Genomic DNA, 333,586 nt, shown 5'->3' with positions numbered 1-333,586 from the left:
CGACCTGGACTCGAACCAGGGACCTGCGGATTAACAGTCCGTCGCTCTACCGACTGAGCTATCAGGGAATAGAAGATTTGATGATCTTCGTTAAACTTTATAAACTATTACTCTATTTCGTTCGTAGTGATTTTTTGTTAAGTTCACTACTTACTTCGAATTCTGTGGCTCCCCGACCTGGACTCGAACCAGGGACCTGCGGATTAACAGTCCGTCGCTCTACCGACTGAGCTATCAGGGAACAGAGACAAAAATTATATTCGCTCACCCCTGATTTGTCAATACGCAAGTCTGATCGAATTACAGAACCTTGGAAATTGCCTCAATAACGTTGTTTATATTCTTGTTATTGAGGGCAGCTACGCAGATGCGCCCTGTATCAACAGCGTAGATGGAATTGTTATCACGCAATTTGCCAACCTGTTCTTTGGTCAGGCCAGAGTACGAAAACATGCCGCGCTGCTGGATCACAAAATCAAAGTCATGGCCTGGAGCCTGTTCCTTGAGTTTGCTGACAAAGGCGGTGCGCATTTCGCGTATGCGTACGCGCATGCCTGCCAGCTCTTCTTCCCACAACTGACGCAGTTCTGGTGTTGCCAGCACGGTTGCTACTACCTGGCCACCGTGGGTAGGTGGGTTGGAGTAGTTGGTGCGGATCACGCGTTTCAGTTGCGACATGATGCGTGCGGCTTCTTCTGCGCTGGAGGCAGCAATGCTCAGTGCGCCGACACGTTCACCATACAGGGAGAAGGATTTGGAGAAAGAATTGGAGACAAACAGGGCGCCACCAGCTTCAGCAAAGCGACGTACTACCTTGCCATCTGCTTCAATACCATCGCCAAAGCCCTGGTAAGCCATGTCGAGGAAAGGGATGAGGTTGCGCTGGGCAACCACGGCAATCACTTCTGTCCATTGGTCATCGGTCAGGTCGGCACCAGTAGGATTGTGGCAGCAGGCGTGCAACAATACGATAGAGCCTTCTGGCATGGATTTCAATGCATCCAGCATGCCTGCGAAATTAACGCCGCGTGTCGCTGCATCATAGTAAGGATACGAGTTGACTTTAAAACCAGCTGATTCAAACAGGGCGCGATGGTTTTCCCAACTTGGGTCGCTGATCCATACTTCAGAATTTGGCGTGAAGCGTTGCAGGAAGTCAGCGCCCAGCTTCAGTGCGCCGGTACCGCCGATAGCCTGGGCAGTAATTGCACGTTTTTCCTTGACTACCGCGCTATCGGCACCAAATACCAGTTCCTGCACTGCTTTATCATAAGCTGCCAGGCCTTCGATAGGCAGGTAAGTACGTGGGGCAAATTTTTCCATCAAAATAGCTTCCGCTTTTTTGACACATTCCAGCAATGGCACCTTGCCATTGTCATCATAATATACGCCTACACCCAGATTGACCTTGGCAGGGTTCTGGTCAGCATTAAAGGCTTCAGTGATGCCCAGGATAGGGTCGCGGGGGGCCATTTCTATGGCAGAAAACAGGGGGGAAGAAGCGTGAGCAGTCATCGTGATAATATTGAAATATTTGTCGTTGCCGACAGTAAAGGTTGGAATGAGGCAGATTGCAAAGTACAGCCACCTATTTTAGCAAAGGTAATCGCATCATGGCCGTAGCACCAGTTAATTCAACAGCTTTGTCAGAACAGCTGGACGAATCAAAATTTATCAGTTTCCCTGATTCACCTTATCAGTTGTATCAAATGTTCCAGCCAGCAGGTGATCAGCCAGCGGCAATTGCACAATTGGTAGAGGGTATCAGTGACGGTTTGTTTTTTCAGACACTGCTGGGAGTGACGGGGTCGGGTAAGACCTATACGATGGCAAATGTGATTGCCAGAACAGGTAGGCCGGCCATCATTTTTGCACCTAATAAAACCCTGGCAGCACAGTTGTACAGTGAGTTCAGGGAATTCTTTCCACGCAATGCGGTGGAGTATTTTGTCAGTTATTACGATTACTATCAACCAGAAGCGTACGTGCCGCAGCGTGACTTGTTCATTGAGAAAGATTCTGCCATCAATGAACATATAGAACAGATGCGCCTGTCGTGTACCAAATCGCTGATGGAAAGACGTGATGTCATCATTGTGGCAACAGTCTCAGCTATCTATGGTATCGGTAACCCGAATGAATACCACAAAATGATCCTGACGCTACGTGCGAAAGACAAGGTCAGCCAGCGTGATGTCATTGCCCGTCTGATACAGATGCAGTACAAGCGTAATGAGGTTGATTTTGGACGCGGTACTTTCCGTGTACGTGGTGACACCATTGATATCTTCCCGGCAGAACATGCCGAAATGGCTGTGCGCGTGGAAATGTTCGATGATGAAATCGAAAACCTGCAATTGTTTGATCCACTGACCGGACGCATCAAGCAAAAAATACCGCGCTTTACTGTCTATCCAAGTTCGCATTATGTGACGCCGCGCGAAACGGTCTTGCGTGCCATTGATACCATCAAGGAAGAATTGCGTGAACGCCTCGACTTCTTCCGCCGCGAAAACAAACTCATCGAAGAACAGCGCATAGAACAGCGTACTCGCTTTGACCTGGAAATGATGGCCGAGATTGGTTTCACCAAGGGTATTGAAAATTACTCGCGTCACCTGAGCGGTGCACAAGCAGGTGAGCCGCCACCGACCCTGGTCGATTACCTGCCAGCAGATGCGCTGATGTTCCTGGACGAATCACATGTACTGACAGGTCAGTTGAATGGCATGTACAACGGCGACAGAGCGCGTAAAACCAACCTGGTTGATTATGGCTTCCGCCTTCCATCAGCGCTGGATAACCGCCCATTGAAGTTTGCTGAATTTGAAAGCAAGCTACGCCAGACCGTATTTGTTTCAGCCACGCCAGGTGATTATGAAGACCAGCATTCTGACCAGACGGTAGAACAACTGGTCAGGCCTACTGGCCTGGTTGACCCGGAAATCGAAGTGCGTCCGGCCCTGACGCAGGTCGATGATTTGATGAACCAGATTATCGAGCGCGTGAAAAAACACGAGCGCGTACTGGTTACTACCCTGACCAAGCGCATGTCAGAACAGTTGACCGAATTCCTCAACGAAAATGGCGTCAAGGTACGTTATCTGCACAGCGATATCGATACAGTAGAGCGGGTAGAAATTATCCGCGATTTGCGTCTCGGTACTTTTGATGTGCTGGTCGGTATCAACCTGCTGCGCGAAGGTCTGGATATTCCTGAAGTGTCATTGGTGGCTATACTTGACGCGGACAAAGAAGGTTTCCTGCGTTCTGAACGCAGCCTCATTCAGACGATAGGCCGCGCTGCGCGTAACCTGAATGGCAAAGCAATTTTGTATGCCGACAAGGTAACCGATTCCATGCGTCGCGCCATGGGTGAAACCGAGCGCCGTCGCAATAAGCAGTTGGCTTTCAATCTGGCCAATAATATTACACCGGTGGGCATACGCAAGCAGATCAAGGACATCATTGATGGCGTCTATAACCCGCAAGAGGCGAGGGAAGAACTGGCAGTAGCGCAAGAGCAGGCGCGCTATGAAGTCATGAGCGAGAAACAGATCAGCCGCGAAATCAAGCGCCTGGAAAAACTCATGCTTGATCATGCGAAGAATCTGGAATTTGAAAAAGCTGCCCAGGTCAGGGATCAGTTAGCGCATGTCAAAGAGCAGTTGTTTGGGGCGGGTGGGCATGATTCTTTGGAATCAGTTGCAGGTACTTTTATCAGTAAGACCTGAATAAGTGAGACGTGATGGAATATCAAACGCCAAACGGAAATTTCCGAGCAGATGTTGCTGTAACTGCACAGACCTTTTTCATGAAATTGTGGTGATGACTGATTTTAATCGTAGTATCAAATAGAGGTATACATGAGTGTTAGTTTTTCAGAGTTTGCGATGTGGCTTTTGTTCCCCATAATTGTTTCGCTGATTTTGTTAATTGCCATGATTGTGCAAGGAAGAGGTGGCAAGGCAATTTTCTGGTTATTGATGATCTCACTTTGCTTGTTTGTAGTCAGTACGAGTGTTCCAGGTGGTATGGGTATTGTTCTGTGCTTGATGTTTGGGCCATGGATAGTTTGTATTGCTATGTTTTTCACCTATTTATCGAAAATAACGAACAAGCAAGATATTGTTATAGAAAGAAAAAGTCATCCCAATGATTACTACACGAGGCGTGTTTTGGATCCATGCCTGTTCTATGGTAATGATGACAGGCAGCTTACTTATGAAGAGTCGTTAAATCACCTGTATTCATTTGATATAAATGCTTGCAATGATTTTTTAAGTTCAATCGGTTACCCGCTTACAAAAAAAAGTGAGTCACTAGATCAGTCTAGACAGCGCTGCGTCGATGCTTATAAAAAAGAGTATATAAAATAACTCGTAAACTGATTTTTGATGTTAATTACCTATGCTGAAACAGCGTGAATTCCGGCCTGTTCATCCGTGGAGAAAACCAGTCTTGCGGATGGACAAGACTGAGTTAAAGCGCCAATTGACCAGGGTATTGATACTTGAGTACAGGAACGCAATGAAGAAACCTTTTTCGCAGTGGGGATGGGAAAAGCCAGTATCAATGCACCAGTTACGCAGGAGGCGTTTTCGTCTCGCGAGACAATATGTTTTGCTATATGAACCTGTAAGCGAGCTTGTTTTTAAAAGATGTCTTCCACGTGGAAATGAGTGGCAAGGGACAGGGAAATTACTCTCATTACCTGTTTTTTCGTGAAAGGTGGATGTGTGGGCTTCATTTCGTAGGTTGGGCTACGTCTCATCAGCCCAACACTTGGCCTCAGCAAACGTGTACGTTATTTAAACGCCGAGTGTTGGGCTGATAAACCGTAGCCCAACCTACATGTAGCGCTATGAACTGTATTATTTACCGCTGACACAAATCTGATTCCGCCCACCTTGCTTGGCCAGATACAGCATCGCATCTGCCTGCAAAAACATGGCATTCTCGGTATTCCAGGTCGGGAAGTCAGCGACACCGCCGCTGAAGCTGAAGTTTTTATTTTCGCCTGGCTTGACTTCAAAGACGATTTTGCCAAAGGCTTCGCGCATGGCGTCGAGTTTTTGTTTGCCTTGTGCTGGTGTGCAGTCCCAGAAAAGCACGACAAATTCTTCACCACCAAAACGGCTCAGCAAATCCTGCTCTCCCAACTGTGCAGACAAGACCAACGATAAACGCTTGATGACGATGTCGCCAAAATAATGACCCCAGGTGTCATTGATGATTTTGAATTTGTCGATATCGATGATGCCGTAGGCCAGTGGCTTGTTTTCCCTATTGGCGCGGCGTATCCATTCCTGGGCTTTCTTTTGCAAACCGACTTTATTGAGCAGGCCAGTGGCGCGGTCGCGGCTGATCAAGTCTTTGCTGGCGCGGATTTTATTGACACGGTTCAGTAACTGGCGTGTCAGCACATCGGCGTCACTGGGGATCAGTATTTCGTCGAAGCCACTATACAGTGCACGCCTGGCCATTTCCGGGTCGGGGCGGCTTTGCAGCAGGATGATTTCACGGCTGGGGTCAAATTCTATATTTTTTTTCAAAACCCGCACCAGGGCTTCAGTCTGTAAATATTGTGCTTCATCAATGAGGACGATATCTGGCTGGGTTTCCTTGACGCGCAAGTGTAATGAACGGGGATCAGGATTGTGCAATAAATCTATATGATTTTCTGCCATCAATGCGGTATCCAGTGAGGACAACTCGCCACAATGGATGATGGTATTGGTTTCACCGCGCTTTTGGCGGGCGAAGATATTGAACAGCTTGTCGACCAGCACTTCATTGGTGATGGGCTTTTCCGCGTAAGCCATGCAATTGCTGTCGACCAGTTTTTGTTGCAGTAAAAAGCGCTCGCCCTGGCGCACGGTTTGCAGATAGATATAACTTTGATCATCTGGCAGACGCTGCAGCAAATCGCTGAGGAACATGGTCTGGCGACGGGTGTGCTGCATGTCTTCCTGCATGTTGTGCAGCACATCGAGGTCAATCACGAACAGGTCATGGCCTTCGGAGGATTGGACTGCCTTTACAAAACCGCTCATCTGGTCAAAAAACAGGATGTCGAAGTCGTACTTGTGGGCACCGATCAATAACTCTTCTTTGTTATCGATGATGAAGAAAGTCTGCGCAAGCAGCAATACCCGATTTTTGTACAGCGGTCCTGCTTCTGCCATGTTGTCTCCAGGCTATAAACGATTCTCACCCCGTGTTATCTAATTCCAGAGCATGATTTGATTTTATACGAGTTCTTGTTACTGTTTGATTAATAAGTCACAAAATATTGATAAGAATGCGCAAAACATAGTTAATTTCTGTGCGGCAATTTCTGGTGAATGTAGTAACCAGTCATTACCTGTGATCATGAGATTTGTTTAACAATGGGGCTCCTTCAAACCAAGATTCAGGAGACATCATGGCAGCCAAAAAAATCCTTATGCTGGTCGGTGATTTTGTAGAAGACTATGAGGCCATGGTGCCTTTTCAAAGCCTGCTGGCAGTAGGGCATGCAGTGCACGCAGTGTGCCCGGACAAAAAGCCTGGTGACTATGTTGCCACTGCCATCCACGACTTTGAAGGCCAGCAGACATATACAGAAAAGCCTGGCCACCGTTTCAGCATCACCCACGATTTTGCCAGTATCAAGGCACAAGATTATGATGCCTTGCTGATACCTGGCGGCAGGGCACCTGAATACCTGCGTCTCAATCCACAAGTGATTGCTATCGTTCAACACTTTGCGCAAGCAAATAAACCGATAGCAGCAGTTTGTCATGGGGCACAGATTTTGGCAGCCGCCAAAGTGCTCGAAGGTATCAAGTGCTCGGCTTATCCTGCTTGCCAGCCAGAAGTAGAGGCAGCAGGCGGCCATTATGCAAATATCGCTGTGACCGATGCTGTCACGGACAAGAATTTTGTGACTGCACCCGCATGGCCTGCACATCCAGCCTGGATAGGGCAGTTCCTGCAATTGCTGGGTACCGAAATCAGGTTGTAAGCATTGATGGCTAAGCTTGCAAATCAGGCAAGTGCCGTATAATCGTCAGGAAATTACTTCTTGACGATATGCGGGAGGAAATATGTGTGAAATTTTTGTGAAAGCCGACCCTGGCTTGTATGAATCCAGGTCACGTTCCCTGCGTTTGCATGGTGTGGTGACTTCCATCCGGCTGGAAAAGATATTCTGGTCGGTACTGGAAGAGATCGCCGTGCGTGATGGCATGAATACCAATCAACTCATCACCAAGCTTTATGATGAGTTGATTGCCTATCGCGGCCATATCGACAATTTCTCATCCTTCCTGCGGGTTTGCTGTTTGCGCTACACCTCGCTGATGCTGGATGGCGAAATCACGACTGACAAACATTTACCACTTGCTGGCTTGCATAATGCCAAAACGGAACCTAAGGGTTTTCTGATTTGATTTCCCTATCCATGTCTGTGCGTGACGGCTATTTGCATGAACATGTCAAAAAGCTGCTTGACACAACAATTCGCTGTCTTTATGATGCCTACCAACTAGAAGGTAAATTATACAGGGCTGTAATTGACGCCTTATTCTGAACAGGTAGCACATGAAGCATTTTTTAGAAATGTCGCCAATGGCTGAGCGCATCCTTGATGCTGCCCAGGGCTTGATACAGCAACAAGGTTACAACGGTTTTTCCTACGACGATGTGGCCAAGCTGGTTGGTATCAAAAAACCCAGTATTCATCATCATTTCCCCAAGAAAGAGGATCTGGTGGCAGTGCTGGTGCAGCGCTACACGCATAGTTTTCGCGGTGAATTGCTGAACATGGAAGGGCGGTACGCCAGCCCTATAGAAAGGCTGGCTGCTTATGCGGCAGTGTTTGAGCAAACTTTCAATCGTGACAGGCGTCTTTGTGTTTGCGGCATGCTTGGGGCAGAGTCTGGGTCACTCCCTGAATCTGCTGCTGATGAAGTTGCCAGCTTCTTCAAGGTCAATCTGGATTGGCTGACCCGGATGATGGGCGATGCTCAAACTGCAGGGTTGATCAAATCTAACTGTGCCGCTGAGTCTTTGGCGCAAGCTTATTTGAGTGCACTGGAGGGGGCTATGGTACTGGGGCGTGGCATGCGTACCGTGCAAGGGCCGGCAGATATAGCGCAAACTTTTCTTTCCACTGTGTCAGCCTGAGGCTGGCATTTTTTTAAAACCAATACCTACCAATTGGTAGGTAGATAAACGAGGCATATGATGAGCACAGATTTTGAAGGTAAAAAATTACTGGTAATAGGCGGCACTAGCGGTATGGGTCTGGAAACAGCACGCATAGTCTTATCCCGAGGTGGCAAGGTCGTCATCGTTGGTAATCGCAAGGACAAGGCTGAGGCGGCACAGCAGCAGTTGTCAGCGCTGGGTGAGGTCTCCGTATTTACTGCGAACCTGTCCAGGACAGAAGAAGTACAGCAACTCTTGAAAAAAATCGATGAAGCGCACAAGGACATCAATCTTTTACTGAATGCCGCAGGCATATTTGCACCCAAGGCATTTCTTGAGCATAGTGAAAGTGACTACGATCAATATCAGGCTTTGAACAAGGCCTTGTTCTTTATCACCCAAAAGATTGCTGCCAACATGATTGCCAGTGGTAAGCCTGGGTCTATCGTGAATATAGGTTCGATGTGGGCAAAGCAGGCGATTGCGGCTACGCCTTCATCTGCTTATTCCATGGCCAAAGCAGGCATACATTCTCTGACACAGCATCTGGCCATGGAACTCGCTTCCAGCAATATCCGCGTAAATGCAGTATCGCCAGCGGTGGTGGAAACGCCTGTCTATGAAAGCTTCATACCGAAGGCAGATATTCCTGCGGCTTTGCAGGGTTTCAATGGTTTCCACCCTATAGGTCGCATCGGCACGCCACAGGATGTGGCAGAAGCGATTGCTTTCTTGCTGTCAGATAAGGCTTCCTGGGTAACAGGGGCAATCTGGGATGTAGATGGCGGTGTGATGGCGGGGCGTAATACCTGAAGAAATCAGGAATAAAAAATGCCGGTCAGTTCTGTAAATGAACTGGCCGGCATTTTTTGTTTCTTTAGTCTTGTTGGAGCTTAACCCGCTGCAACACGCTTGGCGATATGCGCCAGTGCCTCTTCTACCTGGTCAATCAGGATCAGGCACAGATCACCTGCTTCCAGTCTGTCCATGGCCAGGTCAATCGCAATGAATTCACCATTGATTTCGTCTATGCGCGAGGTTTTTGTTGCCTGTTTCAATCCTTCACGCAAGAGGGCGACAACTTCACCGTCTGCACGGCCACGCTGACATTGATCCTGGTAGAGCACCACGTCATCAAAGGATTCACCGAGGATTTCAGTCTGCTGGCGTATGTCCTGATCACGTCTGTCACCGGCACCGCTGATGACAACAGAGCGGCGCTTGGCTGGCATGGTTTCGACTGCGCGTACCAGCGCCAGTATCGCATCCGGGTTGTGGCCGTAATCAGCAATCAGTGTCGCACCACGGAAGTTGAATACATTGAAACGGCCAGGCGCATTGTCGGCTTCATTGGCAAAAGACTTCAAGCCTGCACGTATGCTGTCCCAATCAATATTAATTGCCCAGGCTGCGGCAACGGATGCCATGACATTTTCTACCTGGAAGCCTATGCTGCCATTACGGGTGATAGGGATATCTGCCAGCGGCACACTATGGCGCGTTTTGCCCTCCGCGGCGATCAGATGGCCGTTTTCTATATATACGACGCGCTTGCCCTGGGCCCTGTGTGTTGCCATGACGGGATGCTGGTGGTCTGCGGCAAAGAAGATGACGGCAGATGGGCAATTGCTGGCCATGGCGGCAACAATAGGGTCAGCCGCATTCAACACCGCATAGCCGTTGTCTGCAACGTTTTGCACGATAACGCGTTTCAATACAGCCAGGTCTTCTACCGTGGTGATGTAATTCAAGCCAAGGTGGTCGCCAGAACCTATGTTGGTGACGACGGCAACCTGGCAACGGTCATAGGCCAGGCCTTCACGCAAGACACCGCCACGTGCTGTTTCAAACACGGCTGCGTCGACATCAGGATGGGACAAGACATTGCGGGCGCTGCGCGGGCCGCTGCAATCACCACTGTCAATCTGACGGCCTGCAACATACACACCATCCGTATTGGTCATGCCTGTACGCAAGCCGCTGGCTGTCAGCAGGTGGGCGATCAGGCGTACTGTCGTGGTTTTGCCATTCGTGCCGGTGACTGCAATAATAGGGATGCGGCCATCGTCATTGTCATCAAACATCGAGGCAATAATCGCTTCACCGACCTGGCGACCTTTGCCAAAAGAAGGGGAGAGATGCATGCGCAAACCTGGCGCAGCATTGACTTCGACGATGCCGCCATTTTGCTGTTCTATCGGTTTCAAGACGCTGTCGCAAACCAGGTCAACGCCACAAATATCGAGGCCTACCATTTGTGCTGCGGCTACTGCGCGGGCGGCGACTTCAGGGTGCACATCATCTGTCACATCGGTCGCTGCGCCACCAGTAGAGAGATTGGCGTTATTACGCAATACCACGCGCTGGCCCTTGGGCGGGATGGAGTCAGCCACAAAACCCTGCTTGGCCAGGCTGGCCAGGGCGATATCGTCAAAACGTATCTTGGTCAGGGACGTGGAGTGACCACTGCCACGGCGCGGGTCTTTATTGACTTGCTCAACCAGTTCACGCACGCTTTGCTTGCCATCGCCCACTACTTGCGGCGGGTCACGGCGGGCAGCAGCGACCAGCTTGTTGCCCACCACCAGCAGGCGGAAGTCATTGCCGGGCAAGAAGCGCTCGACCAGAATGTCATCACGGAATTCGCTGGCAGCATGGAAGCCTGCATCCAGTTGTTCGCGTGTCGTAACGTTGACGGTCACGCCTTTACCCTGATTACCATCCTTGGGTTTGACCACCACAGGCAGGCCGACTTCAAGGGCGGCTTGCCAGGCATCATCGGGGTCGGATACGGAACGTCCCAAAGGTACAGGCACGCCAGCGGCATGCAAAAGTTTCTTGGTCAGTTCCTTATCTTGCGCAATGGCTTCTGCAATGGCGCTGGTGCCATCCATTTCTGCTGCCTGTATCTTGCGCTGGCGGCTACCCCAGCCAAAAGCAACCAGGCTGCCATCCGTCAGGCGGCGGTAAGGGATATTGCGGGCAACGGCGGCATTCACGATGGAGCCAGTAGATGGCCCCAGGCGCACGTCTTCATCAAGATCGCGCAATTGTTCGAGCGCAGCAGGCAGGTCAAAGGCCTGGTCTTTCAGTGCAGCATTGATTATTTTTTCTGCTAGTTCTACTGCCAGGCGACCAACGGCTTCTTCTGAATACTCAATGACGACCTGGAAAATACCCGCTTCCAGGGTTTGCGTGGTGCGGCTGAATGTGACCGGGCAACCGGCTTCTGCCTGCAGGCCCAGGGTCAGCAATTCAAACACATGGGCCATGGGGATGGCATCATCATGGCCCGTCGGCTGCAAAATGCTGAGTTGCGGGAACAGGGCGCGCAAACGGTCTTCAAATCCGTTCAGGCTGGCAATTGACATCTCTTCATTTGTGCAGGCAACAATCGCTTCTACGGCCGTATGGTGGCTCCAGAGATTGGGACCGCGCAGGGCACGGATGCGTGATACTTCCATAAAACTTAATCCTGTTGAAAAGGGCGTCAAACGAGGGTGTACTGATTTTTACAGCCTGAGCATGCAAGCACCAGAAATCACACCATCAGATAAATAGCAAATTCTAAGAGTAAACAATATATCTTGTATTTGTGCGGAAGCCAGATTTGGCATCCGCACTATGATGCTTAATGCAATCAGTAAGGCGCTTTCTTGCTGGAATCAAACGTCCTGAGACCTGCACCGATGAGCTCTGGTGTGATGTTCAGTGCCCATGCCGCAGCAACAGCAGCAAGTACACTTTCCGCCTGGGCGATCTTGGCAGGCTTGAGTGAACTCAGCGGCAATAAAGCAGTTTCAGTTTCGCCATCTGCCAGCACGATATTGTCATCACGCAAAAATACTACACGCTCACCAAGGGCGCGATGATTGACGATGGCTTCGAGAGACGGATCCTTGCCATAAAAAATAACCTTGCCATCGCAGAGCTCAGCCAGGTCTGCCACGGCAGGGTCGGCAGCATTCAATACCGCGACGCCGTCAGGCAAAATGACATCCACCTGGGTACGCAAGACTTTGCGCATCTGGTCCGGGCTGTCTATATAATAAGCGCCCAGGTCGGCATGCCCATCCAGGTCGGTAACGACGCCAACCGCGCATTTGTCATAGGCCAGGCCATCGCTGAGCATGGCTTTGGCATTGGTTTCAAATACGGCAGCTTGCACTGAGCGGTTGATCAGCAGCCTTTGGCCAGCTTCCCAGTTCGCGCAATCACCATCTGTGACCAGGCGCTTGTTCAGGAACAGGCCCTGGGCGCAGGCGACACCGGTTTCCTTGCCGCTGATATTGATCAGGGCACCGATCAGGCGCGCAATCAGGCTGCAGCCCTTGGTACCGGCAACGCCGACGATGCTGATACGGCCACTTTCATCTGGCGCAAACAAATGATTGATGATGGCTTTGCCGACAGGACGGCCTTCGCCATTGGCAGGTTTGATATGGGCCAGCAAGCCTGGACTGGCATTGACTTCAATAATTGCTGCACCTTGTTCTGTCATGGGACGGGAAATGTCTTCGGCCACCAGATCAACACCTGCGATATCCAGGCCAACGATACGTGCAGCCAATGTCGCAGCATAGGCGATATCAGGATGAATTTTATCGGTGACGTCGAGTGCGACGTTACCGTTTGGCTGTATCAATACTTTTTGTCCCGCCAGCGGGATGGAGTTGGCATCCATGCCCTGGCGTTTTAATTCGAGAATGATTTCTGCGCCTGCTGCCGGGTCCAGCGCATTCAGCGGGCAGTCTTCCGTCGTGCCACGGCGTGGGTCGGTATTGATCTGGTCATCAACCAGTTCAGTAATATTCGACTTGCCATTGCCAGTCACCCACAGTGATTCACCTTTGCCGACTGCAACGACCTGGTTGCCGACAACCAGCACGCGATGCTCATCACCTGTCACAAAGCGCTCGACGATGACGCTCTTGCTATCACCCTTGCGGGACGCCAGTTCATAGGCCGCAACCACGTCTTCCTTGCTCATCAGGTTCAGCGAAACACCGCGGCCATGGTTGCCGTCATAAGGTTTGATGACGACGGGCAGGCCGATGTCCTGTGCTTCTTCCCAGGCTTCATCAGCACTACGCACGAGGGAGCCTTCAGGGACAGCTACGCCGCAAGATTGCAGCAGAGTCTTGGTCAGGTCCTTGTCGCTGGCGATACTTTCAGCAATGGCGCTGGTACGGTCAGTTTCTGCTGTCCAGATGCGGCGTTGGGCAGCACCATGGCCCAGTTGCACCAGATTGCCATCTGTCAGACGTATTGATGGAATGCGGCGTTCTGTCGCTGCATCAACGATGCTGGCCGTACTTGGGCCCAGGCAGCGGTCATCCACCAGTTCACGCAATTCTGTGACCTTGGTTTGCAGGTCAAAAGGCTGGTCTTCAATCGCTGCCATCAGCAAGTCACGGCCAATTTGCAGCGCTGCGCGGCCTACCTGTTCTTCACGGGTACGGAAAGCCATTTTATAGACGCCGACCGCATTGGTAGAGCGGGTCTGGCCAAATCCGGTACGCATGCCAGCCAGGTTTTGCAATTCAAGTACAACATGTTCAAGTATGTGACCAGACCAGGTGCCTTCACGCAGGCGCTCCAGAAATCCGCCACGCTCACCGACACCGCAACGGTGCTCTATGATGCCGGGCAACCAGGTCGTCAGGCGTTCATACAGGCCGGGGATTTTATTCGATGGAAATTCTTCCAGCGCACCAATATCCAGCACTGCTTCAATGACAGGGCGGTAAGTCCAGATATTCGGGCCACGCAAGTGCGTTGCGCTGAGAATGCGGATGTCTTTCTTGTTTGTTGTCATGTATATAAACTTTTATAAGCCGGGTTTATGCAGACCAGGTCTTGTCATTTTAGAGCGTTTCTTCGTTTTCCCTGAATGAGCCACATCTTTAGCTGCTTGAACTAATCCCCGATTTCCCTGGCTTGGGAAAATATTGTCATAGCTACAATGGCACCATGTATATCACATTGAAAGCGGCTGTGAAAGGCACGCTTGCTGATATACTTGCGCGCCAGCGCAAAAGCAGTTCATCCTCTTGATCAGAGTTATCTGATTATTTTTCTTCCGATAGAATACCGTAAATTGCTGCTTCCGTGACATGGCTTATGCCGGAAACGGAAATCAAGTGATCTCTTTTACTAAAATTTATGTCCTGATTTTGTTCGGGACCAGCTCTTGAGCCGGAGTTCGTTTCACGATGACCACAACACAATTCAACCCCGAACAGTCTGTTATATCACTTCCAGTATCCTGGCAGTCTGACCTCAATAGTCAGATCGCCAATGGCGAGAACGTTTTAACTGCCCTGGAGGTTGACCTCGACAGCAAACTTCGCTTCCGCAAGGGCTTGCTGGTGGTGACAGACCAGCGCCTGCTGACCAAATCACCCAGCGAAACTGACTGGAAAGAATGGCGTTTCAGGAATGGTTTGCAATTAAGTCATCATGATCATGCCGGTGTCGGCCATCTGGAACTGGTGGATGAGCAAGGCTTGCAGGCCAGTTGGCGCTTTACCCTGGGTCAGAATTTGCATGCAATACGCCTGCTGGATCACTTCAAAGAGCAATTGCTAAGCCATGTCACAGGCATGCCGGTAGTACGTGCCGAACAAAATATTTGTCCTAGTTGTAAAGCCGTGCTGGAACCAGATCAGGAAGAATGCCCGGTTTGTACCAAGGTTACCTATACACCTCCATCGACATGGACACTGCTGCGTCTGTGGCGATTTGCCCACCCATACCGCTTGCAACTGTTCATCGGTTTCTCACTGATGTTGCTGGGCACGGCAGCGCACATGATCCCGCGTTACCTGACCAAGCCGTTGACGGATGAGGTGCTGATTCCCTATCAAAACGGTGCGCATGTTGATCCCAGGCTGGTGGTGTTTTATATCGGTGGTTTGCTTGGTTCTGCGGTAATTGCATGGCTGCTGAGTTGGGGCAAGACTTATATCCTGGCGCTGGTGTCAGAGCGCATAGGCGCGGATTTGCGTACTGCTACCTATGAACATCTGCTGAAATTGTCGCTGGAATATTTTGGTGGTAAACGCACTGGCGATCTGATGTCGCGCATAGGTAGTGAAAGTGATCGCATTTGCGTTTATCTGTCCCTGCACCTGCTGGATTTTGCGACTGACGTGCTGATGTTCATCATGACGGCTGGTTTTCTGTTGCAAATCAATACCAAGCTGGCTCTGGTAACCTTGCTGCCGCTGCCATTCATTGCCTGGATGATCCATTTGGTGCGCGACAAATTGCGCACCGGTTTTGAAAAGATAGACAGGGTATGGGGCGAGGTAACCAATGTCCTGGCCGACACTATTCCAGGTATTCGTGTGGTCAAAGCCTTTGCCCAGGAAAAGCGCGAAGCAGGGCGCTTCCGTGAGGCGAACAAGCATAATCTGGCTGTCAACGACAAGCTCAACAAGGTCTGGTCGCTGTTTTCACCTACCGTGTCATTCCTGACAGATCTTGGCATTCTGGTGGTCTGGGGTTTTGGTATCTGGCAGATTTCAAAAGGCGATATTACTGTCGGTTCGCTGGTGGCTGCCGTGGCTTTCATCAGTAACTTTTATGGCCGTATTGATTCCATGAGCCGTATCGTTTCTGTGACACAGAAATCTGCCTCGGCTGCCAAGCGTATTTTCGATATCCTTGACCATGTATCGAGCGTGCCTGATCCGCAAAATCCTGTGAAAGTAAAAGAAGTCAAAGGCCAGATAGAATTGCGCGAAGTAGGCTTCCGTTATGGTAACCGTGCGGTCAACCGTGGTATCAACCTGAACATCAAACCAGGTGAAATGATAGGTCTGGTTGGGCATAGTGGTTCAGGTAAGAGTACGCTGGTGAACCTGATTTGCCGTTTCTATGATGTTTCGGAAGGTGCGATTTTGCTGGACGGTGTTGATATACGCTCATTTGCGGTGTCGGATTACCGCCAAAATATCGGCCTGGTCCTGCAAGAGCCTTTCCTTTTCTTTGGCACCATCGCCGAGAATATTGCCTATGGCAAGCCAGACGCCACGCGTGATGAAATCATTGCGGCGGCGCGTGCTGCCCATGCCCATGAATTTATCTTGCGCTTGCCACAAGGCTATGACTCCATGGTCGGCGAACGTGGCCAGGGCTTGTCTGGCGGTGAGCGTCAGCGTATCTCGATTGCCCGTGCTCTGCTGATCGATCCACGTATTTTGATCATGGATGAAGCGACTTCTTCGGTCGATTCGCAAACAGAAAAAGAAATCCAGAAAGCCCTTGATAACCTGGTGCAAGGCCGTACCACGATAGCGATTGCGCATAGATTGTCGACACTGCACAAGGCCGACCGTCTGGTTGTGCTCGACAGAGGCCAGGTAGTCGAAGTGGGCAGCCATGATGAATTGATGGCCAAAGAAGGTGCTTACTATAATCTGTATCAGGCGCAAGCCCGTAATGCAGAACTGGTTGAGGAGTAAAAGAAGATGACAACAACAAAATTTACCCTGACCCGCAATGCCTTTGGCAAACTGATACTCAATAATGAGGCTGGCGAAGTGTTTGAAGGCGTCAGCCCTGTGCGTGCATTTCCTATTCAGTCACCATTGGTAGGCATCTCTCTCGTCATGACAGACGGCCGTGAAGTCGCATGGATAGATCAGCTCGGTGATCTGGCAGCAGATGCGCGTGAGCTGGTCATGGAAGAGCTGGAAGGGCGCGAATTCATGCCTGAAATCAGCCGTATCATCAGCGTCACCAGCTTTGCCCTGCCATGTACCTGGAAAGTAGCGACTGACCGTGGCGAGACTGATTTTGTTCTCAAGGGTGACGAGGATATACGCCGCATTGGCAAGACTTCTTTATTGATTACTGATAATCACGGCATACAATTTTTGATACGTGATATGTATGAAATAGACAAGCACAGCCGCAAGATACTCGACCGCTTCCTGTAAGCGGACTTGCACAAAACCGCCCCAGCTGCGTTTAGCAAATTCGATACTAAAGTACTGTCTTCGTCGCTACGGTGTAGTCAGGTTTCAGGCAACACGTTGTCCGCCAACGTAACGAACCTCTCTTGCAAGAGAGGTTTCCTAAGGCGATAGCCTTGCTGGGACAATTTTGTGCAAGTCCTATTTTAAAAAAACCTGCCAAGATACCCAATTTAAAACTCATACCCATATAAATTGGTGTCTCTGCTTTCACCTTCCAGCACCACCACAGCTTCGAGTTGAAATCCCAGGCTCTGCAGCAGTTTATTGGATGCGCTATTGTCAGGTGATGTGATGCCGGCCAGTTTGGTGATGCGCAAGTGCTGGTTGGCATATTCCAAGGTTGCCTGGGCAGCTTCCCTGGCATAGCCCTGTCCTATGAATTGAGGCAGCAGGGCATAGCCTATATCCACATTCTTCAGGGTTTCCCGCTTGATCAGGCCGCACAGGCCGATTGCCTGTCCATCCTCCTGGCGTTCCATCACATACAGGCTAAAACCCATCTTTTCCTGGCTCGCCATGAGGCCATTGATGATATCTGTCCGGGCCTCCTCCAGCGTGCGTATGCCTTTGTCACGTATATTGGCGATAAAAGCGGGATCATTCACCAGGGTCAGATAAAAAGCGGCATCATCTGTTGTGATGGTGCGCAGATTGAGTCTTTCTGTTGTGATGATGATGGCCATTACTGTCTCCAGGGAAATGCGCAGTTTAAAACTGCAGATTGAAAAAGGCTAGTCACTTTTCCTTGCTAGCAGCAAGGAATTGAAACAAACCACCTAAGTAGTGCTGATGCTGCAATCCCACAGACTTGTGAACTTGTTTTACAAACTGGTAAATTGGATAAATTTTTTCTCACATTGCCTGGCCTGCGGCGCTATATTGTTGTATGGCATTAAGCTTTTCTTCGTGCGCGGTCGCTACGATAGCTTTTCATGTTGAATGTTCAGACCCATATCGGTGCACCGTTTTACCGTTGAATTTGCTTGGACAAAGTCTTTAAAGTTTTTTATCTATCCATATCCGTACTCAGGGGAAGCTATGAAATCTCTCAAGGCCAGACTCATTGTTGTCATAGGATTGTTACTCGCAGTTTGTACGATAGTCTTGACCGTAGGCAGTTATCTGAGGATGAAGTCCCAGATAGAAAATGACCTGAATAATGAAATGCGTGGTGTTGCGGCGGGTTATAACGCTGTGCTGAGTAATTGGATACAAACCAATTTGTCCATGATGGAGAGCTTGTCGCAAGGTCTGGGCAATGGCGCTGATTTGCAGGCGAGTTTGACCATGATGCGTGGCGGCGGCAATTTCCTCAGTGTTTACCAGGGCCAGCCTGACAAGCAATTCACCAATATCCCGCCTGATCCACCACCTGCCGGTTTCGACCCTACTGTGCGCCCTTGGTATAAAGCTGCCATGGAAGCCAAAAAGCCCATCGTCACTTCCCCCTACATGGGCGTGGCACCCCCTGGGCTGATGATTACTTTTGCTGCACCTGTCAAAGGTGGCGAGGGTGGTGTGGTGGGGGCTGACGTTTTCCTGACCAAGATTGTTGACCAGATCCTGACCATCAAACTGGCTGGCGGCGGTTATGCCTTCTTGCTGGATAAGAGCGGCCAGGTGCTGGCGCACGCAGATCAGACCAGGGTCATGAAAATGGCAAAGGAAATCACCCCTGATCTGGCACTCGATAACCTGGCGAACCTGTCCAAACAAAAAGACCCGATACTGACTGAAATTGGAGGCAAACAGCATTTCATGCTCTTGCAGCAAATTACCGGCTCCGATATTTACCTGGCGTTGGTCATCGACAAGAAAAAAGCGCTGGAAGCCCTGGATCAGTTGCTGATACTTTCTGCTGTTGTCCTGCTGGTCTTGCTTGGCGTGATCATGCCTTTGACGACCTTGCTGGTGGGCCGCATGCTGGCTGGCTTGCAAAGAGTGCGTGATGCCATGTCGGATATCGCCGCTGGTGGTGGTGACCTGAGCCGCAAAATTGATGTTGAGGGTGATGATGAAGTTGCCCAGACAGCCTCGGCCTTCAATCGCTTCCTGGAGCAATTGCGTGTCATGGTCGTGGATGTACGCAAGGCGACCGATTCGATTACTGTGGGCGCGACAGAAATTGCCACGGGCAATATGGATTTATCTGGCCGCACCGAACAACAGGCATCCTCCCTCGAAGAAACAGCAGCAAGCATGGAAGAACTGACAGAGGCTGTGCGTAATAATGCCGACAATGCCCGTGAAGCCAACAAGATGGCAGTGAATGCCTCAGATGTCGCAACCCAGGGTGGCGAAGTGGTGGGCAAGGTGGTCACTACCATGCAGGGTATTACAGAAAGCTCACGCAAGATTGTTGATATCATCAGCGTGATCGAAGGTATCGCGTTCCAGACCAATATCCTGGCCTTGAATGCAGCGGTGGAAGCGGCCAGGGCAGGTGAGCAGGGACGGGGTTTTGCAGTGGTTGCCAGCGAGGTGCGTACTTTGGCACAGCGCAGTGCCGCTGCTGCGCAAGAGATCAAGAACCTGATTGAAGACTCTGTCAATAAAGTCAGTGAAGGGTCTGAGCTTGTTGATAAAGCCGGTGCTGCCATGAACCGCATCGTCTCGGCAGTAGACCAGGTCGCTGCCATCATCAATGAAATCACCACCGCCTCAGTTGAGCAAAGCGATGGTATTCAGCAAGTCAACGTGGCGCTGGCACACATGGATGAGGCGACACAGCAAAATGCTGCACTGGTCGAAGAAGCCGCTGCCGCAGCAGGCTCACTCGAAGAACAGGCCAACTTGTTGAAAACCGCGATGTCAGCCTTCCGTATGGAAGAGTCGGCAACTGGCCCGCGTATTGCGCCTGCCAAATCGACTTGGGCGAAGAATAAGGCTGCTGCGCCCAGCCTTGGTTATGACGATTAGAAGTTAACTATCAGATGCAATCAAGGGTAGCAATCACCGGCGCATGATCAGATGGTTGCTCCCACTTGCGTGGTGCGCGATCAATGACGCAGGAGGTACATTGCTTCGCCAGTTCTGTGGACAGCAGGATATGGTCTATGCGTACGCCTTTGTTCAGACGGAAGCCAAGGGCGCGGTAATCCCACCAGCTAAAGGATTTTTCCGCCTGCTCAAACTGGCGGAAGCTGTCGCTCAAACCCAGTGCGATCAGGTTCTTGAGGGCTGTTCTTTCCTCTGGTGACACCAGGTTCATGCCCACCCAGGCTGCGGGATCATGTACATCCCGGTCTTCCGGGGCGATGTTGTAGTCGCCCAATACGGCAAGTTTCGGATGGCGCGTCATTTCTTCCCTGACCCAGTTTTCAAGTGCGGCAAACCATTTCAACTTGTACTGGAATTTGTCAGAATCCGGTGCCTGGCCGTTCGGTACATAAGCACAAATGACGCGTATGCCTGATATGGTGGCAGCGACGATGCGTTGTTGTTCATCTTCAAACTGCGGATTATTCTTTTGAATATCCGTCATAGGATGTTTCGACAAAATCGCCACGCCGTTATAAGTTTTTTGACCAGTAAACGCGACGTGGTAGCCTGCGGCTTCTATCTCTGCCTGTGGGAATTTGTCATCGGTGAGCTTGGTTTCCTGTATGCACAGCACATCCACAGGATTGGTTTCCAGCCACTGCAAGACTTGCGGCAGCCTGACTTTGAGGGAGTTAACGTTCCACGTTACTAATTTCATATGATTGATCTATGCGGGTGGGTGGCAGTCATTGCAGCAAAATCCAGAGAAGAATCCCTGTTGCAGCAATGACTATGGATATGACGCACATTATACGATGTTGTGAATTGATAATGCTGGCTATGCAAATGACAAAGTGTTGCGCGTGTTCATACCCAAAACAGAACTTTTCAATCTTTGACGTTTATCCATCCGCTCAAGCTTATTTCGTTTCGGAAAGATACTAAAATGCATTAATACAGCTTCTTTTTTTGGTTTGCTATGTTCAAGTGTTTTGTATCCTGTTTCATTGCAATGCTCTTCATTGGCACCCAGCCCGCGTTTGCAGATGCTACTGTGATTCGTTACCCCCGTCCGGCAGCCAAGACAGATAGCCATTTTGATTATGTGCATGAGTTGCTGGCCGAAGCCCTGTCTTTTTCCTCCCATAAGTACCAATTATTGCCCAGCAAGGCGACCATGCAGCAAGGCCGGGCTGTCCATGAAATGAAAAACGGTACGGGGGAAGTGGATCTGTTGTGGAGCATGTCTACGGATGAAAGAGAAAAAGCGCTGATCGCCATTAAAATCCCTATCGACAAAGGCTTGCTTGGCTGGCGCATCCCTTTTGTTCTCAGTGAAAACCGGCAGATGTTCAAAACTATCAGGACCTTGCGGGATATGGAGAATTACTCCGCAGGGCAAGAATTGGACTGGCCAGATGTCAAGATACTCGAAAGCAATGGCCTTAAGGTCAGTACGGCCAACTCCTATGAAGCCTTGTTCAGCATGCTGGAAGCAGGGCGTTTTGATTATTTTCCCAGGTCTGTCATGGAGATCTGGAAGGAGCAGGAATCGCATGCTGGTAAAAATCTGCTCATCAGCCCGGATATCGCCCTGCATTATCCCGCCGCCTATTATTTTTTTGTTACCCCCACCAAACGGCAGTTTGCCGAGGACTTGAACAATGGACTTGAGATCATGGTGCGGACCGGGCAATTCGAGAAACTCTTCCTTAAATACCATCAAACTGCGATACAAAAAGCAGGTCTCAAGCAAAGAACTGTGCTGGAACTGCAGAATCCTGTTTTGAATCCTGCGAATATGCCGCTGAACCGTGCGGAGCTCTGGTTTAAACCCTGATCGCAGATAAAAAAAGCCGGAGTCTGAATTATTCAGACTCCGGCCTTCACATCCCAAAAAAGTTGCTTATCAAGCTGCGCGATTGATCAGGAATGTTGTCAGCAGTGGCACTGGGCGACCAGTGGAGCCCTTGGCTGCGCCAGATTTCCAGGCTGTACCAGCGATATCCAGGTGGGCCCAGGTGTATTTCTTGGTGTAGCGCTCAAGGAAACAGGCTGCCGTGATACTGCCACCGGCTGGGCCACCAATGTTTGCCATGTCAGCAAAATTGGATTTCAATTGCTCGTTATAAGCTTCTTCTATAGGCATGCGCCATGCGGTATCGCCAGTCTGCTTGCCCGCTGCCAGCAGTTCTGCTGCGAGTTGGTCATGCGCTTCGTCATGACGGGTGAACAGGCCGGAATTATGGTGACCCAGGGAAGTCACGCAAGCACCTGTCAGTGTTGCGACGTCAACTACAGCTGCAGGCTTGAAGCGTTCTGCATAAGTCAAGGCATCACACAGGATCAGGCGGCCTTCAGCATCCGTATTCAGGATTTCGATAGTCTGACCAGACATGGAGGTGACGATATCGCCAGGACGGGTGGCGCTGCCGGAAGGCATGTTTTCGCAAGTAGGGATAACGGCGATGACGTTCAGCTTGAGCTTCATTTCACCGATGGCACGCATGGTACCCAGTACAGAAGCTGCGCCGCCCATGTCGTATTTCATCTCATCCATGCCAGCGCCAGCTTTCAGCGAGATACCGCCGGAGTCAAATGTAATGCCTTTGCCTACCAGAACAACAGGCGCGTCCTTGACTTTGCCGCCGTTGTGTTTGAGCACGATGAACTTCGGAGGCTCTACCGTGCCATTGGTCACAGACAGGAAACTACCCATTTTGAGGGCTTGTATCTGTTTGCGGTCCAGCACTTCAACTACCATTTTGTAGTCGGTAGCGATTTTCTTGGCAGTATTGGCCAGGTGAGTTGGTGTGCAGATATTAGGTGGCAGGTTACCCAGTTCTTTGGTCAGGTCCATGCCATTGGCCAGGGCTTCACTCTGTACCAGCGCATTTTTGGCTGCAGTGGCTTCTGTAGCTGCAACTGCGATGGCGACTTTTTTGACGCCAGCGGTGGATGTATCTTTTTTGCTTTTCAGGCCGTCAGCACGGAAGATGCTTTCACGGAAAGCAGTTACTGTTGCGCGGATGGACCAAGCCAGGTCACGGTCTTTGACCGCAGGCAGGGCGATCACGGCATCATTGGCACCCAGACCAGCCAGGGTACGGGCAGCAGCCTGCACAGCCTGGTTATAGGCTTTTTCGCCAACGGTAGCTGCTTCCTCACCCAAACCTATCAGCAATACGCGCTCTGCAGCGACATCAGCCAGTTTGCGCAACAGCAGGGATGTACCCGCTTTACCTGTAATATCGCCAGATTTCAGGGCAGCAGCGATGTCGCCGGACTTGTCCAGACCTGCTGCAGCGGCAGAAAGTTTCTTGTTTTCATACACGCCAACTACGATACAGCCTGTCTTAATTGCTTTATGGGCAGTCGAGGCACTTTTTGCGTCGATTGTTTTTATGCTAAAGTCCACGTATTACTCCTCTTTGTAAGTCTCGTAAAACAGACATTATAATCCTACTCATGATTTTTCAGCGCGCGCTTCGACGTGAATTAAACAGTGCCGCCGGCGCAGTCTTCACAACTCTGTTCACCATCACGATTTCCGTGATGCTTATTAAAATCCTCGGAAATGCTGCAGGCGGCAAGGTTGCGTCTGCTGATGTGGTCGCCCTGATAGGCTTCACAGCACTGATGAATATGCATATTTTGCTGCTTCTGACCGGCTTTATTTCGGTCTTGCTGGTAGTGACCCGCAGTTATCAGGATTCAGAAATGGTGGTCTGGTTTGCCTCAGGCCTGAGCCTGACGCAGTGGATATCCCCGGTATTGCGCTTTGGCGGCCCTCTCATTATCCTCACCGGCTTATTGAGCTTTATCGTTACTCCCTGGGCTAATCAGCAGAATGTAGAATTTCGCGAACGCTTTGAAAAACGCTCGGATATTGCCAAGGTAGCACCAGGCAAGTTTCAGGAATCGGCCTCTTCTGACCGTATTTTCTTTGTCGAAGAAGTAGCTGGTGACCTCAGTAAAGTACAAAACATTTTCATCAATACCTATAAAGATGGCCGGTCCAGCATCGTCGTTGCCAAAGAAGGCATGATAGAAATTGACAAGGCAGGTGACAAATTCCTGGTGATGAGCAAAGGGCGGCGCTATGACGGTTTGCCGACTGCACCGGATTTCCAGATGATGCAGTTTGAAAAATACGGGGTATTGGTATCCAGCCAGAATGCCAGTATCGCCAGCGATAAATCTGCTAAATCCATGCCTTTGTCGGCCTTGATGGAAAATCTCGACAGCAGTAAACTTGGTGAATTGCTGTGGCGTATATCGCTGCCTGTGATGTGCGCGATATTGCTGTTGCTGGCTATTCCGCTGGGCTATGTCAATCCACGTGTCGGTCGCTCGGCCAATCTCATCGTTGCCTTGTTGCTGGTGGTGATTTATCTGTCGATTACGAATATCTTGCAGGCCCTGGTAGTACAGGAGCGCAGCAGTTTTGGCATGGCCTGGTGGCCACATCATTTGTTTGTGGCTTTAATGACCGTCAGCATGTTTTTATGGCGTTTGAAAGTGAATAGCCGCTGGCATCCTTTGATTTTGTGGTCACGCTGCAAATCTGGTTTCCGTGGTAAAGAAAAGTGTCCAGCATGAAAATTTTACAAAGATATTTTGGCGTTGAAATCTTGCGCTCGGTTCTATTCGTCATGCTGGCCCTGCTGGCTCTGTTCTCTTTCTTTGACCTTGTCAGTGAATTGCAGTCTTCAGTAAACAAGGGTGGGTATCAACTCAAGCATGCAGTGATCTATGTATTACTGGGCTGGCCTGGCCGTATCTACGAGTTCATGCCTATCGCGGTGCTGATAGGTACGATTTATGTGCTGGCACAGTTTGCCTCCAATTCTGAATTTACCATCATGCGCGCTTCCAGCATGTCAACCATGATGGCCGGTACCATCTTGCTCAAGATAGGTATGATATTCGTCTTGCTGACATTTTTATTTGGTGAAATCATCTCGCCAATTTCCAGCAAGTTTGCAGAAAAAATGAAGCTCAGTGCCATAGGTGAATCATTGGAGCAAGAATTCCGTACCGGCTTGTGGACCAAGGATCTGGTGCGGGAAAATGGTTTGACTGGCGATGTCATCGGTTCTCGTTTTTTGAACGTCAAAGAGATCCTGCCTAACCGTCATTTGAAGGGTGTCAAAATATTCGAATTTGACAAAAACTTCCATCTGTCGCGCGAAATGACGGCGACGGATGCAGTGTATATGGGTAAAAATACTTGGCGTTTATCTGATGTCATAGAAACTTCTTTCCCTAAAACTTTGACCAGTGAAGATATTGCTGCCGTCAAGAGCGAGAAACTGGCCAGTCGTGATGTGGTGTCAGAGGTTACGCCGGATATTTTGTCAGTGTTGTTCGCTGATCCTGACCGCATGTCTGCAACCGACCTGGCCGCATTCACCAAGCATCTGGCAGATAATAAGCAAGATGGTGAACGCTATGAAATCGCCTTCTGGAAAAAGATCACCTACCCATTTGCTGCGCTGGTCATGATGGCGCTGGCTTTACCGTTTGCTTATCTGCATGTGCGCAGTGGTGGTGTCAGCCTGAAGATTTTTAGCGGCATCATGATAGGTATGACTTTTTACCTGATCAATGCCTTGTTCTCACATGTGGGCTTGCTCAATACCTGGCCAGCGCTGGTGACTGCGGTGGTGCCGAGTATCCTGTTCCTTATCATTGCTTCGCTAGGCCTGCGGTATGTTGAGAGAAACTGATGGCAAATAAATCTGCACTGATACTGTTTGCCCATGGTGCTCGCGACCCTCGTTGGGCTGCACCTTTTCAACGCTTGCAGGTAATGACACAGTCGAGCTTGCCTGATGTTACTGTGGCACTGGCTTTTCTTGAATTCATGTCCCCATCATTGCCAGAACTGGCGGCACAACTGGTTGGTGATGGGTGCGAGAACATTACCCTGGCACCTGTGTTTTTAGGGCAGGGTGGCCACGTCTTGCGGGATTTGCCTGTGCTGGCAGAAACAATACGTGCGAGCCACCCGGGTTTGCAATTCAAGATAGTAAATGCTGTTGGCGAAGATGAAACTGTTTTGCAGGCGATACGTGATTACTGTCTGAGTCAGTTGTGACGCTTGTTATATGACCTGTTGCTATTCTTTGTAAATGAGCGCAAGGTTTGCATTCATCAATGATGACCTTTCGATGCGGCTTACATATGCTGAAAAAAGTATGGTCCAATTGAAAACTATCATTTCAATTGCTTTGCTGGCACTCATGACAGCGATGTCCGCAACGCCTGTCCGGGCTGGGCAGGTATTGGCCGTTGGTACTGAATTCGCCAATGTATTTGAGCGCACCCCCAATGGTGAATTCACTGGGCTGGGTGCGGATATCATACGTGTGCTTGCCAGGCAAAATGGCGATGAAGTCAGATTCGAAATCTATCCTTGGGCGAGAGCCCAGTGGATGGTTGAAAACGAACAGGCACAAATACTCATAGGCCCTTACAAGACGGCAGAAAGGGAAGCCAAATATGGCTTCGCCAAACGGGCTTTTTATCGCGACATCATGGCCTTGTATGTGCGCAAAGGCTCCGAGCTGAGCTGGGATGGCAATTACGCCAATCTGCCTGGCCCTAAACTGGGCGTCATCAATGGCTGGGTGTATGGCCCACAATTTGAAAGCCTGCGCGCTACCATCAAACCCGTTATCGCCAATACCCTGACGAATGGCTTGAATATGCTGATGGCAAAGAGGGTGGATTTCCTGGCGACCAATATGCGCAATACCGAAGCAATCATGAAGACCCTGGGCATCAGTAATGAATTGCAAATGATAGAGCCCTTCATGGACATGCAGGATGGTTATCTGGCTTACTGCAAAAATGCCAGTTGCGAGCATTTGCGCCTGCGCTACGACGAATTGTACGAGCAGCTAAGGGATGGTGGTGTCTTGCAATTAATGGCACGCAGACTGGGTGTGAGGCTACCCCCTTAATTTCCTCAACCTGCTGTCTTCATTATTTTTATTCTTATGATTTGCCAGTGCGCGCGCGCATTGCTTCACCCATCATCACCAGTACCGGCCCGGTGCTGATGGGCAGGCCCTTGGATAATTCATCCAGGCTCAAAGTCTGGCTGCACTCATTAGGGCGGCTACAATTTTCTATGATGACCACAGGTAAATTACCGGGAAAGTTGGCGGCCAGCATGCGCTGTGCCGTCAGCGTAGCTTCTCTGCCACCCATATATTGCACCAGAGTGTCACATTCAGGTATGCGGGTGTCTGTGCTTTCGCCTGGGGCTGTGCTGGAGGTGAACAGGGCGACACTGCGTGCAACCCCGCGCTTGGTCAGTGGTTGCCGCACACTGGCAGCAGCTGCCAGTGCCGTTGTGATGCCGGGGACGATTTCATAGGTTATGCCTGCCGACTCCAGTGCCGTCAGCTCTTCGTCGGCACGGCCAAACAGCATGGGGTCACCACCTTTGAGACGGACGACCAGCGTATATTGCGCCGCACATTCCAGCATTTGCTGGTTGATATGCTCTTGCGCGGCAGAGCGTTGCCCGCTGCGTTTGCCAACTGAAATTTTGACTGCTTGCGGGCACAGATCCAGCATTTCAGCCGTAACCAGGGCGTCATACAACACCACGTCTGCCTGTGCCAGCAGGCGGGCACCACGTACCGTAATCAGATCCGCAGCACCCGGACCTGCACCTATCAGATAAACCTTGCCCGGAGTTTGCGACATAACTCAGGCCAGATGTATCATGCCAGCCGCCACGGTCTGATGTGTGACTTCATCAATGAGGATGAAAGCACCAGTAGAGCGCAAATCTTTATAATCATCGACTGCCAGCGACTGAGCCACATTCAAGGTGACAGTGGCAATATCATTGAGCTTGAGGCTGTCAGCAGGACGGCGCTCTTGCGTATTGATATCGAGCAGGGTATCAATGCCGGTGACTCTGGCAGCGACTTGTCTGGTGGTATGCTTGAGCCAGTATTTGCGACGTATATCCAGCGCATCTTCTGACAACCAGCACAAATCAGCCTTCACGGTTTTCAACAAGGTAGCAGGACGGTCCGCGCTAACCAGCATATCGCCGCGTGAAATATCGACATATTCATCCAGCAAGATTGTCACTGACTGACCAACGACGGCAGTAGCCAGCGAAGTATCCAGTGTTAAAATATCTTTAACCGTGGCTGTCTGACCACCAGGTTGCACCAGCAGTTTGTCGCCCTTGCTGACCTTGCCAGCTTCAATACGACCCATGTAACCACGGAAATCATTCGCTTCATGGCCATTGTGACGCGCTACCAGTTGTACCGGGAAACGGAAAGGTTCGTCATGGCAGGCGTCATACACGCTTAGTGATTCCAGCAATTCGATCAGCGTCGGACCTTTGTACCATGCCAGTTTTTCACTGGCCGTGACCACATTGTCACCCGCCAGCGCAGACAGCGGGATAGGGCGTATATCTTTCAGGCCCAGTTGATCGGCAAATTCCTGATAAGCACCGATGATGCGCTCATACACGGTCTGGTCATAGTTCACCAGATCCATCTTGTTGACGGCGACAATGACATGCTCAATCTGCAGCAGGTGGGCAATGGTCGAGTGACGTTTGGTTTGCGTCAGCAAATCGACGCTGCCATCATCATTCAGTTTGACCTTGGAGACATCGATCAAAATGATGACTGCATCGGCGGTTGACGCACCAGTCACCATATTGCGCGTGTATTGCTCATGCCCAGGTGTGTCGGCGATGATGAATTTGCGCTTCGGTGTGGCGAAATAGCGATAGGCTACGTCGATGGTGATGCCTTGTTCGCGTTCTGCTTCCAGACCATCCGTCAGCAAGGACAAGTCTATCGTGTCGCCAACGGTGCGTTTGTGCTTGGCGCGTGAAATGGCATCAAGCTGGTCAGCAAAGATACCCTTGCTGTCAAACAGCAAGCGACCGATTAAAGTGCTCTTGCCATCATCGACAGAACCCGCCGTGATGAAGCGCAACAGGCCACGTTCTCTACCAACGGCGGCAGTCAATTGTTCTACGGCGTTCATTAGAAATATCCTTCTTTTTTACGTTTTTCCATCGATGCTTCTGATGTCTGGTCATCCATGCGTGTGGCGCCACGTTCTGTGATTTGGGTAATTGCGGTCTCTGCAATGATTGCTTCAACCGTTGCAGCATCTGAAGATACGGGGCAGGTGCAGGAGATATCACCCACAGTGCGGAAGCGCACGATCTGGGTTTCTACCGTTTCACCATCGCGTGGCGGTGTCAAATCCGTCAGTGGCACCAGCAAGCCATTGCGTGGTATGACCTGGCGTTCATGGGCAAAATAAATCTGTGGCAATTCCAGTTTTTCACGGGCGATGTATTGCCATACGTCGAGCTCGGTCCAGTTCGAGATAGGGAAGACGCGCATGTTTTCACCCGCATGAACGCGGGTGTTATACAGGTCCCACAGTTCAGGACGTTGTGCTTTTGGGTTCCATTGACCAAATTCATCGCGGAAAGAGAATATCCTTTCCTTGGCACGCGCTTTTTCTTCATCGCGACGGGCGCCACCTATGCAGGCATCAAATTTATGCTCGGCAATGGTTTCCAGCAAGGTCACGGCTTGTGCGGCATTGCGTGAATCGGTTGCCGGGTTGCGCAGGCGTACTGTGCCACGGCGTATGGATTCTTCTACCGAGCCGACGATCAGGCGCTCACCCAACTGTGCCACGCGCTTGTCACGGAAGGCGATGACTTCAGGAAAGTTATGGCCGGTGTCGATATGTACCAGCGGGAAAGGGAATTTACCAGGGCGGAAAGCCTTTTCTGCCAGGCGCAGCAAGACGATAGAGTCTTTGCCGCCAGAAAACAGCAGGGCAGGGTTGCTGCATTCAGCCGCGACTTCGCGCATGATATGGATGGCTTCGGATTCCAGCCAATCCAGGTGGCGATTGCTCGCAGCATCAATAAAATGGTTTTCCACGACAGTATTCATGATTTTTCTTCTTCAGACAGCTTGTTTAATTCGGATCAGCTTGCCATCAACAACATGCAGGCCACATTCCTTGGAATCGGGATTTTCCCACCACCATCGTCCAGCCCTGACATCTTCACCTGGCTGTATCGCACGGGTGCATGGTTCACAGCCTATCGATGGATATCCTTTGTCATGTAAAGGATTGTAAGGCACATTGTTGCTCCTGAGATAGTGCCACACATCATCTTCTGACCAATCTGCCAAAGGATTAAACTTTTGCAGGCCATGTGTTGCGTCATCTTCCTGTATCGCCAGTTCAGTCCGGGTAGCCGATTGCGCACGGCGCTGGCCGGTAACCCAGGCCTTGTTGCCTGCCAGTGCACGCTTCAGTGGTTCTACCTTGCGTATGCGGCAGCATTCCTTGCGCATTTCCACGCTGTCGTAAAAGGCATTTAGTCCATGCTGGCTGACATAATTTTCTACCGCTGTCGCATCCGGCTTGAACAACTTGATTTCTGTGCCATAGGTTTCCTTGACTTTATCCAGCATGCCCAGGGTTTCTGCATGCAGGCGTCCGGTTTCCAGCGAGAAAATCGTGATATTCAGTTTCTTGCGCAAAATCAGGTCAGTCAACACCATGTCTTCTGCTGCCAGGCTTGATGCAAAGACAGCCGGTTCAAAGTCGTTGGCGATTCTTTCCAATATAGCCTGTGTTGCGGCAAGGCGCTCCAAAAAATCACTCATGCTTGCGCTCCGTTGCGCTCCGCACGGCGGAACAAGGGGTTTTTTTCGTCCCAGGAGGTCTGGTATTTTTCAGAAAAATCAGTCAGTCCCTTGATGGCATCATGGATATTTTTGTCTTCACGTGTGGCAAAGGCATTGAAGCCGACACGCTGCATGTAAAACAACTGGTCGCGCAAAACATCGCCGATGGCGCGCAATTCGCCAGTGAAGTTCAGGCGTGAGCGCAGGTTATAGGCGATGGAATAGCCACGGCCATCTGAAAATTTAGGGAAATCTACTGCCAGCATGCTGAAGCGGCTGATATCTTCCTTCAAATCTTTGGTTTGTTCATCGCTGCTGAACCACACAGCCAGGTCAGTGCGTTTCAGCAGGCTTTCGCGCTGCAATAGCCAGACCTTTAATGGCACTACGATCTTGCCAGCGGGTACATCGACGGCATCCGGCGTTTCATTTTCTGCCAGACGCAGTATCGTCCAGTCGTCGCTTACTATGGTTTTATCTTTAATGATTTCTCGCATCATGCACTTTCTCAATTCACCCTAGTAATTCAGTAACTGACAACAGAACCGGCATCTTCGCCATGATGCTCTGTTGTTTTGATCGGTGTTGCGTAAACATATTCCTTGAATGGTGCGATGCCAAGGCGTTGCGCAGTATCAATGAAACGCTCATTTTCAATGCGGTCGCGGATATAGACCTGAACGATACGCTCTATCACTTCCGGCATTTGGCCCGCAGAAAAAGAGGGGCCTATGATTTTACCTATGGCAGAACTGTTACCTTGTGCACCACCTATGGATACTTGATAAAACTCGCTGCCGTCTTTGTCCACGCCAAGTATGCCAATATTGCCTACATGGTGATGGCCGCAAGCATTGATGCAACCAGACATATTCAATTCAAGATCACCAATGTCATGCAAATAATCAAGATCAGCAAAACGGTCGGTGATATCCAGTGCGATCGGTATCGATTTGGCATTTGCCAGAGAACAGAAATCGCCGCCCGGGCAGCAGATCATGTCAGTCAGCAGGCCGATGTTTGGCGTTGCCAGTCCCTGGGCCTTCGCTTCTTGCCATAAGGCGAACAAGGCAGATTGCTGTACATCAGACAGGACGATATTTTGCTCATGCGTGACGCGCAATTCTGAAAAGCTGTAACGGTCTGCCAGGTCAGCCATAAAATCCATTTGGCCAGCTGTCGCATCGCCAGGCGGAACGCCCGGTTTTTTCAAGGACAAAACCACGCTTGAATAGCCAGCGACCTTGTGTGGCTTGACATTACGTTTGACCCAGTTGGCAAATGCCTTGTTTTCTGTCTTGTGCTGCTCATAGGCGGCATCACTGGCTGGCAAGTCAAGGTAGGCAGGGGTGCTGAAATACGAGGCCACCCTTTGCAATTCTTCGTGTGTCAATGTGCCAGGACCATCCTTGATATCGGCCCATTCTTCTTCAACCTGTCTGGCAAACACATCAGCACCGATGGCTTTGACAAGGATCTTGATACGCGCCTTATACTTGTTGTCACGTCGTCCGTGCTGGTTGTAAATACGCAGGATGGCTTCCAGATAAGTCATGACATGCTGCCATGGCAAGAATTCACGAATCACACTACCTAAAATAGGCGTACGACCCATGCCACCACCAACCATGACTTTGAAGCCTACTTCACCGGCCTCGTTATGTACTACGGTCAAGCCTATGTCATGTACGGCAATCGCTGCACGGTCTTCCAGCGCGCCATTAATGGCAATCTTGAATTTGCGCGGCAAATAGGCGAACTCTGGATGGAAGGTAGTCCATTGGCGCAAGATTTCAGCATAAGGGCGTGGGTCTATCACTTCATCAGCCGCAACCCCGGCAAACTCGTCTGATGTGATATTGCGCATGCAGTTGCCTGAAGTCTGGATAGCGTGCATTTCAACGGTAGCCAGGTCTTCCAGAATCTTTGGAGAGTCTTCCAGGTTGATCCAGTTGTATTGGATATTCTGGCGGGTAGTAAAATGACCATAGCCACGATCATAAACGCGCGCAATATAGGCAAATTTACGCATCTGGTCTGACGACAACATGCCGTAAGGCACGGCGACACGCAACATATAAGCATGCCGCTGATTGTATAAGCCGTTTTGCAAACGCAATGGCAGAAACTCTTCTTCTGACAATTCATTGGAAAGTCGGCGTGCTACCTGATCACGGTACTGTGCAATACGTTCCTTGATGATTTGGTGATCGTGCTGGTCGTAACGATACATCTTTAATTACCCATAAAATGCGTCTGTAAGTACGCGATTGCAAACAGATTCAAAGGACAAGCTTGGCAGCAACCAAAGTCAGGGTGGTTGCCAGCAGGCCACGTAAAAATTTTTCAGGTACGGCGCGGGCTGCCATTGAGCCCAGGGTAATGCCTGGCAAAGAGCCTATGAGCAGGCTACCCAGCAAGACCCAGTCTATCGAGCCCAGCCACCAATGACCAAAAGCAGCAATGGCTGTCAAAGGTACAGCATAGGCGATATCTGTGCCTGCGATGTGAGCAGCGGACATGCGTGGATACAGCATCACCAGCAAAGTCGCGCCGATGGCGCCGGCACCAATGGATGAAATGGTCACCAGCGTCCCCAGTACCGCACCAGAGATAATAGTGGCGGCAGCAAGTTTTTTGCCTTGCAATTGCTTTTCAGGATGCTTGTTCAGCCAGTTCAACATCTTGCCTTTAAATAGCAGGGCAACTACGGTCAACAATACAGAGACAGCGATGGAGTAGCGTATGAGCTGACCGATTTCTTTATCCAGCGCCCCAAAATTCTTGAGGAACAGCGTGGCAACCACTGCTGCTGGCAGAGCACCATAGCAGAGAAGACGTACAACATTCCACTCAACTGTGCCGCGCAATCTATGGGTGAAAGTACCTGTAGCCTTGGTGATTGAAGCAAAGGCGAGGTCCGTGCCCACCGCCACTGTTGGTGATACGCCAAACAGCAGGGTAAGCAAGGGAGTCATCAGCGAGCCGCCACCCACGCCGGTCAAACCGACCAGGGTGCCCACTGCAAATCCCGAAAATATATAGGTTAACGTCATGTCGCCTCGCGCAAAGTAGGTGCATCGTAATGAATCCAGGCTTTATTCCAAACTACTTAGTATTCATTTGCTTATATACGTATTTGATATATGCAAAATCGCTGGACTGATATTGCCTTTAGTTTAATTCGTAAAAACAGAATAAATTATTTAAGAAATAACTTATGCAAGAAAGCTTGCGCTTTTGATGTGTTTTTTATCAAGCTGGTGCCACGACAGGAATTTGTGTTTCTGATTCACAAAGATGTTGGTGCGAAAAAACCGGAAATGTCTTTGAAAATAAGAATAGATGTTGCCGTATGGAAATGCGAGTTAAATCAGACAATATTTTTAACAATTCTTCTATAAATATATGTTTTCTGCATAAGAAAATGTTTGCAGGTATATATCTTGTTGTTATAAGGCCTGTGCTGTGTCTGTTGATGCCTATGTCATAAAAGAGCCATATTGTTTGAAGTCTGGTAATGACGGCAGGAATTTGAGCTTGCCCAAACAGTAATTTTTTTTTTGCGTATAATTCATTTGCCGAATAACTCGGTAGGTTGTACGTCTTCAGGGCGGGGTGTAATTCCCCACCGGCGGTAAATGCACAGGATTGCCTTGGCGATTCTCGTACACAAGCCCGCGAGCGCTTGCAGTAAAAAACGGTTGTAGCAAGTTTGCAGCAGTTTGCAAGGTCAGCAGATCTGGTGTGATTCCAGGGCCGACGGTCATAGTCCGGATGAGAGAAGATACGCCTTAGAACCTGTTTCCGATCTTACTGCGCGAGCGTGATCGGGGCTCATGTGCTACTCAAAATGCTCATGTACTACTCAAAATGCTCATGTACTAAAGTACATTCCGCTTTTTGCGCTGCGTTTTTGTTACCTTGACCCCGCTGACGCTCGCTACAGATCGTAAGCAGGTTCTTACACAAAACTCCTATGGTGAAGATCATGGGCGTTTGTGTTTGGCTATTCGTTTTTTACTCCCTGAAACGTCTTTTGCACATTTACTTTTGCCGGAGCGTTTCATTATGTTGAATACTATTAGTACTACTGTTATATCTTCCAATTCCGCACAGCCGGAAATATTATCCCTTAGCCCTTTTGATCAGCGTCTGTCCAGGGCACTGGCAGACTTGCGTAATGGTCGTCCTGTATTACTCATGGATGACTTTGACCGGGAAAACGAGGCTGACCTCATTGTTGCCGCCGAAAAAATCACGGTTGAGTCCATGGCCCGGCTGATCCGCGATTGCAGTGGCATCGTCTGCCTGTGTCTGACCGATGACAGACTGCAGCAACTCGACCTGCCACCTATGGTCAGCCACAATGAAAGTCGTTATGGCACGGCTTTCACAGTGTCGATAGAGGCCAAACAAGGTGTGACGACGGGGGTTTCTGCTGCAGACCGTGTCACCACCATCCTGACTGCCATCGCAACTGATGCCCAGCCTGAGCATTTGGCACGGCCAGGCCATGTTTTCCCTTTGCGTGCAGCACCTGGCGGCGTGCTTAGCCGACGCGGCCATACCGAAGGCTCTGTCGATCTGGCCATGATGGCGGGATTGTTACCAGCAGCTGTATTATGTGAGCTGATGAACCCGGATGGCAGCATGGCCAAAGGCGAGCAAATCATAGAATATGCAGTGACTCATGATATTGTGATACTGACTATCGATGAACTTGCCAGCTACCGTGCCTTAGAACCTGTTTCTGATCTTACTGCGCGTGCGTGATCGGGGTTCATGTGCTGCTCAAAATGCTCATGTACTAGTAGAGTACATTCCGCTTTTTGCGCTGCGTTTTATTTACCCTGACCCCGCTGACGCTCGCTGCAGATCGTAAACAGGTTCTTGGCCAAAGCCTAAGCAACATCAACTTGCATTAAATATCAGGAGGAGTGACGGTCATGACTATGTTCAGAAAAGTTTTGATACTGACCATGTTGTTGGCCGTCACGCTGGCGCATGCCGCACCCGCAGCCTGGTATAAGTGGCGCAGCAAACTCAATGCGCATGTAGTCTGCTCCCAAACTTCGCCAGGCGAGGGCTGGGAGCAACTGCCCAAAGCATATCAGGATGGGCGCTGCGAGCGACCCAAACCAGACAGATCTGTCTGATCAAACTGATTTAGCTTAGCCGACTTCTCTTTTATTTGCGCTTATTCGTACGGTTCTGTTACTTGTTTTTTCAAAACAAGTGTTGCGCATAGTCGTTTCTTTGCATAAAGTTAATTTGCAGACATATTGCATGTGGCTATCTTTAGCATACGCAAGAATTGACGCAGATTCGCTGTTCAACTCCATGATTCACTTCCTTATAACCCAAGGATAATCAACTTCTCAAGGCCATACACAATACGAATTCAAAAATTTGTGTGTTGATGGTGAGAAAATTGACTGTCCTGTTGAGCTCTTCAGATGGCAGCCACATGATGAAACCAGGTAAAGAAGGAGTGATCATGTTGATTGAACGTGAGGCAGAAAGCTGCTACCTCGGACAGTTTATCCCCCTGCAATACCATCACAATATGTTGATGGACTTGAACCGTATGGATAATTTCAAAGCGGCGATACGGCGCCAGGTATTTGAGGGTGCGAAAGTACTGGAGCTGGGCGGGGGTACGGGTGTGTTGTCCTGGTTTGCTGCACAGGCTGCGTCCAAAGTGTATTGCGTCGAGTTCAATCCCGACATGGTGGATGAAGCGCGCCGCTTGCTGGCCATGAACCGCTATGGTGAAAAAGTCGAAGTCATCCACGCCGATGCTTTTGAATACCTGCCACCAGAGCCTGTTGATATCGTCATTTGTGAGATGATACACGTCGCCATGCTGCGTGAAAAACAGGTCGAAGTCATAGAGAACTTCAAGAAACGTTATGCAGCAAAATTTGGTGGCCCCTTGCCTCTGTTCATTCCAGAAGCTGTCGTCATGGCAGTGCAGCCGCTGCAGCAAACCTATGATTTCTCTGGCTATCAGGCACCGATCATCCAGTTCCAGCAACCAGGCGTTTTTTCTGCCGACACGGTGGAGTTAGCCCAACCTGCCTTGTATAGCATCATCGATTTCAGCCAGCCTAATGACATGCAAATCAAATGGGAAGGCAGTTTTACCGTGGAAAAAGCGGGTACAGTCAGCGCCTTGCGTTTTGTGACCAAGAATATTCTGGCGGTCTTGATGGAATCTTCATCGACCATAGATTGGTTGAATCACTATATGGCCTTGCCATTGTCGCTGCCTGTTGCAGTCAAAGAGGGTGATCTGCTGCAAGTCAGCTTCCAGTATCGTGCCGGTGGTTCCATCGCTTCGCTACAAAATTCCATGCAGGTGGAGGTAAAATCCACTGCGGCAGTTCGAGCTGGACATTTGTCGCTGGCGTATGGCTAAATAAATTGCAAATGAAAAAGAGTCTGCACTTGTTCCAGTGTATTAACTGAACAAATGCAGGCTCTTTGTCTTTAATAATACTGATTTATTCTGGTGAAATATCTTCGTTATCTGCCGGACATGTCAGTGCTTGCTGTATCAAATCTTCATCAGTAATCTGCGGTATCTCGTTGAAATTTTCAGGCAGGGTCTGATCTGCTAATTGCAGTGCATGCTCACCAAGAAATGCTAGGTCAGCTTGTTCAGTTTCTGGTCCATTCTGCAAATCAGTTTTTGCTTCCGTTTCTTCATCAATCATACTGTTTTCCACCTTTTCATCCAGATCATATTCATTGGTCTCGCCCGCAGATGCCAGGGCTTGTGTCAACAAATCATCATCAGAAATTGGTGGAAGTTCAGAGAGTTCCAGCAGGCTTAGTCTTTCCTGGTCCGTTAGGTCTTCACTATGCAGATGTTGGATGGCAGGCGGAGTTGAGTTTGTTACAGTAATTGGCGGGGCATTTGTTTTGTGTCGCCTATCTAAATTTTCCAGATAGGCGGCAAAATCACCATTGTCCGGGACGTTATTATTCACAATGGACAGAAGCGTTCTGGCTTAAACAAAAAATCAGTTTTCATGACCGTCATGCATGGGCATGGTGTCTTGATCAGGCTTGAGCAGGTTAATATCACGCACATTTTTTTGTACTGCAACAGCAGCAAACAGGCTCAGCAAAAATGCCATGGCAAAGAAACCTTTTTCACTCCAGCTCAAAGTCGCATTAAACAGACCTACGGCAAGCAACAGGATGGACAAGCCCAGTGACAACCAGCACAGACCAAAATAAATCCCAGTAACAGGAATGCCTTCGAGTTTGTCGCGTACCGATTTTTGCAAGGACACGGCAGCAAACAAGCCATACATCAGTATGGTGAAGTAATAACCTTTTTCATTCAATTGCATCTGGGCATTCCAGACGCCAGTCAGATAGGTTGCTGCACCTATAAACAAAGCGGCCCAGGATGCGCCCACAAATGCACCGGTAGGTGCCTGAAGTTGAGGTTTCAAACAAGGACTCCTTGATGTAAAAGATTGATTCAGGTTGTACCGGATTCGCCAGGTTTTTGCAATATTCCAATGAGAAAAACCCGGAAATAAAGCAGCCAGGCCAGGTAATTGATCGGAAAAGTAATAGATATATTTGAGGTATATGGACAAAACAGTCTCATTCGCGTAAGGTCACCCATTCTTGCCCATACGGCAATTGCGATAATCTTTGCGCACCTTACCGGAGTCAAATAATGCCTTTACGTTTTGCTGCTGTGCCCACTGGAAAAGCCCTGATGACTTGCATGATCGCGGGTCTGTTCTTGTCTGCCCCTGACCACTCCTATGCTGCTACGGCGAAAGCCAAGAGTGCACCTGCTAAAGTAGTGCAGGCATCCAAGTTGAATTTGGGGGACATCGTTAAAAATTCCAGCACTGCAGACTGGCGTCCGCTTGATCCTGACAATACCTTGTATCTGAATCTGGAAAAGGGCCGTGTCGTGATTGAGCTGGCACCCAATTTTGCTCCTAATCATACGAAAAACATCAAGGCATTGGTGCGTGAGGGTTATTTTGATGGTTTGGCTATAGTACGCTCGCAAGAAAATTATGTGGCGCAATGGGCTGACCCGGACGACAAACGTGAAGTCAAAACGGCTAAACGTAAGCTTGAAGGCGAATTCACCGTCAAATATCCCGCCAATTTACCGTTCACGCTACTGCCTGATGTCGATGGCTATGCGCCGCAAGTCGGGCATGCAAATGGTTTCCCGGCCGGGCGTGATCCCAAGGCGGGTACGGCCTGGTTGACGCATTGCTATGCAAGTGTAGGTGTGGCTCGTGGCACTGATGCAAATAGCGGCAACGGCACATCCTTGTATGTGGTAACCGGGCATGCGCCAAGACAGTTGGACAGAAATATCACGGCCGTTGGCCGTGTCGTGCAAGGTATGGAATTATTGACGACCTTGCCACGTGGTACTGGTCCTCTGGGCTTTTATGAAAAAGCCGAGGAGCGTACCCCCATCAAGAGCATGAAGCTGGCAGCCGACGTACCAGAGGCTGAGCGCAGCAAGTTGGAAATCATACGCACTGATACGGCGACTTTTAAGTCTATTATTGAAGCGCAAAGAAATCGTGGTGGTGACTGGTATAAAGTACCAGCAGGGCATATTGATTTGTGCAACGTACCGCTGCCTGTGCGGCCAGCGCAGAAGTAAGTGTAAAAAAGCGAAACTGAAAGCGCAGCACCAGTGAATTCTGGTCTGCGCTACGCAGTATTAAGTTTTAGTATCAGGTTTTGTCCGCGCTTTGATCTGCTGCGGATACCTGTTTTGCCTTGGCTGACAAAGTAGAGACATCAATACCATTTCTCAGGGCCTCCAGGCCAGGTGGCTCAGCATTAAACCAAAGCCAGCCGGTGTCGGTTGCGCCATTATTGAGGCTCCATTGCTTGAATTCACCCGTGATGAAGACGCTGGCAAATCCAAGAGCAAGAACAAAGATCATGAAAGCGGCAGAGAAAAATGCCATTTTGAACAAGGACGCGTTGGGTGCGGCACTGTGAGAAAACACCATCAGCAATCCCATAATGAGCAGGACGCAGACAACAAGCTTGATGATATTAATACGCAATTGTGACATCTCGGTTCTCCGGTAAAAGGATCAATAGGCATTTGCTGCAATTGCGCTTGCATTTTATGCCAGGTAAAAACTTCTTGCCGGAGTGGCGATTTCCTGATGCCCCAATCACAATAATATTACTGACCAGGGTTGCTCAACTCTTCATGAATGCGGTTGATGCCTTGTACGAGTTCGTCACTGAGTTGCACATCCAGTGCATCTATATTTTCTTTCAACTGCGTCAAGTTGGTCGCCCCTATGATGGTGCTGGCAACAAAGCTGCGCGAATAACACCAGGCCAGTGCCAGTTGCGCTGGCGTCAAACCATGTTCACGCGCCAGCGCTGCATAACGTTTGCTGGCCTCGAAAACTGTGGCGCGCATATAGCGTGGGCTCCAGGTTGGTGGGAATATCGTCAGGCGGCCATGGGCTTTGGCATCGTCAGTGTACTTGGCGGTGAGCTGCCCAAATGCCAGCGGGCTATAAGCCAGCAAGCCGACATTTTCACGGAAGCAGGTTTCATCCAGACTCTGTTCAAATGAGCGGTTCACCAGATTATAGGCATTTTGTATGCTGGCAATATTTGCCGCACCCTGCAGTTCTGCCTGTTTGATAAATTCGCTGACACCCCAGGATGTTTCGTTCGACACACCAAAAGCGCGTATCTTGCCTTCCTTCACCAGAGCATTCAGCACGGCTACTGTTTCAGCGATTTCTGTACAGGGTCTTTCCAGTGTACGGTCAAATTGTTTTTGTCCAAAGATAGGGACATTGCGGCTGGGCCAATGCAATTGATACAGATCGACATAGTCGGTTTGCAGGCGTTGCAAACTGGTTTCTATGGCGGCGCGAATGTTCTTTTCGTTCAAGTCATTTTCGCCGTTGCGTATCCAGCCCATGCCGCGTGAAGGGCCGGCAACTTTGGTGGCCAGCACGATCTCGCTACGCTTGCCGGAATTTTTTATCCAGCTACCTATATATTGCTCGGTCTTGCCCTGCGTTGCCGCGCGCGGCATGACCGGATACATCTCTGCAGTATCAATAAAGTTGATGCCGCGCTCCAATGCGTAATCAAGCTGCTCATGCGCTTCTGCCTCGGTGTTCTGCTCACCAAAGGTCATGGTGCCCAGGCAGACGGTGGATACATTCAGCTGGCTATTGCCAAGTAAAATTTTTTTCATGATGGTATAGATAAATTATTTATGTGCGCGCAATGCATCAGCGCAGTCTTTTACCAATGCGGGGCCTTGATAAATCAGGCCAGAATACACTTGTACCAGTGCCGCACCTGCCTGCATTTTAGCCACTGCATCTGCACCAGAAAAAATCCCGCCCACACCGATGATGGGTAACTCATTACCCAGTTCTGCCTTCAAGGCACGGATCACGCGGTTGGATAATTCAAACACGGGTTTGCCAGACAGGCCGCCAGTTTCTTCTGCATGTGGCAAGCCCTGTACGGCGTCGCGGGTGATGGTGGTATTGGTGGCAATGACGCCATCTATCTTGTGACGCAGCAGGGCTTCGCCTATCGTCTTGATCTGTTCTGCATCAATATCAGGCGCAATCTTCAGTGCAACAGGTACATAACGCTTATGCTCATCAGCCAGTTTTTGCTGTGCTTCCTTCAGTTGCGACAACAAGGCATCCAGCTCAGTCGCCCCCTGCAACTGGCGCAGGTTCTTGGTATTGGGGGAAGAAATATTCACCGTCACATAGCTGGCATAAGGATAAACCTTGGCCAGGCAGTGCAGGTAGTCTTCGGCAGCACGTTCTATAGGCGTATCGGCATTCTTGCCGATGTTGAGGCCAAGCACGCCTTGTTTGTCCTGATAAAAGCGTGATGCCTGCACATTTTTCACAAAGGCATCAACGCCGCCATTATTAAAGCCCATGCGGTTGATGATCGCATCTGCCTGTGGCAGGCGAAACATGCGTGGCTTGGGGTTGCCAGCCTGCGCACGTGGCGTGACCGTGCCAATTTCTATGGAGCCAAAACCGATTGCAGCCAGTCCATCAATATAAGCTCCATCTTTGTCCAGACCGGCGGCCAGGCCTACTGGGTTGGGAAAGCGCACACCCATGACAGTGCGCGCATCTTCTGCAGGTTTATTGCCCAGCAATCCACCCAGGCCTAGTTTATTGGCACGTTGCAGAGCAGGTAAGGTCAGGTGATGGGCATTTTCCGGATCCATGGCAAACAGGGCAGGGCGGATCAGGGAGTAAAGAAGTTTTGCAGACATGTAAATAGCTGAGGAAGAAAAGTTGAAAATAAAATTTGAGAGACAGACAGGAAGAGCCTCACAGCTCCCGCAAAGTCTGCCAGCGCCCCTGCATCAAGGCATCAAGGGGGCGGAAATTCGTTTTGTAAGCCATCTTGGGACTGGCAGCGATCCAGTAACCCAGATAGACATAAGGTAGCTTTAACAAGCGTGTTTGCTCTATCTGCCACAAGACATTGTAAGTACCGTAGGATGCAGTTGCATCATCCGGGTCATAAAAGGTATACACCGACGACAAGCCATCCGTCAGCACATCAATGATACTGACCATGCGCAAGACATCTTTATCATCCCTGAACTCAACCAAACGGGTATTCACCCGGCTTTGCAGCAAGAACTGCGCATACTGGTCACGGCTGTCATTGTCCATGCCTCCACCAGAGTGACGTTCACCCTGATAGCGTTGATACAGCTCATAGTGCTCATGCACATAACTGAGACTGCTGACGCGGGCATGCAGATTGCCATGCTTCTTCCAGGCACGGCGCTGGCTGCGGTTGGTTTCAAATTCATTGACACGCACGCGCACCGGTGTACAAGCCTGGCAGTTATCACAATGCGGCCGGTAAATGAAAATGCCGCTACGGCGAAAACCACTCTTCACCAGCTCCGAATAGGCATCTGCATTAATCAGATGCGCAGGCGTGGCCACTTGCGAACGCGCCTGCAAGCCTTCCAGATAACTGCAAGGGTAGGGCGCTGTCGCATAAAACTGTATGCTGGCGAAGGGGAGTTCGTTAAGCTGGGTCACGGGCTGATCTTGTTGACTATGGTCCAATTGCTAATCGCTGGCAAGACACTGGCATGTTCTACCCAGCGCAAAAACTCGGTTCTGCTGATCGCTTTTGCGCCCAGAGATGCCAAATGTGCCGTCTCTTGCTGGCAGTCTAACATTTTCACCCCATGTTCACGCAAGAAAAATACCAGGTGTGCCAAGGCTATTTTTGACGCATCCGTGACCCTGGCAAACATCGACTCACCATAAAACATCCGGCCTATGCAGACGCCGTAGGCGCCACCCACCAGTTCACCGTCCAGCCATACCTCGGTCGAATGAGCATATCCCAACTTGTGCAAGTCACAATAGCCCGCGACGATATCTTCAGAAATCCAGGTGCCATGCTCTTCACCGCGCGGCGCGGCGCAGGCGCGCATGACATCTTCAAAGGCAGTATCAAAGCGGACTTCCCAGCGTGGGTCTTTGCTGATTTGGCGCAGCCGCTTCTTCAAGCTGAGTGATATTTTGAAATTCTGCACCTGCAAGACCATGCGCGGGTCGGTAGACCACCACAAGATAGGTTGCCCATCAGAAAACCAGGGGAAGATGCCATTCTTGTAGGCATATAGCAGGCGCTCTGCCGACAAGTCTGCGCCTGCCGCCAGCAAACCCGCCGCACCATCTTTTTCTGTCAGCGCAGTGCTGGGATGGGGAAAGGGGCTATTCGTTTCCAACCAGGGGATCACACGACCCCCATTACAGCTTGCACCAAAAAGACGCCATATTTCAGTGCATCAAACTTGCTTATCAAATAATCAGTTTCTAAAAATCGCATTAAATCAATCACTTATCAATTTGCACTAAATTGGAATGTATTTTGCTTTATCAATGCACCTTTGATACAAATTTGCACTCATATTGGGAGATATTTTGCATGAATGCACAAAATAGCAGCACTGACGCTTTATTTATCTTGCTTGGCGCAATCATGATACTAGCAATGCATGCTGGCTTTGCGTTTTTAGAATTAGGCACCGTGCGCAAGAAAAACCAGGTCAATGCCCTCGTCAAGATACTGGTTGATTTTGCCGTATCCACCATCGCCTACTTTTTTGTCGGTTATACCATTGCTTATGGTGTGCAGTTCTACTCCGGTGCCGAGGTGCTGGTTGCCAAAAACGGCTTTGAAATGGTCAAGTTCTTTTTCTTGTTGACCTTTGCCGCTGCCATTCCCGCCATTATCTCAGGCGGGATTGCCGAGCGGGCAAAATTTCATCCGCAACTGATTGCCACAGCCTTGCTGGTCGGCGTCTTGTACCCTTTCTTTGAAGGCATAGCCTGGAACCAGCGTTTTGGGATACAGGCATGGCTGAAAGTGATGTTCTCTGAAGAGTTTCATGATTTTGCCGGTTCCGTCGTCGTGCATGCTTTTGGCGGCTGGGTAGCCTTGCCCGCCGTATTGCTGCTGGGCGCACGCCGTGGCCGCTATATGAAGAATGGTGCAATTGCAGCCCACCCGCCATCGAGTATCCCTTTCCTGGCGTTGGGTGCCTGGATACTCACAGTGGGCTGGTTTGGCTTCAATGTCATGAGCGCGCAAACTCTGGACAAAATGAATGGCCTGGTTGCCATGAACTCGCTGATGGCCATGGTTGGCGGCACGCTGGTAGCCTTTATCCTCGGCAAGAATGACCCAGGCTTTGTCTACAACGGCCCCCTGGCTGGCCTGGTGGCAGTTTGTGCCGGTTCTGACCTCATGCATCCGCTGGGCGCACTGGTCACTGGTGGGATAGCTGGCGCCATCTTTGTCTGGATGTTCACCTGGACACAAAACAAATGGAAGGTCGATGATGTACTGGGCGTCTGGCCCCTGCATGGTCTGTGCGGTGCCTGGGGTGGTATAGCTGCTGGTGTCTTTGGATTAAAGTCTTTGGGTGGCCTCGGTGGCGTCAGCTTCATGTCGCAATTGCTGGGCACCATTATGGGCGTTGCAATTGCCTTTGTCGGCGGCTACATCATCTACGCCAGCCTGAAAAAACTCATAGGCATACGCCTTGATCCTGAAGAAGAATTTGAAGGTGCAGATTTGGCTATACACAAAATCTCATCGACTGCCGAACGCGAAACCAGTTGGTGATGACGCAAATAATGACGAAAAAAATGGGCGATAAAAAACGTCGCCCATTTTTTGATGCAAGCCCGGCCAGTTTCGTTTCAATCATGCAGCATGGGTTTGAAAATATCATGCTCATGCATCTGGAAGCGCCCGCCATCCTTGACCTTTGCAAGGTCTTTAAAGAAGAACTTCAGTGTATGGCCTATGGTGGGGAATGCGATATCATCCCAGGGGATTTGCTCTTCAGTGAATAATGCTACTTCCAGGCTCTCAACACCCGCCGCGTAATTCAAATCCAGCAAGGTAGCGCGGTAAAACAAATGCACCTGATGTACATGCGGCACGTTCAAAATAGAGAACAGCTCATGCAACTTGATATTGGCACCAGCTTCTTCTTCAGTCTCACGTTGCGCTGCCTGCGCCGTGGTCTCATAATTTTCCATGAAACCTGCAGGCAAGGTCCAGAAACCCAGGCGCGGTTCTATTGCACGTTTGCACAATAAGATCTTGGTGACACCATCTTCTTCCCATACAGGAATAGAGCCCACCACCATCTTCGGGTTTTGATAATGGATAATGCCACATGCCGGGCAAACAAAACGCTCGCGAGTATCATCAACAGGGATTTGCAAGACCACCGGGGACGCGCATTCAGAACAGAATTTCATGGGCAAAAAGAGTCAAAATTGGCGAATCTGCAAAGTGTAACACCTGTCCGCAAAAGTGCGGCAAAAGTCCTGATCCTATAAAAGAATTGCGCGAAGCAGCAAAATCATGTATAGTTTCATTCTTCAGACGCGGGGTGGAGCAGTCTGGCAGCTCGTCGGGCTCATAACCCGAAGGTCGTAGGTTCAAATCCTGCCCCCGCAACCAAGTATTCAAGCCCTTGATCAGAAATGATCAAGGGCTTTTTGCTTTGCACGGCCAGAAGTCATTTTTGCGGGGAATCGTCATCGGGACATTTTTTCTCAATGCTAGCTGGCTGCGACTACCATGCATGCGAATGCGCAAAGCTATCGAACCTAAGTGGACTGAATCATATATAAGTGCGACAGCGCACAGACGCGGTAGGGGGCATGGCCTATTGTAAGAAAATGCGCCGGGCTGTCTTGGCGTAAAACCCCACGCTGGCAACGTTGCCGCAAATCGCCAATTGACAGGCATGGGATACCCAACGAGGCTTTCCATGATGCATGATTTTTTAATCGTCAACCGGGCCGAGTTAGAGCGACGATGTCGCGACAAAGTGTCCGCTCGTCCGCACAGGTCACCGCCAAACAAGCAACAACTGGAACAAGGCATCCCCTTGTTTCTCGATCAACTCATACGCACACTGCAAGCTGAAAATCAGGGTGCTATGGCTGAGGCCCTGGCCGTTTCAGGCCCATCGTCTGGTGATCCGGGTCGCCATGCCGAATTGGGTGTATCCACCGCAATTCACGGCGCTGATCTTTTGACGTTGGGCTACTCTATCAATGAGGTTGTCCATAATTATGGCGACCTTTGCCAGGCAGTGTCAGACCTGTCGATTGATCTTAACCAAAAATTTGAGATCAGTGAGTTCCGTACTCTCAATCGTTGTCTGGATAATGGAATCGCTGACGCTGTCACAGCGTTTAGTGAGCAACGTGACTTTGTGATTGCTGATGAACAAGCTTTGGAAACGAATGAGCGACTGGGTTTTTTTGCCCATGAGTTGCGCAACCATTTGAACACAGCAATGCTCGCACTAACGGCGATTAAGTCGGGTAATGTCGGTTTAAGCGGTTCTACAGGGGTTGTGCTGGACCGTAGCCTGGTAGGGCTTCAGCGTCTGATTGATCGTTCGCTCGCAGAAGTTCGTGTCGGACCTGGCATGACTCTGCACCGCTCCGTCTTCAGTCTGGCAAATTTTATCGGCGAGGTAAAATATTCTGCCTCTCTCGAAGCTGAAATGCTCAATTGCAGCTTACATATTGAACAAACTCCTTCAATACTGATGATCGATGCAGACAAGGACCTGCTCTTTTCAGCATTGGGAAATCTCCTGCAGAATGCCTTCAAATTTAGCGGTAAAGATGGCGTCGTTACGCTCAGCGTTGATGCAGGCGCTGAGCGAATACGCATCAATGTCAAGGACAGTGGGCCAGGCCTGAGTGCTGAAGCTGCGCGGGACATGTTCCTGCCGTTCACTCAAAGCGGCAGCAACAAGAGCGGCCTGGGTCTAGGGCTTTCCATTGCGAGACGTAGTGTTGAAGCGAATGGTGGTTTGCTGACAGTACAAAGCAAACTTGGAGAGGGCTGCATGTTCACCATTGATTTGCCTCGCCGATCGGTTCAGTCTAGTGAGTGAGTAACTTGAAGGCAAGTTGGTTATACAGGTGAATGGCAAGGTCGATACAAAAATTAGTTCACTTCGCATGTCCTTCTTAAAGTAACTTAATTTCCTGGTTAGAAAAGCAGGCACTATGATATATCGAATTCTTATCCTCACGAGTAATTCTGACGACGCAAAGATTTTGGAGGATGCACTTAGGCATTCAAAGGATGGCCCATTTCTTACTGAATGCCTTTGCAGACTTGATGCTGGCTTGTCACGATTGCAAAAAGGTGACATCGACTTGATTTTGTTGGACTTAACACTCGCTGACAGCAAGGGAGTTGACACATTCAAGGCATTGTTTGCCGACTTCTCCGGGGCGCCAATAATGACCCTGAGTGCCGAGGAGGAAGAGGCCGCGGCTATTGAAGCCGTACAACTAGGTTCACAAGGATACCTTTCCAAGGGTTATTTCCTCAGCAGTCTGGTTCCGCAATCATTGCGAAATATTATTCTGCGCAAGAATGTCGAAAAACAGCTTAACGAAGAGCGGGCGCGTGCTGAAATTGTATTGAATTCAATTGGCGACGCGATAGTATGTACCAATATTGATGGAGAAATTGATTACCTGAACACCGCTGCCGAAGCACTTACTGGGTGGTCAAAAGCCGACGCGACCGGACAACAGGTAGAAAAAATTTTTAAAACAATTAACGGTATAACCAGGCAAGTTGAAGACAACACGGTAGAACTTGTTTTGAAAAGAAACGAAATAGTAGAGCTGCCCGCAAATACGCTCTTAATCCGAAAAGACGGTAGTGAAGTTCGCATCGAAGATTCTGCTTCGCCAATTCATGACTGCGATGGCAAACTTGCTGGAGCAGTCATTGTGTTTCATGATGTCAGCGCAGCTCAAGCGGTGAGCGTCAAATTGGCTCATATGGCACAGCATGATGCACTTACTAATTTACCTAACCGCACGCTGTTAAACGACCGCATCGCGCAAGCAATTCATTTAGCCAAGAGGAATGGTACACGACTGGCGTTACTGTTTCTGGATCTCGACAATTTCAAACATACCAACGATTCACTTGGACATGCCAGCGGCGACGTATTGCTGCAATCTGTGGCCCAACGTCTGTCTGATTGCGTAAGAGGTTCTGACACGGCAAGCCGGTATGGCGGCGACGAATTTGTTATTCTTCTGGTGGGTGGTAAATATGCAGAAGACGCAGCGCTTATTGCAAAAAAAATACAGGTATCGCTCCTTCATCCTTTTCAGCATGATCACAAAGACTTATACGCACAAGCGAGCATTGGTATAAGTCTTTATCCAGGCGATGGTCATGATGCACAAACGCTGATTAAAAATGCAGACACCGCCATGTACTGTGCGAAAACTGCAGGCAGGAATAATTACGAATTCTTCCGCAGCGATATGAAGACACATTCAATATAGGGATTTTACTAAAATCTGATCAATATGCAACTTTGCACTGATAGCTTCGGGAAATGAGTATATTTTCTTGGTGGCATCTCAGAGATGACTGATGAAACTGTATGCCTTTAATCAAAATTTAACCGATGCTATTCAAGGAATGAAAAATTCTCTGGAATAATAGGAGCGTACCTACTATGCGGCGACGAACTCTATTGCAATTTGCGTCCTTGTCAGGGATTGTGTCGTTTAATGTCTTGGCGCAAGAAAACAAGTCTTTGCAAATTTCCACTCTCATCGAAAAAGATCCCGCTACACTCATTGCTGAAAAGATTATTGACACCGCCTACCGTAGATTGGGTTGGCATTTGAATATCCACTATTTACCCGGCGAACGTTCCTTGCGCAGTGCGAACAATGGTGAAATGGATGGTGAGCTGTACCGTAAACTGGGGATGGAAAGGGACTATCCTAATCTCCTCATCGTGCCAGTACCATTGCTTACCTATGAAATTGTCATTTTCACCAATGGCACCCATTTTGCAGTTAACGGCTGGGATAGTCTGCGCCCCTATACAATAGGTTTTGTCCGGGGTATCAAAATTATCGAGCAAAATACTGTTGGGATGAAGCTCGAAGGAGCGCCAACGGTGCGTCAGGCATTTCAAAAAATGCTGCTGGGCCGCTCAGACATCGTAGTGGCAAATCGTATTTCGGGTCTTGCAGCCTTGAGTGAAATGAAACAAGCCGACGTCACGATACTAATGCCTCCATTGGTCACCTTTCCAGTATTTCACTACCTCAACAAGAAGCATGAAAATCTTGTGCCAGGCTTGACGTCTGTTCTCCAAAAAATGCAAAAAGACAAAACCATAGAAAACATCCAGAATACAGTCATGGCGGAATTGCAGCGGAGTGAATGAATCAATTACATCTGAAGTTCTGGAGATTCAGGGACTTTTATCAGCGAGACCGGGAAGATGCATTTATTTAAGGTTTGGTAAATGGATGTCCTTAAATTGTTTCCAGAGTGATCGCAGCTCCTGCTGGTCCAGTTGGCTTTGGGAAAGCAGGTAGCCCCGGGCAAAGCTGCAGCCCGATATATAACTATCCTTCTGCTGAGCCACAGTTCTCAGTAATCTGCCTGCAACTGCGCCATCATTGATGTTACCTAGAATATCCTGCAGTGCGCTTAAAGCGCTTATATATGCATGCATACCTTTTTTACCAAAAAAATTCTCGAAAAACTCGCATGAATAGCGGACTTTCTTAATTGCGATTCTAAATTTATGGTTTGCCTGTGGGTTCGTGTCAGCTTTTGCTTTAAATAGTTCTTTGCCTCGCTTGATTAGATTTTTTTGTTGATGGAATAAAATTTTTTGGGCGAATAATGGTAGCTTCGCCGTAGATTTTTTATGCTTAGGGCACTTGTCTGTTTCAGGTATCTGAGGCTTTTTTAGCCACGCAGATAATTCAGACATCAAGCGTGCTGAGTGACGGCTTTTCATTGACGTATAAATTTCTTTTTGTTTTTTGCTCGCTATAGTCATTGCTGCCTGTTGTAAGCTGGGTAGCTTTACTTCTTCTGGAGCCATGGCTTCGATTGCCACCAAAGTAGAGCCAGAAAATACCTGCCAGTCACGCGCTGCACCTAATTTTTCCGATACGTAATCCAACTCTGCTTGCAGTTTTGCAGGGAGTAGAAATGAATTATGAAAGAGTTTTAATGCCGAATGTAGGCGACGTAGACCTATATGCATTTGGCGAACACAATCAGGATCTGCGCCAGTCCTGATGGCAGATTGATTGCCTTGAATTTGCTCAAGACAATTTGCGAGTATCTCATGAGCAGCTTGCTCAAGTTTCATATTGCGACGCAATTTCACCTTAAGTGACTTCACTGCAACTGCTTGCTTTTGTTGTGAGGGCATCTTTCTCCTCTCAGCCTCTGTATTCGACATTCTTACACGGAATGAATACTCAATATTGGACAAATAATGAGACAGCTAATCTCAATCGCAAATAGCATGATTATTTATAGTCCAGCAATCAGAAATGCACTAATCAATACTTTGATCTATAGCCATGTGTTTGTTTGGAAAACGCTTATATGCAGTAGGCACTAATATAGTAAATCTGGTTGGCTGGCTTAAGCACAGTGCACTTATTCCATAACCGTGGTCTGTCTGGCAGCGAACGTATAGGCAAATGAGCTTGATTTGATACAAGAGACAATCAAGTAAGGCATGTTCATCGATTTTCTTGCGAAAAATTCGGTAACCGTTTCGTGGACTGCATTCAATGAGTGGAATGCGATGGATAAGGTATGAGGATGTTCTTTTGGTAAAGAGGCCGGTAAGTCAATGAAATATCTGTGCCTGCGCTCTCAGCCAAGAACCTCACTTTGCAAGCCCGACGGCAAAACAACCCTGAATGTAGTCCCGCTGCCCACTATGCTTTCCACCTCTATCTTCCCATTCAAAACCCCGCACACAATATTGTGCACGATATACAGACCCAGGCCGGAGCTGCCAGCACCTAGTTTGCTGGTGAAAAATGGGTCGAAGATGCGTTGTAGATTGTGGGGTGGTATGCCTATGCCATCGTCTGTGATGCTGATTTCTGCGCCGCTGTCCGCCTTGTAGTGGGCGGTGATGTGGATGCTACCTCTGTCCTTGCCTTCGAATGCATGCGCGAGGCAGTTGCTGAGCAGGCTTTGCAGGGCCTGGCCTAGCAGGGCGGGCAGGCTGTTTATTTGCATGTTGTCGGCAATGTCGCACGTCAGTTGTATGGATTGCTGCCTCATTGGTGTGCTGAATGTCTGGCTGATTTCTGTGATGAGTTCTGCGACTGAAAATTCTTGCCTGTCAGCGGTGGTGTGGTCAACCGCGATTTGTTTGAAGCTGCTGACCAGGTCGGCAGCACGCTGGAGATTGCGTTGCAGGATGAGGCTGGCTTCGCTGGCGTCGGCCATGTATTTTTCCAGGGTGCTACGTTTCAGGCCCTGGGCGCAGGTGGTGGAAAATTCGTTGGTGCGTTCTGCCAGGGTGCTGGCGACTATCAGGCCATTTCCTATGGAGGTGTTGAGTTCATGGGCGATGCCCGCCACTAAAGAGCCCAGGGCGGCCAGCTTGTCGCGTCTGAGTAATTCTGCCTGGGTCAGGCTGAGGGTATTCAGAGTGCAGGCGAGCTCGGCATTGGTTTTGCTGAGTTCAAGATTAGTGATTTCTGCGCGGTTTTTGGCGACCACCAGTTCTGCCGTACGTGCTGCGACCAGCTCTTCAAGGTGGTCGCGATGTCTGGCAAGTTCACGCTCTTTGCGGTTGCGTTCTATGGCGATGCCGGCCAGATGAGTGGCAACGTCAATGAGTTTCAAATCATCCGGCCCCGGGCTGCGCACTTCGCGGTAATACATGGCAAAGGTGCCGAGCAACATGTCTTTGTTAAGGAATATGGGGGTAGACCAGCAAGCCCTGAATCCATGCGGGGCGACGAAGGCCTTGTATGGCTCCCATAGTGGATCGCTCATGATGTCGCTGACAACGACCATTTCTTTGCGGTACATGGCTGTGCCACATGAGCCGACGGTGGGGCCAATTTCAAAACCGTCCAGGGCTTGCATGTATTCTGCTGGCAGGCTGGGGCCAGCACCATTGCGTATATGCATGCCATCGTCATCGAGCAGCAGCACAGAACAATACACGCCTTGCGACTGTGATTCTATCAATAGCATCAGGTGGGACAAAATGTCTTTTAATGCCGCACCTTTGGCGATCATTTCCAGCGACTGGTTTTGTCCCTTGCGCAGGGTTTCTGCCAGTTGCGTTTTGTCGCCATCATTGCTGTTGATGATGGCAGCCGATGTGCCCTCAAAAGGATTTTTGAGTGTTTGCATGCATGCTGCCATAGTCTGGTTCATACATCCATTCCTGGTCAGGTGGTTTGGTGCGCTACGCTTTACTCTAAGCCGATTGTGTACTTATTGCAAGTTTATGGGGCCGGTTTTGTCATCGATTTTGCCAGATTGAAATAGGATAATTTCCCTTGCGAGGCACATTTAGTTAAAAATGAGTAAAATGAAAACTATTGTTGCAAAGTTGGTATTTAGCTTAGCAAGGAGAGCTGCCATGAGTATTGAGCTGGATCACACGATAGTCCCTTCGCATGACAAGCTGGCTTCGGCAAAGCAACTGGCTGATTTGCTGGGCGTGCCCTGGGCACCAACGGCTTTGGGGCCATTTGCGCCGGTGTTTGTGAATGAGAGTTTGACGCTGGATTTTATCCAGGCAGATGAAGATTTCCCGGTCTATCACTTTTGCTTTCGGGTCAGCCCGCAGAGCTTTGATGAAATACTGGGGCGCATCAAGGCTGCTGGCATTCCTTATCGCAGTTCTGTGCGCGGTTCTATGGATATGCAAATTAATACCGATTATGGCGGGAACATGATTTACTGGAATGAGCCTGATGGGCACCAGTGGGAAATGCTGACGGTGAGTTATGCGCGGCAGACAGATTAAGGTTTGATTGTGAGTTTAAAACTTATCCAATGTTGTTGATTAAATTGCAATTCAATCTTTGTTTAATCTAGTTGGAGAGAAGCTTGCCCAGATTTTCCCGTGCAAACTTCCCAAATGCGTGGTAATCTCGCGCACTTGCAGTCGTATGCAGGATGTTGTTGGAAGGCTTGTGGTTGGCTTTCCGGGTTTGGTGCAGATTTTGTGGTGCGCGCAGCTAATGCGTGATATTCACCCCGTTGCAGACAGAATTATTGAGAACAGCCACGTTACAGCGTGGCTTTTTTATTGGTTGTTGACGATATTTTTTGATCGTCTGCTAATTTCTGGACTACAATCCAGTGTCTACTAATTTTAGGGATTGTGCGCTGCTAAGTTCTTTGCGCGCTCCATGCAGTCCCAGCCGCCCGCATGAAGGGCGTTGCTACCAGGTTGGTGGCAACAAATTTAATACAAAACTGGTGTGAGTAATGGCAAAGATGGTAACTGGCGTATCAGTTGCCTTGCTGCATGACATCAATTAAAAAACAAATAAACCCGTGTACTTTAATATTGCATGAATACTGCTGAGGCAAAGCGAGTCCTCGAAACAGCCTTGTTATGCGCGCCTGAGCCGCTGACAGTCAATACCATGAAAAAGCTGTTCCAGGATGCGGATGATCAAGGTGATGTGGTCGGCGCAGATACCATCAAACTGATGCTGGAAGGCTTGCGCCAGGACTGGTCTGACAAGGGCATAGAGCTGGTAGCTTTGTCGACAGGCTGGCGCTTTCAGAGCAAGCCAGAAATGCGCGCCTATATCGACAGGTTGAACCCGGAAAAACCACCAAAGTATTCAAGAGCGACGCTGGAAACCCTGGCGATTATTGCTTATCGCCAACCAGTAACACGCGGCGACATAGAAGAAATTCGTGGTGTGACCGTAGCATCGCAGATGATCAAGACCCTGGAAGACCGTGGCTGGATAGAATCCATAGGCCATCGGGATGTGCCGGGTCGACCGTCATTGTTTGCTACGACGAAGCAATTTCTGGATGACCTTGGTTTGTCTTCGCTTGACCAGTTGCCACCTTTGCAGCAAGTGAAGCGGGATGCTGAAGAAGATGAGGTTCCTGAATTGGCTGCTCTTGGTGGTGGTATGTTTGCCGCTGTTGAGGCGGATGCGTTGGTAGCAGGGCCTGTAGCTGATGGCGAATCTGTGCCTGAGCAAATTGCGGATGTTGAGTTGCCTGGAGTGGATGCTGATCAGACTGAGTTGGTGGCATTGGCGGATTCATCCGAGGAGCTTGCGCAAGAGTCAGTGGATACTGGCGAGATGCTTGCAGGTGCTGAATCAGAGTCATTAGCGCAAGAAATTCAAGAAGAGCAAGATTCACAAGATGCGCAGGAGCAACAGCAGGCCGAGACCGTACAAGGTACGAAAATTGCATCTGAGCAAGAATCGCAAGAGACTGCTAGCTTTAGCGTAGATCCAGATGTCGTGACTGTTGATGTTGTGGCAGACAGTGTGCCAGATCAATTATCTGAGATTGATGAGGTGACAGATCTTGTTGCTGAAGAATTACCTGAGGCTGCAAGCGAAGCAAAAACTGAAGAAGCATCAGAAGAAATAGTAAAAGAAATTACCGAAGATATAAGCGAAGAAGTAATTGAAGAAATAAGTGCAGAAATAAGTGAGGTTGGGGGAGATTCTCAACCTGTCACGCAATTGAGTGATCAGGTAGCCGATACTGCGGCACCGGATAGTGTACCGGGCGCTGCAGCGAGTCAGTTGCCTCCAATAGAACTGAAGAATGAATCCAATGAATCCTGAAGATGTGAATGCTGACCAAGCTGATGGTGGTACGGGCGCAAATAATAATGGCCCTGCTGGTGGTGATGACGCAAAACCGGCAAAGCGCGCTGCGCGTGCCCCGCGTACTGGCGTAAGCCGATCCAAGCCTAAGCAAGAGAATGCAGAGCAATCAGCAGGGGCTGCAGAAGCAGTAGTGGTAACAGCCGCAGTGACAGCATCAGCCGTTGAAGCGGCAGAAGCATCAGTAAAAAAAGCACGTGCCCCGCGTGCGCCGCGCGCCCCTAAAGAACCTGGAGCGGCGCCGCGCGCCAGCCGTAGCAAGGCCAAGGCTGCAGAGGTTATCGAAAATCCAGTAGTTGTTGTGCCTGAAGCGCCTGTAGTTGCCGAGCCAGTCGTGCGTACAGAGCAAGCAGCCGAGCGCAGCGAACGCCCATCCCGTACAGAACGTGCGCCAAGGGCAGATCGCGCCGAGCGAACAGTGCGTGGTGAAAAAGCAGAGGGCGGTGAGAAAACTGAACGTCCAGTCCGCGCTGATCGTGGTGAGCGTAGCGACCGCGCCGAGCGTCCGGATCGTAGTGAACGTGGCGAGCGCACCGAGCGCGGTGACCGTAATGAGCGTGGTCCGCGTCAAAACGCTGGTCATGCTGGCGCCAATAAGTCCAAGCGTCCACAGCAGCAAACTCGCGGCGGCCGTCCGGGTGCTGGCAATAATGCCGATGACGTGTTTTCTTTTGTTACTTCCGAGGCATTTGACTCGGGTGCTGCTGATGATGCCAAAGGCAAGGGCCGTGGCAAACCAGTGCGCCGTGATCTGACTGCAGATGATGATGCGCCTAAATTGCATAAAGTATTGGCTGAAGCTGGCCTGGGTTCACGTCGCGACATGGAAGAGCTGATCGTCGCTGGTCGTGTCTCTGTGAACGGTGAGCCAGCCCATATTGGGCAAAGAATTTTGCCGACTGATCAGGTGCGTATCAATGGCAAGCCCATTATGCGCAAAGTCAGTAAAAAACCACCGCGTGTACTGATTTATCACAAGCCTGCTGGCGAAATCGTCAGTACTAACGATCCTGAAGGCCGTGCATCCGTGTTCGAGAGCTTGCCAACCATGAAAGTCGGCAAGTGGCTGGCAGTTGGTCGTCTGGACTACAACACCGAGGGTTTGTTGCTGTTTACCACATCCGGGGATCTGGCAAACCGCTTGATGCACCCGCGTTACGGTATTGAGCGTGAATACGCTGTGCGTACCCTGGGTGAACTGGAAGAAGGTATGCGTCAGCGTCTGCTGGCGGGTGTTGAGCTGGAAGATGGTTTGGCGCAATTCTCCAAAATTACTGATGGCGGTGGTGAGGGTGTTAATAAATGGTACCGCGTCATCATTGGCGAAGGCCGTAACCGTGAAGTGCGTCGTATGTTTGAGGCGGTCGGTTTGACAGTGTCACGCCTGATACGTACCCGTTATGGTGCCATGACTCTGCCTGCCAACCTCAAGCGTGGCCGCTGGGAAGAGCTGGAAGAAGATGCAGTCCGCGCCTTGTTGAAACTGAGTGGGCTGGAAAAAGCCGGCGGTGATAAGCCGACTGCGCCAACCAAGGGTGGCAAGCCATTTGGTAATAAGGCCCCAGGTTTTGGTACCGGCCCGTTTAGCCAGAAGCAAGTTGGTTTCCCTATGTCCAGTGGTCGTGGTGAGCGTGCTGAATATGGTGCGGGTCGTGGCGGCAATGCCAACGGCAATAACGCATATGGCAACAAGGCTGGTGGTAATGCTGGCAATGGACGTAATGGCCCGGGTAATGGCGCTGGTAACAATGCCAACAACGCTAACGGTAAAAAACGTAGCCGTCAGCCAGATCCCTTGCAAACGGCATTGGGTTTCCCTGATGCTGGACAGCGTCGCGGCCCTACATCCCGTGGCAGTGGTCAGGCCATAGGCCAGGGAATTGCAGCGCGCAGGCGCTCACGTGGCGCATAATGTTTTTTGCTTGTTTTAAGCGTTTTGCAGTAGCGGGACGTGTTGAAATTACCTCGTTTTCCATTGCGACGAGGTAATTTATCGTTTATAATCTTGTAGTTAGCAGATTTTGCCTTTATTTGAATTTAAAATCGAGGCGCTACAAAAAAAGATGGGCAGTTGCCCATTTTTTTTTGGTTTTAGCGATTGATATCGTGTTGAGTGAGTTGCGGCGCAACGCTCAATAGCCCGAATCGCCAGGCCTGTAGCGGGTTTTGCCCGGTTTGCAAATCGTCAGTGTGTTTTTCGGAGAATAAGTTTGGCTTTGTTGGATTTGATAGAAAAGACCGTCAACGGTACCGGATATGATCTGGTAGATTTTGAGCAGGCCGAACGCGGCTTGTTCAGGGTCTATATTGATTTTTTGCCGGAAGATCTGGAGCGCGGCAATATCACAGTGGAAGACTGCGAAAAAGTCAGCCACCAGTTATCGCATGTGCTGACAGTAGAAAACGTCAATTACAGCCGCCTGGAGACTTCTTCTCCTGGCCTCGACAGGCCACTCAAAAAAATCGCTGACTATGTGCGCTTTGCTGGTGAGAAAGCCAATGTGAAATTACGTATGCCCATGCCGGGCACGCCAAATCGCAAAACTTTCGAAGGTGTCTTGCACGAACCTGAAGGTGAAAATCTGAAGCTGGAATTTGAAGTAAAAGATGGGTCGGCCATGCTGGAGTTTACGCTCGCCGATGTGGATAAGGCACGCCTCGTGCCGCAAGTGGATTTTAGGAGTCGCAAAGCATGAGTCGTGATTTGTTGTTATTGGTGGATGTGCTGGCGCGTGAAAAGAACGTCGATGAAGAGGTTGTTTTCGGATCGCTGGAGCATGCTTTGGCGCAAGCGACAAAAAAACGTTTTCCCGGTGAAGTCGATATTCGCGTAGAAATCGACCGTGATACTGGTGAATTCAGGTCTTTCCGCCGCTGGCACGTGGTGCCGGATGAGGCAGGCCTGCAATTGCCAGATCAGGAAATCCTGCATTTTGAAGCAGTGGAAGATGATCCTGAAATTCAGGTTGATGATTACATCGAAGAAGAAATTGAATCGGTCGATTTTGGCCGTCGTTTTGCGCAAGATACCAAGCAAGTCGTCTTGCAACGTATCCGTGATGCAGAACGTGAGCAGATCCTGGCTGACTTCCTGGAGCGTGGTGATTCCCTGGTAACGGGTACCATCAAGCGCATGGAGCGTGGCGAAGCCGTGGTTGAGTCCGGCAAGATTGAAGCGCGTTTGCCACGTGATCAGATGATCCCCAAAGAAAATCTGCGTGTTGGTGACCGTGTGCGTGCTTATATCTTGCGTATCGATCGCAATGCACGTGGCCCGCAAGTTATTTTGTCGCGTACAGCGCCAGAATTCATCATGAAACTGTTTGAACTGGAAGTCCCAGAAATCGAACAAGGTTCTTTGGTGATCAAGTCTGCCGCACGTGACCCTGGTGTGCGTGCAAAAATTGCTGTGTACACCGCTGACAAACGTATTGATCCTATCGGCACTTGCGTCGGTATGCGTGGTTCACGCGTACAGGCTGTGACTGGCGAGCTGGGTGGTGAGCGTGTTGATATCGTGCTGTGGTCAGAAGATCCGGCGCAATTCGTTATCGGCGCACTGGCACCAGCCAATGTTTCATCCATCATGGTGGATGAAGAAAAACACGGCATGGACGTGGTAGTGGATGAGGAAAACCTGGCAATTGCTATCGGCCGCAGCGGACAAAACGTTCGCCTGGCAGCTGAATTGACAGGCTGGCAAATCAATATCATGACTGCTGAAGAGTCTGCGAATAAAGCCGAGCAAGAAACTGCCGGTATCCGCAGCCTGTTCATGGAAAAACTCGACGTTGACCAGGAAGTCGCTGACATTCTGGTGGACGAAGGTTTTTCCAGTCTGGAAGAAATCGCTTACGTACCTATCAGCGAAATGCTGGAAATCGAAGCCTTCGATGAAGATACCGTCAATGAGTTGCGTAACCGCGCTCGTGACGCTTTGTTGACAGAAGCAATTGCTTCTGAAGAGGGCCTCGAAGGTATGGAAGATGAATTAGTCAATCTCGAAGGTATGACCCGCGTGACGGCAGGTAAGCTGGGTTTGGCTGGTATCAAGACCCTGGCGGCTTTCGCTGGATTGGCTTATGACGAATTTGGCGCGATTCTGGCATTGTCTGCCGACCGCACACGTCAATTAATTAAAGATGCATTTGAAGATGTGACCGATGATGAGATGAAACTCATCGACGCTAAATATGATGATCAGGCCAAGGCTTTGTTAGCCAAAGCCTGGAAACTCGTAGAAGCTAAGTAATTCACGGGTTTCAATCTCATAACGCGCACATAGAAAAAGAGGACTGAATGGCGAGTAACAATGTAGCCCAATTTGCCACCGAGCTAACGATGTCAGCAGATTTGCTGCTCACGCAATTGCGTGCAGCGGGCGTCAGTAAGAGCTCGACGTCAGATTCGCTGACAAAGGAAGACAAAGATAAGCTCCTGGAGCATCTGCGTCGTTCCCACGGCGTTTCTGCGGACACCGAAAAGAAGAAAATTACCTTGACTCGTAAGGAAACGACCGAGATCAAGCAAGCCGATGCGACTGGGAAGTCTCGTACCATTCAGGTTGAAGTTCGTAAAAAACGTACCTTCGTTAAACGTGATGATGCTCCAGCGGATGAAGCGCAGGCTCCTGCACCGGTACTGGATGCAGCAGAACAGGCTCGCCTTGATGAAGAAGCGCGCCACGAAGCAGAGCTGATTGCACGCCAGGAAGCTGAGTTGCTTGAAAAACAAGAGCGTCTGGCCAAGCTGGAAGCTGAAAAAGAAGCCCAGGCGCAAGCCATGCGTGAAGCTGAGTTGGCAGAAGCTGCTAAAGCAGAGGCTGAAAAAGCCAGGGCGGAGCAAGCCGCTGCTGCTGCCAAAGCGCTCAATGCCAGCGCTAATACCAAGCCTGCTGATGCCAAACCTGCAGAGGTAAAACCTGTGCCGGCTGCTCAAACTGCTCAAGCTGCCGCTGACGAAGACAAAAAACGTATCGAAGCAGAAGATGCGAAGAAAAAAGCGGTAGCCGACGCTAAAGAAGCGACTGAGCGTGCTGCTGCTACTGAAAAAGCCAGAAAAGCTGTGGCTGATGAAGTTGCGCAAATCAAAGAAATGATGAACGCGGCACGTCGCCCTGCCAAAGCACCAGAACCTGCTCCGGTAGCAGCGCCCAAGGTTGCTGAAGGTACTTTGCACAAGCCTGCTGATAAAAAAGTGGCTGAGAAAAAGCCTGGTGCTGCAGTAGAGAAAAAAGACGAGAAAAAACCAGCTGTTGGCGACAAGAAGGCAATCAAATCTGCCAATGTGTCCTCAACCTGGCAAGAAGACGCAGCCAAGAAACGTGGCGGCGGTCTGAAAACACGTGGTGATACCTCCGGTGGCCGTGATGGCTGGAAGGGCGGTCCTAAAGGTCGTCGCAATAGTCATCATGATGACCGCGAAAGCAACTTCCAGGTGCCGGTAGAGGCCATCGTTAAAGATGTGTTTGTGCCTGAAACCCTGACCGTTGCTGAGCTGGCGCACAAGATGGCAGTCAAGGCATCCGAAGTCATCAAGCATTTGATGAAACTGGGCCAGATGTGCACGATCAATCAGGTACTTGATCAGGAAACAGCAATGATCCTGGTTGAAGAGATGGGTCATAAAGCCTTTGCTGCAAAACTGGATGATCCTGAAGCGATGCTGACGGACACCACAGAGCACGGTGAATATGAGTCCTTCCCGCGTGCACCTGTGGTTACTGTCATGGGTCACGTTGATCATGGTAAAACATCCCTGCTGGATTACATCCGTCGCGCCAAAGTCGCGTCTGGTGAAGCCGGTGGCATTACACAGCATATCGGTGCTTATCACGTAGAAACACCACGTGGCATGATCACCTTCCTTGATACACCAGGCCATGAAGCGTTTACTGCGATGCGTGCCCGTGGTGCCAAGGCGACGGATATTGTTATTCTGGTGGTGGCAGCAGATGACGGCGTCATGCCGCAAACCAAGGAAGCGATTGCCCATGCGAAAGCAGCTGGCGTGCCTCTGGTGGTTGCTATCAATAAAATTGATAAGCCGGGTGCCAATGCAGACCGCGTGACACAAGAGTTGATCGCTGAAAGCGTTGTGCCTGAAGAATACGGTGGTGATTCGCCATTCGTGCAAGTATCTGCGAAAACTGGTCTGGGTATTGATTCCCTGCTGGAAAACGTGCTGTTGCAAGCTGAAGTGCTGGAATTGAAAGCGCCGAAAGATGCACCTGCCAAGGGCCTGGTAGTTGAGGCGCGTCTGGATAAAGGTCGCGGTACTGTTGCCACTATCCTGGTGCAGTCCGGTACTTTGAAACGTGGTGACGTGGTTCTGGCTGGTTCAGCCTATGGACGTGTCCGTGCGATGCTGGATGAAAATGGCGCGAATATCTCCGAAGCTGGCCCGTCCATCCCGGTAGAGATTCAAGGTCTGACAGAAGTGCCGTCTGCTGGTGAAGAAGTCATGGTCATGGCTGATGAGCGCAAAGCGCGTGAAATCGCCTTGTTCCGTCAGGGTAAATTCCGTGACGTCAAGCTGGCGAAACAGCAAGCTGCCAAGCTCGAAAACATGTTCGAAAACATGGGCGAAGGCGAAGTCAAGAACTTGCCTATCATCGTCAAGACCGACGTACAAGGTTCGCAAGAAGCGCTGGTGCAATCCCTGGTCAAATTGTCGACCAGCGAAGTGCGTGTACAGGTTGTGCATGCAGCAGTTGGCGGTATTTCAGAATCCGACGTCAACTTGGCGGTCGCGTCCAAGGCGGTCATCATCGGCTTTAACACCCGTGCTGATGCGTCTGCCCGTAAATTGGCAGAGTCTAACGGCGTTGACATCCGCTACTACAACATCATTTACGATGCGGTAGATGAAGTTAAAGCAGCTTTGTCCGGCATGTTGGCTCCAGAGAAGCGCGAACAGATCATTGGTATGGTCGAGATTCGTCAAGTCTTCGTGGTCAGCAAAGTTGGCGCGATTGCAGGCTGCCTGGTTACTGATGGCATGGTCAAGCGTACATCTTCTGTCCGTTTGCTGCGCAACAACGTGGTTACCTGGACAGGCGAGCTGGATTCGCTCAAGCGTTACAAAGACGATGCAAAAGAAGTCAAGGCCGGTCTGGAATGCGGTCTTTCACTGAAAGGCTACAACGAGATTCAGGTTGGCGATCAGCTTGAAATATTTGAAGTACAAGAGATAGCACGTACTCTGTAACTCAAGATAACCCCGGACTAGTTCCGGGGTTGTGGTTTATGGAGATGTAAGAAAATTATGGCAAAACATAGCAAAAATATCCCAGGTCGTGGCCTGCGTGTAGCAGACCAGATTCAAAAAGACCTGGCAGAAATCATCTGGTCTGAATTGAAAGACCCGCGTGTAGGCATGATCACGCTGACTGAAGTACAGTTGACCCCTGATTATGCCCATGCAAAAGTGTATTTCACTACACTTGTGGACGATCCTGTGGCCGTCAAAAATACTGTTGAAGCCCTGGTCAAGGCATCCGGCTTCCTGCGCAATCAACTGGGTTTGCGTCTGCGCATCCATACCTTGCCGCAACTGCATTTCGTGCATGACACATCTACCATCCGTGGCATGGCCATGTCGAAACTGATCGATGAAGCCAATGCCACCCGCGCCAAAGACGACGGCGAAGAGTAAATTCTGAACGATACATTGTGCGGCCTGGTGACAGGCTGCTGACAACATGACGACTCCGCAGATTAAAAGAAAGCGCGTGCCTGTGCACGGTGTATTGCTATTGGATAAGCCAGTTGGTTTTTCCAGTAATGATGCGCTGATCAAAGCCAAGCGCTTTTTAAATGCCGCCAAAGCCGGACATACTGGCACGCTTGATCCATTTGCCACTGGCCTATTGCCTCTGTGCTTTGGTGAAGCCACCAAGTTTTCCCAGGATTTGCTCGAAGCTGACAAGACCTATACTACGGTAGTGCACCTTGGCATCACGACCACAACTGGTGACACTGAAGGTGAAGTGCTGGAAGAAAAGCCGGTAGCAGTCAGCCTGGAGCAAATTCAGCATGCTTTACGGCAATTCACTGGCTCCATACAGCAAGTGCCGCCCATGTATTCAGCGCTCAAGCGAGATGGCAAGCCCCTGTATGAATACGCACGTGCCGGTATCACACTGGAACGCGAAGCGCGCAGTGTCATCATTCATGAGCTGGAACTGCTGGCTTATGAAGCGCCTTTCCTGAACTTGAAGGTGAAATGTAGCAAGGGCACCTATGTGCGTGTGCTGGGTGAAGACATAGGTGCGGCATTGGGCTGTGGTGCGCATTTGAAGGAATTGCGACGTATTTGTGTCGGCCATCTGGTGTTGGAGAAATCCATTACCCTGGAGTATCTTGAAAGCTTGCCAGAGCCAGAACGCCTGGCGTTGCTGGACCCGGTTGATGCCTTATTGTCCAGCTTTGCCCCGGTTTACCTGACCGATGAGCTGTCCCGCCGCTTCCTGCATGGGCAGCGTCTGCCATTAAATAAAGAAGAAGTCGTTTTACCTATTGAAACTGGCCGCGTTCGCGTCTATCGTGAATCGGACGGGCAGTTGCTGGGTTCTGCCCAGTTACAGGAATACGGCATACTCGCGCCCGAGCGCCTGATTGCCACTGAACACTAGGGTGTGTTGATATATCTTTTAGACAAAGCGTTCCCCTCATATCGCGGGCTGGCAATGTGGTGGAGCAGGGATTGCGGGCGGCATGCTGCCCGCCTGCGCAACGATGTGCGCCTACCAGCGCACATGCGCCCTGCATGGGCGGTGCAGTCAGGGCTGGTGTCCCTGACAAGACGCAGAATCTTGCAAACCCTGCAGTCCAGCGTGCGATATGGGGAGAATCCGGAGGGAATGGGTCAGAAACCTCGCCTGGCGTTGTTGTGCGTCGCTCACTTGGCTCGCCAGGCAGCGCTCCGTACGCCTAGCCAGACAAGGTTTCTCACCCATTCGTTTGACTAAAAGATATGTCAGCACACCCTGATTGTGTCATCGCGCGGTAGCAACTCCTTGAAATAATAGGAGTTTTTCTACTTTTGCGCTGCAGCATGTTATAATCGCAGGTTATCCGATTTACCTCATAGATTTACCCAATAAGAACGCTATCATGTCTACTTCAAAACGCGCTATTCGTAACATCGCCATTATCGCTCACGTCGATCACGGCAAAACCACTCTGGTTGACCAGTTATTGCGTCAGTCCGGTACTTTCCGCGACAACCAGCAGGTTGATGCCCGTGTTATGGATTCGAATGATATCGAAAAAGAGCGCGGTATCACTATTTTGTCCAAGAACTGTGCTGTTGAATACAAAGGTACACACATCAACATCGTCGATACGCCAGGCCATGCTGACTTTGGTGGTGAAGTAGAACGTGTTTTGTCCATGGTGGACAGCGTTTTGTTGCTGGTTGATGCGCAAGAAGGCCCAATGCCGCAAACGCGTTTCGTTACGCGTAAAGCGCTGGCTCTGGGTTTGAAACCTATCGTTGTCGTCAACAAGATTGACCGTGAAAACGCTGATCCACAAAAAGCCGTTAATGCGACTTTTGAATTGTTCGACAAACTCGGCGCAACCGATGAGCAACTCGATTTCCCTATCGTCTACGCATCCGGCTTCAAAGGCTATGCAGGTCTAGAAGACTCCGTGCGCGAAGGTAATATGGAGCCATTGTTTGACGCTATCCTGGAACACGTTCCTGCGCGTGAAGATGATCCAGATGGTCCTCTGCAATTGCAAATCACTTCCCTGGAATACTCTTCTTACGTTGGTAAAATCGGCGTTGGCCGTATCCTGCGTGGCCGCGTCAAGGCATTGCAAGACGTAGTCTGGATGAATGGTCCAGAAGACAAGCCAACCAAGGCACGTATCAATCAAGTATTGACATTCAAAGGCCTGGACCGCGTTCTGGTTGATGAAGCATTGGCAGGTGACATCGTCCTGATCAACGGTATCGAAGAAATCGGTATCGGCTCCACCATCTGCGCACCGGACACGCCTGAAGGCTTGCCGATGTTGAAGATTGATGAACCAACTCTGACCATGAACTTCATGGTTAACAGTTCTCCATTGGCTGGCCGTGAAGGCAAGTTCGTGACGACACGCCAAATCCGTGACCGTCTGGAACGTGAATTGAAATCCAACATGGCTTTGCGCGTTGTGCAGGCTGAAGGTGATGATTCTACGTATGAAGTTTCTGGTCGTGGTGAGTTGCATCTGACCATCCTGATCGAAAACATGCGTCGTGAAGGTTTTGAGCTGGCAGTATCCCGTCCGCGCGTTGTTTTCAAAATGGTTGGTGACGTACGTCATGAGCCATATGAAAACCTGACAGTCGATGTCGAAGAAGCCAACCAAGGTGGCGTCATGGAAGAGCTGGGTCGTCGTCGTGGCGATCTGCAAAACATGGAACCGGACGGCAAAGGTCGTGTCCGTCTGGAATACCGTATTCCAGCACGTGGCCTGATCGGCTTCCAGGGTGAATTCATGACTTTGACACGCGGTACAGGCTTGATGAGCCATGTGTTTGATGAATACGCACCAGTCGACAACTCCAAAGGTGAACTCGGTGGCCGTCGTAACGGCGTACTGATTTCCCAGGATGATGGTGCAGCAGTTGCCTACGCTATCTGGAAATTGCAAGACCGTGGCCGTATGTTCGTCAGCCACAATGACCCAGTATATGAAGGCATGATCATTGGTATCCATTCCCGTGACAATGACCTGGTTGTGAACCCGATCAAGGGTAAGCAATTGACCAACGTTCGCTCTTCCGGTACGGATGAAGCGGTGCGTCTGGTTCCACCTATCCAGTTGAACCTGGAATACGCGGTTGAGTTTATTGACGATGATGAACTGGTAGAAGTGACACCTAAGAGCATTCGTCTGCGCAAGCGTTTCCTGAAAGAGCACGAACGTAAAAAGGCATCACGCGAATAAGCTGATTTCCTTTGACTGGTGCGGCTGGTAATTTTGCCGCACGAAGATCAACCCGTTTTGCTCTAGCCAGTCTGGCCAGGGTCAAACGGGTTTTTTTATTTGGATCCATATGCAAAATAAAATGTCTCACCGTAAAGCGGTGATGCTGATGATTTGCGCTGCTACTTTGTGGAGTATTGCCGGTGTATTTACCCGTCACCTCGAAGTTGCGCGTGATTTTGAAGTTACTTTCTGGCGCAGCTTTTTTGCTGCAGTCTTTATTGCTGGCGTCATGGTGCGGCAATACAAGTGGGCCTTCATCCCGCGCCTTAAATTGCTTGGTAAGATAGGCTTTCTGTCTGGTTGCATGTGGGCCACCATGTATAGCTGCTTCATGATTGCACTGACCATGACGACAGTCGCCAACACTTCCATCATGGAAAGCCTGTCGCCTTTGTTCACGGCATTGCTGGCCTGGCTGGTCTTGCACCAGCGCATACCAGCACGTACCTGGTGGGCGATTGCAGCAGCCTGCGTAGGCATGGGCTGGATGTTTGTCGGCAGCATTTCTGAAGTGGATGAGCGCGGCTTGATTGGTATGCTCATCGCCTTTGGCATACCCTTGGCGGCTTCGGCCAACGTCATCATTCTCAAAAAGGGCAGCCATGCGGTTGATTTGGTGCCTGCGGTGTTTTTGGGAGGTACTATTTCTGCGCTGATGATGCTGCCATTTGCCTGGCCTTTTCATGCCTCGCTGCATGATATTGGCATACTGGCGATACTCGGTTTCTTTCAATTGGGTTTGCCCTGCATGCTCATGGTCAGGGCCTCGAATAGCCTGACTGCTCCGGAGATTGCCTTGCTGTCTCTGCTTGAAGTTTTGCTGGCGCCGATCTGGGCCTGGCTAGGGGCAGGCGAGGTGCCAGCTACTGCCAGTATCTATGGTGGCATAGTCGTACTGGTTGCGCTGGTGTTTAATGAGTTGACTGCCATGCGCAGCAATGATGCCTGACTATGCATGGTTGATGTACATCAAATAATGGGCAGGTAAATTTTACCTGACTGTTAGCATGGTACTAAAATCGCGGACATTTTTCTTTTCGGATTTTCTTGCCATGCTCAAAGCCCCAGAACTTCTCTTGCCCGCCGGTTCGCTGGAAAAAATGCATGCCGCTTTCGACTTTGGTGCCGATGCGGTATATGCAGGCCAGCCACGCTATAGCCTGCGTGCCCGCAATAATGAATTTTCTACTCTTGATGTATTGCAGCAGGGCATAGATGGTGCTCATGCGCGTGGCAAGTTGTTCTTCGTCGCCAGTAATATCTTCCCGCACAATAGCAAGCTCAAAACCTATCTGCGCGATATGGAGCCGGTCATCAACATGAAGCCGGATGCGCTTATCATGGCCGACCCTGGTCTGATCATGATGGTCCGTGAGAAGTGGCCAGAGGTGCCTGTGCATTTGTCAGTGCAAGCCAATGCCGTGAATTGGGCGGATGTAAAATTCTGGAAAAAAATGGGTCTGACACGCGTCATTCTCTCGCGTGAATTATCGCTCGATGAAATAGAAGAAATTCGCCAGCAATGCCCGGAAATGGAGCTGGAAGTTTTTGTTCATGGTGCCTTGTGTATCGCCTATTCAGGGCGTTGCCTGTTGTCCGGCTATTTCAATCACCGCGATCCCAACCAGGGCACGTGTACCAATTCTTGTCGCTGGGATTACAAGGTCGAAAACGCCACCGAAAATGAAACTGGCGACCTGGCACGCATCCCGGTCGAGAGTATCCAGTTCAATTATCAGCAGGCGCTGGAAGAAGCCAATCAGTCTTTCTCTGCCATGGGCGATATGCCACGTCACCCGCTCGCTGACCGACCTTATCTGATAGAAGAGGGTGGTAAACCTGGTCAGTTCATGCCCATACTCGAAGACGAACATGGTACCTATATCATGAACTCCAAAGATTTGCGTGCCGTTGAGCATGTCGAACGCCTGGCAAAAATCGGTATTGATTCACTGAAGGTCGAAGGGCGCACCAAGTCCTTGTACTATGTTGCCCGCACTGCCCAAACCTACAGGTGTGCGATAGATGATGCTGTCGCTGGTCGCCCGTTTAACACTGACTTGCTGGGCCAGTTGAATGGTCTCGCCAACCGCGGTTATACCGATGGCTTTTATCAGCGCCACCATACGCAAGAACACCAAAATTACATGGAAGGTGTATCAAAGGCGCACCGCAGCCAGTATGTGGGGCAAGTCTTGCAAGTGACAGATGGTTGGGCAGAAGTCGAAGTCAAAAACCGTTTCGCTGTTGGCGATGAGATAGAAATCATTTCACCGAATGGCAATGAAATGATCAGACTCACCGAGATGCGTAATGCTGAAAATCAGCCCCTGAATATCATAGGTGGGGCAGGGCACAAGGTGCGTATTCCACTGGATGCCAGGCATGAAAAAGCCTTGATAGCCAGGATGTTGTAATCAGGGAGTTGACGCTTCCTTCATAGGGTGTATTCTTGATTCAAAGGGATATCAAATTTGGCACTGGAGCATGGCTATGAAAAGGCAACTACAGAGTTTCTTATTGACCTGCTCCTTGGTCATGATGTCGGCTGGTGCGGCAGCAGCAGAACCTTTGCCCATATTCGATGCCCACATGCATTACAACATCGAAGCTCGCAGCACCTGGTCGCCGCAGCGTGTTATTGCCTTGTGGCGTCAGCTTGGCATACGTGCCGTGTTGGCGACCAGTCGCCCGAATGATGGTACGCTGGATTTGATTGCGCAAAATGCGCCTGACATCAAGATCGTTCCTTTCCTGCGCCCCTACAGAGTGCAGCCTGACAGACATGACTGGTTTGCCAATCCAGAGATAGAGCGCTTCGTTGAAAAAGAACTGCAGCGCGGCATCTATCGCGGCATTGGTGAATTCCATATATTTGGCAAGGATGCTGATGCACCCTATATGGCAAAAATTGCCAAGCTGGCGAGGGAGCGTGACCTGTGGCTGCATGCGCATTCCGATGAAGATGCCATAGAACGTATTTTGCATCACGCACCAGGTGTAAAACTGATCTGGGCACATACTGGCATGAGTACTTCGCTCGATAAAGTCGAAGTCATGTTTGCGCAATATCCAAACCTGGTAGGTGAATTATCTTTTCGCTCCGATCTTGAGCAAAACGGCAGCCTGAGTCCGCAATGGAAGCGTCTGTTTTTGCGTTACCCCGACAGATTCGTGCTAGGCACTGATACCTGGGTGACTTCGCGCTGGGATGATGTACCGCAGCTGATAGCCTTTTATCGTCGTGTGCTAAGCGAGTTGCCAACAGATGTTGCAGAGCGCATTGCGTATAAGAATGGACTGGCGATGTTTGGTCTGCAATAATCCGGGCTCTTTCATCCCCCAACGCGATGGCATGGATTTTTTTGATCAAATTGCAGAAGTCTTATCCTCAGGGCATGCCGACCAGAAACTGCAATTGCTGGGCTTGGCTAGCATCTATGTCGCCATGAGCATCATCACCCTGATCATGTATGGTCTGGATAAGGCAGCGGCACGCAAACGTGAGTCAAGAATCTCCGAGCGTAGCTTATTATTGTGTGGTCTGGCTTGTGGCTGGCCAGGCGCTATCCTGGCGCAAAAAATATTTCGTCACAAGACCATCAAGCCCTCTTTCCGGCTGGCATTTGCCGGTACGGTCATTTTGAATTGCCTCGCAATTGGCATGCTTTTATTCTGCCCATAAGCTCACTTGAACTTATTGATGTAATATTGTCTAATTACTAAAGATATTATTGCAAGATGCCGATATGTAGATATGTCAGCGAGGACAAGATGATGGATTTGAAATGGGTCACTGTGAAAGATGGAATCGATTGGCAGGCGCTGTCCGAGCTATACAGGATTGCTCCACTTGGCAATAAACCCGCAAAAAATCTGGAAATCGTGTTTTCCAACAGCATGTATAAATGCTTTGTGTATGCCGGTGATCAATTGGTGGGTGTCGGCCGCGCTCTGGCAGATGGCCTTGATTGCTCATATATCTGTGATATCGCTATCCATCCTGAGTTTCAGGGCATCAAGCTGGGTAAGGCTATTGTGGATCACTTGGTGGAGAAATCGCAGGGCCATAAGAAAATCATCTTGTATGCCAATCCTGGCAAGGAAGGTTTTTATCAAAAGCTGGGTTTCCACCCCATGAAGACGGCCATGGCTATTTTTGCAGACCATGCGCAAGCAGTGACTTCAGGCATTATTACTGTGTAAATCAGCTGATAGTTATTGGTCAGCAATACCAAATATTTTTGCAGAAGATCCATATTTTTAAGGAGGCTAAACATGAAAATAGAACCTCAAAAAACCTATGTCGCATTAGCTGCCGATGGTATGGCGACCGTACTGACCGAGGGCCCGGCGTTCTGGAACTTGCCTGAGTCAGATATTGAGGCTTTTGGCAAGCACTGGCTGATCAGTGAATTCAGTTGCGAATCAGACTGGCCCACTTGGGAAATGCATCCACGCGCTGATGAATTCGTGTATTTGTTATCGGGACTTGCTGATTTCTTGATTGAGGTGGATGATGCCGTTCAGCATATACATATGAAAGCAGGGGAGGCGGTACTGGTGCCCAAGGGGCGCTGGCATACGGCAAAAATTTTTGCGCCTAGCCGCATGCTATTTATGACGCGCGGTGAAGGTACGCAGCACAAGCCTGTGATTAAAGCCTGATTAAAGTGATTAGCAGTCTGATTTATTTACTGTTGATCTAATTGGTAGAGTTCAGGATTGTGATTCCTGTTGTCGTGGGCCGGACCCATCACTGCCTCCCAGGAGGGGGGGGCGGGCATTATGGTCGATGAGGAAGGCGAGCGGATGATCTGGCCTGTGCTGCACAGATGCGGTGTCGTGAGACGCCGCATATCAGGATATTTAAATCCACTGCGGCGTCAAGCTCAACTTTCAGGTCGGGCGTTCTGGTTCGTTTGAATCTACAATTATCTTGCTGCGCTACATTTGCCTGGTTTGGCCATTTCTAGCTTGGAGATACTTATTTTACCTTGCTCTTCAGGGATGCTCTCTAACCCTGCGCCACCAACAAAGACACCCAACTTAATGTACTGTCGAATAAAATATTTTTTACCAGCCTCGAACATTAATTCAAGAGTATTTGGTGAAAACTCAGATTCTGTATCGACTTTATGTTTTTTCCCGCCCTCAACTTCCGTATAAAAAAATACATCTGGCGCACTCTCGCCTATGCATTTCCCATCAACCCATACGTCTTTTTTCAAAGCCTTGCCAACGAAACTGTCGCGATAAATATAAACGCCAGCATTACCTTGACTAGGCGGATTGAATTCTTTTGCCTTTGATGATTCAGCTTTTGAGGCCATATCCACAGATGCACACCCAGAAATGAGAAGTGTGGTTGCAATTGTGAGAACGGTAATGATCTTCATTGAGTTGTTACCTTGATTGATTGTTGAAAGTTTGAGTTGATGTGCGCGGTAAAGGCGAATTGATGTCCAGCGTTAAGCAGACCAGATCGCAGTCCACAGATTAAATAAAACGGACGCATTGTTAGCGATTCCTGGTCGAGCGTCAAGTTCGACGCTTCATTCGGCCTGTCCTTTTTGAGCTACATATCGTCCCCTTGCAGGGCGCATGTGCGCTTGCAAGCGTACATCGTACGCAGGCGTGCAGCATACTGCACGAATTCCCTGCTTTACCCTTGCCAGCCCGTGTTATGAGGCAAACCCATCTCACCCTATTTACTCACCCTATTTATGAAATAAGTTCTAATGTTTTTCGAAGAATTGACGAAGGGATCGTGCTTTCTGTTGTCGTGGGGCTGTGCTTGCTTTGAGTGTATTCAAAGGCGATTTTCCCATCACAGGTTACAATACGGCATTGTGAATTGCCGTCTTGTTTTATTGTGAATACAAAAGCACTACCCCCACGCCGCGTATCCGTGGCCCCAATGCTGGATTGGACTGACAGGCATTGCCGCCAGTTCCACCGTCATATTACCCGCAACTCTTGGTTGTACACTGAAATGGTGACGACAGGCTCGCTCTTGCATGGTGATGTACAACGTCATCTGGAATTTAATCCAGGCGAACATCCGGTTGCCCTGCAATTGGGTGGTAGCGAGCTGGTTGACCTGGCGCATGCAGCCAGGCTGGGCGAGCAATGGGGCTATGATGAAATCAACCTGAATTGCGGCTGCCCTTCTGAACGCGTGCAAAAAGGTGCATTTGGTGCCTGCCTGATGGCAGAGCCGCAACTGGTTGCTGATAGTGTCAAGGCGATGAAGGATGTGGTCTCTATCGATGTCACGGTCAAGCACCGAATAGGCATCAATGAAGTGGATTCTTATGAATTCATGCGTGACTTTGTCGGCACCGTCGCTGACGCAGGTTGCAAGACCTTTATCGTCCATGCGCGCAATGCCATACTCAAGGGTTTGTCGCCCAGAGAAAACCGTGAAATCCCGCCGCTGAAGTATGACTATGCCTATCGCCTGAAAAAAGAATTTCCAGAGTTGGAAATCATCCTGAACGGTGGCATCAAAACCCTGGAAGACATGGACTTGCATCTGCAACATGTCGATGGTGTCATGATAGGGCGTGAGGCATATCACAATCCCTATTTCATGGCCAGCTTCGATGAGCGATATTATGGCGATACCACTCCGGTGAAGAGCAGGGAAGAAATTTTGCAGCAGATGATTCCCTACATCTATCATCAACTGGAATTGTATGGCAATGGTGGCAAAGGCTTGCGCCTGAATACCGTCATTCGTCATATGCTGGGCTTGATGATGGGTCTGGTGGGCGCGCGCGTGTTCCGTCAGATACTGTCTGATAGCAAGAGACTCGCTTCCGGCAAGCCTGAATTATTACTGGAAGCGGCCCTTGCCATGCAAAGCGTTACTGCATTTGACAGAAGCCAGGACACGCAAGCCTCTATTGCAGCGTAGCAAGTAGTGGATTTGTGTGGATCACTCAAGTCTGATACATGAGCTAATTTGTAAATCAAACGCGAGTATTCGTAAGAATTTGTAATACATCATTGAGTTGGGTTCTTGTCGGAATATATTGCTTATGTTTCATTGCACGCTCCTTCAACTCACTACCTCAGTGAGATTTCGCCTACGCATTCATATGCGTGGGCTTTTTTATGCCTGGCGTTTTGCTCAGTGCCTGGGCCTGTGTCTTTTTAGGCAGGAATGATATGCACTCCATTAACTTGCGCAACATCGTCTTTTCCGCTTGTTTTACCCTGTTTACCTCCCTCTCATATGCAACACCAGTCATGGAAGTACGTCTGGACAGTTTGCTGGCCAAAGCAGGGGAGTTAAAGAAGGAGCTGAACCTGAATGCCAATCAGCAAGTGCTATGGCAGCAGACCGAGAGCAAATTGTCGACCATGCTACATCAGCGCGATGTACGCAGGAACCGTATGCAAGCAGAACTGGAGTTGCGCCTGGAGCAAAATAATATCGAATTGCGTGACCTGAACCCGCAAATTGAGCAAGAAGAGCAAACCACCGTGCAAGAAAATAAGCAAATGCGCGAACTGGTACTGACCTTGAACGACGCGCTGGATGATAGGCAACGCCAGGCTCTGCAAATGTTTGTCAATGCATCCTTGCGCACCACGGTAGACGCTCCTAAAGCCAAACGCCCCGATAATGGTGAAGCGCCGCAACGTAAAAGCGGCATGGGTAGGCAGCGTGAGGGCGGCGGCAGCAAATTCTGATGAATCAGTTATGCTGGGTGTGGGCGGTAAGGCAGGTAGCAGAGGCTGTGTTGGCATAAGTTAAATGGGCCTGCGCCTGATTGCCCAAGAATGCTATTGCCAGCAAGCCAAATTCCTCGTATAATGCGTAGCTCTCTTGCACTGCAATATTAGTGCGCGATACAGTGGTGGCCGTAGCTCAGTTGGTAGAGTCCAGGATTGTGATTCCTGTTGTCGTGGGTTCGAACCCCATCGGTCACCCCAGAATTTCGCTAAGTAAATCAAAGCTTAGCTTCAAAAAGCCCGGTTAATTGCCGGGCTTTTTGCTTTCTCAGCTTCATATTCAAAAATCAGCGTGTTATTGCATCTTCATTCCCGTCCTGATTAAAAAATTGAGCAATTGCCGTGTTTGCTTTGATATGTGGATTTCTGATTCATGTCAGCTTTTACCCGATACCAACATTGAAAATACGCAATGCATCTTTTGGTGCCTTGCTCGTTTGTAGCGATGATTTAGATAATATTTCGCTAAATCACTTGTTCATGATGGCATGTGTGCGCAAGCGCGCATAAAATTTTTGCATGACGTGATAGGCTAGCGCTCCACTACCCGGCTTTGTCTGTGTGACAAAATCTCTAGTGGAATTTTAAGGCCAAAAACGTTAATGCACACATCCCCCAGTCCTATGCAAAATCATCTGCTCGCGGCCTTGCCCGCAGCGGAGTTTGCGTCACTGTCTGTCGGGCTTGAACTTATCACCATGGCGGTTGGTGATGTCTTGTATGAGTCTGGAGTGCGTCAGCAGTTTGTCTACTTTCCTACCTCTGCGATTGTTTCATTGCTGTATGTGCTGGAAGATGGTGTCTCCGCCGAGATTGCTGCTGTTGGCCATGAAGGTGTGGTAGGCATATCTCTATTCATGGGTGGTGATACTACGCCTAACCGCGCAGTCGTTCAAAATGCCGGTTTTGCCTATAGGCTCAAGGGGCAATTACTGAAGGTGGAATTTGACCGCGCTGGCCCTTTGCTGCGTGTCTTATTGCGTTATACCCAGGCACTGATCACGCAAATGACGCAGACTGCGATTTGCAATCTACATCATACGGTGGAACAGCAATTGTGCCGCTGGCTGTTGTTGAGCCTTGACAGGTTATCTTCAGAGTCGGTAAATATCACACAGCAAAGAATCGCCAATGTACTTGGTGTGCGTCGTGAACGAATAACAGAGGCAGCAGGCAATTTGCAACGCGCAGGCTTGATCTGCTATAGCCGCGGCGCGATTATCGTGCTGGACAGGCCAGGTCTGGAAAAAGTGGTTTGCGAATGTTATTTCGTCGTGCAAAAAGAATTTACACGACTACTCACTTCCATTCCCTTTCAATAGGCTTGCTTTAGTCTGCGGGTGAGGTAATCTGCTTCCTGAGGGCAGTCATGTTGCCTGCAAAAGCGAGACTATTTTCTTGTTTGATCAATAAGTTGCTATAAATCGAATTTATATGCGCGATGGCGCACATACACCAGCCGCATACCTGCTACTCTGTAGATAGATAATCCAGTCTATACAATCCATGCCACTCCAGTGAGCTGGCAGCTCAGAGCCCCACCCATGACCATTCCGCATAACCCTCTGCAAAATCATTTGCTCGCCGCTTTGCCGCAAGCAGAGTTTGATCGCCTTGCCCTGCATCTTGAATTGGTGGAAATGCCGCTGGGGCAGGCTTTGTATGAGGCTGGAGGCACCTTGAATTACGTTTATTTTCCAACCACCTCCATCGTTTCTTTGTTGTACGTGCTGGATAGCGGTGCCTCAGCTGAAATAGCCATCGTGGGTCATGAGGGCATACTTGGTATTTCTCTGTTCATGGGCGGTGAAACGACACCCAGCCGAGCTGTGGTGCAATGTGCCGGTTATGGCTACCGCCTCCAGGCGCAGTATTTGAAAGATGAATTCAATCGTGCCGGGCCTTTTTTGCGTCTCTTGCTGCGGTATACCCAGGCGCTGATTACGCAAATGACACAAACTGCTGTCTGCAATCGCCATCACTCCATAGAGCAGCAACTTTGTCGCTGGCTGTTGCTGAGTCTGGACCGACTGCCTTCGGATTCTGTTTCCATGACGCAGGAGTTGATTGCCAATATGCTGGGTGTCAGACGTGAAGGTGTGACGGCTGCAGCGGGCAATATACAAAGACTGGGCTTGATACAGTACAGCCGTGGACGTATCGACGTGATAGATCGCCCTGGACTGGAAAAGGTAGTCTGTGAATGTTATGCCGTCGTCAAACTGGAATTTGATCGCCTGCTTGCCGACATCCCTCGCGGTGACCCCTTGCATGTGTTGGGGGAATCAGACCGGCGCGCAGCAGTGCTTCGTCCTGTCACTGGGCGGACTGGTCAGAGCCGGAAAGATAATTAAATTTGATATTGACGTGAGTGTTTTGCCATCAATGCCTTCTCAATCAAACATTCTGAGCGGTGCCGCATAGATTAATGCCTGATTTGCAGTTGTATGTACGCTAGCGTACGTAACTATTTTTTTAAAGCTGCCATAGTGCAGCTTCCAATACAAAGTCGTGAATAAGCTTTCGATACATGTGATATAAACTGAGTGGACAAGAGCTACTGAGTTTTCTTCGCATTATTTTTCTATATGTGTGATATCGAACAGACACTATAAGTAGAAGTGCCATAGAGTGGGGCGCGCGGGGCATGCTGGCAGATTTTTTGCGTAGGTATTGTGCCTTGTCCTTCATTCTAAATTACGTAGGAATTCGATATGGACAATCAGATAGACCCGAATCAAAACCATTTGCTGGCAGCATTATTGGATACAGAATTTGATCGCCTGGCACCCCATCTGGAACTGGTTTCCATGTTGCTTGGTGATGTTTTATATGAGTCGGGTGGCAAGTTGCAGTATGTGTATTTCCCGGTGACGGCGATTGTTTCACTGCATTATTTGCTGGAAAACGGCGGTTCCTCAGAAATTGCCGGTGTCGGTAATGAAGGTCTGGTCGGTATTTCCCTGTTCATGGGCGGCGATACCACACCCAGCCGTGCGATAGTGCAGACAGGTGGCTTTGGTTATCGTCTTAAGGCCCATATCTTGCTGGAAGAATTTAACCGTGCCGGGCCGGTGTTGCGGCTTTTGTTGCGCTATACCCAGGCATTGATTACTCAAATGTCGCAAACGGCAGTATGTAATCGCCACCATTCGGTCGAACAGCAGCTTTGTCGCTGGCTCTTGTTGACGCTGGATCGCATGAAGAGCAATGATCTGACCATCACCCAGGAGTTGATCGCCAATATGCTGGGTGTGCGGCGCGAAGGAGTAACCGAAGCGGCAGGTAAATTACAAAACTATGGCTTTATCAGTTATCGGCGTGGGCATATCACTGTCGTTGACAGAGGCGGGCTGGAAGAGCATGTGTGCGAATGTTATGGCGTAGTCAAAAAAGAGTTTGCCCGCCTGCTGTCGGATGTTTTGCAGCGTCAGGGGAAAGCCATGTCTGTCGCGCCTGCCGCAATTGTCAGGAAAACTGGCTATGTACAGGGCGGCGTACAGAGCAACACACAGAGCAGCATATAAAGCAACATGGGTTTGTAAATGCTGGTCTGAATTTCGAAATTTACTGAAGGTTTGCTGTGAATGAAAATATATGAAGGCAATCTCGGTAGAGCGTCTGACCTTAATCGGCTTTGGTATCACCTTGCTGGCCTTGTTGATGATAGGTGGTATTGCCTGGAATATCGCGGTACCTTTTGATGCAGTCAAGTCTATAGACCATACCCGCAAGGTGATAGATGACCTCAGCGAATTGAGTGTCAAACTGTCTGAGGCGGAGAACGGTCAAAAAGCCTATTTCCTGACCAAAGAAGATCGTTTCATAAACCAGCGTAACAGCCGGCTCAAAGACATGGCGATAGTCGTCCAGCATTTGCATGGTTTGACACTGGATAATCCCCAGCAGCAGGCACGCATACAGCAATTGCAAAAAGCTGTTGATGAGAGGCTGGTTATCATGCACGAAAGCCAGAAGCAATTTGATGTTTCTGGCTTTAACGCTGCCCGGGTCTTGTTTAATGCGGGCTTGCTGGCATCTGCCAAGGTGCAAAATATTTTGACTGAAGCGATTGTCGACGAGCAGGTGTTGCTCGATGAGCGTAAATTAAAAGCAGCATTCCGCATCAAACTGGTGGTAGGCAGCGTTGGGTTTTTGCTGGTATTTTTATTGCTATGGGCTTTACAGATACGTCGCGCCACATTGGGTCGTATGGCTGGTGAGCAAACCTCACTCAAGGTGCGTGAAGTATTGCTCAAGATGGGGGCCTTGCAGGATGCCATTTTTAATAGCCAGAATTTTTCCATTATTGCGACTGATGCCCAGGGGCTTATCCAGATTTTTAATGTTGGTGCCGAACATATGCTGGGCTATGACGCTGCCGATGTCGTCAACCTGATTAGCCCCGCTGATATCTCTGATGCTGACGAACTCGCCGCCAGAGCAGCTGCGCTGAGTGCAGAATTCAATACCCCGGTTGCCCTGGGTTATGATGCGCTGATTTTTAAAGCGATGCGTAGCCTGGAAGACAATCATGAACTGACCTATATCTGTCGTGACGGCAGTCGTTTGCAGGCCATTGTTTCAGTCACGGCATTACGTGATGCGCAGGGGGTTGTCATAGGTAGTCTCTTGATAGGCACAGACAATACCGCACGCAAGCAAGTGGAGGCAGAGCAGGCCTTGTTGGATCAGCGTTTACGTGATCAGCAATTTTATACGCGCTCATTAATTGAAGCCAATATTGATGCCTTGATTACTACGGACTTGAATGGCGTCATCAGCGATGTTAATCACCAGATGGAAGCCATCACTGGGTGTACGCGCGATGAATTGATAGGTGCGCCATTCAAAAATTATTTTACCGAACCTGCGGCAGCAGAACTGGCGATGAAGCGTGCGCTGCAAACTGGCAAGGTCAGTAATTGTGAACTGACTGCGATTGCAAAAGACGGTAAGGAAACTGAAATTTCCTACAATGCCAGCACGATATACGATCGTGAACGCAGGTTGCAAGGCGTGTTTGCGTCAGCCCGTGATGTCACTGAATATAAATTATTTGAACAAAGACTGCAGAATAACAATATAGAACTGGAATTGGCCAAGGCTATTGCCGAAAAGGCGAATCTGGCCAAGTCGGAATTTTTATCGAGCATGAGCCATGAATTGCGCACACCGCTCAATGCAGTGTTGGGTTTTGCGCAATTGATGGCATCAGATAATCCACCACCGTCAGACAATCAAAAATTATCTATAGACCAGATATTGCAGGCTGGCTGGTATTTACTGCGATTGATCAATGAAATCCTTGATTTGGCGATGATAGAGTCTGGCAAGGTCAGTATTTCAAAAGAATCCATCTTGCTTGCCGATGTCTTGCTTGACTGCCAGTCCATGATAGAGCCACAGGCGCAGACGCGCGGCATAGAAATGATTTTCCCTGTCATAGACATGCCATTGTATGTATTTGCTGACCGTACCAGGCTCAAGCAAGTCATGGTGAATTTGTTGTCGAACGCGATTAAATACAATCAGCACGAAGGCTCGGTTACGGTCGAATACGCCATGCGTGGCGAGGGTCGCATACGTATCAGCGTCAAGGATGCTGGCAAGGGATTGTCGCCTGAGCAGGTGGCGCAGTTGTTTCAACCCTTCAATCGTCTGGGACAGGATGCAGGTAATGAAGAGGGAACCGGCATAGGTCTGGTCGTGACCAAGCAATTGGTTGAACTCATGGGTGGCGTGATTGGTGTTGAAAGCAATGTCGGTGTTGGCAGTGTGTTCTGGATAGAGTTGGCTTTGGCCTCTGCACCGGCTTTGCATGATGAAGGTATGGATGAATTTGTAACTGAACCATGTGGCGAACAGCAGGCAGTTCATGCATCAGCGCAACGTAGTTTGTTATATGTTGAAGATAATCCAGCCAACCTGGCTTTGGTAGAGCAATTGATTGCGCGCCGCAGCGATCTCAAGCTGTTGACGGCAGTGGATGCTCATTTGGGTATCAGCACGGCACAGATATGCAAACCAGATGTGATTTTGATGGATATTAATCTGCCTGGCCTTAGCGGTTTTGGTGCGCTCAAGATTTTGGCAAACGACCCGTTGACGGCGCATATACCCGTCATGGCCCTGTCTGCAAATGCCATGCCGCGTGATATCGCAAAAGGTTTGGATGCGGGCTTTTTCCGCTACCTGACTAAACCCATCAAGGTGAGTGAGTTCATGGATGCGTTGGATCTTGCATTGCATCATGCAAAAGAACATGGCCTGGATCGTAAGACGGGCGAATTGGACAGCAAGACACAAAAAGATGTCGTTGAGATTTGATCTGAAAATGTAGTATTGAGGTGACAACGATTTTGAAAGAATGAAATGCTTGAAACAGTCAAAATTCTCAAGGCCAGCATCCTGATCGTTGACGATCAAAAAGCTAATGTGATGTTATTGGAGCAAATGCTGCGTAATATTGGCTATACCAATATCACCACAACCATGGATGCACGTACCGTGTGCGCACTGCATATAGAGCACAACTATGACCTGATATTGCTGGACCTGCAAATGCCCGGCATGGATGGTTTTGAAGTCATGGAAGAATTAAAGAACATCGCAGCTGATGCCTATTTGCCGGTACTGGTGATTACTGCCCAGCCGGGACATAAGCTGCGTGCCTTGCAGGCTGGTGCCAAGGATTTTGTCAGCAAGCCTTTTGACCTGCAGGAAGTGCAGACGCGCATACACAACATGCTGGAAGTGCGCTTGTTGTATCAACAGTTGGATAATTACAATAAGCGGCTAGAGCAAACTGTGCTGGAGCGCACGGCAGAGTTAAGCGCCAGTGAAGCACGCTTTAAAAGTTTTACCCAACTCTCATCTGACTGGTATTGGGAACAGGACCAGTTTGGTAATTTCACCAGTGTATCGGGGCCAGTATTTGAAATGTTGGGTATACAGGCAGAAGACATGCTGGGTAATGCACCCAGCGGTGGCATGGAAGGCTGGGACGTCGATGAGCGCGAACAACTCGACGATAATATCGCCAATCGCCGGCCGTTTCTGGATTTTATCTACCGGCGCTGCAAACAGGATGGCACAATACAATACCTGCAAGTCAGCGGGGAACCTTTCTTTGACTCGGCCAGCCGGTTTGCCGGATACAGAGGTGTAGGTATGGATGTAACCCATCGACGACCATAAAATCAAAAGCAAACACTCGCATTCGAAAATCAGGATATGAATAAACCGACTTCAAGTGCGTCTACAGACTCCAAAGAATCGTCCCTGTTAAAAAAACTGGGGCCTGGCTTGATCACTGGCGCAGCAGATGATGACCCTAGTGGCATCGCCACTTATTCGCAAGCGGGTGCACAATTCGGTTTTAATATGTTGTGGACGGTGTTGTTTACTTACCCTTTAATGGTGGGTATACAAATCGTCAGTGCCCGCATAGGCAGGGTCAGTGGTCATGGTCTTGCCACCAACATCCGTCGTCATTATCCTGCATGGTTATTGTATGCAGTGGTTGGTCTTTTGCTGGTCGCCAATACCATCAATATTGCTGCCGATATTTCTGCCATGGGTGAAGCATTGAAGTTACTCATAGGCGGCAAGGCACATCTGTATGCCATAGGCTTTGGCGTATTGTCTTTGCTGCTGCAGGTCTTTATTCCTTATCAGCGTTATGTGCGTTTCTTGAAATGGCTGACACTGGCTTTGCTGGCCTATGTCGCTACTGTCTTTGTCGTACATACGCCCTGGTCCAAGGTCTTGTTGAGTGCAGTCATGCCGCAACTATCGTGGAAAAAAGAATACATCACGACCGTGGTTGCACTGTTCGGTACCACCATCAGCCCCTATCTGTTTTTTTGGCAAGCCTCGCAAGAGGTCGAGGAGATGCGCGCTGATCATCAAGCGCGCCCGCTGATCCATGCACCTGAACAGGCACCAGCCAATTTGAAGCGCATAAAACTTGATACTTATGTAGGGATGGCATTTTCCAATCTGGTGGCTTTCTTCATCATACTAACTACTGCCGTCACTTTGAACATGCATGGTATTGCCGATATCCAGACTTCTGCCCAGGCGGCACTGGCATTGCGGCCCGTCGCCGGTGATTTTGCTTTCATGTTATTCAGTGCGGGTATTATCGGTACTGGTTTGCTGGCTATACCTGTACTGGCTGGTTCATCAGCTTATGCCATGGCAGGAGCCTTCAAATGGAAAAACAGCCTGGAAGATACGCCCATGCAGGCCAGGCAGTTCTACGCCATCATTGCGCTTTCTACCGTCATCGGCATTGTACTGGGGTTTACTGCAATTGACCCCATCAAGGCACTGTACTGGAGTGCCGTCATCAATGGTGTGATTTCTGTGCCTATCATGGTGGTCATGATGTTGATGGCAGTGAGGGCAGATATCATGGGTAAATTTGTGATTACCCGAAGGCTGACAATATTAGGCTGGTTAGCCACCGGTATGATGGCACTTGCTGTTACATCGATGCTGGCGACATTCTTTTATTGATACCTGTTCCAGCGCATCATGCGTTCGTCTGAAGCTTCCTTGATTAAATGCCTGGCTTTCAGTGGGTCTTTTTCCATATGCTTACTGCCGCTTTCCAGTTCCATTGCCAGCGCCTGAATCGCAACCGGGTATTCAAGTTCTGCAGATTCTTCCAGCCATTTTCTGGCCAATGCCTGATCTTGTTTGACGCCTTCACCCGCTGCATAGGCGTTCGATAACAGGAACATGGCCTGGGCATTGCCTTGTTCGCTGGCTTTCTCCAGCCATTTGACAGACAGTACAATGTCTTGTGACGTGCCTTGACCATACTTGGCCATGCGTGCCAGCATAAAGCTGGCTTTGCCATAGCCATTGTTTGCAGCTGCTTCATACCATTTCCAGGCTTGCTGCTCATTCTTTGCCAGACCCAAGCGGCTTTTATAATAAGCTTCGGCCAATTGGAACTGGGCTTCCGCATCGCCACTTTGATTTTTTTTTGCGGCGCGTTCAAGCCAATGCAATGCCAGGGCTTGCTGTTCAGGTTTGATCGCATACGCTAAACCCAACTCTCGCTGCGCCACTGCATTGCCAGCATCGGCCCATTTTTCCAGTGATGCGATGGCAGATGGCAGTTGCGCATGCAAGGCCTGTATGCCAGCGGATTCAATTTCTGCCGTGGTTGGTACCGGTGCGCAAGCGCATAGGCTGCAGGCTAATAAAATGCCTGCACTGATTTTAAATTTGTTCAACATAGTGTCGCCAAGAGAGCAGACGTGCACCTCACTTTGAGGTGCACGCTTATTCATTAATGCTGTTTTATGCAAATTTTTACTTGCTCAAATCTATCGCATATTTTGCAAAACCACTGGCATCCAGTGCGCCTTCAGACTTGACGCGACCCAGACCCAGTGCTTGTGCCACGGAGATTTTGCCTGGGGCGGAGCGCAAAATGACGGGGCCTTTGGTCGTTACTTTTACAAAACTCCAGCTTTGACCAGTGCCGTTCGCTGCAGCAGTGATCTTGCCTTGTTTTTTAACGAAGTCGCTGACCACTGCCTGGTTTGCGTCTGGTGACTTGATGATGGTTTTGCTGCCATCAATGCCTGGGAAGTTGCCTCCGCCACCGGCACGATAGTCATTCGTCGCAACGATAAAGTCGTCATTGTCACCTACGGCCTTGCCTGCATACGTCAGGTTGACGATACGTTTTCCTGCTGGCTGGGTAACGTCGATCTGGTAGGTCAGGGCATTATTGTCTGCATAGAATACATCGTAGTTGTAGATGGTTGAATAAGACGGTACCAGGTCTTGCTCTGTCGTCAGTGTCGGGTCAATCTGGCCGAATTGTTTTGCTGCAGTTTCCAGCCAGTTCTTCAAATCAGAACCCTTGATTTTCACTGCTTGCAGATTGTTATTGCCATACAGGTAAAGGTCACCCGGATTGCGCACTTGCAAACCAAATGGCGTAGCCGGGCTGGCACCAGGGGCAACGTCAGTGAAGTCGGTCGGGCCATTGCGGCCTGCCTTGAATGGCGCGCTGCATGAAATGACAGGAATGGATTTGTAGCTGGCTATCGTCGCGTCATTCGACGTGGCGATGAATTTTTTCACATAATCGATTTGTGCCTGATTGACGATTTGTATCGCAGAGACATCGCCGACCAATGAAAAGTAGGCCGACATTTCAAAGTCTGTTGTCGTGCCCAGAGCTTGCGTTGCATAGTTGATGGTGGCTTTGTGCTCGGTATCAACCAGTGGCGCGATAGACGCATCAGCATCAACGATACTGGTGCCATCTTTGTATTTGAAGCCGCGCGCTTCTACATTGGTCAGGTCTTTTTGCACGACCCATTTACCGCTTTGGTATTTGAGCGTCATTTGTATGATACCCAGTCGGCGGCCCCAGCTTTGTGCCATGACGGCTGGCACGCCATTTACCAGACCCTTTTTTGTATCCACGATAGCGGCGGGCAGGGCAGCCAGAGATGCATCGATAGCTGGTGCGCCAACTTCTTTCGGTGCAGGGAAAATCAAATGAGCATGACCCAGCATCAGCGCATCAATACCGGTTGTGCTCAGGTGCAGGCTGCCGTTTTCCATTTTAGGGCTGTAGGGTGATGCATCCAGTCCGCCATGTGACAGGGCGACGACCAGGTCTGCCCCTTTGGCGCGTAGTTCGGGTACATATTTGTTGGCAGATTCTTGCACACCATTGACAACCACTTTGCCCGCCAGAGATTTTTGATCCCAGTCCATAATTTGAGGTGGTACAAAGCCCATGATGCCCACATTCAGTTTGACATTCATGCTGCTGCCATCAGGCTTGGTCGCAACGAACTGTTTGTTGATGATGGAAGTGGGGTTGAAGATAGGTTTCTGGCTTGTGGCACCGACAACGTTGGATAAAACCAGGGGAAAGTTAGGGGCGCCGCAAGTGCCAGCTTTGCTGACATCTGGCAGGCCAAAGTCAGTATTGGTGATCTGGCTGAGGAAGCCCAGGCCATAATTGAATTCATGATTGCCCAGGCCAGCACCATCGTATTTCAGTGCATTCATGACTTTGTAAATGGCCAGCGTGCCACTGCAAGTGACGGGCGCTGCCAGCGCCTGGTAATCGCCCAGCAAGGTACCCTGGATAACGTCACCATCGTCGAGCAAAATATTATTGGGATTTTCTGCGCGTGCATCTTTGATCAGGGATGCCGTTCTTTCCAGGCCCAGGCTGGTATCGGCTTTCAAACCGTAGTAGTCGTAGCTCAGTATGTTTTGATGGATATCCGTGGTCTCAAGCAAGGCGAGTTTGACGACCGTTCCCTCCGGGATGCTGTTAGGGTCAACCACGGGCGTTACATTGGTTGTAGCCGCTGGATTGCTGCTGCCGCAGCCTGCCAGGGCAATTGCTACCAGCGCCGCGGGCGGTAACCAGGAAATTTTTTTCATAAAATCTTTCAAGTATAGCTTCAGACATCAAGTGTTTAACGAATGGCGTCATCGCAAATGGCGGGACTTTCCGGATAACTGGGTCGGTAATGACGCGACAAGTGCGGGATTATCAATACTAATTATTTCTATGGCATGACATATAAGTAAGCGAATGCTGTATATCATGATTTTGTGATATCTGACTTGTGGTGTGATTAATTAAATCGCTGTAAATCGCTGATTTCTCGTGGGTACGCTGGCAGTGCAGCAGTTTTTTTAGACATGTCCTGTACTATGGCTCTTTTAGAAATATAATCACGCACCTGCAAAAAGTCCCGTTCGCCGGAACTTGCACCTCATTTACTGTTGAAACTTAGAAATCACATGTCGCGTATATTTTCCCGTCCACTAGCTTTACCTGCTGGCAAAAATTCTGTTCTTGCTCGTCTCGCCTTGCCGGTAATGCTGGCATTTGGCCTTTCTGCCTGTAATACTTCGCCACAACAAGTGACACCTGCCGTGGCGCCAGCCATACCAGTGGCTAAGACGCTCAAGCCTTTGCGCATAGGTCTCGCGCTTGGTGGGGGCGCTGCACGTGGCTTTGCACATATTGGTGTCATCAAGGCGTTGGAGTCGCAAGGTATTAATCCTGATCTTGTGGTTGGTACCAGTGCGGGCAGTGTGGTGGGGGCCATGTATGCTGCTGGTAACAATGGGTTTGCCTTGCAGAAAATGGCTTTGGATATGGACGAGGTAACTATTTCTGACTGGTCGCTGCCTTTGTTTTCCAAGTCCAGCGGGGTATTGAAGGGGGATGCCTTGCAAGCCTACGTGAACCGTCTCGTGGTGCAAGCCCCGATTGAAAAACTGCGCAAGCCTTTTGGTGCGGTTGCAACTGATCTGGCTACAGGCCATGCTGTGTTGTTCCAGCGCGGTAATACTGGTGCGGCAGTGCGCGCTTCATCTGCAGTGCCTGGTGTTTTCCAGCCTGTGAAAATCAATGAACGCCTGTATGTCGATGGTGGCCTGGTATCGCCAGTGCCAGTGCGTTTTGCCCGTGAAATGGGGGCTGATCTGGTGATTGCAGTCAACATTTCTTCACCGCCAGAACCGCTGGTTTCAAATGCTACCCTTGATGTTTTGCTGCAAACAGTAGCTATCATGGGGCAAAGCATTAATCAGTTTGAATTGAAGCAGGCTGAGATTGTGATTCGCCCGGAATTGCCGGGCATGAAGGGAAATGATTTTAATGGCCGCAACCTAGCCATCCTGGCTGGTGAAAAAGCAGCGATGGCGATGATGCCTGAAATTAAGCAAAAAATTAAAGCAATGCAGGAACGTTGATCAACGGTTTGCTTGATTTGAATGAGGCAGGGCGTGAATTGCTCTGCCTTTATTTTTTTGAGGGCGCGGAAATGTGTTGTGAAAGTGGTGTTAAGGCTGCTTGGGCTAAATAATTTACTTATTTGACTTCATCATCATTGATGCGGCGTGCGCCATTGAAGCGTTTTTTCCAGTAGGCGATGTCCATGCTTTCTACTCTGACCTGGCCGCCTGCTGAAGGGGAGTGGATGAACTTGTTGTCACCCAGATAAATTCCTACATGGGAAAAGCCGCGTTTAAGTGTGTTATAAAAAACCAGATCACCCGGACGCAAATCCTTTTGTTCTACGTGTTCACCTACTTTGCTGATTTCTGCCGAGGTGCGCGGCAAATTGGCACCGACCACATCCTTGAATACATAGCGTACAAAACCACTGCAATCGAGACCGTTTTCCGGTGAGTTGCCGCCGCGCTTATAGCGTATGCCCATCAAATCCATGGCTTTAACGGTCAGGTCGGATGCGCGTTGCTTGATTTCCTGCAGTTTGGTATAGGCGGTCGAAGATTCGGGGAAGGGATTGTCTGCGCTCCAGGCTGGGTTGGCCGCTGCGGCTAGCAGCATAGTCGAGATAAGCACTAATTTGGCTTTCCTTGATAGTCTGGAAACGGTTATTAGCATCTTTGCACCTGGTTGGAAAAACCGGTCAACTGTAAGCGAACTCTGAAAAAATGTAAACTATTTGGGATGCCTTTCTGCGTAACAATAAGTTTCAGTCATTAATTAAAACAATGGCAATATGGTGGCAAGGTTTTGCATAAGTCACAATTGCTGCCCGTCGATTGACTCACTTAAATTGGTAAAAACTGTTTGTATACCTAAGCGCAATTGCTTGGCGTACAATCCGCTGACTTTTAATGGAGAAGTATTTATGCAAACAAAACCTGTGATGACATTGGATGATGTCAAAAAAATTGCTGCCGCTGCAGAAGCAGAAGCCAAAGCCAACAACTGGCCTGTTGTAATCGCCATTGTGGACGATGGTGGTCATTTGATGTGGTTGCAACGACTGGATGGTGTAGCCCCAATTTCCTCCCAAATCGCACCAGCTAAGGCGACTACTGCAGCCTTGGGTAAGCGCGAATCAAAAATCTATGAGGATATTATCAACAATGGCCGTTTCTCTTTCCTGAGTGCGCCTCTGGAAGGCATGCTCGAAGGCGGTGTACCTATTATTGTTGACGGTCAATGTGTTGGTGCAGTCGGTGTTTCTGGTGTGAAGTCTGCAGAAGATGCGCAGATTGCCAAAGCAGGTATTGCTGCACTGGGCCTGTAATTTTTATCGTCAGTATTTTTGGTAAACTGCGTTTCGGCAGGGATTCCAGAGGAAATAGTAGCGACTTGATTTGCGAACGCCCGTACTACTCTTGAGTTTGCAGGCAATTTAACGGCCCATCAGGCATTTCGTATTTGCCTGATGGGCCGTTTCGCGCTATAATTCGAGGGTTTAACTAATCCGAAATCTCGCCGTAGCGCCTACCCAAATTCACATCGCTCCATCATCTTTCCAGGCCACGCGGCAATTCTTGCGCGGCCAGGGAAACGACAGCTTGGGGCGTCGCAGCGGCGGTAACAATACAGGAGTTGCCCTTGCTGCCCATTCCGCAGTCCCTTCTTCGTTCCGGCCAGGACACCGCTATACTTGCTCTCGCCGATGGAAGCATTTTCACTGGATATTCGATTGGCGCTGCCGGTCAGACCATAGGTGAAGTTGTCTTCAATACCTCAATGACCGGTTATCAGGAAATTTTGACTGACCCCAGTTATAGTTCCCAAATCGTTACCCTGACGTATCCGCATATTGGTAATACCGGCGTCAATGCCGAAGACGTAGAGTCTGACAAAATCCATGCAGCCGGTTTGATTATTAAAGACCTGCCTTTGCTGGTATCGAATTTCCGCTCTGAACAATCCCTCTCTGATTATCTCAAATCCCAAAACATCGTTGCTATTGCAGGTATTGATACCCGCAAGCTGACACGTATCTTGCGTGAAAAAGGTGCGCAGGGCGGTGCTATCCTGGTAGGTGCCGATGCTGAAAAAGCCATCACACTGGCCAAGTCTTTCCCTGGTTTGTCTGGCATGGATCTGGCCAAGGTTGTGTCTGTCAAACAGGCTTACAACTGGACAGAAGCTGAATGGGTACTAGGCCAGGGTTATGGTCAGTTGGAAAATCCAAAATTCCATGTTGTTGCTTTTGACTTTGGCGTCAAGCGCAATATTCTGCGCATGCTGGCAGAGCGCGGCTGCAAGGTCACGGTATTGCCTGCGCAATCCAGCGCTGCTGATGTGCTGGCACTGAACCCGGATGGCGTGTTTTTGTCGAATGGTCCTGGCGACCCTGAGCCTTGCGATTACGCAATTGCTGCCACCAAAGAGTTGATAGAGAAGGGCATTCCTACCTTTGGTATCTGCCTTGGTCATCAAATCATGGCGCTGGCATCCGGTGCCAAAACCCTCAAGATGAAATTTGGTCACCACGGTGCCAATCATCCGGTGCAGGATCTTGATACCAAACAGGTATTGATTACGTCCCAAAACCACGGTTTCGCAGTGGATGCAGCAACTTTGCCAGCCAACTGCCGCGTCACCCACGTGTCTTTGTTTGATGGCTCGCTGCAAGGCTTTGCCCGTACTGATAAACCCGCTTTCTGCTTCCAGGGTCACCCTGAAGCCTCGCCAGGTCCGCATGATATTGCCTACCTGTTTGACCGCTTCACCGCGATGATGGCCAAGGCAAAGACAGGAGAATAAGAGAATGCCAAAACGTAACGACATAAAAAGTATCTTGATTATCGGCGCTGGCCCCATCATCATTGGCCAGGCTTGCGAATTCGATTATTCCGGCGCACAGGCTTGCAAGGCTTTGCGTGAAGAAGGTTACCGCGTGATCCTGGTCAACAGCAACCCTGCGACCATCATGACTGATCCGGAAATGGCCGATGTGACTTACATCGAGCCTATCACCTGGCAAGTTGTAGAACGCATCATCGATAAAGAAAAACCGGATGCGATCCTGCCCACCATGGGTGGCCAGACTGCATTGAATTGCGCACTGGACCTGCATCGTCATGGCGTATTGACCAAATACAATTGCGAACTGATCGGCGCTTCACCAGAAGCCATCGACAAGGCTGAAGACCGCTTGAAATTCAAGAATGCCATGACCAAGATTGGTCTGGGTTCTGCGCGTTCTGGTGTTGCTCATTCCATGGATGAAGCCTGGACTGTGCAAAAGGATGTCGGCTTCCCGGTCATCATCCGACCATCATTCACCATGGGTGGCACTGGCGGCGGTATTGCCTACAACCCTGAAGAATTCGAAACAATTTGCAAACGCGGTCTGGAAGCATCTCCTACCAATGAATTGCTGATCGAAGAATCGCTGATAGGCTGGAAAGAATATGAGATGGAAGTCGTGCGCGATAAGGCCGACAACTGCATCATCGTCTGCTCCATTGAAAATCTGGACCCTATGGGTGTGCATACCGGTGACTCCATCACGGTTGCACCAGCGCAGACACTGACCGATAAAGAATACCAGATCATGCGTAATGCCTCTTTGGCAGTGCTACGTGAAATTGGTGTGGATACTGGCGGTTCCAACGTACAGTTTTCCATCAACCCTGCTGATGGGCGCATGATTGTCATTGAGATGAATCCGCGTGTGTCGCGTTCATCTGCACTGGCATCCAAGGCAACTGGTTTTCCTATCGCCAAGATTGCTGCCAAGCTGGCAGTTGGTTTCACGCTTGATGAATTGCGCAATGAAATTACTGGTGGTGCTACACCTGCTTCTTTCGAACCTTCGATTGATTACGTCGTCACCAAGATACCGCGTTTCGCATTTGAAAAATTCCCACAGGCAGATAACCGCCTGACGACACAGATGAAATCTGTTGGTGAAGTGATGGCGATAGGCCGTACCTTTCAGGAATCCTTCCAGAAAGCCCTGCGTGGCCTGGAAGTTGGCGTCGACGGTATGAATGAAAAAACCCAGGATAGAGAGACCCTGGAAAAAGAACTCGGTGAGCCTGGTCCGGACCGTATCTGGTATGTCGGTGATGCTTTCGCTCAAGGCTTCACACTGGAAGAAGTGCATCAACTGACGCATATCGACCCTTGGTTCCTGGTGCAAATCAAGGACATCGTCGATATCGAATTATGGCTGGATGAACAGTCACTCGACAGCGTTGATAAAGCCCTGATGCTGCAACTGAAGCAAAAAGGTTTCTCTGACCGTCGCCTGGCAAAACTGCTGAAAACGACTGACACAGCGATTCGTGAAAAGCGTAAAGCTCTGAACGTGCGCCCAGTCTACAAGCGCGTTGATACTTGCGCCGGTGAATTCGCAACGAATACAGCCTACATGTATTCGACGTACGAAGAAGAGTGCGAGTCCAACCCGACCGACAAGAAAAAAATCATGGTATTGGGCGGTGGCCCTAACCGTATCGGCCAGGGTATTGAGTTCGACTATTGCTGCGTACACGCAGCGTTTGCGATGCGCGAAGATGGCTATGAAACCATCATGGTCAACTGTAATCCTGAAACTGTTTCTACTGACTACGATACATCCGACCGCCTGTACTTTGAACCACTGACGCTGGAAGATGTACTGGAAATCGTCGACAAAGAAAAACCAGTTGGCGTTATCGTGCAATACGGTGGGCAGACACCTTTGAAGCTGGCACTGGATCTTGAAGCCAATGGCGTGCCTATCGTTGGTACTTCGCCAGACATGATCGATGCTGCGGAAGATCGCGAACGCTTCCAGAAAATGCTGCAGGACCTGGGTTTGCGTCAGCCGCCCAATCGCACTGCACGTACTGAGGCCGACGCTTTGGCACTGGCGCAAGAAATCGGTTATCCGCTGGTGGTGCGTCCGTCTTATGTACTCGGTGGTCGCGCGATGGAAATCGTGCATGAGCAGCGTGATCTTGAACGTTACATGCGTGAAGCTGTCAAGGTGTCACATGACTCTCCAGTCTTGCTGGACCGCTTCCTGAATGATGCGATTGAAGTCGACGTCGATTGCCTGTCTGATGGCGAGCGTACCTTCATTGGTGGTGTCATGGAGCATATTGAACAGGCTGGTGTTCACTCTGGTGACTCTGCATGTTCCTTGCCACCATATTCCCTGTCACAAGAAACCATTGCTGAACTCAAACGCCAGACTGCGCTGATGGCAAAAGGTTTGAATGTCGTCGGCCTCATGAATGTGCAGTTTGCGATCCAGCAGCAAGAGGGCAAAGATGTTGTGTTCGTGCTGGAAGTGAATCCGCGTGCGTCACGTACCGTCCCTTATGTATCCAAGGCCACTGGCTTGCAACTGGCAAAAATTGCTGCCCGTTGCATGGTTGGTCAGTCTCTTGATTCACAAGGCATAGGTGCAGAAGTCGTGCCACCTTACTTTAGTGTCAAGGAAGCGGTATTCCCATTCGTTAAATTCCCTGGTGTTGATACCATCCTCGGTCCGGAGATGAAATCGACCGGTGAAGTCATGGGTGTGGGTAAAACCTTTGGTGAAGCTTTCGTGAAATCACAATTGGGTGCGGGCGTGAAATTGCCAACGTCTGGCAAGGTATTCCTGAGTATCAAAAACAGCGATAAACCACGTGGCGTCAAAGTGGCGCGTGATCTGGTTGAGATGGGCTTCTCTATTGTTGCTACACGTGGTACGGCAACCGCGATTGCTGCTGAAGGCATCCCGGTTTCTATCGTGAACAAGGTTGTCGAAGGCAGGCCACACGTTGTAGACATGATCAAGAACAATGATATTGCCATGGTCATCAATACAGTAGAAGAAAAGCGTAACGCCATTACTGATTCACGCGCTATCCGTACCTCTGCATTGATTGCCCGTGCAACAACGTTCACCACCATTGCAGGTGCCGAGGCTGCGGTTGAAGGCATGCGTCATCTCAATGAATTGCATGTTTATGATTTACAAGGTCTGCATAAAACCTTAAACTGATAGAAATAACAGTGTCCCTGAGTACTGACTGCAAGCCCAGGGAAGCTTGAACTTCGATACAGAGGTCACAAAAGGCATCGGTAATGCTGGTGTCTGACGTGGCCTCTGTATTTTTACTTTTATGAGTGTGAATGATATGAGTACAGTACCTGTCACCAAGTTCGGCGCAGAATTGCTTAAAAAAGAATTGCATCTTTTAAAGACCAAAGAACGCCCGGATGTTATCAATGCGATTGCAGAAGCACGCGCACAAGGCGATTTGTCTGAAAATGCAGAATATGATGCCGCCAAAGAACGCCAGGCATTTATCGAAGGTCGTATTGCTGAACTGGAAGGTAAGCTGGGTTCTGCACAAATCATCGATCCAACTACACTGGATGCAGAAGGCCGCGTTGTGTTTGGCTCTACCGTACATCTGGAAGACCTGGAAACTTCACAAAAAGTCAGTTACCAGATCGTTGGCGAAGATGAGGCAGACTTGAAATTGAGCAAAGTCTCCATCACTTCTCCTATCGCACGTGCCTTGATTGGCAAGTACGCTGGTGACGTGGTTGGTGTGCAAGCGCCAGCTGGCGTGCGTGAATATGAAGTGCTGGATGTACTGTACGTCTGATATTGACGTTTTTAATTCATATTCATTCAATGAATATGAATGGATGTAAAACGATGTAGCGTGACTTGAAAGATGTATTTTCTGGCAGAAATGTTACCCGGCCTGGTTTGGCCGGGTTGAGTACTGATCGGATATCAGAAGTATTCAGGCTTAGCTGTTGGCTAGAGATGATTTTTTTGCACTACTTTGACGTGGTTTGGCGCGTTTGATGTTGCCGCCCTGGGTAACGCGTTCATTGCCTTTAACCATGACTTTGGATACAGTCGGTTTTTTGGTTCCACTTGGGCTAGGCTTGACGATAGTGACTTCGCGCATGCCTTTACCTTTTTTAACCAGTTTGGTTTCTTTCGTGCCTTCCAGTTTTGGACGGTAAACTACCAAAAGTTTTCCAATATGTTGCACTGGGGCTGCATTCAGCTCGGCGCAGATGGTATCGTACATACCTATACGTGCTTCTCTATCATCGCCAAATACGCGTACCTTGATCAGGCCATGGGCATTCAGGCCAGCATCAATTTCTTTGATCACAGCAGGAGTCAATCCAGCTTCGCCGATTAATACGATAGGTTTCAGTGCATGTGCTTCGGAGCGGAGTTCGCTTCTTTCAGCGGGCGTAAGTTTTAACATAGTAATTCCTTTAAAAGCAGTATTTTACGCGAATGGCAAAGAATAAATTCAATCAAAATTGGGTTCACGACCATATTAATGATCCTTATGTGAAACTTGCACAAAAGGAAGGCTATCGTGCGCGCGCCGTTTACAAGCTAAAAGAAATAGATGAATCAGAAAAACTGATACGACCAGGGCAGGTGATTGTTGATTTGGGTGCAACACCAGGTAGCTGGTCACAGTATGTAAGGAATAAGCTGGCAGGTAAAGAAGGTGGCGGCATCATGGGTGAAATTTTTGCCCTGGACCTGTTGCCTATGGAGCCTATCGCTGACGTGCAATTCATACAGGGCGATTTTCGTGAAGATGAAGTGCTGGATCAATTGGAATCTAAATTGTTAGGCCGCAAAGTTGACTTGGTTTTATCAGATATGGCCCCAAATCTGTCAGGTAACTCAACTGTTGACTCTGCCCGTGTCGAATATATTATCGAATTGGCAGTTACTTTTTCCAAGGCACATCTCAAACCAGGCGGTGCTTTGCTGGTGAAATGCTTCCATGGGCCTAGCTATAACAACATTTTCACACTATTTAAAGATGAATTCAAAACGGTGATCAACAAGAAGCCAAAAGCCAGCAAGGACAAGTCTTCCGAGATATTTTTGCTTGGCAGAGGCTTGAAAAACCCTGAATAATTGCATGTACCTCTTGATAATCATCAATATCGCCAACATATGCTGGCTAGCAAGCTCTACCCAATGGGGGTAGAATGAACGTTTACAGTATCAAATGGCGCATCCTGCCTTCAAGGAGTTCTCGTGAATAATATGTTTTCAAAAGCTGCTATATGGGTGGTGGTTGCCCTGGTGCTTTTTACACTTTTTAAGCAGTTTGATGGAAAAGGTATCGGTGCTGGCGTCAAGTCCATCCCGTATTCCGAGTTCCTGGATGAGGTCAAATCCAAACACATCAAGGATGCCACCATCGATGAGGCTAATCGCTCCATCGTTGCGACCAATTCTGAAGGCATTAAAGTCAAATCCCAGATTACAGTCCTCGACAAGGGCTTGATTCGTGATCTGGTGGACAGTGGCGTCAAGTTTGATGTCAAACAGCCTGAAGAGCAGTCTTTCCTGTCACAAGTCTTCATTTCCTGGTTCCCGATGCTGTTGCTGATTGGCGTCTGGGTGTTCTTCATGCGCCAGATGCAGGGCGGCGGTAAAGGTGGTGCGTTCTCTTTTGGTAAATCCAAGGCTAGGATGCTGGACGACACTAATAATAATGTCACCTTTGCCGATGTCGCCGGTTGCGATGAAGCCAAGGAAGAAGTCAGCGAAATCGTTGATTTCCTGCGTGACCCAACCAAATTCCAGAAGCTCGGCGGCCGTATTCCTCGTGGCGTGTTGATGGTTGGTCCTCCTGGTACTGGTAAAACTTTGATTGCCCGTGCGATTGCGGGTGAGGCGAAAGTACCTTTCTTCACTATCTCTGGTTCTGATTTCGTTGAAATGTTCGTTGGTGTAGGTGCTTCGCGCGTTCGCGACATGTTTGAAAATGCCAAAAAACATTCACCTTGCATTATTTTCATCGATGAGATTGATGCTGTTGGCCGCCATCGTGGTGCTGGTATGGGCGGCGGTAATGATGAACGTGAACAAACTCTGAACCAGATGCTGGTTGAGATGGATGGTTTTGAAGCTAATTCTGGCGTCATCGTGATTGCTGCAACCAACCGTGCAGACGTGTTGGATAAAGCCTTGTTGCGCCCAGGTCGTTTTGACCGTCAGGTGTCTGTTGGTTTGCCCGATATCCGTGGCCGTGAACAAATCCTCAACGTTCACATGCGCAAAGTACCAATCTCTGCTGATGTTAAGGCAGATATCCTGGCGCGTGGTACGCCTGGTTTCTCTGGTGCTGACCTGGCCAATCTGGTCAATGAAGCAGCCTTGTTCGCCGCAAGACGTAACAAGCGTCTGGTCGAAATGATGGATTTTGAAGATGCAAAAGACAAAATCTTCATGGGACCAGAGCGTCGTTCCATGGTCATGCGTGAAGATGAGCGCAGAAATACTGCTTATCATGAATCTGGTCATGCCGTAGTTGCCAAATTGATGCCTAAGGCTGATCCTGTTCATAAAGTCACCATCATGCCACGTGGATTTGCTCTGGGTCTGACCTGGCAATTGCCGGAGCATGACAATATCAGTGGTTATAAAGATAAGATGCTGGAGGAAATTTCCATCCTGTTTGGTGGCCGTATTGCAGAAGAAATTTTTGTTGGCCAAATGTCTACGGGTGCTTCCAACGACTTTTCCCGTGCTACCAAGCTGGCACGCTCGATGGTGACACGCTTTGGTATGTCCGACAGCATGGGCGTGATGGTCTATGAAGATAGTCAGAGTGAAGGTTACTTTGGCGGCCCATCTAAAACCATTTCCGAGGCAACCCAGCAAAAAGTGGATGCCGAAATCCGCAGCATTCTCGATACACAATATGCCTTGTCTCGCAAACTCCTGGAAGAAAACCGCGACAAGGTAGAAGCCATGACCAAGGCTTTGCTGGATTGGGAAACAATAGATGCAGACCAGGTCAATGACATCATGAATGGTGTGGACCCACGTCCGCCAAAACAAGGACAAACAAGCAGCCGTCCTTCTTCTGGTAATTCTTCTGGTGGTGTATCTCCAAGCGCAACTGCACCGGCCTGAGTTACTCTACAAATATTGCACAATTAATTTTTGAATTTCATGTAAAAGGGTGGGGATTATTCCTCACCCTTCGTCTTTTTAAAAAATGAAATATTTCCAATGTGGCCGTTTTCGCTACCCTTTGAGCGGAGCACAATCCAGAACTCTCGTCATGGGCGTGCTGAATATCACGCCTGATTCTTTTTCCGATGGCGGCAAATACCTGAATCTGGAAAGTGCCATCGCCCGCGCTGAACAGATGATAGAAGATGGTGTCGATATCATTGACATCGGTGGCGAATCCAGTCGCCCAGGCTCTGCCCCTTTGCCGCTGGATGAAGAGTTGAATCGGGTCATGCCCGTCATCTATGCTTTGCGTGATTGCGGCAAACCCTTGTCCATAGACACTTACAAGCCACAAGTCATGCGCGAGGCCTTGATTGCCGGTGTTGATATGATCAATGACATTCAGGGTTTTCGCTCACCTGAATCCATTGCTGCAGTGCAAAATGCAGATGCTGCCTTATGCGTCATGCATATGCAAAATACGCCAGAAAACATGCAGCTCAGCCCTGAGTATGCTGACGTCAATCAGGAAGTGAAGATATTTTTACGTGAGAGGCTTAGCGCGCTGGAAGATGCAGGTGTGGAAGCAAATCGCATATGCCTTGATCCTGGTTTTGGTTTTGGTAAAACTTTGGAACATAATGTGGCCATGTTCAGGCACTTGCCGCAATTTCAGCAAGAGTTGGGTTTGCCTGTGCTGGTTGGGGTGTCCCGCAAATCCATGATAGGCGGTTTGACGGGCAGGGCAGCACCAGAGCGCATGGCAGGCAGCATTGCTGCAGCCCTGCTGGCAAAACAAATGGGCGCAAACATTATCCGTGTGCACGACGTGGCAGAAACTGTCGATGCATACAAAATCTGGGATGCATTATCCCCTTGATGAGCAGGAAGACTATGAGTAGAAAATATTTTGGTACAGATGGTATACGCGGCAAAGTGGGTGTTGCACCAATTACGCCTGATTTTGTCATGCGTCTGGGTTTTGCAGCAGGCAAGGTGCTGGCGCAAGCCAACGTTACTGGCGATGCCCGCCCCACAGTCTTGATAGGCAAGGACACACGCATCTCAGGCTATTTGCTGGAAGCATCGCTGGAAGCCGGCTTCGCCGCTGCGGGCGTGGACGTCATGTTGTCTGGTCCGGCCCCAACCCCGGCAGTGGCCTACCTGACGCGTGCATTGCGCCTGTCCGCAGGTGTCGTGATCTCCGCTTCGCATAATCCATTTGACGACAATGGCATCAAGTTTTTTTCGGCGAACGGCAACAAGCTGGCTGATGAAGTTGAGCTTGCTATCGAAGCCGAACTTGAGCGTCCCATGCAATGCGTCAGCTCAGAAAAATTGGGCAAGGCGCGCCGTTTGAATGATGCCAACGGGCGCTACATCGAATTTTGCAAAAGCACTTTTCCGGCAGAGCTGGATTTGCGTGGCCTGAAGATCGTTGTTGATTGTGCTCACGGCGCCGCCTACGATATCGCCCCGCATGTCTTCCATGAACTGGGTGCAGACGTCATTGCCATTGGTAACCAACCGAATGGCCTCAACATCAATGACAAAGTTGGTGCAACATCACCTGATGCCCTGTCCTTGGCCGTGCGCGCCAATCATGCTGATCTGGGGATTGCCCTTGACGGCGATGCTGACCGCTTGCTGATGGTGGATAAGCACGGCAAAATTTATAACGGCGACCAGCTCCTGTATCTGATGGTGCTGGACCGCATGGCGATAGGCAAGGTTGAAGGTGTAGTCGGTACTTTGATGACGAATATGGCTGTCGAAGTCGCTTTCAAAAAGCTGGGTATAGGATTTGCCCGCGCCAAAGTCGGTGACCGCTATGTGCTTGAGCAAATGCAAGAGCGTGGTTGGCTGCTGGGTGGTGAAGGCTCTGGCCATCTTCTGTGCCTGGACAAGCATACAACTGGCGATGGCATCGTTTCAGCCTTGCAAGTGCTATCTGCGTTAAGGCGCAATGGCAAAAGTCTGGATGCATGCTTTGATGATCTGGAATTATTTCCGCAGACCTTATTGAATATTAAAGTTCCCGCCGGTTTCGACTGGCAAAAAAATGAGAAGCTGGTTGCCGAGAAACAAATGGTCGAAGCCGAACTGGCAGATCGGGGCAGGGTATTGATACGCGCATCCGGCACCGAACCCTTGGTACGTGTCATGGTTGAAGCAGAAGACGCAGAGCTGGCTTCCACCAGCGCTCGCCGCCTGGCAGATTGCATTCCACCAGCAATCTAAGTAAATTAGCTGTCAGAAGTGGTTTCATTCTTGAAAGTGAGGACGATACCATGTACTATTCAGCCTTCAGTTTTTGGGCTCGCAAACATCTTTTTTGTTAGCCATTGACAAGACTGTCCATAGCTCAGTTGGATAGAGCACGAGCCTTCTAAGCTCGGGGTCGCACGTTCGATTCGTGCTGGACAGGCCAACAGATTCAACAAAAGCCCCTGAGCTTACTTCAGGGGCTTTTTGTTTTTGCAAACTTGTCAAACAGTTGCCTTGTATGAATTAATTTGCGACTATTCACCAATTGCTAAAGTCCGGACCCTCAAAAATGAAATTTAAAAAAATAAGCCTGAGTATTGTCTTGTCTTTGCTGGTATTGGCTGCACAGTTTGCTCAGGCAGATGAAATTGCTGATCGTGAAAAGATAGGGTGGAAGGTCATAGAATTGTCTGTGGACGAAAATTTCGCCGAACTGGAAAGTATGGCAAAAACTTTTCGTACGTCCAAAGCTCGTACATCAAGCGGATTGTGGAAGCTGACACTTTTTTATGTGGGTCTTTCGGGGGCATTCAGGTACGAAAAAAATGATGCGCTGGTATGGTCCAAAATGGAGGACCGTATTAAAAGGTGGCAAATTGCTTATCCTGATTCTGCTGTTGCACATTTGGCGTATGCGGATATGCTGATGAATCGAGCATGGACTATCAGAGGAGGTGGTTACGCTGTCGATGTTAAAGAAAAAAATTGGAAGCCTTTTTACGAATATGTGGAAAAAGCCAGAATCTATCTGGAAGAGCATAAGAAGGCAGCCGCAAAAGACCCGTATTGGTATCAACTCATGGGAAACATTGCCAGATTTCAGGGCTGGCCTGAGGATGAAATGGAAAAACTGGTTAACGAAGGTCTTACCAAAGAGCCTTTGTTTTATCAGTTGTACTTCGGCGCTATTGATTATTACGTCCCAAAATGGGGTGGTAACGCTTACGCCGTAGAAAAATTTGCTCGGAAAGCAATGGAGAGGACCAAGCCCCAGGAGGGCTTTGGAATGTATGCGCGCATCTATTGGTATGCTTCGCAGACGCAATACGGTAATAAACTGTTTTCTAATTCCCTGGTTGATTGGCCCACCATGAAAAAGGGTATAGATGACGTGCTAAAAAAATACCCCGATGCATGGAATATCAATCATTTTGCCAAGTTTGCATGCTATGCCAAGGACAAGGATAAGACTGCAGAACTGATCGCAAAATTGAAAACTGAAGTGCTGCCTGATGTTTGGGGTTCGCAAATTAACTTTGAAAACTGCAAACGATGGTCCAATCTGATTTAAGCTAATTGTGAAACATTGCAACGAAGATGGCGCGGTAAACAGCTTTGGCAAGCATGCTTGTAGTTCACGAACCTGCCGATTGAAGCTGGTTATTTCAGTTGGTGCTTAAGCAGGCTTGTCTGAAAGCTATAAACAATCCTTATTGCTTAATCGCATCTGTGTGTCAAACCGATGTTGCAATTCGCCATCATTGCCACATTTGCTCAGCCTGTCTTTCAGGCTATACTCTGATCAAGCAATACCTCTTGTGAAGCAGAGAATTTGATCAAAATTCAATGCAAGCATAATCAAACTGCTATTACTCATTGCATTTTGAAGCAGGGTTTTTCTGAAGTTTTTCATGTTGAAAATATAAAAATCAGAATACATGGAGACATAAAAAGAGGGTGAGCATGCCCCGCGATTTTTTCTTTTCATGGCAGTCTGATTTCCACCTTCCGTCTTTTTCGGACACTCAGGAAAATGTATGAATCAATTGTCGCGTTTGAAGATTAGTGGTCGCCTGGCCTTGGGTTTTGGCCTGGTCATTTTGTTGTCCTGTGGTCTGCTCGTCCTTGGTTTGTTCCGGCTAAGTCAGTTGCAGGCTTCGACGGACTATATTTTCAATACCAAGGTTGCCAGTCTGGACGCTGCTACCGACATGCGCGAGCAAGGACGAGCCTTGGCCCTGGTGCTGCGGAAAATGACTGCGCCCAGTGATATGGCTGAAGCAGAGCGTGAAACCAAAAGGCTGGCCAAGATACTGGAAAGCTACGATGCTTCCGAGCTGGCAGCAAAAAAACTGATCGACGATAAAAACGGAAAAGATACGCTGCAAAATTCCGTTGATCAAAAACGTCAAGTCCTGGCAATTGCCAACAAGATCAAGGGCCTGGTCGCCGAAGGAAATTATTTCGATGCTGCATCTGTATTGCAGACAGAATTCAATGCTCCCAATGAAAAATGGATGTTGGCTTTAACTGAGCTGGCCAGCCAGCAGCACAAGGCCATGAAGGCGGCATATGATGAATCTCTGACCAACTACAAAAATGCCAGGCTTGGCATGCTGATCATCGGCGTTCTGACGATAGTGATAGGCTCCATAGCTGCCTGGCTGATTGCAAGAACCATTGCTGGTCCCATCAAACGTGCGGCCATTATCGCGGATCAAATTGCCAATGGTGATTTAACTCAGCACGTGGAAGCCAGTGGCACGGATGAAATTGGTGATTTGCTGCACTCGCTGCAGATGATGCAGGAAAACCTCTTGAATACGATTTCCAAGATCAAGACAGGTACAGAAACCATCACCGTTGCCTCTCAAGAGATCGCCTCAGGCAATGCTGATCTGTCGAGCCGCACAGAATCGCAAGCCAGTTCTTTGGAAGAGACAGCCAGCTCCATGGAAGAGTTGACAAGCACAGTCAGGCAAAATGCTGATAATGCCCGCCAGGCGAATCAATTGGTGGTTTCAGCTTCCAGTGTCGCGGTCAAGGGCGGTGAAGTGGTGGGGCAGGTGGTCAATACCATGGGCTCGATCAAAGAAAGTTCACGCAAAATCGTTGACATCATTGGTGTCATTGATGGCATCGCCTTCCAGACCAATATCCTGGCGTTGAATGCCGCAGTAGAAGCCGCCAGGGCAGGTGAGCAAGGACGTGGTTTTGCCGTGGTAGCGGCAGAAGTGCGCAACCTGGCACAACGCAGTGCAAGTGCCGCCAAAGAAATCAAGTCCCTCATCAGCGATTCGGTAGACAAAGTCGATCAGGGTAGTAAGCTGGTAGACGAAGCAGGCAAGACCATGGATGAAATTGTCACCAGCGTACAGCATGTGGCCGACATCATGAGCGAGATCACGGCAGCCAGCCAGGAACAAAGTTCAGGCATAGAACAAGTGAACCTGGCGATTACGCAAATGGATGAAATGACGCAACAGAATGCGGCATTGGTTGAGCAGGCAGCGGCTGCGGCAGAGAGTATGGAAGAGCAGGCGGTAGAATTGACACGCGCAGTGAGTGTGTTCCATCTGCCATCCACCATGCAGGCTGCAGAAGTAGCCGGGCCGCAAGCGCGGCGCTTTACGCCACGACAATTAAGTAATTGAGATATGTCCCTTCCTCAATGCCCTCGCTGGCATTGAGGTGCGTTACAAGACCTTGCCAGGGTTCATTAAATTTTGCGGATCCAGCGCGGCCTTGATGGTGCGCATCATGGATAATTCCAGCTCAGATTTATAGAGTTTGATTTCATCCCGCTTCAGCATGCCCAAGCCATGTTCGGCAGAAATCGATCCCTTGAATTGATGCACATGGTCGTGGACTATACGGTTGATAGCGGCTTGTTGCAAGATGAAGTCAGCATCGCTGCTGCCAACTGGTGCCGAGACGTTATAGTGCAAGTTGCCATCGCCCATATGACCAAAGCAGACGATCTGGCAACCTGGAAATGTGGCTGTTAATTTTGCATCCGTGATTTGTATGAAGCGGGGTATCTGTGAAACTGGTATGGAAATATCATGCTTGATATTCTTGCCTTCCCTGGCCTGTGCTTCGGAAATATGCTCGCGTAGTTTCCATAAAGACCTGGACTGACTGATAGATGTCGCGCAAACGGCATCAGCAGCATGGCCATCATTGATCGCCTGTTCCAGAACCTGCTCCATGAGTGCAATCGCATGGCTTTCTGATTCGTGATCAGACATTTCCAGCAAAGCATAATAAGGATAACTGCGAGGGGCGCTGCACCCGAATGGATGTTGGAATTGCGGGAAATGCTTGAGTACCAGTTGCAGACTGAAGTCAGATATCAATTCAAACGCAGTCAGGGTAGGGCCCAGCGCATCCTGGCTATGGTTTAATAACGCCAATGCGGCATCTGTACTTTCCAGTGCAGTGAATGCGGTAATTTGTGCGCGTGGCTGCGGGAATAATTTCAGAACGGCTGCCGTGATGATACCCAGTGTGCCTTCTGCACCTATAAACAAGTCGCGTAAATCATAACCAGTATTGTCCTTGCGCAGGCCGCGCAAGCCATTCCAGATTTCACCCTGTGCCGTGACGACTTCCAGCCCCAGACATAATTCTCTGGTGTTGCCGTAACGCAATACCGCGGTGCCACCAGCGTTGGTGGACAGGTTGCCACCTATGGTGCAACTGCCTTCTGACGCCAGCGATAAGGGAAATAATCTTTGCTTTTCGCTTGCAGCAACCTGTACCTGAGCCAACAGGCAACCAGCTTCCACCGTTATCGTGTTATTGGCGACATCAACAGCAAGCACACGATTCATGTGCTTCAATGAGATGACTACAGCGTGGCCAGACTGGTCGGGTATGCTACCCAATACCAGACCAGTATTGCCGCCTTGAGGCACGCACGCGATATGGTACAAGGCGCACAGTCGCACCAGGCTGGCAACTTCATTGGTGGATTGTGGCAACAGCACGGCCAGTGCCTTGCCCAGATGGCGCTGGCGCCAGTCTATCAAATACGGGTATTGGTCCGCTGCATTTGTGATGACGAAATCATTTCCCAGAATGCTGACACAGCCCGCAAGAAATTCTGTTTGCATGATATCGACTTCACTCATTGCCATCACTCTGCCGCTGACTTCGCTGCGTTTGCTTTCACCAGTGCTTTGGCGGCTTTTTTCAAGGGGCGCAAATACAGGATGATGGAGATAAAAAACAGCATGGACAGTGCGACCTCTGCATAAGCCAGGGCCATGGAAAGGGGGAGGCGGTCACTGTACGCCCTGACTATTCCTTCTGTGAAGTACAGCCAGATCAACATCGAAGACCATTGCATGGTGTAATTATCGCGCTTCAATACACCACGCAAAGGTATTAGCAGTGGCAGGACCTTAAGCACCATCCATGAGCCACCTGGGCGCAGCGGTGCCAAAAACCATTCCCAGCAGATGCATAGCAAGAGCAAAGCGATCAGACTGGCGGAAGCGAGCAGGTAATATTTTTTTTCTGGTGTTGCCGTACTCATGCTGACGCCTGTAATTTTTTGCTGACTTCAGCCAGACGTTTACCTAGTGCGATTGCCAGTTTTCGACTATCTTCCGAAATAGCTTGTGCACCATCCTGACCAGCCCAATGGGTCGCACCATAAGGGCTGCCACCAGTTGTTGTTGTCATCAGTTCAGCGTGACTATATGGCAGGCCCAGCATCAGCATGCCATGGTGCATGAGTGGCAGCATCATACTGAGCAAGGTCGATTCCTGGCCACCGTGCATACTGCCGGTAGAGGTAAATACGCAGGCTGGCTTGCCAGTCAGGGTGCCGGATAGCCAATCAGCTGCCGTGCCGTCCAGAAAATACTTCAGGGCTGCAGCCATATTGCCGAAGCGGGTAGGGGAACCCATGGCAAGTCCAGCGCATTCCTTGAGATCAGACAATTCCACATAAGGCGCACCTTCTGCTGGCACGTCTGAGGCCGTTGCTTCTGTCACAGTGGAAACTGCAGGTACGGTGCGCAGGCGTGCGTTGCAGCCAGGTACGCTTTCTATGCCCTGGGCAATAAATTCTGCCATTTTTCTGGTATTGCCATGCCGTGAGTAAAATAAAACTAAAATCGTGAGTTCTTGTGTAGTCATGCTTGTATTATAGAAGTCTTTTTTCCTGGTCTCTCGTTAAAATCGAGGCATTTATATCTCTAGCTGCAAAAACTATGCGTGGTCTGTCGTGGAAACAAATACTCAATCTCTTCAAATTTGCCCTGCAGCGTCTGCAGGAAGGCCGTTTGCCACAGGTTGCAGGTAGCCTGACTTTTACCACGGTACTGGCCCTGGTACCGATCCTGACTGTGGCTTTTGCCATTTTTACGGCTTTTCCGCTATTTAATACCTTCCGAACTTCGCTGGAGGCGTATTTTATTCAAAGTCTGATGCCCAAGGGGATTTCCAATACAATTTTGGGTTATTTGACGCAATTTGCTACCAAGGCGACCCGTGTTTCTGCTATCAGCGGTGTGGCTTTGATGGTGACTGCCATTGCCACCATGGCAATGATAGACAAGTCATTCAACCAGATCTGGCAGGTCAAACGCTCGCGCCCAGCCTTGCAAAGGTTGCTGGTGTACTGGGCGATTGTCACTTTGGGGCCTTTGCTGGTTGGTGTTTCTATTTCCAGTACTTCTTACTTGTTCACTGCCACCAGTGGTGTGGTGGGTGCTGTGCCGTTTCTGGGGGCAGTATTTTATACCCTGACCTCGATTGCCTTCACGACAGGCGCATTCACCTTGCTGTATCTGGTAGTACCAAATCGCTCGGTTGAATGGCGCGATGCTGCCTGGGGCGGTCTGTTCGCAGCGGTGGCATTTGAAATTGCCAAGCGTATATTTGCCAGCTTCGTCATCCAGTTTCCTACCTATACCATTGTGTATGGTGCCTTGGCAGCTGTGCCTTTGTTTCTGGTCTGGATTTATGTTTCCTGGCTGATTATCCTCATAGGGGCGGTCATCGCTGCTGCATTGCCTGTCGTCAAATTTGAGCGATGGTGGCATGTGCCTACCCCAGGTAGTGCTTTTGAAGATGCTGTTAGCATCTTGCAGGTACTGGTCGATGCGCGCCTGGCTGATGCTACCGCTGCCGTCAACGTCAATACCATACGAACCGAGACCAGACTGGGTATAGATGAAATTGAAGGTTTGCTGGAACGCATGTCAGAAGCAGGCTGGGTTGCAAGAGTGACGGTGAACACGACGGCTTCGCGCAGTCGCTTTTGGCTACGCAAAAATGAGGCTGGGGCTGAGTTGTGGATCATGCTGGTGAATCCTGCCAGCTTGCGCTTGTCCGATATTTATCGTTTGTTTGTCTTTGATTCAACCCGCCAGAGCCAATTATCAAGCCTGGTTGATCAAAGTATAGAAAATGGCTTGCAACAAAGCCTGCAGACTTATTTTTACCCGGCGGAGCGGGCTTAAATGAAATTCCGTTTGATCAGGGCAAAAGAACTTGACACGCCTTTAGTTGCGCGCTGGGCGGAGTTGCGCAGTCAAAACCCTGTTTACGATAGCCCTTATTATTCTCCGGCTTTCACCACCATTATCGCCAATGCCAGGGAAGACGCACGTATTCTGGTATGTGAAGATGCTGGTCATATAGTTGGTATCTGGCCCTTTCATGCACTGAGCAGCTTTCGTGCTGTATCCATAGGTGATTTCCTGGCCGATTATCAGGGGCCGATATGTGAGGCACCCCTGGATTTACGCTTCAGTGATGCCTTGAGTGCCATGCAATGCCGCTACTTCGCCTTTAACCATATGCCAGCGGATTTGGGCAAGTTCAGTCAATATGCATGGACGCACAGTCAGTCGCATATTCTGGATTTAACGGGTGGTTTTGATGCTTATGCGCAGCGCCTGACCGACAGACGTGACGCTTCACTCTTGAAAAAGGTGGCAACCAATGAGCGCAAACTCAGTAAAAAATCGGGTGAGTTGCGTTTTGAATTGCTAAGCGTTAGCGACGCAGATTTCGCCGCCTTGATAGCAGGGAAGCGTGATCAGTTTCAGCGCACTGTAGGGGCTGAGCATGATATTTTCAGGCTGGATTGGGTCAGGCAGGTAATGGATGAAATCAGGGTGGCAAATACCCCAGATTTTGCGGGCGTGTTATCGACGCTGTATGCGGGTGATACCTTGATTGCGGCACATTTTGGTATGCGTTCCGGCAAGGTCTTGCATTACTGGTTTCCCTGGTATCACACGAACTTTGCTGAATATTCACCGGGCCTCGTACTGCTCGCGCAATGCGCCAGATATGCAGCCCAGACAGGGGTAGCTACGATCGATTTGGGCAGGGGCGACCAGGCTTACAAACTCCGGTTTGCCACAGGTGCGCACCAGTTATGTGAAGGGGCTGTCAGCTCACCTGCCATCTTGAGCAAAGTGCAGGCTGGTCTCTATCATGGCAAGCAAATGTTGAAAGCATCCAGCCTGGGGCAGCATTTGCGTAAATTACGTCAGGCTACCAAGTAAGCCTGGATCAATAAGCGTTTTTATCACCAAGTACGACCTTGATGGTACGCCAGATAATAACAATGTCCAGCCAGATGGACCAATGCTGGATGTAGTAAAGATCATATTCAATACGTTCTTCCATTTTTTCCAGAGTCTCGGTTTCACCACGCAAACCATTGACTTGCGCCCAGCCAGTGATGCCAGGTTTGATCTTGTGACGGAACATGTAGCCACTCACCAGCTTGCGGTACAACTCATTATGTTCAACCGCATGGGGACGGGGGCCAACCAGGCTCATCTCACCCTTGAGCACATTGAATAACTGAGGCAATTCATCCAGAGAAGAGCGGCGCAGGAAACGGCCAAATTTGGTGACACGTGGATCGCCAACAGTGGCCTGTACTACCCGTTCATTTGGATTGCTTTGGCGCATGCTGCGGAATTTGTAGACGTTGATGGGGCGGCCAGCTATCCCGTACCTGACCTGTTTAAAAAACACTGCTCCGGGTGAACTCAGTTTGACGCCTATCGCTAACAGCAACAAAATTGGAGACAAAAAAATCAGGCCAAAGAAAGAGCCAAATAAATCCAGCATGCGCTTGGGCAGGGCCGCCAGGCCTATGAATGGCGTTTCTGTCGATGCCAGCACCGGGCGGCCAGCCAATTCACGCAATTGTATGCCCGGCATACCAAAAATCAGTGATTCGGGTACAAAGTAAGTGGATGCAGTGCTGTCTTCCAGAATTGCAATAATTTCTGCCAGTTCTGGCGGTTCCCTGGTATTCAAGCCTATGAAGACCACATCGACGTTGACGTGGCCTGTCTCGGCATCAACAATCCAGGCGGCGGCGTCGCTCAAGTCGCCCAGTCTTTCCAGATTGCTGGGCGGGCGCGACTCATTCCTGTTATCGAAAAAGCCGACGAAGTCAATCGCAGCCAGTGGTGTATTGCGCAGCGACTCTACCAGGTCCGAGCAAGCCGAATTTGACCAGATCAGCACTGCCTTGCGTCTTCTTGTAGGGTTGGAGTAATAATATACAGCCAGCTTGCGCATGATCAGCGCAGTCAGCAAAAGCGTGAATGGTGTGGTGAACAACCAGATCAGCATGACTGCCCGTGACAGTCGTTCGGCAGACTTGTCGACGTAAGCACTCAATAGTACAACCATGAACACTACAAACCAGCGTGCAGTAATGCTGGGGAAGGCGGCCAGTACGTGCTTTTCCTGCAGTGTTCCCAGTAGCTGTTGGCTGGAGAAAACGATGATGCTGGAGAGGCCGGCAATCAACATGCGTACGCCAAAAATCTCAGTATCCGCGTGATTGGAATACAGGATGATGCCCAGCAGTGTCAGGTAGGTCGTTATGCCAAATGCAACGCCTGTGAATGCAGCCAGAATTTGCGCTGATTGTGAAGTGTTGGAGGCGGGTGAAGCATTGAGCATGATTGTGGGGTTTTTCGCTTATATTTCTGGGATTGATGCGCTAGAAATTCTTTTCGCACAAATTACTGTGCACGAATGTTTAGTTTTTTTGCCCTGACAATAGTTTTTTGATCTTCCCAAGCTGCCAGCGATGCAGGTGTTCCCGGAATTCAGGGTTTTCATATCTGGGCGCACGCTTTATTGCAGCACCAAGGTAACCTGCAATAATGAGCAAACCGCCAATGATAAAAGGTTTTTCACGCATGCGGAAAATCCCTGAGGCCAGCGCATACAAGGGGTGGTAGCCCATGAACCAGATGCCGCGCCCCCAGCGCAGACGACCCCGATACACGTTCTTGTCAGACGAGCCCATCAGGCGGTGATGCATGAGTATGGCGTCAGGATGCAAAAAGCTTTTGGTCGTCCAGCCTTTCATGCGGGCAGTATGCACATCAATACCATCCCACAGGACTTCTTCCACAAAGCCGCCGATTTCTTCAAATGCCGTTCGACGGTAGAGCTTGAACTGACCAGCGACATGCTCATCAATGATGATTTCTTCTATCCTTTGACCTTCTTCTTCACGAAAGACCTTTCCTGACACTGCGGCCAGTTTGGGTTCAAGGGCAAATTGTTCAAACATGCATTCAAGATAGCGCGGTCCAAATGACATATCGCCATCCAGCTTGGCGATATATTCATAGTCCTGATGCTCAATTTGGGTGATGCCAAATTTAAAAGCGGCGACCACACCGCCACCGACCTTGCGAAAACCACGGTCGGGGCGCTGCACCAGCCGGATAAATGGGTGTTCGGCGGCATATTCGCGGACGATATCAGCGGTACCATCTTGTGAGCCGTCATCGACGATGATCCACTCTACCGGTTTGACTGTTTGCGCTACCATCGAGTCCAGTGTCAGCCTGATCAGATCGGCTTCATCACGTACCGGCGCAATAATGACCAGCGGGACCACTCTGGCAGGACTTGCTGATGGCAGTGTACTCGGGCTTTGCATAATTAGTCTTTCTTACTTTTATTTGCATGTTAACTGAGCTTTGAGTTGCCCACAATTCAATAAAGGTTAATTTTTGTAATTAAATAGCAATGCTATTAGCGCTGCTACCTTATTGCTACAGGGTTTTGTTGTCCTGACAAAAATTTGCATCTATTCTTACTATTGCAATATAAAATGAAGTTCTTTCTATGAAATGTCCCAAGTCAGATGACAATTTGGTCCAAATTTTCTGCTTATTCTGAAATAACTGCCCGTAAACTGCTGACTGCAGTGCTGGTCTTTGCTTTTATTGGACAACTGCAAGCGCAAGAAATCAAGACTGGCCCGGCAAATGGCATGAAACTGGAAAGCCAGCTTTTGCAATTGCCTCAAGCAGACAAAGCACCGGCACCCGCAAAAAATACTGTGGATGAACTGCCAGGCGAGGCTGCTGCTGACGTAATAGGCGAGGGCGATCAATTACTGATTACTGTGTTTGGGCAGCCCGACCTGACTGCCGATGTCACCATAGGTGAAAGTGGTGTCATTACCTTGCCTTTGGTTGGTACTGTCGAAGTCAAGGGTAAGACTGCCACAGAAATTGCCGCCATCTTTGCAAAAAAACTGGAACAAGGGCAGTACATCAAAAATCCCAGGGTTTCCATTAAAGTCATGCAACAGCTAAGCCGGACTTTTTCTGTGCTGGGTGAGGTATTGCGGCCAGGGCGTTATCCCCTGACGGGGCAAATCAGTATTCTGGAAGCCTTAAGCCTGGCCGGTGGCGTTTCGCAAAAAGCAGAAAAGAGCTTGCGCATATTGCGCCGTGAGCCAGGTAAGTCTGCTTCTGAGCTGCAAGAATATGCGTCTGTAAAGCTTGAACTGGACGCTACAAAACTCGCACCCGAGCTGGCACAAAAAATTCAACCGAATGATGTTTTATTCGTCCCCTTGCAAAAGAATTTTTATGTCTATGGTGAAGTGCGTCGCCCCGGTGAATATCCCATGGAAGATGATTTGAATGTCATGCGGGTATTGTCCATAGGTGGTGGTGTTACTGACAGGGGCTCGGTGCGGCGTATCATCATCCATCGTAAAACGGAAAGTGGTGAATTGCGCGAAATTTCGTCTGGCATCACTGACAAGGTGTTGCCGGGTGATGTGGTGTATATCAAAGAAAGAATATTCTGACGTCTATGATAAAAACCTCCCCCAGTGAATTGGTACTATCCTTTGCACAAATAGGCGCGATGATACGGGCGCGCCAGTTGTTGATCGCTTTCGTCATGATAGTTGCGGTTGTTGGTGCTGCGGTGGCCAGCTTGATGTTGCCAAAAACCTATGTTGCAGTAGCTGATATTTTCATCGATTACCGCGTCAACGACCCTATCGGTGGCAGGCAATTTCATCCCATGCAGGATGAGAGTTATCTGCAAACGCAATTTGATGTCATCAAGAGCGTGCAAGTGGCTGAGCGTGTTATTCAGGCTTTGGGTTTGCAAACTACGCCTGAGGCCAAGCGCTTTGTGCAGAGATATGGCGAGCAACGCGGCTTGCGGGCTCTGGCCGAAACCATCGTCAGGAATACCGATGTTTCACCACATAAGAATAGCCGCGTCATAGAAATCCAGTATTCATCAAGTGACCCCAGGCATGCCAAGGATGTTGCCAATGCCATAGTCAAAGCCTATATAGACCTGTCGCTGGAGATGATGAATGCACCAGCCAGGGCGCGGCGCGATCAATACAATGCCCAACTCGAATCCATGAGCAGGCAGATTGATGAGTTGCAGAAAAAACTGACCGCTTATCAACAGGAGTACCAGATCGTCGATGTCGATGAAAGAGCTGACCTCGAATCCAAGCAAATGAATGCCTTAAGTGTGCGTTTGATCGACATACAACTGCAAAGAGTGGAGGCACAAGCCAAGCGCCAGTCTCTTGAGAAATTGGTCAGAGGGGGCAGTCCTGAATCAGATATTCCTGAAATTGCAGGTATAGGTCATATTTCAGGGTTGAAAGCAGCCTTGATATCACTTGACGTTCAGTTGGCAAATGCAAAAATCACCCTGGGGCCGCGTCACCCAAAATATATGGCGATCAACGATGAGCGTCAGGCATTGCTGGACAAATTGAAACGTGAATCTGCCACAGCATTTGATATGCTGGGCGCGGCAGAGGCACGCCTGACTCAACAAGAAAAAGCGATAGAAACAGAAATTGCCAGTTACCAGAAAAAGACTTTTGAAAACAAAAAGCACAGGGACGTTATCAGTTCTTACCAGCGTCAGCTCGACAGCGTACAAAAAATCTACAATGCGGCAATCCAGAAATTTGATGAATTGCTGATGACTAGTAATGTGGCAATCTCCAATGCCTCAGTCATGCAATGGGCTGAATTGCCTGAGAAGCATGCCAAGCCTTTGCTGCGCAATAATCTGGTGTTTGGTTTGCTGGCCGGCCTGGTATTTGGATTTGGCCTGGCTTTCTTGTTGGAATTGATGAACCGTCGCGTGCGTTGCCTGGAAGACCTGGAGCGTGAATTTGATGAACCTGTGATGGCAAAAATTGGATTTGATGAAAAACTGACTGGCAATGGACAAGGTGGTTTGCATGCAAGCTGAATCCATGAACCAGCCAGCCTCAAAAATAGGGCGACTCGGCGAGTTATTCCTGCAAAAAGGTTTGCTCACGCCTGAGCAGATTGATCAGATCGCTCAACTGCAAAAAGAAAAAAAACTCAGGTTTGGTGATGCAGCCCTGGCGCTTGGTTATTTGACTCAGATACAGCTTGATCAGGCTTTGGGCGAGCAATTCGGCTATTCAACCAAGGACTTGATGAACGGCCGCGCCGACAAGTCTCTGAAATTTTTCTATTTCCCCTTCAGTAAAGAGGCTGAAGAAATTCGCCGCCTGCGCAGTGAGTTGCTCTTGAAGTTCAGTGGGCAGGATAAAATCAGGATCACCCTGGTCAGCCCTGCACGTCGTGACGGTAAATCCTATATGGCCGCCAGCCTGGCGATCGCTTTGTCCCAAGTCGGCAAGCGCACTTTGCTCATAGATGCAGATCTGCGCAGTGGCAATCTGCATGAATATTTCTCTTTAGGTAAGCCGGATGGTTTGTCTTCAGTACTAGCCGGACGTATTACTGCAGCCGGTGTCTTGATACAACTCATGCCGAATTTGCATTTTTTACCCTCAGGGCCACAACCTCCAAATCCGCTGGAGATTTTACGCGCCCCGCGCATGCGTGAATTGCTGGAATCTTGCTCCGACCAGTTTGATGCTTTTGTCGTGGATACGCATACGGCCACTCTGGCATCTGACGCACAAATGGTTGCCCACCAAACGGGTAGTGTCTTGCTGGTAGCAAGAAAAGATCATACCTATGTCGATGAATTGCGTCAGGCCAAAGCCGATATGCAGGCTGCCGGTGTCGAAGTATTGGGCACGATTTTCAATCAGTATGAACCTGCCGGTGCGAACCGGTTTGCACCATTTACCTGGGGTATGCGCTTGTTGTCCAGATTGTTCCGGCGAAAAAACTGAGTTCTCATGGCTGAGTTGAGTATTTGTATCTGCACCTATAAAAGACCAGAGTTATTGCGGCGCTTGTTGCAAGCCATTTTGACGCAGACCTTGCGAGATGTGGCGATAGAGCTTGTCGTTGTGGATAATGACAACAATCAGTCTGCAGCAAAAGTGCTAGGCGAGATGGCTGCCAGTTTCGAGGGTAGACTCAAGTCGCTGAACCTGGCGAATTCGAATATCTCATTGGCCAGGAATGCAGCGATAGCTGCTGCCAGCGGGAACTGGATAGTCATGATCGATGATGATGAAGTACCGGTGCCTGACTGGCTGGAACAGCTATTGAAAGTACAAAAGGCTGAGCAAGCCGATGTCGTGTTTGCCCCAGTATTACCTGAATACTCTGAGAGTACGCCAGCATGGATACGTGAGGGGGGCTATTTCGATCGCCGCCGCATGCCTACCGGCACAAAAATTGATCATAAGGACGCCCGCAGTGGCAATGTCCTGATCCGTCGCTCAATACTGCAGGATATAGCTTCCTCACAAAAAGACGGCATAGGCCCGTTTGATCCCGCTTTTGGTACTACTGGTGGCGAAGATACCATGCTGTTTCGCCGCCTGGATAGGCTGGGTGCTGTCATGGTCTGGTGTGATGAGGCGCCGGCAGATGAATTTATTCCGGCGGACAGAGCAACCGCAAAATGGTTGCTGCAAAGGTCTTACCGCACCGGGCAATTATTCATACGTACCGAACTGGCGATGAAAGAGGGCAACAAGAAGATCGGCCCTGCATTGATACTCAGTGCCCGTGCTTGCGTGCAATTTTTCCTGGCACTGATATTCGCGTTGCTGCTATTGCCCTTCAAGTTCTTGCGCAGTTTCACCTGGCTAAGAGTGGCTGCGTCACAATTGGGCAAGCTCAGTTATTTTTGGGGTAGTGCCAGCCACGCATATGGCAGCCAGCCAGCAAAGAAATAGTTCATGACGGTTCATCAATCTCATCGCTTGCAGGCTCTGGACGGCTTACGTGCTGTATCCATTGCGCTGGTTTTTTTATCGCACATAGGATTTGGTCATCTCTTCCCTGGTGGTCTGGGCGTGACTATTTTCTTTTTTATCAGTGGCTTTATCATTACCAAGCTGATGCTGGCAGAGTGGGATGCCAGCGGCAGCATGAGCATAAGAAATTTTTATCTGCGCAGGATATTCAGGCTGACACCAGCCTTGCTGGTTTTTGTATTGACGTCGCTGATATTGATGTGTGTGGTGGGAGATCACTGGGAGTGGGAAGAGGTCGCCTCAGTCTTTTTTTATTTTGCGAATTACTACGGGATTTATTCAAGCTTTAGCGGTGAGTTGATCAAGCAACCGCTGGCGATTACCTGGTCATTGGCGGTGGAAGAGCATTTCTATTTTATTTTCCCTTTTCTTTTCATGGGCTTCGTCAGCGTGCCTAAGCGTTTTTTGAGCCTGATTGTAGCAATTCTTCTCGCGATGCTGACCTGGCGCATCTATCTCGTGCTTGACATAGGCCTGGATAATTTACCGCATTACAGGATTTATACCGCAACCGATACCCGTGCTGATTCAATATTGTATGGAGTTGCCCTGTCGCTGGTATTCGCACGCTATTCAGACTTTGCGCAGCAATTGTCACGTGGGCGGATTTTCTTTCTTGGTGTATTTTTGCTTTTACTGACCTTGGCAATACGTAGCGAAGAATTTCGTGAATCTTTGCGCTATTCCATGCAGGGCGTCGCCTTGTTTTGCATGTTCCCAGCCCTGGTCTATGGGAAAAATGGGATAAGCAGTTTTCTGAAATGGTCGCCAGTTGTTTATCTGGGACGCATCAGTTACTCCCTGTATCTATATCACTGGCTGGTGACGCATAGCGTCGCCCATTTTTTGCCAGAATTGACAACACTGCCGAGAATAATGCTCATCACTTTGTTGTCTTTGGTGCTGTCCCATTTGTCATATCGTTACATAGAGCAGACTTTTCAGAATCTTGGGCGCAAATTAATGGATTGACGCTTTCTGTGCCAGTTTAAATCGCCGACTGGAAGAGCTGACAGCGATGAGGCTGAAGATAAAGAATACGTTCTGGAATACAAAACCGCGAAACAGGCTGCTTTCAGTGAAATTGGTAATGATGACCACAACCAGCATGGCGGACCAGAAGGCGGCTTGCTGCCTGTCCTGATGCGACAGGGTGACCAGCATTTTTGCTTGCATCAACAAGGTCAGGATCACCAAAATCAATCCAACCAGACCTTGCTCATTCAAGATATCCAGATAGCCATTGTGGGACTGCAAAGGTATCCAGTGCAGGGCATCAATCACAAATTGAGAGAGGCTGTCTGGCCCCAGCCAGAATGCGCCATAACCCAGGCCAAACAGATAATGTTTGTTAATTTCCATTTCAACCAGTTGCCAGACATCGGTGCGGCCAGTCAGGTCTGTACCTTTGCCAAACAAACCAGCAATAGGTGATGCAGCTTCTTGCCAGGTAGGCAGGCGAGACTCTTGCATAAAGAAAATATAGATGGCGATGGTGAGCAGGCAAATCACTACCATGCTGGCGCGTGTCAACGAGTAAGAAGAAGAAATATGTCGCTTGCGCAGCATATGAAAAACACCTGAGGTCAGCAAGGTGATGATCATGCTTGTAGAGCTTTTGCTCATGACCAGCATGAAGAAAGAAAACAGTATGCCTGGCACCAGACTCCTGATGCCCACGGTTTCAGTGCAAACCTTGATCTGCCATAATAAGATGCTGAGGGCGGCAACCTGGCCCAGTTCATTTTTTTGTGACAAGGCACCACGCCATGCGCCGCCCAGATCGTAGTCTATGCCTATGCTGGGGACTGCGACTGCCATAAAAAAAGACAGTATCAGCATGCCCGTCAATGTGTACAGGACATAATTCACCATCATTTTCAGTGGGCGATCAGCCAGTTGTATGCTGAAACCTATCATGACCAGACCGTAGAGCTGTATGGCACGTTTAAAGGTGGTTGCAGGCAAGGGTGACCAGGCACTTGATGCCAGGCACCAGATCAGCACGATCGCCAGGAAAGGGTTCATGGCCCGTATATCCTGCAAGGCTTCAGGCAAATGGCGATAAAGGATGAATGATGCTAATAGAAACAGGCTGCCCCATTGGAGTTTAGTGGTCAGCGATCCTTCCATGGTCAGGGCGGAAGAGCCGGTATAGTCCCAGGATATGCCATAAGGTAACAAGGAAAAAACCACGAACAGAATGATCATCAGTTTGACGATTCTGGTTTCCAGCAGGTTCAGGCTGGTATTGCCGGGCAGTACGGACAAATTTTGCATTTCTCAATACTAATGTCATGTGTTTGTGCGATATTCTAATGGCTACCTTGTCTGTTGCGACCCAAACTATGAAGTATTTTCGATTGCCAGTATTTTTTGCCTTCAGATTGACGCTGCTGAGTCTTGTCTGCCTCTTCCCGTCTTTCGCAACAGCCGGTGATATTGCCTGGTATCGCTTTGAAATCAATGAAGACGCCTTGTCGCCGGTGGTGGATTTTGGCGGCATGAATCACGCTTTGGAAGCCGCTGACCGGATATTCGTCAAGCAGGGACATTTTTACCGGGTAGGGCCAGATGGCAGGGCAGCTACAAAAGACGATGCACGCGTGCGCTTCTTTGGTATCAGCTTGTCCAGTGCTGCAAATTTTCCTGAAGAAAAAGATGCGCAAAAAATAGCCCGTCGTTTGCGCAAGCTGGGTTTCAATGCAGTGCGCCTGCACCATCTGGACAGTATCCTCAGCGATAGCCAGGATCAACCGCGTGGTATTTTGACCACAGCGGCATATCCCAGCTTCAATGAGGCAGCATTGCGGCGTTTGCGTGTTTTTATTGACGCGCTCAAGGCCGAGGGCTTGTATATCAATCTGAATTTGCATGTGGCTTATCAATTTCGCCCCGCCGTTGATCAGGTCACGCCCCTGATGACTGGCGAGCAAATGCCTTTTGCCAGCCATCCCTTGCATCTATTCGAGCCGCGCATGATCAGTCTGCAGGCAGAATATGTGCAGCAGTTATTGCGCAGGCTGGATCTCAAGGACGAGCCTGCTTTGGCCATGGTGGAAATCAATAATGAATCTTCCCTGTTGGGTGCCTGGCAGCGTGGCCAGCTGGATGGTTTGACTGGCGAATATGAGAGAGCTTTGCAACAGCATTGGCAAAAGTGGGTGCTGCGCCAGCATGGACATGCGGATAATGTCTGCAAGCTATGGGATAGTTGCTCGTTGACGCGCAAAGGTGTTATCAATGTCAAGTCGTCTGAAGCTGCCATATTGGAATATGGTGAAGGCTGGGTCGCCGGCGTGCAGCGCTTTTCACGGCGGGCCATCAATAAATTGGGTTGGGAGACGCCAGTCTCCTTGCAACAGCAATATCGTCCCCATCAAAAAGGCAATGGCCGCAGGGTATTGGATTATGTGCGGTTTTTATCTGATCTTGATCAGCAATATTTAAATCTCATACGCAAAACTATTCGACAGGAAGCAGGGGATTTGTTGCCTGTGACTGGTACCCAAATGTATTTCGGTGGAGTTGCCTTGGCCGATGCGCAACAGCAGATGGATTATGTTGATGAGCATTTCTATGTTGATCACTATGATTTCCCTCGTAAGGAATGGGACAGAAATGACTGGCGCATCCGCAATAGCTCAGTCTTGCGTGAGGGCTGGCAATCGTTGTTGCAGCGTGCCTATGTGCGTGATGCACGCAAGCCCTTTGTGGTCAGTGAATTTAATCAGGCTTTTCCAAATCGCCAGTCTGCAGAAATTTTGCCTGTCATGAGTGCAATTGCCAGTGCCCAGGATTGGGATGGACTGTTTCTGTTTCAATATATAGACGGTGATCGCTGGCTTTCTGTTCCTGACAGCTTTGGACTAAGCGGACATAGCGGTCAATTGGCGGTGAATGGCTTGGCGGCGGCCTTGTTCAGGCAATACCAGGTGCAGCCATTGCCAACCCAGATGAATATAAACCTGGCACCGGACGAGCGCACTATGCTGGGTGCCTTGCGTGATGGTGTCAGTGGCGGCGGTTTGCCAGCGTATTTGCAGGCGCAGTACGGCATAGATTATAAACATGCTTTTTATACGCGTGTGGCTATGTTATATGGCACGCAATCCAAGTCAGCAGGGTCAGCACAGCGTACTGCCAGACTGTGGCATGAAGATGATATGCATTGGGCTGCACCTGGTGGGCAATTGCGTTATAACGAGTCTGGTCCATGGTTGACGGCTGATACAAGTTATACGCGTTTGTTTGCAGGGCGCAAAGCGCAAGTTTCATCCATGATGGATGTTGACAAATACCTGCCCGCATTTTCAGAAAAAGGGCGGCAATATGGCGTCGTCATGCTGACTAGCCGTGATGCCTTGCCCTTGAAGGACAGCCGCCACCTGCTGCTGGTCTTGAGTGGGGCCACTGCGACAACGCAGCCAGGTGTACAACCTGAGCGCCCCAAGCAATTGATCAATTATGAGGGGCAATCTGCCTGGTGGACGCTGGAGCCTGATTTGGCAACAGCCAGGAAACCCTCAGGTTCACTTGATGGTGCCGCACCTGTCTGGTTGGAGCGGATACCAGTCAAACTATTCCATGCCAGCAAAAGCAAAAAGATCACGATATTTCCTCTGGATGGAAATGGTGTGCGCATGAAGGCTTTGCCAAATACTGCGATCATCAAAAAAACAGATGGTTTTGAGCTGGATTTTGATTTTCCATCACCCTGGTATGAGATTGTACTGGAGTAGGTAAGCGGGAATCAGCACTCAAAACCGAGTGTGCCGAATTTATCGCGCTGAAATAAAAGTGTTCTGATTAAAAAGATTGCAGTTTCTTGCGGGAATTTGAAACTTAATTTTCTTTAAGTAAAAAGTTGAATCGCCGAATTTTATAATGTGAAATGAATTTTTCACATTGTGAAAAATAACTATCTCACTGCACAAATTATTTTTCTCATTCTAAGAAATATAATTTCACATCGCAAAAAAGTAAATTTAAGTATTTGATTTTAAACGATTAAATATTTGTCATATGTCTTATATAAGACATTGTTGCTGCGCAAAAAATACTCTATTATTTCTCTCAACGGATTCACTTTTTCATTTGATTTGCCCACAGGAGAGAAACATGACAACTCGCGCACAACAAGTAGCTGATTTGCAAAAAGACTGGGATACCAATCCACGCTGGAACGGTATCAAGCGTAATTACACGGCAGAAGACGTGGTTCGCCTGCGCGGTTCCATCAAGGTTGAACATACTATCGCCAAAAACGGCGCGATCAAATTGTGGGATCTGGTCAATAACGAGCCTTTCATCAATGCCCTGGGCGCTTTGACTGGTAACCAGGCCATGCAACAGGTCAAAGCTGGCTTGAAAGCCATCTACCTGTCTGGCTGGCAAGTTGCTGGCGACGCCAACGTTGCCGGTGAAATGTATCCTGATCAATCCCTGTACCCAGCTAATTCTGTGCCACTGGTTGTCAAGCGCATCAACAACACGCTGACACGCGCTGACCAGATCCAATGGTCTGAAGGTAAAGACGACATCGACTTCTTCGCCCCTATCGTGGCTGATGCTGAAGCCGGTTTCGGTGGTGTATTGAATGCTTTTGAATTGATGAAAGCGATGATCGAAGCGGGCGCATCTGGCGTCCACTTTGAAGATCAACTGGCTTCTGTCAAAAAGTGCGGCCACATGGGCGGCAAGGTTCTTGTTCCTACCCGTGAAGCGATTGAAAAACTGAACGCAGCACGTCTGGCTGCCGACATCATGGGTACGTCTACTGTGATTTTGGCCCGTACCGATGCTGAAGCAGCTGATTTGCTGACATCTGACGTTGATCCTAACGACCAACCTTTCTGCACAGGTGAGCGCACAGTCGAAGGTTTCTACAAAACCAAACCAGGTCTGGAACAAGCGATTTCCCGTGGCCTGGCTTATGCAGAATATGCTGACTTGATCTGGTGTGAAACCGGCAAACCTGACCTGGAATTCGCCAAGGCATTTGCTGACGCTATCCATGCCAAGTTCCCAGGCAAATTGCTGTCCTATAACTGTTCCCCCTCTTTCAACTGGAAGAAAAACCTGGACGATGCAACGATCGCCAAATTCCAGAAAGAACTGGGCGCAATGGGCTACAAATTCCAGTTCATCACACTGGCAGGTTTCCATGCGTTGAACTACGGTATGTTCAATCTGGCACATGGCTACGCACGTCGCCAGATGTCTGCCTTCGTTGAATTGCAGGAAGCTGAATTCGCAGCAGCAGAAAAAGGCTTTACAGCAGTTAAACATCAACGTGAAGTTGGTACTGGTTACTTTGATGCAGTGACACAAACTATCCAGCAAGGCAAGTCTTCTACAACAGCGCTGCATGGCTCCACTGAAGATGAACAATTTTTCGATGCAAAAAAAGTAGCGTAAGTATTTAAAGTAATCTCCCAAGAAAAAACCGCGCAGATTGTTATCTGTGCGGTTTTTTTATTGCATGGTGTGTTGCGTTCTTGGTTTGCTCTGATCTGATGTTTCAGCGCATTTGCTTTTGGACTTTTCTCTCACGCAGCAATAGCCCGATAAAGCGCCAGGCTTGCGTCGTGTAGCGTTGCCACAGACGGCGCGGTTCACTGGCCAGGCGCCAGAACCATTCCATGCCTATCTTTTGCATCCATAAAGGCGCACGTTTCTTCTGGCCCAATGCAAACTCCATCGCCGCACCTACGCACAATATCAGTGGCACATTGTCAGTGGTGAATTGTGCTCGATAACGAAATGCCAGTCTTTCCTGCTTGGGCATGCCCAGGCAAATGAAAAGGATGTTTGGTTTTGCAGCCTGTATGCGCTGTATTGCCATGTCACTTTCTGCACCATCTGCAGTGAACTGCATGGATGGGCAAAAAATATCGACCTTCAACCCAGGATAAGTCTTGGCGAAGGGCTCCAGCAAAAGACTCTCTTGTCCCGGCATGCCACCCAGGACAAAAATCGATAAATCTTTTTCTATGCAGCCTTGGCACAGCGACACAAACAGGTCGGCACCAGTTACTCGTTCTGGCAAGGGCAGGGCGCACATCTTGCTGGCCCAGATGATAGGCATGCCATCGGCAAAAATATAATCTGAAGTGGCATACATGCTCTTGAACTCAGGCTCATACTCGAGTTTGGTCATATGATCGACATTTGGCGTCACCACCACACGGCTGGCATGATCACGGTTGCTGGCAACTTCCAGCAAATGCTGATTGGCCTCTGCAAAACGCATATTGCAGATATCCAATCCGAACAGGCGGGTAATGAGCGGTTGTGTCGCGGGTGAATTCATGATGTGTATGGCTGAAGTGGTAAATTAATTATCGCATAAGAGATACGCGGAAATGCTCAAGGCATGAGGAGTAAATGGATTAAGCAGGTAAAATAAAGCAAACTAAAAACCGGTGGCATCCATGCAACACAGAACCAGAATCAAAATTTGCGGCTTAACCCGAACAGAAGATGTGCGATCCGTTGTCGCGGCAGGTGCTGATGCCCTGGGTTTTGTGTTTTATCCGCCCAGTCCGCGCTATGTTATGCCTGAGGTAGCCGGTACTTTGTTGCGAGGAATTCCTCCCTTCGTGATGTCGGTAGGTTTGTTCGTCAATATCGATGAAACAAGCTTGCAGAAAGTCATAAAACTAGCTCCCGTGCAATTGCTGCAATTCCACGGCGATGAAACCCCTGAGCAATGCGCCAGTCTGGCGGCTAGCGTCAATCGTCCTTTTATTCGTGCTTATCGCGTCAAACCTGACACAAAGCCCGAGGATTTGCTAGAATGTGAGCAGTCTTATCGTAAGGCTAGTCCTTTATTCAGTGGTTTATTGCTAGATACCCATGTTGATGGGTACGGCGGTAGTGGAAAGGTTTTTGATTGGTCTCTCATTCCAAAAGAGCTCGCGCCTCGGGTCGTTTTAAGTGGTGGCTTGAGCGTACAGAACGCGACTGGCGCAGTTAGTCAGGTTCGCCCGTTTGCGGTCGACATCAGCAGTGGTGTCGAAGCGGCAAAGGGTATCAAGGATGAGGCCAGCGTGTGCGCGTTTATCGCAGCAGTGCGTCTGGCAGACAATCAGGAATAGTGATGGTATCTGGGGTGTCTCCCCGGTGCCTCGCTTTCAAGCCAGTTTGAAGGAAAGAAAATGAAAGAACTCCAGTCTTTGGATGCTCAGTTTGAGCGTCAGTCTATCGCCGGTCAGGCAATTTACCAGTCAGCCCAATATCACTTACCCGATTCACGCGGGCATTTTGGCCAGTTCGGTGGCACTTTTGTGTCGGAAACACTGACTCATGCTTTGACTGAACTTAAAGAAGCCTATGCCAAGTTCCAGCACGATGCTGAATTTCTGGAAGAGTTTCGCAATGAATTAAAATACTTTGTCGGTCGCCCATCGCCTGTGTATCACGCCAAACGCTGGTCTGATTTGATGGGTGGGGCGCAAATCTATTTCAAGCGTGAAGACTTGAATCATACCGGTGCCCACAAGATCAATAATGTGATCGGCCAGGCTTTGCTGGCCAAGCGCATGGGCAAGCCGCGCGTTATCGCTGAGACCGGTGCCGGTCAGCATGGTGTGGCTACTGCCACTATCTGTGCCCGTTTTGGTCTGGAATGCGTGGTGTATATGGGGTCGGAAGACGTCAAGCGCCAGGCGCAAAATGTGTATCGCATGAAGTTGCTGGGAGCTACCGTAGTGCCGGTCGAGTCTGGCTCCAAGACCCTGAAAGATGCACTCAATGAAGCCATGCGTGACTGGGTGGCAAATGTGGACAATACTTTTTACATCATAGGCACGGTGGCTGGCCCACATCCTTACCCCATGATGGTCAGGGACTTCCAGTCTGTCATCGGTGAGGAGTGCTTATGGCAGATGCCTGAGCAAACCGGACGTCAGCCAGACCATGTCGTGGCTTGCGTAGGCGGTGGCTCGAATGCCATGGGTATTTTTTATCCTTACATAGATCATCAGCAAGTAAGGCTCATCGGTGTTGAGGCTGCAGGCGAGGGTCTGGACAGCGGCAAGCATTCTGCTTCGCTAACAGCAGGCTCACCTGGCGTACTGCATGGTAACCGTACTTATTTGTTGCAGGATGAGAATGGCCAGGTCATAGAAACCCATTCTGTCTCAGCGGGTTTGGATTACCCGGGCGTAGGCCCTGAGCACGCATGGTTGAAGGAAAGCGGCCGTGCGCAGTACGTGACGATTACCGATGATGAGGCGCTTAAGGCTTTTCATGATTGCTGTCGCATTGAAGGCATTATTCCTGCGCTGGAATCCAGTCACGCTCTTGCCTATGCAGCCAAGCTGGCAGCGACTTTGCCTAAGGACAGAATCGTTCTGGCAAATCTGTCTGGCCGTGGCGACAAGGATATGCATACTGTGGCAGAGCGGGCAGGGCTGAAGTTCTGATTCGCCATTGCGCAATGACATACAGGCACATCCATAGAGAGATGCTGCCTGTATGTTTTTCCTATCAAGAATTTAGATTGATGCCATCACATTGTTGATAGCGCATCAAATGAGGACCGACAAGATGTCAAGAATTCAAAATACTATGGTTGCTTTGGCGGCCAGTAATAAAAAAGGTTTGATCCCTTTCATCACCGCAGGTGATCCTGCGCCTGAATTAACTGTGCCTTTGATGCATGCCCTGGTCGAAGGTGGAGCCGATATTATCGAGCTGGGCGTACCATTTTCTGACCCCATGGCAGATGGCCCCGTCATTCAACGCGCTTCTGAAAGAGCCCTGCAATTTGGAGTTGGCTTGCGGGATGTATTACAATTCGTCCGCGAATTCCGGCAAAGTAATCAAAAGACACCAGTTGTGCTCATGGGGTATGCCAATCCCATAGAGCGCATGGGACAGGATGCTTTCATTACCAAGGCTGCGGAAGTTGGGGTGGATGGTGTGCTGGTAGTGGATTATCCGCCGGAAGAATGTGAAGAATTTGCAAGTAAAATGCAGCAACAGGGTATGGATACCATATTCCTGCTGGCACCGACATCTACTGACGAGCGTATTGCGCAAGTTGGTAAAATTGCCAGTGGTTATGTCTATTATGTGTCACTGAAAGGTGTTACCGGTTCTGGTGCGTTGGATCTGGACGCGGTTGCCGCCATGATCCCGCGTATCAGGAAGCATGTCAAAATCCCGGTAGGTGTGGGCTTTGGCATACGTGACGGGGCGACGGCAAGAGCCATTTCCACAGTGTCGGATGCAGTGGTAATAGGCTCGCGCATCATCCAGGAACTGGAAAATACCCCGCGTGAAAACGCTGTTGCTGCAGTGAAAAGCTTTATTTCTGGTGTCAGACAGGCTTTGGACGAGTAAAATACGCGCCTGACTGGTTCTTTTACCAGAATGAACCTGATGCCAGGTTGTTAAAAAACAGCCTGGCGGCCATAAGGAGAAAACATGAGTTGGTTAGAAAAACTGTTACCACCGCGCATACAACGCTCGGAATCTGCAAATCGTAAGTCGATTCCTGAAGGTTTGTGGGTCAAGTGTCCCTCTTGCGAAGCGGTGCTTTACCGTTCTGATCTGGAAGCCAATATCCATGTTTGCCCCAAATGCAGCCATCATTTGCGCATAGGTGCACGTGAACGCCTGGATGCCTTGCTCGATGCAGGTGGCCGTTATGAAATCGGCCAGGAAGTCTTGCCTATCGATACACTGAAATTCAAAGACAGCAAAAAATACCCCGATCGTCTGAAAGATGCATTGGAAACTACCGGTGAAACCGACGCCCTGATTGTCATGGGTGGTTCCATCATGGCGGTGCCTGTCGTTGCTGCTTGTTTTGAATTCGAGTTCATGGGCGGTTCCATGGGTTCTGTTGTTGGCGAACGGTTCGTGCGTGGCGCGCAAGCTGCGCTGGAGCAAAAAGTACCTTTCATTTGCTTTACTGCTACCGGTGGCGCACGTATGCAAGAGGGCTTGTTGTCCCTGATGCAGATGGCAAAAACCACGTCCATGCTGACTAAATTATCTGAAAAGAAACTGCCTTTCATTTCGGTGCTGACTGACCCAACCATGGGTGGTGTATCTGCTTCTTTCGCCTTCCTGGGTGATGTGGTGATTGCCGAGCCCAAGGCTTTGATCGGCTTTGCTGGTCCGCGCGTTATTGAAAATACTGTGCGTGAAAAATTGCCAGAAGGCTTCCAGCGTTCTGAATTCCTGCTGCAAAAAGGCGCAATTGACATGATTGTTGACCGTCGCAAGATGCGCGAAGAGATTGCGCGTTTGCTGGCCTTGTTGCAAAACCAGCCTGCTGAAGCTGTCTCCTCCTGATTTATAGTGAATATCCAATAAGCCCGAAGCATTTTGTTCGGGCTTTTTTTATCTTATGACAAATTTACCTGCCACCCTGGCTGACTGGCTGGCCGTACTTGAAACCCGCCATTCCAAAGAAATTGATATGGGTCTGGACCGTGTTGCTGCGGTCAAAAACAAACTGTCCATTCACTATGATTGCCCCGTCATCATGGTGGCGGGCACGAATGGCAAGGGTTCTACCTGTGCCATGCTGGAAGCAGTGTTAATGCAAGCCGGTTACCGTGTTGGCCTGTATAGCAAGCCACATTTCCTCGACTTCAATGAGCGCGCCCGCATTAATGGCGAGATGGTGAAGGATGATGTTTTCATTTCTAGCTTCAATGCCGTTGAAGAGGCGCGTGGCGATATTTCGCTGACCTATTTTGAATTTACTACCCTGGCAATCTGCAAATTGCTGGCTGATGCCAAGCTTGATGTGGTTATCCTCGAAGTTGGCCTCGGTGGCCGCCTGGATGCCGTGAATGTTATTGATGCCGATGTCTCCATTGTTACCAGCATTGATATCGATCACGTAGATTACCTGGGCGATACCCGCGAAAAGATAGGCTTTGAAAAAGCCGGCATCTTCCGTCCGGGTAAGGCAGCTATCTGTGGTGATCCTTTGCCACCTCAATCCTTGATTGATCACGCGCAAGCCATAGGTGCTGATTTGTGGCTGTTTGGCCGTGATTTCAATTATAACGGTGATAAACAGCAATGGAATTTTGCTGGCCGCAGCCAGCGCCGCAATTCTCTTGGTTACCCCAGTCTGCGAGGAGCCAACCAGCTCCTGAATGCGTCTGCTGTACTGGCCGCGCTGGAAGCCTTGAAACTTGAACTGCCGGTGGGCGCGCAAGAAGTGCGTACCGGCCTGGTGATGGTGGATCTGCCCGGCCGTTTCCAGGTCATGCCAGGTCGCCCTACCGTGGTGCTGGATGTGGCACATAATCCGCACGCAGCCGCTACCCTGGCGCAAAATCTCGATAATATGGGTTTTCATGCCTATACCTATGCGGTATTTGGTTCCATGCTGGACAAGGATATTGATGGCGTCATTGCACAATTGAAAGATAAAGTGGACCACTGGTGCGTCTCGGCCTTGCCTTTGCCGCGAGCGGCCCCAGTTGAGGTCTTGAAAGACAAATTGGTCGCCGCTGGCGTGCTGGCAGATACGGAGAAAACCGTCACCAGTTTTGATACGCCAGAGCAGGCGTATGCGGCTGCCATCAGCAAGGCGGGCGAAAATGATAGAATAGTGGTCTTTGGATCCTTTCTGACGGTGGCAGGTGTGATGCGCGCCCGTCGTTCGGCACTCCATTGATGTTTTTTGCGAACTGGTTTGTTGACGATCGTAATGGTCGTGATGATAGACCAGTTAGCTAACTAACCAGAAATTTGCACATGGGTTTGCTCTCGCGTTTTACACAGAAGCAAGAAACTTCCGATACTCAGGATAGCGGTGAATTCCGTTCCCGCGCCGAAGAAGAGAGTATCGAAACTCGTTCCAGGACCAAAAAGGCCGAGCCCAGAAGGCGCTCCAAGGTCGACGATCCCATATTGCCAGAAAAAAAACGCGCCAGACGTCGTCTGATAGGTGCAGTTGCGCTGGCGCTGGCTGCCATCATCGGTCTGCCTATGATTCTTGATTCTGACCCTAAACCTTTGGCGGACGATATCAACATCCGTATTCCGTCCAAGGACAAAGCACCGGACATCAATGCCGATGCCGTTGCACCAAAATCAAAAAAACAGGCGCCGGATGAGCCACCTGAAGAAATAATAGAAGTACCAGCTGCGCCAAAAAACAAAGTGGCAGCAACTGATGGTGCTGACAGGCAGGTCAAGCCGATGGCTACTGCGGGAGGTACTACGCTAGCCCAGACTGCACCAGCAACGGTCAAGCCAATCAAGCCTGAAGTAAAAACAGAAACTAAACCTGTAGTAAAAACAGAAACCAAGCCTGAACCAAAAGTTGAGGTTAAACCAGCGCAAACTCCCGCCAAACCTGTGGAGAAGGATGTCGCGACGGCAAAAAATGAGGCTAAAGCTGAAGCCAAACCTGCTAAAAGTGAAGTAAAACCCGTCGTCGCCAAACCCGGCAACGCAGACGATGAGGCAGCGCGCGCGCTGGCCATATTGGAAGGCAAAGCGCCGCCAGTCGCCAAACCTGTCGTCAGCAAACCTGAAACTGCAGACAAACCGACAGAAAAATCATCTTACACGGTGCAGGCTGGTGCGTTTTCCACGCAATCCAAAGTGGATGAAGTGCAGGCCAAGCTGAATGCCGCGAATATACGTTCATATACACAAAAGATCATCACCACGAATGGTGAAGTGACAAGAATCAGGGTAGGCCCCTTTGCTTCCAAAGAAGAGGCAGATAAAATGCGCGCCAAATTAAGCAAGCTGGGCCTGAGTGCCAGCCTGCCACCTAACTAAATGAGTAAGGAATATCTGGCGTGACATTGTTTGATTATCTCGTGCTGCTGATCCTGATCTGTTCCATCGTGATCAGCACCTTGCGCGGTTTAATTAAAGAAATTTTGTCACTCGTCAGCTGGGTGGTCGCATTTGTGGTTGCCAATGCCTATAGTGATGTATTGGCGACCTGGTTGCCATCCATGGTGCCTGGCCAGATGCTGCGCCTGATCGTTGCCTTTATCGCCCTGTTTATCGGTGTGCGCCTGTTGATGGCGCTGATCATGATGGCGGTTGATGCCATGATCAAGGCTAGTGGCCTGACATTGGCAGATCGTGGTTTGGGTGGTCTGTTTGGTCTGGCGCGTGGTTGCATACTGGTGCTGGCTGCCGTGCTGGTGTGCGGTATGACTTCCATACCGCAACAGCCATTCTGGACCCATGCGTGGCTTAGCCCCCTTGCAGAAACTGCAGCGCGCACGGTGATCCCGTTGTTGCCAGTCTCGGTTTCGGAGCATGTAAAGTTTTAATTGTTTTTTTTAGGAGTCCACCATGTGTGGCATCGTAGGCGTATTCTCAAATAATCCTGTCAATCAATTGATTTATGACGCGCTGCTGTTGTTGCAGCACCGCGGTCAGGACGCAGCTGGTATCGCGACAAATCATGGTAATAAGTTCGCCATGCATAAAGCGAATGGCCTGGTGCGCGACGTATTCCGTACCCGCAATATGCGTTCCCTGCCTGGGAATGTTGGTATCGGCCAGGTACGTTATCCAACTGCCGGTTCAACCAGTGAAGAAGAAGCGCAACCGTTTTATGTGAATGCACCATTTGGTATCGTGCTGGCACATAACGGTAACCTGACCAATGCAGTTGAGTTGAAAATAGAGTTGTTCAAGAATGACCGTCGTCATTTGAATACTGATTCTGACTCTGAAGTCTTGCTCAATATCCTCGCGCATCAGATACAGGAAGTCACCAGCGGCTATTCACTTGATCCTGAAGGTCTGTTCCGTGCCGTCGCCATGCTGCACAGACGGGTGCGTGGTTCGTATGCCGTCGTTGCACAAATCTCTGGTTATGGCTTGCTGGCTTTCCGTGACCCGTTTGGTATCCGTCCTTTGTGTGTCGGTGTTTCACAAACCGAAAACGGCGCTGAATACATGATCGCCAGCGAATCAGTTGCGCTTGAAGGCCTGGGTTTCAAGTTCCTGCGTGACGTAGAGCCGGGCGAAGCCTTGTTCGTCGACATGGACGGCAAACTGCATACCCAACAATGTGCAGATAATCCTAGCCTGAATCCTTGCGCATTTGAATATGTGTATCTGGCCCGTCCTGATTCCATCATCGATGGCGCTTCGGTCTACTTGACTCGCCTGAAAATGGGTGAATATCTGGCCGAGAAAGTGCGCAATCAATTCCGCGATGGTGAAATTGATGTCGTCATGCCTATCCCTGATTCTTCCCGTCCATCGGCGATGGAGCTGGCGCAGAAACTGAATCTGGATTATCGCGAAGGCTTTATCAAGAACCGTTACATAGGCCGTACTTTCATGATGCCAGGCCAGGCAGTGCGCCGCAAATCAGTACGTCAAAAGCTGAATGCCATCGGTTCTGAATTCAAGGGCAAGAGTGTCTTGCTGGTCGATGACTCCATCGTCCGCGGCACTACCAGTCGTGAAATCGTGCAAATGGCACGTGAATCTGGTGCCAGGCGCGTGATTTTTGCTTCTGCTGCGCCACCAGTGCAATTCCCTAACGTGTATGGTATCGATATGCCTACCCGTAGTGAATTGATCGCCTATGGCCGTAGCGAAGAAGAAGTGTGCCGCGAAATCACTGCCGATGCCCTGGTGTACCAGGATGTGGCGGCGATGAAGCGTTCAATTTCCGATGTTAATCCCATGTTGAAAAACATAGAAGCTTCCTGCTTTGATGGTTTTTACATTACAGGCGACGTCACATCAGGCTATCTCGACAAGCTGGAAACAGCGCGCAATAGCCCACGTCCGGATACTGAAGACTTGCTGCGTTCGCAACTGAACCTGAATCTGGCAGATCGCGCTGACTGATGAATGAATAAGAGCTGGCTATAGAGCCAGTTGGTTGAGTGCAAAAGGCCTGTACGCTTAAAGTGTGCAGGCTTTTTTTGTGCATTTGGTATCATCTGTGGCCATATCTGTTGCAATCTCGCGCATAGCCAAGATTCTTGTTTGCTGAAAAAGCATTGTATGAATTACCATTGCTGACACTGGTTCTTCAAATTGTTCTCAATTGCTCTCCAATAAGGCAAATCCCATGGCTAGCATGCTGCTGGATGTACAGAATTTGACCAAATCTTATGGCGCACGCAAGGTAGTTGATAATGTGTCATTTTCTATTGAGCGTGGGCAAACCCTGGGGTTGCTGGGCCCAAATGGGGCAGGTAAGTCAACCACGGTCAGTATAATCTGCGGATTATTGCAGCCGGAACAGGGTAAGGTATTGCTGGACGGCCAGCCCATGGGCGCAGGCAATAATGCTGTCAAATTCAAAATTGGATTGGTGCCGCAAGATCTGGCGCTGTATGACGAATTGCCTGCAAGAGAAAATCTGAAGTTGTTTGGTGCCTTGTACGGACTCTCTGGCAGCAAATTGCAACAGCGCTGCGATGCGGTACTTGAGCTGGTTAACCTGACTGACAGGGCAAGTGACAAGCCTTCTACTTTTTCAGGTGGTATGAAGCGTCGCCTGAATATCGCCGCCGCACTTTTACACGATCCTGAATTATTGATCTTGGATGAACCTACTGTTGGTGTTGATCCACAAAGTCGCAATGCGATTTTTGACAGTCTGGATGTACTCAAGGCACAAGGCCGTACACTGATCTATACCAGTCATTATATGGAAGAGGTTGAGCGTCTGGCTGATCACATTGTCATTATTGACCATGGCAAAGTCATCGCCAATGAAACGCCGGCAGATTTATACCGTCGCCTGCCTGCAAAGGCAGCATTGCAACTGGATTTGGATGCACCAATCACTGAGGTAGATGTCGCTGCCCTGAGTGTTTTGCCAGGTGTGGATAGCGTGCACATGTCAGACCAGGGCAAGCATCTGGATGTGACATTGACAGAGCATGAGGTAGCGTTTGGTTTGTTGGGTTGGCTGGCAAAAGCCGGTTACAAGACCAATCATTTTGCGACTGCGAAGACTAATCTGGAGGCTGTATTTTTGACTCTGACCGGGCGCAGTCTGCGCGATTGATCCTATTCCTGGAAACCCTATCCTGCAAGCACGTGAAATACTGAGGAATAATAATGACTGCCTTGATCGCACTGATTAGAAAAGACCTGATTCTTTTTCTGGCTGATCGCCGTGCCTTATTGCTTAATCTGGTGATGCCCATCTTGCTGGGCGCGTTCTTTGGATTTGTCACTGGCGGCAGGGAGACGAAAGATGCAGCCAAGATAGAAATTGCAGTGGTCAGCCAGGATGACCATGTCATCAGTCAAAAAATACTCAAGGGTTTAAAAGACGAGCCCACTTTATCAGTCAAGGAATTGCCATTGGAGGAAGCCAGGACCCTGGTATTGAAGGGGAAGTTGAGTGTGGCTGTGCTGATACCTGAGAAATTTGGTGAGCGTGCTGGTGGCGCACTGTTTGGTGGCAGGGAAAAGCCAGAGCTGGACATTTTCTACGATCCTTCACAAACAGCTGTGCTGGCCATGGTCAAGGGCATGTTGACGCAACAAGTCATGCAAAGTGTCAGTGCTGAAATGTTTGGTGGCAAGACCGGAACGACCTTTATTGACCAATCTTTGCGAGACCTGGAAAAGATGGGGGATGCCAATAAAAATAAAGGGGAGTTGCTCGACTTGCTCGGTAGTGTGAAAAAATTTCAGCTTAGCCAGCAGTCGGATAAAGATGCAAGTGCAGCAAGTTCGTCTGCTTCTGCGGCAAACACAGGATTGAGCATGCCCTTCGTCACTAAAGATCAGGCCATGACAGCGGGTGATCCCGTCACCAATAAATACAATGGCTATGCGCATTCATTTGCTGGTATGAGTGTGCAATTTATTCTCTTCATGGCGATTGACGCTGGTATAGGCATACTCCTGGCCAGGCGGCTGGGATTGTGGAATCGATTATTGGCAGCACCTGTTGGCTTGAATACTGTGTTGATTGCCCGGGCGCTGTCATGTGCCTTGATTGCCTGCGGTCTCATGTGTTTTATTTTCCTGGCCGCTGTTTTTGTATTTAATGTGCATATAGCGGGAAGCTTGCCCGGATTCATAGGTGTCGTGATTTCTTTTTCACTGATGACTGCCAGCTTTGGTTTGCTGATTGCCGCCTTCGGGAAAACACCTGAAGCAGCGCGTGGTATTTCCGTATTCGCGACCTTGATCATGGTCATGCTCAGCGGTGCCTGGATGCCTTCTTTCATGTTTCCACAATGGTTGCAGAGCCTGACGTTGATCGTGCCTACACGCTGGGCCGTGGATGGCCTGGATGCCATGACCTGGCGCGGTCTGGGTTTGGAGGCCGCTTTGCCGGCAGTCGGTGTGCAACTGGCTTTTGCTGCTGTTTTCGGTGCAATTGCGCTATGGCGTTTCCGTAAGAATTGAATTAACCGTAACTCTTGTCTGGTATCACAAAGTAACCAATACGAGTCGCTGTTTCAATTCTATACAAATATGAACCAGTCTTTGCTGGTATTCAAGCTTGCTTAAAAATACAATCTCGACATGAGAACATGGGCTTAGCCTGTGTTCATGCAGTTTTGTATTTTCTTGTTTGAAGCCTATGTATCCAAAATTTAGATTGCGTACCCTGACACTGGCTGTTGCCAGTGTTTTCTCGGTCACCACGTTTGCTTATGCGCAGACGACTACTCCTGAGTCCCCTAAAACCACTGAAGAAAATACTCAGGACGCCAAGGTCAAAGCCAAAGCGGGTGATAAAAAAGCAGATGCGCCCGCTGTCAAAGACACTATACAGAAAGTTACCATCAGTGGTGGCCGCACTGACCAGGAAGAGCGCCGTCAATCTACTGCTGCCAAGATTATTTTTGGCAGAGAAGAGCTGGACAGGAATGGTGACAGCAGTCTTGGTGAGGTACTCAAACGTTTGCCAGGTGTGACCGTAGGCGGACGCCCCGGGCGTGGTGGTGATATACGCATGCGCGGCATGGGTAACGGTTATACCCAGATATTGCTAAATGGTGAAAGGGCGCCCCGTGGTTTTTCCATGGACAGCCTGACGCCAGATCAGGTTGAGCGCATAGAAATTATCCGGGGTACTGTTGCCGAATATAGTACCCAGGCCGTTGCAGGTACCATCAATATTGTCTTGCGCGAAGAATACAAGCAAAAAGATGTGGATTTGAAATTCTCCCTGGGCTATGAACAGGGCAGGCTGGCACCAAATATATCGCTGACTATGCCTGGCGAAATTGGTAGTTTGTCCTATGCCTTGAGTGGTTCGGTATTTCAGAATCGCCAGCATGATGATGGACGTACATTTACTTCTGAAAAAGATCCTGCTGGCAATGATGCTTTGATACAGAATCAACAGGATCAAACCAATCGCAAGACTACTGGCATACATTTAACGCCGCGCTTTAATTATAAATTTGAGAATGGCGACACCTTGACGATGCAGCCCTTTCTGATGAATTCGCGTAGCGATTCCAGCGGGCAGAGCGAGGTGGATCAGATATTCCGTTCGGCGACACTGATTGCTCCTTTGCCTTACGCATTGGCGACATCGTCCACTCATGCAGAAACAACTTTCCTGCGCGGTTTTGGCAACTGGCAGCATAAGTTTGAAGACAATTCCAAACTGAACATCAAGTTCGGTGGCGGTGCTGGCAAGATGGATAGTTCTTCACTGCGCTATCAGTTCGATAAAGACGGCAAGCAGATTGATGTCATTAGCGATGTCAATAATACCCGTGACAGCAGCATCAATACTGGCGGTAAATTCACCATGCCTTATGGTGAAGGCCATACTCTGGCGGCAGGCTGGGATCTGGAGGCTGGCAAGCGTACACAGACGCGGGTATCACTGGATAATGGTTTGCCACAGTTTGCAGAATCTGGTGATAACCTCGACGCCAGTACCCGTCGCCTGGCCGTTTTTGCACAGGATGAATTTGATATCAGTCCGCAATTTTCTGCTTATGCAGGTTTGCGATGGGAAGGCATTAAAACCAGCAGTACGTCTGCGGGCAGAGTTATTGATAATAGCAGTAGCGTATGGAGCCCAGTGCTGCATGGTGTCTGGCGCATTCCTGGTGCGGGCAAGGACCAGGTCAGAGCCAGCCTGACGCAAAGTTATCGTGCGCCAGCATTGAATGACCTGATTGCTTTGCCCAGTATTTCAAATTTAAACAGCCCTACGCGCCCTGATCGTACCGGTAATCCATCCCTGAAACCGGAATTGTCCAAGGGTATTGATCTGGCTTTCGAGCATTATTTGACGCGTGCAGGCATTGTCAGTGCCAATTTCTTTGTGCGTAATATTGATGACCTGATACGCAGGCGCACTGTGCTGACAAATACCAGCACTGGTTTGCGCTGGGTTTCATCGCCTGTCAATATTGGTCATGCAACTACCAAAGGCATAGAGCTGGAAGCGAAATTCCAGTTGCAGGAGTTCTTCCCGGATGGGCCCGCTATCGATGTACGCAGCAACTACAGTCGTTTTTGGTCCAGCGTGGATGATATTCAAGGGCCGAATAACCGTCTTGACCAGCAGCCAACACAAACTGCGAATTTTGGCCTGGATTATCGTCCTGCAGGTATCCCGCTGACGGTTGGGGGTAATATCAACTGGACGCCAGCTTACGTCATACAAAGCAGTGATACGCAAGTTAACACTACAGGCATTAAGCGCCAGCTGGATTTTTATGGTCTGTGGAAATTCAATCCAAACTTGCAGGTGCGCCTGTCTGCCAATAATCTGCGTGCCAATGATTATCTGACCAGCAGCACCGTGACAACCGGTGGTATTAATCATATTGATTACAACACTTCCAAAACCTATACCACCTGGACTTTGCGGGTAGAAATGAAGCTTTAAGTGGGACAAGCAAGTATAGGATCGTGCAGTGCAGCACGATCCTGTCATGGGGAGTACAATGCTTGGGTAGGGCGGTGCATGTATAAGTAATTCCTGGCTAAAACAGGCAGTCTGGAAAAAATGAACACCGTCAGCCTGATTTTCCATAGTATTCATCATGTTATCTCCAGAATTAAATGCCGATCTGCATAGTCACTCCATCGTCTCTGATGGTGTGCTTGCTCCTGCGCAATTGGCCGAACGCGCCAAGGCGAATGGTGTAGACGTTTGGGCACTGACTGATCATGACGAAGTGCGCGGCATTCCGGAAGCGCGTGCGGCTGCCCTTGATCTGGGCATGGGATATATACCTGGCGTTGAAATTTCTATCACCTGGGCTGGCAAAACCATCCATATCGTCGGCCTGAATATCGATGAAACCAATCCTGATCTGGTCAATGGCCTGGCACAAACACGTTCGGGCCGTGAACGTCGTGCACGTGACATGGCGGCGGAGTTGTTAAGCAAGGCTGGAATAGCAAACAGTTATGAAGGTGCGCTCAAATACGTCGGCAACCCTGACCTCATTTCGCGCTCGCATTTTGCCCGTTATCTGGTCGAGATTGGTGCTTGCGCAACAGTATCAGATGTATTCAGGCATTATCTGGCTGACGGCAAGCCTGGTTTTGTGCCGCATCGCTGGGCAACGCTGGGTGAAGCTGTTGCCTGGATACGTGGCGCTGGTGGCGTGGCTGTAGTGGCGCATCCGGGGCGCTATGACCTGAGTCCGCTGGCATACGACGCCTTTTTTACCGAATTCAAAAATCTTGGCGGTCTGGCAATAGAAACCGTGACAGGCAGCCATACCGTAGATCAGTATGATGAGTACACCAGGATTGCTGCTCATTATGGCTTCTTGTCCTCACGTGGTTCTGACTTCCATTCCCCGCAAGATGCAGAGGTGGATATAGGTCGCTTGCCAGCCTTGCCTAAAATGGCTAAACCAGTGTGGGAGCAGTGGTCTCTGTCTTGAAATTGATGATCTAAGCCATATTTAACAGAGTATGAATCGTGTGATTTCCCGTGGGAGGTGTTCATGAAACGTATAGTCCTGTTTTTGCTGACAAATCTGGCGGTTATCGCCGTCATGTCTGTTGTACTGTCCGTGTTGGGCGTTAACCGGTATCTCACCGCGAATGGCCTGCAATTGTCGACACTGTTGGCATTTTCTCTGGTGGTTGGTTTTACTGGTGCTATTTTCTCCTTGCTGATCAGTAAGCCTATGGCAAAATGGTCAACGGGTGCCAGGGTCATTGAATCTCCGTCTACCTCTACTGAACTGTGGCTGGTCAATACTGTCAAAGCCTTGTCAGAGAGAGCCGGTATCGGCATGCCTGAGGTGGCGATATATAATGGTGAGGCAAATGCCTTTGCCACCGGTGCTTTTAAAAATTCAGCGCTGGTTGCTGTTTCTACCGGCTTGCTGGAAGGCATGACGCGGGAGGAGGTAGAAGCCGTACTCGGTCATGAAGTTGCGCATATCGCCAATGGCGACATGGTGACCATGACCTTGATACAGGGTGTGCTGAATACTTTTGTCGTTTTCCTGGCGCGAGTGGTAGGTTATGCTGTCGATAAAGCAGTATTTCGCAATGGTGATGACGACAGGCCGGGTATAGGCTATATGATCACGGTGTTCGTATGTGAAATCCTGTTCGGAATTGCTGCGTCGATGATCGTTGCCTGGTTTTCGCGTCAGCGTGAATTTCGTGCAGATGCCGGTTCGGCGAATTTACTTGGTAACCGCCAGCCCATGATGCATGCGCTGGCGAGGCTAGGTGGTTTGCAACCAGGCGAGTTACCAAAATCCATGGCGGCGTCCGGCATAAGTGATGCACCGGGCTGGAGTGCTTTGTTCTCTTCGCATCCGCCACTTGAACAACGTATTGCCGCACTACAGAACATGCGTTAATTTTAGTCATTATTATGCGGCGGTAGCTGAGCTACCGCCTTTATTCTTTTATGAGCCAATTTTTTCAAATTCATCCTGATAATCCGCAACTGAGATTGATCAAGCAGGCAGTGCAAATTATTGATAATGGTGGCATCGTTGCTTTGCCTACGGATTCTTGCTATGCGCTGGTTTGTCATCTGGACGATAAGGATGCAGTCACGCGCCTGCGTAAAATCCGTGGCGTTGATGAAAAGCATCATCTCACTTTGCTGTGCCGCGACCTGTCAGAAATTGCACTCTATGCCAAAGTTGACAATAGCCAGTACCGCATGTTGAAAGCCGCGACACCTGGGCCATATACTTTCATACTGGAAGCGACCAAGGAAGTGCCGCGTCGCCTTAGTCATCCTTCACGCAAGACTATAGGCTTGCGCGTGCCAGAAAACTCCATTACCCATGCCTTGCTGGAAGAGTTGAAGCAACCCTTGCTGGGCACAACACTGATCTTGCCTGAAGAAGAAGAGCCTTTGACTGATCCTGAACAGGTCAGGGACAGACTGGCAAAACTGGTTGACCTGGTCATTGATGGCGGGGCCTGTAGCCTGGTGCCGACGACCGTGATTGACATGACTGGTGGCGCCCCGGAACTGGTACGCCAGGGGCGTGGCGATATTGCTCTTTTTGGTCTTTAAGTTGCAAAGGACAAGTGACAAGCTTGTTCCGCAGCACTACTGATAAGATTTTTTTTTCTTTGTAACCACTTAGAGCTGATTCATGAATGAACTGATACAAACCGTTCTGGTTTATGCACTGCCTGTCGTTTTCGCCATTACTCTTTATGAGGCTGCACGTGGTTATGCGGCACGCTATTTCGGCGATACAACGGCGCAGGCACAAGGACGTTTGAGTTTTAATCCCCTGGTGCATATTGATCCTATGGGAACGCTGGTCATTCCTGTCGTTCTTTATCTGGTGACCCAGGGCGCATTCCTGTTTGGCTACGCCAAGCCCATGCCTCTGAATTATTCCATGCTGCGCGATCCAAAAAAGAACTTGAAATGGATAGCGCTGTCTGGGCCAGCGGTTAATTTGCTGATGGGATTTGCATGGATGCTGTTGTCCATCGTACTTGTCGCTCTGGCTGTGGAAGAGCCTTTTTTTGCAAAAATGGCGCGTGCCGGCGTTGTGACTAACCTGGCCATGTTTGCTTTTCATTTATTGCCGATACCACCGCTTGCTGGCGGGCAGATTTTGCTGAGCCTGTTGCCTCATGCACAGGCCTACAAGTTTGCGAAGATAGAACCTTACTGTTTCTTTATCCTGATAGGTTTGGCATTGTTGCAGGTATTGCAGTACTGGATGATTCCTGTGATGACATTGGGCGGCTATGTTTTGCAGTTGCTGGCATCACCATTTATCGCGCTCTTGACTTGAATATTCAGTTTGCGCAAGTGCGTATGTTGGTCACGTGGTGTTTCTTGTTTTGAGAATGGGGCAGATGATGCAAGTAAAATTGGCTGAGGCTGTCACTCACCAAAGTCCCAATCCTTCTTCATGGTTGCAGCGATTTTCTCATTTGCTGCAGGCGCAGAGCGGGGTGGTGCTGGATCTGGCTTGTGGTAGCGGTAGAAATAGTTTTTATTTACATTCATTAGCCTTGCCTGTTCATGGGTTGGACAGGGATGGGCAGGGGTTTCCTGCGCTGAATGATCTTGGTATCAAGACGCAACTCCATGATCTTGAGGCTGGTGATGCAGGCTACGATTGGCCTTTTGCCGATCATAGTTTCGCCGCTATCGTCGTCTGCAATTACCTGCACCGGCCATTATTTCCGCATTTGCTCGCCAGTCTGAAACCGGATGGTCTGCTGATTTATGAAACCTTCGCTGCCGGTAATGAAAATTTTGGTAAACCCTCTAATCCTGCTTTTTTATTGCGTCCGGGCGAACTTCTGGCGCAAATGCAGTCTAATCCCCAAGTGACTATGTCTGTCATTGCTTACGAAGATGGCTATGTCGGGCTACCAAAAGCTGCCATGGTGCAGCGTATTTGTGCCAGAAAAACTGAAAAAATCAGTGTTTTGGATAAGCTTTGAAGCAAATGCTCACAAGTTTAGAGGCTTATTCCAGCTATTTGCGCCCCGATTAGCAGCGTATCCGCTACAATCAGGGTTTTACTTTTTTCTTGCATTAACATGACAAAGATTCAGGGTAGTCTGGTTGCGATCGTAACCCCCATGCATGCAGATGGCAGTCTTGATTTGCCTTGTTTGCGCAAATTGATAGATTGGCATATCGCCGAAGGCACAGACGGTATCGTCATCGTAGGCACGACAGGTGAGTCTCCCACTGTTTCTGTTGAGGAACATTGCGAATTAATACGTGTAGCGGTCGAACATGCCAATAAACGCATCCCTATCATTGCCGGTTCCGGTGGTAATTCGACAGAAGAAGCAATCAACCTGACCAAGTTCGCCAAACAGGCTGGTGCCGATGCTTCTTTGCAAGTCGTTCCTTATTACAACCGTCCTACTCAGGAAGGCATGTATCAGCACTTCAAGAAGATTGCTGAGTCCGTTGATATCCCTATCATTTTGTACAATGTACCTGGCCGTACGGTTGCAGATATGTCGAATGAGACTATACTGCGCCTGGCACAAGTGCCTGGCATTATTGGTGTCAAGGATGCAACGGGTAACATTGCCAGAGGCACAGATTTGATACGTCTGGCTCCTGCTACTTTCGCTGTGTATTCAGGTGATGATGCAACTGCAGTGGCGCTGATGTTGTATGGTGGCAAGGGTAATATCTCGGTCACGGCCAACGTTGCTCCCAAAGCCATGCATGAATTGTGTGCAGCTGCCATGCGTGGTGATATCAAGGAAGCCATTGCCATCAATAACCGCATGATTCCTTTGCACAATAAATTGTTTATTGAGCCCAATCCATTGCCAGTGAAATGGGCGATGGTGGAAATGGGTTTGATACCAAGCGGTATCCGTCTGCCTTTGGTGACAATGGCTGAGCAATATCATGAAACCGTTCGCGCAGCGATGCGTGAGGCTGGTGTATTACAATGATTCCCCTGAACGGCTTGGAAACTTGCACGTTTGCTTCACGCAGTTTTAATTGATACTAATACGTAGGGACTTTCACATGGCAAAAAGCTTTGTTGCTAAAAACGGCATCATAGGCGCATTGGCGCTGGCAGGTTTGACTGGCTGTAGTTCAATCGGCAATATTCTCGAACCAAACCGGATCGACTATAGAAGCGCCAGTAAGGCAACGACCGCATCCCTTGAGGTGCCACCAGATTTGACGCAAATTCGACGCGATAGTCGTTTTTCCATCCCTGAAGCAAACAAAAGCAGTGCTACAGCCTCCAGCTATAACCTGGAAAGAGGAAATAAAGTCGCCAGCAATTCTGGTGTAGTCGCGCCCAAGCAAGTCCAGAACATGCGTATAGAACGCAATGGCAATGCCCGCTGGCTGGTAGTCAAAGACACACCTGAAGCCTTGTGGCCACAGTTGAAAGACTTTTGGCAAGAATTGGGTTTCCTGATCAATGTAGAAAATCAGGAAGCTGGCGTCATGGAAACCGATTGGGCAGAAAACCGCGCCAAAATCCCTCAGGATATTATCCGCAGTACTTTGGGCAAGGTGCTTGACTCTTTGTATTCGACAGGCGAGCGTGACAAATTCCGCACCCGTCTTGAGCGTGGCGCAAATGGCGAGGTAGAAATTTATATCAGCCATCGCGGTGCGCAAGAAGTACTGGTTGGTGCGCAAAAAGATGGTACGGTATGGACGCCACGTGCGGCTGACCCTGGCCTTGAAGCTGAGTTCCTGTCGCGCTTGATGGTGCGCCTGGGTACAGATGGTGAAAAAGCCAAGACTGCAGTGGCGACACCTAGCGCACCAGGCAAGCCACACTCGCAATTGCTGAAGGTCGATGGCAAAACTTTTGTTGAAGTGGATGAGGCATTTGACCGTTCGTGGCGCAGGGTAGGTCTGGCACTGGACCGCATAGGCTTTACAGTGGAAGACCGTGACCGTTCCCAAGGCTTGTACTTTGTCCGTTATGTTGATCAGGACATTGATGCCAAGACCAAGGGGGCCAGCGAAGGCTTCTTCTCCCGCCTGTTCTCGTTCGGTTCATCCAGCGATGCAGCCAAGAATGCACAGAAATACCGCATCCTGGTCAAGAACACGACCACTGGCGAAACCAGCCAGGTATCTGTACATGGCAGCGATGGCAAGGTTGAATCCTCACCAGTGGCAGATAAAATCCTGCAACTCTTGAACGATCAACTGAAGTAATTGCTTGTCACACAAAAAAAAGCGAGGCTCAGCCTCGCTTTTTTGCTTTGTGCCACCAGAAAATGTGTCTGCAAATCCTGTTATTGTGCAACAGCTTAATTGCAGCTTAACTGCAGCGCATCTTCAGCGACTCGATATAAGCTTGCCCATCTGGCGGCAGCCCCGTCCTTTGTGAGTTCCAGATCATTTCCCCCAGGCATTCCATGATTTCATGGTGTGCCTCGTGCTCAGACTGATGTTTTCTGGCCAGTAGCTGAAATGCCTGTCTGATACCAGGCGGTTGGTCGACCGAGATTTGTTCGGCTATTGATAAGTGCATGGACAAATGCAAAAAAGGATTGGTTTGCCCCTGATCCACGCTGTAGTTCGCTTGCAGAGCCTGCTCGATGTCTGCCAGATCATGATCATATTCAGGATGCTGTCTGATCCAGTCAGAGGCAATGATTTCCAGTGGCGTCAGTATCAGGTTTTCACGGGTTTTCCTGAAGGTTTCACAAAAAAAACGGCGTACATCGTGCTGGCTAGGGGTGAACATGAACAAGTCCAAATTAAAAAGTGCGCCTATTGTAAAAGGTATTTTCTTTTGCTGCCCTGAAGCTTTTGGTGACTTGGGTTATTATCCACCGATTATTTGAAAGGAAGCCCATGTTATCCAAAGATGCTCTCGACACCTTGTTTACCAATGCACGTACCCATAATGCCTGGCTGGACAAGCCAGTCTCTGATGCGCAATTGCAAGAAATATATGACTTGATGAAGTGGGGTTCCACTTCTGCCAATTGTTCACCGGCACGTATCGTGTTTGTCAGGTCGGATGCAGAAAAGCAAAAATTGCTGGGCTGTGTTTCCCAGGGTAACTTTGAAAAAACCAAAACTGCGCCAGTAACTGCCATCATAGGCATGGACATGGAATTTTTCGAAAAACTGCCACAGTTATTCCCGCATGCCGATGCCCGCTCATGGTTTGCTGGCAACCAGGCCAACATCGATGCGACGGCTTTCCGTAACTCGTCCCTGCAGGGGGCTTACTTCATGCTTGCCGCACGTGCAGTAGGGCTGGATTGCGGTCCTATGTCAGGTTTTGACGCAGACAAGCTCAATGCAGCATTTTTTGCCGGTACTACCGTCAAAGTTAACTTCATTTGCAACCTGGGTTATGGCGATGCGCAGCAACTGTTTCCACGTTCACCCCGTTTGAGTTTTGACGAGGCTTGCAAGATCGTCTGATCCACTTGTTCAGTATCTGAACATTGAGGTTAAAACAAGAAGCGCCTGCAATTTTTTTGCAGGCGCTTTGTTTTTGTGTTGCTGTTTTCTTAGATTACTCAGACCGTTTCAGGCAGGGGTGTTTTTTGCTTGAATTCACACAGATCGGCAATCATGCAATTCCAGCACTTGGGTTTCCTGGCGATGCAAGTGTAACGGCCATGCAGTATCAGCCAGTGATGTGCATCCTGTTTGAATTCTTGAGGCACAAATTTCATTAATTTTTGTTCGACGATATCGACGTTCTTGCCAGGTGCAATGCCAGTGCGGTTCGATACCCGGAAAATATGTGTATCCACAGCGATGGTAGCTTCACCAAAGGCTGTATTCATGACGACATTGGCGGTTTTCCTGCCTACGCCCGGCAAGGCTTCCAGTGCCTCGCGCTGGCGCGGCACTTCACTGTTATGCTCAGTCATCAGGATGCGGCAAGTCTCAATGACATTCTTGGCCTTGGTACGGAACAGGCCTATGGTCTGTATGTAAGGGATCAGCCCGTCAACACCGAGAGCATGGATTTTCCTGGGCGTGTTGGCTACCGGATAAAGCAGGCGGGTAGCCTTGTTCACCGACACATCAGTGGCCTGTGCCGACAACAGGACAGCAATTAATAATTCAAATGGCGTTGTGTATTCCAGCTCAGTGGTTGGATGAGGGTTTTGTTGTCGCAGACGTTCAAAAATGGCCTGACGCTTTACTGCATTCATTCTTTATCACCTTCTGCTTTATCTTCGGATTGCGCTTGCAGTTTTTTAATGCGCGCTCTTTCTATGGCTGCTGCAATGATGGCTTTCTTGCGTTCTTTACTGGCGATTTCTTCGGCACTCATTGCAGGTTCAGTTTCCATTGCGATCAGCTTGGCCGCAGCCTTGGCAGCCAGGCGATCATCATTCTCCTGTTTTTCGCGTATCAGTCGCTGATTACGCAATGCATAAAGTTGGCGTGACTGATCTGCTTGTGCCTGGCTCCAGGCATCCCAGCCAGTTTTACCTGTGGTGATGGGTAGCATGCTGATGCAATCGACAGGGCAAGGCGCAACGCAAAGATCGCAGCCGGTACATAGTTCATTGATGATGCTATGCATTTGTTTGGGTGCACCGATAATCGCATCGACCGGGCAGGCCTGTATGCATAGTGTGCAGCCTATGCAGTAAGCTTCTTCTATCTTTGCGACGGGTCTTTCGCGCTCAAGTCCATGGCCGATATCCAGTGGAATGACCGCTTTGCCCAGTATGCTGGCAAGACGTACTACACCCTCCTGACCACCTGGCGGGCATTGATTGTGGTTGGCTGTGCCATTGGCCATGGCTTCAGCGTAAGGGCGACAGGCAGGGTAGCCACATTTGGTGCATTGGGTTTGTGGCAGGGCATTTTCCAGCTGGTCTGCAAGAGAATCTGGCACGGTAATCACAAGAAACAATAGAGAGCCGTGATTATCCCCCTAAACATCAGAGGCTACAATCAGAGTCTGCAAATGAAAAGACCACGACGCTTTCAGGGTCGTGGTCTTTGCTTATGATCCGGGAATCAAGAATGTTCTTTAATGAATTCGCCGATTTTCGGGCAAATGATATCGCGCCAGCGACGGCCAGAGAAAATACCATAATGTCCTGCGCCGGGTGCGACATAATCCTGTTTCATATTAGCAGGGATGCCGCTGCACAAATCATGGGCTGCCTGGGTTTGGCCCGGACCAGAAATATCATCAAGCTCACCCTCTACCGTGAACAGGGCAACGTTCTTGATATCTTGTGGCCTGACCAGCTTGCCTTCGACTTCCCAGGTGCCGGTCGGCAGGCGGAATTCCTGGAACACGGATTTAATGGTTTCCAGATAGTACTCGGCAGGCATATCCAGTACCGCATTGTACTCGTCATAGAATTTGCGATGCTGTTCAGCGGACTCATCGTCACCCTGTATCAGGTGCTGGTAGAAGTCCCAGTGACTTTGTGCATGGCGGTCCGGGTTCATCGCAACAAAGCCGGTATGTTGCAAGAAACCAGGGTAGACCTTGCGGCCATAGCCAGGGTAATTTGCTGGCACACTGTAGATCACGGTGTTCTCAAACCAGGAAAATTTCTTTTCCGTTGCCAGGTTATTCACCTGCGTTGGTGATTTACGCGGATCAATAGGGCCGCCCATGAGTGTCATGGTCTTAGGCAGCAGGGGATCTTTGGCCGTCGCCATCAGGGAAATCGCAGCCAATACCGGCACAGTCGGTTGACACACGGAAATCACGTGTGTACCGGCACCCAGATAATGGATAAAGTCCTGGACGTAATAAATATAGTCATGCAAATGGAAAGGGCCGGCAGACAGGGGCACCATGCGCGCATCAGTCCAGTCGGTGATATACACGTCGTGCTTGGGTAGCAAGCCGCGTACGGTATCACGCAGCAGGGTTGCGTGGTGACCAGAAAGAGGGGCAACCAGCAATACCTTAGGCTGGTTCAGCTTTGTCAGTTCTTTGTCACTCAAGACTTTCTTGAAGTGCAGCAGTTTGCAGAAAGGCTTGATCACCGCTGTACTTTGCGCAATCTCGACTTCTTGCTTGTCTATGGTGGTAGATGTAATACCGAATTCTGGTTTTTCATAGTCTTTGCCCAGTCGGAACAATAATTCATAGCCTGCAGCTATGCGCTGCGAATAAGGCGTGTGCGCCAAAGGCGAGACTGGATTGGTGAACAGTTTTGAAGATGCTTCCGCCCATTGAGTCAGGGGATTCAAAAAGGCGCGATTGAGCTCATGAAATTGATAAAGCATAGTGAATCTTTCAAATAGGGGGCCACGCATTCATCTGGCAAAAACAGGATAGCTAAGGCCAAATGACACAGGGCGAAACAAGCTTAGAAAAAACACTTAATCGAACTGTTGCAATGCATCATAAACCAGTTTTAAAAATTTTTGGCTGAGCAAAAGACTTGCGCAAGTTGTTGGTGTGAATTAATGTTAAATTATTGATTTATATGCAATGATTTCTTGTGGAAATGTTGAAATTTAAGTTATTTTTCATGAGTTGACCATTTCTGTCGCTGTTTCTTTGGCATTCTCAAAACTTAAAACCGGTTGATTTGCTTATTTATTCAGTTAAAAGACACAGTTTCTGGCTATGTTCATCCATAAGCAGGTCACTCGCATTAATATTGCAGTATGTATAGCGTCTGGTGAAATACAGAGCCTGGCAAAAAATGGGTATCAGACAGGTGCATGTATGCAGGCCGCCAGTAGAGATGTAAAGGTCTTCAAATAGGTTTTCATAGGTTCAATTTGTTTTTTCATTGCATCATTTCTTTCTGAAGAGCTGAGTAGAATGAGTAAAGATAGTTCTCTAGCAGAAATCCATTGGCGCGAGCTTTGCCTCGACGCTCTGGACTTGATGCGCGATAACCCGGCAGACGGCCGCAAGATTGCCGTTGCCATGCGCCAGCAAGAGCCTGGCAAGTCCAACCCGACGGCTTTGATTGCTGCAGACCTGATCGATGCCTTTGCTGATTATTTTGATGACCACATGGAGCAGGCTGCGCCCGTATTCGATCGCGCGGCAACTTTGTTCGAATCAGTGGATGAGCATGAAGGCATGGCGTTCGCCCTGTTTGGCACGGTGGCGGTCTGGCGTCGCCGTGGCCAGGTGCAGGACGCTTATGCCCTGTGTCATTCACGCATCGTGCCTGCCTTGCGCATGAAGGTCAGCCGTATTTCTGTCGTCGTCTATAACACCCTGGGTATCTTGTCGCAGGAACTGGGATATACCGAAGAAGCCATACGTCATTTTTACACTGCATTGAATGATGCGCGTGCGCTGCAAATACCCAATCGCGTCGCGCAAGTGACAGCCAACCTGGGTGAAATTTTTTACGTCAGTGGCAATGCAGAAGATGCCGAAGTCCTGTTGCAGGAAGCCAGGGACATTGCTGTCAATTCCAGCGAACGCTGGCTGGCACCTTTTGTGTCCACCATGCTGGCTTTGTGCAAAGTATCGCTCGACAAATATGAAGAAGCCTACCAGGCCATTGCCTCGTATATAGGTGGCATCAAGAGTGGTGAGAATGCCGATAATTCTAGCCGCGCCTTTTGCTTGTCAGTCGCGGCCTATACGCTGGCGATGCGTGGCCAGGTGGATGAGGCCGACAAGCTCAGTGAAACTGCCATGGGTCTGCTGGACAGCTTTGAGGATAAACACCTGAAGCCGTATAGCTGGTGGGTCAGTGGCCACCTGCATCGCAGCCATAAGCGTTACCCTGAAGCCATACGTGATTTACGCCGTGCCGTTGATGAAGTCGGTGGCAATGGTTATATCTATATGCCACTGCGGGCTATCAAGGAATTGTCTGAGATATTTACTGAACTGGGTGAATGGAAGGAAGCCTATAACGAGCAAAAGCGCTATCTTGACTTGTTTGCCAAGGCGCAAGGGCTGGCAACCCGTGTCCATGTACAAACCTTGCACATCAGGAATGAGTTGAAAGAAGCCGAGCTGGCACGGCGCATGGCTGAACGTGCCATGGTTGAGCGTCGCCAACTGGAAGACGAGCTCAAGCGCATACTGGCCGAGCGTGAAACCATATTGGAAAATTCCATCGTCGGCATGGTTTTCCTGAATAATCAGGGGCGCGTGCAATGGGTGAACACACCCTTGTGCCAGATATTTGGTGTCGCGCGCGACAACGTACTGGGTGCTTCGCTTGAACCTTTCTATGAGTCGCGTGAGGCCTATCTGGAATCGGGAGCTTTGGTCAATCAGTCTGTTCTGAAGGGCGAAGCGTTTGAAACTGAACTGAAAATGCGACGCAGTGATGGCACCTTGTTCTGGGTGCATTTCTCAGGTCGTGCCGTTGATAAGACCAACTTGACCCATGGCACGGTGTGGGTGGTCATGGACATTTCTGCCCGTCGTCAGCTCGAAGAAGACTTGAGCAAGTCTGAGCAACACTACCGTCAGCTCATCAATAATGTGACGGAAGGTATTTTGGTGGTGCAGGATGGTCGCATTGTTTTTGCCAATCCGCGGGTGCAAAGTTTGACGGGTTATGGTGCTGAACAACTGGCGCAAATGTCTTTCATTACGGCGATTTATCCGGATGACAGACCGATGGTGATCGACCATCACACACGACGTTTGCGTGGTGAAGATGTTGAGCAGTACTACCACTTCCGCATCGAAAATCATCAGAGCAGATCCATCATCTGGGTAGAATTGTCTGCAGTCATGATTGATTGGGAAGGGCGTCCGGCAACCTTGTCTTTTGTCTCGGATATCACGCAGAGAAAACTGCTTGAATCCCAGCTTAAGGAAAGCATGGCTGAACAGATCCGTCTGCAGACCCTGCAAATGCAAAATGAATTGAAGGAAGCCGAAATGGCGCGCCGTCATGCAGAAGAGACGACGGAAGCCAAATCCATGTTCCTGGCCAACATGAGTCATGAAATCCGCACGCCCATGAATGCCATTATAGGCATGGCACATCTGGCCTTGAGAACGGAACTTAATCCCAAGCAAAAAGACTATGTGGAAAAAATCCACAAGGCGGGGATTTCCTTATTGGGTATCATCAACGATATTCTGGATTTCTCCAAGATAGAAGCGGGTAAGCTAAATATCGAGCAGGTTGATTTCAATCTTGACGATGTGCTCAATAATATCTCTGCCGTAACGACCGATAAGGCTGATGAGAAGGGACTGGAATTCCTGTTCCGCGCACCGCCGGATATCCCTCGTTATCTGAATGGTGATCCATTGAGATTGGGGCAGGTCTTGATCAACCTCATCAACAACGCCATCAAATTTACCGAGCAGGGAGAAATCTATGTGACCTGCCAGACGCTGGAGATGGCGGGCGGTAAAGTCAAACTCAAGTTTGAAGTGCGTGATACCGGCATAGGCATGTCGGAGGAACAGTCTGATAAATTATTCCGCCCCTTCAGTCAGGCTGATGAATCGACTACCCGCAGATTTGGTGGTACGGGATTGGGCTTGTCGATTTCCAAGGGTATGGTCGAATTAATGGGGGGCGAGATAGCACTGCGCAGCGAAGCAGGGCGCGGCACTTGCGTATACTTCACCGGATGGTTTGGCATTGCCCAGCCAGTCGTGCAGCGCCAGGTGGTGCCGGGTGCCATCAATGGCATGCGTTTATTGATTGTGGATGATAATCCTGCCGCTGCCGAAATCTTGCAGGAAATATTAACCGAATTACCTGTCGATATTGATGTCGTCAGTAGTGGTGCCGCCGCTTTGCAGGCTGTCAGGGAATGCAGTCTTACCCACCCTTATGGCGTGATATTTACCGATTTGCGTATGCCAGAAATGGATGGGCTGGAGCTCATTACTTATTTGAAACGCGATGGTTCCCTGCAACCTGCTCCCTTGATGGTGCTGGTCAGTGCGCATGGGCGTGAAGAGGTCAGCTACCGGGACGATATCGCTTTGCCCGATGGATTTTTAACCAAACCCGTGAATGCCTCTACACTGGTGGATTGCCTGGTTGAATTGTTTTCCAGTACCAATTACGCGATACCTGTCAGTCACGGCATTCTGGTGCCTAAATATACTGACTTGCGTGTGCTATTGGTTGAAGACAATGAAATCAATCAGCAAATTGCCCGTGAATTGATGGAGGCCGCGGGTGTTGCCGTCGATATTGCCGGTAATGGCAAAATTGCTGTGGACATGGTGAATAAGACCAATCCCGAGTATTACGGCGTGGTGTTCATGGATGTGCAGATGCCAGAGATGGATGGACACGAGGCCACCCGCTTAATCCGTGCAGATACCCGTTTTAATGACTTACCCATCGTCGCCATGACGGCGCATGCGATGGTGGAAGAGCGCGAGCTTTGCTTTGCCTCCGGCATGAATGCGCATCTCGCCAAACCTATCAACCCCAAAGAGCTGTACCACGCGATTTCGCACTGGTGTCCGGATCACGTGACTGGCAGCAATTTTGATAATGTGCAAGTGCCGATACAAGACATCAGCAATAGCTTGCTGATCGAGGGAATTGATGTCGAAGAGGGTTTGAGCCGCACTCTGGGCAACCGCTCATTTTATCTTGAGCTGTTATCGCGGTTTTGCGATGACCAGCGCAATGTGGTTCAACATATCCGTAATGCACTGGAAGCAGGCGACCATTTACTGGCAGAGCGCCTGGCGCACACTCTCAAAGGGGTGGCTGGTTTGATAGGTGCCAAAGCCATACAACCTTATGCGACAGAACTTGAATTGAAATTGCATGACAATGCCAATATAGTGGAGCTGGCATCAGTGCTCGATGGATGTGCGCAAACTATGTTGATCACCATCAATGCCATAGATCAGGTATTGGCGCTGGAAAAATCCTCAAACAAAACCGAAGCCAAGGTGGTGGAGCTGTTGCCGGTTGATCATGAGCTCATGCAAGACTTACTTGTAAAATGCTGTAACTTGTTGCGTGATTACGATGGCGAAGCGGTCGACTTGCTGTTAGAGTCAGGAGATATGATTGCCAATGCTTTTGGTGTCGACGTGCAAAAGCAAATCATGCGTGCAGTCAGACAGTTTGACTACGATGTAGCCCTGAATTTATTAAGCAATAGTGCGAAAAACCTCGGTTATGAAATACTTTGATTTGATGGTATCCAGTTTGATGCATGGCATTCACGAGAATGCGGGGCAATTACTTCTTATCGGGGTGATGTATGAATGAAGTATTCGATCAAAATGCCAAACAGGTAGTCCTGATAGTTGACGACACGCCCGATAATATCTCGCTGTTGTCGGGTCTGTTGAAGGATCAATACAAAATCAAGATCGCCACCAATGGTTTGAAAGCTTTGCAAATTGCGTCCAGTTTGCCGGGTCCTGACCTGATTTTGCTGGATGTCATGATGCCGGAAATGGATGGCTATGAAACCTGTCGTCGCCTGAAGACAGATGCTGCTACCTCGGATATACCTATTATCTTCCTGACGGCTAAAAGCCAGGTGCAGGATGAAGAAATGGGGCTGCGTCTGGGAGCCGTTGATTACATCAGCAAACCTATCAGTCCGCCTATCGTGCTGGCGAGAGTCGCAACGCAATTGAATCTGGTCAGGGCGCGCCATTTATTGCAAGACCAGAACAAGCATCTGGAAAGCCTGGTGCAGGACAGAACCCGCAAACTGGGCAAGATGCAGGACGCCATCATCATGGCCATGGCTTCACTGGCCGAGACCAGGGACAATGAAACCGGCAACCATATTCGCCGTACTCAAAACTATGTTGCAGCACTGGCACGTAAGCTCAAAAACCATGTCCGCTTCAGCAATGAACTGACAGATGAAAATATAGACTTGCTGTACAAGTCGGCACCATTGCATGACATAGGCAAGGTGGGGATTCCCGATAATATTTTGCTGAAACCCGACAAGCTGACGTCAGAAGAATTTGAAGTCATGAAGCTGCATACTGTCTATGGACGAGAAACCATACTCTCGGTAGAGAAATATTTGGGAGAGAGTAATGAGTTTTTACGCTTCGCCCGTGAAATCACCTATTCGCATCAAGAGAAATGGGATGGCTCAGGTTACCCGGAAAACCTGGTGGGCGACGCCATACCCCTGTCTGCGCGCCTGATGGCAGTGGCCGACGTGTACGATGCCCTGATCTCGCGCCGCGTCTATAAGCCCGCATTTTCGCATGAGGAGGCAATAAGCATCATGCGTAAGGGGCATGGGACACATTTTGATCCTGATATCCTGGATGCCTTCCTGCAGATTACGGACGAGTTCAATCAGATTGCCAATCAATTCAAGGAGTCTGATTCCCACGTCCCGGCAAACTGATCTCATGAATTTGGACAAGAAAAAAGCGCAAATATTTCTTTGCGCTTTTTTGTTTGACAGTTTCCGGATTAATCGAAAACAGGTGTTTCCACGCCCAGGATTTTGTGCAACTTTGGTGATGTGGTGGTGTATTGCATGTGGATTTTCTTGTCAGGGAAAATATACGGTGCAGCACCAAACGCAGCCAGTGCAGCTTCATGGAAGCCGGACAGGATGAGTTTTTTCTTGCCGGGGTAAGTGTTGATATCACCCACGGCAAAAATGCCAGGTACATTGGTTTCAAACTTCTCGGTATTGACGACCTTCAATTGCTTACGTTCTATGTCCAGGCCCCATTCAGCGATAGGGCCGAGTTTTGGTGAGAGGCCGAAGAAGACCAGCAAGGTATCCAGCGGCATGCGGCGGGTGACGCCATCAGCACCAGTAACCTTGATTTCAGACAGCAAATCATCTTTGGTTTCTATGCCTGTCACCTGGCCTATGGTGAGTTGCATTTCATAGTTGTCGCAGAGTTCTTTCATCTTGGCGACAGAAGCAGGCGCAGCGCGGAAATCTTCACGGCGGTGCAGGACAACAACGGATTCAGCCTTGCCAACCAGGTTCAACGCCCAGTCCAGCGCAGAGTCGCCACCACCGCAGATCACCAGGTTTTTACCATGGAACTGGGTAGGGTCTTTGACGCGGTAGAAAACCTGCGAGCCTTCAAATGCTTCTATACCTTCAACCTTCAAAGTGCGTGGCTGGAAGGACCCGACACCAGCAGCGATGAAAATAGTTTTAGTAATAAAACGTGTACCGGTGGATGTTTCCAGGTCGAAGCGGCCATCTTCGCGGCGCTCAACCAGAGTCACTTCCTGACCCAAATGGAAGGTTGGCTCGAAAGGCTCGATTTGCTTCAACAGATTGTCTGTCAGTTCCTGGCCTGTGCACACTGGCACGGCAGGGATGTCATAGATCGGTTTGTCTGGATACAGCTCTACGCATTGGCCGCCGACGACTGCCAGGGAGTCAATAACGTGTGCCTTGATTTCGAGCAAGCCGAGTTCGAATACCTGGAACAGCCCAACAGGGCCTGCACCGATGATGACGGCATCTGCTTCAATGGCGGCGTTGGCCGCGGTAGTTTGTTTGTTTTCCATACGACTAGATGATTCCTGATATTGCGGATTTGTTTGAGCCGATTAACAAAAGCCCGTATTGCTTTTCCAGATACTTATTTGTCCAGATATTGCAATTTGTCTTTGACGTCTTTCCAGTCGTCTGCATCTGGCAAAGGAGCAACGGTCTTGGTAATCGACGGCCATTTGCGGGTCAGGTCGGCATTGATCTTGATAAATTGCTGTTGATCTGCCGGGACATCTTCTTCGGCAAAAATGGCGTTAGCCGGGCACTCTGCAACGCACACGGCGCAATCGATGCATTCGTCTGGATCAATGATCAGGAAATTCGGGCCAGCACGGAAGCAGTCCACCGGGCACACATCCACGCAATCGGTATAGCGGCAGCGGATGCAGGATTCGGTCACAACGTGGGTCATAACAGTCCAATCTAAACTAAAAATTCGGGATTTAGGCGCAGTCTAAGCGCAAAAAATAGGCTTAGGGCTGCAAAGCCTTGTATTTTAAGGCAATTTAGCAGTTCTCACAAATCAGGCTTATATAGTTTGCGCATAAGCAAATGCAGCCGAATCAAGGCGCTTTGCTTCTGGTGCCTGCCCAAAGTGAGCAATTGTAAGTCAATTATTAATTAGCCAGCTTGATTTGCGTCATTGGCATGAATTTTCTTGCAGGAATTATAGCCTGGATGAAAGTTGTTGAACTGCTATAAGACTGCAGGAAAATTTGGCATATAAACGGTATCATTCAGCATTTGGCCAGTCCCCCCCGCTAGGTGGACTAGCATGTCAAGTATTTGTTATTTTTCAATATTATTTTAATTAAGGCCAGACCATGAAGCCTGCAATCCTGGTAACACGCGCCATTTTTCCTGAAGTGCTGACTAAGCTGGAACAGTATTTTGAAGTCGAGTCGAATCAAGATGATATTATTTTTTCACCCACAGAACTCGCTGGCAGGCTCAAAGGTAAAGCCGGTACTCTGGCGACAGCCAGTGCCAAAATCAATGCTGAACTGTTGCAGCAGTTGCCAGATTTGAAAATGATCGCGAGCATGGCTGTCGGTTATGACAATATTGATGTGCCGGCTTGTACTGCGCACGGTGTCATGGCCAGCAATACGCCAGAAGTCCTGAATGAAACCACGGCTGATTTTGGCTGGGCCCTGCTGATGGCAACCGCCCGGCGGGTAACGGAGTCTGAACACTGGCTGCGCGCCGGTCACTGGACCAAATGGCGCTTCGATTCTTTCCTGGGCGCAGATGTACATGGTGCCACTCTGGGTATCATCGGCATGGGCAGGATAGGGCAGGCCATAGCGAGGCGTTCTACAGGTTTTGATATGAAGGTCATGTATCACAACCGCTCGCGTCTGAGTGTTGAGCAGGAAGCATATGCGAATAACGCGCAATATGTGAGCAAGGAAAAATTGCTGCAACAAGCTGACCATGTGGTGCTGGTCCTGCCATATTCAGCAGCTTCACATCACACCATCGCTGCGGCAGAGCTGGCAATGATGAAGCCGGGCGCAACCCTGGTGAATCTGGCGCGCGGTGGCATTGTCGATGACCAGGCTCTGATTGCGGCCTTGCGTGAACACAGGATTGCGGCAGCAGGCCTGGATGTTTTTGAAAATGAACCCAAATTCCATCCAGATTTTTTGACACTGAATAATGTTGTGTTGACACCGCACATTGCCAGTGCCTCTGAAGCGACCCGGCGTGCAATGGCAAACCGTGCGGCAGATAACCTGATTGCCGGCCTGACTGAAGGCAAGCCACGTGACTGGCTCAATCCTCCGGCTTAAGATCGCGACTTAGTCTTTGAGCGACGTGATCAGGTCAACGTATTGCTGCATCGCTGTTTCCTGGCTGGTGCCTTTCAGGCCAGCCCAGACATCAAACTTGGCGCGGCCAACAAAGTCGGTCATGCCAGGACGATCGCCCGTGGCGTCGCCAGCGCTGCCTTGTTTAAACAGGGCATAGATTTTCAGCAAAGTCATGTTGTCCGGACGTTCGGACAGTTTTTTTGAATCGGCTTGTGCCTGGGTGAATTGTTCTTGCAAGCTCATGGTAGTCTCCAGCATGTTATTGAGAAGCGCAAAAATAGCATGAAGACATGCAGGCGGGGCAATTTTGCGCTAGAGGTTTCCCTCCAGCGCTTCAGGTTTGCAGAGAATTAATTATGTAGATGATTAATGCAGGGTAGGCTCAGCACCGCAGCAGACTTTGTATTTTTTACCGCTGCCACAAGGGCAGGGATCATTTCTGCCTACTTTTGGAGCCTCACGCTTGACCGTGGTGACACCAGATTTGCGCAAGGGTGCCCAGAAACGGCGTATGTTGGGGATGGAAGCTTCCAGCGTCAACGCCAGTTCATGGCATTTTTCTGGCGTATCAACAAATTTCAATTCGCTTTCTTCTATCTCTTCCGCACCCAGCAGATAGATAGGTTGCAGTAATGGGCCGATTTCTTCAGATTCCCAGGCGGCTTCCCAGGCTTCCTCACGCAACTGCATGCCTTCCCAAAAGCCCCAAGCCCAGGTCTCGCCATCGATCAATTCCTTGCCATTCTGTTCCATGACACAAAACAGGGGCTCGTATTCTTGCGGTGCGACTTCAAAAGTGATTTGTATTTCATTCATGAAGCGGGCCACCAGGCCAGTGATGCGTTGCATTTCCTTTTCATTCTTGAACTTGGGTTCGCCCTGATCAGGCAAGCCCCACACCAGTGGCAACCATTCAGCCATGGGTATCATCTCCGGTCCAAGGGCAATGGCAGTCAGGTAGCCATGCAGGGCATCCATGGTCATGCCATCGTCACCGACCTTGTCCGACATGAGGAATTTGTCGAGTTCATTGAATTCTTTGTCGCTTAGTGGTTCGTCGAGATGCATGGTGTGACTCTTGAAAAGGTAAGTATGAAAATACCGGAAGTTTAGCGCTTTGTGTGCTGGCTGTGCAGGACTTTTATATCGAATGCACTGACAGACACGTACAATAGCGGCATGACAGATTTTATTCCCCCAGATTCATTCGCCGGGCTGACACCCGAATTAGTCCTTGATGCCGTTGAAAGCAGTGGCTTGCGTAGCGATGGCCGCATGCTGGCCCTGAACAGCTATGAAAACCGTGTTTACCAGATAGGCATAGAGGACGCTTCTCCGATTATTGCCAAGTTTTATCGCCCCTTGCGCTGGTCAGATGATGCAATACAGGAAGAGCATGATTTTGTGCGTGAATTGCAGGCGCATGAGATTCCTGTCCTGGCGGCGCTACAAACTGAGGGCGGCGACAGCCTGCGGCATTACCAGGGTTTCCGTTTTTCCCTGTTCAAGCGTCAGAGTGGACGCGCACCTGAAACCGGCGACCCAGCGACACTGGAATGGCTGGGTCGTTTCATAGGGCGAATACATGCTGTCGGCGCTACTACCAAGTACGCAATCAGGCCAGCGCTGGATCCCCAAAGTTTTGGTGTCTTGCCACGTGCCTGGTTAATGGAAAATGATTTCATCCCGCCTGATTTACTGGCGGCCTACGCCAGCGTCAGCCAGCAGGCTCTGGATGGTATCCAGGCTTGCTACGACAGGGCGGGCGATGTGCCGCAACTACGCTTGCATGGTGATTGCCATCTGGGAAATGTCTTGTGGCTGGAGTCGGGTACTGAAACAGGCCCACACTTTGTCGATTTTGATGACAGCCGTATGGGGCCGGGTATACAAGACTTATGGATGCTGTTATCGGGAGAGCGTAACGAGATGCAAAGCCAGTTGACCGATATCCTGGTGGGTTATGAAGATTTTTTTGAATTCGAGCCGCGTCAGTTGTATTTGATCGAAGCCTTGCGAACTTTGAGGTTGATCCATTATTCCGCCTGGTTGGCGCAGCGCTGGAGTGATCCTGCTTTTCCGGCGGCTTTTCCATGGTTCAACAGCCAGCGTTACTGGCAAGACCGCATACTTGAACTGCGTGAGCAGGTTGCTTTAATGGATGAAGCGCCACTGTGGCAAATTTGATACTCTTTTTGCTAAGTTTTGATCAAATTGCTAATAAGTCGGGCCTTACTGTAAAATCCCGCCAATTTTTAAACTATGATGGAAATGCACCATGACTCAAGATGAATTGAAACTTGCCGTCGCCCAGGCGGCAATTGCTTATGTAGTAGAAGGTGAAATTGTTGGCGTAGGTACAGGTTCTACGGCGAACTTTTTTATTGATGAGCTAGCCAAGATCAAGCACAAAATCAAAGCAGCTGTCGCGTCTTCAGAGGTGACGGCGGCACGGTTACGCTCTCATGGTATTACCGTGCTGGATTTGAATGAAGTGACATCCATGCCGGTATATATTGATGGCGCGGATGAAATAACGCCACAAGGTGCCATGATCAAGGGGGGCGGTGCGGCATTGACGCGTGAAAAGATCGTTGCTTCTGTTGCTGAAAAATTTGTCTGTATCGCTGATGGTTCCAAGCTGGTGGATGCGCTGGGCAAGTTCCCTTTGCCGGTAGAAGTGATCCCCATGTCATACGCTGTCGTTGCACGCAAGCTCAATGCATTGGGCGGCGAGGCGCGTTTGCGTATGAAGGATGGGCAGCCACTGCTAACTGACAATGGCAATATGATTTTGGATGTGCATGGTATGCAAATCCATGATCCACGCGCTATGGAAGCTCAGATTAACAATATCGTTGGTGTAGTGACAGTTGGTTTATTCGCACGTCAAGGTGCAAATGTTTGCTTGCTGGGGACTGCAGAAGGTGTCAAAACCTTGCAGTTCTGAAATCAGCAAGGGAATACTTCAGGCTGGCCTGCTGTAAATATAGGCAATTAATTAAATGTGAATGGGAAATCGTCCGTTGTTCAATTTTATGAGGGGATTATGCAAATGAATACGAATATAAATAAAAAGACAAGCACATCATTAAGCTTCATCGCCGCATTGACGACAGCATTATTGATGTCGGCCTGTGCAACGCAGTCGCCAACGGCAAGCCAGCCTGTCATCAGAGTGGCAATGAACCAAGCCATGCAAAGCAAGATCAGCCCTGACGTTGCAATCAGTATGCTGAAAGAGGGTAACCAGCGCTTTGTATCCGGCAATATGCTCAAACGTGATTTGCCTGCGCAGGTCAAGGCAACTGGTCATGATGGTCAATTTCCATTTGCCAGTATCGTCAGTTGCATAGATTCACGCTCTGATCCCTCGCTGGTATTTGATCAGGGTATTGGTGATTTGTTTATTGCCAGGGTAGCTGGCAATATCGTCAATGAAGACATACTCGGCAGCCTTGAATATGCAGCCAAGGTTGTCGGCTCCAAAACCATTGTTGTCCTTGGTCACTCTCACTGCGGTGCAGTCAAGGGAGCTTGCGATAATGCCAGTCTGGGTAATCTGACGCAACTGGTAGCGAAGATCATGCCTGCGGTTAAGGCAACGCCAGATAGCCATGGCAGCGACCGCTCGTCAAAGAACCATCATTTTGTCGAAGCCGTGGCAGAGATGAATGTCAAGATGACAGTCAAGGCAGTAACGGAGAAGAGTGCGGTACTGAAAGAAATGGCCGACAAAGGCCAGATCAAGATCATCGGTGCCATGCTGGATGTAGAAACTGGCAAGATAGAGTTCTATTGATACAGCCCGTTTTGAAGCAAAAAAGCCCGCAGATGCGGGCTTTCTTTATTTTGTGCAGCTAGCGTCCAGCTGATGGGCAGTACAATTATTCTGTTGGCGGCACATAGCCGGTAGCAGCATCAGCACCATCGCCAAAGAAATGTTTTTCCATCTGGGTTGCCAGATATTTGCGGGCACGGGTATCAGCGAGGTTCAGGCGATTTTCATTGACCAGCATGGTCTGGTGTTTGAGCCAGGCAGCCCAGGCTTCTTTGGACACGCTTTCATAAATCCTTTTGCCCAATTCACCAGGGTAAGGTGGAAAGTCCAGACCTTCAGCTTCTTTGTCTAATTTAATGCAGTGGACCGTACGGGCCATATTGGTACTCCTTAATATGTATCTTGGTAAATCTTGAAAACAGCCTGAATTATACGGTCAATGCTCTAGAGTTGCTTGATCAAAACCAGAGACTTGCGTTGCCAGTTATACATTTTTTGTCTGTCTTTTGGCAAATCATCAACCGATGCACTGACAAAGCCGCGCTTCAGGAACCAGTGTGCGGTGCGTGTCGTTAACACAAACAGGCTGTGGAAACCGGCGCGGCGTGCGCGTTTTTCCATATGCTTGAGTATCCGTTCACCGTCGCCCTGGCTTTGCACGTCCGGGTTGACGGTCAGGCAAGCCATTTCTGCCATTTTTTCGAACGGGAACGGATATAGCGCCGCGCAGCCAAATATCACGCCATCATGCTCGATGACCGAGAAGTAATTGATCTCGCGCTCTATCAGTTCACGACCACGCTTGACCAGGGTACCATCGGCTTCCAGCGGTTCTATCAGTTTGATGATGCCGCCCACATCTTCAATCGTGGCTTCACGCAAGCTTTCCAGGTTTTCTGATGACACCATGGTGCCCACGCCATCATGGGTAAATAATTCCAGCAAGGCAGAACCATCCATCTTGTATGGGACAATATGGATACGTGGCACACCACCGCGTGAAGCCTTGATCGCATGCTCAAGATAAAACGCCGAATCCAGTGGCAAATAACCGGCCTTTAATTCCAATTCCGCCTGCATGAAAGATAATTCGCGGATTTCATCATTATCCTGATCCACCATCATCGGTGTTTCTGAAATGAAAATCAGCTTGTCTGCACGCAAGGCTGTGGCAGCAGAAACGGCAACGTCTTCCATCGTCAAATTGAAAGCTTCGCCAGTCGGTGAGAAACCCAGCGGGCCAAGCAAGACCAGATTGCCGGCATCAAGGATGCGGTGGATGGTATCGTAAGCCACTTTGCGGGCGATGCCGGTCAATTGAAAATCTACTCCACCGACTATGCCTATCGGTTTGGCCGTGACGAAATTGCCGGAAATGATACGTATCGCCGAGTGGGCCATAGGCGTGTTTGGCAAGCCCTGGCTGAACGCGGCTTCAATATCAAGGCGCAACTCACCAGCAGCCTCTTTCGAGCATTCCAGCGCTGCCGTATCGGTAATGCGTATGCCATTATGAAAACGGCCTTCTACATTCCGTAAGGCCAGTTGTTCTGCAACCTGGGGTCGTGAACCATGAACGATGACAATCTTGATGCCAAGCGCATGCAAAAGTGATAAATCTTGCGCCAGAACTGGCAGGGCGCCTGCCATGACCAGTTCGCCGGGAAAGGCGACCACAAAGGTCTTTCCACGGAAGGCATGAATGTAGGGCGCGACTGAGCGCAACCATTGAACGAATTGAACGGGATTTTCCATCCGCCAATTATAATCTGAGACGCAAAAGCGCATGGGATTACAACGTGGTCGGATTTCCACATTGTTGTCATTGCAGCTAAAACCTCAAGTCAGGCACTGTCAATTGCGCGCGACGGGTTATTGGCAATTCTTCAATTGTGCGAATATGTTGCCTTGATTTTCTCCAGTTTGCTGGCGTAAAGATTTTGCGCCTTACGGGTTGTGCTGTTGGCCTTGGCCAGTGTCAGCTCATCTACTGCATCCCGGGTTTCGCCCAGTCTTAAATGTGCCAATGCCAGCCATAAGTGAAACTCATCATAGTTGGGGTCGCGCCTGATTTCGCGTTTGAACAGTGTCTTGGCTTCCACATAGTCACCGCGTTCCATGGCAGCCATACCTTTGTTGAAGAAATGGAAAGGGGGATAGGGTTGCAAGTTTTCCAGACGGCTCAGGTAAACCTGCGCTTCTGCGCGGCGTTCTGTTTTGCGTAACACCTCGATCAGATTGCTGAGTGCCATGATATTTTCTGCATCTTTGCCCAGTATTTGCCTGAATACACTTTCTGCCAATGCCAGATCACCATGCTGTCTGTAAACTACACCCAAGGTATTGTAGGCAGCCGTAAAATCAGGATCACTCATCAAGGCAGATCTGGCAAACCAGTAGGCGTCGTTGATTTGTTGTTGTGCCAGTGATTCTGCCGCCCGGTTATTGAAATACATGGCGATGACGGTTGCTTCTTTAATCAATTCCGATCGTTGGCCGCGAAGGTCTTTTGGGGGGAGAAAGTCGATCACCATGGACTGTGAATATTCCTGGGTAAAACTCCTGAATCCAGATTTATAGCCCAAGACGATATTGACATGTCCGGCAGCAAAATAGATATCGTTATTGCGGCTCCACGATTCATCGACAAGGACATTTTGATATTGGACTTCCATCCCAAGTTCTTTTGCCAATGCTGCTGTCATCAAGACTAATGACAAACAATTACCTGAACGTGCGCTGAATGCCTGCGCAGCATTGCGCGTGATTTCGGCATCATATTCAAGTCTTATCTGCCCTTTGCTTGAAAGTGCATCGAACAAAGCTTTTTGTGGAGATTTGCCTCTTAATTGTGAGCCTATCTCGTTTTTCAGATAGACGCGCATTTCGTCACTAAGCGCCATTACATCGTCAGTCTTGACTGTTTTGGATGGCGGTGCGAATCCCTGGTCATTTAATTGCAGATGGCCTATTTTCTGGCTGGGTTGGCTGGCGCAGGCAGTGAGCAAAATAGTGAAGAACAGTGTTATCCAGGTTTTCATTTTTTGTCTCCTCCACGTAGCTGGATTTGGAACATGCATCTTTCCGTGATGCTTAGACTACTTACCTTGGTACACAAGTCAGAACACAAGTGGGGCACAATGACAGTAGCGTGCAGCGGCAGATTCGCATTCGTTTCATTATAGGATAAATAAAGAGGGGATTTATTTATATGAATTCACGCTTGTTGTTAAATATGTGCACAGGTATTTGTTTGTATGAAAGCTGCATGCAAGCGGGTCTTTCATGGTAATCAAAGCAACATTTCCTGCACGGCGTGAAAATCTGGGATAATGCGCAACGCTATGTCTTCAAATCAAACACCTAAAAACTCCCCCAAAAAAGCAATTCCCGGTGCGATAGATGGTTTATCGGGATTGCGAGAGCTTCGACAACAATTGCGTGAAACCACCGCGAAGTCTGAAGTGCCAGAAAACAAACCGCGCAATCTTAACGATAGTGGTGCAGAACAAGTGCGCCCTGCGCGAGTGCAGCAAGCAAGGACTCAAGGATCTCGTCAGCAGTCAAGACCTCAGTCACGACGCGTGGCTGGTGCAGAAACTGGCAGAGAAAGCGGCAAAGACAATAACAAACAAAAGACAGCCGTGTCAGCCAGGGAAGAACCGGCTTTACCTTTTCGCAATGCTCTGCCACCGATCAGCTTTCCTGAAGAATTGCCGGTATCCGGTAAACGAGCGGAAATTGCCGAGGCTTTGCAAAAGCATCAGGTTATTATTGTCTGTGGTGAAACTGGTTCAGGCAAGACCACGCAGCTACCAAAGATTTGCCTGGAACTGGGGCGCGGGCAAAAAGGCCTGATAGGCCACACCCAGCCGCGCCGGATCGCTGCTTCGTCTACCGCCAAGCGCATTGCGCAAGAATTGAATTCGCCGCTGGGTGAAAATGTAGGTTTTAAAGTCCGATTTACCGATACCCTGAGCAAGGGTGCGTCGGTCAAGTTGATGACTGACGGTATCTTGCTGGCAGAAACCCAGACCGACCCGCTGTTAAAACAATATGACACCATCATTATCGATGAGGCGCATGAACGCAGCCTGAATATTGATTTCCTGCTCGGTTACCTCAAGCAATTGCTGCCCAAGCGGCGTGACCTGAAGATCATCATCACTTCAGCCACAATAGATGCGCAGCGCTTTGCCAATCACTTTGCTGATACCAGAGGTGCCGAGCCAAAGCCAGCACCCGTGATCGAAGTATCAGGTCGTTTGTACCCGGTAGAAGTGCGCTATCGCCCCATACAGGACACAGAAAAAGATAAAGAACGCGATTTGATGACGGCGATTACCGACGCCGTTGATGAATTGTGCCGTGTAGGCTCTGGCGATGTGCTGGTATTTTTGCCTGGTGAGCGTGAAATTCGCGATGCTGCCGAGGCCTTGCGCAAACATCATCCACCACACGTAGAAATTTTGCCACTGTTCGCCCGCTTGTCGGCGCAAGAACAGGAAAGGGTATTCAAGACCTCGAATGCGCGTCGTATTGTTCTGGCGACCAATGTGGCGGAAACCTCGCTGACTGTGCCAGGCATACGCTATGTTGTTGATGCGGGTTTGGCACGCGTCAAGCGCTATAGCTACCGGAATAAAGTCGAGCAATTGCAGATAGAGGCGGTTGCCCAGTCTGCTGCCAATCAGCGCGCAGGTCGTTGCGGCCGCGTTGCTGCAGGTGTGTGCATACGTTTGTACGATGAGCAGGATTATTTGCAAAGGCCAAAATTTACCGAGCCAGAGATTTTGCGCTCGTCACTGGCTGCCGTCATCTTGCGCATGAAGTCCTTGCGCCTGACTGATGTTGAAACTTTCCCTTTCATAGAACCGCCACCAGGCCGGGCGATTGCTGACGGCTATCAGCTCTTGCAAGAACTGGGGGCGATGGACGAAGTCAATCAATTGACGCCGGTGGGCAGGCAGTTGGCGAAATTGCCGCTGGACCCGCGTGTGGGTCGTATGATCCTGGCAGCGCGCGACAACCAGGCCTTGCAAGAAGTGTTGATCATTGCTGCTGCCCTGTCGGTGCAAGATCCGCGTGACCGTCCTATGGATGCGCAAGCCGCTGCGGACATGGCGCACAAGAAATTTGCTGATGAAAAGTCTGAATTCCAGTCTTATCTGAAAATCTGGGCGTGGTTCGAAGATGCTATTGAGCATAAGAAAACCAATCGCCAGTTGCAAGACAATTGCCGTGCCAATTTCCTGAGTCAGATGCGCTTGCGTGAATGGCGTGAAGTACATTCACAGTTACTGACTATCGTCAAGGAACAGGGCTGGCGTTTGAATGAAGCGCCTGCCACCTATGAGCAATTGCATCTGTCATTGTTGACGGGTTTGCTGGGCAATATAGGTTACAAGTCGGATGAAGAAGCGCATTACCTCGGTGCACGTGGTATCAAATTTTATATCTGGCCAGGTTCTACCCTGGCCAAAAAAGCCGGGCGCTGGATCATGGCGGCTGAGCTGGTGGATACCACACGTCTGTATGGCCGCTGCATCGCTCAGATCAATCCGGAATGGCTGGAAAAAATTGGCGAACACCTGCTGAAAAAATCCTATGGTGAACCCCGTTGGGAAAAGCGTGCTGGTCAGGTGTCTGCCTTTGAACGCGCCACCCTGTATGGTCTGGTCGTGTATAGCCAGCGTCGTACCCAGTATGGTTTGACGCACCCTGTTGAGGCACGCGAGATGTTTATCCGCGATGCCCTGGTCGAAGGCGAGTTTGATACCCGTGCGCCTTTCTTTGCCTATAACCAGAAACTGGTGCGCGAGATAGAAAACCTCGAACACAAATCACGTCGCCTGGATGTGCTGGTGGATGAAGAACTGATCGTGGCTTTTTATGATCAGCACTTGCCAGCAGATGTGTGGAATGCAGTCTTGTTTGAACAATGGCATAAGGAAGCGACCAAGGCCAACCCCAAACTCTTGTACCTGAACAAGGACGAGCTGATGCGCCATGAAGCAGCAGGCGTGACCACGGATTTATTCCCCAAGACTATGCAAGTCTCTGGCGTGGCTTTGCAGCTCAGCTATCACTTTGAACCAGGCAGCCCACGCGATGGGGTGACTCTGACCGTGCCTTTGTTTTCATTGAACCAGGTATCCGCAGACCGTTGTGAATGGCTGGTGCCAGGCATGCTGAAAGAGAAAGTGCATTTGTTGATCAAGTCCTTGCCGCAAAAAATACGCCGCCATTGTGTACCTATACCAGAATATGCGGCTGGCTTTTGTGAGCGCAATGATTTTGGCAAAGGCAATTTCCTCGATGCAGTGATTGCCGACATACGTGAACAAAAAGGTTTGCTGTGCAAGACCACGGATTTCAAATTCGAGACCGTGCCCGTCCATTTGACGATGAATTTCAAAGTTGTTGATGAGCATGGTCGCCAACTGGAAATGGGACGTAACCTGGCCAGCTTGCGGGCTGAATTTGGTGGCCAGGCACGTGAGAGTTTTCAGCGCATTGCCAGCGCCGAGAAACTGGCCATGCTGGATACAAGTCCGGTTGTGACCAGGCAGGCTCCTGTAGCAGAAGACAAGTCGGTCCGTCATGCCGGAAAACCTGCAACTGCTAATGTCCAGACTGCTTCTGCCGTACCGGCATTCAAACAAGAAAACCTTACTGCATGGACTTTTGACAGCCTGCCCGAATTGCTGGAAGTCCAGCAAGGCAAGCAAACTCTGATTGGTTATCCGGCACTGGTGGACAAACTCACGCATTGCCATATTGAAGTGTTTGATGACCCGGATGAGGCAGGCCGCATACATCGCGTAGGTTTGCGACGCCTGTTTGCCTTGCAATTAAAAGAGCAGATCAAGTTCCTGGAAAAAAACATCCCAGGCTTGCAGCAAATGGGCATGCAATTCATGGCGCTGGGTTCACAAGAAGAATTGCGTGACCAGATTATCCAGGTGGCGATAGAAAGCGCTTTCTTGCAAAGTCCTTTGCCTGCGAATTCAGGTGAGTTCAATAAAAGACGTGATGAAGGCAAGGCCAGATTGAATTTGCTGGCCAATGAAATTGCCCGCACAGCCGCGCAGATACTGGCCGAATACCATGGCTTGCCCAAGAAGCTGCAGGGTATCAAGGCGCATGCGCAAGCTGCTGCGGATATGCAGGCGCAATTGCAAATGCTGGTGACCAAACGCTTTATCGCAGAAAATGACTTCACACAGTTGTCGCATTTCCCACGTTACCTGAAAGCGATCACGGTACGCATGGACAAACTGCGTGCCGACCCTGCGCGTGACCAGAAGTTGCTGGCTGAATGGAATAGCGTGGCCCAGGCCTGGCAGCGTCATCCACGCAAGACTGGTATTGATGCTGATCCCAAACTTCTGGAGTTCCGCTGGTTGCTGGAAGAACTCAGGGTTTCATTATTTGCCCAGGAGTTGCGAACTCCCATGCCAGTGTCCGTCAAGCGCCTGCAAAAAGTGTGGGAGAGTTTGCAGCGCTAGCTGTCATTTGAGATGGATTTGCATGGCCGCAGGCAGAGCTTGTTTGCTTGTTGTATGCTGAGGGCAGGCAGACGGGTTAATACACCTGATACTGCCTGCTTTTTTTATAGACCTGCTGAAATTCATGAATCATAAACTGAACCCTGCGACAATTTTCTTGCTTGTCATACCGCCTTTGCTCTGGGCGGGCAATGCTGTGGTCGGGCGCATGATACATGAGATGGTGCCACCTATCACGCTGAACTTCATACGCTGGGTATTGGCCTTCTTGATTCTTTTGCCCATGGCTTTCCATATCTATCGCCGTGACAGCATCTTGTGGCGTAACTGGCGGCGTTATGCGGTGCTGGGTTTGCTGGGTGTGGGTTTGTACAATGCCTTGCAATACCTGGCTTTGCAGAGTTCTACGCCGATTAACGTCACCCTGGTTGCTGCCAGCATGCCGGTGTGGATGATGATGGTCGGTAGCCTGTTTTTTCAGGCCAAGGTCTCGCGTTGGCAATTGGCTGGTGCAGTATTGTCTATCATCGGTGTGTTGATTGTTTTAAGCCGCGGTGAAATAAGGCAATTGCTGTCACTACATCTGGTTCCTGGTGACATTTTCATGATCATTGCCACCATCACCTGGTCAGTGTATAGCTGGCTGCTGACGCGGGGTAGCGATGGTGAGTTGCGCAATCACTGGGCTCATTTCTTATTGGCGCAAGTCAGCTTTGGCGTATTGTGGTCAGGCTTATTTTCTGCAACTGAATGGGCAGTGACCAAACCGTCCATACACTGGAGCCCCATGCTATTCGCTGCGCTGGCCTTTGTCGCTGTCGGTCCTGCGGTAATCGCTTTTCGTTGCTGGGGCTTGGGTGTGCAAAGAGTGGGGCCGAATATCGCCGCTTTTTTCAATAATCTGACTCCGTTGTTTGCAGCCCTGATGTCATCCGCATTTTTGGGGGAAACGCCACATTTGTTTCATGCGTTGGCTTTTATCTGCATCGTTGGTGGCATTGTTCTGTCTTCACGGCGCTAGTTTTTACTTAGATAGGGTCTCCAACGCCGATAGGTGCGGGTGCGATGTTGACGATGAGTGAGAACAGTTGCTCGTATTTATAACGATTGCCAGCATCATCCAGCATTTTGCGGTTTTCCAGAAACGCTGCGTCAACTTCTTTCCAATCCTTGTCATTCAGTACTTGCCTGGCCACAGGCATGATGCGTTCTTCTTCTGCCCGCATGTGGGCGAAGTAAAAAAGGGCGTACTGCTCTACCAGATCACGGAACTGCGCAAAAGCAGGTTTTCCACCAAATTCATAATCCAGCAAGGCATGAAATAGTTTGTGCGCCATCAGTTCGCCTTTGCTGTGCTGCTCGCTTAAGGCATCAAGTTCACCGTCAAGTTGATGTGTCCTCTCCTTGATTTTAGCGAACAGGTACAGATCTTCCTTCGGGTGATGAACTTTTTCAGGGTATTCCATGATGTAGTACAGCATGGCCCGGAATACTTTCAAATCAGGCGCATTGCCGCCGCTTTCTATTTGCCGGACGAAATAGCGCATGCCTTGTATGACTGAAGACAAATGTTCATGTTCGTCCTGAATGATGCGCAGCGAAGCAGGGTAGATATTTCTGGCTGACATGAAGAGCCTCCTCACTATTCTTTTCCTTACTTTACTTTGGAGCAGGGAGGGAGCTGTTGATCAGGATCAAAAGTGCTGGTCTGTAATGGGAATGTTTATAAAAAAGCCACACTGCTTGGTACCAGCGCGGCTCTCTTGTTTCTTACTGCAGTGAATATTACTTGCCGTTCAATTCCTTCAGCAATTCCTGGGCATGGTAAATCTTGTCCATTGCTTCCAGTATGCCGCCACTGTGTACAGCGACACTACGGTTGCTGCGTTCATCAAACCAGAACGCGCCACCCAGGGAGTGAATGTTGCCATCAAAGACCAGGCCGACAATTTCACCATTCTTGTTGATGAGGGGGCTGCCTGAATTGCCGCCTATGATGTCATTATTGGTCACGAAATTGTAGTGCTGTTGCATATTCAGTTTGCTTTTTGCAGCATGCCAGGACGCAGGCAAGGCAAATGGATAGGCACCTGTTTCATGCTCAAACGCTCCTGCAAAATTGGTAAAGGGCTTGACGGTGTTTTCTCCGGACTGCCAGCCTTTGACTTCGCCATAAGACAGGCGCAGGGTGCTGGTGGCATCAGGATACACGCTGGTGCCCGTCTGGATAAAGCGGGCTTGTGCAATCAATTCTGAATTTTTTTGTACAACTGTCTGCACTTCCTGTTCCATACGCTTGCGTACACTGCGCGATTCAGCATCGACTGCCAGTGCCAGTTTGATGAAGGGGTCATCAGATTGTGCAATGGCTTCCTTGCCGCCATTCCATAAGGTTTTGCGGTATTCAATATCTGCCAGCCGGGTTTTGCTGACCAGTTTTTCTGTCAGCTGTTCTGGCGAGAGTTTGCCTAATACCTGTTTGACGAATGCATGATTGGTACCCAGGTCTTCACGCATTTTGGTCAGGGAATGTGCCAGTTTTATTTTTTCGAATTCAGGGTAAATCGGCGCTGTGGAAAATACCATTTGCTGCACAGCTGGCAGCCGCGTATCGGTAAATTCTGGCAGACGATCTGCATTGTTTTTTATTTTTTCATCTGCCGCCCTGACCAGGTTACGGGCGATGCGGAAATAATCGCTGGAGAACGCAGCACCAGCCTCTGTCATGCTGGAGATTCTATGTAACTGGCGATAGCTTTCCTGCGCTTTCGCAATCGCATCCCAGGCGCCACTGACTTTCGCCTTGAGTTCAGGTTTGGATTCAACAAACTGGCGCAAGGCGGCTTCTTCTGCTTGCTTGCGGGCGATGAATTCCGGGTCCAGCAGGGTCTTTAACCTGCCCACGCCAGCTTTATAGCTATTTTCTGTACTGAACAACAGGTGATCGGCAGTGCGTGCTGCTTCCGGGCTGGTTTTGCGGTACTGTGTGAGTACGCCACGCAACTCTGCCAAATGTTGCAGGTTATCGATAAGACCTATATCTCGCAAGCTGTTCAATTGTGCCATGGTCAATTGACGCTGGGTCGAGCCTGGGTGACCAGTGATGAAAGTCATTTCACCTTCTTGTGGCCCGGTTTTGCTGAAAGGGAAAAAGTTTTTAATATCAGCCGGTTTGCCATTCTCATATACACGCAACATGGTGATGTCGAGATCGTAGCGCGGGAAATTGAAATTGTCAGGGTCTCCACCAAAAAAGGCGATGGCTTTTTCTGGCGCCCATACCAGGCGGGTATCGGCGTAGCGGTGGTATTTATACAGATGGTAGCGGCCACCATGATAAAGATCGACGATATCACAGCGGGTTTTCTCTTTGTCTTCATTCACGCAGGCAGACGTCAACTTGGCATAGATGGCATTCTGTGCCTGCTTGAAATCTACGCCTTCAAGACCTGCAGTGGCTTTTTTGATGTCGTCTGTCACGTCGCTGATATCCTCCAGGCGATTTAATTCCAGTGCTGGACAGACTTGCTCTTCTTCACGCTTCTTTGCCAGAAAGCCGTTTTCTACATAATTTTGTTTTGCAGTCGACAATTGCTCTATACAGTTGGAGGCGCAATGATGATTGGTCATGACCAGGCCATCCCTGGAGACGAAAGAACCAGAACAACCCGGCATCTTGACCGAGCTCAACATGGTATTTTTAATCCATTCTGCACTGGGCTTGAAGCCGTATTCTGCCTGCAGCTTGTTGACTGGCAAATTGTCCATGGTCCACATACCTTCTGCCGCGAAGGACAGGGCAGGAATTGCCAAGCTTAGAAATAAGAATTTCTTTTGCATTTTTCTTCCGTTACTTTGAAAATAAATTGCCTCTCGCCAGAGTTGGCGAGAGGCAGGGTTTTTTCATATTCAGAAACTTATCCAGCTTTTGATTCAGCTTCTGTCTGACTTACTTACTTGATGCTTGCTTGATGTATTAACGTTTTGCCTGTATCGCTTCAATCTGATCCATGATCTTATTCATGCGTACGAACACTGCCTGATAAGGGGCAGGCGAGGCGAGATCAACACCTGCGCTCTTGACCAGTTCATATGGGTAAGCTGACCCACCAGATTTCAGGATATTCAGATACTTATCTCTGGCACCAGTTTGGCCTTTCAGGATTTCATCTGCAAACATGGATCCGGCAGCGATGGAAGTGGCGTACTGGAATACATAGAAGCGATTGTAGAAATGGGGAATATACGCCCATTCTACGGCATAAGTATCATCTATCTTCATGACACCTTCTCTGTCACCATGATAGCTTTTCAGAATGTCGCCATAGATTTTCGACAGTGCTTCACCAGTCAGGGATTCACCTTTATCCACCTTGGCATGTACTTCACGCTCAAAGTCGGCAAACATGGCCTGGCGGAAGAATGTACCACGCAGGTTTTCCAGTGCAGAACCCAGATATAGCAGGCGCTCGTCATCGCTCTTGGCAATCTTCAGCATGTGGTCCAGCAAGAAGACTTCATTGGTGGTTGAAGCAATTTCTGCCGTGAAAGTGGGGTAGTCTGCGCTGATAAATGGCTGATGCTTATTGGCCAGGTAGGAATGCATGGCATGGCCCCATTCATGCCCCAGAGTTGAAACAGATTCATAATCATCGTTGTAATTCAACAGCAGATAGGGGTGCACGTCATAGGCTGCGCCATTCATGTAAGCACCCGAGCGTTTGCGTGGACGAGGATAGACGTCCATCCAGCGCTCAGTCGTGGCTTTGGTCATGGCCTTGGCATAGTCATCACCGAGTGGTTTGACTGATTCCAGCACCAGTTTGACGCCGTCTTTAATAGGGTATTTGAAATCGCCAGATACCAGTGGTGGATAGATATCGAAATAGCGCAAATCTTTTACACCTAGCAGTTTGGCACGTAATTTGAAGTAGCGGTGCAGGGTAGGGAGATTGGCACGGGTTTGCGTCACCAGCATGTCGTAAACTTCACGTGGCAACTTGTTATTGTCCAGTGCCTGCGTCAAGGAATCTGGATAATTGCGTATCTTGGCATACGCCGAATCGCGCTTCAACTGTTCGTAAAAAGTAACGCCATAGCTGCGTTCAAATTCTTTCCACTTGCCCCAGAATGTATCAAATACCAGCTGGCGGTCAGCACGGTTGGGGGCCGCGCGGTATTTGGTATAGGCAGACTGGTCTATGCGTACTTCTTCACCCGTCGATAATTTGACCTTGGGCCAGGGCATATCAGCATTTGACAAGGTGGAATACACTGCGCTGGCAGTATTGGTTGCCATGCCAAATGTAGCAACAATTTCTTCACCTTTTTTATCCAGAGTATGCTTGCCGGAGCGCAAGATATCATCCAGTTGATGCTCATAGATTTTCAAACCTTTTTCTTTGGTCTGGAAAGCCTGTATTTTTTTTGCACCTATACTCAAAATTTCTGGCCTGAGGAAGGACGTTGCTTCTTCCACTTTACTGCCCAAAATGTCCGAGCGCTGGCCCAGGTCTGCACCGGCATTGTCACCAGTATCCTGATCGCGGAACTGGAATGCATAGCTGGACAAACGGGCATAGCGCTTCCACAAGTCAGCATTCAAATCCAGGCAAGTCTTGAAGCGCGCAATATTGTCACCCAGATGGCCGCTGCAGGTTTGAAACTGTTTTAACTGAACCTCCAGTGTCATTGCGTCTTTATCCCAATCAGCCTTGGTCTGATACATGTCATTTAAATTCCAGCGGTCTGCTTCCGTCTCACTGGGGTGAGCGGCAAAGGCAAAGCTTGGCAGAGTCAATGCAACAGCGAACAAGTTGCGAACAAGATGTTTATGCATGGTTAGTGGTCCAGTTTGGATTGATGAATGTGTCACAAATGCAGGGGCGTGTGACTTATTGTTTATTTAATATGCATTGGCGCCCATTAATACAGAAACGCATATTTTCTGCGTAGTGATATTACCCCTTGCACTTGAGGCCATATTTTGGTCTGAAAGTTCACAATTGAAAAGCAAATCTGGAAATATATTTACCATTTTTCATGCGATAGAGATCGCTTGATCGATGTCAATGCAAATAATATTGATTCGCATTTATGATGGGAAATCAAAAATTAGCTAGCCAATAGCCTTGTCTATCAGCCAGCCAGTAGATTAACTGATATGCAAGGAAGTTCATGAAAGCCTGCCTGACCCCTATAGCTGCTTTGCTCAGCAGTGTAATTTTGCCCGTCTTTGCCCAGTCGCAGACACCTGAATCCGCCTTACCAGAAGTGCAGATCACCAGTAGCACCGAGAAAACTTATCGCGCCAAGTCGACAATAACAGCCACCAAAACTGATACCTTGTTGCTGGACACGCCTCAGGCCGTGACTGTTATCAGTAAAGACCTGATCCGCGACCAAAGCATGCAAAGCCTTGGTGATGTCGTCCGCTATGTGCCTGGTATCGTTGCAGCGCAGGGGGAGGGGAATCGCGATACGGCGGTGTTCCGCGGTAATAGTTCCACTGGCGATTTTTATGTGGATGGCATCCGTGACGACGTGCAGTATTACCGGGATTTTTACAATATCGATAGTGTTGAAGCCTTGAAGGGCTCAAATGCAATGATTTTTGGTCGTGGTGGTTCTGGTGGCATCATTAACCGCGTCACCAAGCAGCCTGAATGGCGTGATGTGCGTGAGGCCAGTATCACTTTGGGATCATGGAACCATCGTCGCATGACGGCTGACGTGGGCCAGGGTATTACCGATAATACAGCCTTGCGCATCAATGCTGTCGTTGAAGATTCTGGCAGTTATCGCCAGGGCTTCAAACTCAAGCGATCGGGTGTGAATCCATCCCTCTCAGTGCGTCTTGGCAGTGATACTTTGCTTGCTGTCGCCTACGAACATTTCAAGGATGAAAGAACCGCTGACCGTGGTGTACCATCCTATCAGGGACGTCCTTTGGATACAGATGCAGGCACTTTTTTTGGTAATCCCGACATCAATACGACCTGGGCCAGGGTCGACGCCCTGTCTGCGCTTATTGACCATGATTTTGGTCAGGGATGGAATCTGCGTAACCGCACACGCTACGCTGAATACGACAAGTTTTATCAAAACATCGTGCCAGGCACTTTGAATACTGCTGGCACGACGGTTGCTCTGTCTGGTTATAACAATGCAACCCGGCGCAAGAACTTCTTTAATCAGACTGATTTGATCTTTGGTTTGAACACGGGCGGTATAAGCCACAAGTTTGTGGCCGGTCTGGAGTTGGGCCGTCAGGAAACCGATAACTTGCGCAACACTGCTTATTTCCTTGCCCTCGGCCCTAATATTACGTCCATCAATGTGCCATTATCCAGCCCAATGGCAAATACGCCAGTGACTTTCAGGCCATCTATGACGGATGCCAGTAACAGCGGTACAGTCACCAGCAAGTCAGTTTATCTGCAAGACCAGATGATATTGTCGCCGCAATGGCAATTGGTGGCTGGTTTGCGTCGCGACAGCTTCGACGTGGATTTCACCAACAAGCGCACGGCAGAAAATCTGAAAACCACAGATACACCTGTTTCTCCACGTCTTGGTCTGGTATTCAAACCGGTCAAGGAAGTAGCGGTTTATGCCAGTTACAGCCTGGCCTTTGTACCGCGAGCCGGAGATCAATTGTCCTCTTTGAGCCTGAGCAATAAAAACCTGGATCCAGAAAAATTCAGGAATCTGGAACTGGGTCTCAAATGGGATATTAATCCTGACCTGACGGCCAGTGCAGCCATTTATCAACTTGATCGTAGCAATGTTGCCATTGCAGATCCGGCAGATAACAGCAAGACTATCCTGGTGGATGGTCAGCGCAGCAAAGGCTTGGAGGTGGGATTCAATGGGAAAATCAACCGCAATTGGAGCATCATGGGCGGTTACGCCTATCAGGATGCAAAGATTACCAAGACTCAGTCGGCCACTGTATTGGCAGGTGCGACATTGGCACAGGTGCCACAGCACAGTGCATCCTTATGGAATCGCTACGACTTCAATCCCGCTTGGGGAGCTGGTCTGGGGATTGTGTATCGCAGTGCGATCTTTGCGGCGACGGATAATGCAGTGACTGTGCCGGGCTTTAGTCGCCTGGATGGCGCTGTATATTATGGGCCGAATAAAACGATGAATGTGCAGGTGAATGTAGAGAACTTGCTGGATAGAAAATACTATGCTTTTGCCAATAGCAACAGCAATATCACACCCGGTTCACCTCGTGCCTTGCGTGTCAGCCTGCACGCAAGTTTCTGATTGCAGCGTATGTTGAAATGGCAAAGGCGAACTCTTGAGGTTCGCCTTTGTTCGTGCTTATGGGGGATTTACTTGTTCGTTATTTCAATCTTGACCAAATTATCATCCGGCTTACGATCAACATACTTGATGTCCGGGTCTATGCCAGCTTTAGCAGGCAAGCCTTTGACAATGAGCTTGAACTCCATTTCTTTTTGCTTGATGAGCTGGCGTTGACGCAGCAAGGGTTTGCCATCTTTGTCGTCTATGCCTATATCCATCCAGTCTTTCAGAGGGACTTCTTTTTCTACACCCAGTTCATCTGCCTTGAGCTTATTGCTGGTGACTTTGAGTGATACTTCGTACTGACCGTCTGGCAAGGGTTTGGCAGTTGCTGAAATGGCGCGGTTTTCATACAGGGTGATGGAGTCAAACAGATCATCAATCACATATTGCTGCTCAACTGGCGTGACTTCGCGCAGGGCCCTGGTCAGGGCTGTGCTGCTAGGGTAAGGTGCACCCTTGTTGGCATGGCGGGCAATGACTTCGCGCAGAGCTTGATTGACTTTGTCTTCACCTATCTGGTCTTGCAGCAAGTACATGGCCAGGCTGCCTTTGGCATAATGGATGTAGTCTTGATTTTCATTTTGCGCCAGCGGCAATTCTTTTTTCCTTTCCTGGCTGCGGCCTTGCAGATACCTGTCGAGTTCAAACTGCAGGAAACGGCGCATGGTTGCATCACCATAGGTATGCTTCATGACCATCAGGGCAGAGTACTGCGCCAGGGTTTCTACCAGCACTGTGCCACCCTTACTATTGCCCGAGATGACCTGGTGTGCCCACCATTGATGGGCGACTTCATGCGCCGTTACATAGAATGGATAATCAACTTCCTTGGGGTTATTGTCATCGACGCGGGCAATGAAACCTATGCTTTCTGAAAACGGTATGGTGTTAGGGAAAGCCTGGGCAAACCTGGCATAACGTGGAAATTCGATGATACGAACCAGTTTGTGCTGATACGGGCCAAAGTTTTTGGTGTAGTAATCCAGAGACTTTTGTACGCCTTTTACCATGCGGTCTACATTGTATTCATGACCTTTGTGATAATCGATTTCTATGCGGATGTTTTGCCATTGCGCCTGCTTCACTTCATAACGACCAGACAGGAAGGCATAAAAGTTCAAGATAGGCAGCTCGGGCACGTAGTGAAAATAATTACGGCCATGTTCTTGCCACTGGCGCTTTAAGGTGCCAGGCGCAACAGCCATCTGGTCTGCCGAGGTGGACACTATTGCATCAAAATTAATCCAGTCGGCATCATTGGCAATATAGCTGTTTTCCAATGCCTTGGGATCATCCCTTTCTGCCATTCTCTCTTTTTCAGGTAATCCATGTTCACGCCTGGTTTTATCCTCGCGGAGTTCCAGTGCTGGCTGATAGCCTATATGCGGCATCAACATGCTGTTAAAGAAGCTGCCGTTATAGTAAAGAGGGCTGCCCTGGCTCATGCCCAGAAAGTTTTTGGGTGCGATTCTGAGTTCAAAATTGAGATTCAATTTTTCACCCGCTGCCAGCGGCTTTTCCAGCTTGTAGCTATGAAACCCCAGTTTGTTATCGACTATATTTTTTTCATTGGCAAAATCGAATTCCATCTTGACGATGTCTACATCTTCTTTTTGCGTAATAAAAATCTCTTGGATAGCCTGCTTGCTGCGATTGACCAGTTGATAGCTTCCTTTGATATTCGCGCTCCGCGTTTCAGGGTAGATATCTACATTCAATTTGACATCGCTGATGCGTGGTTGTGCCTGGATGGCATATTGTTTATAAAGTTTTTCATAGTGGGCATTGTCGGCTTGCTCTGCAAACTGGTTTTGGTAGGGATTGAGGATATTTGTAAAATAAAAGATGGCAGCGCCAGTCAACACGAAAATGCTGGTGCCCCCCAGCAGCAAAATCGAATTACCGCCTGTGAAAGCCTGTTTTGCCAAGCGTAAACGCAGGCGGAAATCGGTAGTCGTGCCGCGTACCCACATCATCAAAGACAGGCTCACCAGTACCAAAGCTGCACCAGTCCAGTAACTCAGATACCAGCGTGATGTTGCCAGCATGTGGCCATAGCCATTCATATCTGAGTAAATGATATGTGGTGTCACTGCATAGCGGAACATGGGATGTTCAATACCCATTGCTGGCAAGGCTATCGTGGCAGCGTAATACAGCACGATCATGAAATAAGCCAGGTACTTGTGATTGACGATAACTTGCAAGGACATCGCGAGGACTGCCAACAAGGCATATTCCGGCCACTGCATTAAAAACAGCTGCTGTACATATTGGGCTATCTCATAATTGGTATAGCCTTTGATAGTCTGCAGCAGGATGCCGCATAACATCAGCACGAAAAGCATGATGCCCTGCAAGGCGATCAGTGCGATCAGTTTTGCAGTGAATGGCAGGTAATTGGGGGCGGGCAGAGCATCGAGTAATTGCGCAATGCGGGCATCTCTTTCACGCCACACCAGTTCACCTGCGTAAAAAGTGGTGATGGCGAGCATGAATATGCTAAAGCTGCCGCTGAGAATCTCCAGTACCGCATAAGTCACGGGGTAAGTGGGTGTGCCAAACATTTTGGTGATGGAGCTGGAAATCGCAAACATGAACAAAACACCCGCCAGCAGCATGACGATGAAATACACGTTTTTTACTGATTCCCGCAAATTCAACATGCTTTCGGCGTACAGCAACTTCAAGCCCCTGTTACCGGTGAAATTGGGCGTCACTTTTTGCAGTTGTACTGCGACTGGGGTAGCCACTACCTTTTCTTTCTTTTGCCTGCCTGTCGTGTTGATGGTAGCGAATTTAAAGCGCCAGTAGCACAGCACCAGACTGGCAAGACCAAGACTCAGCCATATCAGACGGTTGATGAGGAAAACACCATCCAGCGCAATCTGGCGGGTATTCTTGTCAGCTATGCTCCAGTATTCAGTCATCATGCTGACTGCAGAAGAACCAAAGGGATCAAGCAGGGCAGCCATGGTCTTGTTATCCAGATCCGCCCGCAATGAACGGGCGACCAGATAGCCAATAATCAAAAGTACACTGGCCACATACACTGGCATCATGCGGCGGGTGAGTGCGCCAAGGGTAAAGAAAATGCCGCCAAAAATAATGAAGTTTGGCAAAATCGCATACAGATAGGGCATGAGATATGACAAAGGCTGTACTGCGCCCAACCTGACGGCTTCTATGCCCGGCAAATAGCAACCCAGCCATGCACCCAGACCGAGACCGGAAAAGATGATGATGGAAGTCAACAGGGCACCTGAAAACCGGCCTGCAAGATATTGGAATTTGCTGATGGGGGCACTGTAGAAAAAATGCCAGGTGTGGTGTTCAATATCCTGGTGTGTCGCTTGCCCCATTAATGCAGCGACTGTACTGATGCCCAGATAGCCAAGAAAGGTGATGCTTTGAAAAACTGCCATTGGTGCATTGATATAAACCTTGCCACCGAAACCGATGGACGCACCAGTGAATAAACCACCTGCTGCTGCCATCCATAGCAGGGCCAGGGAAAAGAAAACCAGAAAATAGACATAGCTGGACAGGCTGCGTGCCTTTTGACGCAGCTCAAACATGAGTATCGCTAACATGACGACTCCTCAGGCTGCGCGTTGAACTGGCAAGGCAGCAGAGCTGGACAGCAAGCCAGCCATCGCAGAAAAATACACATCTTCCAGATTACCCTGGGTGGCCTCAAAGCTGCTATCTGGCTGTGTATCTGCATACACGTGGATGAGGGTACGGCCCGAGGTCAGGCGGCTGGAGATGAGTTGATACTTTTGCTGGCAAGCTGCCAGTTCAGTCTTCTCTATAAAGCGTTTCCAGATTTTTCCCTGTATCTGCGCGATCAAAGAAAGTGGTTGTCCGGTCAGTATGACCTGGCCTTTGTTGATGACAGCCATGTTGTTGCACAGGTCAGCCACATCTTCCACGATATGGGTGGAGAGGATGACGATTTTTTCTGAGCCTATATCTGCCAGTAAATTATGGAAGCGTACCCGTTCTTCCGGGTCCAGGCCAGCTGTTGGTTCATCGACGATGATCAGTTTCGGGTCACCAAGCAGCGCTTGGGCAATACCAAAACGCTGGCGCATGCCGCCAGAAAAGCCACCCAGATGCTTGCTTTTGACGTTGTAAAGATTGGTTTGATGCAGCAAAGCCTCCACCACTTCTTTGCGCTGCTTGCGATTGTCCAAACCCTTCAGGACTGCAAAGTGATCCAGCAAGTCATAAGCGCTGACCTTGGGATAAAGCCCAAAATCTTGTGGCAGATAACCAAGCAAACGGCGTATCTGATCTTTTTGTTCATGGATATTGATATTGTCCAGCAGAGCAGTGCCTGAGTCAGCATCCTGTAATGTCGCCAGCGTGCGCATCAGGGTTGATTTGCCTGCACCATTCGGCCCCAGTAAACCAAACATACCGGCGGGTATGGTCAGGTTGATATCATTGAGTGCCTGTACGCCGTTACTATATTGTTTTGATAGTTGTTGTATGCGAAGTTCCATGCTTTTATCCTTGTTGTGATTGAACTGCTCCTTGCGCGGTTGGCGCGGGCAGACATATCTTATGTAAATGGAATGCGCAAATGGAAAGATGCGATGAAACCAGCTTGGGCAAGGACGGAAAGGAGAAATTGTGGATTGAACGGGTTTTCCTGGAGTGAGCCAGGTCCCTTGTCAGGCTTATTATGGCCAAAGTGCTGCAAGTTTGTGTCTGATGCGATATAATGCGCCTTGGCGGGCCCCTGCGCATTGCGGCGTGGCCAATCTGGTCAGGTCGGGAACGAAGCAGCCACAGTCACTTACCGCAAGTGCCGCAGACCAGGCTCGCCAACTTCCTGTTTTAAAATTCCCCTCAATCTACCCCTCGTCATGAATTTTGCATTCGTGGATTAGCGCTTCTACTTGCTTCTACGCAGCAAATCTGTCAGTTTGTTTAACCGGTGCAATCAGTGGAAGTAACAAGCTGAGCGTTGTTCCCTGACCTGGCTCACTATAGAGTTCAATTTTACCACCCAGTACATCAGTGACCAGGTTGTAGACGATATGCATACCCAGGCCTGATCCACCTTTCCCCAGTTTTGTCGTAAAGAAGGGATCAAATACGCGTGCCAGATGTTCGGACGAAATACCGCTTCCGTCATCGCTGAAGATAACTTCTACCTGATTCATTCCACAAAGCCTGGTCTTCAGATACATATTTCCTTGCTCTTTATGCTCAAAGGCGTGCGTCAGCGAATTATTGACGGAGTTTGTGAGAATTTGCGCCAATGCCCCCGGGTAGCTTTCCATCATGACCTCAGGTGCCAGTTCAATATGCAGGTGATGTTTGCTCCTGCTATACATGGGTTCCAGGGTGACCAGAATCTCATTCAGGGTGGCACACAGGTTAAAGCGACGTCTCTGATTGCCGGATTGATCCACTGCTACCTGTTTAAAACTGACAATAAGCTGAGCTGCTCTATCCAGGTTACGAACCAGTATATTGGCGCCTTTGATGGTTTCCTGTGTCAATTGTGCCAGGATGGAACGACGAGGTTGGCTGCTTGATAATTCATTCTCCATGCTACTCGCATGATCATGTATGGTGGAGGCAACGGTAACGCTATTACCTATGGGGGTATTGAGTTCATGGGCAATGCCCGCGACCAGTGAGCCCAGGGCTGCCATTTTTTCAGAACGTATCAACTCGTCCTGCATGGCGGTCAAACTGTCGAGCGCTATGCTCAGTTCCTCATTGGTTTTTTCCAGACTGCAGGTGCGTTGCCCTACACGTTCTTCCAGTTCGGAATTCAATTGGCGCATTTCGTTTTCGATACCGCGGATACGGCTGATATCGATAGGCGTAAAAATGACCATTCTGTCGCCATCTGACTCCAGCAAACGTGAAGACAATAAGCAAGTCGCTATGCTGCCATCCTTGTAGCGGAACCTCATTTCAAATTGGTCGACAAAGCCCTGCTCGTTAAGTAGTTTCAGGTAAACAGAGCGTAATGCAATATCCTCCCATAGCTGTAATTCCTGCGGAGTCTTTCCCAGAATTTCATCAGTGGCAAAGCCAGTCTGCCTGGCAAGACTATCGTTAATTTCTACAAATTGATCATTGCTCAATGTGATTAATGCCAGCGGCACCGGAGAATACTTGAATAAATTAACAAATTTGCTTTCGCTGATGCGAAGTGACATTTCCGATGTTCTGAGTGAGTTTTCAGAGCGATGCAGGCGGCGTATATGCAGCCATAGTAAAAATGTCAGCGTACTCAGCAAAAGTATCGTGGCGCCTGAAAACACTATGCGGTCGCGTGTGCGGTCGCGCCATGCGGCGAGAATTGAATCACTGTCACGCGCAAATACAGAAACAATGGGAAAACCAGCGATCTTGCGATAAGTGTATAGCCGTTCTATCTGATTTTTTTCATCGAGAAACCGGCTATCCCTGAAGCTGCCTTCAACGGCTTGCTTGAGCAAATCTTTGATAATTGGTGATTGCCGTATCTCTTTGCCCACATATTCTTTATCAAAGGGAAAGCGCACGATGACAGTACCATCCTCAGTGAATAAAGAGACCATCGCCTTGCTATCTTTGGCAACCCTGGCATACACAGAACTGAAATAAGAAACGCTGATGTCGGTACTGATAATACCCAGATGTTTGCCATTGTCTGCAAACAGATTACGTGCGATGGGTACGACGAGTTCAGTATCGTAAAAACGCTGAAAGGGATGGCCAATCACGGCATGCCTGATCTCAGGATGTTTCAGCAATAGCGGAATATAAGTTCTTTCATCTGCATCGACCTGATAGGCTGGATAATCTATGGTGCTGACAAAGGCTTTGCCCGATGGATTGACATATTGCAGTGCTTTTAATACCTTGTTGAAGGGTTGTGCCTTGGTGATCAGTTCGCGGATGATATCGTCATTGAGTTCACGTTCGCGGCTGATAGACTGTATGGCCTGAATGACGGTGCTAAGGTTACCGTCTGCCTCGCGCAGGGTCTGAGTAGCATGCTCTTCCAACAGGCGGACAGCTACCAGGCCATTTTCATATTCAGATTTAAAAGTGACGCTACGGTCTTGCGAGACAGCCCACCAGGTTTGCAAAATAATGGCAGCAATTGTCAGACCTGCAAGTAGCAGGAAAATGACACCAGCAACTTTGGGTCGTTCAACCGATGTTGCCATGCTGTCCCTTGTGTAAATATTTGTTGTTTGTCTCGTTGGTGCGCCGCTATGTCAGCCAAATATCAGCCAAGCCGCCTTAATCTTAATAGTATACCCCTGTTCCCAGACAGAAATCTTGTCCTGGAACTCTTTCAACATAGCCTCTTTTCTTTTCCAGGTCTTTGGTGACAGGGTTGGGCCAGCGATAATTTACCCATCCTTTGCCATTGGAAAAACATTTTTCCACCATCTCCTTGATCAGTAATACACCATCCTGGTCACGCATGTCGAGCATGACTTTGCCAACGATCTTGGGATTTTTGCCATGCACAGACTGATAGCCTTTCTGGTCCAGCGTGTACAGATAAAGATCACCCTTTTTATTGATCTCACTGACAGAGTTGAAAGGGCTGTCCAGTCTGTTGAATTCGATAATGGCTTTCACCACACCATGTATTTTGATGTATTCCTGGGCTTTTTGTATTAGGGCCAGAGCCTCGGCTTCTGTGCTTCTGTTTACTGCAGCCACCTGGAAAGAAACGCTGACAAGCAATCCTAGAGTCAAAGCGTAGCAAGTTCTTTTCATGCTGCTCCCCATATCTTGAAATAGTAAAGTGTATAGCCAGGACAGGCAAAGCTTGGCTCGTTGATTCAATTCAAGATTTTGTATGATAGGGCGAAAGCTGGCAAAGATAAGTCAAATGAAAATTAATTGTTGTTCAAATTAACTCGATTTAACAATAAAATTGTTGTTTTCTGGAAAGCACAGGCGGACTTTAATGGATAGTCACGAACCAGCAGAATCTCTTGCATTCTGCCAGTTATGACAACAGGGATTACATGGAGTTTGTCAGGGAATATGCTAGGGGTAGCATTTTGATATTGCCCTGGGCATGAATGAGATCCATGCAGAAGTGACTCAGGCTTTAGTGTGGCAGATTTTGTCAGCCTGAGTCAGTTTCTGGTTGGCACTTATGCAGTGGTGCGCTTGTCCGTCACTCTGGAGATAGGACTGATTTGCGTGGCCATGACGACGATCAATATCAACAGGCTGCCACTGCCCATGAATAATTGAGGAATAGTGATGCCGCGCAGCAGCCAGCCTGTAAATGCCGCCGAGACTGGCCCTATGCCCATGAAGATAAACATGAACATGCTCATGGCACGGCCTATCATATTTGGTGGTACCTGTTTTTGCACCCAGGTAAATACTGCCACATGTAAAAAACCACCCAGTATGCCTACGCTTAACAATATGCCCGCACCTTGCCAGCTGGCGCTGATCAGGCCCATGGGGATAAACAATATACCCACAATAAAATCGACCAGCAAAATAGTGCGTCCCAGATTGCCAAAACGCAGATTGGGTTTCATGCCTGCCAAAGCCATACCTAATAGCGTGCCTGCACCGTGTGAACCAGCCAGCAAGCCCAGTGCGCTGGCACTATTGCTGAGCTGATTTGCCATGACCGGCAAGGCAATCTGTATCGGCCCCATGATGAAGAAGGCGATCGCTGCCCAATAGATGAAGCAACTGCGCAATTGTTTCTCATTCCAGCAATAGCGCAAACCTTCTGTCAGTGATTGCAGCAATGCTGGTTTTTGTCCGATGGGAGCGAGGCCAGTGGGCGCAGGCATGTCAATCATCCTGACCTTGCTCAGTGTCCAGGCAGAAAATGCGTAGGTGAAGCAATCAAAGAAGAAAGCCGCTGCCAATCCTTGTGCATCGTTGACCATACCTTGCTCATGTGTACCGAACAAGGCAATCAGCAAGCCTGCCAGTACAGGGCCAATGAACATAGTCAACTGGCGCACGCCCAGCATGGTGCCATTCGCAGATTGCAACTGGGCTGGTGCGACTACACGTGGCAACATGGATGTGCCTGAAGGTATGCTGAAGGCGGTAGAGATACCCAGACCGAGGGCCAGGACATACACCATCCATAATTCCAGCTTGCCGTAAAAAATCAGTGCACTCAATATACCCAGCAGCAGCGTATTGATATACTTGGTTTGCATCATTACTGTCTTGGGTGAATAGCGGTCAACCACTGCACCTCCCAGCAATATCAACAATGCGCGTGGCACACTGATCAGTGCGAGCACGATACCCAGTATTAAAGTGTCGCCGGTCATCTTCAGCACCAGCCAGGGCAGGGCAATTAAAGTGAATTGATCACCCAGCATGGAGATGGCGCCGCCGCCTATCATCCACAGGAAATTACTGTCCTTGAACATACCCTTGGGCTTGCTGTCGGCTGTATTCTTGTTTATTTCGTTCATACTGTTTCCTTAAATTCTATTTCATTTCAAGGTAATTCTTTTCGAGAATTGCCATTCCCTGGCGAGCGTATGCAATGATGGATGGCGTCAATCCGCCTCCTATGCTTAGCTCTGGCTCTTTTTCATGGATGCTCCTGACCTTGAGCATGGTAGGCAGATGGTTACCCCAGGCATCCATAAACAGGGCGCGCCACTTGATTAAAATGGCTTGCACGTCAGGGTGTTCAGGTGGCAGGTTCAGGGCCATTTTTTGCCTTACCTCAGAAAAGATCCGTGTCCAGGATTCGGCATTTTTAAAAAAGGAGTGACGAAAATACTTCAGCTCTTCTTCACTCAGATGTTTTCTGTAAATGTCGTACCTGACCTCTACTGATGCCTGGGTGATGAAATCCATCATTTCATCATCCACACCGCTTAATGACTGCAGTGAAGGTTCTTTTCTGTGCATCAAAGTGAATTTGCTGAGTAATCTGGGATCAGGCATGATCTGGCTCATGGCTAGCACCCATTCCCTGGCCAATTGCTTGGCCGCAGGATCAAGCGGCGAGGTTTTTTGATCCAACAAGCTCCTGGCTGCCTGGATAAGGGGCGACATATGCGTTTCAAGCTTGCTTTTTGCCTGTAGCTCTAGTTCACGCATATGCAAAATTTCATCACGGCTGAAGTACTTGCCTATCAAACTCATCATTTCCAGTGTCGAAAGCCAATATTCCAGATTGGGTTCGCTTTTAGCTTTCAACACGTCAGACAATTGTTGCAGTCTGTCGCGTAACTCCATGCTCTGGGCAATTTGCTGATCCAGGCCAGAAATCTGCTCATCTATGATGCAGTGCAAGTCGCCACTGGCACCATTGATGACATCGCCCACTTCCGCCAGTGACAAGTCCAGGCGGCGCAGGGCTTGAATGTGATGCAGGCGCTTGATATCCGACCTGTCGTAGAGGCGATACCCTGCCTCTGAGCGGGCAGATGGCTTGAGTAAGCCAATTTTGTCGTAGTGATGTAGTGTGCGTATGGTCAGGCCAGTACGGCTGGCCAGTTCACCGATTTTCAATAACATACCTGATCTCCTTCAATGAGGGAGACTATAAAGCCTCACCTAATGTCAGGGTCAAAGGTTTTTTGAAAATATTTTTATTGCCCTATTTATTTGTTTTTTTATCTCGTTGTGGCCAATATGCCCACATGACGCCTAGCAAACTGGTCAGCAGGATAAATCCCCACTCCATGCCACCTTGACCCGGGCCAACGACATACCAACCGTATTGGGCATGGACATGGATCAATCCAAAGCAAATAACGACGATATGCCCTATGCAGGCAGGCACGACCAGGCGATTGGTAAGCAGAGCCAGGCTGCTGGCAGTTTGTACCAGCAATACCAGCCATGCCAGCGCAGTGCCCAAGGGATAACCGAGTTCAGTCAGGAAATCACCAAAGCGCGGGATATTTGCCATATGGGTGTAGCCATGCAGAGGATGCATCAAAATAATCAATGCGACACCTATGCGTACGATATCCATACCTCGATGCAGGTTTGCTGGATTTGTTTTATACCATTGCTGAATCATGGAAAGTCTCCTGAAAAATGAGCTTTCAACAATGGCAGAAAATAAAAGTTGTAATTGACTTATGTGATCAAGTCGTCTTGCAGAGTGATGAATTCAAGGCCGATTTTAGAGGGAATGGGTCCGGCAACAGTGGTCGCCAGACCGGTGGAAATCAATGCTTGATTTCTGGTGCTTTCAATGTGCCTTCTGTCAGTGTATTTGCAACGAATAACTGCGCGCAATCGACCTTGTCGAAGCCATAGTGCTTGCCACAGAAATCACAATTGATATCCAGTGTACCCAGGTCAGCAATGGCTGACTGTATTTCTTCTTCACCCAGCATTCTCAGCATGTCACCGACTTTTTCACGCGTGCAGTTGCATTGGAATTGCGGGTGCAAAGGGTCGAATACGCGTATGGTTTCTTCCCAAAACAGACGGTGCAAAAGTATGTCTATGCCTGTGCTTAGTAATTCAGGGCGCTTGAGGGTATCACCCAGCATGACGGCGTGGTTCCAGGCTTCGGTTTCATCTTCCACCTGCGCTTCAGTACCACCAGTTTTAGGCAGTTTTTGCAGCAGCATGCCGCGCGCGACCTGATCGTCAGCTGCCAGCCACAGCTTGGTATCAAGCTGCTCAGAGCGTTGCATATAGTTTTCTATGACAGTCGCGATACTGTCGCCATCCAGCGGCACGATGCCCTGGTAAGCCTGCTGACCTGGCAATTTATTGTTCGGGTCCAGAGTGATCACAAAACGACCTTTGCCGTGGGAATGGATCAGGTCAGTCAGGCTGGCATCATCGGCAATATTGGCATGCTCACTGAGTTTGGCAGTGGCGCGCATTTTCAGTTCGGCATCGCATTCAACCACCAGCAGCTTGACCGGGCCATCGCCATGGATTTGCATGATCATGGTGCCATCAAACTTCAGGTTGGCGGACAGCAGTGCAGATGCGGCCATCAACTCGCCCAATATGGTTTGTACGGCAGCCGGATAAGTCTTGCGGGCCAGGGTTTGTTGCCAGGTGTGGATCAGTTCGACCATTTCGCCGCGTACACCGGCGTGTTCGAACATGAATTTTTGTAGGGTATCAGTCATTATTATCGCTAAATCAGTCTATGCGTTTCAGTTGTGTTTTAAAGGCTTGCCCGCGTTTTACGTAAGTGTCGGCATTGCGCTGCAGGCCGGCAATATCTGCTTCGCCCAGTGTTCTGACTACTTTGGCAGGCGAGCCTATGATGAGGGAGTTGTCAGGGAATTCCTTGCCTTCGGTGACCAGTGCGCCAGCACCAACCAGACAGTTCTTACCTATCTTTGCGCCGTTCAGCACAACGGCCTGTATGCCTATCAACGAGCCATCGCCTACAGTGCAACCATGCAGCATGGCCTGGTGGCCGACAGTCACATTTTTGCCTATCACCATAGGATAGCCAGGATCAGTATGTAAAATGCTGCCTTCCTGTACATTGCTGTTTTCACTGATGGTAATCAATTCATTGTCGCCACGTATGGTGACATCAAACCAGATGCTGGCATTGGCTTCTATTTTGACTTTGCCTATGATGTTGGCACTGTCGGCAATATAGGCGGATGCATCAATTTCAGGGGCAAGGTCACCGAATTGGTAAATGGGCATGGTTATTCCGTAAAATGACGCTTTTTTAGCTAAAGCAGTATTGTAAACCTCTGCGGGCTTACTTGCCTGGCTTCACATGCATATGAAAGATAAAGTTATTAATGAGTTAAGAGCATGCGCATTGGCTGCAGTACTGGAACCACATCCTCAACGTAAATGTGAGGCTATTCATGCAATTCTCAAGGAGCCATTACTCGATGTCGCCACAGTTTTTGCTGAGCCGGAAGGCATACCTGGTCGCCTGAGTAAGCCTGAGCTGGTGCCGCCGGGCAAGGTGGGGCGGCGTGCCATGAATACGATAGAGGGCCGGGCGGTGCTGATTCATGCACTGGCGCACATAGAATTGAATGCAGTCAATTTGGCAGCAGACATCATCTGGCGCTTTGCTGGCATGCCTGCGCAGTTTTACCTGGACTGGTTGAAAGTGGTCAAGGAAGAGGCTTATCACTTTCAATTGCTGGTCGGACATTTACATACCCAGGGTTTTGCTTACGGAGACTTCCCCGCGCATAACAGCATGTGGGAAATGGCAGAGAAAACCAAGGGTGATCTATTAGCTCGCCTTGCGCTGGTGCCACGCACGCTGGAAGCACGCGGCCTGGATGCTACGCCTGCCGTCATGGCCAAGCTGGCGCAGGCGGGTGATCAGGCTGCTGCCAATATTCTGGCGATTATCCTGCATGATGAAATTGGCCATGTCGCCATCGGCAATTTTTGGTACAAGAAATTGTGTGCAGAGCAGGGCTTGGATATCATTTCGACATATGCCGAGATGACTCGCAAATACAAGGCCCCGCCTGTGCGGGGACCTTTTAACCTGGAGGGCAGGAGAGCTGCAGGGTTTGATGAAGATGAACTGCGTGCCCTGCAGGATGCAGCAAGCTGAACTGTTTATATTGTTTAGTCGCCAGCACGCACCGAGCCTATGCCATCCACAGACTTGCTGACGTTGCGTGGGCGGCCATAATAAGTCAGGCTGCCTATGCCTTGTACTGATGCATTCAGGCTCTCGCGGGCATTGACGGATACCGAACCTATGCCTTCTATGCGTACATCCACTTGCTCGGCAATCAGGTCCTTGGTTTCTACCAAGCCTACACCCTCGGCCCGCAGGGTAAATGATTTGACCTTGCCATTCGCGACCAGCATGCCTGCACCTTCATAATACAAGGCAAAGTGCGGGCCAGAGAGATTATTCAATACGGTTTTGCCTGCGCCTTCCATCTTGAACCGACTCATCTCAGGGATGCTGATGATGACCTGAGAGTTGTCACTGACCTTGATGGAATTCTTTTCTTTGTATGAAATGACCAGTTCATCGCCGATGACTTCAGTAATGACATTATTGACAAACCTTTCATTGCCCTTGACTTGTACAGACTGGGGTTTGCCAACTTCCACCACCAGGCTGAATGCGCTACGGGTCTTGATGGTCTTGAAGGCGGGCAGGTTACGGGTTTGCTCATCAGCAAAAGCGGTAGAACTGAGCAGCAGGGCAGCTATCAACAAGATGTGGCGCATGGTTTTCTCCAATGGTTGGTGTTTGCATTGGTGTCAGTATTGCCAATTTTGTCCTTGCCCGCCCCCGCTTTGCGATGAACTGCAAAATACTGGGGATGAGCCGCAATTCAGGCTGGGCGCACCGTGTTCAGTTTTTCATAGTGCAGCATATCCAGCCATACACCATTGCGAAAGACCGAGGTATGCGAGTGGCCATATTCTGTAAAGCCGCATTTGCGCATAATGGCCTGGGATGGCAGGTTGTCGATAATGACGGTCGCTTCAATCCGGTTCAGTTTGAGTTCTTCAAATGCCTGGCTGACTACGGCATTGACTGCTGCTGTCGCATAGCCATGCCCACCATGGCGCTGGCTGAAGCGGTAGCCCAGAAACGCTTTATGGTATTGATCTTGTTCAACGCCGCGCAGGGTGATACGCCCGACAACTTCATTTTCTAGCCAGGCCAGGTAGTGGTATTCACGATTGGCATTGGCCAGATATTGGGCTTGTTCCAGACTGGAACGTACTTCTGGCAGGCAATAAAAGTCATTGCCGCGGCTGGCTATCCATTCTTCAAAATGGTCGCGATTTTCCTGTTCAAATGCGAGTACGGCAGCGGCATCGTCGGATTTGACTAACGTAATGATCAGAGATGAACTCATGGATATGATTCGTCAAGGCTGGTTGGTGAATGAAGGATTGTAATGGATGCTTAAAGTTGTTGCTGTTACTGTCGTAATCAAGATAAACCACTTGCATTGAAGAATGTTATGACAGCACGCATAAGATCAATCGGCTCAATCAGCTCAATGGTAAACCGGATCGCGTTAATTTTACTCGGCGCATTCTTTTCTGCGCACTCCATCGCACAAATGACCGATCCCGGTTTGCCGCCTAATTTGCCACCCAATAAGGCCCTGGTATTGACAGGCTTTGCCGTCAGTAAGCCCGTGCAGGTACAGGATATTGATGATGCGGCCCAGGGTTTTCCCAAAGCGATTGCCCGCAGGCTCGTGCGTGAGCGGCAAGTGCAGGTGCGCACCTCGCCTGATCTATTATCGTTTGACTGGCAGCAGGATCAGCCACCAGTGAATCTTTTGCAGCAACTGGGGCAAACTTATGCCAGTCGCTACATCGTCTCGGGTGAGATACGCAATGCAGGTACCAAAATAGATACCAACCTTTTTGGTCTGACGCAAAAAAGAACCCGTGCCATAGAACTGGATGTGCGTATCTACGATGCGCGTACTGGTCAACTGCTGGCGCAGCAGGAATTTTCAAATACCGTTGTGGGAAATGTAAGTGTAGGGCGTGAACATGTTTTCGATGGTGCTGCGTTCAATAGCACACTGTATGGCAAGACCATCAGTGAGATGCTGGACCAGGTTGCCAACCTGGTCAGTGCCACGGTGATGGCGCAGCACTGAGCGGGTTTGAATTGTAGTCTGAATTATTTTGCTGCGCGCTCTTCTTCACGCAGCCGTAATATGCGCCGCTGTATTTTGCCTGTGGTGGTCATAGGCAAGGCGTCGATAAATTCTATCTCCTTCGGATATTCATAGGGGGCGAGTTTGCCGCGCACATGATCTTGCAATTCCTTGATCAGGGCACCATCACCCTGAAACCCCTGGCTTAACACCACATACGCCTTAACCAGGTTGCCGCGTTCTTTGTCAGGTTTTGGCACGACAGCGACGTTTGCCACTGCTGCGTGCTTGACCAGGCAATTCTCGATTTCTGAGGGGCCTATGCGGTAACCTGCAGCCTTGAACATATCATCTGCGCGACCTTGATACCACAGGTAGCCATCGGCGTCGCGGGTAGCCAGATCGCCAGTCCTGCACCAGTCACCAGTAAATTTATTGCGGGTTGCCGTATCGTTTTTCCAGTAACCAAGAAAGAATACTGGGTCAAGATGGCCGTAGGCATCATAGCGGCTCATGGCAACTTCGCCTATCTCACCATCTGCCACTTCCTTGCCATCGTCATCAATGATGGCAACCTTGTGCCCAGGATAAGGCCGCCCCATGCTGCCGGGTTTGGCGGGCCAAAATTGATTGCTATTGCCGACGATATAGTTCATTTCAGTCTGGCCAAACATTTCATTCGGTGTGATGTGCAGGGCTTTTTCACACCAGTTGAAGACCGCATCACCGACAGCTTCACCCGCAGTCATGACGGCGCGCAGGGCGAGCTTGTATTTTTTCCTGGGCTTGGGTTCAGCCTTCATCATCATTTTCAAGGCTGTGGGAAACAGGAAGGTATTCGTGACCCGGTATTTTTCCAGCAAGTAGTAGGCAGTCTCTGCAGTAAAACGCCCCTGGTAGCCAACGATGGGTTTGCCAAAATACAGGGTGGGCAATAAGGCATCCATCAAGCCGCCAGTCCAGGCCCAGTCAGCCGGTGACCAGAATACATCTTCGTCTTGCGGGAACCAGTTTTGCGATGCCACAAAACCAGTCAGATTACCGATAATGGCAGAATGCGGCAGCAGCGCACCTTTGGGGGCACCCGTAGTGCCACTGGTGTAAATCAGGATGGCCGGGTCGCTGGAGCGGGTGTCGGCAATGCTGGCGGTGACAGGCATGTTGGGTACATGTGTTTCCCAGTCTATGCAAGGCGGCATGTCGTTACTGGTGTCACAATCCACGGTAATCACGGTTTTCAGGTCGGGACAGCGGCTGCGTATTTCTTCAAATGCCTTTATCCCACTGTCATCCAGAACGATGGCGATGGACTGGCTGTGTTGCAACCGGTATTCCAGCGCCTCTGGCCCGAATAAAAAAGACAGGGGCATCACGATGGCACCGATTTGCAGGCAAGCCATGATGGTAATGGCGGTTTCTGGCCTTTGTGGCAAGATGCAGGCGATGACGTCACCACGCTGTATGCCTTCCTGCAAGAACAGATTGGCAAGCTGATTGGCTTGTTCATGCAATTGCAGATAAGTCAGGCGGCGGCTATTGCCTTCGCTATCTTCATACAGGATGGCAGTTTTCTTTGCATGCTTGTGCTTTGTTGCCCAACGGTGACAGCAGGCTTCTGCGATATTGAAATTGCTGGGTACATCCCACCTGAATTCGTGGTAGAGCTGCTCATAGTGATCAACATGGTCAACTTTTGTATCGTTTTTTGTCTTGTTTTTGAGTTTGTTCAACTGCTTCATCCTGTCTCCGTTATAATAATCGAACGGTCGTGCTATTGTGTGGTTGTGCTGCAAGTGCCCTGAGGCATTAGTATCATGCTACTTGATAATGCGCTTTGCAGGCTGGCGTTTGCCTGTATTTCCAGATGAAAAATATTAAATTCTTATGAATCCTCTATTCAAGCCCTCACGCACATCTTTTCTTGATATCCGCGGCCTGCAATACCATGTGCGCAGTTGGGGGCGGGAAGATGCGCCCAAGATCATCATGCTGCATGGCTGGATGGATGTGTCTGCGTCTTTCCAGTTTGTCGTCGATTGCCTGAAGCAGGACTGGCAAGTGCTTGCGCCTGACTGGCGTGGTTTTGGATTGACTGAATCGCCTAATGTCGATACTTACTGGTTCCCGGATTACCTTGGTGACCTCGATGCGCTGCTAAGGCATATTTCGCCGGATGAGTCTGTGAACCTGCTGGGGCATAGCATGGGCGCGAATGTCGCTGGTTTGTATGCAGGCGTACGACCAGAACGCGTGCGCAAGTTCATTAATCTTGAAGGCTTTGGCATGCCGGTGACGCATCCCAAACAGGCACCTGGCCGCTACAGGAAATGGCTGGATGAGCTGGAAAACCAGGCTGGCCTGCGCACTTATGCTTCGCAGGCAGAAGTAGCCGCCCGTTTGCAGAAAACCAATCCTCGCCTGTCGGACGAAAGAGCGGCATTTCTTTCTGCTCATTGGGCCAAGGAAACCAGCACCGGTTGCTGGGAGATTTTGGGTGACCCTGCCCACAAGCAAACCAGTCCACTCTTGTACAGAGTGGAAGAGGTCATGGCCTGCTGGCAAAAAATTACTGCCCCAGTATTGTGGATGGAGGCAGATGACACCAATGTCTGGCATTGGATGGGGCCTAAAGAAGAAGCACGTCTCGAAATAGACAGGCGCCTGGAGCATATACCGCAGCTACAAAAAGAGATGATCCTGGATGCCGGGCATATGCTGCACCATGACCAGCCAGAGAAATTGGCAGCATTGATAGAGGCTTTCTTGCTGAAGGACTGATTTAGCGGGCCTTGCTGCCTTGGTACAAGAATGGAAAAGCGAGTTCTGGGTTAAACTCCCAGAACTCGCTTTTTATTTTCTATTCATATCCCAGCACTATGAGCACGACACCTCAATCACCCAAATACGGTTTTACTACCACCATCCTGCATAACGACAGACAAAAAGAAATAGAGCATGGTTCTGTCCATAAGCCCATCCATACGTCAGTTATGTATGGTTACAGCGATGCGCGTGATCTGGCGGCAGTGTTCCAGAATAAACAATCTGGCTACCGTTATGGCCGCCAGGGTAATCCTACGGTCTCTGCGCTGGAAGAAAAAATCAGCAAGATGGAAGGCGGACTTGCCACCATCGCATTTGCGACTGGCATGGCGGCCATAGGTGCAGTGTTCCAGGCATTATTGCGCCAGGGTGACCATGTAGTGTCTTCCTCATTCTTGTTTGGCAATACCAATAGCCTTTGGCAAACCGTGGGTGGACAGGGTGTTGATGTATCACTGGTAGATGCCACGGATGTAAGCCATGTCGCGGCAGAACTGACGCCAGCGACACGCATGGTGTTTGTCGAGACTATCGCCAATCCACGCACGCAAATCGCTGATCTGAAAAAAATAGGTGAGTTGTGCCGTGAAAAAGGCATCCTGTTTGTGGTCGATAACACCATGACTTCGCCTTATCTGTTCCAGCCCAAAGTTGTACATGCAGGCCTGGTGATCAATTCGCTGACTAAATCCATCGCCGGACATGGCAATGTACTGGGTGGTGCCTTGACGGATACTGGTTTGTTTGACTGGAGCGCATTTCCAAATATTGCCGCCAACTTCCGCAAACAGCCTGCGCAAATGCAGGGCCTGGCACAAATCAGGGCCAAGGCCTTGCGTGACTTTGGTGCCTCGCTTTCACCAGATGCAGCACACCAGGTTGCAGTCGGCGCAGAAACCATTGCCTTGCGCATGGACAGGGAATGTGCCAACGCCCTGGCGCTGGCAAAAATGCTGGCTGCCGACCCGCGTGTGGCAGCGGTACATTATCCAGGCTTGCCAGATCATCCACAGCATGCCCTGGCGACGGAGTTGTTTGCTGCCTATGGTGCCTTGTTCAGCTTTGAGTTAAAACCCGAGATTGATTGCTTTGATTACCTGAACCGTCTGAAGCTGGCGATCAATGCAACGCATCTCGGTGATACCCGCACTCTTGTTATTCCGGTTGCACACACCATTTTCTTTGAGATGGGGGCAGAACGCCGTGCCGAGATGGAGATAGCGGATTCCTTGATACGCGTTTCTGTCGGTATAGAAGATACCAAGGATTTGCTGGATGATTTTGCGAATGCGCTGGTATCTGAGTAAAAAGATAACGCAAGTTTGAACTAAAGACCGATTTGCAGCACTACTGTATGTTGGTACAAGTGGTGCTGCGTTTTGCATGTGCTTCGATTATTTTATTTCTGTAATGGCAAGGTAACTATGTTCAAACTCTCTCTCAGTATGACGATGCGTGACTGGCGTGCTGGTGAGCTGCGCTTTTTACTGATTGCCTTGATGATCGCCGTGGCCTCCCTGGCCTCGGTCGGTTTTTTTACGGACAGGATGCGCAGCGGCCTCAACCGCGATGCGCATCAGTTACTGGGTGCTGACTTGCTGGTCGCTGCTGACCAGCCCATCAAGCCAGAATGGCGACAAGAAGCAGAAAAACGCGGTTTCAGGACGGCAGAAACAGTAGTCTTCCCAAGTATGGCATTGGCGGGCGAGGGGGATGAGGCGATATCCCGCCTCGTCTCTTTAAAAGCCGTGAGTGCAGATTACCCCTTACGTGGCAAGTTGAAGCTGAACAAGGGTGAAACAGAAGTCGCTACTGATGTCGTCCCGCAATCTGGCGCAGTCTGGGTAGATCCGGCTTTGCTGTCGGCTCTGAATTTGAACGTAGGCCAAAAAATCAAACTGGGTGAGCTGCATCTGACGGTGACCCAAACCATAGGTACAGAGCCTGACCGTGGCGCAGGTTTCATGAATTTTGCGCCACGTGCCATGATATCGCTGACGGATATACCTGCCAGCAAACTGATACAAAATGGTTCGCGAGTGACTTATCGTTTACTGATGGCTGGCGATTCCAAGCTTATCGCTGCTTATCAAAAAGAATTGCAGGGCAAGATAGAAAGCGAAAAACTTAAAGGAATACGACTCGAATCGCTGGAATCAGGTCGTCCGGAAATGCGCGCTACGCTGGACAGGGCAGATCAGTTCCTGTCGCTGGTAAGCCTGTTGTCAGCCATGCTGGCCGCGGTTGCCATCGCCATGGCCGCCCGCCGCTTCATGCTGCGTCATCTGGATGCCTGCGCCATGTTGCGCTGCCTGGGGCTGACCCAAAACCAGGTCATGTCCATGTATTTGATCGAATTCCTGATCCTGGGTTTGCTGGGCAGCATCGCAGGCGTGGTTTTGGGTTATGCAGGCCATTATGTCCTGCTCGAATGGTTGGGCAAACTGGTCGCCAAGGATTTGCCTGATGCGAATTTCTTGCCTGCCGTGCAGGGCATCGCCACAGGTTTATTACTGCTGGTAGGTTTTGCCTTGCCACCGATTTTGCAATTGCGTAATGTGCCGCATAACCGCGTCATACGACGTGAACAGGATGCGCCCAAAGCCATGACGCTGGTGACGTATGCCTGCGGCCTCGGCATGTTCGTGGCTTTGTTACTGTGGCAAACGGCGGATATCAAACTGGGCTTGATGACTGCGGCTGGTTTTTTGCTTGGTTTGCTGGTGTTCGCACTGGTGGCATGGCTGGGCATGTTTTCTCTCAAACGCATGCGTACTTTATTTGCGCATTCTGCCTGGCGTTTCGCTATTACTGCTCTGCAAAGGCGGCCCGGTGCGACTATTGTACAAGTCGTCTCCCTTGCCCTGGGTTTGATGGCCTTGTTGTTGTTAACTGTCGTGCGTGGTGACCTGATCACTGCGTGGAAAAAAGCTACTCCGGCAGATGCGCCAAATCAGTTTGTTATTAACATACAGCCAGATCAAAAAGCAGATATCGCTAAACAACTTGATGCCTTTGGCAAGCCACTGCTGTACCCCATGATACGCGGGCGTTTGATTGCCTTGAATGACAAGCAGATTACTGGCGACACCTATATGGAAGACCAGGCCAAGCGCATGGTGGATCGCGAATTCAATCTGTCTACCATGCCCGACATGCCTGCGCTGAACAAGATCACTGCCGGTCGCTGGTATGACGATAGTAAGGCCACAGAGGCTGAGGCTTCGGTGGAAGAGGGCATAGCCAAAACCCTGAAGCTGAAGCTGGGTGACAAGATGACTTTTGATGTCGCAGGTCAGCAGGTGACATCGACCATCACGAGCCTGCGCAAGCTCGACTGGGGTTCGATGCGGGTGAATTTCTTCGTCATCATCAACCCAAAAGCCATGGTGGATATGCCGCAGACCTGGATCACGGCCTTCCGTTTGCCTGAAACAGATAAAACGTTCGTCAACCGCTTCATGCGTGATTTCCCTAACCTGACGGTGGTCGACGTTGGCGCCATGATCAAGCAAATGCAGGATGTGCTGGACCAGGTGATTACGGCAGTAGAATTCCTGTTCCTGTTCACACTGGCTTCCGGTGTGCTGGTGTTGTACGCAGCGCTGGCTGGCTCGCAGGATGTCCGCATGCGTGAGGCTGCGCTCTTGCGTGCCCTGGGTGCAACCCGCAAGCAACTCTCACAGGCGCAGTGGATAGAATTCTTGCTGATAGGTGGCTTGTCTGGTGTATTGGCAGCTTCTGGCGCATCTGCCATAGGCTGGGCACTGGCACGCTTCAGTTTCAATTTTGAATGGACTTTCTCGCCCCTGGTCTGGCTGGCAGGCTTGTTTGTTGGTGCTACTTGCGCCGTGGTGGGCGGCTGGCTGGGTTTGCGCAATGTCTTGAATCAGCCACCTCTGCAAAGTCTGCGCGAGGCTTGATAGAAGTGCGCTCAATTAAAATAATTTAAAAGGATTTATCTTGCAAAAACAAGACATCAAACTTTATGTAGATTCACAATTTACCAGCCCTTATGCGATGTCGGTGTTCGTCACGCTACATGAAAAGGGCCTGAACTTTGATTTGCTGACAGTAGATCTGGAAGCCGATGCCCAGCATGCGCCAGATTATGCCGCCACGTCGCTGACGCAGCGCGTACCTACCCTGGTGCATAATGGTTTTGCCTTGTCCGAATCGTCAGCGATTACCGAGTATCTGGAAGAAGTATTTCCACAGCAAGCAGTTTATCCCAAAGACACGCAAGCCCGTGCCAGGGCAAGGCAAGTGCAAGCCTGGATACGCAGCGCCCTGATGCCTATACGGGTAGAGCGCAATACCCAGGTCATCTTCTATGGCAAGAAGCTGGAACCCTTATCAGATGAAGCTAAGGCAGCAGCAGCGCAATTGTTCCTGGTTGGCGAATCATTGATACCAGATAGTGCTGAAAACCTCTTTGGTAACTGGACAGTTGCTGATCTTGATCTTGCCTTGATGATTAACCGCCTGGCCTTGCATGGCGATCAGGTGCCTGAGAAATTAGCCAGGTTTGCAGCTTATCAATGGCAAAGACCTGCAGTGCAATTATGGGTGCATCAGACAAGGCCCGCACTCTGAATGGTTTTAAGAACGGTTTTAAATTAGCGATCACATGAATACTGAAGTTGAAAATAATGAAGAAGCCCAGGTCAATTTATATGAATTGCTGGGTGGTGCAGAAAAACTGCGCGAGATGGTTGACCGTTTTTATGACTTGATGGAGCTCGAGCCAGAATTTGCCGGCATACGCGCACTGCATCCCGCTCCCATGGATGGATCCCGTGACAAGCTATTCTGGTTCTTGTCTGGCTGGATGGGCGGCCCCAATCTGTATATAGAACAGTTTGGTCACCCGCGCCTGCGTGCGCGTCATCTGCCGTATGCCATCGCCAGTAGCGAACGTGATCAATGGCTGCGCTGCATGGCCTGGGCGATGCAGGATGTCGGCGTCAGTGAAGATTTGCAGCAGCATTTGATGCAATCGTTTTATCAGACGGCTGACTGGATGCGTAACCGCCCTGGCTGAGTTTCCAAGCTTCGCAATTTGAAATCCCTTTTTCACCTGAATATTTTTCTATGAGCCTGTTTGAGGTACTGATACTTTTGCTGGCTGTGCTGGCCGTGATCTTGAATATTGTGCTTCTGCTGCGCAAGACTGATAATCAAGACGAGTACGGCATACTCGCCATACAGGAACAACTGCGCCAGACTCAGCAGCAGTCGCAAATGACGCAAGAGCGCAGTGAGCGGGCATTGAGAGAGCAGGTGCAATTGACAGCCCAGACTGGCCGCCAGGAACTGTCTGGCAGCTTTGGCCAGTTGCAACAAAACCTGGCTGCCCAGTTGACCAGTGTGGCAACGCTGCAAAATAACCAGATCGATGCGTTCTCGCAGCAACTGGTGAAGCTCAATGAAACCAATGCACAGCAACTGGAGCAATTCAGGCAGGCTTTCATTTTGCAAGGACAGGTCGCCCGTGACGAACAGGGTCAAAGCCTGAAGCGTTTTGGTGACAGCCTGAATCAAACTCTGTTGGCGCTGACGGAGTCAAATGCCCAGCGCATGAATGAAATACGGGCAACGCTGGAGCAAAAAATACAGCAATTGCAGGCCGACAATGCAGGCAAGCTAGAAGAAATGCGCAAGACTGTCGATGAAAAACTGCATGCCACGCTGGAGCAGCGCCTTGGAGAATCATTCAAGCTGGTCTCTGACCGTCTCGAAAAAGTCCATCAGGGCCTGGGTGAGATGCAACAGCTTGCGATAGGTGTTGGTGACCTCAAGCGCGTGCTGACGAATGTGAAAACCCGTGGTACTTGGGGTGAAGTGCAACTGGAAATGGTGCTGGAACAAATGCTGACGCCAGACCAGTATGCCAAGAATGTAGAAACCATACCCGGCTCAGGTGAGCGGGTGGAATTCGCCATCAAGCTGCCAGGCAAGGAAGAAAACAGGGCGCCAGTATGGATGCCCATTGATGCGAAATTCCCCAAGGAACAATATGAGCGCCTGATCGATGCCGCAGAACGTGCCGATGCCGAAGGGGTTGCGCAGGCGGGCAAAGAGCTGGAGAGGGCGATACGCCTGGAGGCTAAAACCATTTCCGAGAAATACCTGTCACCGCCACTGACGACAGATTTCGCCATTCTGTTCCTGCCGACTGAGGGCCTGTATGCCGAAGTCATGCGCAGGCCGGGTCTGGCTGATGAATTACAGCGCACTTGCCGTGTCTCCATCTCTGGTCCTTCGACTTTGTCGGCTTTGCTGAACAGCCTGCAAATGGGCTTCCGCAGTCTGGTACTGGAGCAGCGCTCATCGGAAGTCTGGCAGGTGCTGGGCGCAGTCAAGACAGAGTTTGGAAAATTTGCGGATGTATTGACCGCTACCAAAATCGCGCTCGAAAAAGCTGCAAAAAATATCGATCAGGCAGAAGTCAGGACGCGGCAAATGACACGCAAACTAAAAAGTGTAGAAGCTTTGCCTGCAGATACTGCGCAAAGCCTGCTGGGTACGAGTATCGACGCCAGTGACGCAGATGTTGAATAATTAAACTGCGGCTTGATCAAACCAGATCTGAAGATTTATCACCCATCAGATAACGCGGCCCCGTACCTCTGGTATTGGCAATGTCTTGCGGATTGTATAGCGCACAGGATTTGAGCGACAGGCAGCCGCAACCTATGCATGAACTTAACTGGTCACGCAAGGCTGTCAATGCCCTGATGCGTTCTTCTATCAGGGAGTGCCACGATTTTGACAGCCTCTCCCAATCCTGTTTTGTCGGCGTTCGCTGGCCTGGCAGGCTGGCAAGGGAGTTTTCTATTTCTTCCAGTGTCAGCCCTGCAGTTTGCGCGGCCTTGATAAATGCAACACGACGTAATACTTCCCGTGGAAATTGGCGTCGCTGCGCCGGACTGCGTACGCTCGTTATCAAACCCCGGCTTTCATAAAAACGCAAAGCGCTTGCCGCGATGCCTGATCGTTTGGCAAGTTCACCTATGCTGATCAGGTTTGTATTGTTTGCATCAGTCATCGTTTCTCTCCCAGGCATGAAAAAAGTGTTTGACTTCAAGTTAACTTGAACTTGCATACTATAACAAATTCAAAACCAATGGAGAGTGCAAATGACGGCTTCAACAACAGCGATGTGCAGCAATGTGGTTCTTAAAGACTTGCTGGACAAGAACAGGGAGTTTGCCCTGAATGGCAAGGGAACCACCAATCACTGCCCCATGGCTTTATGCGCACTGGCTGGCATGGGGGCGAGTGACAGACGTTTACAGGAATTCTTTACGCATTGGCGCGATACATATGCTTTACCAGCCTTGCCTGCATTGCTTCTTGAGGAGACGATCCGGTACGAAAATTTTCAGGCTTATCTGGGTAAGAGAGAATATTTTGCAGACTTGCAATCCTGTTTTATCAGCCGTATCGCTGAACGTGGGGCAAAAGAAGTCATCAACCAGATTTTTTCCCTCGTCCCATTTGCTCCTGCGACTACTGCATTCCATGCCCTGATACGACTCGCCCATGGCCTGCAAGCTGAGCATGCTGGGGAAATTGCTGCCGGGTTGGCAGCATTGGTGGCCACCAATTTTGACATCAAAATCAATATGTCAGGGCGGCAGCCAGCAAGTTCGGTTGCAGCAGGTTTTCAAAGCTTGTCACAAAACATGAGAGGGAAAGTATATCCGGGCAGGATGATCGTTGAAAAAATGCGCTTAGTTGTCAATGACGAACAATTTCTCGATAGTTTGCCAGGCATGCCTGTCGCAGAGAGTTTGCTGGATGAGTTGGCGCTCTGGGCTATTTCGGCTTATGGGCAAACCAGGGATTTTACGATTTTGCATATCGTTACGGGTGTCAACGCCGTGCGGCATATATTGCCTTATCTTGAACCAGCGACTGTTGCCTGCAGATTGCAGGATTTATGGATAGCGCTATGTGCTGCCTACGTCTCGGTGGGTGCGCCAGCCGTGATTGATGCTGTTATTTATGAAAGCCGCATGCGGGAAAAATACAGGCAACTCTGTTCATGGTCGGATTTGTTTGCCAGGGCAATAGAGAGTGATGATGACCATGTCATCAAGCTGACCTATGCATGCGCTTTGGAAATCAGTTTGCGGCCAAATCTCCTTTACCAGATGGTAGTCATGGAAATGCTGGATGTTCAAATGGAATCTGTTGTCTGCTGATTTTTACTTTCATCAAGGTGTACTACTCGATAAGCATTTTTGCCACTGCGCTTGACTTCATACATGGCAGCATCTGCCTGTCTGAGCAAGTTATTGGCATCGAATTCATTCGGGCCAGTATAGCTGATACCTATGCTGGCACCGATTTGCACAGACAGGCTTTCATTGATGACGATGGGTTGACTGGCCAGCGTAATGATTTTTTGTGCAATCTCTTCTGCTTTTTCAAGATGCGTCAGATCCTTTAAGAGAATGATGAATTCATCACCACCCAACCGGGCGATAAAATCTGATCTTCTTACTGTGTTACTGACCAGCACGGAAAAATGTATGAGTACCTGGTCGCCAACAGTATGACCATGGCTGTCATTGACTTGCTTGAATTTATCCAGGTCTATCATGAGCAGGAAGAAACCCTGTGCGTTGCCGCTGGCATACTCTTTGGACAGGCGACTGATTTCTTTTTCAAATCCCAGACGGTTATTAATCCCGGTTAAGTGATCTGTAACGGCAAGCTGGTTTGCGCTTTCTTCCTGGGATTTGCGCTCGGTAATATCATTTACCAGTCCTTGCAAGATACCATCTTCTGCCGGGCTGATGACGAGGTTGATCCATTTCTTGTGGCTCGAGCTTGCCAGCTGTATGTAAAAGTCATCAGACATGATCCTGGCTTCATTGATTGCTGCATCTATCATCAGATGCAGGCGCAGTTCCTGCCCTTCCAATAATGATGTCAATGCGTTGGCAATAATGGCTTTGCCGCCATGGTCATCAAGGCTGAACATGCGTAAAAAGGCTGGATTATAAGAAAGTAATTCTCCAGAAAAATTGAGCTGGAAGATGCCGGTTTCAGCATTTTCAAAAATAGTCTGGAATTTTTTCTCGCCGATGGCATGCTGGATACGCAATGTCCGCTCTTCATTGAGTGTCTTCAGCAGGCTGGCGACCAGGGTGTTGACGTCACGTACCAGTTGGCCGATTTCATCTTTCTCGTTGCCGTCTGGCAGACCCAGTTTGTCACCGGATTCAGGTGCCAGCGTATGCAGTCTGTCCGAGATGTTTTTGATGGGACGGGTAATCATGGTCAGCACGACATAGACCACAGCCGAAGCCATTGCCAGCGCTTGCAATAGCAACAGGTAGACGATGAAGCGCGCTTTGGCAGTACTCTGATCCCTGATGAAATCTACATTAGGGTCCAGGTGAATTTCACACACTTTTTCTTTGGGATTAAATGGTGAGTAAACTTCATGCACCAGTTGATTGGATTTACTGATGCCGGGCAGGATGGTAAGTGCAGATTGATCGCTAACTTTGGCAGTTTTTTTGTCTGCTTCAGCAAGGACTTTGCCTTCCGAGAATATTTGCACCCGGCTGATGTCACCATTCTTCAATAAGCCACGTGCCAGCTCTGCTGCCAGATTCTGGTCCAGTACAAAGCAGGCTATGCTGGCTGTATTTTCCACCGTACTTAAAGAGGCCAGCATGCGTTGGCGTGCCTGCTCTTGCTCGGATTGTGCCGAGAAGTGATAGCTGAGCAATGCGAAGAATATACCTACGAGCAGAGCGATACCAAGCACAATGAATGCGCTACGATAGACGATGCTGGTACGTAGTAGTCTTAACATGCAGGGATCACTTACTGTGTAGGGTCGTAGATCATTCTTACCCGTTTATCCAGTTTCTTGCGCTCTATGTAACCAATTGCTGCCTTGTTGCTGCTGACTATATCAAGTACCTCATCCACAGATTCTACCTGCATGGGCGGAGAACCCTGGCCAGAAAACATCAGTCTGGCCCAATACGAATTAATTTCAGGCAAATTTTTATTGACCAGTAATGCATAAAATTTCGCCTTCTCTGTATTTGCCGCTGTCAGATCCAGCGGCATGGCGTTCATGCCGGATGCCAGTTTGCGATTTCTTCCCATGTACAGATTAATGACTTCATCCTTGCTTAGTTTTTCTATTCCACTTTGCGGATTGGCAATCACCACCAGGTCTGCCTGCGCAGCCTGACAACAGCCCCAGAAGCTGAGATACAAGAGAAGGTGGCATACGGCTCTCATCATTTTCTCTTAAAAGATGAAATTGTAGGCAACACTGATCAGCCTGGCCTTGCCATTCCATCCAGGCTGATTATTCCGGATCAAAAAATAGTCGTCAGTTTTTATATCGTCAACTTGCAATTTCACATTGCTTTTCTCAGTCAGGTCATAGCGTACACCTACAGAAAAAGTAGTCTGGCGATTGTATTGATTATTGATCGCGTCGTTGAAAGCGGCTGCCAGCATATCCAGATCAGGGCTGAGTCCTGCCGGTAATCGACTCGCTGTATTTTTATTCACCGGCCTGGATGCCGAGTAGGTGAAATAGGGGGTCCATTGATCTATACGATAACCCACGGTCAGATACGCAGCTCTGTTGGTAGGGAAGAGCAGGGATTCTGAACTGAGTTGATTGAGCATCAGTTGTGCCTGTAAAGGCCCCTGGTCATAGGCCATGCCAGCCGACAAATAGGTGAATTTTTTATCGGTCAGGGATAAGTCATTTGCCAGCCCTGCTGCACTGGGAACAAATGCGTTCAGGTAAGGTGAACGCAGACTATCCAGCAGTGTTTGCAAAGGTGGAAATTCATTTTTGAATTTGAGTTCGCTATAACCCAGGCGATATATCCAGTTTGAAGTCTGGTATTCAATATGACCACCAAGCAGGCGTGAGCGGTTCAGGGATAAAAATTCATCCGGGCTGCCTGTCGAAGTTTTTTCTCTGGCCACACCCGCAAAAATTTTCGCCCGCAATAGGCCGGTGCCCAGTGGTTTGGAAACCACCATGTCTGCGCCATCGAAGTAGGAAATGATCAGGCTGCCAAAGAAGTCGATGGGTGGCCTGACCCATTGGTAGGTATAGCCTACATTGCGGGAATCAGCCAGGAGGTAAACATCAAATCCCAAGCGGCCTGCACGCAATTGCAGATTGTCATTGGGTAGATAGCGGGCATAAGCCCAGGTGATTTCTGGTTGAAATTTATTTGCTGAGCGACGGCTGACGACTTGCAAAGCTGCGTCGATATTGTCATTGATGTTTTTGTTGACCTGGATACCGAAATTGGAATCCGTGCCAAAATCAGTTTGTCTGGTAAAACCGACACCATCATTTTGTGTCAGGTCACGGACTATATCGACATTGCGGGTGTTACTGTGCACAACACCAAGTGTGCCAAAACCACTGATGGTAAATGGCTTGCTGTCATCTGCCGCATATACCTGTGTTGCCAGGGCAAGCATGCTGATGCATAGAATGAAATGTGAAAACCTGCTTGACATAGAACCTCACTGCCACGGCAAAGCGCTACACGATCAAAGGCAAGCTATTTTGTGCAATGTCTGAGATCAGATTTTACAGACACTGCACAGGTTTACATTTTTATTTTTTCTCTGCGGTTTTTTGTTTGGCAATCACTAAATCTTTGATGCCGTTATAGACATCTTCAGGCAATATTTTTTTGCTAAGTAATTCGTCCTTGCCTTTGTAGGGACGGCCTTTGATAATCGCGTCTGAGCGCACATCACCAATTTTAGGCAAGGTTGCCAGTTCTTTTTTTGTCGCGCTATTCAGATCCATGAGTTCGGCTTTGGTAGACGCTGAAGCCGATGCAGCCGCAGAGGCTGAGCTGGAAGCTGGGGCGCTTGCCGATGCCTTTTTAGACGCATCAGCGGCAGTTGCCGTGCCCATCGCCATTGCTGTCAGCGCAGTTGCCAACAAGATTGCTTGCCATTGTTTTTTCATCTTTACTCCATCCCAAAAGTGAAACAGGAGCACGAGGCTCCTGTTTTTTTAACAAATTTCATGAGCGCTGCTAAGTGCAGCATAGCATGTTATTGTGTTTGTACCATCGAATTAATCAATACAGGTGTCACAGGCACATCAGACATGCCGCCAGCTGTTGTAGTTGGCACGACATTGATCTTGTCCATGATATCCAGGCCAGTCACAATTTTGCCAAATACTGCATAACCAGTGCCCGCTGTCAGGCCGTCAAAACCGGTATTGTCAGCCGCGTTCAGGTAAAACTGGGCTGTCGCAGAGTTGGCATCACTGGTACGGGCCATGGCGATAGTGCCACGCAAATTGCTGAGGCCATTTGGTGTTTCCAGCTTGATGGCAGGCTGTGTTGCAGGTTGTTGCAAATCGGAGGTGAAGCCACCACCCTGAACGATGGCGCTTTTGATCACGCGATGGAAAATTTTATTTACATAGAAGCCACTTTCGACATAGTTCAGGAAGTTGTCGACAGTAATCGGGGCTTTAGCCGGATTCAATTCCAATACGATAGTGCCTAGGCTCGTCGTCATGGTGACTTGCGGCTGCGCTGGCAGTGTCAGATTAACTAAGCCAGAGTACAGCGTTGTGCCATTTGCTGCTGTAATGGAGTAGGTTGTTGAACCAACGTTGACCAGTTTGCAGGATAAAACACGTTGTGTAGCCGTGCCGCCCGCTAATTCAGTAATGGTCAGACAGGCAGGGATACTGGCGTTATAGCCCTTGTCCAGATTTTGGCCGGTAATGGTGAAGTTGGTGACCTTGCGATAAACCACCTGATCCGTTGTGACTTTTGTTACGGAAGGTATTACTGCAGGTGTGTCCGACTTGGAGCCGCCGCAGCCACTAAGTAATACGAGAGATGCACAGGCACCCAAGAGCCATGTTGTCGCTTTCAAACTGTTCTCCAAAATTAATTAAACTGCCGTATTTTACTTTGCTTGAGCAGATTTTGAACGCCAAGTTGGCAGCTGTTACGATTTCTATACAATTGTGACCGTATTGAAGAAATAAATTCTACTTAAATCAGACCTTCAAACGGCAAAATACTGACTTTTTCGCTGGCAGCTACAGCACTTTGATCATGATGCAGGATGATCATGCAGTTTGCTTCTGACATGGAGCGCAAAATGCCTGAGCCCTGTGAACCTGTGATGCTGACTCCAAGTTCACCATCGTCGCGCATGGCCAGTATGCCGCGCTGGTATTCCGTACGTCCTGGGCGCTTGCGTATGTCTGCGTTCGATTTGGCGCTAAATAGCGGCAAGGGAGGGACGTTCGCCCCCATCAGTTGCTGCAAAGCCTGGCGGGCGAAAAAATAGAAAGAAACCATGACGGCAACTGGGTTGCCAGGCAGGCCGAATAAATAAGCACTTTTGCCTGCCGATGTGATTTTACCAAAAGCCATAGGACGACCGGGGCGCATGGCGATGCTCCAGAAAGCCACATCCCCCAGACTATGCATCATTTGCCGGGTGTGGTCAGCGTCTCCGACAGAGACGCCACCTGAGGTGATAATTGCATCCGCATTTTCACAAGCGCTGCGCATGGCGGCTTCCAGTGCCTCTGGATTGTCTTGAACCACACCCATATCCAGCACATCGCAACCCATGCGTGTCAGCATGCCGTACAAGGTATAGCGATTGCTGTCATAGACACAGCCTGCTTCCAGTTCTTCACCCAAAGAGCGTAATTCGTCACCAGTAGAAAAAATGGCGACACGCAAGCGCCGCTGTACGGTGACCTCTGGGATGCCGAGAGAGGCTAATAAACCCAGATCAGCCGGGGCGAGTATTTTTCCTTTGCGTATGGCGACTTTGCCGATTGCCAGATCTTCGCCTTTCAGGCGGCGGTTATCTCCTGCACGCAAATTGCCTGCGCTTAATTTGACTTGGGTATCGCTGACTTTGCTTGTGAATTCCTGTGGTACGACAGTGTCACAACCTGCAGGCATGACCGCACCCGTCATGATGCGTACACATTGATTGTGCATGACTGTGCCCATAAACGCAGCGCCTGCCAGGGCAGTACCTATGATGTCCAGATTCAGCTCTTGCACGCCCCCCAAATCTTCGCCCCGCAAGGCAAAACCATCCATGGCAGAATTGTCGTGGGCAGGCACATTGATGGGTGAGATGATGTCGGTTGCCAGCACGCGCCCCAAGGCTTGGCGTATGGTGAGTTTTTCCATGCCGCAAACAGGCTGGATATATGCGCGCATGATGTCTTGCGCCTGCTGCACTGAGAGAGCTTCAGGATCGTAGTCGGACATGCATCCAGTGATGTCCTGCAAGTTCCTGTCAGATGCTGGCGAGGTATTCATATCAGTTCTCAAGTTCCCGTAATTCTTCCAGTGTATTGATATTGCGAAACGCCGTATTGTCTTCAAACAAGACTTCGCATATTTGCAGGCTGGCATGCCATGTTTGCATTTTGCGCCCGCCGCTTTCCAGATATGCTGTAATTCCTGCTAATACACTGGTTTTCATCAAGGCAAATACAGGATGGCTTTGTTTTTGCTGTACTCCATCCCTGTTTTCCCAGGTTACTGCGACGGCCAAATCGGCATTGCTTTGCAATAGCGCAGATGATAATCGGTCTGCCAGGTCAAGCGGCAAAAATGGTGAATCGCAGGATGCACATAGCAGGTAAGGTGTAATGCAATGCAGCAGGCCCGTTTGTATGCCTGCCAAAGGTCCGGCAAAGCCTTGCATGTGATCTGGCCAGACTGGAAAGCCAAACTCTTGATAGATACCCGTGTTCTGGTTGGCGCTGATCATGACAGTGGCGGTTTGTGTTGCCAGTCTTTGCAGGACATGTAAAGCCATGGCTTTTCCATGCAGGCATTGCAAGCCCTTGTCTACCTCACCCATGCGTGTCCCTCGGCCGCCTGCCAATACCAGGCCGGTGATGAGGTTTTTGTCTATAGAGGGCTTGGAAATTGACACGAAAATCGGCTTGCTGAAGTCTAAAGTACTTATGATACTGTTATCAGCCGCCTATGTAAGACATTTCTATTTTTTTTCGCTCTTGGCCAGGCGTATTTTGGCTGCGCATTTCAGAATAGCGGTCTGTACGCTGTTGCCAGATTTGGGCGATTACATTGGCGATCGCCAGGTCAGGGTGCTGTTGAGTATCACGTAACAAAGCACGCAAATCATGGCCATGGCTGGCGAACAGGCAGGTGTAGAGCTTGCCCTCTGTTGACAGCCGGGCTCTGCTGCAGTCGTGGCAAAAGGTCTGGGTGACGCTGGATATGAAACCCAGTTCGCCACTGCCATCGGCATGACGCCAGCGGGCGGCTGTTTCTCCAGTGTAGTTGGCATCCATGGCAAGCAACGGCATACCAGCGTCTTGTATGCGCTGCACGACTTGCGAAGAAGGGATGACTTCATCCAGTTTCCAGCCGTTGGAAGCGCCGACATCCATGTATTCTATGAATCTGAGTATATGTGGCTTACCCTTGAAGTAGCGGGTCATGGGAATGATTTCATGGTCATTCAAACCTGCTTTGACGACCATGTTCACTTTCACTGGCCCCAGGCCGGCGGCTTCGGCGGCGGCGATACCTTCCAGCACTTCATTGACAGAAAAATCGACATCGTTCATGCGCTTGAAAATGGCATCGTCCAGTGCATCCAGTGAAACTGTGACGCGGGTCAGGCCAGCATCCTTCAGACTTTGCGCCTTGCGCGCCAGCAGCGAGCCATTCGTCGTCAGCGTCAGGTCCAGCGGCTTGCCATCATTGGTCCTTAGCCTGGCCAGCATTTCTATGAGGCGTTCCAGATGTTTGCGCAGTAGCGGTTCACCGCCGGTCAGGCGTATTTTTCTGACGCCATGCGCGACAAATATGTTGGCGACACGGGTAATTTCTTCAAAGCTCAGCAGCGACTTGTGCGGCAGGTATTGATAGTCTTTATCAAAGACCTCTTTGGGCATGCAATATACACAGCGGAAGTTGCAACGATCCGTTACTGAGATACGCAGGTCATGCAGGGGGCGTGACAAGGCATCCTGCAATTGACCATCGGGTGTTTTCAATACTTCTGGAACAGACAATGCAGGGCTAAATCGTTTTAATTCTGATAGCGGAATAAATTTTTCCGTCATGGCTAGGGCAGGTAATTTTTAAGCTTAATAATGAACAATAGCACGACTTGAAATCTCATGTGACCGCAAGGTCTTTTGTTAAATTTAAGCTAACAATGAGAGCATATATCCCGCCAGGGCGCAAGCTGCCAGCAGCTTGAGGGTAGAAAGCTTGAATTTGAAAACGGCGATAGCGGCCAGGGCAGTAAGTACTATGGCTTGAATATCCAAAGTTACTGCATCCTTAAAAAAAACATGGCTGGCAAATAACCAGGCCAGGCTGACTATGACACCAACTACCGCTGCTGAAATGGCATTCAGAGGGGCATTCAAATGCAAATTATTCCTGCTGGATTCAACCAGTGGTCCGCCTGCGAGGATGAAAATAAAAGAAGGCAGAAAAGTGAAGAAGCAGGCAACACAGGCCCCCAGACTTGCTGCCAGCAATAAGTGATCGCCGCCTAAAAAAGCATGGCTCCAGCCGCCGATGAAGCCGACAAAAGCAACGATCATGATTAATGGTCCGGGTGTGGTTTCACCCAGTGCCAAACCATCCATCATTTGCGTTGTACTCAGCCAATGGTATTGCTCAACCGCTGCCTGCATCATATATGGCAGCACAGCATAAGCGCCACCAAAACTGAACATGGCTGCCTTGGTGAAAAAACTGGCCATATCAGTTAAGGGGTGAGGCAGGCCAAAGCTGAGTGCCAGCAACAACCACACCGCAGCGGCAAACAAGATACCCAAACCCAGCGTGATGAGCAGTTTTAACCAGGAAAAACGCGCATGTTCTGGCGTGGGTGTGTCGTCATCAATAATCGCGGACAGATGCTGATGTGTAGTTTGTTGGTGGGCGGATTGTACTGTGTGACAGGATTTGCGAAAGATCAGGCCCGTGCATGCAGCAGCAATGATGACCAGAGGGAAGGGGAGATGTAGCCAGGCGATGGCAGCAAAGGCCGCTAGTGCGACTGCAATCAGTACACCGGTCTTCAGGGTGCGCTGTGCGATGCGCCAGGCAGCAGCGAGCACGATGGCGACTACCGCAGGCTTGATGCCGGTCATAAGCGCTTGCACGACAGTATTGTCGCCAAAAGCCATGTATATCCAGGACAGCAAAATCAAGATCAAGAGCCCGGGTAAAACAAATAGCAGGCCAGCCATGATGCCACCTCTGGTCTTGTGCATGAGCCAGCCTATGTAAATGGCGAGCTGGGTTGCTTCAGGTCCAGGTAAAAGCATGCAGTAATTCAATGCATGTAAAAAGCGTGCCTCGGATATCCAGCGGCGCTTTTCCACTAGTTCTGTATGCATCAGCGCAATTTGTCCGGCGGGGCCGCCAAAGCTGATGAATCCCAACTTGAGCCAGTAAAGAAACGCTGCTTTCAGGGTAATCTCATGCGTAGGCAAGGGAGCGCTTTCAGTGTTTTATTTACGAATATTGTGTTTGCATATTATTGCCTATTTGGTGACAGGCATAAAAAAACCGGCAATCATAAAGAGAGCCGGTTTTTCTTTAGCCTGTTTTCAGCCTGTAATTCGGTCTGTATTAAAGACTGTCTACAGGCTGTTCATCAACATCATGAACGACGTGTTTCCACCATCACCAATGGCTCATCCGCAACGACTGGTGCAGGCTTACGTTCACGCGGAACGCGTGCCGGTGTTACCAGTTTTTCTGCTTCAGCTTTGGCTGCTTGCAGCTTGACGGGGTCGGTGCTGGCCAATTCCAGTCCGGCTTCTTTCAGCATGCTATGCAGGGTTTCCAAAGGCATGGTTGCGTCCAGTGGTTTTGCCACTGAAGTGCTGACTGCCTGGACTGGAGGAACTGCAGGAGCTACGGTAGTTGGAATAGCTGGAGCTGTAATTGCCGGAGCTGCCACTACTTCAACAGGTGCAACTTGAGGCGCCACTTCTGCAGGAGCAGCATTGACAACTTCAGGTGTTGGTGCTGGCGTATGTGCAACTTCAACAGGGACTGTTATCTCTGCGCTTGCTGGTGCTGTTTCAATCGCTGCAGGCGTTTCTACAGCAAAGCTTGCACTGATGACTTCCTGCGGAGCGGCATCTACGACGGGTGCAGCGACGACAGGTGCAATAATAGCATCAGGTGCAGGTGCAATTACGGCGGGGCTAGTTACCACTGGTGCAAGCTCAGGCGCTGCAGCTACTACTGTTTCAGCAAAAGCGGCAGGCTGACTGGCTGCAGTAGCGTGGTCTGACGCATTGTTGATCGCTTCTGGCGCTACAACTGCTGGCGCAGCTACCAAGGCATTTATTACCGCAGCATTGCTGGCAGCATCGGCATCAACTGCTTCACTGCCATCAATTGGTAATTCGCCTTGCTCATTGACCAACTCGTTACCATCACGGTCGCGACGGTTGCGGTTACGGCCACCACGACGACGGCGACGACGGCGCTCTTCGCCCTGCTCACTGTTGTCGTTTTCAGCACCAGATTCCAGTGCTTCCAATTGAGGGGCAGCAGGCATGACATCGACAGGTACAGGGTCTACATGCTTGTGGATAGGTTCTTCCTTGGCTTCCTGAGCCTGGTTATCCTTGCGCTCGTCGCGTTGACGTTGTTGACGTTCGCGGCGGGTTTCCTGGGATTCACGTTCTTCGCGTGGTGGCTTAGGTGCTTTTGGTGGGCGTGGATTTTCCGCTGCTGCAGGTTTAGCTGATTCTTGCTCTGGCTTTTCTGCCTTCGCTGGACGGTCTTCGCGTTCGTCACGGTCGCGGTTGCGGCGATTGCGGTTGCGTTGGCCATTGCCATTGCGAGGACCGCGGGCAGTGCGGTCACGCTCACCGGTTTTTTCTTCTACCGGTTTTGGCGCTTCTACCTTGGCTGCTGGTTCAGACTTGCCAAACAGGAAGCCAAACAGTTTGCCAAAGAAGCCAGGCTCTGCCGGTGCTGCAACTGGTGCAACGATAACCGGGGCGACTTCCTTGCGTTCAACGATAGGAGCAGTCTCAGGTGTGATGCTCTTGACCATGGCTTCCTGACGTGGCTTGACGTCTTCTTTCTGACGTTTGCTGTAGCCAATGTCGGTGTCAGCCTGCTCAGCCATGGCATAGCTGGCGTGGTGATCTTCGAGGCGTGGATCATCTGTTTTCAGGCGATCCAGTTTGTAATGTGGGGTTTCCAGATGCTTGTTCGGGATCAGGATGACAGTCACGCGATGGCGCGTTTCTATCTTCAGGATCTCGCCACGTTTTTCATTCAGCAGGAAAGCGGCGACGTCAACAGGTACCTGGACGTGGATCGCTGCTGAGTTTTCCTTCATGGCCTCTTCCTGGATTATACGCAGGACTTGCAGGGCAGAAGACTCGGTATCGCGGATATGGCCGGTGCCGTTACAACGCGGGCAAGTCACGTGGCTGCCTTCGGACAGCGAAGGGCGCAAGCGCTGGCGAGACAATTCCATCAGGCCAAAGCGGGAAATCTTGCCCATTTGCACACGTGCGCGGTCATAGCGCAGGGCATCTTTGAGACGGGTTTCAACTTCGCGCTGGTTCTTGGCATTTTCCATGTCGATAAAATCGATCACGATCAAGCCACCCAGGTCGCGCAAACGCAATTGACGGGCTACTTCTTCAGCTGCTTCAAGATTGGTATTGAAAGCGGTCGTCTCGATATCGCCACCACGGGTGGAGCGGGCCGAGTTAACGTCCACTGACACCAAGGCTTCAGTATGATCGATAACGATCGCGCCACCAGATGGCAGAGGTACGGTGCGGGAATAGGCAGTTTCAATCTGATGTTCGATCTGGAAACGTGAGAACAGCGGCACATCATCGCTATAACGTTTAACGCGATGCACCATGTCGGGCATCACGTGGCTCATGAACTGCTGAGCCTGTTCGTAGATTTCATCAGTATCGATGAGGATTTCACCAATGTCAGGCTGAAAATAGTCGCGTATGGCGCGGATCACCAGGGATGACTCTTGATAAATCAGGAAGGCGCCTGGAGACGATTTGCCGGCGCCTTCGATTGCACGCCAGAGTTGCATCAGGTAATTCAAGTCCCATTGCAATTCGTCAACATTGCGGCCTATGCCGGCGGTACGGGCAATAACGGACATGCCACCAGGCAAGTCCAGTTTGTCCATGGTTTCGCGCAATTCTTGACGGTCTTCACCTTCAACGCGGCGGGAAACACCACCACCACGTGGGTTGTTAGGCATCAATACCAGGTAGCGGCCAGCCAGCGAAATGAACGAGGTCAGGGCTGCGCCCTTGTTGCCACGCTCTTCTTTTTCAACCTGGACCATGATTTCCTGGCCTTCGCGCAGCGCTTCTTTAATGGAAGCATTGCGTACGTCCACGCCTTCTTTGAAATAGGTGCGGGCAACTTCTTTGAAGGGGAGGAAACCGTGACGTTCTTCGCCGTAGTTGACGAAACAGGCTTCAAGGGAAGGCTCGATACGAGTGATCACGCCTTTGTAGATATTGGACTTGCGCAGTTCGCGACCGGCAGTCTCGATATCAATGTCGATGAGCTTTTGCCCATTGACGATAGCAACGCGCAACTCTTCTTGCTGCGTCGCGTTGAACAGCATACGTTTCATGTTTTTACTCCGTGACCTGGTGGTCATCTTGTGTTGCCATCCATTGAAGGGGCAACTGTACTGATACGGGATGTACGCGGGAGCGGAGTGTTTGAGGGGGAGGGAAATGCCTGAGGCAAAGCAGGGCGGAGTCTATATGGCGTTAAAAGCCAAGTAGAACTGATGAAACGGCCATCTGTTTTGCGTTGGGCGCGGACGATTAAAGTAAATCAAGTTCGAGTGCACATGTCCCCCACGTTGTCTGCCTTGCTTATTGGTGAACAAGCAAGTACAACGCCAGGCGATGAGCAACTTTGGTGCCAGACCATCTTATTTTGTTGTGTCTGGCGGAATCGACCCTATTACCTCAACCATCAACCGGCAAGCTCACTGGTTCATATGTAAACCCGCGCCTCTTGCCAGACTAATATCCTTACAATTCAAACTCTCTGATCCAACTTCATTTGTCTACGCCCGATAACAACAATTGGCTGCTACCTTGACCTGCAAATGACGCTGCATACACATCTTTTCCATCAAATTTGCAAACAGGCGAGGCCGATGGACATGCCCCTGTGTAAAATAGGCGTTTATTCCTCTTACACTGCTAAAGCACAAAATGCTGAAGCGAAAATGATTATATATTCAAAATGAAGGACTTAGCGACAATTAATAGGGGAGCACATCAAATTCAGATGGAAAAGCCTTCCCCTCAGCAGCCTTCGGCCTCCCAACCCAAAGTTCAGATGCTCACGATCTCGGAAGAAGAGGCGGGGCAGCGTATTGATAATTTCTTGTTACGTATTTGCAAAGGTGTGCCAAAAAGCCATGTTTACCGGGTTCTGCGCTCTGGCGAAGTGCGTGTTAACAAAGGCCGCATAGACCAGTTGTACCGCCTGGTGGAGGGCGACGTCGTTCGTATCCCGCCAATCCGCATGGCGGAAGTCAGCGAACAGGTCGTGCCCAAGCATGAATTCCCCATCCTGTTTGAAGATAATCATTTATTGATAATTAACAAACCAGCTGGCGTGGCAGTGCATGGTGGCTCCGGTATCAGTTACGGCGTCATTGAGCAATTGCGCGCATCGAGGCCGGACGCCAAGTTCCTGGAGCTGGTGCACAGACTGGACAGGGAAACTTCAGGCATACTCTTGCTGGCCAAAAAACGTAGTGCATTAACAAATTTGCATGAGCAAATGCGTGATGGTGTTACTGACAAGCGTTATCTGACCCTGGTGCATGGCGACTGGAAGAATGCCCGCCAACATGTCAAACTGGCATTGCATAAGTATACAACAGCAGAAGGTGAGCGCCGTGTGCGGGTGCAAGCTGATGGCATGGCCTCGCATACGGTATTTACTTTGCAGAAAAAATATCGCGATTTCGCCCTGCTTGAGGCGGAGCTGAAAACGGGACGTACCCATCAGATTCGCGTACATCTTTCGGCCAGTGGTTTCGCTATTGCGGGCGATGACAAATATGGTGACTTTTCCCTGAATCGCGCTTTGCTGAAGGCGACTGAAGGGCGCGGCGCACTGAAACGCATGTTCCTGCATGCCCACCAGATCAGCTTTGTTCATCCCGAGACGGGAAAGACTGTGACGGTGAATGCAGCTTTGCCCAAAGAATGTGAAGATTTTCTGAAAAGCCTGGCTTAGCGCCTTCGTCTGGAAAAGTCTTAATGGTTTAGTAATGGTATGATGCCGTTATTGATGAGAAACATGTCGCGCATGCTGATGTGTGCGCGTTTATTGAATATATGGCAAAAAAGCAATTTGATTTAATTGTATTTGACTGGGACGGAACCCTGATGGACAGCACAGCTGCCATCGTCAAATGCATGCAGTCCGCAGCGAGAGACCTTGGTTTGCCGGTTCCCAAAGAAGATATCGCTTCTTATGTCATAGGGCTCGCCTTGCCTGAAGCAATACAGGTGGCTATGCCGGGCATAGACCCCAAGCTGTATCCAAGGGTGGTTGAGCGTTTCCGCCATCACTTCTTGACCAAGGACCATGAGTTGCCCCTGTTTAAGGGTGTCAGGGAAATGTTGGCCGAACTGGCGCAAGAGGGTTACTTTTTGGCAGTGGCAACCGGTGCCAGCCGGGTTGGCCTGAGCCGCGCTTTGCATACCGCCAAACTGACCTCGATATTTGACGCGACACGTTGCTCCGACGAGACGTTTTCCAAGCCACACCCTGCAATGTTGCAAGAGTTAACACGTGAGCTGGGGCAAGACATGCGCCGCACTGTCATGATAGGTGACACCACACATGACTTGCAGATGGCCAATAATGCAGGCGCCGCAGCGATTGCAGTTGAATATGGCGCACATGACGTGCTTGCACTGCAGAACATGCAACCTATATTTTCTGCAAAAGACGTTGCTCAGTTGCATGAGTGGCTGCGTGAAAATGCCTGAACAAAAGTGGCAGATAAGAGATAAAGATGAAGTCAATTTCCGTATGTAAATCTGATGAATTGATAGAAGGTGGCAAGGGTGTGCGCTTCCCCGTCACCGCCGGCAGTGACGATGCTGTCGGTTTCGTCATCCGTTATGACGGCGTAGTACATGGTTACTTAAACCGCTGTGCCCATGTGCCAGTGGAGCTGGACTGGAATCCGGGTGAATTCCTGGAATCCAGCGGTCTTTACATCATGTGTGCCACTCATGGTGCTATTTACCAGCCAGATACCGGCTATTGCACGGGTGGGCCTTGCCGTGGCGGTCGCCTGCGAAAAATTAATGTCAGTGAAGAAGAAGGGCAGATTTACTGGCATCCCGATGATTATATACAAGCTGTCATTGCCTGATTTCTGGAAAAATTATGAATGAGCAATTTCCGAGTTCGCCAGCGAGCGAAAGCGATAAAAAAGAAGGCTGGGAACGTCAGCTGTTAGAAAAACTGGCGACAGACTCCTTGCGTGAGCAGCGCTTGCGCAGGCGCTGGAGTATCTTTTTCAGGTTTGCTTTTTTATCGGTGATTATTTTCGCGTTTTACTATTTCAGCGATTATGCAAGCACTGAAATGGAAAACCTTGGGCATCACACAGCGCTCATAGAAATTGACGGCACCATAGAGTCAGAAGGTGCAGGCAGCGCTCACTCGGTGATCCCGGCATTGAATCGGGCGTTTGCTGACCCAGGTTCAGTCGCTGTCGTGGTGCGTATCAATAGCCCTGGTGGCAGCCCAGTACAAGCTGGCATGATCAATGATGAAATGGGCAGACTGCGCAAAGAATATCCTACGAAAAAACTGTATGTCGTGGTGGATGAGATTTGCGCCTCTGGTGGGTATTACATTGCGGTAGCTGCAGATAAAATCTTCGTCAATAAAGCCAGTGTCGTCGGCTCTATCGGTGTGCTCATGGATGGTTTTGGCTTTACCGGTCTCATGGATAAGCTGGGTGTAGAGCGTCGCCTCATGACGGCAGGTGAAAACAAGGGTTTCATGGACCCATTTTCGCCGCAAACAGAAAAACAAAAAGCTTTTTCGCAAACCATGCTTAATGAAATTCACCAGCAATTCATTGATGCCGTGCGTGCAGGGCGTGGACAGCGTTTGAAAGAAACGCCAGAAATGTTTTCTGGCTTGTTCTGGATAGGCAGCAAGGCTGTGCAAATGGGGCTGGCAGATGATTTTGGTTCTGTGGATTCTATTGCACGTGATGTCATCAAGGTAGAAAACATCGTTGACTACACTCAGAAAGAAGGCTTGCCTGAGCGTGTCTTGAAAAAATTTGGTGCGTCCATAGGTGCCAGCGCAGCTACCACGATCTTGAAGGGAAATGCTCCTAGCATGCGCTAATTAGCCATTTTGTTTGGTTGATTTTCTTAATCCTGTTGGCTGCTTGCATAGTTATTTTTTTCTTCCACTCGTTATCGAGTTGGCATATATTAGGGGCGTAACTGGTTCAAAAGAAGGAGGTCGATATACAAGATATTTTTTGTATCCAAGGCGGATTGAATTTGAGCTCCGGTGTCTTGTGTGCCGGTTATTAATGAAGTGGATAGTCTACAATTTGTGAAGTACCCATCCGTTTAGTTCACGGACCTGAGGTTTCTAAGAACCCTCGCTGAGTTAGCAGCAGTAGCAATATTAGTAGCCATAAAGTAGCCATTAGTATCCATGAAGTAAAAGAAACGGTAGTGCAACGCTACCGTTTTTTTATGCCTGTTTTTCTTCTCTCATACTTGATTTGAATCAAGTGTCGCCATTTTCTCTCCTGTAACATCAAAGCAATTTGATCGCTAGACCTACCCTTTATCCTCAATCATTAATCATGGCATTTGTATTTTCAGCGCTTTTTGAGACAAAGTTTTTCGCTTTTAAAACAAGTGAAAAGACTGACTGCTTTCATTGCGGCGAAAAAATGCGCAAAAGCAATGCACTGACTACCTCATTTGATGGCCGCATGCAGCCAGTATGCTGCCATGGCTGCCTGGCGATTTTGCGTACGGTCGAGCAAAATAAGCTGGTGGCTGAATATATGATGAATAAAACCAGCCAGACGCTGGCGAGGTAAAGGCATGACAAATGCGAGCGCGCTAATGCCAGACGTCAATGCAATAGCCCAACAGCAAGGGCTTGTCAGTGAAAAACTGAATCTCTCAGGCATGCGATGTGCTGCTTGTGTGCAATTGATTGAGTTTCGTATCAGGCAATTGCCGGGCGTTATTTCCTTCAAGATTAATCCCGCCAGTCATCGTGCCGATATTTCCTGGGATGCTGAATTACTGACGCTCAAACGTATATTGGCTGCTGTCACTGACCTGGGCTATGGTGCTTTGCCAGCCAGCCAGTCTCCAGATGAATTGGAGCAAAAAGAAAGCAAGCGCGCCTTGTGGCGCTTGTTTGTTGCTGGCTTCGCCATGATGCAGGTAATGATGTATGCTTTTCCTGCCTACCTGGTTCCGATACCACAGATTGATGGTGACTTGACGCCAGATGTCGACAAGTTGCTGAAGCTGGCCAGCATGATCATCGCCGTGCCTGTCATGGGGTTTTCAGCTTCACCTTTTTTTTCTTCCGCCTGGCGTGATTTGAAAAATCGCCATATAGGCATGGATGTACCCGTTTCTCTGGGCATATTGCTGACTTTTTTTGCCAGCGTTTGGGCGACATTTAATGGTGGTGCAGTGTATTTTGATTCAGCCATCATGTTTGTCTTTCTCTTGCTGGGCGCAAGATTGATTGAATCCAAAGTGCAAAAACGCACGACTGCGGCATTGAGAGTACTGACGCAATTGTCCCCGGCGATGGCGCAACGCTACCTCACCTATCCGCAGCAGGCGCTAGAGACTGTTGAGGTAACAGCCTTGCAGGCAGGCGATTATTTATTGGTCGCCGCTGGTGAGCATATTCCTGCGGATGGTGTGGTCATTGCGGGTGATAGCAGTTGTGATGAGGCACTGATGACGGGTGAATCTTTACCCGTCAGTAAAACGACCGGTAGTAATGTATTGGCCGGATCAGTGAATCTTCATGGCGCCCTAGTGATGCAGGCAAAACAGGTAGGTGGCGCGACTCAATTGTCGGCCTTGATAGGCTTGATGGAATCAGCTTCACTGGAAAAACCACCGCTGGTTTTACTGGCAGATAAACATGCCAGCCGTTTTCTAATCATCATACTGCTGCTTGCCTTTGTCAGCGGTGTCGTCTGGTGGCAAATAGATCCTGACCGCGCATTGTGGATCGCCATCAGCATCATCGTGGTGACTTGTCCATGCGCCTTGTCTCTGGCGACGCCGGGTGTCATGTCTGCAGCCATAGGTATTCTGGCTAAAAATGGCGTATTGCTGGCAAAATCAAAAGCCATACAAGCCATGGCATCAGCCACGCATATTGTTTTTGATAAAACCGGCACACTGACCATGGGCAAATTACAGGTCAGGGAAATGCTGTCTGCTGATGATGTACCCACTACTTCAGCAATTGCCATGGCGCTGGCTTGCCAATCTACACATCCGGTATCCAAAGCAATTGGCGATTATCTGGCGCAAAAAAATTTGAATCAAGATATGCCAGGCTTGCGCAAAGTAAGGGAGGTGCCAGGTGGTGGTATTGAGGCTGAATTTGAGGGACGAGCTTATCGCTTGGGTAGTATGGAGTTCGCGCGTGAATTACATGCTCAGGAAATGTCCATTCCTTCGGGTTTTGAAGGGCAAACACTGACTGTGCTGGCGAATGAGGATGGCAATCTCTTATGGTTTGCACTCGACGACGTACTGCGTGACGATGCAATTGAAGCGATCAGAAATTTAAAAGGCAAGGGCAAGAAAGTCATCCTGTTATCAGGTGATCGCTTGGAGGTCGTCAATAAAATTGCTGCGCAATGCGGTATTCATGATGCGCATGCCGGTCTCGGCCCTGAGGGCAAGTATGAAATAGTGCAGCAGTTGCAGACAGGCGGCGCAACGGTAGTCATGGTTGGCGACGGCATGAATGACGGGCCTGTATTGGCACTGGCTGATGTGTCGGTAGCGATGGGGCAGGGAGCACCAATTGCACAATCGCGCAGTGATGTATTATTGATGTCCAATCGCTTGCTGGACCTGGACTTTGGCATGACGGTAGCCAGTAAGGCTTATAGACTGATACGCGAAAATCTCGCGTGGGCTGTGCTTTACAATTTATTGGCGATACCCGCTGCTATGTGTGGGTGGCTTGAGCCCTGGCATGCTGCATTAGGTATGTCGCTGAGTTCGCTGATTGTGGTGTTGAATGCCCTGCGCCTGTATCTATTGCCACAGCCCATCTATCTGATGCAGGACTGATATAAAGAGTAGTACAAGAAATTATGGACATACTTTATTTGCTGATACCGCTGAGCCTGGTGCTGGTGTTTGTCATTGGGGCGGTATTCTGGTGGGCGGTCAATCACAGGCAGTTTGATGGCCTGGAAGACGAAGGGCAAAGAATTGTCGATGATGTCGATGGCTGAGTTTTTAGACTATGCTCAGGCATTGATGGGATTTTGATCCGCAAAACTCAAGATGTGAAGTGCAGATTCGTGGAAGTCCGATTCTCCAATATCGTTTTGTTCTATTTGCCTAGCCTTGCTGTATCCCACAAAATTTCTCGCGATTGATTTGCCGTAGGCCGGGTCATAGTGCTGCTCCAGCAATTCTTTGACCAGTTGCGTGAGTTCACCATCTTGCGCCATTTGCTTCCAGCCAGAAATTTTTTCTTTGCCGTGTAGGGCGGTCAGAAAATGCAATTGTTTATTCAGGCTTTCTGTATCTTGCATGAAGTGAGCATATTCTTCCACCAGGAATTCCACTCTTTTTTCCAATGGCAAATTAACTTGCAGGCAGCCTGAGGCACGCATGGCTTGCATCAGGTTTTCTGGTACTCTCAGATTGCCAATTTTTTTACTTTCTGCTTCTACGTAAACCAATTTTTGTACATCAAATTGCTGCAGTTGTTCAAAAATACGGCTCTCGAATTGCTTTTGCGAGGGTTGTGCATGCTCGGGAATGTCACCTAACACTGAGCCCCGATGGGCAGCTAATTGTTCCAGATCCAGCACTTGTGCGCCCAGACCTGCCAAGGTTTGTAGGCAACGGCTCTTGCCGCTGCCGGTGGGGCCGCATAAAACCTTCCATTGAAAATGCTGCAATTCTGCGCTCAAGCTCAGATTAACAAATTGCCTGTATGCCTTGTAACCACCATTCAATTGCACTACTGGCCAGCCTATTTTGGCAAAGATATGTGCCATGGCGCCACTGCGGTTGCCGCCGCGCCAGCAATAAATCAAAGGCTTCCAGTCGCGTGGCTTGTCCTGAAACAGGTTTTCTATGTGTCGTCCTATATTCTTTGCTACCAGGGCTGCACCCAGGCGCTTGGCTTCAAACGACCCAACTTGCTTATACATGGTGCCTACGATAATGCGTTCTTCATTATCCAGCACCGGGCAATTGATGGCATGGGCAATATGGTCTTCAGCAAACTCAGCCGGGCTGCGCACATCAATGATGGCGTCAAATTCTGCGCGTCGCTTGAATACCTCTGGAAAATCCAGCAGTTCAGGATATTTCATGACTTTACTTACCTAGTAAGGGAAGCAGGTTTGGCAGGACATTATTGACGATGGTTGGGTGTACATCAGCTATAGGATGAATGCGGTCCTGCTGAAAAAACTCATCTTTTTCAGCTATGCCTTCCAGCAAAAAAGGGACAAGTGCGGTTTTGTTGGCTTTTGCCAGCTTGCCAAATAGCGAGAAAAAACGCTCGGAATAATCGGGGCCATAATTGGGAGGGATTCTCATGCCGGCTAACAAAACTTTGCCTTTTTGCGCCTTTACCATATCTATCATGGCCTGGAAATTACTCTCGGAAGCTTTGAGTGACAAGCCGCGCAAGGCATCATTGCCGCCCAGTTCAATGATAACGATATCTGGATGATGCCTTTCCAGTAAACTCCCCAACCGCGATTTTCCGCTACTGGTGGTGTCACCACTGATACTGGCATTAATGACTGTGGCTGGAATATTTTTTTGCTGTAATTTTTGCCCCAGTAAGGCTACCCAGCCTTTGCCACGCTCAAGTCCATATTCGGCTGATAAACTATCGCCGAGCACGAGGATGGTTTTTGATGCAGAATAAGCAGGCAAAGCAGTAATCGCAAATATCACGAGCACCAGGGCTTGTTTTAATAGTCTGCTGACGTGACCTGACAATTGAGTAAAGAGCATACGCAAAGACCTTATGGAATCAAACAAAGCGGCAATAGAAGTAAAGCACCTGACCAAGCGCGTAGCAGATGCGACTGGCGAGCTGAGTATACTGAATGGCATAGATTTTACCGCGCAAGCAGGGCAGACGCTTGCAATTGTTGGTGCCTCTGGTTCAGGCAAGTCAACTCTGCTGGGCATACTGGCTGGGCTGGATACGCCAACGGAAGGCAAGGTCTTGCTTGATGGAGTGGATATTTTTGATTTAACAGAAGATGGCAGGGCGCAATTCCGTAAAGAGAACCTGGGCTTTGTATTTCAGTCCTTCCAGTTATTGATGCACCTGAATGCGCTGGAGAATGTCATGCTGCCACTGGAGTTGCGCGGTGATAAGCAGGCACGTGCCAAGGCAGAAAAAATGCTGGAGCATGTCGGACTGGCATCCAGGCTCAGGCATTACCCCAAGTTTTTGTCAGGCGGTGAGCAGCAAAGGGTAGCGCTGGCCAGGGCTTTTGTGACTGAGCCACCTTTGCTTTTTGCTGATGAACCTACTGGTAGTCTCGACGCTGCTACGGGTGAGGCAATTATCAACCTGATGTTTAGCCTGAACCGTGAGCGTGGCTCTACCCTGGTGCTGGTTACCCACGATCTGTCGATTGCGGCCAGATGTGGACGGGTGCTGACCATCAGTGCCGGTCATTTGCGTTCAGATACTGTCAACGCCTGATGGCAAAATAATTTACTTGAGGCTTCCATCCCAGTCGTAAGTCTGAATGCTGCCATCACTGTAGGCTGCCAGCCAGCCGCCGCGCTTGTCCTGGTCTTCACAATCCCAGTCCGGTAATACATATCTGGTTTTTTCACCGTTAATATGTATGGCTGGTCTGTGGGTGTGGCCATGTATCATGGTGCTGGCACCCGTTTGCAGGAACAGTGCTGCGATGGCATCTGCGTTGACATCCATGATGGCGACAGATTTCTGTTTTTGTTCCATCTTGCTTTCAGTACGCAGGCCTTCAATAATTTTTTTGCGCTGATCAAGCGGCATTGCCAGGAAAGTCTTTTGCCATTCTGCCTGCCTGACTTGCGTGCGGAACTTCATGTAGGCATGATCGTCCGTACATTGCGCATCGCCATGACTGATGACCACTTTTCTTCCAGCCAGATCAATCACGCTGGGGTCATTCAGTAAAACCGCACCGGTAGCAGCAGAAAAATCCTCGCCGATTAAAAAATCCCGGTTTCCGGCGATCCAGTACAGCTGCACACCGTGATTATGGACTTTGCGCAGCGCCTGGACTATGGATGAATTATAGGTGTCACTGATATTGTCATCACCCACCCAATATTCAAACAAGTCCCCCAGTAAATATAGCGACTTGGTCTGTGTGGCCTGCTTGTCGAGAAAGCTTAAAAAAGCTGCTGTAGTAAGGGGCAGGGCGGGATTTAAATGTGTATCAGAAACAAAAAGCGCAACCAGTTCAGGTTGCGCTTTTGTCTGATTCGCGTTGTGGTCTGCGATCATGAAATAGAGTAAATGGTATTAAACGATTTGCGTTTTTTCGATCAGGACGTTTTCTACCGGTACGTCCTGGAACATGCCAGTACGGGTAGTTTTCACGCCTTTGATTTTGTCGACTATGTCCATCCCTTCCACGACTTTGCCAAATACGCAGTAACCCCAGCCGTCCTGACCTGGGTAGTCAAGGAAGCTGTTGTTTGCCGTATTGATGAAGAACTGCGCAGAAGCAGAGTGTGGGTCGCCAGTACGTGCCATGGCCAATGCATAACGCTCGTTTTTCAAGCCGTTTTTGGCTTCATTTTCGATAGGTGCATTGGTGGACTTCTGGTTCATGCCAGGCTCAAAACCGCCGCCTTGTATCATGAAGCCATCAATCACGCGATGGAAAATAGTACCGTTGTAGTGACCAGATTCAACATAAGCCAGGAAATTGGCAACAGTTTTTGGAGCTTTTTCTTCGTTCAGTTCAATCTTGATGTCACCGAAGTTGGTGGTCAGAATAACGGCCATGATAGTCCTTCATTTCTAAAAGGTTAGTGATGTGTTTATTTTAACAAGGTAGCGGATTGAATAATAACTGGTTTGGTTGGTACATTTTGCATCATTTTAGCTTCACCAGTTTCTACCACTTTAATTTTTTCAACGACTTCCATGCCCTTGATGACTTTGCCAAAAGGCGTATAGCCAGCGGTCATTGCCAGTGCCCTGGCGCGTCTTTCGGTGACGATGTTGCCACGGTAGGGAAACTCTACCGGGTCACCCTCAGGCAAGACTTGATGGTTCAGGAAATCATTGTCTTTGACATTGATGTAAAACTGCGCGCCTGCTGAATTAGGGTCTTGCGTACGGGCCATTGCTACTACGCCCAGGTCGTTTTTCAAGCCATGTTCCAGTGCTTCACGGGCTTCCAGAGGGACCGATTTATTCGTCGGTTTTTCTTTCATATCCTTGTCGTAGCCGCCGCCCTGTATCATGAAATTATCGATGACACGGTGGAAAATCGTCCCTTTGTAATGCCCACTTTTAACATATTTCAAGAAGTTATCTACGGTCTTCGGGGCTGCTTCCGGGTAAAGCTCAATAACGATTTCACCCATATTGGTTTTCAGGGAAACCTTGGGTTGCCCTTCGGCAAAACTAAAGGCGCTTGCCATCATCAGGCAGGTACCCAGCAATACACTGTTTAGTCCGGATTTTGAAATTTTCATATTCAGCATACGTTATTGGTTGATGAATTAAGAGTAAACAACTAGTTCAGACAGTGGTTTCGTAAATTATGCGCCATCTGGCAGCTTCTTTCAGCCAGTATTGGCGCTTACGAATGGCCGCTTTGCTTTTCCCATTGCTGGTTTCCTGGGTAAAGGTGCTGACTATCAGTTCGTCTTTACCGGGGTAGCGGAAATGGGTTACATCTTTTAATTTAATAGCAGGATTATGCCAGTTATCCCAGCTTTGTTGCTGTTTTGGGAACCAGGTGTTGAGATTGTCGCCCTGCGTAGTCTTAAAATTGCGCGAATAATTCGTCAGAATGCGGTTGGCGTTCTGGCTCTGCATGTCCAGACGCCAGTCATCCAGTAGTTTTTCGGCAAAATTTTTATCCAACATCCATTTATTGCGACTGACAAATTCCACTTGCTCGCTGATGATAACTGGCGTCTTGCCTATGTCCACCATGGAAGAGATTTTTAAAAAATCCGGATTCGTCAATACCACGCAGCCATCTGATGCAAGGGGGGGGCGGCTGAAGCTTTCAGGTGGCATGCCGTGCAACCAGATGCCAGAGCCATTGCGACCATTGAATTTGTCCCATTCATTCGGGTAATTTAGTGGCAGAGCACCTGGGCCATAAAAACTCGGCAGTTTTGTGCCCGCCAGGCGGCTGGTGATGTAATACACCCCTATAGGGGTTTTTTGATCGCCTTCTTTTAGTTTGTTGATGCCAAACTTGCCCTGGCTGATATAGAAATCATTAATCAGGCGCGGCTGGCCTGCGGCATTTTCATACACATATAAGCGCGATTTTTTCGCATCGACGACGATGGCCTGCTTCTGGTCATCGCGCAATTGCAAAATGGCTCTGGGGATCAGGTCGGCGGCGGGGCGTTCACGATATGAGCGTATGCGTGCCGCTGCCTCATCCCGCAGGTCTTTCAGTTTATCGGGTTGCGTCAAGGCACCGACACCAAAACTGCGTACCGGACGGGTGTGCATCAGCAGCAAGTCACCTTGTATCAAATGTGCCAGCTGGAAGTGCGGATAGGCTTCTACCAATGCATCTATCTTGGTCTGCGCCTGTTGCAAATTATTTGCGGCCAGGTTTTTGTAGACTTCGATTAATAATGCGTCCGGGTCCGGGGCGTTTGGATTAATTTCAGCCGGTGCGACTTTATTGGGGCGTGACTTGGCCACGACAAGAGTTGGCGAAGCGAGATACGCCAGACATGTCAGAGCAAGAACAGCAAAAACGCGTGATTTTCCGGCTTTGACTGCGGCCGGAGTATCAGAATTGACAGCGAAAAACATTAGCTACCCGCACGCTCCTGTTTGATCTGCCATTTGCCGTCCTGCTTTACCATGTGCAAGGTTTTACGGCTGTTGGCAGTCAACTGGTCAGATGTATATATCTGACGGAACTTGACCGTGGCAGTGTTGCCATCGACATCGATTTTGGCAGATTCAATTTTAACGTTGATGCGGCCTTTGCCTTCTATCCTGTTACGACGTTCTTCTGCCCAGGCTTTATAAGACTCGCCTTTGGGTGTCTGGAAATCTTTTGCGTAATGCCCCAGATAGGCATTGGTGTCCTTGCTGCTCCAGGCTTTAGCCCAGTTTTCTACTGCCTTCAGCACATCTTCTTCAGTCTTATCATTAGTAGCAGTAGTTGCGGCTGCAGGAGCAGGTTTGGATTTAGGTTCAGGCTTGGCAGTTTCAGCCTCAGGTTTTGCTGCAGCAACTACGGTAGCGCTGGCTTTGGCTGGAGCGGCTGCATTGGTAGCAGGTGCAGGGGATGCCATTGCTGTCTTGGGATTGGTGCCGCCGGTGGTATTGCCTACCAGATTCTTGACCAGGGTCAGCTTTAATTTGGCAGTGTTATTGCTGGAATCGAGTTGCAAAGCCTTGTCATAGGCCTGGCTGGCCAGTTTTGCATATACATCACCCAGGTTTTCATGTGCTGTGCCATAAGTTGGATTGGTCCTGATCGCCATCTCCAGAGCTGCACGGGCTTTGTCGTACTGACCAGATGATGCATACAAGACTGCCAGATTATTGTAGGGCTCAGGCAATTCCGGGTAATCGTCAGTCAGCTTCGAGAAAACGGTGATAGCTTCTGCCGATTTGTTTTGCTCTGTCAGTATCAATCCCTTGAGAAAACGCATCTGCGCGTCCTTGGGACGTTGCGCCAGGGCGGCATCCACTTTTTGCAAGGCCTCACTTACCTGGCCAGATCTGAGCAATTTGCCAACGTCAGCTGCATCATCTGCCCGGACGTGGGCAGACATCAACAGCAATGACAGACTGGATAAGGTAAGAACATTCTTTAAAATGTGGCGCATGGTGTTCGGTCTTGGATTTATAGGAGTTTGGCAGAACATGTAAGCTGCAATGGTATACTGGCTAATGAGCAAAGCGCCATCTTATCAAATAAGTTGCTGACTATGGGTGTTTGACAATGACTTTGACAAGTAAGCAGCATTTCGCCAGTGGTTTTGGCAACGGTAAAAGGTGTGTGGATGCTGATTTCTACTGCCCGAACTCAAGCAAAAAGTGCCGAACACTGGACAGCGAGGCCAGTTTTGATATCTAATCTGCTCCGTCAGGACAATATGTCCATTATGTATGCATACGAATTTTGCAAAAAAATCATCTAAATGGTTCTTTTGTACGCTAGGCAGAGCGACACATTATTCAATTAAACATTGCGCCCGCGCCAGAATGAAATTGGATTTTTTTATCAACTCGTGTGATGTTAAGGAGGCACGATGACTAAAACGACATTTTTAAATTTTGAACAATCAATTGCAGAACTGGAAACAAAAATAGAAGAACTGCGTTTTGTTCAGGATGATTCTGCAGTCGATATTTCTGAAGAAATAGACAGACTGTCGAAGAAAAGCCAGATGTTGACGAAGGATATTTACGCCAAGTTGACTCCATGGCAAGTGTCGCAGATTTCCCGTCATCCACAGCGTCCATACACCATGGACTATGTGAATCAGATGTTTACTGACTTTCATGAGTTGCATGGTGACCGCAGTTTTTCCGATGATCAATCCATTGTTGGTGGCTTGGCAAGGTTTAATGGTCAGGCATGTATGGTCATGGGCCACCAAAAAGGCCGTGACACCAAAGAACGCGCCATGCGCAATTTTGGCATGCCCAAGCCTGAAGGTTATCGCAAGGCCATGCGCCTGATGAAACTGGCTGAAAAATTTGATATTCCCGTATTTACCTTTGTCGACACCACTGGCGCCTGGCCTGGCATAGACGCTGAAGAGCGCGGTCAGTCTGAAGCTATTGGTCACAACCTATATGTCATGGCAGAACTGAAAGTACCGCTGATCACGACTATTATTGGTGAAGGTGGTTCTGGTGGTGCGCTGGCGCTGGCTGTTGGCGATGCGGTGCTGATGTTGCAGTACGCTACTTACTCCGTAATTTCTCCTGAAGGTTGTGCTTCCATCCTGTGGAAGACTTCCGACCGTGCATCTGATGCGGCCGAGGCATTGGGTTTGACAGCTCACAGACTGAAAGCCATGGGTTTGATCGACAAGATCATCAATGAACCTCTGGGTGGTGCCCACAGAGATCCCAAGCAGATGTGTGCCTTGGTTAAACGTGCACTGGCAGATACCCTGCGTCAGTTCCAGGGTGTAAAAACCAAGGATTTGCTGGCTGCACGTCATGAGAAGTTAATGAGCTACGGCAAGTTTAAGGAAACGAAACTTGCTGAATGAGGCCAGATCAACATTGCTCCAGTCTCGAGCAAGCATTCTCAAAAAAACTCGATGCCATTATTGCTGATTTCTGTGAAGGAAATCTGCAAAATGGCCTCGCAGTAGGCTATAGCGGCGGTCTGGATTCTACGGTCTTACTGGACCTGGCAATCAATTATTGCCGCCGTGCCAAAATTTCACTGCATGCTTTTCACATACATCACGGCTTAAGTCCGAATGCTGATGTCTGGCTTGATCATTGCCGGGCTGTGTGTGTATCAGGCGAAGTAGACTTTCATGCTGAGCGTATTCTGGTTGCCCGCGACAGCGGCGATGGCGTGGAAGCGTCTGCCCGCAAGGGGCGTTACCAGGCTTTGGGGCGGATGTCGAAAAGTACCGGCATTCCCTTGATCCTGACTGCCCATCATCAGGATGACCAGGCAGAAACCCTGTTATTGCAATTGTTGCGCGGTAGTGGTGTGGCTGGCATGTCAGGCATGGATGTTTGTCATCGTGCACCTAATCTGTTTGGCCATGATGAAGTCAGGCTTGGGCGGCCACTGCTGACAGAAAAGCGAACTACGCTGGAAGCCTATGCGAGCCAACGGGGTTTAAGCTATATCGAAGATGAGTCCAATACTGACCAGCGTTATCTGCGTAATGCCATACGCCACAGTGTAATGCCAGTACTCGAAGGCTTATCGCCTGGCTACTCAGAACGTATCGCCCGTTCAGCCACCCATTTTCAAGCGGCGCAAGACTTGCTGCTGGAAGTTGCCGGGCAGGATTTCGCCGATTGCTCCTTTGAAGCGGGATTGGGTATTGCTGCCATGCGTGCACTGAGCCCTGCACGCAGAGATAATTTGTTCCGTTACTGGTTTTCAAAGGCTGGTGTACGCATGCCCACGACCTCGCGGCTGAAAGAAATGCAAAACCAGCTATTTGACGGACGTGAAGATGCACGTATTACCATCCATCACGATACCGTTGCCATACATCGTTATAAGGACATCGTCTATTTGTCTGCGCAAAAAACTGAGATGGCAGAAGAGGACAGCGAACATGAATTTGCCTGGCAAGGACAGACGCATATCCATTTTCCTGAGTTTGCTGGTAGCCTGTATTTTGATCCGGCAGAGCGCGGACTGGATGTGTCCTGGTTAAAGTCGCAAACGCTTTCCTTGCATCTGCGCAGGGGAGGGGAGAGGCTGAAGCTGGCAGAAAACCGCTCTACCCGCGATATGAAAAGCCATTATCAGTCCTTGCAGATACCTTTCTGGCAGCGGGAGCGCCTGCCTTATGTCTCTATTGGCAAGGATTTATTATTTGCTGCAGGTGTTGGCATGCAAAGCAGGTTTTGCCAGGCTGAGCCGGGGACAGGCATCGCCTTGCGCTGGGTGTTTGATCAACTGTGATTAATTTTGAATAAATATTTGTTGTCGTCTAATAGGAAGATTGAATATGCGTAGGCAGCTAGTCCTCGATACTGAAACCACAGGTTTGAATGCCCGCAATGGCGACCGCATCATAGAAATTGGTTGCGTAGAATTAATTAACCGCAAGCTGACGGGTAATAACTTCCATCGCTATATCAATCCAGAACGAGATTCTGAAGAGGGCGCTTTGGCAGTTCACGGTTTAACCACTGAGTTTTTAAGTGATAAGCCCAAATTTGCCCAAGTAGCCGAAGAATTTTGCGCTTATATCAAAGATGCAGAAATCATTATTCATAATGCACCTTTTGACGTTGGCTTCCTGAATGCAGAGCTCGCACGCCTGAATTTACCAGCGCTGACTGAGTATTGCCCCAGTATTGTAGATACGCTGGTTCAGGCAAAAGAATTACACCCTGGGAAGCGTAATTCCCTTGATGCGCTCTGTACTCGCTATGAGATTTCAAATTCCCACCGCAAGCTGCATGGCGCTTTGCTGGATGCTGAATTGCTGGCAGATGTTTTTCTGGCAATGTCGCGTGGGCAAAATAGTTTTGAAATCGACATTGAGGAAGACGATGCGCCAAAAGTACTGGAGGTCGTCGCCTTTGATATGCCCGTTGGTGAGATCGCCGTATTGATGGCAACAGAGGAAGAAATGGGGGAGCATGAAAAATTGCTGACAGGACTGGATAAGCAAATCAAAGATAAGTGTATCTGGCATACGACTTTGTAGAAATAAGCTAAATTTCTGGCTTAGTTGGCGTGCAGAAAAGACAATAGATATGAGAAGTAATAGCTTAAATAGCTATTTGCACGATTCAAAAAGGATCACCTGTTGCAAACAGGTGATTTTTTTTTGGTTTTTTTTGCGCTTAACCCTAAAGATTTCACAATTTGTTGCCGTTACAAGGATAAGAAAATAAATCGAAAATATTTTAAATTTTCCCTAAAGTTTTCTAAAGTACTGCCGTTAATGAATATAAGACGATATGGTAAAAGGTCTACTTTTACGCAAGTCGTTGTTTTAATTGGTATTTTTTGATTTGGCCACTTTCGCTGATTCAAAAAAATAAAAATCTGTTTTCTACGAAATTTCATTTTGTAGATGTCTAAATTTGCCTGTAGGATATTTTCCTACGGCATGCCTTCGTTTTTTTCTTGGTTTAAATACGGAATCTCGCTTATACAGCCACTTTTCACCAGCCTGCACAATGTATCTCACTGGCAACGCAAACATGCCGCTGATAACAAAACTGGAGGGTGGGAAAATGACGCAGAACGATATGATGGCCGAGATTCGGGATGCCAATTTGAGTTATTTGATGTTGGCACAACAAATGATTCGCGCTGATAAAGCGACCGCTATTTTCCGTTTGGGCATCGGCAAGGAAATCGCAGACCTGATTGAAGGTTTGAATAATGCCCAGATTTTGAAATTGGCAGGTTCCAATATGATGTTGGCGCGTTTCCGCTTCGAAGATAGCTCCATTTTGTGCATGTTGACAAATTACAACAAGGAGCGTGCGCTTGCACATTCCCATGCTGCGATCTTGATGGCTGGTCAGCCAGTTGAAGAAATCCATTAATTTGTCGGGCATTTAAATCAAGGCGGATGGAGAAAAATTATGGCAAGCAAAAGCGTAGTAAATGAAGCTCACGAAATTCAATTGGCGATTGAGTTGGTCAATCTGGGTGCCAGATTGCAATTGCTGGAATCGGAAACTTCTTTGTCGCGTGAGCGTCTGCTGAAGATTTACAAGGAGTTGAAGGGTGTATCTCCACCAAAAGGCATGCTGCCTTTTTCTGCCGACTGGTTTATTACATGGCAGCCCAATATCCATTCTTCCCTGTTCATGAATATCCATAAATATCTGCGTGAGCATGCCGGTGTTGATGGTATTGATGCTGTGATCAAGGCATATCGCCTGTATCTCGAACAAGTGCCTGTCCCTGCAGGTGAGGAACCAGTATTATCACTGACACGTGCATGGACTTTGGTTCGCTTCTTTGAAGGCAAAATGCTGAGTTTTGCAAAATGTTGCAAATGCGGTGGGCATTTTGTTGCGCATAGCCTGGATTTGCATGATGATTATGCTTGTGGTTTATGCCACGTCCCGTCACGGGCAGGTAAAACAAAAAAAGCAAAAGATGCGGAGGCCGCGCTGGAAATGGTGGCATAAAATTCAGGAGGAGCCTTGGAGGTAGCATCATCAAAAACCCGCAAAGGCAAACTCCTACCGGATGACGGAGTCTTCTCTTCGCCCGTTTTTCTGGCCTTGCTTATACAATTGCTTGCATTTGGCCTGTCTTATTTGCTGTACGCCACCGATCGGTGGCAGTTTGGCGGCATACTTTCCCCTTATTTGCTACTCATTATTCACGCCAGCCTGGCTGCCTTGGTGAGTTTCTTGCTGCACATGAGTTGGTGGTGGTGGCTCATACAATTCATTTTTCCCTTCGCAGTCGTCACTTCGCTGATTTTTCAGTTGCATCCAGGTGTGAGTCTTGCAATCTTTGTGCTCATGGTATTGTTGTTTTGGTCAACTTACCGTACACAAGTTCCATATTTTCCTTCCAAATCCAGTTTGTTGCCGTGTATTCTTGAGCAACTACCTGCGCATGATGATTTGTCTTTTATTGATATTGGCAGTGGCTTTGGCGGTGTGTCTGTCAGTCTTGCCAGGCTACGGCCGCAGCAATCTTTTTTGGGAGTGGAGGTGGCGCCGTTCCCATGGCTGGTCAGTTGGCTCAGGGCTAAATTGGCTGGTCCCAGGGTTCACTTCTATCTAAAAGATTATCTGCAACTGGATTTTGCTGAGTTTGATGTCGTGTTTGCTTACCTGTCACCAGCGGCCATGCCTGGCTTGTGGGAAAAAGTCAGTGCTGAGATGCGGCCAGGTACGCAATTCATGAGTTATGAGTTCAAAGTGCCTGGCATTGAGGCGGATTTAACTATAAAAAGCAATGCGAATGACCCCGTTCTTTATGTCTGGCGCATATAATGCATATAGTGAAATGTATTCCTGAAGCAATATTTAACCTTCCATTTCTGGTGAATGCTTCAGGTCTGAGGTAGTGTAGTCGATATTATAAAAAAATCCTCTCTAAGGAGTAAAAGCTCGTGTTAGTTATCGTCGGCTATATCATCGTATTGGGCTCAGTCTTTGGTGGCTTTGTTTTGTCCGGTGGGCATATCGCGGTATTGTTTCAGCCCCTGGAATTGCTGATGATAGGCGGCGCTGCGGTTGGCGCTTCTCTGGTTGGTAATAATGCGAAAACCCTGAAGGCCACCATGAAGGCACTTCCAGGTGTCCTGAAAGGCTCAAAATATACAAAAGCCCTGTATATGGAGCTGATGACGATGCTGTTCGATGTTCTGACCAAGGTTCGCAAAGAGGGGCTGATGTCCATCGAGGGTGATATTGAGCGCCCTGAGGAAAGTCCGCTTTTCAGTAAATATCCTGCAATTGTCCACGATCATCATATGATGGAGTTTATCGGGGATTATTTGCGCCTGATGGTTTCAGGGAATATGGATGCCTTTCAAATTGAAAATCTGATGGACAATGAATTGGAAACCCATCATCACGAAGGCGCAGTTCCTGCACATTTCATTGCCAAGTTAGGTGATGGCTTGCCTGCTTTCGGTATTGTGGCTGCGGTGATGGGGGTGGTGCATACGATGGAGTCTGTTGGTATTCCACCATCCGAACTTGGTATCTTGATTGCCCATGCTCTGGTTGGTACTTTCCTGGGTATTTTGCTCGCTTATGGTTTCGTCGGGCCGCTGGCTGGTTTGATGGAGCAGCAACTGGATGAGTCATCCAAGACTTTTCAGTGTATCAAGGTGACGTTGTTGGCGAGCTTGAACGGTTATGCACCGGCTTTGGCGGTGGAGTTTGGCAGGAAAGTATTGTATTCGACTGAAAGGCCAACTTTCACTGAGTTGGAAGATCACATTAAGCAATCGAAATCTAAATAATAAAAACTGGATTGATGATGGCAAGCGAAGAATTACGACCAATTATAGTCAAGCGCATCAAGAAGGTGGCCGGTGGCCACCACGGTGGTGCCTGGAAAATTGCCTACGCCGATTTTGTGACAGCGATGATGGCGTTTTTCCTGTTGATGTGGTTGCTTGGTTCTACTGCCAAAGGTAATTTGAACGGCATCGCCGAGTATTTTCAAACTCCTTTGAAGGTGGCGATGGCGGGTGGTGATGGCAGCGGCGATAGTTCCAGCGTGATCAAGGGCGGTGGTAAGGATTTGAGTGCGCGTGAAGGGCAAAGCCGTAAAGGCGAGATTGACACGCAAAAGAAAACCTACAACCTGCAGGCTGCAGAGGCTGCTCTGGCAAAAGTAGAGGCAGAACGGCTGAAGGGCCTGAAGTCTAAAATTGAAGCGGCCATCGAATCCAACCCTACACTGAAGCAATACAAGAAACAGCTTTTGCTTGATATCACGACTGATGGTTTGCGTATTCAGATGGTGGATGAGCAAAACCGCCCCATGTTTGCGTCGGCCAAGGCAGATTTGCAGCCCTACACCAGAGAAATTTTGCACGAAATTGGCAAGGCGCTTAATGATGTGCCTAACCGCATCAGTTTGTCGGGCCACACCGATGCTGCGCCTTATGGTAGTGGTGAGCGTGGTTACAGCAATTGGGAATTATCTGCTGATCGCGCCAATGCATCCAGGCGAGAGTTGATTTATGGTGGTATGGATGAGTCCAAGATGTTAAGAGTGGTTGGGCTTTCCTCTTCTGTGCTGTTTGATAAAAAAGATCCTTTGAATCCGATTAATCGAAGAATTAGCATTATCGTCATGAACAAAAAAGCAGAAGAGTCTGCTTCACAGGACGGCGGCTCTATCGAGGTCGCAAATCAGTCTGACTCAAGTGCTGAAATTTCAGTTAAACCTTGATAAAGCAAGATATTTGCAAGAGACAAGCAAAATACAAGAAAAATACAAACAAGACGCAGCATCATTAAGTCAATATGCATAGATAGGATGCTTAAGATGTCCAAAAAGAAACTGTTGGGTTCTCAGGTTAAGCAACTTTTATCAGGTGTGTCTGATCACGGAAATGCACATTTGCTGGAGGTTGAGACTGACCTTGCGCAAACCACCATACTGTTGGGTGAGGCGATAGAGAAGCTGGGCGTCAGCTTCATGGCGCTGCATGCGGCAATATCGAGTGAGCAGGAAGAAATCAATTTAATCGTCAGCTCGGGCGGTGTTTCAGATGACAGTGTGTTGCGACTCAAGGTTATACAGGAAGATATCGCCAAACATATCAGTTCGGCCGTGACCAGCTTGCAATTTCAGGATTTGACCAGTCAGTTGATTTCACGAACTCTGCAAAGATGTGAAGGTTTGCGTGAAGTGCTGGGGACCTTGGGTGTGGTCGGTAATGATATTGAACATGATGGTGAAACAGACGAATTGACGGCGTTGTTGCGCGAGACTACCGTGCGCCTGGAAAAGCAAAGTGCGGATCTGAAGAATTTGTTACGTAAAGCAGTGCATCAAAAGCATATGGATAGCGGTGACATTGAGTTATTTTAAATCAAGTGGCGGCGATCAGAAGCTGCCTACAATTCGTATAACGGAGTAAATATGGCCAAGACAATTTTAGCTGTGGATGATTCTGGCTCCTTGAGGCAGATGGTAGCGTTCAGTTTAAAAGCAGCTGGATATCAGGTAATAGAGGCAGTGGATGGTCAGGACGGCCTGGAGAAGGCACGTAATCAGGTTGTTGACCTGGTACTCACAGATCAAAACATGCCGCGTATGGATGGTCTCACCCTGATCAAGTCTCTGCGTGGATTGCCATCGTACGCACGCGTACCTATCCTGATGTTGACGACAGAGTCAAGTGACGACATGAAGGCAAAAGGCCGTGCAGCCGGTGCGAATGGCTGGTTGGTCAAACCTTTTGATCCACAGAAGTTGACTGAAGTAGTTAAAAAAGTGATTGGCTGAATTAATGGCCTGGTGTCTGGGCAAACAAATGTAAATCACGGAGCTTAATAATGACGATTGACATGAGTCAGTTTTTCCAAGTGTTTTTCGACGAGGCGGAAGAGCTTCTTGCCGAGAAGGAAAAATTGTTACTTGCCGTCGATATCTCTTCGCCAGATCCAGAGGATTTGAATGCCATATTCAGGGCAGCTCATTCCATTAAGGGTGGTGCTTCGACCTTTGGTCTTACAGATATGACAGAAGTGACGCATATACTTGAGTCACTGCTGGATAAAATCCGCAAAGGGGAAATGGCTCTGACTGGCGAGCACGTAGACGCTTTTCTCATCGCCAAAGATATTTTAAAGATGCAGCTGGACGGTCATAGATTGGGCACGCCCGTTGACCAAGACGCTGTTGCGGATGTAAGGATGTTGCTGCAATCCTTATCGCAAGATGCCGTACCTGTGCCTGCACCTGCTGCGAGTTTTATCAGTCATCAATCCAGCATGGATCATGCCGATATCGTATTTAAAACGGCATACAAAATTGAAATGCCAGATGTATCTGAAGCTGATGCAGCAGCCATCATGTCTGAACTTGGACTTCTGGGGGCGATTTCACGCCTGGATAATAATGGCAAGAATGTGGTTCTGGCCTTGCGTACCAATGAAAGCAAGGACGATATCGTATCGATTTGCTCTTTCATTCTGAATCCTGATACGCTGAAAATTACAGAAGAACAGATCGCCAATTTACCTGTAAGGAAAGCAGAGCCTACAGAGGATGAACTTGGATACGGGTTCTTTGAACCTCTGGAATCCATGTTCCCACCAGAAGAAAACAAGGCAGAACCTGCCTCTGAGAAAGTGGTGGATGTTGTTGTCGCTGAAAAGCAAGTGCAGCAAACTGAGAAAAAAGTGGAAAAAGCTACCACTTCTCAAGAGTCTTCAACCATACGGGTTGGCATAGAAAAAGTTGATCAGCTGATTAACCTGATTGGCGAACTGGTTATTACCCAGGCCATGCTGGAGCAGCGCACGCAAGACCTTGATCCGATTGCGAATGAACGACTGTTAAGCAGTGTTGCTCATTTGACGAGGAATACCCGCGACTTGCAAGAAGCAGTCATGTCCATACGCATGATGCCCATGGATTATGTTTTTTCACGTTTCCCGCGCATGGTCAGGGATCTGGCCAGCAAACTGGGGAAAAAAGTCGAATTCGTTACCTATGGCGCTTCGACCGAACTTGATAAAGGCTTGATTGAACGCATTGTTGACCCGCTTACGCATCTGGTCAGAAACAGTATTGATCATGGTATAGAAATGCCGGCTGCCAGGACGCAAGCTGGTAAAAGTGAGACCGGTAAATTGTCTCTGTCGGCAGTGCATCAGGGCGGTAATATTGTGATCGAAGTCAGCGATGACGGCGGTGGATTGCACAGGGAAAAAATTCTTGCCAAAGCCAGGCAAAATGGTTTGACGGTTTCCGATTCCATGAGCGATAGCGAAGTCTGGTTGCTGATTTTTGCTCCAGGTTTTTCTACCGCAGAGACTGTAACGGATGTTTCTGGCCGTGGTGTTGGCATGGATGTGGTCAAACGTAATATCGCTGCCATGGGCGGTGTAGTCGACATACGTTCAGCAATGGGATACGGCACGACGATTACCATTTCCCTGCCATTGACGCTGGCCATTCTTGATGGCATGTCGATTAAATTTGGCAACGAGATTTATATTCTACCGCTGGGCTTTGTCATGGAATCGCTGCAGCCAGCCCAGGCAGATATTAAAGAGATCAGTGGCAAGGGCAAAGTGGTTAAAGTACGCGGTGAGTATCTGCCACTGGTACCTTTGTACGAGTACTTCGATATTGAGCCCAAGTATACGAACCCATCTGATGGCATCGTTGTGATCGTTGAAGTAGATGGTAAAAAAGCTGCTTTGTTTGTTGATGATCTGGTTGGACAGCAGCAGGTTGTCGTGAAAAATATAGAATCAAATTACAAGAAGGTCCCTGGGATCTCTGGCGCAACTATCCTGGGTGATGGTGGCGTTGCACTTATTTTAGATGTCGCCGCTGTGTTGCGTACTGCGCGATGAAGATTGAATTAGAAATTTAAGACGAGGAAAAAGAAATGGCGCAAATTTCACAGGGTAGTGATCATGCTTCGAATGACGGGGCTAAATCTGATATTGCCGGGCATGAATTCCTTGCTTTTACTTTGGGTAATGAAGAATATGGTATCGACATACTCAAGGTCCAGGAAATACGTGGCTATGAAGCCGTTACGCGAATCGCCAACGCACCAGATTTTTTGAAGGGTGTCATCAATTTGCGCGGCATTATTGTTCCCGTGGTTGATATGCGTATCAAATTCAACTTGGGTACGCCTACTTATGATCAGTTCACGGTCGTCATCATTTTAAATATTGAAGGACGTATCGTTGGTATGGTCGTTGATAGCGTCTCTGACGTCACGACTTTGTTACCAGAGCAAGTCAGGCCTGCTCCTGAAATGGGGACCACATTCAGTACTGATTTCCTGATCGGATTGGGTACTCTCGATGACCGTATGTTGATATTGGTGGATATTGATAAATTGATGTCCAGTCCAGAAATGGGATTGGTCGATACTGCTGCATGATGTCCTGGTTTCTCTGAGTGGCTACTGATAATAAATGTAGACATAGGCACTAACTAAAAAATAAATAGGAGACACTATGAATCTGAGAAATTTTAAAATCGGTACCCGTCTAGGAGTGGGCTTTGCACTGATACTGGTGGGCCTGATCTCGGTAATTTTATTTGTTAACGCCTTGAGTGGTAACAACCGCAAGGCCATGATTGAAGGCTTGAATCTGGCTGCTCAAAAACAGGTTCTGGCCAATGCCATGAAAAGCGCTCTGTTTGAGGGTGGTATAGCCATGCGCAATATCGGCATACAGTCAGATGTCGGTGAAATGCAAAAAGAAGAAACCAAGGTCAAGGCACAAAGAAAAAAATATGAAGATGCAAAAGAAAAAATTGCCTCTCTGGGCTTGAATGAAGAAGAAAAGAAAATCCTTGGCGACATTGCCAAAGTTGATAAAGAAATAGAAAAACCATTAAAGGACGCGGTAGGGCAGGCTTTGGCATTTAATGCAGAAGGTGCCGCAAAAATTATTGCAACGGTCATTGACCCGTTAAGTTCAAAATCCATACTGGAAATGAATAAGCTGGTTGATTTGCAGGATGTTGCATCCAAACAGGTTTTTGAAAATTTTGCGGCAGCAGGCGCAAAACTGACAATCTGGCTGTATGTCATTCTCTTGTCTGCCGTGATAGTTGGGGCATTGTTTGCCTGGACTATTACCCGCAGTATCACGCAGCCTTTGCAGGAAGCGCTGAGTCTGGCTGAAACTGTCGCAGACGGTGATTTGCGTAGTCAGGTGACGGTATCTGGTCATGACGAAGTAACGTCCCTGTTTCAGGCCTTAAAGAACATGAATGACAATCTGGCCTCTACCGTTGGTCAGGTCAGGACAGGTACAGAAACCATCACCGTTGCCTCTCAAGAGATCGCCTCAGGCAATGCCGATCTGTCGAGCCGCACAGAATCGCAAGCCAGTTCTTTGGAAGAGACAGCCAGCTCCATGGAAGAGTTGACCAGCACAGTCAGGCAAAATGCTGATAATGCGCGCCAGGCGAATCAATTGGTGGTTTCAGCTTCCAGTGTCGCGGTCAAGGGCGGTGAGGTGGTGGGGCAGGTGGTCAATACCATGGGCTCGATCAAAGAAAGTTCACGCAAAATCGTTGACATCATTGGTGTCATTGATGGCATCGCCTTCCAGACCAATATCCTGGCGTTGAATGCCGCAGTAGAAGCCGCCAGGGCGGGTGAGCAAGGACGTGGTTTTGCCGTGGTAGCGGCAGAAGTGCGCAACCTGGCACAACGCAGTGCAAGTGCCGCCAAAGAAATCAAGTCCCTCATCAGCGATTCGGTAGACAAAGTCGATCAGGGTAGTAAGCTGGTAGACGAAGCAGGCAAGACCATGGATGAAATTGTCACCAGCGTACAGCATGTGGCCGACATCATGAGCGAGATCACGGCAGCCAGCCAGGAACAAAGTTCAGGCATAGAACAAGTGAACCTGGCGATTACGCAAATGGATGAAATGACGCAACAGAATGCGGCATTGGTTGAGCAGGCAGCGGCTGCGGCAGAGAGTATGGAAGAGCAGGCGGTTGCATTGGCACAGGCAGTCAGTGTATTCAAACTGAATGGAAATGCAGCGCAAATCAGTCAGCAAGCTAAACCAGTTGTCAGTAAAGCAGTGAGTAACAGCAAGCCTGCTACGAGTGCCAGGCCAGAAGTGAAGGCATTGCCCCGGGCAACACGTGCGACTTCCGCAACTCCGGCATCGACTGGAGCTGGTGCTCGTGCCAGTAAGCCGGTTGCCGAGCCAGGCAAGCGTACGGACGACGATTGGGAAGAATTTTAATTCAGGGGCGTAAGCTATAGCGAGGAAGGTATGATTTCTGTCTTAAAGCCTGGATACTTAGATAGCAAAGTGATTGTCATGTAACAAGCGTCATGTCACGTATGAAAGACGCTTGTAATTTAACTTAATTAACAGTAAATATTTTTCAGTCTGGCAAAATGTCTTTGTAATCTTGATTATCTGGATTTTTATTTGAAATCAGCTTTCGTCTCTAAAACAAGATGGGGAAAGTTTAGGAAAGCATTGAATGACGAAATCCATCGATAAAGCCAGATCAGACACTTCAAAGGAGTTTTCATTTAACTCCAAAGATTTTGATCGTGTCAGAGATCTGATTTACAAACGAGCTGGCATTTCTCTGGCAGATAGTAAGCAGGAAATGGTTTATAGCCGGCTTGCGCGCCGTTTGCGGGCGACTGGTATCAGCTCGTTTTCTGAATATCTTGATGGCCTGGAAAGTCATCAGATTGAATCTGAGTGGGAAGCCTTCACGAATGCGTTAACCACCAACCTGACTTCATTTTTCAGGGAAGAGCATCATTTTCCTATCCTTGCTGAGCACATCGCCCAGAAAAAAGAGACTGTCAATATCTGGTGTTCCGCCAGTTCTACAGGCGAAGAACCTTATTCCATTGCCATCACATTGTGTGAGGCATTCGGAACCCTGCGCCCGCCTGCACACATCATAGCCACCGATATAGATACCAATGTGTTGGAAACAGCATCCCGTGGCGTCTATAACCTGGACCGTATCGAAAAATTATCGGCAGAAAGAACGCGTAAATTTTTCTTGAAAGGCAAGGGTGCTCAGGAGGGGTTGGTGCGGGTCAGGCCAGAGTTGCGCGACTTGATCACATTTAAGCAGTTGAATTTATTGGAAGATGGCTGGCCTTTGAGTGGTGAATTCGATGCGATTTTTTGCCGGAATGTCATGATTTATTTTGACAAACCTACGCAGGGTAAAATCTTGAAGAAGTTTGTCCCCTTGATGAAGCCAGACGGTCTGTTGTTTGCCGGTCATTCAGAAAACTTCTTGTATGTCTCAGATGATTTCAAGCTGAGAGGGAAGACAGTATATGAACTGGGCAAATCCCATATGTCAGGCAACAGAGCGACATTGCGCAATTTGCAAAAAGGGTAATCCATGAGCCAGCTAAGTGAAGAGCATTTTGCGACGAATGTCTATTACGACAGGACTTTCGATTGTGATGCTGCCAAAATATTACCTGGTGAATTTTACTTCACCAACAAAGACATGCTGATCGTCACAGTGCTGGGTTCTTGCGTTTCTGCATGTATACGTGATCGTGTTTCCGGTGTCGGTGGAATGAACCATTTTATGCTGCCTGATAGCGGTGGTGATGCAGATAACCCAGTCTCTGCATCCATGCGTTATGGCACGTATGCCATGGAAGTGCTGATCAATGAATTGTTAAAAGCCGGTGCCAAGCGTGAAAACATGGAAGCCAAGGTATTTGGCGGCGGTAATGTCTTGCGTGGCTTTACAGCGATCAATGTAGGTGAGCGCAATGCCAAATTTGTACTCGACTATTTGCGGGCTGAAAGAATGCGCGTCATCGCTGAAGATCTCAATGACATTTACCCACGCAAAGTGTATTTTTTCCCCCGAACGGGCAAGGTACTGGTCAAGAAACTCAAAGTTGAGCATAACGATACCCTGAGAAGGCGCGAACAGGATTATGCCAGCAGGCTCAAGACAACTTCAGTTGGCGGTGAAGTTGATTTGTTCTGATTATTTGATGGTGTGACGTCAGTTTTAAGACGGAACGCGGAGTATTTGCGAATGAAGATAAAAGTATTAATTGTTGACGATTCTGCGCTGATCAGGAGTGTCATGAGCGAGATCATCAGCAGTCAACCCGATATGGAAGTGGTCGGCGTGGCCCCTGATCCTTTGGTTGCGCGCGAATTGATCAAGCAGACCAATCCGGATGTGCTGACACTGGATGTGGAAATGCCGAAGATGGATGGTCTCGATTTCCTTGAGCGTTTGATGCGCCTGCGCCCCATGCCCGTCATTATGGTGTCGTCACTGACCGAACGTGGTTCTGAGATCACCATGCGTGCACTGGAACTGGGGGCAGTTGATTTTGTCACCAAGCCCAAGTTATCGATACAAAGTGGCATGCTGGAGTACACTGAGTTGATCACTGACAAGATCAGGATCGCGTCCAAAGCCAGAATCAGACCAAGAAGTGCCCCAGTTGCAGTTGCCGGACAGGCGAATGTTGGTGTATTGCCACAAGTGCGCAATCCTCTGACCAGTAGTGAGAAACTGATTATTATTGGTGCCTCCACGGGGGGCACTGAAGCGATCAAGAACTTCCTGGTACAGATGCCCTCGGATTGTCCGGGAATTTTAATTACCCAGCATATGCCGGAAGGATTTACCCGTTCTTTTGCCAAGCGCCTTGATGGTTTGTGCAAAATTTCTGTGTCTGAGGCGGCAGGCGGTGAGCGTGTCTTGCCTGGTCATGCTTATATTGCTCCCGGCCATTCGCATCTGTTGCTGGGACGCAGCGGTGCCAACTATGTGACCCAACTGGATCAGGGAGAGCCGGTTAATCGGCATCGTCCTTCAGTCGATGTCTTATTCCGGTCTGCTGCTACCTATGCAGGTAAAAACGCCGTAGGCGTGATTTTGACAGGGATGGGGAAGGATGGCGCAGCAGGCATGCTGGAGATGAAAAATGCCGGTGCATACAATTTTGCCCAAGATGAAGCAAGTTGTGTAGTATTTGGTATGCCGCGTGAAGCAATAGCAATTGGCGCGACACATGAGGTTGGCCCTTTGAATGAATTGCCCACAAAGGTTCTGCATTACCTGGCTACACATGGTAGCAGAGCCCTGAGGGTGTGACGTTTTGATAGAATTTAATGTGTTACAGCAATTTCACCACCGTTTTATCTCAATTTGTCCGATAATGCTAATAACTGTCCTTAAAGAAATAGTGGAGTAATTCATGGCCGATCAAAATCTCAAATTTTTAGTAGTCGACGACTTTTCTACTATGCGTCGCATAGTGCGGAATTTGCTGAAAGAATTGGGATATTCCAATGTCGATGAAGCAGAAGACGGTGCAATGGGACTGGCAAAACTGAAGAATGGTGATTTCGATTTCGTCATCTCAGACTGGAACATGCCTAACATGGACGGGCTGACGATGTTGCAGCACATCCGTGCTGACCCGGCTTTATCAAAAATGCCGGTACTCATGGTGACTGCCGAAGCCAAAAAAGAAAACATCATTGCTGCAGCACAGGCGGGCGCAAATGGCTATGTAGTGAAACCATTTACTGCAGCCACGCTGGATGAAAAACTGACAAAGATTTTCGAAAAATTAGGAAAATAGCAGAGCAATCAGCTTTCCCAGGAGAGGAAAATGAGTCTATCCGTCAATTCAGATACTCAAGTAGAAAATCTCCTGGGCAGCGTGCGGCACATGGACAAACTGTTGCGGGATAGTGTGCAAAGCTTGGTTTTGTGTCAGTGTTTAAAGTATGCAGGCGAAGGTACGCGAAATCAGCCTTATCGCTTTGGTGTTGCTGCCACAATTTCAGAAGAGGCAGTGCAGATATCCACTCTTGTGAGTGCTTGGTTCGTGCAAGTTAATGAACGATTGATTAGTCGTTGGATGGTAGTCGACGGCAGATTGCGCGTGCTGTTTGACTAGTGCGAGAATCAATCTACAACGTGATACCGGGCTTGTTTAAACCAGAATCAGTTTAATATTTGCACGACAGCCTTGAGTTCTGAATTTTTCAATCATATTAATCCAACATAAATAATACTAAGATGATAGAAGAAAGCTTCATCGTAAGGGAGCCCTTACTCGATCCTAAGCAACGAGTTATTGGTTTTCAAATTTCCTGGCAACAGCCGGATCAAAATGCAGAAGCAAGCACGGAAAGCCTGAGCGCCTTGCTTGAGTTTGTTGCGGTGCAATTGCAGGATGACGACAAAGGTTTCTTGCTTGGCGATAGCCTGCTGTTCCTTGAGGCAGTGCCTGAGTTATTGCATGCAGAGGGTTTAAAGCTGCTCCCCGCCAAGAATACCGTACTGATACTCCATAAAAAATACTTTGCTGACCCGGATACGCTGGCTGCGGTGACCGAGTTGCGCCAACTCGGTTACGGCATATGCCTGCGCGGTGCTGAAGTAACCACGCTGGAACGCGCTTATTTTGCGCAAATTACCCATCTTGAAGTTAAATTGAATGCCGCCAATTTTGCATCGCAAGCCAAGGTATATGCGACATTGAAGCAATCGACTGTCCGTATGGTGGCGCGCAATGTTACTGCCTGGCAGGATTTCGATGCATGCTCTGCATTGGGTCTGGATAGCTTTGTCGGTAAGCTGCACCTGACACCAAGACCAAGCACTGCGCCCAAGACTTTAAATACCTCGCAAACGACTATTTTGCAGTTGATGGAAATGGTCAGGAAAAATGCCGACATCCAGCAGCTTGAAGCCGTCGTCAAGCGCGATGCGACGCTGGCTTATAAGCTTTTGCGCTACATTAACTCTGCCGGTTTCGGCTTGCGCTCTGAAGTGCAGTCCTTGAAGCATGCAGTACAGATGCTGGGTTACAGCCCTTTATATCGATGGCTCACCCTGTTATTGGCAACTGCTAGCACCAGTGGTTATTCCCCGGTATTGCTGGAAACTGCCATCGTCCGTGGTCGTCTCGCTGAAATTTTGGGGCAGGGCAAAATGTCCAAGAGTGAAGCAGAAAATCTGTTTGTGGCAGGGATGTTCTCTTTGCTGGACAGGCTGCTTGGCATTCCTATGGAGGAAGTGCTGTCATCAATACAATTGCCTGAAGTGGTCACTGAAGCATTGATATCCCGTGGTGGCACTTACGGGCCATTCCTGGCGTTGGCTGAGGCATGCGAATTGAATAGCATGCTGGTCGGCTCTCTTGCAGAATCCTTGAAGATCACTCCACCTGATTTGAACGCAGCCCACATGGCAGCCTTGGTTTGGGCGAAAAATGTAGCCTCTGTAGCCTGATTAATCGATACCTTGAAAAAAGACAAGCAATTTGCTTGTCTTTTTTTGCTTTATTCACCAAGAGTGGATAAAGTTCGCTACTTGAAAATTAAATTGAGACAAGTCCCATTTTCCCGGGAAATAATTCGCCCCATCTATGAATGTTGTGCAAGCCAATACTGAAGTGAGTCAACCCGTCATACCTGTCTGGCTGGTATGGGTACTTACTATCTTCTTTTTGGCTTATGGTCTGGGTTGCTATCCGATACTGGATAACAATGAAGGCCTGTATGCGGAAATCCCCAGGGAAATGCTGGCATCTGGCGATTGGCACCATTGGATTATTCCGCATCTGAATGGTCTGGCCTATATGGAAAAGCCACCATTGTTGTATTGGCTAACGGCGATTTCTTTTGCGATCTTTGGCGAGAATGAATGGGCGGCCCGGATGGTGCCTGCGATGTCCGCATTTTCATGCGTGGCGCTGATTTTGTGGTTTGGGCGTCAGATTGCACGTGTCTCAGCCTCACGGCTGGCTGCTTTGATGTTTATCAGCGGCCTGGGTGTCATGGCCATGTCGCGTACCCTGATGTTTGACATGCTGTTGGCGGTATTTCTGACTGGTGCGCTGATGTTTGGGTACCTGTACAGCGTTTCTGGTGAAAAGAAAAAACTCAATTGGTCTTTGGGAATGCTCGCTTTCGCATTGTTGGCGAAAGGCTTTGTAGCGATCATTTTATTTGTGGCTGTGACATTTGTTTACACCATACTGTTTTCCAGCTCAACAGGCGATTTTTTCAAAAGAATTCTGGCCTGGTTTAATGCCAGGGCGATTGCCATTTTTTTGCTGATCGCCTTGCCATGGCATATTGCCGCCATCCTGGCCGAACCCATATTTGCCTGGTTTTATTTCATTAATGAACATGTGCTGCGTTTTTTGGGCAAACGCGAGCCGCATGATTATTATGCCGGTGCCTGGTGGTATTACCTGCCAAGGATGGTGATCTATTTATTCCCCTGGTCTTTCTTTTTGCCTGTGCTTTTATTCGTCAAGGCGCGCCTGCAAACACCAAGAACCCTGCATTTCTTCCTGGCTTGCGCCTGGATCATGCCAGTTTTGTTTTTCTCTTTGTCCAGCGCCAAGGCGAATTATTATCTTGTCGTTGTCATGCCATTGGCTGCCCTGCAGCTTGCCATCGCTTTGGAAGACAGAAACCTGGGCATGGCTTGGGGCAGAGGGCTGGTAGGCCTGGTCTTATCAGCATTGTTTGGTGCTCTCGCCTGGTGGGTAGGGAAACAAGTAAATCATCAGATATCTTCCCTGATGATTTATGGCACGAACGGGAAGCAGTTTTTGCAAGCCTTCATGGCATCAGCCTGTGTTCTAAGCGCAGGTATCGCGGTGCTTGCCTGGCGCAAACCGGGTGTTGGGATATTGCCATTCATCGCTTTGCCCGCACTGATGTTGCTGGCGTTTATCGGTGTTTTGCAAGCGTCGTCGCAGTGGACTTCTACTCTGCCGCTGGTGACTGAATTGAATACCGCGCCCGACAAACGCGAAGTATTTTTATTTAAAGTATTCGAACATCAATCCTCGCTACCATTTTATTTGAAGCGGCCGGTACGGGTAGTTGAGAGTCGCAGCAGTGATTTGTTTTGGGGAAATAAGCTGCATAAAAACGAGATTGTTGTTTCAGATACTATTTTTGATAAAATTACCAACGAGCAATTGGTCAGTCTGGTCGTGCTGGATGAAGATCTGGCAGGATTTAATGATAAAAAATATGCACATAAATTCAAAAACAGTAAAAAAATCGGTCGCAGCACCCTGTTTATGAATTGAGTTTGGCAGTCAAGGCAATTTCTTCCTGCTGGCGTCTGGAGTCGGGTAGGGCATCAAGGTATAATCACGCTTTCTGATCCAACCAGCAAATGTGCATGGCAGGTTTTGTGTACATTGCCTCAACTACCTCACTCACCATGTTGATATTGCCAGGCTCCAACGCCCTGTCTGCTTTTCGTACCTCCGGTCTCCTCTCTCGTTTGCAAGCTGTTGATGCCAATATTGTCGGCGTCAGCGGACGCTATGTTCATTTTGTCGATACAGCATCTGAACTGGCCAAGGAAGACGCTGACCGCCTGAATGCTCTGCTGGTGTATGGCGATGCCTTTGCTGCCAGCAGCGAAGGTGATATGTTTGTCGTGATCCCACGTTTTGGCACGATCTCGCCATGGGCCAGCAAGGCAACAGACATCGTCCATAATTGCGGCATGACGCATATCCATCGTCTGGAACGCGGCATTATCTATTATGTACAGGTCAAGACAGGTTTGCTGGGCGGTACCAAAAAGCTTGCTGATAGCAGCCGTCAACAGGTGGCAGCATTCTTGCATGATCGCATGACAGAAATGGTGCTGGCCGATCCGCAGCAAGCGCAGGCGCTGTTCTCTGAACTGGTTGCCAAAGAGCTGGAACATGTAGACGTACTGGAAGGTGGCAAGGCAGCCCTGCTGCAGGCGAACACTGAACTCGGCCTGGCTTTATCTGACGACGAGATTGATTATCTGGTCGATGCCTTCACCACGGCTAAACGCAATCCGACTGACGTTGAGCTGATGATGTTTGCGCAAGCGAACAGCGAGCATTGTCGCCACAAGATTTTCAATGCAGACTGGACTATCGATGGTCAGAAACAGGATAAATCCCTGTTCCAGATGATCAAGAATACCCATGAGTTGCAGCCCAGAGGCACTATCGTTGCCTACAGCGATAATTCTTCCATCATGGCAGGTGCAGTCGTCAAACGCTTCTTCCCATCCGGTAAAGACCAGGTGTACAAGGTCACAGAAGAGTTGACGCATACTCTGATGAAGGTGGAAACACATAATCACCCGACAGCTATTTCTCCATTCCCAGGCGCTTCTACTGGCGCGGGTGGTGAAATTCGCGACGAAGGTGCAACCGGTCGTGGCGCACGTCCAAAAGCTGGCCTGACCGGTTTTACAGTATCCAATCTGATGTTGCCAGGCGCGCGCCAGGCTTGGGAAAATGCCGGTGACAGTCTGACTGCAAAAGTCGATGCGAATGCCTACGGCAAGCCAGACCGCATCGCTTCACCGTTGCAGATCATGATAGAAGGCCCTTTGGGTGGTGCGGCTTTCAATAATGAATTTGGCCGTCCCGTCCTGGGTGGCTACTTCCGTACCTTCGAACAAAATGTCGGCGGCACGGTCTATGGCTATCACAAGCCCATCATGATTGCTGGCGGTATCGGCAATATCTCGGACAAGCACACCAAAAAGAATGATCTGCCGGTAGGCAGCCTGTTGATACAGTTGGGTGGCCCCGGCATGCGTATAGGCATGGGTGGCAGTGCGGCTTCTTCCATGGCGACTGGTACCAATACGGCAGATCTGGATTTTGACTCCGTGCAGCGTGGCAACCCTGAAATGGAGCGCCGTGCGCAAGAGGTCATCAACTCTTGCTGGCAGTTGGGTAATGATAATCCTGTCCTGTCCATCCATGACGTAGGTGCTGGTGGTTTGTCAAATGCCTTCCCTGAAATCACCAATGATGCCAAGCGTGGTGCCTTGTTTGATTTGCGCAAAGTACCGCTTGAAGAAAGCGGCATGGCGCCGAAAGAAATCTGGAGTAATGAATCGCAGGAGCGTTATGTCCTGGGCATAGCACCAGAAAGCCTGGAACTGTTCCGTCATTTCTGCGAACGTGAGCGTTGCCCGTTTGCCGTGGTGGGTACTGCGACTGAAGAACGTCAATTGCGCGTCATTGACCCGCTGAATGATACTTCACCAGTCGATATGCCCATGAATGTCTTGCTGGGCAAACCGCCAAAAATGCACAGGGATGTTGTCCATGTCAGCAATGATTTCCCAAAAATTGATTTGACAGGCATCGATCTGCAAGTTGCCGCTGAGCGTGTACTGAGTTTGCCTACGGTTGCTGATAAATCATTCCTGATCACCATTGGTGACCGCACAGTGGGTGCTACTTCAGTGCGTGACCAGATGGTAGGCCCATGGCAAGTGCCGGTGGCTGATTGTGCCGTGACCACAATGAGCCTGGAAGGCTACCTGGGCGAAGCCATGTCCATGGGCGAGCGTACACCGCTGGCCGTGATTGATGCTGCTGCATCTGGCCGTATGGCCGTTGGCGAAGCCATCACCAACATCGCTGCTGCACCAATCAAAGATATTTCGGATATCAAACTGTCGGCCAACTGGATGGCAGCCTGTGGCCAGCCTGGCCAGGATGCCGCCCTGTTTGACACGGTAAAGGCAGTCGGCATGGAATTGTGCCCGGCACTGGGTATCAGTATCCCGGTAGGTAAGGATTCTCTGTCCATGCGTACCACGTGGAAGGATGAAGGTCAAAGCAAGGCGGTGACTTCGCCGGTATCGCTGATTATTTCTGCCTTCTCTCCTGTGTATGACGTGCGCAAGTCACTGACCCCACAAATACGCCTGGATCAGGGTGATACCAGCCTGATTTTGATCGACCTGGGCCGTGGCAAGAATCGCCTGGGTGCATCCTGCTTTGCGCAAGTCATGCAGCAACTGGGCAATGACGCACCGGATGTTGATAGTGCAGACGACCTCAAGGCCTTCTTTGCCGCTATCCAGCAATTGAATAGCGAAGACAAATTGCTGGCTTACCATGACCGCTCTGACGGTGGTCTGTACGCCAGCCTGTGTGAAATGGCATTTGCTGGTCGTGCTGGCTTGTCTGTCAATCTGGATATCCTGACCATGGATAGTGAACATGCGGCAGACCAGGGCGATGCCAAGAACTGGGCCAGCCAGGTGTCTGAACGTCGTAATGACATGACCTTGCGTGCCTTGTTCAATGAAGAACTGGGTGCCGTGATCCAAGTGCGTACTGAACAACGCTCAGAAGTCATGGATATCTTGCGCAGCTTTAATCTGGGTGCCTGCAGCCATATCATAGGCAAGCCAAACAACAGCGCGATCATTGAATTTACCCGCGATGCCAAGCAAATCTATACGCAGCCTAGAACTGCCTTGCATCAGTTGTGGAGCAAAACCAGCTGGCAAATTGCCCGCCTGCGCGACAATCCCGCCGGTGCTGATGCTGAATATGCGCGCATCGTGGATGCTAATGATCCAGGCATGCAGCCTAAATTGAGTTTCGATCCGCAGCAAGACGTGGCAGCGCCATTCATTGCGACTGGCGTACGTCCCAAGGTTGCTATCTTGCGTGAGCAGGGTGTGAATTCGCATATAGAAACTGCCTATGTCATGCACAAGTCCGGTTTTGAAGCGGTAGACGTACACATGAGTGACCTGATTGCTGGCCGCGCAAAACTGACTGACTTCAAGGGCTTGATCGCTGTCGGTGGCTTCTCTTATGGTGATGTACTGGGTGCAGGCGAGGGCTGGGCAAAAACGATTTTGTTCAATGCCATGATGTCTGATCAATTCTCACAATTCTTCCACCGCGATGACACCTTTGGTCTGGGTATCTGTAATGGTTGCCAGATGATGAGTAATTTGAAATCCATCATCCCTGGTGCGCAGGCATGGCCCAAATTCACCAAGAACAAGTCTGAGCAATTTGAAGGCCGTTTTGCCATGGTAGAAGTTGCTGAGTCTGCTTCCATCTTCTTCCAGGGTATGGCGGGTACGCAAACACCTATCGCTATCGCTCATGGCGAAGGTTTTGCTGACTTTTCAACGACTGGTGACATCGCCAAGGCACAGGTGGCCATGCGTTTTATCAATAATGCAGGCACGGCAACGGAAGCTTATCCTTATAACCCGAATGGCTCACCGCAGGGTATTACCTCGGTCACCAATGAAGATGGCCGCTTTACCGTGTTGATGCCACATGCCGAGCGTGTATTCCGCACTGTCTTGCATTCATGGCATCCAGATGGTTGGGGTGAGGATTCTCCATGGATGCGCATGTTCCGCAATGCGCGCGTCTTTGTCGGCTGATTTGTTCCTTTGCAAGACAGTGACGGACTGGCAATGGTAGGATTGCAGGAACGATGGGCGAAATCATGGAAGTGATTTCGCCCGTTTTATTTGCTTTACGCTTTATGAAGATGATTTACATTTTGAATCCAGAATAAAGCGTTTGAGGTGTGCAGCTTTCCTTATAATGAATCGCAGGGAAACTTTCTCCAGATAAATGCGATATTTGCTATTCTTTGCCATGTTGTTTGCCTTGCACACTGCCGGTGCAGCAGAGCGCTTGCGCGCCTGTGGCGGAGATAGTAACTGGCCCCCCATGTCTTATATCAAGGCTGCAGGAACGCCGGTTGAAGGTTTGTCGGCAGATATTTTGCGAAATATCTTTGCTGACCCAAAAATAGAACTCAGACCCTGGGCCCGCTGCCTCGCCGAGGTGCAGGCGCGGGAGGGATTCGATATTGTGATGTCGGTATTCAAAAACCCTGAGCGCGAAAAGATTTACCTGTTTTCCCGCAGTTATCATAGCCTGACACCTTCCTATTTGTATTCAGCCAAGCGCTTCTCGCAAGCTCCCCTGCAAGTACTCAATGACCTGGAAAAATACAAAGTGTGTTCTTTGCACGGCTCATCGACTTTCTATACCCGCCTGCCAGCCTCTGCGATTGAGAGTGGCGCAACCAGTTACACCAGTCTCATGCGTAAAATTGAACGTGGGCATTGTGACATTGTGGTGGATATGCAGGAGGTATTGTGGGGCTTTGCCCGCTTGAGCCTTTTGCCGCTGGATATGAGTACTTACAAAATATTAAACTTGCCACAGACTGAAAAATACCCCCTGCATTTTGGTGTCAGTAAGGAGCATCCTCAGGCAGCACAAATCATAGAGCAACTGGATAAGGGCCTGGCTGAATTGCAACGAAATGGCAAACTAAACAGTATTATCAATAAATACCAGTAAAAACTGTAGCCAGAATGCAAAAAGAGGCGCATTGCGCCTCTTTTTAAATTGAACCAAGCTTTTATTGGATCTTGGCTTTTTTGATCAGGGACTGTTGATAGACCTGGATACGCTGCTGTGAAATACCGTCAACAAATTCACGTTTCACTTCTTCAACAGTTGGGAATTTCGCTGTGCGCGTGTCATCCAGTTTGATGATGTGGAACTTGTCTTTGCCCTGGCCATCGGTCAGTTTTACAGGAGTTTCTGTAAATTGGCCTTTTTGCAGTTTGGTAAATGCCTGGGTAAATGCTGGTGGCCAGTTATTTGGTGTAGACCATTCCAGATCACCGCCTTTGGACGCTGTACCAGGATCTTTGGATTGTTTGGCCAGTTCGTCAAATTTGGCGCCAGCTTTCAATTTGGAAATGATTGCTTTGGCCTCATCTTCTGTATCAAGCATGATGTGATACAGGTGATATTCTTTGTCACCTGCCTGAGCCTTCAATTTATCGTATTCGGCTTGAACTTCTGCGTCAGTTACAGGGTTCTTTTTCAGATAGTCGATCATCATCGCGCGAACCAGAATGGTTTGACGCGCTTGTTCTATAGCTTGTTTTACGTCGGCGTTTTTGGCCAGTCCGGATTTCTCTGCCTCTTGTATCAAGACTTCATTGGCGATCAGGCTTTGTTTGATCTGTGCACGTAACTGAGGCGTATCCTGCTGCTGGCCTTGCGCTACCGCTTGTTTTACCAATAATTCGAGTTGGCTGGCTGGAATAGCCTTGCCATTAACCGTAGCCAGATTTTGAGCCATTGCAGGCAGGGCAGTTGCAAGAAGTACCACCAGCAAATGAGCAGGTTTAAAAGTCATTGTCTGTTCCTAAATAACAAAATAAAAAAAACGGATTATAAATAAACTGCTTAGGTCGCTATCTCTGACGGACTCAATGCCACAATATTGAGGGCATGAATTTCCGTTTGCATCATATCGCCAACGGCATCATACACTAGTCGATGGCGGGAAATACGGTTTAATCCCTCAAATTGTTGACAGACTATTCTTACACTGTAATGACCTGCACCACCTGCTGCACCGGCATGGCCGCGATGGGCTTCGGAGTCATCCGTTAATTGACACTGAGTTGGCAGCAAGGTTTCCGTCAGGCGTGCTAATATTTTTTCCTGGCGTGTCATTGGGCTGGTTCTTCCATATATTTCGCCAAAAACAGGCTTTGGATGATGATAAATGCCGGCATGATAGCAACCACGGCGATTAATTTGAAATTTGCCCATGTGTCTGTGGAGAAATTAAATGCCACATACAGATTGACGAAGCCCATCAGCAAGAAATAAAGCATCCAGGCATAACTAAGGCGAGTCCAGATTTGCTCTGGCAGTTTGATTTGCTCGCCCATTGCCATTTGAATCAGGTTTTTCTTGAAAACAAGCTGAGCCAAAGCAAATGCACCAAAATAGCACCAGTACAACACCGTAGGCTTCCATTTGATAAAGGATTCACTCTGGAAGTACAGGGTAGCACCGCCGAACACCATGATAATGATGAAGGAAATCCATAACATGGCATCCACTTTTTTACGGCGTATAAGCAGGTAGCCAATCTGGCATATGGAAGCGACCAGGGTAAGCGCTGTCGCCAGCAATATGGGAGCCAGTTCAGCAGTCGTTACACCACCAGAGACGATGCCGGAAAAATAGTCAGAGACCAGCGATTGCGCGGTAGCCGGATTTTTTTCACCCCATTTGAAGGTGATAAAAAACAGAACTACCGGAAACATGTCAAAAAGGAATTTCATTTACAGACAACTCAGGTTGCAGGGTCAAATTTCAAGGAGGCCGAATTAATGCAATAGCGCAACCTCGTAGGTGGCGGTCCGTCGGGGAATACATGTCCCAGATGGGCGTCGCAGATATTACACAATATCTCAGTGCGCGTCATGCCATGAGATGTATCAACTTTTTCACGTACATTGGCAGGATTAATTGCCTTGAAGTAACTTGGCCAGCCGCAGCCAGAGTCAAATTTAGCATCTGAAGTAAATAAGGGCGTGTTACAGCACACGCAAGTATACGTGCCTACCTCATGATGGTCCCAGAATTTACCTGTGAAAGCGCGCTCGGTAGCTGCATGTCTGGTGACTTCATATTCCATGGAACTTAACTGCGCTTTCCATTCGGCATCTGACTTTACAATTTTACTCATGATTTCCTCTGCATTTTTTTTCAGGATGAACAACTGACTTCCAGGTGCTTGGCCCAGTCAGGCGGCAATTCTGCATAATCTTCGTGTTCGTCTTGTTCCTCATAGGGATTTTCCAGAATATGCAATAATTTCCTGACTTCTGAAAAGTCCTTCTTCTGCGCTTTTTCTATTGCTAACTGAGCAAGATAATTTCTTAAAATATATTTGGGATTGACTGACAACATGCTGGTCTGACGTGTCAGCTCATCACTTTGTTCTATTGCCAGGCGTGCCCGGTAATTGACCAACCATTCATCCAGGCTATCCCTGTCCAGGAACAAATCGCGCAGCAGCTCATCCTTGGTCGATTTCTGATTCGAAAGCTTACTCAAACAGCGAAAACTCAGGGTGAAGTCTGCATGATTACTTTGTAACAAAGTGAAAAAGCCAGCAAATAAGTCCAGATCAGCTTCGTGATCTGTCTTCAGGCCAAACTTCTGATGCATGAGCGCTGTCCATTTCTGGCGATAAATGGCCGGGTAATGGCTTAGCGCAGCATTGGTGTCATCAACACTACCTATGAGTGGCGACAAGGCTTGCGCCAGAGCCTGGCAGTTCCAGTTACCTATCGCTGGCTGCATGCGGTAGGAATAGCGTCCTTGCTGGTCAGTATGGTTGCAAATATGTTTTTCATCGTAAGCCTCCATGAAACCGAATGGACCATAGTCCAAAGTCTGGCCGATGATAGACATATTGTCGGTATTCATGACGCCGTGCATAAAGCCGACAGCCTGCCAATGCGCCATCAGTTCGGCAGTACGCGTGGTGACCGTGGAGAGTAATGCCTGGTATGGATTATTTTCTGTCTGTAGTTCAGGGTAAGACTGTGCGATGACATAATCGGCGAGTAAACGCAAATCATCCATCCTGTCGTTATAGTACCAGTGCTCAAAAGAACCAAAGCGTACAAAGCTTGGAGCGACGCGTGCGACAACGGCGCTGGTTTCTGGCGTTTCGCGGAATACCATCTGGTCTGACCCTATGACGCAGAGTGCGCGTGATGTCGGTATGTTCAACGCAGCCATCGCTTCTGAACATAAAAATTCGCGTATGGATGAGCGTAATACTGCCCGGCCATCACCCATGCGAGAATACGGCGTCATGCCTGCACCCTTTAACTGTATTTCCAGATGTTGTCCATCATGAGACCTGCCACCAAGTAGCAAGGCGCGGCCATCACCCAGTTGACCGGCCCAGACGCCAAACTGGTGGCCCGAATAAACGGCTGCCAGGGGTTTGCTGCCAGGCAGGACCTGATTGCCGGAAAAATAATCGAGAAATTCAGGGGAGTCCAAACTGGCCTGATCGAGGTTCAATTGCGCCGCAACTTTATGGCTGGCCGCCACCAGATAAGGTTTATCTATGGAGTTGGCCGAAAGATGGGTAAAGAAATGCGAGGGGAGATCTGCAAACTTATTCTCCAGCATGAAATCTTGCAGAGAGAGTGGGGGAGTGGTCATGACGCGCCATGTGGCTGTGAAAAGAATAAACGCATTTTGACAGATTTGGTCAAAATGCGTTTATCAGATGAAGCTTGTTGATTTATTGAATTGGGCAGGAATTAAGCCGTGATGCGTTCCCGCGTCTTGCAACCATCAATCAGGAAAGACAGACTGATCACCAGGACCAGCTCACCTTCAGCAGAACGGGCAGTACCGGTAATGCCAGGTGTGCTGATGCAGGTCAGTGGTTTGATCACCAGGTCAGCTGTGCCATCAACCGCATCGACAGACAAGATGTAAGGGCTAGGGGCGGCAATGACGATACCAACTCTTTCTGATGCCGGTGTATAACCTAGTATCTTGCCCAGTGATTTGACTGGCAAAGGTCGGCCAAGATCGCGCAAAACAGGCTGGCCACCGACGCTTTCAAAGGTTTCTGGTAATTCAACCACGCGCTGCACGGTTGCCATTGGCAATGCCAACGAAGCACCATCTGTGCGAACCAGCATGGTCGGTACGATAGACAGCTCAATTGGCAGGCGGATCAGGAAGGTTGTGCCTGTTCCCAACTGAGAGGCTATGCGTATCGCGCCGCGGTGGCGTTCTACAGCGGTTTTTACCACGTCCATACCGACACCGCGGCCAGATACGCTGGACGCGACTTCTTTGGTCGAGAAGCCTGGTAAAAATACCAGTTGGAAAGCTTCGTCGTCGGTACGGGCATCATGCACATTGATCAGGCCCTTGGAGACGGCTTTATCGCGCAGTCTTTGTGCGTCCATGCCTTTGCCATCATCTGTGACCTCGATCATGACGCTGCTGGCTTCTTGCCAGGCTTTCAAGGAAATGGTGGCGCGCGGTGACTTGTTGGCATTGATGCGTTCTTCAGCGGTTTCTATGCCATGATCAAGCGCATTGCGCAACATATGCACCAGCGGATCATACAAGCTGTCAACGACAACGCGGTCCACTTCTGTCTCTGCACCGGCAATGTTCAAGTCAACTTCTTTGCCGAGGTCACGTGCCAATTCCCTGATCAGCCTTGGGAATTTCTGGAATAAACGTCCTACAGGCTGCATCCGTGTCGCCAGCGTGGCGCGTTGCAGCTCGGTTGAGTAACGGGATGCGCGTGTCAGGGTTTCAGTCAGGGCAGACATCAGTGGTGCGGCCTGGCCGTCAAACTTGAATTGCGATAATTTTTCCAGCAATACTGCTGCCTGATTGGCTGCCTGCACGGATTCACCGGCAACTTCCAGCAAGACATTCAGTTTGACCGCATCTATACGTATGCTTTCTTCTTTTGCCGGCGCATTCTGTTTGATTTCGGCACCGGACAAGGAGGATTTGACTGCTTCAGTCTCCTCTCTTTGTGCGGGAGCCTGCGCTTCTTCTTCGACGGCTTCTGCAGTGTCGGCTACGGCTTCTGGTAGTGTGCCTGCTGGTGTCACCGCACGGAAATAGGCTTCCCAGTCGAGTTCGCCGGTATTCTCTTTTTTCGCTGCTGGCTCGGCGGCTTTTTCTACTGGCTTGGGTGCATCGGCCGTCTTGGCTTTGGTTGCGGCTGGTTTCTTGCTGACGCCCTTCATTTCTATGGCATCAGTCAGCATTTTTTCCAGCGACTTGGGCATGGTCGAGAGTTTGTCCGGCTCGGTGCCATTGTTCAGGGCGGTAAGCTGATCGGCGACAAAGCCACTGGCTTCAAGCGCTGCTTCTATGGCCTCGGGCGTGACAGGAACTTGTCCAGTGCGCAGGGCATCGAAAAGATTTTCGGTTAAATGGCAGGCCGATACCATGGCGCTCAAATTCATGAAGCCTGCGCCACCCTTGATCGTATGGAAGGACCGGAATACGGCATTCAGCGTATTCATGTCGCCGGGATTGCGCTCGAGTGAGAGTAGATGTTCTTCTACATTGGTCGCCAGATCGAGCGCTTCGACGACAAATTCTTTGAGCATGTCATCCATTAGAAACCCAGACTATCAAGTAGGTTATCTACATCATCCTGTTCCAACGCTGCGTTCGGGACGGAAGGGCCTTCCATCAATTCTACTGCTTTTTCCTTCAATTCTATCGGTGCATTATCCAGCAGAATTTGCGTCAGTTCGTGTTCAACACGTTTGTTGATGGCCACCACTTTTTTGATCAACTGACCAGTCAGATCCTGGAAGTCTTGCGCCATCATGATATCCAGCAAACGCGCTTTTTCAGCGTCTGTGGCAGTCAGCACATTATTGGCAAAAGTCTTGGAGTCGGTCGCCAGGGACTTGAATTCGTCAACGCTAAGTTTGCCATCAAACAGGTCCGTCCAGCGCGCATCCATGGACTTGGCTTTCTTGGCCAGTTCATCTTGTTCAGGCATGCCCAGATCTGTGGCGTTCAAGACCTTGTTGGCAGCCTGCTCAGTAAGTGTGGCGACATATTCAAGCCTGCCCTGGGCATCTGCAATCTGCACTGCAACATCTGACAGTGAACGGTCATAGCCCAACTCGCGCATGGAGTCATGCAGCATTCTGACGATGCCACCCAAGCGGTCAAAAATGGGCTTGGTGGCGTCTGCATCATCACTGTGAAAATTGAACTTGGCAGGAGCCGGTTCCTGCAATATAGGTTCGCTAATCACAGTAGGTGCTGCTTGGGAAGAGGGGGACTCTACATTGGTTTCCAGGCGCTGATTGGCCATTTCTTCAAACAATGCGTCCAGATCATCTGCTGAATCGGTCATAGTCCTTGGTTCTCCATAATCGCATTGATCATTGTGTAAAGCTTCACAAATGTCACGGTGTGTCAGCGAGAGTATGCAGAAATGTTCTGAGTGCTGCTGCCATTCAGATACCACGTTTCCGCATGGACTCCGGTTTTTTCCTGATTTATTTTGCTTAAATCAAGGGGTAATTTTTATCCATGAACAAGACTGCTTTTTGCTCTTGTTCATAGTAGCAGGACATTACCGAAGAATAACTCAGAGTAATAAAATTTGTCATTCTTTTGTTACTCCCGATGCAGTTTTGTCACATTCTTTTACGTAAGTTCGCAAAAATTGTTCGGGCGTCTCTATCCTGAACATGCCAGCCTGCTTCATTTTCCTGGCGAGTTTGAGCAGGGCCTTGTCTTTGGTAATGAGAACTTCGGCTTGAGTATCACGTGCAATTTCTAAGAATTTTTGATCATCCTTGTCACTGCACACCGGGAGTTTGTATCCGGTCGCAACAGGAGTCAGGCAATTGATGTGTGCATCAAACAGGGCTGTTACGGCTTCGGCGCTTTCATGTCTTGCAGCGAGGTGGGGGTAGCTGAGTACGGCTATCCATTCATCCCGGCAATCAGTGCGTGTCAGTGCCTGTAACTGCCCATTGCTGAGTTCATCAAGCAAAACTGACCATCTGGGGTCTTTGAACACAAATAAATCCAGACATACATTGGTGTCAAGAATTACGCGCTTAGGTATGATGTCGGTCATTTTGTCTTTTAAATTCAATTTATGCTCATTGTATTATCTCCGGCCAAAAGTCTGGACTTTGAAACACCCGTAAGGACCAAAACCATGACTACGCCACACTTTCTTGCTGAGGCTGAGGAATTGGTGGAAATTGCCAGAACATATACTTCTGATCAACTGGCTGAACTCATGGATATTTCTCCTGCACTGGCGCAATTGAATGTGCAGCGTTTTGCAGACTGGAAGCTCGAAGTCAAACCGCAAAACAGGAAGCAGGCAGTATTCGCATTTAATGGTGATGTGTATGAAGGACTCAATGTCAGCAGCCTGACTTCTCCGCAACTGAAATACCTGCAAAATCACGTGCGTATCTTGTCTGGCTTGTATGGTTTGCTACGTCCTCTTGATGCCTTGCAGGCTTATCGCCTGGAAATGGGAACGACGCTTGCCAATCCTCTTGGTAAAAACCTGTATACCTACTGGGGCGATAAAATAAGTTTACAGTTAAGTGATGCTATTCAGCAACATAAATCACAGATACTGGTGAATTTGGCATCGGATGAGTACTTCAAGGCTGTTCGACCTGCAGTTTTAGGTGTACCTGTGATTTCTCCTGTGTTTCAGGACTGGAAGAATGGCAAATACAAGATTATTTCTTTTTATGCCAAGCGCGCCAGAGGCTTGATGGCCAGATATAGCGCACAACAGGGCATACGCAAGGCAAATGACTTGAAAGCCTTTACGGAAGAGGGGTATGCCTATTGCGAAGAAGAATCAACCAAGACTAGCTGGGTATTCCGACGGAAGATTGAAGATTAGATGGCGTAGGTAATTTTCATCTGGTTCAGCCATAATTCGTCAGGACATGCGCATGTCCTGACGTGACATGAGGTTTTACCAGAATTTCCACCATGCATTACGCGAACCGGCTTTGCCGCTCAGGTAATCGCTTTTCGGGAAGTTTTGCAAGAAGACGCGGTTTGCATCATCACGCAGCTCTGTCATACCCATGGCATCGTAGGAGCGTATTAAAATAAACATCGCTTCTTCAATGGCAGGCGCATCCGGATATTCCTTGATCGCGGCTTGGGCACGGTTGGCAGCAGCCAGGTACGCACCGCGACGCAGATAGTAGCGCGCTACGTGTACGTCGTATTGTGCGAGGGCGTTTACCAGATATTTCATGCGCAAGATCGCGTCTGGCGTATACTTACTGTCTGGGAACTGGATTGCCAGTTGTTTGAAAGCGTCAAAAGAATCGCGGGAAGCTTTAGGGTCGCGTTCAGTAATGTCCTGATTAGCCAGGAAATTGAACAAGCCAACCTGGTCATTGAAGTTGATCACGCCACGCAAGTAATACATATAGTCTACATGACTATGATTTGGATGCAGCTTGATAAATCGTTCAACGGCGGCCAGTGCTTGCGCCTGATCACCTTGTTTGTAATAAGCGTAGGCAGTTTCCATCTGCGCTTGTTGTGCGTAAGTACCGAAAGGGAAGCGTGATTCAAGTTTTTCAAAGTACTGAATTGCCTTTTCATAACCCCCACTGGACATTTCGTCTTTTGCTTCAGCGTATAATTTTGATGCTGACCAGGTTTTGGTCTCATCGCCTTTTTCACCAAATACCCCGCAGCCGCTTAAACTTAAGGACGCGGCAACAGCCAGAACCAGCAATTTCAAAGATTTAATGTGCATAAATTTGTGCGTGAGCATGAAAACAATTTACGGATTATAGCCGATGGCAAAAAATGTGAAACAAACTACTACAGTGATTTTGTCAGATTCCGACCTGGACACTGAATTAGAAGGGCTGAACGATACCACCGAAGTGGACGAAGATTTTGCCCTTGTAGTAGAAAATATAGAATTAAAGCTCACTTCAGAAGCCTGTGGTGAGCGTTTGGACAAGACTTTGTCCAAACTGGTTCCACAATATTCAAGAAGCCGTATCCAGCAATGGATAGAAGGCGGGTTCGTCAGCGTTGACGGCAAGCTAGGTCGCGGCAAGATGACCATGCTGGGTGATGAAAAGATCATCATCGAGCCACAGGCAGCACCCGACGAAGGTGCTTATGCACCGGAAGACATCCCTTTGGACGTGGTCTATGAAGATGATGACATCCTGGTTATCAACAAACCGGCTGATATGGTGGTACACCCGGCAGCAGGTAACTGGTCAGGCACTTTGCTCAATGGCTTGCTGTATCGCTGGCCAGCTTTGCTGGGTGTGCCACGCGCTGGTATCGTCCACAGACTGGATAAAGATACTTCTGGCCTGATGGTGGTTGCCAAAACCCTGATTGCTCATACAGAACTGGTGCGCCAGTTGCAGGACAGGACAGTCAAGCGTGAATATAATGCACTGGTATGGGGGACGCCTAATTTGTCGGGGACTGTCGATGCGCCTATGGCCAGGCATCCGCGTGACCGCATCAAGATGGCAGTTTCGCAAAGCATGCTTGCCAAACCTGCTGTCACGCATTTCCAGCGCGTAGCTGCTGGCATGCTGGAAAAATTCCCTGTCAGCCTGGTGGCCTGTCAACTCGAAACTGGCCGTACCCATCAGATACGCGTACACATGCTGTCACTGGGCTTTCCTCTGGTTGGCGATCCTTTATATGGCAAACAGCATCTGGCGCGTTTCTTTCATCGCCAGGCGCTACAAGCGCGCAAGCTGGGTTTGACACATCCGACCACAGGCGAGCATGTGGAGTGGGAAATCCCCTTGGCTGATGATTTTGCAGCATTGCTGCTGCAGGCAGGTATACAGACAGTATGAAACTAGACAGCAAGGACTTAACTGCTCTTGCTCCTTTCCCGGTAGTGCTGCCTGACTGGCAGCACGCGCCCGCTACCGTGCGGGCGTTCACCACTACCCGTCATGGTGGGGTCAGCCTTGGCCCCTATGGTGATGCAGCCGGCAGCGCTGGCCTTAATCTCGGTGACCATGTCAACGACAATCCCATCGCAGTAACACAGAATCGGGATAAATTAAATCGTCAATTGCCTTCGGATGTCATATTCTTATCACAAGTGCATGGCAATATAATACTTGATGCTGCTGATCTCGCTTTTGGCAATGTCAGTAATATCGGTGATGCTGTGCTCAGTACGCAAGCCGGGCAAGTCTGCGCTGTGTTGACTGCCGATTGTTTGCCGGTTTTATTTACCGATGTTCGCGGTAAAGTCGTCGCCGCAGCACATGCGGGCTGGCGCGGGTTGGCTGGTGGCGTATTACAAAATACCGTATCAGCTATGCGTGATAAGGGGGCTCAGGAAATTATTGCCTGGCTTGGTCCGGCAATAGGGCCGCAAGAATTTGAAGTTGGACGCGATGTATTGGATGCTTTTGCTGCGCAACTTCCTGATGCGCAGGCTTATTTCAAAGCACGAGCCAGGCAGGGTGGGGCGGAAAAATATCTGGCTGATCTTTGCGGGCTGGCAAGAAAATTGCTAAATGATATCGGTGTTAGTCAGGTGTCTGGTGGTGACCGTTGTACAGTGACTGAAGTGGCGGAATTCTATTCTTATCGACGTGACGGAATCAGCGGAAGAATGGCGAGCCTGATCTGGATAGCACCAGATTGAAGGTTTTTAGCTTAGTCGGCTTTGGTTTCGGTTGGCCGATGATCTTCTGAAACTGTTGGAGTTTCAGATTGTTTTTGCAGTGCAGCTTGTTTTTCCAGTCGTTCACGCTTGCGCTGTGGTGTGCGCATCAGGTATAAAACTATTGTTAAAGGAAAAACGCAATACAAGAGGAAAGTCATGATGCCTGCGATGACGGAGTGTTCTGTGATCGACATCATCAGTACGACATAAATCCAGGCGATTGCAACGATATACATAGAAACCTTGTTACTGATTATTGTGAATGCTTGATATGGATACGTATTGGCATGCAATAGTGAGGACTGTATTGCAGCTTATTTAGTCAGGGAAAGAAAGCTTAAAATTATTTCGAAACGATACGCGAAAATCAGGAGGCACGCATGAAGACTTTCGATCCTCAAGCTATGTACTCCGAGTGGATGTCACAGCTAGTGAATCAAGACAAATGGCAGGAGTGGATGAAACCTGCCGCAGCAATGAACCCAATGCCAGCAGCCGACATGCTGAAGGACCTGGGGGCGCAGATAGACCCCGCCACCATGACGCGCTTGCAAACGGAGTATATGCAAGCGTTCGGCAAGTTATGGCAAGACTTTGCCGTATCCAAAATCCCTGATCTCAATGACAGGCGTTTTTCTGCCCCGGACTGGCATAACCATGCCATGCACTCTTATAGTGCAGCGTCTTATCTGTTGAACGCACGCTTTTTGATGGCCATGGCAGAGTCTGTGCAGGCCCCAATCAAGACAAAACAGAAAATCGGTTTTGCAGTGCAGCAAATGATTGACGCCATGTCTCCGGCTAATTTTTTGGTCACCAATCCCGAAGCGCAAAGCAAGCTGATCGAGAGTAAGGGTGAGAGCCTGGCCAAGGGCATTACCCAAATGCTGGCCGATATGCAAAAAGGCCGTATCTCCCAGACAGATGAGTCAGCCTTTGAAGTCGGTAAAAATGTCGCCACATCGGCCGGTACTGTGGTCTATGAAAATCATTTGTTCCAGCTGATTCAATATCAGCCAACCACCAAGACGGTACATCAACGCCCTCTGTTGATGGTGCCACCTTGTATCAATAAATTCTATATCCTGGATTTGCAGCCTGAGAACTCGGTCGTGCGATATGCAGTCGATCAGGGGCATACTGTATTCCTGGTGTCCTGGGCTAATCCAGATGAAAGTATGGCCGAAGTCAGCTGGAACGACTATATCGAAGACGGCGCCATACAGGCCATCAAGGTCGCGCAAAAGATCAGTAAGCAGGACAAGGTCAATGCTTTCGGTTTTTGCGTGGGCGGCACCATCGTCTCTACGGCCTTGTCGGTGCTGGCAGCTCGTGGCGAACACCCGGCCAGCAGTCTGACTTTGCTGACTACTTTGCTCGACTTTACGCAGACTGGTGTACTCGATGTGTTTGTCGATGAAATGCAAGTCAAGATGCGTGAACAAACCATAGGCCGCCGTGGCATCTTGCCCGGTAAGGATCTTGCCAGCACTTTCTCTAGCCTGAGGGCAAATGACCTGGTCTGGAATTATGTCCAGTCAAATTACCTCAAGGGCGAAGCGCCGCCGCCATTTGATCTCCTCTACTGGAATGCCGATAGCACCAACTTGCCTGGCCCCATGTTTTGCTGGTATCTGCGTAACACCTATCTGGAAAACAAACTCAAGCAGCCAGGTGCGTTGACGGTTGCAGGCAGCAAGGTCGATCTGGGCAAAATTGATGCACCATGTTTTATCTATGGTTCGCGTGAAGATCATATCGTGCCATGGCAGGCGGCTTACGCCTCTACCGCTTTGCTCAATCCCCGTCATAAAAATCGCAACCGTTTTGTGCTGGGGGCTTCGGGCCATATTGCGGGTGTTGTTAATCCCCCTGCCAAGAAGAAAAGAAGTTATTGGACTAATGAGCAGACCGGCCTGGATACAGAAAGCTGGCTCGCTGGTGCAACTGAACACCCTGGTAGCTGGTGGCCAGAATGGTCAGCCTTTTTGGGTGAGCATGGCGGCAAGATGGTGAAAGTGCCTGCTACGCCTGGAAATGCAGAGTTTCCTGCAATTGAAGCCGCACCTGGACGTTATGTGAAGGTAAGGGCAGATTGAAGGTTTGTTGTTAAGTAATTAAAATTCAATGAGGAGAACAAGTATGTCAAAACGTGTTGCTTATGTTACTGGTGGTATGGGTGGTATTGGAACTCCAATTTGCAGGCGCCTGTGCAAAGACGGCTATACAGTGGTTGCCGGTTGTGGTCCCAATTCAGCCCGTAAAGATAAATGGCTGGCAGATATGCGCGCTGAAGGCCTGGATATTCATGCTTCTGAAGGTAATGTGTCAGATTGGGAATCAACCAAGGCAGCCTTTGAAAAAGTCAGGGCAGAAATTGGCGAAGTGGATGTATTGGTCAATAATGCCGGTATCACCCGCGACGGCCAGTTCCGCAAGATGAGCAAGGCAGATTGGGATGCTGTCATGGATACCAATTTGAATTCCCTGTTCAACGTCACCAAGCAAGTCATTGATGGCATGGTGGACCGCGGTTGGGGTCGTATCATCAATATTTCTTCTGTCAATGGTCAAAAAGGCCAGTTTGGTCAGACTAACTACTCAACGGCCAAAGCCGGTATTCATGGTTTCTCCATGGCCCTGGCACAGGAAGTGGCAACCAAGGGTGTGACGGTCAATACAGTATCCCCAGGCTATGTCGGTACTGACATGGTTAAGGCCATACGGCCTGACGTGCTGGAAAAAATTGTGGCTGGCATCCCTGTCAAACGTCTGGCTGAGCCCGAAGAGATTGCCTCTATTGTTGCCTGGATTGCATCTGATGAAGGTGGTTATGCCACTGGTTCAGACTTTTCCATCAATGGTGGTTTGCACATGGGTTAATCACCGCGCTAACTCAGGAATGGTCAGGAATTAGAATAAATTTTTTAAATTGGCTTTTTAGCCTCCCTGATTGCTGTCTTTCTTCTGCAGTGCGGTAAAATATGCCCATCAGAGTCGCAAGATTTCGATGGGCATATCTTTTGCAGGCTGCAAAATACAAGATATAAAAAAAGGGGACAAACATGAAAGCTGTTTTGGCCGGGCCAGAACAAGAATCATGTTTGCGTGAATAGTCTGTGCTGCTTTGAAGAGTGATCCTCGTAAAGTGGCAGGATATCGAAGTGTTTAACTGAGATCTCAATGAATAGCGCAAAAAAATCAACACAGCATCTGATCAAGAAATATCCTAACCGTCGTCTGTACGACACGCAAACCAGTAGCTATATCACGCTGGTAGATGTCAAACAGTTTGTACTGGAAAACGATGATTTCGCAGTAGTCGATGCAAAAACTGGCGAAGATCTGACACGCAGCATACTGTTGCAAATCATTTTGGAGGAAGAGGCGGGTGGCTCACCCATGTTCTCCAGCGTCGTTTTGTCGCAAATCATTCGTTACTATGGTCATGCCATGCAAGGCATGATGGGTAATTATCTGGAAAAAAACGTCCAGGCCTTTATCGATATCCAGAACAAGCTGGCCGAGAATTCCAAGGGCATCTATGAGGGCAAGCCTTTCAGCCCTGAAATGTGGACCCAGTTCATGAATGTACAGGGCCCGATGATGCAGGGTATGATGGGTAACTACATAGAACAGAGCAAGAATTTGTTTGTGCAAATGCAAGAACAAATGCAAAGCCAGGCAAAAAACATGTTCAATGTCTTCCCGTTCAATCCCGAAGATGTGAATAAAAAGTAAATAATATTCAAGTTGAACAGGCCTGTATTCTGACTTAAGCCCATGATTCTTCAGGAAATTATCACAGATGCGGCAAGTTGGGCTGGCAAAAAGGGTACAATAGCGGATTCGCTTTTGTACCCTTTTTGCTCTTATTTCGTTATTAATTACTCCCTTATGTCTATCTCAGAAATTCGTCGTCAAGAAATGCCTGCTACCCACAAGGTGGGATTTGTGTCCCTGGGTTGTCCGAAGGCGCTCGTCGATTCCGAACAAATCCTGACTCAGTTGCGTGCCGAAGGTTATGACACTGCCAAATCCTATGACGGCGCTGATTTGGTCATCGTCAACACCTGTGGCTTCATTGATGCCGCTGTGCAGGAATCACTGGACGCGATAGGCGAGGCTTTGGCTGAAAACGGCAGGGTCATCGTAACTGGTTGTCTGGGCGCAAAAAAAGGTGCTGACGGCAAGGACATGATACAGTCCATTCACCCTAAAGTACTTGAGGTGACTGGCCCGCATGCAGTAGGCGAAGTCATGGCGGCAGTGCACAAGCATTTGCCCAAGCCGCATGAGCCTTTCATGGACCTGGTGCCGCCACAAGGTGTCAAACTGACACCCAAGCATTTTGCCTATCTGAAAATATCCGAAGGCTGTAACCATCGCTGCAGTTTCTGCATTATCCCGTCCATGCGTGGCGACCTGGTATCTCGTCCGATTGCCGATGTCATGATGGAAGCAGAAAATCTGTTCAAGGCTGGCGTCAAGGAATTACTGGTGATTTCCCAGGACACCAGCGCCTATGGTGTGGATATCAAATTCCGCATGGGTTTCTGGAATGGCAAACCAGTCAAAACCCATATGACGCAGCTGGTAGAAGCCTTGGGGGAGCTGGCCAGGCAGCACGATGCCTGGGTGCGCCTGCATTACGTTTACCCATATCCGCATGTAGACCAGATCATTCCTTTCATGAACAACGGCCATGTTCTGCCTTATCTGGATGTGCCTTTGCAACATGCTCACCCTGACGTGTTGAAACGCATGAAGCGTCCGGCCAGTGGTGAAAAAAATATAGAACGCATCAAGGCCTGGCGTGAAATGTGCCCTGAGATCACGATACGTTCTACCTTCATCGCCGGCTTCCCTGGCGAGACAGAAGAAGAGTTTGAATACCTGCTCGACTTCCTCAAGGAAGCGGAGATTGACCGTCTGGGCTGTTTTGCCTATTCGCCAGTTGAAGGAGCGACGGCTAATGAAATCGCCAATCAATTGCCAGATGAGGTGCGTGAAGACCGTCGTCGCCGCGTCATGGAGTTGCAGGAAGGCATATCAAAAAAACGCCTGCAGGCAAAAATCGGTAAAACCATGCGCGTGCTGATTGACTCTCTTGACCGTAGCGGTGGCGTGGGCCGTAGTTCTGCTGACGCGCCAGAGATTGATGGCGTCGTCTATGTCAAGCCACCTTTCGAGCCACATCGCAAACTCAAGGTAGGTGAATTCGTTGATGTAAAAATTACTGCGGCTGATGCCCATGATCTGTGGGGCGAAGCAGTCTGATGAGATTTTTACATGTCGTTTTATTGCCGTTGGCCTTGCTGTCAGGGTTTATGGTTCAGGCTCAGGAGCAAAACAAGATTGAGCCTGTTCCTGCAGTGAAGCCAGGTTTTGCACCTATGTCCAATCCTTTTTTTGCCGGTGCAATTGAATTGCGTGGCACGATGGGTAATGACAGAATTCGCATGCACATACAACCCAAACCTGAAGACCGCGATAGCGTAGAAGGCTCTTATGTCGTAGCGGGTGGCAAGCGCAATCATGGTAAAAAGATTTTGCTGGCAGGCGAAGTCAGTAAAAACAAACTCAGTATGGAAGAGTCTGAAGACGGTGTAGATGTGTCCGGCCAGTGGGATGGCGAACTCAAGGACAATGTCATTCGTGGTGTGTGGCAATCGGATGATGGCAAAGTCAGCAAAGAGTTTGTGCTGGAATTGGTGCCAACTCCAAAAATCAAAAAAGTCAAAACTTCTTCTGTTAAATAAAGTGTCCGGTCTGGTACTTTATTTATGCGCTTTCAAAGCATGATTGCAGGCGTGTAATGCGTCTGCAATATCTGCTCTCTAGTGTTTGCCTCAATCCCGCACGATCTTTTATCAAATAAACCCAGGGTGATATTTTTTGTGGCTATGATTTGTTTGCACTTTAGATAAGCCTCCAGTGTTAAACTCCGGGCATTATTTTTCATGATTTAAAAAAATGCTTGTTATAAAAAAATTCTGCGCACTTGCTTTGCTGGCGGTTTCGTTTTCTCAATCTGTGTTTGCTGATAGCGCGCCAAATCCTGCATCCTTCTCTACTTTTCGTAAGCAGTTCAAGACCCAGGTAAGCTATGAAGGCGACGATCGCAGCCCAGTAGGCAACTCGCCGGATAGTCTATTTAAGGCGGTGCGTTATCAGTCGGCAGTTGGGCCGCTCGCTGCCATGCTGACTCCAGATCCTAAAGATGGGAAGAAACATCCCGCCATTATCTGGATTACTGGTGGTGACAGTAATTCAATTGATGGAACAACTTTGTCCAGGGGTATGCCAAGATCAAATGATCAATCAGCCTTGTCCTATCAAAGAGCTGGCATTGCAATGATGTTCCCGACTTTACGTGGTGGGAATGATAATCCGGGCAAACATGAGGCTCACTTTGGTGAGATTGATGATGTGCTGGCAGCGGCAGATTATCTGGCGCAACAGCCATGGATTGATCCAGCACGGATTTATCTCGGTGGCCATAGTACTGGTGGCTCTCTTGTATTGATGACGGCAGAAGCCAGCAAACGCTTCAGGGCAATTTTTTCATTTGGTCCTGTAGCTAATTTGCGCTCCTATGGGAAATTAATGCCTGTCAATTTTGATAAAATGACTTATGCAGATCAGATAGTGCGTGCACCATATTACTGGCTGCCGTCAGTCCAAAGCCCTTTATTTATTATTGAGGGAGTGAGTGGGAATATCGATTCTTTGGAATTGATGCGCAGTAAATCCACCAATCCACATATTCGATTCCTTTCTGTAAAAGGTGCGTCGCATTTTACGGTTTTAGCTCCGGGTAACGATCTCATTGCCAGAAAAATTTTGCTTGATGATGGTGCTGTCAGCAATATCAATTTGACGGAAAGTGAAATAATTAACGAGCTTTCAAAAAAATAAATCAGCTCATTTGCTGCCAGGGATTTGTTCTTTTGAAGCATATGATGTTCAAACAAAAAGACGCTTTAAGCGTCTTTTTTGCCATCATGGAATGATGTGCGGTATTTGCGCTAACATGTGACGGATACAATGAACACATTTTGAGTTGCTTGCGAATCAAAAATCAGGAATCAGCATGTCAGAAAATAAAAAGCCAGAGCCAGGATTTAATACCGGCATCATCCACAATGAATATGTCGCGCCAGACGGCTTTGCTGCCTTTCCTGTAGCCATACATCATGCGTCCACAGTCTTGTTCAACGATGTCGCGGCCATGCGTGAGCGTAGCTGGCAGGATAAGTCGGCTTATACCTATGGCTTGCACGGCACTCCGACCAGTTTTACCTTGGAAGCACGGCTGGCAGAAATAGAGAGGGGCGAGTATTGCCTGCTGGCGCCCAGTGGCCTGGCCGCGATCACGCTGGTGAATATGGCTTTTCTGCAAAGCGGTGACCATGTATTGATACCGGAAAATGTCTATGGCCCCAGCCGTGATCAGGCTGATTGGCTGTCGCGCAGTTTTGGTGTCAGTGTGCGGTATTACGATCCTTTGATCGGCGATGGCATTGCCGCATTGATAGAAGAAGGCACCCGCCTTATCTGGGTGGAGGCGCCGGGTTCAGTGTCGATGGAAGTGCCAGATGTGCCAGCGATATGCGCTGCTGCCCATGCGCGCGGAGTACTGGTGGCTCTGGATAATACCTGGTCTGCGGGTATTGCGTTCTCTGCCTTTGAGCATGGCGTAGATATCATCATGCAGGCGCTGACTAAATATCAAAGCGGCGGTTCAGATGTGTTGATGGGGGCAGTTATTACCCGCGACAAGGCACTCAATACCCGTTTGCAGATGGCGCACATGCGGCTGGGCTTTGGGGTGGGTATGGATGATGTCTACCTGGTCCTGCGTAATTTGCCGACCATGCAACTACGATTTAATGCACATGATCAAAGTGCGCGCAAAATTGCTTCATGGTTGGCGGGCAGGCCAGAAATCGGCAAGGTTTTACATCCGGCATTGCCAGATTGTCCCGGGCATGAGATTTGGCAGCGTGACTTTACTGGCGCCGGGGGTTTGTTTTCAGTGTTGTTTGATGCGGAGTATAGTGAGGAGCAAACCGACCGCTTTGTCGATAGCCTGAAATTGTTCAAATTGGGCTATAGCTGGGGTGGAGCGCATAGCTTGTGCATACCCTATCGCATGCAGTATATGCGTACCAACTGGTCTGAGCCGGGGATTTTGGTGCGTTTCAATATAGGTCTGGAAGATACGCAAGACCTGATTGCCGATATAGAACAGGCTTTGGCGACGCTGGCGTAAAGACAAAGGCTGCCAGGCTGTTATTCAGACAGCCTTTGTCTTCAATAAAGATTTATTTGCTGGTGCTACTTGCCGCCGCGTCAGGCGCTGGTGCAGTGGTGCTTGCTGCCGATGCTGCGGCTGGCAGGCTCGCCGGGGCAGGTTCTGAGGCACTGGCAGAAGCAGAGTGAACTTCAGTCGGATTGTGGCCGGCAGCTTCACCTTGCATATCGACTTTATCGCCTGCTTTAAAAATCAGGAACAGGGCAGCGGCTGCAAAAATAATAAAGCCGACGAGAATTTTCCACATAATTGTCTCCAGAGTTGAATTTATCAGGGCTTACGCAAAATTGACCCAGCAAGGCATCAGCGACGAAGACAGTACTTTTAAGTACGGCCAGGAGCTGCAACGCAGCTGGGGCGATTTTGCGTAAGCCCTGTGTATAAGATGGCTTAAGCTTAGAGGTACTTGCTTACATCATTCTTGCATGTCCATGCAATGAAAGAAAAACCAAATAAAAAAGAGTGAATTTCCATCGAAATTCACTCTTTTTCAATTCATCCCTGCAAGCAGGGATGGGTTTGCATGAAGCTCTTAGACCTGTTTGCAATCTGTAGCGAGCGTCAGCGGGGTTAGGGTAACAAAAACGCAGCGCAAAAAGCGGAATGTACTCTAGTACATGAGCATTTTGAGCAGCACATGAGCCCCGATCACGCTCGTGTAGTAAGATCGAAACAGGTTCTTAGGCTGCCAGCAATTGACGCAATACAAATGGCAAAATACCGCCATGTTTGTAGTAGTCAACTTCGATAGGTGTATCAATACGCAACAATACTTTGACATCTTTCGTTTCGCCGTTGGCGCGATGGATCACCAGAGTCACTTCTTGTTGTGGCTTGATATCATCTTCTATGCCTTTCAGGTCGAAAGATTCATTGCCAGTGATGCCCAAGGTATCAACACTGTCAGTGCCGATAAATTGCAGTGGCAATACACCCATACCAACCAGGTTGGAACGATGGATACGTTCAAAAGAACGTGCAATCACTGCTTTAACGCCCAGCAATTGCGTACCTTTTGCTGCCCAGTCACGGGAAGAACCTGTACCATATTCTTCGCCACCGAAAATCATGGTAGGCACGCCGTCAGCAACATACTTCATCGCTGCGTCATAGATCGCCATAGGTTCACCAGTTGGCTGGAACAAGGTTTCGCCGCCTTCAACGCGGGAGCCGTCTTCTTTGGCCGGGATCATCAGGTTCTTGATACGTACGTTGGCAAATGTGCCGCGCATCATGATTTCATGGTTACCGCGACGTGAGCCGTAGGAATTGAAATCGGCTTTCAAAACGCCGTTTTCTTTCAGCCATTTACCTGCAGGGCTGGATTCCTTGATGGAGCCAGCTGGGGAGATATGGTCAGTCGTGATGGAGTCACCGAACACGCCCAGTGCGCGTGCGCCAGTGATGCCGGTCGCGGCTGCTTTTGGTTCCATCGTGAAGTCAGCAAAGAATGGTGGTTCAGCAATGTAAGTGGAAGCAGGCCAGTTGTAGACATCGCCTTCTGCAACGCCTTTGATGTTTTCCCACAGCTTGCCTGGAGCACCTTTGACGTCTGCGTAGTTTTCCTTGAAGGTTTTGGAATTCATCGCAAATTTCATCAGCTTGCTGATTTCTGCGCTGGTAGGCCAGATGTCGCCCAGGAAAATATCCTTGCCTTTAACACGGCCAACTGGCTCTGTCATCAAGTCTCTGGTCATGTTGCCAGCGATGGCGTATGCAACGACCAAAGGAGGTGAGGCCAGGAAGTTGGAGCGGATATTCGGATGTATGCGTGCTTCGAAGTTGCGGTTACCAGACAGGATGGCAGATGCCACGATGTCATTGGCAGCAATTGCTTCATTCATCGCTGGTGTCAGGTCACCGGCATTACCGATACAGGTTGTGCAACCATAGGCCGTGACACCGAAACCGAGTTTTTCCAGGTAAGGCAGGAGGCCTGCTGCTTCCAGGTATTTGGTGACAACGCGAGAGCCGGGAGCCAGCGAAGTTTTGATATGCGGTGCAACTTTCAAACCGGCTTCAACCGCTTTCTTGGCCAGCAAACCAGCCGCCAGCAAGACGCTAGGATTGGATGTGTTGGTGCAGGAGGTAATTGCAGCAATCAATACGTCGCCATTTTTAACTTTGACGCCATCAGTATTGGTGTAAACCGCATCCAGGTCTTCTGCTTTTTTGTTAAAGCCGTTTTCGGAAGTCGGTTTCGAGAACAGGTCTGCAAAAGTCGATTTGACGTTACCGATTTCGATACGGTCTTGTGGGCGTTTAGGGCCAGCCAGGGATGGTGCAACTGTGGAGAGGTCCAGGGAGATTTCTGTCGTGTAGTCAATATCGCCGGCAGCAGGGATGCCGAACATTTTCTGGGCTTTGAAATAGCCTTCAAATGCGTCGATTTCTGCCTTGGTGCGGCCTGTACCTTTAAAGTAATCTATCGTTGCTTCATCAACCGGGAAGAAGCCCATCGTGGCGCCGTATTCTGGTGCCATGTTGGCGATTGTTGCGCGGTCTGTCAGAGACAGTGAGCGTGTGCCTTCGCCAAAAAATTCAACAAACTTGCCAACGACCTTGGCTTTGCGCAGCAATTCAGTGATCGTCAATACCAGATCCGTTGCGGTACAACCTTCACGCAACGCGCCAGTCAGGTTGACACCAACTACGTCTGGCGTCAGGAAGTAAACTGGCTGACCCAGCATGCCGGCTTCTGCTTCAATACCACCAACACCCCAGCCAACAACGCCAATGCCGTTGATCATGGTGGTGTGGGAATCTGTACCTACCAGTGTGTCTGGATAGAAGATTTCATTTTTCTTGGCATCTTTGGCTTTGTGTACGCCACGTGCCAGATATTCCAGGTTAACCTGGTGGACGATACCAAAGCCTGGAGGAACCACGCCAAAAGTATCAAATGCCTGCATACCCCATTTCATGAACTGGTAGCGCTCGTTATTGCGCTGGAATTCCAGTTTCATGTTCAGGTCCAGCGCTTTCTTTTCGCGGAAATGATCGATTTGTACGGAGTGATCAACTACCAGATCAACTGGTACCAAGGGTTCGATATTTTTTGCATTTTTGCCTTGTTTGGCAGCGACGTTACGCATGGCGGCCAGATCGGCCAGCAAAGGAACGCCAGTAAAATCCTGCAAGACAACGCGCGAAACAACGAAAGGGATTTCGTCAGTGCGGGCAGCGGTAGCGCCCCAATTCGCCAGTTGCTTGACGTGTTCTTCAGTAACTTTTTTGCCGTCACAGTTACGCAGTACCGATTCCAGGACGATGCGGATGGAGACTGGCAGGCGTGAAATTTTTACGCCGAGATTTTTTTCCAATGCAGGCAGGGAAAAGAACTTGCCTTTCTTGGTGTCTGAAATTTTAAAATCTTTCAGGGTTTTGAATGCATCTTTGTACGCATTTTGGCTCATGGCTCTTCCTCTTATTTACAAAAATCAACGATCGAAAAATAGTTAAATCAAATTGTCGCAATATCCACTTATGTCAGCCAGACAATGTGATTGGAGTGAATATTCGATATTGCCTGTTCTAAAATATTTCAAGTATTAAAACTTACTTGACTTGCGCCGTGCCGCTATTGTTGTTGCTATTAACTTCAGCCAGAGATGCTGCTTCTGTCTTGCATTCATTGGCCAATTGCTGACCCTTATGAGAATCCAGTAACAAGCCTTTGGCGGGAATACCTATCCAGATAAAGCCGGCTTTACGGTTTTCAAAACGTACGGCACCCGTCGTGGTGTCAACTTTGGTCAGGCGGTACAGGCGTTTTTTCCAGCGCATGGCCACATGGTCGGCATCCTCAGGATTGGTGTACATGGTCAGAAAATTGCCGAGTTCGCACTTGTACTCGAAATTCTTATGCAGGGCCACGTCCGGTTCCGGCTCGTCATCTTCTTTTGCTGCCTGCGCAGCGGCAGGTTTTGCAGCCTTTGCTGTGGATTTGATCTTGCTGCGTGGTGCTTCCACTGCATTGGCATTGGCTGCAAGGATGGCGCATGCTGCAAATGCCAGGCTGATAAAAGAAAGTAATTTCATGGTGTCTCCTAAAGTAACTCTTGTGCTGCTGCCGGTAAAACAAATGACCCTGACTGGGCCCTTCTTAAAATTGTCCAATAATAACGGTAACTGGCCCTGTCATGTAACTGGCCGCGCCATTGTATTGGTCCCCATGCCTGATTTTTAGCCTGGGTCAGGATGGCGGTTGCATCCTGGATATCATTTTCACTGGGTGAAAATGCCTGAATGATGGGGCGTATCTGGTCCGGGTGTATGCTCCACATGCGTGTATATCCACATTCGCTTGCCGCGCGGTGGGCATCATTTGCTGCCACGCTTGCATCTCTGATTTCTGTTGTGACATTGTGCGAAGCGACTTTGCCATAACGGTGGCAGGCCGCAGCGATTTCCAGCTTGGCGCGCAAAACCAGCGGGTGGGTGAATTGTCCGGGAGAGCGCATGGCAGTTGCAGGTATGGCGCCAAAATGGGAGGATACAAAGTCCATCAAGCCAAATGACAGGCATTCTACCTGGGGCAGGGCGGCAATTTGCTGTACTTCTGCCAGTGCGCCATGGGTTTCTATCAAGACATGAACGGGGATCAACTGGCCATTGGTTTTTTTGCCAAAATGATTGACACGCTGCAATGCAGCCTGCAACTCGGCAGCATTATTTATTTTTGGTAAAACCAGATAGGCGAGTTTATCAGCGCATGCTGGCAATATTATTTCCAAGTCTTGCTCGAATGCGGGGTGGCGCACATCGTGTACCCGCACGCCCAGGCGTTGATAATGGTTTTCAGTGCCGGTGATCAAAGCTGTGACCAGCTTTGCGTGATTGATCTCGTTGCCAGCGGCTGCGCCGTCTTCACAATCGAGAGTAATATCAAAAGCTCCACCCAGTTCCTGTTGCAGTGCAATTGATTTGCGCATCAATTTTTCAGATCCTGCGTAATGGTCGCAGACCGGCAATATAACCGGTTCAATTTGATCCTGAAAAAGTACTGTAGATGGGTGCATTACTTAAAATATCATCGTAAACCAAGACAGATTCCAGCGAGTGCCAGAATCTGCCCCTTGACCTGATTAGCCTACCAGATGTTTGACGCCATCACGCTCTTCTTGCAATTCTTTGAGAGTGATGTTGATGCGCTCGCGGGAGAATTCGTCGATTTCCAGGCCTTCAACGATTTTGTATTCGCCGTTTTCTGTTGTTACAGGGAAGCCGAACATGGTGCCTTCAGGGATGCCATAAGAGCCATCGGAAGGAATACCCATGGTAGTCCATTTGCCGTTTGTGCCCAGCAGCCAGTCACGTACGTGGTCAATTGCTGCATTTGCTGCGGAGGCAGCAGAAGACAGACCGCGTGCTTCGATAATCGCTGCGCCGCGTTTGCCAACCGTAGGCAGGAACACGTCCTTGTTCCAGACCTGGTCATTGATCAGGTCTTTGACGGATGCGCCGTCAACTGTCGCGAAGCGATAGTCAGCGTACATGGTTGGGGAATGATTGCCCCAGACGCACAGTTTTTCAACTGCAGCAACTGGCTTGCCAACTTTGGCAGCTACTTGAGACAGGGCGCGGTTGTGATCCAGACGCAGCATTGCCGTGAAGTTTTTCGCTGGCAAGGAAGGTGCCGATTTCATGGCGATGTAAGCATTGGTATTGGCTGGATTGCCAACTACCAGAACTTTAACATTGCGGGATGCTACTGCATCCAGTGCCTTGCCTTGGACGGTAAAGATTTGTGCATTGGCTTCCAGCAGATCTTTGCGTTCCATGCCTGGGCCGCGTGGACGGGCGCCAACCAGCAGGGCTACGTCGATATCTTTAAACGCTGTCATTGGATCGCTGTGAGCTGACATGCCAGCCAACAGTGGGAATGCGCAGTCGTCAATTTCCATCATTACGCCTTTCAGCGCTTTCTGGGCTTTTTCGTCAGGAATTTCCAATAATTGCAGAATCACTGGCTGGTCTTTGCCCAGCATGTCGCCATTGGCGATACGGAACAGAAGGGAATAGCCAATTTGGCCTGCGGCGCCGGTTACAGCTACGCGCATAGGGGATTTCGCCATGATGCATCTCCGAAGTGGTGTGAAAACGATGTTCAAACAATTGCAGCGACTGATATGCCGACGCTATGTAAAACACTTAATGATACCGTTGAAAGCCCTGTCAGTCAGCCAAAATCCGCTGCAAACATGTTTTCGTCCTTTACATTGAAAGCGTTCGAACTATATTGCTTGGTGTGGCAGCTGTGCGTGACAGATTGATAGCTGGTGCTGACGCCAACTATTTGTACGGAAGTTTAGGTCGTGCGGGGCTAAGTGTCAATCAATATCTTATGTCTTATATAAGACATATCACTTAGTAGTTTGTTCTGGACGTGGCGGGTAGTTTTGTGGTGAAATTGCAGCCTATGAACTCTATCATACCAACCGCAAATAATCCGACTGTTGCCCCGACTACTCCAGGTGCCGGGGTTGGTGCTTCGCCTGCTTCATCCTTGAACGCGTCGCCCACCTTCAGTCCATTATATCAACAGATCAAAGCCCTGATTACCCAGAGTCTGCAGTCTGGAGAGTGGAAGCCGGGGGAATTGATTCCCAGTGAGATGGAGTTGGCCAGCCGTTTCAAGGTTAGCCAGGGTACGGTGCGCAAGGCGATTGATGAGTTGTCGGCAGAAAACCTGGTCGTGCGCAGACAGGGGAAGGGGACTTTCGTTGCAACGCACCATGAGGCGCGTTCGCAATTTCGCTTTTTGCGATTGGCACCTGATGAAGGCGTGCCACATTATCCCGAGAATCGCATCATTGAAGTCAAGCGTATGCGGGCACCGGCTGAAGTAGCGCGTTTGCTGGATATCAAATCTGGTGATTCGGTTGTTTTTATTCGTCGTGTCCAGTCTTTTTCTGGCGTACCCACCATTCTTGATGATCTGTGGTTGCCAGGCTCCATCTTCAAAGGTCTGACGGCTGAGCGCCTGAATGAATACAAGGGGCCCATGTACGGTCTGTTTGAAACTGAATTTGGTACGCACATGATCAGGGCGTCTGAGCAAATCCGCGCCGTTTGCGCTGACGAGGCCGTGGCGGGCTTGCTTAATGTTGATGTTGGTATGCCTCTGCTCAACGTCGAACGTGTTTCGTTTACGTATGGTGATAAGCCGGTTGAGTTGCGTCGCGGTCTGTATCTGACGATGAATCATCATTACAGAAATGAATTGAGTTAAATCAATCAGATAATTGATTTGCTGTGGTTTTTTAGGTGTACCTGGTGCTTGTGCTTGTGTATTTGCAGGCTCTGCGTCTGTTGGGCTTTAGGTTTAAGATAGCGATATTTTGTTAATCGTGATGATTTTTGTTGGTGCAACGCACCAAAATGAGCGAAAATTGCAAGGTTTATGTACAGACTAGTTAATGGGGAGATTATTTATGTCTGAAGTAGTAAAAACCAAGCCACGCTTTGGTGTAATGCGCTTGATAGATGCGACCGGGTACCGGCTGCCGCTAGCAGGCTTCGTTTCCATCTTGCACCGGGCAAGTGGAATGCTGATGTTCCTGTTGTTGCCATTCATCTTGTATTTGCTTGATAAGAGTTTGACATCGGAAGCGACATTTGCCGAACTGCAGGCTTTGACATCTGGTGTTTTCGTTAAGTTGATCATCCTGGCTTTGTCTTGGGCTTATCTGCACCATTTTTGCGCTGGTGTGCGTCACTTGCTCATGGATTTGCACTATGGCCTCGACAAGGATAGCGCACGTCAATCAGCAGTGAGTGTGTTGGCGATCAGTCTTGTGCTGGCAGCATTGATAGCCTTGAAACTGTTCGGAGTATTCTAAATGGCAAATAATAATATTGGCGCCAAGCGCCTGGTCGTGGGAGCGAGTTACGGTTTGCGTGACTGGCTGGCACAACGTGTAACTGCCATCGTGATGGCACTGTACACCGTCATTCTGCTTGGTCTGTTTTTGACGGGTAAAAATTTCAATCAGGCGGGCTGGACAGGCATCTTCGCCATGCAATGGTTCAAGCTGGCGACATTCTCTGTTGTCGTTTGCCTGTTGTATCACGCCTGGGTTGGTATGCGTGATATCTGGATGGATTATGTGACCCACAATGTATTTGTGCGTCTGGTATTTCAAGTTGCCACTATCTTGTGGCTGATTGCTTGTGCTGGCTATGCTGCACAGATTTTGTGGAGAGTATAAAAGTGGCCGCAATTAAATCCACAATCCCTAGCCGCCGTTTTGACGCGGTCATCATTGGTGCCGGTGGTTCTGGCATGCGTGCTTCGCTGCAACTGGCAGAAGCTGGCCTGAATGTCGCCGTATTGTCTAAAGTATTTCCTACCCGTTCCCATACTGTCGCTGCGCAGGGCGGTATTGGTGCTTCCCTCGGTAATATGTCAGAAGACAATTGGTACTGGCATATGTTTGACACGGTCAAGGGTTCTGATTACCTGGGCGACCAGGATGCGATCGAATTCATGTGTCGCGAAGCACCAAAAGTTGTTTATGAACTCGAGCACTTCGGCATGCCATTTGACCGCAATGCGGATGGCACGATTTACCAGCGTCCATTTGGTGGTCATACTGCCAACTTTGGTGAGAAAGCTGTACAGCGCGCTTGTGCTGCGGCTGACCGTACCGGTCATGCCTTGTTGCATACGCTGTATCAACGCAATGTGCGCGCCCGTACCCATTTCTTTGTTGAGTGGATGGCGATCGACCTGATCCGTGATGCGGATGGCGATGTGCTGGGTGTCGTTGCGCTGGAAATGGAAACCGGCGAAGTCATGATGCTGGAAGCTAAAACCACGATATTTGCCACTGGCGGTGCCGGTCGTATCTGGGCAGCTTCTACCAATGCATTTATTAATACCGGTGATGGCATGGGTATGGCAGCGCGTGCCGGCCTGCCGCTGGAAGATATGGAATTCTGGCAATTTCATCCAACCGGTGTGGCTGGCGCGGGTGTTTTGATTACTGAAGGCGTACGCGGTGAGGGCGGTATTCTGATCAATAGTCAGGGTGAGCGCTTCATGGAGCGCTATGCTCCTACCTACAAAGATCTGGCTCCGCGTGACTTTGTTTCCCGCTCCATGGATCAGGAAATCAAGGAAGGCCGTGGCTGTGGCCCGAATAAAGATCACGTCATGCTGGATTTGCGCCATATCGGTGCTGACACGATTCAAAAACGTTTGCCGTCCATTCTCGAAATTGCTCACAAGTTTGCCAACGTGGATGCGACCAAGGAACCGATTCCTGTCGTTCCTACGATCCATTATCAAATGGGTGGTATCCCGACCAATATTCATGGTCAGGTTGTTGCGCCGAAAAATGGTGGTAGTGAAATCGTCAACGGTCTGTATGCAATCGGTGAGTGTGCCTGTGTATCCGTGCATGGTGCCAATCGTCTGGGCACTAACTCTCTGCTCGATTTGCTGGTGTTTGGCCGCGCAGCCGGCAACCACGTTGTTGCCAGCAAGCTTAAAGAGCGCAGCAACAAAGATTTGCCTGCTGATGCAGCTGATCTGGCGCTGTCACGCTTGTCCAAGCTGGAAAGCAGCACTGGTTCCGAGCGTGTGCAGGATGTTGCGAATGATATCCGTGCCAGCATGCAGCAATACTGTGGCGTGTTCCGTACTGATGAATTGCTGCAAACCGGCTACAAGAAAATTATGGAGCTTGATGAGCGTCGCAAGCATGTTTCTTTCAAGGATAAATCCAAGGTCTTCAATACAGCACGCGTAGAAGCGCTGGAACTGGATAACCTGATCGAGACTGCCAAAGCAACGATTACATCTGCCGCCGCACGCAAAGAGTCCCGTGGTGCTCACGCACACCGTGATTATGAAGAGCGCGACGACGTTAACTGGATGAAGCATACCTTGTGGTATTCCGAAGGCAATCGCCTCGACTACAAGCCGGTCGTGACTAAGCCACTGACCGTAGAACCCTTCAAACCAAAACCACGTACATTCTAAAGAGATACCGATATGGCACGTACATTAAAATTTAAAATCTATCGCTACGATCCGGACAAGGATGCCAAGCCTTACATGCAAGACTTGACCGTTGAGTTGCAAGACACTGACAAGATGTTGCTGGATGCTCTTCAGCGTATCAAGTCTGACGTTGATGATTCTCTGGCACTGCGCCGCTCATGCCGTGAAGGTGTGTGTGGTTCTGATGCGATGAACATCAATGGCAAAAACGGTTTGGCTTGTACCACCAACCTGAACGAACTGACTGAGCCTATCGTCTTGCGTCCTTTGCCTGGTTTGCCAGTGATCCGTGATCTGATCGTGGATATGACGCAATTCTTCAAGCAATACAATTCTATTAAGCCTTACCTGATGAATGATTCCATTCCTCCGGAAAAAGAACGTCTGCAGTCTCCTGCAGAGCGTGAAGAGCTTGACGGTTTGTATGAGTGTATCCTGTGCGCATGCTGCTCTACTTCATGTCCATCGTTCTGGTGGAATCCGGATAAATTCGTTGGTCCGGCAGGTTTGTTGCAGGCCTATCGCTTCATTGCTGATTCCCGTGATCAGGCAACTGGCGAGCGTCTTGATAACCTCGAAGATCCGTACCGTTTGTTCCGTTGCCACACTATCATGAATTGTGTGGACGTCTGTCCTAAGGGGCTGAATCCTACCCGTGCTATCGGTAAGATTAAAGAACTGATGGTCCGTCGTGCAGTCTAAGTTTGTAGTTTAAGTTGATATCAGCGATGTCTCCGGACATCGCTGCTATTTCATGCGGTTTTCCAGGCAAGCTGAGAACCGCATGAAATAGTCAGTATGGAAGAGAATTAATTATGTCTGAGTCACAAGCTATATCCCATCAAAATGACCCGGTAAAGCGGGCGCGTTTGCGGTGGCGGGCAAGGCGCGGTTTGCTGGAGAACGATCTGATCTTGACGCGTTTTCTGGATGCCAATGAAGAATCCCTGACAGATGAGGAAGTGGATGCCTTCAGCCGCCTGATGGAATTGCCGGACAATACTTTAATGGATCTGATCATGGCCAAGAAACAAGCCGAAGCCGAAGTCGATCTGCCTCATGTCCACGCTTTATTGCTGCGCCTGCAAACGGCGTAAAGAAAGCTGATTTTAAGCTGATTTTTTTGTGTTTTTTTGATTAACGACTCACCTCTTATCTGAAGGAAGAGCCATGACAAATTCTGAAACAAAAGCCACCCTATCATTCTCCGATGGCTCACCAGCCTTGGAAATGCCGATTTACAAGGGCTCAATTGGTCCCGATGTCATCGACATCCGTAAATTGTATGGTTCTACCGGCATGTTCACCTATGATCCAGGTTTCATGTCCACGGCAGCCTGTAATTCTTCCATTACTTATATTGATGGCGACAAGGGTGAATTGCTGTACCGCGGTTATCCTATCGAGCAATTGGCAGTTAATGGTGGTGATTTCCTGGAAACCTGCTATCTGTTGCTGAACGGAGAATTGCCAAATGCAGCGCAAAAAACTGAATTTGTTGCGACCGTCACCAATCACACCATGGTGCACGAGCAGATGCAATTCTTCTTCCGCGGCTTCCGTCGTGATGCGCATCCTATGTCGGTATTGGTAGGTACAGTCGGTGCGCTGGCATCCTTCTACCATGACTCCCTGGACATCAATGACCCACATCATCGTGAAGTGTCAGCTATCCGTCTGATCGCCAAGATGCCTACATTGGTTGCGATGGCATACAAATATTCTATCGGCCAGCCATTTGTGTATCCACGCAATGATCTGTCATATAGCGCGAACTTCATGCACATGATGTTCTCTACACCATGTGCGCCCTACAAAACCAATGAAGTGCTGGTGCGCGCTCTTGACCGTATCCTGATCTTGCACGCAGATCACGAGCAAAATGCTTCTACATCGACGGTACGTCTGGCTGGTTCTTCTGGCGCAAATCCATTCGCCTGTATTGCTGCTGGTATTGCTTGCCTGTGGGGCCCTGCTCACGGTGGTGCAAATGAGGCCGCATTGAGCATGCTGGAAGAAATCGGCAGTGTCGATAATATTCCTACTTTTATCGCTCAGGTCAAAGACAAAAACTCTGGCGTCAAGTTGATGGGCTTTGGTCACCGTGTTTACAAAAACTATGATCCACGCGCCAAACTGATGCGTGAAACCTGCTATGAAGTGCTGCAAGAACTGGGTCTGCAAGATGATCCATTGTTCAAACTGGCCATGGCCCTGGAAAAAATCGCGCTGGAAGACGAATACTTCGTCAGCCGCAAGCTGTATCCTAACGTCGATTTCTACTCTGGTATCGTGCAGCGCGCACTGGGTATCCCAACTGCATTGTTTACTGGTATCTTCGCCCTGGCACGTACAGTAGGCTGGATCGCTCAATGGAAAGAAATGATTTCTGATCCAGAGCAAAAAATTGGTCGCCCACGTCAGTTGTTTGTTGGTGCACCTAAGCGTGATGTGCCAGCGATCGACAAGCGTTAATAAAGTGTTGATTTAGGTATTAATGTTTTAGCTATACATGTTGTTGTAAAAAGCGAGTCTTTGCGACTCGCTTTTTTTTTCTTCAGTAATTATGCTATGCTTCGCCACGAAAGTGATTTTTAGGAATAACTTTCGCGATTTAATCAAAAAACATATTTAAATGACATGCTTTTTGATTTGATCACGAGGATAGTTTGAATTAAGCCCTTCCCCACAACTTGATGTGCAATCCGCTAACCGGTCAGGCCGTGTCGCGGAAGGTTAGATTAACCCGCTAATCTCGCGAAACGCGAAGAAAGGTGAGCAAGATGATGCAACAATATAACGCTAACTCGTACTTGTTCGGCGGCAATGCGCCGTATGTAGAAGAACTGTATGAAGCGTATCTGAATAATCCCGGTTCTGTTCCTGATAATTGGCGCGCGTATTTTGACGCCATGCAAAACGTGCCTGCCGTCGATGGCTCTGCCAAACCCGACGTCGCCCACGCACCTGTTATTGCTTCCTTTGCTGAACGTGCCAAACAAGGCCCGATACGCACAGTCAATGCGACTGCGGATGCTGAAATGGGACGCAAACGCGTCGCTGCCCAGCAACTGATTGCCGCTTATCGTTTCCTTGGTAGTCACTGGGCCAATCTGGACCCGCTGCAACGCCAGGAACGCCCAAGTATCCCTGAACTGGAACCAAGTTTCTATGGCTTTACCGATGCCGATATGGACATACAGTTCAATATCAGCAATACCTATTTCGGGCCAGAAACTGCATCATTGCGCGACCTTTTGAATGCCCTGCGGGACACTTATTGCCGTTCCATCGGTGCTGAGTTCATGTACATCAGTGACCCGACAGAAAAACGCTGGTTGCAACAAAAGCTGGAAGCGATACGCTCCACGCCATCTTTCTCTCCTGAAAAGAAAAAACATATCCTTGACCGCCTGACTGCGGCTGAAGGCCTGGAACGCTATCTGCACACCAAATATGTTGGTCAGAAACGTTTCTCCCTGGAAGGTGGCGAAAGCTTTATCGCCTCCATGGATGAGACTATCCAGCGCGCGGGTGAGCGCGGTGTGGAAGAAATCGTTATCGGTATGGCCCACCGCGGCCGTCTGAACGTACTGGTCAATACCCTTGGCAAAATGCCTCAGGATCTGTTTGCTGAATTTGAAGGCAAACATGGTGATGACTTGCCGGCCGGTGACGTTAAATACCACCAAGGCTTCTCGTCTGATATTTCTACCCCGGGCGGCCCGGTTCACTTGTCTCTGGCGTTCAATCCTTCCCATCTGGAAATCGTTAATCCAGTGGTTGAAGGTTCTGTCAAAGCGCGTATGGATCGTCGCGGCGATAAGGATGGCTCACAAGTATTGCCTATCCTGGTACACGGTGACGCTGCGTTTGCAGGGCAGGGCGTAGTCATGGAAACCCTGAACCTGGCGCAAACACGCGGCTATGGTACAGGTGGTACTGTACATATCGTCATCAATAATCAAATCGGTTTCACGACTTCTGATCCACGAGACTCACGTTCTACTTTGTATTGCTCCGACGTTGTCAAAATGATCGAAGCACCGGTATTGCACGTCAATGCAGATGATCCAGAAGCAGTTGTCCTCGCGACCCAGATCGCTCTGGATTACCGTATGGAATTCAAGAAAGATGTCGTCGTCGACATCATCTGCTACCGCAAACTTGGTCATAACGAGCAAGACACACCTGCACTGACCCAGCCTTTGATGTACAAGAAGATTGCTCAGCATCCGGGCACACGCCGTATGTATGCTGACAAGCTGGCTGCACAAGGCACTATCCCTGCGGATGGTGGCGATCAGATGATCAAGGCTTACCGTGATGCCATGGATGCTGGCAAGCATACCCATGATCCGGTGATCTCCAACTTCAAAAACAAATACGCTGTTGACTGGATTCCTTTCCTCAACCGTAAATGGACAGATGCCGCTGACACAGCAGTGCCGGCAACTGAATTGAAGCGTCTGGCTGAGCGCATTACTACCGTGCCAGAAGGCTTCAAACCACATAGCCTGGTAGAAAAAGTTTTGGGTGACCGCGCCGCCATGGGTCGTGGTGACATGAATCTGGACTGGGGCATGGGCGAGCATCTGGCATACGCATCCCTGGTTTCTTCTGGTTATGCAATTCGCCTGACAGGTCAGGATGCAGGCCGTGGTACTTTCGTTCACCGTCATGCTGTTTTGCATGACCAAAACCGTGAACGCTGGGATGCAGGTACTTATATACCTCTGCAAAATATTTCTGACAAACAGGCACCATTCACTGTCATCGATTCCGTCTTGTCTGAAGAAGCGGTACTGGGCTTTGAATATGGTTACTCCACAGCAGAACCAAATACGCTGACTATCTGGGAAGCGCAATTCGGCGATTTCGCCAACGGTGCCCAGGTCGTTATCGATCAGTTCATCAGTTCTGGTGAAGTGAAATGGGGTCGCGCATCCGGTCTGGTCATGATGCTGCCGCACGGTTATGAAGGTCAGGGGCCTGAGCATTCATCTGCACGTCCTGAGCGTTTCCTGCAACTGTGTGCTGACAATAATATGCAAGTGGTTCAGCCTACTTCTGCGTCCCAGATTTTCCATCTGTTACGTCGTCAGATGATACGCATGTTCCGCAAGCCTCTGGTCATCATGACACCGAAGTCCTTGTTGCGTAACAAGGATGCAGGTTCGCCATTGTCTGATCTGGCCAAAGGCAGCTTCCATACCGTTATCGGTGAAGTGGATGAGAAGATAGACGCGAAGAAAGTCAAACGCGTTATCGCATGTTCAGGCAAGGTGTATTACGATTTGGTAAATGCCCGTAAAGAGCGTGGTCAGGCTGATACAGCGATTATCCGCGTTGAACAGTTGTATCCGTTCCCGCATAAGAGCTTTGTCGCTGAGTTGAAAAAATTCCCGAATATGGCGGAATTGGTTTGGGCACAAGATGAGCCGCAAAATCAGGGGCCATGGTTCCAGATTCAGCACAATATTTTTGAAAGTCTGGAAGACGGTCAAAAACTTGCTTATGCAGGTCGTCCAGCCAGTGCATCGCCAGCTGTCGGTTATTACGACAAGCACTATGCACAGCAAAAAGCATTGCTGGAAACGGCATTTTCCAAACTCAAAGGCTTTGTCCTGACCAAATAATGACGCGATGCGACATCAGAAGCTGATGTCGCATTTGGCTACCCGAATCGGAGAGTAAAAAATGGCAATTATCGAAGTAAAAGTTCCTCAGTTATCTGAGTCCGTCGCAGAAGCAACCCTGTTGTCCTGGCATAAAAAAGTTGGCCAGTCAGTCGCTCGCGACGAAAACCTGATCGACGTTGAAACAGACAAAGTCGTACTGGAACTGCCCGCACCTGATGCTGGCGTGATCACACAAATCATCAAGGGCGATGGCAGCACTGTCGTTGCTGGCGAAATCATCGCGATCCTGGATACTGATGCATCCGCAAAAGTAAGCCCGATGGAAGTGTCTGCTGCTCCAGTAGCAATGGCCGCTGCCACATCTGCACCTGCTGATGCAAAATCTTCTGCTGGTGTAGCGATGCCTGCAGCAGCAAAAATCCTGTCAGAAAATAATCTGACTGCAGCACAAGTTGATGGTTCCGGTAAAGATGGTCGTGTTACCAAAGGTGATGCACTGGCAGCGGTTGCCGCCAAGCCTGCAGCAGCACCAGTAGTTGCACCTCTGGCCGCACCTGCAGCTGGCAAACCAGCCCTGCAACAAGTTGCTGCTCCAACGATCGCCAGCCTGGGTGACCGTCCTGAAGAGCGCGTACCGATGAGTCGTTTGCGTGCCCGTATCGCTGAACGCCTGGTGCAATCGCAATCGACCAACGCGATTCTGACGACGTTTAATGAAGTCAACATGGCACCTGTCATGGACTTGCGTAACAAGTACAAAGACAAATTTGAAAAAGAACACGGTGTGAAACTGGGTTTCATGTCCTTCTTCGTCAAAGCTGCCGTTGCTGCATTAAAAAAATACCCTATCATCAACGCCTCTGTTGATGGCAATGACATCGTCTATCACGGTTACTTCGATATCGGTATCGCAGTTGGTTCTCCACGCGGCCTGGTAGTACCTATCCTGCGCAATGCGGATCAAATGACGATTGCTGAAATCGAGAAGAAAATCGGCGAATTCGGTGCCAAGGCAAAAGACGGCAAATTGACACTGGACGATTTGTCTGGCGGTACATTCTCCATCTCGAATGGTGGCACTTTCGGTTCCATGTTGTCTACACCTATTATCAACCCACCACAATCCGCAATTTTGGGCGTGCATGCGACCAAGGACCGTGCTGTAGTTGAAAATGGTCAGATCGTTATCCGTCCTATGAATTACCTGGCAATGTCTTATGACCATCGCATCATTGACGGTCGTGAAGCTGTTCTGGGTCTGGTGGCAATGAAGGACGCGCTGGAAGATCCAGCCCGCCTGTTGCTTGATCTGTAATTCGGGTTCAACACGCAAAGCGAGAATCATTCCGTGAATATCGCTGACGAAATCAAACGTCTGCATGAACTGCATCAGGCAGGAGCCCTGTCTGATGCAGAATTTGCACAAGCCAAAGCCAGATTGCTGGCAACTGGCGACACATCCGCATCCGGCAATCAACAGAGCCAGGGTTTCAACCATTTGAACCAGTTCCGGCGGTCAAAAAATGATCAGTGGCTGGGTGGTATCTGTGGTGGTTTGGGCCAATTTACTGGTCTGGATTCCTGGATATGGCGTTTGATGTTTGTCTTCTTCAGTCTTTACTTTGGTGCCGGCGTCGTGGCTTATCTGCTGGCCTGGATATTCATCCCCGAAGAGAGCTGAAAAGCACAAAGCGAAGCGTGAACTTTACGTCTAAAGTCATAGCCAGATTCAACGCTAAATTCATATACATAAAATCAGGATATTTTCATGAGCAAACAATTTGACGTCGTCGTTATCGGTGGTGGACCTGGCGGCTACATCGCCGCAATCCGGGCTGCCCAACTGGGATTTTCTACTGCCTGTATCGACGCATGGACCAATGAAAAAGGTGGCCCCGCTCCAGGTGGTACTTGTACTAACGTAGGTTGCATTCCATCCAAGGCACTGTTGCAGTCTTCCGAGCATTATGAACATGCTGGTCATGCTTTCGCTGATCACGGTATCAATGTACAGGGTCTGGGCCTGGATGTAGCCAAGATGCTGGGTCGCAAGAACACCATCGTCAAGCAAAACAACGACGGTATCCTATTTCTGTTCAAAAAGAATAAAGTCACTTTCTTCCACGGCCACGGTTCTTTTGTAAAAGCTGATGCTGCTGGGTATGAAATCAAGGTAGCTGGCAAGACAGAAGAAACAATCACTGGCAAACACATCATCGTGGCTACTGGCTCGAATGCACGCGCATTGCCTGGTGCTGCATTTGATGAAACTACCATCCTGTCGAACGATGGCGCCTTGAAGATAGCAGAAGTGCCGAAAAAACTCGGTGTTATCGGCGCTGGCGTGATTGGTCTGGAAATGGGTAGTGTCTGGCGTCGTCTGGGTGCTGACGTGACAGTGCTGGAAGCATTGCCAACTTTCCTCGGCGCTGTGGATGAGCAAATCGCTAAAGAAGCACACAAACTGTTTGTCAAACAAGGACTGTCCATCAATCTGGGCGTCAAGATCGGCGAAATCGTCAATGGTGGCAAAGACGTGACTGTCAACTACACCGACGATAAAGGCGCTGAACATAAAGCTGTGTTCGACAAGCTGATCATCTCTATCGGCCGTACACCTAACACCAATGGTCTCAATGCAGAAGCAGTTGGCCTGCAACTTGATGAGCGTGGTTTTATCGCCGTGGATGGCGATTGCAAAACCAATCTGGCGAATGTCTGGGCAGTGGGCGACGTCGTACGCGGCCCTATGCTGGCACACAAGGCAGAAGAAGAGGGCGTTGCTGTTGCAGAACGCATCGCTGGTCAGCATGGTCATGTGAACTTCAATACCATTCCTTGGGTGATCTACACTTCGCCTGAGATCGCTTGGGTAGGCCGTACTGAGCAGCAATTGAAGGCAGACGGCGTGGCTTACAAATCAGGTACTTTCCCGTTCATGGCGAATGGCCGTGCCCGTGCCCTGGGTGATACCTCCGGTATGGTCAAGTTCCTGGCGGATGCAACGACAGATGAAATTCTGGGCGTGCACATCGTTGGCCCTATGGCATCTGAATTGATTTCCGAAGCCGTAGTGGCGATGGAATTCAAGGCGTCGGCAGAAGACATCGCCCGTATTTGCCATGCACATCCATCCTTGTCTGAAGCGACGAAAGAAGCAGCGTTGGCAGTTGACAAGCGTTCCCTGAATTTCTGATTCAGGTTGAGCGTTTTTTGAAAGAGCGGCGCAATATCGCGTCCACACCGGCAGCGCACTTTGTCCTCAGTTTGATTGAGGCAAAGTGCGTCGCTTTTTACCCGCTTGCCATACACAGGCAAGCCAGCAAAGATAGTATCCCTCGCCCATGAATGTCATAGAGTATTATCAGGACGCTTTAAGTCAACGTGGTTTTCAGGCCGATGAAGCACAAAAGCGTGCGGTTGACCGCTTGCAGACGGCCTATGAAGAATGGGTGGAGTACAAGGGTAAGCGGGCAAATAAATTTACCCGTCTGATAACCCGTCCTGAAGTGCCACGTGGTGTTTACATGTGGGGTGGTGTAGGGCGCGGCAAGTCATTTTTGATGGACAGTTTTTTTTCCGTCGTGCCGGTTGTCAGGAAAGCCCGCCTGCATTTCCATGAATTCATGCGCGCTGTGCACAGGCAGTTGGATGAACTTAAAGGGATGGCAGATCCACTGGATGAAGTGGCACGCAGGATAGCCAAGAAATATCGCTTGATTTGTTTCGATGAATTTCACGTTTCAGACGTGGCAGATGCAATGTTGTTGTATAACTTGCTCAATGCCCTGTTTGAGAACGGCGTGTCCTTCGTCATGACATCCAATTACCAGCCTGATACCTTGTATCCTGATGGTTTGCACCGTGACCGCATGTTGCCAACCATCGCCTTGCTGAAAGAAAAGCTTGATATCCTGAATGTTGATTCCGGCAACGACTACCGCAAACGCGCCATGGAGCAGGTTCAGGCTTATCTGACACCGCTGAACGCAACGACTGACAAGACCTTGCGCGATATTTTTGCACGAGTGGCGGAAACCAGCGATGAGGACCCGCATGTTGATATCGAAGGCCGTAAGCTCAAGTCTTTGCGCCGTGCCGGTAGCGTTATCTGGTTTGACTTTGTCACGCTTTGTGGCGGCCCGCGTTCACAAAATGATTACCTGGAAATCGCCAGTCGTTTTCATACCGTTGTCTTGTCGTCGATACCGCGCATGTCTGCCGCCATGTCATCTGAGGCAAGGCGTTTTACCTGGCTGATAGACGTGTTTTATGACAACAAAGTCAAATTGATTATGTCGGCAGAAGTCCCGCCTGAGGAACTTTATACCAACGGTACCTTGTCTAATGAATTTCACAGAACAGTGTCCCGCATCATAGAAATGCAATCAAAAGAATACATGGATACTGATCAACGCCAAATTGCGGAGAATATTGCTTAATGAATCGTTTATTTTTCATTTGCATAGCTGTGGTCGTGCAAATGACTGTTGCTGCATATGCACTGGCTATGCCCGGAAGTAGTGAACTTGCTCAAATTGCAAATTTAACTACCGGCCTGGATCAAAAATATGCCGCTGGCAGCATTAATAGCGCAGAGCAGGCTGAAACTGCTTTGAAAGAAAGTAATGCAGCACAACTGCGTTTGCAAAGCTGGTATGAGCAGTCAGAACGCGCTTGTCACCAGACTTTTTTTGTCAACGACTGTCTAAATGATGTCAAACAGCATCGTCGCCAGTACATTGTATCCTTGCAAAGAATTGCATTGGAAGCCAAGGCCTTGCAGCGCAAACTGCGCATAGATCAGCTCGACAAAGAGTTGGAGCAACGCCAGGCCAAGCCATAACCTCCATTGATTTGTAACTGGCTGTAAGCCTTTTTAGTATCCGGTACTGGTATTTGAAGGGGCGTTTCCAACTGCAGACAGTTGCTCATGATATGGCAGCTGCTACATTTTCGTGCTGACGCTTTAAAAAGCAACATTGATCTGTCACTACTGGCAAGGTATGAGTGGTGATTCCCCCTGGCGCTGCGATATAAGTATTGCAAGTCTCTAAAAATTTCCTTACAGTCTGGCGTTAGCCGCATTGGCATACTGTAATCCAAGGAAATGATATATGTGGTTTGTGGGCGCAATCATAGGCTTTATTCTGGGTGTGGCGACCGATTCGGGTGCTGCCATGTTCTTTTTTGCTTTGACAGGTGGTTTTGTTGGTCATCTGATAGGCAGTTCACGCAATAAGGCCAATACCAAGCCGCCCGCGAATAAGCCAGTGACCCAGGCGGCACCGGGCAAGCCAGTTGATGCAATGGCTGAAATGCGTCAGAAAATCTTCACGCTTGAACATCGCCTGCAAACGCTGGAACGCGAAATGGCTGAGCTGAAAGCTGGTGGCGTGTTCGTTAAGAGTGCAGACGCACCAGTTCAATCGGCAAGCCAGCCTGTTGCAGAAGAAAAATCACCGGTAGAGCCACAAGTATCCCTTGCTGTTGCAAAAGCCAATGGTGCCAGCCTGAGTGTAGCAGTTCCGCTGACAACAGAGTCTGGTGCACAAACAGAAGCAGTGCCAGTAGTTACGCAGCAGAAAGCGGAACTGGAAGAACTGGATCTGAATATCAATCCTCTGGGAGATGCTGCACCTCTCCAAAAGACTCCGGAAGTCTTCGCCGAACAAGTCGCACCATTACCAGCAGCCATCGTTGTAGAGCCCGTTGTGGAACCTGCTGTGCCTGCAGTAATAAATCCGCCAGTAGCAGATACTGCTGCAGTTAAACCACCAGTAACAAAACGTCCGCCGCCACCGTCACCAAAAACCTTGAGAGAGAGTTTGCCAGCACCTCTGGCGAAACTGATCTTTGGTGGCAATGCCCTGGTCAAGGTCGGGGTCTTGATTTTATTCCTTGGACTGGCTTTCTTGCTGCGCTATACCGCAGAACGGGTCACGGTACCAGTGGAATTGCGTTATGCAGGCGTGGCTTTGTCTGGCGTGGTATTGCTGGCATTGGGCTGGTTCTTGCGCAATAAGCGCCGCGACTATGCATTGATCTTGCAGGGTATGGCGATAGGTGTGTTTTACCTGACCACGCTATCGGCGATGAAATTGCATGCCTTGATCACTCCTGAGGTCGGTTTTGCTTTCTTGTTCATGGTGTCGGTCCTGAGCGCCATCCTGGCTGTTTTGCAAAATGCGCCGGTCCTGGCCATCGTCGCAGCCATCGAAGGTTTTGCTACCCCGGTTTTGATTTCTACAGGTGAGAACCGGCCTTTGGGCTTGTTTACCTATATGGCCGTACTCGACATAGGTATCTTCGTGGTCGCCTGGTTCAATGCCTGGCGTGTGCTGAACCTGATAGGTTTCGTTGGTACCTTCACCCTGGCACTAGGCTGGGCAGAGCGAAGCTATACCGATAGTCAGTACGGTATTGTGCAGCCTTTCCTGATTTTCTTCTTTGTCCTGTTTGCCCTGATAGGCCTGTTGTTTGCGCGCCGCACCCTGAAAGAAGCAGAAGTTGAAGAAGGCCCACTGGCTACCCTGAAACGGGTAGGGCGGGTTGATAGTGCCCTGGTATTTGGTAATCCCATCACCGCCTTTGGCATGCAGTACATGCTGGTCAGGCATACAGAGTTTGGCGCAGCCTTTTCTGCACTGGCGGTAGGTTTCTTTTATTTGCTGCTGGCCAGGTTTGTGTTTTCGAAAGCCAGACAAGGTTTGGCATTACTGGCAGAGGCGTATGTCATCGTGGCTGCCATCTTTGCGACGCTGGCGATACCGCTGGGACTCGAGGGAGCCTGGACAGGTGCTGCCTGGGCAATCGAGGGTGCAGGCATGTACTGGCTGGGCATACGCCAGCAACGGCCTTATGCACGAGGTTTTGCTTATGTTGTCATGGTCGGTGCGGCTTACAAGCTCTTGCACGGTATCTACATCAATCCTGAGGCCAGCGGTCCACTGTTGCAGGGTGGTTTGCTGGGGCCAATCTTGCTGGCGATAAGCTGCTTTGTCGTCTGGAATTTGCACAGAAAAGCAAAACCAGAGAATATTTCAAGCTGGGAAGTCACACCAAATGCTGCTTTGCCGTGGCTGGGTGTTGCTTCACTGGCCTTGTTGCCATGGATGTTGCTGATCCCACAATTTGCAGCAGCGGCGATGGCTGTCATGGCTTTGCTGGTATCGGCCATTGCCCGTCGCTATGCACTCAAGGCTTTTGAATATATCTCTGCCACTTTGCAGGCAGCCGCGCTGGCATCCTTCATGCTGACCCTGCACGTCGCTGCCAATGGCAATGCTGCGCTGGAAGATGGCTGGAAAGGTGGTCTGGCTGCCCTTATTATCGCTGGTAGTATATTGTTCAGTGCCGGGCGTTCCATGGTGGCGACCAAGCGGGCGGCGCAAGCGCAATCTTTACCACCTGCCTGGTCAATCTGGAATCAACTGGCTATCATCAGTGGGAGTGCGCTGCTTCACCTGGCCATGTTGTTTGCCATCAACCTGACGCAGGCATCATTGATCTGGCCGTTAACTTCCTGCCTTTTGCTGTGGGTGGGCTTGCGCATGTCGCATGGCGCTTTGGCGGGCTTTGCTGCCGTCTTGCAAATCATTGCTGCCGGTTTGTGCTTGGTGGAGCCGGGCAAATATCAGGGCACGGCCTTCACACATCTGGGCTTTTTTGTACCTTTGTCGCTGGCTGTGTCAGCCTGGTTCAGCGCAGACTTTATCCGTGCCGAAGCAGCCAGGATGCGGGCCGTGTTGCTGGACTTGAGTGGCTTTGGCAATGCTGCAAATACAGGTACGCCTGAACAAAAACTACCATCGGTCTGGCTTAACCCCTGGTGCAATAGTAAGCTTGCTTTGGGCTTGCCTATTGTATGGGGACTGGCATGGTGGTTAGATGCCTGGTTCCCTGAGAGCCTGGAAACTCTGATACGCACAGATCACCGCAATTATTCTTCAATTGTCGCCATTGTGATAGGTCTGGGCAGCTCAGTCCTGATGGCGGCACTGGCAGCATGGCGCAAGTGGCCGCAAATGGGTTTTGCCACTATCGTCACTTTGCCGTTATTGGTTTTTGCTGGTTTGATTGGTGCTGTGAGTGCGGATGGCCTTTACTTGCCATCGGCAAATCTAGGTTGGCTGGCCTGGCCGCTGGCACTGGCCTGGCATTTGCAGATACTGAAAAAGCAGCAAAACTGGATGGCAGCATGGTCACGACTCTTGAGCCTGACACATATCGCCGGTTTCTGGTTCTTCTTGTTATTGGCTGCGCGCGAAGGGCAGGCACGCCTTGCACCATTGGCTGATACCTGGTCGAGCTGGCCATTACTGGGCTGGGTGCTGGTTCCTGCACTTGTTTTCTGGTTCATTGGTGCCAAACCACTCGCAGGCAGGTGGCCGCTTAATTCTTATCGCAAAGCCTACATAGAACAGGCCTGTGCACCCGTTGCCCTGTATTTGCTGGTGTGGTGCTGGTTGACCAATGCCTTCAGTGCAGGCGATGCCAGCCCCTTGCCTTATCTGCCTTTGCTGAACCCTCTGGAATTAGGGCAGTGTCTGGTGTTGGCGTCCTTACTGCACTGGTGGCGTGCTTTGCCTGCGCCAGCACTCAAAACAGACACAACATATGCAGCGACAGCAATGGCAGCTGCTACCGCCCTGGCTTTATTGACTGGCATGGTCTTGCGTAGTTGTCATCATTTCGCTGACGTGCCTTGGGATGCAGATGCCTTGTTTGCTTCACGCCTGAGTCAGGCTGCGGTTTCCATTACCTGGGCAATTTGCGGTGTGGCTGTCATGCTGTTTGGTAATCGCCGTATGTCGCGTGGTATCTGGACTGCAGGCGCTGCCTTGCTGGGCGTCGTGGTCTTGAAACTGTTCCTGATAGAACTGGCTGACCGTGGTGGTCTATACCGTATTGTCTCTTTCATCGGTGTTGGTATCTTGTTGCTGGTGGTTGGCTACTTTGCACCTGTACCTGTCAAGCCCAAAGAGCCACAAGCTACATTGACAGAGGATAGTAAGGCACTAGAAGATCAAGGGAAGGCATCATGAGTATCAACAAGCTGAGAACGAAATTGCAATTGAAGCTGTTATTGCTGGCTGCTTGTGCGATTACCTCCACTGTGGTCATGGCCCAGGCTATTACACCGCAGCTAAAGCACGCGGTCATCACCAGCACAGGAACGGGCTCGTATTTTCAACTGGATATACCAACAAATATATATCCAGGTAGCTTGCATTCTGATCTGCATGATGTGCGCGTGCGTAATGCGGAGGGTGACCTCTTGTCTTTTGCCTGGGCTGATATGGAAACGCCCAGTGCCAAACTGGAGAGTAAAACCGTCAGTGCGTTTCCTGTAAAAGACATACAAAGCAGCAGTTTTAGCAGCTTCCGGCAAAATGCAGATGGCTCACTGACTGCTTTGTCGCAAGTAAAAATCACCAGGCAAAATCCTGTGCCTGCCTGGATTATTGATGTCAGCAAGATCAAGGGTCAATTATTGCAGGCCAGGTTCAGCATAGCCGAGCAGGTAGACGGCATGTTTGGCTTCACGCTGGAAAGCAGTAATGACCTGAAAAACTGGCAATCATTAGGTAGCGAACAACTGGTGCAATTACGTCATCAGGGCTCTGTGCTACAGAATCTCGGCATCAGGCTTCATCATGTGAGTGCGCAGTATTTGCGTCTGCGATGGAATAATCCTGCAGATGCGCCCTGGCTGGATAATGTCAGCATAGACAGCCAGCAAGAAGTCTATACACCACCGGTTTTGCAATGGAGTAAGCCTGTTCCTGTGAAGACTTGCGCTGCAAATTACTGTGAGTACAGCATTCCCGATAACACGCCTATAGACAGCCTGCGTTTACTGGTGAGCGAACCCAATACCCTGTTGCATATTACGGTACTGGCGCAGGTGACACCAACAACTACGCCAGTATCCTCCTACCACCACAGACATAGCCCGCTTTACCCTTTGCATGTGCTAAGGCATCAAAAGCGCAATGCTGAAGTGCCGGTGGATCAGCAGGTCTGGCTGAATGAAAGCCTGGTTTATAAAATCAATCTACCCAACGGTGAAGTCAAATCACGTGATTTGCTCATGGACGGTGCCAGTTATAAAATCTTGCGCTTGCAAACAGATAATCCATATAGCAAACTGGGTAAAACTTTACCGGAGATACAGATCGCCAGTCTGCCACGCAGACTGGTATTTCTGGCGCGTGGAAAACCGCCTTACCAGCTAGAATGGGGAGCGGAGAGCAAAGAGGGAGCTGCAATACCTTTGACAAGGCTGATCCCAAAAATGGATTTGACCAAGCCAGTGCAGGCTGATATCGCCAGTGTAGAAATTGCCGACTATGTAGCGCCTCAGGCTGCTATCAAGCCTGCCGCTGAGAAAACACCCACCAAAGAGCACAAACCTTGGCTATGGGCTGCATTAGGTGTCGGTTTATTATTATTGGGCGGGATGGTGTGGTCCCTGTTGAAAAATATATCGGAAGATAAGGCAAAGACCTGAGTATTTTCTCAGGTCTTTTGATGGGAATTAAATACTTTGCAGGCGCTGCAAAGCGTCTTGCAGGGTAGCATCCTGTTTGGCAAAGCAAAAACGCACGATGCCAGATTCCTTGCCTTGCTGGTAAAACGCGGATACGGGAATAGCTGCCACACCAATCTCAGTCGTCAGCCAGCGGGCAAAGTCCAGCTCTGTCATGTCGGAAATCGCTGAATAATCTACCGATTGGAAATAAGTGCCAGCGCAGGGTAACAGGCGCAAGCGAGAATTGGTCAGGCCAGCCCTGAATAGATCGCGTTTCTTTTGATAAAAGTCCGGCAATTCCAGATAAGGTGCCGGGTTACCCATATACTGCGCCAGCCCCACTTGCATAGGTGTATTGACGGTAAAGACGTTGTATTGATGAACCTTGCGAAACTCTACCATCAGTGCTGACGGTGCCGCAACATAGCCGACCTTCCAGCCAGTCACATGATAAGTTTTGCCAAAACTGGAAATGATGAAGCTGCGCTCTGCCAGTTCGGGGTAACGTGACAGCGATTCATGGCGCTGGCCATCAAACATCATGTGCTCATATACTTCATCAGAGGCGATCAAGACCTTGGTGTCACGCACGATATCGGTCAATGCGGCAATGTCATCCACGCTCAGTACCGATCCGGTAGGGTTGTGCGGTGAGTTCAGCATCAGCAAACGGGTCTTGTCCGTAATGCTGGTTTTTACTTTATCCCAAGGGATGGTATAGCCATTTTCACCCAGTTCCATGCTGACAAATACCGGCACGCCACCTGCCAGCTTGATACTGGACACATAGCTGTCATACGCTGGCTCTATGACAATGACTTCATCGCCAGCATGTACGCAGGCCAGCAAGATGGTCAAAATGCCCTGGGTTGCACCAGCTGTGACGGTGATTTCAGTATTCGCGTCATAAGCATGACCATAGATATTTTTGATTTTGGCGGCTATCTGCTCGCGCAACTGCGGCATGCCTGGCATGGGCGGATATTGATTGTAATTATCCGTCATGGCCTGCGCCACCAAGGCAGGCAGAGCAGGGTCGCAGCTAAAGTCAGGGAATCCCTGACCCAGATTGACCGCTTTTTTCTCCGCTGCCAGGGCAGACATCACTGAAAAGATGGTGGTACCCACTTCGGGCAATTTGGAAACAGGTACGAAGCGGGCAGTGGTCGTCATCAGTGAAACTCTTCAAAAAACTGTAATTTAATTATTTAGTACCAAACAAACGGTCACCAGCATCGCCCAGGCCAGGCACGATATAACCATGTTCATTGAGATGATCATCAATAGAGGCTGTAATGACAGGCACATCAGGATGGGCTGCATTCATGACCTTGATGCCTTCCGGGGCGGCCAGCAAGCAAACGAATTTGATCGTCGTGGCACCACGCAGCTTCAGGCGTGTGATTGCTGCAGCGGCTGAGTTGCCAGTTGCCAGCATAGGATCAACCACAATCACCAGACGTTCTGCGATATCTTCAGGTACTTTGAAGTAATACTCGACTGGTTCCAGTGTTTCCGGGTCGCGGTACAGACCAATATGGCCTACGCGGGCATTTGGCAGCAAATCCAGCATGCCATCCAAAATACCATTGCCAGCGCGCAGGACCGAGATCACGCACAGCTTCTTGCCGCTGATGGTTGGTGCATCAATGGTGGTGATCGGTGTTTCGATCTTGACCAGTTCAATCGGCAGGTCACGGGTGACTTCATAGGCCAGCATCTGGCTGATTTCACGCAACAGACGGCGGAAATTATCCGTCGGTGTGTCTTTGCTACGCATCAGTGTCAGCTTGTGTTGCACCAGCGGGTGTCTGATTTCGGTAACGAGTTCGTTCAAGATAATTCTCCGGCAATGTTGAGTTGACCGCTATTTTACGTCCCAGCCAGCATTAAGGGAAACGGATAAATCAGGAATTGAGGTGTTTTTCCACTTCTGCTCCAGCCATCGTCAAATTTTTCTTGATTGATAATTCAATATAAGAAGTTCCGGCATGGCAGGGCCCGCAATGACGGTGAACGACTATCAGATCAGGAGTGCAGAAATGGACAGCAATCAGGCGTTGTTAAATAAATTATCTCTGGGAGACTACTCCCTCGATCGCCATGGCGATCGCAAGGACAATTATTTGCCACCAGAAGAGGCAATTGAGTCCAATACCCGCATCGACGTGAAAGGTATTCGTGAAGCCATCGCCAGGGTAGAGGCAGAGGCCAGAGCCACCGTAGCTGCCGAAACCAGGCTGAAGGCTGAATCCCAAGCCAGGGCACTGGCAGAAACCAGGGCGCAGGCCGAGGCTGAAGCAGCCGAGCTGGCTCAGCGCAAACTGGCACTGGAACAAGAAGCCATTGCTGGTGTACAGGCAAAACTGATGGCAGAACGCCAGTCGCGCGCGGCCAGTGAAGCCAGAATTGCCGCTACCGCCGAAGAAACGCGGAATCTGCAAGAACGCACGCTGATAGAGTCACGGGCCCGTGAACAATCAGAGCAACGTGCCAAACTCGAACAACAAGCCATAGAAAAAGCCGAGCACCAGTTCAAGGCAGAGTCAGAGCTGGCTTCTCAAGCCCATGCCGAAGCAGAAAAACTGGCAACGCAAACTGCCAATGCCCGTAACTGGGCAGCAGAACGCTTTGCCGCATCACAATCTGCACGCCAACAGGCAGAAGAGCGCGCCCGTGCTGATGCACGTATCACTGAACTGGCACGCGAACGTGAAAAACGCGACCGTGAAGCCCGTGAAACTGCAGAAATGCTGGCCAAAGTCCGCAGCGAGTCCCTGCAAATTAGTAAAGAGCGCGACCAGGCAGAAGCCATGGCGCTGGAATATGCGATCAATCGCGCACCGGTAGAGTTGCGTGCGCGTGAAGATGCATTGGCACGCGTTGCCTTGGAGCAAGGTCAAGAGGCAATTGCCCAGGCCAGAATGGAGTCTGAAAGAAAGGCAGCAGAAGCCATACAGTTGCGCATGCAGTCAGAAGAAGACTTGCGTATTGCTGCCAATAAACGCGAACAGGCAGAAAAAATAGCTGCTGCCACAGCTCAGGCCCGTCGTGAAGCAGAAGACAAAATCCGCATGGTGACTGAGTCACGCATACGCGCAGAGCGCGAACTGCAATCAACTGCCATGACGCGCATAGAAAACGAACAGCAAGCCGACCTGCAGGCACGCGCAAGACAAGCTGCTGAAGCCGCATTGGCAGAAGAAGCCCGCCAACGCCGTCTGGCTGAGCAGGAAGCTGCCGATAATGCCCGTCAGCGTGTCGCTGAAGAACAACGCGCTGCCAAGCTGGCTAAAGAGCGCCTGGAAATCGAAAAACAGGCTGTACAAGACGCCCGTGAAAAAGCTGATTCTGAACAACAAGCCCTGAGTGCCAGTGCCTTCCAGGCTGAATTGCTGAAACGCGCCAACCTTGCAGCCGCAGATAAAGCCAAAAAAGCCCAGGAATTGATGATGGCTGAAAAAATGCGCGCTGCAGCAGAACAAAAAGCCGTTGCCGCCTTGCAGGAAAAATTGACTGCTGAACGCAAGATGACAGAAGAAGCAGAAGCCCTAGCCAAGGCAGAGCAATCTCACGCCGAACTCTTGCGTATGCAAGAACAGGCAGAGCATGCCCGTCGTATAGCGCAGGAATCAGAATGTGTAGCAGAAAAACTGAGCCTGGAAAAAACCATGGAGCAGGTGGAATTGCAGCAAAAAATGGCCGCAGCCGCTGCCAGGAAAAATCAAGATGCCAGCGAACTTCTGCGCGTCCAACAGCAACGCACTAATGATGAGGTGAAAGCGATGGAACTTCAGGAAGAAAAACTACAGGCAGAACGTCGCCGTGCCAATGCAGTGCAGCAAGTGCTGAAGGCAACCCAGGAAAAACTGCAACTCGAACAAGCCGCCCAGCAAGAAGCTGAAGCCAGACTGCGCGCAGAAGAGGAGTCCAAGGCAATTGCAGCCGCCAGGGAACAAGCTGAACGCGAAGAAAGACTGGCGCTGGAAGCCACACTTGATGCAGAAAAAACTACTCTTGAGCAAACCGAACTGCAAAAAGATGCCCAATGTAAGGCAGCCAAGGTTGCTTTGCTGATTAGCCATCAAGCCACAGAAATGGCACGCGCAGAGCAAATGCATCTGGAGGCAGAAAAGCAGGCGGCAAGAGCAGCCCAGGAAAAACTGGAAGCTGAAAAAACAGCCGCCGAGCAAGTCATCGCCCGTGCCCATGCTGACCGTGAGCATACCAGTGTATTGAATGCACGCCAGCAACAAGAAGCAGAAGCTCGTGCAGCCCGTCAAGCCATGATCGCCGCCGAACAAGTACGCCTGCAAAAAATGCAGGAACATGCAGATCTGCAAAAACAATCTGCGGTCTTGGCACAAACCAAGGCTGTTGAAGCTGAAGAACTCGGCAAGACTTTGCGTTTGCGTGCAGAGTCCGAGCAAAAAGCCTTGAACCTGGTCCAGCAAAAACTGGAAGCAGAAAAGCGTCTGACGGCAGAATTACAAGCCAAGGCAGCGGTAGAGCAAGAACAACGTGATCAGCACTTGGCTCGTCTGCAATCTGAGCAAGCTTTACGCGTTGCAATGGAAAGCAAAGTGGCGGAAGAGAAAAAACTGCTGGAACAAAACAACCAGCAAGCCAAGGCTGAACAGCAAGCAGCAACTGCCGCAGCAGCTCGGGTAAAAGCTGCAACCCAGTTGGCACAGCTTGAACAAGGCAAAGCAAAGTCTCAACAGCAGGCTGCCCTGGCGCTGGAAGAACAAGCCAGACTGGAAAAACAAAAGGCGGATGCTGCTGAACTGGAAGCAAAAGCAGCGACAGAGAAACTGGCAGCAGAAAAAATTGCCACAGAAGCCGCCACTGCCAGAGCAAAAGCAGAACAGCAACATGCGCAAGCCGCGGCAGTCAGGGCCAGGGCAGAACAAGAAGCCAATGAATTGACAGCTGCCAAATTGCAAGCTGAGCAGGCATTGCAAATCCAGGCGCAAGCCTATGCTGCCAGCCAGCATAAGGCGCATGAACTGGTGGTTGAAAAGAACAAAAAAGTTGCTGAACTTGACGCTGTCTTGCAACAACGTCTGGCGGATGATCAGGCCTTGCTGGACACCACAGCTGCCAGATTGCAGGCAGAACAAGAAGCACATGAAGACGTACAGAGCCGCCTGTCCAGTGAAACCGAGGTGCAGCAGTTTGCCGAGGCCCGTGCCCGTGCAGAAAAAATCATACGTGCCGCAACTGAAGCAACGCTGGCATCAGAAAAAGCCCTGTTCCAGGAACTGGCCGCTCATGCTGATGCACAAAGTCTCATGGCTGAGCTGCTGGCACAACGACTGCAACAAGAGCAAGAATTACTGGTTGCGCAACAACAGCGTATCGCTGCCGAGCAAGCGGTACTTGACAGCCTGACAGCCAAGCAGCAGGCAGAACTGGCAGCCACAACTGAGGCTGAAGCTCGCCTGGTGGCAGAACAAGCGCAACACAAATTGATCGCAGAGCGCCAGGCCGCCGAGGCACAGGCACGTGAGCTGGCAGAAAAATTCAATGAAACCGAAAAACAATGGCTGGCGCAAGCAGCTCAGGAAGCATTAATTAAACGTCAGGCAGCCGTCGCACTGGAAGAGAAAACAGCTTTGCTGCTGGAATTGAGCCGTGCCAGCCAGGAAAAAATCGCAGTTGAACAGCAAATCAGCGCTGAACTGAAAACCAAGCTGGAACAGGAGGAATCAGCAGAAATCACTCTGCAAGCCAAACTGGCCATAGAACGTGAATTTGCAGAAGCTGCGAGCGAACGTGCTTATAAAGAGCAAGAAGCTCTGGAGGCCACATTACGCCTGGCAAATGCTGAACAGGCATTGCTGGCCCGTTCGGCGGAGCATGCAGAGGCACAGCGTCTGGCAGCAGAAGCGACAGAAACCAGATTGCGCGAAGCAGAAGCGCTGACCATGACTGAAAACCAGCGCGCTTCCAGTGAGCTTGAGGCATTGAGCCTGGTACAGCAAAAACTGGCTGCAGAACAAAAAGCAGCGCAAGAAGCAGAGCAACGCAAACTGGCTGAGCAAGAATATCTGAGTCTATGCGAAATTCGCGCCAATGCTGAGCAAGATGCTAATGTTGCCATCCAGGCCAGACTGCAAAGTGAAAAAGAAGCAACTGAGCTTGCCCATGCATTGGCTGTATCCGAGCAGCAAGCCACTGAGGCAGCGCAAGCTCGTGCTGAAGAACTGTTCATTCTGCAACAAGCAGAACAACAACGTGCAGAACTGGCTCAGCGCGAAATCATCACCATCCAGCAACAAAAACAGATGGAGATGGATAGCCTGCAAATGACTCAGGATGCCTTGCACCTCATTGAAGAGAAAATGGAAGCCGAGCGTCTGGTCATTACTGCGACAGAAGAACGCGTACGTCTTGAATCAGAATTGGCAGAACAAAGCAAGCAACGCGCAGAACAACTGCTGATCGCCAACGCACTGGAACAAGAAAAACTGGCACTGGAGCGCGAAATTGCAGAAGCAATCGCCCTGCAAATTGCTGCGGATGAGCAAGCACTGCCAGAATTGCGGGCCAAATTATTGGAAGAAAGCCAGCTTGAAACCCTGGAAGCGCAAAGACTTGAAAAAGAGCAAGCCCTGGCCGCCGCGATAGTTGCACGTGTTGAAGAAGAAAATACACTACTGGCCCACGCCGAGCAAGCCTTGGCAGCAGAGGCAGAATTGAAAGCCGAATTTGCATCAAAACTTCAAGTCGCTGAAATACAGCGACTTGAAAAAGAGCAAGCTTTGGCCGCAAGCTTTGCAGCACGTGCAGAAAAAGAGAGTAACTTGCTTGCACAAGCTGAACAAGCCTTGGCAGTAGAGACAGTATTACAAGCTGAGCTGACATCCAAACTGGAAGCTGCTGAAGCACAAAGGTTGGAAAAAGAGCAGGCGCTCAATGCAGCTATCGCCAAACGCATGGAAGAGCAAAGTGCTCTGCAAGCAAAACTTGAAGAACAATTGTCTCTCGAAGCTGCATTGAAAGAAGAATTGCAACAACAACTGACCGCGGTTGAAACGCAAACTCAGCAAAAACAACAAGCACTGGCAAATGCAGCAGCAAAACGTATTTCTGACGAAAAAGCCTTGCAAGCACAACTGGAAAAACAAGCTGCTGACGAAGCAGAACTGCAAGCCATGTTGCAACAACGTGCTGAGCAACAAGCTGCTGCCCAAGCCTTCATTGAGCAAGCGCTGGCATCAGCCAGGGAATGGCAAGAACAAAACAGACTGCAAATACAGCAACAACAAGAAGAATTGCAAGCTGAGGCAGAAATGGCAAAACAGACTCTGGAAGCTGAGCACCAGGAAGCCGAACAACTGGCCCAGGCACTGATCAGCAAACTGCTTAGCAATAGACAAACATCAGAAGAATGGCGTCAACAGGTTGAGCAAATGCTGGCAGCAGCACCAATCACCGTGGCTTACGATGCAACAGTTCAGCAAGATGAAGTACAAAAACGCTTCCGCCTGCGCCCATCTGTCATTGCTGGTTTGTTGTTGTGTGCTGGTATAGCAGGTTTTGCTGGCTTCAATAGCTTTGCCTTGAATGGAACTGCGGCTTCCCGCGCAGTTCCGCAAAAGACAGCTACGCTGGAACAAGTAGCACCAGCGCAAAAAGTGGATGCGGGCTTGCACATGACTTATGAATTGGCAACTCCCGCTGACACTGTTCCGGTTCAGGCTGAAGAGGGTAGCAAGGTTGCAGCGACACAACTGGCTTTTGCAGGTAATCGCTAAGCTAAAGAGCTGTCCAGACATAAAACAAAACGCCGCGCAATTTTGCGCGGCGTTTTGTTTTATGTCGAAAAATCAGTGAATTTGCGTTAATAATTATCGTAATTCCAAGGTCAAAAATTCTACCCCCTGTGCCTTGGATGACACCATATTGAATTGCGATAGCGATCCCTGGCCCAATAGTGGCTTGCAGGATTTGCAGACTACTGCCGTCACCTTACGTAATTCAAACGGGCCTACCTTCATATTATCGATAGTGACGATGCGGGCTTGTACATTTCTGCCGTCAGCGGTCTGCATGTTGACGAGCGGCTTCACCACCTTGTAGGTCGCTTTGGAATTGCTGAGCATGTCGTCATTGAGGGTGGTTTTGGTGGCCCCTGTGTCGACCATGAATGCTTCTATCTTGTTGTCGCCGAGTTTTACGGGAGCATAAAAATGCTCTTTTGTTTTGGGCAGACGCATGCTCTTTGCTGTTGCAGTACTGGCTTGCCCCTGGCGTTCCAGTGATGATTCTATGGCGATGCGTTGACCGTCAAAATAGTGATTGTGTCCCTGTGCTTCCAGTGATGAATCAAAAGAGGCGAGCAGGGTCAATGCTTCAAATTCACGTTTGCGCATGACCAGGTATTTGGCGACGTCGCCGCGCACATTGACTAAATTGGGCAGTATGGCCAGGGTTTTATAACCCCAGTCTATGGCTTCATCGACGCGTCCGGTTTTTGCCAGGCTTTCTGAGTAAGCGGCGAACAGATCATAGGTGCCTTCACCCATGCTGATGGCTTTTTCGGCCTGAACTATGCTGGCTTCTGGCTTGTCTGCCCAATGATAAGTGATCGCCAGACTGGCGATGGCTTTTGCATCAGTGGGACGCATTTTGATGTACTGGTTCCAGTTTTTTTCTGCGCAATCATAGCTGCGTACTTGCATGCACTTTACGGCACCATCTTTATAGGCTGAGGGTGGATAGGTTTCGGCAAAAGCGGGCAGGCTGATTACTGCGCAGGCCGCGAGCAGGGCTGGGAAATTGTTACGCATGAATTTATTTGTCTTTAAGAGCCCTGAAAATGGCGGCAATTGTAACATTTAAACTTTTTTGTAACAGCTTACGTTTGTGAATGAAAGCGAAACATGTCGACTATATTGAGTCTGTTGTTGCTGCATGAGTCTGACACAGGATGCGTGGGATCAGGGATTTAAGTTTCTTTCGCTTCCTGTAGCGCAATCACAATAACAAACCCACCTTCAGCGTGATTGTAGATGCGTAATTTGCCACCATGGCTTTTGATGATGCGGTCAACGATGGCAAGGCCCAGGCCAGAACCATTGGCCTGACTGCGCGAGGCGTCGCCACGGGTGAACGGGCGCAGCAGGCGTACCAGATCCTGCTCTGCCACGCCTAGTCCGTGATCGCGGAAGCTGATTTGTATGGACAGCTTTCTATCCTTGTTCTTGCGGGAGCATTGCACATCAAGCGTGATGACGGGTGAGCCTGGGGTCTTACCATAACGGCAGGCATTTTCTACTATATTGTTGAACAGGCGCCTTAGTTCAGTCAGGTTGCCATTGACATAGATGTCAGGCGTGATAGCGGTGCGCAGACGCAGATTTTGAAAGCGGAAGGCTTCATCCATGACTTGTTGCATGACTTCGCTGATGTTGATGCGCTCGAATTCTACTTTATCTAGCGGTTTGGCATAATCAAGGAATTGGCTGATGATGTCATCCATTTGCTGCAGATCGGACTGCATGCCGGTCCTGGCATCATCATTAAGGCTGGCCATTTCGACTTCCAGTTGCATGCGTGCCAGCGGAGTGCGCAAGTCATGTGAAATACCTGCCAGAATGATGGAGCGGTCAGTTTCTATCCTGACCAGATCTTCCATCATGGTATTGAAACTGACGTTGGTTTCGCGGATTTCTTTCGGGCCCTTCTGTGGCAAGGGCGGCGGTTGCTTACCCTTGGCGACGGCGCGGGCAGCATTGCTGAGGCGTGACAGCGGATCATTGATGAGCTTGGAAATGATGGCTGCACCCAGTAGCGTTAAAAACAGGGTAAGGATAGCCCAACTGAATAACTGCTGACCTATGGGCGGATCCAGCCTGTCCTGTTCTAGTCTTAGCCAGTAATGATCGTCTTCAATATCAAAGCTGATCCAGAAGCCGCTTATATCATTCAGTTTGCTGGCAAAGCGGGTGTTATTACCCAGGCCTCGCAACATCAAAGGCCGGGATTCGAGAAAGAAGGGGGTAGCTTCTGGTTCTTCTATGCGGTCAGTATCTTCCAGCAGGTAGATCTGCACCCCTTCTTTATTGGCCAGGTCACGCAATAGTTCCTGCCGTTTTTCAGGGGCGGAGTGGGTGAGGGCAGCACGGGTGATGGTGACGATGGAGACGATTTGCGCCGCCATCTGCTGGGCTCTTGGTGCTGTCTCAAGCGTACGGAAATTGGACATCCATGCAAGCATGCTGGCGGTGACGAGTACAGCCAGCATGAGGAAGGTGCGCCAGAACAGTCCGCTTTTTAGCCATTCCAGACTGTTGAGGTAGTCACGCATTCAAATTTTGCAAAGAATTCAATGAGGAAAGTGCAAAAGTATTTCAACTCTTAATGCGACTGACCATCAGGGATGAACACATAGCCCAGTCCCCATACTGTTTGTATATAGAGAGGGTTGCTGGGGTCGGGTTCTATCAGCTTGCGCAGGCGGGAAATTTGCACGTCCAGGCTACGGTCAAATACTTCATATTCGCGACCACGTGCGAGTTCCATGAGTTTTTCTCTGGAGAGTGGCTGGCGGGCATGGCGTGCGAAGACTTTTAATACTGAAAACTCACCTGTCGTTAATGAAATATTGTCATTGTGCTTTTTCAGGGTACGGGTGCCCAGATCAAGGACAAAATCACCAAAAGCAAAGGTTTGCGGGCCGTCAGACGGTGCGCCTGGCAGCTCGTCCGGGGCTTTGCGCCTGAGCACGGCATTGATACGTGCCACCAGTTCGCGTGGGCTGAATGGTTTGGGCAGGTAATCATCCGCACCCATTTCGAGGCCGATGATGCGATCAACTTCTTCGCCTTTGGCGGTTAGCATGATGATGGGAGTTTTGTCACCGGCGCCACGCAGGCGGCGGCAGATGGCCAGACCATCTTCGCCAGGAAGCATCAGGTCAAGTACCAGCATGTCATAGCGTTCACGTATCCAGAGTTTATTCATGGCCTGAGCGTTTTCTGCACTGACGACTTGAAAGCCTTGTTCAGTCAGATAGCGGCGCAGTAGATCGCGCAAACGTAGGTCATCATCAACCACCAGGATTTTGGCCTTGGGGTTGCTGGTATTGGTGTTGGTAGAGTCTGGGGTAGGGGGCGTAGTGTTCATGGGCTTAATAGTACTGTCATAGAGTGAGCTTGCAAACAAAATTAATATTCTGGATTACAAACTGTTACACACTTTACGGAATTGGACTGCGCATTTGAGGAGGCTATCGTAAACTAAATTCATACAATTTGATGCTAGCTTGCCACGGGTATTTACGCATAGAATTGCAATCCATTTATATGTTTTTACTTGCCTCATCGTTTTTGCTCGTAAGCCATCCGTTTTAAGTCGATGAATATACCGTACAAAAAAATTTCTGTCCTGATGTTGTCGCTGGTCGTGGCTGGCAGCGCTATGGCAGATAATAAAGGTAGTGGTGGTTCGGCTATGTGGAGTCGACTTAATGGACAACAAAAGAATGATGCAGTGCGCAAAGAAGAAAAGCAGCGCGAACGACAACTCAACAAGCAGGCTCAAAAAAATAGTTTGCTTGAGCGCTGCAATGACGCGCGCCACATAGGTGAACGCGCTTGCGGCACTGCTGAAGACAGCAAAAAACCTGGCCGTCTCACGCCAGAAGAAAAGCGTGCTTTGCGTCGTCAAATTCAAGATGTCGGACATGAACTGTATCGTCCGGCCCGCTAGTTCTTACCGGCTTCAAAAGATCAGCGTCTGTTCTGTTTCATGATCTTTTGCTGCTCGCGCTGCCAGTCTTTTTCTTTCTCGGTATCGCGCTTGTCATGCTGCTTTTTACCTTTGGCCAGGCCGATCTGACATTTGATGCGCCCCTTGGTGAAATGCAGGTTCAACGGCACCATGGTGTAGCCAGAACGCTCCACTTTGCCTATCAGTTTGCTGATTTCCGCCGCATTTAACAATAATTTACGTGTTCGGACAGAGTCAGGATGAATGTGTGTCGACGCCGTCGGCAAAGCGCCAATATGGGCACCAAACAAGAAGATCTCGCCATTCTTGACAATGACATAGGCTTCTTTCAGCTGCGCTCGACCTGCGCGTATGGCTTTGACTTCCCAGCCTTGCAGGACGATGCCGGCTTCGTATTGCTCCTCGATGAAATAATCGTGGAATGCTTTTTTATTATCAGCGATGCTCATGTAGGATGAAAATTGGTCAAATTAGAGTGTGGAAATGCATGAATGCATTTTGGTACTGCTTATGACTCGGTTAAAATGCGAACCTGTGATTCTACCAAATGGTTCTTCTTGATGGCAGTTGTACATAAAACAGTTTTTGTAGCTTACAGCACAGAGCAAATGTTTGCTCTGGTTGATCAGGTAGAAAATTACCCTCAATTTCTGCCATGGTGCGGCGAGGTAAGAGTGGCTGAGCGTACTGATCATGAATTGGTTGCTACGCTTTCTATTAACTATCATGGCTTAAAGCAACACTTTACGACCAGGAATAGTAATCAGCGCCCGCATTCTATTGAAATGAGTCTGGTCGAAGGGCCTTTCAAGCAATTGTCAGGTTGCTGGAAATTTACCGAACTGCGTGCAGACGCATGCAAAATTGAATTCGAGCTGAACTATGAATTTTCCAGCAAATTACTTGAACATCTGATTGGGCCGGTTTTTTCCAAAATCGCCAATAGTTTTGTTGATTCTTTCTGTGCCCGTGCCGAGGCATTGTATGGTTGAGCAGACTAACATGCATGTCCAGGTTTGTTATGTCGGACAGGATAAAACAAGCTTACTGGATTTGCGTGTGGCCGTTGATGCCACAATACTGCAAGTGATACAGCAAAGCGGCATTATACAAATTCATCCCGAGATTGATGTCAGCGTTCTCAAGGTTGGTGTTTTTGGCAAGCTGAAGACACTAGATAGTAATCTGCATGCAGGGGACAGGATAGAAATTTACCGCCCTTTGATTGCCGACCCTATGGAGGCACGCAGACGCAGGGCCAAAAAACAGGCGCAAACCTGACCTTTTCTGCTATTTGCAATCAGCCAGGGCTTTTTTCACTTCACTTGCTTCCTGCTGGCGTTCTGCATCGGTGAGTATGGATCGCTCGCCGTTTTTGTCAGTGCGGCTGAGGCGTGCGCCAGAATTCAGTGATTGCTGATAATTGCGGGCTCTTTCGCAATTCTTTGCCTTATCTGCTGCAGCCGTTTTTTCTTCTTCAGCCTTCTTATCTTTTTCAGCTTGTTCGGCGCGGCGCTTATTGAAGTCTTCGTTCTTGGTAGCTGTTGTTACCGGTTTTTCCAGTTTGGGTGCAGGCTGACTGGCAGAAGCGGCCTTATCATCTGCTGTTGGTGCTGGCGCAGCCTTGGGGACACCGCCGGGCGCTTTGAGGATTTTATCCTTGGGTACGGATTTAGGTGGCGGCATGTCTGAAAACTGCTTGTTGCCTTTTTCATCGAGCCAGACATATTGTGCATGGGCCATAGCACAGAACGCAAAAGACAGCAGAAGTGCAGAGCTTAGACGTGATATTCGTAAGATGGACATAATTTGCTTTCAAGAAAAACATGGGATTATGCAAGAGTTTTACACGGAGCAAGACGACTTCGCAAGTTTTCTGTATAATTCGGTTTTGCGCCTATAGGAAATACTATGCGTTTACTCCAAAAAGCACTCACGTTCGATGACGTGCTACTCGTCCCTGCATACTCGAACATACTCCCTAAAGATACCTCTCTTGCGACTAAACTGACTCGCAACATCAATCTGAATATCCCTTTGGTATCAGCTGCGATGGATACGGTCACTGAAGCGCGTCTGGCAATTGCCATGGCTCAAGAAGGTGGTATCGGTATTATCCACAAAAACTTGACGGCAAAAGAGCAAGCCCGCGAAGTTGCCAAGGTCAAGCGTTTTGAATCCGGTGTATTGCGTGATCCTATCACCATCCCGCCTAACATGAAAATCCGCGAGGTCATTGCGCTGTCGCAGCAACACGGCATCAGCGGTTTCCCAGTAGTTGAAGGCAAAACAGTGGTTGGCATTATCACTAACCGCGATTTGCGTTTTGAAGAAGAGCTGGACGCAGAGGCACGCGCCAAAATGACGCCACGTGAAAAACTCGTCTACGTCAATGAAACAGCAGATCTGGCAGAAGCCAAGCGACTGATGAACAAGCACCGCCTGGAGCGTGTGCTGGTTGTCAACGAGGCATTTGAGCTGCGTGGCCTGATTACTGTAAAAGATATCCAAAAATCAACAGAACATCCTTTCGCATCCAAAGATGACCAGGGTAAATTGCGCGTAGGCGCAGCTGTTGGCGTAGGTATTGATAACGAAGAACGTATTGATTTGCTGGCAAAAGCTGGTGTCGATGTCATCGTTGTTGATACTGCACATGGTCATTCCAAAGGTGTGCTGGACCGTGTACGCTGGGTGAAGACCAATTATCCGCATATTGAAGTCATCGGCGGCAATATTGCTACTGCTGCTGCTGCGCTGGCGCTGGTTGAGCATGGTGCAGATGCAGTCAAGGTTGGTATCGGCCCTGGTTCTATTTGTACTACGCGTATTGTTGCCGGTGTGGGTGTGCCGCAAATTACCGCGATTGCGAATGTGGCCAATGCGCTCAAAGGCACTGGCGTACCTTGTATCGCTGATGGTGGCGTACGCTTCTCTGGTGATGTCTCCAAGGCGCTGGCTGCTGGCGCATCCACGGTCATGATGGGCAGTATGTTTGCCGGTACTGAAGAAGCGCCTGGTGAAGTAATCCTGTTTCAGGGCCGTAGCTATAAATCTTATCGTGGCATGGGTAGTCTGGGTGCGATGGCAGATGGTTCCGCTGACCGCTATTTCCAGGATGCTGCCAATAATGCCGACAAATTGGTTCCTGAAGGCATAGAAGGTCGCGTACCCTACAAAGGTAGCGTTCTCGCTATCCTGTATCAATTAGTTGGTGGCGTTCGTTCGTCCATGGGGTATTGTGGTTGTGCTTCAATAGACGACTTGCATACCAAGTCTGAATTCGTAGAAATTACTTCTGCTGGTATGCGTGAATCACATGTTCATGACGTGCAAATCACAAAAGAAGCACCAAATTACCGTGCTGATTAATGTCTGAGAAGCGCTTGAGAAGCATGACCCGAATTGCGGATGCCTGGAGAGTGGAATGTCAACGAACTTAGATCGTTCCGGCCCAACGACAACGACACCTATCAGTTCGGGTTTTGAGCGCATGGTTTCGGAAAGGATGGAATTGCGCATAGGCCGCTTTGAACGACTTGGTATCAAGTTGTTCAAAGTTGCCAATTGCCTGGTCAGTTTTGGTAAGTTGGTGCCAAGGTTTGATCATCTGGTGCATTCCATTACTAACATGGAAGCCGAATTCTGTGATGCAATTCCACCAGTAGACGAAATCCTGGTCATACCTGACTTGCGCCTGCATGAGCATCTGGGTAAGCACCCCATGGTCGCAGGCCCGGCATCCATACGTTTCTTTGCTTCTCACCCCATCTTTGATCATGGCAGCCAATTGATTGGCAGCGTTATCCTGATCGATTATCAGCCACGTGATCTCGATGATGAAGAAAGGCAATCTCTCGCTGATCTTGCCTCCATGGTTGAACGCGAAATGGCTTTCAGTGCCTTGTACCAATCGCAACTCGAAGTCATCAAACAAAACCGTAATCTGAAGCGTGACTCGCTGATCGACCCTTTGCTGGGGACGTGGAACAAGTCTGCCATCATCCGTTCTTTGAAGCTGGAAATGGAGCGCTGTTCCAAGGCGATGAAGCCACTTGCTTTGCTGATTGCCAGTGTGGATCAGATGGAGCATTTGCGTGATTTGCATGGCATTGCCATTACCGACATGATACTGGTGAAGACCGTCAGCCGGATTCGTTCTTGCGTGCGCCCATTTGATGCACTGGGACGTTTTGGTACTGACTTATTGCTGGTAGTCTTGCCAGGTGCCTCACACCTGGTAGTGACAGCAGTAGGGGAGCGCATACGTGCTTCCGTACTTATGCACCCCGAAAAAATGAATGACGTGGATACGCCATTAACGATCAGCGCCGGTACCGCTTCAACTGATCTTTTCCCGGATGCCGAACCAGAAACTTTAATTAGCCTCGCAGAAAAAGCCCTGCTTTCCGCCAGAAATGCAGGAAACAATTGTGTTGTCCAGGCCACGCCTGCACAACCTGACATGATAATTTGATTTATGCACTCAAAAATTCTTATCCTTGATTTTGGTTCCCAAGTCACGCAATTGATCGCTCGCCGCGTTCGTGATGCAGGTGTTTTTTCTGAAGTTCATCCGTATGACGTCAGCGATGAGTTCATCAAAAATTATGGTGCTGCCGGTATTATTTTGTCCGGTGGCCCCAGCAGCGTAACCGAAGGCGATACTCCCCGCGCACCTATGGCCGTATTTGAGGCTGGTGTGCCAGTGCTGGGTATTTGCTACGGCATGCAAACCATGGCAGAACAACTCGGCGGCAAAGTCGAAAATGGTCATGTACGCGAATTTGGCTATGCCGAAGTGCGCGCACGCGGCCATACAGCCCTGTTCAAAGAAATCAATGACTTCGTTACTTCAGAAGGTCATGGCATGCTCAAGGTATGGATGAGCCATGGCGACAAGGTCAATGAAATGCCGCCAGGCTTTAAACTGATGGCCTCCACAGATAACTGCCCGATTGCTGCGATGGCAGATGAAGAGCGCCGTTTTTACGCCGTGCAATTCCATCCGGAAGTCACGCATACACTGCAGGGCGAGGCTATCCTCAGCCGCTTCGTGCATGAGATCTGTGGCTGTAAATCTGACTGGAACATGCCTGACTACATCTCCGAGGCCGTTGCTTCCATTCGCGCCCAGGTCGGTGATGATGAAGTCATTCTTGGTTTGTCTGGCGGTGTGGACAGCAGTGTTGCTGCCGCCCTGATACACCGTGCCATAGGCGATAAATTGACCTGCGTATTCGTTGATCATGGCCTGTTGCGTCTGGATGAGGGCAAGATGGTCATGGAAATGTTTGCCAATAATCTGGGTGTCAAAGTCATCCACGTTGATGCAACAGCACAGTTCATGGGTCACCTTGCCGGTGTTACTGATCCGGAAGCCAAACGCAAGATCATAGGCCGCGAATTTGTCGAAGTCTTCCAGGTTGAATCTGGCAAACTCAGCAATGCCAAATGGCTGGCGCAAGGCACGATTTACCCTGATGTCATCGAGAGTGCTGGCAAAGGCAAAAAAGGCTCGCACACCATCAAGAGCCATCATAACGTCGGCGGCTTGCCCGACACCCTGAATCTGAAATTGCTGGAACCCCTGCGTGAACTGTTCAAGGACGAAGTGCGCAAGCTTGGTGTAGCCCTGGGGCTGCCGCACAGCATGGTATACCGCCATCCTTTCCCTGGCCCTGGCCTGGGCGTGCGTATTCTTGGTGAAGTGAAGAAGGAGTTTGCCGACCTGTTGCGTCGTGCTGACGCTATCTTCATCGAAGAACTACGTAACACCATGGTTGATCCAAATGCAGAAAAACTGCAAAGCTGGTATGACGCCACCAGCCAGGCATTCGCGGTGTTCTTGCCAGTCAAATCCGTAGGCGTCATGGGTGACGGTCGCACTTATGAATACGTAGTTGCTTTACGCGCAGTACAGACCCAGGACTTCATGACAGCCCACTGGGCACATTTGCCACACGAGTTGCTGGGCAAGGTATCCAACCGCATCATCAACGAAGTGCGTGGCATCAACCGCGTGGTGTATGACATCTCAGGCAAGCCGCCTGCGACGATAGAATGGGAATGATTTCAGGTCTGGCAGCATCAGGTAGCTAAAAGCACAAAACACAAAAAGCCCGCATTATTGCGGGCTTTTTGTGTTTTTAACTGGGTGCGTCCCAGTGCTGACTAGATAGTCAATTGAGACATGTATGTGTAACTCTGAAGATATTTAGCGACATATGTCACTTCTATGCTTATTTGTTAATGGGTAACATTTATTTGAGTTTCATTTTGAAATTAATAAATTTCAAAAAATCTATTAATTTTGATAATTTAATTATTAAATTTATTATTAAAAAATATAATACTCTGTGCGTGGATTGATAAAATGATTTGCTCGTAAAAGTTGAGATGCCAAATTCGAATTTGACGTTGATTTGTACGACATTTGCTGTACAGCAAAGCGTCCCATTTGTTGGTTTTTCTATTGAAATGAGGCGCATCAGTTACAGAAGCGGGCAATTCTATAACCAAATCCGGAAAGGGTTTCACCATGCTCAGCAGCCAGCAACTTACGGCCATGAAAGTACAGGGCCGTACTATCAGTAAAGCCAGCATTACAGATGATGAACTTGGTCCACTTAAGTTATTGGCAGGCAAGTGGCGCAATGTGAATGGTCTGGAAGGACATGGCTGGAACATGATTGCCTTGCCATTTATAGCACCCGCGCCAGCTAAAACGGACTTCCGGCTTTTATTGAATCAGTATAACGAAGAGCTTGACTTTACTTTGGTGGATAAGGGTGTGCCCAATCGCGGTATCAGCCAGACTGCGAATGGTCCTGTGAATTCAGATCAGTTCCTGGCTGCTTTGCGCTATCAGCAATCCATCACACAGATCGCTGCTGAGGATTTTCCTGTCAGTGGTCTGGCTGGCAAGCCTGGAGCCGCTATCCATTTTGAACCTGGCTTATGGCTGCATATGGCCAATCATGTCTCGACTGGACATGATATCGCTCGTATATCCAGTATCCCTCACGGGGATTCGGTACTGGCACTGGGGCAGCATACCGAAATTGACGGAGCACCCGTGATTCGTGAAGTGAATAGCTTGCCTATAGGCGTCCCGCATAGCCTGAGATCTCCTTATCTGGCACCTTACAATCATTTTCATACACATTTGTTTCAGGGCCTGTTTGATCCCACCTTGCCAAATGCCTTGCTCAATGCAGCAAATCAAGGAGTGAATATCAAAAAAACCACAATTTTGACTGTGGATACCGCCATTGAGACTGGCGGCATTCACAATACGCCTTTCGTGGTGAAGCAGGCTAATGCGGCCACCATGAAGTCCATGTTCTGGATACAGGAAATTCTGGATAGTAATAATCAACCTAAGATGCGGCTGCAGTATTCGCAGATTGTGATGCTGGAATTCTTCCCTCGCGCTGATGGCAAGCCAGGCAAGATTGAGTGGCCGCATATTAGTATCAATACCTTGGAAAAAATCAGCTAGTACTGCACCAGTCTATTTGGAAGATTGCGCAAAGCAAGTGACTTGCTTTGCGTTTTCGGAAGAGTGGGGCCGCTCGGCATCTACGCAGCAATAAGCTTGCCGGAGAACTTCATCGTGAACAGCGCTAAAGATTTTGGAAGAAATCAAACTGCTTCTCCAGGCTTCAACATTCAAAGATGTATGGTCAATTCGACCATTCTAAAGCATGTCAAGATAGATGATGCAATGCAAGTGCATGCTCTAATTGCTCCGATCATCCCAACGCACGCCTAGCAGTTTGCAGAGGCAATGAGGCGCATTGTTTGATAAATGCAATGTCTTTTTTGTAAAAATACAAAAAAGCTTAACTGATTGTGCCGGGACTTCATTGAAGTCAGAAGGCCAACAAGCTGCTCCGTGGTATCATGTGCCCCTTTTGCGTTCCAAAAACGCGTTAAAATTTCATACAGCGTATTTTTCTTGCGCTGTAAAAGAGAATGGCTTTGTCAAAAGCCTTGCCTATGCAGCCTTTAAGTCGCTGCTGACAATCATGCGGGAATAAGACGTGACTTATAGCGTCAAAGAAATTTTTTATACTCTACAAGGTGAGGGCAATCATGCCGGACGCCCGGCGGTGTTTTGCCGTTTTTCTGGTTGCAATTTGTGGTCGGGACGGGAGGAGGACAGGTCAACTGCGGTTTGCCAGTTTTGTGATACCGATTTTGTCGGCACGGACGGCGAGGGTGGTGGCAAGTTCAAGCAGGCTGAAGCGCTGGCTGCGACGATCAACGCTTTATGGCCAGTGTCCTATACTGCAAGTAAGTATGTGGTATTTACGGGGGGAGAACCTCTGTTGCAACTTGATGCCGTCCTGATTGATGCCATGCACGCAGTTGGCTTTGAGATTGCCATAGAAACCAATGGCACTTTGCCTGTTCCTGCAGGCGTGGACTGGATTTGTGTCAGCCCTAAAATGGGCTCAGAACTGGTTGTACGCAAGGGCAGTGAGTTGAAAGTGGTGATCCCGCAGTTTGGTCAGGATATGGCGGCATATGCAAATCTTGATTTTGAACATTACTTTGTACAAGCCATGGACGGCCCTTTAAGAGACGATAATTTGCGTCTCGCAGTTGAATTCTGCAAACAGCATCCGCAATGGAAGCTCAGTTTGCAAACCCATAAACTATTACAGATTCCTTGAGTTTTCATGTTAACGATTACCAGAAAGTTGGAATTCGATGCAGGTCATCGTATTCCCGATCACGGCAGCCAGTGTCGAAATTTGCACGGTCACCGCTATACCTTGCAAATTACCTTGACTGGCGATGTCGTCCAGAAGGATGGCGAGTCGGATAACGGCATGATCATGGATTTTGGTGATATCAAGGCGCTGGCCAATGAGCATCTGGTGAACTTGTGGGACCATTCCTTCATCGTCTACGAGAAGGACTACATCATCAAGAATTTCCTGGAAAAGCTGCCAGGCCACAAGACTGTGGTGATAGATCGCGTACCGACAGTAGAAAATCTGGCCAAGATCGCCTTCGATATTTTGAAAGTGGTTTATCACGGCAGATTTGGGCGTACCCTGGAACTGACCAAGGTTACCCTCTACGAAACACCTAATTGCTGGGCAGAGATAGACGGATAATGGCCGACGAGCAAAATCTGCCACCGTACGGTGAGCAGAACCAGCAGAGCCTGCGTGACATCCAGTTCATGCAGGCGGCCTACCAGCAAGCCCTGTTGGCCTGGAACGAGGGTGAGGTGCCAGTCGGTGCCGTAGTCGTCAAGGATGGCGTGATCATCTCCAGTGGTTATAACCGCCCCATCGGCAAACATGACCCAACTGCCCACGCCGAAATCATGGCCCTGCGCGCAGCGGCTGAGTTAATCGGTAATTACCGTCTGCCTGGATGTGAACTCTACGTTACTCTTGAGCCTTGCATGATGTGTGCAGGAGCGATGATGCACGCCAGACTGGCGCGCGTCATTTATGCAGCCAGTGACCCCAAGACAGGTGTGGCAGGTTCATTGTTGAATGTGTTTGAACATGGGCAATTGAATCATCACACGCAAGTGACTGGCGGTGTATTTGCAGACGAATGCGGCAGCTTGTTGAGGGATTTTTTTGCTCACAGGCGTGCAACAGCGGCACAAAAGAAACTGCTTGCCAACAATAGCAACACCTTCCCCACACAAGATTGAACACACCATGCCTGAACAAAGCGTGCAAACCATCGCCATTATTGCCCCCAGTGGAGCGCCTCTGGATGACAGCCTGATTGAACGTGGCTTGCAGCGTCTGGCCGGGCAGGGGTTTAGGGTGCATAGTTATTATCAGGCTGATGCCAAGTTCCAGCGCTTTGGTGCGACTGACGCAGAGCGTGCCAGGCAGATTCATGAAGCTGCGCAGAATCCTGATGTGCAGATAGTGATGGCCTTGCGTGGTAGTTATGGCATGTCAAGGTTGATGCCCTTGCTTGATTTCGATTTACTGGCAAACAGCGGCAAGTGTTTTGTCGGTTACAGTGACTTCACTCTGGTTCATCTGGCAATGCTGGCACGTGGCCGTACCAGTATTGCCGGCCCTATGTTATGCGATGATTACATACGCGAACAGCCAGTTGAATATACGCTGCAGCAATTCAAGGCATGTGTCGGCAATACTACGCACACAGTTGAATTTGAAACTGAAGCGGGCCAAGTATTGCATGTGCAGGGCAAACTATGGGGGGGAAACCTGGCCATGCTGACGCATGCGGTTGGCACACCCTATTGGACAGAGCTTGAAGATGGCATTTTGTTCCTGGAAGATATCGGTGAACACCCATACCGCATAGAGCGCATGTTGCTGCAACTGCATTTTGCCGGTGTGCTGAGCAAGCAAAAAGCCATTGTACTCGGCGACTTTTCTGCTTACAAACTGGCTGCGCATGATAACGGCTACGACTTCAATGCCATGCTTGCTTACATCCGTAGTTTGATCGATGTGCCGGTCATCACTGGTTTGCCATTTGGTCATACTTCGACCCGTGCCAGCCTGGTGGTTGGTAGTGATGCGCAACTGAATGTGAACCAGGGGCAGGCAAGTTTGAATATGCACTACTCTTTGTGAATTTCCATATTTAAAAAGCCCGCTCGTCAAACTGACGAGCGGGCTTTCTTATTCGTACTTCTTGGTTACTAATTAATCAGCTGCATAGATATCGTTGTCTTTGGTTTCTTTGATGAACAAGAGACCAATGACAAATGTCGCTGAGGCGATGATGATTGGGTACCACAGGCCGTAGTAAATATCACCTTTGAAGGCAACCAGCGCAAATGCCGTGGTTGGCAGCAAGCCACCGAACCAGCCATTGCCAATGTGGTATGGCAGGGACATCGATGTATAGCGTATGCGGGTCGGGAACATTTCTACCAGCATGGCTGCGATAGGGCCGTAAACCATAGTGACATACAGAACCAGGATGACCAGCAAGAGCAAAACCATAGGCTTGTTAATTTGAGCAGGGTCAGCTTTGGCAGGGTAGCCTGCAGCTTTAATTGCTTCAGCCAGATCTTTGGAGAAAGCCTTGTCTTTTGCAGCGGCTTCGTCTTTTGGCAAACCTTTGGCGTTGTAGGAGGTAATGACTTTTTCACCGACTTTAACGGAGGCAATTGTTCCTGATGCAGCAATTTCGTTCGAGTAGTTGACTGAAGCAGCTGCCAGTTTGGCCTTCACGATATCGCAGGAAGAAGTAAATTTCTTCGTGCCGGTAGGATTGAACTGGAACTGGCAATCATCCGGATCTGCAGTTACCACGACTGGCGCATTTTTCAATGCAGTTTCCAGTGCAGGGTTGGCATAGTGAGTCAATGCATTGAAGATAGGGAAGTAAGTCACTGCTGCAATCAGACAACCTGCCAGAATGATAGGTTTGCGGCCGATCTTATCGGACAAAGAACCAAATACGATAAAGAACGGTGTGCCAATGACCAGCGATGCTGCAATCAGAATGTTGGCAGTCGGACCGTCCACTTTCAGGGTTTGCTGCAGGAAGAACAAGGCATAGAACTGACCCGTATACCAGACTACTGCCTGGCCAGCTGTCAGACCCAGCAATGCAAGTATAACGATCTTCAGGTTTTTCCATTGGCCGAAGGATTCTGTCAAAGGCGCCTTGGAAGTTTTGCCTTCAGCTTTCATTTTTGCAAAAGCCGGAGATTCATTCATGGACAAGCGGATCCAGACTGAAATTGCCAGCAGGAAAACCGAGACCAGGAAAGGAACGCGCCAACCCCAGCTGGCAAATTCTTCTTCACCAATTGCAGTGCGTGTACCCAGAATCACCATCAGGGACAAGAACAGGCCCAGCGTAGCTGTAGTCTGTATCCATGCAGTGAAGGCACCACGCTTGCCGTGTGGCGCATGTTCTGCCACATAAGTTGCAGCACCACCATATTCACCGCCGAGCGCCAGACCTTGCAGAATACGCAAAGTGATCAGGATAACCGGTGCTGCGATACCTATCGTTGCGTAGTTGGGTAGCAGGCCCACGCAGAAGGTGGAGGCACCCATGATCAGAATGGTGACCAGGAAGGTGTACTTGCGGCCTATCATATCGCCAAGGCGGCCGAATACCAGTGCGCCGAAGGGACGTACGATAAAGCCTGCCGCAAATGCCAGCAAAGCAAAGATGAAGGCAGTATTGGGGTCAGTGCCGGCGAAGAACTGTTTGGCAATGATGGATGCGAGTGAGCCGTATAGATAAAAGTCGTACCATTCAAAGACGGTGCCCAGAGAAGACGCAAAAATAACCTTGCGTTCTTCGGATGTCATGCCGCCTGACGTTGCGATAGGTGCTGTCGCCATGCTTGTCTCCTGTATTTTAAGTATATTAAGTTTGCTAAAAAAATGGTCAAAAACACACAATCACATTTCCGACATAATTTTTATTGCAAGCAAAGTGTGCAAGCTGAAACTTACGGCATGCTTGCTCGAAACTTACAGAAACTTACGAAAGAGATACGTTCAATATGTAAAGAAGAGCAATATTGAAGAGTAGAATTGGATGAAATAAATTTACGAACGGTCGTACTAAAATGTGATATTCTAGTTTTTGAGCTTGATCCATGTGTTCTTAAAGCAATTCGATTCAAGCAAAAAGGGCTATGGAAGTTTGTTCCTGTATCTTGATTTGCAAAGGACAAATTACTACTTATGATGGTATCAGCAGTTCCAGCCTGTACACATACTTATATTAACTAGGAGATCTACATGTCTGACGCAGTTATCGTATCCACCGCTCGTACCGGCCTGGCAAAATCCTGGAAAGGTGCCTTCAATATGACGCATGGTGCCACCATGGGCGGCCATGTGCTGAATGCAGCCATTACCCGCGCAAAAATTGAGGCAGGTGAAGTGGAAGATGTCATCATGGGTTGCGCCACGCCAGAAGGCGCGACTGGCAGCAATATTGCCCGTCAGATCGCTTTGCGCGCAGGTTGCCCTGTGACCACAGCTGGCATGACAGTCAATCGTTTTTGTTCTTCCGGCTTGCAGACGATTGCTCTGGCTGCACAGAGAATCATCGCAGGTGAAGGCGATGTCTACGCAGCAGGCGGTGTTGAATCTATTTCTTGCGTGCAAAACGAAGCCAATAGCCACATGATCGTTGAAACCTGGTTGAAGCAACACAAGCCAGAAGTCTACTGGCCCATGTTGCAAACAGCAGAAACCGTCGCCAAGCGTTATGGTATCCCACGCGAACGTCAGGATGAATACGGCGTGCAAAGCCAGTTGCGCGCTGCGGCTGCCCAGGCTGCAGGCCTGTTTGATGCTGAGATCGTACCTATGACGACTGTCATGGGCGTTGCAGATAAAGCGACTGGCATGCTGGTTACCAAGGAAGTCACTATTTCCGCCGATGAAGGCATACGTGCTGATACCACGCTCGAAGGCGTCTCTAAAATCCGTACTGCAGTGCCAGGTGGTGTTATTACCGCTGGCAATGCCAGTCAGTTCTCTGACGGTGCATCTGTTGCCATCCTGATGAACAGCAAACTGGCAGAATCCAGGGGCCTGCAACCATTGGGTATTTTCCGTGGTTTTGCGATTGCAGGATGCGAGCCAGATGAAATGGGTATAGGTCCGGTCTTTGCCATTCCAAAATTATTGAAAAAAGCTGGCCTCAAAGTTGAAGACATAGGCTTGTGGGAATTGAATGAGGCATTTGCCGTACAAGTCTTGTATTGTGCAGACAAACTCGGCATCCCTATGGATAAATTGAATGTCAATGGCGGCGCGATTGCCGTGGGCCATCCCTATGGTGTCTCAGGCGCGCGTCTGACTGGTCATGCGCTGATAGAAGGCAAGCGCCGTGGTGCAAAATATGTGGTTGTCACCATGTGTATTGGCGGCGGCCAGGGCGCTGCAGGCTTGTTTGAAGTAGTCTAAGCTGGATGCATGTCAGGTGCCCGGACTGCATGATGCTGTCATGCGGTTTGGGCAAAATAGGTGTCTCATCTTTTTTGTCCAGATAAAGCCATGCAATCTAAAATTCTTTCCCGCCGTGACCTCGAATTCATGCTGTATGAATGGCTGAACGTAGAATCACTGAATCAGAGGCCACGTTTCGCCGACCATAGCCGCGAAACTTTCAATGCCGCCCTTGATACCTGCGAACAAATAGCGACTGATCTGTTCGCTACCCACAATAAAAAAAATGACCAGCAGGAGCCGCACTTCGATGGCGAAGAAGTGCACATGATTCCTGAAGTGAAGACGGCCCTGAAAGCATTTTGCGAAGCGGGCCTGATGGCGGCAGGGCAGGACTTTGATGTCGGTGGCATGCAGTTGCCCTGCGTCGTTGAAAAAGCTGGCTTTGCTTACTTCAAAGGAGCGAATGTCGGGACGGCATCTTATCCCTTCCTGACCATAGGCAATGCCAATACCTTGCTTAAATGCGGTACGCCTGAGCAAATAGAAACCTTCGTCAAACCCATGTTGGAAGGCCGTTTCTTTGGCACCATGTGTTTGTCTGAACCGCAAGCTGGTTCCAGCCTGTCTGATATCGTTACCAGAGCAGAGCCACAAGAAGATGGCACTTATAGACTGACCGGTAACAAGATGTGGATATCGGCCGGCGAGCATGAGCTGGCCGAGAATATCGTGCATCTGGTGCTTGCCAAAGTGCCGGATGCAAATGGCAAGCTGATACCTGGCGTCAAAGGCATTTCACTTTTCATCGTACCCAAAAAACTGGTGAATGCCGATGGCAGCCTGGGGGAGCGCAATGACGTGGTGCTGGCTGGCTTGAATCACAAAATGGGCTATCGCGGCACCACCAATTGCCTGTTGAATTTTGGTGAAGGAAAATTCAAGCCAGAAGGCAAAGCAGGTGCGATAGGTTATCTGGTGGGTACCTTGCACCGTGGCATGGCAAACATGTTTCACATGATGAACGAGGCACGCATAGGTGTCGGCCTGGGTGCAGTCATGCTGGGTTATACCGGTTATCTGCATGCGCTGGACTATGCCCGTAACCGCCCGCAGGGACGGGCGCCGCTGAACAAAGACCCGGCGGCACCGCAGGTTCCTATCATTGAACATACCGATGTCAAACGCATGTTGCTGGCACAAAAAGCTTATGTCGAAGGTGGCCTCGCATTGAATTTGTTCTGCGCCCGTTTGGTTGATGAAGAGCGTACCGCGCCATCGCCGGAAGCACGTACCCATGCTGCGCAGATGCTGGAAATATTGACGCCTATCGCCAAATCCTGGCCTTCGCAATGGTGTCTGGAAGCGAATAATCTCGCGATACAGGTGCATGGTGGTTATGGTTATACCCGTGAATACAATGTAGAACAGTTTTACCGCGATAATCGCCTTAATCCCATCCACGAAGGTACGCACGGCATACAGGGCCTGGATTTATTGGGTCGCAAAGTCGTTATGCAAGATGGCGCGGCGCTGGAAGCGCTGGGCGAAATCATGCACAAGACCCTGGCAAGGGCTGCTGCGCACCCTGAATTGCTGGCTTATACCAAATCACTGGCACGCGTATTGCAAAGATTGGCCAGCGTAACCCAGCAATTGCATGGAGTTGGTGATACCAACAAGACTCTGGCAAATGCCTCAGCTTATCTGGAAGTATTTGGCCATGCCGTGATTGCCTGGATGTGGCTGGAGCAAGCTACCTTGTGCCTGAATAAAGAAAATCATCATGATGCTGATTTCTATGCAGGCAAACTGCAGGCTTGTAAATACTTCTTCCACTGGGAATTACCACGCGTCCATCCACAACTGGATTTGTTGTCAAACATTGATATGACGACTTTCGAGATGCAGGATGCCTGGTTCTGAACCATAGTCTTGAAATAATCAAAAACACATAATAAACGATGCCCTTCCTGTCTGCGCAGACAGGTGGTGGCCGCACATACTGGAGACAAAAAATGAGCAAAGCAATTCGCACCGTACAACAATTATTTGATTTGCATGGCAAGACGGCACTGATCACTGGCGGCTCGCGTGGTCTGGGCCTGCAAATGGCAGAAGCGCTCGGTGAGCAGGGCGCTAAAGTTGTTTTGTCTTCACGCAAGCAATCTGACCTGGATGAAGCCGTCGCGCACCTGAAAAGCCGCGGCATTGATGCCAGCGCAATTGCTGCTGATCTATCGAAAGAAACTGCAGTGCAACCGCTGGTAGACGAGGCACTGGCCCGTCTGGGGCATATCGATATCCTCATCAATAATGCAGGCGCTACCTGGGGTGCGCCGGCGGAAGATTATCCAGTTGATGCCTGGGACAAGGTCATGAACCTGAACATCCGCAGTATCTTCATGATCTCGCAGGCAGTTGGCAAGCGCTCCATGATACCGCGCAAGTATGGTCGCATCATCAATATCGCTTCTATCGCTGGCCTGGCTGGCAATGCACCAGGCACCATGCAGACGATTGCCTATAACACTTCCAAGGCTGCGGTCATCAACTTCACCCGTACCCTGGCTGGTGAATGGGGTGTGCATGGCATTACGGTCAATGCGATTGCACCGGGATTTTTCCCCTCCAAAATGACCAAGGGAATACTGGAAAACCTGGGTGAAGAAAAACTTGCCAAAGAAGCGCCTTTGCAACGCATAGGTGATGATGAGGATTTAAAGGGCGTGGCCATGCTGTTTGCCAGCGATGCCGGCAAACATATAACAGGCCAAACCCTGGCAGTAGATGGTGGGGTATCTGCTGTATGACAGAGGCCACGTCTCCTGCGATGCTTCCCATTGCGCAACCAACGCCTGTATTGAATCCTTTTTTGCATGACCTGGGCGTCGAATTCCTGGAAATGGAAAACGGTCAGGCACGCCTGGCGCTGGATTTGACCGGGCGCCATATGAACAGCTGGCAAATTGCCCACGGCGGCGTGATCATGACCATGCTGGATGTGGTCATGGCTATGGCTGGCCGCTCAATGAGTAGTGACCTCAAGGGTGTCGTCACGGTAGAAATGAAAACCACTTTCCTGCAACCTGGCGGTGTACCGGGTGGCCGCATGGAAGCGCGGGGCAAGGCGTTCCATCAATCTACCACTATGTGTTTTTGCGAAGGTGAGGTCTGGAATGGTGATAAGTTGATTGCCAAAGCCATGGGCACATTCAAATATCTGCGACGTTTGAAGTCTGGCGAGAATATGAAAAAGCTCTACGGTAGTGACTGATTAAAAAATTGACGTCGTTTCTGCAAGTCCTATAAAAAAATAAATGGAGACCAATATGCAGCAGAGCCGCTTCGCCTTTCATTTTGCAGTACTTTTTTCAGCTTTAATTTGTGGACCATTTATGAGCACGTCTTTGGCACAAACTGCCTTGCCTGACGCAGAGGCAAGTGATCCACAAAAAATGGGTTGGATGCAAGGTTTCCCGCCTGCGCCTGACAAGCTCATCAAGTTTGGCAACGGCAGCAATTATCAGTTCCCTCGCACCCGCTGGTCGTTTTCGCATGGGCGTGAACTGGGGCCGACTAGCAATGTCTGGCATGGCGCTGGTCCTGTTTCAGTTTTACCTGTAGCTTTGCGTGATCTCGATAAACTGCGGTTTGCAGATGAAAAGGGCAGCGAGATTGGCTGGGCCGATATGCAGGCCCGCACTTATACCGACAGCATATTGGTGCTGCACAAGGGTAAGATCGTTTACGAGCGCTACCTTGGTATTACTAAAACTTACTTGCCGCATATCGCCATGTCGGTTACCAAATCCTTTGTCGGTACGCTGGCAGCGACTTTGGCTGCGGAAGGTAAGCTCGATCCCAGTACGCCTGTTACGCAATACATTCCCGAACTTAAAGACACCGCTTATGGTGATGCCACTGTGCGCCAAGTCATGGATATGACCATAGGTGTCCAGTATTCTGAAAATTACGCTGATCCTAAAGCTGAAGTCTGGGACTACGCCAGGTCAGGCGGCCTGCTGCCGACAGCACCAACTTATGACGGGCCTAAAACTTTTTATGATTTCCTGGTGAAATTGAAAAAAGAAGGCAAGCATGATGAAGCCTTTGCCTACAAGACCGTGAATGCGGAAGTGCTGGCCTGGATAGTCAAGCGGGCAACTGGACAAAATCTGTCCGATCTCTTGTCTGAACGTATCTGGCAAAAACTGGGTACCGAAAATGATGCCTATTTTTCTGTGGATAGTGTAGGCACAGAGCAAGGCGGGGGTGGCCTGAACCTGACACTGCGCGACATGGCACGCTTTGGCGAAATGATGCGCCTGAATGGCAAATTTAATGGCCAGCAAATCATTCCTGCCGCTGCAGTAGAAGATATACGCAAGGGCGCTGACCCGGCCAAATTTTCCAAGGCAGGTTATGCCACCTTGCCCGGTTATTCCTACCGCAATATGTGGTGGGTAGGGCATAACAGCCACCAGACATTTGAAGCCCGTGGCATACACGGACAACGTATTTACATCGACCCGGTGGCTGAAATGGTCATCGTTAAATTTTCTTCCCATCCCATTGCTGCCAATGGCGCGACTGACCCTGTCACTTACCGCGCCTTCCAGGCTTTGGCAAATCACTTGATGAAATGAGCAAATCATGACTACTAATTCTCAACTTTCTTATCAGCGTATCGTACTGGCCTCCCGCCCCAAAGGGCAGGTTGTGCCAGAAAATTTCCGCCTTGAATCCCTGCCTGTGCCAGAACTCAAGGATGGCGAACTACTGGTGCGTAATCACTATATGTCGCTTGACCCATACATGCGTGGCCGTATGGAAGACGTCAAGAGCTATGCCGCGCCGCAAGTCATAGGTGAAACCATGATAGGCGGCACCGTGGGTGAGGTGGTCGCTAGCAAGAATGCCAAATTCAATGTGGGTGACAAAGTCATAGGCATGCTGGGCTGGTCAGAAATGGGCGTGTCTGATGGCTTGTTGTTGCGTAAAGTCGATACGACGCATATTCCTTTATCTGCCTACCTGGGCTCAGTCGGTATGCCCGGTCTGACAGCCTGGTATGGCCTGACCCAGATCATGCAACCCAAGGCAGGCGAAACTATCGTGGTATCTGCTGCCAGCGGTGCAGTGGGCAGTGTAGTTGGTCAACTGGGCAAGCAACTGGGTTGCCGCGTGGTTGGTATAGCCGGTGGTGCAGATAAATGTGCTTATGTGGTCAATGAATTGGGCTTTGATGCATGCATAGACTACAAGGCAGGCAATCTGGAAGCTGACTTGGCCGCAGCGACGCCGGATGGTATTGATGCCGTGTTTGAAAACGTTGGTGGTGAAATCTTTGACGCCAGCCTGGCACGCATGAATGCCTTTGGCCGTATCGCCCTGTGCGGTTTGATTGCCGGTTATAACGGTGAGCAGTTGAGCATCAAAAATGCCCGCGTATTCCTGACCATGCGTTTGACCATGCGTGGCTTCATCGTCTCTGAGCACATGGATTTGTGGCCGCAAGGTTTGAAAGAACTGGGTGGCCTGGTTGCGACCGGTAAACTGAAGTTCCGCGAATCTGTTGCTGAAGGCATTGCTGCTGCACCAGAAGCATTCATTGGCCTGCTGAAAGGCAAGAACTTCGGCAAGCAGTTGGTGAAGCTGATCTAGTCATTGTCTAAACCAAAGGAGCGCAGAGCAACCATGTCCGATCTTATCTTCCATAATTTTGCAGTTTCTCCATTTTCAGAAAAAATCCGCCTGATTTTTGGATTTAAGCAATTGAGCTGGAAGTCTGTAACGGTACCCATCATCATGCCCAAGCCGGATGTGACGGCATTGACAGGTGGCTACCGACGTACGCCGATACTGCAAATCGGCGCAGATATTTATTGTGATACATCCCTGATTGCCGAGGTGCTTGAAAAAAGATCGCCTGCACCTGCTCTATACCCGGCTGCCATCAACGGCCTTGCACGCAACCTGGCGCAATGGGCGGATACTACGCTGTTCTGGACAGCAATCCCCTATGCATTTCAGCCAGCAGCCATTCCTTCCATATTCGGTAATATCAGTGCTGAAGAATTGCAGACCTTCAGCGCAGACCGTGCCACCATGCGTGGCAATATGCCACGCACCAGTATGGGCGAAGCCAAAGGGCAACTTTTAGAATACTTAAGTCGCCTGGAAAATATGCTCATTGGCGATGCGCCGTTTCTGCTGGGTACGCACGCCAGCATTGCTGATTTCTCTGTGTATCAGGCTTTGTGGCTGATACGACTGGCGCCAGCGATCAATCCTGTTTTCGACGCGTATCCAAAACTCTTGAAATGGATGGAGCAGGTAGCCGCTTTCGGGCATCACCAGTCTGAAGCGCTGAGCAGTGCAGAAGCATTGGACATCGCCAAAAATGCCCAGGGTTTTGATACGAATGGTCGTAACTTCGTTGACAGTCATGGCATAGCGCTGGGCGAGCAGGTTGCCATCATGCCGACTGACTATGCGCTGGACCCTGTCGTGGGGGAACTGGTGATTGCCAGCGAAAATGAATTGGCCGTGCGTCGTGCAGATGAACGGGCTGGAACTGTGGTTGTGCATTTCCCACGTGTAGGGTTCCAGATGAAACGCGCGAAATAACTGAATCAGAATAAACAAGTTTAATAAATTACATACAGGAGACAACATGAAAGTATTCAAAGACAGAGTAGCCGTAATCACCGGTGGTGCCAGCGGGTTTGGCCGTGAATTTGCGATTATTGGTGCACGCCTGGGCATGAAGCTGGTGCTGGCTGATGTGCAGCAAGACGCCCTGGATAAAACCAGGGCCGAGCTGGAAGCACAAGGAGCACAAGTGCTGGCCATGCGTTGCGATGTACGCCATGCAGAAGAGGTGCAGGCCCTGGCTGACGCCACCATGGAAAAATTTGGTGCTGTCCATCTGGTATTCAATAATGCTGGTGTCGGTTCCGGTGGTTTGATCTGGGAAAACACCCAGGCTGACTGGGATTGGGTCATAGGCGTCAATCTCTGGGGTGTCATTCATGGTGTGCGCATCTTCACCAACCTGATGCTGGAATGCGCAAAGAAAGACCCACAATTTGAAGGGCATATCGTCAACACGGCATCCATGGCGGGTTTGCTCAATGCGCCGACCATGGGTGTGTATAACGTCTCCAAGCATGCAGTAGTTTCTCTGTCAGAATCTTTGTATCAGGATTTAAAACTGGTTGAGGCACCGATAGGCGCCTCTGTACTGTGCCCTTATTTCGTACCTACCGGCATTTCACAATCGCATAGAAACCGCCCTGAAGATGTGCAAGGTTCTGCGCCAACCGCCAGCCAAAGAGCCGCTCAGGCCATGTCAGACAAGGCTGTTAATTCTGGCAAGGTGACCGCTGAAGAAGTGGCTGAAAACACTTTCAAGGCAATTGCTGATGAGCAGTTCTACATCTTTTCTCATCCTGGCGCTTTGGGTAATGTGCAGGAACGCATGGAAGACATCGTCCTCCAACGCAATCCTGGTGATCCTTACAAGGCAGCGCCGCATATCCGTGACATGCTCAGAGCCAAGCTCAAGGCCTGATTACCACTTTCAAGCATCAGGGAGAAGCATTGATGACAGCAGAGATACTAAGCAATCAGTTTGCCACGTTGGACAATGGAACCCGCCTGCATTTTGCCAGTGCGGGCGAGCGGGGCAAGCCATTGATCTTGTTCGTGCATGGCTTTCCAGAATTCTGGTACGAATGGTCGGCTCAACTAGCTGAGTTTGGACAGGATTATTTTGCCGTGGCACCGGATTTGCGGGGTTTCAATCTGTCAGACATGCCGTCTGATGTTGCTGCCTATAAGGCCAGGCATATCGTCGATGACTTACGTTTGCTGATTGCCCATCTCGGTTATCAGCAAGCCACAGTCGTCGCGCATGATTGGGGTGGTGCGGTATGCTGGAATATGGCGATTGCCCTGCCTGCCTTGTTTGAAAAGCTGATCATCATCAACTCACCGCATCCCTATCTATTCATGCAGGCATTGGCGACCGATCCTGCGCAAAGAACTTCCAGTGAATATATGAACTGGCTGCGCAATCCTGGTTCTGAAGAGGCACTCGCCAAAGATGATTTTGCCCTCATGGATGGCTTCTTCAATGGCATGGGGCAGGGTGAAGCAAGCTGGTTTGATGCAGTGACTCAGGCTGCTTATCATGCGTGTTGGGCGCGTGGTTTGGCTGGTGGTGTCAATTATTACCGCGCTTCGCCACTGCATCCGCCGACGGACAAAAATCCGGGGCCTTTGCAGTTGAATCTGAACCCGGCTGACTTCCAGGTGAAAGTACCTACCCGCGTCATCTGGGGTGAAAACGACAAGGCCTTGCCTAAGACCTTGCTGGATGGTATTGAGAATTTTGTTGATGACATTCAGATACAGCGCATTACAGAGGGTTCACATTGGGTTATCCATGAACAGCCCGAACGTGTTAACCGTCTTATCCGTCAATTTTTGCAGAGTTAGGGATTATGGCCAAAGCAGATTTTGCTTTCTTTCACCGCTTGCGGGTGCGCTGGTCAGAAGTTGATATGCAGGCCATCGTCTTCAATGGCAATTACCTCAATTATTTTGATGTAGCCTTTACCGAATACTGGCGTGCTACTGGCTTGCCGAATGTAATTGCCCAGGCAGCCGAGGGCAAGGAGTTGTTTGCCCGTAAATCCACCATTGAATACATGGCACCTGCCAGGTTTGATGATGAACTGGATATAGGCGTGCGTTGCGCCAGTATCGGTAGATCTTCTTTGCAGTTCATCCTCGAAATTTATCTTGGTGAAAACCATTTGATATCCGGTGAGCTGGTGTATGTCTATGCCGATACAGAAAAACGCAAGGCAGTTGCCGTCACAGATGCATGGCGTGCGATAATTTCATCCTTTGAAACGCAAGCGCCTGCCGATACCCGAACATGAATACTGAAAACCTCCGCCTGGTTATTGCTGACTGGGCTACTCTGCAAAAAGATGCCCAGGCGATACGCTATGAAGTCTTCGTCATTGAACAAAAAATCCCTGCTGAATTAGAGTGGGATGCTGCTGATGTGCAATGTGTGCATGCAGTTGCTTACGATGAAAATGACAAGGCAGTGGGAACGGGCCGCCTTTTACCTGATGCACATATTGGTCGCATGGCTGTGCTGGCAACGGCACGTGGCTTGGGTGTAGGTGCAAAGATTCTGCGGGCTTTGATGGTGGAGGCGCAGGCAAGAGGGGAGCCAGCGGTGCGTTTGAACGCGCAACAGTCCGCAGAAAATTTTTATCTCAAGGAAGGTTTTGCCCGTGATGGTGAAATTTTTGAAGAGGCTGGCATTCCCCATGTCAGCATGGCCTATCATTTCACCTGATTGAATGGGCTACGGCAAAGCAGCCTCAATTGCGTTAAGGGATAATTTTGCTGGGGTTCTGTCAATATTAAATGCCGTTCTGCATATGTGGCAGGGCGGCATTTTTACTTCAAGCTTTACGCGCATTGTCTTGCTGGGAGAAACTGATTTTTCCACTCAGTAATTGCCAGTACATGACCCAGTCCCCCATGAAAGAGAATAACGGTTGTTTGAACGAGGCCGGGCGGTTCTTTTCGAAAACAAAATGACCTATCCAGGCAAAGCCATAGCCGCAGATGGGGGCTGCCAGTAAATATCCAGCATGGCCGGTAACGATAAAGGTGGCGATACTCAAAATCACCAGGCTGCTTCCAAGAAAGTGCAATTGTCTGCAAGTTTTATTACTGTGTTCAGTCAGGTAAAAAGCATAAAACGCTGAAAAATCAGTATATTTTTCCGCCATTTTTGTCTCCCTCTCGCTTCCGTATCGCTCAATAGCTTTGTACAGATATGTTAGGACAAGTATCAACTTGATGTGAGTATTTTTCTAAATCTTCAAATGATTTATCAAATTGTCCATTGCGGCAGCGTAAATAATGGTAAATTGCAATATTGACATTGTAAAAATATCTACTATTATGCATGTTGATATATCTTTAAGAAATAACTATATATGATTTTTGCTACTAAGCATGGTCTTGCGATAGTTATATTTAATGGCATAAGTGTTTGAAGTTAAAAGCTTTATTTAAAGACACAATTTTTAATAATTTCCTTGTGGCATTAAAATTCGTGTGGCAATATGAGTTTGTCGAACAAACTTATGCAAGCCCTGAGCATTCAAACCAAGTCAAACATTTTTGCCGCTGACAACGTTTTTGGGGGAATCATGAACATCGAGAATTCGAAAGTCTCCACCCGCCTTATTACTGGCTTTGGCTTGGTTTTGAGTTTGTTGCTGGTTGTCCTGTTGCTGGGAACAACTTACATGGCGAAGATGCATCAGCGTCTCGAAGAAATCGCCAACGTCAATAATGTACAGTCCAAACTGGCATCAACCATGTATCTGACCGTGACCGAACGGGCGCTGGCTTTGCGCAATCTCATTTTATTGTCAGACGAAGCAGAAATTCAGATAGAAGTGAAAAGGATAGCCGCACAAAATAAGAAATATGCTGAGGCTGAAGATAAACTCACGCAGATGCTGAGAGCGGACCCAAATGCCACGCCAGAGCAAATTGCCTTGCTGGGTAAGATCAGGGATCAGGCAAAATTATCAGAACCTTTTATCACTAAAGGCGCAGAGCTGGGCGTCAATAAGCAAGGTGATGAAGCCTATAAATTGTTGCGCTTCGAATTTCGTCCCATACAAAAGAAATGGTGGGACTTGCTGAATGAATTTATTTCTGATGAAGAAAAACAAAATT

General features: G+C 49.4%; 285 protein-coding genes, 4 tRNA genes, 1 other RNA gene, 1 pseudogene and 1 riboswitch (1 of these 292 running past the window's edge). Of the genes and pseudogenes, 186 read left to right on the top strand and 105 right to left on the bottom strand.

The annotated features are described in order from the left end of the window. Positions 1–165 precede the first annotated feature (165 nt). Both AC07OI_RS05510 and AC07OI_RS05505 read right to left on the bottom strand, forming a co-directional pair. Positions 166–241 (bottom strand) — tRNA-Asn (locus tag AC07OI_RS05510). 59 nt (positions 242–300) lie between these two features. After that, on the bottom strand, positions 301–1,515 hold the full coding sequence (locus tag AC07OI_RS05505; protein ID WP_495256524.1) for an amino acid aminotransferase: 1,215 nt from the start codon (positions 1,513–1,515) through the stop codon (positions 301–303). Between the two features lie 98 nt (positions 1,516–1,613). On the opposite strand from AC07OI_RS05505, the gene uvrB reads away from it, so the two are divergent. Together uvrB and AC07OI_RS05495 are read left to right on the top strand one after the other, a co-directional pair. Next, positions 1,614–3,734, top strand: a complete 2,121-nt coding sequence (gene uvrB, locus AC07OI_RS05500) for an excinuclease ABC subunit UvrB (protein ID WP_495256523.1) — start codon at positions 1,614–1,616, stop codon at positions 3,732–3,734. 132 nt (positions 3,735–3,866) lie between these two features. Further along, on the top strand, positions 3,867–4,379 hold the full coding sequence (locus tag AC07OI_RS05495; RefSeq protein WP_495256522.1) for a hypothetical protein: 513 nt from the start codon (positions 3,867–3,869) through the stop codon (positions 4,377–4,379). Positions 4,380–4,874: 495 nt separating this feature from the next. Here the strand turns inward: AC07OI_RS05495 and AC07OI_RS05490 are convergent, their stop codons facing one another. Then, positions 4,875–6,188 (bottom strand): GGDEF domain-containing protein, encoded by a 1,314-nt coding sequence (locus AC07OI_RS05490; RefSeq protein WP_495256521.1) that lies wholly within the window; start codon positions 6,186–6,188, stop codon positions 4,875–4,877. Between the two features lie 239 nt (positions 6,189–6,427). Between AC07OI_RS05490 and AC07OI_RS05485 the strand changes: the two genes are divergently transcribed. From AC07OI_RS05485 to AC07OI_RS05470, 4 genes are all read left to right on the top strand, one after another. Continuing rightward, entirely contained in the window at positions 6,428–7,009 is a 582-nt protein-coding gene (locus tag AC07OI_RS05485) for a DJ-1/PfpI family protein (RefSeq protein ID WP_492702787.1), read from the top strand. Positions 7,010–7,091: 82 nt separating this feature from the next. Next, positions 7,092–7,436: a ribbon-helix-helix domain-containing protein gene (locus AC07OI_RS05480; RefSeq protein WP_492702788.1), complete on the top strand. Its 345-nt coding sequence runs from the start codon at positions 7,092–7,094 to the stop codon at positions 7,434–7,436. 151 nt (positions 7,437–7,587) lie between these two features. Beyond that, a complete protein-coding gene (locus AC07OI_RS05475) occupies positions 7,588–8,172 on the top strand; it encodes a TetR/AcrR family transcriptional regulator (RefSeq protein ID WP_492702789.1) in 585 nt (194 codons plus the stop codon). A gap of 60 nt (positions 8,173–8,232) precedes the next feature. Beyond that, complete coding sequence (locus AC07OI_RS05470; RefSeq protein ID WP_495256761.1) at positions 8,233–9,009, top strand: SDR family NAD(P)-dependent oxidoreductase; 777 nt, start codon at positions 8,233–8,235, stop codon at positions 9,007–9,009. An 80-nt stretch (positions 9,010–9,089) separates the two neighbouring features. Here the strand turns inward: AC07OI_RS05470 and cphA are convergent, their stop codons facing one another. Beyond that, a complete protein-coding gene (gene cphA, locus AC07OI_RS05465) occupies positions 9,090–11,660 on the bottom strand; it encodes a cyanophycin synthetase (protein ID WP_495256520.1) in 2,571 nt (856 codons plus the stop codon). Between the two features lie 176 nt (positions 11,661–11,836). Beyond that, positions 11,837–14,014, bottom strand: coding sequence for a cyanophycin synthetase (locus AC07OI_RS05460; RefSeq protein WP_495256519.1), 2,178 nt, complete (start codon positions 14,012–14,014; stop codon positions 11,837–11,839). Between the two features lie 397 nt (positions 14,015–14,411). On the opposite strand from AC07OI_RS05460, the gene AC07OI_RS05455 reads away from it, so the two are divergent. Further along, a complete protein-coding gene (locus AC07OI_RS05455; protein ID WP_495256518.1) occupies positions 14,412–16,667 on the top strand; it encodes a cyanophycin metabolism-associated ABC transporter in 2,256 nt (751 codons plus the stop codon). 6 nt (positions 16,668–16,673) lie between these two features. Further along, complete coding sequence (locus AC07OI_RS05450; RefSeq protein WP_492702793.1) at positions 16,674–17,144, top strand: cyanophycin metabolism-associated DUF1854 family protein; 471 nt, start codon at positions 16,674–16,676, stop codon at positions 17,142–17,144. Between the two features lie 209 nt (positions 17,145–17,353). Here AC07OI_RS05450 and AC07OI_RS05445 read toward each other — a convergent pair whose 3' ends face one another. Continuing rightward, positions 17,354–17,866 (bottom strand): GNAT family N-acetyltransferase, encoded by a 513-nt coding sequence (locus AC07OI_RS05445; RefSeq protein WP_492702794.1) that lies wholly within the window; start codon positions 17,864–17,866, stop codon positions 17,354–17,356. 355 nt (positions 17,867–18,221) lie between these two features. Between AC07OI_RS05445 and AC07OI_RS05440 the strand changes: the two genes are divergently transcribed. Beyond that, the gene (locus AC07OI_RS05440; protein ID WP_495256517.1) at positions 18,222–20,102 is read left to right on the top strand and encodes a methyl-accepting chemotaxis protein; all 1,881 of its coding nucleotides are present in this window, start codon (positions 18,222–18,224) and stop codon (positions 20,100–20,102) included. Between the two features lie 10 nt (positions 20,103–20,112). Here AC07OI_RS05440 and xth read toward each other — a convergent pair whose 3' ends face one another. Further along, positions 20,113–20,883 carry an exodeoxyribonuclease III gene (gene xth / locus AC07OI_RS05435; protein ID WP_495256516.1) on the bottom strand — a complete coding sequence of 257 codons (771 nt, stop codon included), beginning with the start codon at positions 20,881–20,883 and terminating at the stop codon, positions 20,113–20,115. A 336-nt stretch (positions 20,884–21,219) separates the two neighbouring features. Here xth and AC07OI_RS05430 point away from each other — a divergent pair, with 336 nt between their 5' ends. Beyond that, entirely contained in the window at positions 21,220–22,005 is a 786-nt protein-coding gene (locus tag AC07OI_RS05430) for a hypothetical protein (RefSeq protein WP_492702797.1), read from the top strand. Positions 22,006–22,074: 69 nt separating this feature from the next. Here AC07OI_RS05430 and AC07OI_RS05425 read toward each other — a convergent pair whose 3' ends face one another. Beyond that, the gene (locus AC07OI_RS05425; RefSeq protein ID WP_495256515.1) at positions 22,075–23,583 is read right to left on the bottom strand and encodes a leucyl aminopeptidase; all 1,509 of its coding nucleotides are present in this window, start codon (positions 23,581–23,583) and stop codon (positions 22,075–22,077) included. Between the two features lie 50 nt (positions 23,584–23,633). Between AC07OI_RS05425 and lptF the strand changes: the two genes are divergently transcribed. From lptF to AC07OI_RS05405, 4 genes are all read left to right on the top strand, one after another. Further along, on the top strand, positions 23,634–24,767 hold the full coding sequence (lptF, locus tag AC07OI_RS05420) for an LPS export ABC transporter permease LptF (RefSeq protein WP_492702799.1): 1,134 nt from the start codon (positions 23,634–23,636) through the stop codon (positions 24,765–24,767). Then, positions 24,764–25,897: an LPS export ABC transporter permease LptG gene (gene lptG, locus AC07OI_RS05415; RefSeq protein ID WP_492702800.1), complete on the top strand. Its 1,134-nt coding sequence runs from the start codon at positions 24,764–24,766 to the stop codon at positions 25,895–25,897. Before lptF ends, lptG begins: the two co-directional genes overlap by 4 nt. Continuing rightward, positions 25,897–26,268 carry a sirohydrochlorin chelatase gene (locus tag AC07OI_RS05410; RefSeq protein ID WP_492702801.1) on the top strand — a complete coding sequence of 124 codons (372 nt, stop codon included), beginning with the start codon at positions 25,897–25,899 and terminating at the stop codon, positions 26,266–26,268. Before lptG ends, AC07OI_RS05410 begins: the two co-directional genes overlap by 1 nt. Positions 26,269–26,368: 100 nt before the next feature. Next, a complete protein-coding gene (locus AC07OI_RS05405; protein ID WP_495256514.1) occupies positions 26,369–27,136 on the top strand; it encodes a substrate-binding periplasmic protein in 768 nt (255 codons plus the stop codon). Positions 27,137–27,170: 34 nt separating this feature from the next. Here AC07OI_RS05405 and cobA read toward each other — a convergent pair whose 3' ends face one another. The 7 genes from cobA to AC07OI_RS05370 are packed head-to-tail and all read right to left on the bottom strand — an operon-like array spanning position 27,171 to position 33,948. Then, a complete protein-coding gene (gene cobA, locus AC07OI_RS05400) occupies positions 27,171–27,890 on the bottom strand; it encodes a uroporphyrinogen-III C-methyltransferase (protein WP_492702803.1) in 720 nt (239 codons plus the stop codon). Positions 27,891–27,893: 3 nt separating this feature from the next. Beyond that, a complete protein-coding gene (locus AC07OI_RS05395) occupies positions 27,894–29,210 on the bottom strand; it encodes a sulfate adenylyltransferase subunit 1 (protein WP_492702804.1) in 1,317 nt (438 codons plus the stop codon). Continuing rightward, a complete protein-coding gene (gene cysD / locus AC07OI_RS05390; RefSeq protein WP_423011564.1) occupies positions 29,210–30,145 on the bottom strand; it encodes a sulfate adenylyltransferase subunit CysD in 936 nt (311 codons plus the stop codon). Before cysD ends, AC07OI_RS05395 begins: the two co-directional genes overlap by 1 nt. Positions 30,146–30,157: 12 nt before the next feature. Further along, positions 30,158–30,871 carry a phosphoadenylyl-sulfate reductase gene (locus AC07OI_RS05385; protein WP_495256513.1) on the bottom strand — a complete coding sequence of 238 codons (714 nt, stop codon included), beginning with the start codon at positions 30,869–30,871 and terminating at the stop codon, positions 30,158–30,160. Next, positions 30,868–31,389, bottom strand: a complete 522-nt coding sequence (locus AC07OI_RS05380) for a DUF934 domain-containing protein (RefSeq protein WP_495256760.1) — start codon at positions 31,387–31,389, stop codon at positions 30,868–30,870. Before AC07OI_RS05380 ends, AC07OI_RS05385 begins: the two co-directional genes overlap by 4 nt. 29 nt (positions 31,390–31,418) lie before the next feature. Next, positions 31,419–33,125, bottom strand: a complete 1,707-nt coding sequence (locus AC07OI_RS05375) for a nitrite/sulfite reductase (protein WP_495256512.1) — start codon at positions 33,123–33,125, stop codon at positions 31,419–31,421. 49 nt (positions 33,126–33,174) lie between these two features. Beyond that, entirely contained in the window at positions 33,175–33,948 is a 774-nt protein-coding gene (locus AC07OI_RS05370) for a sulfite exporter TauE/SafE family protein (protein WP_492702807.1), read from the bottom strand. A gap of 544 nt (positions 33,949–34,492) precedes the next feature. Next, positions 34,493–34,685, top strand: a riboswitch (FMN riboswitch). Between the two features lie 278 nt (positions 34,686–34,963). Between AC07OI_RS05370 and ribB the strand changes: the two genes are divergently transcribed. The 3 genes from ribB (at position 34,964) to AC07OI_RS05355 (ending at position 37,316) form a co-directional block, all read left to right on the top strand. After that, positions 34,964–35,668 carry a 3,4-dihydroxy-2-butanone-4-phosphate synthase gene (gene ribB / locus AC07OI_RS05365; protein WP_492702808.1) on the top strand — a complete coding sequence of 235 codons (705 nt, stop codon included), beginning with the start codon at positions 34,964–34,966 and terminating at the stop codon, positions 35,666–35,668. 173 nt (positions 35,669–35,841) lie between these two features. After that, on the top strand, positions 35,842–36,051 hold the full coding sequence (locus tag AC07OI_RS05360) for a hypothetical protein (RefSeq protein WP_492702809.1): 210 nt from the start codon (positions 35,842–35,844) through the stop codon (positions 36,049–36,051). A 341-nt stretch (positions 36,052–36,392) separates the two neighbouring features. Then, complete coding sequence (locus AC07OI_RS05355) at positions 36,393–37,316, top strand: class I SAM-dependent methyltransferase (RefSeq protein ID WP_492703121.1); 924 nt, start codon at positions 36,393–36,395, stop codon at positions 37,314–37,316. A gap of 85 nt (positions 37,317–37,401) precedes the next feature. On the opposite strand, the gene AC07OI_RS05350 is transcribed toward AC07OI_RS05355, so the two are convergent. Next, a complete protein-coding gene (locus tag AC07OI_RS05350; RefSeq protein WP_495256511.1) occupies positions 37,402–37,890 on the bottom strand; it encodes a hypothetical protein in 489 nt (162 codons plus the stop codon). A gap of 33 nt (positions 37,891–37,923) precedes the next feature. Further along, entirely contained in the window at positions 37,924–38,364 is a 441-nt protein-coding gene (yiaA, locus tag AC07OI_RS05345) for an inner membrane protein YiaA (RefSeq protein ID WP_492702811.1), read from the bottom strand. Between the two features lie 233 nt (positions 38,365–38,597). Here yiaA and AC07OI_RS05340 point away from each other — a divergent pair, with 233 nt between their 5' ends. Beyond that, positions 38,598–39,563 carry a peptidylprolyl isomerase gene (locus tag AC07OI_RS05340; protein WP_495256510.1) on the top strand — a complete coding sequence of 322 codons (966 nt, stop codon included), beginning with the start codon at positions 38,598–38,600 and terminating at the stop codon, positions 39,561–39,563. Positions 39,564–39,636: 73 nt separating this feature from the next. Here AC07OI_RS05340 and AC07OI_RS05335 read toward each other — a convergent pair whose 3' ends face one another. The 5 genes from AC07OI_RS05335 to aat all read right to left on the bottom strand — a co-directional run bounded on the left by AC07OI_RS05335 (position 39,637) and on the right by aat (position 43,712). Further along, entirely contained in the window at positions 39,637–39,987 is a 351-nt protein-coding gene (locus tag AC07OI_RS05335; protein WP_495256509.1) for a hypothetical protein, read from the bottom strand. Positions 39,988–40,103: 116 nt separating this feature from the next. Then, on the bottom strand, positions 40,104–41,147 hold the full coding sequence (locus AC07OI_RS05330; protein ID WP_495256508.1) for an aldo/keto reductase: 1,044 nt from the start codon (positions 41,145–41,147) through the stop codon (positions 40,104–40,106). Positions 41,148–41,162: 15 nt separating this feature from the next. Then, the gene (locus tag AC07OI_RS05325) at positions 41,163–42,209 is read right to left on the bottom strand and encodes a quinone-dependent dihydroorotate dehydrogenase (RefSeq protein WP_492702815.1); all 1,047 of its coding nucleotides are present in this window, start codon (positions 42,207–42,209) and stop codon (positions 41,163–41,165) included. Between the two features lie 58 nt (positions 42,210–42,267). Beyond that, positions 42,268–42,999, bottom strand: coding sequence for an arginyltransferase (locus AC07OI_RS05320; protein WP_423002698.1), 732 nt, complete (start codon positions 42,997–42,999; stop codon positions 42,268–42,270). Next, positions 42,996–43,712, bottom strand: coding sequence for a leucyl/phenylalanyl-tRNA--protein transferase (aat, locus tag AC07OI_RS05315; protein ID WP_495256507.1), 717 nt, complete (start codon positions 43,710–43,712; stop codon positions 42,996–42,998). The genes AC07OI_RS05320 and aat overlap by 4 nt, the downstream gene beginning before the upstream one ends. A gap of 188 nt (positions 43,713–43,900) precedes the next feature. On the opposite strand from aat, the gene AC07OI_RS05310 reads away from it, so the two are divergent. Further along, positions 43,901–45,103: an ammonium transporter gene (locus AC07OI_RS05310; RefSeq protein ID WP_495256506.1), complete on the top strand. Its 1,203-nt coding sequence runs from the start codon at positions 43,901–43,903 to the stop codon at positions 45,101–45,103. A 77-nt stretch (positions 45,104–45,180) separates the two neighbouring features. Here the strand turns inward: AC07OI_RS05310 and AC07OI_RS05305 are convergent, their stop codons facing one another. After that, the gene (locus AC07OI_RS05305) at positions 45,181–45,750 is read right to left on the bottom strand and encodes an NUDIX hydrolase (RefSeq protein WP_492702818.1); all 570 of its coding nucleotides are present in this window, start codon (positions 45,748–45,750) and stop codon (positions 45,181–45,183) included. A gap of 128 nt (positions 45,751–45,878) precedes the next feature. Between AC07OI_RS05305 and AC07OI_RS05300 the strand changes: the two genes are divergently transcribed. The 4 genes from AC07OI_RS05300 to AC07OI_RS05285 all read left to right on the top strand — a co-directional run bounded on the left by AC07OI_RS05300 (position 45,879) and on the right by AC07OI_RS05285 (position 49,742). Then, a tRNA-Met gene (locus AC07OI_RS05300) sits at positions 45,879–45,955 on the top strand. Positions 45,956–46,268: 313 nt separating this feature from the next. Next, positions 46,269–47,414 (top strand): sensor histidine kinase, encoded by a 1,146-nt coding sequence (locus AC07OI_RS05295; protein WP_495256505.1) that lies wholly within the window; start codon positions 46,269–46,271, stop codon positions 47,412–47,414. A 115-nt stretch (positions 47,415–47,529) separates the two neighbouring features. After that, positions 47,530–48,840, top strand: coding sequence for a diguanylate cyclase domain-containing protein (locus AC07OI_RS05290; RefSeq protein ID WP_495256504.1), 1,311 nt, complete (start codon positions 47,530–47,532; stop codon positions 48,838–48,840). Positions 48,841–49,016: 176 nt separating this feature from the next. Next, positions 49,017–49,742, top strand: coding sequence for a substrate-binding periplasmic protein (locus AC07OI_RS05285; protein ID WP_492702821.1), 726 nt, complete (start codon positions 49,017–49,019; stop codon positions 49,740–49,742). A 63-nt stretch (positions 49,743–49,805) separates the two neighbouring features. On the opposite strand, the gene AC07OI_RS05280 is transcribed toward AC07OI_RS05285, so the two are convergent. Together AC07OI_RS05280 and AC07OI_RS05275 are read right to left on the bottom strand one after the other, a co-directional pair. Next, entirely contained in the window at positions 49,806–50,750 is a 945-nt protein-coding gene (locus AC07OI_RS05280) for a CHAD domain-containing protein (protein ID WP_492702822.1), read from the bottom strand. A 455-nt stretch (positions 50,751–51,205) separates the two neighbouring features. Beyond that, positions 51,206–52,738 carry an ATP-binding protein gene (locus tag AC07OI_RS05275; RefSeq protein ID WP_495256503.1) on the bottom strand — a complete coding sequence of 511 codons (1,533 nt, stop codon included), beginning with the start codon at positions 52,736–52,738 and terminating at the stop codon, positions 51,206–51,208. 208 nt (positions 52,739–52,946) lie between these two features. On the opposite strand from AC07OI_RS05275, the gene AC07OI_RS05270 reads away from it, so the two are divergent. The 15 genes from AC07OI_RS05270 to AC07OI_RS05200 all read left to right on the top strand — a co-directional run bounded on the left by AC07OI_RS05270 (position 52,947) and on the right by AC07OI_RS05200 (position 70,847). Next, entirely contained in the window at positions 52,947–53,336 is a 390-nt protein-coding gene (locus AC07OI_RS05270) for a VOC family protein (RefSeq protein WP_495256502.1), read from the top strand. A 553-nt stretch (positions 53,337–53,889) separates the two neighbouring features. Then, the gene (scpB, locus tag AC07OI_RS05265) at positions 53,890–55,146 is read left to right on the top strand and encodes an SMC-Scp complex subunit ScpB (protein WP_495256501.1); all 1,257 of its coding nucleotides are present in this window, start codon (positions 53,890–53,892) and stop codon (positions 55,144–55,146) included. Further along, a complete protein-coding gene (locus AC07OI_RS05260; protein ID WP_495256759.1) occupies positions 55,136–57,100 on the top strand; it encodes a pseudouridine synthase in 1,965 nt (654 codons plus the stop codon). Before scpB ends, AC07OI_RS05260 begins: the two co-directional genes overlap by 11 nt. A 298-nt stretch (positions 57,101–57,398) precedes the next feature. Next, positions 57,399–57,884: a ribosome maturation factor RimP gene (gene rimP, locus AC07OI_RS05255; RefSeq protein ID WP_492702827.1), complete on the top strand. Its 486-nt coding sequence runs from the start codon at positions 57,399–57,401 to the stop codon at positions 57,882–57,884. Further along, positions 57,881–59,440 (top strand): transcription termination factor NusA, encoded by a 1,560-nt coding sequence (gene nusA / locus AC07OI_RS05250; protein WP_110253861.1) that lies wholly within the window; start codon positions 57,881–57,883, stop codon positions 59,438–59,440. The genes rimP and nusA overlap by 4 nt, the downstream gene beginning before the upstream one ends. Positions 59,441–59,487: 47 nt before the next feature. Further along, positions 59,488–62,397 (top strand): translation initiation factor IF-2, encoded by a 2,910-nt coding sequence (gene infB / locus AC07OI_RS05245; protein WP_495256500.1) that lies wholly within the window; start codon positions 59,488–59,490, stop codon positions 62,395–62,397. 57 nt (positions 62,398–62,454) lie between these two features. Beyond that, on the top strand, positions 62,455–62,844 hold the full coding sequence (gene rbfA, locus AC07OI_RS05240; protein WP_492702829.1) for a 30S ribosome-binding factor RbfA: 390 nt from the start codon (positions 62,455–62,457) through the stop codon (positions 62,842–62,844). A gap of 46 nt (positions 62,845–62,890) precedes the next feature. After that, positions 62,891–63,823: a tRNA pseudouridine(55) synthase TruB gene (gene truB, locus AC07OI_RS05235; RefSeq protein ID WP_495256499.1), complete on the top strand. Its 933-nt coding sequence runs from the start codon at positions 62,891–62,893 to the stop codon at positions 63,821–63,823. A gap of 481 nt (positions 63,824–64,304) precedes the next feature. Continuing rightward, positions 64,305–66,137 (top strand): translational GTPase TypA, encoded by a 1,833-nt coding sequence (gene typA, locus AC07OI_RS05230; protein ID WP_492702831.1) that lies wholly within the window; start codon positions 64,305–64,307, stop codon positions 66,135–66,137. Between the two features lie 121 nt (positions 66,138–66,258). Next, the gene (locus AC07OI_RS05225; RefSeq protein ID WP_495256498.1) at positions 66,259–67,128 is read left to right on the top strand and encodes a DMT family transporter; all 870 of its coding nucleotides are present in this window, start codon (positions 66,259–66,261) and stop codon (positions 67,126–67,128) included. Between the two features lie 103 nt (positions 67,129–67,231). Continuing rightward, on the top strand, positions 67,232–68,596 hold the full coding sequence (gene trhP, locus AC07OI_RS05220; RefSeq protein WP_492702833.1) for a prephenate-dependent tRNA uridine(34) hydroxylase TrhP: 1,365 nt from the start codon (positions 67,232–67,234) through the stop codon (positions 68,594–68,596). 76 nt (positions 68,597–68,672) lie between these two features. Continuing rightward, positions 68,673–69,503, top strand: a complete 831-nt coding sequence (locus tag AC07OI_RS05215) for an amidohydrolase family protein (protein WP_495256497.1) — start codon at positions 68,673–68,675, stop codon at positions 69,501–69,503. Between the two features lie 31 nt (positions 69,504–69,534). Further along, on the top strand, positions 69,535–69,864 hold the full coding sequence (locus tag AC07OI_RS05210) for a DUF1294 domain-containing protein (protein ID WP_495256496.1): 330 nt from the start codon (positions 69,535–69,537) through the stop codon (positions 69,862–69,864). 89 nt (positions 69,865–69,953) lie between these two features. Then, positions 69,954–70,385: a GNAT family N-acetyltransferase gene (locus AC07OI_RS05205; protein WP_495256495.1), complete on the top strand. Its 432-nt coding sequence runs from the start codon at positions 69,954–69,956 to the stop codon at positions 70,383–70,385. 72 nt (positions 70,386–70,457) lie between these two features. Continuing rightward, positions 70,458–70,847, top strand: a complete 390-nt coding sequence (locus AC07OI_RS05200) for a cupin domain-containing protein (RefSeq protein WP_495256494.1) — start codon at positions 70,458–70,460, stop codon at positions 70,845–70,847. Positions 70,848–71,113: 266 nt separating this feature from the next. Here AC07OI_RS05200 and AC07OI_RS05195 read toward each other — a convergent pair whose 3' ends face one another. Beyond that, positions 71,114–71,578, bottom strand: coding sequence for a DUF2846 domain-containing protein (locus tag AC07OI_RS05195; protein WP_492702838.1), 465 nt, complete (start codon positions 71,576–71,578; stop codon positions 71,114–71,116). Between the two features lie 521 nt (positions 71,579–72,099). Between AC07OI_RS05195 and dusA the strand changes: the two genes are divergently transcribed. The 10 genes and pseudogenes from dusA (at position 72,100) to AC07OI_RS05145 (ending at position 82,451) form a co-directional block, all read left to right on the top strand. Beyond that, the gene (dusA, locus tag AC07OI_RS05190; RefSeq protein WP_495256493.1) at positions 72,100–73,101 is read left to right on the top strand and encodes a tRNA dihydrouridine(20/20a) synthase DusA; all 1,002 of its coding nucleotides are present in this window, start codon (positions 72,100–72,102) and stop codon (positions 73,099–73,101) included. Between the two features lie 254 nt (positions 73,102–73,355). Further along, positions 73,356–73,883, top strand: a complete 528-nt coding sequence (locus AC07OI_RS05185; protein ID WP_495256492.1) for a hypothetical protein — start codon at positions 73,356–73,358, stop codon at positions 73,881–73,883. A 167-nt stretch (positions 73,884–74,050) separates the two neighbouring features. Continuing rightward, positions 74,051–74,126, top strand: a tRNA-His gene (locus tag AC07OI_RS05180). A gap of 401 nt (positions 74,127–74,527) precedes the next feature. Further along, positions 74,528–75,247 (top strand): Crp/Fnr family transcriptional regulator, encoded by a 720-nt coding sequence (locus AC07OI_RS05175; RefSeq protein WP_495256491.1) that lies wholly within the window; start codon positions 74,528–74,530, stop codon positions 75,245–75,247. Between the two features lie 222 nt (positions 75,248–75,469). Beyond that, positions 75,470–76,279, top strand: a complete 810-nt coding sequence (locus AC07OI_RS05170) for a Crp/Fnr family transcriptional regulator (RefSeq protein ID WP_495256490.1) — start codon at positions 75,470–75,472, stop codon at positions 76,277–76,279. Between the two features lie 360 nt (positions 76,280–76,639). Next, positions 76,640–77,452 carry a Crp/Fnr family transcriptional regulator gene (locus tag AC07OI_RS05165; RefSeq protein WP_495256489.1) on the top strand — a complete coding sequence of 271 codons (813 nt, stop codon included), beginning with the start codon at positions 76,640–76,642 and terminating at the stop codon, positions 77,450–77,452. Positions 77,453–77,522: 70 nt separating this feature from the next. Next, positions 77,523–78,020 (top strand): annotated as a pseudogene (locus AC07OI_RS05160) (CHASE3 domain-containing protein); the annotation flags it as partial. 117 nt (positions 78,021–78,137) lie between these two features. Then, the gene (locus AC07OI_RS05155) at positions 78,138–80,255 is read left to right on the top strand and encodes a hybrid sensor histidine kinase/response regulator (protein WP_492703124.1); all 2,118 of its coding nucleotides are present in this window, start codon (positions 78,138–78,140) and stop codon (positions 80,253–80,255) included. A 45-nt stretch (positions 80,256–80,300) separates the two neighbouring features. Continuing rightward, the gene (locus AC07OI_RS05150; protein WP_495256488.1) at positions 80,301–81,125 is read left to right on the top strand and encodes a response regulator; all 825 of its coding nucleotides are present in this window, start codon (positions 80,301–80,303) and stop codon (positions 81,123–81,125) included. A 36-nt stretch (positions 81,126–81,161) separates the two neighbouring features. Next, a complete protein-coding gene (locus AC07OI_RS05145; RefSeq protein WP_492702843.1) occupies positions 81,162–82,451 on the top strand; it encodes an NRAMP family divalent metal transporter in 1,290 nt (429 codons plus the stop codon). Here AC07OI_RS05145 and AC07OI_RS05140 read toward each other — a convergent pair. After that, a complete protein-coding gene (locus AC07OI_RS05140; protein WP_495256487.1) occupies positions 82,445–83,182 on the bottom strand; it encodes a tetratricopeptide repeat protein in 738 nt (245 codons plus the stop codon). The two genes, AC07OI_RS05145 and AC07OI_RS05140, sit on opposite strands and share 7 nt — an antisense overlap. A gap of 76 nt (positions 83,183–83,258) precedes the next feature. After that, a complete protein-coding gene (locus AC07OI_RS05135; RefSeq protein WP_495256486.1) occupies positions 83,259–85,370 on the bottom strand; it encodes a bifunctional 2',3'-cyclic-nucleotide 2'-phosphodiesterase/3'-nucleotidase in 2,112 nt (703 codons plus the stop codon). A gap of 366 nt (positions 85,371–85,736) precedes the next feature. Between AC07OI_RS05135 and AC07OI_RS05130 the strand changes: the two genes are divergently transcribed. Then, positions 85,737–86,696, top strand: a complete 960-nt coding sequence (locus AC07OI_RS05130; protein WP_495256485.1) for a patatin-like phospholipase family protein — start codon at positions 85,737–85,739, stop codon at positions 86,694–86,696. A 118-nt stretch (positions 86,697–86,814) separates the two neighbouring features. Here the strand turns inward: AC07OI_RS05130 and AC07OI_RS05125 are convergent, their stop codons facing one another. Beyond that, on the bottom strand, positions 86,815–87,312 hold the full coding sequence (locus AC07OI_RS05125; RefSeq protein ID WP_492702847.1) for a C40 family peptidase: 498 nt from the start codon (positions 87,310–87,312) through the stop codon (positions 86,815–86,817). 292 nt (positions 87,313–87,604) lie between these two features. Here AC07OI_RS05125 and AC07OI_RS05120 point away from each other — a divergent pair, with 292 nt between their 5' ends. The 4 genes from AC07OI_RS05120 (at position 87,605) to greA (ending at position 93,323) form a co-directional block, all read left to right on the top strand. Beyond that, positions 87,605–88,009: a GlcG/HbpS family heme-binding protein gene (locus AC07OI_RS05120; RefSeq protein ID WP_492702848.1), complete on the top strand. Its 405-nt coding sequence runs from the start codon at positions 87,605–87,607 to the stop codon at positions 88,007–88,009. A gap of 323 nt (positions 88,010–88,332) precedes the next feature. Beyond that, complete coding sequence (gene carA / locus AC07OI_RS05115; protein WP_495256758.1) at positions 88,333–89,487, top strand: glutamine-hydrolyzing carbamoyl-phosphate synthase small subunit; 1,155 nt, start codon at positions 88,333–88,335, stop codon at positions 89,485–89,487. Positions 89,488–89,491: 4 nt separating this feature from the next. Beyond that, positions 89,492–92,710 carry a carbamoyl-phosphate synthase large subunit gene (gene carB, locus AC07OI_RS05110; protein WP_492702849.1) on the top strand — a complete coding sequence of 1,073 codons (3,219 nt, stop codon included), beginning with the start codon at positions 89,492–89,494 and terminating at the stop codon, positions 92,708–92,710. Between the two features lie 136 nt (positions 92,711–92,846). After that, positions 92,847–93,323 (top strand): transcription elongation factor GreA, encoded by a 477-nt coding sequence (greA, locus tag AC07OI_RS05105; protein WP_110254249.1) that lies wholly within the window; start codon positions 92,847–92,849, stop codon positions 93,321–93,323. 150 nt (positions 93,324–93,473) lie between these two features. Here greA and AC07OI_RS05100 read toward each other — a convergent pair whose 3' ends face one another. Continuing rightward, positions 93,474–93,950, bottom strand: coding sequence for a YhbY family RNA-binding protein (locus AC07OI_RS05100; RefSeq protein ID WP_110253841.1), 477 nt, complete (start codon positions 93,948–93,950; stop codon positions 93,474–93,476). A 32-nt stretch (positions 93,951–93,982) separates the two neighbouring features. Here AC07OI_RS05100 and AC07OI_RS05095 point away from each other — a divergent pair, with 32 nt between their 5' ends. The 7 genes from AC07OI_RS05095 to AC07OI_RS05065 all read left to right on the top strand — a co-directional run bounded on the left by AC07OI_RS05095 (position 93,983) and on the right by AC07OI_RS05065 (position 102,327). Next, the gene (locus AC07OI_RS05095; protein ID WP_492702850.1) at positions 93,983–94,627 is read left to right on the top strand and encodes an RlmE family RNA methyltransferase; all 645 of its coding nucleotides are present in this window, start codon (positions 93,983–93,985) and stop codon (positions 94,625–94,627) included. A 123-nt stretch (positions 94,628–94,750) separates the two neighbouring features. Beyond that, positions 94,751–96,640 carry an ATP-dependent zinc metalloprotease FtsH gene (gene ftsH / locus AC07OI_RS05090; protein WP_492702851.1) on the top strand — a complete coding sequence of 630 codons (1,890 nt, stop codon included), beginning with the start codon at positions 94,751–94,753 and terminating at the stop codon, positions 96,638–96,640. Between the two features lie 85 nt (positions 96,641–96,725). Continuing rightward, positions 96,726–97,565: a dihydropteroate synthase gene (gene folP / locus AC07OI_RS05085; RefSeq protein ID WP_495256484.1), complete on the top strand. Its 840-nt coding sequence runs from the start codon at positions 96,726–96,728 to the stop codon at positions 97,563–97,565. Between the two features lie 14 nt (positions 97,566–97,579). Then, positions 97,580–98,926 (top strand): phosphoglucosamine mutase, encoded by a 1,347-nt coding sequence (glmM, locus tag AC07OI_RS05080; protein WP_495256483.1) that lies wholly within the window; start codon positions 97,580–97,582, stop codon positions 98,924–98,926. A gap of 113 nt (positions 98,927–99,039) precedes the next feature. Beyond that, positions 99,040–99,116 (top strand) — tRNA-Arg (locus AC07OI_RS05075). A gap of 126 nt (positions 99,117–99,242) precedes the next feature. Then, complete coding sequence (locus AC07OI_RS05070) at positions 99,243–100,244, top strand: hypothetical protein (protein WP_495256482.1); 1,002 nt, start codon at positions 99,243–99,245, stop codon at positions 100,242–100,244. Positions 100,245–100,710: 466 nt separating this feature from the next. Further along, complete coding sequence (locus tag AC07OI_RS05065) at positions 100,711–102,327, top strand: methyl-accepting chemotaxis protein (protein ID WP_495256481.1); 1,617 nt, start codon at positions 100,711–100,713, stop codon at positions 102,325–102,327. Between the two features lie 42 nt (positions 102,328–102,369). Here the strand turns inward: AC07OI_RS05065 and AC07OI_RS05060 are convergent, their stop codons facing one another. Genes AC07OI_RS05060 through wrbA form a run of 3 tightly spaced genes read right to left on the bottom strand, consistent with a single transcriptional unit; the run spans position 102,370 to position 104,824 of the window. Continuing rightward, positions 102,370–103,815, bottom strand: a complete 1,446-nt coding sequence (locus AC07OI_RS05060) for an FAD-binding oxidoreductase (protein WP_495256480.1) — start codon at positions 103,813–103,815, stop codon at positions 102,370–102,372. Continuing rightward, a complete protein-coding gene (locus AC07OI_RS05055) occupies positions 103,815–104,216 on the bottom strand; it encodes a DUF2069 domain-containing protein (protein ID WP_492702857.1) in 402 nt (133 codons plus the stop codon). Before AC07OI_RS05055 ends, AC07OI_RS05060 begins: the two co-directional genes overlap by 1 nt. Continuing rightward, positions 104,213–104,824: an NAD(P)H:quinone oxidoreductase gene (gene wrbA, locus AC07OI_RS05050; RefSeq protein ID WP_495256479.1), complete on the bottom strand. Its 612-nt coding sequence runs from the start codon at positions 104,822–104,824 to the stop codon at positions 104,213–104,215. Before wrbA ends, AC07OI_RS05055 begins: the two co-directional genes overlap by 4 nt. A gap of 74 nt (positions 104,825–104,898) precedes the next feature. On the opposite strand from wrbA, the gene AC07OI_RS05045 reads away from it, so the two are divergent. Next, positions 104,899–106,152: a YihY family inner membrane protein gene (locus AC07OI_RS05045; RefSeq protein WP_492702859.1), complete on the top strand. Its 1,254-nt coding sequence runs from the start codon at positions 104,899–104,901 to the stop codon at positions 106,150–106,152. Further along, positions 106,153–107,208 (top strand): GNAT family N-acetyltransferase, encoded by a 1,056-nt coding sequence (locus AC07OI_RS05040; protein ID WP_495256478.1) that lies wholly within the window; start codon positions 106,153–106,155, stop codon positions 107,206–107,208. It begins immediately after the preceding gene. A gap of 7 nt (positions 107,209–107,215) precedes the next feature. Here the strand turns inward: AC07OI_RS05040 and AC07OI_RS05035 are convergent, their stop codons facing one another. Then, on the bottom strand, positions 107,216–108,634 hold the full coding sequence (locus tag AC07OI_RS05035) for an undecaprenyl-phosphate glucose phosphotransferase (protein WP_492702861.1): 1,419 nt from the start codon (positions 108,632–108,634) through the stop codon (positions 107,216–107,218). A gap of 79 nt (positions 108,635–108,713) precedes the next feature. Then, positions 108,714–109,631: a glycosyltransferase family 2 protein gene (locus tag AC07OI_RS05030; RefSeq protein WP_495256477.1), complete on the bottom strand. Its 918-nt coding sequence runs from the start codon at positions 109,629–109,631 to the stop codon at positions 108,714–108,716. Positions 109,632–109,838: 207 nt separating this feature from the next. On the opposite strand from AC07OI_RS05030, the gene AC07OI_RS05025 reads away from it, so the two are divergent. From AC07OI_RS05025 to AC07OI_RS05005, 5 genes are read left to right on the top strand one after another with little or no spacing between them, the layout of a single operon-like run. Next, entirely contained in the window at positions 109,839–110,798 is a 960-nt protein-coding gene (locus AC07OI_RS05025; RefSeq protein ID WP_495256476.1) for a polysaccharide biosynthesis/export family protein, read from the top strand. A gap of 5 nt (positions 110,799–110,803) precedes the next feature. Continuing rightward, on the top strand, positions 110,804–112,231 hold the full coding sequence (locus tag AC07OI_RS05020) for a Wzz/FepE/Etk N-terminal domain-containing protein (protein WP_492702864.1): 1,428 nt from the start codon (positions 110,804–110,806) through the stop codon (positions 112,229–112,231). Beyond that, entirely contained in the window at positions 112,221–113,156 is a 936-nt protein-coding gene (locus tag AC07OI_RS05015) for a CpsD/CapB family tyrosine-protein kinase (protein ID WP_495256475.1), read from the top strand. Before AC07OI_RS05020 ends, AC07OI_RS05015 begins: the two co-directional genes overlap by 11 nt. Before the next feature lie 6 nt (positions 113,157–113,162). Then, on the top strand, positions 113,163–114,116 hold the full coding sequence (locus AC07OI_RS05010) for a glycosyltransferase family 2 protein (RefSeq protein WP_492702866.1): 954 nt from the start codon (positions 113,163–113,165) through the stop codon (positions 114,114–114,116). Positions 114,117–114,119: 3 nt separating this feature from the next. Continuing rightward, positions 114,120–115,169, top strand: a complete 1,050-nt coding sequence (locus tag AC07OI_RS05005) for an acyltransferase family protein (protein ID WP_492702867.1) — start codon at positions 114,120–114,122, stop codon at positions 115,167–115,169. Here the strand turns inward: AC07OI_RS05005 and AC07OI_RS05000 are convergent. Further along, positions 115,158–116,477: an O-antigen ligase family protein gene (locus tag AC07OI_RS05000; protein ID WP_495256474.1), complete on the bottom strand. Its 1,320-nt coding sequence runs from the start codon at positions 116,475–116,477 to the stop codon at positions 115,158–115,160. The genes AC07OI_RS05005 and AC07OI_RS05000 overlap by 12 nt on opposite strands. Positions 116,478–116,545: 68 nt before the next feature. Here AC07OI_RS05000 and AC07OI_RS04995 point away from each other — a divergent pair, with 68 nt between their 5' ends. Further along, on the top strand, positions 116,546–118,939 hold the full coding sequence (locus AC07OI_RS04995; protein ID WP_495256473.1) for an alpha-amylase family protein: 2,394 nt from the start codon (positions 116,546–116,548) through the stop codon (positions 118,937–118,939). A 379-nt stretch (positions 118,940–119,318) separates the two neighbouring features. Beyond that, complete coding sequence (gene aceA, locus AC07OI_RS04990) at positions 119,319–120,617, top strand: isocitrate lyase (protein WP_495256471.1); 1,299 nt, start codon at positions 119,319–119,321, stop codon at positions 120,615–120,617. A gap of 103 nt (positions 120,618–120,720) precedes the next feature. Here the strand turns inward: aceA and AC07OI_RS04985 are convergent, their stop codons facing one another. Further along, positions 120,721–121,512, bottom strand: a complete 792-nt coding sequence (locus AC07OI_RS04985; protein ID WP_495256470.1) for a WecB/TagA/CpsF family glycosyltransferase — start codon at positions 121,510–121,512, stop codon at positions 120,721–120,723. Between the two features lie 121 nt (positions 121,513–121,633). Here AC07OI_RS04985 and AC07OI_RS04980 point away from each other — a divergent pair, with 121 nt between their 5' ends. From AC07OI_RS04980 to bamC, 18 genes are all read left to right on the top strand, one after another. Continuing rightward, positions 121,634–122,299, top strand: coding sequence for a phosphoribosylanthranilate isomerase (locus AC07OI_RS04980; RefSeq protein WP_495256469.1), 666 nt, complete (start codon positions 121,634–121,636; stop codon positions 122,297–122,299). 60 nt (positions 122,300–122,359) lie between these two features. After that, positions 122,360–123,628 carry a tryptophan synthase subunit beta gene (trpB, locus tag AC07OI_RS04975; protein ID WP_492702872.1) on the top strand — a complete coding sequence of 423 codons (1,269 nt, stop codon included), beginning with the start codon at positions 122,360–122,362 and terminating at the stop codon, positions 123,626–123,628. A gap of 124 nt (positions 123,629–123,752) precedes the next feature. Further along, the gene (gene trpA / locus AC07OI_RS04970) at positions 123,753–124,550 is read left to right on the top strand and encodes a tryptophan synthase subunit alpha (RefSeq protein WP_495256468.1); all 798 of its coding nucleotides are present in this window, start codon (positions 123,753–123,755) and stop codon (positions 124,548–124,550) included. 84 nt (positions 124,551–124,634) lie between these two features. Beyond that, positions 124,635–125,510 (top strand): acetyl-CoA carboxylase, carboxyltransferase subunit beta, encoded by an 876-nt coding sequence (accD, locus tag AC07OI_RS04965; RefSeq protein WP_492702874.1) that lies wholly within the window; start codon positions 124,635–124,637, stop codon positions 125,508–125,510. Positions 125,511–125,565: 55 nt separating this feature from the next. Next, on the top strand, positions 125,566–126,855 hold the full coding sequence (gene folC, locus AC07OI_RS04960) for a bifunctional tetrahydrofolate synthase/dihydrofolate synthase (RefSeq protein WP_492702875.1): 1,290 nt from the start codon (positions 125,566–125,568) through the stop codon (positions 126,853–126,855). Positions 126,856–126,935: 80 nt separating this feature from the next. After that, positions 126,936–127,973 carry an SPOR domain-containing protein gene (locus tag AC07OI_RS04955; protein ID WP_495256467.1) on the top strand — a complete coding sequence of 346 codons (1,038 nt, stop codon included), beginning with the start codon at positions 126,936–126,938 and terminating at the stop codon, positions 127,971–127,973. 20 nt (positions 127,974–127,993) lie between these two features. Next, entirely contained in the window at positions 127,994–128,482 is a 489-nt protein-coding gene (locus AC07OI_RS04950) for a CvpA family protein (RefSeq protein ID WP_492702877.1), read from the top strand. Between the two features lie 22 nt (positions 128,483–128,504). Further along, positions 128,505–130,025 carry an amidophosphoribosyltransferase gene (gene purF, locus AC07OI_RS04945; protein ID WP_492702878.1) on the top strand — a complete coding sequence of 507 codons (1,521 nt, stop codon included), beginning with the start codon at positions 128,505–128,507 and terminating at the stop codon, positions 130,023–130,025. Positions 130,026–130,251: 226 nt separating this feature from the next. Continuing rightward, the gene (locus AC07OI_RS04940) at positions 130,252–131,199 is read left to right on the top strand and encodes an ABC transporter ATP-binding protein (RefSeq protein WP_495256466.1); all 948 of its coding nucleotides are present in this window, start codon (positions 130,252–130,254) and stop codon (positions 131,197–131,199) included. Between the two features lie 53 nt (positions 131,200–131,252). Continuing rightward, positions 131,253–132,560, top strand: coding sequence for an ABC transporter permease (locus AC07OI_RS04935; RefSeq protein WP_492702880.1), 1,308 nt, complete (start codon positions 131,253–131,255; stop codon positions 132,558–132,560). Between the two features lie 178 nt (positions 132,561–132,738). Further along, complete coding sequence (locus tag AC07OI_RS04930) at positions 132,739–135,018, top strand: TonB-dependent receptor plug domain-containing protein (protein ID WP_495256465.1); 2,280 nt, start codon at positions 132,739–132,741, stop codon at positions 135,016–135,018. Positions 135,019–135,175: 157 nt separating this feature from the next. Further along, positions 135,176–136,030, top strand: a complete 855-nt coding sequence (locus AC07OI_RS04925; RefSeq protein WP_492702882.1) for a 3',5'-nucleoside bisphosphate phosphatase — start codon at positions 135,176–135,178, stop codon at positions 136,028–136,030. Positions 136,031–136,093: 63 nt separating this feature from the next. Further along, the gene (gene htpX, locus AC07OI_RS04920; protein ID WP_495256464.1) at positions 136,094–136,969 is read left to right on the top strand and encodes a protease HtpX; all 876 of its coding nucleotides are present in this window, start codon (positions 136,094–136,096) and stop codon (positions 136,967–136,969) included. A gap of 50 nt (positions 136,970–137,019) precedes the next feature. After that, positions 137,020–137,643, top strand: coding sequence for an L-threonylcarbamoyladenylate synthase (locus AC07OI_RS04915; protein WP_492702884.1), 624 nt, complete (start codon positions 137,020–137,022; stop codon positions 137,641–137,643). Positions 137,644–137,725: 82 nt separating this feature from the next. Then, entirely contained in the window at positions 137,726–138,385 is a 660-nt protein-coding gene (locus tag AC07OI_RS04910; RefSeq protein WP_492702885.1) for a site-2 protease family protein, read from the top strand. A 37-nt stretch (positions 138,386–138,422) separates the two neighbouring features. Next, positions 138,423–139,046: a class I SAM-dependent methyltransferase gene (locus tag AC07OI_RS04905; RefSeq protein ID WP_495256463.1), complete on the top strand. Its 624-nt coding sequence runs from the start codon at positions 138,423–138,425 to the stop codon at positions 139,044–139,046. A 99-nt stretch (positions 139,047–139,145) separates the two neighbouring features. Continuing rightward, positions 139,146–140,030, top strand: coding sequence for a 4-hydroxy-tetrahydrodipicolinate synthase (gene dapA, locus AC07OI_RS04900; RefSeq protein WP_495256462.1), 885 nt, complete (start codon positions 139,146–139,148; stop codon positions 140,028–140,030). A gap of 76 nt (positions 140,031–140,106) precedes the next feature. Beyond that, positions 140,107–141,270, top strand: a complete 1,164-nt coding sequence (gene bamC / locus AC07OI_RS04895; protein WP_492702888.1) for an NlpB/DapX family lipoprotein — start codon at positions 140,107–140,109, stop codon at positions 141,268–141,270. Between the two features lie 106 nt (positions 141,271–141,376). Here bamC and AC07OI_RS04890 read toward each other — a convergent pair whose 3' ends face one another. Then, on the bottom strand, positions 141,377–141,805 hold the full coding sequence (locus AC07OI_RS04890; protein WP_495256461.1) for a DUF1841 family protein: 429 nt from the start codon (positions 141,803–141,805) through the stop codon (positions 141,377–141,379). Positions 141,806–141,915: 110 nt separating this feature from the next. Between AC07OI_RS04890 and AC07OI_RS04885 the strand changes: the two genes are divergently transcribed. Continuing rightward, complete coding sequence (locus tag AC07OI_RS04885; RefSeq protein ID WP_492702890.1) at positions 141,916–142,497, top strand: malonic semialdehyde reductase; 582 nt, start codon at positions 141,916–141,918, stop codon at positions 142,495–142,497. Positions 142,498–142,595: 98 nt separating this feature from the next. On the opposite strand, the gene nth is transcribed toward AC07OI_RS04885, so the two are convergent. The 3 genes from nth to AC07OI_RS04870 form a co-directional block, all read right to left on the bottom strand. Beyond that, a complete protein-coding gene (nth, locus tag AC07OI_RS04880; RefSeq protein ID WP_492702891.1) occupies positions 142,596–143,243 on the bottom strand; it encodes an endonuclease III in 648 nt (215 codons plus the stop codon). Continuing rightward, entirely contained in the window at positions 143,240–143,938 is a 699-nt protein-coding gene (gene rsxB, locus AC07OI_RS04875) for an electron transport complex subunit RsxB (RefSeq protein WP_495256460.1), read from the bottom strand. Before rsxB ends, nth begins: the two co-directional genes overlap by 4 nt. A gap of 125 nt (positions 143,939–144,063) precedes the next feature. Further along, entirely contained in the window at positions 144,064–145,299 is a 1,236-nt protein-coding gene (locus tag AC07OI_RS04870) for a polyhydroxyalkanoate depolymerase (protein ID WP_495256459.1), read from the bottom strand. A 547-nt stretch (positions 145,300–145,846) separates the two neighbouring features. Between AC07OI_RS04870 and AC07OI_RS04865 the strand changes: the two genes are divergently transcribed. Together AC07OI_RS04865 and AC07OI_RS04860 are read left to right on the top strand one after the other, a co-directional pair. Then, positions 145,847–150,139, top strand: a complete 4,293-nt coding sequence (locus AC07OI_RS04865; RefSeq protein ID WP_495256458.1) for a response regulator — start codon at positions 145,847–145,849, stop codon at positions 150,137–150,139. A 71-nt stretch (positions 150,140–150,210) separates the two neighbouring features. Further along, positions 150,211–151,335 carry an HD-GYP domain-containing protein gene (locus tag AC07OI_RS04860; RefSeq protein ID WP_492702895.1) on the top strand — a complete coding sequence of 375 codons (1,125 nt, stop codon included), beginning with the start codon at positions 150,211–150,213 and terminating at the stop codon, positions 151,333–151,335. Between the two features lie 68 nt (positions 151,336–151,403). On the opposite strand, the gene AC07OI_RS04855 is transcribed toward AC07OI_RS04860, so the two are convergent. Beyond that, positions 151,404–152,474: an NAD(P)/FAD-dependent oxidoreductase gene (locus AC07OI_RS04855; protein WP_492702896.1), complete on the bottom strand. Its 1,071-nt coding sequence runs from the start codon at positions 152,472–152,474 to the stop codon at positions 151,404–151,406. 74 nt (positions 152,475–152,548) lie between these two features. Then, a complete protein-coding gene (fdxA, locus tag AC07OI_RS04850) occupies positions 152,549–152,872 on the bottom strand; it encodes a ferredoxin FdxA (protein WP_186951675.1) in 324 nt (107 codons plus the stop codon). A 412-nt stretch (positions 152,873–153,284) separates the two neighbouring features. Between fdxA and AC07OI_RS04845 the strand changes: the two genes are divergently transcribed. Next, positions 153,285–154,256, top strand: coding sequence for a 2-hydroxyacid dehydrogenase (locus tag AC07OI_RS04845; RefSeq protein WP_495256457.1), 972 nt, complete (start codon positions 153,285–153,287; stop codon positions 154,254–154,256). A 9-nt stretch (positions 154,257–154,265) separates the two neighbouring features. Here the strand turns inward: AC07OI_RS04845 and AC07OI_RS04840 are convergent, their stop codons facing one another. Both AC07OI_RS04840 and AC07OI_RS04835 read right to left on the bottom strand, forming a co-directional pair. Continuing rightward, positions 154,266–154,520 carry an acyl-CoA-binding protein gene (locus AC07OI_RS04840; RefSeq protein WP_495256456.1) on the bottom strand — a complete coding sequence of 85 codons (255 nt, stop codon included), beginning with the start codon at positions 154,518–154,520 and terminating at the stop codon, positions 154,266–154,268. A 123-nt stretch (positions 154,521–154,643) separates the two neighbouring features. Beyond that, positions 154,644–155,345, bottom strand: a complete 702-nt coding sequence (locus AC07OI_RS04835) for a UPF0149 family protein (RefSeq protein WP_495256455.1) — start codon at positions 155,343–155,345, stop codon at positions 154,644–154,646. Between the two features lie 111 nt (positions 155,346–155,456). Between AC07OI_RS04835 and AC07OI_RS04830 the strand changes: the two genes are divergently transcribed. From AC07OI_RS04830 to AC07OI_RS04820, 3 genes are all read left to right on the top strand, one after another. Then, on the top strand, positions 155,457–156,464 hold the full coding sequence (locus AC07OI_RS04830; protein ID WP_495256454.1) for a serine/threonine protein kinase: 1,008 nt from the start codon (positions 155,457–155,459) through the stop codon (positions 156,462–156,464). A 91-nt stretch (positions 156,465–156,555) separates the two neighbouring features. Further along, positions 156,556–157,227, top strand: a complete 672-nt coding sequence (rpiA, locus tag AC07OI_RS04825) for a ribose-5-phosphate isomerase RpiA (RefSeq protein WP_492702901.1) — start codon at positions 156,556–156,558, stop codon at positions 157,225–157,227. A gap of 105 nt (positions 157,228–157,332) precedes the next feature. Continuing rightward, positions 157,333–158,079 (top strand): carbonic anhydrase family protein, encoded by a 747-nt coding sequence (locus tag AC07OI_RS04820; protein ID WP_495256453.1) that lies wholly within the window; start codon positions 157,333–157,335, stop codon positions 158,077–158,079. Positions 158,080–158,164: 85 nt separating this feature from the next. Here the strand turns inward: AC07OI_RS04820 and AC07OI_RS04815 are convergent, their stop codons facing one another. The 3 genes from AC07OI_RS04815 to AC07OI_RS04805 all read right to left on the bottom strand — a co-directional run bounded on the left by AC07OI_RS04815 (position 158,165) and on the right by AC07OI_RS04805 (position 161,099). Next, a complete protein-coding gene (locus tag AC07OI_RS04815) occupies positions 158,165–158,437 on the bottom strand; it encodes an oxidative damage protection protein (RefSeq protein WP_110253792.1) in 273 nt (90 codons plus the stop codon). Positions 158,438–158,502: 65 nt separating this feature from the next. Further along, positions 158,503–159,813, bottom strand: coding sequence for an amino-acid N-acetyltransferase (argA, locus tag AC07OI_RS04810; protein ID WP_492702903.1), 1,311 nt, complete (start codon positions 159,811–159,813; stop codon positions 158,503–158,505). A 131-nt stretch (positions 159,814–159,944) separates the two neighbouring features. Further along, entirely contained in the window at positions 159,945–161,099 is a 1,155-nt protein-coding gene (locus AC07OI_RS04805; RefSeq protein ID WP_495256452.1) for a tetratricopeptide repeat protein, read from the bottom strand. A 303-nt stretch (positions 161,100–161,402) separates the two neighbouring features. Here AC07OI_RS04805 and hrpA point away from each other — a divergent pair, with 303 nt between their 5' ends. Next, positions 161,403–165,569 carry an ATP-dependent RNA helicase HrpA gene (gene hrpA / locus AC07OI_RS04800; protein WP_495256451.1) on the top strand — a complete coding sequence of 1,389 codons (4,167 nt, stop codon included), beginning with the start codon at positions 161,403–161,405 and terminating at the stop codon, positions 165,567–165,569. 124 nt (positions 165,570–165,693) lie between these two features. Continuing rightward, on the top strand, positions 165,694–166,590 hold the full coding sequence (locus AC07OI_RS04795) for a DMT family transporter (protein ID WP_492702906.1): 897 nt from the start codon (positions 165,694–165,696) through the stop codon (positions 166,588–166,590). Between the two features lie 7 nt (positions 166,591–166,597). Here the strand turns inward: AC07OI_RS04795 and AC07OI_RS04790 are convergent, their stop codons facing one another. The 3 genes from AC07OI_RS04790 to pepF all read right to left on the bottom strand — a co-directional run bounded on the left by AC07OI_RS04790 (position 166,598) and on the right by pepF (position 171,408). Further along, positions 166,598–167,197 carry a hemerythrin domain-containing protein gene (locus AC07OI_RS04790; protein WP_495256450.1) on the bottom strand — a complete coding sequence of 200 codons (600 nt, stop codon included), beginning with the start codon at positions 167,195–167,197 and terminating at the stop codon, positions 166,598–166,600. A gap of 157 nt (positions 167,198–167,354) precedes the next feature. Continuing rightward, positions 167,355–169,409 carry a S46 family peptidase gene (locus AC07OI_RS04785; protein ID WP_495256449.1) on the bottom strand — a complete coding sequence of 685 codons (2,055 nt, stop codon included), beginning with the start codon at positions 169,407–169,409 and terminating at the stop codon, positions 167,355–167,357. 136 nt (positions 169,410–169,545) lie between these two features. Continuing rightward, positions 169,546–171,408 carry an oligoendopeptidase F gene (gene pepF / locus AC07OI_RS04780; protein WP_495256448.1) on the bottom strand — a complete coding sequence of 621 codons (1,863 nt, stop codon included), beginning with the start codon at positions 171,406–171,408 and terminating at the stop codon, positions 169,546–169,548. 338 nt (positions 171,409–171,746) lie between these two features. Here pepF and AC07OI_RS04775 point away from each other — a divergent pair, with 338 nt between their 5' ends. Then, positions 171,747–173,846, top strand: a complete 2,100-nt coding sequence (locus AC07OI_RS04775) for a TonB-dependent receptor (RefSeq protein WP_495256447.1) — start codon at positions 171,747–171,749, stop codon at positions 173,844–173,846. A 68-nt stretch (positions 173,847–173,914) separates the two neighbouring features. Here the strand turns inward: AC07OI_RS04775 and AC07OI_RS04770 are convergent, their stop codons facing one another. Beyond that, positions 173,915–177,484 (bottom strand): M1 family aminopeptidase, encoded by a 3,570-nt coding sequence (locus tag AC07OI_RS04770; protein ID WP_495256446.1) that lies wholly within the window; start codon positions 177,482–177,484, stop codon positions 173,915–173,917. Positions 177,485–177,493: 9 nt separating this feature from the next. Next, entirely contained in the window at positions 177,494–178,402 is a 909-nt protein-coding gene (locus AC07OI_RS04765) for an ABC transporter ATP-binding protein (protein WP_495256445.1), read from the bottom strand. A 230-nt stretch (positions 178,403–178,632) separates the two neighbouring features. Here AC07OI_RS04765 and ffs point away from each other — a divergent pair. After that, positions 178,633–178,731: signal recognition particle sRNA small type (ffs, locus tag AC07OI_RS04760), an RNA gene on the top strand. A gap of 76 nt (positions 178,732–178,807) precedes the next feature. On the opposite strand, the gene AC07OI_RS04755 is transcribed toward ffs, so the two are convergent. From AC07OI_RS04755 to AC07OI_RS04725, 7 genes are all read right to left on the bottom strand, one after another. Further along, positions 178,808–181,081 carry an ATP-binding protein gene (locus AC07OI_RS04755; RefSeq protein ID WP_495256444.1) on the bottom strand — a complete coding sequence of 758 codons (2,274 nt, stop codon included), beginning with the start codon at positions 181,079–181,081 and terminating at the stop codon, positions 178,808–178,810. Positions 181,082–181,163: 82 nt separating this feature from the next. Then, on the bottom strand, positions 181,164–181,646 hold the full coding sequence (locus tag AC07OI_RS04750; protein WP_495256443.1) for a cache domain-containing protein: 483 nt from the start codon (positions 181,644–181,646) through the stop codon (positions 181,164–181,166). Between the two features lie 386 nt (positions 181,647–182,032). Next, on the bottom strand, positions 182,033–183,343 hold the full coding sequence (locus AC07OI_RS04745) for an MFS transporter (RefSeq protein ID WP_495256442.1): 1,311 nt from the start codon (positions 183,341–183,343) through the stop codon (positions 182,033–182,035). 16 nt (positions 183,344–183,359) lie between these two features. Continuing rightward, positions 183,360–184,403: a MerR family transcriptional regulator gene (locus AC07OI_RS04740; protein ID WP_492702916.1), complete on the bottom strand. Its 1,044-nt coding sequence runs from the start codon at positions 184,401–184,403 to the stop codon at positions 183,360–183,362. Between the two features lie 82 nt (positions 184,404–184,485). Next, positions 184,486–184,914: a DoxX family protein gene (locus AC07OI_RS04735; protein ID WP_495256441.1), complete on the bottom strand. Its 429-nt coding sequence runs from the start codon at positions 184,912–184,914 to the stop codon at positions 184,486–184,488. A gap of 151 nt (positions 184,915–185,065) precedes the next feature. Beyond that, complete coding sequence (gene hslO / locus AC07OI_RS04730; protein WP_492702918.1) at positions 185,066–185,992, bottom strand: Hsp33 family molecular chaperone HslO; 927 nt, start codon at positions 185,990–185,992, stop codon at positions 185,066–185,068. Positions 185,993–186,005: 13 nt separating this feature from the next. Then, positions 186,006–186,530, bottom strand: a complete 525-nt coding sequence (locus AC07OI_RS04725; RefSeq protein ID WP_495256440.1) for a gamma carbonic anhydrase family protein — start codon at positions 186,528–186,530, stop codon at positions 186,006–186,008. An 82-nt stretch (positions 186,531–186,612) separates the two neighbouring features. Here AC07OI_RS04725 and AC07OI_RS04720 point away from each other — a divergent pair, with 82 nt between their 5' ends. Beyond that, positions 186,613–187,416, top strand: coding sequence for a ferritin-like domain-containing protein (locus tag AC07OI_RS04720; RefSeq protein WP_495256439.1), 804 nt, complete (start codon positions 186,613–186,615; stop codon positions 187,414–187,416). A gap of 14 nt (positions 187,417–187,430) precedes the next feature. Here AC07OI_RS04720 and AC07OI_RS04715 read toward each other — a convergent pair whose 3' ends face one another. Together AC07OI_RS04715 and AC07OI_RS04710 are read right to left on the bottom strand one after the other, a co-directional pair. Beyond that, positions 187,431–188,051, bottom strand: a complete 621-nt coding sequence (locus AC07OI_RS04715) for a GIN domain-containing protein (protein ID WP_492702921.1) — start codon at positions 188,049–188,051, stop codon at positions 187,431–187,433. Positions 188,052–188,158: 107 nt separating this feature from the next. Then, entirely contained in the window at positions 188,159–188,692 is a 534-nt protein-coding gene (locus AC07OI_RS04710; RefSeq protein WP_495256438.1) for a GNAT family N-acetyltransferase, read from the bottom strand. Between the two features lie 210 nt (positions 188,693–188,902). Here AC07OI_RS04710 and AC07OI_RS04705 point away from each other — a divergent pair, with 210 nt between their 5' ends. Then, positions 188,903–189,457 (top strand): flagella assembly protein FlgT middle domain-containing protein, encoded by a 555-nt coding sequence (locus AC07OI_RS04705; RefSeq protein WP_492702923.1) that lies wholly within the window; start codon positions 188,903–188,905, stop codon positions 189,455–189,457. Between the two features lie 23 nt (positions 189,458–189,480). Here the strand turns inward: AC07OI_RS04705 and AC07OI_RS04700 are convergent, their stop codons facing one another. After that, positions 189,481–191,196, bottom strand: a complete 1,716-nt coding sequence (locus tag AC07OI_RS04700; RefSeq protein WP_495256437.1) for an acetate--CoA ligase — start codon at positions 191,194–191,196, stop codon at positions 189,481–189,483. 145 nt (positions 191,197–191,341) lie between these two features. Here AC07OI_RS04700 and AC07OI_RS04695 point away from each other — a divergent pair, with 145 nt between their 5' ends. The 6 genes from AC07OI_RS04695 to AC07OI_RS04670 all read left to right on the top strand — a co-directional run bounded on the left by AC07OI_RS04695 (position 191,342) and on the right by AC07OI_RS04670 (position 198,844). Next, complete coding sequence (locus AC07OI_RS04695) at positions 191,342–192,235, top strand: alpha/beta fold hydrolase (RefSeq protein WP_495256436.1); 894 nt, start codon at positions 191,342–191,344, stop codon at positions 192,233–192,235. A 98-nt stretch (positions 192,236–192,333) separates the two neighbouring features. After that, a complete protein-coding gene (locus AC07OI_RS04690; protein ID WP_495256435.1) occupies positions 192,334–193,587 on the top strand; it encodes a cystathionine gamma-synthase family protein in 1,254 nt (417 codons plus the stop codon). 117 nt (positions 193,588–193,704) lie between these two features. Further along, on the top strand, positions 193,705–196,203 hold the full coding sequence (locus AC07OI_RS04685) for an ABC transporter permease (protein ID WP_495256434.1): 2,499 nt from the start codon (positions 193,705–193,707) through the stop codon (positions 196,201–196,203). Between the two features lie 40 nt (positions 196,204–196,243). Continuing rightward, the gene (yfcF, locus tag AC07OI_RS04680; RefSeq protein ID WP_495256433.1) at positions 196,244–196,876 is read left to right on the top strand and encodes a glutathione transferase; all 633 of its coding nucleotides are present in this window, start codon (positions 196,244–196,246) and stop codon (positions 196,874–196,876) included. 34 nt (positions 196,877–196,910) lie between these two features. Beyond that, the gene (locus AC07OI_RS04675) at positions 196,911–197,324 is read left to right on the top strand and encodes a group II truncated hemoglobin (protein ID WP_492702929.1); all 414 of its coding nucleotides are present in this window, start codon (positions 196,911–196,913) and stop codon (positions 197,322–197,324) included. Between the two features lie 50 nt (positions 197,325–197,374). Then, positions 197,375–198,844 carry a DNA recombination protein RmuC gene (locus AC07OI_RS04670; protein ID WP_495256432.1) on the top strand — a complete coding sequence of 490 codons (1,470 nt, stop codon included), beginning with the start codon at positions 197,375–197,377 and terminating at the stop codon, positions 198,842–198,844. Positions 198,845–198,860: 16 nt separating this feature from the next. Here AC07OI_RS04670 and soxR read toward each other — a convergent pair whose 3' ends face one another. Next, entirely contained in the window at positions 198,861–199,331 is a 471-nt protein-coding gene (gene soxR / locus AC07OI_RS04665) for a redox-sensitive transcriptional activator SoxR (protein WP_495256431.1), read from the bottom strand. Positions 199,332–199,422: 91 nt separating this feature from the next. Between soxR and AC07OI_RS04660 the strand changes: the two genes are divergently transcribed. Then, positions 199,423–200,493 carry a questin oxidase family protein gene (locus AC07OI_RS04660; protein ID WP_495256430.1) on the top strand — a complete coding sequence of 357 codons (1,071 nt, stop codon included), beginning with the start codon at positions 199,423–199,425 and terminating at the stop codon, positions 200,491–200,493. Here AC07OI_RS04660 and AC07OI_RS04655 read toward each other — a convergent pair. The 10 genes from AC07OI_RS04655 to AC07OI_RS04610 all read right to left on the bottom strand — a co-directional run bounded on the left by AC07OI_RS04655 (position 200,469) and on the right by AC07OI_RS04610 (position 212,980). Continuing rightward, positions 200,469–202,121 carry an EAL domain-containing protein gene (locus AC07OI_RS04655; protein WP_495256429.1) on the bottom strand — a complete coding sequence of 551 codons (1,653 nt, stop codon included), beginning with the start codon at positions 202,119–202,121 and terminating at the stop codon, positions 200,469–200,471. The two genes, AC07OI_RS04660 and AC07OI_RS04655, sit on opposite strands and share 25 nt — an antisense overlap. Positions 202,122–202,132: 11 nt before the next feature. Then, positions 202,133–202,564 (bottom strand): hypothetical protein, encoded by a 432-nt coding sequence (locus AC07OI_RS04650; protein ID WP_495256428.1) that lies wholly within the window; start codon positions 202,562–202,564, stop codon positions 202,133–202,135. A gap of 6 nt (positions 202,565–202,570) precedes the next feature. Continuing rightward, positions 202,571–203,779, bottom strand: coding sequence for a hypothetical protein (locus tag AC07OI_RS04645; protein ID WP_495256427.1), 1,209 nt, complete (start codon positions 203,777–203,779; stop codon positions 202,571–202,573). A gap of 139 nt (positions 203,780–203,918) precedes the next feature. Beyond that, entirely contained in the window at positions 203,919–204,281 is a 363-nt protein-coding gene (locus AC07OI_RS04640; protein WP_495256426.1) for a ComEA family DNA-binding protein, read from the bottom strand. 89 nt (positions 204,282–204,370) lie between these two features. After that, the gene (locus AC07OI_RS04635; RefSeq protein WP_492702937.1) at positions 204,371–205,213 is read right to left on the bottom strand and encodes a peptidylprolyl isomerase; all 843 of its coding nucleotides are present in this window, start codon (positions 205,211–205,213) and stop codon (positions 204,371–204,373) included. Between the two features lie 122 nt (positions 205,214–205,335). Then, positions 205,336–206,637 (bottom strand): molybdopterin molybdotransferase MoeA, encoded by a 1,302-nt coding sequence (moeA, locus tag AC07OI_RS04630; protein WP_492702938.1) that lies wholly within the window; start codon positions 206,635–206,637, stop codon positions 205,336–205,338. A gap of 1 nt (position 206,638) precedes the next feature. Then, positions 206,639–207,262, bottom strand: coding sequence for a molybdenum cofactor guanylyltransferase MobA (gene mobA / locus AC07OI_RS04625; RefSeq protein ID WP_495256425.1), 624 nt, complete (start codon positions 207,260–207,262; stop codon positions 206,639–206,641). Positions 207,263–207,305: 43 nt separating this feature from the next. Next, entirely contained in the window at positions 207,306–208,424 is a 1,119-nt protein-coding gene (gene moaA / locus AC07OI_RS04620) for a GTP 3',8-cyclase MoaA (RefSeq protein WP_495256424.1), read from the bottom strand. Positions 208,425–208,508: 84 nt separating this feature from the next. Then, positions 208,509–209,816, bottom strand: a complete 1,308-nt coding sequence (chrA, locus tag AC07OI_RS04615) for a chromate efflux transporter (protein WP_495256423.1) — start codon at positions 209,814–209,816, stop codon at positions 208,509–208,511. A gap of 170 nt (positions 209,817–209,986) precedes the next feature. Then, positions 209,987–212,980: an Rne/Rng family ribonuclease gene (locus AC07OI_RS04610; RefSeq protein WP_495256422.1), complete on the bottom strand. Its 2,994-nt coding sequence runs from the start codon at positions 212,978–212,980 to the stop codon at positions 209,987–209,989. Positions 212,981–213,609: 629 nt separating this feature from the next. On the opposite strand from AC07OI_RS04610, the gene AC07OI_RS04605 reads away from it, so the two are divergent. From AC07OI_RS04605 to ccoS, 7 genes are all read left to right on the top strand, one after another. Next, the gene (locus tag AC07OI_RS04605; protein ID WP_495256421.1) at positions 213,610–214,617 is read left to right on the top strand and encodes an RluA family pseudouridine synthase; all 1,008 of its coding nucleotides are present in this window, start codon (positions 213,610–213,612) and stop codon (positions 214,615–214,617) included. A gap of 101 nt (positions 214,618–214,718) precedes the next feature. Next, positions 214,719–215,378: an HAD-IIIA family hydrolase gene (locus tag AC07OI_RS04600; RefSeq protein ID WP_495256420.1), complete on the top strand. Its 660-nt coding sequence runs from the start codon at positions 214,719–214,721 to the stop codon at positions 215,376–215,378. Between the two features lie 26 nt (positions 215,379–215,404). Then, positions 215,405–215,770 carry a Rieske (2Fe-2S) protein gene (locus AC07OI_RS04595; protein WP_492702945.1) on the top strand — a complete coding sequence of 122 codons (366 nt, stop codon included), beginning with the start codon at positions 215,405–215,407 and terminating at the stop codon, positions 215,768–215,770. After that, complete coding sequence (locus tag AC07OI_RS04590) at positions 215,770–216,765, top strand: S49 family peptidase (RefSeq protein WP_492703127.1); 996 nt, start codon at positions 215,770–215,772, stop codon at positions 216,763–216,765. The genes AC07OI_RS04595 and AC07OI_RS04590 overlap by 1 nt, the downstream gene beginning before the upstream one ends. A gap of 475 nt (positions 216,766–217,240) precedes the next feature. Then, positions 217,241–217,483, top strand: a complete 243-nt coding sequence (locus AC07OI_RS04585; protein ID WP_492702946.1) for a heavy metal translocating P-type ATPase metal-binding domain-containing protein — start codon at positions 217,241–217,243, stop codon at positions 217,481–217,483. 4 nt (positions 217,484–217,487) lie between these two features. Further along, complete coding sequence (locus AC07OI_RS04580; RefSeq protein ID WP_495256419.1) at positions 217,488–219,734, top strand: heavy metal translocating P-type ATPase; 2,247 nt, start codon at positions 217,488–217,490, stop codon at positions 219,732–219,734. Between the two features lie 23 nt (positions 219,735–219,757). Beyond that, entirely contained in the window at positions 219,758–219,901 is a 144-nt protein-coding gene (ccoS, locus tag AC07OI_RS04575; protein ID WP_495256418.1) for a cbb3-type cytochrome oxidase assembly protein CcoS, read from the top strand. Between the two features lie 15 nt (positions 219,902–219,916). On the opposite strand, the gene mnmH is transcribed toward ccoS, so the two are convergent. Next, entirely contained in the window at positions 219,917–220,999 is a 1,083-nt protein-coding gene (mnmH, locus tag AC07OI_RS04570; protein ID WP_495256417.1) for a tRNA 2-selenouridine(34) synthase MnmH, read from the bottom strand. Positions 221,000–221,003: 4 nt separating this feature from the next. Continuing rightward, a complete protein-coding gene (locus tag AC07OI_RS04565) occupies positions 221,004–221,654 on the bottom strand; it encodes an arylesterase (protein ID WP_492702949.1) in 651 nt (216 codons plus the stop codon). A 13-nt stretch (positions 221,655–221,667) separates the two neighbouring features. On the opposite strand from AC07OI_RS04565, the gene AC07OI_RS04560 reads away from it, so the two are divergent. Next, a complete protein-coding gene (locus AC07OI_RS04560; protein WP_492702950.1) occupies positions 221,668–222,360 on the top strand; it encodes an ABC transporter ATP-binding protein in 693 nt (230 codons plus the stop codon). Positions 222,361–222,372: 12 nt separating this feature from the next. Here the strand turns inward: AC07OI_RS04560 and AC07OI_RS04555 are convergent, their stop codons facing one another. From AC07OI_RS04555 to AC07OI_RS04535, 5 genes are read right to left on the bottom strand one after another with little or no spacing between them, the layout of a single operon-like run. Beyond that, positions 222,373–223,158, bottom strand: coding sequence for a UDP-2,3-diacylglucosamine diphosphatase (locus AC07OI_RS04555; protein WP_495256416.1), 786 nt, complete (start codon positions 223,156–223,158; stop codon positions 222,373–222,375). Positions 223,159–223,176: 18 nt separating this feature from the next. After that, positions 223,177–223,665 (bottom strand): peptidylprolyl isomerase, encoded by a 489-nt coding sequence (locus AC07OI_RS04550; protein ID WP_492702952.1) that lies wholly within the window; start codon positions 223,663–223,665, stop codon positions 223,177–223,179. 35 nt (positions 223,666–223,700) lie between these two features. Then, on the bottom strand, positions 223,701–224,363 hold the full coding sequence (locus AC07OI_RS04545) for a peptidylprolyl isomerase (RefSeq protein WP_495256415.1): 663 nt from the start codon (positions 224,361–224,363) through the stop codon (positions 223,701–223,703). 46 nt (positions 224,364–224,409) lie between these two features. Next, complete coding sequence (locus tag AC07OI_RS04540) at positions 224,410–225,678, bottom strand: L,D-transpeptidase family protein (RefSeq protein WP_492702954.1); 1,269 nt, start codon at positions 225,676–225,678, stop codon at positions 224,410–224,412. After that, complete coding sequence (locus AC07OI_RS04535; protein WP_492702955.1) at positions 225,678–226,709, bottom strand: YybH family protein; 1,032 nt, start codon at positions 226,707–226,709, stop codon at positions 225,678–225,680. The genes AC07OI_RS04540 and AC07OI_RS04535 overlap by 1 nt, the downstream gene beginning before the upstream one ends. Positions 226,710–227,135: 426 nt before the next feature. Between AC07OI_RS04535 and AC07OI_RS04530 the strand changes: the two genes are divergently transcribed. The 22 genes from AC07OI_RS04530 (at position 227,136) to AC07OI_RS04425 (ending at position 251,903) form a co-directional block, all read left to right on the top strand. Beyond that, positions 227,136–228,110 (top strand): acetyl-CoA carboxylase carboxyltransferase subunit alpha, encoded by a 975-nt coding sequence (locus tag AC07OI_RS04530; protein ID WP_492702956.1) that lies wholly within the window; start codon positions 227,136–227,138, stop codon positions 228,108–228,110. Beyond that, the gene (tilS, locus tag AC07OI_RS04525; protein WP_495256414.1) at positions 228,107–229,504 is read left to right on the top strand and encodes a tRNA lysidine(34) synthetase TilS; all 1,398 of its coding nucleotides are present in this window, start codon (positions 228,107–228,109) and stop codon (positions 229,502–229,504) included. Before AC07OI_RS04530 ends, tilS begins: the two co-directional genes overlap by 4 nt. 46 nt (positions 229,505–229,550) lie before the next feature. After that, positions 229,551–230,258, top strand: coding sequence for a DNA polymerase III subunit epsilon (gene dnaQ / locus AC07OI_RS04520; protein ID WP_492702958.1), 708 nt, complete (start codon positions 229,551–229,553; stop codon positions 230,256–230,258). A 535-nt stretch (positions 230,259–230,793) separates the two neighbouring features. Continuing rightward, entirely contained in the window at positions 230,794–231,111 is a 318-nt protein-coding gene (gene flhD / locus AC07OI_RS04515) for a flagellar transcriptional regulator FlhD (RefSeq protein WP_110254236.1), read from the top strand. 39 nt (positions 231,112–231,150) lie between these two features. Beyond that, positions 231,151–231,705, top strand: coding sequence for a flagellar transcriptional regulator FlhC (gene flhC / locus AC07OI_RS04510; RefSeq protein ID WP_492702959.1), 555 nt, complete (start codon positions 231,151–231,153; stop codon positions 231,703–231,705). 15 nt (positions 231,706–231,720) lie between these two features. Next, positions 231,721–232,527 (top strand): class I SAM-dependent methyltransferase, encoded by an 807-nt coding sequence (locus AC07OI_RS04505; RefSeq protein ID WP_495256413.1) that lies wholly within the window; start codon positions 231,721–231,723, stop codon positions 232,525–232,527. Between the two features lie 119 nt (positions 232,528–232,646). After that, on the top strand, positions 232,647–233,507 hold the full coding sequence (gene motA / locus AC07OI_RS04500; RefSeq protein ID WP_423010310.1) for a flagellar motor stator protein MotA: 861 nt from the start codon (positions 232,647–232,649) through the stop codon (positions 233,505–233,507). Between the two features lie 17 nt (positions 233,508–233,524). Next, positions 233,525–234,448, top strand: coding sequence for a flagellar motor protein MotB (motB, locus tag AC07OI_RS04495; protein ID WP_492703128.1), 924 nt, complete (start codon positions 233,525–233,527; stop codon positions 234,446–234,448). A gap of 96 nt (positions 234,449–234,544) precedes the next feature. After that, a complete protein-coding gene (locus AC07OI_RS04490) occupies positions 234,545–235,093 on the top strand; it encodes a chemotaxis protein (protein ID WP_492702961.1) in 549 nt (182 codons plus the stop codon). Positions 235,094–235,144: 51 nt separating this feature from the next. Beyond that, positions 235,145–235,510 (top strand): response regulator, encoded by a 366-nt coding sequence (locus AC07OI_RS04485; protein ID WP_110253733.1) that lies wholly within the window; start codon positions 235,145–235,147, stop codon positions 235,508–235,510. Between the two features lie 50 nt (positions 235,511–235,560). Further along, positions 235,561–237,594 carry a chemotaxis protein CheA gene (gene cheA, locus AC07OI_RS04480; protein ID WP_495256412.1) on the top strand — a complete coding sequence of 678 codons (2,034 nt, stop codon included), beginning with the start codon at positions 235,561–235,563 and terminating at the stop codon, positions 237,592–237,594. A 35-nt stretch (positions 237,595–237,629) separates the two neighbouring features. Continuing rightward, on the top strand, positions 237,630–238,139 hold the full coding sequence (locus AC07OI_RS04475) for a chemotaxis protein CheW (protein ID WP_423010313.1): 510 nt from the start codon (positions 237,630–237,632) through the stop codon (positions 238,137–238,139). 76 nt (positions 238,140–238,215) lie between these two features. After that, entirely contained in the window at positions 238,216–239,976 is a 1,761-nt protein-coding gene (locus AC07OI_RS04470) for a methyl-accepting chemotaxis protein (protein WP_492702963.1), read from the top strand. 247 nt (positions 239,977–240,223) lie between these two features. Next, entirely contained in the window at positions 240,224–241,117 is an 894-nt protein-coding gene (locus AC07OI_RS04465) for a CheR family methyltransferase (RefSeq protein ID WP_492702964.1), read from the top strand. Between the two features lie 3 nt (positions 241,118–241,120). Next, positions 241,121–241,729 carry a chemoreceptor glutamine deamidase CheD gene (cheD, locus tag AC07OI_RS04460; protein WP_186951606.1) on the top strand — a complete coding sequence of 203 codons (609 nt, stop codon included), beginning with the start codon at positions 241,121–241,123 and terminating at the stop codon, positions 241,727–241,729. A gap of 51 nt (positions 241,730–241,780) precedes the next feature. Continuing rightward, positions 241,781–242,857, top strand: a complete 1,077-nt coding sequence (locus tag AC07OI_RS04455; protein WP_492702965.1) for a protein-glutamate methylesterase/protein-glutamine glutaminase — start codon at positions 241,781–241,783, stop codon at positions 242,855–242,857. Between the two features lie 103 nt (positions 242,858–242,960). After that, the gene (cheY, locus tag AC07OI_RS04450) at positions 242,961–243,350 is read left to right on the top strand and encodes a chemotaxis response regulator CheY (RefSeq protein WP_110253727.1); all 390 of its coding nucleotides are present in this window, start codon (positions 242,961–242,963) and stop codon (positions 243,348–243,350) included. 30 nt (positions 243,351–243,380) lie between these two features. Then, entirely contained in the window at positions 243,381–243,671 is a 291-nt protein-coding gene (locus AC07OI_RS04445) for a hypothetical protein (RefSeq protein ID WP_492702966.1), read from the top strand. A 122-nt stretch (positions 243,672–243,793) separates the two neighbouring features. Next, positions 243,794–245,011 carry an EAL and HDOD domain-containing protein gene (locus AC07OI_RS04440; RefSeq protein ID WP_492702967.1) on the top strand — a complete coding sequence of 406 codons (1,218 nt, stop codon included), beginning with the start codon at positions 243,794–243,796 and terminating at the stop codon, positions 245,009–245,011. Positions 245,012–245,147: 136 nt separating this feature from the next. Then, positions 245,148–246,833 carry a glycosyltransferase family 39 protein gene (locus tag AC07OI_RS04435; protein WP_495256411.1) on the top strand — a complete coding sequence of 562 codons (1,686 nt, stop codon included), beginning with the start codon at positions 245,148–245,150 and terminating at the stop codon, positions 246,831–246,833. 137 nt (positions 246,834–246,970) lie between these two features. Continuing rightward, positions 246,971–250,966, top strand: coding sequence for a phosphoribosylformylglycinamidine synthase (gene purL, locus AC07OI_RS04430; protein WP_495256757.1), 3,996 nt, complete (start codon positions 246,971–246,973; stop codon positions 250,964–250,966). A 196-nt stretch (positions 250,967–251,162) separates the two neighbouring features. Continuing rightward, positions 251,163–251,903 (top strand): substrate-binding periplasmic protein, encoded by a 741-nt coding sequence (locus AC07OI_RS04425; protein ID WP_492702969.1) that lies wholly within the window; start codon positions 251,163–251,165, stop codon positions 251,901–251,903. Between the two features lie 61 nt (positions 251,904–251,964). Here AC07OI_RS04425 and AC07OI_RS04420 read toward each other — a convergent pair whose 3' ends face one another. From AC07OI_RS04420 to AC07OI_RS04385, 8 genes are all read right to left on the bottom strand, one after another. Next, entirely contained in the window at positions 251,965–252,756 is a 792-nt protein-coding gene (locus tag AC07OI_RS04420; protein WP_492702970.1) for a peptidylprolyl isomerase, read from the bottom strand. A gap of 50 nt (positions 252,757–252,806) precedes the next feature. Continuing rightward, positions 252,807–253,079, bottom strand: coding sequence for a BolA family protein (locus AC07OI_RS04415; protein ID WP_492702971.1), 273 nt, complete (start codon positions 253,077–253,079; stop codon positions 252,807–252,809). Then, positions 253,076–253,699: a septation protein A gene (locus AC07OI_RS04410; protein ID WP_495256410.1), complete on the bottom strand. Its 624-nt coding sequence runs from the start codon at positions 253,697–253,699 to the stop codon at positions 253,076–253,078. Before AC07OI_RS04410 ends, AC07OI_RS04415 begins: the two co-directional genes overlap by 4 nt. 11 nt (positions 253,700–253,710) lie before the next feature. Beyond that, positions 253,711–254,106, bottom strand: coding sequence for a peptide-methionine (R)-S-oxide reductase MsrB (msrB, locus tag AC07OI_RS04405; protein WP_425450863.1), 396 nt, complete (start codon positions 254,104–254,106; stop codon positions 253,711–253,713). A gap of 20 nt (positions 254,107–254,126) precedes the next feature. After that, positions 254,127–255,605, bottom strand: a complete 1,479-nt coding sequence (locus AC07OI_RS04400; protein WP_495256409.1) for a protein adenylyltransferase SelO — start codon at positions 255,603–255,605, stop codon at positions 254,127–254,129. A gap of 101 nt (positions 255,606–255,706) precedes the next feature. Next, positions 255,707–257,551, bottom strand: coding sequence for a chemotaxis protein CheA (locus tag AC07OI_RS04395; protein WP_492702974.1), 1,845 nt, complete (start codon positions 257,549–257,551; stop codon positions 255,707–255,709). Next, positions 257,551–258,309: a protein phosphatase CheZ gene (locus AC07OI_RS04390; RefSeq protein ID WP_492702975.1), complete on the bottom strand. Its 759-nt coding sequence runs from the start codon at positions 258,307–258,309 to the stop codon at positions 257,551–257,553. Before AC07OI_RS04390 ends, AC07OI_RS04395 begins: the two co-directional genes overlap by 1 nt. A 255-nt stretch (positions 258,310–258,564) precedes the next feature. Next, positions 258,565–259,044, bottom strand: coding sequence for a putative toxin-antitoxin system toxin component, PIN family (locus tag AC07OI_RS04385; protein WP_492702976.1), 480 nt, complete (start codon positions 259,042–259,044; stop codon positions 258,565–258,567). A gap of 21 nt (positions 259,045–259,065) precedes the next feature. Here AC07OI_RS04385 and yaaA point away from each other — a divergent pair, with 21 nt between their 5' ends. Next, positions 259,066–259,842 carry a peroxide stress protein YaaA gene (gene yaaA, locus AC07OI_RS04380; RefSeq protein WP_492702977.1) on the top strand — a complete coding sequence of 259 codons (777 nt, stop codon included), beginning with the start codon at positions 259,066–259,068 and terminating at the stop codon, positions 259,840–259,842. A gap of 75 nt (positions 259,843–259,917) precedes the next feature. Here the strand turns inward: yaaA and AC07OI_RS04375 are convergent, their stop codons facing one another. Then, complete coding sequence (locus AC07OI_RS04375) at positions 259,918–260,721, bottom strand: outer membrane protein assembly factor BamD (RefSeq protein WP_492702978.1); 804 nt, start codon at positions 260,719–260,721, stop codon at positions 259,918–259,920. 43 nt (positions 260,722–260,764) lie between these two features. On the opposite strand from AC07OI_RS04375, the gene AC07OI_RS04370 reads away from it, so the two are divergent. Further along, positions 260,765–261,805: an RluA family pseudouridine synthase gene (locus AC07OI_RS04370; protein ID WP_495256408.1), complete on the top strand. Its 1,041-nt coding sequence runs from the start codon at positions 260,765–260,767 to the stop codon at positions 261,803–261,805. Further along, complete coding sequence (gene pgeF / locus AC07OI_RS04365; protein WP_495256407.1) at positions 261,802–262,614, top strand: peptidoglycan editing factor PgeF; 813 nt, start codon at positions 261,802–261,804, stop codon at positions 262,612–262,614. Before AC07OI_RS04370 ends, pgeF begins: the two co-directional genes overlap by 4 nt. Positions 262,615–262,625: 11 nt before the next feature. On the opposite strand, the gene AC07OI_RS04360 is transcribed toward pgeF, so the two are convergent. Next, on the bottom strand, positions 262,626–262,871 hold the full coding sequence (locus tag AC07OI_RS04360) for a hypothetical protein (protein WP_492702981.1): 246 nt from the start codon (positions 262,869–262,871) through the stop codon (positions 262,626–262,628). A gap of 144 nt (positions 262,872–263,015) precedes the next feature. Between AC07OI_RS04360 and phaC the strand changes: the two genes are divergently transcribed. From phaC to AC07OI_RS04325, 7 genes are all read left to right on the top strand, one after another. Beyond that, positions 263,016–264,734 (top strand): class I poly(R)-hydroxyalkanoic acid synthase, encoded by a 1,719-nt coding sequence (gene phaC, locus AC07OI_RS04355; RefSeq protein ID WP_495256406.1) that lies wholly within the window; start codon positions 263,016–263,018, stop codon positions 264,732–264,734. Between the two features lie 43 nt (positions 264,735–264,777). Beyond that, positions 264,778–265,518: a 3-ketoacyl-ACP reductase gene (locus tag AC07OI_RS04350; protein WP_110253708.1), complete on the top strand. Its 741-nt coding sequence runs from the start codon at positions 264,778–264,780 to the stop codon at positions 265,516–265,518. A 300-nt stretch (positions 265,519–265,818) separates the two neighbouring features. Beyond that, entirely contained in the window at positions 265,819–266,376 is a 558-nt protein-coding gene (gene phaR / locus AC07OI_RS04345) for a polyhydroxyalkanoate synthesis repressor PhaR (protein WP_422941495.1), read from the top strand. 156 nt (positions 266,377–266,532) lie between these two features. Then, positions 266,533–267,915: a 30S ribosomal protein S12 methylthiotransferase RimO gene (gene rimO / locus AC07OI_RS04340; protein WP_492702983.1), complete on the top strand. Its 1,383-nt coding sequence runs from the start codon at positions 266,533–266,535 to the stop codon at positions 267,913–267,915. Further along, complete coding sequence (locus AC07OI_RS04335) at positions 267,915–268,397, top strand: hypothetical protein (RefSeq protein WP_495256405.1); 483 nt, start codon at positions 267,915–267,917, stop codon at positions 268,395–268,397. Before rimO ends, AC07OI_RS04335 begins: the two co-directional genes overlap by 1 nt. Before the next feature lie 214 nt (positions 268,398–268,611). Next, positions 268,612–269,556, top strand: a complete 945-nt coding sequence (locus tag AC07OI_RS04330; protein ID WP_495256404.1) for an alpha/beta hydrolase family protein — start codon at positions 268,612–268,614, stop codon at positions 269,554–269,556. Between the two features lie 175 nt (positions 269,557–269,731). Next, positions 269,732–270,913 carry a cystathionine beta-lyase gene (locus tag AC07OI_RS04325; protein WP_495256403.1) on the top strand — a complete coding sequence of 394 codons (1,182 nt, stop codon included), beginning with the start codon at positions 269,732–269,734 and terminating at the stop codon, positions 270,911–270,913. 52 nt (positions 270,914–270,965) lie between these two features. Here the strand turns inward: AC07OI_RS04325 and AC07OI_RS04320 are convergent, their stop codons facing one another. The 5 genes from AC07OI_RS04320 to AC07OI_RS04300 all read right to left on the bottom strand — a co-directional run bounded on the left by AC07OI_RS04320 (position 270,966) and on the right by AC07OI_RS04300 (position 277,032). Then, positions 270,966–271,202, bottom strand: a complete 237-nt coding sequence (locus AC07OI_RS04320; RefSeq protein ID WP_492702986.1) for a hypothetical protein — start codon at positions 271,200–271,202, stop codon at positions 270,966–270,968. A 433-nt stretch (positions 271,203–271,635) separates the two neighbouring features. After that, positions 271,636–274,371: an aconitate hydratase AcnA gene (gene acnA, locus AC07OI_RS04315; protein ID WP_495256402.1), complete on the bottom strand. Its 2,736-nt coding sequence runs from the start codon at positions 274,369–274,371 to the stop codon at positions 271,636–271,638. A 142-nt stretch (positions 274,372–274,513) separates the two neighbouring features. Next, complete coding sequence (locus tag AC07OI_RS04310; RefSeq protein ID WP_492702988.1) at positions 274,514–274,996, bottom strand: hypothetical protein; 483 nt, start codon at positions 274,994–274,996, stop codon at positions 274,514–274,516. A gap of 8 nt (positions 274,997–275,004) precedes the next feature. Then, positions 275,005–275,976 carry an HpcH/HpaI aldolase/citrate lyase family protein gene (locus AC07OI_RS04305; protein WP_495256401.1) on the bottom strand — a complete coding sequence of 324 codons (972 nt, stop codon included), beginning with the start codon at positions 275,974–275,976 and terminating at the stop codon, positions 275,005–275,007. Positions 275,977–276,042: 66 nt separating this feature from the next. Further along, complete coding sequence (locus AC07OI_RS04300) at positions 276,043–277,032, bottom strand: malate dehydrogenase (protein WP_186951580.1); 990 nt, start codon at positions 277,030–277,032, stop codon at positions 276,043–276,045. Positions 277,033–277,376: 344 nt separating this feature from the next. On the opposite strand from AC07OI_RS04300, the gene AC07OI_RS04295 reads away from it, so the two are divergent. The 15 genes from AC07OI_RS04295 (at position 277,377) to AC07OI_RS04225 (ending at position 297,125) form a co-directional block, all read left to right on the top strand. Continuing rightward, on the top strand, positions 277,377–278,189 hold the full coding sequence (locus tag AC07OI_RS04295) for a GntR family transcriptional regulator (RefSeq protein ID WP_492702990.1): 813 nt from the start codon (positions 277,377–277,379) through the stop codon (positions 278,187–278,189). A gap of 202 nt (positions 278,190–278,391) precedes the next feature. Then, positions 278,392–278,799 (top strand): succinate dehydrogenase, cytochrome b556 subunit, encoded by a 408-nt coding sequence (gene sdhC, locus AC07OI_RS04290; protein ID WP_492702991.1) that lies wholly within the window; start codon positions 278,392–278,394, stop codon positions 278,797–278,799. After that, positions 278,800–279,168 carry a succinate dehydrogenase, hydrophobic membrane anchor protein gene (gene sdhD / locus AC07OI_RS04285; protein WP_495256400.1) on the top strand — a complete coding sequence of 123 codons (369 nt, stop codon included), beginning with the start codon at positions 278,800–278,802 and terminating at the stop codon, positions 279,166–279,168. 2 nt (positions 279,169–279,170) lie between these two features. Beyond that, entirely contained in the window at positions 279,171–280,946 is a 1,776-nt protein-coding gene (sdhA, locus tag AC07OI_RS04280) for a succinate dehydrogenase flavoprotein subunit (RefSeq protein WP_492702993.1), read from the top strand. Between the two features lie 12 nt (positions 280,947–280,958). Further along, complete coding sequence (locus AC07OI_RS04275) at positions 280,959–281,669, top strand: succinate dehydrogenase iron-sulfur subunit (protein WP_162059130.1); 711 nt, start codon at positions 280,959–280,961, stop codon at positions 281,667–281,669. A 113-nt stretch (positions 281,670–281,782) separates the two neighbouring features. After that, entirely contained in the window at positions 281,783–282,064 is a 282-nt protein-coding gene (locus AC07OI_RS04270; protein ID WP_186951575.1) for an FAD assembly factor SdhE, read from the top strand. Between the two features lie 73 nt (positions 282,065–282,137). Next, a complete protein-coding gene (gene gltA / locus AC07OI_RS04265; RefSeq protein ID WP_423010347.1) occupies positions 282,138–283,442 on the top strand; it encodes a citrate synthase in 1,305 nt (434 codons plus the stop codon). Between the two features lie 308 nt (positions 283,443–283,750). After that, positions 283,751–286,606, top strand: a complete 2,856-nt coding sequence (locus AC07OI_RS04260; RefSeq protein WP_495256399.1) for a 2-oxoglutarate dehydrogenase E1 component — start codon at positions 283,751–283,753, stop codon at positions 286,604–286,606. Between the two features lie 61 nt (positions 286,607–286,667). Further along, the gene (gene odhB, locus AC07OI_RS04255) at positions 286,668–287,924 is read left to right on the top strand and encodes a 2-oxoglutarate dehydrogenase complex dihydrolipoyllysine-residue succinyltransferase (protein ID WP_495256398.1); all 1,257 of its coding nucleotides are present in this window, start codon (positions 286,668–286,670) and stop codon (positions 287,922–287,924) included. Positions 287,925–287,957: 33 nt separating this feature from the next. After that, the gene (locus tag AC07OI_RS04250; protein ID WP_492702996.1) at positions 287,958–288,290 is read left to right on the top strand and encodes a PspC domain-containing protein; all 333 of its coding nucleotides are present in this window, start codon (positions 287,958–287,960) and stop codon (positions 288,288–288,290) included. An 87-nt stretch (positions 288,291–288,377) separates the two neighbouring features. Next, complete coding sequence (lpdA, locus tag AC07OI_RS04245) at positions 288,378–289,805, top strand: dihydrolipoyl dehydrogenase (RefSeq protein WP_495256397.1); 1,428 nt, start codon at positions 288,378–288,380, stop codon at positions 289,803–289,805. A 148-nt stretch (positions 289,806–289,953) separates the two neighbouring features. After that, positions 289,954–291,051 (top strand): cell division protein ZapE, encoded by a 1,098-nt coding sequence (gene zapE / locus AC07OI_RS04240; RefSeq protein ID WP_495256396.1) that lies wholly within the window; start codon positions 289,954–289,956, stop codon positions 291,049–291,051. Further along, positions 291,051–291,455, top strand: a complete 405-nt coding sequence (locus tag AC07OI_RS04235) for a hypothetical protein (protein WP_495256395.1) — start codon at positions 291,051–291,053, stop codon at positions 291,453–291,455. Before zapE ends, AC07OI_RS04235 begins: the two co-directional genes overlap by 1 nt. Positions 291,456–291,726: 271 nt before the next feature. Beyond that, positions 291,727–295,656 (top strand): DUF2339 domain-containing protein, encoded by a 3,930-nt coding sequence (locus AC07OI_RS04230; RefSeq protein WP_495256394.1) that lies wholly within the window; start codon positions 291,727–291,729, stop codon positions 295,654–295,656. Further along, positions 295,653–297,125 (top strand): DUF3999 family protein, encoded by a 1,473-nt coding sequence (locus tag AC07OI_RS04225; protein WP_495256393.1) that lies wholly within the window; start codon positions 295,653–295,655, stop codon positions 297,123–297,125. The genes AC07OI_RS04230 and AC07OI_RS04225 overlap by 4 nt, the downstream gene beginning before the upstream one ends. Before the next feature lie 27 nt (positions 297,126–297,152). Here AC07OI_RS04225 and AC07OI_RS04220 read toward each other — a convergent pair whose 3' ends face one another. Together AC07OI_RS04220 and upp are read right to left on the bottom strand one after the other, a co-directional pair. Next, complete coding sequence (locus AC07OI_RS04220; RefSeq protein ID WP_495256392.1) at positions 297,153–298,319, bottom strand: pyridoxal phosphate-dependent aminotransferase; 1,167 nt, start codon at positions 298,317–298,319, stop codon at positions 297,153–297,155. Between the two features lie 31 nt (positions 298,320–298,350). Then, complete coding sequence (gene upp / locus AC07OI_RS04215) at positions 298,351–298,983, bottom strand: uracil phosphoribosyltransferase (protein ID WP_110253682.1); 633 nt, start codon at positions 298,981–298,983, stop codon at positions 298,351–298,353. A gap of 154 nt (positions 298,984–299,137) precedes the next feature. Between upp and AC07OI_RS04210 the strand changes: the two genes are divergently transcribed. Continuing rightward, positions 299,138–304,909 carry a hypothetical protein gene (locus tag AC07OI_RS04210; protein WP_495256391.1) on the top strand — a complete coding sequence of 1,924 codons (5,772 nt, stop codon included), beginning with the start codon at positions 299,138–299,140 and terminating at the stop codon, positions 304,907–304,909. 93 nt (positions 304,910–305,002) lie between these two features. Here AC07OI_RS04210 and AC07OI_RS04205 read toward each other — a convergent pair whose 3' ends face one another. The 3 genes from AC07OI_RS04205 to ompR form a co-directional block, all read right to left on the bottom strand. Continuing rightward, on the bottom strand, positions 305,003–305,944 hold the full coding sequence (locus tag AC07OI_RS04205; protein ID WP_495256390.1) for a retroviral-like aspartic protease family protein: 942 nt from the start codon (positions 305,942–305,944) through the stop codon (positions 305,003–305,005). Between the two features lie 158 nt (positions 305,945–306,102). Further along, the gene (locus AC07OI_RS04200) at positions 306,103–307,464 is read right to left on the bottom strand and encodes an ATP-binding protein (protein WP_492703005.1); all 1,362 of its coding nucleotides are present in this window, start codon (positions 307,462–307,464) and stop codon (positions 306,103–306,105) included. A 50-nt stretch (positions 307,465–307,514) separates the two neighbouring features. Beyond that, the gene (gene ompR, locus AC07OI_RS04195) at positions 307,515–308,282 is read right to left on the bottom strand and encodes an osmolarity response regulator transcription factor OmpR (RefSeq protein WP_492703006.1); all 768 of its coding nucleotides are present in this window, start codon (positions 308,280–308,282) and stop codon (positions 307,515–307,517) included. A gap of 231 nt (positions 308,283–308,513) precedes the next feature. Here ompR and AC07OI_RS04190 point away from each other — a divergent pair, with 231 nt between their 5' ends. Continuing rightward, positions 308,514–308,867, top strand: coding sequence for a hypothetical protein (locus tag AC07OI_RS04190; RefSeq protein ID WP_495256389.1), 354 nt, complete (start codon positions 308,514–308,516; stop codon positions 308,865–308,867). A gap of 20 nt (positions 308,868–308,887) precedes the next feature. Here the strand turns inward: AC07OI_RS04190 and smpB are convergent, their stop codons facing one another. Further along, the gene (gene smpB, locus AC07OI_RS04185) at positions 308,888–309,337 is read right to left on the bottom strand and encodes an SsrA-binding protein SmpB (protein ID WP_110253677.1); all 450 of its coding nucleotides are present in this window, start codon (positions 309,335–309,337) and stop codon (positions 308,888–308,890) included. Between the two features lie 111 nt (positions 309,338–309,448). On the opposite strand from smpB, the gene AC07OI_RS04180 reads away from it, so the two are divergent. Together AC07OI_RS04180 and AC07OI_RS04175 are read left to right on the top strand one after the other, a co-directional pair. Next, a complete protein-coding gene (locus tag AC07OI_RS04180) occupies positions 309,449–309,880 on the top strand; it encodes a type II toxin-antitoxin system RatA family toxin (RefSeq protein WP_495256756.1) in 432 nt (143 codons plus the stop codon). 10 nt (positions 309,881–309,890) lie between these two features. Then, a complete protein-coding gene (locus AC07OI_RS04175; RefSeq protein WP_495256388.1) occupies positions 309,891–310,169 on the top strand; it encodes an RnfH family protein in 279 nt (92 codons plus the stop codon). Between the two features lie 9 nt (positions 310,170–310,178). On the opposite strand, the gene AC07OI_RS04170 is transcribed toward AC07OI_RS04175, so the two are convergent. Next, positions 310,179–310,694, bottom strand: a complete 516-nt coding sequence (locus AC07OI_RS04170; protein WP_495256387.1) for a DUF4124 domain-containing protein — start codon at positions 310,692–310,694, stop codon at positions 310,179–310,181. Between the two features lie 105 nt (positions 310,695–310,799). Here AC07OI_RS04170 and guaB point away from each other — a divergent pair, with 105 nt between their 5' ends. The 8 genes from guaB (at position 310,800) to AC07OI_RS04130 (ending at position 319,489) form a co-directional block, all read left to right on the top strand. Then, the gene (gene guaB / locus AC07OI_RS04165; RefSeq protein ID WP_495256386.1) at positions 310,800–312,260 is read left to right on the top strand and encodes an IMP dehydrogenase; all 1,461 of its coding nucleotides are present in this window, start codon (positions 310,800–310,802) and stop codon (positions 312,258–312,260) included. 55 nt (positions 312,261–312,315) lie between these two features. Continuing rightward, complete coding sequence (locus AC07OI_RS04160) at positions 312,316–313,365, top strand: GGDEF domain-containing protein (RefSeq protein WP_492703011.1); 1,050 nt, start codon at positions 312,316–312,318, stop codon at positions 313,363–313,365. A gap of 3 nt (positions 313,366–313,368) precedes the next feature. Next, the gene (gene guaA, locus AC07OI_RS04155; protein WP_492703012.1) at positions 313,369–314,961 is read left to right on the top strand and encodes a glutamine-hydrolyzing GMP synthase; all 1,593 of its coding nucleotides are present in this window, start codon (positions 313,369–313,371) and stop codon (positions 314,959–314,961) included. 468 nt (positions 314,962–315,429) lie between these two features. Beyond that, positions 315,430–316,392: a heme-binding protein gene (locus AC07OI_RS04150; protein WP_495256385.1), complete on the top strand. Its 963-nt coding sequence runs from the start codon at positions 315,430–315,432 to the stop codon at positions 316,390–316,392. Positions 316,393–316,936: 544 nt separating this feature from the next. Next, positions 316,937–317,572 carry a 7-carboxy-7-deazaguanine synthase gene (gene queE, locus AC07OI_RS04145; protein WP_492703015.1) on the top strand — a complete coding sequence of 212 codons (636 nt, stop codon included), beginning with the start codon at positions 316,937–316,939 and terminating at the stop codon, positions 317,570–317,572. 6 nt (positions 317,573–317,578) lie between these two features. Continuing rightward, positions 317,579–318,022 carry a 6-carboxytetrahydropterin synthase QueD gene (queD, locus tag AC07OI_RS04140; protein ID WP_422941532.1) on the top strand — a complete coding sequence of 148 codons (444 nt, stop codon included), beginning with the start codon at positions 317,579–317,581 and terminating at the stop codon, positions 318,020–318,022. After that, positions 318,022–318,579: a tRNA adenosine(34) deaminase TadA gene (gene tadA / locus AC07OI_RS04135; protein ID WP_495256384.1), complete on the top strand. Its 558-nt coding sequence runs from the start codon at positions 318,022–318,024 to the stop codon at positions 318,577–318,579. Before queD ends, tadA begins: the two co-directional genes overlap by 1 nt. Before the next feature lie 7 nt (positions 318,580–318,586). Then, positions 318,587–319,489 carry an LD-carboxypeptidase gene (locus AC07OI_RS04130; protein ID WP_492703018.1) on the top strand — a complete coding sequence of 301 codons (903 nt, stop codon included), beginning with the start codon at positions 318,587–318,589 and terminating at the stop codon, positions 319,487–319,489. A 72-nt stretch (positions 319,490–319,561) separates the two neighbouring features. On the opposite strand, the gene AC07OI_RS04125 is transcribed toward AC07OI_RS04130, so the two are convergent. Beyond that, entirely contained in the window at positions 319,562–321,226 is a 1,665-nt protein-coding gene (locus AC07OI_RS04125) for an MFS transporter (protein WP_492703019.1), read from the bottom strand. 405 nt (positions 321,227–321,631) lie between these two features. On the opposite strand from AC07OI_RS04125, the gene AC07OI_RS04120 reads away from it, so the two are divergent. The 11 genes from AC07OI_RS04120 (at position 321,632) to AC07OI_RS04070 (ending at position 332,180) form a co-directional block, all read left to right on the top strand. Continuing rightward, positions 321,632–322,810, top strand: coding sequence for an acetyl-CoA C-acyltransferase (locus AC07OI_RS04120; RefSeq protein WP_492703020.1), 1,179 nt, complete (start codon positions 321,632–321,634; stop codon positions 322,808–322,810). Between the two features lie 90 nt (positions 322,811–322,900). Beyond that, positions 322,901–324,718, top strand: a complete 1,818-nt coding sequence (locus tag AC07OI_RS04115; RefSeq protein ID WP_495256383.1) for an acyl-CoA dehydrogenase — start codon at positions 322,901–322,903, stop codon at positions 324,716–324,718. A gap of 104 nt (positions 324,719–324,822) precedes the next feature. Beyond that, a complete protein-coding gene (locus AC07OI_RS04110; protein ID WP_495256755.1) occupies positions 324,823–325,605 on the top strand; it encodes an SDR family oxidoreductase in 783 nt (260 codons plus the stop codon). After that, positions 325,602–326,069, top strand: a complete 468-nt coding sequence (locus AC07OI_RS04105) for a PaaI family thioesterase (protein WP_492703023.1) — start codon at positions 325,602–325,604, stop codon at positions 326,067–326,069. Before AC07OI_RS04110 ends, AC07OI_RS04105 begins: the two co-directional genes overlap by 4 nt. 121 nt (positions 326,070–326,190) lie before the next feature. Beyond that, positions 326,191–327,441 (top strand): serine hydrolase domain-containing protein, encoded by a 1,251-nt coding sequence (locus AC07OI_RS04100; RefSeq protein WP_495256382.1) that lies wholly within the window; start codon positions 326,191–326,193, stop codon positions 327,439–327,441. A 7-nt stretch (positions 327,442–327,448) separates the two neighbouring features. Further along, a complete protein-coding gene (locus AC07OI_RS04095; RefSeq protein ID WP_495256381.1) occupies positions 327,449–328,459 on the top strand; it encodes an NADP-dependent oxidoreductase in 1,011 nt (336 codons plus the stop codon). Positions 328,460–328,492: 33 nt separating this feature from the next. Beyond that, positions 328,493–329,425 (top strand): glutathione S-transferase family protein, encoded by a 933-nt coding sequence (locus AC07OI_RS04090; protein WP_495256380.1) that lies wholly within the window; start codon positions 328,493–328,495, stop codon positions 329,423–329,425. Between the two features lie 46 nt (positions 329,426–329,471). After that, on the top strand, positions 329,472–330,371 hold the full coding sequence (locus AC07OI_RS04085; RefSeq protein WP_495256379.1) for an SDR family oxidoreductase: 900 nt from the start codon (positions 329,472–329,474) through the stop codon (positions 330,369–330,371). 32 nt (positions 330,372–330,403) lie between these two features. Next, positions 330,404–331,300, top strand: coding sequence for an alpha/beta fold hydrolase (locus tag AC07OI_RS04080; protein ID WP_495256378.1), 897 nt, complete (start codon positions 330,404–330,406; stop codon positions 331,298–331,300). 5 nt (positions 331,301–331,305) lie between these two features. After that, positions 331,306–331,749, top strand: coding sequence for an acyl-CoA thioesterase (locus AC07OI_RS04075; protein WP_492703030.1), 444 nt, complete (start codon positions 331,306–331,308; stop codon positions 331,747–331,749). Beyond that, positions 331,746–332,180 (top strand): GNAT family N-acetyltransferase, encoded by a 435-nt coding sequence (locus AC07OI_RS04070; RefSeq protein ID WP_495256377.1) that lies wholly within the window; start codon positions 331,746–331,748, stop codon positions 332,178–332,180. The genes AC07OI_RS04075 and AC07OI_RS04070 overlap by 4 nt, the downstream gene beginning before the upstream one ends. 109 nt (positions 332,181–332,289) lie before the next feature. Here AC07OI_RS04070 and AC07OI_RS04065 read toward each other — a convergent pair whose 3' ends face one another. After that, the gene (locus AC07OI_RS04065; RefSeq protein WP_495256376.1) at positions 332,290–332,622 is read right to left on the bottom strand and encodes an Mpo1-like protein; all 333 of its coding nucleotides are present in this window, start codon (positions 332,620–332,622) and stop codon (positions 332,290–332,292) included. A gap of 426 nt (positions 332,623–333,048) precedes the next feature. Here AC07OI_RS04065 and AC07OI_RS04060 point away from each other — a divergent pair, with 426 nt between their 5' ends. Beyond that, positions 333,049–333,586: the start of a methyl-accepting chemotaxis protein gene (locus AC07OI_RS04060; protein ID WP_495256375.1), read on the top strand. It continues 1,208 nt past the right edge of the window; only the first 538 of its 1,746 coding nucleotides appear in the window; the start codon lies at positions 333,049–333,051; its stop codon lies off the right edge, out of view.

The sequence above is a fragment of the Undibacterium sp. GW821-FHT07F11 genome (genome assembly GCF_059418665.1).
The sequence above is the reverse complement of the archived record's forward strand: the minus strand, read 5'-3'. Positions and strand labels throughout refer to the sequence as shown.

Bases quoted from the DNA above. Each gene is read 5' to 3' on its own strand.
- AC07OI_RS05070 (WP_495256482.1), top strand. From the start codon at position 99,243: ATGAAATTTAAAAAAATAAGCCTGAGTATTGTCTTGTCTTTGCTGGTA.
- AC07OI_RS05045 (WP_492702859.1), top strand. From the start codon at position 104,899: ATGCGTGGTCTGTCGTGGAAACAAATACTCAATCTCTTCAAATTTGCC.
- AC07OI_RS05330 (WP_495256508.1), bottom strand. From the start codon at position 41,147: ATGAAAAAAATTTTACTTGGCAATAGCCAGCTGAATGTATCCACCGTC.
- AC07OI_RS04955 (WP_495256467.1), top strand. From the start codon at position 126,936: ATGGGTTTGCTCTCGCGTTTTACACAGAAGCAAGAAACTTCCGATACT.
- trpB (WP_492702872.1), top strand. From the start codon at position 122,360: ATGAAAGAACTCCAGTCTTTGGATGCTCAGTTTGAGCGTCAGTCTATC.
- AC07OI_RS04640 (WP_495256426.1), bottom strand. From the start codon at position 204,281: ATGAAAAAACAATGGCAAGCAATCTTGTTGGCAACTGCGCTGACAGCA.
- AC07OI_RS04275 (WP_162059130.1), top strand. From the start codon at position 280,959: ATGGCACGTACATTAAAATTTAAAATCTATCGCTACGATCCGGACAAG.
- AC07OI_RS04600 (WP_495256420.1), top strand. From the start codon at position 214,719: ATGGCAAAAAAGCAATTTGATTTAATTGTATTTGACTGGGACGGAACC.
- AC07OI_RS04070 (WP_495256377.1), top strand. From the start codon at position 331,746: ATGAATACTGAAAACCTCCGCCTGGTTATTGCTGACTGGGCTACTCTG.
- AC07OI_RS04650 (WP_495256428.1), bottom strand. From the start codon at position 202,564: ATGATGAGAGCCGTATGCCACCTTCTCTTGTATCTCAGCTTCTGGGGC.
- AC07OI_RS04100 (WP_495256382.1), top strand. From the start codon at position 326,191: ATGAGCACGTCTTTGGCACAAACTGCCTTGCCTGACGCAGAGGCAAGT.
- AC07OI_RS05340 (WP_495256510.1), top strand. From the start codon at position 38,598: ATGCCTTTACGTTTTGCTGCTGTGCCCACTGGAAAAGCCCTGATGACT.
- AC07OI_RS04220 (WP_495256392.1), bottom strand. From the start codon at position 298,319: ATGACGACCACTGCCCGCTTCGTACCTGTTTCCAAATTGCCCGAAGTG.
- rimO (WP_492702983.1), top strand. From the start codon at position 266,533: ATGTCTATCTCAGAAATTCGTCGTCAAGAAATGCCTGCTACCCACAAG.
- ribB (WP_492702808.1), top strand. From the start codon at position 34,964: ATGTTGAATACTATTAGTACTACTGTTATATCTTCCAATTCCGCACAG.
- AC07OI_RS04705 (WP_492702923.1), top strand. From the start codon at position 188,903: ATGACCGATCCCGGTTTGCCGCCTAATTTGCCACCCAATAAGGCCCTG.
- AC07OI_RS05310 (WP_495256506.1), top strand. From the start codon at position 43,901: ATGAATGCACAAAATAGCAGCACTGACGCTTTATTTATCTTGCTTGGC.
- hrpA (WP_495256451.1), top strand. From the start codon at position 161,403: ATGTCTTCAAATCAAACACCTAAAAACTCCCCCAAAAAAGCAATTCCC.
- AC07OI_RS05120 (WP_492702848.1), top strand. From the start codon at position 87,605: ATGCAAACAAAACCTGTGATGACATTGGATGATGTCAAAAAAATTGCT.
- cphA (WP_495256520.1), bottom strand. From the start codon at position 11,660: ATGGAAGTATCACGCATCCGTGCCCTGCGCGGTCCCAATCTCTGGAGC.
- nth (WP_492702891.1), bottom strand. From the start codon at position 143,243: ATGAATGCAGTAAAGCGTCAGGCCATTTTTGAACGTCTGCGACAACAA.
- AC07OI_RS04470 (WP_492702963.1), top strand. From the start codon at position 238,216: ATGAATCTGAGAAATTTTAAAATCGGTACCCGTCTAGGAGTGGGCTTT.
- AC07OI_RS05060 (WP_495256480.1), bottom strand. From the start codon at position 103,815: ATGGCAATGAGTGAAGTCGATATCATGCAAACAGAATTTCTTGCGGGC.
- AC07OI_RS05460 (WP_495256519.1), bottom strand. From the start codon at position 14,014: ATGACAACAAACAAGAAAGACATCCGCATTCTCAGCGCAACGCACTTG.
- AC07OI_RS04440 (WP_492702967.1), top strand. From the start codon at position 243,794: ATGATAGAAGAAAGCTTCATCGTAAGGGAGCCCTTACTCGATCCTAAG.
- AC07OI_RS04160 (WP_492703011.1), top strand. From the start codon at position 312,316: ATGTCAACGAACTTAGATCGTTCCGGCCCAACGACAACGACACCTATC.
- AC07OI_RS05305 (WP_492702818.1), bottom strand. From the start codon at position 45,750: ATGAAATTCTGTTCTGAATGCGCGTCCCCGGTGGTCTTGCAAATCCCT.
- AC07OI_RS04890 (WP_495256461.1), bottom strand. From the start codon at position 141,805: ATGTTCACCCCTAGCCAGCACGATGTACGCCGTTTTTTTTGTGAAACC.
- AC07OI_RS04455 (WP_492702965.1), top strand. From the start codon at position 241,781: ATGAAGATAAAAGTATTAATTGTTGACGATTCTGCGCTGATCAGGAGT.
- AC07OI_RS04390 (WP_492702975.1), bottom strand. From the start codon at position 258,309: ATGACCGATTCAGCAGATGATCTGGACGCATTGTTTGAAGAAATGGCC.
- AC07OI_RS04395 (WP_492702974.1), bottom strand. From the start codon at position 257,551: ATGGATGACATGCTCAAAGAATTTGTCGTCGAAGCGCTCGATCTGGCG.
- tilS (WP_495256414.1), top strand. From the start codon at position 228,107: ATGAGGCCAGATCAACATTGCTCCAGTCTCGAGCAAGCATTCTCAAAA.
- xth (WP_495256516.1), bottom strand. From the start codon at position 20,883: ATGAAATTAGTAACGTGGAACGTTAACTCCCTCAAAGTCAGGCTGCCG.
- AC07OI_RS05490 (WP_495256521.1), bottom strand. From the start codon at position 6,188: ATGGCAGAAGCAGGACCGCTGTACAAAAATCGGGTATTGCTGCTTGCG.
- AC07OI_RS05065 (WP_495256481.1), top strand. From the start codon at position 100,711: ATGAATCAATTGTCGCGTTTGAAGATTAGTGGTCGCCTGGCCTTGGGT.
- AC07OI_RS04320 (WP_492702986.1), bottom strand. From the start codon at position 271,202: ATGTGGAAAATTCTCGTCGGCTTTATTATTTTTGCAGCCGCTGCCCTG.
- folP (WP_495256484.1), top strand. From the start codon at position 96,726: ATGAAATATTTCCAATGTGGCCGTTTTCGCTACCCTTTGAGCGGAGCA.
- AC07OI_RS05475 (WP_492702789.1), top strand. From the start codon at position 7,588: ATGAAGCATTTTTTAGAAATGTCGCCAATGGCTGAGCGCATCCTTGAT.
- AC07OI_RS05445 (WP_492702794.1), bottom strand. From the start codon at position 17,866: ATGGCCATCATCATCACAACAGAAAGACTCAATCTGCGCACCATCACA.
- AC07OI_RS04235 (WP_495256395.1), top strand. From the start codon at position 291,051: ATGAATCGTTTATTTTTCATTTGCATAGCTGTGGTCGTGCAAATGACT.
- AC07OI_RS04605 (WP_495256421.1), top strand. From the start codon at position 213,610: ATGAAGGACTTAGCGACAATTAATAGGGGAGCACATCAAATTCAGATG.
- AC07OI_RS04415 (WP_492702971.1), bottom strand. From the start codon at position 253,079: ATGACACGCCAGGAAAAAATATTAGCACGCCTGACGGAAACCTTGCTG.
- AC07OI_RS04940 (WP_495256466.1), top strand. From the start codon at position 130,252: ATGGCTAGCATGCTGCTGGATGTACAGAATTTGACCAAATCTTATGGC.
- AC07OI_RS04475 (WP_423010313.1), top strand. From the start codon at position 237,630: ATGGCGCAAATTTCACAGGGTAGTGATCATGCTTCGAATGACGGGGCT.
- fdxA (WP_186951675.1), bottom strand. From the start codon at position 152,872: ATGACCCACGTTGTGACCGAATCCTGCATCCGCTGCCGCTATACCGAT.
- AC07OI_RS05140 (WP_495256487.1), bottom strand. From the start codon at position 83,182: ATGTTGAACAAATTTAAAATCAGTGCAGGCATTTTATTAGCCTGCAGC.
- AC07OI_RS04925 (WP_492702882.1), top strand. From the start codon at position 135,176: ATGTTATCTCCAGAATTAAATGCCGATCTGCATAGTCACTCCATCGTC.
- AC07OI_RS05270 (WP_495256502.1), top strand. From the start codon at position 52,947: ATGAGTATTGAGCTGGATCACACGATAGTCCCTTCGCATGACAAGCTG.
- ompR (WP_492703006.1), bottom strand. From the start codon at position 308,282: ATGAACACTACGCCCCCTACCCCAGACTCTACCAACACCAATACCAGC.
- scpB (WP_495256501.1), top strand. From the start codon at position 53,890: ATGAATACTGCTGAGGCAAAGCGAGTCCTCGAAACAGCCTTGTTATGC.
- AC07OI_RS05370 (WP_492702807.1), bottom strand. From the start codon at position 33,948: ATGACGTTAACCTATATATTTTCGGGATTTGCAGTGGGCACCCTGGTC.
- AC07OI_RS05020 (WP_492702864.1), top strand. From the start codon at position 110,804: ATGATAAAAACCTCCCCCAGTGAATTGGTACTATCCTTTGCACAAATA.
- AC07OI_RS05505 (WP_495256524.1), bottom strand. From the start codon at position 1,515: ATGACTGCTCACGCTTCTTCCCCCCTGTTTTCTGCCATAGAAATGGCC.
- dapA (WP_495256462.1), top strand. From the start codon at position 139,146: ATGACAAAGATTCAGGGTAGTCTGGTTGCGATCGTAACCCCCATGCAT.
- AC07OI_RS05005 (WP_492702867.1), top strand. From the start codon at position 114,120: ATGACGGTTCATCAATCTCATCGCTTGCAGGCTCTGGACGGCTTACGT.
- AC07OI_RS04910 (WP_492702885.1), top strand. From the start codon at position 137,726: ATGAATGAACTGATACAAACCGTTCTGGTTTATGCACTGCCTGTCGTT.
- AC07OI_RS04915 (WP_492702884.1), top strand. From the start codon at position 137,020: ATGAGCCAATTTTTTCAAATTCATCCTGATAATCCGCAACTGAGATTG.
- AC07OI_RS04840 (WP_495256456.1), bottom strand. From the start codon at position 154,520: ATGAGCTTGCAAGAACAATTCACCCAGGCACAAGCCGATTCAAAAAAA.
- AC07OI_RS04835 (WP_495256455.1), bottom strand. From the start codon at position 155,345: ATGCATCTCGACGAACCACTAAGCGACAAAGAATTCAATGAACTCGAC.
- queD (WP_422941532.1), top strand. From the start codon at position 317,579: ATGTTAACGATTACCAGAAAGTTGGAATTCGATGCAGGTCATCGTATT.
- AC07OI_RS05195 (WP_492702838.1), bottom strand. From the start codon at position 71,578: ATGAAGATCATTACCGTTCTCACAATTGCAACCACACTTCTCATTTCT.
- mnmH (WP_495256417.1), bottom strand. From the start codon at position 220,999: ATGAAATATCCTGAACTGCTGGATTTTCCAGAGGTATTCAAGCGACGC.
- AC07OI_RS04565 (WP_492702949.1), bottom strand. From the start codon at position 221,654: ATGCTCTTTACTCAATTGTCAGGTCACGTCAGCAGACTATTAAAACAA.
- AC07OI_RS04585 (WP_492702946.1), top strand. From the start codon at position 217,241: ATGGCATTTGTATTTTCAGCGCTTTTTGAGACAAAGTTTTTCGCTTTT.
- purL (WP_495256757.1), top strand. From the start codon at position 246,971: ATGTTGATATTGCCAGGCTCCAACGCCCTGTCTGCTTTTCGTACCTCC.
- nusA (WP_110253861.1), top strand. From the start codon at position 57,881: ATGAGTCGTGATTTGTTGTTATTGGTGGATGTGCTGGCGCGTGAAAAG.
- AC07OI_RS05010 (WP_492702866.1), top strand. From the start codon at position 113,163: ATGGCTGAGTTGAGTATTTGTATCTGCACCTATAAAAGACCAGAGTTA.
- argA (WP_492702903.1), bottom strand. From the start codon at position 159,813: ATGGAAAATCCCGTTCAATTCGTTCAATGGTTGCGCTCAGTCGCGCCC.
- yaaA (WP_492702977.1), top strand. From the start codon at position 259,066: ATGCTCATTGTATTATCTCCGGCCAAAAGTCTGGACTTTGAAACACCC.
- AC07OI_RS05395 (WP_492702804.1), bottom strand. From the start codon at position 29,210: ATGAACGCCGTAGAACAATTGACTGCCGCCGTTGGTAGAGAACGTGGC.
- AC07OI_RS05205 (WP_495256495.1), top strand. From the start codon at position 69,954: ATGATGGATTTGAAATGGGTCACTGTGAAAGATGGAATCGATTGGCAG.
- acnA (WP_495256402.1), bottom strand. From the start codon at position 274,371: ATGAGCCAAAATGCGTACAAAGATGCATTCAAAACCCTGAAAGATTTT.
- AC07OI_RS04795 (WP_492702906.1), top strand. From the start codon at position 165,694: ATGAATCATAAACTGAACCCTGCGACAATTTTCTTGCTTGTCATACCG.
- AC07OI_RS04325 (WP_495256403.1), top strand. From the start codon at position 269,732: ATGTCAGAAAATAAAAAGCCAGAGCCAGGATTTAATACCGGCATCATC.
- AC07OI_RS04690 (WP_495256435.1), top strand. From the start codon at position 192,334: ATGAGCACGACACCTCAATCACCCAAATACGGTTTTACTACCACCATC.
- AC07OI_RS05375 (WP_495256512.1), bottom strand. From the start codon at position 33,125: ATGTATCGTTACGACCAGCACGATCACCAAATCATCAAGGAACGTATT.
- AC07OI_RS05175 (WP_495256491.1), top strand. From the start codon at position 74,528: ATGCACACATCCCCCAGTCCTATGCAAAATCATCTGCTCGCGGCCTTG.
- AC07OI_RS04230 (WP_495256394.1), top strand. From the start codon at position 291,727: ATGTGGTTTGTGGGCGCAATCATAGGCTTTATTCTGGGTGTGGCGACC.
- AC07OI_RS05025 (WP_495256476.1), top strand. From the start codon at position 109,839: ATGACAATTTGGTCCAAATTTTCTGCTTATTCTGAAATAACTGCCCGT.
- aceA (WP_495256471.1), top strand. From the start codon at position 119,319: ATGACAACTCGCGCACAACAAGTAGCTGATTTGCAAAAAGACTGGGAT.
- AC07OI_RS05355 (WP_492703121.1), top strand. From the start codon at position 36,393: ATGTTGATTGAACGTGAGGCAGAAAGCTGCTACCTCGGACAGTTTATC.
- AC07OI_RS05185 (WP_495256492.1), top strand. From the start codon at position 73,356: ATGCACTCCATTAACTTGCGCAACATCGTCTTTTCCGCTTGTTTTACC.
- AC07OI_RS05480 (WP_492702788.1), top strand. From the start codon at position 7,092: ATGTGTGAAATTTTTGTGAAAGCCGACCCTGGCTTGTATGAATCCAGG.
- phaR (WP_422941495.1), top strand. From the start codon at position 265,819: ATGAATAGCGCAAAAAAATCAACACAGCATCTGATCAAGAAATATCCT.
- AC07OI_RS04310 (WP_492702988.1), bottom strand. From the start codon at position 274,996: ATGAAATTACTTTCTTTTATCAGCCTGGCATTTGCAGCATGCGCCATC.
- motB (WP_492703128.1), top strand. From the start codon at position 233,525: ATGGCAAGCGAAGAATTACGACCAATTATAGTCAAGCGCATCAAGAAG.
- AC07OI_RS05215 (WP_495256497.1), top strand. From the start codon at position 68,673: ATGAAAAGGCAACTACAGAGTTTCTTATTGACCTGCTCCTTGGTCATG.
- AC07OI_RS04130 (WP_492703018.1), top strand. From the start codon at position 318,587: ATGCCTGAACAAAGCGTGCAAACCATCGCCATTATTGCCCCCAGTGGA.
- AC07OI_RS04400 (WP_495256409.1), bottom strand. From the start codon at position 255,605: ATGACCACTCCCCCACTCTCTCTGCAAGATTTCATGCTGGAGAATAAG.
- AC07OI_RS05495 (WP_495256522.1), top strand. From the start codon at position 3,867: ATGAGTGTTAGTTTTTCAGAGTTTGCGATGTGGCTTTTGTTCCCCATA.
- AC07OI_RS04785 (WP_495256449.1), bottom strand. From the start codon at position 169,409: ATGCAAAAGAAATTCTTATTTCTAAGCTTGGCAATTCCTGCCCTGTCC.
- wrbA (WP_495256479.1), bottom strand. From the start codon at position 104,824: ATGACTACACAAGAACTCACGATTTTAGTTTTATTTTACTCACGGCAT.
- AC07OI_RS04490 (WP_492702961.1), top strand. From the start codon at position 234,545: ATGTCCAAAAAGAAACTGTTGGGTTCTCAGGTTAAGCAACTTTTATCA.
- AC07OI_RS04550 (WP_492702952.1), bottom strand. From the start codon at position 223,665: ATGGCCGTTATTCTGACCACCAACTTCGGTGACATCAAGATTGAACTG.
- AC07OI_RS05440 (WP_495256517.1), top strand. From the start codon at position 18,222: ATGAAATCTCTCAAGGCCAGACTCATTGTTGTCATAGGATTGTTACTC.
- AC07OI_RS04385 (WP_492702976.1), bottom strand. From the start codon at position 259,044: ATGACCGACATCATACCTAAGCGCGTAATTCTTGACACCAATGTATGT.
- AC07OI_RS04775 (WP_495256447.1), top strand. From the start codon at position 171,747: ATGAAAGCCTGCCTGACCCCTATAGCTGCTTTGCTCAGCAGTGTAATT.
- AC07OI_RS04445 (WP_492702966.1), top strand. From the start codon at position 243,381: ATGAGTCTATCCGTCAATTCAGATACTCAAGTAGAAAATCTCCTGGGC.
- AC07OI_RS04560 (WP_492702950.1), top strand. From the start codon at position 221,668: ATGGAATCAAACAAAGCGGCAATAGAAGTAAAGCACCTGACCAAGCGC.
- AC07OI_RS05455 (WP_495256518.1), top strand. From the start codon at position 14,412: ATGACCACAACACAATTCAACCCCGAACAGTCTGTTATATCACTTCCA.
- AC07OI_RS04930 (WP_495256465.1), top strand. From the start codon at position 132,739: ATGTATCCAAAATTTAGATTGCGTACCCTGACACTGGCTGTTGCCAGT.
- sdhD (WP_495256400.1), top strand. From the start codon at position 278,800: ATGGCAAATAATAATATTGGCGCCAAGCGCCTGGTCGTGGGAGCGAGT.
- AC07OI_RS04555 (WP_495256416.1), bottom strand. From the start codon at position 223,158: ATGATCGCAGACCACAACGCGAATCAGACAAAAGCGCAACCTGAACTG.
- AC07OI_RS05405 (WP_495256514.1), top strand. From the start codon at position 26,369: ATGGTCCAATTGAAAACTATCATTTCAATTGCTTTGCTGGCACTCATG.
- htpX (WP_495256464.1), top strand. From the start codon at position 136,094: ATGAAACGTATAGTCCTGTTTTTGCTGACAAATCTGGCGGTTATCGCC.
- AC07OI_RS05135 (WP_495256486.1), bottom strand. From the start codon at position 85,370: ATGAAAAAAATTTCCTGGTTACCGCCCGCGGCGCTGGTAGCAATTGCC.
- AC07OI_RS04715 (WP_492702921.1), bottom strand. From the start codon at position 188,051: ATGCGCCACATCTTGTTGATAGCTGCCCTGCTGCTCAGTTCTACCGCT.
- AC07OI_RS05280 (WP_492702822.1), bottom strand. From the start codon at position 50,750: ATGCCCTCACAACAAAAGCAAGCAGTTGCAGTGAAGTCACTTAAGGTG.
- gltA (WP_423010347.1), top strand. From the start codon at position 282,138: ATGACAAATTCTGAAACAAAAGCCACCCTATCATTCTCCGATGGCTCA.
- AC07OI_RS04350 (WP_110253708.1), top strand. From the start codon at position 264,778: ATGTCAAAACGTGTTGCTTATGTTACTGGTGGTATGGGTGGTATTGGA.
- AC07OI_RS04685 (WP_495256434.1), top strand. From the start codon at position 193,705: ATGTTCAAACTCTCTCTCAGTATGACGATGCGTGACTGGCGTGCTGGT.
- AC07OI_RS04360 (WP_492702981.1), bottom strand. From the start codon at position 262,871: ATGTATATCGTTGCAATCGCCTGGATTTATGTCGTACTGATGATGTCG.
- AC07OI_RS04085 (WP_495256379.1), top strand. From the start codon at position 329,472: ATGAAAGTATTCAAAGACAGAGTAGCCGTAATCACCGGTGGTGCCAGC.
- folC (WP_492702875.1), top strand. From the start codon at position 125,566: ATGACAAATTTACCTGCCACCCTGGCTGACTGGCTGGCCGTACTTGAA.
- lptG (WP_492702800.1), top strand. From the start codon at position 24,764: ATGAAAATTTTACAAAGATATTTTGGCGTTGAAATCTTGCGCTCGGTT.
- AC07OI_RS05335 (WP_495256509.1), bottom strand. From the start codon at position 39,987: ATGTCACAATTGCGTATTAATATCATCAAGCTTGTTGTCTGCGTCCTG.
- uvrB (WP_495256523.1), top strand. From the start codon at position 1,614: ATGGCCGTAGCACCAGTTAATTCAACAGCTTTGTCAGAACAGCTGGAC.
- AC07OI_RS05155 (WP_492703124.1), top strand. From the start codon at position 78,138: ATGGCTGGTGAGCAAACCTCACTCAAGGTGCGTGAAGTATTGCTCAAG.
- AC07OI_RS04855 (WP_492702896.1), bottom strand. From the start codon at position 152,474: ATGGAAAACAAACAAACTACCGCGGCCAACGCCGCCATTGAAGCAGAT.
- lpdA (WP_495256397.1), top strand. From the start codon at position 288,378: ATGAGCAAACAATTTGACGTCGTCGTTATCGGTGGTGGACCTGGCGGC.
- lptF (WP_492702799.1), top strand. From the start codon at position 23,634: ATGATTTTTCAGCGCGCGCTTCGACGTGAATTAAACAGTGCCGCCGGC.
- AC07OI_RS05210 (WP_495256496.1), top strand. From the start codon at position 69,535: ATGGATTTTTTTGATCAAATTGCAGAAGTCTTATCCTCAGGGCATGCC.
- AC07OI_RS04820 (WP_495256453.1), top strand. From the start codon at position 157,333: ATGAATACGAATATAAATAAAAAGACAAGCACATCATTAAGCTTCATC.
- AC07OI_RS04725 (WP_495256440.1), bottom strand. From the start codon at position 186,530: ATGCCCATTTACCAATTCGGTGACCTTGCCCCTGAAATTGATGCATCC.
- AC07OI_RS04745 (WP_495256442.1), bottom strand. From the start codon at position 183,343: ATGAACGAAATAAACAAGAATACAGCCGACAGCAAGCCCAAGGGTATG.
- AC07OI_RS05145 (WP_492702843.1), top strand. From the start codon at position 81,162: ATGAATAAACCGACTTCAAGTGCGTCTACAGACTCCAAAGAATCGTCC.
- typA (WP_492702831.1), top strand. From the start codon at position 64,305: ATGTCTACTTCAAAACGCGCTATTCGTAACATCGCCATTATCGCTCAC.
- dnaQ (WP_492702958.1), top strand. From the start codon at position 229,551: ATGCGTAGGCAGCTAGTCCTCGATACTGAAACCACAGGTTTGAATGCC.
- purF (WP_492702878.1), top strand. From the start codon at position 128,505: ATGTGTGGCATCGTAGGCGTATTCTCAAATAATCCTGTCAATCAATTG.
- tadA (WP_495256384.1), top strand. From the start codon at position 318,022: ATGGCCGACGAGCAAAATCTGCCACCGTACGGTGAGCAGAACCAGCAG.
- AC07OI_RS04205 (WP_495256390.1), bottom strand. From the start codon at position 305,944: ATGCGTAACAATTTCCCAGCCCTGCTCGCGGCCTGCGCAGTAATCAGC.
- AC07OI_RS05040 (WP_495256478.1), top strand. From the start codon at position 106,153: ATGAAATTCCGTTTGATCAGGGCAAAAGAACTTGACACGCCTTTAGTT.
- rbfA (WP_492702829.1), top strand. From the start codon at position 62,455: ATGGCAAAACATAGCAAAAATATCCCAGGTCGTGGCCTGCGTGTAGCA.
- AC07OI_RS04080 (WP_495256378.1), top strand. From the start codon at position 330,404: ATGACAGCAGAGATACTAAGCAATCAGTTTGCCACGTTGGACAATGGA.
- AC07OI_RS04595 (WP_492702945.1), top strand. From the start codon at position 215,405: ATGAAGTCAATTTCCGTATGTAAATCTGATGAATTGATAGAAGGTGGC.
- dusA (WP_495256493.1), top strand. From the start codon at position 72,100: ATGCTGGATTGGACTGACAGGCATTGCCGCCAGTTCCACCGTCATATT.
- AC07OI_RS04200 (WP_492703005.1), bottom strand. From the start codon at position 307,464: ATGCGTGACTACCTCAACAGTCTGGAATGGCTAAAAAGCGGACTGTTC.
- AC07OI_RS04180 (WP_495256756.1), top strand. From the start codon at position 309,449: ATGGCAGTTGTACATAAAACAGTTTTTGTAGCTTACAGCACAGAGCAA.
- AC07OI_RS04995 (WP_495256473.1), top strand. From the start codon at position 116,546: ATGAAGTATTTTCGATTGCCAGTATTTTTTGCCTTCAGATTGACGCTG.
- AC07OI_RS05360 (WP_492702809.1), top strand. From the start codon at position 35,842: ATGACTATGTTCAGAAAAGTTTTGATACTGACCATGTTGTTGGCCGTC.
- AC07OI_RS04370 (WP_495256408.1), top strand. From the start codon at position 260,765: ATGGCAAAAAATGTGAAACAAACTACTACAGTGATTTTGTCAGATTCC.
- AC07OI_RS04755 (WP_495256444.1), bottom strand. From the start codon at position 181,081: ATGGCAACATCGGTTGAACGACCCAAAGTTGCTGGTGTCATTTTCCTG.
- carB (WP_492702849.1), top strand. From the start codon at position 89,492: ATGCCAAAACGTAACGACATAAAAAGTATCTTGATTATCGGCGCTGGC.
- AC07OI_RS04530 (WP_492702956.1), top strand. From the start codon at position 227,136: ATGACTAAAACGACATTTTTAAATTTTGAACAATCAATTGCAGAACTG.
- AC07OI_RS05130 (WP_495256485.1), top strand. From the start codon at position 85,737: ATGTCGCGTATATTTTCCCGTCCACTAGCTTTACCTGCTGGCAAAAAT.
- AC07OI_RS05295 (WP_495256505.1), top strand. From the start codon at position 46,269: ATGATGCATGATTTTTTAATCGTCAACCGGGCCGAGTTAGAGCGACGA.
- AC07OI_RS04435 (WP_495256411.1), top strand. From the start codon at position 245,148: ATGAATGTTGTGCAAGCCAATACTGAAGTGAGTCAACCCGTCATACCT.
- AC07OI_RS04675 (WP_492702929.1), top strand. From the start codon at position 196,911: ATGAATACTGAAGTTGAAAATAATGAAGAAGCCCAGGTCAATTTATAT.
- AC07OI_RS04770 (WP_495256446.1), bottom strand. From the start codon at position 177,484: ATGTTAGCGATACTCATGTTTGAGCTGCGTCAAAAGGCACGCAGCCTG.
- AC07OI_RS04815 (WP_110253792.1), bottom strand. From the start codon at position 158,437: ATGGCCCGTACGGTCCACTGCATTAAATTAGACAAAGAAGCTGAAGGT.
- AC07OI_RS04845 (WP_495256457.1), top strand. From the start codon at position 153,285: ATGAAGCCTGCAATCCTGGTAACACGCGCCATTTTTCCTGAAGTGCTG.
- AC07OI_RS05015 (WP_495256475.1), top strand. From the start codon at position 112,221: ATGCAAGCTGAATCCATGAACCAGCCAGCCTCAAAAATAGGGCGACTC.
- AC07OI_RS04105 (WP_492703023.1), top strand. From the start codon at position 325,602: ATGACAGAGGCCACGTCTCCTGCGATGCTTCCCATTGCGCAACCAACG.
- AC07OI_RS05225 (WP_495256498.1), top strand. From the start codon at position 66,259: ATGTCTCACCGTAAAGCGGTGATGCTGATGATTTGCGCTGCTACTTTG.
- AC07OI_RS04260 (WP_495256399.1), top strand. From the start codon at position 283,751: ATGATGCAACAATATAACGCTAACTCGTACTTGTTCGGCGGCAATGCG.
- guaA (WP_492703012.1), top strand. From the start codon at position 313,369: ATGCACTCAAAAATTCTTATCCTTGATTTTGGTTCCCAAGTCACGCAA.
- smpB (WP_110253677.1), bottom strand. From the start codon at position 309,337: ATGAGCATCGCTGATAATAAAAAAGCATTCCACGATTATTTCATCGAG.
- AC07OI_RS04885 (WP_492702890.1), top strand. From the start codon at position 141,916: ATGTTATCCAAAGATGCTCTCGACACCTTGTTTACCAATGCACGTACC.
- msrB (WP_425450863.1), bottom strand. From the start codon at position 254,106: ATGAGTAAAATTGTAAAGTCAGATGCCGAATGGAAAGCGCAGTTAAGT.
- AC07OI_RS05385 (WP_495256513.1), bottom strand. From the start codon at position 30,871: ATGAGTGATTTTTTGGAGCGCCTTGCCGCAACACAGGCTATATTGGAA.
- AC07OI_RS05100 (WP_110253841.1), bottom strand. From the start codon at position 93,950: ATGTTAAAACTTACGCCCGCTGAAAGAAGCGAACTCCGCTCCGAAGCA.
- AC07OI_RS04860 (WP_492702895.1), top strand. From the start codon at position 150,211: ATGAATGAAGTATTCGATCAAAATGCCAAACAGGTAGTCCTGATAGTT.
- AC07OI_RS04335 (WP_495256405.1), top strand. From the start codon at position 267,915: ATGAGATTTTTACATGTCGTTTTATTGCCGTTGGCCTTGCTGTCAGGG.
- AC07OI_RS04980 (WP_495256469.1), top strand. From the start codon at position 121,634: ATGCAACACAGAACCAGAATCAAAATTTGCGGCTTAACCCGAACAGAA.
- AC07OI_RS05200 (WP_495256494.1), top strand. From the start codon at position 70,458: ATGAAAATAGAACCTCAAAAAACCTATGTCGCATTAGCTGCCGATGGT.
- rpiA (WP_492702901.1), top strand. From the start codon at position 156,556: ATGACTCAAGATGAATTGAAACTTGCCGTCGCCCAGGCGGCAATTGCT.
- AC07OI_RS04295 (WP_492702990.1), top strand. From the start codon at position 277,377: ATGAACTCTATCATACCAACCGCAAATAATCCGACTGTTGCCCCGACT.
- cheY (WP_110253727.1), top strand. From the start codon at position 242,961: ATGGCCGATCAAAATCTCAAATTTTTAGTAGTCGACGACTTTTCTACT.
- AC07OI_RS04150 (WP_495256385.1), top strand. From the start codon at position 315,430: ATGCTCAGCAGCCAGCAACTTACGGCCATGAAAGTACAGGGCCGTACT.
- AC07OI_RS04660 (WP_495256430.1), top strand. From the start codon at position 199,423: ATGACGGCTTCAACAACAGCGATGTGCAGCAATGTGGTTCTTAAAGAC.
- zapE (WP_495256396.1), top strand. From the start codon at position 289,954: ATGAATGTCATAGAGTATTATCAGGACGCTTTAAGTCAACGTGGTTTT.
- AC07OI_RS05000 (WP_495256474.1), bottom strand. From the start codon at position 116,477: ATGCAAAATTTGTCCGTACTGCCCGGCAATACCAGCCTGAACCTGCTG.
- trhP (WP_492702833.1), top strand. From the start codon at position 67,232: ATGCTCAAAGCCCCAGAACTTCTCTTGCCCGCCGGTTCGCTGGAAAAA.
- AC07OI_RS05380 (WP_495256760.1), bottom strand. From the start codon at position 31,389: ATGCGAGAAATCATTAAAGATAAAACCATAGTAAGCGACGACTGGACG.
- AC07OI_RS04210 (WP_495256391.1), top strand. From the start codon at position 299,138: ATGGCAGGGCCCGCAATGACGGTGAACGACTATCAGATCAGGAGTGCA.
- AC07OI_RS05470 (WP_495256761.1), top strand. From the start codon at position 8,233: ATGAGCACAGATTTTGAAGGTAAAAAATTACTGGTAATAGGCGGCACT.
- AC07OI_RS05485 (WP_492702787.1), top strand. From the start codon at position 6,428: ATGGCAGCCAAAAAAATCCTTATGCTGGTCGGTGATTTTGTAGAAGAC.
- cobA (WP_492702803.1), bottom strand. From the start codon at position 27,890: ATGTCGCAAACTCCGGGCAAGGTTTATCTGATAGGTGCAGGTCCGGGT.
- AC07OI_RS04695 (WP_495256436.1), top strand. From the start codon at position 191,342: ATGAATCCTCTATTCAAGCCCTCACGCACATCTTTTCTTGATATCCGC.
- AC07OI_RS05165 (WP_495256489.1), top strand. From the start codon at position 76,640: ATGGACAATCAGATAGACCCGAATCAAAACCATTTGCTGGCAGCATTA.
- AC07OI_RS04125 (WP_492703019.1), bottom strand. From the start codon at position 321,226: ATGGCGACAGCACCTATCGCAACGTCAGGCGGCATGACATCCGAAGAA.
- AC07OI_RS04175 (WP_495256388.1), top strand. From the start codon at position 309,891: ATGCATGTCCAGGTTTGTTATGTCGGACAGGATAAAACAAGCTTACTG.
- AC07OI_RS04710 (WP_495256438.1), bottom strand. From the start codon at position 188,692: ATGAGTTCATCTCTGATCATTACGTTAGTCAAATCCGACGATGCCGCT.
- AC07OI_RS04790 (WP_495256450.1), bottom strand. From the start codon at position 167,197: ATGTCAGCCAGAAATATCTACCCTGCTTCGCTGCGCATCATTCAGGAC.
- AC07OI_RS04985 (WP_495256470.1), bottom strand. From the start codon at position 121,512: ATGAATTCACCCGCGACACAACCGCTCATTACCCGCCTGTTCGGATTG.
- AC07OI_RS04645 (WP_495256427.1), bottom strand. From the start codon at position 203,779: ATGCTTGCCCTGGCAACACAGGTATATGCGGCAGATGACAGCAAGCCA.
- AC07OI_RS04270 (WP_186951575.1), top strand. From the start codon at position 281,783: ATGTCTGAGTCACAAGCTATATCCCATCAAAATGACCCGGTAAAGCGG.
- AC07OI_RS04830 (WP_495256454.1), top strand. From the start codon at position 155,457: ATGACAGATTTTATTCCCCCAGATTCATTCGCCGGGCTGACACCCGAA.
- AC07OI_RS04735 (WP_495256441.1), bottom strand. From the start codon at position 184,914: ATGATTCAGCAATGGTATAAAACAAATCCAGCAAACCTGCATCGAGGT.
- cheA (WP_495256412.1), top strand. From the start codon at position 235,561: ATGACGATTGACATGAGTCAGTTTTTCCAAGTGTTTTTCGACGAGGCG.
- AC07OI_RS04740 (WP_492702916.1), bottom strand. From the start codon at position 184,403: ATGTTATTGAAAATCGGTGAACTGGCCAGCCGTACTGGCCTGACCATA.
- AC07OI_RS04535 (WP_492702955.1), bottom strand. From the start codon at position 226,709: ATGCGCCACATTTTAAAGAATGTTCTTACCTTATCCAGTCTGTCATTG.
- trpA (WP_495256468.1), top strand. From the start codon at position 123,753: ATGTCAAGAATTCAAAATACTATGGTTGCTTTGGCGGCCAGTAATAAA.
- AC07OI_RS05410 (WP_492702801.1), top strand. From the start codon at position 25,897: ATGGCAAATAAATCTGCACTGATACTGTTTGCCCATGGTGCTCGCGAC.
- AC07OI_RS04610 (WP_495256422.1), bottom strand. From the start codon at position 212,980: ATGAAACGTATGCTGTTCAACGCGACGCAGCAAGAAGAGTTGCGCGTT.
- AC07OI_RS05035 (WP_492702861.1), bottom strand. From the start codon at position 108,634: ATGCTCAATGCTTCACCCGCCTCCAACACTTCACAATCAGCGCAAATT.
- ccoS (WP_495256418.1), top strand. From the start codon at position 219,758: ATGGACATACTTTATTTGCTGATACCGCTGAGCCTGGTGCTGGTGTTT.
- AC07OI_RS04115 (WP_495256383.1), top strand. From the start codon at position 322,901: ATGCAATCTAAAATTCTTTCCCGCCGTGACCTCGAATTCATGCTGTAT.
- AC07OI_RS05285 (WP_492702821.1), top strand. From the start codon at position 49,017: ATGCGGCGACGAACTCTATTGCAATTTGCGTCCTTGTCAGGGATTGTG.
- flhC (WP_492702959.1), top strand. From the start codon at position 231,151: ATGGCAAGCAAAAGCGTAGTAAATGAAGCTCACGAAATTCAATTGGCG.
- AC07OI_RS04465 (WP_492702964.1), top strand. From the start codon at position 240,224: ATGACGAAATCCATCGATAAAGCCAGATCAGACACTTCAAAGGAGTTT.
- AC07OI_RS04720 (WP_495256439.1), top strand. From the start codon at position 186,613: ATGAAAGATAAAGTTATTAATGAGTTAAGAGCATGCGCATTGGCTGCA.
- AC07OI_RS05170 (WP_495256490.1), top strand. From the start codon at position 75,470: ATGACCATTCCGCATAACCCTCTGCAAAATCATTTGCTCGCCGCTTTG.
- AC07OI_RS04410 (WP_495256410.1), bottom strand. From the start codon at position 253,699: ATGAAATTCCTTTTTGACATGTTTCCGGTAGTTCTGTTTTTTATCACC.
- AC07OI_RS05260 (WP_495256759.1), top strand. From the start codon at position 55,136: ATGAATCCTGAAGATGTGAATGCTGACCAAGCTGATGGTGGTACGGGC.
- AC07OI_RS05150 (WP_495256488.1), top strand. From the start codon at position 80,301: ATGCTTGAAACAGTCAAAATTCTCAAGGCCAGCATCCTGATCGTTGAC.
- AC07OI_RS04095 (WP_495256381.1), top strand. From the start codon at position 327,449: ATGACTACTAATTCTCAACTTTCTTATCAGCGTATCGTACTGGCCTCC.
- AC07OI_RS05290 (WP_495256504.1), top strand. From the start codon at position 47,530: ATGATATATCGAATTCTTATCCTCACGAGTAATTCTGACGACGCAAAG.
- AC07OI_RS04090 (WP_495256380.1), top strand. From the start codon at position 328,493: ATGTCCGATCTTATCTTCCATAATTTTGCAGTTTCTCCATTTTCAGAA.
- AC07OI_RS04935 (WP_492702880.1), top strand. From the start codon at position 131,253: ATGACTGCCTTGATCGCACTGATTAGAAAAGACCTGATTCTTTTTCTG.
- AC07OI_RS04420 (WP_492702970.1), bottom strand. From the start codon at position 252,756: ATGACTTTTAAACCTGCTCATTTGCTGGTGGTACTTCTTGCAACTGCC.
- AC07OI_RS04545 (WP_495256415.1), bottom strand. From the start codon at position 224,363: ATGAAAATTTCAAAATCCGGACTAAACAGTGTATTGCTGGGTACCTGC.
- AC07OI_RS04540 (WP_492702954.1), bottom strand. From the start codon at position 225,678: ATGTTTTTCGCTGTCAATTCTGATACTCCGGCCGCAGTCAAAGCCGGA.
- bamC (WP_492702888.1), top strand. From the start codon at position 140,107: ATGGCAAAAAGCTTTGTTGCTAAAAACGGCATCATAGGCGCATTGGCG.
- AC07OI_RS05325 (WP_492702815.1), bottom strand. From the start codon at position 42,209: ATGTCTGCAAAACTTCTTTACTCCCTGATCCGCCCTGCCCTGTTTGCC.
- AC07OI_RS04375 (WP_492702978.1), bottom strand. From the start codon at position 260,721: ATGCACATTAAATCTTTGAAATTGCTGGTTCTGGCTGTTGCCGCGTCC.
- cysD (WP_423011564.1), bottom strand. From the start codon at position 30,145: ATGAATACTGTCGTGGAAAACCATTTTATTGATGCTGCGAGCAATCGC.
- AC07OI_RS04425 (WP_492702969.1), top strand. From the start codon at position 251,163: ATGCGATATTTGCTATTCTTTGCCATGTTGTTTGCCTTGCACACTGCC.
- AC07OI_RS04120 (WP_492703020.1), top strand. From the start codon at position 321,632: ATGTCTGACGCAGTTATCGTATCCACCGCTCGTACCGGCCTGGCAAAA.
- AC07OI_RS04190 (WP_495256389.1), top strand. From the start codon at position 308,514: ATGAATATACCGTACAAAAAAATTTCTGTCCTGATGTTGTCGCTGGTC.
- AC07OI_RS05030 (WP_495256477.1), bottom strand. From the start codon at position 109,631: ATGCAAAGCCCGAGTACACTGCCATCAGCAAGTCCTGCCAGAGTGGTC.
- truB (WP_495256499.1), top strand. From the start codon at position 62,891: ATGACGACTCCGCAGATTAAAAGAAAGCGCGTGCCTGTGCACGGTGTA.
- AC07OI_RS04225 (WP_495256393.1), top strand. From the start codon at position 295,653: ATGAGTATCAACAAGCTGAGAACGAAATTGCAATTGAAGCTGTTATTG.
- AC07OI_RS05055 (WP_492702857.1), bottom strand. From the start codon at position 104,216: ATGAGTACGGCAACACCAGAAAAAAAATATTACCTGCTCGCTTCCGCC.
- AC07OI_RS05095 (WP_492702850.1), top strand. From the start codon at position 93,983: ATGGCAAAGAATAAATTCAATCAAAATTGGGTTCACGACCATATTAAT.
- AC07OI_RS04700 (WP_495256437.1), bottom strand. From the start codon at position 191,196: ATGAAGCAGTTGAACAAACTCAAAAACAAGACAAAAAACGATACAAAA.
- AC07OI_RS04765 (WP_495256445.1), bottom strand. From the start codon at position 178,402: ATGGAACTTCGCATACAACAACTATCAAAACAATATAGTAACGGCGTA.
- greA (WP_110254249.1), top strand. From the start codon at position 92,847: ATGAGTACAGTACCTGTCACCAAGTTCGGCGCAGAATTGCTTAAAAAA.
- pgeF (WP_495256407.1), top strand. From the start codon at position 261,802: ATGAAACTAGACAGCAAGGACTTAACTGCTCTTGCTCCTTTCCCGGTA.
- cheD (WP_186951606.1), top strand. From the start codon at position 241,121: ATGAGCCAGCTAAGTGAAGAGCATTTTGCGACGAATGTCTATTACGAC.
- hslO (WP_492702918.1), bottom strand. From the start codon at position 185,992: ATGACTGATACCCTACAAAAATTCATGTTCGAACACGCCGGTGTACGC.
- AC07OI_RS05450 (WP_492702793.1), top strand. From the start codon at position 16,674: ATGACAACAACAAAATTTACCCTGACCCGCAATGCCTTTGGCAAACTG.
- moaA (WP_495256424.1), bottom strand. From the start codon at position 208,424: ATGACGGAAAAATTTATTCCGCTATCAGAATTAAAACGATTTAGCCCT.
- pepF (WP_495256448.1), bottom strand. From the start codon at position 171,408: ATGCATAAACATCTTGTTCGCAACTTGTTCGCTGTTGCATTGACTCTG.
- AC07OI_RS04300 (WP_186951580.1), bottom strand. From the start codon at position 277,032: ATGGCGAAATCCCCTATGCGCGTAGCTGTAACCGGCGCCGCAGGCCAA.
- AC07OI_RS04330 (WP_495256404.1), top strand. From the start codon at position 268,612: ATGCTTGTTATAAAAAAATTCTGCGCACTTGCTTTGCTGGCGGTTTCG.
- sdhC (WP_492702991.1), top strand. From the start codon at position 278,392: ATGTCTGAAGTAGTAAAAACCAAGCCACGCTTTGGTGTAATGCGCTTG.
- AC07OI_RS04065 (WP_495256376.1), bottom strand. From the start codon at position 332,622: ATGGCGGAAAAATATACTGATTTTTCAGCGTTTTATGCTTTTTACCTG.
- flhD (WP_110254236.1), top strand. From the start codon at position 230,794: ATGACGCAGAACGATATGATGGCCGAGATTCGGGATGCCAATTTGAGT.
- AC07OI_RS04865 (WP_495256458.1), top strand. From the start codon at position 145,847: ATGAGTAAAGATAGTTCTCTAGCAGAAATCCATTGGCGCGAGCTTTGC.
- AC07OI_RS04170 (WP_495256387.1), bottom strand. From the start codon at position 310,694: ATGTCCATCTTACGAATATCACGTCTAAGCTCTGCACTTCTGCTGTCT.
- AC07OI_RS04805 (WP_495256452.1), bottom strand. From the start codon at position 161,099: ATGAAAACCTGGATAACACTGTTCTTCACTATTTTGCTCACTGCCTGC.
- accD (WP_492702874.1), top strand. From the start codon at position 124,635: ATGAGTTGGTTAGAAAAACTGTTACCACCGCGCATACAACGCTCGGAA.
- AC07OI_RS04305 (WP_495256401.1), bottom strand. From the start codon at position 275,976: ATGCACCCATCTACAGTACTTTTTCAGGATCAAATTGAACCGGTTATA.
- odhB (WP_495256398.1), top strand. From the start codon at position 286,668: ATGGCAATTATCGAAGTAAAAGTTCCTCAGTTATCTGAGTCCGTCGCA.
- infB (WP_495256500.1), top strand. From the start codon at position 59,488: ATGGCGAGTAACAATGTAGCCCAATTTGCCACCGAGCTAACGATGTCA.
- AC07OI_RS04580 (WP_495256419.1), top strand. From the start codon at position 217,488: ATGACAAATGCGAGCGCGCTAATGCCAGACGTCAATGCAATAGCCCAA.
- AC07OI_RS04485 (WP_110253733.1), top strand. From the start codon at position 235,145: ATGGCCAAGACAATTTTAGCTGTGGATGATTCTGGCTCCTTGAGGCAG.
- AC07OI_RS04870 (WP_495256459.1), bottom strand. From the start codon at position 145,299: ATGCTTTATCAATTTCATGAGCTCAATCGCGCCTTTTTGAATCCCCTG.
- phaC (WP_495256406.1), top strand. From the start codon at position 263,016: ATGAAGACTTTCGATCCTCAAGCTATGTACTCCGAGTGGATGTCACAG.
- moeA (WP_492702938.1), bottom strand. From the start codon at position 206,637: ATGAATACCTCGCCAGCATCTGACAGGAACTTGCAGGACATCACTGGA.
- AC07OI_RS05275 (WP_495256503.1), bottom strand. From the start codon at position 52,738: ATGAACCAGACTATGGCAGCATGCATGCAAACACTCAAAAATCCTTTT.
- soxR (WP_495256431.1), bottom strand. From the start codon at position 199,331: ATGACTGATGCAAACAATACAAACCTGATCAGCATAGGTGAACTTGCC.
- glmM (WP_495256483.1), top strand. From the start codon at position 97,580: ATGAGTAGAAAATATTTTGGTACAGATGGTATACGCGGCAAAGTGGGT.
- guaB (WP_495256386.1), top strand. From the start codon at position 310,800: ATGCGTTTACTCCAAAAAGCACTCACGTTCGATGACGTGCTACTCGTC.
- AC07OI_RS04670 (WP_495256432.1), top strand. From the start codon at position 197,375: ATGAGCCTGTTTGAGGTACTGATACTTTTGCTGGCTGTGCTGGCCGTG.
- AC07OI_RS04075 (WP_492703030.1), top strand. From the start codon at position 331,306: ATGGCCAAAGCAGATTTTGCTTTCTTTCACCGCTTGCGGGTGCGCTGG.
- AC07OI_RS04750 (WP_495256443.1), bottom strand. From the start codon at position 181,646: ATGAAAAGAACTTGCTACGCTTTGACTCTAGGATTGCTTGTCAGCGTT.
- AC07OI_RS04655 (WP_495256429.1), bottom strand. From the start codon at position 202,121: ATGTTAAGACTACTACGTACCAGCATCGTCTATCGTAGCGCATTCATT.